The organism is Velazquezella soli (assembly GCF_977018685.1).
This window is the reverse complement of the sequence record NZ_CDRNXF010000004.1, coordinates 1286797-1738003: the sequence shown is the minus strand read 5'-3', so window position 1 is coordinate 1738003 and position 451207 is coordinate 1286797. Positions and strand designations below refer to the sequence as shown.

The following is a 451207-nucleotide window of genomic DNA, read 5'->3' as shown; positions in this document are numbered from 1 at the left end:
GTTCCACCGCCACGCCCGCGGCCTCATCCTTACCGAACAGGGCGAGCTTCTTTATCGCACCGCGCATGACGTGCTTCTGAAGCTCGAAACCGTGAAGATGCAGCTGACCGAGACGACGGAAAAGCCGTCGGGCAAGCTGCGCGTCACGACGACGGTCGGCCTTGGCCAGGGCTGGCTCACCGACAAGGTGCAGGAGTTCCTGCAGCTTTATCCGGAAATGTCGATCCAGCTCATCCTCGATAACGAGGAAGTCGACGTCAACATGCGCCATGCGGACTGCGCCATCCGCCTTCGCCAGCCGCAGCAGTCGGACCTGATCCAGCGCAAGCTGTTCACCGTGCACATGCACGTCTATGCAGCCCCGTCCTATATCAACCGCTATGGCGAACCGCAGTCGGTCGAGGATCTCGACACCCACCGCATCATCTCCTTCGGCGAGCCTGCCCCGAATTACCTTCTCGACGTCAACTGGCTCGAATCCGCCGGCCGTTCTTCGGACAACACCCGCACGCCGCATCTGCAGATCAACAGCCAGACCTCCATCAAACGAGCCTGCCTGCTTGGCATCGGCATCGCTTGCCTGCCCGACTATATCGTCGGCCGCGACCCTGGGTTGATCCAGCTGACGCTGAGCGCCGACATCCCTTCATTCGACACTTACTTCTGCTACCCGGATGAAATGAAGAACGCTGCCAAGCTGAAGGTCTTCCGCGATTTTATCGTCGCCAAGGCGCGTAACTGGAATTTCTGATCGCTGTCGAAGACGTTTCGCTCAGAATGGGCACCGGGATTCTCGCAGCGATTTCATACACGACTCAGTGACTAGAGTAAGCTGTGCAGAACGTGCATGGCAGTCCTGCGCAAAAAAGCGTTGCCGCTTGCCCAAAAAACCATCATATCGCACTCAGCTGATGCATATGGTGGCTTTCCTCCCAGTTCCACCGCAGCAGCTGTTCCCCTCTGGAGGTTGTTTTTAACCTTCATAATTATAAGGGCCCTGGAGTGATCCGGTGGCCCTCTTTTTTTGCCCTGCGGTTTGCCGGCCCGCCGCAATCCTCGGCTGCCTGTCAGAGTAATTGGACCGAAACGGTCAATATTTCGGCCACCCCCCTTGCTCTCACAAATCGCTGCGCCCATATAGGGATCAGCCGGAGCAATTGATGACGTCCCCGTTATCAGCGCCGGCTGTTCCCCTCTGGAGGTTTTAGACCTTCACACCTGACGGGCCTCGGAGCAATCTGGAGGCCCTTTTTTTTGCCTTCCTCAAAAAAATGGGAACGTCATTCCTTTAAATCGTCTTCAGACGATCTATATATCGGTTAGAGACGATATGGAAAGACGATGGATCGCACCGAGATACTGAAAGCACTGTCCCATCCGACGAGGATTGAGTTCCTTGAATGGATGAAGCAGCCCGAGCAGCATTTTTCCGATCAGGATCATCCGCTCGAAATGGGCATCTGTGCCAAGCAGTTCGAAAGACGATGTGGTCTGTCGCAATCGACCGTCTCTGCGCACCTTTCGACCCTCGAAAAAGCCGGCCTCGTGAAAACGAGCCGGGTTGGTCAATGGGCGTTCTACAGCCGCGACGAGGAGAAGATCGCAGACTTCGTGACCAATCTTCGCTCCGCTCTCTGAATGCCACCCCTTAACTCAATCACTCCCAAAGCAGCATGGAAGGATATTCCTGTGACCTCACTCTTTGAACCGGTAAAGTTCGGCGACATCGAACTGAAGAACCGCGTCGTCATGGCGCCGCTCACCCGCAACCGTTCGCCGAAGGCGATCCCCAACGATCTCAACATCGCCTATTACGAACAGCGCGCCTCGGCGGGCCTCATCATCACCGAGGGCACCCCGGTCAGCCAGCAGGGACAGGGCTATGCCGACGTTCCGGGCCTTTACCTCGCTCCGGCCATCGACGGCTGGAAGAAGGTGACGGAAGCCGTTCACAAGAAGGGCGGCAAGATCGTTACCCAGATCTGGCACGTCGGTCGCGTTTCGCATACCTCGCTGCAGCCGAATGAAGGCGCACCCGTCGCGCCTTCCGCACTGGGCGCCAAGGGCAAGACCTACATCATCAACCCGGATGGCAGCGGCGCGTTTGCCGATACATCGGAGCCGCGCGCTCTCGAACTTTCCGAGATCCCGGGCGTCGTTGCCGATTTTGCTGCCGGTGCAAAGGCTGCGATCGAGGCCGGCTTTGACGGCGTCGAAATCCACGGCGCCAACGGCTACCTCATCGACCAGTTCCTGAAGACTGGCGCCAACCTCCGCGAAGACGAATACGGTGGCTCCGTCGAGAACCGCGCCCGGTTCGCGCTCGAAGTCGTTGACGCCGTCGCTGCAGCCATCGGCAGCGGTCGCGTCGGCATTCGCCTGTCGCCTGTTACGCCTGCCAACAACATCACCGAAGATGCGCCGCAGACGGTCTTCGACTATCTGGTCAAGGAACTGGCGACCCGCAACCTGTCCTTCATCCACGTCATCGAGGGTGCGACCGGTGGTGACCGCGACTATGTCCAGGGCGGCAAGCCGTTCGATTACCAGGAACTGAAGGATACCTACCGCAACGCCGGCGGCACCGGCGCCTGGGTGGTCAACAATGGCTATGAAAAGGATACGGCTGAAAAGGCTGTAGCTAGCGGCTATGCGGATGGCGTCGCTTTCGGCAAGCTGTTCATTGCCAACCCGGATCTGGTCGAGCGTTTCAAGACAAACGCGCCGCTCAACGAGCCGGACAAGAACACATTCTACGGCGGCGGCGCTAAGGGTTATACCGACTACCCGTCGCTTGAATCAGCAGAAGCCTAAGCTTTAGGCCCGACTATCTGAAATCGGCCATGCCTGGCACAAACGCCGGGCATGGCCTTCTTTTTGGTCGCAGCGAATGCTTAGCGCGCGTCCGCCTGATCGCCATCCACAACTTCGGCTTCGGGACGGTCACCGCCGTCGCTGTGCTCGGTGTGCCAGACGCCCTTTGCGTCCTGCCAGCTGATCTCTTCGGGCTCACCACCCACCTGCTGTTCGGCAGCCACAATGCGGGCCGCCTGCAGCGCGTCGTTGTGGTTCGGGAATGTTTCGGAATAAACGTCGCCCAGTCGATAGGCCCAGCCGCCATCATGTGGCACGATTGTGTAAACGACCTTGGTCATAGATCCTCCTGTATGTTTTTTCGTGGCTGCCCCGACCGGTCTCGGTCCAGAAGGCCGCGTAGAGCAAAAAAGCCGGAATACGCCGCGAAGTTCCTTCCACTGGCGAGGATAATGGCACCAAAGACCGATTATCGCAAACCGTCCTCTGTGCAGGTCGACCGACAACCCTAGTTTCTCCGAGATCGTTTCCAGGAGCTTCCAGTGCAAATCGCGACCTACCTCCGGCAGGAGAAATTCCTGCTGATCGCCCTCGTTGTCGCCATTCTCGGCTTCTTCATCGAACACTCAATTCTGGAGGCCGGAAAGACGGTGTCGCTGATCGCAGCAGCGCTCTTCGTCGGCGTGATCGTGCTTGCATCGACACGTGTCGCGCATCATGCGGAGGTTTTGGCGCACAAGGTTGGCGACCCCTATGGCACGATGATCCTCACCCTGTCCGCGGTGGCGGTCGAGGTCCTGATCCTCGCCATCATGATGGGTTCGAATTCCTCACCGACGCTGGTGCGCGACACGATCTATTCGGCGGTGATGCTGGATATCAACGGCATTCTTGGCCTCGCGGCCCTGCTCGGTGGCCTGCGCCATGGCGAGCAACCCTATAACGACGATTTAAGCCGCACCTACACTGTCATGATCATGACGGCGGTAGGCATTTCGATGATCGTGCCGGAATTCGTACCGCGTGAAAGCTGGCACTACTATTCCGCCTTTACCATCTGCGCGATGATCGCGCTCTACGGCGTCTTTCTCAAGATGCAGGTCGGGCCGCACAGCTACTTCTTCAGCTACACCTATCCGCGGACCCAGAAGGCGGCAGCCGCCGGGACAGCGTCCGCGCCTCAGGAGGAGGCCGCCGAGGATTCCGCGGCCGTATCGATCGGCATAATTCTTCTGGGCGTTCTGATCATCGGCTTCCTGGCGGAATTCATGTCGGTCTTCATGGGCGAAGGCCTGGAAGGCTCCGGCGCGCCGATCGCGCTGACCGCTGTCGTTGTCGCCGCCATCTCCGCCGCGCCGGAAATCCTGACCGCCATGCGGGCGGCGCTCAAGAACCGCATGCAGTCCGTCGTCAACATCGCCATGGGCGCGTCGCTCTCGACGGTCATTCTCACCGTCCCGGTCATGGAAGGCATCGCGCTCTATACCGGCCAGCCCTTCATCATGGCGATGACGCCGGTCCAGACGGTGATGGTGGCAATCACGCTCGTGGTTGCGGCGATCAACCTCAACGACGGCCAGACCAACGCAATCGAGGGCATGACCCATTTTGTGCTGTTTGCGACCTTCATCATGCTGACGATGATCGGATTGTGACATCTGCAATAAAGAAGAGTTGAACACCCTGTGTTCGGTCTTCGGGACTGGCCGCCCTAGATGGGACAATGCCTGGCGAGCGATCGCCACTGAAAGGCATCAAGACAAAGTCCGGAGGTGACCCATGAAACGCACGAACATCTTCCTTGCAGGCACGGCCCTGGCTCTCGCACTGGTCGGCGCTCCCGCAATGGCGCAAACCGGTGGCAAACCGGTTGAAACAAGCGCTCCAAATGCGAAGGATCAAAAGCCTGCCTTCACCGGTCAGACCCGCGCAGCGCAGCCGGCGGAAATGCCTAAGATCACCACCGAAGTCGTTGCCGAAGGGCTTCCGCACATCTGGTCTATGGAATTTCTCCCCGATGGCCGCATGCTGGTGACCGCCAAGGAAGGCGCGATGCATATCATCAAGGACGGCAAGCCCGGCCCTGCGATCGAAGGCGTTCCAAAAGTCCTGTCCGCTAGCCAGGGCGGTCTTCTCGACGTGGCCCTCGCCCCGGATCACGAAACGTCCGGCATGATCTTCTTCTCCTTCTCCGAAGAGCGTGAAGACGGCAACGGCACATCCGTCGCCTCCGCCAAGCTCGTCGCCAACGACGATGGCGGCGGCAAGCTGGAAAACGTCAAGGTGATCTTCCAGCAGATGCCAAGCTATGACGGCAACAAGCATTTCGGCTCGCGCCTCACCTTTGGCAACAACAACGAGCTCTATGTCACGGTCGGCGAGCGGTCCGATCCGGAGCCGCGTGTCCAGGCACAGGATCTCAAAAGCGGTCTTGGAAAAGTCTTCCGCATCGACATGGACGGCAAGGCCCTGCCCGACAATCCATTCGTTGATCAGGCCGAAGCGCGACCGGAAATCTGGTCCTACGGCCACCGCAATCTCCAGTCAGCAGCGCTCGATGGCAACGGCCGCCTCTGGACGGTCGAACATGGCCCCAAGGGCGGCGACGAGTTGAACCGACCGGAAGCCGGCAAGAACTACGGCTGGCCGGAGGTTACCTACGGCGTCGAATATAGCGGCGGCAAGGTGGGCGACGGCATCACCGAGAAGGCTCAGACCGAACAGCCCGTCTATTACTGGGATCCGGTCATCGGCCCCTCCGGCATGGCCTTCTACGATGGCGATGCGATCCCCGAATGGAAGGGCGCATTCCTGGTCGGCGGCCTGGTAACCCAGGGCGTGGTGGTCCTGCATATGGATGGCGACAAGGTGAGTCACGAAGAACACGTTCCGCTCAAGGCCCGCATCCGCGACGTCAAGGTCGGCCCCGATGGCGCCGTCTACGCCGTCACCGAAACCCGCTCCGGCTCCTCGACGATCGTCAAGCTAACCAAGGCTTAAACGCAGGATCCTCGAAAAGGGGCTCGGTCGGGGCTATAGCCGTGGCCCGCCCCGACCTTCCCTCCACTGGACCACCACTCACGAAAAAGCCCGGCGCTTGGCCGGGCTCTCCCATCAAACTCGTGTCTCGAAACTTACTTGCAGGCTGCGCAGAAGCGCTGGATGCGCTTGCAGGCTTCTTCGAGAATGTCTTCCGACGTCGCGTAGGAAATGCGGAAGTTCGGGCCAAGACCGAAGGCCGATCCGTGAACCACGGCGACACCTTCCGATTCCAGGAGCTCGGACACGAAATCCTCGTCCGTTTCGATGACTTTGCCGGTCGGAGCCGTCTTGCCGATCAGGCCGGCGCAGGACGGATAGACGTAGAATGCGCCTTCAGGCTTCGGGCAAACAATGCCGGACGCCTGGTTGAGCATCGACACGACGAGATCGCGGCGGCCTTCGAAGATCGCCTTGTTCTTGGTCACGAAATCCTGCGGACCGTTGAGTGCCTCGACAGCCGCCCACTGCGCGATCGACGATGCGCCCGAGGTCTGCTGGCCCTGGATCATGTCCATCGCCTTGATCAGTTCGATCGGACCGGCCGCATAGCCGATGCGCCAGCCGGTCATCGCATAGGCTTTGGAAACGCCGTTCATTGTCAGCGTCCGGTCGTAGAGCTTCGGCTCCACTTCGACCGGCGTCGCGAACTTGAAGTCGCCGAAGGTCAGGTGCTCGTACATGTCGTCGGTCAGGATCCACACATGCGGATGCTTCAGCAGCACGTCGGTCAGCGACTTAAGTTCATCCGCGCTGTAGGCAGCGCCCGTCGGGTTCGACGGCGAGTTGAAGATGAACCACTTGGTCTTCGGCGTGATCACGCTTTCCAGCTCTTCGGCCGTCAGCTTGAAGTTGTTTTCCTGCTTGGTCGAAATCGTTACCGGCGTGCCGCCGCAGATCGAGACCATTTCCGGGTAGGAAACCCAGTAGGGTGCTGGGATGATCACTTCATCCCCTGCATTCATCGTCGCCATGAAGGCATTGAACAGAATCTGCTTTCCGCCGGTTCCGACGATGGTCTGCTCGACCTTGTAGTCGAGGTTGTTTTCACGCTTGAACTTGTCGACGATCGCCTTGCGCAGCTCTGGAATACCCGAAACCGGCGTGTACTTGGTTTCACCGCGGTTGATCGCGTCGATCGCCGCCTGCTTGACATTGTCAGGCGTGTCGAAGTCAGGCTCACCGGCACCGAGACCGATAATATCACGCCCTTTCGCCTTCAGTTCGCGAGCTTTCTGGGAAACAGCGATTGTCGCTGAAGGCTTTACACGGGAAAGGGCGTCGGCAAGAAAGGCCATGTCGTTTCGGTCCTGGGCTGATTGAACACTACGGCGGGGTGCGCTCATTCGCCGCCGAGCGGCCGCCTCAAGCTGTATGGAGAATGAACCGGCGCCTTTCAAGAAAAAAGCATGAATGAATGCCATCAATGTCGCTGATTAAAACCTTCGGACGCGTATTTACGACCGCGTAACCCGTCTCGCCTACAATCTGCAAAATTGCGCAGGAGACGGTACGGGTATGGCATCGAGAAGCATTTTCGCCAACCTGGTTCGCGGCGACGACGGGGCATGGTCGACCGCGTACGGGCCTTTCATTCTCAGATCCGCGCTTCAGCCCATTTTCAGAACGTCGAAACCCGGCAATCGGCTGGCCATCGAAGCCTTTGTCGGGCTCGTGCGCGCCTATCGTGGCGAAGATCCCGTTCCCCCGCACGAATTCTTCAGCCTCGTTGATCCCGCCGAAGTTGCCGACATCGACAGCATGGTCCGGACGATCCATATTCTCAACACCGGCCGGCTCGACAGACGCCAGGCGAAGATCTTCGTCAAGTTCCAGCCGGGTCTGGTGCGCACGCCCGAAGACATGCGCCACGAAGTCGAACGCATCAAACTTGCGAGCCACGAAGCCGGACTTGCCGTCAACCGGATCGTCTGCGAAATCCGCCAGACCGCCGAGACCAACGCCGCCGTCATCGCCGACTTCACCAGCCACATGCGCGCCATCGGCTTCCAGGTGGCGATCGATGATTACGGTGCGGGCGAGTCCGATCTGGCGCTCCTCAAGCGGGTGAAGCCTGACTACGTCAAATTCGAACCCGGCTGGGTCCGCGACTTTCTCGACAATCCGGCAGGAGCAGCACTCCTGCGCGTCGTCCTGCAGCAGATGCTGGATGACGGGATCGAGCCGATCATCGAAGGACTGGAGGAAATGTGGCAGGTGGAGGTGTGCGAGGAATTCGGCGCGTCTCTCGTGCAGGGATATGCACTCGCACGGCCTGAACTCGCCCCGACCACGTTCGACAGGACATTCCCGGAACACGGCCTGCCGCGCATCGGCGGCGACCTCGACATGAGCCCCTCGCCTGCATCCGCCATTCGCGTCTCTGCCGCCGCCCCGTTTCCGTCGGCCACCCCTCTCAAGCGGATGAAAACCTTCGGCCGCAGACATCAGGGCAGCTAGCCGTCCGCACCTTCACCGGTTCGCAGTGGGACTTCCCGCAGAGAGTGTAGACGTTGGGAAACGGCTACAAACATGACGCGAACACGCATAGAGCCGATCGGGCGAAGCATCGCCAGCGATCCGTTGCCCATCCAACTTCCTTCGGACCATGCGCAAAGCCCGCATTTTCAGCGCTTTTGGACAAATGAGGCAGGCCGGAACGGGCTTGCCTTTCAAAAAACTTTTTCTTGCCAATTTTCGATAAACACAGCACTCTGTCCATGTTCGGGCAATTTACGAGCATGGGAAGACCTATAATGACGCGCTCCGAAGGCGCCAAGACTTCGGGCGGGAACTGGGGGCTTGGTTTTATACCTTATCTGCCAGTCGCCGCGGTAAACACAGGGACCCTTTCTTAAAGCTGCCTGCCGCCGCCCGTGAGGGCACACTCTGATGCTGTCCGCCGCTGAACACGGACAGAAGGAAAAGGACCTGCTGCATGGCCGAGACTGGCACTGTGAAATTCTTCAATACGGACAAGGGATTCGGCTTTATTAAACCAGACAACGGTGGCGCCGATATCTTCGTTCATATCTCCGCCGTACAGGCTTCCGGCCTGTCCGGGCTGACTGAAAACCAGAAAGTAAGCTTCGACACGGAACCGGATCGTCGCGGAAAAGGCCCCAAGGCCGTCAATCTGCAGATCTCCGGTTGAGCTTTAAAAGCTCGCTCATTCCAGTTGGAGCCCGGCAGTGATGCCGGGTTTTTTTATGCCCGTGATACCGGCTGCCGGTTACAGGCCCTTCAGGAATGGATTGCTGCGGCGCTCGTCGCCGATCCGGCTTCCCGGTCCGTGACCGCAGAGAAAACCTATCTCGTCTCCCAGCGGCAGAACCTTGGTGCGGATCGAGTCCAGCAGGGTCGCGTGATCGCCTCCGGGTAGGTCGGTCCGTCCGACCGATCCGGCAAACAGGACGTCACCAAGATGTGCGAAGGCATGGTCTCTGTTGTAGAATATGATGTGACCGGGCGAATGTCCCGGACAATGAAAAACCTCGAACACATGCTCGCCGAACGAGACTGTTTCGCCTTCGTCAAGAAACCGATCAGGCACAACGTTGCGGACGTCGCCGTCGACACCGAACATCTGAGCCTGCTTTTCAAGATTTTCGAGAAGGGGAAGATCGTCGCGGTGGGGTCCGACGGCAGGAATGCCGAGCACCTCGCGAAGTTCATCGGCACCTCCGGCATGATCGATATGCCCGTGGGTCAGCCAGATCTCGGAAAGGGTAATGCCACTTTTGCGCACGAGGTCCAGAATAACCCCGATGTCACCGCCTGGGTCGACGATGACGCCTGTCTTTGTATCGTCGTCAAAGAAGACGGTACAGTTTTGTTGAAATGGCGTCACCGGAATGACGCTTGCCTGCAATCGACCCATAATGCCTGTCCTGCCCTGAACGTTGTCGTTCTTCATAGCCGGAAGGCTTGCCGATGACAGCCTCAAAATCAGTTGATAGCGGCGGCCAGATACGTGCCTTCGGCAGCAACCGGCGGGGCCAGCGATACAGTCGCCAGCAGAAATGCCGAGACGACGACTTTCAGCGCAATCACAGTGATGAAGACCGGGCGCAGCGGATGAGCTTCGGCCTTGGTCTGGTTAAGCTCGATCGGCGGCATTGCGGAATAAGTGTGCGCGTTCATTGAATAATCTCCAGTCGTTCGCTGGGAATAATGGCGCTTGGGGATAAAGGTTCCGCCGGACAAGTCATGCGCGCAAAAGAAAGTGCGTGTTCTCCCTGAAAGCAACACAACCGGTCGAATTTTGACCGCCAGAGCGATTTATCACGGGCGACAGCGCAAAAGGATTACGTTAAACAGCTTCACACGATGAAAACGTAGCGAGCGAAAGGAAACGGCGTGCCGCCTGCAGCGACGGGAAAAGCCGTCAAGAAAGTCCCGCCACAGATGCCCGTGGTCGACGAGGGCCAGATCGATTTCGAAGCGATCGAGCTGTTCTTCTTTGCCTATCGCGACTTCGTGTCCGATCCGGACGCTATCCTGGCGAAGATCGGCATGGGGCGCGCCCACCATCGGGTTGTCTATTTCGTCTGCCGCCAGCCGGGGATGATGGTGACGGATCTTCTTGATCTGCTGCAGATCACCAAGCAGAGCCTCGCCCGCGTCCTGAAGCAGTTGATCGAGACTGGCTATATCCGGCAGATGGCCGGGGCCAAGGATCGCAGACAGCGCCGCCTCTATCCGACCCTTGCCGGCCGCGAACTGGCGCTGGCCCTGTGCGAGCCGCAATCCAAGCGTATCGCACGCGCCATGGAAGACTTCACCCCCGGGATGCGGGAAAGCGTAACCCTTTTCCTTCAACGGATGCGTGGACGTGACCCGAACCTCGTGATTTCTGATATCGACATCAGTCAGGATATCTGACCGGGACAGACAGATGACCAATACACTGCTTTTGGACGACGCCCCTCACCTTCTCGTTGTCGACGACGACACCCGCATCCGCGATCTCCTCAACCGCTATCTGGTGGAGCAGGGTTTCCGTATCACGGTCGCGGGAGATGCCGCCGAAGCGCGGCGCAAGTTGGAAGGACTGCATTTCGACCTCATCATTCTCGACGTGATGATGCCGGGCGAAACAGGCCTGTCGCTCACCCAGTCGCTTTATGAAAAGAAGACCACCCCGGTCATCCTGCTGACGGCACGGGTCGAGGCGGAGTCGCGCATCGCCGGTCTCGAGGCAGGTGCCGACGATTACCTGTCGAAACCCTTCGATCCGCGCGAACTGGTCCTGCGCATCAACAACATCCTGCGCCGCAGCAGCTCGGCCGATGCACCGAAGATCGAGCAGATCATGTTTGGTCCGTTCACCTTCTCGATCCCGCGCAAGGAACTGCGCAAGGCTGCCGAGACGATCCGCCTGACCGACCGCGAACAGGAAATCATGATGCTGTTTGCCTTGCGCGCCGGCGAAACGATCCCCCGCCACGAACTGATCGGGGACGATACGGATGTCGGCGAGCGCACAATCGACGTGCAGATCAACCGGCTGCGTCGTAAGATCGAAGAAGACCCCGCCAACCCGGTCTATCTCCAGACCGTGCGTGGCATCGGGTACAGGCTGAGTATCGACTGATGCACAAGAGACCGACGACAGGACGATAACGGGCGGCGAATGGCAATTTTCAACACGCTGAAGCGAGAGACCAGCCGGTTGACCCTCCCCGGTTGGCGTCCGTTCACGCGCTGGCTGCGTCGCTGGCTGCCGACGGGCCTCTACACCCGTTCGCTGCTGATCGTCATTCTCCCCATGCTCCTGCTGCAGACAGTCGTCGCCGCGGTGTTCATGGAACGCCACTGGCGCATGGTCACGGAGCGCCTGTCTGAAGGCACCGTTCGCGACATCGCCGCCATTATCGAGATCATCCGCAGTTATCCGCAGGACAGCAACTACAACGAAGTCAGCCGTATCGCCGACAGCTCTCTCGGCCTGACGATTGCAATCGAGGAGAACGGCCAGCTCCCGCCGCCCCGCCAGCGCCCCTTCTTCGCGATCCTCGACAACATCCTTGCCGAACAGTTGAGCAGTCAGATCCGCATGCCGTTCTGGATCGATACGGTAGGCGACAGTCGGCTCGTCGAGATCCGCGTGAAAATGGACGAACGGGTGCTGCGGGTGTTTGCCAGACGCGGCTCTACCTACGCGTCCAACACCCACATCTTCCTGATCTGGATGATCGGCACCGCCTTCGTGCTGGTGGTGATTTCGATCCTGTTCCTGCGCGGCCAGATCCGCCCGATTCTGAGACTTGCCCAGGCGGCGGAAAGTTTCGGCAAGGGACAAAAGACCGAAGGCTTTTCGCCGCGCGGCGCAGACGAGGTAAGGCGCGCAGGCCTTGCCTTCATCCAGATGCGCGAACGGCTCGAACGGCAGATGGAGCAGCGCACCGCGATGCTGGCCGGCATCAGCCACGACCTGCGCACCATCCTCACCCGATTCAAGCTGCAGCTGGCACTTGCCGGCAACAAGCCTGAGCTCGCCGGCATGGAACAGGATGTCGAAGACATGCAGTCCATGCTGGAGGGCTATCTGGCATTTGCCAAGGGCGAGGCCGAGGAGGATTTCGGTACGCTCTATCTCAGCGAGCTTCTCGAGAAATTCCGCGTAAGTTTCAGCCTGCACGGCCAGATCCTCACCTACCACATCGAAGGCGATGACGAGATCGCTGTGAGGCCCAACGCCTTCAACCGCCTGCTTGGAAACCTCGTCTCGAACAGCCAGCGCTACGCAGACAACCTGCATATCGATGCGCGCCACAGCGCCAAGTGGCTGACATTGACCCTCGATGACGACGGCCCGGGCGTTCCTGCGCAATCCCGCGAGGACGTGTTCAAGCCATTCCACAGGCTCGACGAGGCCCGCAATCTCGATGCGTCCGGAACCGGCCTCGGCCTCGCGATCGCCCGCGACATCGCCCGCTCGCATGGCGGCAATGTCACGCTGGACGACAGTCCGAGCGGTGGGTTGAGGGCAATCGTTCGCGTTCCGGCCTGAGCGAAGGCCCGGCAGTCAAAGAGCTCACGTGAGAGTTGGGGAGACTGTTGGCGAAACGGCTAAGGTGTCCGGTGAGGACGCCCTCGCGCCTGATCACATCATCTTCTTGCCGTTTGGAACGCCCTGCTCGACGGCAGCCAGAACGATCGCGCCGTTCTCGTCTTCAAAGCCAAGCGTCAGCACTTCGGAACGGACCGGCCCGATCTGGCGCGGCGGAAAATTGACGACGCCCAGCACCTGGCGTCCGAGCAGCGTTTCAGGCGTATAGTGGACGGTAATCTGCGCCGACGATTTCTTGACGCCGATCTCAGGCCCGAAATCGATCTTCAGCTTGAAGGCCGGCTTGCGGGCTTCCGGAAACGGCTCGACCTCGACGATCGTGCCAACCCGGATATCGACCTTCTCGAAGTCGGCAAAGCTTATCTCGTCAGACATGGCTGCTCAGCGTCCCAGTTCTTCCGCGCGGCTCCGCGCTGCCTCGATTGCCTTGTCGAACAGCGGCTGCATCCCATCGTCTGCCATTAGCACGGAGAGGGCAGCAGCCGTGGTGCCGCCCGGAGACGTCACGTTCTGGCGAAGCCGCGAGGCATCCTCCGTCGATTGATGCAGAAGTTCTCCCGCACCCGACACGGTTTCGCGCGCAAGCCGCATCGCAAGATCGGCAGGAAGACCGGCTTTGCGCCCGGCCTCCGCCATGCATTCGACCAGATAGAAGACATAGGCCGGGCCACTGCCGGAAACGGCGGTGACGGCATCGATATCCGCCTCGCTCGAAACCCATTCCACCGGACCGCTGACCTTTAAAAGCGCATGCACCGCATCGCGCTGGGCGGCCGACACCTTGTCGTTGGCATAGGCACCGGTCACGCCGCGGCCGATCATGGCCGGCGTGTTCGGCATGGCGCGCACCATTGCACCGTCCCCGAGATGGCTCTGCATGGAGGACAGCGTCTTGCCGGCTGCGACCGAGACGACGACTGTCGAAGCGCCGACCACAGGCTTCAGCGGCGGCAGAACGGCATCCATCAGCTGCGGCTTGACCGCGAGAAACAGGATATCTGCCGACGCACCGTCTGGAAGTGCCGTAACATGCGTCGCGCCGGCGTCGGACATCATCGCTCTCATCCCCTCGGACGGCGATGGGTCAACGACGGTGACGGAAGCGGCGGGAACGCCGTTCTTCAACCAGCCGGAAAGCATGGCGCCGCCCATATTGCCGGCACCGACGAGAACGATCGAACCCAGCTGCAACGCCATCAAGCCTCGCCGACCGTCTCGAACAGGACGCAATCCATGGCAGCCTTGGCTTCCATGCCGGACCAGACCACGAACTGGAACGCCTGATAATAGGCCTCGCAGGCATCAAGCGCGCTGGAAAACAGAACCTCGACCTGCTGGTTCGTGGGCTCGGCACCGCCGGCCAGCAGAAGCGACTGGCGGAAGATCACCACGTCTTCCTGACGCCACAGGTCGAAATGCCCCATCAGCGTCTGACCATTCACGTAGGACAGAAGCCGGATGACCTCGTTCACGCGGATATCGGGGATCTTTAGATCGAAGGCACAGGCGAGATGCAGCGCCTCGAACTCCTCCATCCAGGAGAAGGACACGTGGTAGTCCGTCCACCGACCCTCCACGGTCATGGCGATCTCGTCTTCGCCGGACCGTTCGAATGTCCAATCGTTGGAAGCTGCGACGAACTCGATCATGTCCACCGGGTTCGACTGACGCTCAACGTTCAATTCCATGAGGCTCATGCGGCACCTTTTTGACCGGAATGATTGCGAATTCGAGCGGAACGCGCCAACACTTAACCGGAACTACATTTCGATGATCGCTCGTCGCCGCCAGAATAACTGAGTTACCCTGTCTGGAGCTTACCTTCAGCCTCGTCGGTAACCTGTCGGTCACCACCGGAAGCTCACCGGCTCGTTTCGAATCATCGTGTAAAATCAGTGTAGCTAGACGGAGTCCGGCTGCCATCCCCTGAATGCCGATTTCCGTGGATTGAACCCCGAAACCGGTTCGCGCATGAGATCAGAACGGATGGTTAAATGACTCTGGACGCTGGCTTTTTTAAGAGTGTCCACAGGGCTTAATTTTTTGTAAATTCATGGGGATTTGGCGAGGCAAAACAGACGCCTGACTGTGCCGATTAGACGCGATGACGCTCAATCGCGAATAGGCTGGGAAAGATCGCCGCGCAGGCTTTTGGCGCTGGACTTTGACGGCGATCTCAAACGGAGATTGCGAATCCCCTGAGGGGCCACAGTTTATGGCCCGATCTGAAGTGGCCTACTGACCTGAATGGCCCTGATCATGGCTCTGGCTCTGGCCGAATTTTGCCTCCAGCGCATCGAGACGGGCCTTTAGCGCAACATTCTCGTCGCGGGCGCGGGCAGCCATCTCGCGAACGGCTTCGAATTCCTCCCGCTTGACCAGATCCATGTTGTTAAGGAACCGTTCCGCCTGGGCATGGAAAGCCGTCTCCACTTCCTTGCGCACACCCTGTGCAGCGCCGGCAGCGTCCGTCATCAGCCGTGCGAAATCGTCGAATATGCGGTTCGTTCCGGTCGACATAAGGTTCCGTCTCCTTGCCATCGGCAGCGATATCGGCCCGATATCGGCCTGTGTTTGTCCTATGGGATCTGAAGTAGGGCTTGGGTCGCCGCGTTGCAAGCGTCATCCACTGTTGCGCGCGTCTCAGAATGAGATTCATCTTGACCGGCGATGTCCCCAAGTCCATCTTTTCACACGACTGTGAGTAAGCGAGACACCTGTAATTTGTACGAAGCGCTTCATTTTTTTGCTCTCATGCCATTTCCCGAGATAAATCCGGTCGCGTTCTCCTTGGGGCCGCTTGCGGTACACTGGTATGGCCTTGCCTATGTTGCCGGTATCATGCTGGGCTGGCTTTACGCCCGCAAGCTGACCGCAAACGCGTCACTGTGGCCCAACGGTCAGGCCCCGATGACCGCGGTCCATCTCGACGACTTCCTCGTCTGGATCGCGGCAGGCGTCGTGCTCGGCGGCCGCATCGGCTACATCCTGTTTTACGATCTCGGCCCGATCCTGGAAAACCCGATCCGCGCGATCGAGATCTGGAACGGCGGCATGTCCTTCCACGGCGGTTTCCTCGGCGCGACGATCGCGATGATCGTGTTTGCCCGCCGCCATGCCATTCCCGTCTGGAGCATGTTCGACATCGTCGCCGCCGTCGTGCCGTTCGGCCTGCTGTTCGGCCGCATTGCGAACTTCGTCAACGGCGAACTCTGGGGACGGTTGAGCGATGCACCATGGGCTGTCGTCTTCCCGACCGGTGGCCCGTTCGCCCGCCATCCGAGCCAACTCTATGAAGCAGGCCTGGAAGGCATCATCCTGCTTCTGGTGCTGGCACTCCTGATCTATCGTTTCAAGGCCCTTCGTGTACCCGGCACCATCTGCGGCGCGTTCGTCCTCGGCTACGGGCTCTGCCGAATTTTTGTCGAGTTCTTCCGCGAACCGGATGTGCAGCTCGGCTATTTGCTCGGCACCAATTGGCTAACGATGGGCATGGTGCTATCACTACCGATGGTTGCTGTTGGCATCTGGGCGATCACGCGGGCTCGCGTCGCCTCCGCGGCGAAAGTGTGAGGCACCCGTGAACAGCCCAGAAGTAACCACGCCCCTTGCCGAAAAGATCAAGACGCTGATCCGCGCCAGCGGACCGATCAGCGTCACCGACTATTTCGCGCTCTGCCTCGCCGATCCGGAATTCGGCTACTACCGCACCCGCGAACCTTTCGGCCGGCATGGTGATTTCGTCACCGCGCCGGAGATCAGCCAACTGTTCGGCGAAATGGTCGGCATCTTCATGGTCCATGCCTGGCAGCGCCAGGGTAGCCCGGGCGATGTGCGCCTGGTCGAGATCGGTCCCGGCCGCGGCACGATGATGTCCGACATGCTGCGCGTCATCCAGCGCATCGCACCATCCCTGATGGACGGCCTGCGTGTCCATCTGGTGGAAACCAGCGAACGCCTTCGCGGCGTTCAGCGCGTGACGCTCGAGGCCTATTCGACCAAGATTTCCTGGCACGACAGTTTCGAAGACGTGCCGGAAGGGTTCACCCTGATCGCCGCCAACGAACTGTTCGACGCGATCCCGATCCGCCAGTTCGTGCGGACCCCGACCGGTTTTCGCGAAAGGCTCGTAGGCCTCGGCCCGGAGGACGAGCTGTCCTTCGTCGCCGGCATCGCCACGCTCGATCCGGTCCTCCTGCCGGCCCCCGTCGCTTCCATCCCGGAAGGCACGATCTTCGAATTCGCCCCTGCCCGCCAGGCCGTCATGCAGACGCTCTGCGAAAGGCTAAGGCATTTCGGCGGCAGTGCGCTCGTCATCGACTACGGCCATATGGTCACCAGTTTCGGCGATACGCTGCAGGCCGTAAAGAACCACGACTATGACCCGCCGCTTGCCAGCCCCGGCGAGGCAGATCTGACCAGCCATGTCGATTTCGAAGATCTCGCCAAGGTCGCCTTGGCGTCCGGCATTCATCTGAACGGCGGCCTCCATCAGGGCGAGTTCCTCTATGGCCTCGGCCTTGCCGAACGGGCTTCAGCCCTTGCGCGCGACAAGGAACCGTCCGAACAGCGGCTGATTGCTGCCGCGGTCGATCGTCTTGCCGGCGAAGGTGCGGGCAAGATGGGCGAGCTTTTCAAGGTCATCGCCGTCTCGGGCTCCGCGGTCAATCTGATGCCCTTCCGTCCGGTCGACTGAAAGAGCACGTCCGGGCGGATTGACACACGCTATCGGCTTGCGCCAATCTCGCGCCCAATCGAAGCAGCGAGTGCCGCCGACGGTGCATCACGCAAAAACCAACAAAATCAGCAGGGTGGATAAACCGATGCCGGAGAACGCCTCGCCGACGCCGATCGAAAGCGCAGTCTTGAACGCAGCAGCCGGCGCCAAAATCCGCCACGGCTTCTTCACGCGAAAGGGCGGCGTGTCGGACGGAATCTACGCCGGTCTCAATGTCGGTGTCGGGTCGAAAGACGATCAGACGCTCGTTCTCGAAAACCGCCGGCGGGTTGCGGCCTGGTTCGATCTGCCGCTCGAAAAGCTCGCAACCGTCCATCAGGTCCATTCGCCTGATGTGGTCGTGGTCGATGCCGCCTATTCAGGCGAGCGCCCGCAGGTCGATGCGATGGTCGCGGCCACGCCGGGCGTCGTGATCGGCGTCCTGTCTGCCGATTGCGGCCCCATCCTGTTTGCCGATGGCGACAATGGCGTGATCGGCGCGGCTCACGCCGGCTGGAAGGGCGCGCTGACAGGCGTGCTCGAAAACACGATCGACGCGATGGTGTCGCTCGGCGCTGAAAGGGAAAAGATCGTGGCCGTTCTCGGACCCTCGATCGGCCCTGACAGCTACGAGGTCGGCCCGGAATTCGTGGAACGCTTCCTCGGCGTGAACCCCGAATACGCAGCCTTCTTCACACCGTCTCCAAAGCCACAGCATTCTATGTTCGATCTGCCCGCTCTCACCATGTCGCGGCTGAAGGCGGCAGGCGTCACCGCTGAGAACCTCGGCCTCGACACCTACCCGGATCGGGAACGCTTCTTTTCCTATCGCCGCACGACGCATGACCAAGAGCCGGATTACGGCCGCCAGATTTCAGCCATCGCGCTTCAGCAATAAAAGTTCGGGAGGACTACCATGGCTCTGCACTTCGACAGATCGGAATATGCCGATCGTCTCGCCCGCCTGACGACGAAGATGGCCGAGGAAAAGCTCGATGCCATCCTGCTGTTTGCGCAGGAAAGCATGTACTGGCTGACCGGCTACGACACGTTCGGCTACTGCTTCTTCCAGACGCTGGTCGTGAAGGCCGATGGCTCGATGACGCTGCTCACGCGCTCTGCCGACCTTCGCCAGGCCCGCCAGACCTCGATCATCGAAAACATCGTGGTCTGGGTCGACCGGGTGAATGCCGATCCGACGCTGGATCTCAAGAACCTCTTGAGCGAACTCGATCTGCTCGGCGCAAAGATCGGCGTCGAATACGACACGCATGGCATGACCGGCCGCATCGCGCGCCTGCTCGACAACCAGCTCACCAATTTCGGCCAGCTCAGTGACGCATCCTATCTGGTCAGCCGCCTGCGCCTCGTCAAAAGCGCGGCCGAGATCGCTCATGTGCAACGCGCCGCCGAACTGGCCGATGATGCGCTCGACGCCGCTCTGCCGCTGATCAAGGCCGGCGGCGACGAGGCCGATATCCTCGCGGCGATGCAGGGCGCGGTGTTTTCCGGCGGTGGCGATTATCCCGCCAACGAATTCATCATCGGGTCCGGCGAGGATGCGCTTCTGTGCCGTTACAAGGCCGGTCGCCGCAAGCTCGATGCCACCGACCAGCTGACGCTCGAATGGGCCGGCACGGCCGCCCACTATCACGTCGCGATGATGCGCACCGCGCTCGTCGGCGAGCCATCGCCGCGCCACAAGGAACTCTACAAGGCCTGCCTCGAGACGATCCGGGCGATAGAGGAGGTTCTGTCTCCAGGTCATACATTCGGGGACGTGTTCGATACCCATGCCAGGATCCTCGACGAACGCGGCCTCTCCCGTCACCGGCTGAATGCCTGCGGCTATTCGCTGGGCGCCCGCTTCTCGCCGTCGTGGATGGAGCACCAGATGTTCCACTTCGGCAATCCGCAGGAGATCCTGCCCGGCATGACGCTGTTCGTGCACATGATCATCATGGACAGCGACAGCGGCGCGGCCATGACGCTCGGCCAGACCTATCTGACGACGGAAGGCGCTCCCCAGCCGCTTTCACGCCATGGTCTCGACCTTATCCAGGGCTGAGAAGCCCGCGATCATTGACAGGCCGGAAAATCCGACCTTAGCTTGTCGCGGGATGGGAACCGGCAAAGGGGCGAACGCATGCGGCTTATCGGAAAACTGCTTTCCGCCTGCATCGTTGCGCTGACCGTCTCCGGCTGCAACACCAGCGAGGCGCTGACGCCGCGCGCCGAGATCGGCGGCGGCAGTCGCGCATCGACACCGGTCACCCAGGCCGATACGGAACGCATGGCCCGATCCCCAAGGCCCGAGACCTACAGCAATCAGACCTACAGAAACGACACCTACCAGCCGCGCCCGCAAAATACGCTGGAGGCGCAGGCCCAGGCGATGCAGTCTGGCAACCAGACCTCGCCCGCCTCTTCAGGCCCACCGCCCGACTGGCAGGGCCAAAGCCAGGCTGAAGCCCAGTCTACCGCTGTAGCGCCCCAGCAGGAGGCTTCCCTGCCCGCCGCCGCAGGCAACACCATCCGCTTCCTGCCGATCATCGGTGCCCCCGTACAGGCCGTGACGCCGCTGTCGCGAAGGCTTGGCGCCGAGGCGCGCGCCGCCGGGCTGACGATCCGTCCCTCCAGCGATACGGGTACCGAGCAGATCCTCAAGGGCTATTTCTCGGCCTTCAGCGATGGCGAAAAGATCACCATCGTCTACGTCTGGGATGTTCTCGACAATACCGGCTCCAGACTTCACCGCATGCAGGGGCAGGAAAATGTGCCCGGCAGCGGCCAGGATCCATGGGCCGCAGTGCCCTCCTCAACCATGGAACTCATCGCCGCAAAGACGATCCAGGACTATATGAGCTGGCGGCAATCGCATGGCGGTTAGGTAACCATGATGTGACACGGTCACTGTTTCTTCGCAAAAAACGGTGGCCTGAGGGAAAACGCTATTGCATTCGAAGGTGGCGCCGGTAAAAGGCCGCCATCCAGCTTCAATACAGGCGGACCGCAATGAAGGTTTTCGCAGGCAATTCGAACCGGCATCTGGCCGACGCGATCTGCAGCTATCTTAATGTACCAGTCGGAAAAGCCTCGGTAAGGCGATTTGCAGACCAGGAAATCTTCGTTGAAATACAGGAGAATGTCCGTGGGGAAGACGTGTTCGTCATCCAGTCCACGTCGTTTCCGACCAACGATCACCTGATGGAACTGCTGATCATGATCGATGCGTTCCGGCGGTCTTCCGCCAAGCGCATCACGGCTGTGCTTCCCTATTTCGGCTATGCCCGCCAGGACCGCAAGGCCGGGCCGCGCACGCCGATCTCGGCCAAGCTCGTCGCCAACCTCATCACCGAGGCCGGCGCCAACCGTGTCATGACGCTCGATCTGCACGCAGACCAGATCCAGGGCTTCTTCGATATCCCGACCGACAACCTCTACGCCGTGCCGATTCTTGCGCGCGACGTGAAGGAACACTACGACCTCAACAACGTCATGGTGGTCTCGCCGGATGTCGGCGGCGTGGTTCGCGCCCGTGCGCTTGCCAAGCGCCTCGGCTGCCAGCTCGCCATCGTCGACAAGCGGCGTGAACGCGCAGGCGAGTCGGAAGTCATGAACGTCATCGGTGACGTGACCGGCAAGGACTGTCTGCTGATCGACGATATCGTCGATTCCGGCGGCACGCTCTGCAACGCAGCCGAGGCGCTTCTGAAGAACGGCGCCACAAGCGTCACCGCCTACATCACCCACGGCGTGCTGTCGGGCGGTGCCGTTGCCCGCATCGCGGCGTCCAAGCTCAAGGAACTGGTGATCACGGATTCGATCCAGCCGACGACATCCGTTCAGTCGGCGCACAATATCCGCGTCATCACCACGGCAAACCTTCTCGGCGAGGCGATCAACCGTACCGCCATGGAAGAGTCCGTCTCGAGCCTGTTCGACTAGGATTGACGCATGACCGTGGGACGGGCTTTGCAGCAAAAACGCTGCGGCCCCTGTCCCACGGCTATGTAAGTCTGATAGAGGTCTGCCATCCATCTGCAGAGGGAGGACCTATCGCGATGTCGATCCTACGAAACAAGCCGAAATGGCTTGCACTTTTCATCCTGGCTCCAATGCTTTCCGCCTGCGTCGACGCAGGTCCAGGCCCCGGCTATCCGCCGGAACGTCCCGCCCCCGGCTGGAGCCGGCCCGATCGCCCCGATCCCCGTCCAGATTGGGATCGCCCATCCAGACCCGATCGCCCGGATCGTCCATCAAGGCCTGACCGCCCGGATTGGGATCGCCCCTCGAGGCCGGATCGTCCCGGCAGACCTGACCGTCCTGAAAATGGCGGCGGCATGTGCACCCGCGAATATCGCCCGGTCTGCGGCCAGCGTGGCGGTCGGCTCCAGACATTCCCGAATGCCTGCGAAGCCCGCAATGCCGGCTTCGGCGCGGTCTCTCCGGGCGAATGCCGCCGCTGATCGCGACGTGAGTTGAACGCCAAGAATATAAACGCCGGGATTTTCATCCCGGCGTTTTGCATTCGCGGCGTCTGTTGACTATGTAGGCGCGGTACCCAAGGAGTTCCGCATGGCCGCCCGCGACCGCTATTCCCGAAAACTCGAATGCTCGCAGTGCGGACATGCCGGTTATGCCGAAGTCTCCGAGTCCGACGACAAGCGCGCCAGCAATCGCGATTTTCGCATCGACGAACTCCCGAAAGGTTTTCAGACCGAGTTCGCCTCGAAAGATCCGCGCAAATACATGCTGCGCTGTAGCGACTGCGGCCACAAATTCCGGTTCGAGCAGAAAACGGCCTACGCCCCCGGCGGCGAACCTCGACGCTAGGTCAAACGTTTCCGCGATCTTCAGGCAGCGTTCTGGTTGGCCGAGCCCATCTCTGACCCAGACTGCGGGTTCGGCTGATCTTCCATCGGCATCGGCCGACCGAGAAGATAGCCCTGCACTTCGTGGCATCCTTCCCGCCGCAGAATGTCGAGCTGGTTCACCGTCTCGACACCCTCCGCGAGAACCGGGATCTGCAGGCCCTGCCCCAAAGCCAGAATTGCTCGCACCATGGCCGTTGCCTGCTCGCTGCGGTCCACTTCGGTCAGGAAGCTCCGGTCGAGCTTGATCTTGTCGAACGGGAAGGAGCGCAGCGTCTCCAGCGACGAATAGCCGGTCCCGAAATCGTCGATCGCAATCGATACGCCCAGCGCCTTGATGGAGCGAAGCGCATTCATCGCCCGCTGCTTGTCGCTGATGATCGAGCTTTCGGTGATTTCAAGCTCGAGACGGCTTGGTTTCAGACCGGTTTCCAGAAGCACGGTATGGACCAGCGCCGGCATGTCGGCATGGGCGATCTGCACCGGCGACAGATTGACCGCAACCTTGTAGTCATTCGGCCAGTTCGCCGCCTCCCGGCATGCTTCGCGCAGAACCCACGCGCCGATCGGCAGGATGGCGCCACACTCCTCGGCAACCCCGATGAAATCGGCCGGCGAGACATTGCCCCGCTCCGGATGGCTCCAGCGCAGCAGGACCTCGTAACCGGTGATCTCATCGGTCGCGACCGATTTCTGCACCTGGTAGTGCAGCCTGAGCTGATCCTGCTCGATCGCCGTCCACAGATCCTCGGCCATCTTGGTGCGGTCGCGGGCGGCCTCGTCCATCTCGATGTCGTAGAAGCAGATGTCGCGCGAGAGCGATCCCTTGGCGCGGTACATGGCCAGGTCCGCGTTCGCGATCAGCGCATCGGGGGATGCACCGTCATGCGGGTAGAGCGCAACACCCATGCTTGCGCCGGGACTGAGACGATGCACCTCGATCTGGATCGGCTGCCCGAACGCATCCGACAATCGGTCCAGGAACTCGGACACTTCGGCCAAATCCCCGTAGCGCTTCACGGCCACGAATTCGTCGCCGCCGAACCGGGCAAACATCTCGTGCGGCCGCACGATCGAATTCATCCGCTCGGCAATTTCCTTGAGCACGGCATCGCCGGCCGCGTGCCCGAACTGATCGTTGATCTGCTTGAACTTGTTGAGATCGATGCCGACGACCGCAACATGCCCGCCCTCGCTCTCCGCGTTACGCACCTCGGCTTCGAGATATTCCATAAGGGCCGGACGGTTCGGAAGCTGCGTCAGGCTGTCATGCTTCGCCATGAAGGCGATCTTTTCCTCCGACCGTATCCGCTCGCTGATATCCTCGAATGTCGAAACCCAGCCGCCCTGATCGAGATAGCTGAAATCGATCCGGATCGTCCGATCGTCGCTCAGTCGGTGTAGAAGGGCTTCCTGCCTGGAATTGATGGCTGCGATGTTGCGCTCATAATGCTGTTCTGCCCGTGCTTCCGCCTCCGCCGCGTCGGCAAACGAGGTCCTGTAGCCAAGAGCCACGATCTCGCGGTATGTCATACCCGGCTTCAGAGCGCCTTCCTCAAACCGAAAAATCTGGCCGTAGCGCCGGTTCGTCAGCACCAACCGCTGCTCGCGATCGAACAGGCAGATCCCCTGCGCCATGTTCTCAAGCGCCAGATCCAGGTTCTGCGTCACGGAGGCGATCCGGTCGGTGTCCTGTCTCTGACGGGTGATGTCGCGCGTGATCTTGGCGTAGCCGGCAAGCACGCCATCGTCGTCGAGGACGGGCTGGATCACCACATGTGCCCAGAACCAGCTCCCATCCTTGCGGTAGCGCCGGCCTTCCGCCTCGAACAGACCGGTTGTGCGCGCTGTTGCGAGCGCCTGTTCCGGCAGACCCCGGGCTTGTTCTTCAGCCGAATAGAAACGTGCAAAATGCTGACCAATGATCTCGTCGGCGCTGTACCCCTTGGCACGCTCTGCCCCTGCATTCCAGCTGGAGACGGCGCCCTCGGGTGAAAGCATGTAGATCGCGTAGTCGGTCACCCCGCGCACGAGCATCTGGAAATTGGCTTCGCTGGCCTTCGAGGACCGCGCCGCACGCCCGGTGATGGTGGCAACGGCCAGGCCCGACCCGATCAGCGACAGCGAGACGGCAATGATCGTTGCCAGCATCAGCGGCTTCGACAGCATCCCGTCTTCAGGCAGGATCCCGAAACCCGGGACAAGCGTTGCCGCGCCCATCGCGATGAAATGCATAAAGACGATGCCGAGCGACAGGAGACCTGCAGCAAGAATGTTGTTTGCAAGGCCTCCCTTCAGGATCATGAGGAAGGCTGTCGTCGACATGACGATCGCGGTGACGATGGCAGCGATGACGAGCGGCTGCGACCAGACGATCAGGCCGCCGAACTCGATCGCCGCCATGCCGGTAAAATGCATGCAGGAAACGCCGGTACCGAATACCAGGCCAGCGGCCACAGCGCCGGATTTGCCGGTAAACAGCACGGCAAGCAGTCCCGCCGCAAATGTCGCGAGAAATGCAATACCAAGCGACAGCAGCGTCAATGACAGATTGAATGTGAAGAGCTGGCCCGGATCGTAGGCGAGCATGGCGACGAAATGTGTTGCCCAGATCCCGAAGCCCCCTGCTCCGCCGGAGACGATCACCCAGCCGTAGCGGCTGCGGTCGTTTGCCTGTCGTGCCCGGGCGGCAAAAACCACGGTTCCCGCATTCGCAATGAAGCAGAGCGCCCCCGCCACGACGACGAGGAAGAGATTGTGCTCATAGGCCAGACAGGACAGAACGGCGTACATGTTAGATCTTGGTCTCCGGAGTTAACACCGTCTTGACCCTCACAATTTAACAAATTCGGTCGCCCGGACCTCGCATTTATCGAATCTCGCTAATTTCGAATGAACGTCATTAATGGATGGCAAAACGGCACATACCGGAAGTTTCATATTGGCCACGCGGGTATCTGGCGGTAGGTAACGACGACGACCGGTTCGCAGAGCCAACCACGCCGCAGATCCCTTGCGTCTCCTGCCCTGATAGACTATAGGGACCCCGTCCGCGTAGACACCCTTGGAGGCAACGCGGATGGAGAGCGTCGGACGATGCCCTCCGGTTTGACGCGGCACTGTCCGCGAAGAACTCTCCAAACAACCTCGAAAGGAATTGCCATGAGCAAGGAAACTTACGTGCTCAAGGCCGAGGCGCGCGAACGGGTCGGTAAGGGGTCCTCCCGTGAACTTCGCCGCAACGGTTTTATCCCTGCAGTCATCTATGGTGACAAGCAGGCTCCTCTGTCGATCGTGCTCAACACGAACGAAGTCACGAAGCGCATTCACGCTGGCGGTTTCATGACCACCATCGCGACGATCGAATTCGACGGCAAGAAGATCCAGGTCCTCCCGAAGGACTACCAGCTGGATCCGGTCCGCGACTTCACCATGCATGTCGACTTCCTGCGCGTTTCGGCCAAGACTGAAGTCAACGTCGAAGTACCGGTACACTTCGAAAACGAAGACAAGTCGGCCATCAAGCAGGGCGCCGTTCTGAACATCGTCCGTCACACGGTCGAGTTCCATTGCCCGGCCGACCAGATCCCGGAATTCATCACGGTTGATCTGACCGACGCCAAGATCGGCGACAGCCTCCACATCTCGGCCGTTAAGCTGCCGAAGGGCGTGACACCTGTCATCACCGACCGCGACTTCACCATCGCGACGATCGTTGCACCTGCTGCAGGCGTCGAAGAAGAAGAAGCGACTGAGACTGCGGCTCCTGAAGCCGAATAAGACATTTTCGTCTTGTCTTTCTGAGAGCCCGCCTTCCAACGAAGGCGGGCTTTTACGTTTTCCGGTCAGGATTACGTAACCCTCTTTAAGATCCGCTTCGCTTTACTCTTCCCGGCTTCAGTAAAGCTTAATCAATGGCTGGAATTATCCGGCCAATTACTGTGTTGGGGAACACGCAGTCGGCGGCTAACACCGACTACAAGCAGGCGGGGAATACGGGTGGCTCATTCCGTTGAGAGTCGGTTCATAGCCATTATTTCGGGCGCGCTTCTGGCCGTCGTCGTGCCGTTGTTCACGCTGCTTTTGGCGTTGTCATCGCAGCAGGCGGTTCGGGCGCTCGAAGAGCATGTCGACATCGTTCTGGCGACGAACTCGCAGGCGCTTGCCAAGCCCCTCTGGGATCTCGATACCGAAAGCGTTCACCAGATCGCCGTCGCCATGGTGAAAGATCCGACCATCTACGCGGTTCGCGTCACCGACACGACGGGCAAACTGAATATATCGGAAGTCACGCCGCAAGAGATATCCCTGAGCGACCTGACGATCCGCTCACAGCCCATCACCTACATGTCGAACTACGGCGCTCGCGTTGTCGGTAAGGTCAGCGTCAGCATCCCGACAATCGGCTGGTTCTCGAAGCTTCACGAATTCGAGTTCGCCTTCATCTCGATCTTCATCATCGCCATCCTGACCGTGTTCGGCGCCGCCATTCTCGGCAACCGCGTGATGGTGATCAAACCTCTTCTGCGTTTGACCGCCGCAATCGAAGCGACCCGTCGCCTCGGTTCTCGTCACCATGTCGACTGGCGCTCCACCGATGAAATGGGACGACTGGCCAAGAGCTTCAACGAGATGCAGACCCTTCTCGAACACGAGGAGCGCGAGCTGAAGCTGGCACATCGCAAGACGACGCAGACCTACAATCTCACGCCGGCCATGCTGTTTTCGCTCGACGCCGACGACAGGATAGCCGCCGTCAGCGACTACTGGCTCGTTGCGACCGGGTACAGCCGATCTGACATATTGAACCTGCCCTTCTGCGAACTGGTGATGCCGGAAGACCGCAGCCTCTACCACAACAGGAAATCGCAGGTGCAATCGCGCGGACCGGCGTTCGAAGTCACCGTGCGCTTCATCTGTCAGTCCGGCAAGACGATGAACGTCCTTATCGCCGAGACCGAACTCGGTTCCGCGGGCGACGGCGAGACCGGCTCGCTGAGCGTGATGACCGACGTCACCGAGCTCAAGCAGTCAGAAATCCGCAACTATCAGCAGGCCATTTCCGACCACCTGACCGGTCTTCTCAACCGTCAGGGGTTCGAGGCGGCGCTTGAGCAGAAAATCATCGAGGCGGATCGCAACGGAACCGACATCGCCTGTCTGTTCGTTGATCTCGATCGGTTCAAATCGATCAACGACAATCTCGGTCATGCGGCCGGCGATCTCGTGCTTGGCCAGTTCGTCGAGCGGATGCTGCCGCTTTTGGGCGACCACGACGCGGCATCGCGCCTGGGCGGCGACGAGTTTGCCATTCTTCTGTGTGGCGAGGGGTCGGAACGGCGCGGCACCGAGCTGTGCCAGAGAATCGTCGAGTTCTTTGACGTTCCATTCCGCATCGAGACCAACAGTGTGCGCCTTAGCGCCAGTATCGGCCTTGCCTTCTACCCTGCTCATGCCGCAAGCGGCGCCGAGCTTTTGCAGAAGTCGGATCTGGCCATGTATGCCCGCAAGCGCGACGGCAAGAACGGTGCGCAGGTCTATAATTCGGCCATCCTCGACAAGACGCGGGAACGTGCCGAAATCGAAACCGACATCGAAGCAGCGCTTGCCGCCAACTGGTTCGAAGCGCATCTCCAGCCGATCGTGGATATCAGGACCGGCGCCTGCAACGGCTTTGAAGCGCTCATGCGCATGCGCCATCCGCGCAAGGGGCTTGTCCCTCCGGGCGCAATCGTCAGCGTCGCCGAGGAAACCGGTACGATCGGCCAGATCGGCAATCTCATCCTTGAGGACGCCGTCGCCAATCTTGCCCGCATCTCCCGGATACCGGGCATGTCTGACACCTATGTCGCCGTCAACGTATCGCCGCTGCAATTCGATGCGAGCCTTCCCGTCAAGCTGTCAACCTTGCTCGGCCGCTACGCAATCCGCCCGTCCCGACTGGTCATCGAGATCACGGAGGCCGTGCTGATGCATGACAATCCGGAAATCCGCAGGCTGCTCGACGAGATCCGCAACATCGGTTGCCGCATCGCGCTTGACGACTTCGGAACCGGCTATTCCTCGCTCAGCTATCTCAGCCGTTTCCCGGTCGATATCGTCAAGATCGACCAATCCTTTATCCGGTCTCTCAACAATGGCGATGATGATATCGATCGTCGAAACAAGATGCTGATCGAAGGCATTGCCGCGATCTCGCACAAGATGAACTGCCATGTCGTCGCCGAAGGCGTCGAAACCGAATATCAGCGTTCGACACTCATCGACATGGGCATCGAATACGCTCAGGGTTACTACTTCGCACGACCGCAAGCGATCGGCGATGTCCTTACGATGTTGAACGCCGACCGAAGCGGCGACCGAATTGATTCTATTGCAAGCTGAAATCCCGGCCCTCGATGTGGAGCAGCAGATGTCCTCGATCAGGTGTGGCATGACAAGCGCAGCACTCGTCGTGCTTGCTCTCGCTGCAACAATCGGACCGTGGTCTTGCCTGCAGGCGCACGCCGCAGACAGGCTCAAGCTCAAGACAGAGCCCTATGCACCCTTCAGCTACCGTGATCAGAACGGTCGCTATGGCGGCGCAGGCATAGACCAGATCGATGTCATCATGCGGCAAGCGCAGATACCCTATGACGTTGAAATGATCCCTTGGGCGCGCGCCATCGCGCTCGCCGAGACCGAGCCGATGACCTGCGCCTTCTCGGCAGCGCAGACAGCGGACCGCAAGCCGCGGTTCAAATGGGTCATGACGATCTCCGTGAACCATACGATCCTGGTCAAGCGGGCGGGCTCGTCGATCCACGCCACGACGCTCGATGAGGCGAAGAGCTTTCTGATCGGAACCCATCGGCTCGACTTTACCGAGGACCTTTTGAAATCGATGGGATTTGCGAACCTCGATCTCAGCGCCGATTTCGACACGTCGCTGCGCAAGCTCGTCCGGGGCCGGATCGACATGATGCCCATGTCGGAAGGCGTCTATCAGAGGCTGAAGAACAATGGCACCGACGTCGAGAGGGTGGTTCCCCTCTCCGAGGAGAAGCTCGGCATTGCCTGTCAGAAAACAGTCCCGGACGCCTTGATCGCTAAAATGCAGTCCGCACTCGACAGCATGATCCGCGATGGCCGCCAGGACACGATCTACCGGCGTTACGGCCTCAAGGCCGAACACTGAGCAAGCGATCAGCGGTGCCAATCAGTCGGCAGGGACGAAACCGGGTTGACTTCCGTTCCGTTTCGGGGTGGTGAGACCACATCCTGTACGAAAATTCGGACGCACTTCATGTTGATCATTGCGGGTCTCGGCAATCCCGGCAGCAAGTACTCCGGCAATCGCCACAATATCGGCTTCATGGCGCTCGACGCCATCCAGCGGCGGCCGGGCTTTTCGCCATGGGCAAAGAAGTTCAAGGCCCTCATTTCCGAAGGCGAGCTCGCCGGCGACAAGGTTCTGCTGATCAAGCCGCAGACCTACATGAACCTGTCGGGCGAAGCGGTCGGCGAAGCCATGCGCTTCTACAAGCTCGGGCCTGAAAATATCATCGCGATCTACGATGAGCTGGATCTTGCGCCCGGCAAGGCGCGCATCAAGACGGCCGGCGGACATGGCGGTCACAACGGCATCAAGTCGCTCGACGCCCATTGTGGCAAGGATTACCGCCGCCTGCGGCTCGGCATCGGCCATCCCGGCGCCAAGGAATTCGTCAACAACCACGTGCTCGGCGATTTCGACAAGCTGGATCAGGCCTGGTTGCCGCAGCTTCTCGATGCGCTCGCCGACAATGCCGAAATGCTGGTGAAGGGCGAGGATTCGCAGCTGATGAACAAGCTCGCCCTTGCCGTCGGCAGCCAGCCGGACGAGGACGAAAAGCCGAAGCCCACCCCGAAGGCGCCAAAACCAGCGGGCAAGAGCCATATCCACCAGGCGCGCGGCGGCATGAAACCGAACATCCCGGCCACCGGCCCGATGGCCGACATGCTGAAGAAACTGTTCGGCGACAAGGACAAGTAAGATGACACCAGATATGACCGCTCTCACGACCGAACTCGTCACGCTGCGCGATTACTGGCGCTATGCAATCTCGCGCTTCAACGCCGCCAATCTTTCCTTTGGCCACGGCACCACGACTGCCGGCGACGACGCGGCCTTTCTGCTGCTCGATACGCTCGACCTGCCGATCGACGCGCTCGATCCCTTCCTCGACGCCCGCCTCCTGCCGGCCGAGCGCAGGCTTCTCGCAGAGCGTATCGAGGCCCGCGTCACGACCCGCAAACCCTCCGCATATCTCACCGGCCGCGCCTATATCCAGGGCGTCCGGTTTCTGGTTGACGAGCGGGTCATCGTGCCACGCTCGCATATCGGCGAGATCCTGTTTCGCGAATATCTCGGTCCGAACGGATCGTCCTTCCTGCCCGACCAGATGATGGTCGAGAGCGCTGTGGACATCTGCACCGGCTCCGGCTGCCTTGCGGTGCTGGCCGCCAAATTCTTCCCCAACGCCGCCGTCGATGCGGTGGATCTGTCGGCCGACGCGCTGGAAGTGGCAAAGCTGAACCTTAGGGAACACGAGGTCGAACAGCAGGTGAGCCTGCATCAGGGCGATCTCTTCCAGCCGCTTGCAGGCCGGAAATACGACCTGATCATCACCAACCCGCCCTATGTCGATCACGACGCGATGGATGGCTTCCCGGCGGAATTCCGTGCCGAGCCGTCGATGGCGTTCGATGGTGGCGTGGATGGTCTGGATCTGGTGCGGACATTGCTGGCGGAAGCCGCAAACCACCTCAATCCCGAAGGCGGCATGATCTGCGAGATCGGCTCCGGCCGTGAAATTCTCGAGGAAGAGTATCCCGCGCTCGACTTCGTCTGGCTGGAAACCGAAGAATCGCAAGACGCAGTGTTCTGGATCTCCGCCGAAGCACTCGGCGTCACCGCTTCCTGAGCCGACGACCGGCTATTCTTCAGGCTCGGTCGTGAACATCAGCGGAAAACCGGCTTCCTTGGCGAGATCGATCGCCTCGGTGGCCTTGGTCTCTGCAATATCCTTGGTGCAGACAACCACGACCGCCACACCCATCTGGTGGGCGGTCATCATCACCCGCCGGCCCGTATCCTCGCTCATCCGGAACACGGCTTTCAGAACCATGGTCACGAATTCGCGTGGCGTATAATCGTCGTTGACGAGCATAACCTTGTAGAGCTTCGGCCGCTCCAGCTTGGGCTTTGTCGTCGTCTTCGGCGAAAGGGTGGTGTCTCCGGCCATCCGCATCTCCTGATGACGTTCGCCATGCTCAAACAGCAATAGTTGTATGCTGGCTATATCGCACCGACGGATCGGAAATTCAAGCAACTGCGGTGATTTGCCCGATTGGGACCGGTGGGTCTGATTTGCGTTTGCATCGCAAGCCGACGTCTCGTTTCCGAATTCTGTTTTGCGTCGTTACCAGCGTCCCGCCGCCTCCCCCAAGCCGCCAACCCTTGACCGCCCGGCCTGTTTCCCCCATAGCCACGGCAACGAACAATTCTAGTCAGACGGGGTCCGTCCCATGGGTTTCAAATGCGGTATCGTCGGCCTGCCGAATGTCGGCAAGTCCACGCTCTTTAACGCTCTCACCAAGACTGCGGCGGCGCAGGCTGCCAACTATCCGTTCTGCACGATCGAGCCGAACACGGGCGAAGTCGCGGTTCCGGATCCGCGCATGCAGCAGCTGGCAACCATCGCCGGCTCCAAGGAAATCATTCCAACCCGTATCTCCTTCGTCGATATCGCCGGCCTCGTGCGCGGTGCCTCGAAGGGTGAAGGTCTCGGCAACAAGTTCCTCGCCAATATCCGCGAAGTCGATGCTGTCGTGCACGTGCTACGCTGCTTCGAAGACGACGACATTACCCATGTCGAAGGCCGCATCAATCCGGTCGGCGATGCCGAGACGATCGAGACCGAGCTCATGCTCGCCGACCTCGAAAGCCTGGAGCGCCGCGTCGAACAGACCCGCAAGCGCGCCAAGACCAACGACAAGGAATCCGTCGCCCAGCTGCCGGTCATGGAAGCCGTCATCAAGCTTCTCAACGACGGAAAGCCTGCCCGCATTCTTCTGAAGACGCTGGCAGCCGACGACATCGAGATTTTGAAGGCTCTAAACCTCCTGACCTCGCATCCCGTCCTCTACGTCTGCAACGTCGCCGAAAGCGATGCCGTCGATGGCAACGAGCACACCAAGGCCGTGGCAGAGATGGCCAAGGAACAGGGTGCCGAATGCGTCATCATCTCGGCCGCCATCGAATCTGAAGTCGCGCAGCTGCCGGAAGACGAAGCCAAGGAATTCCTCTCGGCGCTCGGCCTTGAAGAAGCAGGTCTCGATCGCCTCATCCGCGCCGGTTACAACCTCCTTCACCTGATCACCTATTTCACGGTCGGCCCCAAGGAAACCCGCGCCTGGACGATCGTCCGCGGCACCAAGGCCCCGGCCGCTGCCGGCGTCATCCACACGGATTTCGAACGCGGCTTCATCCGCGCCTTCACCATCGGCTTTGATGACTACGTCGCCTTCAAGGGCGAAGTCGGCGCCAAGGAAGCCGGCAAGGGCCGCGACGAAGGCAAGGAATATGTCGTAAACGACGGCGACGTGATCCACTTCCGCTTCAACACCTGATCGGGAACCCGCGGAGGCGCGAACGAGATGATGGAAATCGAATATCACTTCGAGGACTTCACCCCGGATCGCACCTTCCCGCTTGCGGATAAGCAGGTGACGGCCGAGGAAATCGTCGAGTTCGCCACCGAATTCGACCCTCAGCCCATGCATCTCGATGAAGCCGCCGGACGTGCCAGCATTCTCGGCGGTCTCTCGGCGTCCGGCTGGCATACATCGTCGATGTTCATGCGGATGATGTATGACGGCTGGCTGTCGCGCGCAGCGTCCGAAGGCTCGCCCGGCATCGAACTGATGGAATGGAAAAAGCCGGTCCTCGCTGGCGACACGCTGTCCGGCCGCTCCACCGTGGCCTCGACCCGCCTGCTCCGCTCCCGCCCGGGCATCGGCCTCGTCAACTTCCTGCACGAAGTCACCAATCAGCGAGGCCAGATCGTCATGCGCGGTGAAAACCCGATCATGATCCGGCTCCGAAACGCGGCCGAGGTCACGGCATGAGGCTGATCGAACTCTCTCCCCCCGGCACGCGGATCGAAACCGGCACGCTGCTCTTCACCCCTGAAGACATCATCCGGTTCGCCCGGAAATTCGATCCGCAACCCTTCCATGTGGATGCGGAAGCCGCAAAACACTACGTCTTCGGCGGGCTCTGCGCCTCCGGCTGGCACACATGCGCGGGCTGGATGAAGACGTTCATGGCATATTGGACAGCGGAAGTCGTACGCCTCGAAGCCGCCGGCCTCGCCGCCCCGAAACTCGGCCCTTCCGCCGGCTTCAAGTCGCTGCAGTGGCTGAAACCCGTCTATGCCGGCGACAGCATCACCTATTCCGTGACCCTGATCGAATCGCGCCCGCTCGGAAGCCGCCCCGGCACCTTCATCAACCTGACGGAAAATGACGGCGTCAACCAACACGGCGAGACGGTGATGCGCTACGAAGGCACCGTTCTCGAATTCACCTGACACCACTATCGCACGGCAACAGCAGCAACGCCCGCCCCCACCATCACCGCTCCGCAGCCCCGGTTGACGCGCCGCAGAACCGCTGGGCGCTTCAGTGCTGCCCTCGCCCGCCCGGCAAGAACCACGTGGCCGCCGATCACCAGAACCTCGACGGCGACGATGACAAGCGCCAAAACGCCGGCCTGCTCCATCGTGAGATTGGGTCCAACGACGTTGGGCAGGAGCGCTATGTAAAAGAGCGGCATTTTCGGATTGCCGAGATTGAGAAGGACACCGGTCGCAAATGTCGCCACCAGCCCCGACCGGCCCGTTACCACGGCATGATCGGCCGGAACCGGCTCGGCAAACCACAACCGCACGCCCATCCAGACCAGATAGGCAGCCCCGGCATAGCGCAGCACCGTCATTGCCATGCCCAGCTCCTCCGCCACCAGCGACAGGCCGAACACGGCGAGGAACAGAAAGATCAGGATGCCGGTGACCGTTCCGGCTCCGTAGGCGACCGGCGGCCGCACCGTGCGACACCGTACGGGCCATGATCGTCACATTGTCGGGTCCGGGACTTGCCGCGAAAACCAGAAACGCGGCGGCAAAGGCAGTCAGGCTTGCGATATCCATGGCCGTTTCCCTAAGGCTCCGGTCAAGTCCGGAACGGGTGAAGGATATCGCCTCCGCCGCCGGTCGCAATCCTCAAAACCGGCGGCATTTGCGGATTTTCGTTAGTGCCCTTCGAATTCGATCAGCGTGCGCACTTCGACGCCGAGGGCTTCCAGCTTTTTGCGGCCGCCGAGTTCCGGCAGGTCGATGACGAAACAGGCGGATACGATCTCCGCACCCATCTGGCGCAGCAGCTTCACCGCTCCTTCGGCCGTGCCGCCGGTCGCGATCAGGTCGTCGGTCAGGATGACTTTCTCGCCGGGCTTGACCGCATCGACATGCATTTCCATCTCGTCGACGCCGTATTCGAGGCTATAGGCCACGCGAACGGTTTCGTGCGGCAGCTTGCCCTTCTTGCGGATCGGCACGAACCCTGCCGAGAGCTGGTGCGCCAGTGCGCCACCAAGAATAAAGCCACGCGCCTCGATACCGGCCACTTGGGCGATGGACATGTCGGCATAAGGTTTCACCAGATCGTCCACCGCCTGACGGAACGCCTTGGCATCGCCAAGCAGCGTCGTGATGTCGCGAAAGATGATACCTGGTTTCGGGTAATCACGGATGGCACGGATGGAGGCGGCGAGTGTGTCGTCACGGGAGGACATTGGGGCGGGAGCCTTGTTTGTTGTTCGTTGCTAAAGGAAAGCAATAGGCAGCTGCGGTCGACATTGTCCAGATCAAACCGCGCACTACCCGCCGACGCAACAGTGCCCCCCAGCGACGCATTCTCGTCCGCCGTCTCTTCAACCAAAACCGATCTGAGTATTCACCGCAATCGATACCTGCACTCTCGACATTTCGCCCTCCTTTAAATCACGAATAGGTAACTTGTCGCCCGGCACTCGCATTACGCGCTGGCTCGTTTGAATGCGGAAGATCGATTTTCCGATTCATCATCACTTTATTTGATTTAGAGTAAATTAGTTACTTGTGAAAGAAACGGCATTAATGTTTCGTTAACAAATTGGGCCGCAGTCTAGGGTTGGCAACATTGCCAATTTCTATCAAAGCGCGAATGATCGCGCCCATTGAGGTCCTTCATGACGAAGACAATACTCGCGACGATTTTCGCCGCTACAGCCCTTTCCCTGACGTCCAGCGCCGCATTTGCCCAGACACTGGATGCCAACATGGATGTCTCCATGACCGTGGCTGCCGAATGCACGCTGGCCACTGATCCGGTAGCCTTCGGCAATCAGGCCCTGATCGATGTAGCCGTCGAGGTCCCCGGAAACATGACCGTGCAATGCACGGCGAATGCGCCCTATCAGATACAGCTTGGTGTCGGCAATGGCGCCCTGGCAACCGTTGAAACCCGCTTTATGACAGGCGTAGCCAACGGTGGTCTGGCGACCTATACGGTTCACCAGGGCTTGGCGACCGGCCCGATCTGGGGCGCCACCCTCGGTACGAACACGCTTGACGGCACCGCGACTGGCGGAGCAGACGTCATTCCGTTCACGGCAGTGCTTGCAGCGAACCAGAGCGTCCAGGCTGATACCTACGCCGACGTCTTGATCGCAACGATCAACTACTAAGCACGAACCTTTCGGCAAGCTCGGCGGCGCGGCGTGTCGCTAACCTAAAATAAGGATGACAAGATGATCTCCATGCGCTTCATGGCAGCGAGCCTATTCGCATGCCTGATAGCCGGCGGTGCCGGAGCAGCTGCTTTGAGGGTTTCTCCGATCACTTTGGATCTGAAAGCCTCTTCCCCCACGGGAACGGTTCGGGTGTGGGAAGACGGGTTGCGGCCGGTCAAGGTGCAGGTGCGGGTTTTTCGCTGGACGAAGGTCAATGGGAAGGATCGCCTCGATCCCACCACGGACGTGGTTGCCAGCCCCCCGATCACCACGCTGAAGCCTGGTACTGAGAACTCGATCAGAGTTGTCCGTGTCAGCAAGAAGCCGATTGTCGGAACCGAGTCCTACCGGCTTCTGATCGATCAGCTGCCCGAGGCCGGACGAAAGAAAGCCGGTCAGGTTAGCGTCATGATCCGGCATTCGATCCCCGTTCGGTTTACCGATTAGGGGATCGCATGGCGCGTCAGACAGCCCTGCTCCTGGCGTGCTTGTGCCTCGCCGTCCTCGTCCTGCCGACCGCAGGTCATGCGGCATCCGGGGATTTGTCTCCGGGTGCCGATCTGGCGGCCGACGCCGATCCTTTTGACGTCCCTGCGGCCACCGATACGGGCGGGCCGAGCGACCTCTATCTGTACGTATCGATCAACGGCGTAAAGACCGATCTCGTTGCCGCCTTCCGGCAGGCACCGGACGGATCCCTTTCCATCGAGATCGAGCAGCTGCGCAATATCGGCATCAAGCCCGCCAAGACAGCAATCGGCGAAGATGGCCGCGTGACCATCGATCAGCTACCATCAGTCACTTTCGTCTACGACGATCTGCAGCAAACGATCGATTTTACCGCATCGAACGGCGAACGCGCGCCAAAAATCATCGACGCCAAGGCGCCGCGCGGCGGTGCGCCGAAGAGACCGAGACTGAAGGCGCAATCCTCGTCCGGTGCACTCCTCAACTACAATATCGTCGCGTCTTCCGACAATTCCGAAAAGGATTCGCGGTTCGGCTTCACCGGCGTGAGCGGCGCTTTCGAAGCCCTGTATTTCAGCCCGCTGGGCGTCCTCAGCAATACATTTATCGCCAGCACCTCTGACGATACCTACTACGGCTCGACGCGCCTGGACACGACCTGGCGCTATTCGGACCAGGACTCGATGATCACCTACAGCGCCGGTGACGTCATCACCGGCGGCCTGAACTGGACGCGCCCGACCCGTCTCGGAGGCCTGCAGGTGCAACGCAGCTTCTCCCTGCGATCCGACCTGGTCACCTTTCCCGTGCCGGAACTGTCGGCAAGCGCTGCCGTGCCTTCCACCGTCGATGTCTATCTCAATGATGCCAAGCGCTTTTCCAGTTCGGTCGGCGCAGGTCCGTTCGACATCACCAACCTGCCCTTCGTCGACGGAAGCGGCAATGCCCGGGTTGTCGTCACCGACGCTCAAGGGCAGCAGGTGTCGACCGAAAGCAGCTTCATCGCGTCCAGTCAGATGCTCGCCCGCGGGCTTTACGATTTCTCCGCCGAGCTGGGCTTTGCGCGACACGGCTACGGGATCGACTCGAATGACTACGATTCACGCCCTTACGGATCGGCGACCCTGCGCACCGGCGTGACCAACTGGCTGACGATGGAAGGCCATGCCGAGGGCGGCGAGGATCTCGTCCATGGCGGTGTCGGCGCGGTGTTCGCTGCCCCTTGGAGTGGCGTCATATCGCTCTCGGGCGCTGGCAGCTATCACGACGGTGCAATAGGCGAGCAGGTTGGCATGACCTGGGAGAGACAGATGCGGGGCTTTCACCTCAGAGCCCGCATGCAGCGCAGCTTCGGCAGTTTTCAGGACATTGCCTCGGTCACGGCCGACAAGCGCAGCTCCACCGACGGGATCTTGCTCGGATCAGCGGCGCCGCCCAAGGCGCTCGACCAGGTATCCCTGTCGGTCCCAACGCCTTTCGACCGATCGAACCTGAACTTCAGCTTCACCAATGCCGAGACCGCAGAAGGTGACCGGCAGCGTATCCTCGGCCTTTCCTACAGCCGCCCGGTGTTCAATGACAGCACATTTTCCGTGTCCGCGATCAAGAGCCCGACCGACGGCACTGTCGGAATCTATGCGAGCCTCTTCGTCCCGATCGGCAAGCGGATCTCGGCCACCACATCGGTAGCATCGCAATCAGACGAAACCAGCGTGACGCAGACGGTCAGCCGCACGCTGGGTCAGCAGATCGGCGACTACGGCTGGAGCGTTGGCCGGACGCAGTCGGAAAACGCGATCAACTCGGCAGCCGTCAGCTACCGCGCTTCGGCGGGAAAAGTGGCGGCGCGCGTCGACCAACGCGGCAGCAAGACAAGGGCCAGTGTGACCGTTGATGGAGCTCTGGTCGCGGCCGGAGGCGGCGTCTTCGCGTCCAACCGCATCAACGACGCGTTCGCCATCGTCGATGCAGGCGCGCCCGGCGTCGAGGTCCAGCATGAGAACAGACCAGCCGGCCGCACAAACAGCGGCGGCAAGCTGCTCCTTCCGAACCTGCGCTCCTATCAGGAAAACCACATTGCGATCGACCCCGAGGATCCGCCGCTCGACGCCGTCGTCAACACCACCCGCACCGTCGTGGTGCCGGCCGACCGATCGGGGATCGTCGTCAACTTCGAGGTCGACGTCGATGCGAACGCCGCACTGGTGACCTTCTCCGGACCGGACGGAAAACCCATCGCAGTCGGCGCCAGTGGCACGACGAAGACCGGATCGGAGCCCTTCGTCGTCGGCTATGACGGCCAGACGCTCGTGGAAAATCTGAAAGCCAGCAACCGCCTCACCCTGACGCTGCCGGATGAGACCACCTGCGTGGCAACCTTCCAATACAAGCCCCAGCGGGGCAAACAGGTGAGTATTACCGATGCGATATGCCAGCCTTAAGCGCCTCAGAACGCTTCTTCTCCAGGCCGGGATCGGCCTGCTCCTCTATGGAGCCGGCGCCGCCGACGCCGCGGCCGCAAGCTGCACGGTCGACATCGACTCCGCCAATTTCGGCAATGTCGATACGCTCTCGGGCGCATCCGCCGATGCGACGGCGCAGGTTTCGATCAGTTGCAGCGCCGTCAGCGCCAACGCAACCGCGGTCACGCTCTGCGGCAATCTCGGCAGCGGCAGCGGTGGCACATCCGGCGGGACCCGCATCATGCGATCGGGCGCGAACGAGCTCGGTTACCAGCTCTACGCCGACGCCGGCCGCGCGACCCGCTGGGGTTCGTATGACGATACGACACTCGGCCAGCCACGGACGATCCGCATCGCCGCATCTGATGGTGAGGCCAATGGCGCCGTGACGCTTTACGGAGGGCTGTCTGCCGGCCAGACGAGCGCTGGCACCGGCACCTACCTCTCCTCCTTCGCCACCGGCGAGGTGCGGTTCTACTACGAAGAGGGAAGCACCCTCGACTGCGCGGCACCGACCTCGGCGACACTGGCGCAGGCAAGCTTTACCGTCCAGGCAACCGTTGCGGCAAACTGCCTGATCGCCGTTTCGAACCTAGATTTCGGTCTTCACGGCCTGATCGATTCCGAAGTGACCGCGAGCGGCGGGGTCGACGTCACCTGCACGCCGAACGCAACCTACAGCATCGCCATGGATGGCGGCCTGGCTGCGGCCACCAACCCGGAACAACGGTTGATGCGCTCCGGCACGAACACGATCGCCTACGGCCTTTACGCCGATCAGGCCCATTCTCGACCTTGGGGTGCGACAGGTAGCGCACTGGTCTCCGGCACGGGGGCCGGCGCTGTGCAGTCGATACCGGTCTTTGGCCGCGTCGCTCCGCAACCGGCAGCCGCCGGCAACTACACCGACACGGTGATCGTCACGGTCACCTATTTCTGATCACTGCCGGGACCTTTGAGCGGCCAGCCGCAAGACAACAAAAAAGGCGGCCGAAGCCGCCTTTTCCATGAAGACCTTAAATATCAATGCGGCTTGCGGGCATAGACCGATTTCTTGGTCAGATAGATCAGCCCCGTAAAGATCACCAGGAAGATCATCACCATGAAACCGGTGCGCTTGCGCTCTTCCAGATGCGGCTCGGCAGTAAACATCAGGAACGCGGCGACGTCCTTCGAATACTGATCCACCGTCTGCGGCGTACCGTCGTCATAGCTCACCTGATCGTTGCTGATCGGCGGGGCCATGGCGAGCGCTGAGGCATTGGCAAAGTAAGGATTGTAGTGCGTCCCCGGTGCGACTTCCACGCCCGGAGGCGGATCCTGGTAGCCGGTCAGCAGCGCGTGGATATAGTCCGGGCCGCCTTCCTGGTACTGGGTAAAGATGTCGAACACGAACTGCGGGAAGCCGCGGGTGATGCCGCGCGCCTTGGCAAGCAACGACATATCAGGCGGTGCAGCACCGTTGTTGGCCGCCGCCGCTGCCTGGGCGTTCGGATAGGGCGACGGAAAGTGGTCCGATGGTACGGCCTTGCGGGTAAACATCTCGCCGTCGTCGTTCGGACCGTCCTGCACCTCGTAATTGGCCGCAAGCGCCTTCACCTGACCGTCCGAATAGCCGAGATCCTCAAGCGTGCGGAACGACACGAGCCGCATCGAATGGCAGGCGGAACAGACTTCCGTATAGACCTTGAGGCCGCGCTGCAGCTGGCCCTTGTCGTAGTGGCCGAAGGGACCGGCAAAGGTCCAGTCCACAGGTTCCGGATGACGCAGCGGATAATGCGGCGTGCCGCCTTCCGCATGGTCACCGCCGCCGCCACCGGCTGTGCCGGCGCCGACGTCATGCTTTTCCTGCGCGCTCAACGATCCCATGGTGAGGCCAAGTGCCAGTGTGAGCGAAGCGAGGCCGAGTGTGATCTTCTTCATGTATGTCTCCTCCCGCCTGCGCTCAGGCATTTGCCTGAGCGGCCGCGACGCCGGCATTGGCTGTTCTGCCCTGTTTCTCCAGCACCGCTTCCGTGATCGAATTCGGAATGCGGCGTGGTGTCTCGAACAGGCCGAGCAGCGGCATGATCACGAGGAAGAAGCCGAAATAGTAGGCCGTCCCGATCTGCGACAGCACGACGAAAATGCCTTCCGCCGGCTGTGATCCGAGCCAGCCGAGCAGGATCGCGTTGACGACGAAGATCCAGTAGAACGTCTTGTACCAGGGCCGGTACACGGCCGAGCGCACCTTCGACGTATCGAGCCATGGCACGAAGAACAGGATGATGATCGCACCGAACATCACCAGCACGCCGCCGAGCTTCGAGTCGATAAACAGGAAGTTGAAGGTGATCGCGCGCAGCATCGCGTAGAATGGCAGGTAGTACCATTCGGGCACGATATGTGCCGGGGTCTTCAATGCATCGGCCGGGATGTAGTTATCAGGATGGCCGAGATAGTTCGGCATGTAGAAGATGAACCAGGCATAGACGATCAGGAACACCGAAACGCCGAGCGCATCCTTGAGCGTCGCATAAGGCGTGAACGGCACCGTATCCGTCTTCGTCTTGATCTCGACTCCGGTCGGGTTGGTCTGGCCGGTCACATGCAGTGCCCAGATGTGCAGGATGACGACGCCCGTTATCATGAACGGCAGCAGGTAATGCAGCGAGAAGAAGCGGTTGAGCGTCGGCTGGTCGACGGCAAAGCCGCCGAGCAGGAACTGCTGTATCCATTCACCCACCAGCGGGAAGGCCGAGAAGAAGCCGGTGATGACGGTGGCGCCCCAGAACGACATCTGCCCCCAGGGCAGAACATAACCCATGAACCCGGTCGCCATCATCAGGAGATAGATGACGACGCCGAGGATCCAGAGGATTTCGCGCGGCGCCTTGTAGGAACCGTAGTACAGACCGCGTCCGATATGCAGATAGACGGCGATAAAGAAGAACGACGCGCCGTTGGCGTGCATGTAGCGCAGCAGCCAACCATGGTTTACGTCGCGCATGATCTTCTCGACCGAGTCGAACGCGTCGACCGTCGATGCGGTGTAATGCATGGCCAGCACGACGCCGGTCAGGATCTGTACGATCAGCATGACCGCAAGCATGGCGCCGAACGTATAGGCGTAGTTGAGGTTTCTCGGCACCGGAAACGAGATGAAACTGTCATGGATCAGACGCGGCAGCGGCAGCCGCTGGTCGACCCATTTTTCAATGCCGGTGGATGGCTGGTAGGACGAATGATCGCTCATGAGAATGCTCCCCTCACCCGATCCGGATCACGGTATCCGACGCAAATGCGAACGTCGGGATGGCCAGGTTTTGCGGAGCGGGTCCCTTACGGATACGGCCTGCCGTATCGTAGTGCGACCCATGACACGGACAGAACCACCCGCCGAAGTCCCCGGACTGACCGAGCGGCACGCAACCCAGATGGGTGCAGGAGCCGATCATCACGATCCAGTTTTCCTTGCCGGCGCCGGCAGAACGATCGACGCCGGATGCTTCCGCATCGGCCGGCAGGTTGGCATTGCGTGCCACCGGATCCTTGAGCGCGGCAAGCTCGACCTTGTTGGCCTCCTCGAGTTCCTTCGGCGTCCGGTTGCGGATGAACACCGGCTTGCCCCGCCATTTGACGGTGAGCGACATACCCGGCTCAAGAGCTGCGACATTCACTTCGATCGATGCGAGCGCAAGCGTCGATGCATCAGGCCGCATCTGGTCGATGAACGGCCAGGCAACAGCCGCGACGCCCACGGCGCCAGCCATGCCGGTTGTCAAATATAGGAAATCGCGCCGCGTGGGTTCACCCGAATGGGGCTCCACGCGTGCACTATGCGTATCGTGCTCGCTCACGGTCAGTCATCCTCTCACGCTCCAGCGGATAAATCCGCATCGCTCCTCCGCGCGGCTCCCCCGACACACTCATGCCTTGGGAATCCCAGCAAATAGCGCCTCATGTGCTTGATCGCAGATAAAGTCCCAACTTGGCAAGTGCCTGCCCGCCACATTCTGGCCAGGATGCGGACCGTCCCCCTGTATTGCCGGATATGCGCCGCATTGGTTCGAACTGCCCCACCCCGGGACGCGCGGGCGTGGCGAAGCGGCCACAACCCCAGATCGCCTGCCCTTCCTTGCCCCCGGCCGGGCCTGTTGCGTTGCCAGTGGCGGAACGGCATGCTAGGCGGCAGAAAGCTTCATGGCAGCCGGCTCGGAAATCCTGAATGAGAAAGACGTTATCGGTCGCCATCTGCGTCATCGTGTCGCTGGTCCTTCTCGCGATCTTGACACGCTATCTGCGGCCTCACTGGATCCTCGCAACGCTCCACAGCCTGCAATTTCATGCGGCCGCGACCTGCGTCGTCGCCATGGCGGTCGCGCTTCTCATCCACCGCAACCTCGCAAGCTATGCCCTGCTTCTGGTCGCGCTACTTTTGACCGCGCACCCTCTGTGGATGGCGCGCGAAATTGCGGCGGAGGTCACGCCTGCCGATCAGAGCGCACCGACCTTCCGGCTGATGTCCTTCAACATCCTCTCCGAAAACTACGAAAATGCCGAGGGCATCACCCGCGCCATCCTGTCATCGGGCGCCGATGTGGTGAACATCATGGAAGGCGAATCGCTTTACGAACATCTGACGCAGATCGCCACGGTCTATCCCTACCGCGTCGGCTGCGGCGTGCTCATGGAAGAGTGCGACCAGATGATGTTTTCAAAAACCCCGATCGAAAACGCTTCGGTTCGAAGCCTGAGCAATATCTTCGACAATCGCTTCATCATGGGCGAGGTCACGGTCTCCGGGCGCAAGGTCCATGTCGTCGGCATCCATACGACGAAGCCGTATTTCGACAACTTCCACACGATGGAACTCATGAATGCAGCGCTCGCCATCACCGCCACCGATGGCCCGCTGGTTCTGTCAGGCGATTTCAACGCCTCAAGCCTGCCACCCAACATGCGGATGTTTTTGAACTCGACGGGGCTGAAGACCGCCGCCTTCGAGCCGCCCACCTGGCCAGTCCGGGCGCGGATGCTGGGTCTGGCGATCGACCACGTCTATGTGCGTGCCCCGCTCAAGATAAAGTCGCTCACTCGCATGCCGAACACCTACGGCTCCAACCACGCCGGGCTGATCGCCGACATCGCGATTACCGGACCTTGACCACGTCGCCTTCGTCTTCGATCCCCAGAAACCCGCCAGACTGGCGCGACCAGAGATCCGCGTAGAGACCGCCCGCCGCAATCAGCTCGTTATGGGTCCCCTGCTCGATGATGGCGCCCTTGTCCATCACGATCAGCCGGTCGAGCGTCGCGATCGTCGAAAGCCGGTGCGCGATCGCGAGCACGGTCTTGCCCTGCATCAGCCGCTCCAGATTGGACTGGATCGCCGCTTCCACTTCCGAATCGAGCGCCGATGTTGCCTCGTCCAGCACCAGGATTGGCGCGTCCTTCAGCATCACCCGGGCAATCGCCACCCGCTGTCGCTGTCCGCCCGACAGTTTCACGCCGCGCTCGCCCACATGCGCATCGAACCCGCGGCGGCCGCGCTGGTCGGTCAGCGTCTGAATAAACCCGTCTGCCTCGGCCTTCTTGGCCGCATCGAGAAGCTGTGCGTCGGTCGCATCGGGTCTCCCGAACAGGATGTTGTCGCGAAGCGAGCGATGCAGCAGCGACGTGTCCTGCGTCACCATGCCGAGATTGGCACGCAGCGACTCCTGGCTCACCGTCGCAATGTCCTGCCCGTCGATGAGGATGCGCCCGCCCTCCAGATCGTAGAAGCGCAGCAGCAGGTTGACGAGCGTCGACTTGCCCGCCCCCGATCGTCCAACGATCCCGATCTTCTCTCCCGCCCGGATGGATAGCGACAGGTTGTCGATCACGCCCTCGCCCTTGCCGTAGTGAAACCGGATGTTCTCAAACCGGATCTCCGGCTGCGCCACCTTAAGCTCCCTCGCATCGGACACGTCCACCAGCCCGATCGGCTTGGAGATCAGCTCGGCGGCATTCTGGACGGTGCCGAAATTGCGCATGATGCCGTTGAACTGGGTCATCAGACGGCCGAGCAGGAAATTGAGCCGCAGCACCAGCGCCAAGGTGAACGCGACCGCGCCGGAACTGATCAGCCCGGACAGCCACAGATGGATCGACAGCGCCGCCATGCTGCTGATCATGATGCCCGACAGCAGCGCCATCGACGCCCGGACGCCGGTGATGAAACGGGTAAAGTGGATGAGCGTGGTCTGATAGGTCTCAAAGCCCTGCCGCATGTAGCGGTCATTGGCCTCGTCGCGCCCAAACAGTTTCAGCGTCTGGATATTGCTGTAGGCGTCGACCATGCGGCCGTTGAGCATGGAGGCGGCCTCCGCCGTCTCGCGCGAGTGATAGCGGATGCGCGGCACGAAATAGCGGGCGAGGAACCCGAACACCAGCACCCAGACGCAGACGAGTACGCCGAGCCGCAGGTCGAGCCCGCCAACCAGGACCAGCATGGAGACCGAGTAGATCGTGACGAACCAGACGCTTTCCATCAGCGAGGTGACGAGATCGCCCGCCGCCTGCCCGCCCGACCAGACCTTGGTGACGATCCGGCCGGAAAAGTCGTTCTGGAAAAACGACAGCGATTGCCGCGCCACATGCATGTAGGACTGCCAGCGCATCAGGTTGTAGAACCCGGGCGTAATGATCTGCTGGTCGATCAGCGCGGTCGACATCGTCACCAGGAAGCGCACGACACCGATCAGCACCAGCATGCCCAACAGCTCGCCGCCATGCTGGTCGAGCAGCACCGTCCAGCCGTCACCCGGCTTGATCGTCGACAGGATATCCACGAGCCGCCCGACGAACCAGAACAGCGCCGCCTCGATCGCCGCCGTCAGACCACCCAGAATGAGCATCCCGAAGAACGGCGCCTTGGCCTGCGAGATGTAGAACCAGATAAAGGCGAACACGTCTTCGGGCGGACGCAGATCGTCCTTGCGCGCAAACGGCTGAACATAATTTTCGAAGGCGCGGAAGAGACGAATGATCATGCCGCAGGATATAGGCGGATTTCGAAAGGGGCAAAGGCTGGGATGCGGCTGTCGCCGGATAATTCCGCAATCGCCCGCTTTTCATAAGGCGGGCTTCAAAACGAAAACGGCCGCCGAAGCAGCCGTCTCCAGAACTCATCATTTTGGCAGAGGATCAGAACTCCGACCATTCCTGCTTGGCCGCAGCCTGACCGCCGCCGAATGCCGAGGCAATCCGGTTGCCCATTGCACGCACGGGTGACTGTGCCGGTCGCGATGCAGGCGTGGCCGAGCGGACGGCACTACGTCCCTCTTTCAGCTTGAACTGTGCCAAAAGCTCGATCAGCGATGCGGCCTGCGCGGCAAGGCTGTGGCTGGCAGCCGTCGTCTGCTCTACCATGGCCGCGTTCTGCTGGGTGCCCTGGTCCATATGATTGACCGAGGTGCTGATCTCCGACAGACCCGTCGACTGCTCACGCGAAGACACGACGATCGAGGCGACGTTCGTGTTAATCTGCTGCACTTCGGTCACGATCGATTGCAAGGCAGCCCCTGTCTGGCCGACCAGCGCAACGCCGTCACGCACCTTTTCGCCCGAAGCACCAATCAGAACCTTGATCTCACGCGCCGCTTTCGCGGACCGCTGGGCAAGTTCGCGGACTTCCTGGGCAACGACCGCAAAGCCTTTGCCGGCCTCGCCGGCCCTGGCTGCCTCGACACCGGCGTTCAGCGCCAGAAGATTGGTCTGGAAAGCGATGTCGTCGATCACGCAGATGATGTTGCCGATCTCGCCGGACGACTTTTCGATCGCTTCCATCGCAACGACGGCCTGGCGAACGATATCGCCGGACTTTTCGGCACCGTTGCGGGTGTGCTCGACGAGCTTGCCGGCTTCTCCGGCACGGGCTGCCGAATCCTTCACGGCCGTCGTTACTTCCTCGAGCGCCGCAGCGGTCTCTTCGACCGATGCCGCCTGCTGCTCGGTACGCTTCGACAGATCGTCTGCGGCAGAGCGGATCTCGTTGGCACCGGCATCGATCATCCGGGCATTGTCGCCGACCGACCGAAGGACAGTCTGCAGATTGTCCATCGAGGCGTTGAAGTTGACGCGCAGCTGATCGAGCTGTCCGGCGAACGGCTGACCGATGCGGAAGGTCATATCGCCGTGCGACAGGCTGTTTAGACCGTTGGCAAGACTATCGACGGCAAACGAAACCTCGGCAGCCTCATGCGCCTTCTGCTCCTCCCGAGCAATCCGCTCGCTCTCGCTCATCGAACGGCTGGCTTCGGTTTCCCGCTCCAGGCGCTCGCGCTCCAGGGCGTTGTTGCGGAACACGGAGACGGCTGCTGCCATCTCGCCGATTTCATCCTTCCGCCCCGCGTAAGGGATCGCAACCTGCGCGTTACCGGAGGCAAGTGTGTTCATCGAACCGGTAATGTCGGCAATCGGGCGCGCAACGCGGAAGTAGGACAAAAGCCCTGCAGCAAGCGCGAGAAGTGTTGCGAAGACGACGACGACAATCGTCGAGATCGCTGCAAACCGTGCGGCGCTATCGGCGACCTTGCCGTATTCGAGGCTGTGCAGCCGGTTGTCGTTGATCATGTCCAGCATCACATCGCCGGCCTCGCCGCCTTTGGGCACCATCTGCGCGATGACGGCCTTGGCCTCATAGACGCGCGAGGCCCCCAGCAGGCTGACGAACTGAGCTCCCAGCTTGTCGTAATCGGCAACGATCGCTTCGAGCTTTTCGATCTTGTCCTTGGTCACATCGAGGCTGGCCGTGTCGGCGAATGTCTTGAAAGCCTCGGCACGCTCTTGCGTCTTGGCGCGGATCTGATCGAGCCACTGCTTCTGGTCAGCGGCATTGCTGGCCGAAAGCGCCATCAAATAAAGACGCCGGATATCGGACAGGATCCTGTCCATATTGGAGGTCATCACCGAGCGTTCCATGCGACGGCTGATATTGGACGTCTGAGCATCGAGCTGGTTGACGGAGCGCATGGCGAGTGCGCCCTGAAGGATCACCAGCAGAACGGTGATGCCGAAGAGAGCGGGCAGAAGAAACTTGATCTTTATCTTGCTGAACATCTGGGACCGGAGCCGAAATGAGAGGGAGTTTAATCCCTCGAGACTTGACAGCTTTATATAAAGGAAAACTTACTGCGTCTCGGCCATAAAAAAATATTAGCGTCGTCGCAAATACCTGACATTGTTGAATGTTTCGCTAACCGCGGCGTCGTTCCCTAGGGAGCCGCCGAGAGCGTGAGCGACCATCCCGGGGTGGCTCGGAACATGCGCAACAAGTTATGAATCGTTGGCGTCGCGCCCTCCCGCCGATCGGAAGCGTCCAGCGCCCATCGGACGCGTGACGACCGTTGTCGGCCGCCGGTTTCCCGGTGACCGCAAGCCTCTTCCGTCAACGGTTTACTCGGCAGCCTGGCCCTCGTCCTCATGCCCGATGAAGCCGCCGGACTGACGGTTCCAGAGGTCCGCATAGATGCCGCCCTGATCCGCCAGTTCGCGATGCGTGCCGGTCTCGACGATGGCGCCCCGGTCGAGCACGATCACCCGGTCCATCTCCGTGAGTGTCGACAGCCGATGCGCGATGGCGATGACCGTCTTGCCCTGCATCAGGGCAAACAGGTTTTCCTGGATTGCCGCTTCGACTTCCGAATCCAGCGCCGAGGTCGCCTCGTCCAGCACCAGGATCGGCGCATCTTTCAGGAACACGCGGGCGATCGCGATCCGCTGACGCTGGCCACCCGAAAGCTTTACGCCCCGTTCGCCCACATGCGCGTCGAGCCCCTTGCGCCCCTGAAGATCGACAAGGCTTTCCACGAAGTCCCAGGCATTGGCCCGCTTGGTCGCCTCGATGATCTCGGCATCGGTCGCGTCCGGCCGGCCATAGGCGATATTGTCGCGGATCGAGCGATGCAGCAGCGATGTGTCCTGTGTCACCACGCCGACCAAGGACCGCAAACTGTCCTGCGTCACACCGGCAATGTCCTGCCCGTCGATGGTGATCCGCCCGCTTTCCAGATCGTAGAACCGCAGGAGCAGGTTCATCAGAGTCGTCTTGCCGGCCCCGGAGCGCCCGACCAGACCAACCTTCTCGCCGGCCTTGATATCCAGCGTCAGCCCGTCGATGACGCCCGCTGCCTTGCCGTAATGGAAGCGCACGTCGTCGTAGACGATATGGCCTTTCGCCGCCGAAAGCTTCGACGCATCCTCGACATCGGTGACGTCATGCGGCTTGGTCATCATCGACATGCCGTCATAGACCGTGCCGATATTCTCAAACAGCGCCGAGACTTCCCACATGATCCACTGCGACATGCCGTTGATGCGCATTGCAAGGCCGATCGCGATGGCAATGGCGCCGATCGAGATCGCGCTGTCCAGCCAGAACCAGATCGACAGCGTCGCGACGGCAAACAGGGCTGCACAGTTGTAGAAATAGACCAGCACCTGGAACGCGGTCACCTTGCGCATCTGCCCATGCACGGTCTTCAGGAACACGTCCATCGCATCCTTGGCGTAGTCTTCCTCACGGCCGGAATGCGAAAACAGCTTCACCGTCGCGATGTTGGTGTAGCTGTCGACGACACGCCCGGTCATCATCGAGCGCGCATCCGCCTGCGCTGCCGAGATCTTCCGGAGCTTGGGAACGTAGTAGGCGACGGTTGCCGAATAAAAGGCGATCCAGACCACCAACGGCACCGCCAGACGGATATCCGCGACCGCAACCACCGCCACCATCGAGATGAAGTAGGTTGCCACATAGACGAAGACGTCGAGCACCTTCATCACCACTTCGCGGATCGCGAGCGACGTCTGCATGACCTTGGTCGAGACGCGACCCGCAAACTCGTTGGCAAAGAAGGTCATCGAGTGGTTGAGCAGGAACCGGTGCATCTGCCAGCGGGCGATCATCGGGAAATTGCCCATCAGGATCTGGTGCATGATAAGCGAATTGAGGCCGGCGACGAGCGGCAGCCCGACCAGCACCATCAGTGCCATGGCAACCAGCGTCATTCCCTCGTTCTGAAGGAAGGTCGAACGCTCCGCATGCGTCAGCCAGTCGACGATATTGCCCAGAAACTGGAACAGCATCACTTCGCCGAGCGCGATGAACATCGTGCAGACCGACATGATCAGCACCCAGGGCCAGACCGGCTTGGTATAGTGCCAGAGGAAGGCGATCAGGCCGGCAGGCGGCAGGCCTGGGGTCTCCTCGGGATAAGGGTGAACCCGCCGTTCGAACCAGGAAAACATTGATAGCTCCGTCAATCGGACCCGCTTCACGCAACGCAAACGCGCCGACGGCGAACCGGTCAGTTATGTGGTGAGCGCTGCCGGATATCGGCCGTGCAAAATACAAAGGTGGAAAAGGACTGCGTGAAACCGCGGACGCCTAAGCCTGTCGGACAAATACCGGGGGGCGGAGGCGCGTAAGCACGGTCATATCCATGTAGGCCTCCATAGGCTGGCGTTAAAGATCGATGCCCTTTTACCCGTTGATTGCCATTTTGAAAAGTCCCAAATCCGCAGCAATCCGATCGAAACCGCGCAGAACCGCTTGAGCCGCACGGTCGGCTCGGCTTTAAGGAAAACCATGACAAAGCTGCGCATCGCCCTCTACCAGCCCGACATTCCCGGCAATACCGGCACGATCCTGAGGCTCGCCGCCTGCCTCGGCCTCGGCGTCGATATCATCGAACCGGCGGGCTTCGATATTTCCGATCGCAACCTGAAACGCTCTGGAATGGATTACCTGGCAAGCGTCGAACTTACCCGCCACGTCAACTGGCAGCAGTTCGACGACTGGCGGAGATCCGAAAACCGGCGGCTGGTCCTCGCCTCCACAAAGGCCGCCCAACCCTACGTGGACTTCCAGTTTCAGCCCGGCGACATCCTGCTGTTCGGCCGCGAGAGCGCCGGCGTTCCGGACCTCATCCACGAAACGGCGGATGCCCGCATACTGATCCCGATGCGCGAAGGACAACGCTCCATCAACGTCGCCATGTCGGCCGCAATGATATCAGGAGAGGCGCTGAGACAGACGGGTTTCGCCTCATAAACGGCACGCGCATTTCGCGTCTTTTACACGCCTGAGTTTATTCTATGATGTTGCACGACTGCACTCCATAGAGTACATATTATGTACAAAATTCTATCCACGTCCGTATTCGATACCTGGATCGACGACCTCGTGGACAGACGTGCCGCGACGCGAATTTTGGCCCGCATCGGCAGAGCGAAGGAAGGAAATCTCGGCGATATCAAGCCCGTCGGTGAGGGCATAAGCGAGATGCGAATTCACCACGGCCCAGGCTACCGCGTGTATTTCGTGCGGCGCGATCGCACCATTTTGCTCCTGCTGTGTGGGGGCGACAAGGATAGTCAGGCGAGAGACATCGCTGAGGCCAGAAAATTGGCTGCGTTTTGGAAAGGATAGTTCGATGCCTCTGGAGACTCGTCCATTCGATATTTCCGAACACCTGAACTCTGAGGAAGACTGTCTCGAATTCATGGTCGCAGCCTTCGAGGAAGGCGATCCGGCCTTCATTGCGAAATGCCTTGGCACGGTTGCCAAGGCCCGCAACATGAGCAAGCTTGCCCGCAAGACAGGCATGAGCCGCGCGGCGCTCTACAAGGCCTTGAGTGGCGAAGGCAACCCGGAATTTACCACCATCCTGAAGGTGATGAAGGCATTGGGTCTCGAACTCACGCCGGTCATGGTGAAAGAGCAAGCCATCGAAGACGCTGCCTGATCCGCGTTCCCGCGGCAGCGCGGAAACGCGTAAAAAACTGTCGCGAACAGTGATTTGCACATCGCTGCAATCGGCCTATATTCGTTAGCCGGCAATTCATTATCGCACTTCATTCGATAGGAACCGTCCCCGGGCGAAGACAATCCGATATGCAATCCACCATCGTGATCATCAATCTTTTCGGCGCCGTGGCCCTGCTTCTGTTTGGCCTTGCGCAGATCAAGGATGGCGTCACCCGCGCCTTCGGGACACGCCTCAAGACGGGTCTAGCCCGCGGCACCAGCAGCAGCCTGCGATCCTTCGTCTCCGGCCTTGTCGCCACGATCGCCCTGCAAAGTTCGACCGCCACCGCGCTGACGCTCGCGTCGTTTGCCGAACGCGGCATGGTGCGTCCACGCATGGCGCAGATCGTGCTCCTCGGCGCCAATGTCGGCACCGCCGTTACCGCCTGGCTGGTCGCGACCGGCATCGAGTGGCTGTCGCCCCTTCTCATCCTCCTCGGTCTGGTCATGCTTCGCGGTGCATCGCCAGCCCGCAAAGGCGGCGGCACGGCCATGATAGGCGTCGGCCTGATGCTGCTGTCGCTGCATCTGCTTGGGCTCGCCACCGAACCGATGCGCCAGTCGCCGGCGCTCGCGGCCTTTATCGGCCTGCTCGATGACGCGTGGCCGGTGGCGCTGATCCTGTCGGCGGTTCTGGCTTTCGTTTCGTCGTCCAGCCTGGCGGTCGTGGTGCTGATCCTCTCGCTCGCCTCGACCGGAAATGTCTCCGCCGGCCTGGTAATCGTGCTCATCCTCGGCGCAAATCTCGGTGGCGCCATTCCGCCCGTCGTCGCCACTCTTTCTGCGCCGGCTGCTGCAAGACGCATCACGCTCGGCAACCTTGTAACCCGCGGCATCGGTTGCGCCATCGCGTTGCCTCTCGCGGGCCCTGTCGCCGATGCCGTTCAAGCCCTGCCGCTGTCGCCGGAAAAGCTCCCGGTCGATGCACACCTCGCCTTCAACATCCTGCTTGCGCTGGTCGTATTCCCGTTCTCAGCCCAAGTCTCCCGCCTTGCAGCTCGCCTCGTCCCTGATGATCCGCAGCGAGACGACGGCCCCCGCTTCCTCGATCAGGACGCGCTCGACAACCCTGTGATGGCGCTCGCCAACGCGACGCGCGAAGTGCTCGGCGTCGGCGACACCATCGAGCGCATGCTGATCCGCACCGAAAATGCCTTCAAACGTAACGATATCGCACCACTTGCAGACATCGCCGGGCTCGAGTCACGGGTCGATCACCTTCATCAGGATGTGAAGCTCTACCTGTCGGAACTGGGCCGCACCGGTCTCGATGCGGAGAACGCGCGCCGCTCCATCGCCATCATCGATTACGCGATCAACCTCGAACATATCGGCGACATCATCGAAAAAGGCATCGCCGAACAGGTCCGCAAGAAGATCGCGCACGGCCTCAAGTTCTCGGACGACGGCTTCGATGAATTGCAGGTGCTGCTCAGCCTGACCGTCGACAACCTGAGAACCGCCCAGACGATCTTCCAGACCGGCGATCTGGCGCTGGCGCGGCAGTTGATGGAAATCAAGGTGGAAGTCCGCCGGCTCGAAAAGCGGTCCGCCGAAAAGCATCTGGAGCGGTTGCGTGACGGACGACTGGAAAGCCTGCAGACCAGCTCGCTGCATCTCGACATGCTGCGTGACCTCAAACGCATCAATGCGCACATCGTGTCGGTTGCGCATCCGATCCTCGATGACAGCGGCGCACTGATCGAAAGCCGCCTTCGCCTCGCCGAACCCGGCGCCTGAGGGACTTTCTTAGTCCGCCGTCGGAAGTCTCCGCATGGTGAACTCGATGCGGTCGCCCTCCAGCTGGCGCCAGCTTTCCACTTCGGTCCAGTAGGCAGCCTTCGGAAATTCGTCGAACCATTGCCGCGCTTTTTCGCGGGCATCCTCGCGGGTCATCAGAAATGTCTCGCGCACGAACATACTGCCCGGTCCGCCGGCCTGTTCCTGCCGGTGGCGGTGAATTCTGCGCTTCAGCCCGTCGAGTGGCGGGGGTGTGAATTTCGCCATCAAACCCTCTTATCGGCACCTGGTGACATCAAGATAATATGGTCTCACACGCATTGCGAGTCTGTTTTCCTGGCTTAAAAAGGGCGGCCTCACGCGCTTGGGAATGGCCGGCGCAAGTCTGAGATGCTAAGTGCCGCCGGCGAGGATACGGAATCAGATCAAAGGCATAGCGGAAAAGGAAAAGACCATGGAACGGCCGGCATTGCCCAAGGAACTGCCCGAAAATCTCGAAGAGAAGAAGGCAGCAGCGCGAGCCTGGTTCGAGAGCCTCCGCGACACGATCTGTGCTTCCTTCGAGGCTTTGGAAGACGAGCTGACCGGCCCGCTCTCCGATCAGCCGCCCGGCCGCTTTACCCGGAAGAACTGGCTTCGCAACGAGGGCGAAGGCGGCGGCGGCACGATGTCGATGATGGAAGGCCGCGTCTTCGAGAAGGTCGGCGTCCACACGTCCACCGTCCACGGCGAGTTTTCCGAAGAATTCCGCAAGCAGATCCCCGGCGCCGACGAAGACCCCGCATTCTGGGCGTCGGGCATTTCGCTCATTGCCCATCCGGTCAATCCCAATGTGCCGGCAGTGCACATGAACACCCGCATGGTCGTCACCACCAGCCAGTGGTTCGGTGGCGGCGCCGACCTGACGCCGGTCCTCGACATCCGCCGCAGCCAGGAAGACCCCGATACCCAGCTTTTCCACCGGGTCATGGAAATCACGTGCAATCGCCACGCGGTCGCCGATTATCCGCGCTACAAGGCATGGTGCGAAGACTATTTCTTCCTGAAGCACCGCAACGAGCCCCGCGGCGTCGGCGGCATCTTTTTCGACTGGCTCCACTCGGATGCGGAAAAAGGCGGCTGGGATGCCGATTTCGCCTTCACGCAGGATGTCGGCCGCGCCTTCAACCTCCTCTACCCGAAGATCGTCCGCGGCAATTTCAACCGGCCCTGGACCGAAGAGAACCGCGACGAGCAACTGATCCGTCGCGGCCGCTACGTGGAGTTCAACCTTCTCTACGACCGCGGTACCATTTTCGGCCTGAAGACAGGCGGCAATGTGGAATCGATTCTATCCTCGATGCCACCGGCAGTCCGCTGGCCCTGATCATTTTGGCACGCCCGGGCAGTCTGCTCTCAAGAAATTGATGACTGTAAGGCCACTGGTAGTTGTCATCTGCGAAAAATTCGATGTTCGAATCGGTGTGTTCGGTGCTAGCGTGCGTTCTGGTTGCACGGGAGAACAGCCATGACCCCATCAAACAGCCTGACAAAACCAAGTTCATACCCCGTTTCGAAGTTGATGAAGACGCCCGAATTGGTCGAGCGTCTGGCCGTCGAAATGCGAGCCAGAAGCGGTGGCGAACTGCCCCACGCTTTCTGTGTCGAGCAAGTGAAGCGGCAGCTTGCCGGTAAGTCGGCGGAATCCGGCGCGGCCAATGCCGCTCGCATGATGATTCCCGCGGAGCGGGCATCCGTATTCCACTCCTGGGCGATCTCCGAATAGGAGGATTGATCAGGAGCTCTGCTTCACGATCTCGTCCAGCCGGGTGGCCAGCGCTGCCCGGTCGGGGTTGAAGTTACGCTCCACCCAGAAGTCCTCGATCTGCTTCAAGATCTCACCGACCCTCTTGCCGGCAGGCACACCTGCCGAGAGAACGTCGGCGCCCGCGATCGGAAAGACCGGCTTGGCGTAGCCCTCGGCCCGCTTAAGAAGAACCGACAGCCTTGCCGACTTGCGCATCGCCATTGGATCGCCCTCGGCCGCTGCTCTGGCCGACGACAGCGCCAGCTTGACGCGTGCAACCATGCCGGCCACGCCATTTCGGTAGAGCAGACGATCAAAGCCGACATCCGTCACCTCGTCGGGAATGGCGGGTGCGGACGCCCAGACGGCCAGCTTCGCCGCATCGGCATTCGAAAACCGCAGCCGTTTCGCCATCGCCGCCAGCCGCTCCGCATCGGGCGGCACGATCGAAGCAAGCCGCAGCAGCGGATCCGGCGTCCACCCGAGCGCTGCTTCTGCGGCCACCAGCGGATGAATGCCGTCGATGCCCCATTTTTCGGTTTCCGGCAGGATTTCCGTCAGCACGCCAGCCTGCCGCATCCACAAAAGTGCGCGAGACGGATCGGGGGCGGCGAGCAGTTTCTTCGTCTCGCCCCAGACCCGCTCGCCAGACAGCGTCGAAAGCCTGTCCTTGGCGCGTGCCGATGCCCGCAATCCGTCCGCATCCGGCCGGCCGGATCCGTAATAGGCGAAAAACCGGAAGAACCTGAGAATGCGCAGATGATCCTCGGCAATCCGCTGCGAAGCGTCGCCGATAAACCGGATCGTCCGGCTCTCGATGTCCTGCAATCCCTTGACCAGATCGACCACAGCGCCCGACGCATCCGCGTAGAGTGCATTGATGGTGAGGTCGCGCCGTTCCGCGTCAGCCTGCCAGTCGGTGCCAAACGAAACCTTGGCATGGCGGCCATCGGTCTCGATATCGCGCCGAAGCGTCGTCACCTCAAACGGCGTGCCGTCGATCACCAGCGTTACCGTCCCATGCTCGATCCCGGTCGGCACGGCCTTCATGCCGGCAGCTTCTGCCCGCTCCACCACGTCCTGCGGCAGAAGCGTCGTCGCCACGTCGATATCGGCGACGGCAAGCCCCATCAGCGCGTTGCGCACCGCGCCACCAGCCACCCGCGCCTCGCCGCCATCGGCGTTCAGAAGGAGAAGAAGCCGCTGCAGAGCGGCATCGTTGAACCATGCCTCACCGGCAACCGAGGGGGTAGCAATGGAGGTCATGCGTAAAGCCTTTCATACAACGTGCGTAAAATTCCGGCGGTAATGCCCCAGATTTCCCGGTCCTCATAGGGCATGACGTAGAAGTGCCGGGTCGCGCCATTCCAGTCGCGGGTGCCGCGCTGGTGGTTCGCCTCGTCCATCAGAAAGGACAGCGGCACTTCGAAAGCCGCGTCCACCTCGTCCGGATTGAGCGTCAGCTCGAAACCGCGGCTCACAACGGCCAGCACCGGCGTGATGCGAAATCCGGTCGCCGCATAATAGTCGGGAAGCCTGGCCAGCGGCTCGACGAAGCGTCGGTCAAGACCGATCTCTTCCTCCGCCTCGCGCAGCGCCGCCACCTCAGGCGATCCGTCTTCGGGATCGATCGCACCGCCCGGAAACGCGATCTGGCCGGAATGCTTGCGCAGCTTGACCGTCCGCTGCGTCAGGATAACCTTGGCGCCATCGGCATCGTCGATGACGGGCACCAGCACGGCCGCATCCTTCAGCTTGGATTGAACGGTCGCGTTCACCCAGGCCGGGTTAAGCAGATGATCGCCGTGATCGCGCCACGCATCCTCGATCGGCCCGCCCTTCTGGGACCGCGAACGGCGGCGAAACTCATCAGCGGAATAAAAACCGAGACCGCTCATCGGGACAACAATTCCAGCTCGGCGGCCGGCATCACCGGAAACACCGCATCGCCGGAGCGGACCGCGAACATCGTGACGCCATCGATCTCGATCGTCTCGCCAAGCGCGACGAGATCATACATCACCGCCCGCGAAACCAGCGCCTCGAGCCGTCCGCGGACGTGCAGGTAAGGCTTCAGCTCCTGTCCCTCGCCCGCGATCGCAAACCGGATCGGATGATCGCTCCCAGCCTCCACCACATCGCCGACACCGGTGCGAAACGTCAGCACCTGCTGGCCGTCTCGTAGGCTCGTTTGCATCTCCACCGCCACGAACGGCGCATCGACGACACGAATCGCAACCTTTTCCACAGGCGTAACGAGATAGGTTCGGCCGTCCTCGTCCTTGCGCAGCACGGTCGAAAACAGCCGGACCAGCGGCGCACGGCCAATCGGCGTACCCAGATAGAACCACGTTCCGTCGGCGCGGATTTCCATGTCTAGATCGCCGCAGAACGGCGGGTTCCACCGCTCGACCGGCGGCAGGCCCGGCATTTCGCCCCGCGGGCCACCACTCGCCTGCTCCGACGCATGGGCGATCATCGCCGCGAGACCAGCGGCATCGGCCGCCGTATTAATTGGTTCTACTGCCATTTTTCAGTCCCGGTTCGACCTTAAGCATCAGCCAAGGTGAATGTTCTCACGAGATAGTCATTCATCGCGTGCTTGTCAGCCTTATTTGGCGGAATAAGTTTCAACGTCTAAGGTGACTGCTGTGACGCAGCGATTCACGGTCGGACGGATAGGTTCGGCGAAGCCTGCTGGATCTGGATACCAATCAAGGGTGATGGTGAACGACATGGGCATGATGAATTCTACGCAAACAGTCCTCGACGAGAAAGCCATCATCGCCTCGGCCGAAAAGGCACTTGCCGATATCGCCGCCATCCGCGAGGAAGTCGCCAAGGTCATCTTCGGACAGGAGCGTGTGGTCGAAAACACCATGCTCGCGGTTCTCTCGGGCGGTCATGCGCTGCTGGTCGGTGTTCCCGGTCTAGCCAAGACCAAACTCGTCTCGACGCTCGGCACCGTCCTCGGTCTGGATTCCAACCGCATCCAGTTCACACCCGACCTGATGCCGTCGGATATTCTCGGCTCCGAAGTGATGGATACGGATGAGACCGGCCGCCGCTCCTTCCGCTTCGTCAAGGGACCGGTGTTCGGACAGCTGCTGATGGCCGACGAAATCAACCGCGCTTCGCCGCGCACCCAGTCGGCGCTGCTGCAGGCCATGCAGGAATATCACATCACCGTCGCCGGCCAGCGCTATGACCTGCCGGCACCCTTCCACGTCCTTGCCACCCAGAACCCGCTGGAACAGGAAGGCACCTATCCGCTTCCGGAAGCCCAGCTCGACCGGTTCCTGCTGCAGGTGGATGTTCTCTACCCGGAACTCGCCGCCGAGCGTCAGATCCTGCTCGACACGACGGGCAGCGCCGAAGCCAAGGCGCGCAGCGTCATCGACGCGACGCGGCTGAAGGATATCCAGGCGCTGATCCGCCAGATGCCGGTCTCCGACAAGGTGGTCGATGCAATCCTGTCGCTCGTTCGCTCCGCCCGCCCGGGCCACGGCAACGCGTCCACCGACAAGCATGTCGCCTGGGGTCCCGGCCCGCGTGCCGGCCAGTCGCTGATGTTGACGGCCCGCGCCCGTGCGCTTTACGAAGGCCGCCTCGCTCCTTCGCTCGACGATATCCACGCGCTTGCCGAACCGGTCCTGCAGCACCGCATGGCGCTGACATTTGCCGCCCGCGCCGAAGGCATGTCGGTGCGCGATGTCATTGCCGGCCTGGTCAAACAGGCCCGCGGCTGAAGATCGCCGGTTCAGGCTAGAAAGGAACCTCCGTGGCATCCATCGGCCAGATCGTCGACCAAACCGCCAGCAGCGATGTCCTCCATCGCGCCCAGCAGCGTGCCATGCTGGTGCCCGATTGCATGGTCGAGGCCAAGCGCATCGCCAATACGGTGATTGCCGGCTGGCACGGCCGCCGCAAGCGCGGCATGGGCGAAAACTTCTGGCAGTTCCGCCCCTATGCGGAGGGCGAAAGCCTGTCCCGCATCGACTGGCGCCGCTCGGCCCGCGACGACCATACCTATGTCCGCGACCGCGAATGGGAAGCCGCGCACACGATCTGGCTCTGGGCCGACATGTCGCCGTCGATGATGTACAAGTCGACATTCGGGTCGGTATCGAAGGAGAGCCGCGCGCTGGTCATCATGCTGGCGCTCGCCGAAATCCTCGCCCGCTCCGGCGAACGGATCGGATGCCCCGGCATCATGGAACCGGTCTCTGCCCGCAACGCCGCCGAACGGCTGGCGACCGCCATTATGCACGCACCGCAGGCGACCGGCCTGCCGGATACGGGCATGATCCGCGGCCAGAGCGATATCGTCCTGATCGGCGATTTCCTCGATGACGCCGACAAGGTCATGGACCGCATCACGCCCCTCGGCCGCCGCGGCCTGCGCGGCCATGTGATCGAAGTTGCCGATCCCGCCGAAGAAACCTTCCCCTATACCGGCCGCACCGAATTCACCGATCCCGAAACCGGCGAAAAGCTCGTCTCCGGCCGCGCCGAAAACATCCGCGAGGACTATCAGCGCGCCTATCTCGCCCGCCGCGATGCGCTCGGCGAGGGCCTGCGCCGTCTCGGCTGGAGTTTCGTTTTTCATCGCACCGATCGTCTCGCTTCCGAAGCGCTCGTCGCCGTCCACGGCTACCTCTCCGGCATGCCGGCGCCTAGACGGATCGATAGCGGAAATATCGAGGACAGGTCATGAGCGCGCTCGCCTTCGCCTATCCCGCCATCCTCTTCGGCCTGATCGCCCTGCCCGCCATCTGGTGGCTGCTGCGCCTGACCCCACCAAGACCAAAGTCGGAAGTCTTCCCGCCCCTGCGCATTCTCGCAAGCGTCCTGAAGCGCGAGGAAACGCCGTCCCAGAGCCCGTGGTGGCTGACGCTTCTGCGCATGGCTCTGGCCGCAGCGATCATTCTGGCCATCGCCGATCCCGTCATCAACCCGCGCACGAGTTCGCTCAACACCGGCGGCCCGCTGGCGCTGGTCATCGACAACGGCTGGGCGACATCGACCGACTGGGAACGCCGCGTCGAGACCGCCAATCTCCTGATCGACGATGCCGAAAGCGCTGACCTCCCGGTCGCGATCGCCTTCACCGCCGATCAGAACCAGGAAGCAACGCCCGGCAGTGCCGCCGCAGCGCGCGACAAGCTCGCCGCCGCAAGCCCGCGCCCGCTTGTGCCCGACCGCGCCCGCGCCGTCACAGCACTCCGGGAAGCCCTCAACGGCACCCGCCCCGGCACGCTGGCGGTCGTCTCCGATGGCATCGCCGCCACGACCGACGCCGAAACGATGACCGCTCTTGCAGGCCTTTCGGCAGGCGACATGCGCGTCCTCGAAGGCGATGGACAATCGGTCGTCGCGATCACAGGCGCCACCAACAATTCCGCCGCAATGAATGTCAGCGCCACCCGCCTTTCCACGGCTGGCACGCAGCAGTTCACCGTCAACGCGCTTGATCCGCAGGGTCGCTCGCTCGCCGCAGGCACGCTGGAATTTGCCGACGGCGCCAACACGGCAACAACGGAAATTTCCGCGCCGTTCGAACTGCGCAACGATTTCGCCCGCCTCTCCGTCGAGGGCATCGCAACCGCGGGTGCCGCTCACCTTCTCGACGACGGTTTCCGCCGCCGCCGCGTCGCGCTGATCGCCGGCGAAAGCGGCAGCGATTTCCAGCCGCTGCTGCAACCGCTCTACTATATCAGCCGGGCTCTCCAGCCCTACGCCGATGTGATCCAGCCCAACACGGCCGATCTCTCGGTATCGATCCCGCAGATCCTCGAGGACAATCCGTCGGCAATCATCATGGCCGATGTCGGCCGCTTGCCGCCGGAAATCTCCCAGCCGCTGCAACGCTGGATCGCGCGCGGCGGTACACTGGTCCGCTTCGCCGGCCCTCGCCTTGCCGCAGCACCGGCCGACGATCCGCTGGTGCCGGTCACCTTGCGCCAGGGCGAACGCGCGCTCGGCGGCGCCATGTCCTGGTCGGAGCCTCAGGCACTGGCTGATTTCCCGAATTTCGGCCCCTTCGCCGGCCTGCCCCGCGCAGCAGATATCACTGTGACCCGCCAGGTTCTGGCCGAACCGACGCCGGATCTTGCCGAGCGCACCTGGGCAAGCCTTGCCGACGGCACGCCGCTGGTCACAGAAAAGGAAGTCGAAGCCGGCCGTATCGTGCTGTTCCACACCAGCGCCGAGGCAACCTGGTCCAACCTGCCGCTGTCAGGCAATTTCGTCGAAATGCTGCGCCGGCTGGTGCAGATGGCCCGCGTTGGTGGTGCTGCCGGTGGCAGCGCGTCCGGTGCACCGGGTACCGAAGGCGCTGCCGCAGCCTTGCCTCCCTACCGCCTTCTCACCGCCGACGGCGTGATGACGACCGAGACCGGCGCTGCCCGCCCGATCACCATTCCGGCCAACGCCCGGCCTGTCGCAAGCTTCGATCATCCTCCGGGCCTCTACGGCACCGAAGACGGCTACTCCGCCGTCAATCTTCTTGCGCCGGCGACCGTGCTTGCCCCCTTCGATCCATCGGCCGGCGGAACGCAGGTGGCGCGGGAGCAACTGGCTGGCGGCGAGGCCGTGTCGCTGCGTCCGACCCTGTTTGCTCTCGCCTTCGCGCTCCTCGTCCTCGATAGCCTGGTAATGCTCTTCATGAACGGTGCCTTTTCCCGCCGCCCCGGACGCTCCAAGCCGACCTCCGCCCGGACGTCTGGCACCGCCGCGACCCTCATCCTCGGCTTCGCGTTGGGAATGGCGCTGCTCAACCCGAACCCGTCGCTCGCCCAGCAGCCACCCTCGCCGTCCGCTGCCGCGGCGCAACCGCAATCGGCCCAGCCGCAGCAGTTTCGCGAAATGCAGCCCGGTGAAGGCGTAAAGCCTGGCGACGACCAGATCCTCGACCGCCTCGACACGACCCACCTCGCCTATGTCCAGACCGGCGAAAGCGACGTCGACAGCATCTCCGAGCGGGGCCTCGATGGTCTCACCCAATACATGAGCTACCGCACGACGCTGGAGCCCGGCGCCCCTGTCGGACTCGACATCGCCAAGGACGACCTCTCCTTCTACCCGATCATCTACTGGCCGATTTCCGCGACAGCGCCGATGCCGTCGCAGGCCTCGATCTCGCGCATCGACGCCTATATGCGCAACGGCGGCACGGTCCTGTTCGACACCCGCGACCAGGTCTCAGCACTCGACGGCAGCTCCAGCCCCAACGGATTGCGGCTGCAGGAAATCCTCGCCAGCATCGATATTCCGCCGCTCGAGCCGACACCGGAAAACCATGTGCTGACCCGCACCTTCTATCTGCTCAAGGATTTTCCCGGTCGCTATCGCGGCGGCCCGCTCTGGGTCGAAGCCCGTCAGGATGCCCGCAATTCCACCTCGCAGCTCTCCTCGGGCGGCGACGGCGTGACACCGCTTCTGATCACCGGCAACGATTTTGCCGGCGCCTGGGCAGTCGATCAACAGGGTAACTCGATGCTCCCGACCGTTCCGCCTGACGACATGCAGCGCGAATACGCCTACCGCGCCGGCGTCAACATCATGATGTATATGCTGACCGGCAACTACAAAGCCGACCAGGTCCACGTGCCCGCACTCCTCGAACGGCTGGGGCAGTAACAGATGACCATCGAATTCGCCCCCTTCTTCTCGTGGCCGATCCTTGCAGCCCTCGGTGCATTGGCCCTCGTCCTTGCTGTGACCGCCCTATTGCGCGGCGTCCGTGGTGCGGTCCTTCGGACGCTGGCGCTTGCCGCCCTGCTGATGGCGCTCGCCAACCCGACGCTCAACCAGGAAGATCGCGAACAGCTCTCCACCATCGTGCCAATCGTCGTCGACCGCTCTCAGAGCCAGGAGACGGCTGGCCGCGAGCAGCAGACCGATCAGGCGCTGGCGGAACTGCGCGACCGCTTCTCCCGCTATCCCCGCATCGAGACGCGCATCGTCGAGGCCGGAGACGATGTAGACAGCGACACACCTTCGACGAAGCTGTTCACTGCGCTGCGCTCCGCGATGTCGGACGTTCCGCCGGCCCGTGTCGGCGGCGCCGTGTTCCTCACCGACGGCCAGATCCATGATCTCCCCGGCATCAATCAGGATCTCGGCTTCAACGCACCCGTCCACGGGCTGATCACCGGGCAGCCAAACGAATTCGACCGCCGCATCGAAGTGCTGCGCGCGCCCCGCTTCGGCATTGTCGGCGAAGAGCAGGAACTGACACTGCGCGTGTTCGACGACGGTCGCCAGGGCGGCGGCCCCGCCGAAGTCATCGTGCGCATGAACGGCCAGCAGATCGCCACGCTGCAGGCAACGCCCGGCGTCACCACCCCGTTCTCGTTCAACGTCCAGCGCGGCGGCAACAATGTCATGGAGTTCTCGGTTGCCGAGCTCCCTGGCGAAGTGACCACCGCCAACAACCGCGCCGTCCATGTCATCGATGGCATCAGGCAGAACCTGCGCGTGCTGCTGGTGTCCGGCGAACCCCATGCCGGTGAGCGCGCTTGGCGTAACCTTCTAAAGTCCGACGCCTCCGTCGACCTCGTGCATTTCACCATCCTGCGCCCACCGGAAAAGCAGGACGGCACGCCGATCAACGAGTTGTCGCTGATCGCCTTCCCCACCCGCGAGCTGTTCGTCGAAAAGATCAAGGATTTCGATCTGATCATCTTCGATCGCTACAAGCACCGCGGCGTGCTGCCGATCCTCTATTACGACTACATCTCCCAGTATGTGCAAAACGGCGGCGCGCTGCTGATCGCGGCAGGCCCGGAACATGCCGGCGAAGATTCGATCGCCGCGACGCCGCTCGAACAGGTCCTGCCGGCCGCACCGACGGGCGAAGTCCACAATGCCGGCTTCTTCCCGCATCTCTCGGAAGTCGGCACCAAGCACCCGGTCACCCGCGGCCTCGAAGGCTCCAACCAGACGCCGCCCGCCTGGGGTCGCTGGTTCCGCACCATCGATGTCGACCCGCCGCAGGGCCAGACGGTAATGGAAGGCGATGGCGACCGCCCTCTCCTTGTCCTCAACCGTCAGGGCGAAGGCCGCGTCGCCATGCTCCTGTCGGATCAGGGCTGGCTCTGGGCACGCGGCTTTGAGGGCGGTGGCCCGCATGTGGCGCTCTATCGCCGTATCGCTCACTGGCTGATGAAGGAGCCCGAACTGGAGGAAGAGGCGCTGACTGCCCGCTCCGTCGGACGAACGCTTGCCGCCACTCGCCAGACGATCGGCGACGATCCCGGTCCCGCCACCATCCGCTACCCATCCGGCCGCACCGAGACCGTGCAGATGGCGCCCGCCGGCCCCGGCGAGTATCGCTATGAAAGCCGCATGGATGAAACCGGCCTGTTCGAAGTGAGAAACGGCGACTTCCAGACCCTTGTTCATGTCGGCGCGGTCGACTCGCCCGAGTTCAAGGCAATGATCTCGACCGAGGCAACCTTGCGGCCCTATGCCGACAAGACCCGCGGCCTCGTGACCCGCGTCGCCTCGGGCGACGGCATCACCATCCCCGACATCCTCCCCGTTCGCGGCGAGGTTCGCGTCAGCGATCCCAACCGCATGGTCATCCGCATGACCGACGAGACGGTGCTGCGCGGCATCAACACGCTGCCACTGTTTGCAGGCTTTGCCGGCCTGTCGGTGCTGCTGTTCGCGATGGCTGCGATGTGGTGGCGCGAGGGTCGCTGATGGGCCACGAGCTTAATCTCACCGACGCGCCGACCTCAGACGATCTGGCAATCGTCAGCAGCGGCCTCACCGCCTTCAACGAAGGCGAAGTCGGCCCCTCCGACAGGAAACTGCTCGCCGTACTGATCCGCGACGAGAGCGGCACGGTCATCGGCGGTCTGTCGGGCTACACGTCCTGGGGCTGGCTCTTCACGCAATTGCTGTTCATTCCGGAAACCCTGCGCGGCAAGGGCATGGCAGCAAAGCTCCTGACCGAGGCCGAAAATGAAGCCCGTACCCGCGGCTGCAAGGGCGCCTGGATCGATACGTTCAACCCACTCGCCCTCAAGGCCTACAAGAGCCACGGCTACCAAGTGTTTGGCGAGATTCCAAATTTCGTCGAAACCAGAACCCGCACCTTCCTTCAAAAAGCGCTTTAGTCTATCCATCTCGGCCGCAATCTGGGAGCATGGATATGGATCTGGAAATCGTCGACGGCATCTCGCAGCAGGATGAAGAAATCATCCTCGACAAGCTGAAAGCCTTCAATATCGAATGCTTCGGCGCGAGCGACCGTCGCGAACTGGCAATCCCGCTACGTGATACGGCCGGCGATATCGCAGGCGGCCTCGTCGGCTATACCGGCCGCGGCTGGCTTTACATCTCGATGCTGTTCATTCCGGAATTGATGCGCGCCAAGGGCCTCGCCGCCCGCCTCATGACCATGGCCGAAGCGGAGGCGGCCAAGCGCGGCTGTATCGGAGCCTATATCGATACGATGAACCCGGCAGCACTCGCGCTGTATCTGAAGCTCGGCTACCACCCGATCGGCAAGCTCGAAGGCCTCGCCGGCGGACATGATGTAACGTGGCTGGAAAAACGATTCTAGATCAAGGGCTTGGCGCGAAGTCCTGACGGATCACAGCTCCCGCCAGCCGATCACGCCCTTCAGCCCGTCATGCACACCGTCCTTGAGCGGCACGACCAGCACCCGCCCCGGATCGACCGGTCCCGGAAAATCGAGCGCATCATAGGCCACTTTCTCGAAGCCGAGCGGTATGTAATAGGGCGGATCGCCGATCAGGATCACGGCTTCCGACCCATGCCGGCGCGCGGCATCGATGGCGATCCGCACCAGTTCGCGGCCAATCCCGAGGTTCTTGTGCGACGGCCTGACCGCCAGCGGGCCCAGCATATGGCCCTTCACGCTTCCCGCCAGAACCGGCGTCATCCTCACCGAAGCGATCGTCTCACCATCGTCAGCGCAGACAAACGAGATCGACCGGTCATGCGGCCCCTGCTCGCGAATGCGGGATGCGGCGCGCACATGCCGACCGGGACCGAAAGCCTCCTCGTTGATCACCTCGATGATGTCATCGTGAGACGCATCCTCGGTCAGATAGACGAGGTCGTGTTTCGCCATGGACTTGGCGGTGTTTTCGGACGAAGAATTCTGGGATGTTGAGGATTGCGACGCAACAAGATGCAGGGACATGGAGAACCGAAGCCGTAGGGAGAGAGCAGACAGGACGAGCGATATCGCGACGCGTTTTCAGGCGTCGTGGTCGATCTTCAGCGTCGTCGCAGTGTCCGCACTTCGGTCATTTTCTTGATGTTCCCGAACAATCGTGACAAGCGAGCTATCAGAAAATTTTCCACCCGTCCAATCCAAAAACGCAGCGTTTACCAAATCGCACCTCGTCATTGTCTGGCACTGCCGTATCTAATGGGCAGCACAACCAAGGAGATTGCTATGGGCATGCTGGTAGACGGCAAGTGGCACGACGTCTGGTACGACACCAAGGCCAGCAAGGGTCATTTCAAGCGCTCCGAATCACAGTTCCGCAATTGGGTGACAGCTGACGGGTCCCCCGGACCGTCGGGCGAATCCGGCTTCAAGGCCGAGGCCGGACGCTACCATCTCTATGTGTCGCTCGCCTGCCCCTGGGCGCACCGCACCCTGATCTTCCGCAACCTCAAGAAACTGCAGGATCTGATCTCGGTCTCCGTCGTCGACTACCTGATGCTGGAAAACGGCTGGGAATTCCGCAAACGCGACGGCGCAACCGGCGACGCCCTGTTCGGCTCCGACTATCTCTACCAGGTCTATCTCAAAGCCGATCCCGCCTATTCCGGCCGCGTCACGGTTCCGGTCCTTTGGGACAAGCAGCAGAACACGATTGTCTCGAACGAAAGCGCTGAAATCATCCGCATGATGAACAGCGCCTTCGACGGCATCACCGGCTCCGATGTCGATTTCTACCCGGAAGATCTGCGCACTGAGATCGACGCGATCAACGCGGTCATCTACGACACCGTCAACAACGGCGTCTACAAGGCCGGCTTCGCCACCACGCAAGACGCCTATGAAGAGGCCGTCTCAAAGCTGTTCGAAACGCTCGACAGTCTCGAGACCCGTCTCTCGAAAAGCCGCTACCTGCTCGGAGACAAGCTGACCGAAGCCGACTGGCGGCTGTTCACGACACTCATCCGCTTCGATCCGGTCTATGTCGGCCACTTCAAATGCAACATCCGCCGCATCGCCGACTACCCGAACCTGTCAGCCTATCTGCGCGATCTCTACCAGCACGAGGGCGTGGCCAAGACCTGCAATCTCCTCCACATCAAGCACCACTACTACGAGAGCCACAAAACCATAAACCCGACCGGCATCGTCCCGACAGGACCAGAGCTCGATCTCGACGCACCGCATGGGCGGGGGTAGGAAAGCGGGTAACTCTCACCAGTACTCCCCCTTCTCGATCTTTCCCGAAAGCTCCTGCAATCGGCGCGCTGTTGCCTGGGTGACCTCAGGCGGTAGCGCGTCGAGGGCAAAGAAGCCGCTTTCCGCAATTTCGTAATCCGCGGCGCGCGGCGCCGTCTGGTTGACGTTGACCTTGTAGAACAGCACGTGGTCGCGCTTCGAGGCGTTGCGGTTCAGGTAGACGTGGAACAGCTCCGGCACTCCCAGGACTTCCAGATTGCCCTCTTCCCGCAGTTCCTTGTGCAGCGCCTGAAGCGCGGTTTCGCCGCGTTCCATGCCACCGCCGGGCATATACCATCCCGGCACATAGGTGTGGCGCACCAGGAAAATCCGGCCCTCCTCGTCGAAACAGGCGGCCCGCACACCCATCGTCATGCCTCGTGTGACGATGAACGCCTTGTGCATCAGCCAGACGAGAATGCGGGCGCGGCCGCCGGTAACTTCGGGAATGCCCTGCTCAGCCATTCAGGCGTTCCACTTCATAACTTCGGGAGCGGCGATAAATTCGGTACCAATTGCTCTCTCATGCGTTATGTCTTCGCCATGTTCAAGTTCGCGCATATTTCCGATATCCACCTGGGGCCTCTTCCGCGGCTGACGATGCGCGAGCTTCTGTCAAAGCGCATTACCGGTTTCGTCAACTGGCACCGCACCCGCCGAAAGCACCTTCTCGTCAACACGCTCGATCTGCTGTTGAGCGACATGAAGGACCGGGAGCCGGACCAGTTGCTCATCACAGGCGATCTGGTCAATTTGGCGACCAAGATCGAAACCCGGCTTGCCCGCGAATGGCTCGACACGATCGGCAATCCCGCCGACACCACCGTCGTGCCGGGCAATCACGATGCCTATGTGCCGGGCGCTCACGACAAGTCGGTTGCCGCTTGGTATCCCTTCGTGAAAAGCGACGACGATCCGGGCGAATGGCCGAAGGACGATCACATCTTCCCGACCTACCGGGAGCGTGGCCCGATCGCCATTATCGGCTGCTCCACATCCAATGCCACGCCGCCGTTTTCCGCATCCGGCTATTTCAGCCCGCGCCAGGCGCGCGAAACCGTGAACCTGCTGAAGAAAGCCGGCGAACGTGGCCTGTTCCGCGTGGTGATGATTCACCACCCGCCGATCCACGGCGCAGCGTCATCGCACAAGCGTATGATCGGCATCCGTCGATTTGCTGCGGCCATCTCGACCGGCGGCGCCGAACTGGTGTTGCACGGCCATACGCATCTTAACACCGTCTACGAACTCAAGACCCATAACCGGCCCGTGCCGGTCGTCGGTATAGCGTCCGCTTCGCAGGGTCCGGGCGGCCACAAGCCACCTGCTTCCTACAACCTGTTTTCGCTGTCGGGCGAACCCGGCAACTGGAACCTGGTTTGCGAACGCTACGGGCTGACACAGGCAGGTGACGGCATTGCGCTGGACAGCAGCCACGTCTTTTATGGCGATCAACCGATGCCTATGCCGGCGATCCAGCCCGAGACCGTCGAAATCTTGTAGATTAATTGCGTCGCCTGTTGCAAATGCATCACATTCGATTCATAGCTTAACGAGATGGCCGTAATCATAACGCATAGCCCCGTTAAGCTTGTTTCCGCATGAACAATCCGACCCAGACCATGGACATTCGCCGTGACCTCGTAGCCTTGCTGCCGAGGCTTCGTCGTTTCGCGTTGACGCTTGCAGGCACCGCCGAGGATGCTGACAGGCTGGTGCGCGAAGTCTGTTCGCGTGCAATCCAGAAAAGCCATCACTGGAAGGGCGAAGGCCGCATCGAAAGCTGGCTGTTCAGCCTGATGCGAACAGCCTGGTCCGACGAGATCAAGAAGCGCCGCAAGACCCAGCCGTCCTCCACCCCGAAGGCACAGGGCGTCGTATCGGCTACCGAAATTTCCACGATGGCCACATCGGATCAGATCCTGCTGTCCCTGCCCTCAGGCCTCGCCAGTGTCTTCCTTCTCGTGGACGTCGAGGCATTCGCCTATGGCGAGGCGGCTGCTATACTCGGCATTCCGGAACAGGCCTTCGCCGAACGCTTGTGTTCTGCACGGCTCAGACTGTCGGAAATCGCGCCGGAAGCATCGGAGCGCCGCGCATGAAAGCCAGTGCTTCCTCGTCCGCGCTCGAACAGCGCATTTCGGCCTTCCTGGATGGCGAAGCCAACGAACACGAACGGCAGGAGATCGAAGCGCTTCTGGTCAACGAGCCGCAGGCGCGGGCCCTGCATGACAGTCTGAAGCGCGGCACGGATTTCGGTCGGCGCGTCTTCGACGATGCCATGAAGGAACCATTGCCGCTCGAACTCGTCCGCACCATCAAGAACGCACCACTGCCGCGGCGCGCGATCAGGCTGCCTGATGACAAAAAGCGTCAGGCACTCTCGTTCAAGCCAAGCAGAACGCAGGCCCTTGTCGCATGTCTTCTCAGTCTCTGCCTCGGCGGCGGCATCGGCTATGCGCTCGGCACCCAGCCGGGATCGACCCGTCTCGGCGGCTCGGAAGTGCAGCTCGATTCGCGGGACTGGCTTGACGACGTCGTCGCCCATTACCGGCTCTATACCCGCTTGCCCGATCGTCTGGTGGAAATCGGTGCCGACAGGCCGGGCGATATCCTCGCATGGCTGACCACAGGCACCGGCATCGCCTTTCGCATTCCGGACCTGTCGCAAAGCGGGCTCGCCTTCGCCGGCGCACGGCTTTTCACCGCCGACAACCGCCCCTCCGGCCTCCTCCTCTACCGCCGCGGCGATGAAGGAGAGATCATCGCGATCACCTTCTCCAAGACCCGTCCGGACACCAACAAACCGGTCGAGGACATCCGCGCCGATACGGGTCTTGTGTCCTGGAGCACGCCGCTCGCGACCTATGTCGTCGTCGGCCCCTCCTCCGCCGCCGATCTCGACGAGATCGCCGCCAAGGCCGCGGGACTGATCTGAGCGACGCGCGATCAGGTCCACCTGATCCCAGCAAAAAGCCGCATCGGCTAGCGATGCGGCTTGTGTCTTCTGATACCCTACAGGCCCCGGCTTACCGGCCGCGTTCTTCCAACACCCGGTTCGCCGCCGACACGATCGCATCGAGCGAGGCCGTCACGATGTTGTTGTTAATCCCAGCGCCAAACAGCTTTCCACCCGGATGCTCGACCTCGACATAGGCGATCGCCGAGGCGTTCGAGCCATGCTGCAGCGAGTGTTCCGAATACTCATTCACCGACAGCTCGATCCCGAGATAGGCCGACAGCGCGTTGATGAACCCGGCGATCGGGCCCGTGCCGCGGCCTTCGATCGTCTTCGTCTCGCCACCATCGGTGATCTCGGCGGAAACGACGCGGATGCCCTTGTGCTCCATCCCGGCCGGGAACGTCTGGTGATCGACGAATTTCAGCCGTGCTGAAGGCTGGTCCACATAGCGCTCGATAAAGCGCTCATGGATGCGCTTGGAAGCGACTTCCTTGCCTTCTTCGTCGGTAATCCGCTGGATGTCCTCGCGGAACTCCACCTGCAAGTTGCGCGGCAGGTTGATGCCGTAATCCTGCTGCAGGATATAGGCGATGCCGCCCTTGCCCGATTGCGAGTTGATTCGGATGATCGCCTCGTAGGACCGGCCGACGTCGCGCGGGTCGATCGGCAGGTAAGGCACTTCCCACACCGGATGGTTGGCCGTCTTGATCGCCTTCATGCCCTTGTTGATCGCATCCTGGTGCGAGCCGGAAAACGCCGTATAGACCAGTTCGCCGACGTAAGGATGGCGCTCGGGAATGACCATTTCGTTCGAATATTCGTAGACGTCCTTGATGCGCTCGATATCGGTGCAGTCCAGCCCCGGATCGACCCCTTGCGTGTACATGTTGAGCGCCAGCGTCACCACGTCGACATTGCCGGTGCGCTCGCCATTGCCAAACAGCGTGCCTTCGACGCGGTCGGCGCCGGCCATCAGCGCCAGCTCGGTCGCGGCAATCCCGGTGCCACGGTCGTTGTGTGGATGCAGCGAGATGATGACGTTCTCGCGATTGTCGATATTGCGGCACATCCATTCGATCTGGTCGGCATAGATGTTCGGCGTCGCCATCTCGACGGTCGAGGGCAGGTTGAGGATCAGCTTGTTGTCAGCGGTCGGCTTTACCACCTCGATGACTGCGTTGCAGATCTCCAGCGCCACTTCCAGCTCGGTGCCGGTGAAGCTTTCCGGCGAATATTCGAACCGGTAATCGCCGCCGGCCTTGGCAGCCATGTCGGTGATCATCTTCGCCGCGTCGACGGCGATCTGCTTGATACCGCGGACATCCTTGCCGAACACCACACGGCGCTGCAGTTCCGATGTCGAGTTGTAGAAGTGGATGATCGGATGCTTGGCGCCTTCCAGCGATTCGAACGTGCGGGTGATCAGTTCCGGCCGGCACTGAACCAGTACCTGCATCGACACATCGTCGGGAACGCCACCCTCTTCGATGCACCAACGGGCAAAGTCGAAATCGGTCTGCGAAGCCGACGGGAAACCGATCTCGATTTCCTTGAAACCCATATCCAGGAGCAGCTTGAACATGCGGGCCTTGCGATCGTGGCCCATCGGGTTGACCAGCGACTGGTTGCCGTCACGCAGGTCCACCGAGCACCAGATCGGCGCCTTGTCGATCACCTTCGACGGCCAGGTCCGGTCGGGAATGTTGATGGCGGGATAGGCACGGTATTTCACCGCCGCGTCGGCCATACCCTTAGCCTTGTTGGCAGTAGTCACGTTGGAATTCTTGGCGTCCATGGTCTTCAAGTCCTCGTCCTTTCCATCCGCCGCGCGCCGCACTTTTGGGGCCTGCTTGGTGAGGATGGCGACCTCTCAGGGTCTGTCTCAGCTATATCGGTAAATCTTGCGAGGAGCTCTTACGCCGGCGGGCTTTCGGCCGCCGGGCGCTCCTCAACGGACCCGGCAACCGAGTGTAAGGTCGAGGCTAAGAAGCGAGAGAGGCACGAAAACCGTCGCCCCGGCAGCGAAGCTGCGGGTCGGCAAACGGTCGGACATGATCGCACCTGTCATGGTCATGGGAGAATCTATAGCGGGCGGGCAGAGAACGTGCAAGTGCACTTTCGAACGGCTTTTGATGTTGCAACGACGGCCGCGGTTCCCTCTCAAGGCAATCTTTCGCGTCTGAGAGCCTTCTGCAAACCCATCATCACGCCACCGGCCAGCAGACCCCAGAACGCCCCTGAGATCCCGGCGAAGGCGATTCCGGAAGCGGTGACCATAAAGGTGATGGCCGCAGCCTCGCGGGTAGCGGGATTGTGGTAGGCGGCGTATGCCGCGTTCGAGAACGCGCCGATCAGCCCGAGCCCGGCGACGGCCTGCAACAGGATCGGCGGCGCGAGCGATACGAAGGCGATAATGCCGCCGGCCACCAGCCCCAGCGCCGCGTAGCTGAAGCCGCCGATGATCGCCGCTACGTAACGCCGGGCGGGATCCGGATGAGCGTCGGTACTGGCACACATCGCTGCCGTGATCGCCGCCATGTTGACCGGCACGCCGCCAAAAACGCCGACAAGCGAGGACAGGGCGCCGGTTGCCACGAACATCGGTCCGGGATGCGGCTCGTATCCGTGGGCCTTGAGGATCGCGATGCCGGGTATGTTCTGCGACGCCATGGTGACGATAAACAGTGGCACCGCCACGGAAATCGCGCCGTGCCAGGTGAAGACCGGCTCGACGAACACGAATTGCGGATGGATCGCAGCGCCGATCTGGCTCAGCGTATCTGCCGGCAGGTCGACGCCGAAGATCAGCACCAGCATCATCGCCGCAAGCGAGGCCGGCACGGCCAGAAGCCGCCAGCGCGACACGACGACCGCCCAGGTCAGCACGATCGGCAGTCCCAGCATCGGGTCGAACGCCACCGCCTTCACGGGAGCAAGACACAGGCCGAGCAGGATACCGGCCAGCATCGCATTGGCAAGCGGCCCCGGGATCATCCGGATCGCGCGCCCGAGCGGCTGGAACAGGCCCGACAGCATGATCAGCCCGCCACAGATGACGAAGGCGCCGACGGCTGCGGGAAATCCGCCCTCGATCATCCCGATCCCCGAGAGAAGAGCGGCACCAGGCGTCGACCATGCAATGCTGATCGGCATCTTGAGCGCCGCCGAGAAACTCACGGCAAGGATGCCGAGCGCCAGGGACAGCGCCAGGAGCGCGGAGGCGACCTGATCGCTATTGGCGCCCATTGCCTGCAAACCCTGGATGATCACGGCAAACGAACTGACGAAACCGACAAACGCGGTCAGCATCCCCATCGTCAGGGCGGAAAAAGAGAAGTCTTTGAACATGATGAGAACCCGACGCGGTGAAGGGTGCATGGAGCACGACCCGCCGCCGCGAGACAAGCCCAAGAGATGACCAGGCCGACTGATTTTTTCCGATTTTCAGTCATGTATAAAGGGCCGGATTTCTCAAAAATATTGGAGTGGAGACCAGTATTTCGGCTCGAAGACCCGTCCGGCACCGTTCCATCTCAGACTAAATTAAGCCTTGTCTGAAATGTTGGCGGGAGACCTGTTGGAACATTGCATGCTCTTCTCTTCCTCCATGATAAAGCCCGGCCGAAGCCGGGAACGGCGATTCTACCGGTTCGGCTGGTATCTGCCCGCCTTCATTATGGTCGCCGCGGTCATTTTCGGAATTGTCCGGGCCGATCTGGAAGAGCGCGCCCAATACATGGCGCAGCAGCGGCTCGTCGCGTCGGAACAACTGGCGCGCGTGTCCTCAAGCCTCGAAACCAATATTCGCGGCAACGTCAATCTGGTCCAGGGTCTCGTTGCCGCGATCGCTGCAAACCCATCCATCACGCAAACGCAGTTTGCGGCGCTCTCCGAGCGAGTTTTCGCTGTTCCCTCGCAGCTGAAGAACGTCGCCGTGGCACCCGATCTTGTGATCCGGTACGTCTACCCTTACGACCAGAACAAGCAGCTTGTCGGACGAGACTACACGGCCGACCCCAAACGGTCAGTGTCCGTCATGGAGGCGATCAAGCGCCGGTCCACCACGATCGCCGGACCTGTCGAACTCGCTCAGGGCGGACTGGGACTGCTGGCCCGCTACCCGGTTTTCTCGCAAGCCAACGGACGTTTCTGGGGCATCGTCTCGAGCGTGATCGACGTGGAGCGCCTGTTCCGCGACATCGACCTCGATACCGAACGGCAACCCCTCAGCATCGCGATCTCCAGGCGGCCGGCACCGGTTGCGAAGGACGTCTTTACCGGTGACCCGGCGATCTTCTCCGCCGATGCGGTTCGTGCCCGCATCGAGCTCGGATACGACACCTGGTATCTCGCAGCGGTCCCGAAAGCCGGCTGGAACACGACCCCTCCGGATATCGGTTGGCTTTATGCCTACGCGACGCTGATCGCACTCTGCATCGTCGCCCCGATGATCTGGGTGGGGATCTTGATGAGGCAGCGCAATCGCCACATCGTCGATCTGCAACACCGGGAGGAGCAGTTCGAGACCATTCACCACCGGTTGACGCTGGCACTCGAAGCGTCGCAGATCGGCGTCTGGGAATACGAGGGCGCCACAGACCGCCTTTTCTGGGACGAGCGGCTCAAGGACCTGTATTCTGCGCCTCCGGGCAAGGACATCTTCACTTACGAGGATTGGCGTTCGACTGTTCATCCGGACGATATCGAGACGGCTGAAAATCGGCTGAACGAGGTCATCGGTGCCACCGAGCCCTATATTACCCAGTTCCGGATTGTCCGACCTTCGGGCGAGATCCGTCACATCCGCGCGCACGGGAAGGCCTACAAAACATCGGGAGGCGTCGAACGCGTCGTTGGCGCCAATTGGGATGTCACTGATGACGTCAATCTGCAGATCGAACTGCGGGAAGAGCGCGCCCGCGCTGAAGAACAGAACGAGCGGTTGCGCGCGACACGCCGCACGTTGCAGCACCAGTCTTTGCACGACGCCCTGACCGGCCTTCCCAACCGGCGCTTTCTCGACCAGTTCATGGAAGCCTCGAACGCGACGACGCACAGTCACCGCCTAGCCTTTATCCATTTCGATCTCGACCGCTTCAAGGAAGTCAACGACACGCTCGGCCACGCGGCCGGCGACGAGGTCCTGCGCCAGACGACGGCCCGGCTCCTGGAACTGATCGGCCATGACGAATTCGTCTCGCGGATCGGCGGCGACGAATTCGTGGTCGTCACCAGCGGCCCGGCCCCGGAAGAGCGCGCAAAACATCTCGGCCGCTCGATCGTCAAGGCGATCGCCAAACCGATGACGATCGACGGCCAGGAATGCCATGTCGGCTGCAGCGCCGGCATCGCCATGCAGACGCTTGCGTGCGAAGAACCGCGACAGTTGCTGATCAATGCCGACGTCGCACTGTACGAGGCCAAGAAACGCGGCCGTAACCGCGCCGAGGTGTTTTCCGAGTCCCTGCTTCTGACAGCGATCCAGGTAAAACGCACGTCCGACGAGCTTCTCGCGGCAATCGAGAACGACCAGATCGTTCCCTTCTTCCAGCCGCAGTTCGATGCCGTCACCCTCGATATCGTCGGTGTCGAGGCGCTGGCCCGCTGGGTCCACCCGACCCGCGGCCTGCTCGCGCCCGAAGCGTTTCTCGATATCGCCGAAGGTCTTCATCGCTCCGGTGAAATCGACGCGCTCATCCTCGAAAAAGCGCTGTTCCAGGCCACCCGCTGGCGTGCCCGCGGGCTTGCCGTCCCAAGGGTCTCTGTCAATGTCTCAGCCCAGCGCCTGAAGGACGAAAACCTCTTGGAGCAGCTGTCGCACCTGTCGTTTGCGCCGGGCAGCATTGCATTCGAACTTCTGGAATCGATCTCGTTTGAAGGAAACGACCGCGGCCTGCGCAAGATCATCGGCACGCTGAAGGATTTGGGTATCGATATCGAGCTGGATGATTTCGGCTCCGGACACGCTTCGATCGTCAGTCTGCTGGAACTCGGCCCCAAGCGGCTGAAGATCGACCGGCAGCTGATTTCTCCGCTTCAGGCGTCAGGTCCCCAGCACCGGCTTGTGGCTTCGATCATCGAGATCGGCCGTTCGCAAGGGATCGAGATCGTCGCCGAGGGCGTCGAAACGGAAGCCCATATGGATATCCTGCGTGGCCTTGGTTGCCAGGTGCTGCAGGGTTATGCCTTCGCGGAACCGATGTCGCCCGATGCGTTCATGGATTTTGCCGCCCACTGGCAGCAGGGCCGCGTCCCGGCAACCGCCGTCCCCACCCGCAAGCTCGCCTGATATCGCGCGGTGGCCGAAAGGGTTCGGGTCATCCGGACCTGTCGGCCCCTACCCGCGCCTGAAACGATTGCCCTCAAACGCAAAAATCCCCCGCCGGCCTGAAGCCGACGAGGGATTTTGATTTGTCAGAACGACGTCTGGATCAGATTTCGCTCTGCGACGTCACGATCTTGGATGCAAGACCATAGGCGACGGCTTCCTGTGCCGACAGCCAGTAGTCGCGGTCCGTATCGGCTGCGATCTTTTCGATCGGCTGGCCGGTTGCTTCTGCCATGATCTTGTTCAGGCGTTCGTTCATCTTGATGATTTCACGGGCCTGGATCTCGATGTCGGAGACCATGCCGCGCGTACCGCCAGATGGTTGGTGAAGCAGGAAGCGGGTGTTCGGCAGCGCGATGCGGCGTTCCTTCGGAACCGACACGTAGATCAGGGCGCCTGCAGAAGCGACCCAGCCCGTGCCGATCATCCAGACCTTCGGCTTGATGAACTTGACCATATCATGAATCGAATCGCCCGACTCGACATGGCCGCCCGGGGAATTCACGTAGATGCGGATGTCTTCGTCGCTGGCTGCGGCAAGTGCCACGAGCTGCGTGTTGACCTTCTGCGCCAGTTCCTGGGTGATCGCTCCGTAGATGAAGATCGAACGCGACTTGAAAAGATTCGCCTCCGTTTCCTTACCGAGCGGCAGTTCCTTCGTCTTGTCTTCTGTGTCGTCTTCGTCGTTCAGCACGGTCAAAGTCTCCTGCATGAAATTCATATACGGGACATAATGTGTTCGCGGTCACAAAACAATGCACCCCGGCCTGAACATGGCAAGCTTCCAGCGACTAAGGTGAATGACGTAGTCCGCATCGCCGGATCGTTACAATTGGCAATGGACGCGGTGACTGCTCTTGCCTATCGTTTTACGCTTCACGCATCATGTATTTCATCGGGGATCAAAATGTTGACCAGACCTTTCCAAACCGCCCTGAAGCATATTTCGCTCGCAACGGGCGCAGTCGTCGTTGCTGCCGCTCCAGCCTTTGCCCATCTCGATCCTGAAGCACATGGCTCGTTCATGGCCGGCATTTCGCATCCGATCTTCGGCCTCGACCACGTGCTTGCCATGCTCGCCGTCGGCCTCTGGGCAGCACAGATCGGCGGCAAGGCCATCTGGTCCGTGCCTGCCGCATTCGTCGGCACCATGGCGCTCGGCTTCGTGCTCGCGGTCTCCGGTCTCGATCTGCCTTTCGTTGAACCGGCGATCCTCGCCTCGGTCATCGCACTCGGTCTTCTGGTCGCCACCGCCGTCAAGCTTCCGACAGCCGCCTGCGCTGCAACCGTCGGCGTTTTTGCGCTGTTCCACGGCCATGCCCATGGCGGCGAACTCGGCAGCGCCGGTGCGCTTCAGTTCGGCCTCGGCTTTGTCATCGCGACAGCTCTTCTTCACGCAGCCGGCATCGCGCTCGGCCTCGGTATCGCGCGCTTTGCGCCAGCTGTAACCCGCATCCTCGGCGCAGCAACCGCAGTGCTCGGCCTGACGCTCGCATTCGGCTGATATTACAACAAGATAGGCTGCGCCGCCTGAATCATAGTGTCAGGCGGCGCATGTTCTACATGAACAAGATTTAACCCGGCAGCGGGTTTGAAATCCCGAAAATGCCGACTAACTCCTGTGTCAGATGACGGCCGCTTGGGACGTCCACAAGGAGTGAGACCATGTCACCGGAAGAACGCCAGCTTCTGACCGCATTGTTCGATCGCGTGAAAACAGCCTCGACCACCCCGCGCGACCGTGACGCGGAGGCATTGATCGATGACGCGACCCGCCAGCAGCCCTATGCCGCCTATTACCTCGCCCAGGCGGTGATTGTTCAGGAGAAGGGCCTTGAGGCTGCCTCCGCCCGCATCCGCGAGCTCGAAGAACAGGTCAAGCAGCTTCAGGCCGGCGAAAGCGACACCAGGCGCGACGAACAGGGCGGCGGTTTCCTGAGCTCTATTTTCGGCTCCGGCCAGGCGCCCCGCCCTCCGGCACCGCAAATGCCGTCCCAACAGGCCGGCCAGCAGCCATCCGGCCCCTGGGGTGCGCGACCGGGATATCAGCAACCCCAGCCATACCGCGGCAACGACGACGGTTATCGCGCTGCACCGGCCCCATCAGGTCCCTGGTCATCACAGATGCAGGGGGCACAAGGCTATCAGCAGGGCCAGGCACCTGGCGGCGGTTTTCTGCGCGGCGCACTTGGCACGGCCGCCGGCGTGGCGGGCGGCATGCTGCTTGCCAACTCGCTTTCGGGCCTGTTCGGCAACCACATGTCAGGCCTCGGCTTGGGCAATCCCGCAGCCGAAACCAATCCGTTCACAGGCGGGCCAACCGAGGAAACCGTCATCAACAACACCTATATCGGCGACGACGCAATCCGTGAGGCCTCCAATACGGACGCAGATAACGGCAACGACGCAACACCCGATCCCGGTGGCAATGACGGCGGCTGGCAACAGGCCGATTTCGGCAACGACGATCAGTCCGACTTCGGCGGCGGCGATTTCGGCGGCGACGACAACTTGAATGTCTGAAGCGGAATGGCCCTGTCCCCGAACGGGTTGAGTGTCGCAATCAGCCCGGTGCGTGCCGGGCTGATTGCCAATAAACCTTACCCACGTCCCCGATAGGTCGCCACGCCCTGATCCGGCAACCACACGCCCCTCGGCGCTTCTCCGGTCTGCCAGAACACGTCGATCGGAATGCCGCCGCGCGGATACCAATAAGCGCCGATCCGCAGCCATTTCGGATTGAGCAGGTCAACGATCCGCTTGCCGATATAGAGCGAGCAGTCCTCATGAAAGGCGCCGTGGTTGCGGAACGCATGCAGGAACAGCTTCAGCGACTTTGATTCGACCAGAAACCCGTCGGGAATATAGTCGATCACGATATGGGCAAAATCCGGCTGGCCCGTCATCGGGCATAGCGAGGTGAATTCGGGTGCGGTAAAGCGCACCACGTAGTCGGTGCCCTGGTTGCCGTTCGGCACCTTCTCCAGAACCGCCGTCTCGGGGCTCGTTGGAGCCTCGACCTGATTGCCGAGCTGCGACAGTCCGCTGACATCCGTCATCGTCATTTCATATTCCCTTCAGATTCGCATGGCTTTCAATGGCAACACGCTTGCCATGCGCGTGTTCGCTTTCCGGCTCCACATGGATGGCCAGGGTGGCACCGGGAATAGCCTCCTTGATCGCATCTTCCAAGCGGTCGCAGATTTCGTGGGCTTCGCCGACCGACATTCGCGATGGCACCACCAGGTGGAAATCGATAAACGCAGCCGATCCCGCCCGTCGCGTCTTCAGATCGTGCACATCGAGAACCCCGTCGCAATGGGCGGTGATCGCCGCACGCACCGCCGCCTCCTCCTCCGGCTGCAGCGCCTTGTCCATCAGCCCGCCCAGCGAGTGGGTGATGACCTTGTAACCCTGCCAGAGAATGTTAAAGGCGACGAAGATCGCAAGCAGCGGATCAAGGATCAGGTAACCCGTCAGAACCGCGAGGACCAGACCGACGAACACGCCGGCCGACGTCACCACATCCGACATGATGTGCTGGCCGTCTGCCAGAAGCGCCGGAGACCGGTGCGACCGTCCGACCCTGATCAGCACGGTCGCCCAGACCGCATTGATTCCGCCTGCCGTAGCGTTGATGGCAAGCCCGAGCCATGGCGTTTCCGGCATGCTCGGGGCGCCCAGAGCGCCCCAGGCTTCCTGAATGATCAGGATCGCCGCCAGCACGATCAACGCGCCTTCCGCCACGGCGGATATGTATTCCGCCTTGTGATGGCCGAAGTGGTGGTCATCGTCTGCCGGCCGTTGCGCATAGCGGATGACGAAATAGGCAATGAATGCCGCCGCCACGTTGACCAGTGATTCCAGACCGTCCGACAGCAGCGCCACCGAGCCGGTTACCCACCACGCAGCAAGTTTGAGGAACAGCACGCCGATCGAGATCGGGATGCCCCACATCGCCAGTCTCTCGACCTTTTTGTCGTCCTTTGCCACTCTGTCCATATCGCCCATACCCGTCTTCACTAATCATCCTCCTGCATCTGCAAGCGATTTGCAGGAAGCTATGCCCAAAACGACGAAACCGCCGCGGCGAGAGCGTCTCGCAGCGGCGGTTTCGAATAATGGCCGGCTGTATGGCGCAAGCCTCGCGGTTTGTCAAAGCCGGTCTTGCGCGTCCAGTCGCCGGGTATGCTCGTCGTCAGACGTTATCAACAACGGGGCATCGTCGCAGGCGGGCATCGGGCGTCAGAGACCAGGCATCAGGTGAAGATCAGCGCCATCCGCACGCTGTCCAGGTAGCACCCGTCGATCTTCAACGCATCGCGCGCCACGCCCTCCACCTGAAAGCCCACCTTCCGGTAAAGCGCGATCGCCCGGTGATTGTCCGCATGCACGTCGAGTTCGACGCGGTGAATGCCGGACCGGTTCGCGGCCTCGACCGCGGTATCGATCAGCCGACGGCCCAAGCCTCTATCGCGAAACCCGGGAATGATGCCCATGCCGAGCAGGCCGCGATGAGCATGCACATCGCGCTCCAGCCTTCGGATATCGCACCAGCCGACGACCTCACCGTCAGCGACCGCGACGATGTGCGGATTGCCAGCAGCCACGCTCTCGCGCACGAAATCCCGCATCTCGTCGATCGGCGGGGCACGCAGAAACACCATGTAGCGCCGCTCCCGGCAGACGATATCGAGCGCCTTGTGAAAGCCCTCGATATGCTCGTCCCGGAGCGGTTCGATGGTGACGCCGTCAGCGCCACCCACCGTGTCGGCATCGTCCATCAGGCCGCCTTTGTCGCGCGCTTTCTCGAAAGGTTTGCCACCACGTTCTCGATCATCCGCATGCCGGCATCGCCGCCCAGCGTCATGATCGATTCCGGGTGGAACTGCACCGCGGCGATCGGCTCGCTGGCGTGTTCGATCCCCATGATCGTGCCATCCTCGCTTTCGGCGGTGATGATGAAATCGGAGGGCAGCGTCGATGGATCGGCAAAGATCGAGTGATAGCGCCCGACCGTCACATCCTTCGCCAGCCCCGAAAACACGATGCCCGGCTCCAGAACCCGGATGCGCGACGGCTTGCCGTGCATCGGCAGCGCCAGCTGCCGCAACTCGCCGCCATAGGCTTCGGCCAGCGCCTGCAGGCCAAGGCACACGCCGAAGATCGGCAGGTCCTTTGCCCGCGCCGCCTTGATCGTCGCCTTGCAGTCGAAATCCTTCGGATTGCCCGGCCCCGGCGACAGGACGACGAGATCCGGATCGATCCGGGTAAACACCTCTTCCGGCACCGGCGAGCGAACGGTCGAGACCGTCGCTCCCGTCTGGCGGAAGTAGTTGGCAAGCGTGTGGACGAAACTGTCTTCGTGGTCGACCAGCAGGATCTTCACCCCCTGGCCCACCTTGGCGACGTCACGCGAAGCCTTGGCAGTGTTGCCGGCGCGCGCATCGCGGATCGCCGAAATCATCGCCGATGCCTTCAGCTCGGTCTCGGCCTCTTCCTCATGCGGATCCGAATCGTTGAGCAGCGTCGCACCGGCACGCACTTCGGCAATGCCGTCCTTGACGCGGATGGTGCGCAGCGTCAGCCCCGTATTCATGTCGCCGTTGAAGCCGACCATGCCGATCGCGCCGCCATACCAGGCGCGCGGGCTCTTTTCGTTGGCCTCGACAAACCGCATCGCCCACAGCTTTGGCGCACCGGTCACGGTCACTGCCCAGGCGTGGCTCAGGAACCCGTCGAACGCATCCATATCCGGACGCAGCCGTCCCTCGATATGGTCGACTGTGTGGATGAGCCGCGAATACATCTCGATCTGCCGGCGGCCGATCACCTTGACCGAACCCGGCTCGCAGACGCGCGACTTGTCGTTGCGGTCGACGTCGGAGCACATGGTCAGCTCCGACTCGTCCTTCTTGGAATTGAGCAGCTTCAGGATCTGCTCAGAGTCGGAAATCGCATCCTCTCCGCGCTTGATCGTGCCCGAAATCGGGCAGGTCTCGATGCGACGGCCGGAGACCCGCACGAACATTTCGGGCGATGCGCCGATCAGATATTCCTGGTTGCCGAGATTGATGAAGAACGAATAGGGCGACGGGTTGATCGCCTTCAGCCGGTTGGAAATCTGCGACGGATTGCTGTCGCAGCGCTCCATGAACTTCTGGCCCGGAACCACTTCGAACAGGTCGCCGCGGCGAAAGCTTTCCTTGGCGCGGGTAACGAGGCTCGCATATTCCCCCGGCTTATGATCGCCCTTCGGCGGCGTCACCGTGGTGCGCAGGAACGGCTCGGGCGCGATATCCTGCGCCTTGCCTTCCGTCGTCACGCCGTCCTTGGCAAAGTCGTAGCGATCGACCCAGGCCTTTGCAGCATGGTGATCGACGACCAGAATTTCGTCGGGCAGGTAGAGAACCATGTCGCGCTGGTCTTCCGGCCGCTGCATGGAAAGCTTGATCGCATCGAACTGGAACGCAAGATCGTAGCCGAAAGCCCCGAACAGACCGATTGCCGAATCCGCATCCGAATGGAAGAGATCGACAATGGCCCGAAGCGCGGTAAACACCGTCGGCATCTTCGAGCGCTCTTCCTCTGTAAAGACGCGGGACGGCTGGTTGACGGTCAGATCCAGACGGCGGTCGGTGCGCTCGCCGAGCGTCAGGTCGGAAATCGTCGCAAGCTTGTCGGCGATAAACGACAAAAGCACTTCGCCGCGACCGTTATAGGCCTCGATCCACATCGCCCGGCCGTTGCAGGTAATGCCGAGCGGCGGATCGGCGATCGCCGTATCCCAGCGGGTATAGCGTCCGGGATATTCGTAGTTCGACGAAAACACCGCGCCGCGGCGCTCGTCGAGCCGGTCGACATAAGACGAGATCGCGGTTGCATATTCGGCCGGCCTGCGGGCGCGGCTGACGCTGATTCCGCCCTTGGTCTCGTAGGTCTCGGACCCGTCGTCGTGAATGATCGTCGCCATGTCTGCCTCTTGAAATCCCTGTTGATCTGCCCGGGTCTCAGAAGCGGCCAATAAAAAAGCCGCCTCGGTAATCGGGCGGCTTGGTCATAGTCTTGTCGATGGACATGACTGGTCAAGGCCGCGTCAGCGTGCCCACCACCAGTTACCGTTGTTGCTCATCGAAATCATCATGGAGCGAATTGTTAGCGCGGCTCCGGCAAACGCGCAAGTGGATTTATTTGGCCACAATGCGACCAAAACAGGGTCATCCGCGTTGCGTCTCCGAAACATGGGAAAGGACGACCGAAGGATGAAGCATACTCTATGCCTTCTCGCTTTAAGCACTTCGCTGGCAATGAGCGCACCGCTGACACTGGGTGCAGCGCCTCTACCCGCCCGCCCAGCACCGCAAGGCTCGACGCCGAACGTTGTCGAAATCAACATCATCGACCAGTTCATGCGCGATGCCGGACGCACCCGCAAACAGTCGACGCGCAAATCCTCGTCCGGCAAAAACCAGTCGACCCGCCCCGCACAGGGTTCCCAGAACCTCAGCCGCGCCGCGATCCCCGCCGCCCCCGCCCTCGCTACCGTTCCGCTTCCCATGGCGAAGCCGGGTGGTGAACCCGTGCCCGAGGCAACGGCGGCAACGGCCGCAGCCGCTGCTACACCTGAGGTCGCCGCAAAGCCCGTCGAAGCAAAGCCCGAGAACCCGCCCGAAACCCCTGCGGAGAAGCCTGCAGAGCGCCCCGCAGAGCCACCTGTCCCGGCCCCCGAACAGACCCAGAGCCCGGAACAGACCGGTAAAGCTCCTGAAGAAACCATCCCGACCCCCACTCCCAAGCCGGAAGAACCCGCAGAACAGAAGCCCGCCGCATCGAGCGACGACGGCAAGACTGAACCTGCCAAACCGGACGCCGCCAAGCCAGACGACAAGGCACCGCAGGACAAGGCCGCTGATGACGAAACTCCGGCCGACAAGCCTGCGGACGAAAAGCAGGAACAGGCCGAGACCCCGCCTCCTCCGCCTCTCGTCGAGGAAGACGCCGCAGAACTCAAGGCCTGCCTTGCAGACCTCGGTGCCATCGGCGCCAAGTTCGAATCGGTCAAACCGATCGACGACGGCAATGGCTGCGGCATCAAGCAGCCGATCGAGGTGGCGCAGGTTCTGCCCGGCGTCGATCTCGGCGGCGCCACCATGCGCTGCAAGACGGCGCTGACTATGGCCCACTGGCTGAAGGATACGGTCCAGCCCGCGCTCAACATCGCCATGCCGGGCCGCAAGATCACCGGGCTTGTCCCGGGCTCCACCTACCAGTGCCGCCTCAGAAACAGCGCCTCGACCGGCAAGATCTCCGAGCACGGTCGCGGCAACGCCTTCGATGTCGCCGCCTTCAAGCTCGACAATGGCGAGAAGGTCGTGATGAAGCGCCGGGAGGACGATCATACGCTGGAGGGTGCCTTCCAGATGACCGCCACCGCCGGGGCCTGCCTGCATTTCACCACGGTCCTCGCCCCCGGCAGCGATGCCGCCCACGAGGATCACCTTCATCTCGACATCATCGAAAGGGATGGCGGCTACCGCATCTGCGAGTAGTCGTTGAGGGCCAGGGTCAGGCCGGCGACGAGCCGGTCAGCCGGCTTTCCTGGGTGCCGATCGTCATGGCATTGCCGCGCCATTCGAACGAGCCGGAAAGCCAGCTCCTGATCCAGATCGCCGGCAGCATCACGTCGCGCACCATCATTGCCGGCAGCGACAGGATCGACAGCCGCCAGCCCTTGGCCCGCGCAAGGGCGAGTTCCGGCAGGTAGGTTGCGGCAAACACGGTCGCGGCCACCAGACCGACATTGAGATCCAGCATGACGGCGCCGATCAACCCTAGCGCCAGAGGCGGCAGCGCTCCGAGCAGGATCTCCGGCGTGAAGAACAGCGGAAACGTCACCCGCCGCAGCCGGGCCCAGCGCGTCTGGCGCGACCAGATTTCCTCCAGCCCGCGGCGCCCGAGCGGCTGCTCGAACGGTGCCGACACAAGGTGCACTTTCTTGCCATGCCGGTTGACGAGCTTGGTCGACGCCGCGTCCTCGGCAATCTCGGCCGCCAGCGCCTGGATGCCGCCGGCAGCATCCAGAAACGGCTTGTGCCACAGCATGCTCTTGCCCTGCGCAAAGCCGAGCCCCAGCGCCTCGCCCACATATTGCCAGCGCGCCTGCAGCGTATTCAGGAAAGCGCATTCCACTTCCGCCCAGAACCCGTCCGGACGCGATCCGATCGGCGTCGAGCATACGAGCCCGGTATCGGCCCGCCAACCGGAGACGAGGTTCTGAATATAGTCCTTGGGCATCAACACGTTGGAATCGGCAAGCACCACCCACTCGTGTCGTGCCGCATGCCAGCCCTTGGCGCAGTTGTTGAGCTTGGGATTGGCGCTGATCCGGTCATCGCCGATCAGCAGCCGCGCCGGCACCGCCGGATGCGCGGCAATCGCCGAGCGGATCTCGGCGATGATCGGATCACCCTCGTCCTGCACGCAGAAGATCAGCTCGTAATCCGGCCACTCGAGCTTGAATGCATGCGCGAGCGTCAGGCTGGAATAGGCCTCGATGCCGCGCACCGGAATGACGATCGATACACCGTCCGGCTTGATCACCGCCGGCTTGTCACTCGCTTTGTCCCGATGCGAAAGCCGCAGGCCGGCAACCGCGATGCTGAAGAGATTGATCGCCAGAAGGGCCATGGCGAGTGTCGCAAGAACAAGATCCATCCTGATGTTCCCGATGGCCGGCCCCGAATCGTCGGGTCACCGCCAGTGCCGCAAGAGTAAGGACGAACAGACCATTTCGGTGTGACAGACGCATGACGTTGCCCCTCACCCGCGAAGGCGAGAGGCAAGGACGATCCGGAGAAAAAAGTAGGACCGCCGTTGAGCAGCCCTAGAACAGCCCCTCGATCAGCCCATCCGCGTTCAGATGGATTCGCTCGGCCGACGGCGCGCTTGGAAGGCCCGGCATGGTCATGATCTCGCCGGTGATCGCCACGATAAAGCCGGCGCCGGCCGACAGTCGCACTTCGCGCACATGCACCACATGCCCTTCCGGCGCTCCGCGCAGGTTCGGATCGGTGGAGAACGAATACTGCGTCTTGGCGATGCAGACCGGCAGATGGCCGTAGCCGGCAGTTTCCCAAGCCTTCAGCTGATCGCGCACCGGCTTTTCCGCCGTCACCTCGCCGGCATGATAGATCTTGGTGGCGACCGCCTCGATCTTCTCCATCAGCGGCATGTCGTCAGGATAGATCGGCTTGAAGTTGGCGGCACCGCTTGTCGCCAGTTCCACCACCTTGTAGGACAGTTCCTCGATGCCGGCCGAGCCCTCGGCCCAGTGGCGGCAGAGGATCGCCTCGGCGCCGTGATGCGAGACGTAGTCCTTGATCGCCGCCACTTCCGCATCGGTATCCGAGATGAAGTGGTTGATCGCGACCACGACCGGCACGCCGAACTTGCGCACATTTGCGATGTGACGCCCAAGGTTCGAGCAGCCGCGCGTCAGCGCCTCGACATTCTCGGCTCCGAGATCGTCCTTCTTCACGCCGCCGTTCATCTTCAGCGCCCGGATGGTCGCGACGATCACGGCCGCATCGGGCTTCAGCCCTGCCTTGCGGCACTTGATGTCGAAGAACTTTTCGGCCCCCAGATCCGCTCCGAAACCCGCTTCGGTCACCACATAGTCGCCAAGCTTCAGCGCCGTCTTCGTCGCGATCACGGAGTTGCAGCCATGGGCGATGTTGGCGAACGGCCCGCCATGCACCAGCGCCGGATTGTTTTCCAGCGTCTGCACCAGGTTCGGCTGCATCGCGTCTTTCAAAAGCACCGCCATCGCCTTGTCGGCCTTGATGTCGCGGGCATAGACCGGCGAGCGGTCGAACCGGTAGCCGATGACGATATCGCCGAGCCGCTTTTCAAGGTCGGCCAGATCCTGCGCCAGGCAGAGGATCGCCATCACTTCGGATGCGACGGTAATGTCGAAGCCGCTTTCGCGCGCAAAGCCGTTCGACACGCCGCCAAGCGAGGTCACGGTCTGGCGCAGCGCCCGGTCGTTCATGTCCATCACCCGCCGCCAGGTGATGCGGCGCGTGTCGATGTCGAGCGCGTTGCCCCAGTAGACATGGTTGTCGATCATCGCCGACAGGAGATTGTGCGCAGAGGTAATGGCGTGAAAGTCGCCGGTGAAGTGCAGGTTGATGTCTTCCATCGGCACGACCTGCGCATAGCCGCCGCCGGCAGCCCCGCCCTTGACGCCGAAACAGGGGCCGAGCGACGGCTCGCGCACGCAGATCACGGCCTTCTTGCCGATCCGGTTCAGCCCGTCGCCGAGGCCTACCGTGGTCGTCGTCTTGCCCTCGCCGGCAGGCGTCGGATTGATCGCCGTCACGAGGATCAGCTTGCCATCGGGGCGGCCCTGGAGCGAGCCGATGAAATCGGCCCCGATCTTCGCCTTGTCATGGCCGTAGGGCACCAACGCCTCGGGAGAGATGCCAAGCGCCGCGCCAATGTCCGCGATCGGTTTCTTTTTTGCCGCGCGGGCGATCTCGATGTCGGATGGAACGGGGGCCATGCTTGTCTCTCGCTTGTTGGTTTGCGTGAACCATGGCCACAGCCGCTTCCCCACGACAAGCCCGGAACGGGAACAGCGCCCTGATTATGCACACTACAACGCGCTCATCCACACACCAAAGTTGCAATTTAATTCGATACAATCTTATATATCTCTGATCCATGGGGGATCGAGGGGGAACGACCAATGAACCTTATTCTCTGCTGCGACGGCACCTGGAACACGCCCGACGATATGGATGGCGGCCAGCCTAGCCCGACCAATGTTCGCAAGATTTACAATGCAGTCGCCGACAAGGATGCCGCTGGCATCAAACAGGATGCCTACTATCACCCCGGTGTCGGCACAGACGGAACCTGGTGGCGACGTGCGGTGGAAGGCGGTACCGGCAAGGGTCTCGCTGACAACATCAAGGGTGCTTACAAATGGCTTGCCAGCACCTACAAATCCGGAGATCAAATCTATCTGTTCGGCTTCAGTCGTGGCGCCTACACGGTCCGCAGCCTCGGCGGCATGATCTCCAAATGCGGCCTTCTGGATATCAAAGCCTCTAAGCTCGACGAAGAGGGAACCTGGAAGGCGATCGAGGCGATTTTCACGGAGTACCGCGCCAAGAGCGAAGCCGGCACCAAGCGCAAACAGTCCGGCAAGATCCACTTCCACAACGTCGCCCCAGGCGGCACCCGCAATGCCTCAACGCTCATCCAGTTCATCGGCGTCTGGGATACGGTCGGCGCGCTCGGCATTCCCGATGACATGGGGTTTCTCAACCTTCTCGACAACCCGGAGAACCATCAGTTTCACGATACGACACTCGGTTCCGCCGTCCTCAACGCCCGCCATGCGGTGGCGCTCGACGAGTTCCGCCAAAGTTTCATGCCGACGCTCTGGGTCAAGCCGGATGGCTGGACCGGAACGCTGAAACAGGTCTGGTTCCCGGGCGTGCATGGTGATGTCGGCGGTGGCTATGCCGCAACAGGCCTTTCGGACGGCGCTCTCCTGTGGATGATGAACGAGGCAAAAAGCTGCGGCCTCGTATTCCGCGAAGGGGCTGAAAACCAGCTGAGGCCGGATCCGCGCGGCGTGCTGCATGATTCCGCCAGTGGCATCTTCGCCAAGCTGAAAACGAGACCGCGCGCCGTACCGCACGTGACCGCAACGCCCTCAGAAGATTTGCACAGCTCCGCCTCTGAGCGGCACCGCACCCCGCCCTTGTCGCAGGGGCGCTACCGGCACGCCAACGCAGACCTGCCCGCAGAGGTCGACGTCTTCGCACGCGACCACTGGAACGACACCGGCATCTTTCTGCAAAAGGGCATTACCTACACGTTCGTCGCGAAAGGCGAGTGGACCGATGGCACGGTCCTGTGCAACGCCGATGGCCCGAAAGATGGAGGAAACTTCCAGGCCGGTGAGATTGCCCATATTGCCTCGAGCGGCCTTGGCCAGCTCGAAAAGGCGTGGAAATGGTCGACCGGAAACCAGCAGGTGGATTTCTGGTGGACCCGTCGCGAGGAGGAGCTCCCCTGGTTCAGCCTGATCGGCGTGATCGCCAACGACGTGCCGCCGCCCGCTCAGCAGCAGACGCCCAAGAACGGCATTCTCAAACTGCCCCACGAGGTGTTTCTGATCCGCAGCAAGGCGAAATTCACACCGAAGGGCGACGGCTATCTTTACTGCTTCGCCAACGATGCCTGGGGCGCCTACGGCAACAACCGCGGCAGCGTCAGGCTGACAGTCGCCTCTTCCCCGTCTTCCGCAAACCCACCACCGAGCCACTGACCAACCACGCCGTGACGACGACCAACGCTCGTCACGGCGTGCTCTCACCACACCCTGCTCAAAAACATGAGTATTTCACTCAGATTCAAACTTGACTCATTTAGTTTAGATTTCTAAGGCTTTTTGCGGGGCTTCTGCTTCGGCGGAAATCAAACAATCCGAACGTTACCCGGACGCAGGCTATCGCCGCGCCCGATGTCTCTGCATGTCTTTTTGAGGGGAACCACCATGCCTACCCGTTCGTCGCGGCATCGCCATCTCTACGCCGGAACTGCCGCACTTCTGCTGATCACGGCCGCGCCGCCGGCATGGGCGCAGGAGACTGCCCAGACCGCCGCTGGAACGACTGCCGCTGGAGCGACCACCGCGACCCAGGTTGCCGATGGCCAGGATACGACCGCCCTGAAGCCGATCGTATTGCGCGACGGGACTTCCGTCGGCAAGTCGGACTCGCCGCTGACCGAGACGACAGATCGTCAGGTCATCCAGGACCGGATGGTCACCGATTTCAAGGATTTCTCCCGCCGCGTCGATGCCGGCGTCACCTTCAACCGGCAGAGCCAGAGCATCAACATTCGCGGTCTGCAAAACGAGCGCGTCCTGACGACGATCGACGGGATCCGCCAGCCCTGGCTGACCGACCCGCGCGATAGCGCCCGTGGCGGCAACAACGCCTTCGATTTCGACACGCTTTCGACGATCGATATCACCAAGGGTGCCGATTCGAGCCGCGTCGGATCCGGCGCTCTTGGCGGCGCAGTCCAGCTCTACACGATCAATCCGGAAGACCTGATCGAGGACGGCCGTAATTTCGGCGCCCTGACCAAGAGCACCTATGACAGCGCCGACCGCAGCCTCGGCAACAATGCCGCCATCGCCGCACGACACAATGACAGCTGGTTCATGCTCCAGGGCGGCTACAAGCGCGGCAACGAAACCGATAACGGCGGCGACATCGGCGGTTACGGCACCACCCGCACGGAGGCCAACCCCGCCGATTACTGGCAGCGCAACCTGCTCGCCAAGTTCCACCAGTATATCGAGGGCGGCCATCGTTTCGGCCTGACCGGCGAACTCTTCAACAAGGAGATCGACAGCGACAACATGCGCGGCACGACCACGAGCTACCAGCAGGGCACGCTGAAGAGCGGCGAAGAGGTCGATCGCAAGCGGCTGTCGGCATCCTACGACTTTATCTCCCCCAGCGGCGGCGACATCGTCGATCAGGCGAGCATCATCACCTACTGGCAAAAGCAGCGACTGAACAACACGACGGACGGGTTCCGCCTTACCGACCCACGCGGCTCAATCATTCCCGGCGACCCCTTCTTCTACGGCTCCCCAAGCGGTATCTACAGCCGAGACAACCAGCTGACACAGGATAGCTACGGCATCTCCGGCAGCGCCTCGAAGGAACTGACCATCGGCGGCGTCAGCCACGAATTCCGGTTCGGCGGCGAGCTCTCCTGGCAGAAGACCTATCAATACTCCTCCGGCGTCGACAATTGCCCTGATGTCGACTGGACGACCATCCCGCAACCCTTCGGTCCCCAGTCCTGCCGCATGCTCCATTCCAATTCGTCCGATATGCCTGACGTCGACGGGATGATCCTCGGCATGTATGCCGAAGACGACATCAAGTTCTTCGAGGACCGCCTGACGGTGACGCCCGGTGTGCGCTTCGACTGGTACGATTACGATCCGAAATCGACCGCAAGCTTCGAGGACAGCCCGAACTACGATCCGGCCTATCTCGAAAGCAACAATGATTTCGGCATCTCGCCAAAACTCCGCCTGGGCTGGAAGGCGACCCAGGAACTGGAACTGTTTGCCCAGTATGCCCGCGGCTTCCGCGCACCGACCGCGACCGAGCTTTACCAGAATTACGGCGCTCCGGGCTCCTATGCCCGCATCGGCAATCCCGATCTCGAAACCGAAACCAGCAACGGTTTTGAAATCGGCGCCAAATACGACGCGGCCGACTATTCGTTCAAGGCGACCGCCTTCAACAACTACTACAAGAACTTCATCGACACGGTCACCATCGCGCCTCCGGGCGGTGAGTACCCGGTCGGCGGCATCACCGGCTACGAAAACCTCAACCACGTCCGCATCTACGGCATCGAGCTGGGCGGCGAATGGCGCTTCGATCCAAGCTGGCGCACTTGGGGCTCGTTTGCCTATTCGCACGGCAAGGATACCGATACCGGCGACTACCTGAACTCGGTCGCGCCGCTGCGCGCCATCATCGGCCTTGGCTATTCATCCGAGACCTGGGGCTCGGACGTCTCGCTGACGCTTGCGTCCTCCCGCAACAAGGTCAGCGGCACCGGCTTCGAAGCACCCGGTTACGGTCTCGTCGATACGACCGTGTGGTGGGCACCCGAAAAGGTTGGTACCGTCAATCTCTCCGGCCTCAAGGTTCAGGCCGGCGTCTTCAACGTGTTCGACAAGAAGTACTTTGACGCGGTCAGCGTCCCGGACGGCGTTTCGGCTTCGGCGCAGGACTTCTACAGCGAGCCCGGCCGCAGCTTCAAACTGTCGGTGACGAAGAAGTTCTGATCCCTCCCCGACGATCGCCCTTTGATCCTGGACGCCGCATTCCCCGTAGGGGGTGCGGCGTTTTCGTCAGAATAGGCATCTTGCACCGGTTTTCGGCCCGGCTTATGGGAATCTCCAGCGCCTGCAACGGAGAACGGCCCCCATGAAATCGCTGGAACTGCTTGTCGAGAAGATCATCCTCTCCAGTCGCTGGCTGCTCGTCGTCTTCTATCTGGGCCTGGTTGCCGCACTCGCCGTCTACGCACTGTCTTTCATGTTCAAGTTCTGGAAAGTCGCCAAGGAAGTCTTCACGCTGAGTGAAGCCGAAATGATCCTCGCCATGCTGGGTCTCATTGATGCGGCACTCGTTGCGAGCCTGATCGTGATGGTGATGATCTCTGGTTACGAGAACTTCGTTAGCCGCTTCGACGAAACGGAAGCCGACGTTTCGTTCCTCGGCAAACTGGATGCCGGAAGCCTCAAGATCAAGGTCGCCTCCTCCATCGTTGCCATCTCGTCGATCCATCTCCTGCAGATCTTCCTCAACGCCAACCAGTACTCGGATACCACGCTGATGTGGTACACGATCATCCACCTCACCTTTGTGGTCTCGGCCGTCATGCTCGGCTGGCTGGAGAAGATCATGGCGACGACAAAGGCCCACAAACACGAGACCAAGCTTTGACCGACTCAGCGTCTAAATCACCCCGGATCAGGCCGGACCGGTGATTGACGAACCGCAAAAGTGCTTGCGAATGAGCCCATCTCGGCGATACATGAGACAAATATAACAGTATCTCGGAAAATTACTCCGCACGGGGGCTTTTGCTCACTTTTCCGCTGGATTTACAAAGCGATTAGTATATTTGTTGCGCTTAACATAATAACCATTCACTTTTTTCGAAGCTAATATGATCACGCTGGAGCGGCAATCGATCCTCAACGGCGAAATTTCTGCAGCCTACTCCCGTGCGGAGATTTCGACGGTCTTTGAACGGGCCACACGCGAATTCGGCTTGCGCCATTTCGCTCTGGTCAAGCTTCCGCCTGCAAGCGAGACGCTTCTGTCCCGCATCATCGTCGAGACCAATCTTCCCAAGGACTATATCCGCGAATTCGATCGACTGCGGCTGCTGCCACGCACCCGGATGGCGGATGCCACGAGCGGCTGGTCGCTCCCGGACTGTTGCTGTCTCGATGATCGCAACTCGCCTGGCCAGCTCCCGCCGGACCTGATCGCCCTGCGCCGTCAGTACGGCATGATCACCAGCGTGGCCATGGCGCTTCATTCGGTCGATGGTACCGGCTTCCGCATCCGCATGTCGGGAGATCGTCCGCGCCTGACCCAGGCGGAACTGAACGAAATCGGCATGGTTATTTTGCACGCCTTCGCGGTGTTCGATCGCATCCGCCGATCGGAGCAGGCATCGACCTTCGGGCCGCTGACCACGCGGGAACTTGAAGTCGTACGCTGGACGGCACAGGGCAAGACCTCGTCCGAAATCGGCAAGATCCTGTCCCTCTCCGATCACACGGTCAACGCCTACATGACCAATGCCATCAAGAAGCTCGATTGCGTCAACCGCACCCAGCTTGTGGCAAAAGCGCTGAGACTGCGGCTGATCAGCTAGCGCTCCCGCAGCCGCACCGTCTTACCGATCCAGCACGCCGCGCACCTCAACGAGGTTGGAGCGCACCATCAGCGTATGGAAGCCCATCACCGACAGATGGCTCGGCATGATCATCCCGTCTTCCGCCCCATTGGACACGACCGACGGCTGGATGCGAAGTGCTGCGCGGAAACGCGACAGCGTCTCGTTCCAAAGCTGCGTCAGGTTGCGCTCGCGTATGACCTGCGAGAAGTCGGCACCGGCGGCGGAAAGCACCGCGTAATAGCCATAGAGCTGGCCATAGGCGAACCAGAAACGGTCGTCGGCACGGGTATCGAACCAGCCGGCCGCATGGTTTTCCGACCGGTCGCGCAGGATCGCCGCTGTAGCACCAAGATCATTGGCGATCCGGTCGACGAACTGCACGAGATTGTCGGAGCGGCTGTCGAAGGTCGCGTTGCAGGCGGTGAGATCTGCGTTGAAGGCGCGCAGCTTTTCGATCGCGGTGCGATAGTAGCTCGGCGTCGGCGTTTTGAAACCAAACGGATCGACACCGAAATACCAGGAATACTCATCAAACTGCAGGTTGCCGCGGGCATCCTGTAGGTTGGTGTTGACACCCGACGTGCCACGCACGCGGCCGAGCGTATCGACAAGTTCGCTGGACGTGCGCCGCACGGCCTGGTTCACGCCGCGTTGGAACGAAGCCTTGTTGTCGAGAAATGGCGTGTTGTCCCAGCTGATGCCGAAGAAGCCGAGCCGGTAGAGCAGCATGGACGAGATCCACGCATTCTGGTTCACGTTGGCGTCGGTCAGATCCGCCGCCGCATCGACGATCGCCGACGACTGGCACTGGCGGGCAGCCACAACAGGCGCGGCGGGCACCGGAGAAGACGCGGCCGTCCCGTTCGATGTTTCGGCAGCAGCAGCCGCCACGGGCGCCGTCGCAGGAAGATCCTGGCCGGCCGGCACGGTGCGCTCATTCCAGCGATAGGCATCGACAAAGCTCGGGTTGAACCCGGTCCAGATCTGGGTCTGCACGAAGAAATAGCCGTAAAGACCAAACAGGATAACGAGGAATGCCAGGATCGGCGCCTTCACCATCAGGTGCCGCTCGCCATACCAGCCGTGAGCGGCGCGAAACGGCCAGACGATCCCGGCGACGAGCAGTCCGATGCCCCTTGCGATCGCCTTGCCCAGGGTCTGAAGTGAGGCCTTGAGCCGATCGAGCATCCTGTTCTCCTGTCTGTGGGGCCGATAGGTCCGCCCGGTTGTTCCAACAGATATGGTTCCGCAAGCAGGCAAACAACCGCGCTGCACAAAAATCGGCAGCGGAGCACGGGTTTACGATCGCAGATAGCCGCCAAACGGCCAGTGCGGCATCCTCCAGCGCCCGTCACTGGCGCTCTTCACAGCCGTCACCTCTCCAGGCTCGCTCCCATCGGTCACGGACACCGGATCGGTCTCCGCCTTCGGCAGGAACCGGTCGGCAAAAGCCTGTTGCGCCGCCCGTTTTGCTTGCCCGGCACCGGAGGCCCGCCAGGCACTCTCGGCAAATACCCCTGCTACCGGAACACTGTAGGGGAGAAGACCCTGCAGCGGTGGATCGCGCTGCCAGAGCGCCTGATGAACCGCCAGCAGGTCGCCGGTGTCGAAAAGCACCTTGTGGCGCAAGATATTGAGCGTCATCACGCTGGCATTCATCCGGTCGGTTATACCGTTCATCAGCCGGAAAAGGCCTTCCGTCCGGCCCACCGCGTCGGGTTTGGACAGATCCTCGCCCATCAACCCGCGCACCAGCTCCCTGCGGTGGTCGGCAAGGTCGAGAAGCCCCCTCTCGAACCGGTAGCGTCCCATCATCAGCGCGACACGTTCCTTGTCGAGCAGCGTGTAGAAAGCATTTCCGACATCGAGGAGCTGCTTCACGGGCTCGATGCCCGTCCTGTTTTGCCCCGAACGTTGACCGGACCATTTCGTGGTCCAGCCGAGTATGCGCTTCAAACTGGTGGGCTCGACAGGATCGTCGAAGGTCTGCCGCAGCCTCGTCACCGCATCGCTGAACGCGCCGACCGCTTTGGCGAGATCTGCCTCCAGGCCGTCGCCCATCATCGTCACCCGTGCCTGCCGCTCGGCCTCGGCTTCGAGGTCTGCGACATCTGGAACGTGTCTGTCCTTCACCCCTCGCGAAAGCATCGCTTCGGATGTGGCGAGCTCGTCCCACATTGCCTGAAACGCCGTCGCGATCCGGGATATTTCCTCGTGAAATCGCCGGTAATCTCCCATGCCCTGCCCTCCCCAAAGCACTCCCGCGGCCATGCCACCGTCCGGGAGAATTTCAAGGTATCACAGGCTGGAAAAATCGCTACGGCGTTTCAACGCAAACGGGAACAATGCCAATCTTCGCGTCGCCGCTTACCAGCAGCGCATCTTTTCTTCCCAGTGCCGACGGCAAAGCGAGACGTAGCGGTCGTTACCGCCCACTTCAACCTGTGCGCCTTCGCGAAGCGCCTCGCCATCGGCATCCACACGCACGACCATCGTTGCCTTGCGTCCGCAATGGCAGATCGTGCGGACTTCACGCAGTTCGTCGGCAATCGCCAGCAACTCCTGCGACCCCGGAAACAGCTTTCCGCGGAAATCAGTCCGCAGACCATAGGCCATGACCGGAATGCCGACGCGGTCGGTGATGCGGGCAAGCTGCCACACCTGCTCGGAGGTCAGGAACTGCGCCTCGTCGATAAAGACGCAGGTCAGCGGCTCTTGCCCATGCAGCTTTGAGATCTCCGCATAGAGGTCGTCCTCTGGGCTGAACGGGATCGCGTCGGATGACAGGCCGATTCGCGATTCAACGCGCCCCTGGCCGCCCCGGTGGTCGAAGTCGGCGATGAAGATTGCCGTGCGCATGCCGCGTTCGCGGTAGTTGTAGGATGCCTGCAGCAGCATGGTCGATTTGCCGGCATTCATCGTTGCATAGTGGAAGTAAAGCTTGGCCATGCGGCTTTGTGATGCCGATCGGCATCGAAGAAAAGCGCTGCCACGCAAAACCCACAAAAAATACGCGAACGACCCATCAATCGGCGCCTTGTCGCAAATGGTGGCTTCAGACGCCGTGATGCACAAGCTTGCCTGTTTCGGAGAGATATTGATAAGGTTGGGCATGATTTTAATGGGGAGCATAAAAATGACCATGACCGTTTCGACCAAGACCATTCTGGCCGCCGCCGTCTCCATGATGGCGCTGAGCGGAGCTGCTTCGGCCGCCGAGCCGGCAAGCTGCGGCACCGTCCGTTTCTCCGATGTCGGCTGGACCGACATCACCGCCACGACTGCCACCGCCTCCGTCCTTTTGAAGGCGCTCGGCTATGAGACGAATGTGAAGGTGCTTTCCGTGCCGGTCACCTATTCGTCGCTGAAGAACAAGGATATCGACGTCTTCCTCGGCAACTGGATGCCGACCCAGGAAGCCGACGTCCGGCCCTTCCTCACCGACAAGTCGGTCGAATCCATCGGCCCCAACCTCGTCGGCGCCAAGTACACGCTGGCAACCAATGCCAAGGGCGCCGAACTCGGCATCAAGGACTTCAAGGATATCGCAGCCAAGGCCGATGCTTTGGGCGGCAAGATCTATGGCATCGAACCCGGCAATGACGGCAACCGCCTGATCCTCGGCATGATCGAGAAGGACACATTCGGCCTCAAGAAGCTGGAAGTGGTGGAATCTTCTGAACAGGGCATGCTGGCCCAGGTCGCCCGCGCCGACAAGGCCGGCGAACCCGTCGTCTTCCTCGGCTGGGAACCGCATCCGATGAACGCCAACTTCAAGCTGACCTACCTCACCGGCGGTGACGACGTGTTCGGCGCGAATTTCGGCGGCGCCGAAGTCTATACCAACGTCCGCGCCGGCTACACGCAGGAATGCCCCAATGTCGGCACCTTCATCAAGAACCTGAAGTTCTCGCTGCCGATGGAAAACCAGATCATGGGCGGCATCCTCAACGACGGTGAAGAGCCGGAAGCAGCGGCGACCACGTGGCTGAAGGCCAATGGCGCTGCGATCACCCCGTGGCTTGCCGGCGTCACCACCAAGGACGGCAAGCCAGCCGAGGCCGCGGTCAAGGCCGAACTCGGCCTGTAAGACGCGTCGCAAACCGGCGAATGCCGGCGGTGTGATCCTCGGGCCCGTCCCGAGGATCCGCTGACGTTGGTAGACCCTCGGGGGCGCCCTCGAGGGTAACGCTTTCGCTCCTTGTATCACCCTTCCAGACGAGGCAGGCACGCGACGTGAACTGGCTAACCAACTCGCTCCCGAACTGGCTTGTGGATTCCACCGGCAAGATCCGCCTTGGAAACTGGGCGAAAGATGCGGTCGACTGGCTGACCACCAATGCCGACTGGTTCTTCAACTGGCTCGCCACCGTGCTGTCGGCGGTCATCGATGCGATCCTGTACGTGCTGCAGGGGCCGAACCCCTTCGTGCTGATCGCCATCGTCACGGCGCTCGCCTTCTGGCTGAGACGATCCGTCTCGATATCAGCCTTCACCGCAATCGGTCTGTTGCTGATCTATAACCAGGGCTACTGGAAGGAGACGACGGAGACGCTGGCGCTGGTGCTTGCAGCCACCGCCGTCTGCATGGCGGTCGGCATTCCGATCGGAATCGCTGCTGCCCGTCGCCCCTGGCTCTACGAGATCCTGCGGCCGATCCTCGACCTGATGCAGACCATTCCCACCTTCGTCTATCTCATCCCGGCGCTCATTCTGTTCGGCCTCGGCATGGTGCCGGGCCTCATCGCAACCGTCATCTTCGCTATCCCCGCCCCGGTCCGCCTCACCCGCCTCGGCATCATCTCGACGCCCGGATCTCTGACCGAAGCAGCCGTCGCCTTCGGCGCGACGCCGTCGCAGGTCCTGCGCAAGATCGAGCTCCCTTACGCAATGCCGCAGATCATGGCAGGCCTTACCCAGACAATCATGCTGTCTTTGTCGATGGTGGTAATCGCAGCGCTTGTCGGTGCCCCCGGTCTCGGCGTACCGGTCGTGCGTGCGCTCAACACCGTCAACATCGCCCGCGGCTTTGATGCCGGCTTCTGCATCGTCATCCTGGCGATCATTCTCGACCGCATGTTCAGAACGGCAGAACCGGGAGGCAAGTCATGACCGACGCGATGAACCGGACAGCGCCTGCCGCCGTCACCTTCTCGAAGGTCGATATCATCTTCGGCAACAACCCGGAACGGGCCGTCAAACTGCTCGACCAGGGCATGACGCGCGACCAGATCTCGGAACAAACCGGGATCGTGCTCGGAGTCGCCGATGCCACGCTGTCGGTTCGCGAAGGCGAAATCCTCGTGCTGATGGGCCTGTCCGGCTCGGGCAAGTCGACGCTCCTGCGCGCCGTCAACGGTCTGGCGCCGGTCGTGCGCGGCGCGGTCAGCGTCGCCACCCCGTCCGGACCGGTCGATCCCTACAAGGCCGGCACCCGCACCCTCCGCGATCTTCGGATGCACACGGTTTCGATGGTCTTCCAGCAGTTCGCGCTGCTGCCGTGGCGTACCGTCGCCGACAATGTCGGCTTCGGGCTGGAGCTTGCCGGCGTCGCCGAACCAGAGCGACGCAAGCGCGTCGACGAACAGCTGGAACTCGTCAACCTCAGCCAGTGGGCGGATCGCAAGGTGGGTGAACTCTCCGGTGGCATGCAGCAGCGTGTCGGCCTTGCCCGCGCCTTTGCCACCGGCGCGCCGATTCTGCTGATGGACGAACCGTTTTCGGCGCTCGATCCGTTGATCCGCACCCGACTTCAGGACGAGCTGCTGGAATTCCAGCGCCGCCTGAAAAAGACCATCCTGTTCGTCAGCCACGACCTCGACGAGGCTTTCCGCATCGGCAACCGCATCGCCATCATGGAAGGCGGCCGTATCGTCCAGTGCGGCACCCCGCAGCAGATCGTCCAGGCACCCGCAAACCAGTATGTCGCCGATTTCGTCCAGCACATGAACCCGATCAGCCTGCTCACCGCGGGCGACGTGATGCGGCAAGGCGTAACCGCCGATGCCGGGGCGCCGCCGGTGTCGGCAACAGCGAAGAGCACCACGCCGCTGGTCGACATCATGGATGCGCTGGCCCGACAGAGGGGATCGATCGCGGTCGTCGATAACGGCGCCGTCGTCGGCGCGATTACGGCTGACGACGTGATTGCAGGTCTGACACGCCACCGACGCCGGACTTGATGCAAATCAAGGCGGACTGACACTCGTTTGTTAATGATCTGCTGTTATAGAGATTTGAAATTTAGAACTGGTGAATATTTTGACCGACGACCTGCAGGGCGCAGTGACGGTGAGACAGGCTCTTCCACCGACCTCTGCGCAGGAACCTTCGAAAGATCAAAGCGTGTTGCGTGACACGGATGAGGAGGCACGCCACCTTGCGCGGATGCTGGTGCGCGGCGCCCGTCACATGGCGCTTGCGGTGCTTGATCCCGCAAGCGGTTTTCCCTCCGCAAGCCGCGTGCTGACCGGAACCGATCTCGATGGCGTGCCGGTGATTCTCGTATCGGCGCTGTCGGGTCATACGAAGGGATTGGCAGGCGATCCCCGCTGTTCTCTACTCGCCGGCGAGACCGGCAAGGGCGATCCGCTCGCCCATCCGCGAATCACCGTTCAGTGCATTGCGGAAAAAGTGGAAAGGGATAGTCCCGTCCATCTGCGCATCCGCCAGCGGTTTCTGGACCGTCATCCGAAAGCAAAACTCTATATCGACTTTCCGGATTTCTACTTTTTTCGCCTTGTTCCGCAGTCGGCCTCGCTTAACGGCGGCTTTGGCAGGGCCTATGCCTTGGATGGCAGCGACTTTGTCATCGCGAACCCTGGAAGCGGCGAGGAATGGAGTAATTTCTCGCGCGATATCAGAGAGTTGACGGACGAAGCGAACAGCCTTGCCGCACGGCTCGGCGCAAAGAATGCTGGTCAATGGCGGTTCATCGGTGCAGATAGCGCCGGGCTAGATCTGATCGCCGGAGACACATTGCTGAGACATGAGTTCAGGACGTTGCAATCGTCCCCCGAGCACGCGTCCCAGTATATTTTCAATATGTCTAAAACAGTGTAGTCGACTACCCAAAATCTAGGGATATACAACTTTGATGTCTGCTGGTTTAGTCAGTTCCAGGGACTACGGCATTACCGGAGCACGGCATGCTCAGGAAGAGGGGATAGAGATATGATGGAAACGATGCCACTTTCAGACCACTCGAATGCAGCAGCGAATTTGCTGTCTGCGATGGCAAATCCAAAGCGGCTGATGATTTTGTGCTGCCTGGTCAAGGGCGAAGTAGCTGTGGGGGCACTGGCTACTCAAGTTGGCCTGAGCCAGTCTGCACTGTCACAGCACTTGTCCAAGCTGCGCGCGCAGAAATTGGTGAAGACGCGCCGCGATGCGCAGACGATCTATTATTCGAGTTCCGCGGACTCGGTTCTCAAGGTCCTGTCGACGCTTGAAAACATCTACTGCATCCCGGCTGAGACGAAATCTGCAGCCGCCTGAAATCTTGTCCGCTGCATGACGCGGCGGGTCAGAACGCATCCACACAGCGTTGCCGGCATGGCTGGTAGCATATTTTCTTTTTGAAATTTGCTTTGTAAGATTTTTTGAAACCGATGAAATCTTTGGAAATGGCTCGTCTCGCGACGAGCCATTTCTGTTTTGACTATGCCTTGAAGAAGGCCAGGAGATCCGCGTTGATGACGTCGGCATGCGTCGTCGCCATGCCATGCGGCAGACCTTCGTAGACCTTGAGGGTACCGTTCTTCAAAAGCTTGGATGATAGCATCGCCGAATCGGCGATCGGCACGATCTGGTCGTCGTCGCCATGCATGACGAGAACCGGCAGGTCGATCGCCTTGAGGTCTTCCGTGAAGTCGGTTTCCGAAAATGCCTTGATGCAGTCATAGTGGGCCTTGGTGCCACCCATCATGCCCTGACGCCACCAGTTGCGGATCACGCCCTCGGAAACCTCAGCGCCGTCGCGGTTGTAGCCGTAGAACGGTCCGGTCGGGATATCCAAGAAGAACTGCGCCCGGTTGGCCGCCTGCGCCGTGCGAAATCCGTCGAACACCGACAGTGGCAGGCCGCCCGGATTGCTGTCGCTCTGCACCATGACAGGCGGCACCGCGCCAATCAGCACGGCCTTCGCGACACGGCCCTGCGGCTGGCCAAATTTCGCGACATACCGCGTCACCTCGCCGCCGCCCGTCGAGTGACCGACATGGATGGCTTGCTTCAGGTCCAGATGCGCGGCCAGCTCGGCAACGTCGGCTGCATAGGTATCCATCTCGTTGCCGGTATCGGTCTGGCTGGAACGGCCGTGTCCGCGACGGTCATGCGCGATCACGCGGTAACCCTGGTCGAGGAAGAACAGCATCTGGGCGTCCCAATCATCGGACGAAAGCGGCCATCCATGATGGAAGACAATCGGCTGGGCGTCCTTGCTGCCCCAGTCCTTGAAATATATCTGCGTGCCGTCGCTGGTGGTGATGTAGCTGCTGCTCATGGCTTACCCTCGGTTGATGACAAGTGAGAGAGAACGTCTGCAAATGGCTGCCCCTGCATCCGCTCCGCGCCTGCAGAATATGATTCCGCCTCGCTTTTGCAACTCCTGATAAAAGCCAAATCTCGACATTCAACAAAACGGTTGACAATGCCTGCAGGCCGCCTATGTTAAACCATATGGTTGAATTTAGCGAACATCAGATCGACACGGTTTTCCAGGCCCTCAGCGACGCCACGCGCCGGCAGATGCTAATGACGCTGGCTGCCAGCGAGCAGACAGTCGGGCAACTGGCAGCGCCCTACGCCATGTCGCTCGCCGCCGCTTCGAAACACATCAAGGTTCTGGAAACCGCTGGCCTCGTCCGCCGCGAAATCCAGGGCCGCACGCATCTCTGCCGCCTTTCGCCAGGCCCGCTCGCCGCCGCCCACGAATGGCTGGCCTTCTACGAACGCTTCTGGACCGCCGGCCTCGACACGCTCGACCGGCTGTTGCGTGAGGACGATGCGATCAAGACCACCGTTCCGCAAGGCGAGGCCACCACCAAAGCCGAAGGAAAACCGCACAGCAAACCGGGAGACGATCAATGACCGACATGACATCGTTGAGCAGGCACGCCTTCATGACAGAACCCCTCGCCCTGACGATCCAGCGCAAGCTACCAGGGCCGATCGAACGCATCTGGGACTATGTCACCGACAGCGATCTGCGCCGCCAGTGGCTCGCGTCCGGCACGATGCCGAGCCAGCCGGGCGGCACGTTCGAACTCATCTGGCGCAATGACGAACTCAGCGATGATTCCGCCGGCCGCCCGGAAGGCTTTCCCGAAGAACAGCGCATGCAGAGCGAGATGATCGCCTTCGAAGCACCCCACCGGGTGGTCTTCTCCTGGCCACCTTCAGGCGAGGTCTCGATCGAACTGCAGGCCGTCGGCAAGGATGTTCTTCTGACCCTCACCCACCGCCGCATTTCCGACCGTCGAAACATGGTCATGGTCGGCGCTGGCTGGCATGCCCACCTCGACATCCTCGAGGTCAAGGCAGCGGGCAAAAATCCTGCCGCCTTCTGGCCCGCATGGCTTCGCCTGCGCGACGAATACGAAGCCATCGTTCCCGCCTGAGATCCTCCAGCGACCACACCCCGCCCCGGCGCGAGCCTCAGGCACTGGCAACCAGAAATGGAGCAACGTCAATGCATGAACCCTTTACCGGCGGCTGCACCTGCGGCGCCGTCCGTTACACCGTCACCGGCGAACCCGTCGCCATGGTCGATTGTCAGTGCCGTCAGTGCCAGCGCGAAAGCGGCACCGGCCACACGTCCAATCTCGTCTTTGCCGGAGCGACGGTGACGATCGAGGGCCAGCCGATTCACTGGGAAGCAACTGGCGATGGCGGCACCGTGAAAAGACGCGCCTTTTGCCCAACCTGCGGCGCGCCTGTCTCCATGACCTTTCCGGCCATGCCGGACGTGTTTGTCATCCGCGCAGCAAGCCTCGACGCACCGGACCGATATCGGCCGCAGATGATCACGTGGACCGACGCGGCCCAGCCATGGGACCACCTCGACCCGGCCCTCGCGCGCTTTGCGAAGATGCCGCCCGCAGCCTAACGCGAGGCAAACGGAACCGTCTCCGTCTCTGTCAAAAGGGCCGCCAAACCGCGGCCCTTTCGACAATCTTGGCCCTCGGGTCTTGAAGATGACAGCCGCCTGAGGCAATAGGCGCCATACGCTTTCCCTAGACCGTCACGAGGCCGACCGCACGATATGCTCCAGACACCCTACTACCTCATCGACAAGTCGAAGCTTCTCCGCAACATGGAGAGGATCGCTGCTGTCCGCGAGACGTCGGGCGCCAAGGCATTGTTGGCGCTGAAATGCTTTGCCACATGGTCGGTGTTCGATTTCATGCGCGACTATATGGACGGCACCACGTCCTCGTCGCTCAACGAAGTCCGCCTCGGCCATGAGCGCTTCGGCAAGGAAACCCACGCCTATTCAGTGGCCTATGCGGATTACGAGATCGACGAGGTCGTCTCGCATGCGGACAAAATCATCTTCAACTCGATCGGCCAGTTGCAGCATTTCGAAAACCAGTCGTCGGGCATCACCCGCGGCTTGCGCCTCAACCCCGGCGTCTCCTCGTCCACCTTCGATCTCGCCGATCCCGCCCGCCCTTTCTCGCGGCTGGGCGAATGGGACCAGAAGCAGGTCGAGCCGGTCATGGACCTGATCTCCGGCTTCATGATCCACAACAACTGCGAAAACGGCGACTTCTCGCTGTTTGATCGCATGCTCGGCGAAATCGAGCAGAAGTTCGGCCCCCTCCTGAAGAAGGCCGAATGGGTCAGCCTCGGCGGCGGCATCCATTTCACCGGCGACGATTACCCGGTCGACCTGTTTGCCGAGCGCCTCAAGCGCTTTTCCGGCGAGTACGGCGTCCAGGTCTATCTCGAACCCGGCGAAGCCTCGATCACCCGCTCGACGACGCTGGAAACCACCGTCCTCGATACCCTTTACAACGGCAAGAACCTTGTCGTGGTGGATAGCTCCATCGAAGCGCACCTGCTGGATCTCCTGATCTACCGTGAAAACGCAAAGGTTCATCCAAACCAGGGGCCTTATCGTGCCATGGTCTGCGGCAAGTCCTGTCTTGCCGGGGATATTTTCGGCGAGTTCGATTTTCCGAATGAACTGAAAGTTGGCGACCGCATTTCCTTCCAGGATGCCGCCGGCTACACGATGGTCAAGAAAAACTGGTTTAACGGCGTGCAAATGCCGGCAATCGCCATCCGTGAACTGGATGGCAGCCTCAGGACGGTCCGCGAGTTCGGCTACGCGGACTACGAACAAAGCCTATCCTGAGCACAAAGCTCAGCGGCTTCTGACGATTGGACTTGAAGGAACTCGTCCCCACCATGAAAAAGAACGTACTCATCATCGGCGCCGGTGGCGTCGCCCAGGTCGTGGCGCACAAATGCGCCCAGAACAACGACGTGCTCGGCGATATCCATATCGCCTCCCGCACCAAGTCGAAATGTGACGCCATCATCGCCTCGGTCCACGACAAGAAGGCGATGAAGGTAGAAGGCAAGCTCGAAGCCCACGCCCTCGACGCCCTCGACATCGAAGCCACCAAAGCCCTCATCAAGGCGACCGGCAGCCAGATCGTCATCAACGTCGGCACCGCCTTCCTCAACATGTCGGTGCTGCGCGCCTGCATGGATACCGGCGTCGCCTATATCGACACCGCCATCCACGAAGAGCCGAACAAGATCTGCGAAACCCCGCCGTGGTACGGAAACTACGAGTGGAAGCGTGCGCAGGAATGCGAGGAAAAGGGCATCACCGCCATCCTCGGCGCAGGCTTTGATCCGGGCGTCGTCAACGCCTATGCCCGCCTTGCCAAGGATGACTATCTCGACAAGGTCACCGATGTCGACATCGTCGACATCAATGCCGGCAGCCACGGCAAGTATTTCGCCACCAACTTCGATCCGGAAATCAACTTCCGCGAATTCACCGGTGTCGTCTACGCCTGGCAGGGCGGCGAATGGACCGTCAACAAGATGTTCGAAATCGGCAAGGACTACGACCTGCCGGTCGTCGGCACCCGCCGCGCCTATCTCTGCGGCCATGACGAAGTGCATTCGCTGGCAAAGAACATGGATGGCGCCGACGTGCGCTTCTGGATGGGCTTTGGCGATCACTACATCAACGTCTTCACCGTCCTGAAGTCGATCGGCCTTCTCTCGGAGCAGCCGCTCAAGCTTGCCGACGGTTCCGAAGTCGTGCCGCTCAAGGTCGTCAAGGCCTGCCTGCCCGACCCGTCGTCGCTCGCGCCGGAATACGAAGGCAAGACCTGCATCGGCGATTTCGTGAAGGGCATCAAGGACGGCAAGGAACGCACGGTGTTCATCTACAACGTCGCCGACCACAAGGAAGCCTATAACGAAGTGGGCTCCCAGGGCATCAGCTATACCGCGGGCGTTCCCCCGGTCGCCGCCGCCATGCTGGTGGCATCAGGTGAATGGGATGTGAAGAAGATGGCAAACGTCGAAGAACTGGCGCCAAAGCCTTTCCTCAACATCTTGAACAAGATCGGCCTGCAGACCTGCATCCGCGACGAAAACGGCGAACGCGAGCTGCATTTCGACTGAGATCGGAACATCAGCCCTTCAAGCATCAAAAAAGCCCGCGAGCGATCGCGGGCTTTTTTCTTTGTAACGATGTGAAAACGAGGCTGCCCTCACCATCCAGGCAAAGTCAGGCCCGTCCACTCAGCGCCAGGACGTCCCGTCGGCGCTCGCGCAGCCATAGGGCGGCGGCACCTCGCCGAACGTCGCATGCAGCTTGTCGCAGCCCCATTTGTTCAACGGTCCCGGCAGACGGCTGTTGATCTCGATACCGACCTCGTCATACGCCGAACTCGTGTTCGACACGTAGCTATACCAGCGCTGCCCGATAAACCCGGTCGCTGCGATGAGAACAACCAAAACGACCAAAATAATTCTGCTCATGAAAATCCCTTACTTTTGAACCCCCTCCGTAAATAACCCGGCCCGCAACTGCAAGGGTAAGCGCTTGTCTTTCCTGATGAAAATGTGACCTGAGGATAGAAACGTGAGGGGTCGTTTCAGTGGTTCCTGACACCAGGTAACAAGCGGTTGTCCTCAACGCAGAACCGCCGCTCGGTCGAATGCCGTGCGATGGCCATGCGGATCGAACGGCGCCTTGAAGTCGAAGGCGAAGGCAGAGGACCCATGGTCGTGCAGGTACTCCAGACGTTCGCAGCCGTCCTGCCAGGTGGGAACATGACCTTCAGAGACCCACCACAAAACGTAAGGAGGCCATGTATGCGGGTCGAACCATTGCCGCGCATTCCGCATCGCCTCGATGTGAATGGCCGAGTAGGTAAAGGCGTAGAGTGAGGTCAGGTCGCGCCACAGGGAGAGGGTCGCCGGAGCCCAGCCGTCGCCATTGTCGATGTGAAAGCGCGGAAACACCTGAGTGCCCCAACTCTCAGGCCCCTCGTCGCCCTCGTAACCCGACCGAGCGACAAACCCCTCGCTCGTTTCCGCCGCACGAAAATTGAGGTCGTTCCTGTCGTGAAAACCCTGGTTTACCGGCTCGTCCGCGCGAACCCGGAAATTGTTGAAATTGTAGACGGCGAGGTAATGCATGCGATCCTCGTCTGCTTGCCCTGTGACGGCTTGTCTTCGTCAAGCTACGGGAGCCATCGGCAGGCAGCAAGTAGCCTGAAATCGAAGCTACCGCGACATCAGAGGCCTCAGCCAAGACAACGGTCAGAGCCACCGCGAGGCGGTCGTGCGTCTCTATGCTTTCGGCCCGCGTCCCCGGCCCTGTCGCGGCTCCTTCGGCGGAGCCGCATACCCCGGAGGTTTTGTTTTCACCCAGGCAACGAATGTCCGTATCGCCGGGTCTTCAAGGATAGCCTCGATCGTCGAGAACTTCTTGGCGAGCTGGGCATCCGTCAAATTCACATGGATCTGGTCGTGACAGATCCGGTGCAGGCAAACCGTTTCCTTGCCGCCCTTGCTCTTGGGGACAAGATAATGCTTTTCTTGCTGATCCTCCGGGATCACCCGCTCGCACATCGGACAATACACGGGCTCCGGCGCAGCCTCGTCCCATGAAGCCGGTTCGTCTCTGTTCTTGCGGGCCATCGGTCCATCACCTGTTGAGCGCTGCCGGCCCTGCATCTCCATCTGGCTGGATCGATGCAAAGCCCTTGCCTCCAGCAGATATCGCGTCCCGCAACCCGGAGCAATGCCGTTCGAAACAGACCTTGGACCTGGCATCGCCCAAATCCCGCTTCCCACGCGGACCCGCCATCACCCTTAACCGCCCGAAAACCGTTTTCCCTTTCGTCCGCCTGCCCTACATGAGGCTCGACGGATGCGCTGTGACGCACCCGGTCGATCACCCCTGCAGCAAATGACGCCACCCCCATGACCTTTTTCGAAAGCCTGCTCATCCTGATGCTGGTCGCGATCGTGCTGTTGCAGGTGTCGCGGCGGCTCTCCGTGCCCTATCCGTCGATGCTGGCTCTGGCGGGCGTCGCGGTGGCGCTGGTGCCGGGCGCGCCTTACTTCGCGCTCGATCCGGAGATCGCGCTGGCGCTGTTTATCGCGCCGGCCTTGCTCGATGCCGCCTTCGATTTCCCGCTGAATACCGCAAGGCGCTTCTGGCTGCCGCTCGTGGTCTTTGCGCTCGGCGGCGTCGTCGTCACCACGGCGACGGTCGCGGTCGCCGGCTATGTGATGGCCGGCCTGCCGATTGCGGCCGCCATCGTGCTCGGCGCCATCGTCGCGCCGCCGGACGCCGCCGCCTCCACCGCCGTCCTCTCCACCATGTCGGTGCCGCGCACCACCGATGCCATCCTGCGCGGCGAAAGCCTGTTCAACGATGCGGCAGCACTTCTGATCTTCGGGGCGGCCCTTGCCGTCCAGTCGGCCGGCGGGCTTGATCGCGAGGTAACGACCCATCTCGTTCTTGCCGTTCCCGGCGGCATCCTGCTTGGCTGGGTCGCGGCGCTGGTAATCCGCCGCCTGTCGGCCATCGTCGCAGGCACGCTTGGCGGCAATCTCCTGCAATTCGTCCAGACCTTCCTTCTGTGGATCCTCGCCGAACATCTGGAACTGTCGGCGGTGCTCGCAATCGTCACCTTCGCCATGACGATTGCCAGCACCAGCGAAAGCCTGTCCTCGGCGCGCATGCGGGTGCAGTCCTACGCGGTTTGGACGGTCGTCGTGTTCGTCCTCAACGTCGTCGCCTTCCTGCTGATGGGCATGCAGGTGCGCGACATCTACGCGGACATGGAGGTCGGCCATTTCGCCGAAGCTCTGCTGTTTTCCGCCGTGATCGTCGCCATCGTCATCGCCACCCGCTTCGCGCTCTGCCTCGCCTATAACCGCATCGAGGCCTGGCGGGCCCGTCGCGACGGCCGCGAGGAGCCGGCATCGACCAGACAGGCGATTCTCGCCTCCTGGTGCGGCATGCGCGGCCTCCTCTCGCTTGCCACGGCCTACGCGCTTCCCGCCGATTTCCCGGAACGCGACATGGTCGTGCTGACCGCCTTCGCCGTCGTCATCGCCACGCTCGTCCTGCAGGGCCTGACGCTGTCACCGCTCATCCGCTGGCTCGGCCTCGACCGGCGCCATACCAGCGCGCAGGAACTGTCTGAGATGCGCCGCCGCGTCGTCAAGGCAGGCATCGGCCGCCTCGACGGCGAGACGGGAACAGAAGCCGAAAAACTGCGCGCGAAGCTCACGATGGAACACCAGGCCTTCGACTACCCGGACCGTGCTGCCTCGATGGACACCTACCGCCGGCTGGTGCTTCTCTTCATCGCCGGACAACGCACCGAACTCGAAAACCTCCGCGCTTCCTACGAGTTGAACGTCGACGAATACAATCTCCTGCTCGAGGAAATCGACTGGCGCGAACTCTCGATCCTCCCCGAAGACGACCGACGGATCGAGGAGATCTGATCAGGGAAAGCGGTGCGGGATCAACGGGCGTTGAACCACCAAAATATCTTGCTCCCGCACCAATCCACAGGCAACGGCGCCGATAGTTTGGCGCCCGCATTCCCCCACACTCCCGCATTCCTGTGCTCGTCACAGGAACCCAGTCAGCCCAAGTCCTTGGGCTGAAAGAACCGTCGTCGCCCTACCGACGCGTCGGCAAAATTCCTGTGGCAATCACAGGAAAGAGGGGAAGATTGCCTCCCCCTCCCATCCCACTCACACCTACGCCATCACACCCGCGCGCAGAACACATCCAGCGCATCGAGCTTCACGGCACCCGCTTCCAGCTTCGACACAAACCCCGGAAGATCGACCGGCATCACGTCGCCCATCCGCTTGGGCAGCACGAAGTTTTGCGGCTCGCGGGTCAGGTTGAACACGAACAGCAGCTTCTCACCGCCCTTTTCGCGGACGAAGGCGAGCAGGTCCTGGTTGGTCTCGATAAACGTCATGTCGCCGTCGATCAGCGCATGGTGGTTTTTGCGGAAGGCGAAGGTTTCGCGGTAGTGCTGCAGCACCGAATCCGGCATTGCTTCCTGCGCATCCACCGAACGGCTGGCGTGATCGGCCGGAATGGGCAGCCAGGTCTTGGCGCCCTCGCTGAAGCCCGCATGGGCCTCGCCCGCTTCCCACACCATCGGCGTGCGGCATCCGTCGCGGCCCTTGAAGGCCGGCCAGAAGCGGATGCCGTAGGGGTCGCGCAGATCCTCGTAAGTCAGTTCCGCTTCGCTCAGGCCCAGCTCCTCGCCCTGGTAGAGGCAGATCGAACCGCGCAAGACAGAGATCAGCGTTGCGGACAATTTGGCGACGCGGTCCTGCTCGGACGGATCCTCGGTAAAGCGGGTCACGTGACGCACCACGTCGTGGTTGGAAAACGCCCAGCACACCCAGCCGTTCACCACCGTATCAAGCACGGTCTGCATCACCTTGCGGATATAGGCGGCAGAAAACGCCGGGCCCAGCAGGTCGAACGTGTAGCACATGTGCAGCTTGTCGTCGCCGGTCGTATAGAGCGCGAGCGTGTTCAGCGAACGCGGCCCGTCGCCCACTTCGCCCACCGAGGCGCGGTTGTCGTAGCTGTCGAGCAGCGCCCGCAACCGCTTCAGAAAGCCGATATTTTCCGGCTGCGTCTTGTCGTAGAGATGGTTCTGCATCGAATACGGATTGGTATCCGTCTCCATGCCGGCGCCGTCGGTGTCGTAGACCATCGGCGGGTTGCTGCGCAGTTGCTTGTCGTGGAAATAGTAGTTGACGGTATCGAGCCTGAAGCCGTCGACGCCGCGGTCGAGCCAGAAGCGCACCGTATCCAGCATCGCGTCCTGCACATCGGGATTGTGGAAGTTGAGGTCCGGCTGCGAGATCAGGAAGTTGTGCATGTAGTACTGCTTGCGCACACCGTCCCATTCCCAGCCCGGTCCGCCGAAGATCGACAGCCAGTTGGTCGGAGCCGTGCCGTCGGGCTTGGGGTCGGCCCAGACATACCAGTCGGCCTTGGGATTGGTGCGGCTGGAGCGGCTTTCGATAAACCACGGATGCCGGTCGGATGTATGCGAGATGACCTGGTCGATGATCACCTTGAGGCCGAGGCGATGCGCCTCTGTCATCATCTCGTCGAAATCGGCAAGCGTTCCGAACATCGGGTCGACATTGCAGTAATCGGAAACGTCATAGCCCATGTCGGCCATCGGCGAGGTGAAAAACGGCGACAGCCAGATCGCATCGACGCCGAGCGAAGCCACATGCGGCAGGCGCTGGGTAATCCCCTTGATATCGCCCAGTCCGTCGCCGGTCGTGTCCTGGAAGGATCGCGGATAGATCTGGTAGATCACCGCACCGCGCCACCAGTTGCCGTCAACCTTGCGAGTGGTGTCCCTCGTGGTCTCCAATACCATTCCACAATGCTCCTTCTTGAAAATCGCTCATTCCAACCTTGGTCCCAAACTAGAGCCATGCCATCAAAAGACAACGCGGAAACGAACCGCCACACACTCTTGTCATGGCGGACGCTTCAGCTTATTCGAGCGTCAAACCCATGGGAGGGATGACAATTGGGCGGAAAGCTTCTTTCGATCGGCGAATGCATGGTGGAACTGTCGCAGGCGGGTGAAGGCCTGCTGCGCAAGGGCTTTGCCGGCGATACGTTCAACACGGCCTGGTATGCCCGTGCCTGCCTCTCCAGAGACTGGTCGGTGGATTACCTGACCGCGGTCGGCGACGATCCGATGTCGTCGGATATGCTTGATATGATGGAGCAGGCCGGCATCGGCGTTAACCTCATCCGCCGCATCCCCGGCAAGACGCCCGGCCTCTACCTGATCACCCTCAAGGATGGCGAGCGCACCTTCAGCTACTGGCGCGACAGCGCCGCCGCAAGAAAGCTCGCAGACGACGCCGATCATCTACGCTCGGCCATCGAGACCGCCGACATCATCTACTTCTCCGGCATCACGCTCGGCATTCTGGCGCCTGAAGCCGTCGAGACGCTTCTGTCGGAACTGCGCCGCGCCAAGGCCGCCGGCAAGACGGTCGCCTTCGATCCGAACCTTCGCCCGCGCCTGTGGGTGAGCCGGGACATCATGCTGAAGACGATCGAGGATGGCGCAAGAGCCGCCACCATCGTTCTCCCAAGCTTCGACGATGAAGCGACCTATTTCGGCGATGCCACGGTGGCCGATACGATCGCCCGCTACCATGGTCTCGGCGTCACGGATGTCGTGGTCAAGAACGGCGCAGAAGGCGCAACCTTCAGCCTGTCGGGCGTGACCGGTCATGCACCGGCCGTCACCACCGGCAAGGTGGTCGACACGACCAGCGCCGGCGACAGTTTCAACGCCGGCTTCCTGTCGAAGTACTTAAGCGGCGCCGCACCGCACGAAGCCGCAGCCTACGGCGCCGCAGTCGCCGCCACCGTCATCGGCCATCACGGCGCGCTGATCAGTCCGGAGCTTCTGCCCGGCTGAACCACCGCGACCGGATGTGTCGGCTTGAGCTGGCAGATCCCTTTCGGCTCGCCCACCTTCACGCCAGCCTCGCAACCGTGTTGCGCGGCATCCGTCAGCGCGTCGTAGAGATCGAGCGTCTTACCGAGATGGATCGACCCCAGATGCGAAAAATGCTCGTCGTCGAGGAACAGCGAAACGCCGTCATCCACAACCCGGCAGCTTTTTTCGTCGCAGAGATAATCTTCGAGCGACACGACCGGGAACCGCTTCGAAACGTCCGCCATCAGCCGCTCCACGAGGGCATCATGGGCGCGCTGTTCGTCCCGCTCCATCATGCAGGGCGTGTCTGCAACATCCAGCATGGCGCTTCGCACGACACAGCGGCCGATATCGCGACCATCGCGCGGCGGCGGCGCCATGAACACTGGCCGCAGACCGATCGAGCGCAGCCAGTCGGCAGTCGCCTCGACCTCGGCAAGCATCCGGCCGTAATCCGTCCGCATCGCCTGGCCTTGCGCCGTCATCACCCGGCGGTCAGATCTGAGATAGGTCAGGTACTGCGATCCGAGCACGACGGTGCGCAGCGAGGGCGTCTTTGCAATATAGGCCTTTACCGCCTCGTTGTGACGAATGCAGTCGAGCGGCCATGACGCGGAATCGTTGAGCGGGATGGGCGCGATGCCGGTTGGAAACGCGCAGCTGTTCTTGTGAAGCTGCACCAGCCCCTCGCCCTGATCGGACGGCGTATCGTGCATGGACGCCGCCAGCCCGTCGACCAGATGCATCGCCAGCGAATCGCCCCAGACCGCCATTTCCGGGCCCTGACCGATCGTGCAGACATCCGGCCGCACTTCGCCGTTGCAGATCTTGCCGATGCCGAGGCTCGGCTCCCCCATGGCTGTAAGCACGGGATCGCGGCCCGGAAAGCCCTGCGCGTTGGTGGTCACGATGCCGAGCACCACCAGCACCGCCGCTAAGGACCCGCTGAGGGAAAACACCAAGCGACGGCCGACCTGCGGCTTCCGGAACGGCTGTTCCACCAGAAAATAGCTTGCGATTGCCAGCGCAAACACGAGCGCCACCAGCAGCCCGTAGGACCAGCCCGGCAGCATGTCCATCGAGCGCAGACGGGCAAAGGCGAACACCGGCTGATGCCAGAGATAGAGGCTGTAGCTGATCAGCCCGATCGCCACCAGCGGCCGAAGCGAAAGCAGCCGTCCGGCAAGATTGCCCGGACCGGCAAAGGCGATCACCAGAAGCGTGCCGACGACCGGCGCCAGCGTCACCGGTCCCGGCCATTTCAGCTCGGATGTCAGGAACAGGCAACTGCCGACGATCAGGATAAGGCCAGCAAGCCCCAGGGCCGATCGGGTCCGCTCAGAGTAACGGGTCGGTATGCCGCCGATCGCCAAAAGCGCGCCTGCGGCAAGTTCCCAGAAACGGGTAAAGGGGAGATAGAAATTCGCGACCGGATCGACCCTTGAAACCGGCCATGCCAGAAACAGGCTGATCAGCGCCAAAACCGCCACGATGCGGAAGATCACCTGCCGCGTCTGCTTGCGCACCATCCACAGAAGCACCGGAAACACCAGATAGAACTGCTCTTCCACCGATAGCGACCACGTATGCAGCAGCGGCTTCAGTTCGGTACTGGGCGAAAAATATCCCGTATTGTCCCAAAGCTCGAAGTTGGAAACCATCAGCAGCGAGTGGAACAGGTCCTTGCCGAAATCGTCCAGTTCCGATGGCAGCATCCACAGTGCCGCAAAGGGCAGACAGGCAATGCACACCACAAGCAGCGCCGGCGCGATGCGCCGCACCCGCCGCTCGTAGAAATTGACGATGCTGAAACGGTCTTTCGCCAGGTCGTTGAGGATGATCGCGGTGATCAGGTAGCCGCTGATGACGAAGAACACGTCGACGCCGACAAAGCCACCCGGCATTAACCCGAGACCGGTGTGGAAGAGGATGACGGGAACGACGGCGATCGCGCGCAGCCCATCGATTTCTGGTCTGTACTGCATGCCGGGGCTCTACCAATCCCGGCCGCGGAAGTCCATTGCTGAGGGGTGCTGCGAGCAGCGTTCGGCTTCGACAATCAAACGTTGAGAGCGCGTCTTCATCGCCCTGTTACAATATTTTCCGATGAAGGAACGGAAAACATGGTCGGCAGCCGCGAGTCGGTTCCGGCATGGCAACGGGGCCGGGTCAAACCATGACAAGGATTACCATTGTAACCGACGCCTGGTATCCACAGGTCAATGGCGTCGTACGTTCGATCGAAAATACCAACCGCGAACTGGCATGCATGGGCATCAATGTCTCGATGGTGACGCCGCTGGATTTCTCAAGCATCCCCTGCCCGACCTATCCGGAAATCCGCCTTTCGGTCGCAAGCTTCCGCAGCGTCGCCGCGACCATCGAAGGAACCCAGCCATCCGCCGTGCATATCGCCACGGAAGGCCCGCTCGGACTTGCGGCCCGCCGCTGGTGCCTGAAGAACGGCATGCCGTTCTCCACCAGTTATCACACGCGTTTTCCGGAATATGTGGCCGCCCGCTTTCCGGTGCCGATCCGGCTGCTCAACGGCTTCGTCCGCTGGTTCCACAATGCCGGCAACGGCTGCATGGTGGCGACCGCGAGCCTTGAGCGCGAACTGCACAAGCTCGGCGTGAAAAATCTTCTGCGCTGGAGCCGCGGCATCGATCAGACGGTGTTTCACCCGGTGGCACTCGAGGCAAAGCCGTTCGACCTGCCGCGCCCGATCTTTATGACGGTCGGCCGAGTCGCCGTGGAGAAAAACCTGCCCGCCTTTCTCGATCTCGATCTGCCGGGCTCCAAGGTGGTGATCGGCGACGGACCTGCCCGCGCCGACCTTCAACGGCGCTACCCACATGTGCTTTTCACGGGAATGAAAACGGGAGAAGACCTGGCACGCGCCTACGCCCAGGCCGACGTGTTCGTCTTCCCGTCCAGAACCGATACGTTCGGCAACACCATTCTCGAGGCGCTGGCAAGCGGCGTCCCGGTCGCGGCCTATCCGGTCATGGGTCCGATCGACATCATCGAACAGGGCTCAGGCGCCGGTGCCCTCAACGAAGACCTGCGGCTTGCCTGCCTGGAAGCACTGACGTGTCGGCGCGAGGACGCAAGTCGCCTTGCCCGCCGCTACACCTGGGAAGCCGCCTCGAAACAGTTTCTCGGCAACGTGCTCAAGGTACAGGGCGTCAAGGCACTGACTGCGCGATAACGGATATTGCTGCTATGCCGGGGTTCGATGCGCTAGCCTGCGTGTCGAACCGGCACGTCCCGCTGATGCCTATCCGCGCCAGATGAAATAGCCGATACCACCAGCACCAAGACCCACGGCAGTCAGCAGACCGAGTACGATCATGAAAAACCTCCCAAAAGGCCGCCCAACGCCCTCCACAGCACCGGGTCGACAAGAAGGAGTGGATCATAAAGACGAACCGAATGCAAGCAGAGCGCGAAACGCCTGAGCGGTCGCTGCGTTCAGCCCGCGTTCCGGCTTATATTTCAACCATTTGGCGAAATCGCTCGTGCTGCTGATGATCGACGCTCTGCACTAAACGCGATCACCGAGCAGGTTTATCGCTTCTTGCGGCGGTTTTCGAACGGGTTCTCGCCCGCCTTGAAGTGAATGCGGATCGGCACGCCCGGGATCTGGAAATCGGCGCGCAGGCCGTTGGTCAGATAGCGGATGTAGCTTTCCGGCAGGGCATCGGGACGCGTGCAGGAAATCATGAAGGCCGGCGGGCGAGCCTTGACCTGCGTCATGTACTTGAGCTTCAGGCGACGGCCCGAAACGGCCGGTGGCGGATGCTGAACCTGCGTGCCCTCCAGCCAGCGATTGAGCTTGGCGGTCGAGATGCGCTTGTTCCACACCATGTCGGTGTCGATGATGCTCTGCATCAGCTTGTCGAGCGAATAACCGGTCTGGCCGGAAATCGGCACGGCGCGGATGCCGCGCGCCTGCGGCAGCAGCCGCTCGGTCTTTTCGCGCAGCTCGGCCAGCACCGCCTGCGGTTCTTCGACGAGGTCCCACTTGTTGAAGGCGAGCACGGCGGCGCGTCCTTCGCGCAGCACCAGATCGACCAGCTGCAGGTCCTGCTTTTCAAACGGAATGGTCGCATCGAAAACGATCACGACCGTCTCGGCAAAGCGGATCGACCGCAGCGCGTCGGCGACTGACAGCTTTTCGAGCTTCTCCTGGACGCGCGCCTTTTTGCGCATGCCGGCCGTGTCGAACATCTTGATCGTGCGGCCGCGCCACTCCCAGTCGACGGAAATGCTGTCGCGGGTAATGCCCGCTTCCGGGCCGGTCAGCAGCCTGTCTTCACCCAGAAAGCGATTGATCAGCGTCGACTTGCCGGCATTCGGACGGCCGATAATGGCAACCCGCAGCGGCTTGGTATCGTCATAGGCTGGCTCAAACTCGTCGTCGGCCTCTTCGCCCAGCACGCTGTCGCGCACGTCGATATCCGTCTCGGCCTCGTCGTCGTCGCCTTCCGGAAACGCCCGGTCTTCGCCGATCGCCTCGACGATCGCGTCGCGCAGGTCGATCATGCCCTGACCGTGTTCGGCAGAAATCGGCACCGGCTCGCCGAGACCCAGCGTATAGGCATCGTAGAAGCCACCGTCGGAGCCTTTGGCTTCGGATTTGTTGGCCACCAGCACGACCGGCTTGCCGCTGCGGCGCAAAAGCTCGCCGAACGTCTTGTCAAGCGGCGTCAGGCCGAATTTCGCATCGACCACGAACAGCGTCAGGTCGGCATCCTCGATGGCAAGCTCGGTCTGGGCCCGCATGCGGCCCTCGAGCGTATCGGGACCGACCTCTTCAAGGCCCGCCGTATCGATGATGATGAACCTGAGGTCGATCAGCTTGGCATCGCCAGGGCGGCGGTCACGGGTAACGCCCGGCGTGTCATCGACGAGCGCGAGCTTCTTGCCGACCAGCCGGTTGAAGAGCGTGGACTTGCCGACATTCGGGCGTCCTACGATGGCGACGGTGAAGCTCATAGTCGTTCCTTGCTGCCCTGTGGCGAAAAAATCAGGGCGCCTTGCCGGATGCGGCGATGTTGTCGAGCATGATCTGGGCGCGGTTGGCAACGTTGCGCGGCGCACTGGCATCCTCGGCGATCCGCTGGAACCAGGTCTTGGCTTCCGCCATGTTGCCGGCCTTGTAGGCGGCAAGACCGAGTGCCTCGCGGGCGGAATTGGCAAGCGTCTGGCCCTGGTTGGCCATCGCCTGCGCCTGTGCAGACACCTGATCGTAGGTGCCGGCGTCGATCAGCAGCCATGCGGCGCGCAGTTTTGCGAGATCGCGGATCGCGGCCGGCGCTGAAGTGTCGCCGCCGATCGCTGTAAAGGTGGAGATGGCAGCGCCGGTATCGCCCTTGGCGGCCTGAACCGAGCCGGCGCGCATCTTGGCGAGAACCGGATAGGCGCCGGAGCCATCCTTTTCGATCGCAGACAGCGCTGCCAGCGCTTCGTCGTTCTTGCCCTTCGAGGCCAGATCGAGCGCCGCGATGAACCGGTCACCCGATTGCGACGAACCGTGGTTTTCCCAGTATTCGTACCCGCGCCAGCCGGCCGTGCCGAGGACGACGAGAACGGCAACGCCGATCAGGATACGGCTGTAGCGCTTCCACACATACTGCAACTGGTCGGAACGAAGTTCTTCGTTGACCTCACGGAAAAAGCTGTCGTCGTTCTGCGCCATGATCACTCCGGCCTTGCTGGGGCCCCATCCATCTAAAGAGCGCCTAATAGCTTATTTTGCTAAGGATGTAAGGCCCCTCACGCAATTCTCAAACAAGCTTGTTGATGCAAGGAGCCTTGGTCCCTTCTATCATATCCCAATTCAAAGCTTCGCCTTAATCCGGGCGCAGGGAAATTCGCCTCGATTCTCCCCTTTGGACACAGTACCGGGTTGCCATGCGTTTGCTCTCTTCCTCCATCGCCCTTTGCCTCTGCCTCGCCTCCCCGGCTTTGAGCGCAGACGAGCGGCCGAAACAGTTGCTGATCGTCTCCTTCGATGGCGCCGGTCCCAACCACCTGTGGCAGCGCAGCCGCGATTTTGCGAGGGCCAACAACGCCCACTTCACCTACTTCCTGTCCTGCACGCTGCTGATCCCCCGCGCCGAGCGGTCGACCTATCAGGGACCGGGCCACAAGCCCGGCCGCTCCAATATCGGCTTTGCCCAGACGAAAGACGAAGCGCGAGAACGGCTCTCCCACATCTGGCAGGCGCATCAGGAAGGCCACGGCATTTCCAGCCACACCTGCGGCCACTTCGACGGCAAGGACTGGTCCGCGGCAGACTGGAGCGCGGAGATGACGACCTTCTCGCGCGTGCTCGGCAATGCCTGGACTGCGGTCGGTGCTGGCGACAGCGAACCGGATGGCTGGAAGGATTTCGTGGCGAACGACATCAGCGGTTTTCGCGCCCCCTATTTCTCCACCAGCGCCGGCATGACTGTCGCCGAGAGGAAGGCGGGCTTTACCTATGATGCAAGCCTCGTCACCAAGGGGCCGATGATGCCGGAAGAGGAGGACGGGCTGATCCGCTTCGGCCTGCCGCTCATTCCCGAAGGCCCGTCGCAGCGACCGATCATCGCCATGGACTACAACCTGTTCATCCGCCATTCCGGCGGCATCGACAATCCCAGCCAGTCGTCCACGTTCGAGGAGCGCGCCTATTCCGCATTCCGCGCCGCCTTCGACCGCGAATACGACGGCGACCGCATTCCTGTTCAGCTCGGCTTTCATTTCGTCGAGATGAACGGCGGCGCCTATTGGCGGGCGATGGAACGGCTGGTCTCGGAAGTCTGCAATAGGGACGATGTCGCCTGCGTCAGCTACAAGCAGGCCATCCCCATGATCGGAGAACGTCGCAAGGCCAAGGCAACGTCCGGCCTGTAGCCGTCTGCTGGACGCCGTTAACCGCGGGCGACGATTCGATTTTCGCAATGCAGCATAGTTCGGTATGACACCCTGATGACAAACCGCCTTCTCGCAAATCCGGCCAGGACCCTGGCCTGGCTGGCGCTCGCCGCGATCGTCTTCGTGACGATCTCGCCGATCGACCTGCGGCCGCACGACCTCCTGCCCGTGGATGTCGACCGGGCGGCGGCCTTCGCCGTGATGGCCTTCCTCTTCGTCGCCGCCTATCCGCGCCAGTGGATTTTTTGCGCAGTTCTGCTCTTGATCGGGGCTGGCGGCATCGAGATGCTGCAGCTCCTGTCGCCCTCGCGCCATGCCCATATGGATGATGCACTGGTCAAGGCCGCAGGCGCCGCCATCGGCTGCCTTGCCGGCTGGGCGCTGAACCAGATGCGGTTCCGCCGCAAAGCTGTCGCCTGAGGCGTCCGAAAAATCCGCTAATGCACGTTATCTCCGTTTGAAACCAACGGATTATCATTTTTCTGAGAACCGCTCGTCCTCACGCAATCGTGCCGGGCGATAATGCTTGCGTCATCGGCGGGGAATCGGGTTCGCGAACCGGCATCACCAACAGGTTCGAAAGAACCGGTTCCGATGATGGCAGTGACGGTTTTCGGCATCCCGAAAATCATCAGAAACGGTCCCGGCAGGCGGAAAGCCTGAACTCCAAAATACCCTTATTGCGCCGCCTGCCCTTCCCCTGAACGAGAAACCGCGCCGGACTAGTCACCCGGCGCGGCCAAAACTGCTGTCTGTTATCTTGAAACGACGCGCCGGTCAGGTCGGCTTGTTCGCCGCCATCTCCCCGCCTTCCGCTTCACGCACCAGATAATTCCGGTCGATCTCCGGCAGCGGCTCACCATCGATCGCCGCCTCGAAGGCCTTCAGGCGCTTGTGGATCGATAGAAGCTCGATGATCGTCGTCCAGGAATTGACCAGATACTGGAACGAGTTCGACACCTGCCCGAAGGCCGTGGCGATCTGCTGGTAGATACCATAGGTAATCTTGCCGGCGACGATGGTTGGAACCAGCATGAACAGCAGGAAAAGCCCGTCCGCCTGGATGTAGAAATAGCGGGCGACGTTGAAATAGAGGTAATGCCAGTACATGCGGAAATAGTTCTTCCGCACATTCCCGTAGAGTTCTCTGACCGTCGCAGGCTGGGCGCGATCGGCATGGTCCTCGCCGTAAACAAGTTCCTTGCGGTAGGCGGCTTCAACGCGCTGATTGCGGAAATTTAACCCCGGAAGCTTGACGCCGACAGTTGCCAGAAGAACGGTACCAAAGGTTGCCCAGAAGATCGCCAACCAGAACAGCGCATGCGGTATCTGCCCGATAATCGGCAGTTCCGTCACGTAGCTCGACAGTCCGAACAGGATCGGCAGGAAGACGATCAGGGTCATCACGGAATTGATCAGCGTGATGCCAAGGCCTTCCAGCGTCGCGGAGAACCGCATCGTATCTTCCTGGACACGCTGCGATGCGCCTTCGATATGGCGCAACTGCTCCCATTTCGACATGTAGAAGTCGTTCATCGCCGTGCGCCAGCGAAAGATGTAGTGGCTGGTGAAGAAATCCGTGAGGATCGATACGGCCATGCTGAGGAAAGCCACCTGCGCGAAGATCAGCATCAGACTGTAGAAGTCCCATGCCGTCGTCCCCGGCTTGCCCTGCAGGGCGTTCATCAGCGTATCACCGAAAGGACGGCGCCAGTTGTTGATGACGACGGTCACCTGCACGCCGAAATAGGTGACGGCGACGATCAATAGGGATCCCCACACCGACCAGCCGATCCACGGATTGTAGCGATCGATGAAACTCCATGCGGCGCCGAACAACAGCATGCAGATTGCAAAATAGGCATAGAAAAAGACATTGGACGGCATCAGGAAGAAGGTGAGGTCGTAGGGTTCCACCGCCCCCTCCGGCGCGCCGAAGCCAAGACTGTCGCCGATACCGGCAAAAACAAAATACCAGGCGAGGACAGCGACAAACGCAAATGCGATCGCCGAAAGGAAAAACAGTTTTGGTCGGGGAAAGAAGGAGTGGAACACGGAGCGCGCGCTTTCCTGAGTTCGATTCTAGGATGATGTCGGGGTGGACGATGTGGCCGGAAACTAAGGCAGTTCCAAGGGAGCGGCAATGGCTCCCCACCATTGTTACATAAATGTAAGCATCAGCCCTCAGGCGTCCCGTCGAGGCACATACCGGATCAGCGGCAATGCCAGCCCGACGCACACGACAAGGGCGCCGGCTGCAATCAGCGACGGTAGCGTGAAACTGCCGCTCCGCTCCGCTATAAACCCCGCCACGAGCGGCCCGACGATCTGGCCGGTGCCGAAGGCGGCGGTCATGAAGGCAAAGGCGCGGCGCGGGCTTTGCGGCGCAAGCTGGCGCCCGAGCTGCAGCCCGTAGGCGGTAACGACCATGAATGTCGCCCCGAGCAGCAACCCGCCGAACAGCGCACCGGGAACCGCAGGCAGCATCACCGAGCCCAGCACGCCGAGCCACAGCAACGCGATGGCAGCGCAATAGGCCGCCCCGAGCCCGAGCCGCCTGACGAAGGGCTGCCAGGCAAACAGCGAAACCGCCGCCGCACAGCCGGTGACGAACCAGGCCAGAAACTCGACCACCGACCCGGCATTGCCCATCCGGGCGATCGCGACAAGAAAGGTGGCGGTGATCACGTAACCGAAGCCGAACAGACCATAGGACAGCGTTATCAGCACCAGTGGACGGTTCCAGACGAGCCTGGGCTCGACCGGTGCCCGCGTCTCCCCGGCCGGCCGCGGCAATCCGCGCGACACGAGGAGGAAGACAAGGAGCGCGATCGCCGCACCCGCAAACCAGTTGATCCGCCACCCGTGCGCCGCATCACCCGCCACCGTGTTGACGATGAAGGCAAGCGCCGAAGACAGCGCGATGCCGGCGCCCACGCCACCGTAATGCAGCATGCCGACAGTCGGACGGCCCGCCGCATGCGGCAGCACCACGGCCGAGGTGAAGATCATCGAAAACGCACTCGCAAGCCCGGCGAGAAAACGGATCACCACAAACACCGTGACCGATGTCGAAAGACCCATGGCCGCCAGAAGAACCGCTGTCGCCAGCAATCCTCCGAGCGCCACCTGCCGCTCGCGACCTGACGCCCAGCCATAGGCCGAAAGCACGGCGCCAGTCAGATAACCCGCAAAGTTACCGGCTGCAATCGTGCCCGCATCGGCAGCCGAGATCGGAATGCCCGCAATCATCCCCGGCAGCACCGGCGTGTAGAAGAACCGGCCGAACCCCATCGCCGCCGCCATAGCGACGCCGCCGGACACGCCGATCATAAGGGGGTTTCGAACCTGAGGCGTAGAGATCTGCAACATGTCGCCTTATCCCAGCGGCGGTTGCGCTGCACAATGCAGAAATTGTCATCGCTGCGATGACGAGCGCTGATGGGTGGTCGGGCAGTCTCAAATTCGGGTCACCTGCAATCCCATTCCCGACACCACAAATCACGACTTCTGTCGCTTTGCTGACACGAATGACGGGCATTATATGAAGGTCGACAGGGGCTCCGGTGATTCGGATGTCCCGGCCGGCGTTCATTTTAGGAAATCTACGCATCGTACCCTTCGAATGCCGTTTCAGGTGTTCGGATCGATTTTGTAGGGATGATGGAGTTTATATTGATGAACCAGGATCTTACCCGTTCGGACGTGATGTCCGATCCTTTGATCTCGCAGCTGCGCGAGGCCGACCAGATCGGCAACGCGGCGTTTGCCCAGTTGCTCGAAAGCGCTGCCCGTCGCCAGACCAGCCTGATGATGGACAAGCTCAATCAGGAGCGCGCCGACGCTTTCTATCGCAGGCTGGATATCGTCTGCAGCAAACACAAGAAAAGCTGATCGGATCGACCCGGCCGACTCTTCGGCCGGTCTGCTGACAGAGCTAGGATAGCCTAGTCTGCCAGCGTCAGGATCAGCGGCCCGTTGCGCGTCACCACGATCGTGTGTTCGAACTGCACGGTCGGCGCCTTGGGTTCACTGTAGAGCGTCCACGGATCGCTCTTGTCGTCGCCGTCTTCGGCCCATTCGCCGCCGAGAGACAGGAACGGCTCGATGGTAAACACCAGCCCCTCCTCCATGATACGGCTTTCCTGCGGATCCGGCCATGTCGGCACTTCACCCGGCTCCTCGTGCAGCGAGCGGCCGATGCCGTGGCTGGAAAGATTGGTGATCAGCGTATAGCGGTTCTTCTTGGCAAACGCCCCGATCGCGTTGCCGATGCCGGCAATCGGCTTTCCCGTCTTCACCTGCTGCAACCCGGTCCACAGCGCCCGCTTGCCGTCGCGGCACAGCTTTTCGACCTCGCGCTTGACCGGCGGCACGCAGAATGACGCGCCGGTATCGCCGTAAAATCCATCCTTGAGCGCCGAAACGTCGATATTGACGAGATCGCCAGCCGCAATCGCCCGGTCGCCGGGAATTCCGTGCGCCACTTCCTCGTTGACGGAAATGCAGGTCGCGCCCGGAAACTGGTAGTCATGCTCGGGTGCCGACTGCGCGCCACTGTCTTCCAGAAGCTTGCGGCCGATCGCATCCAGTTCGCGGGTGGTGATCCCGGGCTCGAGCGCCTTGCCCATCAGATCTACCGCACGGGCGCAGAGCCTGCCGATCTCCTTGAGCTTTGCAAGCTCGTCTTCGTTCGAAATGATCATCCGTCCCGCACGTCCACTCTCTGTAAGGTCGCCGGTTTCGCGCCAACGACCCGGCCCGTCAAATGCTTTTTGGGCTCCCGATCTCTTTTCTGACGATCGGCGCCACTTTCGTGCCGTAGAGTTCAATGCCGCGCATGATCTGATCATGCGGCATCAGGCCGATCGCCATCTGCAGCATGAAACGGCTCATGCCGAACACCGTGTGGGCAGCGATGATCTTTTCCGCCACCAGCTCCGGCTCGCCGACAAAGAGATTGCCGATCGGACCACGGGCCTGGTCGAAATGCGCCCGGTTGGTCGGTCCCCAGCCGCGCTCGCGACCGATCCGGTCCATCACCGAAGCCTGCGGCCCGTAGAACTGCTGGGCAGCGATATCGGTCGTATCGGCGATGAACCCATGGACAGCGATGCTGGTTGGCAGCGCGGCGGCATCATGCCCGGCCCGCGTCGCCGCCTCGCGGTAAAGCTTGAAGAACGGCGCAAAGCGCGGATATTCCCCGCCGATGATGGCGACCGCAAGCGGCAGGCCCATGGCGCCGGCCCGCGCCACCGATTGCGGCGTGCCGCCAACCGCGATCCACACCGGCATCTGGTTCTGCAACGGCCGCGGATAGACGCCACGGCCATTGATCGGCGCCCGCTTTTCGCCCTGCCAGGTCACGATCTCGTTGTCGCGCAGCGCGAGCAGCAGATCGAGCTTTTCCGAAAACAGGTCGTCGTAATCGCCAAGGTCGTAGCCGAACAGCGGGAAGGATTCGATGAACGAGCCGCGCCCGGCCATGATCTCGGCCCGGCCGCCGGAAATCAGATCGACGGTCGCAAACTCCTGAAACACCCGCACCGGATCTTCCGAGGACAGAACCGTAACGGCGCTCGTCAGCCGGATGTTTTTGGTGCGCACTGCAGCGGCAGCAAGCACCGTCGCCGGCGACGATATCACATAGTCGGCGCGGTGATGTTCGCCGAGCCCGAACACGTCGAGTCCCACCTGGTCGGCAAGCTCGATCTCCTCCAGAAGGTTCGTCACCCGCCGTGCCGCCTCCCCACCCTTGTTGAGCGTGGTCGGGTCGAGATCACCGAAAGTGTAAAGGCCGAGTTCCATCGTCAGAAGATATCCGGTTGCTGATGCCAGTCACATAGTCACCGGACAGACATCCCGCAAACCGGATTTTCTCGAACGGTTCGTTCGATTGAGTGGATAGGCAAAAAGGAATCCGTTTTCAGACAGTTGAAGGCAAACCCGGATTCACGTCGTCAGCCGCACCGTTGGCGGATTAAGGACACGAGCAATAGGGCCCAACAGCTTGAAAGGACTCGGTGAAACCTACATCTTCTTGGCAATCTCGGCCATCTGGTCCGCAACCACGCCCCAGCCTTGCTCGAACCCCATGTCCCGGTGGGCGATCATGTCTTCCTCGGCCCAGTGGACGGCAGTTGCCGTGTAGCGGGAGCGTCCGCCGCCGATATCCTCGAACGCGATGATGCCGGTCATGAACGGCTTGGCCGAGGGCACCCATCCGGCCGTATAGGCGTCGGTAAACACGAGCTTCCTGTTCGGCACGACTTCCAGATAGACTCCGGCATTCGGCACCGTTTCGCCTTCCGGCCCCTGCATCAGCACAAAACTCTCGCCGCCGGGGCGAAGGTCGGCGCGCGCCTGCGTCACTTTCCAGGGCAGCGGGCAGAACCACTCGCCGAACCGCTCAGGCGTCGTCCAGACCTTGTAGAGCTTCTCGGCCGGCACATCGAACTCGCGGACGATCTGCAGTGCGTAAGCGGCGTGTGTCATCCGTCTCTCTCCCGTGCGTGTTCAACGTGCTGAGGACATGAGCCTACAACGAATGCGTCGCAAGGGAAGCGCGAATACGAGGTTTTCGGATCTATCGCAGATAGTGGATATGCGGCCGCCCATGATGCGACGAGGTTTCCACCCGCGCATCGACCGAAAACACATCGCGCAGCAGCTCCTGCGTGATGATCTCCTCCGGTGTCCCTGATGCAACGATCTTGCCCTGCTGCAGGATGATCAGGCTGTCGCAGAACATCGCGGCGTGGTTGAGATCGTGCAGCGCGATCACGCTTGTGACCGGCAGACCGGCAACCAGCCGCATGAGGCTGATCTGGTGCTGGACATCGAGATGGTTGGTCGGCTCGTCGAGGATCAGTTCCTTCGGCGATTGCGCGAGCGCCCGCGCGATATGCACGCGCTGCCTCTCACCGCCCGACAGGCTCTGCCAGCGGTCGTTTCGTTTTTCCACCATGCCGGATCGTTCCAGCGCTTCACTCACAGCCTCGTCGTCGGCCAGCGACCAGCCCGAAAACATCGACCGGTGCGGAAAGCGCCCGAGCTTGACCACGTCGATGACCCGCAGGCTGGAATTGGTCGTCGCATGCTGCTCCACGAACGCCACCCTTTGGGCGATAGACCGACGGCCGATCGTGCCGATATCGCGGCCATCGAGCGTCACTTTGCCCGCATGCGGCGTCTTCAGTCCGGCGATCAGGCGCAAAAGCGAGGTCTTGCCGGATCCGTTCGGCCCGAGCAGCCCGACCATCTTGCCCGGTTCGGCCGCGAAGGACACGCCGTCGAGAATGGTCTTGCGGCCGATCTTCCAGCTGAGATTTTCCGCTTCGATGCTCATGACGACTTCTGGAACCGGTAGAGAATGACGGAGAAGAACGGCACGCCGACCAAAGCCGTGACGACGCCGATCGGCAGAACCTGCTGCGGGATCAGCGCCCGCGAGGCGATATCGGCCAGCACCATGAAGATTGCACCGACGATGGCGCAGGCCGGCAGCAGCCGGATATGCAAAGGCCCGACGATGAACCGCGCCGCATGCGGCACGACGAGACCGACAAAGCCGATCGTTCCGACCATCGAGACGATCGTCGCCGTCATGATCGCCGTCAGTGCAAACAGCACGATGCGCGCCCGACCGACATTGACGCCGAGCGAGGCGGCCGCCTCGTCTCCGAAGGCAAACGCGTCGAGCACCCGCGCATAGAACAGGCAGATGATCAGGCACACCCCGACGACGACAGACACAAGCATGAATTCCGGCCAGCGGACGCCGCCGAAACTGCCGAGCAGCCAGAACATCACGTCGCGCGCCTGCTGCGCATTGCCGGATGTGGTGACGATATAGGAAGTTGCCGCGTTGAACAGCTGCGATGCCGCAACGCCCGCAAGAATGGTGCGATCAGCCCCGCCCCGCGCGCCGTTCGACAAAAGCGCCACGAAGAAAAACGCCGCGAATGCGCCGGCAAAGGCACCGGCCGAAAGCGACACCGTTCCCGCGCCAAGCCCGAGAATGACGATTGCCACCGCCCCGGTAGAGGCGCCGGCGGAAATGCCGAGCACATAGGGCTCGGCCAGCGGATTGCGCAGCAGCGACTGCATGATGGCGCCAGACAGCGCAAGACCCGCACCGCAGAAGGATGCGACCAGCGCCCGGCTGAGGCGGTAGTCCCAGATGACCGTCTCGTGGATGCGGTTGAGCTCGATCGCGGTCCAGCCCAGCCGGTTGGTGATTGCGGCATAGGTCGTCGAAAGCGGGATCGGCAGGTCGCCGATACCGACGCTCACTCCGACCACGAGACCGATGGCGGCGAGCGACGCCAGCAGCAGGCCGAACAGGACGGCAAGCTGCCGCCCGTTCTGCCGGCCCGTATGCCGGCTTTGCTGCGGGATCGGTCGCTGCGTTTCGCTCACTTCAGGAGACCAAGCGCCTTGAGCTGCGAGGCCACCTGTTCGGCGCCGTAGATCGTGCGGATCGTCGGGTTCATCGCCTGACCGTCCATCACCACCATCGCCTTGTTCTTGACGGCCGCGATCTGGCTGACGGCCGGATCGGTGGTCAGGAACTTGATCTTGGCTTCCGGCTTGTCCAGTTCCCAGCGGTTACGGTCAAGATTGGCGACCACGATCACATCGGGATTGGCAGCGATAATGCTTTCCCATCCAAGCGTCGGCCATTCGGCTTCCGCGGTCACGGCATTCTTGCCGCCCAAGAGATCGGCGATAAAGCCGGACGCCGCGTTCTTGCCGCCGAGATAGGCATCGGCAGTCGGCGATGGGCTGGAGAACCAGAACACATAGGAAAGCGTCTTGCCGTCCTTGGCAACGCCGGACCGGAGGGCAGCCTCACGCGCCTTAAAATCGGCGATCACTGCATCGCCGCGATCGGAAACGTCGAAGATCTGCGAAAGCTCGGCGATTTCCTTGTAGAGAAGATCCATGTTCCACAGCTGGTCGCGGCTGCCGTATTCGTTCTTCACCTTTTCGGTGGAAAGGCAGGTGCTGGGCGAGATATAGGTGGGGACGCCGACTTTCTCGAAATCCTCGCGCTTGGCAACCTTGCTGGTCGGGCCGATCAGGCTCGGCAGCGCGGCGGCGGCAAAATCCGGGTTCTGCGCCAGAATGCTCTCGAATGTCGGGAATTCGACAGTCAGCAGCTTCACCTTGGCATTGGCTTCTTCCAGTTGCGGCAGAACCTTGCTCGGCCAGAAAGCGGTTCCGACCATCCTGTCCTCGAGCCCGAGCATCAGCAGGATTTCCGCGCTGTTCTGGCCAAGTCCGACGGCCCGTTCCGGGGCCTTATGGAAGGTGACGGAAGCGCCGCAATTGTCGATCGTCAGCGGGTACTGGGTTGCCGCCTCGGCAAGATCGGCAGTCGCGAGACCAAGAGCGGCGCAAAGGCCGGAGACGGCCAGAAGAGACTTAATCGCTGTCACGAGAGTGGTTCCCTATTGAAGGACGATGGGCGCACGCGCCCTATATCCACGCCGCCGGATCAAAACAAGATGAATTCAATCATCTTTTGAAGAACAGCCGCCGCGTCACGCTGTCCTGCCGACAAAATGCCGCAACGGGGGCTTGTCGGTCTATGATAAATCCCTTAGAGACCGCCGCGGGAGGAGCGAAACACCAACAATTCCGAGGTGGCGATGCCTTCCAAGAACAATAACATTTCGTCCTCCACAAGCGGCATGGCGGTCAGCCGTCGCCAGCTTCTCGGCTCCGCTGCGGGCGGCGCTGCTGCACTTGGCGCAACGACGCTTCCGAGCTGGGCGCAAACCACCTCTCCCGAAAAGACGGTCGACGTTCTCCTCGTCGGCGGCGGCATCATGAGCGCCACGCTCGGCGTTCTCATCTCGCAGCTCGAGCCGACCTGGACGATCGAAATGATCGAGCGCCTCGACAAGGTCGCGATGGAAAGCTCCAACGGCTGGAACAACGCCGGCACCGGCCACTCGGCGCTCGCCGAACTCAATTATTCGCCGATGGACAGCAACGGCAATGTCCAGATCAACCGCGCAATCGAAATCAACGAAGCGTTCCAGGTCACCCGTCAGTTCCTCGCCCACCAGGTGGATGTCGGCGTTCTGAAGGATCCGCGCTCGTTCATCAACTCGACGCCGCACATGAGCTTTGTCTGGGGCGAAGACAACACCGCGTTCCTGGCCAAGCGCTTCGAAGCGCTGAAGGCGAGCCCGCTCTTCTCCGGCATGGAATTCTCCAACGATCACGCCAAGATCGCCGAATGGGTTCCGCTGATGATGGAAGGCCGTGACGCGAACCAGAAGCTCGCCGTCACCTGGAGCCCGCTCGGCACCGACGTCGAGTGGGGCGAAATCACCCGCCAGTACGTGGCGCACCTGAAGGCCCAGCAGACGTTCACCCTGCGCACCTCGTCGGAAGTCGACGACATGCAGAAGAACGACGACGGCACCTGGACGGTCAGCTATTCCAACCGTGACACCGGCGCATCCGAAACGGTCCGGGCGAAATTCGTCTTTATCGGTGCCGGCGGCGGCGCATTGCCGCTTCTGCAGATGTCCGGCATTCCGGAAGGCGACGACTATGCCGGCTTCCCGGTCGGCGGCTCGTTCCTCGTCTGCGACAAGCCTGAGATCGTCGAACGTCACCTCGCCAAGGCCTATGGCCAGGCCGAGACCGGCGCTCCGCCGATGTCGGTGCCGCATCTCGACACGCGCGTGCTCGAAGGCAAGCGCCACATCCTGTTCGGCCCCTTCGCCACCTTCTCGACGAAGTACCTCAAGGAAGGCTCGCTGTTCGATCTGCCGGCTTCGGTCACGCTCGACAATATCTGGCCGATGGTCAAGGTCGGCACCGACGAGTTCGCGCTCGTCCAGTATCTCGCCGGCCAGCTGATCATGTCCGACGAAGACCGCTTCGAAGCGCTCAAGGTCTACTTCCCCAATGCCAAGGCCGAGGACTGGCGCCTGTGGCAGGCCGGCCAGCGCGTGCAGATCATCAAGCGCGATCCCGTCAAGGGCGGCGTGCTGAAGCTCGGCACCGAGATCGTCGCAGCGAAGGACGGCTCGATCGCAGCCCTTCTCGGCGCTTCGCCTGGCGCCTCGACCGCAGCCCCGATCATGCTCGACGTTCTGAAGAAGGTGTTCGCCGAAAAGCTGAAGACACCGGAATGGCAGGAACGCGTCCACACGATCGTTCCGAGCTACGGCCAGAAGCTGAACGAGAACCCGGACATGCTGGCCAAGGCATGGGCCGCCACGGAAGCCCGCCTGCAGCTGGCCATCGCCTCCCCGGCGGTCAACGCAGCAGCCGCCGCCAACCCAACGGTAACGCCCGCCGGCGACGTCAAGAAAGTCCCGGACATCGCGTTGTAATCGCGGCGGCCTGGACGGAATGAATGGAGCCGGGTGTCCGCAAGGACGCCCGGCTTTTTCGTGGTGCAATTCGGGCTGACAGCCACGGAAACGTTTCCTCTTTTCCACGGGCAGTCACCGAACTAGGGTGTTCTGGATAGTTCAACCCGAGGATCCCCCATGGCCGATCTTTCCGCTTATCCGATCACCACCCGCTGGCCCGCCCAAAACCCTCAAGTCCTTCAGCTCTATTCGACGCCCACGCCGAATGGCGTGAAGGTTTCGATCATGCTGGAGGAGACGGGCCTGGCTTACGAGCCGCATTTCATCAATATCGGGGCGAACGAGACCTGGGAGCCGGAGTACCTGTCGCTCAACCCGAACGGCAAGATCCCGGCGATCCTTGATCCGGATGGTCCCGGCGGCAAACCTCTGGCGCTGTTCGAATCCGGTGCGATCCTGATCTATCTTGCCGAAAAGACGGGACAGTTTCTGCCCGCCGACCCGGCCGGCCGTTACGAGGCGATCCAGTGGGTGATGTTCCAGATGGGCGGGCTCGGTCCGATGTTCGGCCAGCTCGGCTTCTTCCACAAATTCGCCGGCAAGGATTTCGAAGACAAGCGCCCGCGTGACCGATACGCCAAGGAGAGCGCCCGGCTGATCCGCGTGCTGGAAACCCGGCTCGCCGGGCGCGACTGGGTGATGGGCGACGAATACACGATCGCCGACATTTCCATGCTCGGATGGGTTCGCAACCTGATCGGCTTTTACGGTGCCGGCGACCTCGTCGGCTATGACGAGCTTGTCCATGTGCCGAAATGGCTGGAACGCGGCCTAGCCCGTCCCGCCGTGCAGCGCGGACTGGATATCCCGAAACGCCCCGCCTGACATTGTCAGCATGATGCGCTATCTCCTCGGGATCACCTGAGGAGATTACCATGCCGATCCCGAAACTGCCGATCGTTGGGTCCTGCCGCTGCGGCGAAATCCGCTTCCAGATCAGTGCAGCGCCGCTGGTCACGATGGCCTGCCACTGCAAGGGGTGCCAGAAGATGAGCGCCAGCGCCTTCTCCTGCTCGGCCGCCATTCCTGCCGATGGTTTCGAGTTCACAGCGGGAGAGCCTGTCATCGGCGGCATGCATGGCGACGATGTCCATCACTACCACTGCTCGCGCTGCAAGAGCTGGCTCTACACGAAGGCGACAGGGATGGACGGGTTCGTCAACATCCGGCCGACCATGCTGGACGATGCCGACTGGTTTGCGCCCTTCATCGAAACCTTCACCTCGACGAAATTCCCCTGGGCAAACACGGGCGCCACCCACAGTTTTGCGGAATTTCCGCCGATGGACGCTTACGAAGGGCTCGTCAGGGACTACCGGGCGCAGGCCGGGAGCGACGACCGATAACCCCATCGTGAGTGCATCGTGTTCCCGTTGGTGGCGTTGATTAACGCCCTGCTAACCACGACCGACTTGAATGCCGCAGCCGGCCTTAGCTGGCTGCAGCAACGATGGCGGGTTGATGAAAACAAACGGAAAAATCGGAACGCGCGCCAGAAGAGCCTTGCCCGCTCTCCTGGTCCTGATCGCCATCCTGGCACCGGTCGAAACGGGGGGCAGCGTGCCGCAGGCGCAAGCCGCGTTCAACGACGGCTGGAAGAAAGGCCGCTCGACCGGGTTTCCCATCCCCCGCTTTGTGTCGCTGAAATCACGAACGGCGCATATGCGGGTCGGGCCCTCGCTGGATCACCCGACATCCTTTGTCTATTCCGCCCGCGGCCTGCCGCTTGAGATCATCGAGGAATACGGAAACTGGCGGCGCGTGCGTGACCAGCAAGGCGCGAGCGGCTGGATGTTTGCAGCGCTTCTCTCCGGCAACCGCACCGCCGTGGTCGGCCCCTGGATCAAGGAGACGGTGCCGTTGCGCATCGCGCCCGCATCCGACGGGCGGCCGGTGGCGCAACTGCAAGCCGAGGTGAAACTCGATATCGTCAGGTGCGACGGCCGCTGGTGCCGCGCGCAATTGCAGAACCGGCGGCTTGCCGGCTTCGTCAGACAGGCGGATCTGTGGGGCGTCTATCCCGGCGAAACGATCGAGTAAGGCCTCAGCGCACCACGAAACAGGTCATCGACTTCGCCTGCAGCGAGGCGCAGGCGCTGGCGGCAACCTCCCGGCTGGCAAATCCGACAAACCGTGCGCGAAAATACTCGCGGGCGCCGTCCTTGTAACCCTCGACGCTTGGTGCCGCCGGGCCGAACCCGCCTGCGAGAACCGGCAGTGCCCGCTCCAGCATCGCGGTGGCTGCCCTGCGGCTGCCGGCGGCGGCAACCTGGATGCTCCAGCCTGCGGCGTTCGACGCGGCATCCACCTGCGACGCAGCGCTCGACGCATCGGCGACCCGCGCGGAAGGCAAGGGAACCGGCGGTTCGATACCGGTGCGCGACTGGGTTCTGCCGCCGGCACTGGCAGCGACAGTCCTCTGGCTCGACGATGCCATGCCGGGCGAAATCTGACGGCGCGGCTGTTCGGCATAGGAGAGGACCTGGCCCGCCGCCGGAGCTCCCGCCTGGCCCCCAGGCTGGACGCCGGGACGCTTTTGCGGCTCCGCCGTTGCCACAAGCGCACCGCCTGCCGGCCGCATCGGGTTGGTATACTGATCGAGCAGCGCCGCCATCTGGTCGTCGCGCTTGCGGGCGGACTTGCCGCCCATCACCACGCCAATATAGCGCTTGCCGTTGACGACAACGGCGCTTGCGAGATTGTAGCCGGACGCGTTCACGAAACCGGTCTTGATCCCGTCCATGCCGGGATAGCGGTACATGAGATTGTTGTGGCCGCGGATGGTCCGGCCGCGGAACACGAACGACCGCATCGAAAACAGCTGGTACTCGCTCGGATAGTCGCGGATCAGCGACAAAGCCAGGATCGCCATGTCGCGGGCGGTGGTGATCTGGGCCGGATCCGGCAGGCCCGACGCATTGCGGAACACCGTCTTCGACATGCCGAGCGCCCGGGCTTTTGCCGTCATCATCGTCGCGAACCGTTCTTCCGAACCGCCAAGACGATCGCCGAGCGCCGCCGCCGAGTCGTTGGCGGATCGGATGCCGGTGGCAAGCACCGCCTCGCGCACGGACAGCGTCTCGCCGGGCTTCAGCCCCAGCTTGAACGGGATCTTCGACGCCGCGTTCGGCGTCATGACGATCTGCTCGTCCCAGGTCATCCGGCCGCTCTTGATCGCCTCGAAGGTGAGATAAAGCGTCATCATCTTGGTGAGCGACGCCGGGTGGTTGAGCACGTCGCCATTTTCGGACGCAAGAATCTTGCCCGCGCTCACATCATAGATGAAATGCGCGTAACCTGCCTGCGCCTCGGTCCGGCCGGCAGCGACCGCCAAGCATGACACCAGAAAAAACGACAGAACACGCAGCAGCCGAACCATTCTACACCTTCTCGAATTTGCGGTGCGACCATAGGCGAGCGATACCGGCATGAAAATGGCGCTGCCGAATTTTACCCGGTATGATGTGTCTTTTTATGGGACACCGGTCGGACGGCGACCGCGGCCTGCGCTGATCCAATCGGAACGGATCGTCGTGCCAAGATGATAAATAAGCAACCTGTCCGTAAGATACGGCTCAAACTGCGGGCAGACGAAAGCGCGAGAAATAAATCCTGAGCGATTGTCGATGAATACATCGATCTGCTAAGAACAGTTCCACAAACCGGAGGCGGTTGACGGGATTGGGGCAGCCATTGCAGACCTACAGAGAAAACAACGACGCCGACAGGCCGGCAAGCATAGTCTTGTTTGCCGCAACGCTTTTGAATACGGCCCTTGCTTTCTCCAACAGCCTACTGTTTCCGGTCAATTCGACTATCGCGTCCGTCGCTCAATTAGCGATTACTGCAGCAGCGATTGCTGTTGCTGTCCTGCGGCGGCCGCAGCTTCCGTTGAGCTTCTGGATCGCCTGCGCCTGCCTTGCTGTTTTTGCACTCTTGGCGTCGATCTGGAACGAGCTCAATTCGAAACATTACTACGACCTGATGGTCATCCCGATCTTTATCATCTTCGGAAGTGTCATCAGGCAATTTCCGTTCAAGGCCTTCAAGCTGATCATCGCTGCGGTCGGTGTCATCTGCTTTCTGGATGCGTTCCTGGTCGGCCTCTATACCACGCTGTTCAATCCCCTCTCGTTCTTCCGCAACACCCGCGTCTGGGTCTCCGACCAGCTCGCCAGCGGCTCGGACGAGATGGGGCTTTATCTCGGCGCCAACCGCGGCGGCGGAAGTTTCTTCGGCTTCCTGACCGATCACCGGATCGGTGGACCGTTTCTGGAACCTCTGTCGCTCGGATATTTCGCAGTCGTCGCCTGCATGTTCTTCGCCGTCTGGTTCCGGCACTACCCCTGGCAACGCGCGGGCGCATTTGCCGCCTGCCTGGTCCTGGCACTTCTGGCCGACTCGCGTGTGCCGTCCGCCATGATCATCCTCTTTTTCGGCCTCTCATGTCTCCAGTCGCATATCAGAATGGCATGGTCGGCTTGGGGTCCGGCCATCGTGCTGGTCGCGGCATTTTTCTTCTACATGATGAGTGATGGCCGGCTTGCCGAGTCCGAAACCCCTCGACGCATCGCCATCACATTCGATGTCGTCACCAGTACCAACATCTTCGAGTTGTTCTCGGGCGCCTTGAACGTGAGCCGGTTCGGCGACAGCGGTATCCTCTATCTCGTCTACGCTGCCACACTGCCAGGCATGTTGCTCTGCCTCTACCTCTTTTCAGGCGTCCTGAGTTCGACCCGCCTGACACCGCCGATCCTGCCACTGATGGCATCGATCTACATCACCACGACGGCGCTGTTCGGCGGCGCGTTTCTCTCGATCAAGACGTCCGCACTTTTGGGAATCATGCTCGGAGCAGCATCGGTCGGCGCAGTTCGTTCCAAGTCGAAAGCACGATCGATGCGGAAACAGCCGGCTCCATTCAGTCAACCCGGCTACAAGCCCGACCTGGGAGCGGTCGGTCAACAAGCGACAAATTGACTGGTGCTAGATAAGCAAGAGGGCTGGGGCCAAAATCCCCCCTCACCCCTTCGTCAACGTCCGCCTCACCGCGTCCTTCCAGCCCTTGATCTTGGCAACCCGTGTCTTCGGGTCCATCTCCGGCTCAAACCGGCGTTCTCTCGCCCAGCTTTTGGCAAAAGCCTTGCGGTCTGGCCAGACGCCGGCCTTGGAGCCGGCGAGCCAGGCGGCGCCAAGGGCGGTGGTTTCGAGGATCTTGGGGCGATCGACCGGTGCGTCGAGGAGGTCGGAGAGGCGCTGCATCGTCCAGTCGGAGGCCACCATGCCGCCATCGACCCTCAGCACCGTGTCGCCGCTGCGGTTCTTCCAGTCGCGGCACATGGCGTCCAAGAGGTCGCGGGTCTGGTAGCAGACGGCTTCGAGTGCCGCGCGGGCAATTTCCGCCGGTCCCGTCGCTCGTGTGAGGCCGAACATGGCGCCGCGCGCCTCCGCATCCCAGTGCGGCGCGCCCATGCCGGTAAAGGCGGGCACCAGATAGACGTCCTGCTGCGGATCCGCCTTTGCGGCGAGATCTCCCGATTTTGACGCCTTGTCGATGACGCCGATTCCGTCGCGCAGCCATTGCACGGCAGCGCCCGCGATAAAGATCGAGCCTTCCAGCGCATAGGTCGTCTCGCCGTCCAGCCGGTAGGCGATGGTGGTGAGCAGCCGGTTTTTCGAAGGCACCATGTCGCGTCCCGTGTTGAGAACGGCAAAACAACCGGTGCCATAGGTGGATTTCATCATGCCCGGTTCGAAACAGGCCTGGCCGATCGTTGCCGCCTGCTGATCGCCGGCAACGCCCAGGATCGGGATCTCGGCGCCGAACAGGGATTTTTCCGTCACGCCGAAATCGTCGGCGCAGTCCTTCACCTCGGGCAGCATGGCAGCCGGGATCTTGAGGATATCAAGCAGCGACTGGTCCCAGGCATTGTCGGCGATATTGTAGATCAATGTGCGCGAGGCATTGGTGGCGTCGGTGACGAAGCTTTTTCCCCCCGTCAGCCGCCAGATCAGAAACGTATCGATCGTGCCGAAGCAGAGTTCGCCCTTTGCGGCGCGCGCCCTCGCCCCCTTCACATTGGACAGCAGCCAGGAAAGCTTGGTGCCGGAAAAATACGGGTCGAGCAGCAGGCCGGTGCGCTTCGAGAAGGTCTTTTCCAGACCCTCGCGTTTGAGCTTTTCGCAATAGGATGCGGTGCGGCGATCCTGCCAGACGATGGCGTTGTGGATTGGCTTGCCGGTCTCGCGGTCCCACACGACGACGGTCTCGCGCTGGTTGGTGATGCCGATTGCGGCGATCTGCGATGCCTCAAGGCCTGCGGCCTTCAGCGCCTGCTTGACCGTCACGAGAACGCTCTCCCAGATCGCCTCCGGATCGTGCTCCACCCAGCCCGATTTCGGAAAGATCTGCGGAAACTCGGTCTGGCCGACACCGGCGATCTGCATTGTTTCGTCAAACACGATTGACCGTGTCGACGTGGTTCCCTGATCGATCGCCAGGATGTAACCCGCCATGCTGCCCTCCCTCACCATTTGCGCGTTGATCACGGTTTGAGCAGATGCCGCCGTCGCCGTCAAACCGCAACTCCCCGCCATGGAGGCTGGAATCGAGCGGGTGCCGCACCGTTATCCACAGGATCAGAGGCGAAACTGCTAAATTTCGCATTTGCCTTTTTGAGCGAGCGCCCTCTTTTGGACGCACCCATAGCTTTATGCGGTCTTTGGACCCCGCAGGGGGACTTGTATCTTCAAAAGGAGCCGGGATGAATCCGACCCCCCCGATGGCGCTGCAGCCTTTCAGGAAATCACTGACGGCCAAGATCTTCATGATCTGCTTTTTGTCCATCCACGTGCCCTTGATCGCCGTGATCGCCTATCTCGCGATCGGTTTCGAAACCCAGCCGCTCACGCTTCTTCTGTTGCTGCTCGGCGCCACGCTGATCGGCACCTTGGCCTGCCTTTCGGGCCTCTGGCTGCTGCTGCGGCCACTTCGCAGCCTGACGCGCGCGGTCAAAACCTATCGCGACGAAGGCCAGCCGGTACGGATGTTTTCCAAAGCCGATGATGAGATCGGTGTGCTCGCGACGGCTGTGACCTCGATGGTCGCCGAAGTCGAAACGCTGATGCAGAAGCTGCGCCACCAAGCGATGACCGACCCTTTGACCGGGCTTGGCAACCGCCGCTGGCTGAGCGAACGCGTTGCGCAGGAACTGGCACGCGCCGAGCGCCAGGCGGAACCGATCTCGGTCATCCTGTTCGACCTCGACAAGTTCAAGACCATCAACGACAGTCACGGACACGATGTCGGCGACCAGGTTCTGGTGGCAGCCGGCGAAATCGCCACCAATTATGTCCGCCCCTACGATCTCGCGGCGCGGATCGGCGGCGAGGAATTCTGCATCGTCTTGCCGAAGACGACCGAGACGGAGGCCGCCGATATCGCCGAGCGGTTGCGCGCAGCACTCGCAAAGACCACTGTCACGCCGCTGGCTCAAGGACGTCTCACCGCAAGCTTCGGAGTCTACCAGGGCGAGGCCGGCGAGAGCTTCGCACAGATGCTGCGGGTGGCCGATACGCTGCTCTACGACGCCAAGCAAGGCGGGCGCAACCGCGTGCGCCAGGCCGCCAGAAACACGGCCGGCAACCCGGCGCGATCCCCGTCTCATGCGCAGGCGACCCATGCCGCAACCGGTGCGGGCAAGCCGGCAAACTGAAGCTTGCTGCAAGGGCAAGGCTGGCGCCTGGCCCTTGCTCGCTCCCCTTCTTTCGGCTCTCCTTGGCAATTGCCAGGGCGCAAGGTTTGAGCGTACCTTTCCAGTCGAGGCACCGCTCAAGCGCGGACGCTTTGGCCTAGGGAGGGTTTTATAAAAATGGCAAGAACCGTCGTCGTCACCGGCTCAACGTCCGGCATCGGTCTCGGCATCGCAAAGGGTTTTGCAGCCGCGGGCGATACGGTCGTGATCAACGGCTTTGGAGAAAAGGACGCAATCGAGGCCGCCTGCCGGATGCTCGACGAGGCGGGTGCCGCAACCGTCCTCTACCACCCGGCCGACATGACCAGGCCCGGCGAGATCGAGGATCTGATCCGGAGCACGGCGAAGACATTCGGAACGGTCGACGTCCTCGTCAACAATGCCGGCATTCAGCATGTGGCAAAGATCGAAGATTTTCCGCCGGAAAAATGGGACCAGCTGATCGCCATCCTCCTGTCGTCCGCCTTCCACACGATGCGCCACGCGATCCCGCTGATGAAGGCGCAAGGCAAGGGCCGCATCATCAACGTCGCCTCCGCCCACGGCCTCGTCGCCTCGCCGTTCAAATCCGCCTATGTGGCCGCCAAGCACGGCATCATGGGCCTCACCAAAAGCGTGGCGCTCGAAGTGGCGCAATCCGGCATCACCGTCAATGCCATCTGCCCCGGCTTCGTGCTGACGCCGCTGGTCGAAAAACAGATCCCCGCCCAGGCCCGCGAAAAGGGCATCAGCGAAGCGCAGGTGCGAGACGAAGTGTTGCTGCGGCTGCAGGCCACGAAGGAATTTGTCGCGGTCGAGGACGTGGCCGCCGCGGCGCTGTACCTCGCGAGCGATGCGGCAAGAAGTATCACGGGGACGCATCTCTCCATCGATGGCGGATGGACGGCGCAGTAGTTTAGGCGTGGGAGGCGATTGGGAGCGAGTGCAACTGAGGAAACGGCACGTCTCCGCTTCCCTCATTCCGTCTCCCTGCGCGTGCTCTCCGTGGCCGCGCGTTGTCCTCACCACGACCCTCATCCCTGTGCTTGTCACAGGGATCCAGTCACGCGAAGTCTTTCGCGTGGAGAGGCTCTTCCGCGTCGCGGACACGACGCTGCTGGGTTCCTGTGACAAGCACAGGAATGAGGAGAGTTGGGCGTGTGTTGCGACGGAGACGCTAGGTGGTCGCTGCGGCGGAAAGATCCGGACAACGCTCTCGGCGGAAAGGTTGCCTTCCGCGTCCCAGCCAAAAATATCTCCATCGACGTCGACCGCACTGCGCAGTAGACTTGCACGAAGCAAGCGATGTGGGCGACGGCGCCCACCCCCGTTTCCCTCATTCCTGTGCTCGTCACAGGAATCCAGTCACGCGAAGTCTTTCGCGTGGGAAAAGCCCTCCAGCGTCGCGGACGCGACGCTGCTGGATTCCTGTGACGAGCACAGGAATGAGGAGAGTTGCGCGGGTGTCGCGGCGGAGACGTCGGGCGTCGCGTCGCGGCAGAGACTTTGAGCGGATGCCTCGGCATCCGCCGCAATGAAATTGACAGCAGAAGCCGGGAACGGCGGACGAAGGAGACAGATGAGTTCAGCGATCCGCTTCATTCTCAACACGGAAGAGTTGAGCCTTGGAGATTTCGGCCCCACGGAAACGCTTCTCGATTATCTGCGCCTGAAGAGGCGGCTGACGGGGACGAAGGAAGGGTGTGCCGAGGGCGATTGTGGTGCCTGCACGGTGCTGGTGGGGAGGCTGAGCGAACGCGGCCTGATCTATGAAAGCGTCAATGCCTGCATCCGCCTGCTCGGATCGCTGCACGGAACCCATATCGTCACGGTCGAACATCTGGCCGCAAAGGATGGCGTTCTGCATCCGGTGCAGCAGGCGATGGTCGACTGTCATGGCTCGCAATGCGGCTTCTGCACGCCGGGCTTCGTGATGTCGCTTTATGGGCTCTGGCTTTCCAACGAACAGCCGTCGCGCCAGGACATCGAAAGCGCCTTGCAGGGCAATCTCTGTCGCTGCACCGGTTACGAGCCGATCGTCAAGGCGGCCGAACAGGTGGCGGAAAGCCGCCCGAGCGCGCTGTTTGATCCGCTGGAACGCGACCGCACCGAAATCATGGGCAAGCTTTTCTCCATGCAGTCGGCGACCGACACGATCGTCGTGGAGAAAGACGGCGCACGCTCCATCGTACCGGCCTCGGTCGAGGCCTTTGCCGAAGTCTTTTCCCAAAACCCTGATGCAACCGTCGTGGCCGGCGCCACTGACGTCGGGCTGTGGGTGACGAAGCAGCTGCGGCTGCTTGATCCTGTCATCTTCATCAACCACCTCAGCGAACTCAAGGCGATCACCATTGAGGATGGAGGCGTCTCCATCGGCGCCGGCGTCAGTTATGCGGATGCGCAAGGCGTGATGGATGCGGTGGTTCCCGCCTTCGGCCGGCTGATCGACCGGATCGGCGGCAGCCAGGTGCGCAACATGGGCACGATCGGCGGCAATATCGCCAACGGATCGCCGATCGGCGACACACCGCCGCCCCTGATCGCGCTGGGTGCCGAACTGACGCTGCGTTCCCATTCCGGTCGCCGCACGATGCCGCTCGAGAATTACTTCATCGCCTATGGCAAGCAGGACCGGCAGCCCGGCGAGTTGGTGGAAAAGATCGTCGTGCCGCGCCCGGCAGAAGACAGCCATTTCGCCGTCTACAAGATTTCCAAGCGTCGTGACGAGGATATTTCGGCGCTGTGCGGCGCGTTTTACCTGATGCTCGATGCGGAAGGGCTGGTCGAGGAGATCCGCATCGCCTTCGGCGGCATGGCGGCAATCCCGAAACGGGCGACCCATGTGGAAGATATGCTGATAGGACAGCCCTGGAGCTGGGGCGTGGTATCGGCCGTGCGCGACGCGTTCGATGCGGATTTCCAGCCTTTGACCGACTGGCGGGCGACGGCTGAATACCGAAGCCTGACGGCCAAGAACCTGTTGACGCGGTTCTTCCTGGAGACAGCGGGAGCACCGAGCGAGTTGCACCGGTTCGAGCTGGAGGAAGCATGATGGACAATACAAGCTTTCCGATGAAGCCCGTGATCGACGGCCCGATGCATGTGTCGCTAAAGCATGATTCGGCGCACAAGCATGTGACCGGGCAGGCCGAATATATCGACGATATTCCAGAACCCGCGGGCACGCTGCATGGCGGGCTGGGCCTTGCGGATCGCGCCCATGCGCAGATCGTCTCGATCGACCTCGAAGTCGTGAAAGCAGCCCCCGGCGTCGTTTGGGTGATGACGGCAGACGATATTCCGGGTGCCAACGACGTCGGCTCGACCGGACGCCATGACGAGCCGCTGCTGGCGACCGATCTCGTGCAGTTCCATGGCCAGCCGATCTTTGCAGTGTTTGCGGAAACGCGCGACCAGGCCCGGCGGGCAGCACTTCTGGCGAAGATCGAGTATAGCGACCTTCCCCACTGGAGCGACATCGCAGGTGCGCGCGACAATGGCGCGCCATTCGTGACCGAACCGATGACGCTGAAGCGCGGCGAGCCGGAGGCCGAGATCGGCAAGCCGCTGCTTCGGGTTCAGGCCTCGATGGAAATCGGCGGCCAGGAGCATTTCTACCTCGAAAGCCACATTGCCTTTGCCATTCCGGGCGAGGATGACGACGTGATCGTCTGGTCCTCGACCCAGCATCCGAGCGAGGTGCAGCATATGGTGGCGCATGTGCTGGGCGTGCCGAACCACGCGATCGAAGTCCGCACCAGACGCATGGGCGGCGGTTTCGGCGGCAAGGAGACCCAGGGCAACCAGTTCGCAGCCCTTGCGGCCGTCGCGGCAAAGAAGCTCAACCGGGCGGTCAAATTCCGGCCGGACCGCGACGAAGACATGTCGATGACCGGAAAGCGCCATGATTTCCGGGTCGATTACGATATCGCCTTCGACGAGGACGGCCGCATCCACGCGGTCGATGCGACCTACGCGGCGCGTTGCGGCTTTTCCGCCGATCTCTCTGGTCCCGTCACCGACCGGGCGCTGTTTCATGCGGATTCGAGCTATTTCTACCCGCATGTGCACCTGACGTCGCAGCCGTTGAAGACCCACACGGTTTCCAACACGGCCTTTCGCGGGTTCGGCGGGCCGCAGGGCATGCTCGGCGCCGAGCGGATGATCGAGGAAATCGCCTACGCGGTCGGCAAAGACCCGCTCGAGGTGCGCAAGCTCAATTTCTACGGACAGCCCGGCTCCGGCCGCACCACGACCCCCTATCATCAGGAGGTCGAGGACTGCGTTATCGCCCGCATTGTCGAGGAACTGGAACAGTCGAGCGACTATCAGGCGCGGCGACAGGCGATCCTCGAATTCAACGCGCAAAGCCCCGTCATTCGCAAGGGCATCGCGCTGACGCCGGTCAAGTTCGGCATCTCGTTCACGCTCACCGCCTACAATCAGGCGGGCGCGCTGGTGCATGTCTATAACGACGGTTCGATCCACCTGAACCACGGCGGCACCGAGATGGGCCAAGGTCTCTATACCAAGGTGGCGCAGGTCGTGGCCGACGCCTTCCAGGTGGATATCGACCGGGTGAAGATCACGGCGACCACCACCGGCAAGGTGCCGAACACATCCGCGACGGCTGCCTCTTCCGGCTCCGATCTCAACGGCATGGCCGCCTACGATGCCTGCCGGCAGATCAAGGAGCGGCTGGTGGATTTCGCCTGCCGGCAGTGGAAGGTTGAGAAATCCGAGGTGGAATTTCTGCCCAACAGAATCCGCATCGGCGGTGATACCGTGCCGTTCGATACATTCGTCAAAGCCGCCTATTACGACCGGGTCCAGCTTTCCGCCGCAGGTTTCTACAAGACGCCGAAGATCCATTGGGACCGGGCGGCCGGAAAAGGCCATCCGTTCTATTATTTCGCCTATGGCGCCTGCGTGTCGGAAGTCTCGATCGACACCCTGACCGGTGAATACATGATGGATCGAACCGACATTCTCCACGATGTCGGAAAGTCGCTCAATCCGGCGATCGATATCGGCCAGATCGAAGGCGCCTTCGTGCAGGGCATGGGGTGGCTGACCACCGAAGAACTGTGGTGGGATGCCAAGGGTCGCCTCAGAACGCACGCGCCCTCCACCTACAAGATCCCGCTCGCCTCAGACCGGCCGAAGATCTTCAACGTGCAGCTGGCGGAATGGTCGGAAAACGCCGAACCAACCATCGGCCGCTCGAAAGCCGTCGGCGAACCTCCCTTCATGCTGGCGATCTCGGTTCTGGAAGCAATCTCGATGGCGGTGGCAAGCGTTGCAGACTACACCGCCTGCCCGAGGCTCGATGCGCCAGCCACGCCGGAAAGGGTGCTGATGGCGGTCGAGCGGATGAAGGCTTTGGGGTGAACCGCGATGCCGCAGCCGCATGAGCCTCAACCATGACCCTGCCGCTTGCCGCGTTTCTCGCCGCCAACGCCGCATCGATCCTCGTCGAGATCGCCGAGGCGAAGGGTTCGACGCCGCGTGAGCAAGGTACGTTCATGCTGGTGAGCAGCAGTGCGATCTGGGGCACGATCGGCGGCGGCCAGTTCGAATATATGGCGATCGACAATGCGCGTGCCATCCTGGCAGGCTTGGGCGCAGCGGTGATGGATATTCCGCTGGGGCCTGAGATCGGCCAGTGCTGCGGCGGTCGCACGAAACTCGTGTTTACTGTCGTGACGCCTGAAGTCGCTACGGATCTGCAAACCCGTATCCGCTTCGAAGAGGACACGCGCCCCGAAATCTACCTGTTCGGCTGCGGCCATGTGGGTCTGGCGCTGGCACGCGCTCTCGCGCCCCTGCCCTTTGCCGTGACCGTCATCGAGACACGCGCCGAGGCGCTGGAGGGACTGCCACCAGAAGTTTCCGCACGGCTGGCCGCCATGCCGGAAGCGCATGTGGCGGAGATTGCGCCGGGTGGCGCGGCTGTCATCCTCACCCACGACCATGCGCTGGATTTCCTGATCGCCGAACGGGCGCTCTCGCGGGGAGACCTCGCCTATGTCGGCATGATCGGCTCGGCCACAAAGCGCGCGACATTTGCAAACTGGCTGCAGCGGCAGACGGAGAACCGCGAAACGAGTGCGGCGATGATATCTAGGCTGACGCTGCCGGTCGGCAGTGTGTCGGCTGATGACAGCGTCAAGGACAAGCGCCCGGCGGTGATCGCAGCGCTGGTCGCCGCCGAACTGTTGCACCGCGTCCCCGCCGGGCACCCGGTCGAAGAGGGTATGCCCGCACGTTCTTCGGTCTGACACGCGCCTCACGGAAAGCGCTGGTAGCGATCCACCTCGGCCCACGCCTCGGAACGGAAGCGACGCTTGACGGTGCTGGGCGAGATCCTCTCGTCGAGCAGACCGAAGGCCCGCAGTTCGTCCTCGCTGACATTCTCCACGTCGCACCGCTGGCGGGAGCCCGAGATCATCGATGTCAAAAAAACCACGCTTGTTTTCAGGCGCAGAAATGCAGCGCGCAAACCACTGAACATGGCCGCTTCTCCCTTGTTGAGTCATCATTGATTTGATGTTTGTGCTTGGAAGATGCGCGCAAAAATGCTCCGTTTCCAATGGAACATCCGTCTGGATGGATGAAGAGGGCTTATCCATGAAAATGTCGACGAACTTTCCGCTGAACGCCCTTCGCGTCTTCGAAGCGGCAGCGCGGCACCTAAGTTTCACCAGGGCCGGCGAAGAGCTGGGCATGACGCAGACGGCCGTGAGCTATCAGATCAAGCTTCTCGAGGAGACTTTGGGCGACCAGCTTTTCCTCCGCCGGCCGCGACAGGTGACATTGACGGCGGCAGGCGAGCGGCTGGCACCAAAAATATCGGAAGCGTTCGGCATCATGGACGAGGCTGTGGCGGGAACGAAGGAACTGTCAGAGAGCACGCTGGTCATCCACACGACCGCGACATTCGCATACCGGTGGCTCGCCCCTCATCTCGGCACATTCCAGATGCAGAACCCCGACATCGCGGTGCGGCTCGAAACCTCCCAGACCGTGGTGGACTTCACCCGGACCGAAGCCGACGTGGCGATCCGCAGCGGCACCGGCCACTGGCCGGGACTGACCTCGCATTTCCTGATGAAGAGCGATTTTACGCCGATGCTGAGCCCGGTGCTGGCCGAAACGATCGGCGGCGTTCGCGAGCCGGCCGACATCCTGAAGCTGCGGATCATCGACGCGGGCGATGTCTGGTGGCGGCTGTGGCTTGCCGCGGCCGGTATTCCCGATGCGGATCTCGGGGGACGACCGAACAGCCGTTTCGGGGCACAGGCTTTCGAGGCGGCGGCCGCGATCGCCGGCCAGGGCGTGGCGATCCTGAAGCCCGAGTTCTACGCCGACGACGTCGCGCTCGGACGACTGATCCAGCCGTTCGAACTCAGGGCCTCGGACGGCAACGACTATTGGTTCGCCTATCAGGAGACGCGGCGGCATTCGAAGAAGATCCGCGCCTTCCGTGATTTCATGCGCCTCATGATGCCGAGTTTCCGAGACTGATCATGCTGGTCGTTCAAAAGCCCATGTCGGGTGCGTAGAAACAACGCAACGTGTCTTCCGTCGGATAAAGACAGATGTGATATTCGGAATCGGTGCTGCGGCGAGCCTCGCTCTGCGGCAGCTGGAAATCATGGGTGCGGGTGACCAGACGGTGGTCACCGGGCTTCAGGATGATTTCGTAACCGCCGCTTGTGATCCTGACATTCCTGGTCGGGATCCTCTGGCAGTCGCCGGTATGATTGTTACCGTTGCAGCAGTAGGACTCGTATTTGAAGCCGCTCACGGCCTCGTGCGCCCGCCCCTGTGGGATGGGAATGCCGAACGTGGATACACCGGATACAAACGCAATCACCGCGCCCGTTGGAAGGCACCGCCTGCTCGGCGTCATGTCGCTACGCATAAGCCTGTTCTCCGTTGATGAATGTCATCTCCGGCGACGCGCTCAACGCAATACCCGGCACCGCCGGAGGACTTGCAAAGCTTACAATACGCGAGTCGGCTGGTGCCGCTAAACAAAATAGTGCGGCGCACAACTTGCCTATTAGATTTTTCTTAAGGAACCAACACTCAGGCAGGTTTTCAGAGGTGCGAGACCATCCGGTGCAGCTGGGCGGCGATCTTGGCGGCATCGTAGGGCTTGCTGTAGAACACGCTGCGGGCCGGCATATCGTCCTTGCCGAGCTTCACATGGCCGGACACGATGATGATCTCGATCGGCGGCCAGCGGTCGCGCACCATGGCGGCCAGCCGCATTCCGTTCATGCTGCCCGGCATATCGATGTCGGTAAAGACGATGCGGATATCCTTACGTTCCTGGAGAATTTCGACTGCCTGATCGGCACTTCGAGCCTCGACGGCTTCGAAACCGGCTTCTTCTACGAGGTCCGTCGCCATCATCAAGAGCAGCGGTTCGTCCTCAACTACGAGTACGACGTGCCTTGAAGGCGGGGTATGTGATCCCATTCAGATATCTGCCTGCTGGAGCTGAGGGAGAGACGCGTGCATCTGGGCGACGAAGCCCGATGGTTCATAACGAACGTTAACGCCGCCTGTTCCGGCCAGTCCCATACGAATAAGTTTCGATCCAAACCCATTGGCCTGCGGTTCGGCAACCTGGGGCCCGCCGCTTTCCTGCCAGCTGAAGTTGAACGACGAAAGATCGCCCTCGCCTTCCACGTGCCAATTGATGGCAACGCGGCCTGTCGTGTTGGAGAGGCTGCCATACTTGATCGCGTTGGTGGCGAGCTCGTGCAGCACGAGCGACAGCGACAGCGTACCCTTGGGTCCAAGCATGATCGGATCGCCGACGATGTCGATCCGCTCGCGCACGGAGAGACGGTCGAGCGTCTTTTCAACGACGTTGGAAACGGGGGCACTGCTCCAGTTACGCTCGAGAAGGATTTCGTGCGCGGTGCTCAGCGCATGCAGGCGACGCTCGAAAGCGTCCACGTGGTTGCGCTCCTTGACCGGACGCAGGGTCTGCGAGGCGATGGCCTGCACCATGGCAAGCGTGTTTTTCAGACGGTGCCCGAGCTCACGCTGCAAAACCATCTGTTCGGCCTCGGCATGCACGCGGGCAATCGCGGCCTGGATGCGATCGCCAAAGCTGCGCAAGAAAGCCAGTTCTTCGGTGCTCCACGCATAGGGATGTGTGTGATGGGCGAACACGACCAGATTGAAACGCCCCTGATCCATGATCGGCACATTGACGAGGACGCGGATATCGAGATCCAGCAGTGCCTGCGCATTGTCGCGGGTTCTCGGGTCCTGCGTGACATCGGGGATGACGACGGGGTTGCCAAGCCTCAGATCGTTGATGAACGAGCCGTAATCACGGAAGTGATGCCGGCCGGAAAGAGACACGACACCGGGCGCCGTCCATTCCGGCTGCATCAGCACCGTCTCGTCAGCAAGGTTGACGATGCCGAAACCGGCGCGGGTGGCATCCAGTGCCTTGGCCATCAGGTCGGCCGCCGCCATCGCCATGGACTCTGTGTCGGTCAGATGATTGAGACGGTCGCCGAGATCGAGCAGAGCCTGGACGCGGGCGGCCGCCCGCTTGATGACTGTGACGTCCTTCACCGCACCGATCATCTTGATCGGCCGTCCGCTCTCGTCGTGAACGAAACTGGCGGTGCGCGAAATCCAGCGGATTCCGACATCCGTATTGATGCGATACTCGACGTCGAGCGAATCCGTGGCCTCCCGACGGCCGAGGTCGCTCGACTGCAAGCCCCGGTCGCTCTCCACGACCATTCCCTCAAACAGGGAGGACGGATAGATCGGTGCGACGGGCAGATGGAAGATGCGGCAAAAGGCCGGCGACGTCTTGGCCTGACCGGTCTCGATATCCACTTCGAACGTGCCGACGCCGCCAGCCTCCTGGGCAGCCAGCGTCTCGTTTGCAGCGGCCCGCATATGCGATGTCAGGCTCTTCTGCCGGCGAAACAGATCGTCCTTGCGCTGCGACAGCCGGCGCGCTTCAAACAGCGCAATCACCTGGCCTGCAAGCGCGCGCAGTCCTTCGCGCTGTTCGTTGTCGAGACCGTGCGGCCGCGGCACACTGTCGATGACGCAGAGGCTGCCGATGGTGATATTGTCGGGCGTGATCAGCGGTGCGCCCGCGTAAAAGCGGATGAATGGCTCGCCGGTCACCAGCGTGTTGTCGCGCGTGCGCGGATCGTCCTTGAGATCGGGAATGATCAGAAGATCGGAACTGGCGAGCGCATGGCGGCAGACCGACTGGGAGAGCGGCGTTTCAGACGGGCTGAACCCGACACGCGCCTTGAACCACTGGCGTTCCGCATCGACAAGACTGATAAGCGCCACCGGCGCCTTGCAAAGCGCGGTGGCGATCTGGACGATCCCGTCGAACTCCGGTTCAGACGGAGAATCCATGATGTCGTAGGCTTCGAGGGCCTCGAGACGATCGAGAAGGGCGGCGTGTTCGTCGAGATCGGCGATGAGCAAGGGAAACTCTGAAAATTGCAATTGACGCTAAGATAGGGCGCAAAAATGATTTGTCACCACTGCACGGTCACTGCTGCTGCTCAACCGCGTATACCGCGGGTTGAAACAAATTGCCTAACTGATCATTCATAAGTAACAGCTAAGAAATACGCAGACAGAGACTCACATTCTGGGACATCATGGCCTTGAACGACGACGCGACGCTGCGGCAGATGGCCGGGCTGATGGAAGTTGCAGGCGTCCTGATCGCAGTGTTCGATCAGGACGACAGGCTACGTTTCGCCAATCGTGCGTTCCGGGACGCCTGGTGCCTCGACGAGACCGAAAATCCGCTCTGGTCGGAGATGATGCGCCGCAACTTCCTGTCAGCGCGCGGCACGGTCATCAAGGCGACGGATTTCGAGACATGGCTGCGCTCCACCCTTTCGCGGCGCGGCAAGACCGGCTTTCGCGCCTACGAAACCGACCTTCACGACGGCCGCTGGCTCTGGATGACGGAAACCATGCAGCCGAACGGCTGGATGCTGTGCGTTGCAAGTGACATCACCTCGATGCGCCCCGACGAAAGAACGCTCCGGCAGGACCGCGACGACGCGATCAGGGTCTCCCAGATCGACGAACTGACCGGCATTCCAAGCCGGCGGTTCGCGATGGCAAAGATCGACGATCTGTTGCGCTCGCAAGGTGGGGCGCCATCGCAGCCGGCCGGATGCCTGGCCGTGCTCGACATCGACAATTTCAAATATATCAACGACCGTTTCGGCCATTCGGTCGGCGATGCGGTGCTGAAGGACTTTGCCAAGACACTGCACAGCCATGTGCGAAAGACCGACGTTCTCGGCCGTGTCGGCGGCGAGGAATTCGTGCTGATCCTGCCCAATGCATCACCGGAAAACGCGCTGACGATCGTCGGCAAGATGCTGGAGGCGGTGCGTCACTCGCGGCCCGTCGCGGAACAGCAGAGCTTCCGCTACACGTTTTCTGCAGGCATCGCGTCCGGCGACAGCGGCGATAGCGCCGCCGACCTCTACCGGCGCGCCGACTTGGCCCTTTATGCCGCCAAGATGCGGGGCCGCAACCAGGTCTGCCTCGATCCGGAAACACGCCTGGGACGGATTACTGCCGCTGTCTGACAGCCTCAGGATGTCGAGTATCTGAGGACACCTGCAATCCCCGAATTTGGATCGGCACCCGTATCAGCCGGATGACGGACGCCGTCCATGACCGTCACTTCGGGGAAATCGAACGGACTGACACCTTCGATGCAGGCGACATTGATGCCGAACTGCTCCGGATTTGAGCGTCGCTGGTGATGGGTATAGATGCCGCATGTCTTGCAGAAATAGTGTTTCGCAGTCCCCGTATTGAACTGGTAGAGCGCCAGGCTGTCCTCGCCCTCAAGGATGGTGAGATCGCTCAGCAGCGCAGAGGCAACGACGGCTCCCCGCATGCGGCAAAACGAGCAGTCACAGCGCCGGATCGTGTTGAACCCATCCGACAACTTGACCCGCAAGCGCACCGCGCCGCAGTGGCACGAGGCATGATGGGGTTCTGCGGTTTCGCTCATGGGTAGCTCCTCGATCCTGATACGCCCGAAAGCTAGTCCGGATGGACGGGCACGGCAACCTCGCCCGCTCCCCTCATTGCCATATGATCTGTATCGGAATGACGGTGGCGTCCGACCCTCTTCCCTCGCGATCCTTTTTTGCCCAAAGTGCGCTGCAGGGGAACTGAATCGGGAACACACGGAATGTACGAATACGCGATCGCCTGGGAATGGCTGAGCTTTGCAGCGCGCTGGTTTCACGTCATCACTGCGATCGCCTGGATCGGCTCGTCCTTCTACTTCATCGCGCTTGATCTCGGGCTGGTGAAGCGGGCGCATCTTCCCGTCGGTGCCTATGGCGAGGAATGGCAGGTCCATGGCGGCGGGTTCTATCACATCCAGAAGTATCTGGTGGCGCCGGCGCAGATGCCGGAGCACCTGACCTGGTTCAAGTGGGAAAGCTACGCCACCTGGCTCTCCGGCTTCCTGATGCTGTGCATCGTCTATTATGGCGGCGCAGACCTGTTCCTGATCGACCGCACGGTGATGGACCTGTCATCCCTGCAGGCGATCGGTCTGTCGCTGGCCTCGCTCGGGATCGGCTGGGTCATCTACGACCAGCTGTGCAAATCGCCTGTCGGCAAAAACACCTGGGCGCTGATGGGCATTCTCTATGTGGTTCTGGTCGCAATGGCCTGGGGCTACACGCAGATATTCTCCGGCCGCGCCGCCTTCCTGCATCTCGGCGCCTTCACCGCCACGATCATGTCGGCCAACGTGTTCATGATCATCATGCCCAACCAGCGCATCGTCGTCGCCGACCTGATCGCCGGGCGCACGCCCGATCCGAAATACGGCGCGATTGCCAAGCAGCGTTCGCTGCACAACAACTACCTGACCCTGCCCGTCATCTTCTTCATGCTGTCGAACCATTATCCGCTGGCGTTTGCCACCCATTTCAACTGGGTGATCGCGGCGCTGATCTTCCTGATGGGCGTGACGATCCGGCACTGGTTCAACACCACCCATGCGCGCAAGGGCAAGCCGACCTGGACCTGGCTAGTGACGGTGCTCCTGTTCATCGCCATCATGTGGCTTTCGACCGTGCCGAAAGTGCTGACCGGCGAGACCGAGATATCGAGCGCATCGGCCATGACGCCGATCCAGCAGACATTCGCATCCGACACGCATTTCGTCGCGGCGCGCAACGTCGTTCAGGGGCGCTGTTCGATGTGCCATGCAGCAGAGCCGGTCTGGGAGGGCATCACCTTCACGCCAAAATCGGTGAAGCTGGAAACCGATGCGGAGATTGCTGCCCACGCCCGCGAGATCTATATCCAGGCCGGCCGGAGCCACGCCATGCCGCCAGGCAACGTGTCCGCCATCACCCCCGAGGAGCGCCGTCTTCTCGTTGCGTGGTATGAAAGTGCAATAGCGTCGAAATAGAGTTTTAGATGACCGATTCCCTGATCCGCGGCCGCCTTCTTTCATTCAAGCGTGCGCCCCTCGCGATGACCGATACCGACAGCTATTCGTACGAGCACGACGGCGCCCTCCTCGTGTCCGGCGGCCGGATCACCGCAACCGGCGACTACGCGCAGGTCAAGGCGCAGGCGCCAGCCGATATCGAGGAGATCGATCACCGGCCGCACCTCATCCTGCCTGGGATGATCGACACCCATGTGCATTTTCCGCAGATGCAGGTGATCGCGTCCTATGCCGGCAACCTTCTGGAATGGCTCAACACCTACACATTCCCCGAGGAATGCCGCTTCGTCGAAAGCGATCACGCGACGCGCATCGCCACACATTTCTACGACGAGTTCCTGCGCCACGGCACGACGACGGCCGTTGCCTATTGCTCCGTCCACAAGACTTCCGCCGACGCGTTTTTCGCCGAGGCGATGAAGCGCAACATGTGCATGGTCGGCGGCAAGGTGATGATGGATCGCAATGCACCGCAGGGCCTGCTCGACACGGCCGAGATGGGCTATGACGAAACCAGAGCCGTGATTGCCGAATGGCATGGCAAGGGCCGCAACCACGTCGCCATCACGCCCCGCTTTGCGATCACCTCGACGCCGGGCCAGATGAAGGCGGCGGAAGCGTTGGCGCAGGAATTCCCCGACCTGTTCATCCAGACGCACCTCTCGGAAAACCACGACGAAATCAAGTATACTGCCGAGCTCTATCCGGAAGCGACGGACTATACCGACATCTATGCCCGCTACGGCCTGCTGGGGAAAAAGACGCTGCTCGGCCACGCCATCCATCTCTCCGAGCGTGAGGCAGATGCGCTGTCGGAAGCCGGCAGCATTGCCGTGCATTGCCCGACCTCCAACCTGTTCCTCGGTTCCGGCCTGTTTCCGCTGAAAGCCTTGAGGAGGCGCGAAAAGCCCGTCCGTGTTTCCGTCGCGACCGATATCGGCGGCGGTTCCAGCTATTCGATGCTGAAGACCATGGACGAGGCCTACAAGATCCAGCAACTGCTGGGCGAACGTCTCAATCCGCTCGAAAGCTACTACCTGATGACCCGCGGCAATGCCGAGGCGCTGGGCATGGAGGCCGACATCGGCACGCTCGACATCGGATCGATGGCCGACCTCGTCATCCTCGACGCCGGATCGACACCCGCAATGCGGCTTCGGATGGAAACGGTGAAGACCCTGCCCGAAGAGCTGTTCCTGCTGCAGACCATGGGCGACGACCGCGCGGTGGTGGAAACCTATGTTGCGGGCAAGGCGATGAAGACGGGGCTGGGCGGCGATGAAATGCAGACTGGTGCCGTGGAGGCCTGACGTCTCGAAGTAGCCGGGCTGTCGGGACAGGATACCCCATCCCTCCGGGCGCAACCGGCGAACGAAACACCAAGTCTAGAATCCAGTCGTGATGCATTTTCACTGTAATATCAGCGCTTAATTATATTTAAACTATAACTTATTACGCCTGTCTGCGACAGAATATCCCCTGGCAGCCATGAAGGCAGAGCGCAGCTGTCATGCCACACAAGTTTGCCTGACCAATCGATCAGTTTGCATGCGCTCCAGCGATCCCGGCTGGCGCCAGCAACGCTGATGGAATGGAGGCTTCTCCGCTACTCCACGAGGGGTTCTATGTCGTTTTTGAAAAATGCGAGTATTCGCACCAAAATACTGTCTGTCCTTATCCCGCTCTGCGTCGTTGGCCTGGGCGCTACAAGCTTCGTTGCAAGCCGCTACAAGGCTGCCGATACCAGCTACTCCGATTTTATTTCGACAGACACCGTTGCGGCTGTGGAAATGGCCCGCGCCAACCGCAATCTTGCGGCGACGGGCTATGCCGCCTACCAGACCCTTGCCTATCCCAGGGGCAGCGAGGGGATGACGGCTGCCACTGCTTTCTACAAGGAAAGCAAAACCAACCTGATGGTGCGTCTCGAGCATATCCGTACACTCGTGCCAACCAGAGCGGCAGACCTCGACCCGCTCGTGACCCGCGTCAAGGCAGTCCTCACGCTGACTGACGAGGCTGTTGCCCTCGGTGAAAACGACCAGGACGAAATCGCCAAGGCAGCTCTTGTGAAGGTCGATCAGCAGGTTCTGCCGCTGGCGAAGGACCTCGCGGCATTCCTCGAGCGGTTGAGCGCAGATGTGAATACCAAGAGCAACGCGATCACCGACGAAACGAACTCGACGATCTTCAACGCACTGCTCGTTCTCGCAGTCGTGTTTTCAGCCGGTATCGTCGGAGCGCTCCTCGTCTCCGCCAAGGGCATCACCAAGCCGATTGCCAACCTGCGCGAACGCATGGCGTCATTGGCACGGGGTGAAACAGAGGCACCGATCGAAGGTCAGGATCGCCGCGACGAGCTTGGCGCCATGGCGGCAGCCGTTGCCGTGTTCCGCGACAACGCGCTGGAGCGCATCCGCCTCGAACGCGAAGCCGATGCCAACCGGAGCCTGTCCGATCGCGAACGCATCGAACGCGACGCGCAAAAGGCAAAGGACGCCGCTGACACCCAGTTCGCGGTGGACCAGCTTGCCGGCGGACTGGCAAAGCTTGCGCAGGGTGATGTCGCCTACCGCCTCGACACGCCGTTCGTCGCGCATCTCGATGCACTGCGCAACAACTTCAACGATTCGGTTGCCAACCTTCAGGAAACCCTGCAGGCCGTCGGCAACAATGCCCGCGGCATCGACGGCGGCGCCAATGAGATCCGTGCGGCCGCCGACGATCTGTCCAAGCGCACCGAACAGCAGGCTGCATCGGTCGAAGAAACCGCAGCCGCCTTGGAGCAGATCACCACCACGGTGAAGGATTCCAGCAAGCGCGCCGAAGAAGTCGGCAACCTCGTCACCAAGGCCCGTGCCGGTGCCGAGCGTTCCGGCGCAGTCGTGCGCGATGCGGTCACCGCCATGCAGGGGATCGAAAAGTCCTCGGGCGAGATCTCCAGCATCATCGGCGTCATCGACGAAATCGCCTTCCAGACCAACCTTCTCGCCCTGAACGCCGGTGTCGAAGCCGCGCGTGCCGGTGAAGCGGGCAAGGGTTTCGCCGTCGTCGCACAGGAAGTCCGCGAACTCGCACAGCGGTCTGCCAAGGCCGCCAAGGAGATCAAGGAACTGATCACCGCATCGAGCGAACACGTCCGCTCCGGCGTCCACCTGGTCGGCGAGACCGGCAAGGCGCTGGAAGTCATCGTCGCCGAAGTCCAGGAGATCAACCGGCACGTCAACGCAATCGTCGACTCCGCACGCGAACAGGCGGTCGGGCTGCAGGAGATCAACACGGCGGTCAACACGATGGACCAGGGCACCCAGCAGAACGCCGCCATGGTGGAAGAATCGACTGCGGCCAGCCACTCGCTTGCCAAGGAAGCAGCCTCGCTGAACGACCTCCTGTCGCGCTTCAACCTCGGCCAGGGCGAAAACCGCTCCGCATCGGTTGGCCGTCGCGGCCATGCTCCGTCGGCTCCGATGGCCGTATCGCCGGCCTCGCGCCAGACACCATCGCCGGCACGAGCACTCGGCAACCGCATCGCTTCAGCCTTCGGCGGCGGTTCGTCATCGGCCGCGGCACAGGCCCAGTCCTGGGAAGAATTCTGAGGCTCAGCCACAAAACCCGGCCACAGATTGAGTAAACTACGACGGGCGGCCTTGGCCGCCCGTTTTCCGTTGCGGCGCGGCACCTGCGGTGCGGTTGAGAAAACTGCTCCCCCAAACCGACGTTTCCGCTGGCAAGGTCGCCCGGATATGGTAGTTGTCGGACAACCATCGAGGAGGAAGTTTTGCGCATGTCCAAGCCGCTGACCATTGCCGATCTGAAGACCATGGCTCGCCGTCGTGTGCCCAAAATGTTCTTCGATTATGCCGATAGCGGCGCCTGGACCGAAGGCACATACCGTGCCAACGAGGATGACTTTTCCAAGATCAAGCTGCGCCAGCGGGTGCTGGTCGACATGACCAACCGGTCGCTGGCAACGACGATGGTGGGACAGGCAGCGGCGATGCCCGTGGCGCTCGCACCGACCGGAATGACCGGCATGCAGCACGCCGATGGCGAAATGCTGGCAGCGCAGGCGGCCGAAGAATTCGGCGTTCCCTTCACGCTGTCGACGATGAGCATCTGCTCGATCGAGGATGTGCGCTCGGTCACCACCAAGCCGTTCTGGTTCCAGCTCTACGTGCTCAAGGACCGCGGCTTTATCGAACGGCTGATCGGCCGCGCCAAGCAGGCCGGCTGCTCGGCGCTGGTCGTGACCGCCGATCTGCAGATCCTCGGCCAGCGCCACAAGGACATCAGAAACGGCCTGTCGGCGCCGCCGAAGTGGACGCTCAACAGCGCGCTGCAACTGGCGACCAGGCCGCAATGGTGCCTGGAAATGCTGCGCACCAAGCGTCGCGGCTTCGGCAATATCGTGGGCCATGCCAGCAACGTCTCAGACCTGTCGTCGCTCGGTGCCTGGACCGCCGAACAGTTCGACCCGCGCCTCTCCTGGGACGATATCCGCTGGATCAAGGACCTGTGGGGCGGCAAGCTGATCATCAAGGGCATTCTCGACGAGGAAGACGCGCGGGCCGCAGCCGACACCGGCGCCGATGCGATCATCGTTTCCAACCACGGCGGCCGCCAGCTGGATGGCGCCCCCTCCTCGATCAGCATGCTGCCGAAGATCGTCGACGCCGTCGGCGACCGCATCGAGGTGCATTTCGACGGCGGGATCCGCTCCGGTCAGGATGTGCTGAAAGCCGTGGCGCTCGGAGCCAAGGGCACCTATATCGGCCGCCCCTTCCTCTACGGCCTCGGCGCGATGGGCAAGCCGGGCGTCACCGCAGCACTCGAAATCATCCGCAAGGAAATGGACATCTCGATGGCCTTGTGCGGAAAGCGCGATATCGAAACCTGCGGCCGCGACATCATCGCCGACGTAAGGTTCTGATTTCTTCTTCTGAGCCTAGGCCCACAGTCTGCCGCAGGGCCATGCCTGGGACGACCGCGTGGAGGCCTGGGCGATCCGTGCCGCGAGCATGTCGAGCATTTTCGGCAGGTCATAGGGTTTGGGAATGAACGCGCAGCCGGGTTGAAGCTCGGCTTCGCACAGGACATGACCGCCTGACGTGACGATGACGGCGGTATCCCGGTAGCAGCTGCAGATCAGCTTCATCAGGTCGAAACCGTCGAGGGCGCCGGGCATGTCGATATCGGTAATGACCGCGTCAACGGTTCGGGACTGCCCAAGGACGGCCACCGCCTCGAGCACGTTCGATGCCTCGAGAACCGTATAGCCGGCATCCTCCAAAGTGTCTGCCAGATGCAGCCGGATTAGGGGCTCATCTTCTACGACAAGCACGGTACGCTGATACAAAGCCATGTTCGCCTCCGATGTAGTTCGCTCCCTCAACGCCTGCCATCTGATTTCGATGTGTCCCGTCCGTCAGTCTTTGCTAACAATATTAATAAAATGCGAACAATCGCATATTCGCCGCGTCTGCCGGTGGAACCACGCCGCGTTCCTGCCCGTTCGCAGCCTTGGAGGATGGCCCTAACAGCATCGCTTACAAGGAGAATTTCATGCAGCGCTTCAGCGAAAAAGTCGTCATCGTCACGGGCGCGGGATCGGGCATCGGCAAGGCGACCGCAGAACGGTTTCTGGATGAGGGCGCCTTCGTCGTGATCGCCGGCCGCACCCCCGAAAAGCTTGAGGCGGTTGCAGCGCCCTACCCCAAGGACCGCGTTCTCGTGCAGGCCTGCGACATGGCGGACGAGGACCAGGTGAACGCTCTGGTCGAGGCCGCGGTCAAGACGTTCGGTCGCGTGGACACTCTCGTCAACAATGCAGGCGTGGCGGTGCAGGGCGATGTGTCATCGCTGTCGACCAGCGACTGGCGCAAGGTGATGGCGACCGATCTGGACGGCGTGTTCTTCGCAAGCCGCGCGGCAATCCCGCATCTGAAGACGACCAGGGGCTCGATCGTCAACGTCGCGTCTGTCTCCGGCACCGGTGGCGACTGGGGCATGGCGGCCTACAATGCCGCCAAGGGTGGTGTCGTCAATCTCACCCGGGCGATGGCGCTGGATCACGGCAAGGACGGCATTCGCGTCAACGCGGTCTGCCCGAGCCTGACGCGTTCCGGCATGACCGATAGCATCATGGACAATCAGGAACGGCTGGCCCAGTTCAACGCGCGCTTTGCGCTGGAAGGTCCCTGCGAGCCGGCCGATATCGCCGCCGTGATCGCGTTTCTGGCGAGCGACGATGCGCGCTTCGTGACGGGCGTCAACCTGCCGGTCGATGGTGGAATCTCTGCCTCCAACGGCCAGCCTTCGAAGTAAGGCGGAGGCCACGGCGAAAGGCGGCTGAGGCTCAGGAGCACCAGCCGGATTTGCCGGCGCCCGGGCGTTTCGCCAATCCCTCGTTGACGAGGATATCGGCGAGCGAGCGGCCGTTGCGGGTGACTTCGCGCAACTGGTGACCATCGACCGCCGCATCGTTGCCGCGCCAGCTCATCAGGTCGAACGGACCGGAATCGAGGAACGCGCGGACCCGCAGCTTGGCATCGCTTGCCTTGATCCGCTCGGCCTCGCACCGGGGCTTTGCGATATTGGGGACTTCGACGCCGACCAGCCGGATCTTCTGACCATGGAGGACGAAGCGGTCGGCGGACACGACGCAGTCGTCCTGCTTGGCGGTGCCGCAGAGAAAGAACTTCGCCTCATAGGCGCCGGCAAGCTTCTCGCCCACTCTCGGCGCCCCCGGCTGAGCCGCCGACTGTGCGGCAACCGCGTCTAGGCCCGGCTTGCCGATCGGCGCCGGCGGAATGATCGCGGCCGTCTGGCTCTGGTCAAGCGCAGCGGCCGGCCGCGGCGTGATCGGGCGCTGCAAAGGTGCAGCAGCAACGACCGGTTTCGGCGGTACCGGATTGTCATCGCGCTGCACCGGCTTCGAGGCCGTCTGAACGGGCTTTGAAGAGGTGAGACTGCTCACAAAGCGGCGCGCGGCAGTCGAATGATCGTAGAGCGCGATCGAGCCGCCGACCACGACAAGGGCTGCCCCCCAGAGCCAGAGCGAACCGCCCGAACGCGAGGAAGAGCGTTTGGTCCCGGCGCTGCGCTTTCGTTTCGCAGCCGGTTTTGCGCGTGATTGAGCCATCGAATCATCCCCTGTCTCGTCGCAGGGGAGTATCTGGAAGAAGCCTTGCGGAATGGTTTCCGTTTGAATTTTAGCGGTGGATAGAGAATTGAAGGGGCATGGGCGCGGCCCGTCCGCCCCTCACACCCTGCCGGTCGCCAATGCGCTTGCCCAGTCGGGACGGTCGTTCTTCGCGGCGAGCCGCGACATTGCCATGTGGTCGTAGGCAACGGTGCGAAATGTGGGCGTCCAGCCTTTGTCGGTCTTTTCGATCACCGCGTAGGACGCCAGAGCATGGCCTGTTTCGACCTTGTGAAAGACGGGGGCATCGTCGTCATAGGCGGGCTGGCCGACGCTGCCGGGATTGACGATCAGCCGGCCATCGGAAAGTTGGACGACAAGGGCGACATGGCTGTGACCGCAGAGGATCAGCGATTGCGCGATGCCTTCGGCCAGTGCCTCGATCTCGGCTTGCGGCCGCAGCGTCACATGGCCGTCCGCAGACACAGTTTCGAGCCAGTAGAGATTGTCATTGGTAGGCGTCGCGTGGCAGAGGTAAACATCGTCGCGCCAGACCATGCTGAACGGCAGCTTGCGCAGCCATTGAAATGCCGCGGTGCCAGCTGCCTGTGCGCGTGCCGATCAGAGGCCGCCAAGGCGTCTGGCGGCGTTTCCAGAAGGTAGCGATCGTGGTTGCCGCGCACGGTCTGCGCTGCGGCCTCATCGAGAAGCAGCAGCAGGTCACCGGTCCTGTCGGCCTCCAGCGGGCCGCTGAAACAATCGCCGAGATTGACGATTTCGCGGATGCCGAGGTCTGCGATATCGTCGAGCACCGCCTGCAGTGCGGCGCAGTTTCCGTGGATATCGGCGATCGCGGCAAAGCGCATCAGCTTCCCCTGTAGGTGGAATAGCCATAGGGCGAGATCAGCAGCGGCACGTGGTAATGCGCCGAGACATCGGACATGCCGAAGCGGATCGGGATGACGTCGAGAAAGGCCGGCTCGGTGAGCGCGACGCCGCGGGAACGCAGGTAGTCGCCCGCATGGAAGACAAGCTCGAAGATGCCGATGACGGAGGTTTCGCCGGAGAGGATCGGTCCGCCATCAATGCGGCCATCGGCATTGGTCGTGACCGTCAGGAGTTGTTCGCGGTGGTCGCCGTCGATGCGGTAGAGGTCGATGACGAGCCCCTCGGCGGGCCTGCCGCTCGCGGTATCGAGCACATGGGTGGTGAGGCCGGTCATAGGCTGGGCTCCGTGATGCGATAGGGTTTGTCGAAGAAGAATTCCTCGAGGTTGGCAGCCGTGTTGTCGCGATCGACGACGAGAAAATCGCTGATCTCACCCAGCGCCATCAGCGGATGATGCCAGGTATTGGCGAAATAGTTCACGCCCTGATGCGGCTGCGCCAGAAAGACTTTCGGACGCCCCGGCCGGCCGTCCTCATCGTCGGAAACGCCCACCAGAAACGGCCGCCCTGAGAGTGGCATGAAACTCTGGCTGCCGAACGGATGCCGCTCCATCATCCCGACCTCGTGCGGAAAACTCCGCGGCTGGCCGCGAAAAATGTTGAAGATCAGCCGCTCGGCCGGCCCGACCACAACTGGTGAGGCAAGCCCGTGATAGCGCTCCGTCGTGCCGTTGTTGATCAGCCGCATCGTCGCCGGATCAGCCTCGATCACGTCGCCATAGGCTGCGAAGGCGGCTTTGGTGAGGGGGAGGATGTGGAGGGTGAAGGGGTCAGTCAAATCATTCGCCTTGGGCACGGAAGTTGCGCAGAGAGTGGAGTTGGTCGAGAAGGTCGGGAATGGATGTCTGCACCGTATCCCAGAGGGTTTCGACATTGATGCTGCGATAGCCGTGCGCGATGCGGTTTCTCATTCCGCGGATCTTGATCCACGGGATATCCGGATGGTCGGCCACGAATTCGGGAAACTCCTTGGCAAGCTGCATGGAGGCTTCGCCGATCATCAGCAGGTTCATCCCGATGGCCCGCTGCGCGAGAATATTGCCGGCGAAATCCTCATAGGTCATGCCCGCGACGAAGGTTCGGATCTCCTGCCCGACCTCAAGCATTTCATCGATATAGGTCTGGAGCCGCTCGATGCTCATACCGGCTTTGCTTCCCGCAAAATCCGTTCACGCAGGCGCTCGGGAAGATCGCCCGGTGTGAGAAGGTCGACATCGGTGCCCGACATCATTTCCTTCAGCTCTTCCAGCAGCCCGCCGAGATCAAACAGCGTGGTGCCCGGCAGTGCATCGACGAGAATATCGATATCGCTATCCGGACGGTCCTCACCCCGAGCCACCGAACCGAAGACGCGCGGGTTCGCCGCATTGAAGCGTTTCGTCGCTTCACGGATAGCCACACGGTTTTTCTCCAGCACTTCCGACGGTCTCATGTGGGCGATAACTCCTGTTGCGGTCACTATAGGCGAAGGACAGGCAAGGGAAAAGCAAACGCCTCACGTCTCCGGCAAAAGCGCCAGCAACCGCAGATGCGCGATCCTTTCCACCTGGGCGCAGGCGGTCTTGAACTCCTGGTCCGCGTCGTTGCCGACGCGGGTCTCGAAGGCGGCGAGGATGTCGTCCCGTGTCAGGCCCTTGACGGCGATGATGAAGGGGAAGCCGAATTTTGCGACATAGGCGGCGTTGAGTTCGGTGAAGCGTGCGTGCTCATCTGGGCTCAGACGATCGAGACCGGCGCCGGCCTGTTCGCTTTTGCTCTCTTCAGTCAATCCGCCGGCGATGGCGAGCTTGCCGGCAAGGTCCGGATGGGCGTTGAGGATGCCGAGCTTCTCCTGCGGGTCCGCGGCGCGAAAAACCGCCACCATCGCCTCATGCACGCCCTTGGCGGTCAGCGGCACGAAGATCATGCCGCCGTCATAGGCGCGCTCGGCGATAAAGGGCGAATGTTCGAACACACCACCGAAGGTCGCGACGAAATCGTTGCGGGCGGTCATCGTGCAGCCACCGTGCTTGGGGCCGACACATCTGAGGGCTTGTGATGGGCATGCCAGTGGCGGGCGATCTCGATGCGTTGCGGCAGCCAGACCTTGTCGTGGGAGAGCACGTATTCCATGAACCGGCGCAGCGCCGCCACGCGGCCTGGGCGCCCGACGAGGCGGCAATGCAGGCCGACCGACAGCATCTTTGCCGCCCCCTCCTCGCCTTCCCGGTAAAGTGTGTCGAACGCATCCTTTAGATAGGTGAAGAACTGATCGCCGGTGTTGAAACCCTGCGGCGTGGCAAAGCGCATGTCGTTGGTTTCCAGCGTATAGGGGATGATCAGGAACGGCTTGCCATCCAACCCGGGAACCCAATAGGGCAGATCGTCGGCGTAGCTGTCGGACGAATAGAGGAAACCGCCCTCTTCCATGACGAGCTTCAGCGTGTTGTCGGATGGCTTGCCCTGGTACATGCCGTAAGGACGCTCGCCGGTAAGCTCCGTATGCAGGCGCACCGCCTCAATAATGTGTTCGCGTTCCCGTGCTTCGTCGAAATCCTTGTATTCGAGCCAGCGGTAACCGTGGCTGGCGATCTCCCAGCCGGCTTCCTTCATGGCTGAGACAGCTTCGGGATTGCGGGCCATGGCAAGCGTCACGCCGTAGACGGTGGTCTGGACCTTGAGTTCGGTAAACAGCCGGTGCAGCCGCCAGAAACCGGCGCGCGAACCGTATTCGTAGATCGATTCCATGTTGAGATTGCGCTGGCCCGGCCAGGCGGCGGCGCCGACGATTTCGGACAGCAGGTTTTCCGACGCCGGATCATCGTCCAAGATCGAGCTTTCGCCGCCCTCTTCGTAGTTGATCACGAACTGCACGGCGATATTGGCGCCGTTGGGCCATTTCGGATCGGGCGTGTGGCGGCCATAGCCGACGAGATCGCGGGGGTAGTCTTTTATGGTTATGGGCATGGTCCACCTCGATTATCTCTTGTGGAAGGTAGCCCAGCCTTTCCGCCGATGTCGAGACGGAACGTGATCGCTCAGGCGATCTTGCGGGCGGAAACGCGCCCCATCGGATGCAGAGAATGGACATGGAACGGCGCACCGGGCTCATTTTCGACGAACAGCGCGATGTTGGCGATTTCCAAGGGACGCAGCAGATACGGATTGAAATGGGCGCGCAAGGCCGTTTCGAAACGCGGCATTTCGGCCGGTGTCATCGGGCCCGTCAACGTCATGTGAAAGCGGTATTCCTCCATCACGTGAGGGTTGCCCCAGCGGTGGAGGTTGGAAAACTGCGGCGCTGAAAGATCGCCGGGATCGGCGCGTTCCAGCTCGCCTTCCGAAAGCGGCGCCCGGAACACGTCGAATTCCTGCACGACGGCGCAGGCGAGAAACCGCATCCGCTCGCAAGGCACAGCCGGAACGAGCCCGAAATAATTGCCGAGACGCGCCACTTCGAGAAGCGGCAGTTCGAAAGGATCATGCGATCCCGCAAAGTGCATCAGATGGCGCAGCAGCATCTGTTCGGTAATATCAGGAGCGAGCCGGAACGGCGCCTTGAGCGTGGCGTGAAAACCGCAGCGGCGCGGCAGCGCGGTATGATAGGCGATCTCGTGCAAACCAAGGTTGCAGATCTCGGGCGGCTCCATCGCCTCGCCGGAATAGGCACTGCGGCCTAGCCATTGCGCCGCGGCAAGCGTCAGCGGATCATGCGCAGGTGGCGTAAAATAGAGTGCGTAGCGCATGCGTCACCTTTTCTGCCCCTGTTCGTTTATTCACGCATGCTCATCAACCCCACGAATTGGGTTACGCGATTTGCGTGACAGATTAACGACGAGAAAGGGCCGAAACGCGCGTTTAACGCGTAGCAACCGAAAGATGATCCGAAAGTATAAAACTCTCGGGAAGCGAGTGCTCTTGACCGATGACGAAACCGAGCGCAGCATCTGCAAGCCTGTGGGCAAGCCCGAAGCTGACCTTGAAGGCGCCGGTGAGAGCAATGACGCGCGGATGGTCGGGATGCGGACCGACCATCGGCTCCCGACCGATCGCCTTTGGCCGTAGCCCGGCCCAGCGCTCCACCACTTCCGCACCGGAAAGTGCCGGCACGAGCGCGCGGGCGCGGACCAGGAGATCGTCGAGCTTGGCATCGGTGGCAAACGGCGCGTCGAATTCCTCCTCGCTGGTGCTGCCGACCGCCACGTGGCCATCGTCATGGGCGATCACATAGAGCCCGTTGAGAAACAGGATCGGCAGCGACGGATCGATATCGGCCTTCAACAGCGCCGCCTGCCCCTTCACCGGCTGTCCCAGCGGAACCGAGATGGATGGAGACAGGGGACCAAGCAGCGGAAACGACTGCGGGCCGGCCGCAATCATGCAATGGCCAAAACCGATCGAGCGTCCATCGGCAAATTCGACGCGGTTTGCCACCGGGTCGATCCGCTCCGCCGGCAGTCCTTCGATCAGGCTCACATGCCGGGCGTTGCCAAGGAAGGCGGCGAGCGCAGCCATCAGATGACGGGGGGAAACGCGGGCGGCAAACGTGTCGTGCACGATGCCGGCTTCGGTAAAGGCCGGGTCCGGCCATCCGTCGAAAGGCGACGCATCGAGCACATGCCAGTGGAACGGATCGCCGTCGTGCCGCCAGTTGACCTCCGCCTCCTGCTGATGGCGTAGGGCGATGGGTCTGAGATGCGGCTTCGGCAGCGGGATCAGCCGACCGGAGCGGCGATAACCGCAGGACAGCCCGGCCTCGGCTTCGAGCCTCGCCACTTCGTCTTCGAGGGCGACGAGTGCGTCGAATTGCGCCTGTTTCTTGTCGTTCCAGCGGTCGGGCACATGCGACATCAGCGCGCCCAGAATGCCGCCGCTGGCACCCTGCCCCAACCGTCCGGCTTCGACCAAAAGGGTTCGGATGCCGAGCCGTTCCGCCTTGACCGCGGCCCAGAGGCCCATGATGCCGCCGCCGATGATCAGGAGATCGACATGATCGCCGGGGAGATGCGGCATCGCTGGCGATTGACCCCGGGGACCTCGAGGATTATCCGCATCTTCCATGAGCAATCACGATCCCGAAATTGTAAAAGACGACGCCACGCCTGAAGCCCCGGCGCTCGACTGGCATGACGGCGATATGCCGTATTCGACGGAATTTGGCGACCACTTTTATTGCCGCACCGATGGCCGGCTGGAATGCGGCCATGTGTTTCTGGCCGGAAACGGCCTGCCGGAGCGCTGGACCGAGATGTCGCCAGCTGGAGACACGTTCCGGATCGGCGAACTCGGTTTCGGCACCGGCCTCAACGCCTGCGAGACCTGGCGCCAGTGGGCGCTTTTCCGCAAACCCGGCACGCGGCTGCATTTCACATCGTTCGAGCTCTATCCAATGCAGCGCGACGAGATCGGGCGGGCACTGGCGCGGTGGCCGGAAATCGATGCGCAACGGCAGGCACTGACGCAAGCATGGCCGAATGAGCCGAGCGGCCGGATCATCATCGACCTCGACGATCAGACGACGCTGACGGTTGTCTGCGGCCCGGCGCTCGACGGCGTCACGGCTGCGGGAGACAAGTTCGACGCGTGGTTCCTCGATGGCTTTGCGCCGTCGCGCAATCCGGACATGTGGTCGCCGGAGCTGATGCAAGCGCTTTTTGACCGAACCCGCACCGGCGGCACGTTCGGAACCTATGCGGCAGCAGGCTTCGTCCGCCGCAATCTGGCGGCCGCGGGTTTCACTGTGGAACGCAAGCCTGGTTTTGCCGGCAAGCGCGAGATGTTGAGCGGACGCCGGGACTGAGGCTCCAAGGCCTCAGTTGCCGTCCAGCGCCGAAACAACGACGGCGCCGTCCAGCCAGTGGCGGATCTTGTTCTCCAGCGCTTCGGGACTGATCGGCTTCGACAGATAATCGTCCATGCCAACCTGGAAGCAGAGTTCGCGGTCGCTTTCCAGCGCATGGGCGGTGACGCCGATGATCGGGACATGCGTGCCGGTCGAGTTTTCGAGTTCGCGGATCTTGCGGGTTGCCTGGTGACCGTTCATCACCGGCATCGACACGTCCATGATGATCACCGCCGGATCATACTTCTGCCAGGCCTCGACCGCTTCCGCCCCGTTCTTGACGATCTGGAACAGCCAGCCGGTCATCTGGAGGATCTGGGTGAAGACGATCTGGTTGACCTCGTTGTCCTCAGCGACGAGAACATCGAGCGTTGGTTTGATCACAGGAGCGACGGTGTTTTCCTGCGCCACCGGTTCTGCAGGCTTTGAGCCAGCTGTGTCGACGGCTGGAGTAGACGACGCAATGAGCGGCACCGCCTGCCCGGATGCGCGGCGCCGGGTGCGGATGACGCGGACGACGTCGATGATCGTGCTGCGCAAAAGGGCTGCGCGGGCGGGCTTCATCAGATGCGCCTGAACATTGAGCTCGGCAAACATCGTCTCGTCGTTTGCCATGTCCATCGACGTCAGGAAGACGATGCCGGTGAAATCGAAGCGCCTGTCGCGCCGGATCGCCTTGGCGCAGTCGAACCCGTTCATCTCCGGCATGTGATAATCCAGCACGACCACATCGATGACGATGCCGAGCCTGGTTGCTTCGTGGAGGAAGGCAAGACCCTCCGCCCCGTTTTCAGCGGCAACGGTCTCGAAGCCCCACATGCTCAGCTGCTCGGTGAGGATGCGGCGGTTCACAGCGTTGTCGTCGATCACGAGCACCCGGGCACCGCTGGTGCTGACCGGCAGCGTCACTTCCATCTTGCGTTCGGCAACCACGGCAAACGGCAGGTTGACGGTAAAGACCGAACCGCGGCCAAGCTCGCTCTCGACCTCGACGGAACCGCCGAACAGCTCGACCAGACCGGACGTAATCGCAAGACCAAGCCCGGTGCCTTCATGACGGCGGGTGGACGACGTATCCACCTGGCTGAACTTTTCAAACACCGACCGAAGCTTTTCTTCGGGAATGCCAAGGCCGGTATCCTCGATGCGGATCGACAGCATCAGCTGGTCACCATCGATCGGCCGCGACTTCAAGTCGATGAAGACATGGCCCTTTTCGGTAAATTTGACGGCATTGCCGACCAGATTGGTAACGATCTGGCGGAAACGGCCGGCATCGCCGAGGACCGTTTCGCGCACCGAAACCTCGCCCCGGACGATCAGTTCGATATCCTTGTCGGCAGCGGCCGACGACAGAAGCGTCGCCACGTCCTCGATTGCCTCGACAGGATCGAACGGCGCCTTGCGCAGCTTCATCTGGCCGGCATCGATCTTGGAAAAATCGAGAATGTCGTTGATGATCGTCAAAAGCGCATTGCCGGATTTGACGATGATGTCGACGAAGGTCTTCTGGCGGGTATCGAGGCTGGACTTGGCGAGCAGTTCGGCCATGCCGAGCACGCCGTTCATCGGCGTGCGGATCTCGTGGCTCATGTTGGCGAGGAATTCCGACTTCGCCCGGTCGGCCGCTTCCGCCCGGTTGAGCAGGCGCGTCAGGTCCGCCTCGCGTTCCTTGCTCTCGGTGACGTCCGTGAAGACCGCAAGCCAGTGGTCGTCCCCGGTCGGACGGGCCTCGAGCTGGATCCAGCGGCGGTCCTCGACGCGGAACGAGGTAAATACCGGCTCTCCAGAGGCAACGCTTGCTTCCCATTCGCGCAACGCCGCGGTCGAGGTGCGCGCATCGCCAAGATCGCCGCGTTTTGCGCAATAGCCAAAGACGTTGCGCCAGCTTTTGCCGATCGACAGCATGTCGGCCGGCATCTCCAGCATGGCGGCAAGCGCATCGTTTGAAAAGATAATCGCGCCGTCATGCAGGATGAGCAGCCCTTGAGACATTGCGCTGGTTGCGTCGCGCATCAGCGCGCCGTGTTTCTGCAGCGCTTCCTGCGCTTGCCGGATGTCCGCATCGCGTTGGCGCATCGCGGTGATATCGGTATGGCTGATGAGGATCTTGCCATCGGTCAGCTGCGTGCCCGAAATCAGCAGGTAATGGCCGCCATGCGTGCGGATCTCGATCGGCGGATGATCGTTGCTGGCTGTCAGTGCGGCGATGCGGGCATTGTAGATCGCATCGAAATCCAGGTCCGAGCCGGCATAGATACCGTTGTCGTAATTGACCTTCATGAAATCCCGGTAGGAACGGCCGGCCAGATCGAAGCGCTTGTCCGTATCCCAGGATGTATAGAAGGCGGGGTTGGCGTATTCGAAAACCAGATCCGCATCGAGAATACCGATGCCGACCGGCTGGGCCGACAGGATCGTCTGCAGATCCTGGCTGACCTTTTCCGCCTTTTGCTGCGCTTCCTTGATCAGCGACACGTCCGTGCGCGAGCAGACCAGATAGCGGCTGCCCTCGTCGACCTCGATCGAGCGCAGGCGTGTAAGAACCGGAATGACCGAACCGTCCGGGAAGGTCATATCCTCCGACTTGTCGATCGCCTCGCCGTCCAGCACGCGGGCGTTTTCGTTCCAGAACCGCTCCGCCGCCCAGGGAAACATCTGGGCTTCCGTCTTGCCGAGATAGTTTTCCCGTTCGCTGCCCAGCATTTGCTCGTAGGCATGGTTGGCATAGGTCAGCTCGTGCTTTTCGTTGCGAACGAATACGGGGGCCGGCAGGTCTTCCAGGATGGCGCGGAAAAGCCCGGTTTCCGCCACCTGGCTGCGCAGCAACATCTCCTGGTCCTTGAAGTCAGTGACGTCGTGGCGGATGGCGATCAGCAGGCCGTTTTCCAGCCGTTTGTTGAGACTGCGCATCCAGCGCCCATCCGGCAGCTTGTCGATCCGCTCGTGATAGGGAACGAGGAAGGCACGCAGACGCTGTTCCACCCACTTCTCGCGCGGCGCAAGCGTTACGGACGCATTGCCGCTTGCCGCACGTTCCCGCTGATCATAGGCGCGGTGGATGATGTCCTCCAGCGCTATGCCCGGCTTGATGACGATGCCACAGGCATCGAAATGGTCGACAAGCTGCGAATTGCAGTAAACGAGCACATTGTCGCGGTCGTAGATGCCGATGCCCATTTCGAGCATGTCGATCGCGTCGTCGAGAAGACCGTTCTCAAACAGCGAAAACGGCTTCGCTGCTGTCTCGAGCGGCGCGGGGACGCCATTACCCGTTGGGCGCGATGCAGCGCCGACCGGCAGGAAATGGCCGAAGACGTAGGATTGATCGTCTTCCGTCAGAAACCGTTCGATATGGATCTCGTGGGAAAAGATCCCGTCGGCGTTGAACGCCAGCGCCTTTTCTTCGGCACCGAACACCAGGGCGCGGCATTCCTTTTCCTTGCGCTCGTCCTTTTCGCCATCGCTGCCGAGGCTGCGGCTTGTCTGGCCGACGAGCTCCTCCGGGCGAGCGCCGACCATGGCCGCATAGGCGGGGTTGACGGCGACATATGCGAGCCGGCAGTTCTTGATATAGGCGGGTTCGGGGAGATCCACGATGCGGGCGCAGGCCCGCTCCAGAAACTTGCTTTCCAGGCGTTCGCTCTTCGTGTGCACCCTGCCCCGCTCACTCCCGCGCATGCGGGATCCCACCATTTTTCGGAAACCGACCCGATAACACCATAGCGAGTATTAACAACACGTTGCCCGGAACACAGGGTTGTTTAATATTTGCGTTTTCGCAAGTTCGAATGGAGTGCGGCCGGGGGCGTTTCACGCATCGAGGATCAACGCAATGACACTAAATCGGCAGCATCAGGCAACCTTGGACGCCGACGCCGGTTAACCCTGACGTGAAGCGAACAAAGGAAATTTTCGATGATGAAACTTGTGACGATTGCCACGCTGACGCTTGGCCTTGCAACATCGGCATTCGCTCAAGGTGCATCCGGTGGATCCGCAGGTTCCGGCGCGTCTGGCGCAGGCGCTGCATCCGGAACGAGCAGCGGCACAACCGGCCAGACGCCGTCCAACACGCCGTCCAACACACCGTCCAAAACGCCGTCCAATAGCGCCAACGATGGGACGACCACGGGCAGCACGGACTCCAAGAGCATGACGACCGGAAACGGCACGAGCAAAGGCGGCTGCGACACGACCGGTGTCGGTGGCGCACCTTCGGCAACCAGCGGTTCGACCGACGGTTCCGGCACCACGACGAACAACTGCTGATCAGCTCCAGCGCCGGGTTTAGACCCGGCGCTTTTTCTTGCCCGCCAAAACCGCCAGACAGCTCGAGCCACAATTCCTCCCGAAAATTGCCGGGTTTTCGCCGCAATTCAATCTCCGGGCAGACCCTGGGTTGCCGACACCTTTCGAAAAGCAATTTTTCCACGGTGGAGTCTGAATAGGCGTTCAGACTACGGCGATAAAACTTCCATCAATCCGCCGTGATTGAGAGCGACGCTTTGATCGTACCTCGAAACACCACGGGGAAAGGAACCAGGCATGTCGATCATGAAGAAGACCATTACTGCTGGCATTGCGGCTCTCTCAGTCGCCGGCGCACTTGCTGCGACGGCACCGGCAGCGCAGGCCCGCGATCACTACCGTCACCACGGCGACGATGTGCTGCTGGGTGCGGCAGCAGGGATTGCCGGCGGCCTGATCGGCGGCGCGATCGTGTCCGGATCACAGCGTCCGGTCTATGTGGAGCCGCAATACGAATATGCTCCGCCGCCACCGCCGCCGGTCGTCTATCGTCGCGCCTATTATGCCGCACCGCCACCACCACCGCGGTGCCACCACGAATGGGTGGAAAACGAGTATGGCGAAGCCTACCGCGCACGGGTCTGCTACTAGAGCGTCCAGGCGTCCATCAAGAGTTGCGATACGGCGGTGCGATGCACCGCCGTTTTTCGTTTTGTGCCGCCACTCTGCGCGACCATTACCTTGGGGATCGCCGTCCGTGTGGCCGCCGCTCGGAGGGCTGACGACGCGAGAAAATCCCCTGTGACGTGAGTGCCTACCGGGTCGCAGCTAGCGGACAGCCTGCGTCGTTTTGCAGAAGAACCTTGACTTTCGACGGCAAATCAACCAAATGCATGCCAGCTTTCACCTTCCGGCAGCCGCGTGAGCTGCCCCGCGTCCATACTGACAGCGCGAAGAAGGAACAAGGCGCACAGATAGATCGCCCTCGGGATGAGGGTTCAAGCGCTGGAAAGTAATTTCCAACACACAAGTTCCCAAATCACGCGGGGTTCTTGACGCCACAAGCAGCCCGGATGGCATGGTGCCATTTCGGAGCGTCCGCTTTTGGCGCCCCGAAAGGTATTCGACTTGACGAATTTTGAATCTCTTGGCGTGTCCAAGCAGATCGTCGCCACGCTCACCGAGCTTGGTTTTGAAACCCCGACGCCGATCCAGGCCCAGGCAATTCCGCTTCTCCTCGAAGGCCGCGACCTGATCGGCCTTGCGCAGACCGGCACCGGCAAGACCGCAGCTTTCGGCCTGCCGCTGATCGAGCGCCTGATGGCCGACGCGACCCGCCCCGACAACCGTACCACCCGAGCGCTGATCCTTGCGCCGACCCGCGAACTGGTCAACCAGATCGCCGCCAACCTGAAGACCTTCATCAAGGGCCGCCCGCTCAAGATCAATCTCGTCGTCGGCGGCGTGTCGATCAACAAGCAGCAGCTGCAGCTAGAAAAGGGCACCGACATCCTGGTCGCCACCCCTGGCCGCCTGCTCGACCTGATCTCGCGCCGCGCGATCGGCCTGACGACGGTTCGCTTCCTCGTGCTCGACGAAGCCGACCAGATGCTCGACCTTGGCTTTGTGCATGACCTGCGCAAGATTTCGAAAATGGTGCCGAAGAAGCGCCAGACCATGCTGTTTTCGGCCACCATGCCGAAGGCGATCGCCGATCTGGCCGCCGACTTCCTGACCGACCCGGTCAAGGTGGAAGTGACGCCTGCAGGCAAGGCTGCCGACAAGGTGGACCAGTTCGTCCACTTCGTTGCCGGCAAGGGTGACAAGACCGACCTTCTTCGCAAGTCGCTGATGGACAACCCGGATGGCCGTTCGATCGTCTTCATGCGCACCAAGCACACCGCTGAAAAGCTGATGAAGCACTTTGAAAACATCGGTTTCTCGGTTGCCTCGATCCACGGCAACAAGAGCCAGGGCCAGCGCGAACGGGCACTCAAGGGTTTCCGTGATGGCGAGATCAAGACGCTGATTGCGACCGACGTCGCGGCCCGCGGCATCGATATCCCGGCCGTCAGCCACGTCTACAACTACGATCTGCCTGATGTCGCGGAAGCCTATATTCACCGCATCGGCCGCACGGCCCGTGCCGGCCGCGAAGGCATCGCGATCGCTTTTTGCGCACCGGACGAAACGATGCTGCTGCGCGACATCGAAAAGCTGATGAACATCGAGATCAAGACGCTGACCGGCGAGCGCCCTGAGACGATGAACCGTCCGGTTCGCGCCAACGGCAACAACAACCGTGGCGGCGCCAATGCCCGCGGCGGCAACAAGGGCGGCCGTGGCGGCCAGCCACGCGGCAATGGCGGCGGCGGCGAAGGCCGCGGTGCCGGTGCTGCCGGCGAAGCCCGTGGCCCGCGCCGCGAACGTCCGGCCCGCAAGCCGTTCTTCGCTGGTGACGGTGCAGAAGCGCCAAGAAGCCAGGCTCCCCGTTCACAGGCTGCACGGCCGGCAGCGGCAAGCGTAGCGCCCGACAACGATCTGTCCTCGACTTCGGATTTCCGTCCGGTCAAGAAGCAGTTCGGCAACCCGGGCGCAAAGACTGGCGGTCGTCCCGACAACCGTGGCTCAGCCAAGCCAGCCGGTTCCGGCAACCGCGACCATGCAAGCCACGGCGCGCATGAAGCCGGCAGCCAGCGCAAGGCCCATCAGGGCAATGCGGCCGCCGCATCCGGCGAAGCCAAGCCAAACCGGCACACGCCGGCCGCAGCCCCCAAGGGCGACGGTCGCGGCCCGGTCCGCTTCGGCAACGACAACCGCGGCCAGGCCCCCATCGACCAGCGCACCGCCGGCCATCAGGGCCGCAAGCGCACCACACGCGCTTAACGCGAGAAGCAGTTGAGAGAGTTCAGACGGCTGGGAGAAATCCTGGCCGTTTTTGTGTGGGTTATTGGGGGGTGAGGCCGCTTTCACCCCGGCACTCAGGATTTCTGCGACAACCGGATCGCTCGATCACAGTTCATTCCATCCGCGCAGAAACATGTATGCGGCAATCGCAACCAGCACCAAACCAGCCACCCTTCCTGTCCAGATCGTCAAAGCGGGTTTGGAGACAATGGCATCGCGTCCTCTCGCGGCGGCCAGAGCCAGTCCACCGTAAACGGCAAGCTGAACGAGCACGGTCATCAAACCCATCGCAAGTGTCTGGGGCCAGAGCGGCCCGAAAGCAGGCTTCAGGAACTGTGGATAGACGGCGAGAATGAACAGCCATGCCTTCGGATTGAGGAGGCAAGTGACGACGGCCTGAATGAAGACCCGCCCGGAAGATCGAGCCGCACCGCTATCAACGGACCCGATCACGATGGAACTGCGGGCAAGACTGACTCCGATCCAGATCATATAGGCCGACCCGAGTATGAGCATGGGGCCGGAAACAGCCGGGATCAACCTGGTAAGCCCGGCAACGGCGAAAGCGCCGAACAAGGTGTGGCAGGCTCCACCGGCCATCATCCCGAAAGTCGCTGCGAGCCCGGCGCGTCTTCCACCCGCAAGAGTGTTCGCAAGGACAAACACCATGTCCATGCCCGGAACGGCGATAATGCCCGTCAGCAGAAGGAAGAAAAGCCAGAGATTTTCGACGCAGGTCATGTCAGTTGCCGCCCGTTCCATTCGACTGACGGTCTCGATACCGCCTGTTTTTCAGCTTGTTGGGCGTGCTATACAGGGGTTCAACTGACAGGGGTGTGTCAGCTGTGATGAGGTAATCAGCATGCGCAAAGCTTCCAGGCTCTTCGAGATCATCCAGATTCTGAGACTGGCAAAGACGCCTGTCACGGCGGCGAAGATGGCAGCCCGACTGGAAGTCAACATGCGCTCGATCTACCGGGACATCGCCGGCCTTCAGGCTATGCGGGTGCCGATCGAAGGCGAGCGCGGGATCGGCTATATTCTCCGACCCGGCTTTGATCTTCCGCCACTGATGTTTACGGCTGAGGAGACCGAGGCTGTCGTTCTCGGCATGGCGCTGATCGAGCGTACAGGCGACACTGACCTCAAAAAGGCATCCGAACGGGTCGTCGCTAAAATCGCAGCTGCCGTGCCCGCGCCGTTGCGCGAAGCACTGACATCGCGTGCCCTTCACGCATGGGGCGCAAGCACTCCAGCTCCGGAAGGCATCGATTTCGGGATTGTCCGTCGTGCGATCCGCGACGAGGAAAAGCTGTTGCTCGACTACCGTGACCAGCAGAACAATCCAACGCGTCGCATCGTCTGGCCACTTGCGTTGATCTACTATCTGGACAATGCCGTCATCGTCGGATGGTGCGAGCTGAGACAGGCAATTCGGAATTTCCGGATTGACCGCGTGGAGAGCTGCAGTTTGACGGGAAACCACTTCCCCAAAGAGGGAGATCGGCTGCGCAGCGTCTGGATTTCCGGCTGGCAGATCGATCGGAGAGACCCAGCATATCCGGCGCCCCAATTGTGAACCAACGCCGCGTGTCGGGAAACTCACGATGAAAGCGACATTTATGTTTCTGCTTTTTGCGACGTGGCAGACTAGGGAGTTCTACGATCGTCCGCAGTGTCGCGTGTAGGGGCAGAACTGCCGAGGTCGGCTGTTGGCCCAATGCGGACGCAGACCTCCAACCCAGTAGCAGCATCAGCAATCCATGATGTCGCGTTCGTTCAATGCGTCGTATTTCTTGAGTTCGCCTCGCATCTTACCGATCCAGCGGCTGACGAACGCGATCGTGTCGGCTGCCTGCAAATGAGCGCTAAGCGCGGCCTGATCGACCCAACGTTCCGATATCAGCAATCGACCTGACTGTGGATCGTCCACGGCAGCATCATACGTGATGCTTCCCGGACGCTTTCGTGTTGTGGATGCCAGCGAATTCAGTTCCGTCATGCATTGCGCCAGATCGGTTGGATCGACGTGCATGTAGCCGGTGATAATCAGCATGGGGATAGCTCCTCCATCAGCGCCCCGACCATCTGTTCCGCGGCGGCCTGGGCTTGACTGGTCAAGTGGTGATCAGACGGCGACCAGAACGATCTTGCCCTGGATGCTCCCTTCGGCAGCACGACGATGCGCTGCCGATGCCTCCGCCAGCGGATAGGTGCTGTCGATCACCACCCGTATGGAGCCGTCCTCAAGCAGACGGCCGGCCTCTGCCAGTTGCGCGCCGTTCGAGCGCACCTGCGTCGTCGAGACGGTGATCTTTCGCCGCGCGGCTTCGTCATAACCTGAAAAGCCCAGCGGGTTGACGAGAAACAGGGCGCCAGTCGGCTTAATGCTGGGGAGAAAGCGTTCCATATTCGCGCCGCCGACGGCATCGAGCACCAGATCAACATTCTTCGCCACTCGTTCGGCAGCCGTCTTCGTGTGGTCGATGAAAATATCGACACCAAGATCATTGAGAAGCGCCTCGTGCTTGCCGGAAGCAACGGCAACCACCCTCGCCCCTTGCCATTTCGCGATCTGGACTGCGAGATGGCCGACGCCGCCGCCGGCGCCGTTTACCAGCACGGTCTTGCCGTCGAGCAGAGCCGGTGCATGCGGGAAGGTCTGGAAAGGGTTCGGCGCATCGTGTCCCAGATCGACCAAAAATTGCCAGGCGGTCAGAAGCGACATCGGCGCGCCGGCGGCCTGGACGTGGTCGATCCCGACGGGCTTCAGCGCCAGGTCCGATGCGGGAACACGAACATATTCGGCATAGGCGCTGCTTCCCGTCATGAGGTCATGCGGGAACCGGACCATCGCATGGACCTCGTCGCCGACCTTGAACTGCGACACGTCTTCGCCGACGACCGCAACCGTGCCGGAAACGTCCGTACCAAGGATCAGCGGAAAGCTTGGATTGGGCTGCCATTCCGGCGGGAGAGCTCGGTAACCGTCGCGCAGATAGAGATCCGGCGGGTTGAGGCTCGTGGCATGGACGCGAACAAGCACGTCGACAGCCGAGATTTCCGGTCGGGGCGCATCCTCGTAGAGGAGGACATCTGGTCCACCGAACTCGTGCAATCGCACGGCTTTCATCATGTCAGTCATCATGGCCTCGCTTGGATAGTCGTTTCGATGACTGAAGATACGATCAACTCCTTCGATTGATAATCACCAGATAATTCGCTTTAGTAGTGCCATGAAGGAACAAATGGGAATTGATAGGCTGACGGGGCTGATTGCATTCGCTCGCGCCGGCTCGCTCGGAAGCTACACTGCCGCCGCCCGCTCCTTGTCCATCTCACCGTCGGCGGTCAGCAAAAGCATTCAGCGGCTGGAAAAGCAGCTCGGCGTTTCGCTTTTTGCGCGCACGACACGTTCCCTGACGCTGACGCCCGAAGGGCGCGATCTGCATGAGCGTGCGCTCAGGCTGCTGCACGACGCAGAAGAGATCGAGCAGGCGGCGAAAGCAGCGCGCACTGAGCCCGCCGGCACATTACGGATCGCGGCCTCTTTGCCAATCGGCCTGCACGTCATAGCGCCGGTGCTTCCTCAGTTTCGCAGGCTCCATCCGAAGGTTAACATAGACCTGCGTTTGAGCGATCACATGGTTGATCTTATCGAAGGCGGCTTCGATGTCGCGGTCCGCATTGGCGATCTGGCAGACTCGCGCCTGCTTTCACGCCGCCTCCTGCCGCATCGGCTATGTTGCTATGCCTCGCCCGAATATCTGGCCGGGCGCGGTCCGCCGACCCACCCGGACCAATTGGCAGAGCATGAGACTGTCAGCCTGCGCTACCAGAGTAGCGGCCAGCTATTCCGCTGGCCTTTCCGCGTTGGGGACAGGGAGATCGAGATCGTGCCGTCCTCGGGCATTATCGTGGACGCGAGCGAAGCCGTGCTTGCGACGATCGCAGCGGGTAGCGGCATCGGAATGGCAACCAGTTTCATGGCAAGCGCTTGGGTGAGGCGTGGAGCCCTTGTGCCGGTTCTGGCCGATTATGCGGTAGACCGGCACAATATCACGGCGCTGTGGCCCGAGAGCCGACGGTCGAACCCCGCCGTCCGCGCCTTCCTCAACACCCTGGCAGCGTTGTCGTAAAATTGGCAGTGAATGACCGCAGTTGGGCCGGAGCGGTCATAGCTCCGCTATGTAATTTTACCTTTTTCCTTCACTCAATTGATGCAGCAAAGTCGCTATCTTCGGCTGCGGGAGATTGACGAACATGAAGGATAAATTGCAGACGTGGTGCGTCATAATAGGCGTAGGTCTGTCGGGACCGATTTTCTTGGGCCTCGCAATAACGTGCCTCTTTATTGGTGAAATACCAGGTAGAAGAGGGCCTCTCGTAAGAGCCGTGGACAACCCCGTCATCTTCTACGCTGCCGCTATCGCATTCGTTATCATCGCCGCCAAGTTCACGCAGCTCACTTGCTATTCAGCACACTTTTTCTACAGCCAAGCAAAGCGGCGTGGAAGCTTATGAATGACTGCAAATGGCGCGACGCTGCCGAAGCGCATTCGTCCGCTAGCGGCTCAAAGCCACATAGTCTCACTGCCCATACTTTCCAGAAATCGGACCGCTTGTACGAGGGCCAGCTTCGTACGCTCACCGTGCGGACATCCCGCTACTTCTTCTTCTCTTGATCCCTATGCCACTTGATGGCGAAGAACATGCCTGTGCCGAGCACGATGATCTTGAGCGGGAAGAAGACGATCGGGAACCAATCCCACATGTCGGTGATATCCAGGCTTTTGAGTGCATTCACGAGCGTGGCGGAGCAGTACATGAGAACGGCTGCGTACAACATCCGCCATGTTGACGCAGAGGAGGTCGGAGCGAGAGAGGTTCAGCCTCAAATGGCCCTCACCCCGCCCTCGCCTTGCGGTTCACCAGATACACGCCGAGAACCACGATCGCGGTGCCGGTGACCATGGGGAGGGTCACGGGTTCGCCAAAGAGGATTGCTGCTTCGACGGCAACGACGGGCGGCACAAGATAGATCAGCGAGGCTGCGCGTGAAACCTGTCCGCGGCGGATGAGGTAGAGGAGCAGTGCGACGGCACCGAGCGAGATGCCGATGACGGACCAGGCCATGGCGGCGAGTGCCTGGGTGGTCCAGTCGAAGCGCATGGGCTCGATCAGATAGGCGACCGGCAGCGTCACGATGAACGCTCCGACATATTGCAGCGTGCCGATGGCAACGAGGTTGCCCTGCTGCAGGTAGCGCTTCTGGTAGATCGTGCCGTAGGTGACCGACCCCATCGCCATGAGATTGAGGAGAAGCGGCAGGCCAAGCCCGGTCATGCCGGCCGACAGGCTTCTAAAAAGCTGCGGCGAGATGGCGATGAAGATACCGGCAAAGCCGAGCGCGAGGCCGAGCTTCTGCCGGCGGCTGAGCGTTTCGCTAAGCAGGAACGGCGCGACCGCCGCCGTCATCAGCGGCTGCAGCCCGGCAATGATGCCCGACAACCCCGAGGGCACGCCGTGCCCGATCGCATACCAGACGCCGGCGAGATAAAGCCCGTGCAGAAAAATGCCTGAAAGCACCGCATGGCCGATCTCGCGTCCGGTCTTCGGCCACGTGACCCGCAGGGAAAGCCCGAGACAAAGGAAGACGACGGCCGCCAGTGCATGCCGGGCGGCCAGAAAGGTGACGGGGTCCGCATGGGCGGACGCATATTTGGCGACGATCCACCCGGTCGACCACAGGAAAACAAAAACGGCCGGAGCCAGGCGGTCGAGCATCGGAATGTTCCGGAGAGTGGCTTTGACAAGGCCGGTGGACGGGAAATGATCCGGCGTCTGATTAGGCTGTGGCGGCGACGCGGTCAAAGTAGAAATACTCACCGTTCCCATCAGCGCATCTGACGGTGTGCGACTAAGATCCGGTCTCCGGTGTGATCAGCGATGAGGCAGTTGCTGCTTTGACGAGCGGTCTTTCTACGACCGAAGATGAGCCGTCGCTAATTCCATCGGCAGTTGCCCTTTTTGATCGTCGTTCAGGCCCTATCTCACCGCATCAGGACGGGTCGTATATTTGTCATACGCAACTGAGCATGGTTCTTGCATTGCCAATGCCGTTGTATTCTTATGACCAAAAATGGGGAACATACCTTTGGCATTTGATGAAATGTTAACCGCGGACGACCAGCCGCGTCTGCCCTATAAGACCTACCACGATTGGTATGCCAGCCAGGATACGGCGCATCTGATCCGCAAGACGCAGGATGCCGAAAACATCTTCCGCAAGACCGGCATCACCTTCGCGGTCTATGGTCATGCCGACAGTTCCGAAAAACTCATCCCCTTCGACATCATTCCCCGCATCATTGCCGCCCGCGAATGGCGCAAGCTCGCGCAAGGCATCGAGCAGCGCGTCGTGGCGCTCAATGCCTTTCTCGACGACATCTACCACAAGCAGGAAATCATCAAGGCCGGCCGCATTCCGCGCGAGCTGATCGAGAAGAACGTGGCCTTCCTGCCCGAAATGATCGGCTTCAAGCCGCCGGGCGGCGTCTATACGCACATTGTCGGCACCGATATCGTGCGCACCGGCGAGGACCAGTTCTACGTGCTGGAGGATAATGCCCGAACCCCGTCCGGCGTCTCCTACATGCTGGAGAACCGCGAAACGATGATGCAGATGTTCCCCGAGCTGTTCACCCTGAACAAGGTGCAGCGCGTGGAGGATTATCCGCGCCAGCTGCGCCAGTCGCTGGCCTCGCTCGCACCCCCCGGCTGCAAGGGACGGCCGCGTGTCGCGGTGCTGACCCCCGGCATCTACAATTCCGCCTATTACGAGCACTCGTTCCTGGCCGACCAGATGGGCGTCGAACTGGTCGAGGGATCGGACCTTCGTGTCATCGATGGCAAGGTGAAGATGCGCACGACGCGCGGCTATGAGGCGATCGACGTGCTCTACCGCCGCGTCGACGACGATTACCTCGATCCGCTGACATTCCGGCCGGATTCGGCGCTTGGCGTTCCTGGCATCATGGACGTCTACCGCTCCGGTAACATCACCATCGCCAATGCGCCGGGCACCGGCATCTGCGACGACAAGGCGATCTATTCCTACATGCCTGAGATCGTCGAGTTCTATACCGGCCGCAAGGCGCTTCTGGAAAACGTGCCGACCTGGCGCTGCTCGGAAGCCGACAGCCTCAAATACGTGCTCGAGCATCTCGAGGAACTGGTAGTCAAGGAAGTGCATGGATCGGGCGGCTACGGCATGCTGGTCGGCCCGACCGCGACGAAAGCCGAGCGCGCCGAGTTTGCCGCAAAGCTGAAGGCGCGACCAACCAACTACATCGCCCAGCCGACGCTGGCTCTGTCCACCGTGCCGATCTTCGTCAACAAGGGCGTTGCCCCCCGCCACGTCGATCTGCGCCCTTATGTCCTCGTGTCCGACAAGGTGAAGATCATTCCCGGCGGATTGACACGCGTGGCCCTGAAACAGGGTTCACTGGTGGTCAATTCCAGCCAGGGCGGCGGCACCAAGGACACATGGGTACTGGAAGATTGAGGGCGTAAAACATGCTGGGAAGAACTGCAAACGGCCTCTACTGGATGTTCCGCTACATCGAGCGTGCCGAAAACATCGCCCGACTCGTCGATGCCGGCCTGCGCGTCTCGCTGACGCGGGCCGGATCCTCCGACGAGGACTGGCACGGCGTTCTGGAAAGTGCGGGCGTGCGCGATGCCTATAAGCAGGTGCATGCCAAGCTGACGGCAGCCGACGCGGTGGATTATCTCCTGCGCGACACGGCCAATTCGTCGAGCGTCCTGTCCTGTATCGAATCGGGCCGCAACAATGCCCGCATGGTGAGAACCGCCCTGACGCGCGAGACCTGGGAGGCCACCAACGAGGCCTGGCTCGATCTCAAGGCACGGCTTGCGCGCAACCTCAAGGCCACCGAACTGCCGGAACTGATCGACGTCATCAAGCACCGCTGCGCCCTCATCCGCGGTGCCTTTCACGGCTCCATGCTGCGCAACGATCTCTACAATTTCTCGCGCATCGGCACCTTTATCGAACGCGCCGACAACACGAGCCGCATTCTCGACGTGAAATATTACGTGCTTCTGCCCTCCGTCAGCCAGGTCGGCGGCGCACTCGACAATTTCCAGTGGGAATCGATCCTGCGCTCGGTTTCCGCACACCGCTCCTATGGCTGGGTCTATGACGGCGACTATCAGGCCGGCAATATCGCCGACTTCCTGATCCTGAAAGTTCAGATGCCGCGCTCGCTTGCCTATTGCTACGAAAAGATCGTCAGCAATCTCGGCTACCTGCAGCGGGAATACGCAGAGCGGCACACGGCCCACGACACGGCCGACGCGATCCGCGCGACGCTGACGCGGGGATCGATCACCGAGATCATGGATCACGGCCTGCATGAGTTTCTCGAGGAATTCGTATCGCGCAACAACCAGTTGAGCGCCGAGATTTCGCAAGGCTATCGCTTTTACCAGTAGGACGGGCCGAGTGGCGTCCCTTGAGGATTTGAAACAATGCGCCTGAAGATTTCCCATACGACGGAATATACCTATGACGAACCGCTGCCCTATTCGCTGCAGCGACTTCGCCTGACGCCGACCGCAGGATCCACCCAGAAGATCATCAACTGGACGGTGAGCGTGGATGGCGCCACGGTCGAGGCGGGCTATGCCGACCAGTACGGCAACCGCGTCGAACTGGTGTCGTCGGAAGGCGGCGAGAACACGATCCGCATCGTCGCCTCAGGCGAGGTGGAAACCGTGGACAAGGCCGGCGTTTTCGGCACCCATCAGGGCTTCTGCCCGCTCTGGCTGTTTCTCCGCGAAACCCCGCGCACGGCAGCCGGCCCGCTGGTAAAGGCGCTGGCAGAAGGCCTGACCGGCGACAGCGAGCTTGCCCGCATGCATGCGCTGATGGAAACGATCCACGAGACCGTGGCCTATACGCCGGGCACCACGACGACAGAAACCACCGCCGAAGAGGCGCTTGCCGCAAAGACCGGCGTCTGCCAGGACCACACCCACATCTTCCTGGCCGCCGCGCGGCTGCGCGATATCCCTGCCCGCTATGTTTCCGGTTATCTTCTGATGGAGGGCACGACCGAACAGGTGGCGACGCATGCCTGGGCGGAGGCGCATATTCCGGGCCTCGGTTGGGTCGGCTTCGATGCGGCCAACGACGTCTGCCCGGACGAGCGCTATGTGCGGCTCGCCACCGGCCTCGACTACCGCGACGCAGCCCCGATCTCAGGCATGCGCATCGGCCGGGTCTCCGAGACGTTCGGCGAAAACCTCAAGGTGTCGCTGACGGTGGAGGATGAGGGCCAGACTCAAGCTCAAGGCTCACAGACCCAGGGTTCGCAAAGCCAGAGCGGTGGACAGAGCCAAAGCCAAGGTGGACAGAGCCAGGTTCAGGGCGGGCAGAGCCAGACCACGCAAGGACAAAGCCAGTCGTGACATCGGGATCGGCTGCCTAAGACAGCCGTCGTTGTTTACGTAAATTTAAACGACTCTCGCGCAAGCCCGGCACCATCCAGGCATGATTGTCTGCGCCGATAGCAAGGGAGCGGAAATGCTGCTGGGACAATCGATCTTCCAGTCGGTGCTGACACGGCTGAAGCGCGAGCGCGACGACGACCAACCGACAGAGGCGGCAGCGGATTTCCGCGTCCGCGGCCTTGGAACGGGTTTCGTCGTCTCGACGACCGACGAGGAACCCGAGACAGGTGCGACTGGCGACACCAACGCCTATTTCGCAGACCTCGCCGACATCTCGGAACTGGAACCGGGAGCCGGCACGCAGCAAGAGATGGAGGCGCAAGCTCCGCCTTCGCCAGGTGATTTGACATCCGAAACCCCGCAGCCGCAGCCGGTCGATCCGGTAGAACCGTCTATACCTGTACACCTGACCCGGTTGACGACGGATGAGATTGCCGGCGAACTTGATATTGTCGACGTCGACACGGAAGCCACGCTCAACGACAAGCGAAGACGGTTTGCCAAGACCAACCATCCGGACGGCGTGGCCGAGCGGTTCCGTCCGGCGGCGACCACGCGGATGCAGATCGCCAACCTGCTGATCGACCAGGCGATCAGGGCGCGGGAAATCCACGCGCGGATGTTCGGCTGATTTTAAGGTTCAGGTCTTGTCGAACGTCCTGTCGGCAGGCAGTTCAGACGCATTGCGCACCTGCGCATCGTCGGCCGGCGCATCCTGGTCCTGTACAGGGTCGGCCATCGTAACCGGTGCAGCCGGCCGCTTTTCGAGGAACAGCTTGTAGGCCGCATAAAGGCCGAGACCCCCGGAAATGACCGCCCAGGTGACCGAACCGGCATAAAGCTCGAACACAGCCCAGCCGAAGCAGATCGCCGGAATGAGGATCCGCCGCCAGAGCGGCCCATAAAACGGGTGGTTCGGATCGATCATGCGTGCCTGCTCCCCTCGCGGCCAGATACGGCCCTGCCCCGACGATATCCCTGTCCCCAGCGAAAATTGCAAGGGATCACTCCCACTTTCCCTCTCCCCGACGCAGCCCCGCGGGACGCCCACGGCCGCTATCTTGCCCACAGGCTGCGATTTCCCGATTTTGCCAATTGATGCCGCAAGCATCCTGGGTTAAGAACCGTCTCATCGGACGAAGCGAGTCATCGCTTTTCGGCATGCACCCGTAGCTCAGCTGGATAGAGTGTTGGATTCCGATTCCAAAGGTCACAGGTTCGAATCCTGTCGGGTGCGCCATTCTCTCGTTTCCAGATTAGAAATTATTCAACGTTTTCAACGAAATCCGATGTTTTTTCGCACAAAACGCGACAAGACTTGCTCAGATCGCCGTCAGTTGACTGCTGATTCGACTGCGATCAAGGCTCGCAACAGCGTTGCGATCGGCAAATCATTCCTATCGCGAACAAAATCAAGTATATCCAGTTAGTCTTCGAACATCAAAATTTAATTTGAAAGCAAATTTTGTGGGATTTTCGGAGATAACGAAGCTTAGATGTGAAAAAGTTCCGGTGGGACTTGACTAAACCACAGATACGCAATATCTGACGCTTCCGCCGTCATTCTGGACTGTTCAAAATACAGCCGTGACGCGCAATCGATCCCCCAAAAATTGTAATAAATCAAATTTCTCTCGGAGAGATCTATACGTGCGCGCAATTAAAACTGCTGAGAACAAACCTATGTCTAACGAATGCTCAATAACCCGCCGTGGAAAAAAGGGAATCTTTCATCTTCGGATTGTCTATCCGACTCGACTTCTGCCGTTTCTCAACAAGACCCAATATTGGAAAAGTTTGAAGACCGATGACCCTGGCATTGCCATCACGCGAGCATCACCCAAGATCGAAGAGTATCATCGCCTTGCTCGGTCACTCGCAACGACTGACCCTACTGACTTCGGTCACATCAAGAACGCGTGTGCCGCTCATGGAATAAACTATGAGACCGATTCAAAGATCGCGGCGATGTCTGTGATCGATACAATCGGGGCTCTAAGCCCTCGCCTGAACGCTTGGGATATGCTGGCGAAGCCGAACGATGTTCAGAAGGTCGCATTAGCAGGGGCGATGAAGCCCAAGCTCACGCTCGAAGAGCTTTTCACCCGGTATCAAGATCTTTCCTCTGGCAAATGGGCGGATCTGGATCGAGACGCCAAGCGTAAGAAATTCAATCGTTACGCTGAACCCGTCGCCCACTTCAAAGCCACGATGGGCGATCTCGATGTGCTCGACATCAAGCCTTTCGTAGCATTCGAGTATGCCGCGAAGCTCGGAAAATTGATTGACGCAAAATCGATGAAATCGGAGACAGCTAAGAAGAAGCTGCTGTTTCTAAATGCCATAGTTCGCAAAGTCTTCCAAGCGGACTATCCGGACAATCGCAATCCGTTTGAAAACGCTGTTATCGAACATCAAGGGGATGGCGAAACCCGCAAGCCGTTCTCTGAAGACGAGATCATTGCCGTCCGCAAAGCTATGGCGGCTTCAAATGCGAACGATGAGTTGAAGGCAATTTCCATCGTACTGGAGTTGACGGGATGCCACGCCAAGGAAATCGCGTTGCTCGCACCCTCCGATATCCATGTCGGTCAAGACGTCGAGATCCCCTACATCAAGATTGGCGTCAATGAAAATCGCAGACGGCTGAAGACTGGTGGTGCTCGCCATAGATCCATACCACTCGTCCCGGAGGCGCTGGACATCTTCAAGCGATATCCTAACGGCTTCCCACGCTATTGTTATAGCGGAGGCGCTGAGAACCTGACGCAGTCAATGAACAAGATCATACAGACCGTTGCGCCAGACAGGACGACCTACAGCTTCAGGCATCGTCTCGTAGATCTGCTCCGAAACCACAAGGGCGTGAAGGACGATTGCTTGAAATCAATCGTGGGTCACAACGCCGGGCAAACGGGCGATTACGGTCTTGGGTTTGATTTGGAATCAAAGCTCGATGGACTTTTGAAATCACTCGAACAAGCGGAATACCTTCGCTCAAAAAGCAAGAAAACCAACTAACGCAACTCGCAACGACTGACGCGAAACACGGATATATCATGAAAGACGTCGTAGCTTCTCTGGAAGATACGAATGAACTTCACCTATGAAAACCTGATAAACGATCAAAAAATCCGAAGAAGCTTCTTCCGCATATACGACTCGATGATTAGTGAACTACGGCGATCGAATTACCTCGAAAGCGCAGCCAAACACGCCAAAAATCGCAAACGCATATATGAGGAAGTTTCTATTTTCGACTGACACCCGACAGCGCCTTGGTGATGGACAAAAGCTCGTGCGGTGGTGGCTCCTTCCGCACGGGCTTTTTTCGTTTGGGTCTGCTACCGCCGATCCCATCGCTCTGCGACGTCCGTTGCCGATCTAACAGACTCGATCCCGATTAGATCGGCTGATGGGAAACGATACTCGCCACCGTCTTGGCATACTAAGTAAAGGCCGTCCGGTGACAGCATCACCATCGAGCACAAGAACACACGCCCGACATCGTCTTGGAAGACCGTCACGATGTATATGCTGTCCATGTATATGCCCCGGTCCTCACACGATCATCACACGTAGTCGAAAGACTGGAACAAATCGAGTCTCGCCAGCAGACAACGTTGTTGATTAGATCAAACGAATATGTTTGCTAAAGCGGCTTTAGGAGTGAGATCTGATTGCCGGACACCAGCCGGATTACTTTCTGAGCTTCCAGTGTGTACAGCCCATCAATGATGGCATCTGGGTCAAACCCCTTGTCTACGAGCGGTGCCCCGATGGCGAAGATATTGACCTCATCGCCGGGCTTCAAACCAAGCTTGCTCAAGCAGTCAATTACAGCTTCAGCCGCGTCCACTGCTCAATCCCGCCGAAAATTTGGTTTCCATCCGCGCCCTGCCCCACGGCTCAACAATGCCGCTGCTATCTCCAACTGGCCATGTAAATGCGCCGCGTCCGCGATCACGCTTCGTATGGCAGCGAGAGCATCGCCGCTGTGTGCCGCCAAGACAGTCTCCGCAAGATCGGTGTCGGTGTCATGGGGATTGAAGGTGTAACTGGCATACATCATGGCACCTGATCTCGGTAGCGAGTGTTCCTGTTGTGTTCTCTTCTTTGATCTGAGTCAACGGCGTCTCCCGCATTATTCACAGGCGGAACCAAACTGATCATTTGTCATTTCCTCATTGATAAGAGGAAGAACTTCATGGCCTATCTGGCGACCTCCAGAACACCCACTCCAGCGACACCTTGCCGTAACAGGCCAAAGCAAAACCATCTTGTAACGATGATCGCGATGGGACTGATGATCGGAGTCGTCTGCCTGACTTCCGCGCTGTTGGCGTAGGCGGCAAGGCACAACCTTCGCCCGTCCGTCTGGGACGATTGACCTACGCGACCCCTGCGCTAACTGACTCTACTACTACAACTCACTGGTTAAAATTAGCAATTACGAATACTCGCATTAATGGCAGAATTGGTATGATTCGATCAGGGGTTTGAGATGGCCTTCAGTGAAAACGACGTTCCTAACTTAGGGTTCTACAACTGGAACGTGGTAGATAATTGCCTTACCGGCGATGCGATATTTGCCAGTCTCTACGGATTCACCTTGGAACAGGTCGTCAGAGGCGTAACTGTCGAAGATGTCATGGCACGCATCATCCCCGGTGATCGTGAGAGGATCGCTTTCGAAGTTCACTCCGGCATACTTAGTGGTGAAGCGGGTTCCACCTGCTACACGGTGTTTGACGGCTTTCGGATGAAGAAGGTCATGTCCATCGGCAGATGCCTACACGATACCACGGGCTTGCCCTCATTCTACACCGGCACGATTTTCGAGCGACCGGATCAGCGGCAGGACGTTCAGACAGAGGTTGCTGGTCATAATGTCGTGCCGTTCCAGCGACTATCTCGCTCGGATGGGCCAGCGCCTTAACAACAGCTTAAAAATATCTTGTTGGCAAAAAGTCATATCTGCGGAACCAGTCACGAACATCTGTAGAATAAACAAGAACCCTGCCTCTTTGCGCGGGCTACTCGCGACCTTTGGCAGGATCGATGACGGATTGGGCGAAGAAGGCTAATTGGCTTTGGGCGGCGGGCATATTCACGGTGGTCTATCTGACTGGCGCACTGTGGATTGTCGGACCGGTGAGAGCATGGACGTTCATCACAACTGGCGAGCTGAATGAGATCGGTGACTTCTTGGCCGGGGTATTTTCCCCCTTGGCCTTCATCTGGCTTGTTGCGGCGGTCCTAACCCAACGGCAGGAACTGGACGAAACTCGCGACCAGTTTGGGGAGAACCAAAAGGTCGTTGACGCCCAGATGAAGACGATCAGCAGCCAAAATGAACTGCTCGTTCTTCAACATCAGCAGGCAGAGAAAAGCGCAAGCCAGACATATCGCTTGAACTTGTTCGACAAACGGTTCGAGCTATTCAAGAGACTGTCGAAGGTCCACAAAGATATGATCAAATTCGGGATAAGTACCGCAACCTCACGCACCCTCGACGACATTGCTCTTGGTAGCGCTTTCGTGTTCAGCACTGATATCGAGCAGTACATTTCTGACTTGGCTAAGAGTGTAGATGACTACCTGTCTCGCCGATCGAAAATCGGGGCAATGGATGAATTTGGAAACCCAGTCCTGTCTCTCACGGAAAAAGAGAACGCCGCCGTCGATGCTCTTCGGGATGAGAAACAGGCATTGATAGACGCCTTATCGAATGAGACCCTACTGGAACTGATGTGGTCATCCATGCGGGTCAGCGACAACTGATCTCGGATCAACAGCTTCGCCAACTCGGTCGATGAGTTGAAATCAGCCACCAGCCGGTCGTGACGCCGCTTTCCAACGGGCATGAAATACTTTTCCACCGGCTTCGACGCAAAAGCAGTGGTTCACTACTTGCTCTATGAGCGTCGCGACGATTAGCGTGATGGTTGAGGATGTGAGGAAACACGCTCTATGCCGACAGACGTTTCATTCGATTACGACGGCCAGGCTAATACTCTATCCATACACTTCGATGTGGAAGAACATCACATCCGGCTCGATACCTTCATTCAGACCGCTGAAAGCGCACGTCGTATCATCTCATCTCTTGATAGCGCGTTATTTGGCAGTAGCCTCAATTATGAGGTTGTTGTTCTACCACCAGACGAAGGCACTTTTTGACCTGAGACCCAACTCCCCTCCAGTTTTCGAGAGAGTCTTGGGTTTTCAATCTGGCCTCATGCGGCCTGTTTTTCCATAGCCATTTTCATTGCGAACTCTCTGGGTGTGATGTTGCCCAGCGACGAGTGGGGTCTGTTCCTGTTGTAATCCTCCTTCCATGCGGTGATGGCGGCGCGGGCCTGGGTGAGTGACGAGAACAGGGTCTCGTTGAGGCACTCGTCACGGAAGCTGCCGTTGAAGCTTTCGACGAAGCCGTTTTGCATCGGCTTGCCGGGGGCGATGTAGTGCCATTCGACCTTTGTCTCCTGGCACCATTTGAGGATGGCCATGCTGGTCATCTCCGTGCCGTTGTCCGAGACAATCGTCTTCGGCTTCCCCCGTCTGACGATAAGGGTGTCCAACTCGCGGGCAAGCCGAGCGCCCGGCAGAGATGTGTCGGCGACCAGGCACAGGCATTCGCGGGTGAAGTCGTCGACAACCGCCAGCACCCGGAAGCGGCGACCGTCGGTGAAGGCATCGCTGATGAAGTCCAAACTCCAGCGCTCGTTGGGGCGTGACGGCAGAGCCAGGGGGCGTCTTGTCCCCAAGGCCCGCTTTCGGCCGCCGCGCTTGCGCACCGTCAGCTTCTCCTCCCGATAGAGACGTCGAAGCTTCTTCAGGTTCATGACGATCCCCTGACGGTCGAGCATCACGTGGATGCGGCGATAACCGAAGCGTCGGCGCTCCGACGCCACTTTCTTCATTGCCTCCCGAATAGTCGCATCGTCAGGCCGCACGCTGCGGTATCGCATGCTCGACCGATCTAACGACAGAACCTCGCACGCCCGACGCTGGCTCACCCCATGCTGCGCACAGACATGAGCCACCACATCCCGCTTCACATCGGGCGTCACCATTTTTTTGACGCGACATCCTTCAGGATCGCATTGTCCAGCATGGCCTCGGCCAAGAGCTTCTTCAGCTTGGCGTTCTCGTCCTCGAGCGCCTTCAGCTTGCGGGCATCGGACACGTCCATGCCGCCATACTTCGCCTTGTATTTGTAGAAGGTTGCGTCCGAGATGCCGTGCTTGCGGCAGACGTCAACTGTCTTCGCACCCGCCTCCTGCTCCTTCAATATCCCGATGATCTGTTCTTCCGTGAACCGTGAACGCTTCATTCGTCCGTCTCCTTGATGTGACGGACTCTACCAAAATCTGGCGGAAGTTTAGGGTCTCAGGTCATTTTTTACAAAAACTGAAGGTTATAGTTCCAGTCGCAGCCGGAATAGTTCTCTTTTTAGATAGCGATACCCCTGCGGGCTTTATCGAGGGATTGACCGGCAAACCGCCGTCTGAATGGGCAAAATCTTTAGGTGAGTTAATCGAGCAAACAGCGGAGCTCGCCGTTCAGCCGGCAGTCGCAAACAAACCCGCCGAATCTTCGACTAAGGTGGATCTGGTCGCTCAAAAGCGGGACGAAATGCTTTGCCGTACGACAGAAAACTTCCTGACGACGATGACGCGCAACATCCTTGAGAAAGAAACCGAACAGCTCGAAAGTTTTGGTCTGGCGGAGGGCGATCTTGTGGAGGCGCTTGATGCTCGTGCTGATTTTTATGCCGCTTGTTACAATAACCAACACGTGCGCCGTCTGGGCTTTTCACCAGAAGATCACTTTCCGATCCCTCGTAGTTCCTTTGCCGGACGGGCACAGAAGCCCACCAGAAAGGAAGACGAGGACGCCCCCCCACAGTGGACTGTTTCGGTTGAACGCATCCATGTCAGTTCGCCAAATTGGGATAAAGAGGATCAAAGAACACGTAAGTGGAAAGGACAGGACGTAAGGCACCACCCTTGTTATTTCGTCATTGACGATGAGGAGTTTTGGCATCGCGTGAAGTTGAAAGACCTCCACACCGACGTGACGGACAGCCTTGTGGTTCAGTTGGCAAGCCGCATTGTCGACGGAAAGGTCAAAGAGCGACGAGTTCTCCGCGTCCTTGAGTTCAATGGCACCGAACTCGCTGCTCCACTCCCTACTGATGCCCTGAATGCTATTTTGGGGAACCATACACCTCAAGAGACACTACAGCCAGAACCAACGCTTTTCGACTGGCGGAAACATCTATGACAGCTTCGAATCAAGCCGCAGGCTGAGAAGACGCGGCTTCGGCTTTCCGCTTTTCGCGATACCGTTTCGTAGCTTCAGCCCTTGCCGTCTTCTTCTCTTCGGGAGACATCTTGTCAGACCGAACTTTGCGTGGCGCAGCCACGTACTCGGTCAGTGCCGGGACGTTGAGCAGCACCGATGGTTTGCTCACACCGAAGATCGTCCCAACATACTCCATTTGCGCACGGTCGAGCCCAACAAAGGAAAGACGCTGCTCACATTCGGAGTGAGGCTTGCCATCCCTGACGGCGGTACGCGCCAAGAATTGGTACAGCAATTCAATAGCTTGTGAGACGAACAGATCCGCTGCCGTCATTCCGGCAACTGCTTCCCATATGGCGCTGTCCATGTCGGACTGGCGTAAAGGTGCCAAATGAACAGCGAGCCGGATGTCTTGATACGCGTTTAGACCAACTGGGTTCGGGGATATCGCAGTGCCGGTTTTGAGCCGCCATTCAGCATCGCTTTTAGCGCTGAGAGTTACTATGTGTTTTTGATACGGGAATTGCTGATCAATGACGCCTTCGACTGAGCTTACGAAGTTCTCATACCCAATTTTCTTGTCGAGGAAGGACCACGACAACAGGTCTTCCGATAGATGATAAAGATCTATCAACGGAGCTTTGTGGGCAAAGTCCTGATAGCGAACGCCAGTCATGTCCGGATGCGCGGTCCAGTCCACCTTATCAGCCCAATATCGATAGAGCTTGGAATAGTGAAAATTCGCGCCCATGAACGTCACCGATTTGTAATTGGCGAGAATGGATGGCTGAACGAATGAATAGACCACCAACCGTTTTTTTGAATCGTCGTGTTCCGGGAAAACCCCGTCATCATCTGGCAAGCCAGACTTAAACCCAACGTAGTTTTTGGCGTATACGAAGCTCCGAAAATGGCGACTATGAATTTGCTTACAAAGCTCGATGACGTGAGACTGAATGGATGACTTCCGCTTTCTGCCGAACTCGGCAATCTCGGCGGTGTCATCAGTGTCCACGACTTCAAGCCAGCCTCGGTATTCGCAAGGCTTTGCCTTGATCAGTCCGCCAATAAATTCGCGAGTAGCGGATATGTCTTCGGTGAGGGTCGTCCTCCGAACCGGATTACAGAATTCATCCACAATAAGGTTTTGTTTGGCGGCTTCTTCGATATCCTGAAGCGCGACGTTTTGGTTGATAAGGGCAACGCTGTCGCGACCGTCCTTACAATGGCGAACGTACTTCTTTGTACAGTTGTCGGTGGATTTGATTTGCTTGATTACAGTCGCATTCAAGCCGATACTCTCAAGATCTTTCGCTTGCTGATCGGATAGGTCGTTTGTCTGGGTGGCGATGGTGAATAAGCCGCCTTGTTGAAGAATCAACTGATGCGCCAAGTGTGTTTTGCCGCTTCCGGCATGGGCATCTACGTAATGAAATGTCGGCTTCGCGTGGGGGATTTTGAGTGATTGATGGAGCATTTTCCCTTCCTGTTGATTGATGACGTGAAAAAGGGTCTGGTGCCTCGTTGGACAGTTCACCAGACCCTTTGACCTTTTCAAATCAATACGGGAAATGGAACCTAACCTTCGGACATGACCTTCGGAACGGAAGACCACAGTCCAACGAGGTTTCGGTTCCGGCTTTATTTAGCGTCCAGACACACGGCCAGACGCGATCTTGGGTAGAAAATTATTGCGTTGTTTCTCGATCGAGAGAACACCATTCCAGACGAGAAAATCGCCTGCTTCTGAGTGATCGGGCACCACATCAGAGATCCTATTGGTGATTAGCTTTTCTCTTTTAATATAAGAGGTTATCTGATCACTTTTCTTATGATTCCATGGATCGGTAATGGAATCTAATGTCAAAACCACAAGTCACTGGCGGCTTTGAGCGTAGCGAAAAGACGGCAGCTTACGAGCGTAGCGAAGTAAGCCAATCAATAACATAAGATTTCATAGACGACATGGTCACATGAGATTCAAATGAATTTGGTATAGATAGATATCTTTATGGGAAGCCAATGATTCTGAATTAATACGAATGAAATTCAATAGGGTTCAGTCAAGAAAATCGATCCTTACCAAATCCAGTCTCTGGCTACGCCAGTATGGTTCCGCTTCGCGGCCCCATAGAACTCGTGGTAATGAGATCGGTAAAGATTATATTTTCCACCTATCTAATGGCTAACCTCAAGGTAGCTGCTGGACCTTGTAGCGACCTGTTGAACCCTGCCAGATTCAATTCAGATTAATGGATAAGACTGCCAATCTCTGCGATCCGCTGTTCGGATCTGGATGGCGCGACGGGACAAAACCACATCGAACAGAGTGATCCAGTACCGAACCGTAATTCAAGGGGTTGAAGTGGTGCCCGGCGTCACCCGATCCACGATGGCTAATCTTAGGGAAATGAAACAGCTCAAAACCCTTATGGCATAGGGCTTGTAGAGGCTCGTTTTCGGCAATTTTCGCTAAGTGTCGAAAGACCAGGTATCGCCACTGCCGCTGAATATAAAACGCGTTTAATCTCAGGGAAAATCGGAAGCCCCTGACTGGCAGGGCATGTAACACACTTCGACCGCTCGAAAAAGGGAAGGCTGTCACGAAGACAGAACCTTCCAAGTCGGAGGTCCGGGTTTGGCTTCGGACCAGCGGAATGACTATCAACGCCGGTCAGGTAACGCAAGGCAAGCGAAGAACGGCGGATAATGATGATGTGACGCCAAAGGGCAAGGCTGGATCGGATCGCCCTGCCCTTCTGGAGGTCGTAGGAGCATCATGGTCGATGATGGGGGGGTCTTCCGAGCAGCGGCTTATCCAGCCCCGAATGCGGGATCAAGAGACGATGACGGTTCTGGTAAAGGAAGTCGAAATCAGACGTCCCGACGAATGCTGTTGTCGATGTCGTGTCTTCTTTCGATTTGTCGCTTCAGTTGCCGATCCTGTCTGCGTTCAAACCAGATGGACCAAACAGTCAAACCGATGAAGATCACACCGAGTATTCGGAATAACCAAATCGCGACGACAGGCTCAAATAAGGCGACGACCAGCCCGCCCCGGCGACCGGTACCAATATGATCAATGACCAGCAGAGCCCATGCGATGAACGCGGCAAGCAAGCTGGTTTGATCTGATGCCTTTGTAGGGCTTCCACCGAGCGAAGCTTTTTCCAGACGCGCCGTTGTCTCATGTCAGAACCTCGGGAAAAGATTACTCACTTTCATTGGGCGATTGTAAGCTCGGACGGCGTACGGCCCACGAGGTAAACATGGCAACAAGCCATAAGCCGAATATAACGCCGTACCAGCGATCTCCGGCCTGAGTGAAGTAAACCGCTATCACGAGAAGCATAACAACGGCGGTACCAACAGCAGCCGCGATCATTCTTTCCTGGTTTGTTGGCTCTTTTCGCGGCTGAAGACCAAATTTCTCGGCAATCTTTTTCGCCGCCCACTCGCCAAGCTTCGCTGCCCGATCATCACTTCTTCGACCTTCAGTACCAGTGAGGCGTTTAATCATAATGGCGATACCGAGTGCGAGTGGAACAACGTAGATGACCTCCAATGGAGTGGCCGTCTTCACCAACACGAATGGAATGGCAAAAACCGAAAGGACAATCAGTACGACTAAAGCCAAGATGAGGCGGATCATCAAGCTGCTCCAAATAAGCGAGGATCAATCGATCTTGCCTTGCTCTTCAGTATCGGTCCACCTTGTTAGTCCATCGTGGTTCATCAGAGATTACGCCGCCCAAAGTCACCCCACCGCTCAAATACGCGAGTGTTTGGAAGCGCCACGCAAGCAGTTACCAGCACCAGACAAAGATCCTTGCGACCGTAAGTTAGATGATGAGATCGCGTTTTAGCACCTTGGCCGAATTGGTGTTAGCGACGTGTTTCCTACCACCCGCGATTGGACTCTGTGGATGACACGAGATTTCTTTTACTGAGTTGCCCCGCTCCGTATGGACAACTCCGGGTTTACGCAGTTTACTTATTACGTAAGTAGAATGGGCAATCTCGGGGACATCATGAAGTTGAAAATGCTTGCGGCATCTGCCGCTGTACTCGCGCTGGTGGGTTGCGGGTCGATCACTCGTGGCACAACGGAATCTGTGACAATCACCGCATCTCCAGACGACGCTAAGATCAGTACATCGACTGGACAATACTGCCCACGTTCGCCCTGTACCATTGAAGTGAAGCGAAAGACCGAGTTTACAGCGTTTGCGGAAAAGGAAGGGTACGAGAAGGGCTCGATTGAAATCAAAACCAAGGTCGGCGGTAACGGAGCAGCCGGTCTGGCTGGAAACGTACTCATCGGCGGTGTCATTGGCATAGGTGTTGATGCTGCTACTGGTGCCGCATTGGACCACTTTCCGAACCCTGCTCATATCGTGTTGAACCGCATTGGTCAGGCCCCGGCAAAGGTCGAACCCAAAGCGCAGCCTAAGCCGCAGCGTCGCTCGACATCGAAGCCTTCAGTCTGAGTAGAAGTCGTCAAACTGTATGGCGTCCCTGTTGATTTTCACAGGGACGCTTTTTCGTATCTTCCAGGGCCACCAAACATCTATTTTCGCAGGAATTCATTCAATGCCGCGCTTTGCCATTTTAGCAGTCGCACTCACCCTATTGGTAAGCGGTACGACCATGGCATCAGCAGCGACAGAGGGCATGGTCGCTCGGGTCGAACAGCCTTCACCAGCCACTATCGCACCCTCAGCAGCGACGACCTTACCATCGACGCCGATACCAGCCGCAGTTGTCCCCGCGCCAATGATGGCAGCACCTGCGACACAATTACCAACCGAACCAGATCCAAGATGCGCCATCGATGAAACAACCCGCAATGACATATGTGCTCAGTGGCAAGCAGCAGAAGCTGGACAGAGTTCATCTAAGGCCGCTTGGTTGTTTGGTGTCTTAGGGACCGTGGTAGGAACAGGGACGCTTGCTGCTGCCGCTCTGGCTGCTCGTTACGCCAAGCACGCCGCTCAGTATACAAGAGCCGCTGCCGACATCGCGAAGTCGATTGGTGAGGCACAGACTAAAGCGTATCTCATCTGTGCTGCTGCCACATACTCATTTCGGCGCGACGTGGTGACAGCCGATATTAAAATCGAAAACATTGGAAACTCACCAGCTGTGGCGGTTGAGGTGTTTGGGTACGTCACAATAAATGAGGTGTTGGGAACCAGATCAAATTTTCGCGTGGCAAATGGGGTAAGTTCGAAAACTTCGAGAATACAGTGTCAGCCGGTCACCACAAAGGCCATCACCTTTGAGAATATAGCCTTCTTTTGGGAGTACGATTTCCCCAGTGAAGCCGAACCGACCAGCAGTGACGAACGTCGCTATAACACCTTCACGTCCGGGAATGAGGTTAGTTTTGCGGTCACAATTCGGTACAAGGACGTCTTCGGGAATGTTGAAGACGTCCCTCTCTTTCTCGACGCAATCACAGATAAGCATCCTACGGCATCCAATAAGGTACGATCGCGAGGCGGGAAGTTATCTGTTCGGGTGAATGACATTACGGAAGTTGAATACCCTGTCGACTAATGTCAGCCATCCGACATTGACCACGTTTCGCGCCCGGCCTGCGTGATCCGGAAGAAACTCCCTGCCGAACCACGTAATACCGTTACATTCGGACAAATTGCGAACGATTCGCATCTACTGTTCACTTCCAGTTGACAACCGCTCGCAACTGGCGTCCATATCAAGCACAACGACCTATGACATTTGACAATGAAGTACTGCGGGTGATATCTGTCGTATCAGCCACAGAGACTAAGCCGTTGAAGCAGTACATCGTCTACACCCGTGTTAGCACCGAAGAGCAAGGCAAATCAGGCTTGGGTCTGGAAGCTCAGCAGCGCGACATCGACATCTTCCTTACCCAGTTCTCAGACGTACCTTACGAAGTCATTTCCGAATTCCGAGATGTCCTATCAGGTGCCGACGACGAACGTCCTGAATTGGCGAAAGCACTCGCACTGGCTCGCAAGACCCGTGCCGAATTGCTGGTCTCAAAGCTGGACAGGCTTAGCCGTAAGGTGTCTTTTATCGCCAAGATCATGGACGATAAGCGGGTGAATCTTCGCGTTGCCTCTATGCCTAATGCCGACAAGTTCCAGCTACACATCTACGCCGCTCTGGCTGAGCAAGAACGCGACTTTATCAGCGCCCGGACAAAGTCGGCTCTTCAGGCAGCGAAAGCACGGGGTGTAAAGCTTGGCGGTATGCGTGATGCCACGATGATGCGGAATGTAGCGGTCAAGGCCAATGCTGATAAGTTCGCTCACTCAGTCGCGCCAATCATCTTGTCGATGCGAGAGAACAATGAGACCCTTCAAGCAATCGCAGACGCCCTCAATGCCAGCGGTAAGCCAACGCCACGGGGCGGACAGTGGACGGCGACAGCGGTGAAGCGAGTGATCGCACGCGCTTGAGACACAGCGGTCGCTTCAAACGTACAATAACACGGTTCCAACTACGATGATCCCGGCTGGCAGTAACGCAATAACGTTTGCCTTCGCCGCATAGCCGGGATCGGCAGTAATCGCCTCGGCAACGAACAACTGGCCCACACCGCAGCCGATAATCAATCCAGCCATGATCGGCAGCTTCTCAAGCCCGAAAGCCGCAAGACCAACACCAGCACCGAGAAGGCCAAGCCATATCCACGCTGTTACTTTCATGAAACGCATCTCACACTCCAAGCCATTTAGGTGATTATGCCGCCTTCGCCTTTCGGTTGCGTGAATGTGCCGACCGCGTCCACTGGAACCAGCCGCTGTCGTCAGCTTTCTCCGGAGCGGACGGCTGCGCTACCGGCGAAATCGATCGCAAGGCCAAAGTCGTCCGTCCCACCGGGCAGCGCACCCCGGCCCTACCCCTTACAGTTCCATTGACGAGTATAGGGAAACCAGGCTGATCGTTTTGAGATGAAACTGGCCTATGCGACATACCTCTGTAGGTCAGCAGTTGATCTCAGCACCTCGACCAATTCCGCAAATTTCCGATCGGCCTTCGCCAAGACGCTCGCTTCCGCTATGGGGAGGTTGATAACATCACGAAGGCATTTCACGACTTTCCGAGCAGCCTTTCGGACTTCCCGAGAAACGTCGTCAGCCTCATGGATTTCCAGAGCTATGCTGTAGATCTCGCGGTGAGTTTTGGCGCTCGACGCCGCTGCGATCCATCTCGGGAGGTGATCATGGTCTGTCATGGCCACCAAACGCACCAAATCTGGATTCGATGCGAATAGTAGCTATTCAAAGTAAAGCTCGAATTAACCATTGTGGCGGCCTGGAGGCAGTTTGGCGAACCATGATCCGTATGGAAGCACTTTGTCCCGTTTCAGCGTCTCACTCGCGTCTGCGACCCGTACACCTATCGATTAGTGATGCGGGCTCATACACGATTGACGTAGCGTAATATCGCAGAGCGCGCACCGCTACCGTCCTAAAATCAAGGAGAAATTATTGAACAGTAATGGGTTTGGACGATGGAAACAGTCAATCGTGGTTCGGGTGGCCGCGTCTAAAGTCGGCCCTTTCGCGCAACGTCTTATGTCGGTTCCTGAGATAAGCTCTCAAGACCCTTCAACGGCTGTGATGACTTGGACCCGGTACACAGTTCGTCGGGGTGACGACGAGGGTGTTGTGTTAGACCTGTGGCGGGTGATCGATGAGTTTGCTGACAGCTGTGACTGGGAAATCGATTGGAAAGCTTCAGACTACTGAAGACCGCATCAAGGAAGTTTCCAGCAATCAAGATAACTCGCGGCTTCTGTTTAGTTCGTACCGGGAGCTGTAGCACGATGCTGGCTCTGCGACCCTAATGAGGCTCGCCTATGTGTTCCGCTTCGATAGCATCGCAGTCGTGTCGGACGGGTCGCGAATGTCAATGGTCAGCGACTTGCTCAATTGATCAGCGCAGTTATACGACCTCATGATCCCTGCCCATACTGGAATTTATCCGTTGTTCGGATTGTTCGTGACTTTCAGGTTGAGGCCATGCTCAAAAAAAAGAGCTTGAATTTTGCTATAGCGATTGGCTTCCAAAAACTCTCTAATTTTTGTCATGTGAGGCTCACGGTAATCTCTGGCAAAAATCCTCACCCAGGCCTCCATAACAAAACCAACCTGTTTGATCGGAAGAAGCTTCTCCTCCCTCAAAAGTTGAAGGCGATTGAGCCTCCCGAAGAAGTCTCCGAAGCAATCCCTGATAGCTGTATGTTTTGGATTACTTGATAAAGCTCCCGAGCTATCGACGGTGAACGCTACGGCAATATCGCCCCAACTCACCTTAGTATATCTGTCCTCAGGCGCTGATTTACTCCAGAGCGGAATTTCGCGTTCTTGATTATTTAACATCATCGTCGCATTGTGAGCGCCTGGTGTATCGAGAAAGCTGTCCAAAAAATTAAAAAGAGCCTCCTTTCTTTTCCACCGTTGCTCGATGTGCCACCTATAGACTGCGATATAAGCAGCTAATACACCTAAAGATGTAACCAACAAAGACAAATGCTCAGTCTTTACGTTTGTTACGAATTCCCAAATTACAGTCAAAACCGTCATCTTACCCCTATTTTACTGCTTAGCTATTTAATGATGATAACAAAGATCTAATACTCTGTGTTGATCTTTTTGAACAAGATCTGAAGCCACTTGGACCGCAACCACCTGAAAGCCTCGGCATCGCTCTCCTAAGCCTACCGCCTCGATACAATCTCAAGTAAAATTCGAGTACAGGCTCACGCACCGCGATATATGCGTATCCGGGTTGCTTGATATACTCGCTTGAGTTGACGAGTGCTAACGTAGCTAAGCTGTTGGTTTGTGTCAGTCTGTAGGAGAATGGTGCCGACTCAACTGTGGGTACCACAATTATTTGCTCAGAATTTAGATTAATCCTGCTCAAAAACCGCAGTTCTAAGTTGACATAAAGTCAATTCCATCAATATGTTAGAGCCCCACATAACGGATAGAGGAACCTGTCGGGTGCGCCACTAAAGCAAAGAAATCATTGATGTTTATTTTTATTCTCGATCTCTAATGGATCGGAAATACGCTAGCGCAGCGTAAGCACAATGATTACCCTCTCCACCCAAGGTTCTTTCCTCAACGCATTCAGTCCCCTAGATGCTTATTTCTACCTGCGCCAAAATAATAACCGACTGATTTAACGTGAACGCTCCGAAATGAAAAAACATACGCGCCAGCTTTATCTCGACAGCAAAAAACTGCTTGGCCTGCTTGCAAAGGCAAATGCGAATACCGGTTTCGATAGTGCGATCCGAAGTGTGTTCGGTAGCGAACTGAGACTCAAGCAACAGGTCGAGATCGGGGGTCGCCATTTCCTCTATGCCGGATCGGCTAAGAACCTTGTGGCTTTCCTTCCTATCCAATGGCGGGATGAGCTCGACAAGATGGGTATTGTCTGGAAGGGTTGCGAAAGATGGTGGGCGGGTTATCCAATGATCCTTCTGGCCGAGATGCGGGTGAGCGAGGACGGCATATCAGGATATCTGCGATTGAATGCCGAGGTCGGCCCGGCTTCTTCGCACGAGGTTCGGAAAGGCATGATCGAGGCGATCAAGACCGCGGCCGTCGCCAGCAATCTTGACCGCATTCAGTTCCAGCCGGACGCAGCCGAAACGGGTAGGCTCTACTCACGCTTTTTGCGCAGGAACGTGATCCCGCTGAACGACATTACCAATTCCGGGGAAATCGAAGCGCAGCTGAAGATGCTCGTCAGCGACTTCGACCCGGAGTTGGAACTGGTCGCGACTGTCCTTGGTAGGCGGTAGACCGGGCGATCGGGCTGCCGGTCGGAATGCTTTTCCACAGCGTACCTCGCCCTTACTGCCCCCGCAGAAATTTGCGGAATATCAAGTTTTGCTTGCAGCTTTTAACCGTCCGTTAACCATTTCCGGTCGAAAACTACAACACAAGTGCACGGCGATCACTTACACCACAAAATTGCTGCGCAGCCTTAGAACCCCAGACCTGGGGTTTCAAAGGTTACGGTCCCGCCATTACGACGGGCACCCTTTGGGTTAACCGTTAACGATGTTCCGATCATTGCTAGCTTACTTCGCCGGACCCGTTTTCGCGTCCGGGGGCTAGCCCTTGCTCTTGGGGCTTTTTAACGTGACCAGCATACTAACCAATACCTCCGCAACAGCGGCACTTCAGACCCTTCGCACGGTCAACAACCAGCTCGATACCGCACAGCAGCAAGTCAGCTCCGGCCTTCGCATCCAGACCGCGTCCGATAACGTGGCGTACTGGTCGATCTCGACCACGATGCGCTCTGACAACAAGGCCAACTCGGCAGTCAATGATGCCATCGGCATTGGATCTGCAAAAATCGACGTCGCGGTGGCGGCGATCGACACGACGATCGATATCGTGAGCGACTTCCGTGCAAAGTTGGTGACGGCGACAGAAACGAGCATCGACAGGTCGAAGGTTCAAAGCGAACTAGATGCACTGAAAGAGCAGCTGGTGGCCACAGCGACATCTGCGAGCTTTAGCGGCGTGAACTGGTTAAACACCAAGTCCGACGACAATCTTGCGGTCCTTTCTTCCCTGCCGGACTACGTGGTCTCCGGTTTCATCCGTTCACCGGATGGGACCGTTCAGGTCGACAAGACGGAGATTGATACCGCTGATGTCAGCGTGTTCAATGTTGGCGGCGGCGGCTCACTGCAGAAGGACATTCGCTCGCTCGGTGGTATCGGAGGCTTCCGCAATGCCGATCCGGCTGGCCAGAACCGCAACGGCTATCAGCAATGGGAGATGACCGGACCGGTGACGTTGGCTGCCGGAGAGAGCATCTCATTTGATATCTCAATTGATGGAACGGCGGCAACGAACGTCTCCATCGACAAGGCGACTGTCGATGCGGCGCTTGGCACCACGGATGGCATCATTTCGGACGATGACGACTATGCCACCGTGATCCGCAAAGCCCTCGCAGATGCAGGCCTCTCAAGCCGCGTCTCGACCTATGGAAGCTCCTATAGTAGCTCCCTCCTCTCCATCGTAAGCACAGAGCAGAGCGGAAACAGCGGGTCGAGCATTCAGGTGACGAACGTAATCAGAAGCCCAGCGGCTACTGCCGGCGGGTTCGAGGATACGCCGTATCAGGATGCCCCGGGCAGCTACGCGCAGACCTCCTTTGCGTTCACCGGTCCCTTCCAGATCTATCGTGATGTTGATTTCACCTTCGACTTGAATTTACCGAACACCGAGGAGCAGGAGTTCGTCGTCACGCGCGATATCGTTGATGCCGCGCTCGGAACGGCTGACGGCATGGTTAATTCCTCAGCGGATCTCGCCTCCATTCTCAATCTGGCAAAAAACAGAGATGGTGGAACGCTCTCGACATCCGGCGTTATCGTTTCTTCTAGTGGAGGAAGTGTCGTCTTCACTATCGACAGCTCCCTCTATCCCGACAAGGGCAATCGCTCCTGGTTTTCGATCGACAACGTCGAAGACAACGTTCGGGGCCCTAATTTCGATATCCTCGATGTCGATATCACCGATCCGGCCAATGATCTCGACAACTACATCAACGGTCTCGACATGATGCTGGAGCGCGTCATCAAGAGTGGTGCGACGCTGGGTGCGGCGGAAAACCGGATCGACATACAGGCACAATTCAATGCGACGCTCATGGACAATATCGAACAAGGCGTCGGTCGCCTCGTTGACGCCGACATGGAAGAGGCATCGGCGATCCTTTCGGCGAAGCAAACGCAGCAACAGCTCGCCGTGCAGTCGCTCCAGATTGCCAACAGCGCACCGGAGACCATCATGCAGTTGTTCAACTGATCGATACCGGTCGCGTGAGGTGGGGCCGACATGGAGCGGCCTCATCATTTCCTCACAAACTCGCTGAGCTATCTCCGGAAGGCGACGCCGACGCCCTTGCAGACGAACTGCGCATCGAAAACCCGACGGTAGTCGAAGTTTGCGCTGATCGTCTCGGCCGCCACCAGAGTGTCGAAGAATGACCTGTAGCGTTCTTCGGTAATGCAGCCGATGCCGGTTTTTTCCGTCTCGTCGTTATCGACGAGGCCATATTGCCTCATGACATTGAGTGCGTAGGCGAGAAGCTCGTCCGTCATGTCCGGGTTCTCGATCTTAATAAGCTCGTTTGCCGAATGGTTGTCGCCGTAAAGGTAGGTATTCCAGCCTTCAATCGTCGCGTCGATGAAACGTTGGATGACATCGGGCCTGTCAGCAATCAGCGATGGTCGCACGGTGATCGTCTGGGCATAGGGCTTGTAGCCCTGGTCTGCGAGTAGAAACACTTTCGGTAACCATCCCGCCTGCAGCTGCACCGAGTACGGCTCAGACGTCAAAAGGCCCTGTTGCGCGGAATGAGTATTGGTGAGGAAGGGCGTGAGACTGCCATTGTATGGCCGGTACTGTTCCTCGGAAAAACCCTGGAATGACGCGAGCATCCACGCGAAATAGCTCTCGTAGCCGCCTGCACTCATGAATATGTCGGCAAGCCGTGTCAGGTCCTGGAACGTCTCGACACCTGGATGGGCCATCAGGATCTGTGGCGCTTTCTGATAGATTGCCGCGATATCAACGAGGGGACTGCCATCGACCGTCGCGTTGATCACGTTCTGGGGCGTACCAAGATAGAAATCAATCTTGCCGGACGTCAGCAACGCCTGGTTTGCCGCATTCGGGCCGCCGGGTATGATCTCCACATCGAGCCCATGCTTTGCATAGGTGCCGTCCGCTAGCGCCTGATAAAAGCCGCCATGGTCGGCCTGCGCCAGCCAGTCGGTGCCGAAACGAACCTTGTCGGCTGCGAGAGCCTCCTCGCTGCAACCTGCAAGAATTGCGATGATGGATGCAGTTTTCAATCGAATGTGCATGACGGTTTCCCAACCCAGCTCGGGACATCTACACTTTCGCCAGCATGTCGACCCAGACTGCTGTTTCACAGATGACCTACAAGAAGTTCAACTTCAGGTTCAGGAATTGCAACCATCATCATGCAAAGTCAACCGTCATTGCCGCGCCATTGGCCAAGCGACAATTTGGACATCATTCCAACGGCTTCGATGAGCAGGATCCCAACTGCGGTGACGAGCAGGGCTTCGCCGAACACAAGCCGGATATTGCCCTGCAGTGCGCTCTGGATACGCATGCCAATACCGGAATACTGTCCGCCGCGACCGGTCATCATGTCAGCAATGACGGCGCCGACAAGCGCCAGCCCGACTGCGGTGCGCAACCCGCTGAAGAAGAACGGCAAGGCGAACGGCCATCTCAGATAACAGAATGTCTGCCATCGCGACACGGGATAGATCCGCATCGCATCGAGCAGAACCGATGGCGTACTCTTTAGCCCTTGCAAAGTGCTGACGGTGATCGGGAAGAACGCCACCAGGAAGGCGACGATGACCTGCGTCAGCCCGGGTGGTGCGACCACGACCACGACCGGCGCAAGCACGATAACGGGAGTGACCTGGAGCGTCACCAAGAGCGGCAGAACGAGCGGCTGTAGCAGAAGCCAGCGATGCAGAAGAAGTGCGATGGCGACGCCCGCGACGACGGAAACCAGTAAGGCGATCAGCGTCGTCTGGATTGTTACTCCTAGCGATCGAAACACGCCCTTGCTCTCCAGTAGCGCGATCACCGCATCGGCCGGGGATGGCAGTACACTCAGTGGGATATCGAAGGACGCAGTGATCAACCACCAGATCGCAAGCAGCGAAAGGAAGCCTGTTGGCAGGCTGACCTTCTGTAGAATTGTCGCGGGTGTTTTGTTCGCGTCCATGAACCTGGATTAACGATAGAACGCTAAAATTCGTTGAATTTATTGCAGCATCGAATGTTTGGGGTCCGAAGTGCATCACGGTTTCACGAGTTTCGAAAACTGCCCACCGATTACTGAAGGCGAATTACGCAGCCAATTCTTCGGTCGCTCTTCTTTCAGACGGCTGTATCTCGGAAGTACGATCAACGGCTCCTGAAGTGTAGGCCGCCTTGTCGACACGGACATGGAGGAAGCCTCCGCCAGGCTGTCCGCAATCCAGACGCAGCAGCAACTTGCCGTTCAGGCGTTGCAGATCGCCAATAGCAGCAGCGAGACGATTATGCAGCTCTTCAACTCCTGAACGCACCTGGAGCGCTGGCCGAAGTTCTGTCACGGATCCAGCCCTCCTTTCATTCTCTGGTCGACATCGTCATGACCAGGCGTTCGGTGGTTCACCGCGGTTCCGCTGTGGCGCGTATCGAGGCCACCCTGCCCTACACCATTGCCACCATCTGGCCGCTCACGGCACCGGACGCCCTCTTGCCGTGCAAGGCGATGCCTCAGGCTCCACATCCACCAGCATGTCGTCACACTCGAGACAGGTTATGCAGATCCCGCAGCAATCCTGATCGAACTCCTCCACGGATCTTGGTTGTCGACAGCAGTCGCAGATGGGCGAGCCCGGGCCGGCGACCCGGGTGGGAGACAGAATTTCCATGACGTTGCCATCGCGTGCGTGCGCAGAGGTATCTGCCATCGCAACCTCCCTATTTCAGTTGATGATCATAAGATGGGAGCGACTAGCTCAAGAATCCAGAGAGGGCGTACAGACAGGAAGCACCTGAACCATCACGCGTTTGTTGCGTTCCTTCGGTAGATCTGGAGATGACCGCATGAAACGAACACTCATCGCCTTCGCCCTCTCGCTCGCAACCTCGCAGGTGTTTGCCATGGACAGCCTTTCACACCTCGAATGGAAAAAGCGTGTCCTCATCCTTTTCGGTGACAAGGGCGATGCATCGATTGCAAGACAGGTCGGCATCCTGACATCGCAAAAGGCGGAATTGGCGGAGCGCGACATGGTTGTGCTGCAGGTTTCCGGAGATGTCGTGGAAACGATCTATGGTGACGCCGACCGGATCGACGCGCGCAGGCTGCGCGCGGAGGCAAATATTGCGGACGGTGCGTTTCATGTCGTCCTTGTCGGCAAGGATGGCGGCGTGAAGCTGAAAAGCGATACGGTCGTCAGCGACGTCGAGATGTTCGACCTGATCGATCGCATGCCGATGCGCCGCGGCGGAAAAGGCTGAATGACCTCGGACGAGGTTGGGGTATCCGTGGCACGCAACGGCGCTAATTCGTTCAACTTTTCGCGACCATTTCGGAAAACGCGCGCATATCCCCGATCGACATTTGCGTTGCGACGCGTTCACCCTACCTTAGGCGCCTAGGCCATGAATTGAAGGAGACGATGACAGATGAGCGCCGAATTCGGTCCGTACGTGCAGATGGGTAAGCTTGCTCAGGTGATGGCCCACCAGTACCAGAAGGACACCAACCTCGCTTTGGCGCCCCTGCTGTCGCATTACATGGACGAGGTCGAGGTCAACGTGGCGGCCGACAGTTTCAACCACTCCGGTTTCATGAACAATATCCGCGGCCCCCTCAAGGTCACGGCTGACGCAACGACGGACGAGCGGCGCAAGGCGTTCCTGCAGGCCGTCGTTGATGCGCTCCAAGAGCGCATGCAGCGCGTATAGGCCCTGCCGCCGCAGGATTATTCCAAGACTGAACTCACAAGATCTGATGCAACGCGCCTTTTTGCGCACGTGCCGGCGTTGCGCTGTGCACGGCGGGGATGGTCGTGGAAGACGGACGGGTTGCCGTCCGAATACGGTTTCGGCACGGCTGTTAGGCGGACGATCGGCCTTAACAACCGCCCTGATCACCGCGTCAGTTCACGAATCGACATACTTGGACACGCAAAATGAGTTCCCATTTCGCGTTTTTATGGTGCACTAGGTCTCAAAGATATTCGAGGGATCGATTCCGGTCCTTTTTGAGAGAGTTTGCGCCATGGAAAATCCGATCCCCCTGAAACGCATTTCCCAAAATGTCGTCTTTCGCAAAGGTGACGTGTTTGTTCTGTTCGGCGAGCTGTTCGGGCGCGGTTACGCGACCGGGCTGATCGAAGAGGCCAAGCGTGCGGGCATGAAGATCGTCGGCATCACCGTCGGGCGCCGCGACGAGAACAACGCGCTGCGTCCGCTGACCGATGACGAACTGCAGGCTGCGGAAACGCAGCTCGGCGGCAAGATCATCAACGTTCCGCTGATGGCGGGCTTTGATCTCGACTCACCGGCCGGCACGCCGACCCCGACCGATCTTCTGGCCGACATGACGCTCGAAAGCTGGCAGACCGACAAACTGGACTGGGATCACATCGAAGCATGCCGCACAGTCGGCGTGGAGCGCTTCCGGAATTCGCTGACGAAAGTCATGGCGATCCTCGAAGACATGATCCCGGCCGGCAAGAATGTCTTCTTTGCTCATACGATGGCGGGTGGCATCCCCAAGGCGAAGGCGTTTCTCGTCATCGCCAACCGCATCTACAAGGGCCGCGGCGCCCGCCACATGTCCTCGCAGACACTGCTCGACAGCGACATGGGCAAGCTGATCCTTGCAAACTTCGACGAGGTTTCCGCCAATACCTATCACCACCTGATCGAACTCAGCACCGCCATCCGCACGCGGATCGAAGCCGCGGGCAACCAGGTGCGCTACACGGCCTATGGATATCACGGCACCGGCATCCTGATCGGTGACGAATATCGCTGGCAGACCTACACCAACTACACGCAGGGCTATGCCAAGATGCGGCTTGAGGATGTAGCGCGCAAGGCCTGGGCCGATGGCGTCAAGGCGACCGTCTACAACTGCCCGGAAATCCGGACCAACTCGTCCGACGTGTTTGCCGGTATCGAACTGCCTCTCATCCCTCTCCTTCTCGCATTGAAGAAGGAAGGCGGCGGCGCCTGGGCTGAAGAACTGTGGCAGGCCTGCCAGGAGCGCCTGGCAGACGGCTACACGGTTGAAGACACGCTGCAGAAGATCATCGATCTTCAGGCAGACGAAGTCATGCAGCCCTTCTACGATTTCAAGCGTTGGCCGATGCCAAACAGCCAGGGACAGTCCGATCTCACCATCGGCACCTCGGCCGAGATCACGCAGATGCACAAGGATAGCAAGGTTCTGATCAGCGATCTGTTGAGCACGCTGGTCGTTGAGGCAACCGGACAGCTGATCTTTGCGGAAACCTCGAACCCGACCGGTCCTGTCGTGTGGCTCAACCACGACATCGTCGCCCGCAAGCTCAATTCGACCCATGAGTTCGAATGCGGATGCAGGCGTGACCGAAAAGGTCAGAATGCTCGCCTGAAAAAGGCCGCTGCACTCCATCGTGCCCGCCGACCCCGCGTCGGCGGCACCATCGATGCAGAGATACTCCCTGACAGTCGCCCGGCATCGCTCTGCGCCTCAGGCCCTAGTCCGGGTCTTGCCCTGACGGTTGCTCCGGCCTACCAAGCCTTGAACGATCAACCACCCTTGATCCGTCTAAGACGCCGGATGGGTGAGCCATGGAAACCGTGATGGCAGACGAGGACAGGCAGACCACATCCGGCGAAACGATTACTCTTTACGAGGCGATCGGGGGTGATGCGACGGTTCGGGCCCTCGCGGCGCGCTTCTACACCCTGATGGATACGCTGCCGGAAGCTGCCCGCTGCCGGGCCGTTCATCCGCAAAGTCTGACGGGAAGTGAAGCGAAGTTCTATGACTATCTGACCGGCTATCTCGGCGGCCCGCCCGTCTATGTGGAAAAACACGGGCACCCTCGCCTTCGCTCGCGCCATTTCGGGGCTGAGATCGGACCGGTGGAGCGCGACGAATGGTTGCTGTGCTTCCGCCGCGCCATGGACGAGACGATCGCAAGCCCGGCCCTGCGCGACATCATCTGGCCGCCGATCGAGCGGCTGGCTCATCACATGCAAAACAGGGAATAGAGCCTTGGCGAGACTCGATAAACTGCGGCCGTTCATTCTCTTTGCGAGCGGTCTGATGGGCGCCTGCGGCGTAGGCCTTGCGGCTGCCGCAAGTCATGGCGGCGATACGCTTCTGCTCGGCTCTGCCTCGATGATGTGCCTGGCGCACGCGCCGGTGCTGCTCGCTCTTTATCTTGGACATCAGCAGATCCGCACAGCGACGCTGGCCGGTCTCATTCTGGGCCTTGGGACGATCGTGTTTGCGGGTGATCTGGTGGCGCGTCATTATCTCGGAAGCCGACTGTTTCCGTTTGCCGCGCCACTCGGTGGCAATCTTATGATTCTCGGCTGGCTCGCAATCGCGATCGGAGCGTTTTTGCGCGCCGTGGCCCGGCGCTAGAACGTCCGGGTTCGGCTCGAAGGTATCGATCTCGGCACAGCCGTATCCTGCGAGCGGTCCATCGCGAGCCGGTAAAGCTCGGTCACCATGCCGTCGCCGCTCTGCTCGGCGAGCTTGTGCAGGACGGCCATCGCGTCGAGATCCCGCCCCTCGCGATCGAGAATAGGCTGATCAGGATAACCTGTTTTCATCATTGCGATCCTTGATGGTCTGCAGCGCCCGCTCAAGGCTTGACTTCGACCCGTTGCGCAAGGGGATGAAGGTGACGCCGAACTTCTTGCATCCGGTCTTTACCCGCAGACACGCATCGTGGCTGATACAGTCGATCGGGCAGAAAACGCAGTCAACCGAGGGAAGCACCGTATCGATGCGGGAAACCGCCTCGCGCAACCCACCGTCGTGATGGATCAGTTCCGCGCCGTGGCGGGTGGCGATGGCGCGCAGATGGGCCACCTGGCAGTCCCGGCCGCCGACATAGAGAAAGCTGCGGATGTAGACCACTTCCCCGCCGATCCCGGAGGCGCCATTGGCAGCGCTGCGGTTCGAGGATGCCGCAGCATCGGATGCGGCATTGCCGCCACTCGTGTTTTTCCGCTTCTGTTTCTTCGCCATGATGCTCTCCGTATTGGGCCGGAATAATTCGGGGCAAACCCCGTCGTTGGCGCACCATATGAAACTTGAATTTGAGAGTAAAGATTAAAGTCGACTCTTTCACTCATATTAATTTAGGGCACAGCCCGCGTCGTTTTCGACCGACACGAGCGCCGAATGGCAGTTTTTCTGCTCACTTAGCGTATGTTAGCGGACCGTGGTTTTCAGGGGCATCGATAGGCGAGGCCGGCGTGGGCTTACAGCTGGATCAACGAAGCCTCGGGATTCGCAGCAGTTTTAGCGTACCCTATACTGAGCATTTGCTCAGAACCGAGAATAAATTCAAACCCTGGCGTGTACTGTCAGTTTTCGCCCAAGTCCGGACAAATATTCGCCCGCTATTTTAACCAGCGATTAGCGCAATTACGGCAATAGGTTAGGTGGGCGTCCTCGCGCATGCCGAGAATTGGCGGGTTGGGATGTATTGTTGGGCAAGTTGAAGTGGTGTGCACTATGGCAATTCGGGATATGGCTATTTCGAAGAAACTCGGCCTCGTTACCGTCGTAATGGGCCTTTCTTCTCTTATTATTGCAGGCGTTGCGGGAAGCGGGCTCTATGGGCTGCAAAAGGCAATCATTTCAGTCGGCGCGCGTGAAGAAGTCGCTCGTGAAGCGATGGATCTGCGGGTCGACATTATCGCAATTAGCCGCATGACCTATCAACTGGCCGCGGCGCCGGACAAAGCCAAGGATTTCCGAATCGACGCCGAAAAGCGCGCCGGCGAAATGCTGGCACGCCTGCCGAAGATCGAAGCAACCGCGGACGCTGCCGAACAGGACCAGCTGAAGACGGTGAGAGCCGCCCTCGACAGCTATTTCGTCTCGATCCGCAGCATGGTGGACACCGCCGAAAAGAATGCAGCCGACACCGCCGCCATCTCGGCTGCGCTGAAAAAGGCGCTGGATGGCCAGAAGGTCGTCACCGACTCCGTCAAGGTCTACAGCACCTATTCGGGCAAGGAACTGGCTGTGGCCCGCGAAGAAGCCGTTGCGTCCTCGACCACCGCCATGCTGGTTTCGGCGCTGTCGGCCCTCGCCTTCATCATCATCGGCGCCACGATCAGCACGATCGTCGCACGCCGTGGCATCGTTCGCCCCATCCGCGAGCTGACCGAAGCCATGACCCGCCTTGCCAAGGGCGATATGAACATCGATGGCGTCGACGCAAGCCGCGGCGACGAAATCGGCGCGATGGCCCGCGCCGTCGAGGTATTCCATACCAACGCTGTCGCCATGACCGACCTCAAGGCACAGGAAGCAGCCCTTCACGAGCGTTCCAGCGACCTGCAGACGTCGATTTCGAAAGTTGTCGCATCTGCTGTCGCCGGCGATTTTTCCGGCCGCATCCGCAAGGACTACCAGAACGAAGACCTCAACCGCTTTGCATCGGGCGTCAACCAGCTGGTGGAAAGCGTCGACAATGCCGTCACGGAAGTTCGCCGCGTCATCGCAGCGCTTGCCGATGCCGACCTGACCCAGAGCATGAACGGCCAGTTCCAGGGTGCATTTGCCGAGCTTCAGACCAACGTCAACTCGACGATGGACCGGCTGAGCGCCACCATGAGCAACGTGCGCGGCGCAGCCGGCACGATCAACGACAATTCCGCCGAACTGTCTTCGGCGGCAAACGACCTCTCCAAGCGGACCGAGCAGCAGGCTGCAGCGCTTGAAGAAACGGCAGCCGCCCTCGACGAGATCACCACGACGGTGCGTGCCGCCTCTGCCCGCGCCACCGAAGCCCGCGACATGGTCTATGAGACCAAGCAGAGTGCGGCAAAGTCGGGCGAAATTGTTCGCAGCGCCGTCACCGCCATGAGCCGCATTGAAGACAGCTCGACGAAGATCAGCCAGATCATCGGCGTCATCGACGAGATTGCCTTCCAGACCAACCTGTTGGCGCTGAACGCCGGCGTCGAAGCCGCCCGTGCTGGCGAAGCCGGTCGCGGCTTTGCCGTCGTCGCTCAGGAAGTGCGTGAGCTCGCCCAGCGCTCCGCCAATGCGGCAAAGGAAATCAAGACGCTGATCAGCGCCTCGGCTTCCGAAGTCGCAGGCGGCGTTTCGCTGGTGCGCTCGACCGGTACAGCACTTGTCGAGATCGAAAGCCTGGTCAACAAGGTCAACGAACATGTGGAATCCATCGCCACGGCTGCCCGCGAGCAGTCGACGGCGCTGGCCGAGATCAACTCCTCGGTCAACCACATGGACCAGATGACCCAGAAGAACGCCGCGATGGTGGAAGAAACGACCGCTGCAAGCGAGACGCTTGCAGCCGAAAGCCGCCAGCTTCAGGCGCTTCTCTCCAACTTCAAGCTGGAAGGTGGCAGCGATCTCGGCGGCATGGCACGCCGGATGCGCGCGGCCTGATAAAAGCCTGGACAATCAGACCGTAAAATCCCGGGGGCAGCGATGCTCTCGGGATTTTTCAATTCGAATCGGCCATCCGGCGATGGCCCGCAACGCTCAGCAGGGTTTCGGCCCCTGTTCCGGCTTGGTGTCGACCAGCGCACTGCTCACTGCTTCTTCATGATACCAGCAGTGGTCCTGCACCGCGACCGGGTAGGTCCCGACCGGCACCGTGGCGCCGTTCTCAAGACGGATCCGTGGCGTCAATGGAAATTGCAGGATCTGCGCTGTCTCACGATGGATGCCAATAACCATCCTATCGCCTCCTCCTCAATGCGCACTCAAACGCATACCAACCAGAGATATGCACATTTTTTGTGCTTTCTGCACTATTTTACATCATTTGCCTGTTCGGCGCTAGGCACGAATGAAAGCAAACGAGCTCAGGGCGATATAGTTTCGTCGGCGGAACTCAGACGCGAAGCAGAATTCCTTGTTTCAAGACCCCCGGTGGGTGCGCGAAAAATCGATTGATTTTCAAACGGGCTGGGATGATGGCGTTACAGTCGTCACCCGCAGACATGTAAGCCCGGCCAATCATACGACTTTTTTATCGCGATTTTCGGGCAACGACAAAAACTGGCACGGTATGTGCGTTCTATGTCCCATGCCCGGGATGCAGCGCTTTCGCGTCGCAGTCTCTGGATGGCTCAACCATGAACACCACGGCCTGAGAGATAAAATATGACCAAGTTTAAGCTCGAGTACATCTGGCTCGACGGTTACACCCCCGTCCCGAACCTGCGTGGCAAGACGCAGATCAAGGAATTCGACACCTTCCCGACGCTGGAACAGCTGCCGCTGTGGGGCTTCGACGGTTCGTCGACCAATCAGGCCGAAGGCCGTTCGTCCGACTGCGTGCTGAAGCCGGTCGCCATCTACCCGGATCCGGCCCGCACCAACGGTGCGCTGGTCATGTGCGAAGTGATGATGCCTGATGGCGTTACCCCGCACGCGTCCAACAGCCGCGCGACCATCCTCGATGACGAAGATGCATGGTTCGGTTTCGAACAGGAATACTTCTTCTACGAAGACGGCCGTCCGCTCGGCTTCCCGGAAAGCGGCTACCCCGCTCCCCAGGGTCCGTACTACACGGGCGTCGGCTACAAGAACGTCGGTTCGGTTGCCCGCGAAATCGTTGAAGAGCATCTCGACCAGTGCCTCGCAGCCGGCATCAACCACGAAGGCATCAATGCCGAAGTGGCCAAGGGCCAGTGGGAATTCCAGATTTTCGGCAAGGGCTCCAAGCGCGCCGCCGACCAGATCTGGATGGCCCGCTACCTGCTTCTGCGTCTGACGGAACAGTACGGCATCGACATCGAGTTCCATTGCAAGCCGCTCGGCGACACCGACTGGAACGGCTCCGGCATGCACTGCAACTTCTCGACCAAGTACATGCGCGAAGTGGGCGGCAAGGAGTATTTCGAGGCGCTGATGGCGCAGTTCGACAAGAACCTGCAGGACCATATCGACGTCTACGGCCCGGACAACCACCTGCGTCTGACCGGCAAGCACGAAACGGCTCCGTGGAACAAGTTCTCCTACGGCGTTGCCGACCGTGGCGCATCGATCCGCGTGCCGCATTCCTTCGTCAACAACGGCTACAAGGGCTACCTCGAAGACCGCCGTCCGAACAGCCAGGGCGACCCCTACGCGATCGCCTCGCAGGTTCTGAAGACGATCTCGGAAGTGCCGCTCGCAAAGTCCGCTGCCGCTTAAGACACAACGTCCTCCCAAGGACAACGAAGACGCCGGCCTCGCGCCGGCGTTTTTTTGTTTCGGGGGTTCTGCACGTGAGGCTTTCCCGGCACGCTCCCCTGGATCGGTACCTCTCCGCCCTCAGGGCTCAGGGCTCACCCCTATCCGCCCTCATCCCCCTCTCCGCACCCTGAACCCTCTCCAAACCCTAATCCCTGTGCTCGTCACAGGGATCCAGCAGCGTCGCGTCCGCGGCGCGGAAGGGTCTTCTCAGCCCAAGGACTTGGGCTGACTGGATTCCTGTGACGAGCACAGGAATGAGGGAGTGTGGGAGGGCCGCTCGCGAAGACGGCTGCCGCTTGTGATCCCAAGTCGGCTGTCGCTTAGGACGCTGGAGCCATTGCCGCTTGAGGCGCAAAAGCTCTCTCCACCCTCATCCCTGTGCTCGTCACAGGGATCCAGCAGCGTCGCGTCTGCGGCGCGGGAAGGCTCTCCTTAGCCCAAGGACTTGGGCAGCCTGGATTCCTGTGAAAGGCACAGGAATGAGGGAGTGTGTGAGGGACGCCTCGCCAAGACGGCTGCCGCCGGAGATGCAACATCGGCTGCCGCTTGAGACGCAAAGTCCTCCGGGAAGCCCTAGGGCTTCAGCCCCTCCAGAAACAGCCCCTCCAGAAACCGCGCCGCATCCTCGAAACGGTCCTCGTCGTCCCGGTCCTGGCCGAGGACGGCGCGGACCTGGACGTCGAAATCGGCGTAATGTTGCGTGGTGGACCAGATCGAGAAGATCAGGTGATAAGGGTCGCAGGTGCGGATCTTGCCGGCTTTCGACCAGGCGCGGATGACGTCGGCCTTTTCATCGACCAGGTCTTTCAGCGGTCCTTTCAGCTCGTCCTCGATATGCGGCGCGCCCTGCAGGATCTCGTTGGCGAAAAGACGGCTTTCGCGGGGGAAATCGCGCGCCATTTCGAGCTTGCGGCGGATATAGGAGCGGATTTCCGATGCAGGATTGCCCGTGGCGTCGAAAGCCCGGAGCGGCTCCAGCCAGGTGGAGAGCACCCGGTCGATCAGCTGGCGGTGTATCGCTTCCTTGGTGCGGAAATAATAGAGCAGGTTCGGCTTCGACATGCCGGCCGCCTCGGCGATCTGGTCGATCGTCGTGCCGCGGAAACCGCTGACCGAAAACACCTCGAGAGCGGCCTCGAGAATGACCTCTTCCTTCTCCTCCTGGATGCGGGTGCGCCGCTGCGTTTTCGCCGCTCGTGGAATGGCCATCCGTATCCTGTCTTGCAGTCCCAAACGCTGATCCAGATTCGTATCACGAGGCCCATTTTCAGGGCATGTGGCGCGAAAATAGGCGAGTATTTTTCGTCATTTACGGCTTGAGTGGCGGTCGGGACATTGTATGTTTTACCAGTCGGTCAAATTATCGATCACAGACAAAACAAACGCAATGCCGATGTTTCAGATCGTGCAAACGTCGGTCTGGAACGCGGCTCAAGCAGGCATAACGGGTGAGGACAGGATGATGGCGGCAGCACCGGGCGAGAACATGCGTGTGAACGGCGACCGGCTGTGGGACATGCTGGAGGAGATGGCGAAGATCGGCCCCGGTATTGCCGGCGGCAACAACCGCCAGACCCTGACCGACGAGGACGGCGAAGGGCGCCACCTGTTCAAGCGCTGGTGCGAAGACGCCGGCATGAGCGTCGGCACCGACACGATGGGCACGATGTTTGCGACCCGCGCCGGAACCGATCCGGATGCGCTGCCGGTCTATATCGGCTCCCACCTCGATACCCAGCCGACCGGCGGCAAATATGATGGCGTGCTCGGTGTCCTGGCAGGGCTCGAGGTTATCCGCTCGATGAACGATCTCGGGGTGAAGACGAAGCATCCTGTCGTCGTTACCAACTGGGCGAACGAGGAAGGTGCGCGGTTTGCGCCGGCCATGCTCGCCTCCGGTGTGTTTGCCGGTGTTCATTCGCTCGACTACGCCTATAGCCGCAAGGATCCGGACGGCAAGACCTATGGCGACGAGCTGAAGCGGATCGGCTGGCTGGGCGACGAAGAGGTCGGCGCCCGCAAGATGCATGCCTATTTCGAATATCATATCGAGCAGGGCCCGATCCTCGAAGCCGAGCAAAAGCAGATCGGCGTCGTCACCCATTGCCAGGGCCTGTGGTGGCTGGAATTCACGCTGACGGGAAAGGAAGCGCATACCGGCTCCACCCCAATGGACCGGCGCGTCAATGCGGGGCTCGCTTTCGGCCGCATTCTGGAACTGGTGCAGGACGTGGCGATGGCGGAGCAGCCGGGCGCTGTCGCCGGCGTCGGCCAGGCGTTCTTCTCGCCCAATTCCCGCAACGTGCTGCCCGGCAAGGTCGCCTTTACCGTCGACATGCGCACGCCGACGCAGGAAAAGCTCGACCGCATGCGGGAAAAGATCGAGGCGGGCGCAATCGAGATCTGCGAAGCGCTCGGCGTCGGCTGCGCGGTGGAAGCCGTCGGTCATTTCGATCCGGTCATCTTCGATCCGGTTCTGGTCGGGCGCGTGCGCGATGCCGCGGTCAAGCTCGGCTACAGCCACCTGGACATCATCTCCGGCGCCGGCCACGATGCCTGCTGGGCGGCAAGACTGGCACCCTCGACGATGATCTTCTGCCCCTGCGTCGACGGCGTCTCGCACAACGAGGCCGAAGAGATTTCCAAGGACTGGGCGACAGCCGGCTGCGACGTGCTGCTGCATGCGGTGCTGGAAACGGCGGAGATTGTGGCATGAGCCGATCCGAGCTACACTCGAAGCCGGCAGCAAAAGCGGAGCCAGCCGCATGTCAACGGCACCGGAAAACCCTGATTTCGAGCCTCTGCGCGCCGTCAGCGCGACGCGGAAATGTGGGTCTGACAGCGTGCCGGCCGTCACCTGCCGCCCGATCCGGAAAACTCGTCCATAGCGCGGCATCGCGCCATCAGTGACAGGAGGCGATGACATGGGCAGGCCACGCGAAGTCTCTGAGGAAGAACGCGCCGAGCTGATCCGCAAGGGCTACCGGCCGATCGAGGTTTGGGTGCCGGACTTTACCAGCGAGGTCTATCGATTGCGGGCGGCGCTGCAGGCGAAGGCATCGGCAGAGGCGGATCGCAAGGCTGGCATCATCGAATTCACTGACGAAAGTCCTGCTGAAGACTGGGACCGGCCGTGAATTTGAAGCGAGGCGACATGGTCACTGCAGCGTTTCAGGGTGACCTTGGCAAGCCAAGACCCGCTGTCATCGTCCACGCCGACGAGTTCATCGAGGGCCACGTCACGCTTCTCCTATGCCCGCTGACGACGTTTCTCTCTGACTCTCCGGATTTTCGACCGACCCTGACGCCCTCAGCATCGAACGGGCTGCAGGCAATATCCCAGATCATGACCGACAAGATGACCCACCTTAGAAAGGCGTCGATCCGTCAGATCATTGGGCATCTCGGTGACGACGAGATGCAGCGACTTGAGAGTGCGTTGATCAGTATTATCGGCCTGCGGCAATCGGTGCTGCCAATCGCCACAATAAAATAAGGGAGCGAGCCATGACCACCATCATCAAGAACGGCACTGTCGTGACAGCCGACCTCACCTACAAGGCGGATGTGAAGATCGAGGGTGGTCGTATCGTCGAGATCGGGCCGGATCTCCGGGGCGAAGAGGTTCTGGATGCGTCAGGCGCCTACGTGATGCCGGGCGGGATCGATCCGCATGTGCATCTGGAAATGCCGTTCATGGGCACCTATTCGGCCGACGATTTCGATAGCGGCACGCGCGCGGCGCTTTCGGGCGGCACCACGATGGTGGTCGATTTCTGCCTGCCCGAGCCGGGCCAGTCGCTGCTTGATGCGCTGAAGCGCTGGGACAACAAGGCGACCCGCGCGCACTGCGACTATTCCTTCCACATGGCGATCACCTGGTGGGGCGAGCAGGTGTTCGACGAGATGAAGGCGGTGGTGCGCAACCATGGCATCAACACGTTCAAGCACTTCATGGCCTACAAGGGCGCGCTGATGGTCAATGACGACGAGATGTTCGCCTCGTTCTCGCGCTGCGCCGAGCTTGGCGCCCTGCCCCTCGTGCATGCGGAAAACGGCGATATCGTCGCCGCCATGCAGCAGAAGCTGATGGATGCGGGCAATGACGGGCCAGAGGCGCATGCCTATTCGCGCCCCGCTTCCGTCGAGGGCGAGGCGACCAACCGGGCCATCATCATCGCCGATACCGCGGGCGTGCCGCTCTATGTGGTGCACACGTCCTGCGAACAGGCGCATGAGGCGATCAGGCGCGCGCGCCAGTCCGGCATGCGGGTCTATGGCGAACCGCTGATCCAGCATCTGACGCTCGATGAGAGCGAATACGCCCATCCAGACTGGGATCACTCAGCCCGCCGCGTGATGTCGCCGCCGTTCCGCGACAAGCGCCATCAGGATTCGCTTTGGGCGGGCCTGGCGTCCGGTTCGCTGCAGGTGGTGGCGACCGACCACTGCGCCTTCACCACGGAGCAGAAGCGTACCGGGCGCGGCGATTTCCGCAAGATCCCGAACGGCACCGGCGGCCTTGAAGACCGCCTGCCGATGCTGTGGACGCACGGCGTCGAGACAGGCCGCATCACCATGAACGAGTTCGTTGCGGTCACCTCCACCAATATCGCCAAGATCCTCAACATCTACCCGAAGAAGGGCGCGATCCTTGTTGGAGCCGACGCGGATATCGTGGTGCTCGACCCGAAGGCCTCAAAGACGATCTCCGCCGCAACCCAGCAATCGGCGATCGATTACAACGTTTTCGAAGGCAAGCATGTGACCGGGCTGCCGCGCTTCACGCTGTCGCGCGGCAACGTCGCCTATGCCAATGGCGAGATCCGCACCAAGCCGGGCGACGGCAAGTTCGTGTCGCGGCCGCCCTTCCCGGCAGTCAGCAGGGCGCTGTCAGCCTGGAAGGAGATCACCGCGCCGCGCAAGGTGGAACGCGCTGGCATCCCGGCATCAGGCGTATGAGCGGCTTGATGACAGCGATACCCCATGGAGCGCAGGCGGGTGGCTCAGTCCACCAGCGCGTCCAGTTCCGGCAGCAGGACCACGCTTTCCTGCTCGTTGGGATCCGTGCGCGCGATGATCGCGGTGCAGGGCGTGCCCGACCGGTTGGCCGGCAGATGCGGAACGCCGGCCGGGATGTACATCAGCTCGCCCGCATGCAGCACGACGTGGTTCTCCAGCCGGTCGCCATACCAGGTGTCGGCGGAGCCGGAGAGCATGTAGATCGCGGTCTCGTGGGTCTCGTGCAGATGCGCCTTGGCTTTTGCCCCCGGCGGAATGGTCAGAAGATGCATGCAGATGCCCTTGGAGCCGACCGTTTCGGCCGAAATGCCCTGCACATAGGTGAGGCCCTGCTTGCCGTCATAGGCAGCGTCGGGCCTGACGATACGGCAGGTCGGTCTTGATGACGTGTCCATTGAAATTCCCCCTCTCCAGCGGAGCCGCGGCCGCCTTCATGGCGCCGACGGCCGGATGTGCAGCTCCATGATACCAGAAAACCCGGCCCTTCAAACGATCAGCCACGCTTACGACGGAGCGCGCCCATGACCTACTCCGTCGTTTCCGCGAGAAATCTCGGCCTCACCTTCGAGACCGGCGACGGGCCGGTTCATGCGCTGTCTGATGTCGATCTCGACGTGAAGAAGGGCGACTTCGTCTCCTTCATCGGCCCCTCCGGCTGCGGCAAGACAACGTTTCTGCGGGTGATCGCCGATCTGGAACGGGCAACCTCGGGCGAAATCCTCGTCAACGGCATGACGCCGGAGGAGGCGCGCAAAAGCCGCTCCTACGGTTACGTGTTTCAGGCGCCTGCCCTTTATCCCTGGCGGACGATTGAGAACAACATAGCCCTTCCGCTCGAAATCATGGGCTACTCGACGGCAGAACGCGCGAGCCGCATCGAGCGGACGCTCGATCTCGTCAATCTCGCGGGCTTCGGCAAGAAATATCCGTGGCAGCTTTCCGGCGGCATGCAGCAGCGCGCCTCAATCGCCCGCGCGCTCGCCTTCGATGCCGATCTCCTTCTGATGGACGAGCCCTTCGGCGCACTGGACGAGATCGTCCGCGACCATCTGAACGAGCAACTCCTGAAACTCTGGGAGCGGACGCAAAAGACCATCTGCTTCGTCACCCACTCGATCCCCGAGGCGGTCTACCTCTCCACCAAGATCGTGGTGATGTCGCCGCGGCCCGGGCGGGTGACCGACGTGATCACCTCGACCCTGCCGAAGGAACGCCCGCTGGATATCCGCGAGACGCCGGAATTCCTGGCGATCGCTCACCGGGTCCGCGAAGGTCTCCGCGCGGGGCACAGCTATGAGGAATAGGGATTTGCACTCTTCTCTCACGCTGAAGGCTCGGTCTCTTCCGGCGGCAAAAGGCGTTCATTGGGAGATCTCCCCATGAACGCTGCCTTCCTGCTCTGGCTGTGCGGCGCCATGGCGACATTTCTTGCGGCGGCAACCGCCTCGCGCGCCTATATCGCCTCCAGCAACATCCTCCTTCTCCTGCTGTCGCTGGTGCTCTACTGCGTCGGCAACCTGATGATGGTGAAGCTGATGCGCGAGGGCGGGCTGGGGCTCGCCATTTCCGTTTCGGCGATCGCGCAGCTGCTTCTCATCAATGTCATCGCCTTTGCGGTCTTCGGCGAGAAGCTGACGCCGCAGCAGCTGGCCGGCGTCGGGCTCGGGGTCGCTGCCATGGTTCTGATGGGGGCGAAGGGCTGATGCACAAGGAAACCCTCTTCCGTCACCGCATTCTCCCCGTCGCAACCGTCGTCCTTGTCATCGTCGCGATCTGGTATGTCGGCGCGTATTTTATGAACGCGCCATTCCAGCGCGATCTCGACCGGCGCGCCAGTGTGACCTCGACGCCGATGGAATTCCTCGGCAAGACGATGTCGCAGCCGAAGCCGATCCTGCCGGCGCCGCACCAGGTGGCGTCGAATGTTTTCGAGAACACGTTTCTGCGCAAGCTCAACTCCAACCGCAGCCTCGTCTATCACGCCTGGGTCACCCTTTCCTCGACGCTTGCGGGCTTCGGGTTCGGCACGCTTCTCGGCATCCTGATCGCGGTCGGCATCGTCCACGTGCGCGCGCTCGACCGCAGCCTAATGCCGTGGATCATCGCGTCGCAGACCGTGCCGATCCTTGCCGTCGCGCCGATGGTGATCGTCACGCTCGGCGCGATCGGGATTTCCGGTCTGGTGCCCAAGGCAGTGATCTCCACCTACCTCTCGTTCTTCCCCGTCGCAGTCGGTATGGTGAAGGGCCTGCGCTCGCCGGAACTGATCCAGCTCGATCTGATGCGCACCTATCATGCCAGCGCCGCACAGACCTTCTGGAAGCTGCGTGTCCCGGCCTCGGTGCCGTTCCTGTTTACCTCGATGAAGGTGGCGATTGCTGCAAGTCTCGTCGGCGCGATCGTCGGTGAGCTGCCGACCGGTGCTGTCGCCGGCATCGGCTCCAAGCTTCTCGCCGGCGCCTATTACAGCCAGACGATCGACATCTGGGCGGCGCTGGTCGCGGGCTCGGTGCTGGCATCGCTTCTGGTGGCGGTGGTCGGGATCGCCGGAAAGATCGTCAACCGCAACATGGGAGGAAAGCCGACATGAGCGCGCTGATGCGAACCTCCCTCCTCACGTCATGGCAGGGCTGGCTGTCCCTGGCGCTGTCGCTCGCCGCACTTGCGACCCTTCCGCTCCTCGATCCCGATGCGGTGGCGCGTTTAGCACCGATGGCACTATTTGCGATCTTCGCTCTGTCGATTGCAGGCGCGGTCGTTTCGTTTCTGCCGCTCCCGCCCCTGTTTCTCGCGGCAGCGATCTTCGTCTTCTGCCACCTCTCGACCGGCATCCTGATTTCAGGCCTTGCCGGAAACGAGGGCAAGGCGGCAATGGCGTTCTTCCTGATGATCGCCGCCAACTGGCTGCTGGCATGGCGCTGCGTCAGTCTCCTGTCGGAGATCCGGACCCGTTCCAGGTTTGCGGATGGGCTTCTGGGTCTTGCGATCCCGGCGATCTTCGGCGCATGGCTGCTGATCCTGTGGGAAGCGCTCACCCGCGGCTTCGGCGTGCCCTTCATCCTCCTGCCGCCGCCCTCCTCGATCGGGCTGCGGATTGCCGCCGCGCTGTCCATCCTTTGGGCGGACGTGCAGCAGACGATCTTCAAGGCGGTGCTGGCGGGCTACATCCTCGGCTGCAGCGCGGGCTTCGTGGTGGCGATCCTTGCCGATCGCTTCGCCTTCCTGCGCGCGGGACTGATGCCGATCGGCAATCTGATGTCGGCGCTCCCGATCATCGGCGTCGCGCCGGTCATGGTCATGTGGTTCGGTTTCGATTGGCAGTCGAAGGCGGCCGTCGTCACGATCATGACCTTCTTCCCGATGCTGGTGAACACGGTGGCCGGGCTTTCCGCCTCCGGATCGATGGAGCGTGACCTGATGCGCTCCTATGCGTCGGATTACCGGCAGACGCTGATGAAGCTCAGGCTTCCGGCCGCCATGCCGTTCATCTTCAACGCGCTGAAGATCAACTCCACCCTGGCGCTGATCGGCGCCATCGTTGCGGAATTCTTCGGCACGCCGATCGTCGGCATGGGCTTTCGCATCTCCACCGAGATCGGGCGCATGAATGTCGACATGGTCTGGGCCGAAATCGCGGTTGCGGCGCTCGCCGGATCGCTCTTTTATGGCGTCGTCGCCCTTGCCGAGAGAGCAACGACATTCTGGCATCCGTCTAACCGTGGGGGTTAGTCGCTGACGATCCGCATCCCGAAAACGGGGGCGGCAACAAAAGAGGGAAACGACAATGAAAAAGATGATCATGGCACTGATGGCGGGAGCGTTCTCGCTCGCTGCATCCAATGCATTCGCCGCCGACAAGCTGACGCTGCAGCTGAAATGGGTCGCCCAGGGCCAGTTCGGCGGTTATTTCGTGGCCAAGGACAAGGGCTTCTACGAGGAGGAAGGCCTTGACGTGACGATCAAGCCGGGTGGTCCCGATATCGCTCCGGAACAGGTGATCGCCGGCGGCGGCGCCGACGTGATCGTCGACTGGATGGGCGGCGCGCTGGTTGCCCGCGAAAAGGGCGTACCGCTGACCAACATCGCCCAGCCTTTCGCCAAGTCCGGTCTCGAGCTGATTTGCCCGAAGGACGGCCCGGTCAAGACGGAAGCCGATTTCAAGGGCAAGACGCTCGGCGTCTGGTTCTTCGGCAACGAGTATCCGTTCTTTGCCTGGATGAACAAGATCGGCTTGAAGACCGAGGGCGGTACGGATGGCGTGACGGTTCTGAAGCAGAGCTTCGACGTCCAGCCGCTGATCCAGAAGCAGGCGGACTGCATCTCCGTCATGACCTATAACGAATACTGGCAGGCGATCGACGCCGGCTTCAAGGCCGAAGATCTGGTCGTCTTCAACTATACCAAGCTCGGCAACGACCTTCTGGAAGACGGGCTCTACGCTCTCGACACAAAGCTGGCCGATCCAAAGTTCAAGGAGAACATGGTCAAGTTCGTGCGCGCTTCGATGAAGGGCTGGAAATACGCGATCGAGAACCCGGAAGAAGCCGCAGAGATCGTCATGGACAATGGCGGCCAGGACGAGAACCACCAGAAGCGCATGATGGGCGAAGTGGCAAAGCTGATCGGCGACGGCAAGCTGGACATGGCGACCTACGAGCGCACGGTAAAGGCGCTGCTCGACCAGAAGATCATCACCAAGCAGCCGGATGGTGGCTACACGACCGATGTAACGACCGCCGCTCTTAAATAAGCAGGGCCTGATCGAGCCGATCTAACCTGCCGAAAACAGTATATGCCCGGCGCGCTGCCGGGCATATTTTATGGGGCGGTAACCATCACTGATCTTGGTCTTGGCATTTCCGCGAGCAGATTGATTTGCGGCGACGGAAGCCGTAAAAACACGGGACATGAATTTGTCGGGTGACGGACTTGTGGCGGCTTTGGGTCGTCACCACCTCATCAGGAACTGCGCAGGGAGGGGCGCGGATCCCGGACAGCGAAATAAAGACCCTCTGGTGCATCGGAAGTCGTCGCATGTTTCGCATTTCGTCAAAGCTCGCGTTGTTGGCGGCGTCCCTCGCCCCTGCCCTGATCACGCTCCTCGCCTTTCCGGCATTGGCGCAGCAAGCACAGCCGACCGCACCGCAGAAGAACCTTCCGTCGATCATCGTGACCGAGGCCAAAACCCGCCCGATGACCGATCGGGTCATCGCGACCGGTACGATCCGCCCGATCGAGGAAATCTACATCCAGCCTCTGGTCGACGGTCTCTCTATCCGCAGCGTCGATGCCGATGTCGGCGACGAGGTGAAGCAGGACGCGGTTCTCGCAACCCTCAACGACGACTCGCTCATTCTGCAAAAAAGCCAGCTTGAGGCAAACAGGGCCAAGGCCGAGGCCGGCGTCGCGCAATACAAGGCGCAGGTGATCGAGGCCGAAGCCAATCTGGCCGACGCCATCCGCCAGCGCGACCGCACCAGAAAACTCGGACAAAACGGCACCAGCAGCCAGAGCCAGGTCGAACAGACGCAGGCCCAGGTTGAAGTCGCCGAAGCACGGCTGAACGCGGCGAAACAGGCCGTTTCCGTCGGTGAGGCCGACGTCAAGGTCGTCGATGCGCAGATCAAGGACGTCGACCTCAACCTTGCCCGCACCGGCGTCAAAAGCCCGGTTGATGGCGTCGTCACGGCCAAGAATGCGCGGATCGGCGCGATTGCCGCCGGCGCCGGCGAACCGCTCTTCACCATCATCAAGGACGGCGCGATCGAACTCGTGGCCGATCTTTCGGAAACAGACATCCAGAAGGTGAAGCTCGGCCAGAAGGCGATCATCACCATTGCCGGCGGCACACGCAAGATCGAAGGCAAGGTGCGGATCGTTTCGCCCTCCGTCGATGCGACCACCCGCCTCGGCGCCGTGCATATCGTCGTCGATGACGAGAGTGGTGCCCGATCGGGCATGTATGGCAGTGCGGAGATCGTCATCACCGAAACGACGGCGCTGGCCCTGCCGCTCTCGGCCGTGACCACCGCGCCTTCGGGCTCGGTCACCCGCAAGGTGGAAGGCGACACCGTCAAGCAGGTCAAGATAGAAACCGGCATTCAGGACGGCGGCTTCATCCAGATCGTCAGTGGCATTGCCGAGGGCGACCGGGTCGTCGCCAAGGCCGGCGCCTTTGTGCGCGACGGCGACAAGATCAACCCGGTCCTGCCGGGCTCAAAGGCTGGCGCCGACAAGGCCGAAGCTGACCGGGCCCCGCCCGCCGCCGTTTCGAATTGAGGACGCGAAGATGAACTTCTCCGCCTGGTCCATCCGCAACCCGATCGCGCCGCTTCTCGGCTTTGCCCTGTTGCTGTACGTCGGCATCCAGTCCTTCTATGCGCTGCCGATCACCCGCTTCCCGAATATCGACGTGCCCGTCGTCTCCGTCACCGTCGTCCAGTCCGGCGCATCGCCTGCCGAACTGGAAGTACAGGTGACCAAGGAGATCGAGGATGCCGTCGCCTCGATCAGCGGCATCGACGAAGTCCAGTCCACCATCACCGATGGCCAGTCGCAGACGGTCGTCGTCTTCCGCATCGAAAAGCCCACGCCCGAAGCGGTGCAGGATACCAAGGACGCGATCGACAAGATCCGCGGCGACCTGCCGGCCGGCATCGAGGAACCGATCGTCACCAAGGTCGATGTCGAAGGACAGGCAATCCAGACATTCGCCGTCTCATCGCCCAACATGACGCTCGAGGAACTCTCCTGGTTCGTCGACGACACAGTGACGCGGGCGCTTGAAGGCCAGGCCGGTATCGGTCGAATCGACCGTTACGGCGGCTCGGATCGCGAAGTGCGCGTGTCGCTCAATCCCGCCAAGCTCGATGCCTATGGCATCACGGCAGCCGACGTGAACCAGCAGATCCGCGGCACCAACGTCAACCTCGGCTCCGGCCGCGGCCAGGTGGCCGGCAACGAACAGACGATCCGCACGCTCGGCGATGCGCGCGATGTCGCGCAACTGGCCGAGACGTCGATCAGCCTCTCCAACAACCGTTTCGTGCGGCTGTCGGAACTCGGCACCGTCACCGATACCTATGAGGAGCAGAAATCCTTCTCGCGCTTCAACGGCACGCCGGCCGTCACCTTCGCCGTCTTCCGCGCTAAGGGTGCAAGCGAAGTCTCGGTCGCCGAAACCGTGGCGGAAAGCCTCGACGGCGTGCGCAAGGCGCATCCCGACGTTGCGATCGCCATGGTCGACGATTCCGTCTATTTCACCTACGGCAATTACGAAGCGGCCCTTCACACGCTGGTGGAGGGCTCGATCCTTGCCATCATCGTCGTCATGCTGTTCCTGCGCAACTGGCGCGCTACGCTGATTGCGGCCGTCGCCCTGCCGCTGTCGGCAATCCCCACCTTCTGGGTCATGGACCTGATGGGCTTCTCGCTCAACCTTGTCTCGTTCCTGGCGCTGACGCTTGCGACCGGTATTCTGGTGGATGACGCGATCGTCGAGATCGAAAACATCGCCCGCCATATCAAGATGGGCAAGACGCCATACAAGGCCGCACTCGAGGCGGCCGACGAAATCGGGCTCGCCGTCATCGCGACCAGCTTCACCATCATCGCCGTGTTCGTGCCCGTTTCCTTCATGCCGGGCGTTCCCGGACAGTATTTCATCCAGTTCGGCCTTACCGTCGCCTTCTCGGTCTTCTTCTCGCTGGCGGTCGCGCGCCTGATCACGCCGCTGATGGCGGCCTATCTGATGCGCGCCGAAGACGGGATGGAAGACCATCACGACAATGACGGCTGGATTATGCGCGCCTATACGCGCCTCGTCACCGGCACGACCCGCAAATGGTACTGGCGCTATGCGACGCTTCTCGGCGCCATCGCCTTCCTCGCCGGCTCGCTCATGCTGCTGAGCAAGGTGCCCGGCAGCTTCCTGCCACCCGACGATTCCTCGCGCGTCGTTCTCTCCGTCGAGCTGCCGCCCAATGCGACACTGGAAGAGACCGCCGAGACGTCTGAAAAGATCGACCGCGCGGTTCGCGATATCGACGGCGTCGAAAGCGTCTTCGTGCTCGGTGGCGCATCGCCCAAGGGCGATCTCGAACTGCGTCGTTCGACCGTTCGTGTCATCCTCGAAAACATCGACCATTCGCTGATCAAGACGCTGGTCAACAAGGGGCTGGGCAGCCTGCCGCTGATCGGCTCTTCTTTGCCGAAAATGGAAGAACATGGCCGTACCCGTCCGCAATGGGACGTGGAAAAGGACATTTTTGCCGCAATCCGCGACATCCCGGACGTGCGTATCTCGAAGGTCAACGACCGTGCCGAGCGCGAACTAGCGTTCAACTTCCTCTCCGACAACGAGGCGGACCTGAACGATGCGATCGGGCTCCTGGAATCGCGCCTGCGCGCTTCGCCGATCCTTGCCAATGTTTCCTCCGACGGCGCCCTGCCCCGGCCGGAACTGCAGATCCGTCCGCGCATGGCGGAAGCCGCGCGCCTCGGCATTACGCCGCAGCAGATTTCCGAGACCGTGCGCGTCGCGACCATCGGCGATATCGACGCCAATCTCGCCAAGATCAACCTGGATGACCGGCAGATCCCGATCCGTGTCCAGACCTCACTCGATGTGCGGCGTGATCTAGCAGCGATCAAGGCGTTGAAGCTGAGGACCGCAAGCGGTGCCACGGTGCCACTCACCAGTGTTGCCGACGTGGATTATTCGGAAGGCCCGAGCTCGATCACGCGCAACGACCGCAACCGCGTCGTGGCGATCGGCTCGGATGTGCCCTTCGGCACGGCACTCGACACGTCGTCGGCCGAGTTCAAACGCATCGTCGACGAAACCAACCTTCCGCCATCCGTTCGGCTGGCCGAAAGCGGCGACGCCAAGGTGCAGGCGGAAATGACCCAGAGCTTCGGCAATGCCATGCTGATGGGCCTGCTTCTGGTTCTGGTCGTGCTGATCCTGCTGTTCAAGGACGTCATCCAGCCGCTGACCATCCTGTTCTCGCTGCCGCTTGCGATCGGCGGCGTGGCGGTGGCGCTGATCGTCACCCAGAACGCGCTGTCGATGCCGGTTCTGATCGGTATCCTGATGCTGATGGGGATTGTCACGAAGAACGCCATCCTGCTCGTGGATTTCGCCATCGAGATGAAACGCCACGGACTGGAGCGTGTTCACGCGATGGTCGAAGCCGGCCGCAAGCGCGCCCGCCCGATCATCATGACGTCTATCGCCATGTCGGCCGGCATGTTGCCCTCGGCGATGGGTATCGGCGAAGGCGGATCGTTCCGCGCCCCGATGGCAATCGCCGTGATCGGCGGCATCATCGTTTCCACCGTCCTGTCGCTCCTCGTTGTCCCCGCCTTCTTCCTCATCATGGACGATCTTTCCGGCCTGCTCGGGCGGATCTTCGGTCGCCTGGTCGGCAAGAAAGAAGAGGAGGATTTCGGCCTTTCCAACGAGGAACTGACCCAGGAGAACCGTGACCTCGGCGAGCGGCTTCGCCGGCTGGAACGCGAAAACGGCATCGACCACGATATGCTCAGCGCCTCTGGCGGCGCCAAGGTCCTGCGGCTTCCGCCCATGGCTGCGGAGTAAAAACACCGTTCCGAGCAAGCGATTCCGGGTGGGGCAGGAGACGTCGAAGGGTGCGGAAATGCAAAAGCGCATCCCGATCGCAAAGAATCTTGGACGATTTGATCGACGTCAAAACGCGCTTCGGAGCACGTGTTAATTTAGAATAATTACATTCTAGGAAGCTCCCCGCCAGAAAAGAAGAACGGACATGGGCAACGGCGACATCAAACTCAACAATCGCGACCGCGCGGTTCTCATGAAAACGCCTTTCATGCACGGCCTGACCGGTAACTCGCTGGTCAAGATGCTGTCGGCGATGAGTGTCGAGACAGTGTCCGCCCGTGACCTCATCGTGCGAGAGGGCCAACGTGCCGAAGCGTTTTACTGTGTGCTGAATGGCTATGTCCGCCTCTACCGGCTGAGCCGAGACGGGCGCGATGCGGATATCCGCATTTCCGCACCGGGAGATACGTTCGGCGAGTGCATGCTTTATGCGGACCGGAAGTATCCCTTTTTCGCCCAGGCCGCAGAGACCTGCACGCTGGTGCGTTTCGACCTGCAGACGGTCAAGGATCTGGCTGAAGAGGATCCCGGTATCTCCCGCGCCGTGATGACGACCCTGTCGCGTCATCTGATCAGCACGATGGACTGTGTTGCCAACGACCGGCTGTTCACGGCGCCGCAACGGGTGGCAAACTACATCCTCAGCCGCTGCCCGGTTGACGGTGGACCGGCAGCCATCCGCCTGCCGTTCCAGAAAAGCCTGCTCGCCGGCATGCTGGGACTGGCTCCCGAAGCCCTGTCGCGCGCCTTTTCGTCCCTGCGCAAGACAGGCGTCACGGTTCGCGGCCGCATCATCCAGGTGGTGGACGTACAGGCGCTGCGGGAAATCTGAACCGTCGAAGCAAGTAACCCGGGAGGCCGGCCTGAGCAGGCCGGCCACTCGCGTCAGCATGGCTTGCCTCAACGGATCAGGAAACCGCAGACCTCGTCATTGCGATCTCACAGCCCGCCGTGGGTCTCCAGAAACCGCACCACATGCTCGACGCCCTCGCCGCGCTTGAGGTCGGTAAAGACATGCGGCTTCATCTCGCGCATCCGCGAAGCATCCCTGTCCATCACGTCGATATCGACATCGACATAGGGTGCCAGATCCTTCTTGTTGATGATCAGGAGATCGGAACGGGTGATACCGGGCCCACCCTTGCGCGGGATTTCCTCGCCCTGGCAGGTGGAGATCACGTAGATGGTGATGTCGGCAAGATCAGGCGAAAACGTGGCCGCCAGATTGTCGCCGCCCGATTCGATGAACACGACATCGAGATCCGGAATGCGCTCGTTGAGACCGGCGATCGCCTGAAGATTGATCGTCGCGTCCTCGCGGATCGCCGTATGCGGACATCCGCCCGTCTCGACACCGACGATCCGGTCAGACGACAGCGCCTGCATCCGCACCAGCGCTTCGGCATCCTCTTTCGTGTAGATATCGTTGGTGACGACGGCGACCGAATATTTGTCGCGCATCGCCTTGCAGAGCTTTTCGGTGAGCGCCGTCTTGCCGGAGCCGACCGGCCCGCCGATCCCGACGCGAAGCGGTCCGTTTGCCGATTTCATGCGGATTATCCTTTCGATTGCTGAAGCAGCTTATCCCGGTCGCTAGGACCGGAACAGCCGCGAATGCTGTGTTTCGTGGCGAAGCGACGCGATCTCCGCCTGCACGGCGGCACCGCCGAGATCATCGAGCGTTGCGCCTTGCGCCTTCTCCGCGACATCGCCGACCAGAGATTCAAGACCGGCCAGAATGCCGACGCCGTGGGCCTGACCGCACACACCAAGGCGGATGCCGGCCGAGACCGATTGCGAGACAGCCGCATGCAGATAGGCGGCGATTGCGCTCGTCTTCGGCACGCCATGGGCCGCCGAGATGGCGCCGACCGCGACCGGAAACGGCACCTGTTTCGGCAAAAGCTGCAGCACAGCGTGCGGCCAGGCGATGGCCGCCGTGACGAAGGCCTGCCCGAGCGATAACGTTTCCGCATGACGCTCCGCCGAGCCTGCCAGCGTCAGACCGAGTTCGGACAGGTCCTTCAACGCATCCCGCTGGTCGACAGCCTCGAACGCGCTCGAAAACAGAACCGCATCGTTCCAGAGCGAACCGTGAAGCAGGATGGTTTCGAGCCAGGATGTGAGATCGGAGGCCGATGTCACCATCCGATCCGCCACGGCGCGCTCCAGCCCGCCCGACCAAGCGAAGCCGCCGATCGGGAACGCCGGAGACAGCCACGCCATCAGACGGAGCAAGGCGTGCGTATCGAGCCCCTGCACGACCTCGCCCTGCAATGCCGGGTCTTGCGTCATACCGGTTCAGTCATGGGCATGATGACCGTGACTGCCGTGATCATGGCCGCCATGCGCGTGATAGGCGCCGCGGGCCGGCTGGAAGGGTTCGTCGATATCGGTGACGGTAGCGCCGAGGCCCTGCAGCATGGAGCGGATGACGTGATCGCGCAGGATGAGGATACGGCCCTCCTCGATCTGCGCCGACAGATGGCGGTTGCCCAGATGCCAGGCAAGCTCGATCAGGTGCAGCGGATCGCGCGCCTTGACCTCGAACAGCTTTTCCGGGGCCGCTTGCACTTCCACCGTATCCCCGTTCTCAAGCACCAGCCGGTCACCATGGTGAAACAGCACCGCTTCCTTGAGATCGAGCATCACCATGTCGCCGTTCGACAAATGCAGCAGCTTGCGGCGCAGGTGCCGCAGATCATGCGGCAAGGTGACGACATCCACCGGCGGATCGCTGATTTCACCGGCGGGACGATAGGAATGGATATGCTGCATGAAAGTCTCCTTGAAGGCGGCATAATCACCAAGCGCGATGCTCGGCACAAGGCCTAGTTACGCCCCGGCTGCAAAATCCGTGGCCGGGAAAAGCATGGGCCGTCAATTGAAAATCCGGAGCGACAGCGCCAGCAACTGCGGCAGTGGATTCCACAGCCCCGTGCGCAGTCCCGCGGCCCTCAGCGCCCCTGCTGTCCAGGTGTTGCAGCCGACAAGCGCGTTGAACGATCCATGCGCTTCAAAGAAGCGGTCATAGACGCCGTAGCCTGCGCCGGGGATGGGCACGACCTTGTTATCCACCTCCACAAAACTGGCACGAATGAAGTCGGACATGGCTTGGAATTGATCTGCATCGAGATCGAACGCCTGCACGGCCGGATGCGTGTCGTCTATGCCGCCGGCGACATCGACATGCATGACCGAGGAATCGATGGTCAGCGCGCGGAAGGCCGGCATGGGTTTGAGATCGGCCCAGGTCGGCGTTTCCAGATAGAAGGACCGCCCTCCCCAGCCGATCACCAGCCATTCTGCCGCGGGATCGGCGACGGGAATGCCTGATGCTTCCAGAAACGAATAGGACGCCCGCGTTTCCGCATCGAGCGGGATGACGAGATCCGTATGGATCGGGTTCGAAAGAACCAGAATCCGGCGCGTGTTTTCGGCAGCGTGGGGGCGATCCGGCGCAAACAATGGCCGCGGCACGAATGTGCCAACGGCGACGGCGAGAACGATCAGGATAGCAATGACAGGGATCGCCAGCAGCAACCGCCTTGCAAGCCTCATCATGCGCCGTGTCCGGAAAGGTATTGCATCAGAAGAGGAAGTACCGCTGTGCCATCGGCAGAACCGTTGCCGGCTTGCAGGTCAGGAGCTCTCCATCAGCACGCACTTCGTAGGTCTCCGGATCGACCTCCACATGCGGCGTCAGCGAATTGTGGATCATCGACGCTTTCGAGATGCCGCCACGGGTGTTGCGGACGGCCAAGAGCTTTTTAGCAACCCCCAGTCTGCCGACGATGCCGCCATCGAGCGATGCCTGGGAGACGAAGGTGACGGAGGAATTGGTGCGCAGCTTGCCATAGGCTGCAAACATCGGGCGATAATGCATCGGCTGCGGCGTCGGGATAGACGCGTTGGGATCACCCATCGGTGCTGCCGCAATCGAGCCGCCGAGCAGCACCATTTCCGGCTTCACGCCGAAAAAGGCAGGGCTCCAGAGCACCAGATCGGCGCGCTTGCCGACTTCGACCGAGCCGATTTCATGGCTGATGCCGTGCGCGATCGCGGGGTTGATCGTGTATTTGGCGATATAGCGTTTGACGCGGAAATTGTCGTTGTCGCCGGTTTCGTCGGCCAGATGGCCGCGCTGGCGCTTCATCTTGTCGGCCGTCTGCCAGGTGCGGATGGCAACTTCGCCGACGCGGCCCATCGCCTGGCTGTCCGACGAGATGATCGAGAAGGCGCCGATATCGTGCAGGATGTCTTCCGCAGCGATCGTCTCCTTGCGGATGCGGCTTTCGGCAAAGGCGATGTCTTCCGGGATCGACGGCGACAGGTGGTGGCAGACCATCAGCATATCGAGATGTTCGGCCAGCGTGTTGATCGTGTAGGGCCGCGTCGGATTGGTCGAGGACGGAATGACGTTGGGATTGCCGCAGATCTTGATGATGTCAGGCGCGTGACCGCCGCCGGCCCCTTCCGTGTGGAAGGCATGGATGGTGCGGCCCTTGATAGCACCGATCGTGTCTTCCACGAAGCCGCTTTCGTTGAGCGTATCGGTGTGGATCATCACCTGCACGTCAAAGGCGTCGGCGACTGTCAGGCAGTTGTCGATGGCAGCGGGCGTCGTGCCCCAATCCTCATGCAGCTTCAGCGATGACGCGCCGGCGAGGATCATCTCCTCGAGCGGCGCCGGCAGCGAGGCATTGCCCTTCCCGGCCAGCGCGAGGTTCATCGGAAACGCGTCAAAACTTTCGATCATGCGCTCGATATGCCAGGCGCCGGTGCAGGTCGTTGCAAGCGTACCGTGCGCCGGTCCCGAGCCGCCGCCGAGCATTGTGGTGATGCCGGACATCAGCGCTTCCTCGATCTGCTGCGGGCAGATGAAGTGGATATGTGCATCCATGCCGCCGGCGGTGAGGATCTTGCCTTCGCCGGCAATCGCCTCGGTCGATGGTCCGACGATGATCGTCACGCCCGGTTGCGTATCCGGATTGCCGGCCTTGCCGATCGCATGGATCCGGCCGTCCTTCAGACCTACATCCGCCTTGTAGATGCCCGAGTGATCGACGATCAGCGCATTGGTGATGACAGTATCGACAGCACCCTCGGCCCGCGTTGCCTGGCTCTGCCCCATGCCGTCACGAATGACCTTGCCGCCCCCAAACTTGACCTCCTCGCCATAGACGGTGAAATCCTTCTCGACTTCGATGATGAGTTCGGTATCGGCAAGCCGCACCTTGTCACCGGTGGTCGGGCCGAACATGGAAGCATAGGACGCGCGGGACATTTTGTAGGGCATGGATCAGACTTCCTGAGAAAGCAGAATGAAAGGCATGTTCGTGGCGGCGGCGTGGTCGAGTGTCACGGTCGGTGACGCGCCGGCAGCCGTGTTGAGGTCGGCAATAAAGTAATCCGCAAAGCCGGCAGTTCCCGTCCTGAACGACGCAAGCGCTCTGGCAACCGCATCAGCTTCGCCGATGACGAGACGGTCGGACGAGATAAGTCCTTCGATAAGGCTGGCCAATCGCTCGCGATCGTAACCGGATTTGCGACGAAGTACCCAGACGAGCTCCACCAGCGTGATGGGATTGATGAACCCCTGCCGGCTCGTGGAAAGTCTTTCGTCGAAAAACTGCGCCACCTGTGGCGACCAAAGAGGGTCATCGTCCAGAAAATATCGAGCAAGAATATTGGTATCGAGACCGATCAAGGATCATCCTCCGAGCGACCGGGAGACGTCCGGCGGGCGACCGTCTCTGTGATCGCCTCCTCGATATCCATTGGCGGGCCGTCGTGCTTGCCGAAGATGCCGCGCAGATGCGAAAGATCGCTTTTCTTCGCCTCGACGGTGACCTTGCCCTCGTCATCAACGATGAACTGCACCGAGCCCCCAGGCTTCAGGCCGAGCGCCTGACGCACCTCGACCGGGATCGTTGCTTCGCCATCCGTCGATGTTTTGGCTTCGAACCTGCCCATTATCGTGCTCCGGAGCTATCGATAGCGCCTAGTTTACCGCAAAAATTCCTGCCTAACCAATGTCGCTTCTGGAGCAGCAGAGGCTCAGTTCCCCTCTTCCGTCAGCTCCTTCAGCTCGTCCGTCCGCTTCGCGGTCAGCCCCGCCTGGCAGCCGTAGATCAGCATCGGTTCCATCGATCCGCCGCGGGCCTGGAAGCCGTAGGAGGCGCATTGGGCGTCGCGGTAGGCGACCCAGGCGCGTTGTGCGGCGACGAGCGCCTTCTCCGCACCCGTCGTGGAGGGATCGGCATCCGCATCACGGACCCGCATCAGGTCGCGGGTCTTCTTGTATTGCGTGTTGAGAAGCTTGTCGGCGGCGATGAATTCCTGCTCGGCGCAGTAGGTCAGCTCCATCTGGACCTGGGCGTTGTCGCAGTCCACGTCCGGCCTGTCCTCGCCGGACGCCGGGGCATCGATCAGCAGCACGCAGCCGCAGGCGGCGAGAAGCGCCAGCGATTTCATAGGGCACCCATGATCTTCTGCTGGAACCCGTAGACCTTGCGGGCGCCGGACAGCGGGATCAGCGTGATCGATCGGGTCTGCCCCGGTTCGAAGCGGACGGCAGTGCCGGCCGGGATATCGAGCCGCATGCCACGCGCCTTGTCGCGATCGAACGCAAGTCCGTTATTGGTCTCGAAGAAATGGTAGTGGCTGCCCACCTGCACCGGCCGGTCGCCGGTATTGGAAACCTCGATCGAGATCGTCGGGGCGCCGACATTGAGTTCGATCTCGCCTGCAACGGTAAAGACTTCACCGGGTATCATGGTCCACCTCCTCAGGCGCTCAATGCTAATTTTGGCTGGCAGCCTTCGGCCTTCAGAACACGCACCGTCGAGGCCGGATTGTTGACGAGTGCAGCAGCCGGGCGCACCGGACGACGCACCAGTTCACCATTGCAATTCGGGCAGATACCGGCAAGCACGCTCGTAGCGCAATCGATGCAATAGGTGCATTCGAACGTGCAGATCATCGCCTCGCAGCTGTCGGGCGCGAGATCCTTGTCGCAGCATTCGCAGTTGGGGCGCAGTTCGAGAGCCATCGCGAACTCCTCAGCGGATCGGTTCGTGCACGGTGACGAGCTTGGTTCCGTCCGGGAACGTCGCCTCCACCTGCACGTCGTGGATCATTTCGGGGATGCCGTCCATCACCTGGTCGCGGGTGATGACATGCGCGCCCTCTTCCATCAAAGCGGCCACGGAGCGGCCATCGCGCGCACCTTCCACCACATAGTCGGTGATCAGCGCGATCGCTTCCGGATAGTTGAGCTTGACGCCCCGCTCCAGGCGACGGCGGGCAACGACCGCGGCCATGGAAATCAAGAGCTTGTCTTTTTCGCGTGGGGTGAGGTTCATGGGCTTCCCGCAATCGGCGTCATCAATGACAAATCAGATGTTCCAGACTTTCGGCACTGGCGCGCCGTTACGCAATACGGAAATTGCCGGTACCAGGCTTTTTCTCAGCTCGAACCCTGTCGGTGCCGTGAGACGCGCAACGATCTTGCCGTTGAAGAAACTCGCCCCGCCGGATGTGGGGCCGAGACAGTCGCGCAGCTTCGGAAACAGAGCTTCTGCCAACGGTCCGGAATAGAACAGCGTTGCGAACGCGACCTGGCCGGAAAGGACGGCGGCTGCTTCCGCCAGTCTCGCGATCTCGCCGTCGAAACGCATTTCTTCTGCATGAATGAGCGAGCCTGCGCGCCGGACACGCCAGCGATCGCGGAAGAAGCCGAGATTGACCGCCTCGCCCATCATCTTGCGACCGAGGATGACGGCTTCGACCGCGAGAAATTCGGAGGTTTCGGCGAGATCCACATCGAGCCTTCGCGTCAGCGAGGCGCGGTCGAACAGGATGGTTTCCTGCGGCAGCCAGTGGACGGAAGCGTTTTCGCCGACGGTGATGTGGGTGGAGACGGAGGCGGTGTCTGCGGCCGCCTTGTAGATCTTCTCGTTGGCCTGCGTGGTGACCGAGAGGCGGGTGGAATCGGATGCGGCGACGGACCAATCGATCACGTCGCCGCCCGTCAGTCCCCCTGACGTGTTGATGAGGATCGCCTCCATTTCAGGCGAAAAGGTTTCCGGAAGGCGTATTTTTGCGCAGCCTTCCTGGAAGAACTGGTCAAGCCGTGTGCGTCCGGCGAAAGCCTTGGTTACAAGGCGTCCCGAACCCCTTGCCCGCTGCGGCGGGGTGTCGTCGGCTGTATGCTGCTGCACGTCGTGTCCTGCATGTTGATCTGTGTCGAGCAGTCAGACGCAACAGTCGTGCCAGACTTCGATCCGCCAGAGGATTTCGCAGGCGCGGCCGTGGCAACCATATCCGTCGTGTCGGCCTTCGAGAAGAAATCCCACATGCGGAAAGCCGGATCGACATTGGCGTCGAAGGCAGCCTTGGCCGGCACGACGCTCGAAACCTTGGTGACACCGGCAACGCCATCCTTGGCGGCAGCCATCACCGCTTCCCGGGCTTCTGAAGGCTTCGGCCAGTCATGCGTGCCCTTTTCGAACACGTAGGTGGCGATGCGGGCGCCGTTGGTGCAGGTGCCGTACATCGTGTAGGTCACGCCTTCGACAGTCTTTGCGTTACCGTTGCCCTTGCAGCCGTCGAGATCGGTCCAGCGCTTGATCGCCGTCTTGAAACTGTACTGCCAATAGGCGCTGCCGCCGCCGGCATAGGGGTTCTGCGCATCCTTTTCGCCCGCAAACGCCACGATCGAGATCGGCTTGGCCGGATTGCAGTTGGCGGCATCGGGCCCCCACTTGCCATCGGTCTCGACGGGACGACCGGCGCGCAGCGAATTGACAAAACCGGCTGCGACGAAATCGTCCTGACCGGAGCAGACATAGGCTGACAGCATGCGGCCGCCACCGGAATAACCCGAGGCAAAGATCCGGTTCGGATCGACGCAGAGGTCATCCTTCACCTCTTCGACGGCATCCTCGATAAAGGCGATCTCGTCCTGGCCGCCCTGGGCGCCATTGGGAAGAATAGCCTGGCTCACCTGCACATGCGGAACGTTCCAGCCATAGGTGCCCGGCGCCTTGCCGGACAGGCTGCCTTGCAGCGCCACGGCGATAAACCCGTTCTTTTCGGCAACCTTGTCCCAGGAAGAGCGCTTCAACTGGCCGACCGGATTGGAGTTGCTGCCGTGAAAATCGAACACGACGGGCAGTTTGTCCTTGCCTGTATAGGACGACGGCACGAAGTAGACGGCCTGGCGTTCGATACCGTCGGTCTCGATGGTGACCGGGTGGAGACCCGGCGTCATAGGCTGGCCACAGCCGGCAAAAGCGGCACCTGCGGCCAAGAAAAACGCTCCGGTCGCGGTGGCGCGAAGGGCGGAGCGGGAACGAGAACCAACAATGCGTTCAAAGACCATCAGCGCCTCATCATGGGGTGCGGGGGTTATCTACGATGTTCGGAAGATGCGTTCATCTGCTGTTCATCTAGCATACAGGCCCAGGCTTTGAAACCGCGTTAACGAATAGAAGCCATGCAAACATTGACCCCTAAACAGTTAGGTGTCGCCTTGCTTCTGCCGTATCCAGTGTCTCAGCGGCGCCTTCGTGCACGATCTCGCCACGATCCATAATATAGACATGATCTGCCAGCTCCCGGCAGAAGTCGAGATACTGTTCGACCAGCAGGATTGCCATGCCGGTACTGTCGCGCAGGTAGCGGATGGCCCGGCCGATATCCTTGATGATCGACGGCTGGATGCCTTCGGTCGGCTCGTCCAGCACCAGGATCTTCGGCCGCGTGACCATGGCGCGTCCGATCGCCAGCTGCTGCTGCTGGCCGCCCGACAGATCGCCGCCGCGGCGCCCCAGCATGGATTTCAGCACCGGGAACAGCGCGAAAATGTCATCCGGGATGAACTTGTCCTTGCGCTCCAGCGGTGCGTAACCGCTTTGCAGGTTTTCCTGAACGGTCAGCAGCGGAAAGATCTCGCGCCCCTGCGGCACATAGCCGATGCCGTGCCTGGCGCGGTGATAGGGGGCGAGGCCGTTCAACGTCTCGCCCTGGAAGCTGATTGTCCCCGCTGACACCGGATGCTGCCCGGTGACGGCGCGGAGCAGCGACGACTTGCCGACGCCGTTGCGACCGAGAACGCAGGTGATCTTGCCCATATCGGCTTTGATCGACACGCCGCGCAGGGCCTGGGCTGCACCGTAGTGGAGATTGACGTTTTCGACTGTCAGCATGGTCGGTCTCTTTTCTCTTTGTGTCGGCCGTTGGAGGATCGACAAGCTTGCGGCATCCTTCCACCTCCCCCTTGAGGGGGGAGGTCGCAGCGAAGCTGCGGGTGGGGGTGACCGCCGGGATCCCAAAGATCACTCCACCCCGGCGCTTTGCGCCGACCCTCCCCCTCAAGGGGAGGGTAATCCCTCACCGCCCCAAATAATTCTCGATCACCTTCGGATCATTCGACACGAAATCGATCGACCCTTCGGCCAGCACCGATCCTTCCGCAAGACACGTCACTTTGACGCCGAGATCGCGGATGAAGCCCATGTCGTGTTCGACAACAACGACCGAGCGGGTCTTGGCGATTTCCTTCAGCAGCAATGCGGTCTCGGATGTCTCGGCATCCGTCATGCCGGCGACCGGCTCGTCGACCAGAAGCAGCTTCGGCTCCTGCGCCAGAAGCATGCCGATCTCGAGCCACTGTTTCTGGCCGTGCGAAAGATTGGCGGCATATTCGTTTTTGCGATGCGTCATGCGGATCGTCTCGAGGATCTCCTCGATGCGCGCCTTGTCGTCGGCAGACAGCGTATAGAACAGCGTGCCGAAAACGCTGCGCGACCGGTTGAGCGCCAGTTCGAGATTGTCCCACACGGTGTGGCTTTCGAATACGGTCGGCTTCTGGAATTTGCGGCCGATGCCGAGCTGGGCGATATCGGCCTCGTCCTTCTTGGTGAGGTCGATCGTGTCCTCGAAGATCACCCGGCCGGTGTCGGGACGCGTCTTGCCCGTGATGATGTCCATCATCGTCGTCTTGCCGGCACCGTTCGGGCCAATGATCGCGCGAAGCTCTCCCGGTTCGACCACGAGCGACAGCGAATTGATCGCCTTGAACCCGTCGAAGGAGACGGAGACGTCTTCCAGATAGAGCAGGCTTTTCGTGCGTGTTTCGGCAATCGTGTTCATCGTCTCACTCCGCTGCCTGAACCTGTCGGGCGACCGGGACCGCCCCGGCATCCCTGCCCTTTTCCGCCTCGACCGCCGCCTTCAGCGCCTTGCGGCCATCAAAGCCGTGCTGGATGGTGCCGACGATGCCGCGCGGCAGAAACAGCGTGACGGCAATGAAAAGGCCGCCCAGCGCAAACAGCCAGATCTCCGGGAAGGCGCCGGTGAAATAGCTCTTGCCGGCATTGACGAGGATGGCGCCGATGATCGGGCCGATCAGCGTGCCGCGGCCGCCGACCGCCGTCCAGACGACGACTTCGATCGAGTTGGCAGGCGCGAACTCGCCCGGATTGATGATGCCGACCTGCGGCACGAACAGCGCACCGGCAATGCCGGCGAACATGGCCGAAACGACGAAGGTGAACAGCTTGATATTTTCCACCCGGAAGCCGAGGAAGCGGACCCGGCTTTCCGCATCGCGCACGCCAACCAGCACCTTGCCGAATTTCGAACGGGTGATCGCCGAGGCGACCAGCAGGCAGAGAGCAAGCATGATCGCCGACATCGCAAACAGCGCTGCACGGGTGCCGCCGGCCTGCACGTTGAAGCCGAGGATTTCCTTGAAATCGGTCAGGCCGTTATTGCCGCCGAAACCCATGTCGTTGCGGAAGAAGGCGAGGAGAAGCGCGTAGGTCATCGCCTGGGTGATGATCGACAGGTAGACGCCGTTGACGCGGCTCCGGAAGGCGAACCAGCCGAAGACGAAGGCCAGCAGGCCGGGCACGACCAGAACCATCAGCATCGCAAAGGCGAAGTGATCGAACCCGTACCAGAACCACGGCAGTTCCTTCCAGTTGAGGAAGACCATGAAATCGGGCAGCAGCTGATTGCCGTAGGTGCCGCGCGAGCCGATCTGGCGCATCAGATACATGCCCATCGCATAGCCGCCGAGCGCAAAGAACGCGCCGTGGCCGAGCGAGAGGATGCCGCAATAGCCCCAGACCAGATCCAGCGCCAGCGCCAGAAGCGCGTAGCAGAGATACTTGCCCATCAGCGCCATCGCATAGGTCGGGATGTGGAGCGCGCTGTCGGGCGACGTCAGGAGATTGAGCGCCGGCACCAGAATGGCGACGCCGAGCAGGATGGCGATCGCGACGACGATCTTGCCTTCGAGTGCACGCAGAATGAAGCCGGTAATCATGCTTCGATCGCCCTTCCCTTGAGCGCGAACAGACCGCGCGGACGTTTCTGGATGAAGAGGATGATCAGAACCAGAACCAGGATCTTGCCGAGAACGGCGCCGACCGAGGGTTCGAGGAACTTGTTGAGCACCCCGAGCGAGAGAGCGCCGACCAGCGTGCCCCAGAGATTGCCGACGCCACCGAACACCACGACCATGAAACTGTCGATGATGTAGCTCTGGCCGAGATTGGGCGAGACGTTGTCGATTTGGCTGAGCGCGACGCCCGCGATACCGGCAATGCCGGAGCCGAGCGCGAAGGTCAGCGCATCGACCCATGGCGTGCGGATGCCCATGGAGGATGCCATGCGGCGGTTCTGGGTGACGGCGCGCATGTTGAGGCCGAAGGCGGATTTCTTCATTACCACCAGCAGCGCGAAGAAGATCGACAGCGAGAAGATCACGATCCACATGCGGTTCCAGGTGATCGTCATGCCGCCGAGCGGAAACGAACCGGACATCCAGGACGGATTGCCGACTTCCTTGTTGGTGGGGCCGAAGATGGAGCGGATCGTCTGCTGCAGGATCAGCGACACGCCCCAGGTGGCGAGCAGGGTTTCCAGCGGCCGGCCATAGAGAAAGCGGATGATGCCGCGCTCCACGACGAAGCCAACGGCACCGGTCACGAGAAAGGCGACCGGCAGCGCAATCGTCAGCGACCAGTCGAACAGGCCGGGCGCGTGACTGCGGATCACCTCCTGCACCACATAGGTGGAATAGGCGCCGAGCATGACCATTTCGCCATGCGCCATGTTGATGATGCCCATCACGCCGAAGGTGATGGCAAGCCCGATGGCGGCCAAGAGCAGCACGGAACCGAGCGACACGCCGTACCAGACGTTCTGGGCCAGATCCCACAGCTGCTGCTCGTTCTGGATGGCTTTGATCGCCGCATCGAGATCGCCCTTCAGGCTCGGATCGATCGTTGACGAGACCGAACTGAGGATGCCGAGCGCGCTTCGCCCGCCAAGATTGCCCATGGTCTGGATCGCGGCACGCTTTTCGTCGAGCGAGCGGTCGGAGGAGAGCACCGAGACGGCGCGCGCCTCTTCCATGCGGAACTTGACGTCGCGGTCGGTTTCCTTGGCAATGGCAGCCTCGACCAGATCGAGCGCCTCCGCACTCGGCGACAAAAGGATCGCATCGGCTGCGGCAAGACGGACACCGCGATCCGGGCTCATCAGCGTCAGACCGCCAAGCGCTGCACGAATGGCGCGCCGCAGCGTGTTGTTGACGCGGATCTTGGTAACGGCACCCTTGGCGACCTGGCCAGCGCTCTCCGCCGTCACCGGATCGATCAGATCGAGCTGCGAGCCGGCAGGTTTGGCGACGAACACGGCCTTGTCGGCCTTGCGAAAGTAAAGATCGCCCTCGGCAAACGCCTCGAGCCCCGGCACCACCCGGATATCGCCGCTGGTGGCGATCTTTGCGACGATCGATTCAGCCTGGCCGAAATCGGCATCGGCGAGCTGGTTAAACAGCGGCTTCGGATCAGCCCCTTGCGAAAAGGCCGGTGCTGCAAACGAAAAGATCAGAAAAATCAGCGTGAAAAAACGGATAGGCATGTCTTTGTCCCCCGGATGACCGCAAGGGGCGGAGGGCTCGATCGCCCCTCATCCGCCTGCCGGCACCTTCTCCCCGCGAGCGGGGAGAAGGATGATCGTCACGCCCTCACCGCCCCCCGGTCACGCTCTCGCGTGCCCAAGTCCCCTCGCCCCGCTTGCGGGGAGAGGGTTAGGGTGAGGGGCAACCTTAACTATGGCCGAGACTGGATCAGCTGCCGCCCTTGCCGCCGCACTTGCCGGTTGCAACGTTGAAGTTGCCGCAGGACATCGGCTTGCGCCAATCGGAGATCAGGTTCTTGGAGTCCGGCAGGTAATCCGACCATTCGTCACCGACGACGGCAGGGGTTTCCTGGACGATTTCGAACTGGCCATCGGCCTGGATTTCACCGATCAGCACTGGCTTGGTGATGTGGTGGTTCGGCATGACGGTGGAATAGCCACCCGACAGGTTCGGCACCGAAACGCCGATGATCGAGTCCAGAACCGCGTTCGTATCGGTCGTGCCGGCGGATTCGACGGCCTTAACCCAGGCCTGGAAACCGATATAGGCGGCTTCCATCGGATCGTTGGTCACGCGCTTGTCGTTCTTGGTAAAGGCATGCCATTCCTTGATGAAGGACGCATTGACCTCGGCATCGACGGACTGGAAATAGTTCCAGGCGGCGAGATGGCCGACCAGCGGCTTGGTATCTAGACCGGCGAGCTCTTCTTCGCCGACCGAGAATGCCACGACCGGAATGTCTTCGGCCTTGATGCCCTGGTTGCCGAGTTCCTTGTAGAACGGCACGTTTGCGTCACCGTTGATGGTGGAAACAACGGCGGTCTTCTTGCCGGCAGAGCCGAACTTCTTGATGTCGGAAACGATGGTCTGCCAGTCGGAATGACCGAACGGCGTGTAGTTGACCATGATATCGGCCTCGGCGACGCCCTTCGACATCAGATAGGCCTTGAGGATCTTGTTGGTCGTCTGCGGATAGACATAGTCGGTGCCGGCGAGAACCCAGCGCTGGACGCCTTCTTCCTTGGCGAGATAATCGACCGCCGGAATGGCCTGCTGGTTCGGAGCGGCACCGGTGTAGAAGATGTTGCGCGAGGATTCTTCACCCTCGTACTGGACCGGGTAGAACAGGATCGAGTTCAGCTCTTCGAAGACAGGAAGAACCGACTTGCGCGACGACGAGGTCCAGCAACCGAAGACGGCTGCAACCTTGTCCTGCGAAATCAGCTGGCGGGCCTTTTCGGCAAACAGCGGCCAGTCGGAGGCCGGATCGACGACAACGGCTTCGAGCTTCTTGCCGAGAACGCCGCCCTTCTTGTTCTGCTCTTCCACCATCATCAGCATGGCGTCTTTCAGCGTCGTCTCGGAAATCGCCATCGTACCGGACAGCGAATGCAGAACGCCGATCTTGATCGTATCGTCGGCAGCGTATGCGCCCGAAAGCGCCGTGGCGGACATGGCAGCGGCAAGCAGCGCGCCGGTAAGTTTCACCCTGAATGTCATTGGTCGAACCCCTCTTCTTGTTCGTTCAAGCAACCGGAGATTTAACCGTTGCTTAACCGGACTATCGGCTGCTGCACCGCAAAAACGTATACGTCGAATGACGTATCGGGAGGGGTGAACCGGCCCGTTGGAGGGCAAGTCCTCTCCAGTCTGACAGTTTGCTGACAGCGGCACTCAGTGGCCTGTCAGGGCCCCGATGGCATTCTGCACTCGTCAACCAAATACGAGAGGAAACATGCCATGAAAACGAAACTTGCTCTGACGACCTTCGCCGCCGCACTCGCCCTCACCGCTTCGCTGCCACTGGTCCAGGCAGCCGTTCCCTTTGCCGGCACATCCGCAGCCTTTGCCCGCCAGGGTGCGGACGATGGTCCGAACCATGATGCCAATGACGACAAGGGTGGCAAGCGCGGCGGCAAGAGCCGCGACGACGCTGCAACCCATGACAAGAACGACGACAAGGGCGGAAAGCGCGGCGGAAAGAGCAGCGATGACGCCGCGACCCATGACAAGAACGACGACAAGGGCGGAAAGCGCGGCGGCAAGAGCAGCGATGACTCTGCAAACCACAACAAGAACGACCACAAGGGCGGCACGCGCGGCGGCCACAAATAGGCTTTGTCCGACCACTGTCCGCACCCCCGCCGGATGCCGGCGGGGGTGCGGCCGTTTGCAGCAACATCGCCATCATGGCAGAGTAGTGTTTCGCGGCTCAAAAGCGCTGCCACACAGTCCTATCCGGAGTATCAATGGGCGTGACCCGTCGTATCTGTCTTGCTGCGCTGCTCGCGGCCACACTCGGGTCGGCGATTGTCGCACCCGTTGCGCCCGCATTCGCCAAGGATGGCGACGGCGGCGGCGATGGCAGCGGATCTTCCGGCTCGGGCAATGACGGCGGTGGCGATGATGGCGATAACCACGGCGGCGATGACGATGGCGGTGATGACGACGGCAAGGACGGTGCGGGAAGCCATGACGCATCGGGGGGCGGCTATGGCCCAAACGATTCCGATCGGGCCCGCGATGCGGTTCGCAGCGGTCAGATCATGCCGCTAAAGACGATGCTGAGAAAGATCGACGCGACCAGATATGGTCGCATCATCGACATCCGTCTCAGCCGCTCGCAGTCGCGCGACGTCTACCAACTGAAACTGCGCGACAACGCTGGTGCCATCCGCACCCTGCGGGTCGATGCGAGAAGCGGCTCGCTTCTGGGAGGCGGTTGATATCATGAAGATCCTGCTTGCCGAAGACGACGCCCAGATCGCAGCGCTCGTCGTCGAGAAGCTCAGTCGCGAGGGCTATTTTGTCGAAACGCTGTCGAACGGACCAGCCATTTGGGAACGGGGAGAGACAGGCGACCATGCAGCCATCATCCTCGATCTCGGCCTGCCGGGGATGGACGGGCTTTCAATTCTCAAGCGCTGGCGGGCAAGCGGCGTCGATACGCCCGTCCTCGTACTGACGGCGCGCGGGTCCTGGATGGAACGCGTCGATGGCTTCGACGCGGGCGCCGACGACTACCTGCCGAAACCGTTTCGCAGCGAGGAGCTGCTCGCCCGCCTGAAGGCCCTGCTTCGCCGAACCGGCAAGGTTCAGGCCCGCGTCAAATCGGCCGACCGGTTCACGCTGGACGAGCAGGCCCGCCGTGTGACGTTCGACGGACGCGAGCTGGATCTGAGCCCTCTGGAATACCGTATGATCTCGCTGTTCATCGACCGCCCGGGCGCCGTCCTGACACCGGCGGAGCTTGCAAGCCAGGTTCAGGGCCGCGACGACGACGCCGCCAAGAACGCCGTCGAGGCGATGGTTGCCCGCTTGCGCAAGAAAACTGACAGCGACGCGATCGAGACCCGCCGCGGCTTTGGCTATGTCTTGCCGGAGAAACGCCCGTGATCCGCTCCCTGCGTTTCCGGCTGGCAATCGGCGCCCTGATATCGATCGGTGTGGCCCTGTGGCTCGCCTGGTTCGTGCTCGGTCACCTGTTCGAGGATTATGTCGCCGACCAGTATTCCGCGGAGATGACGGCCGTCTCGGACGCGCTCGGCGCCCGGCTGACCATTCAGCAGAACGGTCTCTCCCTGGCCAGCGAGCCGTCCGATGCACGCTTCCAGATCCCGGCCGGTGGCCTCTACTGGCAGATATCGCCAGCCAACGGGAAACCTCCGCTGCGCTCGCGCTCGCTTTGGGACCAGGAACTTTCGCGGCAGTTGTTTTCTCCCGATCTCTATTGCGGCTTCTACCAGACCGAGGGACCCGATGGTGGCCCGATCCTGATCACGGTCAGGGAGATGTCGATCGGCGAAGGCGATGCCCTGCAGCGCTTCACCCTCTACACCGCCTTCTCCAAGAACGACATGGAAGAAGCGCTCGCCACCTATCACCGGCCCCTGGTCATGATGCTGATCGCCATCGGTGCCCTGCTTTTCCTTGCCGCACTCCTCCAGAGCCTCGTCGGTCTGAGGCCGCTTTCCCGCCTGCGCCAAGATGTAGCCGATATCCGGGCGGGTCGCCTGCCGAGCATCGGTGCGCAGGGGCCAAGCGAAGTCACGCCGCTCGTCAACGAGATCAACCTTCTTCTGTCGGAGCGGGAAAATGCCGTCGAGAGGGCGCGCGCCCGGGCAAGCGATCTTGCACATGGCCTGAAGACGCCTCTGACCGTTCTGTCCCATCTCGTCGAAGATTTGCCGGGCGCCCGTCGCGAAACGGCCCTGCAGCAGATCGAGCTGGTGCGCCAGCGCGCCGACCGGCAGTTGCAGGCCGCACGAATGGGCGTCGAACAGATGGCGACGACATCGCTTCTCGGCATTTCGGGAAAGCTTGTGAGCGTGCTGTCGCCCGTCACAGAAAACCGCGGGATCGACTGGGAGCTCGACATCGATCCGGCGCTCACGGTCCAGGCGGACCCGGCCGATGCGGCCGAAGCGATCGGCAACATTCTCGACAACGCTGTCCGTTTTGCAAGACGGCGCATCGCGCTGACGGCATCGAGGGGCGACGGCGGGATGGTGTTGCTGCGTATCGCGGACGATGGCCCGGGCGTCACGCCGGAGCGTTACGCCTCCATGCTGAAGCGCGGTGTCCGCGGCCAGCAGGAGGAAGACAACGATGGCGCCGGAACAGGCCTTGGCCTGGCGATTTCCGGCGACATCGCAAATGCTTACGGCGGGAAGCTGAGCCTCTCCCGGTCGCATATGGGAGGTCTTGAAGCCGTCCTGTGTCTGCCGGCGACCAAGGAGACCGCGGCATGACGACGGCGCGGATTACTTCTTTTTGGTGTTGCTTTCGGCCGACTTGACCTGCGAACCCAAAGTCGGCGCAGCCGCTGGAGCGGCCTTGTCCTTCTTGGGTTTGCGCGTTTCCTTGTTGCCGCGTACCTGACCCTTGGCCATGACCTATCTCCTCATGTTGATGGTGAAGCATAGCCTCTGATCCGGGTAAAATAGCAAGCGTTATTACACCGGTTTGATAGGGCATTTTCCGACGCTTGATCGCAAACTCACACTCGGACGGGAACAATTCAACGTCTGATGCAATTGCCCCGGATCGATCGAAGCCGTGGAGCATCCCGTGATCAACGACCTCTGGTACAAAAATGCCGTCTTCTATTGCCTCAATGTTGAAACCTTCATGGATTCCAACGGCGACGGCGTCGGTGATTTTCAAGGGGTGCAGCGGCGCCTGGATTACCTCGCCGGCCTTGGGGTAACAGCGATCTGGCTGATGCCGTTCCAGGCCTCGCCCGGCCGCGACGACGGATATGATGTCTCCGACTATTACAACGTCGATCCCCGCTACGGCACGCTCGGCGATTTCGTCGAGTTCACCCACAGTGCCAAGCAACGCGGCATTCGTGTCCTGATCGATCTCGTCGTCAACCACACATCGGACGAACATCCCTGGTTCGAGGAAGCCCGTGCCGACAAGAATTCGCGCTACCGCGACTGGTATGTATGGTCGAAGACGAAACCGGCCAATGCCGATGAAGGCATGGTGTTTCCGGGCATCCAGAAGACGACCTGGACGCGCGACAAAGCTTCCGGCGAGTACTACTTCCACCGCTTCTACGAATTCCAGCCGGATCTCAACACCGCCAACCCGCATGTGCAGGCCGAGATCCTGAAGATCATGGGCTTCTGGCTGCAGCTCGGCGTCTCAGGCTTCCGAATGGATGCAGTGCCCTTCGTGATTGCCGAAAAGGGCGCCGACGTGAAAAAGCCGAAGGAGCAGTTCGACATGCTGCGGTCCTTCCGCGAATTCCTGCAATGGCGCCAGGGTGACAGCATCATTCTGGCCGAAGCGAATGTCGTTCCGAAGGAGAACCTGCAATATTTCGGCGACGACGGCGACCGGATGCAGATGATGTTCAACTTTCACGTCAACCAGTCGCTGTTTTACGCGATGGCCAGCGCAGACGTGAGGCCACTGGCGAAGGCAATGAACGACACCAAGGAACGCCCGGCGACCGGCCAGTGGGGCATTTTCCTGCGCAACCACGACGAACTCGACCTCGGCCGCCTGACCGACAAGCAGCGCCAGACAGTGTTCGACAAAATGGGTCCGGACAAGGACATGCAGCTCTACGACCGCGGCATCCGCCGTCGTCTGGCGCCGATGCTCGGTGGCGATCCGCGCCGCCTGAAGCTTGCCTACAGCCTGATGTATTCCCTGCCCGGCACACCGGTTCTGCGCTACGGCGACGAAATCGGCATGGGCGACGACCTGTCGCTGCCCGAGCGCAACTGCGCCCGCACGCCGATGCAGTGGTCGAACGAGCCTCAGGGCGGCTTCACCAAGAGCGACAAACCGATCCTGCCTGTTATCCACGAGGGACCCTACGGCTTCGACCACGTCAACGTCGCCATCCAGCGTCGCGATCCCGATTCCATGCTCAACTGGACAGAGCGGATGATCCGAATGCGCAAGGAAGCACCGGAGATCGGCTGGGGCACATTCGAATGCCTCGACACCGGCGATGACGGTGTGCTCGCCATGCGCTATGACTGGCGCGACAACGCGCTGGTGATCCTCCACAATTTCCACGACCGGCCGGTGGAGATCACCTTCGACGTGGGCCTCGAGGATGCGGGGCGCAACCTGATCGATATCGCCGACGACTCGGACAGCACAGCGGACGACAACGGCAAGCATCACATCGTGATCGAGCCCTATGGCTATCGCTGGTATCGCGCCGGTGGGCTGGATTATCTGCTGAAGCGAAGCGAGGTGTGAGCGGCGGTAAAACCGCCCTTGCAAAACCCCGCACCAAAGTCGAAACTGCCTAAATATCAGTCTCCCCGATAAAGGCGATCGTTTTTAGGCATGGCAGCACGCCAACGCATCATACCGGTTCGCCGTGAGTACAATCGCTGGGTCGCAAACCAGACGCTGGAAGACTATGCGCTGCGGTTTACCGCAAAGAGCGCTAGGCGGTTTTCGTCGAGCCGGATTTCGCAGACAGCGATCGGTGCGATCTCGTTTCTGGCACTGGAGGCGATCGGCGGGGCGATTACGCTCTCCTACGGCACCACCAATGCCTTTTTCGCCATTCTGGTGGCAGCTCTCGTCATGCTCGTCGTGGGATTGCCGATCAGCCGCTATGCGGTCCGCCACGGGGTCGATATCGATCTCCTCACCCGCGGCGCCTCGTTTGGCTATATCGGCTCCACCATCACCTCGCTGATCTATGCGAGCTTCACCTTCATGCTGTTTGCGATCGAGGCGTCGATCATGACCGGCGCGCTAGATCTCGCCTTCGGCATTCCGCCCTGGATCGGCTATATCATCTCGGCCGCGGTGGTGATCCCGCTGGTCATCTACGGCGTGCAGTTGATCTCGCGCTTCCAGCTTCTGACCCAACCGTTCTGGATCATCCTCAACATTCTGCCCTTTGTCTTCATCGCCTTTATGGACTGGCAGAAATTCGACCTCTGGCGCGCCTTTGCCGGCATCGGCCATTCGAACGGCGAAGTCGGCGGGGCCGCGCCGTTCGATCTGGTGGAGTTCGGGGCAGCGTCGGCCGTCATCCTGGCGCTGATGCCCCAAATCGGCGAGCAGGTCGACTTCCTGCGCTTTCTGCCGCCGGAAGGGCAGCGCAAATGGCGCCACCGGTTCGCCGTGTTTCTGGCCGGACCCGGCTGGGTTCTGGTCGGCGTGCCAAAGCTTCTCGCAGGCTCCTTCCTCGCCGTGCTGACGCTTTCGAGCGCCGTGCCGGTCGAGGACGCGGCCGATCCCGCCCACATGTACCTCGCCGCGTTCGGCTACATGATCCCCAACGAAACCGCGGCGCTGATGCTGATGGCGGCTTTCGTGGTCGTGTCGCAGCTGAAGATCAACGTGATGAACGCCTATGCGGGGTCGCTTGCCTGGTCGAACTTTTTCTCGCGGCTGACCCACAGCCATCCGGGCCGCGTCGTCTGGCTGGTGTTCAACGTCATCATCGCGCTGCTTCTGATGGAACTCGGCATCTACCGGCTGCTCGAGGAAACGCTCGGCATCTTCTCGATCGTCGCGATGAGCTGGCTCTGCACGATCTCGGCAGATCTCTTCATCAACAAGCCGCTCGGTCTGTCGCCGCCCGGCATCGAGTTCAAGCGCGCCCATCTCTATGACGTCAACCCGGTCGGGCTCGGCGCCATGTTCACCGCGACCGGCATCGCACTGACCGCCCATCTCGGCCTGTTCGGCCCGCTGATGGCGTCGCTCGCTACCTATCTGACACTGACGGCCTTCCTGGTGTCGCCGGCGATCGCCTTTGCCACGAAGGGCAAATACTATCTCGCCAGAAAGCCGCGCCAGAGCTGGAAGACGCTCGGTTCGATCACCTGCTCGATCTGCGAACACCCGTTCGAGCACGAGGACATGGCCTGGTGCCCGGCCTATGCGGCGCCGATCTGTTCGCTCTGCTGCTCGCTGGACAGCCGCTGCCACGACATGTGCAAGCCGCATGCGCGGCTGAACGCGCAGATCGGCACCGTCGGCCGCAACTTTCTCACCGAACGCGTCATTGCAAAGCTGACGACCCGGCTTGGCCGCTACGGGATGACGGCTGTGATCTCGATCTCGGCGATTGGCGCCATCCTGTCATTGATCGCCTATCAGGTGGGCGAGGCGGCACCCGCCAATGCCGATGTCATCTACGGCACGATCCTGATCGTCTTCTTCGTCTTTGCCATCATCACCGGCATTTTTTCCTGGTTCTACGTGCTGGCCCATGACAGCCGGATGGTGGCCGAGGAGGAATCCTCGCGGCAGAACACGCTTCTGCTCAAGGAAATCTCGGCACACAAGAAGACCGATGCGGCGCTGCAGGATGCCAAGGAAACCGCAGAAGCTGCCAACCGCGCCAAGAGCCGGTATGTCGTCGGCCTCAGCCACGAGCTGCGCACGCCCCTCAACGCCGTGTTGGGCTATGCCCAGATCCTGGAGCGCGACGACACCATCCCTGCCCCGCGGCAGTCGGCAATCAAGGTCATCAAGCGCAGCGCGGATCATCTTTCCGGCCTGATCGACGGGCTGCTGGACATTTCCAAGATCGAGGCCGGGCGGCTGCAGGTCTATTCCAACGAGATCAACATCCAGGATTTCCTCGACCAGATCGTCGAGATGTTCAGCCTCCAGGCGCAGGCCAAGGGCCTTGCCTTCGAACACGTGCGCGCCCGCACGCTTCCGCAATATGTCCGCACCGACGAAAAGCGGCTTCGCCAGATCCTCGTCAACATCCTTTCCAACGCGGTCAAATTCACCGGAGAGGGAACTGTTCGTTTCGAGATCGCCTATCGCAGTCAGGTGGCCACCTTCACCGTGACCGATACCGGCCGTGGCATTGCGGAGAAGGATCTCGGCCGCATCTACGAGCCGTTCCAGCGCGGCGAGGCGGAAAGCATACGGCCGATGCCGGGACTTGGGCTCGGCCTGACGATCACGCAGCTTCTGACCAACACGCTCGGCGGCGAAATCTCGGTTGCCAGTACGAAGGGTGAAGGCTCCACCTTCAAGGTGCGCCTCATGCTCTCGGCCATCGAGCGGCCGAATACGACGCCGGAGGCCGAGCGCAAGATCGTCTCCTATACCGGGCCGCGCCGAACCATCGTCGTGGTCGACGACAACCAGGATCACCGTGACCTGATGCGCGAGGTGCTGGCGCCGATGGATTTCGTCATCCTGACGGCCGTCGACGGACCGGAATGCCTGACGCTGATCGAGGGTGTGCGGCCGGATCTGTTTCTGGTCGATATCTCCATGCCCGGCATGAGCGGCTGGCAGCTCGTGTCGCGGTTGCGCGAAGAAGGCCAGACGGCCCCCATGATCATGCTTTCGGCCAATATCGGCGACGGCACGACCGCAGATGCCGGTGGCGAAGGGCATGACGATACGCTGTCCAAGCCCGTCAACCTGCGCCGCCTTGCCGACAAGCTCGCCTCGCATCTCTCCCTTAAATGGGTCTACGAGGACGAAGCGCCGGCGCTGACGCTTTCGGCGCTGGTCAAGCAGCCGGTCATCAGCCCCGGGACGGGCCATCTTCAGGATCTGCTGCGGCTCGGTGAAATTGGCTACGTCCGCGGCATCGAAGCCAAGCTCGCGGATCTCGCCACGGACCAATCGCACCGCCCGTTCGCGGAAGAGCTCGGAACCTATGTAAAGGCCTTCGACATGGCCGGTTACATGAAATACCTGGAACGCATGGAGACACAGGAACTGGAAGAACGGGAAAAGAGCGATGGCTGACGCGACGACACCGCGCGATATCGTCCTCTTGGTGGACGACAGTCCCGACACGCTCGGTTTTCTGACCGAGGCGCTGGAGCAATCCGGCTTTTCGGTGCTGATCGCCACGTCGGGTCAGGCAGCCCTCTCAATCGTCGAGCGCATCACGCCCGATCTGATCCTGCTCGACGCCGTGATGCCCGGCATGGACGGGTTCGAGACCTGCCGCAGACTGAAGGCGCATGCGGCAGCGCAGGTGCCCGTGATCTTCATGACGGGCCTGACCGAAACCGAACACGTCGTCAACGCGCTGGACAGCGGCGGCGTCGATTACCTGAGCAAGCCGATCAATATCGACGAGCTGCGGGCGAGAATACGGGTGCATCTTTCCAACGCCCGCTCCGCCCAGAGCGCCCGCGTCGCGCTCGATGCCGCCGGCCGGCATCTGCTTGCGGTCAGAAACGACGGCTCGATCCGCTGGTCGACGCCGCAGGCAACGCGGCTGATGAACGCGGCGACGGAAAGCGACGACGGAATTGCGATCGTCGCAGGCCGCATCGGCGCCTGGATGGCGGAGCGCGATACGGCAGGCTTTGCCCGCAACGCCGCCTTCTCGCTGTCCGAAAACCTGCAGACCAGCCTGCAGTTTGCGTTTCTCGGCGCGATCGGCGCCGACGAATTCCTGTTCCGGCTGTCGGCCGCCGTCATCAAGCGGCCGGACGACGAAATCCTGCGCCAGCATTTTCCGCTGACGCAACGGGAGTCGGAAGTGCTCTTATGGATCGCCAAGGGCAAGGCCAACAAGGATATCGGCGATATCCTCGGTCTGTCCGCCCGCACCGTGAACAAGCATCTCGAACAGATCTACATCAAGCTCGGCGTCGAAAACCGCGCCTCGGCAGCAGTTATGGCCGCCAATGTCCTGCACGCAGGCGATCGTCCCGACTAGACGCAAACGGACCGACCGGGGCCAGACACTTGCAGTCGGCGATGCCAAGGGATAAATCCGCGCGCACGCTTATCGGCTTAGACGAGCCGCACCCGGAACTCCGCAGTGATGACTACAAAATCGCCTTTGACGGCAAAGACGCCCACCGACGCAGACAACTCCCCGACGGCGGACCGGGTGAGGAAACGCGTCGTCCTGCATTTCCCGGGCTTCGAGCCGCTCGACGCCGGCATGCACCATGCCCGTTATGCGCGCGCGGCGGCACAGAGCGCCAAGACATGGAACCTGGATCTCCAGACAGGTGAGCTGCAGCGGACCGCAAAGACGGCGTATTTCGACATCATCTGTCGCGCCCCGAATGCTGATGATGGCGTCACGCAAAGCCGGTTCTACATCTTCGACCACTGCGCGCTGGTCAACAGCCTGAACGGCAAGCCGCTGCCGCGCCGTATCCTCGACGGTTATCGAAGCGCCTTGCGCATCGTCACCCAGGGCGGCATGGCCGGCTATCTCAGGCATGCGTGGCGGTTCGGCCTGTTTTTCCTGTTTCCATTCCTGCTGGTGGCGGTAGCGCTTGGGCTCACCGCCGTGATCGCTGCCCTGCCCGCGCTGCTCGGGCTCAATATGTTGCATCTGTTGTGGAGCATACCGCTTGGTCTTGCGCTGTTCCGCTACGCCCTCCTCCCCTTCATGGCGCGGTTTCACACGCTGCACCTGTTTGCCGACTGGGAGATGGCCGACGCGATGGGCAATCTCGACAGGCCCGATGTCAACGCCTGGCTGGCGAGTTGCATGGAGGGTGTCCGCGAGGCACTGACTGAGGATGCGGACGAATATCTCATCACGTCGCACAGCATGGGATCGGCTGTCGCGACCCACGTGATCGGCATGCTGCTTGCGGAAAGTCCTGATGCGTTCAGGCGGGGCCCCGCTCGGAGCGAACGCAAGGTGAGCTTCGTGACGCTCGGTGGCGCGATCCTGCAATGCTCGCTGCTGCGGCCCGCTACGACATTGCGCGAATGTGTCGGCCGCATTGCCCGATCGCCACAGATCTTCTGGCTGGAGGTTCAGTGCCTCACCGACAGCATTCATTTCTACAAGAGCCGCGTCGTGGCGCTTGCAGGACATGAAGATGCACCCCAGGCGACGCTTGCCTTCATCAGGGTCAAGCGGATGATGGCGCCCAAGCGCTACAACAGGATCAAGCGCGATTTCCTGCGCGTGCACCGTCAATACGTTCTGGGATCGGAAGCAAAGTCGAATTTCGATTTCACACTGATGACCGCCGGCCCTCTTCCCGCGGCGCGCTTTGCCAGTTTCACCCCCGAAAGTTTCTGATGGGATTTTCAGGGTTTGAGCTCGGGAAACTTAGAGCTCGATATCTGAACCCTGCAGGCATCAATGCAAAAAGCCCGGCCAATGGCCGGGCTTCCTGTCGAATGATGGTTCAAGCCTTGAAGGCTCAGCCCTGCGGGAAGTAGCTGTACTTGCCGTCCGGACCCTTCTTCCACTCGTACATGACGTAGCCTGGGAGCTTCGGGTCGCCCTTGGCGTCGAAAGCCATGTCGCCGAGAACGGTCTTGAACGGACCCTTTTCCTTGAGAGCCTTGGCAACGACTTCTGCGTCGTCAGGGCTGCCAGCAAGCTTGATGCCTTCGGCGATGACCTGAACGGCTGCGTAGGAATAGAGCGTGTAGGCTTCAGGGTTGAAGCCGGCAGCCTTGAACTTGGCAACCAGTTCCTTGTTCTCCGGACGCAGTGTCGGATCGGGACCGAACGTGTTCAGCGTGCCTTCGACTGCATCGCCAGCGATCGAGGCCAGTTCGTTGGAGACGATACCGTCACCCGATACGAGCGTTGCCTTGAGGCCAGCATCCTTCGCCTGACGGATGATCAGGCCGGCTTCCGTGTGGAGACCACCCCAGTAGATGATCGAAACGCCGGCTTCCTTCATCTTGGAAATCAGCGCCGAGAAATCCTTGTCGCCGACGTTGACGCCTTCGCGGATGACCTGCTTCTTGCCGGCCGCGTTGTAGGCTTTCATGGTTTCTTCAGCGAGACCCTGGCCGTAAGGTGTCTTGTCGTCGATGATCGCGATTTTTGCATCGGCGAACTTCTCGGCGAGATACTTGCCGGCGACGCCGCCCTGCTGGTCGTCACGGCCGCAGGTGCGGAACGTGTTCCACAGGCCGCGCTCGGTGAAGACAGGGTTGGTTGCTGCAGGGGTGACTTCGAGCATGCCGTTTTCGGCATAGACTTCCTGCGAAGCCGGGATCGAAACGCCCGAGTTGAAGTGACCGACAACATACTTCACGCCATCGGACGCGAACTTGTTGGCAACGGAAATGCCCTGCTTCGGATCGGAAACGTCGTCGCCGAGCGCGATGACCAGCTTTTCGCCGTTGATGCCGCCGGCGGCATTGATATCGGCGATAGCCTGTTCAGCACCCTTCTGCAGCTGCGCGCCGAATGCAGCATTCGGGCCGGTCAGCGGGCCGCCAACGCCGATGATGATATCGGCCCAGGCGTTGCCGCTGAATGCGACCATCGCCGTCAGCGCGACGGCGGAAAGAAGAGACTTCTTCATTGATTTACTCCCAGTTTTTAGGTGAGCGGTTTTTTGGGACCCGGACGCAATACCCACCATCATTGCGCCGGAGAAATGTTCCACCCTCTGGTGTATTCTTATTTGACCCAACCCAATCTGAAGTCAGAAATGAGCGACTGTCAATCTTTCTTCTTCCATGAGAAAGCGGAGACAGGCTGATAGAGCCAGTAGTAGTTCTGAACCATCTGACGGGTGCGGCGAATGCGGAATCCGGAGATGGAAAACGCCATCAGCAGCACCACATCGATGATGTAATGGAACGGGCTGATGAACGGTCCCTGGAACAGCGCGTAGTGCATGAACTGCATCGCGACGGCCAGAAGCAGCGTGTAGGCGATGACATGGCCATAGCCGTTCCAGCCTTCTGCGACCGCCTTGCCGGCGCGCCACGCCGTCCAGAAGCCGAGGACCATGACGAGTGCGCGCAGGAAATAACGCACGCCAGTATCGGTTTCGAAAAACAGGCCCTGCATCTCAGTGTCCCCCGGTCGCCGGAATGATGATCATGGTGCTCAATGCCGGCCCCCCTCGAGATAGGCGGCGCGGACTTCGGGATTTGCGAGCAGTTCCTTGCCGGAGCCGGACATCGTCACCTTGCCATTGACCATCACATACGCGCGATCGGACAGTTTGAGTGCCGCAAACGCGTTCTGCTCGACGAGGAACACGGTGAGCCCCTCTTCCTTGTTCAGCTTCTTGATCGCCTCGAAAATGCCCTTGACGATCAGTGGTGCGAGGCCGAGCGACGGCTCGTCCAGAAGAAGGAGTTTCGGACGCGCCATCAGTGCACGGCCGATCGACAGCATCTGCTGCTCGCCGCCCGACAGCGTGCCGCCGCGTTGGGCCTGGCGTTCCTTGAGGCGCGGAAACAGGGTGAAGATCTTTTCGACGTCCTCTTTGAAATACTTGAGGTTGTCGAGACCGGCGCCCATCTGCAGGTTTTCGTGCACGGTCATGCGCGGAAAGATGCGGCGGCCTTCCGGCGACTGGGCAATACGGCGGCGCGCAATCAGATGCGTCGGCACCTGCGTGATGTCTTCGCCGTCGAAGATGACCTGACCCTTGCGGGCCTGCGGGCTGCCGCAGATCGTCATCATCAGCGTCGACTTGCCGGCACCGTTGGCGCCGATCAGACTGACGATCTCGCCCTTGTTGACTTCGACATTGACGCCGTCGAGGGCCCGGATGTTGCCGTAGTAGGTTTCGACGCCCTGGACTTTCAGAAGGGGTTCACCGGCCATCAGACGGACCCCTCTTCAATAATGCCCTTGTCGAGCTTTTCCTCGATTTCTTCAACTTCATCATCCTCGACGCCGAGATAGGCTGCGATCACCCTCGGGTCGTTCTTCACGTGATCAGGCGTTCCGTCGGAAATCTTCTGGCCGTATTCCAGAACCACGACGTGATCCGAAATCTCCATGACGACGGACATGTCGTGCTCGATCAGGAGCAGCGACGTGCCTTCGTCGCGGATGCCGCGCAACAGCGCGTTGAGCGTCAGCGATTCCTTCGGGTTGAGACCGGCGGCGGGCTCGTCCAGGCACAGAAGCTCTGGCCCGGTGCACATGGCGCGGGCAATTTCCAGCCGGCGCTGGGCACCATAGGAAAGATCGCCGGCCGGGTCGTCGGCGCGGTCTGTCAGATCCGCCTTGTCCAGCCAGTATTCGGCCTTTTCGATCGCGGCCTTGGCAGCGTTCTTGTAGGTCGGCAGACCCAAGAGGCCGAGGATCGTGTAACCCGAAGCCTTCATCAGCACGTTGTGCTGCGCGACCAGCAGGTTTTCGAGAACCGTCAGGCCGGAAAACAGCCGGATGTTCTGGAAGGTACGGGCAACACCCGCGACCTTGTTGATCTCGAAATCGCGAAGGCGTTCCAAAAGGAACTCCCGGCCGTTGCTGCGATGCAGGGTCAGCATGCCCATTGTCGGCTTGTAAAAGCCGGTGATGCAGTTGAACACCGTCGTCTTGCCGGCGCCGTTCGGGCCAATCAGCGCGGTGATTTCGCCGCGCTTGGCTTCGAACGAGAAGTCGTCGATCGCCATCAGGCCACCAAACCGCATCGACAGATGCTCGACCCTCAGGATCGTGTCTTTCGTCATAGTCGTCATATCCGTCGCCATCAGCCGTGGCCTTCCTTGGTGAAGCTGCCGGAGATGGCCTTGCGCTCCTTCAGGAAGGCTGTCGGCTCACGCGAGCCCACGAAGCCACGCGGCTTGAACAGCATGACGATGATCATCGCCAGCCCGAACAGCAGCATGCGGTAGAGTTCCGGGGTGAAGTCGGGGCCGAAGATGATCTTCAGGAACGACATCTCGCGCAGGATTTCGGTGCCGCCGACCATGATGACAGCGGCGATCGCGATACCGGTCAGCGAACCCATGCCGCCGAGAACCACGATGGCCAGGATGACCGCCGATTCCAGGAAGACGAAGCTTTCCGGAGAGACGAAGCCCTGGCGAGTCGCAAAGAACGAGCCTGCAAAACCGCCGAACATCGCGCCCGTGGCGAACGCCGTGAGCTTGGTGGTGACGGTGTTGATGCCGAGCGAACGGCAGGCGATTTCATCTTCGCGCAACGCTTCCCATGCGCGACCGATCGGCATGCGACGCAGGCGAATGGTGACGTAAGCGGTGAGCATGCAGAGCGCGAGGATGATGTAGAACAGGAAGATCTTGTAATAGACCGACGAAGCCGAAAGACCCCAGGCCTTGACGAAGTTGTTCGGGGAGCCCGTATCGAACGACCAGATGCCGAAGAACGACGCCTTGGCAATGCCCGAGATACCGAACGTGCCCTTGGTGACGTCGGTCCAGTTGATCAGAACAAGCCGGATGATTTCCCCGAAGGCGAGCGTCACGATGGCAAGGTAGTCACCCCGCAATCTCAACACCGGGAAGCCGAGGATGACGCCCCAGAGCGCGGCGAGAATGCCGGACATCGGCAGCAGCAGCCAGAATGAGAAGCCGAAATACGATGACAGAAGCGCGTAGGAATAGGCGCCGACCGCATAGAAGGCGACATAGCCAAGATCGAGCAGACCGGCGAGACCGACGACGATGTTGAGGCCCCAGGCGAGCATCACATAGATGAGGATCTGGATGCCGAAGTTGTCGACATATTTCAGCGAGCCCTGCTTGCCGACGATCAGCAGCGACAGGAATGGATAGATGAGCAGGAAGACCAGCGCGAACTTGAGGAAGTGGCGATGGAAGAAGCTTTTCTCATCCGAAATCTCGAGAATGCCGGCTTTTGCCTTGGCAAGTTTACGACGGTCGAGATGGGGCTTGATAAAGGCGACGGTCATGAAGCGACCGACGGCAGCGACTGCCACGAACACTGCAAGCAGGCCCCAGCGGGTGCGCCAGACGAGCTGGTTGTTGATGTCCTGATAGGTCTCGATGCCGACGAACAGGAGGAACATCAGGAAGGCGATGACGCCTGCAAAGATGCCTTCCTTGATCGCCTTGGCCATGACGTTGTTGGGAACGGTTTCCGATACGGTCGCCATGTTACACCTTCTCCACTTCAGGACGACCGAGGATGCCGGTCGGCTTGAAGATCAGCACGAAGGCGAGGATCGCAAAGGTCGCGACATCCTTGTAGGCGATCGAGAAATATGCCGACCACAGGCTCTCGATGAGGCCGATCAGCAACCCGCCGAGAACAGCGCCCGGCAGCGAGCCGATGCCGCCGAGAACGGCTGCGGTAAATGCCTTCACACCCGGAATGAAGCCGTCGTTGAACGAGGCGACACCGTAATACATCAGGTACATGGCACCGGCGACGGCGGCGAGAGCCGCGCCCATGATGAAGGTGATCGAGATCGTCTTGTCGACATCGACGCCGAGCAGAGCCGCCATCTTGCGATCCTGTTCGGTGGCGCGCTGGGCACGGCCGAGCGGCGTCTTGTTGACAATGTACCAGAACGCGAACAGCAGGATCGAGGTGATCACGACGATCAGGATCTGCTTCAGCGACACCGTGATCGCACCGAAATGATAGGTGTCGGTGACCAGCGGCGGGATCGGCTTGTTGCGCGGACCCTGCGTCACCTGGATGAAGTTCGACAGGAAGATCGACATGCCGATCGCGGTGATCAGCGGCGCCAGGCGGAACGAGCCGCGCAGCGGACGGTAGGCGATCCGCTCGATCGTCCAGTTCCACAGGCCTGTCATCAGCATGCCGACGAGCAGCATCAGCAAAAGCAGCAGCGCCACCGGAATGCCGGCGAAGAAGGATGTGGCAAGCAGGAACACGATCAGGGCGGCAAAGCCGCCGAGCATGAAGATGTCACCATGGGCAAAGTTGATCATGCCGATGATGCCGTAAACCATCGTATAGCCGATTGCCACGAGCCCATAGATGGATCCGAGAGTCAGCCCGTTTATGAGCTGCTGGATAAAATATTCCATATATTTTCCCCTGCGGATGCGATCCTTGGCGGCCGCATCTTTCGCTTGAATGTCCCTGATAGGATCTTCAATTTTTTTGATTCCTACCGGTTTCGATCGAAATGTGAAGTGCAAAAGAAAGAGGCAGACATAATTTCAGTGGCTTTTGCAGCACGTGACGCAAATCCGCTTGGCATTGTTGAAAAAACGGCACGATTTCCACACGAATGGCAAAAACTATAGAGAAATAACCTCTGGTCTGCTTCGGTCTTGGCTTATCCGCTTCTTCAGCTTTCGACGGTCAGGACCGCATGCGCGACCCGTTGGCGTCAAAGATCGGATGCGGCTGAAGCCGGGCGATGAGCATCTCGCCGAGCACCTCGATCTGCCACCCCTCCTCCGTTAGGGAGACCTCTTTCGGCACATAGCCCATGGCGACCGACACGCCGGCGGCATGGGCGTATCCACCCGAGGTCACCCAGCCGCAGACCTGGCCGTCAAGCGAGATCGGCTCGTCGCCGAGCACGTCCGCATCTTTTGCATCGACGACGAAGGTGACGAGACGCAGCGCGCCGCCCGCCGCCTTTTCCTCGATCGCCGCGGCCTTTCCGATGAAATCGGCCTCCTTGCCATAGGCGATGAAGCGACCGAGCCCGGCTTCCACGGGACCGTAAAGCGGCCGGTATTCGCGAGACCAGCTGCCGAAGGATTTTTCGACACGCAGCGCATTCAACGCCCGAAGGCCGAACAGGGTGATCCCGAACTCCGCACCGGCCTCCATGATGAGATCGAACAGATAGCGCTGGTATTCCGGCTTCATCCACAGCTCGAAGCCGAGATCACCGGTATAGCTGACACGGCCGAGGATGACCGGGGCCATGCCGAGATCGATCTCGACGATGCCCATGAACGGCAGAGCCTGATCCGACAGGTCGAGATGGGTGAGCTTTTGGAGCACATCGCGTGACCGAGGCCCCGCAATCGACAGGCCGACCAGACCGAGATTGAGACAATCGAACGAAACCGAATCGTCATCCGGCAGATGTGTTTCGAACCATCGCATATGATAGTCTTCGGCAATGCCGGAGCCGATCAGCAGGAACGCATCGTCCCTGAGATTGGCAAGCGTGAAATCGCCGATCAGTTTTCCGGCCTCGTTCAGCATCGGCGACAGCGCCATGCGGCCGACGGCTGGAACCTTGCCCGCGAGAATATGATCGAGCCAGGCATGCGCGCCCTCGCCCCCGATCGAATATTTGGCGAACCCGGATGTCTCCATCAGCCCGACACTATCGCGCACCGCCTTTGTCTCGCGGCCGACATGCTCGAAATCTGTGGAACGGCGCCAGGAAAACGCATCCTCGACGCCTTCAGGCGCAAACCACAGCGGCGTTTCCAGCCCGTAGGACGCGCCGAACACTGCACCCCTCGCTTTCAGCGCGTCGTAGATCGGCGTCGTCAACAGTGGCCGCGCAGCCGGCAGTTCCTCGTTCGGGTAGCGGATCGAGAAGCGGCGGGAATAGTTTTCGCGCACCTTCGCATTGGTATAGGCAAGCGACGCATAGTCGCCGTAACGGGTCACATCCATGGCGAACACGTCGAAGCCGGGATCGCCCTCGACGATCCAGTTGGCAAGCGCCAGCCCGACGCCGCCGCCTTGGCTGAACCCGGCCATGACAGCGCAGGCCGACCAGAAATTCGTCATGCCGCGCACGGGCCCGACAAGCGGGTTGCCGTCTGGCGAAAAGGTGAAGGGCCCGTTGATGATCGTCTTGATGCCGGCATTGTTGAAGGCCGGGAAATGCCGGAAGCCAACCTCCAGCTCGTTCGTAATGCGCTCAAGGTCCTCGCCCAAGAGTTCATGGCCGAACGTCCAGGGCGTCTCGATCGGCGACCAGGGCCGGCAATCCTTTTCATAGGTGCCCATCAGCATGCCGTTGCGTTCCTGGCGAATGTAGATCTCGCCATCGAAATCGACGCAGTGCATCAGCTCGCGGCCGGACGTCTTGTTGAAGTCGATGACCTCGGGCATGTCCTCGGTGATCAGATACATGTGCTCCATGGCGAGAACCGGCAGTTCCAGCCCGACCATGCGCCCCACTTCACGGGCCCAGAGACCGGCCGCATTCACCACATGTTCGCAGCGGATCTCGCCCTTGTCCGTGATCACCCGCCATGTTCCGTCGGGAAGCTGCACCAGATCCTCGACCTTCGTGTGCAGGTAGATCTCGGCGCCGTTCTTCTTGGCCGATTTCGCATAGGCATGGGTTGTGCCGTAGGGGTCGAGATGGCCCTCATGCGGATCGAACACGGCGCCCACAAACTGGGTCGGGTCGAGCAGCGGCATCATCGCATGCGCTTCCTCGACCGAGACGAGCCGTGCCTCACCATTCGCGTATTTGCCCTTGGCGAGCAGCGACTTGAACCAGTCGAACCGCTCCGGCGTCGCCGCCAGCATCAGTCCGGAGGTCATGTGCAGGCCAATGTCCTGACCGGAATAGGCCTCGATCTCCTTGTAGAGCTCGACCGTGTATTTCTGCAGCTTGGCAACGTTCGGATCGCCGTTGATCGTATGCATGCCCCCCGCTGCATGCCAGGTGGAGCCGGAGGTGAGTTCCGAACGCTCGAGCAACACGACATCGCTCCAGCCGAGCTTGGTCAGATGGTAGAGGACCGAACAACCGACGACACCGCCACCGATGACGACAACTCGAGCATGGCTTTTCATGGATCCCGTTCCCCTAACTTGATGCCTGTTTGGGGTGAGCCTAGAACCTCCCGAGAATTGCCAATAGGCTGTTCTGCGAACCCGGATTTGTCGTTTCCGACATAGTCGCTGTTCGTTTCGCGCCATCTTGCGACCGGAGCCTGAAACTAATTTTTCAATCGCCGCGTATGCCTTGTCATGAACGCCACGCAACAGGGAATAGCGCCATGACAAACGTGCTGAGCTTCGATGAACTGGTAGGCAGCGTATTGACCACGATGCGCGACGCGACACCGCGCAAGACAATCGAGTTCGGCGTGATCCAGGGCTTCTGCCGCGATTTCGCCGAGGACCTCGCCCCCGAATTCGTCGACCTCCTGAACCGCGTCGAAGGCCTTTCCAGTCTCGTCCCGGCGCTCGAAAAGCGGCCGGACCTCGTCATGGCAGCATCCGAAGAAAAGGGTCTCTGGAGCTTCGTTCGCGAGAAGCACTGAGGCGCTTCGATGCTCAGACCGCTGACAACCTTGAAGAAGCTCATTTGACGAGAGCGACACCCTATCCTCCCTCATCCTCGCCCTTGTGGCGGGGATCCAGTCAGCTCAAGTCCTTGAGCTGAAGGAGTCTTTGACCCGACAGACGTCGTGTCGCTGGATCCCCGCCACAAGGGCGAGGATGAGGGGAGTTTGGGCAACCGCCCACCACCGTCACCCGCCCGAAAACGATGCCGTCAGGGCGAATTCGCGGCCCATTTCCATCAGCTCTTCGTAGACCGAGCCGGCGAACGACCGGGGCGTGATGATCTCGAAGGCATCGGGGCCGGTGCGCGCCAAATTCACTGCGACGTGGCCGAACTGCATGTTTGCGGAATGCCCCTGCGCAAACGCCTGCGGATGCAGATCGACGCCGACGCATTTTGCAAGGATCTGCCGCACGCTGGGTCCCGAAATCGCCATCAGCACCTTGCCGTCGCTCTGATCAACGACGGAGGCGCCGGATATTTCGGATAAGTGACCGGCAACGGTCTCTGAGCCTGCGGTGAGCGACACCGCCAGCCATTCCGCCGGGCCGCAGAAGCGCGGCGCGATATCCGGGGCAGCCTCGAGTGCTAGGCCCACGGCCTGCTCCTGGCCCGCATGGGCAAGCACCGAAAAGATCACCGGCCGCCGCGCGACGGACAGGTGGTTGGGGTTGGCGCTCGTCTCGAAGCCCAGGATGTGATCTTCGAGCGCATGGCGGTGGAGAAGTGTCAAAGCCATCGTCATGCCCTCAAAGATGTTGTTTTGTGTTTTGTGGATCGACAAAGACCGGCAGGCAGACTTCCGCCGCGACTTCGGTGCCGCGAAGTCCATCCCAGACAGTGATCTTCTCGCCGATCCGCTCGCGGCCGGATTTGAGAAGGCCGAGACCGATCGTGTGTCCGAGCGTCGGCGAATAGCAGGCTGATGATACGAACCCCTGGTCGCCCGCAAGCGTCGCTGCCGCGCCATCTTTCAACAGATGGGCGCCCGCCATGAACTCCTTGTCGGTTTCCACAGGCTTCAGGCCGACGAGTTGAAGGCGATCGGCGGCGGTGAGGCCGAAACGGGTCGAGAGGCGCTTGCCGATGAAATCCGGCTTGGTCATCGCCATCATCTTCCCGTAACCGAGATCGTCGGGTGTCGTGCGGCCTTCCAGTTCGGCATGGGTGACAAAGCCTTTTTCGATGCGCAGGACGTTGAGCGCCTCGACGCCGTAGGCGCAGATCCCGTCCTCGCGGCCCGCTTGCATGATCGCATCGGCCACCGCCTCTCCGTAGCCTGCGGGCACTGCCAGCTCATAGGCCAGCTCGCCCGAAAACGAGATGCGGAACAGACGCGCCTTCAGCCCACCCTTGAGCGTGACGACCTTCGCACCGAGAAACGGCATCGCCGCATCGGAAATGTCGTCTTCCACGATCCGGGCAAGGATGATCCGCGCCTTCGGTCCGGCCAGCGACATCTGCGCCCACTGGTCGGAGGAGGAGACGAAGCGCACGTCGAGATGAGGCCAGAAGGTCTGGCTTGCAAATTCCAGATGCGCCATCACTTCTGTCGCGTAAGTCGTCGTGGTGGTCATCACATAGTGGTTTTCCGACAGGCGGCTGGTCGTGCCGTCGTCGAACACCATCCCATCCTCGCGCAGCATCAGGCCATAACGCGCCTTGCCGACCGGCAGCTTCAGGAAGGCGTTGGAATAGACCCGGTTCAGGAATTCAGCAGCACCTGTGCCGAAGATCTCGATCTTGCCGAGCGTCGAGACATCGCAGAGACCGGCGTTTTCGCGCACATTGCGCACTTCGCGATCGACGCTGTCGCGCCAGGTCTTTTCTCCGTCGCGCGCGAACCAGGATGAGCGGTACCAGAGGCCGCTCTCGACGAAGGTCGCGCCATTCTTCTTGGCCCAGCCATGCAAAGGCGAGGTCCTGACCGGAGCTGCATGTTCGGCCCGCGATGTGCCGGCAAGCGCACCCATCGAGACCGGCGTGTAGAACGGCCGGAAGGTCGTGGTGCCGATTTCGGCCGGTGATACGCCGCGCATGGCAGCAACGATGCCGATCGTTGCGACATTGCCGAGCTTGCCCTGGTCGGTCGCCATGCCTGTCGTGGTGTAGCGCTTGGTGTGTTCGATATGCCTGAACCCCTCGCGCTGGGCGAGGCCGAGATCGCCCACATGGACATCGTTCTGGAAGTCGACGAAGGCCTTGTCCTTGGCCCCCGGCACATACCAGAGCGGCGCGAAATCAGGATCGTATTCGCCTTCCACCTCGGGAATGTTTGCTTCATAGGCGGCAAAGCCGAGTTCGGTCGAAAACGCAGCTGCCTTCGATGCCCCGTCGCGAAGGCAGGCGGCGATGCTGTCGGCACCGGCAGCGGATCCGGCAGCAACAAAGCCTGATCCCACATCCGGCGCCAGAAAGGCTTGCGCCGCGTCCGACCACACGGGCTTGGCACCGCGCTGGCACATGAGATGCACGATCGGCGACCATCCGCCCGCCATGGCCAGCGCATCGCAGGCGATCTCCTTCTCGAAGCCGACACGCTCTGCCACCAGCGCATCGATGCGGTTGCGGCCCCTTGTGGCGACGACGGCACCGCCATGGATGACGCGAACGCCGTAGGGAGCCGGATCGGTGGACGCGGCGCGCGCATCGATGATCGCGGCCACCTCCACGCCACGGGCTGAAAGATCGCCCGCCGTGCGATAACCGGAGCCGCCATTGGTAAAGACGGCCACCTTGGAGCCGACAGCGACGCCGTAGCGATTGAGATAGGTGCGCGCCGCATTGGCGGTCATCACGCCGGGCAGGTCGTTGCCGCCGAACACGAGAGGCCGCTCTTCGGCACCGGAGGCAAGGATCGCCCGTTTGGCGACGATGCGCCAGACACACTCGACCGGCAGATCCGGCGACGGCGTTTCCACGTGCTTCTGAACCCGCTCGACGGCGCCGAACACCATGTCGTCATACCAGCCGAACACGGTGGTGCGCGGCATCATCGTCACGTTCGGAAAGGACGCGAGCTCCTCGACCAGACCGGCGGCGTAGTCGCTCGCCGCCTGCCCACCGATCACGACGTTTTCGGATAGCAGCGAGCCCCCAAAGCGGGCACTTTCATCGGCAATCAGCACACGCGCCCCGGCGCGGGCGGCAGAAAGTGCCGCCATCAGGCCGGCGGGCCCTGAGCCGACGACCAGCAGGTCGCAATGCGCCCAGGCTTTCTCGTAGCGATCCGGATCCGCCTCCATGGTCAGCTTGCCGAGACCGGCGGCACGACGGATGACAGGCTCGTAGAGCTTTTCCCAAAGCATCGCCGGCCACATGAATGTCTTGTAGTAGAAGCCGGCGCCAAGAAACGGCGACAGCAAGCCGTTGACGGCCCCCATATCGAAGGCGAGCGACGGCCAGCGGTTCTGGCTGACGGCGGTGAGGCCGTTGTAGAGCTCGGCGACCGTCGCGCGCACGTTCGGCTCGGAACGGGCACCGCTGCCAACAGTCATCAATGCGTTGGGCTCGGCGGAACCTGATGTCACCGGGCCACGCGGGCGGTGATACTTAAAGCTGCGGCCCATCAGCATCTGGTCGTTGGCGATCAGCGCCGAGGCGAGCGTATCGCCGTCGAACCCGGTATAGCTTTTGCCGTCGAACGTGAATGTCAGGGGATTGGCCCGGTTGACGAGACCGCCGGCATCAAGACGATAGGCGCTCATCGGCTCCCCTCCTGAGATGCTTGCGCATCCGTCACACCGAAGACCTCATGCGTGAGGTTGTCGCGATCGACCACCAGCCAGCGGCGGCAGCCGGCCGCGTGATGCCAGTATTCCTGATATCGGCCCTTTGGATTGTCGCGGACATAGACATAGCGGTGCCAGGCCTCGTCCTTTTCGGACGCCGACGGGCGGGCAATCACGGCGCCGCGCACCGAAAACTCTTCCTTCGGCCGCGTTCCGCAATGGGGGCAGGTAATCAGGCTTGCCATGTCTTAATCTCGGTCTTTGTGTCAGGCTCAGTCTTGGGTCTTCGTCTCGGTGCGGATACGGCTCAGTGCATGTTCGGTTGCGGGCCTTTGCCACCCTCGTCGAGCACATAGCCTCGCTCGAACCGGTCGAGCCGCATGAAGCGCGAGACGTGATGGGTTTCGTTCTTGGCAATCAGATGCGCGAAGCAGAAGCCCGAGGCCGGCGTGGCCTTGAAGCCGCCGTAGCACCAGCCGGCGTTGAGATAGAGATTGTCGATCGGCGTGCGGTCGATGATCGGTGATCCGTCCATCGACATGTCCATCACGCCACCCCAGGCCCGCAGCGCCTTGGCGCGCGAAAGTCCGGGGATCAGCGACACGCCCTCCTGCATCGTCTCCTCGACGGTCGCAAGATTGCCGCGCTGAGCATAGGAGGAATAGTAGTCGATATTGGCACCGAACACGAGACCGCCCTTGTCCGACTGCGAGATGTAGAAATGTCCCGCGCCATAGGTGATGACGTTGTCGATGACAGGCTTCAGCCCCTCCGACACGAAAGCCTGCAGCACATGCGTCTCGATGGGCAAAGCCAGATCCGCCATCCGCCCGACCGTCGTCGTGTTGCCGGCAGCGGCCAGCGCCAGCCGGTTGCAGCCAATAAAGCCTTTCGTCGTCTCGACACCCTCGACTTCGCCGCCCGGTCCGCGACGAATGCCGGTCACCTCGCAATGCTGGATGATGTCGACGCCTCTCGCATCTGCACCGCGCGCATAGCCCCAGGCGACCGCATCGTGACGCACCGTGCCGCCGCGCTTTTGCAGCAGACCGCCCATGACGGGAAAGCGGCCGTGGTCGAAATTGAGATAGGGTGCGAGCCTGCGCACCTGTTCGCGGTCGAGCAGATCCGCATCGACGCCGTGAAGCCGCATCGCATTGCCGCGACGCGCGTATTCATCGCGCTGGCCGTCGGAATGGAAAAGATTCAGCACGCCACGCTGCGACACCATGGCATTGTAGTTGAAGTCCCGCTCCAGCCCTTCCCACAACTTCAAGGACATCTCGTAGAACGGATTATTGCCTTCCAGCAGGTAGTTGGACCGGATGATCGTGGTGTTGCGGCCGACATTGCCCGACCCGATATAGCCCTTCTCGATCACGGCGACATTGGTGATGCCGAATTCCTTGGCAAGGTAGTAGGCCGTCGCCAGACCATGCCCGCCACCGCCGACGATGATCACATCGTAATGCGGTTTCGGCTCCGGCTCGCGCCATGCCGGCGTCCAGCGACGATTGCCCGAAAGCGCCTGCTTGATGATCGATAAGGCGGAATATCGCATGCCGTGTTCCCGTGCTCGTTGCGCCCACATTCGCACATGCGGACGAAGAAACAAGGGCAATCGGGACATCGAAACGCCAGTTTCCAGCCTTGGCGAGACAAGCCTTCGTACCGTTGCAGACACGCCACGACGGACCCTGCGGGCTCCCATTTTGACGCAGCCACGTATTATATTTCAGCGACTTAACACCGGTTACATCCTCACGCTGCGGAACGGCCGTAAAATCCACACGACCAACACTGGCCAACCTTTGGGAGCGCGACATGCCCGATACGACCACCCTTCTCGACATGCCCTTCATCCTGCCGTCGCAGGCGCAAAAACATGTCACCCACAACGAGGCGCTGCTTGTTCTTGACGCGCTGGTGCATCTGACAATCCTCTCCGAACTGTCGGCTCCGCCGACGACGCCGGCCGAGGGCAATCGCCATCTGGTCGGTGCTGGCGCAACCGGTGAATGGACGGGCAAGACCGGGTGCGTCGCCGCCTGGCAGGACGGCGCCTGGACCTTCCTGACCGTGAAGACGGGATGGCGGGCATGGTTTGCGGAAACTTCTCGCCTGCGTGTGTTTGATGGTGCTGCATGGCGGGATGTTCCGCTGCCGGATCAGGGCACCCTGAGCCTGCTCGGCATAAACGCTGTCGCCGATGCCACCAACCGACTGTCGCTGTCGTCTCCTGCAAGCCTCTTCAACCACGCCGGCAACGGCCACCAGATCAAGGTCAACAAGGCGGCCGCAACCGACACCGCATCGCTGCTGTTCCAGTCCAACTGGACCGGGTTCGCAGAAATGGGGCTTGCCGGAAACACCGAATTCTCCATCAAGATCAGCGACGGCACCACCTGGCGCACGGGTCTCGCCATCAGCCCGACAGGTCGTGTCAGCCGACCCAACCAGCCGGCAGCGCGCGCCTATCGCACCGGCACCACATTCACGCCGACATCAGGCCAGCAGAGCGGCTTTACCACCTACGCCCTCAACCAGAGCAGTTTCGGACTTGGGGCTTCGGCCGCCGGCGGCGGCAACGGGATCACGGTTCCAGCAGCCGGCATCTACCTCGTCACCCTCAATCTCGTCGTCACCACATCGTCTGGGCATGGGGCGGTGCTGCTGCGCAACGGTACGGAGACACTGATGACACTCAACGGCATAACGGGTGGCGCGCAGTCGCAAGGCGCAAGCGGCGTGTTTTCGCTGAGCGCAGGCGATAGCCTGACGCTTCAGCACTCCGGCACCGCACAGGTGACACTGGGTGCCGGCAAGACGGAGCTCTCGCTGACCCTGCTCTGACTAAAATCGACGTGGCCGATTATCGCAATTCCAGTTGCAAAGATCGGCCATTTTACCCGCGCGGTGGCCACAATGTGTCCTCTTCCGGAGCAGCCATGAAATAAAACAAGAAATTCATCACTTAAGACAACTCTAACAATGCCTTGTTTTAAAAGGTTTTTGTCGGCTCGAATCAAGTGAATTGCGACCAATGCGGGTTTGGCCACAAATGGCGCGTCTCGTTTAGTCAAATGTTAAAACTGCCCCGGTAGGCTCTCGTTTGTGGTCTTGCGTTGTGTAGAGAGTCCAATGACCGAAATGATACGTCCCCGAGTTAAATATGTCATCGGTCCCGATGGCAGCCCGCTTACGATTGCGGATCTTCCGCCGGCCAATACGCGCCGCTGGGTTATCCGTCGTAAGGCAGAGGTTGTCGCCGCGGTTCGCGGCGGCCTGTTGAGCTTGGAAGAAGCCTGCGAGCGTTATACGCTCACCGTCGAAGAATTCCTGTCCTGGCAAGCGTCTATCAACGACCACGGCCTGGCCGGTCTTCGGACCACCCGCATTCAGCAGTACCGCCATTAGGCGAAGTCAGCAGACCACTGTTCATCGGTAAAATCGAAGTGCCGTTGCCTCACCGCAGCGGCACTTTTTATTTGCCCTGGTTTGAAATTTATCGGGACAAGGACGGTTCTCGCCGCGCCAGTTGCGGCAATATGCCCGCGATGATCGCCGAGGCCGCATAGAACCACAGGCCGGGTTGCGTTACTGCCTGCGCGAGGCCGGACGTCTTGGCCGCAAACACCACGAGTGCCACCAGCATCACATCCATCATCGACCATTTCGCAAGATGCGGCATCACGCGCGCGAAAAATCCCGGCTGACGATTGCCGCGAAAGGCTTGCGCGCCGAGCGCCATAAGCTTTGCAACCGGGAAGACGATCGAGAACAGTCCGACGATGAGCGCAAGCGCGACATCGCCCTGCCCCCATAGAGCAGAAACGAGTTCGACCAGCGACGGCGTCTCGCGAAAGAAATACAGCCGCTCGAAGCGAATGATCGGCAGGGAAAGTCCCAGGACCAGAAAAACGCAAGCGGCCGCATAAAGCGAAAACCAGATAAGCCTTCTCATCCGGCACCCATAGCAAAGCTTGGGCCACACGTCTGCCCTGCCGCTCCGTGGGAAAAGTCGAAAAAGCAAAAACGGGGGCACCGTTATGCGGTCCCCTCGTCAGAGTCCTCTCGCTATCGTGTGATGCGCTCGGCTGGCAACCAGCCGTAAGGCATCAGGCGCGGGCGCGCATACCGGTGTCGCGCTCTTCGAGCGCCGACGCCTTTGCAAATTCGGCTTCCGCCTCTTCCAGCGCAAGCTCGGCGGCATCCTGCTGGATCCGAAGTTCCCGGATCGAGACCTGCAGATTGTCGGCCCGCTGGCGGGCAGCCTTGGCAAAAGTTGGATAGGCGAAGTGATTCGGGTCGGAAATTCCCGATTTCTTCTCCTCGACGGTGATCTGGTGCTCCAGTTCCTTCGCCATTCTTTCGAATTCGGCCATCATCGTCTGCAACTGCTGCAGTTGACGACGCTTTTCGTTAACCTGAAAGTTCTTCAGGCGAACAAGATTGTCACGCGATTTCATACGCAATACTCCGTGGATAGCGAGACCCAGGCCGGTAAACCCCTGTTCAATACAGTGCGAGGCTCAAAAAATTTCCGAGGCGTTAACAAATTTGGCGCCGCGTTAACCTTTCATTTACAGGCATCATTAACAATAAGCCTGATCATTTAAGGGTCGGTAAATGCCAAGGCCGGTTTTCGGTCACGACAATGTCGGAGTCGTTTGAATCACTTAGCGGGGTTTCCTCCTCCGCTGAATCAAGCTGGCGATGGCCAATCCTTAAAGTAAAACAGGCTGCTACTAATTTTGCTTAACAAAATGATGCACCTTGCCAGGACCGCTCATAATTTGTTAACCAGTTTCTGGCAGCTTCCAAATCAGGCTCAGTCTGGATCCGTATCGAGTAAGGGGGCATCGGTAACCTTACGCGGCGGTAAAGGGGAAAATTATGCGGGTTCTACTCATCGAAGATGACAGCGCGACGGCCCAGTCGATCGAGCTGATGCTGAAATCGGAAAGCTTCAACTGCTATACGACCGACCTTGGCGAAGAAGGCGTCGACCTTGGTAAGTTGTATGACTACGATATCATTCTTCTTGACCTCAATCTCCCCGACATGTCGGGTTATGAAGTGCTTCGCACTCTGAGATTGTCAAAGGTCAAGACGCCAATCCTGATCCTGTCGGGCATGGCGGGCATCGAAGACAAGGTACGAGGCCTTGGTTTCGGCGCAGACGACTACATGACCAAGCCGTTCCACAAGGACGAACTGGTTGCACGTATCCACGCCATCGTTCGCCGTTCGAAGGGCCATGCCCAGTCGATCATCATCACCGGCGAACTGATCGTGAACCTCGACGCCAAGACCGTCGAAGTCGGCGGCCAGCGTGTGCACCTGACGGGCAAGGAATACCAGATGCTGGAGCTTCTTTCGCTCCGCAAGGGGACCACGCTCACCAAGGAAATGTTCCTCAACCACCTTTATGGCGGTATGGACGAGCCGGAACTGAAGATCATCGACGTCTTCATCTGCAAGCTGCGCAAGAAGCTCGCAAATGCGGCCGGTGGCGCGAACTACATCGAGACTGTCTGGGGCCGTGGCTACGTGCTGCGCGAACCTGACAATGTCGAGCTCGCAGAAACCGCCTGAGCCTGAAAACTTTTCCCTATCCCGGATTGAAGAGCACCCGCGCAAGCGGGTGTTTTTGCGTTTGAGATTGCCGAGGTGAAAGCGCTGAGGATTGACGAATTCAGCGCGGTGTCCGGATCAAGTTTCCATAAACACGGTTCGAGCTTGTTGCCACTCGTCCCAGCAGTTCTCAGGATCGATGTCGAGATAGCCGCGCTGCTCGTCCATTTTTTGCGCAACATCACGGGAAACTGCGATGACCTCACACGTGTCGGTGATTTCGAGGACCTCGTCTTCCGTCAGAGGGCTCCCCTTCGCTCTCTCGCTTTGAAGTAGCGTCGCGATGAGACTGGGTACGGGGTAGAGAACGAGAAGTTTGTCTTCGCTCACAGGACACCTCCGAGACGCGGCTTCACTCAGCGCACGCCGCAAACGCTGAAACTATCAAGCCGCAACAGCGAAGCCGCCGAACACCGATGTCAGGATCTTGCGGTCGAAAGGTTTGAGGAGAAAATCGCTGGCGCCGGCGCGTTTGCCGGCCATCATCTTCTTCAGGTCCGTCTCGATGACGCAGTAGAAGATCTTGACGTCCTTGCCGCGATCCATTGCCCGGACAGAGGCGATCAGACCGAGCGCGTCGTCGAGGCCTGCATCGACGATCAGGAAGTTCGGCAAGGTTGCACGGCAGCCGGTCAGTGCTTCCTGCGCAGTGCCCGCTTCGGAAACCAGAAAGCCGATCTCCGAGAGAATGCGCTTGCCCACTTTGCGCACGATGTCCGAACTGTCTGCAATCATCATTCGCTGCATCGTGTTTCCCCTGATGCTGTGCCCGTCCCTGGGCAACATCCACCATGACCCGAATGAAGCTAAGAAAGAGTTACGCGTCAGGCGCAGCGCGAAAAGCGCGGGCCGCCTCAAGGCAACCCGCGCTTTTCACATGTCAGAGCGCTTGATCGGGTCTCAGACCTCTTCGGAAACGGCCGGCACTTCGGCAGGGACGGTTTCCGCGATGAAGGTGATCTTGTCTTCAGACACCACGTATTTCAAATCCATGCCGCATTCGTCGGCCAGCAGAACCGTGTAATAGGGCTGGATCGTGTGGGCATCGACCGCCTCTTCCATGGCACCCGACAGCACTTCGACGAATTTCGCCGGCACGCGCATCATCCGGCCTTTGATGGTGATGATGAACTTCGCGTCGAATTCCGGGTTTTCGAGTGTCACATCGAGAGAGCCGCCACGCGGAATGCCGCCGTAAGCGACAGTGAAGAGGTTGAGGAGCAGCTTGACCCGGTTCTTCGGGATGATGGCGCGCGGGCCGTTCCAGGAGACTTCCGTCTTCTTTTCGGCGACCGCGAACTCCTTGGCAGCCTTTTCGGCCTCGCCCGTATCGATCGATGCACCAACAGAGCCGGAGGCGCCGAAAGCAAGCCGCGCGAATTTCAGACGCACCGAGGCGTTCATGGCGGATGTACGGATCAGGTCGAGCGCATCCGCGTCGGCGGCTCCCTCATCGAGAAGCTCCAGGCCATTGTTGATGGCGCCGACCGGCGAAATGATATCGTGGCAGACCCGGCTGCAGAGGAGAGCTGCCAGATCCGGACCGCCGAGGGTTAGATTGGGATTTTTAGGCATGCGTGTCTCCGGCTGGATGAAAATATTCCCTCGCGCATGTGCCACAGCAACATTGCGCGGGGATTGTCGACGGTCAATGTGTATAGATGCCGCCATAATGACACCATTTGTGGTAAACCGATTGTTAACGTCATGCCGCCAAGATAGAGGCGGCTTAAGCATGACGCTTGATAACGGAAGATTTAACAAACGGACTTCAATATGCGCCGCCAGAACCTTTCCGCCTTCGCTCGCTTTGCCACCGCTTTCGTGGTCATGGCAACCGCTTTCTGTGTCACAATCGAAAGGGCATCCGCCCAGCAGAATGCTTCGCAGTATTCGATGCAGGAAATTGTCGATGCCGGCCACGGCTTTTTCGGCTCCACCAGCGGCGGTCTCGCCAAGGTGGTGGAAAACGCTTTCTCGAAATACGGCCTGCCCAACGGTTACATTCTCGGCCAGGAAGGCTCCGGCGCCTTCATCGCCGGCCTGACCTATGGCGAAGGCCAGCTATACACGAAAAACGCCGGACAGCATCCGACCTACTGGCAGGGCCCATCGCTCGGCATCGATTACGGCGGCCAGGGCACCCGCGCTATGATGCTGGTCTATGACCTGCCGACGGTCGATTCGCTCTATGCCCGCTTCGGCGGCGTTTCCGGCTCGGCCTTCGTAGTCGCCGGCGTCGGGATGACTGTCCTGCGCAACAACAACGTGATCCTGGTGCCGATCCGCACCGGCCTTGGCGCCCGTCTCGGCATCAATGTCGGCTATCTGAAGATGACCCGCGAAGCCACCTGGAACCCCTTCTGAGCGGCAGGCTGACACCTCCACCGGGCGAGCCCACTTGCCGGGTGCAGGCGCCCGTGCTTAAAAAGAGCCTGTCCGCTCCAGACACAAAGAACGGCTTTCCGTGATCCAATACGCACTCCTGTTTGGCCTGGGTTTCCTCAGCGCGGCGCTGCTTGCCATCCTGATTTCGCCGGCGATCCACAGGCGGATCGTGCGCTACACGGAAAACCGCATCCGCGCGACACTGCCGATCAGCCCTGAGGAAGTGCGTGCCCAGCGTGATATGGCACGTGCCGTCTATGCGGCGGAAAACGCCCGGACCTCTCAGGAACTGATCCAGGCGCGCGAGAAAAACACCCGCCTGATGCTCGATATCGAGGCGCTGAACGCGACCATCCGCACGCTTGAAGACGACCGGCAGGACCTGAAGATGCAGGCCGACACGCTGGATGTCGAGGCTGCCGCCACCCGCTCGCGTCTTCGCCAGGAAGACAGCTATATCCAGGAGCTGAAGGTGGCGCTGGAACAGTCCCACGACGACCTCAGGATGCGCGATGTCGAGATCGGCGAACGCCAGCAGCACGTTGCCCGGCTGATTGCCGATACGGACAATTTCCGCATCGACCTCTCGTCTCATGCGGCAGAGATGGAAGGGCTCAAGGCCCGGATCGGCAATCTTCGCGACGAACGCGAGACGCTGCGCACGGAAATTCGCGACATGACCACCCGCGCCAAAGAAGCCGAGAGCAAGGTCAAGCTGGAAGAGCAACGCCGGATAGCGCTGCAGGAAAGGCTGGACCGGGAGATCGCCGAGGGTGCCGACAGGGCAGAGGCGCTGGACCGCCGTCAGCAGGAAATCGAACGGCTGCGCGAAAAACTGAAAACTGCCAATGCGGAAGCCCGTGACGCGAGCCGGGCCCTGCGCAAAACCGGGTCGCCAGCCGGATCAAAACCGAAGTCGAATTCAGGCAAGATCAACACGCCCGGTCCCGAAGACATCCAGGCGGCGCATCTCCTCGAGGAGGGTGTGTTAGCCGTCGCCCGCCCGACGGGCATGGACCCAGAGCCCACCATGATGACAGCTGCGATGATGACGCCGGCCATGATCGATCTCGCAGAAGATGCCCGCAACCGGGCGACCGCAGTGTCGGAACGGCTTTTAAAGAGTCGCGATGGCGCTAACGATGCAGCACTTCGGCAGGAGCTTGCAACCATCGCTGCAAGTCTTGTGGCGCTCACGGCCGCGCGCGAAGGCAAAGCCTCGCCGATCAACACGATCCTGTCTGGAAAATCCGGCAACAGCGATCGCGAAAGCCTGGCTGCCAAGGCCAAGAAGGCCATGGCGAAACTGAACGAGCAGTCGTCGTCCTGAACGACACCTGAAATTCCTAGAGCCGGCCCTGCCGCATGGCGATCTCGTAGAGCGCGATACCTGTCGCGGTTGCGGCGTTGAGACTGTCCAGTCCCGGCATCTGGGCAATGCGCGCGGTCTTGACTGCGGAGAGGATATGCGCTGGAAGCCCCTCGCCCTCGGTCCCGGTGATCAGCGCCATCTGCGGATGCGGCGACACTTCGCGAATTTCGACGTGTCCGGCAGGCGACAAGCCCCAGATCGCGAAGTCGCGCAGCATCAGCGCGTCCAGAAGCTCCGTCATCGTCCCGGTGCGGGCATAGGGCACCGAGAGCACGGAGCCGACAGAAACCCGCAGCGACTTTCGATAGAGCGGATCGCAGCAGGCGGCGTCCAGCAGCACCGCATCGGCGCCGAAAGCGGCCGCATTGCGGAAGATCGAGCCGATATTGTCGTGGTTGGAAATGCCGAAGGCCGCAACGACCAATGCCTTTTCTGGCAGGTTCTGCAGGAGGTCCGCAATCGACGGCTCCTCAGCCCTGCGACCGATCGCCAGCACGCCGCGGTGGAGGTGGAAGCCGACAATCCGGTCGAGAACGGCAGAGGATGCGACATAGACCGAAACATCGTCAGGGAAACGGCCAAGGATGTCTTCCAGCCCGGACACCCGATTTTCCAGAAGCAGAAGCTTCTCCGCGACGAAGCCGGACTTGGCCCGGTGTGCCTGCGCCAGCATGCGCAGCACGACAGTGCCCTCGGCGATAAACCGCCCGCCCCTGCCCGTCAGGTCGCGATCGCGGACCGCCTGAAATTCGGCGATCCGCGGGTCGTCCGCATCCTCGATGCGGATTGTCTCCATCACGGACCGGTGGCGATCGTCACGTCGGCGACGATCCGGCCGAGCACGATGTCGAACACGAACACCTTGCGGGCGCCGTTCAGCTGGCCGAGGAAGACGAGCTGGCTGCCGGACATCGACACATTGTCGATTTGGAAACCGGTCGGCAGTGCGGCGGTGGCCTTCAGCGGCTGGTCGGACGGGACGGTGAAACTTCCCGACGTGGCGACCGTTGCCGGGCCGTCTGCGGGCCGCTGGGAGATCTTGTAGACAATCGCGGCGAGGACCGCCATAAAGCAGACAAACAGGATCCCGCCCGAAACGAGCTGCAGAAGCACCATCTTCCGGCGGATTCTCTCCATCGCCGGATCAAGCGGCTCTTCCTTTTCCTCGACTTCTGGTTGGGGCATGAATTGTCCTTATGCGTGCAAGATTGCGAATTGACGGAAACCGGAATGAACGACCCCTTTAAACAAGCCGAAGCCCCGAGGAAAGTCCTGACTGCCGATGAGGCAGCAGAAGGGCGGTTGGATGCGTGGCTGACACAGGTTCTGGACGGCGAATTCTCCAGAAACCGCATCAAGGCGCTGATCGAACAGGGTGTCGTACTGCTGAACGGCAAGGCCTGCACCGAGCCGAAGAAGAAAGTGTCCCCCGGCGATCAAATCGAGATCACATTGCCGGAACCGGAGGATCCCGAACCCAAGGGCGAGGATATTCCGCTCGATGTTCTGTATGAGGACGAGGACCTGATCGTCATCGCCAAGCCGCCGGGTCTCGTCGTGCATCCGGGCGCCGGCAACTGGACGGGGACGCTCGTCAACGCGCTGATCCACCATTGCGGCGACACTCTTTCCGGCATCGGTGGCGTCAAGCGGCCAGGTATCGTCCACAGGCTCGACAAGGATACGTCGGGCGTGATGGTTGCCGCCAAGAACGATCTGGCGCATCGCCACCTCGCCGACCAGTTTGCCGACCATGGCCGTTCCGGTCCGCTGGAACGCGCCTATATGGCCGTCGTCTGGGGCCGCCCGAAAGGTTTGAAGGGCACGATCGACGCACCGCTCGGCCGCGCCGGTGGCGACCGCACCAAGCGCGCCGTCACCCGCGAGAATGCCGTGGACGCGCGCGAGGCGGTGACCCATTACGAGGTGATCGAGCGTTTCCACGAGACGCCCGAGGCAACCTCGCTGGCGGCCCTGATCGAATGCCGTCTGGAAACCGGCCGCACGCACCAGATCCGAGTCCACATGGCTCATATCGGCCATCCGCTGATCGGCGACCTCGATTACGCCGGTGGCTTCAAGACCAAGGTCAACAAGATCCCCGAGCCCGCCCGCACCGTCGTCAGCGCCTTCCCGCGCCAGGCGCTGCACGCCTATCTGCTTGTGTTCGAACATCCCCGCACCGGCGAGGTGATGGAATTCGAGGCTCCGATCCCCGACGACCTGGAAGAGTTGATCGAAGCCCTGCGGCAATGACGGCCTGACCGTCGCCGGAAGTCCAGCCGATCATTACGCAATTGTAATGTCATAACGTTGGTGTGAACGCTTGAATCGCTCTTCCGCCACACTTATCTGACACTTGCATTGGTGCGGGGTCGGGAACGATCCGCGCCATAATCGGTTCGCCGTAAGGGCAGATGAAATCTGCCGGGAACCGACAACGATCGGAAAGGGGTGCTTCATGGCCCGGAACAATCTGCCTTCGATTACCGCCGGCGAAGCCGGTCTCAATCGCTATCTCGATGAAATCCGCAAATTCCCGATGCTGGAGCCGCAGCAGGAATACATGCTCGCGAAGCGTTACGCTGAGCATGGCGACCGCGCTGCCGCACACAAGATGGTGACGAGCCACCTGCGTCTCGTCGCAAAGATCGCCATGGGCTATCGCGGCTACGGCCTGCCGATCGGCGAAGTCGTGTCGGAAGGCAATGTCGGTCTGATGCAGGCCGTCAAGAAATTCGACCCGGAACGCGGTTTCCGTCTGGCGACCTATGCAATGTGGTGGATCAAGGCCTCGATCCAGGAGTACATCCTGCGCTCCTGGTCGCTGGTCAAGATGGGCACGACCGCCAACCAGAAGCGGCTGTTCTTCAACCTGCGCCGCCTCAAGGGCAAGATCCAGGCGATCGAGGAAGGCGATCTGAAGCCGCACCAGGTGACCGAGATCGCCACCAAGCTGAACGTATCCGAGGAAGAAGTGATCTCGATGAACCGCCGCCTCTCCGGCGACGCTTCGCTCAACGCCCCGATCCGGGCGGCTGAAGGCGAAGCCGGCCAGTGGCAGGATTGGCTGGTCGACGATCATGAGAGCCAGGAAGCGGTCCTGATCCAGCAGGACGAGCTCGACACGCGCCGCCGCATGCTCGGCAAGGCACTTGCCGTGCTGAACGAACGCGAGCGCCGCATCTTCGAAGCCCGCCGTCTGTCGGAAGACCCGGTGACGCTCGAAGAACTGTCCACCGAGTTCGACATCAGCCGCGAACGCGTCCGACAGATCGAGGTCCGCGCATTCGAAAAGGTGCAGGATGCGGTACGCAAGGAAGCGCTCGCCCAGGCTCAGGCCCTGCGCGTCGTCGACGCGTAACGAGAGACACCAGCACTCGCAGACCGAAGGCCGCATCTTGCGGCCTTTTTCTTTGGCCGGAGCCATGGGAGTTCGCAATGGGAGGCTGGAAATGGAAAAGGGCCGCTCTCGCGACCCTTCTCGTATGACCTATGTCCTGCGACCGGTCGATTACTGGCCCGTCTGGCCGCCGGCCTGGCCCCATTCGCGGATGGCCTCGTTGAACGCCTTCTCGCCTTCAGGCCCCTTCTGGAGCGTGAACAGCGCGCGGCGTCCGTTGCGATAGGCGACCGGGATGTCGATCCAGTTGCGGGTGCGCAGCAGCTCCATATTGGTGTTGCGGGCATCCGGGAAGTCGTTGAGCGCGATCATGTGGAAGTCGTCGGTGATCTTGGCCGGAACCGCGATCAGGGCGTTGCCGCGATCCTGCTCGGATGTCTTCATCGCAATGCGCTGGACGCTGTCGATGGCACCGCCCTCGAAGTCCGGCGGGACGGCAAAGACGATCTCGATCAGATGGCTCGCGGGCAGCGACGGATCCGAGTTGCGCTTGAACGTTACAAGCGCGGTCAGACCACGACCGGGTATGGTGATGCGGGCCTGGACTTCAGCCTGAGGCGGACCGCCGTTGGAACCCGGCTCGCGCTGCAGAGACCAGGAAACGCTTCCGTCGATCGCGGTCGGCGCGGTCTGGCCAAGACGCTCTTCATAGAGGAACATCTTTTCGCCGGAGACCGCAGGGGTCGCTGCCGGATTGGCGTCGGGGGCAGGCGCTGCAGGTGCGCCGGGCGCGGTTGCAGCCGTCGCGGCAGCGCCAGGCGCCGCAGGCGGCGTGGTCGGCGGGGCGTTGAGCTGCGCCACCGACTGCCCTTCGGCGTTCTGGGCAAGGCTTCCGGCCGAACCCGGACCTTCATCCACCTCTGTGCCATCCGGCATCAGACGCTGGGTGAATTTCGGGCTGGCGGTCGAACCGTCCGCGGCTGGCGGCGGGCTCGTCTGACCGGCGGGCTGGCCATTTGCCTGTTGCGTCGAAGGCGTCGGGTTGGCCGGCGCTGCTGCCGGAGCCGTAGTTGCGTTCCCGGAGGCCGGTTGCGAGGTCGCGGGCGTTTCAGCGGTCGAGACCGCCGTGTCCGTCGAGGAAGATGGCATGAAGCCTTCGACCATCTCGCTCAGCGCGTCGCGGTTCATCCAGGCGGCATAACCAGCGCCACCCAGCAGCAGAAGGCCGACCAGTCCGAGTGCGAGGCCACCGTAATTGCGCTTGCGCGTCGTCGTCACCCGGTATGGCTTAGCCGGGGTCGGCATCAGGCCTTCGAGATTGTCATCCGACTGGGCCTGTCTCGGGCTCGAGGCGGCAGCGCCGGCGCCGGCAATTGCCGCGCCCTTGCTGTACCCGATCAGGTCATCCAGATCGCTCCAGGGATCCTTCTCGTGATCCTTGCCGGCAGGCTTTTGTGCCTGCTCATCCGCTTTTGCGTCAAGCTGGTAGCCTGCGAAGAAATCGTCGCTGTCGTCTTTGCGCCCGGTCTCCGTCCCGGTCTGGCCGAAACTTGGGAGCTCAGCGACCGATGGCATGCGAACTGCATCGGCAGAGACATGGGTTTCCTGGTCGAAATGCGCGTCGACGCGATCACCACTGTGAAGATCGGCCTGCGGCTGGTTCTGATGGACCGGCTCGACGGGACCGGCCGGCACCAGTTCCGGAACGTCGTCCCAGGCGGCTGCGGCGGTGTTTTCGGAATGCGCCGGCTCATGCCAGGTGGGCTCTTCGAAGAGCGGCGCATGTTCCGTGCGCGCTGGCTCCGCACTGGTCTGCGGTGGCCACTGGACGTGGGCGACGTCATCGTCCTGACGGGCAGCCGAGTAGGGAAGATCATCATCCCGCTCGTTTGCAACAGGCTCGTCGACAGTCCCGGGATACTGCTCGATCGGCGCGTCGATGGAATGTGCCCGGCCGTCATCGGCGACAGGTTCGTTGTGGACCTGCTCATCGCGTTCACCGACGGCAGCGACATCGCCGACCGGCCATCCACCTTGATGAACAGTGTCCTGCTCCTCGGACGGCGCAAGCTCTTCGTAAAGAGGACGATCTTCGTAGGCCGTGCGTGCCTCATACGTTTCAGGCTCTACAGCCGGTTCGTAAGGGGCAACGTCAGGTTCGCGTTCTTCGGCTGCAACAGGAGCAACAGGCTCGTGCCGTTCCTCGTAGCGCGGCGGCTCGTCATACGAATAGCCAGCCGGCTCGGTAGCGGCGAGCGGTGCTGCTTGTTCGGGCTCTTCGCCCGGAGCGGGTGCCGGTTCCTGCTCGGGCTCCGGTGGAGCCGGCAACACCGTCTCTTCAGCGGGCGCAGGCTGGCCGGCGGCAAATTCGTCGTCGGCAAAACCAGCCTCGTTCTCGAACGGCGCCAGCGCCTCCGCATGCTCGCTCTCGACTTCGACGATCGCCGTTTCGAGCTTGTCCATCTGCCGCCGAAGCATTTCTTCCGGCGGCCGCGGCTTCATGTTCTCGAGCTGCCGTTGAACGGCACCACGCGCTTTTTCATACACTTTCGCGCGGGCTTCAGGCGAGTTTGTCGCCAGACCATCAACAGCGCGGCGGATCACCGCTACAAAATCTGCCATCAGCACTTCTCATTGTCGCCGGGCTCAAGCCGGCTGAATGGATAATCAATAGTTGACATTAATCTTCAAACGGGTCCGTCACAAGTATGGTGTCGTCGCGTTCCGGACTTGTGGAAAGTAGCGCAACTGGCGCGCCAATCAATTCCTCAACCTGACGAACGTATTTGATCGCCTGTGCCGGCAGGTCCGCCCAGGACCTTGCACCAACGGTGGATTCCTTCCAGCCTTCCAGCGTCACGTAGATCGGCTCGACCCGAGCCTGTGCCGCCTGGCTTGCCGGCAGATGGTCGATCCGCTGGCCGTCGAGCATGTAGCCGACGCAGATCTTCAGTTCTTCCAGACCGTCGAGAACGTCGAGTTTCGTCAGCGCGATCCCGGTGATGCCGTTGGTCGCGACCGACTGGCGAACCAGCGCCGCGTCGAACCAGCCACAGCGACGCTTGCGACCCGTGACGGTGCCGAACTCATGGCCCTTTTCACCGAGGAACTGACCAATTTCGTCATGGAGTTCGGTCGGGAACGGGCCTTCACCGACGCGCGTCGTGTAGGCCTTGGTGATGCCGAGGATGTAGCCCAGCGAGCCCGGGCCCATGCCGGAACCGGCAGCAGCCTGGCCGGCAACCGTGTTCGACGACGTCACGAACGGATAGGTGCCGTGGTCGATGTCGAGCAGCGAGCCCTGCGCGCCTTCAAACAGGATGCGCGAACCCTTGCGGCGCTCCTTGTCCAGCAGTTCCCAGACGGTTTCGCGGAACGGCAGAACCTGTTCGGCGACGGACGTCAGTTCCTGCATGATCGTCTCATGGCTGACTTCCTGCTCGCCCAGACCGCGGCGCAGCGCGTTGTGATGGGTGAGGATGCGATCGACCTTGGCCGACAGCGTATCGAGGTCGGCAAGATCCATGACGCGGATCGCACGACGGCCGACCTTGTCTTCATAGGCCGGGCCGATGCCGCGGCGGGTGGTGCCGATCTTGGTGCCGGTGTTGGATGCCGCATCTTCGCGCAGGCCGTCCAGCTCGCGGTGCAGCGACAGGATCAGCGTCGCGTTGTCGGCGATGCGCAGCACGTCCGGGGTGACCTTGACGCCCTGCCCGTCGAGCTTTGCGATTTCAGCGACCAGCGCGTGCGGATCGACGACGACGCCGTTGCCGATAACCGAAAGCTTGCCGCGGACGATACCGGAGGGCAGCAGCGACAGCTTGTAGCTGACACCGTCGATGACGAGCGTATGGCCGGCATTGTGGCCGCCCTGGAACCGAACGACGATATCCGCCCGTTCAGAGAGCCAGTCGACGATCTTGCCCTTGCCCTCGTCACCCCACTGCGAACCAACCACGACTACATTCGTCATCTTTGCTTTCCTGCGTTTCGGGCCTGCCCTTCAAGCACGCCACGGCGCCGCGACAGCACCGCTGCTCTGAGACAGCGGCGTTGCGAGCGCCAGATAGAGTTCTCTCCCACAAGGGCGCTCGTCCGAAACCGCGCCGGACCCGCCCCTGCAAACGCGCGCATCTATAATGCCTTGGCCCGAGGAAAGCGACCTGTTTGTGAATGCTGGACGGTTTTTGCGTGACAATTTGCAAATTCCCACGCTATGGCCCACGCCAAGCGTTCCGGCCAAGGTCGGCGCCGACGAAAGACGATAGGGCAAGGACGGGCCGTCGATACGGCACGCGGAGGAGATTATCGTGTACCGCAGAGCCTATATCTTCCTGATCGTCGCGACGCTGTGCTGGGGCGGCAATGCGGTCGCGGGCAAGCTTGCCATCGGTCATATCAGCCCGATGCTCCTGACCTTCTGGCGATGGGCGTTCGCGACCGTCATCATTTTCGCGATCTCCATACCCGATCTTCGCCGCGATTGGCCCGTGATCCGGTCGAACCTGCCGCTTCTCGCCTTTCTCGGCCTCGTCGGCTACGTCGTCTTTAATGCGGCGCTCTACACCGCGGTCAATTACACCACGGCGATCAACGTCACCGTCGAGCAGACGCTTATTCCGGTGCTGATCTTCCTGTTCAATTTCGTGCTGTTCCGGATGAAAGTATCCTGGCTGCAGATCGTCGGCTTCGCGCTGACCCTGATGGGCGGGCTTTTGACGGCAGCCCATGGCGACCTGTCGACCATCGTCACGCTCAGCGTCAATTTCGGCGATGCGGTCATGATGATCGCGATCGTCGCCTATGCGGTCTATACGGTGGCGCTGCGTTTTCGCCCGGCCATCAGCTGGCGCAGCCTGATGGCAATCCCGGCGCTGTTCGCCCTGCTCGGCAGCATTCCCGCCGCCGCGTGGGAATATTCGGCTGACCGAATGATCTGGCCGGACGCCAACGGCTGGATCATCGCAGTCTACACCGCCGTCTTCGCATCGCTGATCGCGCAGGTGCTCTACATCCGCGGCGTCGAGGAGATCGGTGCCAACCGGGCTGGCCTGTTCATCAATCTGGTGCCGGTTTTTGGCACCCTGCTTTCGGTGATCGTGCTTGGCGAAAACCTGCAGGCATTCCACATCGTGGCGCTGGTTCTGGCGCTTGGCGGCATAGCCATCGCAGAATGGGGAAAGCCCGCACAGCGATAGACGCGGGCGGGCGACAACTTGGAAAAAAAGGGCCGGCAGCGTCAGGGCACGTCGACGCCACCGGCCAGCAGGGTCAGTGAGCTTTAGATATCGTAATGGCCGGCAGTTGCAGCTGGCTCAGGCAGAGCATCGCTAGCCTTCGTGGTCTCGGTCATCGTCTGGGCAGTCCTGTCGACCGTCAGGCCGCCATGCGAGAGCACGATGTCGCCGCGCGGCGTTGCAACAACCAGGACCCGTTCGATCCGGCCCTCGTCGTTGAGAGCGTAGCCGATCGTCAGGTTGCGGCTATCCCAGCCGATGGAAACGAGACGGTCGCGCTTGAGATCGGCGCAATCGAGGCAGAGATCCTGATCGACCGCGAGGTCGCCGGTGAACGTGTCGAGATAGCCGTCGACGGCTGCAAGCGTGCCGTCGACCGCGTCGTTGACGCGCTTCAGCTCAACGGCCTGGTCGATGGTAAATTCGGAAATCGTCTTGGAGCCTTCAGCGCCATGGGTACGGTTCTGGGCGACCTGAATGTGGAGAGCGGAAACGCCTGAGAGCGAGCGGGCAAACGAGCCCGGACCTGCAGCATTGGCTTCCTTGCCTGCAACCAGCGCGGTCAGTACGATCGCGGAAATGATGAGCTTCTTGATCATGGCCCGTACCCTGTTTGGCGGATGGCTCTGTTGCCACCTCGTTTCGTTATGGGACGACCATACGCACCCAGGTTTGCGGCGCGCTTAAGCGAATAGATGCAATTTTATTGAAATCCATTTTTTTCCCGCGCTGGCACACAAAAGGAATTGGCGCGCAATAGGAACCAACTGCACCTGGGGCGGTTTGGTAACTGTGAGGACAACAAGAAGGAAACATTCCCATGAGCATTAAACTATTCACCGTCGCAGCCCTTTCGCTCGGTCTCGCAACCTCGGCTTTTGCACAGACCAGCGGCTCCGGTTCGGGCGGCAATGACGGATCCGGAAGCACCGGCAAGTCGATGCCGATGTCCGGTGTCGAACAGACCGCGCCGACAACGTCGCTGCCGGGCGTGGATTCGTCCTCGACCAACAGCACATCCGGCACAACGCCATCGACCAACTGCCAGGCAGGTACGATGAAGGATCCGGGCGTGGCTTCCGGCAACAACTCCAATCCGGGCGCCAGCACCAACACTGGTACCGCCGGTGGAGCCATGATGACCATGGAAACCAATCCAACTTGCTGATCGCCCTCTGGCGTATCGCAGACATGATCAAGGCCGCTCCATTGAGCGGCCTTTTTCTGTCGTTATCGGGGCTTCCGCGAACGCCCCTGTTACTGCGCTATAAAACTTCTCTGCGCAGCTGGTGTATGTGAAAACATACTCATGAATTGGAGAGATCTTCGTGCTATGTGTGCGGGCCGAGGCAACGGATCGGGCAACCTGGATGAAGCCGATGATCAACCGCATTTTATGGGCGCTGGCAGCCCTCGCCTACGGTGTCGCCACCGTGGTCGCGTTTATAGTGCTTTTGCCCGCAGCGCTGATCCAGTCAGCCTTCTCGAAAAAAGCGACGGTCGAGGACCGCGAAAGATACCTCGACGATTAGTCCTCGTCTCCGCAACCCCTTCAATGTCGACGATCGCAAACCATCGCGCCGAGGCGAGCACGTGGAGCCTTTTGGCTGCTTTCCGGGCCGTTAAACTTTTCGTTAAGTTTTGGTGGCATTGTTCCAATCTGAAACCTCAGAGATAGAGCCTTAAGTCCAAGCCTGAAAGAACGCGCGATGCGTAATGCGTTTTACATCGCCCTTCTGATGATGTCCCTCACGGCTTGCGCCTCCGCGCCGAGCCGGATCGGAGATGCCTGCGCGATTTTCGAGCAGAGAGACGGGCTTTTCAACAACTGGGCCCGCCAGGCGCGCGCGGCAAGCCGCGAATACGGCGTGCCGGTCCCGATCCTCATGGCGACGATCTACGTCGAGTCGAGTTTCCGCGCCCGCGCCCGCCCGCCGCGCAAATATGTGCTCGGCATCATCCCGTGGGGCCGTATCTCTTCGGCCTATGGCTACGCACAGGCGCTGGACGGAACCTGGGACGGTTACCGCAAATCGACGGGTCGCTGGGCCGCCAGCCGCAGTGACTTCGGCGATGCCATCCGCTTTGTCGGCTGGTATCACCACCAGAGCCATATCCGGAACAACATCCCCCTCAGCGATACCTACAACCTCTACCTCGCCTACTATACCGGCCACGGCGGCTATGAGCGCGGCCAGTTCGGCGGCGGGGTTCGCCAGACCGCAAAGAAATCCGCCGCCATGGCAGCCAGATACGAGGCGCAACTGCGCCGTTGCGGATACTGAACCTTGGTTCCCGTGCACGCTAAGCTGCACACGGCCTAATAGCCGACGACGATGCGGGTGTTAGCGGTTCCATACCGGCTCGTCGGCGCGAAAAAGGTTGCGGCATTTTCCGGATGCAGCCTGATACAGCCATGGGAGGCTGGTCGACCGAGGCGCTTGGTATCGAACGTCGCATGCACGGCATAGCCGCCATTGTAGAACACGGCGAACGGCATCGGCGCGTTGTCGTACTTGCGCGACCTGTGGCTCCTCGACAGCCATTTTGCGCTCCAGCTGCCGAGCGGCGTGCTGTAGCCTTTCCGAGCGGTCGATACCGGCCAGCGGTAGACATCAACACCATCTTCGCTCACCGTCATCGTCTGGGACGACAGGCTGACGCTGGCGACCAGGCCGGCGGACAGTGCCGACGACGCAAAGACAAGCGCGCACGAAAACAGTGCAGCTCCAACCATGTAGTGGCGCATGAAATGTCCCCCGGAAAGCCCCTTACCCTGAAAAGACATCATCACTTTGCGAGAAACGTTTCAATATAGTCTAGCGTGCCCGTCGTTGATTATTTTGAATTTTGTTTAATCGGCACAGTAAATTTCGAAAAAAAGCCATCAACTGACAAGATTATTACCATTTGATCCTGATAGTATCGTGGCAAAGCGAGATCCGCCCTAAAATACCTTTGCAGCCGTCACCTCGACCTCGACCAGAAATTCCGCGCGGGTGAATCCGCCGACGATGATCAGCGTCGAGACTGGCTTTGGGTCGAGCGTGAAACGATCGCGCACCGCCATGTAGGCCTGGAAGTCCTCGCGCCTCGTCACGAAGCCGGAAATGCGGATGACGTCGGCATAGGTCATCTTGGCCTCGTCAAGGATCGCCCCAATCGCCTTAAAGCAGAGTTCTGCCTGGGCGGTAACATCGGCCGGGATCGCATCGTCAAGGCCAATGCCGAGCTGGCCCGAGGTGACCAGCAGACTGGCGCCTGGCGGCACGAGCAGACCGTGATTGTAGGCGCCGAACGGCTGACGGACGGATGGCGGATTGAATGTCGTCTTCATCGAGGAGTGCTACTCTCTTCAAAGCATGGCAATGGCGCACTAGACCTCTCAACGGCCGACGCTGCAAGCCAACCCTCCCCTGAAAACGAGCCTGGGACGGGGCAAAGAGCAGGCGACCTGATCCCTTGCGGCCTCAATGCCTGATGGTATGATCGCAGCGACGAAGATACGGGGTTGGGGATGGCGCAGCAAACAATTCAATGGTGGCGCTATCCGCGGCTGGCGCTTGGCATTCTTGGCAGCGACAAGTCGTTTCGCAAAAACCCGCTGATCGGCCATCCGCACCTGAACGAGCTTGGCCTGCATCGGGAGCGGGTGCGGATAGCCGCTCGGATGGCAGACTACCGTCGCCGCATCCTGGGGTCACAGGTCAGACCGGAGGAACGCAGCGCGTTTGATCGCGACGGGTTCGTGATCCGGCAAAACGCATTGCCGCAGGACGTCTTCCTGCGCATCCGCGATTTCCTCAAGAGCGAGCCTCTGCCGGCACGCGAGATGCGGCAGGGACAGGCGGTGACGCGGATGATTCCGATCGGCCCGACAGCGCTGAAGCGCCTGCCGGATCTGGCTCGCTTCAGCCACAATCAGTCGATCGCCGGCCTCCTGCGCTATGTCGGCGGTGCCGGCGGCGATCCGATCCACTTCATCCAGACGGTGATTGCCGAACCGGCGCTGGCCAAGGCCGATCCGCAGACCGCACTGCACGCGGACACGTTTCACTCGACCTCCAAGGCCTGGCTGTTTCTCGATGATGTGGAGGCGGACAACGGTCCCTTCGTATTCGTGCCGGGCAGCCACAAGCTGACGGAAAAGCGGATCGAATGGGAATATCGGCAAAGCCTGATCGCCAGTACGGACAACCGCGCCCATCACGCGGACGGATCATTCCGCATCACGCCGGAAGAGCTGACCACGCTTGGTGATTTCGAGCCGAAGAAGGTGACTGTGCCGGCCAATACGCTTGTCGTTGCCGATACCTATGCGTTCCATTCGCGCGCGGTCAGCTTCAAGCACACGATGCGGGTGGAGCTGCATGCCTATCACCGCACCAATCCGTTCTCACCGCTGCCCTTCTCACCGCTGAGCCTGGTTCCCGGCCTGCACGACCGGCGCCTCGATCTCTATCTGGGCCATTCCGACCGCAAGGCAAAGCGCGCCGGCAGAAGGCCGACATGGCAGGATGTCGGAGAGTGCACGGCCTATTCCGAGCCGCATATCTGACAGATCGCCGAGCCGGCGGATATGCGGGCTCGGCTGATCTGTTTACTCGCTACGGGCGCCGTAGGGCGCCAGGAACGTCTTGATCGCTTCGATCTCGTTCGGGCGGATCTCGTGACCGCTGGCATGCCATTCCAGCGTGACCTCGTCACCGGCCGCGCGGAGATAACCAGCGAGTGCCTGCGTCTGCGGGACCGGGCAGATGGGATCCCGCTCGCCGGCCGTGATCAGCACATGCGCCTTTTCGCCCGTCGTCCGCGCAGGCGGCGTGAACGGGATGAGCGGATGCATCAGCACGCCCGCCTCGAACAGGCCGGGCCTTTCGATCATCACATTGGCAAGAATGTTGGCACCGTTCGAAAATCCGAGGCCCAGCACGGTCGAGGATTCGTAGCGGTCGCGATTGGCCTCCACGAATTCCGTCATCCGCCTGGTGGCGCGGGCGAGATCGTCGAGATCGTAGACCCCTTCCGCCTTGCGTCGGAAAAAGCGCGCAGCCCCATGCTCGGCGACGTCGCCGCGCGGAGAGACGATCGTAGCACCCGGCACGAGCCGGCTCGCAAAATCGAAGAACTGGTTCTCGTCGCCGCCGGTGCCATGAAAGGTGAACAGGATCGGCGCACCGGGAGCACCGGGCCGCGCCCGGTGCACATAACTGTCGAAACTCATCGTCACTCTCCTTAGGCCAGCGGTTCCAGGTGCTCCTCCAGCGTCGAGCGCAGATGCTCGTGCTGGGTCGGCAGCTTCAGGGCCTCGCCCAGATGCGCGGTATCCTCGTCGCGGTCGAAACCGGGTTCATTGGTCGCGATCTCGAACAGCACGCCGCCGGGGGTGCGGAAGTAGATGGCCCAGAAGTAATCGCGGTCGATCACCGGCGTGACCTGGTACCCCGTATCCATCAGTGCCTTGCGGACTTCGAGCTGCTTTTCACGGTTCTCAACCGCAAAGGCCAGGTGATGCACGGAGCCTGCCCCGAGACGGGCGCCCGCAATGTTCGGCATTGTCTCGACGTCGATGAAGTCGGCGCCGTTGCCGCCGGGCATGCCGAAGCGGGTGACACCGTCTCTCGCATCAACCTGTTCATAGCCCATGAACTTCAAAAGCTCGGCATTGGCACCGTCGTCGCGCAGTCGGAGCGATGCGGAATGAAAGCCGCGGATCGCTTCGTCGGCACCGACGCCGTTGCCCGTCCACTGGGCGCGGTTGTCATCCTTGACTTCGACCAGTGCGAAACCGTCGCCGTCGGGACCTGCAAACTGCAGGCGCTTTTCGCCGAATGCTTCATCCGCCTTCAAACCATCGGCACCGGCTTTCGTCAGGCGATCCGTCCAGTAGCCAAGCGAGCCCTGCGGTACGGAGAACACGGTTGTGCCCACCTCGCCTGAGCCCGGGCGGCCCCTGGCGATATGCGGAAACGGGAAATAGGTCATGACCGAGCCGGGCGTGCCGATTTCGTCGCCATAATAGAGATGATAGACGTCAGGCGCATCGAAGTTGACGGTCTTCTTGACCCGGCGCAGGCCGAGCGTATCGGTGAAGAACCGGTTGTTGGTGGACGCGCTGGCCGCCATCGACGTGACGTGGTGGAGGCCCTTGATCTGGGTAATCATGTCAAACCCCTTTTCAATTTGTCGGCTCGGGAGCGAGCCGTTGTCTGGGGTGATAATTGGGGATCGGATGCGAATTGGATAGAGGATCACATCCGAACGGATTGTTCATTTTTCGTTGACGAGGTGGCCTAAGCGTTCACCACTCAGACGTTTTCCGGCAGCTGCCAGTCGACAGGATCCTTGCCGATGGACTGCAGATACTCATTCGCCTTGGAAAACGGCTTCGAGCCCAGAAACCCGTTATGGGCCGAGAGCGGCGACGGGTGGGCGGACTTGATGACGAGATGCCGTTCCTCATCGACAAAGGCCGCCTTCTTCTGGGCATAGGCGCCCCAGAGAATGAAGACGACGCCGTCGCATTCCTCGTTGACGGTGCGGATGACAGCATCGGTGAAGCGTTCCCAGCCCTTGCCCTGATGCGCCGCAGCCTTGCCCTCTTCCACGGTCAGCACGCTGTTCAAAAGCAGCACGCCCTGTTCGGCCCAGTGCTCAAGGAAACCGTGCTTTGCCGGCGCGATGCCGAGATCTGCTTCCATTTCCTTGTAGATGTTGACGAGTGACGGCGGGATACGAACACCGGGCCGGACGGAGAAACACAGGCCATGCGCCTGGCCTTCCCCGTGATACGGGTCCTGTCCGAGGATCACCACCTTCACCTCATCGAGCGGCGTCAGGTCAAGTGCGCGGAAATACTCCGAACCCTTTGGAAAGATGAGCTTTCCCGCCTTCTTCTCGGACACAAGGAAGCTCTTGAGATCCGCCATATACGGATCCTCGAACTCGGTTTCGAGCGCGAATTTCCAGGTTTCCTCGAGCTTGATATCGCCGTCCGCCATGCAGGTGTCCTTTAGGTGAAACGTCCGCCGCGCTGGATGACTTCGGTCCTGTAGCCATCCGGATCGGTGACGAAGAAGAATTTCGCAAACGGCCGGCCCTCATGCGGCATGTCCGCAAGCTTGCCCACCGTCAGGCCCAGTTCGGAGAAGCGCTTGTGTTCCGCCTCGACATCCTCGACCGTCACCGCCAGATGGCCGTAACCGTCTCCAAGGTTGTAGGGTTCAGAACGATTGCCGTTGACCGTCAGTTCCAGTTCGAAACCGGTTTCGAGATTGGAGAGGTAGATCAGCGTGAACCCTGCGAACGGCCGGCGATCGGCGACCTTCAGGCCGAACGCCTTGTCGTAGAACTCGACCGAGCGAGCTTCGTCCAGCACGCGGATCATCGAGTGCACCATCTTTGCCATGAGGGGCGCTCTCTATTGGAGGATGTGGTTGGACTTGGAGTGCCAGTCCCAGGCGGAGCGGATAATGTCTTCCAGGGAATATTGCGGCTCCCAGCCGAGCACGGCCTTGGCCTTGTCGTTGTTGGCGACGAGCGAGGTGGAATCGCCTTCGCGGCGGCCGACATATTCGACCGGGAACGGCTTGCCCGACACATCGGAGATGGCGTCCAGCAGTTCCTTGACAGTGGTGCCGGTGCCGGTGCCGAGATTGAGCTCGACCGTATCGCCGCCGGCGAGCAGGTAATCGACGGCGCGGACATGCGCGTCGGCCAGATCGAGAACATGGATATAGTCGCGGACGCAGGTACCATCACGCGTGTCGTAATCGTCGCCGAACACCTTGAAGCCCTGACGGCGGCCAAGCGCTGCCTCGATGGCAAGCGGGATCGCATGGGTTTCGGGCGTATGCCATTCGCCGATCCGGCCTTCGAAATCGGCACCGGCCGCGTTGAAATAGCGCAGCATGACCGATTTCAGGTCCTTGTAGGTGCCGTAGTCCTTCAGCGCCTGCTCGATGATGAATTTGGTGCGGCCGTAAGGGTTGATCGGCGCCTGCTTGTGAGTCTCGTCCATCGGCACCCGGTCTGGAAGACCGTAAGTTGCGCAGGTCGAGGAAAACACGAAGGCCTTCACACCGGCATCGATCGCGGCCGACAGAAGCGTCAGCGCACCAATGACATTGTTGTCGTAGAAGCCGACCGGGTTCTTGACGGATTCGCCCACTTCGATCAGCGCGGCGAAATGCAGGATGGCGTCCGGCTTGTGCTTGGCGAGCACTTCGTCGAGCCGTGCACGGTCGCGGATATCGCCCTGTTCGAGCTCGCCCCAACGGACAAATTCCGTGTGGCCGTTGGAGAGATTGTCGAAAACGACGGGCTCGTAACCCCGGTCCGCCAGAACGAGGCACGTATGGGACCCGATATACCCTGCCCCACCAACGACAAGCACCTTTTTCTTAGACATCATCGCTCCTGCTTCTTCGAAATCGGCGGCACTATACCGACAGGGTTTCAAATGGGAAGGGTAGAGGCCATATCAGGGGTCCCGCTCCCCATGGCAGAACACCAGACAGCATCCCCGTGCAGTTGATTCTTTACATGAAGACGGGCGCCGCGAACTTGTCTATCCTTGTCAGCAGATTCCCGTAGGTCCTTTGATGCGTTACATCTTTCTCAGTCTCGGCTGGCTGTTCGTGGGGCTTGGCGTGATCGGCGCCTTCCTGCCGATCCTGCCGACGACGCCGTTCCTGCTGCTGGCCGTCGCCTGCTTTGCGCGCTCGTCGCCAAAGCTGGAGGCATGGCTGATGGACCATGAGACGCTGGGCCCGCCGCTCAGGAACTGGCGCGAGCGCGGCGCTATTTCGCGACGGGCAAAGGTCACGGCGATCTCGCTGATGGCCGTCAGCTATACCGGCTTCTGGTTCGGCTCGCACCCGGCAGCCTGGCTCGCCATTCTGGTCGCCGCGCTGATGATCGGCCCGGCCATCTTCATGCTGACGCGACCGGACGCCTGAGCTAGCGATGCCGCGACTGCGGCAGAACGTAAGGCACATGCGCTGCCGGCACGCGACCGACGGCACCGGCGATGCCATAGACGGAAGCAATCATCTCGTCGCTCACGGTGGCATGGCACGGACCTTCCGCCACCACGCAGCCGTGGTTCAAAACCACCAGATGGTCGGCAAATTCCGCAGCGAGGTTGAGGTCGTGCAGGATGGCGAGAACCATGCCGCCGGCAGCCGCAAAATCGCGGGCCGTTTCCAGCACCGAGATCTGGTGGCCGAGATCGAGGCTGGCTGTGGGCTCGTCGAGGAACAGCGCGCACGGCACGCCGTCGACCACCGCCCTTGGCACCTGCGCCAGCGCGCGGGCAAACTGGACGCGCTGCTGCTCGCCGCCCGACATCGACGGATAGGGCCGGCTTTCGAAACCGCGCAGGCCCACCCGTGCCAGAGCCTTGCGCGCTTCCTCTCCCGGATTGAGCGAACCGTTGGCAACCGCACCCATGCGGGCGATCTCCAGCGCCGAGAAAGGAAAGGCCAGCTGCGTCGCCTGCGGTAGCACCGCTCGGCGCCTCGCCAGATCGACCGGCTTGCAGGCCGCCACATCGGCACCGTAATAGGAAACATGCCCGCTATCCGGCACCATCTCGCCGGACAGGACCTTCATCAGCGTCGATTTTCCGGCACCGTTCGGGCCAATCACCACGCTGAAACGGCCGGGCTCCAGCGTCAGGCTGACGCTGTCGATCAGCTTGCGACCGGCGCGGCTGACGGTGACGTTTTCTGCCCTGATCATGCCCGTCCTCGTCGTATGCCCCTCATGGCAGGTCCCGCATGCCGATGCCGATGCCGTTGCGTCCGATCAGCAGGAACAGAAAGACCGGCGCGCCGAACAGCGCCGTAATCACCCCGATCGGCAGTTCCGCGGGGGCCGCAACGGTGCGGGCCACGGCATCGGCGATCAGCAGAAGCGCGCCGCCGCCGAGCGCCGAGCCCGGCAGCAGAAAACGGTGCGACGGCCCCATCGCAAGGCGCAACAGATGCGGCACCACGATCCCGACGAAGCCGATCGAACCGGCGACGGCAACCGTGGAGCCGCAGGCGGCAGCGACCGCGACGATGACGATCCGCTTCAGCCGCTGCACCGGCACGCCCATGTGGAAGGCTGCCGCATCGCCGAGCACCAGCGCATCGAGACCGCGCGCCACGAAGGGGATGATCGCCATCACGAAGACGATAGACGGAAGGATCGACAGCACCCGCCCGTAGGTGGCACCGCCGAGGGAACCGAGGCTCCAGAACGTGATGTCGCGCAACTGCCGGTCATCGGCCATCACGATCAGAAGGCCCATGAAGGCGCCCGACAGGGCACCGATCGCGATGCCGCAAAGGATCAGCGCCGTGGTCGAGGTTCGCCCGTCGCGGGTGGCGATGACGTAGAGCATCCAGGTGTTGATCAAGCCGCCGAAAAACGCCATCAGCGGCAGGAATTGGTTTCCGAGCAGCATCGAGACCGGGGCAAGCACCGTGCCGCCGAGCACGATCGCCAGCACCGCCGCAAGGCCTGCACCTGATGTGACGCCGACGATGCCGGGATCGGCAAGCGGATTGCGAAACAGGCCCTGCATCATCGCACCTGAGACAGCCAGCCCCGCGCCGACCAGAAGGCCGAGCGCCGTGCGCGGCAGGCGGACGGCTTCGAGGATGACCCGTTCCTGGGTGGTGAGCCTGTCACCGTTGCCGGTCAGGTAGGCGAAGAGATCGCGAAGGCCGACGCCGGTCGGGCCGACGCCGAGCGACAGAAGGCAGGCGGCGATCAGGAGCACCACGAGAAGGACGATGACCAGCACGCCCTGCGACGTGCGATCGCCCTCGCCCGTGTTGCGAAACGGCATGGCCAGCGCCTTCATCATCAGTGCATCGCATCCGGATAGAGTTTTTCGGCAAGCGCCCGGCCGGCCTCGGGCGTTCGCGGACCAAAGCTCAAGAGCAGCAGGCCGTCCATCGAGATTAGCGACTTGGACGCGGCGGCCGGCGTCGTCTGCATCGACGGCAGCGCGAACATCTCATCCGGCGTGGTCGAATGGTCGCCCCGCGACATGGAGAGGATCACATCAGGAGCCGCGGCAATCACCGCCTCGTCGGACAGCGGCTTATAGCCCTTGATCGAGGGCGCGGCATTGACGCCACCCGCCATCTCGATGATCGCGCCGGCTTCCGTATCGGCACCCCCCGCCATCAGCCGCCCGTTGGCGACGGAGAGAACGAACAGCACCTTCTTCTTTTCGCCGGCAATCTTCACCACATCGTCAGCGAGCGCCTTCAGCCCATCCTCGGTCTTTGCGGCGAGTACCCCCGCCTTGTCGCCAAGGCCGACGGCCGCACCGACGTCGCGGATCTTCTGGCCGATCTTGTCCGCAGCCGGCGGCGTCGGGATGACCACGACAGGGATCTCGCTGGCCGTAAGGATTTCCAGCACCGGTGGCGGACCGGACCCCTCTTCCATCAGAATGAGATCCGGTTTCTGGCCCAGAATGCCCTCGGCAGAGAGTGCCCTGATATAGCCGACGTCAGGCTTGGAATTTGCGGCGGCAGGATAGGAACTGGTGGAATCTCGCGCTACAATACGGTCCTCGGCGCCCAGATCGTAGAGGATTTCGGTGATCGTGCCGCCGATCGAAACGATGCGCCGGGCGTCCGGATTGCCCGTTTCCGATGCCGTGGCGCTGCTGAATGCGACAGCGGACGTGACGACGGCAAGCGCAAGCAGATGTGCAAACCTTGGTGAGGAAACCCGGAGAGAGAAAACCATGAGACCCGCCCTTGTGATACCAGAGGGCAAACTCGGTTGCGATGCGATCCGCCCCAGCCGCCCTATAACTTGAGTTGACTAGACAAGTTTTTTCCGGTTTTCAAGACAGGCATCAAGAGATAACTTGAGTGCGAAGTGAAACTTATGTGAGGATTGATTCCATGTACATCGCCATGAACCGTTTCCGCGTCGTGCCGGGCTTCGAGCAAGCGTTTGAAGACATGTGGAAAAGCCGCCAGGGCCGGCTTGCCGAAGTGCCAGGCTATGTCGAGTTTCACATGCTGAAGGGACCGAAGGCCGACGATCACACGCTCTATGCCTCCCACACGATCTGGGAAACCGTTGAGCATTTTCTGGCCTGGACAAAGTCCGAACAGTTCCGCGCTGCCCATGCCAATGCCGGCCAGAACCGCGGCAAGGTCGAATACCTCTCCGGCCCGCAGTTTGAAGGTTTCGAAGTCATCATCAGTGAAGACAAGAACGGCGTCCGCGCCGCCGACGCAGCCTGAGGTCCGCAATGGACACCCACTCGGAGATCGCGCCCGACCGCCGCGAACGCGCGCTCAAAGCCCTCTCAGAAAAGCCCGACGGCGTCATTGAATCGATTGCAGCAGGCGCCGATGTGACGGCGGCAGAAATCCTGGCAGTCCTGCCGGAGGGGTCGGCCGTCATTGCCGGCAAGGAACGCTTCGACGAAATCTGGTCGGAGCTGACCACCTGGGGCGTCGTGCTGTTTCTCGTTCACACGGAGGACGTGGTGGCCGAGATCGACGGCATCCTTCCGGCCGGATCGGAAAGCCACGGCTGGTTCAACATCCACGGCGACAGCCCGATCGGTGGCCACATCCGCAAGGACAACTGCGCCTCGATCACCTTCGTCGACCGTGCGTTCCATGGTCGCCGTTCCTGCTCGGTCTGGTTCATGAACCAGAAAGGCGCCGCCATGTTCAAGGTTTTCGTCAAGCGCGACGCTGGCCGCGAACTGATGGCGGATCAGCTGGTGAAATTCGAGGCTTTGCGCGATCGTTACGCGAGCCTGTGAGTGATGTAGGTTCGGATTGGATATTTTCCGAACCTACACGATTTGCGCAGCAGCGCAGACTCATCAACCACAGGCTCCTTAAAGAGCCGGCACCCATTTCCAGAACACGCCTTCCAATCTTTCCGGATAATATTTGAACTCGCACTCGAGTTTTCGGCCGTAGGTTTCGGCCTGCGACAACGCCTCGGCACTGACAGGGCTCATGCCCGTCCCTGGCGCAAACCAGTCTTCCAGAAGATCTTCCGGCACATAGATGCCGGTCCTCAGAGGCAACGCCGTTAAGGCAGCATCGAGTTCTGCGGGTATCGTCCGTGGCGCCATTGTTTCATCCCTTCGATCGTTGATTGGAATCGAGCTCGATCTGTGAGCTTTCAGGAGGTTGTCCGTTTACAAGAATGCCCCACTGACACCGTTGCGTCGAGAAGAAATGGCGCCCGCGGTTCCCGCTCGCCCGCTGCCGACGGCATGAGCGCACAGGCAGAATGGTTCAATCTAGCCAAAAGCGCTCTGGACCCTAAGTTGGATAGAGGTGGGTGCAGTGTGTGCTAACCAATGAGGATAATGTCATGAAAATCGTCGCCTTCTCTGCCGGCCTTCTGGGACTTGCCCTGGCGCTCAGCAGTTGCACGACCGCCGGCGCCAGTGGCGGCGGATCTGACATTGCCCCGATCAAGGGGAGCATCACCTATGGCGGCCAGCCGCGTTCGAAGCTGACCAAATCCCCCATCGGCAGCACGTTTCCGCATGAGTTCATCGACCAGTTCGGCGACCGGGTGAGCGAGACCTATGTGATCGAGCCGGACCGCAGCCTGCGCATCATCGATCGGCACGTGATTTCAGAGTCCTTCTCCGACTAGAGGGCGCCCTGCGATCGACTTTCGTCGGGCGAGGCAGATTGACGCGCCTCACGCGCGCCTCTTGTGGGTTGCAGCCGTTGCACTTATTCCGTGTCGGGTAGATCGACATGGCATGATTGGGAGGCAACATGGCAGACGACGGGAACTGGGCGCCGCTTTCGCCTTACGCAACGGGCGTGCGAGGGCGCTGCCCGCGCTGCGGCCAGGGCCATCTCTTCAAGGGCTTTCTGACGATCAGGCCGCGATGCGAAGCGTGCGGGCTTGATTACGCCTTTGCGGATCCCGCAGACGGTCCGGCGTTCTTCGTCATCTGCTTTGCCTGCGTGCCCTCGGTGGCACTCGCAGTGTGGATCGAGACGGTGTTTTCGCCGCCGTTCTGGGTGCATCTTCTCATCTCTCTCCCCTTCCTGCTTCTGACCTGCATCCTGCCGTTGCGACCGCTGAAAGGCTGGCTTGTCGCCAGCCAATATATCTACCGGGCGCGGGAGGGCAGATTGCAAGGAAGCCCGAACGACGTCTGATTCTGGTGCGACCGGGTGGTCTCCGACTGCCGCTCGTCGCGCGAGTACCGGAACAATTTCCCGCGCCAACCATTCGACATGACAAGCAAGGAGCCTGTCATGCCGGAAATGCAAGAGACTGAGACGGAAGCACAGCGGCGGTCGCTGGCGCTTGAGGGCGCAATGCTGCTGATGATCGACGGCCTTGCCGCAAGAGGCACCATTTCGGTGGATGAGGCAGAAGACATGCTTCGCATCCTGTCCACAAGCTCCGACGGATCGGCCCTCCGAGCCAACAATTCCCTGCGCGTCGTCAACCAGCTGAAGCGGTTGCGCCGGGGCGATGGCAGTGCAGCGCCCGGCGCCTGAGGCGGACTCACATCTGTCGACGCAGAGATCACGTTTTCAGGAACCTTTTTTACGCCTCACCGTTCACCTCCCAACAGCAAAAGGAGACACTATCATGAATAGCATCGTATGGTTGGTAGGCGCAGTCGTCATCGTAATCGCGGTTCTGAACCTCGTTGGATTCGCTTGATTTGATTGCCCTTTTCCACTGAACTTCAGGTTCAGGTGGAGAAACAAAAAGGCGCCGGTTCTGATCGAACCGGCGCCTTTTTCGTATTCGTGACGTCCCCCCTGGGTGGGTCACTGCCCGCCGTCACTTCGGCGAGCAGTGTGATCAGACGAGGGCTCGCCTATTCGGCAGTCAGCAGTGCAAACGGATGATCGGCAAAGGCGAGGTTGACGGCGATGCTGTCCTTGGCCTCGACATCCTTGCCGGTAGAGAGATCGCGGTAGCGACGGTTGGCGAGCTGTGTAGGCAGCTCCACTTCCGTCTCCGCCCAGCGCTCGCCCCGTGACGGATAGACGTCGCCGTTGAGCGCGCCGAAGACCAGCCGCGGTACGATTACGATCACGGCTTGATCGCCATCGGTGCGGGCGAAGGCCAAGATGTTTTCGGCCCGGTTTCCGGTCGCCTTGAGCGGCACGTAGTCGCCCTTGCGGAACAGGTCCGGCGCGTCGCGACGCTGGCGCAGCAGACGCTGGATCAGGTGCTGTTTCAGCCGTCCGCTCAACCATCCGTCCTCTGTCGAGGAGTCCGGATTGTCGTTCTCCGCAGGGAGGTCCTGCAGCATGGCGAAATCCGGTTCGCGACGGTTGTCGGGGTCGACAAGGCTGAAATCAAGCGCCTCGCTGCCCTGATAGATGTCAGGCACGCCCGGTGCCGTCAGCTTGACGATCGTCTGGGTCAGGCTGTTGACCAGACCGGCCCGGATGAAGGGCTGGAGCGCCGAGGAGAAGTCCGCCAGGAATTCCTGGTTTTTCGGCGACAGCATGTAACGGGCGTAGTCGAGCACAGCTTGTTCGTACGCCTCGTTGCTGTCACCCCAGTTGGTGCGCAGCTTGGCTTCCTTGATCGACTTCTCGACATAGGCAAGGAAACGCTCCTCGAGTGCCTTGAGGCCGCTCTCGTCCTTCGGCTGCAGCATCGTCGGCCAGACGCCTGCGAGCGCCTGATAGAGCATCCATTCGACCGCAGGCTCCGGTGCCGGGCCATCATCCAGCGAGACAACCTTCGTCTCGTTCATCTTGCGCCAGCGGGCAATGCATTCCGACCAGAGTTCCGGCGCCTCGGTCAGCACGTAGAGACGGGCACGGGCATCTTCGCCGCGCTTGGTGTCGTGCGTGGATGTCCCAGACAGCGCATCCGGCTGACGCTGCAGCCTTGTTTCCATGTCGTGGTGGAAACGCTCGATCGAGAAATCGCGCGGCAGCGGTTCGGCGCCGACTTCGTTGAGTGCAAGCGCCATATGCTGACGGAAGAACAGCGTGTCCTCGACGGACTTTGCCATCAGCGGGCCGGTCAGCTGCTGGAAGCGGGTGCGGAAATTCGCTGCATCGTGAGAGGCCTTCTCGGAGACTTCGTTGCCGAGGATGCGGGTGATCAGATCGAGGCCTGCCTGATCCGGCGCGTTCGGGCCCTGTTTGACCTTGTCGACGACGCTCTTCAGCATCTCGTGGCCTTCCGGCGGCAGACCTGTTTCCGTCCCATAGGTCCGGTAGACCGGGAATGCGACCAGCAGTTCGCGCAGTGCAGACCTCGTGGTCTTCTCGTCCACGCTGATGCCATCCGTGTTGGCGATCGCGACGGCGAGCTTCAGAAGCGTCGTGAACTCGCCCTCGAAATTCTTGTCGGCCATCAGCAGCTTGGCGGCGCGCAGTTCGGCCGTCATGTCGACGGGCTTGCCGACGACGTCGTCATAGGCTTTGCGCAGACCGGCGATCTTTGCACCGTCCACAAGAGCGTCGGACAGCGAGGCGATGAACTCGTAACCCGTCGTGCCTGAGATCGGCCAGTCACTCGGGATGTGCTCACCTTCGCCGAGGATCTTTTCAACGGTGATGTAGCAATCGGGACCAGCTTCCTGGCGCAGAAGCTCGATATAGGCCTTTGGATCGGCGAGACCGTCCACGTGGTCCACGCGCAGACCGTCGACGGCGCCGGAGTGAACCAGTTCGAGGATCAGGCGGTGGGTGTCGTCAAATACCTGTTTGTCTTCGACGCGGACGCCGGCAAGGCCGGTGATCTCGAAGAAGCGGCGGTAGGAGAGATCGCGCGGCGCTTCCCGCCACGACATCAGACGGTAGGGCTGGCGCTCGTGCAGCTCTGCAAGCGATGTCTTGTCGGTAAGTTTGATCACCTCGGTTTCGCGGCCCTGATAGGTTTCCGGCGCGAGCGGATAGTAGCTGTCGTAATAGGCGAAAGCCGGCTTGCCGGTCTTCGGGTCGGGCTTCACCGAGATATCGCCATTGGAAAGTGCGGTCTCGAACGAGTCGCCGAGGAAAGGCAGCGTCAGCGGGCGCGACCAGTTGATGTCGAAATGCTTTGCGAACCGGCTGTTCTGGCCATTTTCGATAACATCGCGCCACCACGTGTTTTCAAGCGAAGCGGCCATGTGGTTGGGAACGATATCGAGGATCAGGCCAAGACCTGCGTCCTTCAACGTTTTCACCATGCGATCGAAGCCTTCGCGACCGCCGATCGATGGCTCGATCTCGTTGGCGTCGGTCAGGTCGTAGCCATGAGTTGACTCCGACGTGGCCGTGAAGATCGGCGACGCGTAGAGGTGGCTGATCCCGAGGCGCTTCATGTAAGGCACGAGCTCGCTCGCGCGATCGAAGGTCATGCCGTTGCGGAACTGGATACGGTAGGTAGCTGTCGGGATGGTCACTTGATGTCTCCGGCGGGCGCGAGGCGGACGATGATAGAGTTCTGGGGCAGATCCGGCGTTTCGGACGGCCAGGCAAAGAGCGTCTCACCCGGCAGATCGGGAAGCGGCTGCGCCTTTTCGCCGATGTTGAGCGCGATCGACAACGTTCCTTTCGGGAAAGTCCAGCTAACGGCCAGGAAGCCCTCGCCGGTCTTCAGAACCTTGCCTGAGTTGCCGGTGGCCGTTGCAAGCATCGGCACGATGTGCTGCTGGCGAAGGGAAAGCAGTTCCTTCGTCAGCGCAAGCCACTCCTTGCCATCGCGGCTATCGTGCTTCTTCCAGTCGAGCTTGGAGGCGTCGAAGGTCGTCTTGGCATTCGGATCGGGGACGACATCGCCCTCGTGGCCGGCATGGCCCTGGAATTCCTTCGCACGGCCCTCGCGCACGGCCTTGGCAAGGTCGCCGTGGAAATCGGTGAAGAACAGGAACGGGTTCGTCTCACCATATTCCTCGCCCATGAACAGAAGCGGGATATGCGGCGAGAACAGAAGCGAGGCGAGCAGAACCTTGGTGCGATCGGCACCGGCAAGCTCGATCAGACGTTCGCCCTCGGCGCGGTTGCCGACCTGGTCGTGGTTCTGGATGAAATCCACAAAAGCGACGGGCGGCTGGCCTGCGCTTTTCACGCCGCGCTTTTCGCCGGCATGCGGCGAGACTTCGCCCTGATAGGCAAACCCTTCGGCCAGAACCCGGGCGACGAGCTTTTCCGGCTGCTTGGCGAAATCCTCGTAATAGGCGTGCGTTTCGCCGGTCGCGAAAACATGGACGGCATTGTGAAAGTCGTCGTTCCACTCCGCGGTAAACAGAGGTGCGTTGCCGTCTTCGTCGCGCGGATGCAGGTCGATGATGTTGCGGGCGTCCTCGGTCGTCAGGTGGATCGGCCGGTCGGTAATCTCGGCGCGGATGCGCTCGGCGATCTCGTTCAACACGTGGCTGTCGGAAATATCCTCGATCTGGTCGATCGCATCGAAGCGAAGGCCGTCGAAATTGTATTCATGCAGCCAGTAGAGCGCGGCCTCAACGATGTAGCGGCGGGTCGCATCGACGTCATAGGCGATGGCCGCACCCCACGGTGTCTGACGCTCCTTGTGGAAGAAGTCGGGCGCCAGAAGCGGCAGATAATTGCCCTCGGGGCCGAAATGATTGAGCACGAGGTCAAGCACAATGGAGATGCCATGCGCGTGAGCGGCATCTACGAAGGCTTTGACATCATCTGGTGAGCCATAAGCGGCATGCGGCGCATAAAGAAGAACGCCGTCGTAACCCCAGCCACGGTTGCCGCCGAACTGCGCAATCGGCAGGATCTCGACCATGGTGATGCCGAGTTCGGCGAGATAGGGCAGCTTCTCGATCGCGGCGCGGAACGTGCCGTCAGGGGTGAAGGTGCCGACATGCATCTCGTAAACGACGGTTTCTTCCCAGGGGCGCCCAGTCCACTCCGTTGTCTGCCAGTCGTAGCTGGTCGGATCGATGACAAGCGAAGCGCCATTGACCTCGGACTTCTGGGCACGGGATGCGGGATCGGCGACAACGGTACCATTGGCCAGCACGTAGTTGTATTCCGCGCCTGGTTCGACGCCGGTTGCCAGGACCTCGAACCATCCGTCGTCGCTGCGGCTCATCTCGGCATCCTTGCCGTTGAGACGGAGCACGACCGTTTCCTGGCCCGGAGCCCAGAGACGGAACCTTACCTCGCCAGCAGCGACATATTCCGCTCCCCAGGTTTTCGGAAAGCTTCGGAGTTCGGCGACGGCATTGACGTCCGACATGGGGTCCCTTTCATCAGGTTGAGAGCGACCGGCAAACGAGTGAAAGGCGTGACAGTTCCATCATGGAACAGGCAAACCTTTCACGATCAGTGATTTTCGCAGGCTGATGTTTTTCAGCCTGGAAAGCGCTCAGAGATCGAGCAGCGCATAAGGCCGACCTGTCGGCTTTTCGATATGCGAAGCAACGTTATAGACCGGCGCGCCCCCTGGCGTCCTGCCTTCGTAGCGGCCGCGGTGGGCATGGCCGTGGACAACGGCCTTGACCGGGAAGCGGTCGATCGTTTCGGCCAGACGCGACGAGCCGAGGAAGGGGAAGATTTCCTCCGGTTCGCCTTCCACCGTCTCGCGGATCGGAGCGTAGTGGAGCACGACCATGGCGCGTTCGGAGCGAACCTGACGCAGCGCGTTTTCGAGCCGCATCGTTTCCTCGACGCTTTCGGCCACCATCGCCTTGATCGCCGGCTCGCCGAAGGAACCCAGCATGTGACGCCCGAAGCCACCGGCAAAACCCTTGGCTCCGGCGAAACCGACGCCGTTGATTTCGACTGCCTGACCTTCGAGAAGGTGGACGCCGGCGTCCTTCAGTATGTGGGTGACTTCCTCGACGCAGCCACATTCATAATCGTGGTTGCCGAGTACGGCGACCATCGGGATCGAGCATGAGCGCAGATCGGCGGCCAGCAGTTCGGCTTCCTTGACCTTGCCGAGGTCGGTCAGGTCGCCGGTCAGGACCAGAATGTCCGCCTCCAGCGAGATCTCGGCAAACAGGTCCTTGTAGGATTCCGAGCCGTGTTCCTTGACGTGGAGATCGCCCATGGCAGCGATGCGCTGCAGGCCCGCAGGCTTCTTGCGATCGCTCTTCTGTTTTTCGGCAGCCTTGTCAGACTTGCTCATACCGGGCCTCCTTCCAAAGTTTTTTCATCGACGCCCGCGCGCAGTTCTCCTTCGCCACCGACGTCGGCGAAACCCCATTCCTTGACATCGATCTCGAAATCGATGCGGCTGAACATGCGGCCACGGCAGACCTTCATCTGCGGCAGGGGCAGTTCGCGCTGCGCCTTCAGGCGGTCGAGAAGCTCGTCGAGCAGCCAATCAGGAACCTTGTCGCGCTCGGTCGGGTAGATCCAGCGGAAGTTGAGAAGGTGGATCAGCAGCACTTCCCAATGCACTTCCATATGGTTGAGCAGCCGCTCCCAGTCGATCTGGTCATGGGCGCGCAGGATCGTGTGGACGATGTCGCCGCCGTCGTAGCGGTGACGAAGCTGGACGAAGCATTTCGACCAGATCAGCTCCGTCGGGGCGATAATACGGACCTTGTGGCCGTTCATCTCGATCTGTCTGGCATTCTCGAACCAGCTGTCGCTGATCGGCATCGTGCCGTTGGAGGCTGCAAAGATCACATCGAAGAAGTGCTTGCCCTTCTTCACCTTGCCCAGCCAGCGGTCGTCTTCGACCTCGATCTCATATCCCTTCTGCTTGAAATGCGAGAGGATCCGGGCGTAGTCGCCGGCCTTGCAGAAGATATCGAGATCCTTGGTCTGACGGGTAATGCCGGTATAGGCGCTGAGCGCGAACGTGCCGGCCAGAAGAAACGGGATGTGGCAATCGACCAGATCCTCCAGCGCTACGGCAACGAAGGCCTCCGCATCGGCATCGGCCAGAAACGGCGCCGCCTTGACCTCGAGATCGGGCATTGCCTGGAGCGGATGGGGCGGCGTTTCTCGCGCCGCCGTCGGTGCGGGGGCGAGCCCATGGCGCTTTTCTACATCGGCATTCATCGGTTTTCTCCGAATGTCAGTGGGTAGCGGGAACAGCGCGTTTTCCCGCTGTTTCCCGCCTGAGCGTCAGGCTCAGCCTCACGGCTTTTCCTGGTTGTCCGCATTGGCCATCGGGCTTGGGCGTCCGTCCGGCTGGTCGCCGTCTTCGCGCTGGTCGATGTCTTCAAGATCGGTCTTGACCATGAAACGGTCGATTTCGCCGCGACGCGCAGCTTCGCGCACGGCTGCCGGGTTGGTCGTTTCCATCTGCTCGCTCAATTCGTCACGAACCGGTTCGCGCGCCTTGTCGTCTTCGTGCTTTTCGTTTTCCATCATGGTCTCCTTTGACGTCGTCAGGCCAGCAATGTGGCGAGCCGGTGGGGAAACCGCCGAGACGCTGCAGAGGTTCCGTGCTGTCGGGAACCGGGACACGGTTTGCCAAGTTTTGAACGGAAACGAAGGAGGACGACATGCCGGCAAAATCAAGTGCGCAGCAAAAGGCAGCAGGCGCCGCGCTTTCCGCAAAGCGCGGCGAGACCAAGAAATCGGAACTGAAGGGTGCTTCCAAAAGCATGGAGAAGTCGATGAGCGAAAAGCAGCTCGAAGAACTGGCCTCCACGAAACGCAAGGGAAAGCCGGAACACGCTTCCTGAAGCTGGAGCGGCAATGTCTTCTCCTTTTGCACGAATCCGTTACACCTCTGATCCCAGGTGAACGGATAAAGGATGAGCGCTGTGACCAAGTCTTACGGATCGATGTCGATTGCCGAGCTTTCGACGCTTTTGCAGCTTGGCAAAGTTGATGCGGTTGAAGTGACCGAATCGGTCCTGTCGGCGATTGAATCCTATTCCGACAAGGCCGTGTTCGTGACGCTTCTGCGGGACCGTGCGCTTTCCGAAGCACAGGCTGCGTCAAAGCGCCTGCGCGAAAACCGCTCGCTCGGCATTCTTGATGGTATCCCGATCGCCTGGAAGGACTTATTCGACATCGAAGGCCTTTCGACCACGGCAGGCTCGAGCGTGATGGCCAAAGATCCGGCGGCGACCAAGGATGCAGCGGTCGTCGATCTCCTGAAACAGGCCGGCATGGTCGCGATCGGCCGCACCAACATGAGCGAATTCGCATTTTCGGGCATCGGCATCAATCCGACCTACGGCACGCCGGAAAATCCGCGCTCGACAGACATGCCCCGCGTGCCGGGCGGATCCTCGTCAGGTGCTGGCGTGGCCGTTGCAGCGGGCCTCGTGCCGGTTGCCATGGGAACCGACACGGGTGGCTCGGTCCGCATCCCGGCTGCCTTCAACGGCGTCGTCGGCTACAAGGCGACCCGTGGCCGATATGCCATGGACGGCGTCTTCCCGCTGGCGAGAAGCCTCGATTCGCTCGGACCGCTTTGCAATACCGTACAGGACGCCGTGTGGATCGACGCGGCAATGCGGGGTCTCGGAACGCCGCTGACGCCGCGAAAGCCCGCGCAGACGCTCGATATCGTCATCCCCACCAATGGCGTGTTCGACGGCGCCGAGCCGGGTGTGGTCGAGGCGTTCGAGGCAGCGATCGAGAGGCTGGCAGCAGGCGGTGCCCGCATCACCCGCCTCGCCTTCCCGTCCTTCGACGAACTGCCGCAACTGATGGCGAAATACGGACCGATGGTGACGGCGGAAGCCTTTGCGCTCCATCGAGAACGACTGGCGAGTGCGGATGCTGGCGGAATGGACCCGCGCGTCGTTGCCCGCACCAGGCTTGGCGAAAAGACCACGACCGCCGACTATCTCGCAATCATCGATGCTCGCGCCCGGATGACGGCAGAGACCGAGGCCCTGATCGCCGGTCGCCTCGTCGCCTTCCCCTCCGTCGCCCATGTGGCACCAGCCATTGCGCCATTGAAGGCCGACGACGAGGCGTTTTTCGCGGCCAACGGCAGGACGCTCCGCAATACCGGCTACGGCAATTTCCTCGACTGGTGCGGCGTGTCGATCCCCTGCGGAACCGGCGAAGCCGGCATGCCGGTCGGATTCCTCCTGTCGGCGGTTGCTCACGACGACGAGAAGCTTCTGACCGCTGCCATGGGCCTGGAAGAGGTGATCCGGGGCTGACCCCGGATCATTGTTTCGCAGGCCTCAGAACCCTTCGAGCACGATCTTGCCGCGGGCTTTGCCGCTTTCCAGCGTGGCATGCGCCTTCTTCAGGTTTTCCGCATTGATCGGGCTCATCACGTCGGTGACGGTGGTGCGGATCCGGCCGGCATCGATCAGTGCGGCGACTTCGTTCAGAAGCTCTCCCTGCTCGTCCATGTCGGCCGTTTCATAGATCGACCGGGTGAACATCAGCTCCCAATGCACGGAAAGAGCCTTGCGCTTGAAACCGGTGATATCGAAGGTTTCCGGATCGTCGATCAGCCCGAACCGACCCTGCGGCGCGATCAGTTCGATGATCTCCTTCGTATGACGTGGCGTTTCGGTCGTCGAGAAAACGAAACCGGGCGCGCCGATCCCGAGCGCCTTCACCTGTTCGGCGATCGGCTTGGAATGATCGATCACGTGATGGGCGCCCAGTTCCTTGACCCAGGCCTGGGTTTCCGGCCGTGACGCCGTCGCAATCACGGTGAGGTCGGTCAGCGCCCGGACAAGCTGGATGGCGATCGATCCGACACCGCCGGCACCACCGATGATGACGATCGCATTGGCTGCACCCGCAACCGGCTTTTCGATATCGAGCCGGTCGAACAGCATTTCCCAGGCGGTAATCGCCGTCAGCGGCAGGGCGGCCGCCTGAGCATTCGAGATCGACTTCGGCTTGTGGCCGACGATCCGCTCATCGACCAGATGAAACTCGCTGTTGGCGCCCTGCCGGATCAGCGAACCCGAATAGAACACTTCGTCGCCCGGCTTGAAGGCGGACACGTCATCGCCGACTTCGACCACCTCGCCCGCCACATCCCAGCCCAGCACTTTCCACTGGCCGTCTTCAGCCGAGACGTTCTTGCGGATCTTGTAATCGACCGGATTGACCGAAATCGCTTTCACCGCAACGAGAATATCCCGCCCCGTCGCCTTCGGCCGGTCCAGTTCGACATTTTCAAGCGCGTCGTCCCGATCGAGCGACCCGGCAGTTCTGTAGGCTATGGCTTTCATGGCGTTCTCCTTTGCGGGCAGAATTGATGTAAGCCTCATATGGCGCTATGATCATCCAAAGCCAATACGCACAAAAACAGCCTATAGTGTCAAAAAGGATACCGTGATGGCCAAGGCCCACCATACCAGGTTCGACTGCAGCCCCGGCTGCTCGGTCGAAGCGGCGATCGGCCTGATCGACGGCAAGTGGAAGTCCGTCATCCTGTTCCATCTTCTGGACGGCACGCTGCGCTTCAACGAGATCCGCCGGCAGATCCCGGCCGTGACCCAGCGCATGCTGACCAACCAGCTACGCGAGCTGGAGGCGGACGGGTTGATCACTCGCAAGGTCTATGCGCAGGTGCCGCCCAAGGTGGAATACAGCCTCTCGCCGCTCGGCCTCACCATCAAACCGATCCTGACCGCGTTAAAGGCCTGGGGCGACGAGAATATCGGGCTCTACGGCAAGCCGAAACAGACCGCGACCGATGTGCAGGCGGCGTCGATTCCGGCCTGAAAGAGGGCCTGACCTGCTCCGCACCAGCTACGGGGACTATCGCAGAGAGACAGGATCGGCGGGGGCAAGACGTTGATCAGCGACTGCGATAATCGTTTCCATAGGGGGCAACGTTGAGACTTTCCGTACTGATCCGGGGCAACAATTACATCGAGAAGGACCGTTTCGGCCTGCCGATGGATGCGCGCAAGAACATCGACTCGATCATCGAGAACATTGTCGCGCCGGTGCGTGAAAGCAATCCCGATGCGAAAATCTACCTCGCCACCTATGACAGCCCGGCCCTGGCCGAGCTTCAGGATAAGCTTGGACCGTGCGAGCTGATCAAGCTGGATGCGCAGGGCAGCTCGCAGATCGAGACCTACAAGGAAGGCCTCAAGCACGTCTTCGCCCAAGACGAATACGATGCGCTCGCCGTGATCCGCTTCGACCTGCAGTTCAGGAAGAAGATCTCGGACTGGAAGGTCGATATCAGCCGCGACAGCATCTACTTTCCCTTCAAGGAATATAAATCCTACTGGCGTGACCACTGGCGCGTCGGCGACGCCGTGCATGTGATCGGCAAGAGCGCGATTTCGCATTTCTACAATGCCATGATCATGAACCAGCTTTCGGGCCGCGCTCACCTGCATCTGATGTACTATTTCCTGCGCACCATGCACGCAAATCTGCGCTTCATCGAAGACGGCTACTTCGATTCCAACACGCTGTTTGCCAATCCGGAATGCGACAACCCGCTCTACAAGATCTTCAACCGGCCGCGACTGACCACGCCGTCGCCGTCGATGGGCATGCAGCTCGGCGAAATCCAGGCCGAATAGGCGTTTCGACCTTGCCCGCGGTCGGGCGCGGACGCTGGAAATTGACCCGTTTGACAGCTTGGCACCAGCTTCAAGCCTTAAGGTTTCAGGCACTAGATCAACTGCAAACTTTTATTTTGGATACCGCCGCAGATGCTCAATATCGTCGTGCCGATGGCAGGTCATGGAAGCCGCTTTGCAAAAGCCGGCTATACGCTTCCAAAACCGCTCCTGCCTGTGCATGACGTCGCGATGATCCGTCTGGTGATCGAGAACCTCAAGCCGAAGGCCGAGCACCACTTCATCTTCATCTGCCAGGCATCGCATGTCCGGGACTACGGTCTCGACGCGCATCTGCGCCAGTGGGCGCTGGGTTGCGATATCTATCTGGTCGAAACCGTAACCGAGGGTGCCGCCTGCACCGTACTTCTGGCCCGCGACGCCATCGACAACGGCAACCCGATGATGATCGCCAACTGCGATCAGTATGTCGATGTCGACATCAACGCCTACCTTGCCGCCGCAGACGGTCTCGATGGCCTGATCATGACGATGTCGGCGGACGATCCGAAGTGGAGCTTTGTCTCCTTCGGCGACAACGGCTTTATCGACAACGTCGTCGAAAAACAGGTGATCTCCAACCATGCCACCGTCGGCATCTACAATTTCGGCAAGGGATCGGATTTCGTCGCCCATGCCGACCGGATGATCGAGCGCGACTTCCGCGTCAACGGTGAGTTCTACGTGGCTCCCGTCTACAATTTCATGATCGAGGACGGCATGAAGATCGGCGCCTACTCGATCGGCTCCGTCGACAAGGGCATGCACGGCCTCGGCGTTCCCGAAGATCTTGAGAGCTTCCGCAATCTGCCGCTGTCTCTGAGAGTGACTCAGTCCATCAAGGAACCGGCATGATCCAGATCCTCAGTCATCGGGGATACTGGAAATTCCCCGAAGAAAAGAACACGGTCGAGGCCTTCGTCCGGTCGTTCTCGCTCGGCTACGGCACCGAGACCGATGTGCGCGACTGCCTCGTTGGCGGCAAGCCGCGGCTGGTCATCTCGCACGACATTCCAAACGGCACCGAAATCTCCTTCGCTTATCTTCTGAGCCTCGCCAGACAGCACGGGTCTCCGACGCTGGCACTCAATATCAAGGCCGACGGGCTGCATGATATGCTGGCCGAGGTACTGACCGCCGAAGGCTACGACAACTATTTCCTGTTCGACAGCTCGGTTCCGGACCTGATCCAGGGCGTGAAGCGCGGCATGACCTCGTTTACCCGACTGAGCGAATACGAGCGCGTCCCTTCGCTTTACAGCGAACCCGGCATCACCGGCGTCTGGCTGGACAACTTTCTGCCCGGCCGCTGGTACGAAGCGCCGCTGGTCGAAAAACTGCTGGATGACGGCAAGCTGGTCGCGCTGGTCGCGCCCGACCTGCATCGCCGGCAAGACGAATACGAACCTTTCCTGCACTGGCTGGTCTCGTCCGGCCTGCGCGATCGCGAAGGGCTGATGATCTGCACCGATTTTCCCGAGAAAGCCAAGGAACTGCTGCGCGTATAGCGCAAAGTCTGGCGCACGAGGTTTGATGACGATGATTAAGGCTGTAATTTTCGACATGGATGGCGTGCTGATCGATGCCCGCGAATGGCATTACGAAGCGCTCAACCGCGCGCTGGAACTGTTCGGCTTTACCATTCCGCTGCACGAGCACCTGACCACGTTCGACGGCCTGCCGACCCGCACCAAGCTGCAGATGCTGACCTCCACCCGCGGCCTTCCGGAATCCCTGCACGGCTTCGTCAACGAGATGAAGCAGCGCTATACGACCGAGCTGATCCACACAAAATGCAAGCCGGTATTTCGCCAGCAATATGCGCTCGCGCGCCTGCGTGGCGAAGGCTACCGTCTCGGCGTCGCCTCGAACTCCATCCGCAGCACCGTCAACCTGATGATGGCGAAGGCCGGCCTTGAGGACTACCTGGAATTCCAGCTCAGCAACGAAGACGTGAGCGTCGGCAAACCCAGCCCGGAAATCTACCTGAAGGCCATCGGCATCCTTGGCCTTGCGCCTGAAGAATGCCTGATCGTCGAGGACAACGACCACGGAATTCGGGCAGCGCGCGCTTCCGGTGCCCATGTCATGGTTGTCAACGACGTGTCCGAGGTGAACTACCAGTCGATCTGCAAGTCTATCGACAAGCTGCAGGCATCGTTCGAGCTTCCGGCATTGCAGGTGGTCGCATGAACATCCTGATCCTCATGGCGGGCGAGCCCCGCATCCTTTCCGCAGACAGCTTCCCGACCCCGCTGGTCGAGGTGGACGGCATGCCGCTGGTGCAGCGCCTGCTAGAACAATGCGCGCGGATCACCGGCCACCGGGTGATCATCGCGATGCAGGAAAAGGAACTGCGCCGCTATCATCTCGACGACGTCGTCCGGCTGATCGATCCGACCGCCGAGATCGTTGCCGTCAAGGACAAGACCCAGGGTGCTGCCTGCACCGCGCTGCTGGCCGCCGGCAGCATCGACAACGACACACCGCTTCTGATCCTCAACGGCGACGAATTCCTGACCGTTCCGATGGAAACCATCATCGCCGATTTCAGCCGGCGCGAGCTCGATGGCGGCACCGTCACCTTCCGGTCGGTACACCCGCGCTATTCGTTCGTCCGTCTCGACGAGCGCCAGATGGTGGTCGAGGCGGCCGAAAAGCACCCGATCAGCGACAACGCGACGGCGGGCTTTTACTACTTCCGCAAAGGGTCCGATTTCGTCAAGGCAGCCAAGGCGGCGATCCGCAAGGATGCCCGGCACAACGACATGTTCTATGTCTGCCCGGTCTATAACGAGCTCGTTCTCGAGGACAAGAAGATCGGCGTCTACCCGATCGACGCGAAAGACTATCATCCGATCAAATCGGACCGCCAGCTGAGCGAACTGTCGATCTGAGAGGTTAAGATGAGCGAACCGTCCTATAATCTCGACAACATGATCGGCGGCTGGTTCGTCGGCGATTTCGATCCGAGCGTCGTCAAGACCGACGCGTTCGAAGTGGGCGTCAAGAGCTACAAGGCGGGCGATCGCGATGCCCGGCACTACCACAAGATCGCCCGGGAAATCACGCTCGTCGTCTCCGGCCGTGTCCGCATGCTGGACAGGGAATGGGGCGAAGGCAGCCTGATCGTCATTGAGCCCGGCACGGTCAACGCGTTCGAAGCGCTGACGGACGCTACGCTGACAGTGGTGAAGATACCGAGCGCCAAGAACGACAAGTATCTCGTCGACTGACCAAGAATCCTGTCCTCTCAACGAACGATATCAGCAGGTTAAGTCGGCCTGCTGAACAGATCCATGCGCGTCGGGCCGGGATATTGCCCGCAAAACCTTGACGGACGGCTCTGCGTTCGCGACGATCTCCACCCCGCTGAACCACAGCGAAACGTTGGCACGAGCCCCACAAAGCTCAGCCGCAAATCATTCGATCGGAGACATTCATGGCCGAACTCTCAACCCAGGCGTTTAATCCAGAAACGCTGGCCGAGAGCCTGATCACGCTGCGCAAGGAAGGCCGCAAGGCGCCGTCCGCAAGCTTTGCCCTGCCCCAGGATCTGAGCGCCGGCATGGCGGCACAGAACGCCGTGGCACAGAGGATCGGCGCCAGCGCGAAGATGATCAAGGTCGCGATGTCGACGGACAAGCAGCCGGTGATCGCGCCGCTGTTCCCTTACGTGGAAACGACCAGCGAAGCGAAGCTTCCCTATTCCCCCGGCACACGGTTCGAAGTCGAGATCGCCGTCAAGCTCGGTGCGGATCTGCCGGTGAGATCCGAAGCCTATACAAGGGCGGAAGTGCTGGACGCCGTGGCGGATGCCTATCTCGGCTCGGAACTGCTTGTCACCGCAGTCGAGGAAGGTGGCAGCGTCTCCTTCCCTCTCTACCTCGCCGACCGCATCGGCAATGGCGGCTATGCGCTCGGCCCGAAGGTCCCGAAGACGCTGATCGACACGGTCGGCGGGCTTGCGCTGAAGGTCACCCACGACAGCAGCCCGGTCTATAACGGTCCGGCACGCCATCCGGTCGGCGACGTGCTCGCCTGGCTGGTCGCCTATGCCAATGACGCCGCCCGTCCGGCCACATCACTCACGTCAGGCATGGCGGTCACGACAGGAGCGCTCTCGGGCGCGATGCCGCTGCCAGGCGCCGGACGCGTCGTCGTGGAACTCGAAGGCGGTTACCAGATGAGCGTCTTGCTCTCGGCATAACCTGAAATCTGCAGCACGCGACCCCAAAGCTCGCGTGCTGCCTTCATGACTTGAGGATCACGGGCAGGTGTTGACCGGTGCTGCCTTGACGATCGGGAAGCAGCCTTTCCACTGTTCGGTGCGCGCCGGCCATGGCGTCAGCGTCTTCGGGCTTTCCTCGAGCTGAAGTACGCCGAGGGCCTGCAGATCCTTCACCCGGCCGTCGAGATATTCCTTGATCACCGAAATCTTGCCGTCCTTGACATGCGCGATCCAGACATCATTGACGACCTGACGGCTGCCGCGCTGGAACGTGCGGAACTGCAGCTCGACCGCGATGCGGCCGGTCGTCGTATCGATGAAGAACGCGTCCTCCGGAAGGTAGATGCTCGTATCCTTGGCCGCCTTGCAGAACGTGTCGAGGTCGGCGAGCATCTTGTCACGGCCGGTGATGCTGCTGGTCGGATAGGAGAAGGCCACGTCCTCGGTGACCGCGTTCGTCATAAGGTCGCGGTTGCAGGATGCCCAGGCGGATGCGAGGTCGAAGACCAGGTTCTCCATGGCGGCACGCGCGGGATCGGTGGACGGCGTTCCCGCAAAAGTGACGCCGGGACGGATATCCGCAGCCTGTGCTGTCCCAACGGAGGCGACGACGAGAGCGGCGGAAAGCGTTTTGAGCACGAAGCTGCGCAGATGGAAGGTCATTGTGAGTTCCCCGTCGTTGTTCGTTTATCGAACTTGTGTTCGGATATAAGTAGAAAAGCGCAAATTCTGGTGCAGCGCAATATACTCGTGACGACATCAGCCTGATTTCCGTCAGGACACTCCGAGTGCCGCATCCGCGACATTCCGCATCAGGCAGGCCGTGGTGACCGGTCCGATACCATCGGGCACATGCGTCACCGTTACGTTGCGACCGGCAACCGAGTCGAGATCGACATCGCCGACGAGCCCGACCGGGCCGCGATTGATCGAGACATCAAGCACGATCGCGCCATCTTGCAAATGCTCGGAACCGATCAACCCGGCAACACCCGCCGCGGTGACGACGATATCGGCGCGGCGCGTATGAGCCGCCAGATCCCGTGTCGCCGCATGCGCAATCGTGACGGTCGCCTCCGCGTCGAGCAGCAGGTTGCCGAGCGGTCGACCGACGATCCGCGATGCCGTAACCAGCACGATCTCGCGTCCCCTGAGCGAACCGGCCAGCGCCTGCGCCATCAGAAGACACGCCTTCGCCGTCGCCGGCGGGCGGGTCATGGCACCGAGCGCCAGATCACCGGCGTTGAGGGGGTGCAACCCGTCCACGTCCTTGTCCGGCCCAATCAGAAGCGCAGCCGTGCGCGCATCCATGCCCGCCGGCAACGGATAGAGCGTCGCGACTGCGTCGATCTCGGCCAGCGCTGCCAGTTCTTCCAGTCGCGCCGTGAGGCTCTCGACGTCCGACGGATAGGCTTCGAGCTGCAGATCTATGCCGACCTCCTGCGCGCTGACCTGCTGACGACGGGCATAAGCGGCCATGCCGGGATTGCTGTCATCGAGCAGCACGACGCAGCGAACCGTCCGACCACTTGCCGAAATGCGCCGCCGTGTTTCGGCATTGATCCCGGCTGCAATTTCGAACCCGGTGACGATCTCAAGCATGTGACTTCCCTAGAGTGTGGAGCCGATCTGCCCGGCGCAGACCTTGAGCCGTGAAGCCATTTCGGAAAGCGCCGCCTCGTCATACTGTCCATGCTCGAAGATGATCGACACGGCACCGACGACCTCGCCGATGCCGGGGTGAAACACGGGGGCCGCCAGCGATGCGACGCCGCTCACATATTCGCTATCGGTCAGCGCATAGCCGCGCTCGCGGATCTGTTTCAGCGCGTCCTCCAGGCGATCCCGGTGGGTCTCGGTCTGGTCGGTATGGGCAGAGTAGGCGGCACTGTCGAGGATCGCATCCAGCCGGACGGTATCGAGGAATGCGAGGATCGCCCGCCCCGAAGCTGTCGGCAGCAACGGCACCCGCGTGCCTGTCGTGACCCGGTTGAGCGTGAATTTCGACGGTAGGAAAGCATGGGCGACATAAACGGCATCCGTCTCGTCCAGCATCGCATAAGACACGGACTCGCCGACCTCCTGCGCCGCATTGCGCAGCACCGGCTGGATGATCTGCGGAATGCCCCGGCCCTCGATAAAACCCTGGCTCAGCCGCAGCACATGGGGGGTCAGCTCATAGCGGCCGCGATCGCAGGCGAGATAGCCAAGCTGCTCCAGCGTCCGCACCAACCGCCGTGCAACGGCGCGGTTGAGCTGGACCTTGTCGGCAATCTCGCTGATCGTGATGGCGCGATCCTTCGCATCGAAAGCAAGCAGGACCGCAAGCCCCTTGGCGAAGGTCAGCGAGACTTCCTTGTCGTTTTCGTCCAGCACCGGCGCTCCTTCCAGATCAGAGCTTCAGCCCCGATCTGCCTATCTTTTCCGCATCGCAACATTTTTCACCTTGACGAACCGGTGGCATGAGTTACGATTTAGCGAACAATTGCTCGATAAGCGAACAGACCATGTCGTTTCAGTTTTGGCAAGACCTCAGGACCACCGATTTCGCAGCCATCGACAAAGGTCGCGCTGTCGCAGTCCTGCCTGTCGGCGCGACGGAACAACACGGCCCGCACCTGCCGCTGGCGACCGACAGCATCCTTGCCGAACGCATGGCGATCGAGGCGGCTCAGCGTGTCGAGAATGCAGCCGTCTACATACTTCCGACCATAGCCTACGCGAAATCCGACGAGCACCTGTCCTTTCCCGGAACGCTGACGCTCGATGCCGCGACGCTTCTGGCAACCCTCACCCAGATTGGTCACGGCGTTGCCCGCGCCGGCTTCCGCAAGCTGGTGTTTCTGAATGCCCATGGCGGCAACGTTCCGGTTCTCCAAATCGCCGCGAGAAGCCTGCGGCTGGAAACGGAGCTGTTCGTGGTGTCGGCAGGATGGATCTCGATGGGCTTTCCGCCGGGCCTCGTCTCGGCGCTCGAACAGCGCGACGGCATCCATGGCGGACTGGTCGAAACCGCGGCCATGCGGCATTTCCGGCCCGATCTTGTCGATATGAACGAAGCCCGCAATTTCGTGCCGGCCTCGGCGGCCGTCGCTGACAACAACGAGGTGCTTCGCCTGCTCGGCCCGATCAGCGCCGGCTGGGTCGCGGAGGATCTGCACCCGGCAGGAGTCGCCGGCGATGCCGCGTCCGCAACGCCGGAGATCGGCGCCGCCATCGTTGCCCATGCGGCAACCCGCTACGCCAAACTTCTGGACGAAGTCGCTGCCCATCCGGGCATGGCAGCTACCTGGACCCAATCGCTATGAGCGCCGTTATGCCACCGTTCGGCGACGCGCCGATCACCATCCGCAACCTTCGCGCACCAGCGCCGCTGGTCGATGGACTGCCGCACCACGCATCAGACAGCAAAAGCGGCCTCGTCACCTTCGACGTGACGATCCGCGACGGTCGTTTCCATGCGCCAACCTCAAGCGAGCGCGAGTGGGATGCGCAGGGCCGACTCGCTTTGCCCGGCTTCATCGACATGCACGTCCATCTCGACAAGGCTTTCACTTCCGAGCGAACCGGCTTTTCCGACAACGGCCTTGCCGGCGCCGTCGAACTGGCGATGGCCGACGCGCCCAACCGGACCGTCGAGGATATCGCGGAGCGCATGGACCGCGCGCTCAACAAGGCCGAACAGCATGGCACGGTCGCGCTGCGCACCCATCTCGATACGTTCGAGGAACCCGAAAACAGCCCCGCCTGGATCGCCTTTGGCGAAATCCAGTCCGCCTGGAAGCATCGGCTGACCCTGCAGGCGGTCGCCCTGATGGCGTTGTTTCGGGTGGAGCAGGACGATTTCGATCGTCGCTGCGCCCAGATCGCCAAGCGCGGCGGCGTGCTTGGCGCCTTTATCGGACCGGGCAGCGCCACGCCGGAGCGGATCGAGCGGCTGTTTCTTGCAGCCGAAAGACATGGACTGGACCTCGATCTTCACGTGGACGAAACGACGGACGCGTCCGCTGACGGCCTTTCGCTCGTCGTCGAGACGGCCCTGCGGCACCGGTTTGCCGGGCGTATCGTCGCCGGACATTGCTGCGCGCTTGCTCTGAAAGACGAAACCGAATCGCAGGCCCTGATATCCGGCATTGCCGAAGCCGGAATCCATGTCGTGGCGCTGCCGCTCACCAACGGCTTCCTGCAGGACCGCAAGGCCGGCCGCACGCCGCGGCTTCGCGGCCTTGCCCCGGTCACGGAACTGCGCGCCGCCGGCGTCAACGTCGCCTTCGCCTCGGACAATGTGCAGGACGCATTCTACCCCTACGGCGATTTCGACATGCTGGATGTGATGCGCCAGGCGCAATTCCTCGGCCAGCTCGAAAGCGATCCCGCCGGCTGGGCCACCGCCTGCCATTCTGGACCGGCGGCCGCCGTGGGTCTCGAGAACGCCGGCATGATCCGCGCCGGCGGACCGGCGGATGCCATCATTTTCGAAGCGACCGGCTGGACCGACCTCTTCTCCCGCACGAACACCGCCCGCACTGTTTTGCGCAACGGCAAACCCTTGGGCATCGAGACTGCCGAAGCGGCAGGTATCGAACGGAGGCGCGCGTGAGTGCAGAGCTGGAAGCCTGCCGGGCAGCCCTCGCCCGGTTCGACATCGACGACAATCCGCGCACGGTGCAGCAGAAAAGCCGGGATTTCTACTGGTACAGCCCGGTCCTGAAGGATCTTTTGCAAGACGTCTGCGGCGATCTGGTGGTTGCTCCCCGCAGCGAAGCCGAGGTGATCGAGATCCTTTCGATCTGCCACCGCTGCAACGTGCCGGTTACCGTGAGAGGCGCCGGCACCGGCAACTACGGCCAGTCCATGCCGCTACAGGGCGGCGTCGTCCTCCATATGAAACACATGAACGGGGTCGTTCGCATCGGCAACGATCATCTCGTTGCCCAAGCCGGCGCCGTCATGGCGGATCTTGAACAGGCGGCGCGTGAAAAGGGCCTGGAAATCCGCCTGTTTCCGTCCACCACGGCAACTGCGACGCTCGGCGGTTTCATCGCCGGCGGATCGAGCGGTGTCGGCGCCATCCGCTGGGGCGGCCTGCGCAATCCCGCCAATATCCGCCGCCTGCGTCTCGTGACGATGGAGGCAGAGCCCCGCGTCATCGACCTTGTCGGCGACGACATTGCCAAGGCGGCACACGCCTACGGCGTCAACGGCGTCATCACCGAGATCGAGATCCCGGTCGACCCGGCCGGAGACTGGGTCGACGTGCTGATCGGCGCACCCGATTTTGCCTCCGCGAACCGTCTTGCCTTTCGTCTCGGTGAGGATGACGCGATCAGCCTGCGTATGCTCTCTACCTTCGAAAGCGCCATTCCCGATCGGTATTTCACCCGGCACGCGCCTTTTTTGCAATCCGGCGAGGCCCTGATTGCGGTCATGGTTGCAAGGCAGGATCTCGATACGCTAGTGACCGCAGTCGACGATACCGCCGGCGCCGTCATCCGCTTCCGCGCCGACCGGGATGGTGCCGGCATGCGCCTGCCGCCAGCCTATGAGCTCGCCTGGAACCACACGACGCTTCGGGCGATCAAGATCGATCCGTCGATCACCTACCTGCAGATGATGCTGCCGCAGGACGATCTCTATGGCGCGATCGACCGCATCGCCGAGACATTCGGCGACGAGCTGATCCTGCATTTCGAATTCACCCGGTTTTCCGGCAAGGTCGCCGCCGTCGCCATGCCGCTGCTGCGATACGAGAGCGCCGAGCGGCTCGAAGAGGTGGTCGAGATCCTGGAAACACGGCTGGGCGTCACGGTGTTCAACCCGCACCGGGTAACGCTCGAAGAAGGCGGCATGAAACGCACAGATCCGGCCCAGCTCGAATTCAAGCGCCAGACGGATCCCAAGGGCCTGCTCAACCCCGGCAAGATGATCGCCTGGACGCATCCTGACTGGGTCCCCGCTCCAGGCCGCATCTTCCTTTTCAACCGATAACGAGAATTATGGACCGATGAAGGTACATGTCATTTACGCCCACCCGCTGAAGGAAAGCCTCGCCTCGCGCCTGCACGATACGGTCGTTGCGAGCCTCCTTGAGGCCGGGCATACGGTGGACGACCTGGATCTTTACGCGGAAGGGTTCGATCCGGTTCTGTCGGCGGAGGATCGGCGCGACTATCATGACCTTTCCATCAATCGCAGCCGCGTCGCGCCCTATGTCGACCGGCTGATGTCCTGCGATGCACTGGTTCTTTGCCATCCCGTGTGGAATTTCGGCTGGCCGGCGATCCTCAAGGGCTATTTCGACCGGGTGTTTCTGCCCGACGTGTCGTTCAAGCTGCAGGACGGGCAGCTTTCGCCGGGCCTCACCAATATCCGCAAGCTCGCGACCGTCACCACCTACGGCTCGAAACGCTGGCGTGCGATGGTTCTCGGCGATCCACCACGCCGCAACGCCACCCGCTTCCTGCGCGTCGTCTGCAATCCGCGGGTCAAGGTGAAATATCACGCGCTCTACGATATCAACAACGTCACCAATGAGCGCACGGAGGCCTTCATCGAGCAGGTCCGCACGTCCATGCTGCGGTTTTGAGATGAGAAAAGGGGATTTGTCATGACGGGATCGCCGACAGTCAACGCCGCCGATATTGGTGCACGTCCCCACCCGCCCCTGCCCGGCGGCAATGCCGTGGTGTTCGAAAAGGTCTCGATGACGTTCCCGGATGGAACGGAGGCGCTGTCCGATGTCAACCTTGCCATCGGCCATGGCGAGTTCGTGTCGATCGTCGGCCCGTCCGGCTGCGGAAAATCGACGCTGCTGCGGATCGCGAGCGGCCTGTCGAGCCACAGTTCCGGCGATGTCTGGGTCGATCGGCAGCAGCTCGGCTACACGTTCCAGGATGCGACCCTGCTGCCATGGCGGCGCGTGCAGGGGAATGTCGAACTGCTGATGGAGCTGCGCGGTTACCCCGCCGCGAAGCGCCGCGAAATCGCGAAGAAAAAGATCGAGCTCGTCGGCCTTTCCGGCTTCGAGGCCCATTATCCGCGAAGGCTTTCGGGGGGAATGCGGATGCGCGCCTCGCTGGCACGGTCGCTCGCGCTCAATCCCAACGTCTTCATGTTCGACGAACCGTTCGGCGCGCTCGACGAAATCACCCGCGAACGGTTAAACGACGAGGTGATCGACCTTCATTGCCGCGAAGGTTTCACCGGCATTTTCGTCACCCACTCCATTCCCGAGGCCGTCTACATGTCGAGCAAGGTCGTGGTGATGTCGCGCCGTCCGGGCCGGATCATCGATACGTTCGACATCGGCCTTCCCTTCCCGCGCCAGCCGGACCTGCGTTACGAGCCGGAATTCTCGAAACTGTGCGGAGCGGTATCGCGTGCCCTTCGCCATGCCATAGAGGCCTGAGCGCCATGTCGGATCCTATTGTCGCCGCTTACAAATCGACGCCGCTGAAGGCGCAGGTCGAGCGCTACAGCCCCGTCCCGCTTGCACCGGCACCAAGCGTCGGCCGCCGCCTCGTCTTAAGCTTCGCACCGCCTCTCATCCTCGGCATCCTGATCGTCGCAGCCTACGCCCTGATCCGGGCCGACCTTCCAGCGCATCGCCAGTTCCTGATGCCGAGTGCGGAGGGCCTGTGGAACCAGGCATTCGGCATTGCGAGCTTCCGCACCGAGCTGCTCACGCGGGCCCTGACCACGATCTCGATCGCGATTGCGGGACTTGCAGTCTCGATCCCCGTCGGCATCATGCTCGGCATCGTCATGTTCCGCGTCTATGCGCTGGAAAAGGCCGTCTTCCCCTATCTCGTCGCGCTGCAGTCGATCCCGATCATGGCGATCATCCCGCTGATCCAGAGCGCCCTCGGCTTCGGCTTCTTGCCCAAGGTGCTGATCGTCGCGCTCTTCACCTTCTTCGCCATTCCAACGACGCTGCTGCTCGGCCTCAAAAGCGTCGACCGCAACATTCTCGAACTTTTCAAGCTGCAGAATGCCTCCTGGTGGGTGATGCTGCGCAAGGCCGCGCTGCCGTCTGCCGCGCCGACGCTCTTTGCAGGCCTGCGGATTTCCGGAAGCCTCGCCGTCATCGCCGCGATCGTGTCTGAACTGTTCTTCCTGTCCGGCAAGGGAGGCCTTGGTCAGCTGCTGATGAATGCCAAGATCGATTTCAAATACGAGCAAATGTATGCCGCGCTGATTGTCGCCTCTGCCCTGTCGATCGCCGTCTACCTGTCCTTCAACTGGCTCGGGAACCGTCTGTTTGCGCATTGGCACGAATCGAGCGACAGGCAACGCTGACATCGCTGTTGAACTGACCTAGAAAAAAGCAATCAGGGGAACGAACATGACAAAAAAGCTGACTGCCACACTGACCGCCGCAATGGCGATCGCCACATTCGCAACGGCCTTGTCTACAGCAAACGGTGCGTCTGCCGGCGAGTTCGCCAAGAGCCACTACAAGACGCCGCTCGCCGATGTCTGCCCCAGCCCGTTCATCATCCAGAAGGACTGGCTGGCCCAGGCCGAGCAAGGTCCCCTCTACCAGCTGATCGGCTCGGGCGGAGAGATGACGTCGGGCCAATATACCGGCCCGCTCGGCGCGACCGGCATCGAGCTGACCATCCTTGAGGGCGGCGGCGGGCTTGGCATGGGCGATGGCGAGACCGCCTATTCGGCGCTCTACATGGGCAATTCCAAGGCCGGCGTCACGCCGCATCTCGGCTATCAGGAACTGGACAACGCCTTTATCTTTTCCAAGCGCTTTCCCGTGGTCGGCGTCATGGCGCCGCTCGATATCGCACCAACGGTTCTCCTGTGGGACAAGGCCACCTATCCTGACGGCTTCAAGTCGATTGCCGATCTCAAGACCTTCGCAGAGAGCGGCAAGGGCAAGATCTACGTCTCGACGATCAAGCGCACCTTCGGCCTCTACCTCGTCGAGCAGGGCGTCCCCGCAGACGTGTTCGTCGAGGGCTATCGCGGCGACGGCGAGAATTTCGTCACCAACAACGGCACATGGCTGAACCAGGGCTTTGTCACCAGCGAAGTCTACAAGTTCGAGCACGGCAACAACTGGGGCAAGCCGATCGGCTATCTCAACATGAACGACCTCGGCTATCGCAACTACACCGGCATGCTCTCCGTCGCGACATCGAAAATGGAAGAGCTGGCACCGTGCCTGGCAAAGCTCGTTCCGCTTCTGCAGCAGGCAACCGCCGACTACGCCAGGGATCCGGCGGAGGCAAACAAGGTGATCGTCGACTTCAACGCCGCCGGTCATGCCGCAAGCTGGTGGAAGACGGCGCCCGAGCTGATGGCCTATGCCGCAAAGACGATGGTCGACACCGGCATTATCGGCAACGGCCCCAACGCGACGATCGGCGATTTCGACATGGACCGCGTCGCCGAGATGCTCAAACTGGTGAAGCCGCGCTTCGACGAGCGCGCCGATCCGGATGTGAAGCCGGACCAGGTCGTTACCAACCGCTTCATCGATCCCTCGATCGGCCTGAAATGAGCGTGACCCTGCCAAGAACGACCGCAACACTGCTGGACGGCGAAGCCCTCGCCGCCCGGCTGAGGCGCGAGATGGCAGCAGAGGTTGCCGGTCTCCGCGCCCGCGGCATTGCACCGAAGATGGTGACGGTGCTGGTGGGAGACGATCCGGCCAGCGCCACCTATATCGGCCGAAAGCATGCAGACTGCGTCGAGGTCGGTATCGAGGCCATCGACCTGCGCCTGCCCTCGGATACGACCACCGAAGCCCTGCTCGACCAGATTGCCGCCGTGAATGCTGACCCCGCCATTCACGGGCAAATGGTGCAACTGCCGCTGCCGGCTGACATCGACGAGACACGCGTCATGACCGCCGTGTCGCCGGCCAAGGATATCGACGGCCTGCATCCGCAAAACCTCGGTCTGCTCCTGGCGGGAAAGCCGGGGCTCCTGCCCTGTACACCGGCTGCGATCCTTGCGCTTCTGCAGGACAATGCCGTACCGTTAGCCGGACGCCGGGTGGCCATCATCGGCCGCGGCCAGCTCGTCGGGCGCCCGCTTGCCATGCTTCTTTCAGCTCGCGGAATCGATGCGACGGTCACCCTTCTGCATAGCGGCTCGCAGGATATTGCCGAGGACATCAGGCGTGCCGATATCGTCATCGCCGCCCTCGGCCAGCCCGGTTTCGTCACCGCAGACATGGTCAAGCCCGGTGCCGCCGTCGTCGGCGTCGGCATCAGCTACGGCGCAGATGGATCGATGGTCTCGGATGTCGCAGCCGATGTCGCCGATGTCGCAGGCTGGGTGACGCCGCCGCAGGGTTCGGTCGGCGCTCTCACCCGTGCGATGCTGCTGCGCAACCTGCTGCAGATCGCCGCCGCCTAGATCGGTTCACATCAGGAACTGGATATGCAGCCGGCCGTGATGCGGTGAGGTCGAGACATGGGCTTCAACACAGAACACGTCGGCGATCATCTGCTCGGTCAGAATATCGGTGGGCGAACCGCAGGCGACCAGCCGTCCCTCCGAAAGCACGGCGATCACGTCGCAGAACCGGGCGGCGAGGTTGAGATCGTGGATCGCAACGACCGTCGTCAGCGGTAGCTCCGAGACGAGCCGCAGGATGTCGATTTGGTGCTGGATATCGAGATGGTTGGTGGGTTCGTCGAGGATCAGCACCGACGGCGACTGTGCGAGCGCCCGGGCTAACTGCACGCGCTGACGCTCGCCACCCGACAGCGTATGCCAGAACTGCTCGTGGCGATCATCCAGCCCGACGCGCACCAAGGCTTCGGTCACGATCCGGTCGTCCTCTTGCGTCCATGGCGACAGCGCCGACCGGTATGGTGTGCGTCCAAGCCGGACCACGTCGATGACGGTGACATTCGCCTCGGTTGCCGAATGCTGTTCGACCACGGAAACCCGGCGGGCGAGCTCGCGCCGTCCGAAACCGCTCATCGGCTTGCCATCGAGCGTGACCTTGCCGGCGGCGGGTGGCCGCAGACCCGCAAGCAGGCGGATCAGTGACGACTTGCCGGAACCATTGGGCCCGATCAGCCCGAGCGTCCGGCCCTCATCGACCGACACGGTGACGCCATCGACGATCACCTTGCGCCCGGCGAGCCAGCGAACCGCACTGGCGGCCAAAACCGGGGCGGAGACGGTATCGGTTGTCATGCGACCCTCCTCGCCCGGTAGAGAATGACGCAGAAGAAGGGAACGCCGACCAGCGCCGTCACCACCCCGATCGGCAGGATCTGCGGTGCGATGACGATGCGCGAGACGATATCGGCGAGCACCATGAACAGCGCCCCGATCAGCGCACAGGCCGGCAGAAGCCGGATATGGCCGGGGCCGACGATAAACCGGGCGGCATGCGGAATGACGAGCCCAACAAAGCCGATCGCGCCGACCATACTGACGATCGTCGCCGTCATCAGCGCCGTGACAAGCAACAGCACCACGCGGACCCTCCGTACCGCAATGCCGAGCGAACGCGCCGCATCCTCGCCGAAGGTAAACGCATCGAGCGCCCGCGCATGCCAGATGCAGACGACGAGCCCGACGGTCACGACCGATGCGGCAAGCGTCACCTCCGGCCAGCGGACGCCGGCAAGGCTGCCGAGCAGCCAGAACATCACGCTGCGCGCCTGTTCGGCATTGGCAGAGGTCGAGACAATGTAGGAGGTGAGCGCGTTGAACAATTGCGAGGCGGCGACGCCGGCCAGAATGGTCCGGTCCGCCGTCTGGCGTCCGCTCGACAACATTACCACGAAGACGAAGGCGATCAGCGCGCCGGCAAAGGCTCCGGCGGAAAGCGAGATCGCGCCCGCGCCAAAGCCGAGCAGCATGACGCTGACCGCACCGGTCGATGCCCCAGCCGAGATGCCGAGCACGTAAGGCTCGGCCAGCGAGTTCCGCAGCAGAGACTGGAGGATCGCCCCCGACAGCGCCAGGCCGGCGCCGCAAAACGCCGCGACCAGTGAGCGCGACAGGCGATAGTCCCAGATCACCGCTTCCTGGATGCGCGGCAAGGCCACGGCCGTAAAGCCGAGCCGGTTTGTCACCGCAGAAATCGTCGTCTCCATGGGAATGGTCATCTCACCGATCGCCACCCCGGCAACGATGGCGACGAGAAGCGCCGATAGCACGAGGAACACGCCTGCGGCACCTAGCGCCCAACGTCCGATACGGGATCGCGTCACTTGGGGCGCCTGGGCAGGTCGGGCAAATTCGCCTCATCGACGATGGCGGAAACAGGGAAAGATATCATCTCCCGCCGCACCCTAATTCGCAAGGCCGAAGGACTGGATGCCCCGGGCGAGCGTCTCGATGCCCTCGATCGTGCGGATCGTCGGGTTCATCGACTGGGCGTCCATCATCACGAAACGCTTCTTTCTCACCGCATCCAGCTGGCTGACGACGGGATCAGTCTCGAGGAACTTGATCTTCACGGCAGGATCATCCGCGGCATAGCGGCGACGGTCCATGGTGGCTACGACGATGACGGAGGGGTTGGCCTCAGCAATCGTTTCCCAGCCGACCAGCGGCCATTCTTCTTCCGTCGTCACCACATTGCGGGCGCCGATCGTGTTGAGGATATAGGCCGGTGCGCTGTTCTTGCCCGCGATAAAGGCGTCGCCCTTGGTCTCTTTGCTGGAATACCAGAAGACGATCGGCAGGTTCTTTAGCTCAACGCCCTTGATCGATGCGACGGCTGCGGCTTCGCGCTGTTTCAGGTCTGCGATCAGGGCCGTGCCCTTGTCCTCGACGTCGAAGATCTTCGAGAGCTCGGTAATCTCGCGGTAGATCAGGTCCATCTTGAACAGTTCGTTGCGAACGCCGTCCCCGCCATCGACATTGGTCTTGGCGACGCAATCGGCGGGCGAGACATAGGTGTTGATGCCGAGATCGGAAAACTGCTCGCGCTTGCCGACGGACCCCATCGGCCCGACATGCCACTCGAACTCGGCAGCAACCAGATCCGGTTCGAGACCGACGACCGATTCAAAGCTCGGGTCGTTGTCGGCAAGCCGTTTGATCTTCGCATCCACCTCTGCATAGGGCGAAAGCACCGGCCCGACCCAGACGGCAGTGCCCGCCACCTTGTCGGCCAACCCGAGCGAATAAAGCACTTCGGTCATGCCCTGACCGATCGAAACGATCTTCTGGGGCGCGTTCTCGAACGTGACGGGGCGACCGCAATTCTCGATCGTCAGCGGGTAGCTGGTCGGTGCGGCAAAGGCGAATGTGGGAAGTGCCGCAACTAAGGCGGCGATAAGCCCTGATTTCATGTCCTGTCCTTTAATAATCGGAAAAAAGGGCAGGACGACCTGAAGCCGCATCGCGGCTCGACGTCAAAATGGCGCACGAGCGCATTGCTTGCGTCATAATCATCTCCCTGCCGGAACCCCTCGTCCGGTGTTGGTTGTCCATGCCACGGCAGGTCTCCTGACTTGCGGCTCGAACGCCTTCCATCGCCTTCCCGATCGGATGATCAGTGGTATCGATGGCTGGCTCGCCGCTTACAGTTGCGAGGGCAGTCGCGGACTTGGCCCGAAAGCCTCACCGCATTCCCTTTTCATCTGCGATTGCAGAACCGTAGCGCTCCAACTGATAGGGAACACGCCGGTGCTTGTCCAGAGCGATCCCCGCGCGATCTCTGCCGTTGCTGAGTGTAATAGTATAACATACCAATTTACGCAACGGTCTATTTTGGATTGGTCGCGACCTTTGTGAGGCGCTCAATTCAGGGATGCTGTACATTAAATCGCGATGACATCGCCCTCACCCTACTCCTGCCTCTTTGGCCTGACAGCGCTCTGGTCTATGACCTTGCGGACAGATAGCCTGCGGGGCGATTCGCCGTCCTTCTGGTATGGGACGACCGGAAGGAGCTGAAGGAGACGAAGATGACGGATATTAAGAGCGGCTTGACCGAATTGAAACCGCAGATAACCGTGATCGGTGTCGGAGGCGGTGGCGGTAACGCGATCAACAACATGATCACGGAAAATCTCCACGGCGTGGAATTCATCGCCGCCAATACGGATGCCCAGGTTCTGGCAACATCCAAGGCGTCGCGCCGAATCCAGCTGGGTGCGCAGGTGACCGAAGGTCTCGGTGCTGGCTCGCTGCCGGATATCGGCCGCGCGGCGGCCGAAGAATCGATCGACGAGATCATGGATCATCTCGCCGGCTCGCACATGTGTTTCGTCACCGCCGGCATGGGCGGCGGCACCGGAACGGGTGCGGCCCCCGCGATTGCACGCGCAGCACGCTCTGCCGGCATCCTGACGGTTGCGGTCGTCACAAAACCCTTCTCGTTTGAAGGGCACCGCCGCATGAAGACGGCCAACGAGGGTATCGAAGCCCTGCGTGAAGCCGCCGATACGGTCATCGTCATTCCGAACCAGAACCTGTTTCGCATTGCCGACGCCAAGACCAGCTTCGCCGACGCCTTCATGATCGCGGACCGCGTGCTGTTTTCGGGCGTCAGCTGCATCACCGACCTGATCGTCAAGGAAGGCCTGATCAACCTCGACTTCGCCGACGTGAAATCGGTGATGAAGGGCATGGGTCGTGCGATGATGGGAACCGGCGAAGCTTCCGGCGATGGCCGCGCGCTGATCGCCGCCGAAGCCGCCATCGCCAATCCGCTGCTCGACGACATCTCGATGAAGGGCGCCAAGGGCGTGCTCATCTCGATCTCAGGCGGTACCGACATGACACTGTTCGAAGTCGATGAAGCTGCGAGCCGCATCCGTGACGAAGTCGAAGCCGAGGCCGACATCGTCGTCGGCGCGATCTTCGACAAGAACCTCGACGGCAAGTTCCGCGTGTCGGTCGTCGCAACCGGCCTCAACGGCAACCAGCAGGGCTCTTCGTCCCCGACTGCGCAGTACTAAGATCAGTCTCAGCTAATAAAAAAACGCTCCGTGGACATCCGCGGAGCGTTTTTTGTTTGTCAGACCCGAAGCCGATCAGCTTCTCGGCTTGAGATTTTCAGGGTCGTAGAGCGGCTTGTAACCGACCGCTGCGACTTCCACCGGGAAGGCCTCGTTGAAATAATCCACCGTCAGTTTCCGGCCGACCTGGCAATGCGACCAGGGCAGATAGGCGAGCGCGATGTTCTTGCCGATCGTCGGGCCGTAGGCGATCGAGGTCGTATAGGAACGCCGTCCAAGGTCGTCGATTAGAACCTCGCCCGTGTCAGGATCCATCACCGGCAGCGAGCCGACCGGATAGCGGGCGACACCGGACGCATCGACATTGTCGGTCATCAAGAGCGTGCAGAGCATCGCCGGCTGATGGTCGCGGGCCTTGTATTCGAGATGCTTCGCCTTGCCGCAAAAATCGGCTTCCTTGACCTTTGGACGGGCAAGATCCGCTTCGATCAGGTTGTACTGGGTCAGGAGATCGCCGTTCTGCAGGCGCAGGCTCTTTTCCATGCGGCGTGAGTTGGCATAGGTTTCGACGCCGAAGGCCATCACGCCGGTGGCACGCAGCGCATCCCAGACGGCAACGCCGTCCTCGTATTTCATATGCAGTTCCCAGCCCTGCTCGCCCACATAGGAGATGCGGAACGCCGTGACATGCTTGCCGGCGATCTCGATCGGCTTGATCGCGGCGAAGGCGAAGTTCTCGACATCGAGACCTTCAGGGTCGGCCACGACCTTCTTGAGGTTTTCGCGAGCGTTCGGGCCCCAGATGCCGATGGTGATGAACTTTTCCGAGACATCGGTAATGGTGACGTTGAGGCCACGATCCTGCGCGACACGCTTCATGTAGAGCAGGTCCCGCGGGCCGGCATCGGCGCCGTTGACGAGACGGCCGCGGTCAGCCAGACGGAAGACGGTGAAATCTGCCCGCACCATGCCCTCGTCGTCGAGGAAGTGGGTGTAGATACCCTTGCCGATATTGCCGTCGCCACCGATCTTGGCCGCACACAGCCATTCGAGCAGCTCGACATGGTCGGGCCCCTCGATATCGACCATGTGGAAATGCGACAGGTTGACGATGCCGCAATCCTCGCTCATCGCCAGATGCTCGGCATTCGACACGCGCCAGAAGTGGCGGCTGTCCCACTCGTTTTCGCGCTTCGGCACCCGGTCGCCGTATTTCTCCAGCAGATGCTCGTTGGCCGCGTAGCCGTGGGCACGCTCCCAGCCGCCGAGTTCCATGAAGTAACCGCCGAGTTCCTGTTCGCGGTCGTGGAACGGCGAACGCTTGGCGCCGCGGCCCGTCGCATAGGGTTCGCGCGGATGAACGGCCGGGAAATAGATCTTCTGGGCCGCCTCAAAGGTGCGCCCCTCGATGAACTCTTCCGTCAGCTGATGCGGATAGAAGCGCGCGTAATCAATGGAGTTGTGGTCGATCTCGGTGCGGCCGTCGGTCATCCAGTCGGCGATCAGCTTGCCATAGGCCGGGCCGTCCTTGACCCAGATGGCAACGCAGTACCAGAGCCCGCGCACCTTCTGGCTTTCGCCGCAGGAGGCACCGCCGCCGGCCGACACCTGCAAGAGGCCGTTGAACGAATGCCCTTCGTTATAGCCGAGTTCGCCGAGGATCGGCGTCAGCTCGATCGCCTTTTCCAGCGGCTCGATGATCTGTTCCATGTCGAGATCGCGCTGCGACGGCGACAGCCGCGCTTCGTGCTTTTCAAGAATGTCGCGGGGATGACAGAGGCGCGGATGGGTGGTCTCGTAGTAACCCCACTCGATCTGACCACCCTCGGTCGTCTTCGGATCGCCGGTGTCGCGCATATAGGCCGAATTGCCCTGGTCGCGCAAAAGCGGATAGCCGATTTCCTTGCCGGTGCCTTCGAACTCGTTATAGGGCCCGAAAAAGGTCAGCGGATGATCGACCGGCATGACCGGCAGATCCTCGCCCGCCATTTCGGCAATCAGCCGGCCCCAGATGCCGGCGCAGACGACGACATGGTCGGCCATGATCGTGCCGCGGTGGGTGACGACGCCCTTGATGCGGCCGCCCTCGATAATCAGAGACTGCGCCGCCGTATTGCCGAATACCTTGAGCTTTCCGGCTTTTTCGGCGGCGTCCACCAGCTTGCCGGCGACTGTCTGCGAGCGCGGAATGACGAGACCGGCATCTGGATCAAACAGACCGCCCTGCACCTGATCTTCCTCGATCAGCGGGAACATCGCCTTGATCTCGGACGGCGAGACGTAATGCGCCCGGGTGCCGAAGGCTTTGGCAGAGGTCAGCTTGCGCTTGATCTCTTCCATCCAGGCATCGTCGCCGGTGCGGGCGACTTCGAGGCCGCCGATGCGGGCGTAGTGCCCCATCTTCTCGTAGAAATCCACCGAATACTGGGTGGTCCAGACCGACAGGTAGTCATGGCTGGTCGTGTAGCAGAAGTCCGAGGCATGCGCGGTCGACCCGATATCGGTCGGGACCCCAGACTTGTCGATGCCGACGATATCGTCCCAGCCGCGCTCGACAAGGTGATGCGCGATCGACGCACCGACGATGCCACCGAGCCCGATGATGACGACCTTAGCCTTTTGCGGAAATTCTGCCATTGCATGCCCCAACCGAGTGAAGCCGCGATACTAGAGGGACAGACGCGACAGGTCACCTCAGATTACGACATCAAAAACTGTTGCAGCGCCACGCACGCCCGAAGAGGTATATGAGGAACTTCTTGGCCCCTTCTCCTGTTTAGCACTCGATAAAATGGTAACAGGGGCAATCACATGAAATTCAGAGCATTGAAGGCGGTGACCGCTGTCGGTCTTGCCTGCCTGATGCTGGCGGGCTGCGTCAGCGAAGGCGGCACCTACACCGAGTGCCGTTCGTCCGATCGCTACGACCGGTTCAACCGTTACGACGGTCCGAACTACCGTTACCGTCATCACCGCGACCGCGATCGCCACCACGGCCGTCACGACGGCCGCCGGCCCGACCGTGACAACGATCGCCCGCATCGGGACTGGAACCGTGGCGACCGCCCGGAGCGCCCCGGCTACATCCGCAACGACCGCGACGGCCGCAATGATCGGGGTGGTCGCGATGGCCGTGACCGTTCCAGCGGTCGTGGCGGACCGGACCGTTCAGACCGCGGCTCACGCGGCGATCGCGTCGTCGTCCCGCAGAACTAAAGTGATCCGTCATCGACGCGATCTCGTACCATGTATGGCATAAACCAACGGAGGAACTATCCATGAGCATATTCAGCAAGATCAAGGACGCCATCTTCGGTCATCCTGCAGCAGCTGCACCGGCTTCGCCAACAGGCGCCGAGCCGACACCGACGTCCATGGCGACGCCAGAACCTGCTGCGACCACAGCCCCGCCGGTCGGCGGAACAGCCCAGGCTGCGCCGAAGACTGCAGGCGCACCGCCAGTCGCAACTCCAGGCTCGACCTCTGCCACGATGCAGACCGTCGATATCGCACCGGTCCTCGACGCAGCCGTCAAGAAGAGCGGCCAGAAGCTCGACTGGAAGCATTCGATCGTCGACCTGATGAAGGCGCTCGGCATGGACGCGAGCCTTTCGGAGCGCAAGGAACTGGCCGAAGAACTCGGCTACACCGGCGACCAGAGCGATTCCGCCACGATGAACATGTGGCTACACAAGGCGCTGCTGAAGAAGCTGTCCGAAAACGGCGGCAAGGTGCCTGCCGAACTTCTCGATTAATGGTTTCGGGCGCTCCACTGCGGGCGCCCGAACTTCTATCTGATGAAAACTGCTTGCGATTCCCGTCATCCGGACGGTTGAGACATGACGAAGGCCCGGCTGAGACCGGCTTCCGCGTCATGTATCAGTAGGCGAGAGACGTACTCCAGAGAAAAATGTCCTGCTGGTCGGTATCCGTCAGTCGATCGGCATCAGTCTCCTCGACCTTCTGCGTCTCGAGCCGTGGCAATGCCGCGGCTTCTTCTTTTCGGTCACCGGCAAACTGCCTTGTCGATCCGAACAGATCGATCCCAAATATCGAAAAGCCGCCACCAATCATCACGCTCTCCATTCCTTCCCGATCTTTGATGTGTAATGTCGCGTCAGAGGGAGTCGTGAACAATATTGCCTGCGAGAACACTGGACTAAATTTAGCCGCGCCAAGGGATAAACGTGCTCCGTTTCCGATGCCTAGGAAAAAGCCCGTTTTTGCAAGCGCAGCGCCTATCGATTTTTGATTCAACGACGTACCGTGCGAGTTTAAAAGAGCGGCCGCGTCTAACCGAAGTGACTGACAGTGACAGCATCGAAGACGTCTGAACGGCCTGAACAAACACGATCTTCAATCGCCATTATCGGCGGCGGCGTGACCGGGGCAGCGGTCGCTTTCCATCTCGCGACGGGCCACAAGGCGGACGCCGTCGACATCACCATTTTCGAGCCGCGTGCCGAAATCGGCAGGGGTCTCGCCTACGATACGCGCGACCCGGTGCACCGGATCAACGTCCCGGCAACGCGAATGAGCATACTTCCTGGCGATCCCGAGCATTTTTCGAGATGGATGGAAACGACCGGCTCCGTTGCGGACGATGAGGCGGCATTTCGCGCCGATGGCAACGTGTTTCCGCGCCGGGGCATCTTCGGAAACTATGTCCTGTCCAACCTTCAACCTCTTTTGGCATCAGGAGCCGTCCGCCATATCTGCGCCGCGGTGAACGGCGTCGAAAAGCGGCACGACCAATGGCATGTCACCGATACCACCGGGCAGACGCTGGTTGCCGATATCCTGGTGATCGCTGCCACCCACCCTGCTCCCGTTGCCCCACGCTCCTTGAGACGACTGGCCGAGCATCCGCGCTATGTCGCGGACCCGACAGCGCCGAACGCATTGGCGCCGATCCGGGCCGACGATCGGGTCCTCGTCGTCGGCAACGGGCTGACCTCCGCAGATGTCATCGCTTCGTTGAAGCGTTGCGGGCATAGCGGCAGCATTACCGCCCTCTCGCGCCGTGGCCTCCGCTCGCGCGGACACGCCACCTTCGCGCAGGAACCGTTCGGCGACTTTCTCGACCATCCCGCCACTAGCGCATCCGAGATCCTACACCGCGTGCGGGCCGCGATCAGGGAAGCACAGGCAGATGGTCAGACCTGGCATGCGGTTCTCGACCAGTTGCGCTCGCAAGGCGGCGGCATCTGGAAGCATCTGCCGCTCGAGGCACGCCGCCGGATCGTGCGACACCTGCGTCCCTATTGGGACGTCCACCGCTTCCGGATTGCGCCGCAGGTGGAAGACGTGCTCGACGCGGAAGCGGCAGCCGGCAGGCTCGACATCCTCGCCGCAGGCATCGTCGACGTCAGCACCGACGGAGACATCATCGATGTCACCATCAAGCGGCGCGGGCAGGATGGTGTCGAAGTCCACCAGTTCGATGCCGTCGCGGTCACGACCGGCCCCGCCCACGGCAACGTGCTGCAGAGCCAGCAATGGCTGCGGCAACTCGGCGATCACGGCTTTCTGCACCTCGATCCGACGGGGCTTGGTCTTTCCTGCAACGAGCAGTCCAACGCGATAGACGCGGATGGCAAGCCCGAACCAAAGCTTTTCATCGCCGGCCCGCTGGCACGCGGACATTTTGGCGAGCTGATGGGCTTTCCGCAGGTTGCGGAACATGCGCTGCTCGTCGCCGATTCGATTGCAGCAAACCTCTGAGCTCACCGCCATATGGAGCCGGCTGAGAGCCGGCCCCTCGGTTCACTGAAGTCAGCGGCCGGTCACGCGTATCGCGCCTGCTTCGCCAAAACTCTTCTGCACCGCCGCCATCTTGCTCTCAGTGATATCGGCGGAAACCTCGATCTCGCCCTCCAGCGGGCCATCGGTGCGCTCTCCGCCATCATGCGACGCATCGCCACCCGACGGAGCGGATCCGACCGTGTTGTCGGCACCGACGGACTGGATGAAGATATCCGGACGCGAGATACCGTGCTGCTGCACCAGATGTTCGACCGCAAGGTCTGCGGCCGCACGGGTGTCGAAAGTCGCTCGAATGGTTGTCGTGCTGTCGTCAGCCATGAAACTGTCTCCTGTTGATGATCACCAGAAGCAAACGCCTTCAAAGCCCGCTTGTTTCCCTCATGCACAGGAAGCTGGGCAGAGAGCTTGGATATTTGTCGGAAGACTGCTATGTTCTCTTTTTGTTTCCATACGATCCAGCAAACCGCACGCCCGCATGAATGTCACGGCCTCCATATCCACCCGCAAGATCATCCATGTCGACATGGATGCGTTCTATGCCTCCGTCGAGCAGCGCGACAATCCTGACCTGCGCGGCAAGCCTTTGGCTGTCGGCGGATCCGCGGCGCGCGGCGTTGTGGCGGCCGCAAGCTACGAAGCACGCGCCTTCGGCGTTCACTCCGCCATGCCCTCCGTCACTGCCAAGCGCAAATGCCCGGATCTGATCTTCGTGCCGCCGCGCTTCGAGGTCTACAAGTCGGTGTCCCGGCAAATCCGCGAGATCTTTGCGGAATACACGCCGCTGATCGAACCGCTGTCTCTCGACGAGGCCTATCTCGACGTTACCGAGAACCTGAAAGGCATGGAGATCGCCACCGAGATTGCGCTGGAGATCCGGGCCAAGATCAAGCAGGTGACGGGCCTCAACGCATCGGCCGGCATCTCCTACAACAAGTTCCTCGCCAAGATGGCAAGCGACCTCAACAAGCCGAACGGCCAGGCCGTGATCACGCCAAAGAACGGCCCGGGCTTCGTGGAATCGCTGCCGGTCAAGAAATTCCACGGCGTCGGGCCGGCGACTGCCGAGCGGATGAAAAAATACGGCATCGAGACCGGCGCTGACCTCAAGTCGAAGTCGCTGCAGTTTCTCGCCGAGAGCTTTGGCAAATCCGGACCGTATTTCTACGGCATCGCGCGCGGCATCGATGAGCGACAGGTGCGTCCCGACCGGATCCGCAAATCCGTCGGCGCCGAGGATACGTTCGTTGAGGATATCGACGCCCTCGACCTCGCCACGGCCGAACTGAAGCCGCTCGCCGAAAAGGTCTGGCGCCACTGCGAAGCGCATCGCATTTCGGGCAAGACCGTCACCGTGAAGATCAAATATTCCGACTTCACCCAGGCGACACGCAGCCGCACGGCGTCCCTCCCCTATGCAAGCGTCGCGGAAGTGCTGGCGGCGGCATCGGGGCTCCTGGCAACCGTCTATCCGTTCCGGCGTTCGGTAAGGCTGCTGGGTGTGTCCCTCTCGTCGCTGGTCGGCGCCGGGCCGGATGATGTGGAACAACCGCAGCTCGGTCTCGATTTATAATCGACAAGCACATCAAGAGCGCCGGGTAAGGACTTCGACATGAGCAATCCCACCATCCGCGTCATCGACCTCGAGACCGGCGGCAACGGACCGAACGACGTCTGCGAGATCGGCTGGCAGGATGTCACCCAAGGGGCAGACGGAAGATGGCAGGTCGACGAGGACCGCGGTGCACTTCTGGTCAATCCCGGCCGTCCGATGTCACCCGACACGATCGCGATCCATCATATCCTCGACAGCCATGTCGCCGACGCGCCGTTCTGGAAGGATATCGCACCGACTGTCCTGCGTCCCCCGCACCGGATCGAAGCGCTTGCCGCCCATCGCGCAGCCTTCGAACAGCGATACTGTACACCGCGGCTGACGGGTGGCCTGCCCTGGATCTGCACCTGGAAATGCAGCCTGCGGGTCTGGCCCGAACTGCCGCGGTTCTCCAACCAGATGCTGCGCTACCTGCGTATGCCCGAAGGTCTGGTCCACGAGATCGGCTTGCCGGCTCATCGTGCCATGCCCGATGCCTATGTCACGGCGCACCACCTGCGCGACCTCCTCAACGAGGCATCACTCGAAGACCTCCTGGCCTGGAGCAGCGAGCCGGGTCTGCTGCCGCGCGTGCCATCAGGCGCGGATCGCGGCAAGACCTGGGACCGGATCAGCGACGATGCGCTTCGAGACCTCGCGGAAGACCGGGATATCGATATCCGCTTCAGCGCCCGCACCGAATTGACGCGCCGCGGTGAACAACCACAGCCGCCCCTCGTTGACCCGCCGCAGGGAACACTCCTTTAATCGGTATGGCGAAAACCAGGGTTGGACGATGAGTGAGGAAAAGTATCCCGACACACCCGACGGCAAATACTTCGTCGTCCGCGGCAGGCTCTGGCGTCGAAGCAACCCGGGGCTGGACGCCGAGACGCGTCAGCGGCTGGTTTCGGACCTGATGTCGGCACGCCGGGCCGTCCGCGATGCGAAAGGCAAAACCGAGGCGAAGGCCGAAGCGCGCCGCCGCGTGGACGATGCGAAGGTTCAGCTTGGCGAACGCGGCCCCGTCTGGTGGGATGACGGCGAGCCCGACCTCAACCGGCATATGGCCAAGAACACGCCCTATGCGGATTGGTTCGCGCAACTGAAAGATTGATATAGCAAGCCCGCATCCCAGATCTCGACTTTCAAAGACCCGTTCGAAACCTGACCCAGAAGGTTCAATCCCCGTGAAGACGCTTCAGCCGCTGATCCTGACAGCCCGTATCACGGAAGGCGACAGAGCGTCTTTCGATCTATTGCGAAAAACCCATTTCCCACCGGACCGGAATTTCCTCGGTGCGCATCTGACGATGTTTCATCGGTTGCCGGGCGAATACACCGAGCGGATCGTCGAGCACCTCAAACGGGTCGCCGAGGCTGGGTCATCGATCAAAGCCGAGGTCAGCGCCGTCCGCCATCTCGGTGCGGGCGTCGCCTTCACGATCGACAGTGCCGCGCTTCAGGATGTGCGAGCCCGGTTGAAGGAGGCCTTCCTTCCTTGGCTCGGCCCGCAGGACATGCAGAAATGGCAGCCGCATATCACGATCCAGAACAAGGTATCGAAGGACCGGGCCGACCGGCTGTATCAGGAGCTTCGCGCGACGTTTCAGCCTCACACCATCGAGATTACAGGTGTTGATCTGTGGAAATACCTCGATGGACCCTGGCAGCATGAAACCTCCGCGATATTTGCGGAAGATCGAGACGCCGTTGTTTCCGGTCGCCATCAAAGCGAGCGTGCCGGCGTCCAAAGCCATATCAAGGAATGAAAACTGATGCCCGGAGCGTTCAAATCTATCTTCGTCCTCGCCTTCGATCTTGATGAGAGAGGGCAGACCGTTCCGGTGTTCGCGGTAAGGGAAGCACAAGACGAGACGGCTGCGATCGATGAGGCCCGCAAACTCGGCGATCGACATGCCGGAGCAGTCGTCTGGAAGCGCGAGGCATCGCCAGCTGTCGGGGAGGAAGGCGAACCGGTGATTATCTTTCAAACCGGAACGATCGGCGATTTCAACTGAGACGCCGGCCCGTCTATGCGGGCCGCAGAAGAATGGCGGACGGTTGCCCGTCCGCCATGAAGGTTACATCTGAACCTTGGCATTGTCGCCCATGTCGGGCTTCGAACTGGAAACGGCGGCTGCCGCCATCTTGATGTAGCTGATGACTGTGCCAGGGCTATCCCAGTATTCCGCTGCTGACGGCGTGATCTTCAGGACGCGGATCGAAGGATCCTCGGGGCTGTCCCACCAGGCCTTTGCCGGTGTCGCCCAGAGGTCGCGGATCTTCTCGCGATCGTTCTGCACTTCTGCCGTCGCCGAAATGGACACGTATTTCTGGCCCTTGGAATCGGCAAACGCCAGGCAAACGTTCGGGTAGCGCGCGATTTCCTCGTCCTTGTGGCTTGCCACATCCGTCAGAAAGTAGAACGCATTCTCAAGACGCTCGGCATAGGCCGCCATCGGCCGAGCCCGCAGATCCGTACCCGACTGGGTCGTGAGCATGCAAAATCCGATCTTCTCCGCAAGGTCCCAGACCTTCTCGTGTTCGTCTTCGATGTGAGCCATGCGATTTCTCCTTTTGATGACGCGGGTCAACTGGCGAGCTTGGCTTCTGTTCCAGACCCGCCGATATCTTGCACCGGAAACGTGCAGCGGCAGGAACAGGATGACCGGGGCGCCGTTAATCTAACTCAAGGTCCGATCTCGTGAGCGCCTGCAACGGCGCTTGAACGAGGTTGAGGCGACTTGGCAGACACTGACGAAACGGGAAGGAACCGGTTCATGACCGATCAGGAAACCTCGACCAAGAAACTCGCGATGAAGTATCTCGAACTCGGCGGCACACGCCGCGCGAAGCTCGATGACAACATCGCCGACGTCCGCAAGTGGGATGACGAACCGGCCGAGGCAGACGAGTTCTGGAAGACGCAGATCGAACCGCTCGAAGCCGCGCGCCTTCGAGAAGTTGAAACCCATCTGCCGACCATCAACTCCGACTGACGACGCCTACCCAATACCGTGGAGTTCGGGCATAGTGCGATGAAGAAGCGACCTACACGCGCGTATCTCGGATATGTCAGACATGGCAGGCACTGAAACCAGTCTTCTCGCATCGCTGCCGAACGGGTTCCGTGCGGCAGTGATCGGGGCAAGCGGCGGTATCGGTTCCGCGATCTGCGAGTGTCTGCAAAACGAGCCGCATCTCGGCGAACTGATCGCCTTTTCCCGCAGCCGCGACGGTCTGGACTTCGCCGACGAGGCGAGCGTGGCGGACGCTGCAGGCTCAATCTCGGCAAAGCCGATCCACCTCCTCATTTGCGCCACCGGCATCCTGACGACCGATGGCCGCGGCCCGGAAAAGTCTCTGCGGCAGCTCGATCCCGAAACGATGATGGCCCAGTTCCGCACCAACGCCGTGGGACCGGCGCTTGTGGCAAAACACTTTCTCCCACTGTTTGATCGCGAAACCCGCTCGATCGCCGCATTCCTGTCGGCCCGTGTCGGATCGATCGGCGACAACAGGCTCGGCGGCTGGGTGTCCTACAGATCCGCCAAGGCGGCGCTCAACCAGATTGTCCGCACCGTTTCAATCGAATATGGCCGCACCCATCCGGCAGCGGTCATCACCGCCATTCATCCGGGGACGGTTCGCACGGGTCTATCAGACCCCTATTCACGCGGTCACAACACGGTCAGCCCGGAACAGGCGGCAGCGTCGATCCTCTCAACGCTGAACAGCCTCGCCCCGGAGAATTCCGGCTCTTTCGTCGCCTATGATGGAAGCAGTATTCCCTGGTAAGATAGAGCGGTCAGGGTTTAGCTGATGCCGTGCGCTCCGCGACGCGCTGCCGGATTCTCGCGGCCATCGCCGGATCGACCGGGTTGTAGACCATCATGCCGAGATCCGGCCGACCGTCGACGGAGAAGGCCGAATACTCCAGCTCGACCGTGCCGAGATCCGGATGTTCGATCCGCTTCAGGCCATCGCTTTGAAGCCTAACGTCGTTTTCACCCCAGAATGCCGCAAATTCCGGACTGGACTTCGAGAGCTCGTCGACGAGATCCGAAACCTCCGACATCGCACCGGCCCGTGCGGCATCGGCGCGAAAGGCGCCGACGACAAACCGGGCGAGCCCTTCCCAGTCATGTTGCTTGGCGCGGAGCGACGGGCTCAAGAAAATCTGTCGCAGGAGGTTTCGCTGGCCTTCGGGCAGTTTCCCGTAGTCGGTCAGAACCACGGCCGCTGCCGCATTCCACGCCACCACATCCCAGGTCGCAGTCTTGACGAAGGCTGGGCTCGCATCGAGCGTATCGAGCAAACGCTGGAGCCGTGGCGTAATCCCGTCCGTAGACTTGTAGCGAACCTCCGGCGGCCGTCCGAGACCGAGCATGAAAAGGTGTTCGCGTTCCGGCTCCGTCAGCATCAACCCGGAAGCGATCCGGTGCAGCACGTCAGCCGAGGGCGCGCCGCCGCGGCCCTGCTCGAGCCACGTGTACCAAGTCGGGCTGATATTGGCGCGTTGAGCAACCTCTTCGCGGCGAAGCCCCGGCGTCCGTCGTCTTCCCGAAAACCCGAAGGCGCCAGGGTCGAGCCTCGTCCGGCGATCTTTCAGAAACGCTGCCAATGAATTCGGCGTGATGTCCGGCATCGATACCCTGTTAGCAATTATACCCTGATACGGTCACTACTTTAACGGAATAAGAAGAGCGCAGATAGTCCCGCTGTCAAAGCAACTGGAGAATGACAATGCGTGTATTTCTCACCGGAGCCACGGGCTTCATCGGCTCCGCGCTGGTTCCTGAACTTCTCGACGCGGGCCACGAAGTCATCGGCATGACCCGCTCGCAGGCAGGCGCCGAAAAGCTGATCGCATCAGGGGTCGAGCCACATCTGGCGACGCTCGAAGACCTCGAAAGCATAGAACGCGGCGCCCGGAATGCGGATGCCGTCATCCATACGGCGTTCGACCACAATTTCGAACGGTTCGCCGAGAATTGCGAAAAGGACCGGCGGGTCATCGAAGCGCTGGGATCAGCCCTTGCCGGTTCCGAACGCCCGCTGCTGATCACCTCGAGCATCGCGATGGGCGCGCGCGGCAAAGGCGAGCTCGCTGTCGAAGACGTCTTCGATACGGATCACCCAAACCCGCGCATTGCTTCTGAGCGCGCTGGAAACCGGCTTCTGGGCGGAGGGATCAACGTCTCCGTGCTCCGTCTGCCGCAGGTCCACAACACGTTCAAGCAGGGCCTCATCTCGCCGCTCCTCGACATTGCCAGAGCAAAAGGCGTTTCAGCTTACGTGGGGGACGGAACGAACCGCTGGTCGGCCGGTCACCTTAACGATGTTGCGCGCCTCTACCGCCTTGCCATCGAGAAAGCGGAACCCGGTGCGCGCTATCACGCGGTCGGCGAAGAAGGCGTGGAGATGCGCCTTATCGCGGAAGCGCTGGGTCGCGGCTTGAATGTCCCTGTTGTTTCCATCTCAGCCGACGAGGCTTCGGAGCATTTTGGCGCGATGGCACGGTTCGTCGGTCTGGACATGAGGGCATCGAGCGCAAAGACACAAGCAAAGCTCGACTGGCACCCGACCGGCCCAACGCTGATCTCCGACCTCGATGCGATGGTCTATTGATGGACTAGCCCGCAAAGCGCGCCAGCGCCTCACTGGATGAGCAGCACCGCAAGCGACAGGGCGAGCGCCGGAAGCATGACGACGGCGCCCAGCTTGAGAAAGCTCAGAGCGCCGATGTGCAACCCTTCGCGCTTCAGCGCCGTCAGCCACAGAATGGTCGCGAGCGACCCGGTGACCGAGAGGTTGGGGCCGAGATCGACGCCGATCAGCACCGCGCCGGCAATCTTGTCGGACACATGCGCCAGTTCCACGGCGCTTCCGGCAACAAGGCCGGCCGGCAGATTGTTGACGAGGTTGGAGCCGAGCGCCACGACCGTGCCGGCGATCGCCGCCGTCTGGGCGGGATAGAGCGAGGCATTCTGGGTCAGCTGATGCGCCAAGGCATCGATCAGGCCCGTCCGGTCAAGGGCTTCGACCACGACGAACAGGCCGGCGACGAGCGGCAGCACGCTCCAGGACACGCCCTTCAGCGTTTCGACAGGGCTCTGCCGGGTGATCGCGAGAACAGCCGCCGTCGCGATGCAGCCGGCCACAAAGGTGGGCAACCCGAGATCGAAATGCAGCGCCGATGCTCCGAGCAGCAGGACTGCAGTCGCGCACAAGGCAATCCCCGTCAGCCTTGCGCTATGCGACAGCGGCACGCTTTCAACCACGGGGGACACGCTGTCGGCCGCGATGGTCGAGCGCTGCGTCCAATAAAGTGCGATAAACGTCACGACGATTGAGACGATCGAGGGAAGACCGAACGTGGCGAGCCAGCGCGACAGAGGCGGCATCGTTCCGCCGCCGAAGATCACCAGATTGGCCGGGTTGGAGATGGGCAGCACGAAGCTTGCGGCATTGGCGATGAAGGCGCAGATGAGAAGATAGGGCATCGGATCCTTCACCTTTGCCGTGCGGCACGCCGCATAAACGGCAGGCGTCAGCACGACCGCGGTCGCATCATTCGACAGGAACGCGGTGACGACGATGCCGACCCCATAGATCAGGACGAACAATCGCTTTGGCGAGCCTTTTGCATAGGCGGTCGCAATCGATGCCAGCCAGTCGAACAGCCCTTCCCGTCTGGCAAGTTCCGATAAGAGCATCATGCCGATCAGGAACAAGTATACGTCGAGCCCCTTGGCAACACCGGCCCAGGCATCCCAGGGGGCGATCAGGCCGAACGCCAGAAGCAGCGATGCGCCAAGCACGGCCCATATCGCTTCCGGCCAGGCAAACGGCCGGGTAATGACGCCGAGCGCTGTCAGGCCGGCGATGCTCCAGGTCATGGTCAATGCGTTCATGGATGGTCCAACCGAAACGATTATGGTGCGACAGGGATCTCGCGATCGTCTCCTGCCTTGTTCGCACCTTTTTGGGAAGGGGCAATGCTCTTGCGCCCGGTGAGAAAGGCCGCAACCGCCAGCGCTGCAACGCCGCCATGCACCCAGTAGGCAAGCGCATAGCCGCCGACATCCGTCAGCCAGCCGGCGACGACGTTGCTCAGCGATGCGCCGATGCCCTGAACGGTCATGACCGCAGCCAGTCCGACATTGAAACGACCGGTCCCCGCGAGGATCCGTTCCGCCGCAATCGGGGTCGCGATACCGATCAGGCCTGCGCCAACTCCATCGAGGATCTGCACCGGATAGATCACAGCGAAATTGCTGAAGGAGCCCGCAATCGCACCGCGGATCGGCAATGCAAGCAGCGCGATGAGGAAGACCGTCGCCAGCCCGAACCGCCGGATCAGGAAAGGCGCCGCTAAAGCCATGACGATCATCGACAGCTGCGACACGCCGGTCGTCACCGCCGTCGTTTGGAACGGCGTCCCGAGATGGATCGAGAAGTCCTGGGCAATGAGGCGGCTGATCGGCGCGTTGCCGAAGTGGAAGATCATCAGCGTCACGGCGAGCAGGATCAGCCCCTTGCTGCCCACGAGGACGGAATAGCCGGAGGGACCCGGCGCTCCATCGTCATGCGCCAGACCGCGCGCCGCGTTGTGATTGATACGCCCCGGGTCGATCGCAAGCGCTGCCAGAATGGCGGCGACCGCCGTGACGATCATCAATCCGATGACACCGCTGACGCCGAAGTAAACAGTCGCAACATAGATGCCGGCAAGCGAGACGACGTTGCCGAGATGGTTCCAGAATTCGTTTCGCGACACCTGACGGGAAAACGCCTTTTCGCCGACAAGGCCAAGCGTCAGCCCCATCAGCGCCGGACCGACGACGGCGCCAACGATGGCGGTTGCCGACTGACCGCCGAACACCGATGCGTTTCCGGGGCTGGCAAGCGTCCACAAGGCTGCCGCCGTCACCAGGATCACCGGGATGATGATGAGCGTGCGTTTGCGCTTGGAGGCATCCACCCACGCCCCAAACAGCGGCGTGGCGATCATTCCGAGTACACCGCCAAGCGTGGCGATGAAGCCGAGCGTCATCGGCGACCACCCGTGGGTAGCGAGAAACCCGTCGAGAAACGGTCCAAGCCCGTCGCGGGCGTCGGCGAGAAAGAAGTTGAGGACGGCAAGTGCCACCAGGGATCGATCAGTCAGGCCTGTCTGTAGGGTGGATCGCATGCCAGCCTCGCTTCATCATGCTACATGCTTGAAAATTGTGGCGTCCAACGCCGGTGGCGGACGCGGGGTTCCAGCGTGCCCGAAAGAAGATCGGGCAACGCTTTCCCGTTACAACCCTGCCGTCAGGGCTCCGCCACCAAGTTTTGCAACCAGGGCTTTACCCTTTTGGCGCAGGGGGTGTCGGCATATCACCGCGCGGACCGTCATACGGAGGGCCGCCGGCCGGGCCATGAGGCGGAGGGCCACCAGCTGGTCCGTGACGCGGAGGGCCGCCGGCCGGGCCGAGCGCTTCCATGCTGCCGTCCTGGCGAACGATATAGGTCGCGTGCAGGAAGCCGTTGTCGAAGCGACCCTGGACACTGACGGCTTCGTTGAGATCGACAAGCTTGCCGTCGTCTCCCGATGGCCCGGTTTCAACCAGTGCCCGTCCGCTGTCGTCCTGAACGACGAACTTGTTGCCGAATACCTCGGCTACCGTCCCCTTAACCGTCACCAGGCTGTCCTCCTTGACGGCGGAGATGGCGACCGGGTTCATGGGCGCAAGCTCGACGCTCGGCCCGGTCAGCTTCATTGCGCCGGCTCCGGCCGCGGCCCCGATGGCAAGGATCGCCAAGGCCGTGACGCCGAAGGTTGCCATGCGCCCGTTGCCGGTCTTGTGCGGGGGCTTGGGTGCATGCGGCTTGTCGGCCGAACCATCCTTCTGATCGACGGTCGTGTTGTTGTCCGAAATTGACATGGTCTTCTCCTGTTTTGGTATGCCAGGAGAGATTTATCAGCCGACGACCGATAACAGCCTGAACCTTGTGGTTCAGTTTGAGTTAAGCCTTGCCGCCATAGGACAGCGTCTCTCCACCACGGCAAACGGGTTGCACATGCGCGTACTTCTGGTCGAAGACGACACCGATCTTTCCAAACGCATCGCAGCCAGCCTGCGGGCCGAAAGTTTTGTCGTGGACATTGCAAAGAACGGCGAGGATGCCGAGCACGCAGGCCTGACCGAACTCTACGACGTTGCCATTCTCGATCTGGGCCTACCGAAGATCGATGGCGTGTCGGTTCTGAAATCGTGGCGGGCCGCGGGCCGCACCCTCCCCGTCCTGATCCTGACCGCGCGCGACGGATGGCCGGACAAGGTCGAGAGCTTCAAGGCGGGCGCCGACGATTTCCTCACCAAGCCGTTCAAGATCGAGGAACTGGTGCTGCGCATGCGCGCCCTCGTCCGCCGCGCCACGGGCCATGCATCCTCCAAAATCCTCTGCGGTCCCCTGGAGTTCGACGCCCAGCTCGGCACCTTCCAGTTCAATGGCCTATCGCTGAAGCTGACCGCGCTGGAATGGCGCGTGCTCTCTTGCCTGATCCTGCGCAAGGACGTCATCGTCGATCGGCGCGAGCTGATCGAGCGCGTCTACGAAGGCGATGCCGAGGTCGATTCCAATTCGATAGAGGTGATCGTCGCGCGCCTGCGCCGCAAGATCGGCGCGGAACTGATCGAAACCGTTCGCGGCCGCGGCTACATGCTGACGGCAGCGCCATGAGCGGGCTCAACCTATCCGGCCAGGCGTCGATCGCCCGGCGGCTCGCCGGCTTTTCCATCATCTTCGTGACGGCGACGGTGATCGTCGCATCCGTCATTCTCTACCTGATCGTGGCGGGCGTGGTGAGGGAGCAGATCGATCAGCGGCTCGACACCCAGATCGAGGGATTGCGAAATGCACTGACCACCGACAGTGCCGGCGACGTCGTCCTCTCTGCAGACCTCGACGGCCCGCCATTCGATCGTCCGCGCTCCGGTTGGTACTGGCAGGTGTCCGACGATCGGACCCGCATAACCTCCCGGTCGCTGGCCGAGGAAACCCTGGAAAGCCCGCCCCGCCCCTTCGACTGGCGCCACGCGGCGGAGCCCAAGCCACATCCGGCCGATCGTGTCGCCTTCCGCGACGAGACACTGTATCTGCGAACGCTGGAAACGATGGTCGGAGATCGGACGGTCGAGATCATTGCATCGGCGCCGCAATCTTCCCTGAGCGCACCCGCCCGGCGGGCATTGCTGTGGCTGGTTCCTGCGATGCTTCTTTTGGGTGGCGTTCTCGTCGGCGGCATCCTGCTGCAGGTCCGCTACGGGCTTCGACCGCTGAGACAACTGACGTCAGACATCGCATCCATTTCCGCAGGCGGGCTGCCGCGGTTGCCGGATCAGGACGTCGAGGAGTTGCAGCCCGCATCCCGCGAGATCAACCGCCTCGTGGACAAGAATGCCGAGAGGCTCGCCGAAACACGCCTGCATTTCGCAAACCTCGCGCACGGCCTGAAGACCCCCGTTGCAAGCCTGCAATTAGCCTTGAACGGCGCCAACGATCCCACCAGCGAGATGCGCGATCTGGTCGACAGGATCGACCAGCGCATCCGCCATCATCTCGCCCGTGCCCGCAAGACTGCCTCCAGCGGCACCGTTTCGGCAACACAAGTGAACCCCCGCATAGACGATCTTGTGCTTGTCATGTCGCGCATCCACGCTGACCGGGGCATCTCGGTGCAATGCACGATCGAGCCGCAAATTTCGGTTGCCTGTGCGGCCGAGGATTTCGACGAGATCGTCGGCAATCTCCTAGACAACGCGTTCAAATGGGCTGGCAGCCTTGTCGCGATCGATGCCCGCACGGACGGACGCTCGATCGTCATCACGCTCGAAGACGATGGCCCCGGCATCTCCGACGATACGATCGAGAAAGCATTTTTGCCGGGTGTGCGGATGGATGAGACGGTCGCTGGAGATGGGTTCGGCCTGACGATCGCCAATGAACTCGCACAGCTCTATGGCGGAAAGATTGCGCTTCGCAATCAAGACGATAAGGGACTGCGCCAAACCATCACATTGCCGAAAACGGCCGCAGGATCGTCACCCGTTCCAGCTTGAACCGTCCTCTCCCCAACCCCTGGAACAACAATGGCCGCCCCGTTTCCGAAGCGGCCATTGTCTTAAACGTCTCGACAGTCACCCGGCCTGCTGGGACGCAGGCTCCAGATGCTGCCCGCCTCAGTGAGCCGCGACGAGCTTCGTCACGTGCATCTTGTGCATTTCAAGCTTCGGCAGAGTCTTGGCCGCGAACTCCTTGACCGCCGCATCGTCACCGCCCTTGGCATAGGTCGCAAACAAGCTGACCGCTTCCATATGCGCTGCTGCCTGCATGTCGATATACAGCGGCTCGAAGTCCTGGTCAGAAGCACCCTTCAGCATTTCAAGCATGGCCGCATGCTTTGGCGACATAACCGGTGCCTCGTCTCCGAGCTTGGCCGCCTTTTTGAGTTCTTCGCCCGCCATCGTATGATCCTTGATCATCTCTGACGCGAACTTCTTCACGCCGGCATCCTTGGCCTTTTGTTCGGCGAGCTTGCTCGACTCGATCTCGAAGGCGTTGGAGCTGGTGACGGCTTTGACGAAGGACGCCTTGTCGACGTTGAACGCGGCAGCGGCTTTGTCGGCGCTGGCGGGCTGTGCCGCAAAGCTTGCCGAGGACATCAGAAGCGAGAGCGATACGAGCGAGGCTGAAATCATCTTGTTCATAGGGGCTCTCCTTACTTGGCTTTGTCGAAGGCTGCGGTGAGATCGGCGACAGCGAGATCCAGTGCCTGCTTGGCTTCCGGAACCACCTTGCCCATGCCGAAGAACTCGTGTGTCACGCCGTTATAGGTCTTGGTATTTACCGCAACGCCGGCGTCCTTGAGCTTGGACGCATAGGTTTCACCGTCGGACCGCAGCGGATCGATCTGGGCGAGGATCACGGTTGCCGGAGCAACGCCTGCAAGGTCCGAGCGACCGTTGAGGTTAATGCGCGGGTCCTTGGTCTCATCCATGGACGTGACCGTGTTCTTGACGAACCATTCCATATCGGCCTTGCCGAGCGGCTTGGCATTGGCGTTTTCCTTGTAGGACGCCGTTTCCATGTCGTTGCCGGCGACCGGGTAGACGAGAAGCTGGTGAACCGGCTGCTTCGCCTTCATCTCCTTGGCCATCAGAGCGACGTTGGCCGCCAGGTTGCCGCCGGCGCTTTCGCCCGCAACCGCGATCTTGTCGGAGTTGCCGTTCATGTCGTGAATGTTCTCGACAACCCACTTATAGGCCGTCCAGGCATCGTTATGAGCAGCCGGGAACTTGTGCTCCGGCGCATGACGGTACTCGACTGAGACGACGATGGCTTTGGCGCCGAGCGAAAGGGCACGCGGTGCGCCGTCATAGACGTTGATGTCGGCAACCACCCAGCCACCGCCGTGATAGTAGACGACGACGGGGAACGGACCCTTGCCGGCCGGCATGTAGACGCGCGCGGCGATACCGCCTTCAGCCGTCGGAATGGTGATGTCCTTGGTGGTCACCTGCGCTTCGGGATTGGACGACAGGCGCTTTTCCCACTGGACAGCCTTCGCAGCATCGGCAGGGCTTGCCTGTGTGCGGGCTTCCGGAACGCTCAAGCTCGAGAACGGCTTGGCGTCTAGCGCACCAAGCTTGTCGAGCACCGCCTGCATATCTGTGGTGGGTTTTGCCATCTCCTGCGCAAACGACGGGGCGGCAAGCGGGGCGGCCATTATCAGTGCGAGAGGAAGTGCTTTCGCAAACATTGAGGACTTCATGTCGGGTCTCCGGTTTAGATGGCTAGCTAACCGGGACGAGGGCCTTATGTTCCAGATAATGCTGTTTTTTCAGATGCTAATCTACAGATGCTGATTTTCGGCGGACACCGCTTGCCGGGTGCAGCGACGGCGAGTAGCGGCCAAAACCGACAGGCGACCGTTGCCGGCCGCCTGCGATAGTTGTCAGACAGAATTACTATTGGGCGGCGTTATTCCAGAGCCGTCCATCACATTTTCCCAATCGAACGACTTCCGTTTTCGATCAGGTGCGGATCGTAAAATCGACGTCGACGCTTGCCTTGATCGCGTTGGAATATGGGCAGATGTCGTGGGTGACCTCGACGAGCTTCTGTGCGTCGGCTTCCGACATACCCGGCAGATAAACATCCAGGGCAGCGGTGATGCCAAAGCCACCTTCCGAGCGCGGGCCAATGCCGACGGTTGCATCAACGGTCGAACCATCCGGAACCTTGGTCTTCAGCTGCGTAGCGCCGACGCGCAGGGCGCCGAGGAAGCAGGCCGAATATCCAAGTGCAAACAGCTTCTCCGGATTGGCGCCATCACCACCGGGGCCACCGAGTTCCTTCGGCACGACCAGCTGCAGTTCCAGCGTCCCGTCGGAAAGCGCCGTCTTGCCGTCACGGCCACCGCCGGATGCAGTTGCGCTGGTCTTGTACTTCGCGTCGACAGACATAGTCTTCTCCTGGGTTGGGGCGGATGAATTTTCTTAATTCGCAACTCAATTGCACGCCATTGATATCGCGCTCTGCAGCGCCTGTCAATTGCTTGCAATTACCTTGCGCACAATATAGATTGCGCGAATGACAGATATCCCTGAAAAACCGGCATCGGTTGAACTCGACCAAATGCTGTGCTTCGCCGTCTATAGAGCCGAACAGGCCTTCAACCGGGTCTACCGGACTGCGCTGGCGCCGACGGGGCTGACCTATCCGCAGTTTCTCACGATGAAGCTTCTGTGGAGCGAGGGCAGCCTTTCCGTGGGCGAGATCTCGCAAAGGCTCGGCGTCGATTCCGGCACGACCACGCCATTGATCAAGCGGCTTTCGCTGATGGGTCTTGTGACAAAGATGCGCAGGGACGACGACGAGCGCCGCGTCGATATCTACCTAACGGAAAAAGGCCGCGCCCTGCAGGAGAAGTCGGACGCCGTGACGAAGTGCATCGTTGATGCCGTCGGCATGGATCAGCCTCAAGTCAACGCGACCTTGGCGACCATAAACGCTCTCAGCGCGAAACTGAGTGGAACCACGTCCGACCTCTAAGGACGCAGGCGCACGACACCCTCCTCAAAACAGGCTCACGGGATCGTGCCCTTCCCGGATCCGTCAACTGTCTCATCTACGTCCTCGCCGGACACGATCGACAGGAGGATGTCATGTCGGACACCAATTCACTGCCGCCACCGCCCGACCTTTGCGAGACGGTCTTTTCTGCCTGCGAGGACAAAGCCGGCCTTCCCCTCAGTAAGATGATCATTCTCGGCATGCTTGCCGGCATTTACATCGGCTTCGGTGGACTGTTTGCGACGGTGGCACTGGCTGGCGCCGACAGCCTTCCCTTCGGCGTCGCGCAGATCCTCGCCGGCACGGTGTTTTCGCTCGGTCTCGCACTGGTGATGGTCGCCGGCGCAGAATTGTTCACCGGCAACACACTGATGATCGGTCCGGTGGTTGCCGGACGGATCCCCGCTGGACGGGCGGCGGGGGCGTTGACGACTGTCTATCTGGCCAATTTCGCCGGTTCGATTGCGCTCGCTGTCGTCGCGGTTTTCGCCGGCTTGCATGAGGCCGGCGACGGAGCGGTCGGTCGCGCGGCATTCGAGCTTGCTGACACGAAGACTGCCAAGGGGTTCGCAACAACGCTTGCAAGCGGCATCCTTGCCAACACGCTTGTCTGTCTCGGTGTCTGGCTGGCCTATGCGGGCCATACGGTCACGCAGAAGATTTTCGGTCTGCTTCTGCCGGTCGCAGCGTTCGTCGCGGCAGGCTTCGAGCACTCCATCGCCAACATGTATCTGCTGACCTATGCCACTCTCGTCCAGGGCATGCTTGAACCCTCGACGGCGCTGTTGGGCATCAGCGACATCTTCGGCAACTTGCTGCCGGCAACGATCGGGAATGTGATCGGCGGAGCCTTCGTGGCCCTCGCCTATTCTGCGGCTTACGGAAAGCCGGTTAAGAAGTGACCTCGGCTCAGAGGGTCTTGAGCAGTCTCAAAAGAGCAAGCATTTCCAGAGGGCTGCGACGCTTGAAGGCGATGTAGGTCGGCTCTTCGGCGCCATGGAACCGGCGCTTGAATGCCGCCTGTCCCTGCAGGTTGAAGATCCTCTTGTTGATGGCCGGCGACTTGTAGGCATATTCGAACCTGCCGCGCCAGAACGCGCTTTCCGCAAACCCGCTTGTCGTGATCGCCGCAAGGGGCGAAAGCCCAAGCGTCACCAGCGACCTGCCCTCTTCCCTGAAGCGGTCCGTCGCGAACTTCGTCAGACCGATCTCGGCATGCGGGGTCGTCCCCGTCTTCTTCCGCTTGAACGTGGACGTGTATCCCGTCACCTGCCCCGCATCGAAAATCGGATCGAAATCGAGCACGGCGATGGTTTCGCCTTGCGGATCGAGGATTAGGAACCGGCGCATATGCGCCGACAGCTCGGCTTTGAACGGCCTGTTCAGGAAACACATTTCCCGCCGACGGACGATGCGGCCAGCGCGCCATTCTTCGGAAACGGCCTTGATCTGGTCGGGCCTGGCGAGACTGCCGTCACACTCGACAATCCGGTAACCGTTCTTCAGCAGCCACCGCTCGGAGTAGCGGACCGTCTCGTTCTTCTTTCCGGCAAACGAATGCTCGTTGAGCACGAGATGGGTATCGACGCCCATCTGATTGATCCGGTAGCCGAGCCGAGACAGTGTCTCTGCCGTCTGCCGGCCGATCTGCACGAAACAGGGACGTTCGGCCGCTGCGACGAAATCGGACACGTACCGGGCACGATCGGCCTTGTCGGCGACAGGATCGCCCAAGGCAAACATGTGCCCCATCTTCGTCGCGTAGGCGATATATCCCTTGTCGTCGCCGAAGTGGCTGAGGTTCTTCTGAACCGCCGTCGAATACGCCAGCGAGAAGTCGCCGTGTTGCCGGCAAAGCTCCATCCTGCGTTCATCTGACAACTGAGCGGACGCGAGATTCGGAAGGCCACGGTCAAGAACCGAGTCGATATACCCGCGGAGGCCTGCCATACGATTTTCCTCAAAGTCGATGTCCGTACTTTTGGCATGCGCGTCTTACGGTACATAGAGATATTCTAAACTGGGAGGGCATCTCCCCGCTGTTTCAGGATTGGGTGTTGCAGCAGCGCATGTTTTTCAGCATTGTCTGGCCATGAATCTGCCCGCTGAGCCTCTCCAAATCGAAGATGTCGTGGTCATTGGTGCCGGGCTTTCTGGAATGACCGCCGCCTATGAGCTGGGAAGGCGCGGCATCCGCGCCCGAATCATTGCCCGTGAAGAGCAGGTCGGATCGACCTGGCGCAAGCGCCATCCGCAGCTCTCTCTCAACACGCATCGCGACATTTCCCACATGCCGGGGCTGCAATACCCGAGCGGAACCTCGGCTTTTCCCAAACGGGACGTTGTTGCCGCTCATCTGGCACAGTTTGCCCGTGACAACGCCCTTGATATTGAACACGGCGTTTCGGTTGAGGCGTTGAGCAGACGCGACGGCGTCTTCCATCTTGCAACATCCGCCGGTCCGGTTTTGTGCCGCAACGTCGTGGTCGCCACAGGACGCGATGGCGATCCGTGGCAACCTTTGTTCAAGGGTGCGGAAAACTTCGGCGGACAAAGCATACACGCTTGCGAGTTCGGGGATGCGAAGCAGTACCGGGGAAAGCGGGTGCTGATCATCGGCGCCGGCAATTCGGGGTTCGACATTGCCAATCACCTGGCGAAGGTCGATCTGGCCGACTGCTGGTTTTCCGTTCGCACCGGTTCATCGGTCCTTCCCAAGCGTTTGTTCGGCGTGGCCGTCCATAAATTCTCGCCATGGCTGGCACGTCTTCCCACGCCTTTGGTCGATATCGCGATCTCGCTGACGGAACGCATGGCCTTCGGGGATCTGACCAAGCTCGGGTTTCCCAGATCATCGCACAAGGCCGCAACGCGGCTTGCCCGCGATCATGTGGCGATCCCGGTGGATGACGGCGCTATCAAGGCCGTACGTGAAGGCCGCATCAAGGTTGTCGGCGAAGTTGTCGAATTCACGCAAGCCGGCACCGTTCTGCACAAGAACGGCGTGGTGACAGCCCCGGATGTGATCATCTACGCGACCGGTTACGGCGCGCAGCATCAATCGCTTCTTGGCGAACTGGCCATCGAGAACAGTCACGTCCCATCCCCGAGCGGCCCTGATATTCCAGGCCTCTGGTTCATCGGCATGACGCCGGGCCTTATCAGCTATTTTCACAATGCCAGAGAAGAAGCCGTAGAGATGGCCGCCGCGATTCGATCGCGCCTGGACACGGACGCGCGCTCAGGCCGTTGACACAGAGTTTTGCCAACCGGTGATGCGGCGGACAACGGCCCCCATGGAACATTTTGCCGTGCCCACCCATTCCTGACTGAGCCTCTACAGTCTTGTAGCAGCCGAATGGGAGATATCATGGACGATAACAAGAACGCTCAGGAAGCCGTCGAAGAAACTGGCAAGAAAGCGCCGGCGACATCGGATAGCCCTGCCGCCGGTCCGCACGCCAAGCCTGAATTGATGGATGAGAGCAAGACGCCTGGTACGGGCTCGTTGCCGGATACGGATGACGAGAGCGTTTCGCCGGGCGGCGGCTGAGGACCCGCGAAGACAATGACAAAAAGCCCAGCGCAGGCATTGCAGGATGAAAGCGCCGAGTGGTTCGCGTCCCTTGAGCCGGTCAGGCCTCAGGACATGGTCGGCCTGTGGAGAGGCCGCGGCCACCCGTCCGACCATCCGCTCGATGGCGTCCTTGAAAACCTGCGCTGGTTCGGAAAGCGCTTCCATCCGGACGGGCGGGCTGATGCGCTGCTTTTTGAGGGCGCACCGGGCAGGCTGGTTGCAGTCGACCCGAAAGTGTTTCCCATCCGGTGGGCGATCCGTCTTGCAAGGTTCGGCCGCACCTCGAGCGCGGTGAACCTGTTTTCCCACATACGCCCGCGCGTGCGCGCAAAATCCACCACCGCATCCCTGGAAAACAGGATGGATCGCGACGTGTTGACTGCCGCGATGGTCTACGACCAGCAACCGATTACCGACATGTTCCGGCGGATCTCCGATACAGAGATCGCGGGCAAGATGATCGTCGAAGGCGACCCACGCCGGTATTATTTCCGTCTCGAGAAAGTCGTCGATTGACCGCTGCGCAAACGGTCCTCGCCGCCTGCGATCACAACCACATTGGTCGGGCGGAACAAGGTGAACAACACAGGGTTATCTCTGCACTTCAACCCTGATGTGGAACGCCTCATGAAATCTCTCGCCATTGCCTATGTGGCCACTCTTGTTTCCTTTCTCGCAATCGACGCTGTGTGGCTCGGCCTTGTTGCCGGCAAGATGTACCGGGAAAAACTCGGCGACCTCATGCTTCCCTCTCCCAATCTCGGGATCGCTGCGATCTTCTACCTCTTCTTCGCGGTTGCGATCGTCATCTTGGCGGTAAAGCCGGGTCTCGATGGAGGGTCCTTGTGGGTTGCGATCGGATGTGGCGCATTGCTCGGTCTGGCCGCCTACGGCACCTATGACATCACCAATCTCTCGACTTTGAAAAACTGGCCGGCTTCGCTTGTCGTCATCGACATGATCTGGGGAACAGTCCTGACGGGCATCGCCAGCGCCTGCGGTTACATCGCAGCCCGCTCCATGAGCTGAGCTTGATCCGCTCAGTCCGCCCCCGTACGAAGCAGCTCCGTCGTTGCTCCCTGCTTCCCAGCCATTGGAAGCAGGGGAAAGTTATGATTTATGAGCGGCCGTAGAAGACTCTTCTAGCACCTGGAACAAACGACCGGTAACCGCGTTCCTGTGCGCGCGCTGATGAAGGACGGTAAGGAATTGACGCTGGAAACCAATCCAGAGTGTCGAAATCTATTCGACGTATATGACTGGGAATCCTCAGATATCGGCCCGAAGGATCGCTGGGCCGTGGAGTTGCGGACTCTGGTGAACGTCATGCTCGGGTCGCTGCAACCGATGCTGATCGTGTGGGGCCCCTCACAGACCACGCTCTACAACGACGGCTACGCCGAAATGTGCGGCAAGCGGCACCCGGCCGCATTTGGAAAACCCTTCGGCGAACTGTGGCACGACATCTGGGATCAGGTGGAGCCGATCATTTCTGCAGCCTATGCCGGACAAGGTACGTCGATGGACGATATCGAGTTCGTCATGCATCGCAACGGCGTTCCCGAAGAAACGCATTTCGCCTTTTCCTACACGCCGGTCCGAGACCCCTGGGGAACGGTGCTGGGAATGTTCTGCGCCTGCACCGAGCAGACATCGACCGTGGCGGCACGAAACGCCGAACGGACCCTGCGGGAGCGCTTCGAGCAGGTCTTCGAGCTCAGCCCCGGCGGTATCGCCATGCTGACCGGACCCAATCACGTCTTTGAATACGCCAACGAAGTGTACTACTCGATGATCGGCAGCGGCCGCGACATCATCGGCAAGACCGTCGCCGAGGCCGTGTCGGAAGTGGTCCGCCAGGGTTACATCGACATCCTCGACAGAGTTTACCAGACGGGCGAACCCTTCGTTGCGAAAAACCTTCGGATCGAATTGAACAGAGGAACCGCCGGCGAAAAGCAAGACCGGGTCATCGATCTCGCCTATCAGCCCATGGTGGAGGACGACGGCAAGGTCATCGGCATTCTCGTTCAGGCAATCGATGTCACGGAGCTTCGAGCGGAGGAGGAAAAACAGGCACAGCTGTCGCATGAACTGGGGCACCGCCTGAAAAACCAGCTTGCAATGGTGCAGGCGATCGCATCGCAGACGCTTAGAAATTCGACAGACCTCGCCAGCGCCCGCGTCCGCCTTTCGGACCGAATCGCCGTCCTCAGCGCCGCCCACGATACCATTCTGCTGGGCGGTATGGGCGCCTCGACTGTCACGCAGCTCGTCGACAAGATGACGTCCCTTCACGACGACCCTGCAAATCCCCGCATCACCGTTACAGGCACGAATATCAAGGTCGGCTCGCGCCCTTCGCTCTCTCTCTCGTTGATCCTGCACGAACTGGCGACGAATGCAGTCAAATACGGAGCCCTTTCGCTTCCGGACGGGCGGGTCAATATCCAGTGGAAGATCGCCGGCCCGAAATCGGATCGCTTCGAACTTATCTGGAGCGAGACAGGCGGGCCGCCGGTGCAACAACCCGAAGGCCCCGGTTCCGGTTTGCGTCTGATCAATGCCGGGCTTAACGGGACCGCAGACAGTACCGTCGCCTTCACATTCCAGCCTTCAGGTCTCACCTTCCGGATTGACGCAGACCTCCAGGGTTTCCAGCAGGAACATTGATGAAACATCATCCCATCCTCGTGGTCGAAGACGACGGTCTGATCCGCATGGATCTGGCGGACGTCCTCAGCGACAGCGGCTTCGATGTGGTCGAAGCCGCCAATGCCGATCAGGCGCTTGCGCTTCTGGAGGCCGGCATTCCGGTCAAGGCGATGCTGACGGATATCGACATGCCGGGATCGATGAACGGCATCAAACTCGCAAACCTGACGGCTTCGCGGTGGCCGGAATGCAGAATCATCGTCATCTCTGGACGTTTCTCGCCCGATCAGGGTAGTTTGCCGCAGGGAGCACGCTTCCTGTCGAAACCGATCTCGGAACGCCAGCTCAGCGTCGCGCTCTTCGAATTGGGATTATCTTCAACGATCTGAATGAGGTACATCGAGATCGCCCACCGCGAAAGAACCACGAGATGACAAGACCTCTGTCCAATATTGGCAACGGCCGGATGGCGAGGCTGACGGCTGAATACGACTGGTCGCCAACATCGCTGGGACCGATTTCGTCATGGTCCGAAGCGCTGACCTCTGTCATCGAAATGATGCTGGGCCAAAAGCATGCGATCTGCGTGTTCTGGGGGGAGCAACTCAACATCCTCTATAACGATGCCTACGCACCGCTTCTGGGCGCAAAGGAAGCCGGCGCCCTCGGTCAGCCTGCCAAACAGGTCTGGTCGGAAATCTGGCCGGATATCGAGCCTTTCGTCAACCAGGCGCTGTCGGGAGATGGAACCTGGGCCGAGGAACTTCCTCTGACGATGCGGCGCAACGGATACGACGAAGAGACCTTCTGGACCTTTTCCTACAGCCCGCTCTACGAGAAGGGCGAGATCAAGGGCATGATCAACATCGCCCTCGACGCAACGCCGGGAGTGCTCGCCCGCAGGAACCAGCGCGCATTGCAGCGCGAGCTGGTACACCGCGTCAAGAATACGCTTGCGGTAACAGCCGCGGTCGTTTCCTCGACGCTGCGTCAGGCAAGCAGCCTCGACCAGGCAAGGGCCACCGTCTCGGACCGGATCGCCGCGCTTGGGAGCGCGCAGGAACTTCTGCACGATTCTGCCGACAACACCCCCGTCCGGGGGATCGTCGAGGCAGCCCTTGCAGCGCATCTCGATCGGTCCGATCGTGCGGTGATCTCCGGGCCGGACCTCTACGTGGCATCGCAGCAGGCGATCGGACTCTCGCTCGCGGTCTACGAACTTGCGACAAACGCCGTGAAATACGGCGCCTTATCCACAGAGACCGGGCGGATCGGAATTTCGTGGGAAGTGACTGCGGATGGGACGTTCCATTTGGTCTGGCAGGAAACCGGGGGCCCACCCGTAATGGCTCCGGCCAGGACGGGATTTGGATCACGGCTGACCAACAAGATCGTGCCCGCGTATTTTGAAGGCGAAGGCAAGACCCTCTACAACTTCGACGGCGTGCGGTTCGAGCTTCATGGCAAGATCCAGACCGGGCGCCTGAACAGCGCCCGGGAGAACGCTGCCGCCCTGGTCTGACGGGGCTTCGGCAGACGGGATTTGGCCGCGATGACGATCTCGACATAAAGTCAGGCGGGCTCAACGTCGCTCGGCGTTGCATCCACCGCACGGGTATCGACTTTGGCGACAAGCTCGCGAGGATCGAAATAGGCCCGGAACGACTTGATCTTTTCGCCATCGCTTTCGAGAACGCTGACGCCTGAATAGGCCACGGACTGCCCCTCGACAACCGCGTCACTGCGCCATTCGAGTATCGCGACGCCATCGGTTTCGACGACGTTGATGAATTCGGACTCGATCGTTGAAAACGCGGCGCGATAGGCCGTCCAGAACGTCTGTGCGGCTCCCGACTCGGCTGAATCATGGATCGACAACGGGTTGGACAGGACAGCATCGTCGCGGAACAGGCGGGCGATAGTATCGACGTCGCTGGACTTTTCCAGACGATGAAGGGCAGCGATGAAATTGTCGGCCAGTTGGGTCATATCGGTTCCTTCTTGGATCTTGCAATTGGAACCAGCACCGGACGATGATGTTCCAGACAAAGACGAAGCGCATTCCGGAGGAGGTCGTCATGACGGTCGTGCGAAAGGGTGGATGCCTCTGCGGCAAGGTGACATTCAGTGTGGCGGGCGAACCCACGCGGGTTGGGCTCTGTCACTGTACCGACTGCCGTCAGGAGAGCGGATCGGCTTTCACCTATTTCGGCATCTGGCCTGCTCATGCTTTCTTGAGTGAAGGAACGACGGCCGAACAAGGGGGACGGCGCTTCTGTCCGTCGTGCGGTTCAAGGCTTTTCGCCTGCGACGAGCACGAAGCCGAGGTCAAGCTCGGAAGCCTGCGCGACGCGCCTTCGGGTATAGTGCCGACCTACGAACTCTGGATCAAACGACGGGAGCCATGGCTTGCCGCGCTGCCGGACGCGGAGCAGTTTGACGAGGACCGACCTTAGCACCCGAACGGTGCCCCGTGCTTGTTGCTAGCGATCAAACCGGTCGCGCAGAAAAAGCACGGCTTGCCTCGCCTCTTCGGACGAGATCGTGTGCCCGACCTGGGGATAAAGTTTCAAAGTAACGTCGTAACCCGCGCCCCGCAGCTGGCCGGCGGCGGCAACGGATGCCACGGACGGGATCGTCTGATCCGCCTCGCCATGCATCAGAAGAACCGGTATCTTCGAGGCCGAGGCCTTGGGCGGCAGCGGCAACAGGCCGGCAATACTGACGACTGCGCCGACCTTCCAGCGCCCGGAGGATACGGCATCCAGCGCCATGATTGCACCCTGAGACACGCCGACAAAGGCGACACTTTCCAGATCACCTTTGAAACCTTCGCGTTCGACGATGTCGGACATCAGGCTGTTGAAAGCCTTTCTGGCACGCTCAATACGGTCCGGCCGCAGCACCTGATCGTCGACCGCAAACCACTGACGACCGCCGGACCGATGCGCAAACGGCGCATCCGGCGCGACGAACCGCGTGTCCGTCAGGATCGACTGCCAGGAAGTGCCGATGGCCGCCATGACCGAACCGGAGCCTCTGATGCCGTGCAGGAAAATCACCAGACGACGCGGTTTCGTTTGAGAGGTTTTGATGGCAACTTCTCCTTTCGCCTGATCGACAAGAGGGACGCCCGCCTCGATCGGCCCTGCAACCGGTTTTGGCGCGCGCAGGTCAGCGCGCGTTCCCGAGGCATCCACGGCATGAGCCGGGCTGGACAGAAGCGTCATCAAGAAGATGGAAGCAGATGTGAACGGGACGGCGAAGTTCAGGCGCGGCATGGGTATTCCTGATTGATCCCACCCGAAACCACAGCCATCCCAAATCGTTCCGGAAACCCGCGGCAACGATTGCCCCTCGGCGATTACACTTTCGTGTAGTGACCCGATCGACTTTGGGACAGTTGGCACCATCGGCGGCGCCGAAACAACGCCATGCGATCAGACCGCGGCAACGGTTCCGGCGCGGACATGACAGGCGGCCTCCCTGCCCGGCCCGGTCGAGACCAGCGGCGGGTGCGTGACGTGGCAGATATCGACAGCCAGAGGACAGCGGGTCACGAACTTGCAACCCTTGGGCGGATTGGCGGGGCTGGGCAAATCGCCCTTCAGCACGATCCTCTGGCGCTTTCGCTGCGCCACCGGATCTGGAAGCGGCACTGCCGACAAAAGGGCTTCCGTATAGGGATGCACCGGGCGCGCAAACACATCGTCCGTCCGGCCCGTTTCGATCAGATGCCCGAGATACATGACCGCAACCCTGTCGGCAAAATGCCGGACGACGGAGAGGTCGTGGCTGATGAACAGGTAGGACAGACCGAACCGCCTCTGCAGATCGAGAAGCAGGTTGAGGATCTGCGAGCGGATCGACACATCGAGGGCGGAGACAGGCTCGTCGAGGATCAGCAGTTTGGGGTTGAGCGCCAAGGCCCTCGCGATCACGATCCGCTGTCGCTGCCCGCCCGAAAACGCGTTCGGCTTGCGCTCCGCATGCTGTGGATGCAGTCCAACGAGGGCGAGAAGCTCGGCGACGCGCTCGGCCCTCTCTGCAGCATTGCCGACACCATGGATCGCCAGCGGCTCGCCGATGCTCTCGCCGATCGACATTTTCGGATTGAGGGCCGAAACCGGATCCTGGAAAACGATCTGTACCTCGCGGGACAGGGCGCGCCGAGACGCGGTCTCGCCATGAACGATTGGCTTGCCCTCGAACAGGATGCTGCCTGCCGACGGTTTGGTCATGCCCAGAATGGCCGCGCCGAGTGTGGATTTCCCGCAGCCCGACTCGCCCACAAGAGCGACGCTTTCGCCGTGGGCGATGTCGAGATCGATGCCGTCGACGGCCTTGACGAACCCGGTCGGACGTCCGAGCAGGCCGCCGCGGATGGGAAAATGCACCTTGAGGCCGGACAGCGACAGAAGCGGTTCAGTCATAGCATTTCTCCCACCCGTTCCGAATGCCAGCAGGCGGCACTGCCCTCGTCACGGCGAGGCGCAAGCGGCGGGATTTCGTCGAGACAGTGCTGGTCCGCCAGCGGACAGCGCGGGCTGAAGCGGCAGCCGACCGGCCACTGGCCGATGTCGGGCACAAGCCCCTCGATCGTCGGCAGCAGCGCCTTCGGCTTTCCGTCCAGCCGCGGGATGGTCGATAGCAGCAGCCGCGTATAGGGGTGTTCCTGACGCGCGAAAATCGTATCGACCGGCGCCTCCTCGATGATCCGCCCGGCATACATCACCGCAACCCGGTCCGCCATATCGGCAACCACGCCCATATCGTGGGTGATCAAAAGGATGGCGGTTCCGGTCTCGTCGCGCAGCCTTTTCATCAGGTCGAGGATCTGCGCCTGAATGGTGACGTCGAGCGCCGTCGTCGGTTCGTCGGCGATCAAAAGTTTCGGTTTGCAGATCAGCGCCATGGCAATCATCGCCCGCTGGCACATGCCGCCCGAAAGCTCGAACGGATATTGGCCGGAGCGGATTTCCGGCTCCGGAATACCCACCTCTTCCAGCATGGCGATCGCGGCACGATGGGCGGCCTTGCCGTCGAGCCCGCGATGCACGACGAGGCTTTCCTCGATCTGCCGGCCGATCTTCATCAGCGGGTTGAGTGAGGCGACAGGTTCCTGGAAGATCATCGCAAGATCATTGCCGCGCAGCTGTCGCCGTTTGGCTTCCGGCACGGTCAGCAGGTTTTCTCCACCGAACAGGACGCGGCCGCCATCGACCCGGGCGACCTTTGGCAGCAGGCCCATCACGGAAAACGCTGTCATCGACTTTCCGCAACCGGACTCGCCGACGACGGACAGGATCTCGCCCTGATCGACGTGGAAACTGACGCCATCGACCACCGGCTGCGCGCCGATCGAAACCCTGAGGTCATCAACCACAAGCACAGGTCCGGTCATGTGCGCTCCGCCCCGACGGCCGCAAGCGGATGGTTGGGATGCGCCATCCCGACATTCTCTGCTCCGTCGCGAAGAACCGCTGACGGAATGGAGAAATTCACCGGGTAGAGCGTATCGGCGATGATCTCGACCGGAAACTCCTCGCCGAGCCGTGATGCGACATCGGGTTTCGCCTTGTCGTTGACCCGCAGCGTGACGCCGCTCGCATCGATCCGCGGCGCGTGCATCGCCTCTTCCAGCGACATGCCGAAGGCTGCGACATAGGAGAGGATCTGCGCCACGGCCGGCATGATCTGGCGTCCGCCGGCAGCCCCGAGAGCAAGCTTCGGCCGCCCGCCCTTCGTTGCGATAATCGGGCACATATTGGCCAGCGGCCGAGCGTTTGCGGCGATCGAATTGGGCTGTCCGGGGCGTGGATCGAACCACATCATGCCGTTGTTCATCAGAAGGTCGCTCGAAGGCAGAACCACTTTCGAGCCGAAGCGCGACAGAAGCGTATTGGTCAGCGAGACCATCGTGCCGTCGCGATCGACAACGCTGATATGCGTGGTGCAGCTTTCTCCGCTGCTCCCGTGGCCAAGCGTGCGCAAGCGATGCTCGGACGCGCGACGAATGGCGCGGCCAAACGCAAGCGCCGTCCCGCCGGACAGCGGGCCATCCTGCGGCAACGTTCCGTCAAGCTCGGACAGTGCCTCGACAAGCGTCGGACCGCCGGAAAGACCCGGCATCGCATTGATCGTCATGCCGCGGTAGTCGATCTGGAGCGGGTCGGACCAACGCGGCTGGTAGTCGCGCATTTCGGCAAGGTCGATCGGCGATCCGCCGGCGTTGAGATCGCTGACGATCGATGCTGCGGTTTCGCCCTCGTAAAAATCGCGGGCACCGGCCTTTGCCAGTCGTTCCAGCATGGTCGCCTTGCGCGGCATCGGGATTGTGCTGCCCGGTCCGATTTCCTGCACCCGCGGCGCGCGGCCATCCTTCAGAAACAGCTGCGACGATGCCGGGAAGCGTGCGAGGCCTTCCGTATCGATGGCAAGACAGAGCACCGTGAACCAGTCGAGCGCGAGACCGCGGCGGGCATGGTCGATCGCCGGCTGCAGCGCCTCGGCAAAGCTGATCGTGCCGAACCGTTCCAGCGCTGCCGAAAGGCCTGCAATGGCGCCAGGAAGGCAGATGGAGCTGTAGCCGATCAGGTTGCGATCATCCCGCACCTGCGGCCAGTCGAACCAGTCCCCGTCGCGGCCCGCCACGACAGGATAATCGGCAGGATCGATGTTGCGCGACGAGCGGACGTTGAAATCGAGCGTATCGACCCGGCCGTCCTGCCCGTCGGCCCGCAGCAAGAACCCGCCACCGCCGACGCCCGAAAGCCAGGGCTCGACGACGCTGAGCGTCAGTGCAGTCGTGACGGCCGCATCCATGGCATTGCCGCCGCGCGACAGCACATCGGCGCCGCTTTCCGCTGCCATCCAGTTCTGGCAGGCAACGAGCCCGCCGGCACTGCGCCGCTCGCCCTTCTGCACGTTCCAGTGTTCACCCATGGCTATGTCCAATATCCTGTCCGAACCTGCGGGTTCCGATCGCCTCGGGAGCCTTGCCATTAACGGCAAAGCGGCCGGCATTGCCGGATGTGGCGTGGTGATGAGCAATCTCGGCGGCCGTCGCGATCCAGCTGCCCTTTTCGGAAGTGATCGTATCGAGCAGTTCTTCGAGAAGCGCGATGCGCTGGGCACGGCCGGAAATCCAGTCATGTACCGTTAGCGTGAACAACCCGCCAAAGCGGTGCAGCGCCTGCCATTCCGCGATCCAGTCCTGCAGCACGGCGCGGCCGGATTGATAGGGCCACTTGTCGCGGCCTCCCCCTTCGAACTTGAAGAAGATCGCATCGTCGAGCGCCCATTGCACCGGGATCTCGACCACACCGTCGATCTCGTAGGGATGATCAAAGCCCGAGAGCGAGGAATCGTAGGCGAGGCCCACACGACGCAGCTCACGCAGCATATGCGGCGTCATTTCCCAGGCCGGAGAGCGGAAGCCGACGGGCTTTACCCCGGTTTCCCGCGTCAGCAGTTCCATGCTGGCTTCGAGCGCGCCGGTAAATTCGTCGTCGGAGACTTCCGAGACGATCTCGTGGAAATAGCCGTGCAGACCGATCTCGTGGCCGCCTTCGAGAATGGCGGCAAGCATCTCGGGGTTGGTCTCGGCCGTCAGCGCCGGCACGTAGAAACTTGCCTTCGCCTCATAGCGGGCGAACAGGTCGAGCAGCCGGTAGATCCCCGTGCGCGGACCGAAGCGGCGGATTTCGAGCGTGCCCATCCGGTCCGGCACATGGTCCTTGTTCGCCCACATGAACGGCACATGCGCATCCACGTCGACCGACAGCAGCACTGCCGACTGCTTGCCTTGCGGCCACTCATAGGCTGGCCAGGGAGACTTTATCTGCAGGGGATTTGACATCCGACCTCGCTTGAAGCGCTTTTTACAGCGCCTTTTTCTTTGCCTGGAAAACGACCTGGGAGCCGATCGAATTGCCGCCATCGACGGTGACAGTCGCGCCGGTCATGTAGGCGCCGCCCGCTGATGTGACATAGAGAACCGCCGACGCGACATCCTGCGCCGACGACGTTCTGCCAAGCGGTATGGAGGCTGTGACTGTGTCGATATGATCCTGCGCCAGCGCGCTGACATCGCTGCCGGAAATGAACCCCGGCTCCACCGCATTGACGCGGATCCCGTATTCAGCGAGTTCCAGCGCAAAACCCTTGGTCAGGCGGTCGAGCGCCGTCTTGGATGTGCAATAGGGAACCACCGTCGTGCGCATTTTCCGCGCGGCCCCGGACGAAATGTTGACGATCGAGCCTGGCTTGCCGGCGCTGATCATCTGCTTGGCAAACAGCTGCGACAACAGGAACGGCGCGCGCAGATTGACGCCCATGATGTCGTCCCAGTCGTCGATCGAGATGTCGAGCAGGAACCCCGACGGATAGATGCCGGCATTGTTGACGAGAATATCCGGAGCGCCCCAGCGTCCCGAAACCTCATCGGCAAATGCGGTCATCGAGCCGGTATCGGTGAGATCTGCGGCGATCGCCAGATGGCCGGTGCCGGGCAGCGTCGCCAGTTTCGCCTCGAGCTTTTCGGCATCGCGGTCGGTCAGGCAGACCTCTGCCCCCTCGCGCGCAAACGCATCGACGATCCATCCGCCGATGATGCCGCAGGCACCTGTGACGATGACCTTCTTCGCCTTGAATTCATTTTCGAAATTCATGAAAACTCCTATCGCCCACGCGGATCGAGGCGGTCGCGGGCATGATCGCCAATCAGATTGATGGAGAGAACCAGCAGAAACAGCGCCAGTCCCGGAAATGTCGCGATCCACCAGGCAGACCCGACATAGTTGCGGCCGGTGGAAAGCATTGCGCCCCAGCTCGCCGTTGGCGGCTGCACCCCGAGGCCGAGGAACGAAAGTCCAGCCTCGAACAGCACCATCAGGCCGAACTCGAGCGTCGCGACGACGATCAGGCCGCCGGCGATATTGGGAAGGATGTGGCGCCACAGCAGCCGGAACCAGCCTGCGCCCATGAACCGCGAGAGCCTGACATAGGGCATGTTCGCGACCGACAGCGTCTGGCCGTAGGCAACGCGCGCGTAACGGGGCCACCGCGTCAGAGCCAGCACGATGACCACGTTGGAAAGGCTCGGGCCGAGTACCGCAACCGTGATGATCGCGAGAAGAATGGCGGGCACCGACAAGACGATATCGACCAGCCGCATGATGATGGTTTCGACCCAGCCGCGATAGAAGGCAGCGATCATGCCGAGCGCGCTTCCGAAAATGCCCGACAGGATGACCGAGGCGAAGGCAACCAGCAGCGACACCCTTGCGCCATAGATCGTCCGGCTGAGAACATCACGGCCGAGTTCGTCCGAGCCGAGATAATAGACAAGGCCGCGGCTTTGAAACCCCGGTGCCTTCAAGCGCGCCAGAAGGTTCTGGGCATTGGGATCGAGCGGCGCCACGAGAGGCGCAAAGATCGCCATCAGCACCAGAGCGACCAGAATGGCGGCAAAGGGCACCACAGTCCACGGCATGCGTCGTGAACGCGACGCCGTCCGCGGTGCGGGAGTGGTCACTGCCATCAGGCGCTCCCTTCGATGCGGATGCGCGGATCGATGATGCTGTAGAGCAGATCGGCGACGAGGTTGAGAACGATGGCCGTGATGGCGCCGAGCAGAACGACGCCCTGAACCAGCATGAAATCACGCGCGTTGATGGCCTGGACGGTCAACTGGCCGAGTCCCGGCCAGGCAAACACCGTCTCGACGATCACGGCACCCGCCAGAAGATTGGCGATTTCGAGAGCTGCAACGGTTACCACCGGGATCGCGGCGTTTCGCAGCAGATGCCGCATCACGATGCGGATCATCGGCAAGCCCTTGGCGTGGCCGGTGCGGACATAGTCCTTTTCCAGTTCGTCGAGAACCGCGGTGCGCGAAACACGGGCGAAGGTTGCCATGGAGAGAAGACCGAGCGCGATCGAGGGCATGATGATGCTTGGCCAGTCGCGCGCGCCGGATGGCGGCAACCAGCCGAGCCACACCGCAAACACCATGATCATCAGGATGGCGCTCCAGAATGTCGGCATCGACTGTCCCGCCAGAACCACGCCCATCATCGCCTTGGCATCCGCCGAGCCGCGGCGCACCGCCATCGCCACACCCAGCGGAATGCCGACACCGAAGGCGACGACGAGCGCGCCGCCGGCCAGCATCAGCGTATAGGGAAGACGGCTGGCAATCAGCGTCCAGACCGGCACGTTCTGGACATAGGAGCGGCCGAAATCGAAGGTCAGAAGCGCGCCCATGTATTCGAGATACTGGACCGAAAGAGGCCGATCGAAACCGAGCGACGCCCTCAGCGCCTCGATGTCAGCCTTGGTGGCATTTTCAGGCACGAGCAGCAGAACGGGATCCCCCGCAAGCCGCTGCAGAAAGAAGATCAGCGTCATCACGCCGATAATGGCGATAAGGGCCTGGAACGCGCGCTTGAGGAAGAATGCCGGCAATATTGCAGTCCACTTCGTGACTTGCGGGCAAAACGGCCCCGCAACCGGGGCCGGCCCTGAACCGAAATCAATCGGTCCACTTCATCCGGTTGAGAAACAGGCTTTCATTCGCCGTCGGCTGCCATTCGAGGTTTTTCGCTGCGCCGTAGATGATCGCGGCCTGATAGATCGGCACCATCGGCACCTCCTCAACGACGTAGGTGCTCACCGTCTTGTAGGCGTCGAGACGTTTTTTCTCATCCAGCGTGTTGCGGGCGTCTTCCAAGAGCTTGTCGATCTTCGGGTCGGCGATCGAAGCCCACGCGCTGGACGAATGCAGCAGCGAGAACAGCACGCCATCGACATCCTGGCAGGCGCAGGACCAGCGCCCGAAGGAAATTGGCGGCTGGCTGGCCGGCGCACTCTGGGCCTTTTTTAGATAGGTCGCCATATCCGTCATCTCGATGTTGACGGTCAGGCCGGTATCGCTGATCATTTGTGCCACCGCCTGGACGATGCGCTGGTCGAATGTCGGAGATGTCGCAAAAGCGACCGACTTGCCGGCCGCACCCGCTTCCTTGATCAGGCGCTTGGCCTCATCAAGATCATAAGGGTAGCCTTTCAGGCCTTCCACGTAACCAAAATGCGCCGATGTCGCCATCTGGTCGAGCGGCTTGTCGACGCCACCCAGAAGACCGTCGACGATCCCCTGCTTGTCGATGGAGCGAGCGACCGCTTCACGCACGCGCTTGTCGTTGAATGGCGGAAGGTTCGGGTTGAGCTTCACATAGCCGATCCGCTCGGTCAGAACCGATAGCGGCTTGGCGGCGCCGGAGCTCTTGAGCTGCTCGGAAAGATCCGCATCGAGACCGACGACGAGGTCGCTGGCGCCCGCTTCGAGGTTTGCAATGCGCGTGGCGGCATCTGGCACGGCGCGGAATTCGGCGGTCGGGAACACGCCCTTTTCGCCCCAATAGTCGTCGTTGCGGGCGAGCGAAACCGAAACCCCGCGCTGCCATGCGGCGAACTTGTAGGGGCCGGAACCAACAGGCGCGGCATTGAAGCCGTCATTGCCCTTTTCCTCGACGACGTGCTGCGGCACGATCGACAGCTTGACGAGCTGGGCAAGCAGCACCGGATAGGCGCCATCCGTCTTCAACGTCACTTCGTGTTCGCCGGTGGCTTCCGCCGACAGGATCTTGTTGAACTGGCCGAGCTGCGGGCTGGCGAATTTCTTGTCGATGATGCGGTTGACGCTGAAAGCGACGTCTTTGGCGGTCAGCGGCGTGCCATCGTGGAACTTGACGTCGCTGCGGATCGTGAAGACGATTTCGCTGTCGGAAGAGTATTTCCATTCGGTGGCGATCTGCGGCGCGATGGCACCGGCATCGTCACGGGTAACGAGGTTGTCGAAGATATTGCGGTAGACGTAGTAGCTGTCCGGGTTCCACTGCTTGTGCGGATCGAGCGACGAAGGCTCGTTGACGAGATCAACGACCAGCTGATCCTTGGCCATTGCCTGGGACAGGACCATTGGCGAACAGGCCAGAAGCAGGCCTGCCAGAGAGGCTCGCATCGAACGACTGACTATCATCATCTACAATGTCCTTGTTTTTCCAGTGGGCGGTTGAGGTCGCTGATTGCGACCCGGTTTATCTTTGTTCGCGGCGCGACGGCCGGACTTGCGGCCAACCATCGCGTCGGTTTCGAGAAAGCGATCGAGCAGATAGGCTTCCAGCGCCACGTTGGCGGACGCGAGATGTGCGATTGCATCGGCGGTGCGGCCCTCGACGAGAGCCTCCGCGAAAGACGAAAACCTCGTCGGCAAAAATTTTGCGCGCCCGCTCCGCTCGAAGAAGTTCACGAGCCTGTTGGAGCGATCCCAGAGGTCCGCAAGAAAACCCGCGACGACAGGCATGCCGAGGGCGTTGACGAGGAGATCCAGCATGTCCCGCTCGCAGCGACGAATGGTGGGTAGCACATCGCCTCCCAGATCCGGCCGCTGCAGCAGCGCCATATGCATCTGGGACAGCGTGGTCAGCCGCCGTCTAGCGGCGTCGTCGAGAGCAGCCGAGCACAGTATCGGATCAAGGTGGCGGCGTGCGGCTATCAGTTCGCGGATCTCTGCCGCGGAAATCGGAGCGACCTCCCAACCGCTGCGGGCAGTCGAGGATACAAGCCCACTCGCCTTCAGCCGCGCCAGTGCGGCGCGTACGGCACCGCGACCGAGCGCGAATTCGGTGGTCAGCGAAGTCTCCGACAGACGCTCTCCCGGCATCAGAACGCAACCGACGATCGCGCTCCTCAACGCCCGTTCCGCCACTCCCGCCTTGCCTTCCGGCGGCGCGGGAGATGCATATGCATCTGTATCCAACATTGCGATCTGCCCTCTCAGATGCAAAGTCTGACATCCCAGTTTGCGTTGGGAAAGCGATAATTTTCCAATCTGGTACGCAAACCGAAGTAATTGTGCCAAAATGCTGAAACCAGCGCTTAAAAGCGCGGTCGCCGAATACCCAAGCCCTAAAACGACAAAACCCGCCGTGGTGAACGACGGGTCTGATCAATGGTCTGGTAGCTCGTTTACTTCTTGGCGGAGCCGCCGCGGGGCGACGCCTTGCGGCCTTGGCTGTGCGCGCCGGTCGTCTTGGCATCATAGCCTTGGCCGTGATTTGTGCCACCGAGATGACCACCGCCGCTGGTATTTGCAATCTGTCGCTCAGCCTTCTTGAGAAGCAGCGCCGCATCGGTCTTTTTCATGATTGTCTTTCGGTATGTTTAGAATGAAAAAAGGCCGGGCAAAATTGCACCGACCTTCCTCATCGTCGCTTCATTCACCGGTGCCAGTACATCCGTGGTCAAAGGTAGGAAGCGAAAGCGGCAGTTGCGAACATCGAATAGCCCGACGCTCATCAGCAATGCCGATGCGCAGACCATGTCATGAGAATGTGTTCCTAACAAGTTGAAGGCACTGCTCGTCTGGCAGGACCTCAGATGAGTCATTTCGCACCAGGCATTCATCCGGCGTGCTACAGCCGAAATCGGCATTGACGCTAGAGGCCCCGCGGACCATCTATCCCTGATGCCAAAACAAAAGACGAATGAGGCGCCGGAACTGTTCAAACAGTGGCCCCTGCCTCCCAAGGCAACGCTCGGCTCGGCGGTCCGCGCCAAGGGGATCCTGCTGGAGATCCGCGCGCGCCTGCCTATGGCGTCGCGCAAGTTGCTGGATCTCGATGGAGGCAGCCTTGTGCTTGCGATGCCCGAGACGTCGAAGACCGAATTTCGTTTTGTGTCGGGCGTTGTCAGCCAAGCGCTCGTCGGCATCGAAAGCCTCGCCGTGATACCGCGCGAAATCCAGGATATCCTGACGATCTCCCCGACCGAGCGACTTCGTTGGCTCACCGATGGCCGCTTGCCCAGCGCCGGAACTCGCACCGTGCGGCTGGCGGGACGCGCGAAGAAGATCACCTTCCGTGTCTTCGATCTCCGCCTCGTCGAAGAGCTGCTCGACGGTGGCACGGTCGACGAGTGGCGTGAGGACGACAAGGCGATGGCGGCGGAAAACAGACGGCGGGTCGCGCTCAAGACGAAGCTGACCCGATCGCTGAAGACCGCCGCCAAACGCCAATCGACGGCTGGAAAAACGGCTGATGACAACGAGGGCGCGGGCCTGTCGGGCTGGGAAGAATTCGGGCGCGACGGGTTGCTCGGATAGTCCCACAGCCTTCGATCTCCCCGCGCACGGACGGCCGCTACGAGGTCCTCACAGATTCGTGTCCTGGAAAGACGGGTACACGGCTCCATTTACGCACGCTTGCACCACATCCGTCATGCATTGGGCCGGTATTGATCATCGCATTCCTGAAATTCGTTCACATCACCACGATTGCCATCTGGGCAGCCGGGTTGATCAGCCTGCCGGGCCTTTACGTGCAACGTGCCCATGTGAAGGATAAGGATGCGCTTTACCGTCTTCAGATGATCGTACGCTACGCCTATGTGGCGATCATTTCGCCCGCGGCTTTCGTGGCGGTGGCCAGCGGCACGGCTCTGATTTTTGGACAGCAGACGTTTGCTGGCTGGTTTTCGATCAAGCTGCTGTTCGTTGGCCTGCTTGCCATCTTGCATGTCCTGACCGGCCTGATCATCATCCGGCTTTTCAAGGAGGGGGAGACGTATCCCGTCTGGCGCTTTGTTGCGGCAACCATCGTCACCACCGCGGTCGTCGGAGCAATCGTTTTCGTCGCCCTCGCCAAACCGTTTATCGGACTGGAATTGCCCGGCGAATTCATGCGCCCGGGCGGCCTGCGCACGCTGGCCGAACGCATCAGTCCTTGGCCGATACCATGAGGCCGACACCATGATCGAAAATCAGCTTGCCGCCATGCCATCCAGCCATGCCCGTCATGATGCAGGTGAGCAGAGACACAAGAATTCCATGCGGCAACACGTCGCCGGCGCCAGTGACCCGCAGACCCCAGTTGAGACCGGCGCAGGCGATCAGCGTCACCGCGGCGATCGCATGTGCCCAGCTGGCGACGCGGCCGCGAATGCCCGGCACCGACAAAAGCTCGATCGTGCCGACAGCACCGGCTGCGAGACCGAAGAAAAAGACGCCACCGGAACTCCAGAGACCGGCCCGCAGCCAGAACGGATCGGCGGACCACCAGAACAGCGCATCGACCGCAAGCGTTATGAAGGCAAGGGCGATCGGGAAGTGCACGCTCATCGCATGCAGCGGGTGCCCGGCGACGGCAATTGCCGAGCTGGCATCCTTGTCCCTGACATCGGCCACGACCGGGTTCGTCGTTTCGGTATCGTCTTTCATTACGTCCCTCCGTTCGCAGGGCAAATCCATCAGGTCCGCACTTGGTTCCGCGTCCTCGCGCTGGCCTCTGTTTCTGCAGCGCTCAGCGGTTGCACCGGCGACCTCTCCGCGCTCGACCCCGCCGGACCATCCGCGGGTTCGATTGCCCAGCTGTGGTGGGTGATGCTGTGGGGGTCTGTCGTCCTCTTTACCCTCGTCGTCGGGCTCTTTGCCGCCACCCTGTTTCGCCCGCGCTTTGGACGCGGCCTCTCCCAGAGCGGCTGGATTGTATGGGGCGGCCTCGTTCTTCCCCTGCCCGTCCTCACCGCACTGACCTTCTACGCGTTTTCTCAAGGCGAATTTCTGTTGAATGGCGGCAGCGACAAGACCGAGGACGTGCTGGAGGTCAGGGCTTTCGGCAGCATGTGGCAATGGCAGTTCTCCTACCCGTCCCTGCCGGGCAGCCGGACCGCAACCGACCTCCTGCATATCCCGGCGGGCAGGACCATCGAAATCATCGCCGAAAGCGAGGACGTCATTCACAGTTTCTGGGTTCCCCGCCTTGGCGGCAAGATTGATGCCGTTCCCGGCCATGCCAACCGGCTGCGCATCCGCGCCGACCAGCCCGGACGATATGGCGGCGTCTGCTCGGAATATTGCGGCACCGGACATGCCGGCATGCGTTTCGAGGTGCGGGCGCACACGGCTGACGATTTCGAAAAGGCAATCATCGGGGAACTCGCCCGATGACCGACCCCACGTCGCCCGGGCACGACCCGATTGCGCTGCATCGCGCGCTGGACCGCTTATGGGCTGGAAAGCCCGGCTGGGGTCGTCTCGCCGCCGTCAACCACAATGTGGTTGGCGTCCGTTTCATGCTGACCGCTCTCGTGTTCTTTGCGATCGGCGGCATCCTGGCAATGTTGATCCGCACCCAGCTTGCCTCCGCCAACAGCGTGTTCATGGACGCCGAGACCTACGGGCAGGTGTTCACGATGCATGGCACCATCATGATGTTCCTGTTCGCGATCCCCTTCTTCGAGGGCATGGCGATCTACCTCTTGCCGAAACTGCTCGGCACCCGCGACCTCGCCTTTCCCCGTCTCGGGGCCTACGGCTACTGGTGCTACCTGTTCGGCGGCATGATCCTGATCGGCGCGCTGATCGGCGGCGTTGCGCCCTCCGGCGGCTGGTTCATGTACACGCCGCTATCTTCATCGGTCTATTCTCCCGGAATCAATTCCGACGTCTGGCTGCTCGGCATCACCTTCGTGGAGATCTCTGCCCTCTCCGCTGCCGTCGAGATCATCGTGACGATCGTGAAGATCCGCGCCGCCGGCATGTCGCTTGACCGGATGCCGATCTTCGCCTGGTACATGCTCGTGGTCGCAACCATGATGCTGGTCGGATTTCCGCCGCTCATCCTCGGATCGATCCTGCTCGAGGTGGAACGCGCCTTCGACCTGCCGTTCTTCGACCCCACGCGAGGCGGCGATCCGCTTTTGTGGCAGCATCTGTTCTGGCTGTTCGGTCACCCGGAAGTCTACATCATCTTTCTTCCCGCAGCCGGCGCGATCTCGACCATTCTCCCCGTGCTCTCGGGCACGCCGCTCGCGGGTTACCGGGTGATTGTCGCGGCCATCGTCTCGATGGCGTTTCTGTCCTTCGGCCTCTGGGTGCATCACATGTATACGGTCGGCATACCGCATGTGGCGCTCTCCTTCTTCTCGGCGGCAAGCGCGCTGGTCGCGGTGCCGACGGCCGTCCAGATCTTTGCCTGGCTCGCCACCATGGCGCATGGGCGCCCGCGCTTTTCCATTCCGATGCTGCATATCTTCGGGTTCTTCTTCGTCTTCGTCATCGGAGGCCTCACGGGTGTCATGCTGGCCATGGTGCCGTTCGACTGGCAGGCCCACGACACCCATTTCGTGGTCGCCCACCTGCATTATGTTCTCGTCGGCGGCTTTATCTTCCCGATGCTGGCCATGGCCTATTACTGGCTGCCGCATCTGACCGGAAAACAGCCCGTTCAACACCTGTCGAATGCGGCGTTCTGGATGATCTTCATCGGGTTCAACGTTACCTTCTTCTTCATGCACCTGACCGGTCTGCTCGGCATGCCGCGGCGTGTCTTTGAATATCCGACCGAGTTCGGATGGGAGACCCTGAATTTCATCTCGTCGATGGGAAGCTTCATCATGGCGATGGGGTTTGCGCTGGTGGCGCTCGATTTCATCCTTCTGTTCAAGTTCGGTCGGCCGTTCAGACGAAATCCCTGGAAGGCCGGCACGCTGGAATGGGCGATGCCGACACCCCCTCCGTCCTACAACTTCGCTTCCATTCCGCGGATCGACAAACGCGCAGATCTGCTCGATCCCAATACGCTCGGCCCCTACCTTGCGGCTGGACGCGGTTATCTCGGCATGCCCCGCAATGATCGCATGGAAGTGCTGGGCGTGGATCCGATAACGGGAGAGCCTGACCAGGTGGTGATGCTGCCGCGCCAGACATACCTGCCGCTCTGGACCGCGATCGCCACAGGCGCATTTTTCCTGATGATGCTGTTCAAGCTCTATTGGGCAACGCCCCTGGCGCTGATCTCCATCATCGCCTGCTTCTGGCTTTGGACACGCCGCGACCCCCTCCCCGTCGAAAACGATCTCGTTCCGATCGGGCATGGGTTAAGCGTGCCGGTTCACCTCCATGCGAGCACGCCGCCATCCTATCTGGCGATGGTTCTCACGCTTGTCGCTGATGCGACGCTCTACATATCCCTGTTGTTCGGCTGCCTTTTCCTGTGGGTTTCCGCCCCCAACTGGCCGCCGGCCGGCTTTGTCGTCGACGTGAAGCTGTTGGCGCTCGCCGTCGGTGGGGTGATCATGAGCTGTGTTGGAGGTCGCATCGCCGCGCGGCGCAACGGGGCAGTGACGGTGGGCAGCGCGCTGGCGCTGCTCGGACACCTGATCTCGACCGGGCTGTTCCTCGCCATCGCATTGCTGGTCCTTCCCGCCCCGTCAGGCCACGCCGCGATCGCCTCCGTGTTCGTGATCTTCATCTATGCCGCCCTGCACGGGACGATCGGCGCCGTGTTTGCGGCCCACGCTCTCTGGACGAGCATCGGAAACAGGAAGGCTATTCTCTCCCTTGATCTCCGGATTGGCAGGCTCTGGCATGACTATACGGCAGCAGCAGGCATCGGTGCCGCGGCATTCTATCTGGCTCTGCAAAGCCTGATCGGCGAAGGAGGCCTCTAGATGAGCCACCCGCTTCTGCTTGCTATCTCGGCGTTCGTGGTCTGGAGTGGTGCATTCCTGACGATCTACGCGGTTCAGGCGACCGGCTGCAGCCTGGACTGGCAGAGTGGCAACCTTGGAGCCTGGACATCGCCGCTCCGGCTGCTGTTGATAACGATGATGATCGCCAGCGTTGCGGCGGTTGTCGTCATCCTGCTGCGCCAGTTACGACCGCGCCTGAAGGCACCGGTCTCCGAGACCTCCAGCTTCATCAACGGCGTTGCGATCTACGTGTCGATCGCCGCCCTGTTCTCGACCGCCTTCTGCTTCACCGGCGTCGTCTGGCTGACACTGTGTTCAGCCTGACGCGATCCGGTCATCTGGCATTCAGATCGATGCCACGGTGGAAACAGTCTCGCCCATCTGGGCGGCGAGGAAATGCCTTGCGCGGCTGATCCGGCTCTTTACCGTACCGACGGCGACATTGCATTTATCAGCTGCAACGTCATAGGACTGACCGTCCTCGATCACCAGCTTGTAGGCATCCCGGTACGTCTCCGGCATCGCCATCAGTGCCCGGTCGAACTCGCTCTTGCGGATGGCCCATTCCTGGGGCGAAGACGCTGCAGGCATGAGGTGCTCGAGATTTTCGGTTCCGATGCTCATGCGCTTTGCCCGCTGAAAGGCGGTATGATGGGTGTTGCGCATGATGGTGAACAACCATGATTTGAGGTTGGTCCCGGTGGCGAACGAAGGCAGCGCCGCGAGGCCCCGGAGCAAGGTTTCCTGGACAAGGTCGTCAGCATCGGTCGCGTTTCGATGGAAGCGCATCGCAAAACGCCTCAGCGCTGGAATAAGTGCTACGACTTCGTGGTGCAATCTGAGATCGGCATCCATTCTCGTCTCCTCCTACTAGAGGTAACTCAAGTCGCAGTTGCGCTCATCGTTCCGTTCGATGACGCCCAATCCGGGAAGGGTACGTTAACGTACGTAGGTAGGTGACCGGATGCCGGTCTATGGCGCCCGAGACTGGCGCACCGGAACCAACGAGAGAACCGCCAGTTCCTACTCCATTCGAGCAACACCTGGAGCAACCATGTCCGAACTTACGCTGCACGACCTGTCGAAGAAGATGGCAAAGCTGGACTTTGCCATGCTGACCACCACGACATCATCCGGCAACCTCACTTCGCGGCCGATGAGCAACAACGGCGACGTCGAGTACGACGGCGACAGCTATTTCTTCGCCTACGAGCAGTCGAGAAAGATTGCGGAAATCCGCGCCGACAGCGCAGTCGGCCTTACCTATACGGGCGCAGTCGGCATGCTGGGTGGTTCGCCGCTCTTTGTCGGCGTTGAAGGCGCGGCAACGCTCATCACCGACAAAGCGACATTCAAGGATCACTGGACCAAGGACCTCGACCGGTATTTCCCGGAAGGGATCGACACCCCCGGTGTCGTGATGATCCGCGTGACGGCTAAGACGATCCGCTATTGGGACGGCAGCGACGAAGGCCAGATCTCGCTGTAAGCTGATCTGTCCTTACGTGGGATGGCATTACGACTTGGGCCCGGTGTTTCCACCGGGCCCAAGTGCGTTTCGGGATAATGTATCGGGCGACCCGTTACGCTGCACGCTTCGGCAGCCGCCAGTTGGGCCGCGGGAAGTGGCAGGTATAGCCATTGGGGATTCGCACCAGATAATCCTGATGCTCAGGCTCCGCCTCCCAGAATTCTGCCTCAGGCACGACTTCCGTCACGACCTTGCCCGGCCAGATACCGGACGCATCCACATCGGCGATCGTGTCAGCGGCAACATTCTTCTGTTCGTCACTGGTGAAGAAGATCGCGGAGCGATAGCTCGAGCCGACGTCGTTACCCTGCCGATTGCGGGTGCTTGGATCGTGGATCTGGAAGAAGAACTCCAGCAGGTCGCGGTAGGTCGTCTTGGTCGGATCGAAATTGATCTCGATCGCCTCCGCGTGGCCCTCGTGATTGCGATAGGTCGCGTTTGCAACACTTCCGCCCGTATAGCCCACGCGTGTGGATTGGACACCGGGAAGCTTGCGGATCAGATCCTGCATTCCCCAAAAGCAGCCGCCTGCTAAAACTGCGCGTTCGGTTGTCATGATGTATCTCCTGTTCGTCCGTCTCGCCAATATATGGTGTCGCCTTCCGCATTTAACCAGACGGCTCGAACGACCGATCGCAACACTTGTCGGTAAACGAGCAGAGCAGTGGAACTGTGCAACCCGCCGTCAGTTCGGGAACCTTGCAGGAGAAAACGCAATGTCTGATATCGACGACATCCACGGTGACAAATTCTCGGACACCTCGATCAGCGAGACAAGGGTTGGGCAATCGGTCGAAAGCCAGGCCCAGATCAGAGACGCGTCGGTGACGACCACGCCCGGCGAAACGCTCAACATCTACAGGCTCGAACCGACCGCCCGTAGCGACGATCCGCGGTGGCAGAATGCTCCCATGCAGGGCGCAGTCACGGTTGCCGCAAGGACTGCCGGCGATGCAAGGATTGTCGCGACCAGCCAGGAAGTTGACTTCCAGCAAGTTGACGCAGCGCCTGCCGAAGGCGTCAGCACCGACATCGCCAGCGCGTTCCGGGACGAAAAGCTCTACACCGTCATTGAAATTGCGCGTGGCCGAACCGATCTCTCTCGCGGCGTCATCGACGCCGGTGGTGTGATCGAGACGATCAAGCCGCTTCAGGACTAAAAACCAAAAACCTTTGCCGGGAGATTGCAATCATGGGCCTTTTTGACGGATTTCTGGGCCATGGATCGACAGTCGACCCGGCGGACCTGAACAAGCGCCTCGATGGCGTGCTGATCGATGGAGAACAGCCGCAACTTGCCTTCAAGCTCATCCGCGATTTCTTCGTCTTCACCCAGTATCGCATCATTATGGTCGACATCCAGGGTATGACGGGAAGTAAGGTCGACTACATGTCTATTCCCTACCGGTCGATCACCCGGTTTTCGGTCGAGACTGCGGGAACGTTCGATCTGGATTCGGAGCTGAAAATCTGGGTATCGGGTAGCGACAGCCCGATTGCGAAAACGCTGAAAAAGGGCACCGATGTGCGCGGCATACAGCGCGCGCTCGCGACCGGCATCTTCCGTTAAAATCAAGGTATCAAAACGACAATGCGGTTGAATGCCCGGTGCTTCGCCGCATCCTCTTCATGCTTACAAGAGAATGGCCTGCGGCAGATGCCGCAGGCCATTCGATTTGATTAGCCGTTCGGGCGTATCACGACCTTGACGCAGCCGTCCTGCTTGTCGCGGAACGTCTTGTAGGCCTCCGGACCTTCCTCAAGTCCGATGCGGTGCGTGATCAGGAATGACGGATCGATCTTGCCATCCTGGATCAGCTTCATCAGTGGCTCGAGATAACGCTGAACGTGGGTCTGACCGGTCTTGAGGGTCAGGCCCTTGCCCATGAAGGCGCCCAGCGACGTCGGAACGGCCGGACCGACAAACACGCCGGGAAGAGAGACCGTACCACCGGGCCGGCAGGCGAGGATTGCCTGGTTGAGCGCGTAAGGACGCTCGGTTGCCGACAGTTTGGTCTGAAGCGTTTCCATCACGCCACCGGCGCCATGGCTCTCAAGACCCACCGCCTCGATGACCGCATCCGGCCCAAGACCGTTCGTCATGTCGAGAATGCGCTGCTGCAGATCCTCATCCGCATAGTCAAGCGTCTCGGCACCGGACTGTTGAGCAAGCGCTAAGCGCTCCGGCACGGTGTCGATCGCAATCACGCGCTCTGCACCGAGCAAGAACGCCGACTTGATCGCAAACAGGCCGACCGGACCACAACCGAACACGGCAACCGTCTGGCCCTGCTTGATGTCGCAGTTTTCGGCCGCCATGTAGCCTGTCGGGAAGATGTCGGAGAGGAACAGGACCTGTTCATCGGTCAATCCATCCGGCACCACGATCGGCCCGACATCGGCGTAGGGAATGCGCAGGTACTGGGCCTGGCCGCCCGGGATCTGGCCGTACATTTCCGAGAAGCCGAACAGGCCGGCCGTCGGATAGCCGATCTGCTTGGCCTGCATCGCGCCGTTGGGGTTGGATCGTTCGCAAAGCGAGAACTGACCCCATTTGCACTGACGGCACTCGCCGCAGGAAATCGTGAACGGCACGACCACGCGGTCGCCGACCTTGAGCTTCGAGTTTCCGCGGCCGACTTCGACCACCTCACCCATCGTTTCATGGCCCATCACGTCGCCTGCGTGCATGCCGGGAACGAAACCACCATAAAGGTGAAGATCCGAGCCGCAGATGGCGCAGCTCGTGACCTTGATGATCGCATCGCGGTCATGCTGAATGATTGGATCGTCTACTTCTTCGCAGCGGATATCACCGCTGCCGTGCCATGTAAGAGCTTTCACGTTCTAACCTCCGGTCGTGTTGCATTCGCGTTGGTGTTCATGCGCATGTTCATGTTCAAGGTTGCCCGCTGCCACCGGCAGCACCGTAGATCTGTCCCGTCGAGAAGCTTGCGCCGTTGTCGGCAAGCTGGACGTAGATCGACGCAAGCTCGGCAGGCTGACCCGGTCGGCCGAGCGGCGTATCGCCACCGAACTCGACCAGCTTTTCCATCGTCGCACCGCCCGACACCTGCAGCGGCGTCCAGACCGGGCCCGGCGCAACGCCGTTGACGCGGATGCCTTTCGGGCCGAGCTGCTTGGCCATCGACTTCGTGAAGCTCATGCCGGCCGCCTTGGTGATGGCATAGTCGACCAGGTTCTCGGACGGATCGTAGGCCTGTTCGGACGTCGTCTGGATGATCGACGATCCTGGCTGCAGATGCTTGAGCGCCGCCTTGGTCAGCCAGAACATCGCGTAGATGTTCGTCTTCATCGTCGCGTCGAAGGCTTCGGTGGTGATATTCGACAGCGACTGGGCCTGCTGCTGCCGGCCCGCATTGTTGACCAAAATGTCGAGACCACCCAGAGCCTTTGCGGCATCTTCGACAAGCTTCACGCAGAATGCCTCGTCGCGCAGATCGCCGGGAAGCGCGATGCCCTTGCGACCTTCCTTTTCGATCAGGGCGATGACTTCTTTGGCATCCGGCTCTTCATCGGGAAGATAGTTGATCGCGACATCGGCACCCTCGCGGGCATAGGCGATGGCAGCCGCACGGCCCATCCCGGAATCGCCGCCGGTGATCAGAGCCTTGCGACCGGCCAGCCGGCCCGAGCCCTTATACGAGGTCTCGCCGTGATCCGGCTTCGGCGTCATCTTGCCGGCCAAGCCTGGGAATGGCTGGGTCTGCTCCTGAAACGGAGGCTGCGGGTACTTGGTCGTCGGGTCTTCCATAATGGATGCCTTTACAGTCGTATCTTGAGAAAATGCCGGCAACGCCGAAGCGGCGAGCGCCGCTGTGGTGGACGCAAGCATGTGTCGGCGCGAAAGAATGAGCGGTGGGAATGTCGGCACGATAATGTTCCTGGATTATAACCCAAGAACTAAGGTGGACGGGGAGTGTTCCCACATTCGCCTGTCTATCTTCACGGGAGGCTTCGTTCAGCCACCAGACCAGGCGTAATCCATGCAAAGAATGCACCGGCCGCAGCTCTGCCGCCGGTGCAATATGTCAGTGGTTCAGCGGATACGGCTGAGAAGCTGTCCGGCGATCAGCGGAACGGCAGCCGTCCCCACGGGTCCAAGCCGCAACCGTTGTGCAAGCCGACCAAGAACGAAGGTTGCCGTGGCGGTTCCGATCAGCTTCACCCACGAATTTTCTGGGGTCTGGGAGGACGGCGATGCACGCCGGGTCTGGCCCTCGCCTTCGATCTCGGCAATCCGGTTGCGCAGATAGACGACTTCCCGACGCAGCCGTTCCATTTCGGCTTCGCTGCCGGACATGGCCCCGGCCGATGCGCCGCGCTCGCCATAGGCGACGTCGTCCAACTCGTCGAGATGTTCATTGAGAAGAGCGGTGCTTTCGAACCCGCGTGCTTTGATATTGGTCATGGTTGTCCCTCAGATCGCGCTTGGAGCATAGATACGGTTGTCGACGTCGAACCGGTTCTGCTGAAGCCAGCCGTCGATATAGGCGGCGACCTCTTCCCAGCCGGGTTCACCGCAGATGTAGTGGCCACGGTTGGGGAACTCGCGGAAGTCGGTCACGCTGCCGGTATTCTCGTAGGCCTTGAAATTCTTCTCGTTGAGATCGGCGGGAATGATCTCATCCTTCTCGCCGGCAACCAGAAGCAAAGGTTCATGCGGACGGCTGAGATCGATCTTGCCGGACGAACCCATGCAGTCGCGCAGAACGTTGCGGCTGTCGTGGGTCGCCGTCTTCTCGAACTCGACAGCCGCCTGCTCTTCCGATAGCGTGTTGGCGAAGGAGCCATGGAACGTCTTTGCGTCCATGTAGACCGGCTCATCACCCTTCAGCGGATTGGTGATTATGGCGCTGTTCTTGATGAAGCCCCAGTCGAAATCGAGCATGGCATTCGGCGCAACCGACGAGATCGCCACTGCACCCGAGACGTGGCCATCCGCGAGCAGCTTCTGCGCGATGAGACCTCCGACAGAGTGACCGATGACGACAGGCTTATCGAGGCCTGCGACCGCCGATTTGATGGATGCATAGATGGCATCGAGGCTCAGCTCACCGAGCCCGGCTGGCGGGTTGTCGCGCAATGCCTTCGGATCGCCATCGTGGAGAGGCCATGCCGGGGCGCTGCAGTCGTAGCCTTTGTCGCTGAAGTAGCGAACCCAGTTGTCCCAGCTTTTGGGATTTTGAAACATGCCATGCACGAAAACGATCTGCGTCATCGATAATCCTCTCTTTTCTGAGAGAGAGGAACCGAAAACCCGCGCCGTTGTTCCCACGCGCTGAAAGACTTGGGCAAGCAGATCGCAGATTGCTGAGTCCAGAGCTGTAAGGCCAGTCGTGCGACTGGCCTTATGCGATGTCGCCCCGGATGGGGTATGCCGGGATTACGCTCCGAACGCCCCGTCGATCGTGTGCATTGCCCCCGTGACGAACCCCGCCTCCGGGCCGGCGAGCCAGGCGACCATTCCGGCAACCTCTTCCGGACGACCGTGGCGCTTGATCGCCATGAAGCTGTGCATCAGGTCTTTCATCGGTCCGTTTTCCGGATTGGCATCCGTATCGATCGGCCCTGGCTGAACGACGTTGATGGTGATGCCGCGTGGCCCGAAATCGCGCGCCAGCCCGCGGGCCAGTCCCTGCAGGGCAGACTTGCTCACCGCATAGGAGGCCATGCCCGGAACAGGCATCCGGTCACCATTGACGGAACCGATGACGATGATCCGCCCGCCGTCCGGCATCTGACGCGCCGCTTCGACCGAGGCGTGATAGGGCGCATGGATATTGATCTGGAAAAGCCGGTCGATCGCGTCCGGATCCTGTTCAAGCGCATCGCCGAAGACAGCAATTCCGGAATTGACCACCAGCACGTCCAGCGGGCCGCTTTCCCGCACCCGGGCAATCACGGCATCGCGGCTGGAGCTGTCGGTCTGAACAGCCGTAGTCTTGGTCTCTGCCGCCAGCTCATCCGCCGCCGCGCGAGAGCCGGCATAGGTGAAGGTCACGTTGGCACCGTCGTTTGCAAACCGCCGCACGATGGCGGCGCCGATACCCCGGCTACCGCCGAGAACCAGAACGGATTTTCCCTGAAAAGTCGTCATCTGAGATCCTTGAGAAATACAGTAATGACTGCTACATAAATCATCAGGGTTCATCGTCAAGGTATTTTGTAATAATGACTACAGATATTCCGCGTACCCGCGGTCGCCCACGTCGTTTTGATGCCGACCAAGGTGTGGAGATCGCCCAAAAGCTGTTCCATGCGCGCGGCTATGATGCCGTGGGGGTTGCCGATGTCACGCAGGCACTCGGCATCAATCCGCCCAGCTTCTATGCCGCATTCGGCAACAAGGCCGGGCTCTACGCACGCGTTCTCGACCGCTACTCGCTCACGGCAGCCGTTCCGCTTGCTGATATCCTGAGGCCCGACCGGCCGGTAGCGGAATGCCTAGCGGCCGTGCTGGAAGATGCCTGCAGGCGCTATGCGGCCGACCCCGCGGCCGCAGGCTGTCTCGTTCTGGAGGGAACCCATTGCGATGATCCGGAGGCACGCGCGGCGACCCGTACATTGCAGGCAGCGGCGGAAGATGTGATCCGCAGCTATATTGCAGCACGCCATCCGGAAAAGGCGGAAAGTTTGACGGATTTCGTCGCGACCACAATGACCGGCCTGTCCGCCAAGGCCCGCAGCGGGCTGGAACTCGACCGTCTCCTGGCCATTGCTCGCCTTGCCGGACGTATCATGGCGCAAGAGCTTGCAGATTGATCACCGCGATTGCTGCGCATCCATGAGGCGGCACGCAGCAATCTAATCAGAATGAATGACCTTCGTCAGTCCGCCATCAGGCGCCAGTGACGCGCCAGATGACATCGCCGACATCGTCCGCCATCAACACGGCACCATCGGCGGCGAGCGCCACCCCGACCGGGCGGCCGAAGGAGTGCTTTTCGTCCTTCGACAGGAAGTCGGTGAGGATCTCGCGCGGCATTCCCACGGGCTTGCCGTTCTCGAAAGCGACGAAGGCGAGCTTGTAGCCGGAAAGCTTGGAGCGGTTCCACGACCCGTGCTGGCCAATCGCCATCCCCGCCGGAAAGCCGGGCAGCGTGCCCGCCGGCAACCAGCAGAGCCCGAGCGACGCCGTATGGCCGCCCAGCGCATAGTCGGGCTGCTGCGCGGATGCCACCTTTGCGGCATCCTGCGGAACCCGGTCGTCCACGACCCGGTTCCAGTAGCAGTAGGGCCAGCCGTAGAACCCGCCGTCGCGAACCGATGTCAGATAATCCGGCGGCGTCTCGTCACCCAGGCCGTCGCGTTCGTTGACAACCGTCCACAGCATGCCGCCTTCAGGCTCGAACGCCATGCCGACGGGATTGCGAAGACCGCCGGCAAAGATGCGCGACTGGCCCGTCTGAAGGTCGTATTCGTGAATGCAGGCGCGGTTTTCTTCAACGCCCATGCCTTCGTCAGCGATATTGCTGAGCGATCCCACAGCCACGTAAAGCTTGGTGCCATCCTTGCTGACGATCAGGTTGCGCGTCCAGTGTCCGCCGGGCACCAGATCCATCAGCTTCTTCGGCTGCGCGGTAATCTTCGTCGCGCCGGCCACGTAAGGGTAGGCCAGAAGCGCATCGCTCCCTCCCACATAGAGCGTGTCACCGACAAGCGCGATGCCGTAGGGCTGGCGCACGTTTTCGATATAGGCGAAACTTTGCTCGGCCACCCCGTCGCCATCGGCGTCGCGCAGCAGCGTCACACGGTTGGGGCTGTCGCCGGAAGCGCGCGCCCGCTGCATCGTCGCCGACATGGCATGGTCGAAGAGACTGCGCGGATTGCCGCGCTCGCCCATCGATTCCGCCACCAGCACATCGCCATTCGGCAGAACATGCATGTTGCGCGGATGCACGAGCCCGCGTGCGAATGCATTGACCTTGAGCCCCGCCGCTGCCGTCGGCTTGTGATCGCCCTCCCAGCCCTTGGCTGTCGGCATCTTCAAGGTCGGGATCTTGCCCTGCGGCTTTGCGGCCGGAATGGCCGGCGTCGTGCCGAACACCGGCTGTCGCGGGCCATCCCCCGAATGACGAATAAGAACAGCGCCCTGGCCGATAAAGGCGACGACGCGGGCAAACAGAGAAGGCTCAGTCATGGGGGAACTCTGACATTGAGGAATTCGAAGAGTCCGAACGCTAAAGCCTTTATGCAACAGACACTAGAGGGCAAAGGCACAATTTATCAGAGCATCCACCACCACTCGGGTTGCCGCCCGGGTGACCCTTCGGCCACCGGATGCGGCCGCCTTCAGCCTATGGCTGAAGACCCGCGCAGCGTGCCGTGTTGCGGATATGCGTTTCCATTTCGCTCCTCGCCAACGCCGCGTCGTTCAATCTCAGGGCCGCAATGATGCGCCGGTGCTCGGCGATCGACTGTCGCATGCGCTCGGGATCCGTCATCGGGATCGGTTGCCGCTGGGTTTCGGTGACCTGATCGCGCACCGTCTGGTAGAGCGCCTTCAGCATGGTATTGGCGCAGGCCGAAACGATCGTGCCGTGGAAATCGAGATCCGCCTCGACGTTGGCGAGCAGGTCTTGGCGGGCCCAGCAATCCTCCATCGTCTGCGTCGCCATTTCCATCTTCTCGAGCTGCGCCTGCGACAGGCGGCCCGCGGACAGACGCGCGATCTCCCCTTCCAAGAGGATGCGGGTCTGGAACACGTCGAACACCGAATAGCTGTCCGAGTAACGCCACGGCGCCATATGACCGGACTGGCTGATGGCGCCGTCCGAGACCGAGCTCGAACCCGCCGTCACGAACGTGCCGCGACCGGCTTCGGTCTTCAAAAGGCCTAGCGTTTCCAGGGTCAGCAGCGCCTCGCGCAAAGACGCCCGGCTGATCCCGAACTTTTGCGAAAACTCACGCTGTGACGGGATCTTCTCCCCGGCCTTCAGCTGGCCGGCCTGGATCATCGTCTGGATTTCGCGGGCCACCGACTGCGGAACGAGCGTTTTGTTGAGCATGCGAACCTATTCCAGCTGGGCCCCTGCGGCCTGTCAGATATATTTTTCCCCGACCTATCTTGCAAAGCCCAAAGTGCCGTGCTTGTTTGGTCGGACCGGTCTGACCAGTTAGACCAACATAGATTGCGTCTCATCATAAAAACAAGGGGTTCTCTCAATGCTACACGCGTCACGCATCAAAACCACAGTTCTCGCCGGCCTGTTTACAGCGCTCGGCGCAATCGGCGTTCATGCCGCCGATCTTACCGTCGGCGCCAATATCGGCAATGTGCCGTGGGAATTCGAAGACGCCAGCGGCAAGGTGACCGGTTTCGAGATCGATCTCGTCAACGAAATCGCCAAGCGCCTCGGCAAGACCGTCGAATTCGTCAACACGCCGTTCAACGGCCTGTTCCCGGCCGTCCAGTCCGGCCGCATCAACATGGCGGTGTCGTCGATCACCATCACCGAGAAGCGCCTGCAGTCGGTGTCCTTCGCCCAGCCCTATTACGACAGCGACCAGTCGCTGACCGTTACGGCCGCTTCCGGCATCACCGGCCTCAAGGGCATGAGCGGCAAGGTCGTCGGCGTCGATACCGGCTCGACCGGCGACATGTGGGCAGACAGCCACAAGGGCGAATACAAGCTCGGCGAAATCCGCCGCTTCGAGGGCCTGCAGCCGGCCATGCTCGATCTCGTTGCCGGCCGCGTCGATGGCTACATCTCCGATATCCCGGCCCTGCTCTATTACGCCAAGGACAAGCCGGAACTGAAGGTCGTCGAGCGCATCCCGACCGGTGAAAAATACTCGATCATGTTCAACAAGGGCGATCCGCTCGCAACCGAAGTCAACGCCGTAATCACCACGCTCAAGGGCGAAGGCTTTATCGCCAAGCTGCACCAGACATGGTTCGGTGCCAAGGCCGAAGACACGACCTCGACCGTCGCCGTCCTCGACATGCCGAAGGCCAAGTAAGGCTCACGCGAGCACGCTTGAATTGCATCCGGCGGAGCGCCAAACGCTCCGTCGGCTTGCCAAGGGAGCCGATCCGGCATGAACCTTCTCAATACATTCTTCAACATACCGGTCTTCCTGAACAGTCTGCCGCAACTGCTCTGGGGTCTGGTCGTCACGCTGCAGATCGGCATCACCAGCATTCTGGTCGGCCTTGGCGGCGGACTGTTTCTGGCAGTGGCACGGCTTTACGCTCCGGCATTCTTTCAGGCCCTGATCCGCATCTATATCGACATCTTCCGCTCGATACCGCTGCTGGTTCTGCTGATTGTCGTCTACTACGCCCTCCCCTTCGTCGGCATCCGCCTGTCGCCGTTCCTGTCGGCCGTCACCGCGCTGTCGCTTGTCTCGGCCGCCTACACCGCCGAGATCTTTCGCGCCGGCATCGAGGCCATTCCGCACGGGCAGTTCGAGGCGTCGGCAGCGCTGGGCCTGTCGGGTCGCAGCACGATGATGGATATCATCCTGCCTCAGGCGATCCGCATCGTCATTCCGCCGCTCACCAACAATTGCATCAACGTCATGAAAGACACGGCGCTTGCCTCCGTCGTCGCCATGCCGGATCTGCTCAAGCAGGCAACCCAGGCGCAGGCGCTCAACGCCAACCCGACGCCGCTGATCGGGGCTGCTCTCATCTATATCGCGCTGCTCTGGCCGATGGTGGCCGTCGTCGCCCGTCTCGAAAAGCATTACAGCCGGGGGAAACGCTGATGGCGAAGACAACCGGCCCCCTCATCTCGATCCGCCGCCTGAACAAGGCCTATGGCACATTCACCGTTCTGCACGATATCGATCTCGATGTGGCCGAAGGCGAAGTGGTCTGCATCATCGGCCCCTCCGGCTCCGGCAAATCGACCATGATCCGCTGCATCAACCACCTCGAGGCCTTTTCGCCGGACAGCACGATCACCGTCGACGGCATCCGCGTCGCGCCGGGACCCGCGCTTGCGAAAGTCCGCGCCGAGGTCGGCATGGTGTTCCAGTCGTTCAACCTCTTCCCGCATATGACGGTGCTGAGAAACGTCATGCTGGCACCGATGCGCGTCAGGAAGACATCACCCGAAGAGGCCGAGCGCAAAGCCCGTGAACTGCTGGCGCGGGTCGGCATTTCCGAACAGGCGGAAAAGTTTCCGGGCCAGCTTTCCGGCGGCCAGCAGCAGCGCGTGGCGATTGCTCGGGCGCTTGCCATGGAACCCGGCGTGCTGCTGTTCGACGAGCCTACCTCTTCGCTCGATCCGGAAATGGTCGGCGAAGTGCTGGATGTGATGCGCAAGCTCGCCGGCACCGGCGTCACCATGATCATCGTCACCCATGAGATGGGGTTTGCCCGCCAGGTCGCCGACCGGGTGATTTTCATGGATGCGGGACGCCTTGTCGAGGCGGGCACGCCGGCCGAGATCTTCGACAATCCTAGGGAAGAACGGACACGCAGCTTCTTGCGCGCCGTACTCAATCATTGAAGAACAACAAACGCAGGACTACAGGGATGAACACCAAATCTCCACTCGATCTCGATTACGTGCGCAGCCAGTTCCCCGGCCTCGCCCGCGGCTGGACGCTGTTCGACAACGCCGGAGGGTCGCAGATCCTTAAAGGTGCCGTTGAGCGCATCAACACGTTCCTGATCGAGAAGAACGTCCAGATCGGCGGCTCCTACGCGGTCTCGCAGGCAGCGGCCGCCGCACTCTACGAATCGCGGACTGCTGCCATGCATCTGGTCAACGCATCGCGTCCGGAAGAAATCGTCTTCGGCGCTTCCACCACTCAGCTGCTGCAGAACCTTGCCCGTGCCATGCAGAGCCAGCTCTCGCCCGGCGACGAGATCATCGTCACGGTCAGCGATCACGAATCCAATATCGGCCCCTGGGACCGGCTGCAGGAGCGCGGCATCACACTCAAGTTCTGGCCGCTCAACAAGGAAACGCTGACGCTCGATCTGGCCGACCTTGCACCGCTGATGAGCGATCGCACCAAGCTGGTCTGCGTGACGCACGTGTCGAACATCCTCGGATCGATCAACCCGATCAGAGAGATCGCCGATTTCGTGCATGCCCGTGGCGCCAAGATCTGCGTCGATGCCGTGGCCTATGCCCCGCACCGCGCCGTCGACGTGCAGGCGCTGAATGTCGATTACTACGTCTTCAGCCTCTACAAGACTTATGGTCCGCACTACGCGCTGATGTATGGCAAATACGATCTGCTGGCCGAGCTCGACACGCTCTACCATTACTTCTACGGCAAGGACAAAGTGCCGGGCAAGCTGGAGCCGGGCAACCCGAATTACGAGCTCGCCTATTCAACCTGCGGCATCGTCGATTACCTGACAGCGCTCGGCGAACAGGCCGGCGAGACCGGCACGGTGCGCCAGAAGATCGAAGCGGCCTTCGCTGCGATCACCGCTCAGGAAAACCTGCTGGTGGAACGCCTTCTCGCTTACCTGCGCACACGCAACGACTGCCGCATCGTCGGCCAGACGACAAACAGCGGTAGCACGAGGGTCCCGACGATCGCGTTCCGCTTCGATGGCCGCGACGCCGGCGAAGTCTGCAAGGCGATGGACGGCGACAAGATCGCCATCCGCTTCGGCGATTTCCACTCGCGCCGGCTTGCCGAATATCTTGAGCTGACCGACCACAGCGGCATGGTTCGCGTGTCGATGGTGCACTACAACACGCTGGAAGAGATCGATCGCTTCACCGCAGCACTCGATCGGATCCTCGCAACCGACGCCGGTCGCGCGGCCGCCGCCGCTTGAAGAAGGAACGGATCATGCGCTTCGATACGGTCATCAGACACGGCACGGTGGTCACAGCGAGCGACACGTTCGTGAGCGATGTGGGCATCAAGGACGGCCGCATCGCTGCCCTTGCGGCAGAGCTTACCGAAGCCGATGAGGTGATCGACGCGACAGGACTGTTGGTCCTGCCGGGTGGTATCGACAGCCATGTCCATCTCGACCAGCCGTCCGGCGACGGCATCGTCATGGCAGACGACTTCGATTCAGGCACCCGGTCGGCGGCGATCGGCGGCAACAGCACGGTTCTGGCCTTCTGCATGCAGGAGAAGGGCCAGAGCCTGCGCGAGGCGCTGAAGATCTATCACGCCAAGGCCGAAGGCAAATGCCATGTCGACGTCGCCTTCCATCTTGTCATCACCGATCCGACCCCTGAAGTCCTCGGCCAGGAACTGCCGGCACTCGTCGAGGACGGCTACACCTCGCTCAAGGTGTTCATGACCTATGAGGGTCTGCGGCTGCGCGACGACGAGATCTTGGCCACGCTCGACACCGCACGGCGCACCGGCGCGCTGGTCATGGTTCATTGCGAGAACGAGGATGCGATCCGCTACCTGATCGGCCGGCATGAGGAAGAAGGCAAGTTCGCCCCGAAATTCCATGCCACGACCAGACCAATCGCCGCCGAACGCGAAGCCACCCACCGGGCGCTGTCGCTGGCCGAAATCGTCGATGTGCCTGTTGTCATCGTGCATGTCTCCAACCGCGAGGCGATGGAAGAGATCCGCCGCGCCCGAAAGCGCGGCCAGAAGATCGCCGGCGAAACCTGCCCGCAATATCTGATGCTGACGGCTGATGATCTCGACCAGACGGAGATGGAAGGCGCCAAATTCGTCTGCTCGCCGCCGCCGCGCGACAAGGCGAGCCAGGATGCCTGCTGGGAGGGACTGGAACAGGGCGTCTTCGACCTGTTCTCCTCCGACCACTGCCCTTTCCGCTTCGACGATCCGGAAGGTAAGCTGAACGAAAAGGGCAAGCGCAACTTTCGCTGGATCCCGAACGGCATACCGGGCGTCGCCACCCGCCTGCCGATCCTGTTTTCCGAAGGGGTCATGAAGGGGCGCATCGACATCAACACGTTCGTTGCCGTGACCTCGACCAATCATGCCAAACTCTACGGTCTCTATCCCCGCAAAGGCACGATCGCGATCGGCGCCGATGCAGACATCGCGCTTTGGGATCCGGACAAGCGCGTCACCGTCACGAACGACCTCCTGAAACACGGCGCGGACTATACGCCCTATGAAGGGCTCGAGATCCGCGGCTGGCCGGTGCAGGTGCTTCTTGGCGGCAAGACCATCGTCAAGGACGGAGAGCTGACCGGGCCCAAAAGCCGCGGCCGCTATCTCCCGCGAAACCGCTCGTCCCTGACATCGAGCCGCGGTTCAACCTGAGGCGTTGCACAGCTGCAACGCCTTTCGCTGGCGACCACGTCTGCCTGACGATCCGAGCGTGACTTGGCCGCCGCTACGAGGCGGCGGAGCCCGCAAGCAAGCGGTGATTACTTCGTCACCGTGAGGGTCGCATGCATGCCGGCTTCGTAATGGCCCTTGATGTTGCAAAAGAGCATATACGTTCCGGGGACAAGCTTGGCCTTCAACTGGCCATCGGCACCGGGCTTCAGATCGGCGACTTCGCCAAGGCTTTTCAGCGTCTTCTCATCGACGCGATGTTTGGCCTTGACCACGGTGAGTGTCTGATCTGGCGACTTCAACTTGACGAGCACCATTTCGTGCTCCTCGGTCGTCGCGTCGTTGTGGACCATAAACGTTGTGTCGCCTGCCGGAACGGTCGTCTGATCCATCGTCAACGTCATCGGCTCACCCGCTTCGCCGGACTCGACAACCTTGACCATAGAGCCGGCCAGTGCAGGCGTTGCAGCAACGAAAAGGGCAAGTGCAATAGCGGTGTTTCGGATTGTGAGCATGGGTTTACCTCCGGTTGTCATCACCGGATGGGTATGACGGCAAGCTGACAGCGGCCTGAACGAATTGGAGCGTGTTCTCGCCGCCTACCGGACAGGCCGTTACATCGTGGCCACCTTATGCGCGTCGAGAATGACCGCGATGTCTTTGCTGTGAACGACACAATTGCGCCCGGACGCCTTGGCAACGAACAGCGCCTTGTCGGAGGCCTTGTAGAGATCCTCGAACGTAGGGTAGTCCTCCTGGTCCGCAACGCCACCGGACACCGTGATATCGACCTGCCTTTTGCCCGCTTGTATGGGCCGCGCAGCAATCAGGGCCCTGCAGCGGTGCGCGAGCGAGAGACGCTCCGTCGGCGAAAGCGCTGACACGAGGACTGCGAACTCCTCACCACCGATCCGGGCAACGGCACGACTTTGCGAAAAGATCTCGGCGAGCTGATGCGCAACTGCAATGATGGCCTGGTCCCCGATATCGTGGCCAAAGCGGTCGTTGATCGCTTTGAATTTATCGATATCGAACAGGATGAGAGAAGATGCGGCGGGAGCGCGCGTCACCTCATCCAGGAACGCTCGCCGATTCATCAGCCCCGACAACATGTCCGTTCGGCTCAAATGCTCGAAAGCCGCCCGGGAGATCGTGAGGTGATGGATTGCTAGACCAACGATATAGACGATCGAAAATGTCAGCGCCGATGCAACGACAGTCGAGATGATAACCCCAACCGTTGCGGCGGGCACGACGTCATACGGCAGCCATCCCAATCCATGAAGCGTGTAGTGGGCCGCAACGTTGAGAATGTCGGCAACAACGGTGACGCAAACGGTCATGAGCAAAGCGAATGCGAGGACTTTGCGTCGCGTCTCGAACCGGTCCGACGCACAGGCCTGCTTGATGTAGCGGTCGATCAAAGCAAGCATGCGATAATTCCAATACTGTTCGAAGCGACCACGCGGACGCGCCTGGCGGCTTTCAGCTCGCCACACTGAACTACAAACGCATTGAGACTTCGTGAATCCGAACACAAGTTAATTTGCGATTAAGTGTCGCAAATAATTCTCGCATTTCCTCATCAAACTGATGCAGCCATGGAACATTGGCGTGGTCGTGGGAGCCCCTGCCCGTAATCAAACGTCAGAAGGGCGGGGATCAGTCTGAGGCCATCTCTTCAATGCCTCACGGCCAGCTTCGGTGAGGCCGTAGACGCCTCTGTCGAGCCGCTCGAACCATCCATAGACGTTGGAAAGCAGGATCTTGCCGGCATCCGGGGCAACCGCCCTGATATCGCGCACGCGGGACGGACCGTTGGAGACCATGGCGGCGCAGCTAAGCGCCTGCTGGCGATAGGCGGTCATGACGGGAACCCGCGTACTGCCGCCCAGCACGGGATCGCCGCGTCTCTTCTGGTGTTCGCGCATCAGCCTGGAACGTCGTTTCGGATTGGTCCGCGGCATCGGCGACACGGAGCCGACGATGACGCTCACATCTCCTGCGGCCGAAACGCCGAGAATACCGATGCCAAGCCGGCGGCAGAGGTCGCGGTAGCGCTTGTCCGTTTCGCGGCCCTTGCCCTTCAGCGAAAGCTTTGCCGCAATCCACACCTCGTCCGCGATAGCCGCCCTGTCGACCGCCTGCAGAATGAGCTCGAGATTGAAGCTCAGCTTGAGCTCGCAGATCACGACGACGGTCGGATCGCCCTCGCTCAGACCAACGAGATCACAGCCGCCGACTTCGCCCTTCACCACATAGCCTGCAGTCTCGAGGAAGGATTTGACCGGTAGATAGAGGGAGGTTTCCATGGATGCGCATCACAGTCGGGAATCAGGCTGCAGACATACACCGATCAACCGGCCAGATCACCCCGCGGCCGGATTTCAGCTTTCGGCCAGCCGGTAGCCGACGCCCGTTTCGGTCAGGATGTATCGCGGCTGGTCGGGCATTTCCTCGATCTTCTGGCGGATCTGGCGCACGTAGATGCGCAGATACTGGATGTCGGTGACCTCCCCCCAGACCTGATCGATCAGGTACCGGTGGGTCAGCACGCGCCCCGCATGCTGCACGAGGATTCGCAGGATGTCGTATTCCTTGCGGGAGAACTTCACCTCCTCGCCCTTCACCTTGACCACGCGCCGGACGAGATCGACACTGAGATCACCCGTCTGGAAGATCGGCTTTTCGCCCTGGGTCTGCAGCCGGTGGCGCAACGCAACCCGGATCCGCGCAATCAGCTCGTTCATGTTGAACGGCTTGGTGAGATAGTCGTCGGCACCCATTTCCAGCGCCTTGACGATCCCCTCCTCATCCGTCCGGCTCGACAGGATCACGATCGGCAGCGTCAGCCCCTCGGCCCGCCATTTCGCCAGAAGATCGTGCCCGGCCATATCGGGCAGGCCGAGATCCAGCAGAACGAGGTCGGGCTGATCGGCAGCCACGAGCTCCATCGCGGTCCTCGCGTTCGGCGCTTCGATGATGACGAAATCCTGCGTCGAAAGCCCGACCCGCAACAGCTTGCGGATCGGCGGCTCGTCATCGACGACCAGAATTCTCGTGGCGGCCTGGTTCATCGCATGTCTCCGTCAATCTGCAGCTGGGCCGGAATTGGCATACGGATCGTAAAGATCGCTCCCTCACCCGCTGGTCTGTTTCCCGCCGTCAGACGCCCACCCATCGCTTCGATGAAACCGCGGCTGATGGACAGTCCAAGGCCCGTGCCGGCCTTGACATGATCGATCTTGCGCACCCGGTAGAAAGTGTCGAACACCCGTTCCAGGTCGGCATCGGGGATCCCCGGCCCCTCGTCCAGAACGGCGAGGGTGACGTATTTCGCATCTGACCAGCCCAGAACTTCAATCGTTGTGCCCTCTGGCGCATATTTGGCCGCATTGTCGATGAGATTGAAGAGTGCCTGCTCCAGAAGGACCGGATCGCTTCTGATCATCGGCATTTCGGATGGAATAGCCACCTTCAGCTTGTGATCCGCAGTAATTTTCTGCGCCCGCTTCAGTGCTGTCCCGACGATATCGCCGACATAATGAAGCGCAAAGTTTGGCTCCATGGCGCCGGAACCGATGCGCGTCATGTCGAGCAGGTTGACGATGAACCGGTTGAGCCGCTCGGACTCTTCGATCACGGTGGTCAGAAGTTCGTCTCGCGAGTGATCGGTCAGGTTCGCCCCGAAATCCTTGAGCGTGCTCGCCGACCCGAGCACGGCCGAAAGTGGCGTCTTCAAGTCATGGGAAAGCGAGGTCAGCAGCGCGGTGCGCAACTTGTCCGTCTCGGCGGCAAGCTTTGCCTTGTCGACATCAGCGACGAGTTGAATGCGCTCGATCGCGAGTGCGGCCTGATCGGCCAGCGCATCGAACAGACGCTGCTGGTCCGGGGTGAGCAATGGTCCCTGCCGGTCGTTATCGAGCCCGACAACGCCGATCGCCCCGCGTCCGGTGCGCAACGGCAGGTACAACCGCTTGGCGCCGGGTAACGTATCGGCAGCGCGGCCGGCCGGACGATTGTGTTCCCATGTCCACTTCGCCGCCGCGATGTCGGCATCGACAAGCGTGTCATCAGGCGGATAGCCGGCCCGGACGGCGAGGGTGTCGTTCTCGGGCAACAGAATGACAACTCGAACCTTCAGCATGGAGGCAATCTGGAACGCGGTTGCCCAGAGCACGTCGTCAAGCGTCCCGGTTCCAGCAAGCTTCTTCGAGAACAGGTAGAGATCCTCGGTCGTGCGCGCTCTCTGCCGGGCGGCGATCGCCTGCCGTTGAACCGAAGCGGCCAGATTGCTCGCGACAACGGCTGTTCCGAGAAACGAGAGAAGCGCAACGACGCTTTCCGGATCTCGGATCGTGAACGTGAACCGCGGCTCGAGAAAGAAGAAATTGAAGGCGAGAGCGCCGATGAAGGACGCATAGAGACCCGGCCCCAGCCCTCCCCGGATTGCCGAAGCGAGCACCCCCATCAGAAAGACGAGCGCCAGGTTCTGCACGTCGAGCGCCCGGTCGAGCAGCGTGCCGATCGCAACTGCAGCCGTCATGAACAGCGATGCGCGGATATAATGTTTCGGATTGAGCTTCTTCGCCGGCAGCGCTGTCCGCACACCTGGAGATACGGCCTCTTCGCTGCCGCCGGACATTACGTGGACGCTGATCGCCCCGGAATAGCGGATCAGATCGTGGGTGATCGACCCATCCAAGAGCTCCCGCCAGCGCGGCTTGGTGGACTTGCCGATGATCAGGTGATTGAAGTTGTTGGCATTGGCGTAGGCGATGATCTCCCGCGACACCCGCGAGGCGGGCAGTGTCACGGTTTCGGCGCCGAGCTGTTCGGCGAGCCGCATCGCAGCCGATAGCCGGTCCTTGTCGGCCTCGCCCAGATTGGCGGATCCGGGCGTCTCCAGATGCAGCGCCGTCAAGGGTGCCCGCAGCCTGTCTGCCTGCCGTCTTGCGTAGCGCACCAGTGCCGCACCGTTTCGGCCATGATCGAGGCAAACGAGAATGCGTTCGCCCGCAGCCCAGGGACCCGCGATGGCATGCGCCTGCATGTGATTGAGGAGCTGATCATCGACCCGCTGCGCCGTGCGACGCAGCGCCAGTTCGCGCAGCGCCGTCAGGTTGCCCGGAGAGAAATAATTCTCGACCGCACGGCGCGCAGTCGTCGGCAGATAGACCTTGCCGTCATGCAGACGCTTGATCAGATCCTGCGGCGTAATATCGATGATTTCGATATCGTCGGCGCGGTCGATCACCGAGTCCGGCACCGTTTCCCGAACGCGGATACGGGTGATCTGCGCGACGATGTCGTTCAGGCTCTCGACATGCTGGATATTGAGCGTCGAAAAGACGTCGATGCCACTGGCAAGGATTTCGAGGACATCGAGATATCGCTTCGGGTGGCGGCTGCCGGGGGCGTTGGTGTGAGCCAGTTCATCGACCAGAACCAGACGGGGCTTCCTGGCAAGGATCGCATCGAGATCCATCTCGTCGAGCTGCTGGCCGCGATAGTCGAACACGCGGCGGGGAATCATTTCGAAGCCCTCGACCAGCGCTTCGGTTTCCTTGCGTCCATGGGTTTCGACCGCGCCGATCGCCAAATCTATCCCGTCGGCCTTTCGGCTGCGGCCGGACATCAGCATTTCATAGGTCTTTCCGACGCCGGGTGCGGCCCCGAGAAAGATCTTCAGGCGGCCACGCCCCTCCTGCCGGGCGTACTCGAGAAGAGCGTCCGGTGATGGTCTGCTAGCGCCTTCGTGTTTTGCGTCCGGCATGGAGGTCTTTCGTTCCGCAAACGAGCGGCGGCCAAACTGACCGCCGCTCGTTCAACTACGACTTCTCGGCGTCGAGCGCCATATTCAGCGCCAACACATTCACCACTGGCTCACCCAGAAAGCCCAGTTCCCGCTGTTCGATATGCCGCTCGACTAGGGCGCGAACGGCCCCTTCATCCATGCTGCGCGCCCTTGCAACACGCTGTACCTGAAACAGCGCCGCTTCCGGCGAGATATGCGGATCGAGACCACTGCCCGATGCGGTGACGAGGTCGATCGGCACATCCGCGCCCGGGTTGGTCGCTTTCGCAGCCTCCGTGTCGGCCTTCACGCGGTCGATCAGCTTCTGGCTGGTCGGGCCGAGGTTGGAACCGGACGACGAGGCTGCGTTATAGCCATCGCCTGCAGCGGACGGGCGACCATGGAAAAACTGCTCGCCGGTGAAAGCCTGGCCGATCAGCGCGGAGCCGACGACCTTTCCATTCTGTTCGATCAGGCTGCCATTCGCCTGGACGGGGAAGATCGCCTGGGCGATGCCGGTCATGGCAAACGGATAGACAAGACCGGTGATGACGGTGACGGCAACGATCATGACGATTGCCGGACGGATCTGTTTCAACATGACGAATGCTCCTTAGGCAAGACCGATGGTTGTGATGACCATGTCGATCGCCTTGATGGCAAAGAAGGGAAGGATGATACCGCCGAGGCCGTAGATCAGAAGGTTGCGCGACAGCAGCGCACCGGCGCCGACGGCGCGGTATTTGACGCCGCGCAGCGACAGCGGGATCAGGGCAACGATGATCAGCGCGTTGAAGATGATCGCCGACAGGATGGCGCTTTGCGGTGTCGCCAGTCCCATCACGTTGAGAACGCCGAGTTGCGGATAGAAGGCCAGGAACATGGCCGGGATGATCGCAAAGTATTTGGCGATGTCGTTGGCGATCGAAAACGTCGTCAGCGCGCCGCGGGTCATCAGCAACTGTTTGCCGATCTCGACGATCTCGATGAGCTTGGTCGGATCGCTGTCGAGATCGACCATGTTGCCGGCTTCGCGCGCCGCCACCGTGCCGGTGTTCATGGCGACGCCGACATCGGCCTGGGCGAGCGCCGGCGCATCGTTGGTGCCGTCGCCGCACATGGCGACCAGTTTGCCCTTGGCCTGCTCCTCGCGGATCAGCGACAGCTTGTTTTCGGGCGTGGCCTGGGCAAGGAAGTCGTCGACCCCCGCCTCGGCCGCAATCGCTGCCGCCGTCATCGGATTGTCGCCGGTGATCATCACGGTACGGATACCCATGCGGCGCAATTCGGCAAACCGCTCGCGGATGCCGCCCTTGACGATATCCTTGAGCTGGATGACGCCGAGCAGCCTCCCGCCGCGGGCAACGGCCAGCGGCGTGCCGCCGGCCTTGGCGATCTCGTCGGCGATCGCCTGGCATTCCACCAGAACGGCGTCCTGCGTGACGGGCCCACCGGCCACGGCATTCTGGCGTATATAGGAAAGGATGGAATCGACGGCACCCTTGCGGATCTGCTCTCCGTCCAGATCGACACCGCTCATGCGGGTCTGTGCCGTGAACGGAACGAAGGTTGCCTTCAGGCTCGCCATGTCGCGGCTGCGGATCGCGTATTTTTCCTTGGCAAGCACGACGACGGAACGTCCCTCAGGCGTTTCGTCGGCAAGCGAGGCCAGTTGGGCTGCATCGGCAAGGTCCTGTTCCGACACGCCCTTGACCGGACGGAAGGACGTCGCCTGGCGGTTGCCGAGCGTGATCGTGCCGGTCTTGTCGAGGAGAAGCGTATCCACATCGCCGGCAGCCTCAACTGCGCGGCCGGACATGGCGAGCACGTTGAAGCGCACCAGACGGTCCATGCCGGCAATGCCGATCGCCGACAACAGGGCGCCGATCGTCGTCGGGATCAGTGTCACGAACAGCGCGACCAGCACGATGACGGGGATGGAGCCGCCCGCATAGGAGGCAAACGCCGGAATGGTCGCAGTTGCCAGAACGAAGATCAGCGTCATGCCCGCGAGAAGGATGTTGAGCGCGATTTCGTTCGGGGTCTTCTGACGTTCCGCGCCTTCGACGAGCGAAATCATCCGGTCGATAAAGGTCGAACCGGCGGCTGCCGTGATGCGCACGCGGATCCAGTCGGACAGGACCTGCGTGCCGCCTGTCACAGCCGAGCGGTCACCACCGGATTCGCGGATGACCGGAGCAGATTCACCCGTGATCGCGGCTTCGTTGACGGAGGCGACGCCCTCGATCACTTCCCCATCGGAGGGAATGATGTCCCCGGCTTCGACGAGAACGATGTCGTTCAGCTTGAGAGTGGTGCCGGCGACCATCTGGAAATCGGTCCGCTCTTTGCCGGTGAGAAGTTTTGCCTGGACCTCGGTGCGGGCCTTGCGCAGCGATTCCGCCTGCGCCTTGCCACGTCCTTCGGCAACCGCTTCCGCGAAATTGGCAAAAAGGACGGTGAACCAGAGCCAGATGTTGAGCTGCAGTGAGAAGCCCAGGTCGTCGCTGCCGGCGGCGAGATCGCGCAGGAACAGAACGGTGGTCAGCACCGACACCGTGGCCACGACGAACATGACCGGGTTTTTGACGAGGGTTTTCGGGTTCAGCTTGGTGAAAGCACCGCCGATTGCCGGAACGAGGATGCGCTTGTCCAGGATACTTGCGGATCTTGGTGCGCTATCGGATTTTGCCTGGCTCATATGAGGCTCCAGCCTTGGAAAGGGAGGCGACCGGGAAAAGGTCAGCCACGAAGGATTTCTAGTGTTGCGACGATGGCGAGCACGGCCGTCATCATCACGAGAATGGCGTTCGATCCGCACCACCAGCGGGAGACCGTCCCGCCACGCTTTGGCGTGACGGGAGGAGACTGTGCGGGGTGCGTCTGACGGTTACGCATGGTGCGACCTCAGAACGTTTGGCCGGCGATCATCATCAGGTGCTCGACGACGGGACCGAGCGCCAGTGACGGCAGGAAGGTAAGGCCACCGACGATCATGATCGTGCCGACCAGCAGACCGACAAACAGGGGGCCGTCGGTCGGGAACGTGCCGGCAGACGCCGGAACCGTCTTCTTGGCGACCAGCGAACCGGCAATTGCCAGCGCCGGAATGATGACCAGGAAGCGGCCCATCAGCATGCCGATGCCGAGCGTGATGTTGAACCAGGGCGTGTTGGCGGACAGTCCCCCGAAGGCGGAGCCGTTATTGGCGGCAGCCGAGGTATAGGCATAGAGGATCTCGGAGAAGCCGTGCGGACCGGCAGTCCCGATCGAGGCGACCGCCGACGGCAACACGCTGGCGACAGCCGTAAAGATCAGCATGGCGAGCGGCAGGCAGAGAATGGCGAGAAGAGCCATCTTCATGTCCTTGCCCTCGATCTTCTTGCCCAGATATTCCGGCGTACGGCCAACCATCAGACCCGCCACGAACACGGCGACGATGATGAACAGCACGATGCCGTAGAACCCTGCGCCGACACCGCCGACGATGACTTCGCCAAGCTGCATGTTGATCAGAGGAATAAGCCCGCCGAGTGCCGTGAACGAGCCGTGCATGGCATTGACCGCACCGCACGAGGCCGCAGTGGTAATCACGGCAAACAGCGACGACATGACAACGCCGAAGCGGACTTCCTTGCCCTCCATGTTGCCGCCCGAAAGGCCAAGCGTATGCATGATAGGGTTTCCGGAGGCTTCTGCCCAGTAGACGACGGTGACGCCGGCCAGAAACAGGATGCCCATCGAGGCGAGGATCGCCCAGCCCTGGCGCTGGTTGCCGACCATCCGGCCGAACACGTTGGTAAAGGCGGCACCGATCGCAAAGATCGACAGCATCTGGATCATGTTGGAAATGCTGTCGGGGTTTTCGAAGGGATGCGCCGAATTGGCGTTGAAGAAACCGCCGCCATTGGTGCCGAGCATCTTAATGGCAAGCTGCGACGCGACAGGGCCGACCGCAATCGTCTGCTGGACGCCTTCAAGCGTCGTGGCATTGACATAGGCCGAAAACGTCTGGGGAACGCCGAGCGAGACATAGATAAGCGTCAGCACGACGCAGAGCGGCAGGAGGATGTAGAGCGTGGCGCGGGTCGTATCGACCCAGAAATTGCCGATCGCCTTGCCCGATGCCCGCGAAAACGCGCGAATGAGACCGATGGCGATCGCCATGCCTGTCGCAGCCGAGGCAAAGTTCTGCACCGCGAGACCAGTCATCTGGCTGAAATAGGACATGGTGCTTTCGCCGCCGTAACTCTGCCAGTTGGTGTTGGCGACAAAGCTGACAGCGGTGTTGAACGACAATTCCGGTCCGGGCGATGCGAGACCTGCCGGGTTCATCGGCAGAACGTCCTGCAGCCGCAGGATACCGTATAAAAGCAGGAAACCGGCGAGATTGAACATCAGCACGGAAAACGCATAGGCGGTCCAATGCTGCTCTTCACGCTCGCTTGTGCCGGCCAGCGCGTAGAGCCCGCGTTCGAGCGGACCGAACACGGGGGAGAGAAAGGTACGCCCGCCGGAAAACACAAGGGTCATATAGGCCCCGAGCGGTTTGACGAGCAGAAGGAGGATCCCGCAATAGACGAGGATCTGTAGCCATCCGTTGAAGGTCATGGGAAGAGACTTTCGGGCAAGCTGAAGCTTTGGTCAGAAGCGTTCGGGGCGAATGAGAGCATAGGTGAGGTAGAGGGCGAGGAAAACGGTCACACCGCCGCCGAGGATATAATCGAGGGTCATGGCATCCCTCCTCAAAGCCTGTCGCAGGCGCGGGTATAGACCAGGCAGAGACCGAAAAAGGCAACGGTCGCCGCGACGAGAATAAGATCCATCATTGTTCTGGAATCCTGGTTGTTCGTGGTGTCAGCCAGGAAGGGCGTCGTTCTGATAACGCGTCATTCTCTCTCCGGCTGGAGACGATCACGATCCGTCTCGTCCTCAATATGCGGCGGAACCCCATAGGGATTCGAGATGGCCCAGAAGCCTAAGAAATATAAACCGCATAGGAATTTGCCCGCACGCTCGCGTGTCGGTACCTTGCCGTCGGCCGCTTAGGGCTTGGCCTTTGCGGAGTTCCCGTTGCGGTTTAACCTCCAAATCCTTACATATACGGAGTTGATATCACTCCGGAAAAGACAGGTGCGCGATGATTTGGGTAATAGGCGCAGCAGCCGTCGTGGTTCTCTACCTGTACTCGCGACGGGCGGGGATAGTGGCGGTGGCCGTTCTGGCTGTGCTTTATGTCGGCCTCTGGCTGATGTCGGGACAGATCAACTCGAAAGTGCCGACCAACCAATCCGTCGCCGTGGTCGCAAGCTCCGGAGGCGAGACATGCAAGGCACCCGGCGCGCCCGTCTCCGTCACCTTCACCAACAACGCGGACAGACAGCTGCTCGCGACATCCTTCACGCTGAGTGCACGCCAGGCGGGTCACAGCTCGCTGATCTACAGGGCAACGCTTCGAAGCGACAAGATCATCGAGCCGGGCGGCAGCTGGACCGAGTGCTACGGCCTCAATCCGCTGTCGTTTTCCGAACGGGACGTCCACTACAACCCCGGCGATCTCGAATGGTCGGCCGAGGTCTCGCTCTCGCGATTTGCGTCCAGCTAATCGTTTCTGGGACAAACCGTGCCGCAACGACTTGCGGTTTTGCTTGGCTTGAACGCTTCCACTTTCCCCGTCAGCGTGACCCGCAAACGGCTGTCGCGAATTATTTTTGCGTCACCGCTCGATAAGTTTTGTTCCAAGCGCATTTACACTGTCATGCCTGGCTTCTGGCAGCAGCGCATTCAATCGGGGACGGCTATGAGCGACATGAGTAAAGGGGCTATCGCAGCGGCGGGGATCGCGAACAAGCCTGTAGGGCTGAGCGCGCCGACCCTTTCGGGCCGAACGATCCTTATTCTCATCGGCGTGGCGGTGATCCTCTATGTCGGCCAGGAAGTGTTTGTGCCGCTTGCGCTCGCACTCCTTCTTACCTTCACGCTCGCACCCATCGTCAGTTTCCTGCGCAAGCGCTACGTCCCGAGGATCGCCGCCGTCCTCCTCGCCGTCGCCACCGCGTTTTTTGTCATTGCAGCCTTCGGTTTCATCGTGGCCGGACAGGTCGCCAATCTCGCGGACAATATTCCGACCTATCAGCGCAACATCGTCGCTAAGGTGCACTCTCTCAGCCAGGCGGGCTCCGGCAACGGCGTTTTCGAACATCTCAGTAAGGTCGTCGAGCGCATAGGCTCGGAACTGCAGGACAACGCCGAAGAAAGCAAGGAAGACGCGCCGCCACAGATCAAGCGTCGCGATCCGATGCCTGTCGAGATCGTAACCCGCGCCAACCCGATCGAAACGCTCGGCAATTTCATTCTGCCACTCATCAGTCCCTTTGCAACCGCGGGTCTGGTTATCGTCCTCGTGATTTTCATGCTGCTTGAGCGGGAGGAACTGCGCGACCGGTTCATACGCCTTGTCGGCCTCGGCGATCTCCACAGGACAACGGCGGCTCTTCAGGACGCGGGAAAACGCGTCGGCAAATATCTGCTGATGCAGTTGGTCGTCAACGCGCTGTATGCCTTGCCGATCTCGATCGGCCTCTGGCTGCTCGGCATCCCGAACGCCATCCTGTGGGGACTGTTGACGCTCGTCCTGCGCTTTGTCCCCTACATCGGTCCGGTCATCGGCATGATCCTGCCGCTGTTTCTGGCACTGGCTATTGCCCCCGGATGGTCGCTGGTTGCCTGGGTCGCCGCACTGTTTATCGTCACCGAACTCGTCAGCAACAACGTCGTCGAACCGTGGCTCTATGGAAGCCATACGGGGCTTTCGCCGCTCGCCATCATCGTCTCGGCCATCTTCTGGTCGTGGCTGTGGGGGCCTGTCGGGCTGATGCTTTCGACGCCCCTCACCGTCTGTCTCGTCGTTCTCGGTCGCTACGTCCCGCAATTCAGCTTTCTCGACGTGCTGCTCGGCAATGAGCCGGTTCTGCAACCGCAGGAAAAACTCTACCAGAGACTGCTTGCCGGCGATCCCAACGAGGCGACCGACAACGCGGAGGATTTTCTCGAGGAGGAGTATCTCGTCGACTATTATGAAAAAGTCGGACTGCCTGCACTCAGGCTGGGTGAACTCGACCGGCAGCGCGGCGTGATGAGCGAGGCCCAGATTGCCCTGTTTGCCTCCACCACCCAGACGCTGATTGGCAATCTGGCGGAGATCGCGATCGAGGAAGAAGCGGAAGACGATCCGGTCGAAGGCGAAGCCGCTGTCACAGAGCAGATCACCGGTGAAATCGACCTGCCCAGCGGCGAAGGGAAATCCGTTCTTTGCCTCGGCGGCAGAGGCGCGATTGACGATGCCGCGGCCGCCATGTTGTCGCAGGTTCTCGCCATTCAGGGCGCCACCGTGTCTCAGGCCGACCACACGGCCGTGAGCGGCAAGACGGTAAGCCTGATGAACCTGACCGACGTCGACACGGTCCTCATCGCTTTCCTCAATGGCGGCTCCAAAGCCCACGCCCGCCAGGCCGTCCGCCGGTTCAAGCGACAGAAGCCGTCGGTTCGGGTGGGGATCATGATCACCGGCGTTGACGGTCAGCGGGAAAGCCCCCTTGCGACAGAGGACATCGATGCAGACTTTGTCGTCACCACCATTTCCGATGCGGTTCGTGGCGCGCTGACCACCGCCCAGGCGGTCGAGATCAAGGCGCCGAAGCGGATCGGCCGGCCTCGCGAGCGCAAGACCACGCCGCTCGTCGCCTGATCGGAGCACCCCGCAGGCAGGCCTGACCTGTGGGGTCATGGATGCCGACGCGCCTGAGTGCATCGAGATCTGGATAGACAAGGTTCAACTCGTCAAGACCTGAAGAGCCCGGGAGGCATGGACATGACCGAGACATTTACCGCCATGGTGATCGATACCGTCGACGGCAAGCCGAAAGGCGCCTTCCGGGAAATCTCCCTCGCCGATCTGCCTGACAATGACGTTCTGGTCGAGATTGCCTATTCGACGGTCAACTACAAGGACGGTCTGGCCATCACCGGCAAGGGCCGGATCGCCCGCCGCATGCCGATGGTCGGCGGCATCGATCTTGCCGGAACCGTGGTCGAATCACGCTCCCCGGATTGGAAGCCGGACGACAAGGTGGTCGTGAACGGCTGGGGCCTGTCAGAAACGGAATGGGGCGCCTATACCCGCTACCAGCGGGTCAAACCGGAATGGCTGATCCCGCTGCCCGACGCCTTCACGATGGAACAGGCGATGGCAATCGGCACGGCCGGCTATACCGCGGCACTCTGCGTCGACGCGCTTGAAAAATGGGGCTCGATTAAACCCGGCGCAGGCGAAGTCCTCGTGACCGGCGCCGCCGGTGGCGTCGGCTCGGTGGCGATCGCGCTTCTGGCGGCGCGCGGCTACGTCGTCACAGCCTCGACCGGTCGCCCCGAAACCCACGACTATCTGGCCTCGCTCGGTGCCACCAGCTTCATCGATCGCACGACGCTTGCCGAAAAGGGCGGCCCGCTGCAGACGGAGCGCTGGACCGGCGGCATCGACAGCGTCGGCTCGACGACGCTTGCCAACGCCTTGTCGCAGACCATGCGGGGCTGCGCAATCGCAGCCTGCGGCCTTGCCGGCGGACCCGACCTGCCAGCGACGGTCCTTCCCCATATCCTGCGCGCCGTCACCCTGATCGGGGTCGACTCGGTCATGGCCTCGCGCCAACAACGCCTCACCGCCTGGTCGCGCCTTGCCCGCGATCTCGACAGCCGAAAGCTTGCCGCCATCACCAGAACGGAACCGATGTCCAACCTGCCGCAACTGGCAGAAGAGATCATCGCCGGCAAGGTGCGCGGCCGGATCGTGATCGACGTCACGAGGTAACCCCGCGCGCCGTACGCAATGGCCGGCCTCCCTCTTCAGCCGCGTTCGCGCTAGAACGGATAGTGCTGGTGCGGATCCTCGATGGTGATCCAGCGCAGATCGGTGAATTCGTTGCTCGCAGCCCTGCCGCCGAAGCGGCCATAGCCGGAGCCCTTGACGCCGCCGAACGGCATCTGTGCCTCATCCGCGACAGAGGGGCCGTTGATGTGGCAGATCCCCGATTGCACCCGGCCGGCGACGGCGAGCGCGCGCTGGATATCGCGGCTGTAGACCGAACCCGAGAGACCGTATTCAGTATCGTTGGCGATCCGGATCGCCTCCTCCTCGTCCTTGACCCGGATGATCGGCTTGACCGGACCGAAGCACTCCTCGTCATAGATGCGCATGCCGGGCTTGACGTGATCGAGCACCGTAGCCTCCACGACGCTGCCGGTGCGCTTGCCGCCCGCGGTGAGACTGGCCCCCTTGGCGATCGCGTCGGCAATGATCTCTTCCATCTTCTCCGCGGCACCGATTGTCACCAGCGAACCGAGCACGACGTGACCGCGGGGATCGCCCGCCGGAAGCTTGGCTGCGCGCTCGGACAGTTTAGCCACGAATTCATCGGCGATCTTGTCGTGGACGATCAGCTTTTCGGTCGCCATGCAGACCTGGCCCATGTTGATGAACGAGCCGAAGATCGCGCCGTTGACGGCCGCATCGATATCGGCGTCCTCAAGCACGAGCATCGGTGCCTTGCCGCCCAGTTCGAGAAGCGCCGGCTTCAGATGGCGGCCGCAGAGTTCGCCGATGATGCGGCCGACCTTGGTGGAACCGGTAAAGTTGACGCGGCGGACTTCGGGTGCCGAAACCAGCGCCTCGACAACGACGGCGGCATCCTCGGGTGCATTGGTGATGACGTTGACGACTCCATCCGGGAAACCGGCCTCGATAAACACCTTGCCGATCGCGACATGCAGTCCGGGGCATGCTTCGGAGGCCTTGAGGATGACCGTGTTACCGCAGGCAAGCGCCATGGCGATGGCCCGCACGCCGAGAATGATCGGTGCATTCCACGGCGCGATGCCAAGGCAGACGCCGACCGGTTGGCGCATCGCCATCGACAGGTTTCCGGGCTTGTCCGACGGGATGATCTCACCCTGGATCTGGGTCGTCATGGCCGCGGCTTCCCGCAGCATGTTTGCCGCAAGATGCGCGTTGAAGCCGGCCCATCCGCCGGTCGCGCCGGTCTCGGCGGTCATCAGCTCGGTGAGCTCGCCACCCTTGGACGCAAGAACATCGGCCGCCTTGTTGAGAAGCGCGCGACGCGCACCGGGACCGGTCGTCGACCATGCCGGAAAGGCGGTCTGCGCTGCGGCGACGGCTGCCTTGGCATCCTCGATGCCGGACGCCGGCGATCGGCTCGCGACATCGCCCGTAAAGGGATTGATCCGTTCGAACGTCTTGCCCGAAATGGCGTCGGCCAACTGGCCGCCGATGATCTGTTTGATGTCCAAGGTCGCGTCCTTTTTTTTGGGAAAACAGATAGCCAGCTTCGAGGGATGCGCCACAGCCGTAAACGACAGCATCACACGTCCGCTTTCTCGACCGATCGCGCGAACAAACAGTCAGCCTGCGCATGACTTCGCACAGTCTGACCGTCAGTCTCCGCGGTTTCCATCGAGAAGCGAAGCCCCTCCTCCAACAGGCATGTTAACGAACTCCAGCCGCGACTCAAGGGGAGGATCAAACAGCCGCAGCCACGAACATGGCACTTGCCTCAAGCCGTCAAACGGAAAGATACGGGACTGATCTGCGCTACTTCGAGCAGACACGGCCCGCTCGGCTCTTTCACACCCTATCGACGAGGGATAGGTAGGATTGCGGAACCGGCGCCGCAGTCGACATGCGCAACTGAAAGTACCCAATGTTTCATCTCATCTTTGGACTGCCCTGGCTGATTGTCGTCTTCCGCTTCATTCAGCCGCTGCCCTGGCACTGGTCGGCGAAGGTGGCAGTGGCGGTGCTTCTGCTGATCGCCTCGCAATACCATTTCTTCAGCCGGCTCTCCTCCGGCTCGGTCTTTTCGCCGGAGTTTCCGCGACCGCTGATCATTGCGTTCAACCTCCTGTTTGGCGCGATCGTTTTCGTGGCCGTCTTCCAGATCGCACTCGATGTCGCCTCGCTCCTGATCATGCCCTTCAACGGACACTTCCCCGCCGCACCCGCCGGGCTCCGTTATGCCATGGGTGGCGTCGCGCTCTGCCTTTCCGCCTATGGTGTCAGCCAGGCAATCCGTGTACCGCCACTCAACGACATCGAGATTGCAATCGCAAACCTGCCGCCGGAATTCGAGGGCTATCGCCTCGTCCAGCTGACCGATCTCCACATCAGCCGGCTGTTCCCAGCGAAATGGGCCGAGGCGGTCGTATCGAAAACCAACGCGCTCGATGCGGACCTCATCGTCATCACGGGAGACTTTATCGACGGCAGCGTCGCAGACCGCCGCGGCGACGTCGCATCGCTGGCAAGCCTGCGGGCGCGCGATGGGGTCTATGCCATCCCTGGCAACCACGAATACTTCTTCGATTACCGGGACTGGATGCGCCACCTCGAAACCTTGAACATGACGATGCTTCAGAATGCCCACGTTGTGCTGACGCGAGGGAGCGGCAGGCTCGTGCTGGCCGGTGTCACGGACCTTTCGGCACGCGGACACGGAGCGCCGGCCCCGGACCTTGATACGGCTATTGCGGATGCCCCCGCCGACGCGCCGATCATTCTTCTCGACCATCAGCCCAGGTTGGCACAGAAAGCCGCCGCATCGGGGATCGCCCTCCAGCTGTCGGGACATACCCATGGCGGCATGGTTGTCGGCCTTGATCGCGTGGTCGCACGCGCCAACAACGGCTTTGTTTCGGGCCGCTATCAGATCGGCGGGATGACCCTCTACGTCAACAACGGCACGGGCATTTGGCCCGGTTTCGCGCTGCGGATCGGTGTTCCCTCCGAACTGACCCGGATCACGCTTCGGGCCGGTCAGCCGCTTTGAAGGCTGAAGTGACACCGCTTCATCTGCTTTCTCTATCCACAACCATCGGCTCGCCGCGAACGACAGGTGTTGACGTGGGCGCTCTCGCCAACACATAGTCGCCGCCAATGCGCCGTCATCGACACGGTGCGTCGATCGGGATTGGAGGATCTCGACCGGTATTCATGCCAAGGGAGGAATTTTCATGAAAGTCATTACAGGCTCGGCAATTCTGGCGACCGCATCGTTTCTGATGGGATCAACCGCCATGGCCGCAACGGAAATCTCGTGGTGGCACGCCATGACCGGCGCCAACAATGAGGTTGTCGACCAGCTCGCCAAGGAATTCAACGAAAGCCAGTCGGACTTCAAGGTCATGCCTGTCTTCAAGGGCACCTACCCGGAAACGCTGAACGCCGGCATCGCCGCCTTCCGCGCCAAGCAGCCACCGGCCATCATGCAGGTGTTTGACGCCGGCAGCGGCGTCATGATGGGCGCCCAGGGCGCCATCGTGCCGGTTGCGGACGTTCTGGAAAAGGGTGGCTTCAAATTCGACAAGAGCCAGTACCTGCCGGGGATCGTTGCCTACTATTCGAAGCCTGACGGCACGATGCTGTCCTTCCCCTACAATTCGTCCTCGCCAATCCTCTATTATAACAAGGATATCTTCGAGAAGGCCGGGCTCAACCCCGACACGCCGCCGAAGACCTGGGGCGAGGTGTTTGACGCTGCCAAGAAGATCAAGACCAGCGGTGCCGCTCCCTGCGGCTTTACCTCGACATGGCTCACATGGATCCAGACGGAAAACTTTGCGGCCTGGAACAACCTTTCCTATGGCAGCAATGAAAACGGCCTTGGCGGCACTGACGTCAAGCTTGCCTTCAACGCCGAACCCTTCGTCAAGCATTTCCAGGCAATCGCCGATCTCGCCAAGGACGGCACGTTCCGTTACGGCGGCCGCACGTCTGAAGCCAAGCAGTTGTTCACATCAGGCGAATGCGCCATCCTGACCGAATCCTCCGGCGGTCTGGGCGACATCGTCAAGTCCGGCCTGAAATACGGCATCGGCCAGCTGCCCTATGCAGAAGGTCCGGGACGCCCGCAGAACACCATCCCCGGCGGCGCCAGCCTCTGGGTCTTCGGCGGCAAGAGCGATGCCGAATACAAGGGGGTCGCGACCTTCTTCAACTTCCTGTCCCAAACCAAGATCCAGTCTAGGCTGCACCAGGTTTCCGGCTACATGCCGGTCACGATGGCAGCCTATGAGGATACGAAGAAATCCGGCTTCTACGAGAAGAACCCGGCCCGCGAAACGCCGTTGCTGCAGATGATGGGCAAGGCACCGACCGCGAACTCCAAGGGCGTTCGCCTCGTCAACCTGCCGCAGGTCCGCGACATCATGAACGAAGAGTTCGAATCGATGCTCGCCGGCAAGCAGGATGCCAAGGCCGCTCTCGACAAGGCTGTGCAGCGGGGCAATGCCGCCATCCAGCAAGCCATCGGCAAGTAAGCGGTAAGCGTTAGGGCCGCCCCGGCGACTGTCGAGGGCGGCCTGCAGCATTTCAACGGAGCCTGCCCGTGCAAAGCGTCGTATTTCCTAACAAGGTGCTGCCCTATTTTCTGGTGGCGCCGCAGATTGTCCTGACCGTCGTGTTCTTCTTCTGGCCGGCCAGCCAGGCGCTCTACCAGTCGGCCATGCGCGAAGATCCGTTCGGGCTGCAGAGCAGCTTTGTCGGCTTCGCCAACTTTTCCGCCATCCTGGCCGACGAGAGCTATCTTCACGCGCTCCGCGTCACCGTCGTCTTCAGCGTGGCAACCGCGCTGCTTTCCATGGGTGTCGCGCTTCTGCTGGCGACCGCCGCCGATACCGTCGTGCGCGGCAAGGGTTTCTACCGCACGATGATGATCATCCCCTATGCGGTGGCGCCGGCCGTTGCCGGCATGCTGTGGCTGTTCATGTTCAACCCGGCCATGGGCACGTTCGCCTATATCCTGCGGCGCAACGGCATTGCATGGGACCCGCTGCTGAACGGCGATCAAGCCATGTCCCTCGTCGTTGTGGCAGCCGCCTGGAAACAGATCAGCTACAATTTCCTGTTCTTCGTCGCCGGCCTGCAGGCAATCCCGAAATCCCTGCTCGAAGCCGCCGCGATCGATGGCGCGCGAGGCAGCCGAAGGTTCTGGACGATCGTCTTCCCGCTGCTTGCACCGACCACCTTCTTCCTTCTGGTCGTCAACACCGTCTACGCCTTCTTCGACACGTTCGGCATCATCCATTCGGTGACCGGCGGCGGACCGGCAAAGGCCACCGAAACACTGGTCTACAAGGTCTACAACGACGGCTTCGTGAACCTCAACCTCGGTTCGTCTGCGGCCCAGTCGGTGATCCTGATGGTCATCGTCATCGCGCTGACCGCCTTCCAGTTCCGCTTCGTCGAGCGACGCGTCCATTACGGGTAAAATTATCAGATGATCGAGAACCGTCCTGTCGCACGCCTGATGGCGCATCTGATGCTGATCCTTGGGATCATCATCGTCGCCTTCCCCATCTACTACACATTCATTGCCTCGACGGCGACGTCGAGCGCGATCATCCGACCACCGCTGTCGCTGCTGCCTGGCGGCCATATGGTCGAGAACTATAGCGAGTCCATTTCCGGCGGTGTCGAGCGCGTCGTCGGCGTCAGTCTGGAGCGGCTGTTGTTCAACAGCTTCGTGGTGGCGGTCGCGATTGCTGTCGGCAAGATCATCATCTCGTTCCTGTCGGCATTCGCCATCGTCTTCTTTCGCTTTCCGTTCCGAATGGGCTTCTTCTGGATGATCTTCATCACCCTGATGCTGCCGGTCGAAGTGCGCATCCTGCCGACCTACAAGGTGATCGTCGATCTCGGCCTGCTCAACACCTATGCCGGCCTCACCCTGCCGCTGATGGCATCGGCAACGGCGACCTTCCTGTTTCGCCAGTTCTTCCTCACCATTCCCGGCGAAATGGTCGAGGCGGCGCGGATCGACAATGCAGGACCGTTCCGCTTCATGCGCGATATCCTGCTGCCGCTGTCGACGACCAATATCGCGGCCCTGTTCGTCATCCTGTTTATCTACGGCTGGACCCAGTATCTCTGGCCGCTGCTCGTCACCGACCGCGCGGAGATGAACACGATCATCATCGGCCTGCGCCGCATGGTCGATTTCACTGATGCATCAACTCCTTGGAACTACGTCATGGTCACGGCGATCCTGGCAATCATCCCTCCCGTCATCGTCGTGGTGCTCATGCAGCGCTGGTTCGTCAAAGGTTTGGTGGAGACCGAAAAGTAATGGCAACAATTGAACTGAAAGACGTCCGCAAGGTCTATGGCGGCAATATCGACGCCATCAAGGGCGTGTCACTGGACATCGCAGACGGCGAGATGATCGTTCTGGTCGGCCCATCCGGCTGCGGCAAGTCCACGCTGCTGCGCATGGTTGCCGGGCTCGAAAGCATCACCGGTGGTGACGTCATCATCAACGGCAAGCGCGTCAACGACATGGAACCGGCCGAGCGCGATATCGCGATGGTGTTCCAGAACTACGCGCTCTATCCGCACATGACGGTCAAGCAGAACCTTGCCTACGGTCTGAAGAACCGCGGAACCTCGAAGGACGAGATCGAACGGCGCATCACCGAGGCAGCGCGCGCACTCGAAATCGAGCCGTTCCTCGCCCGCAAGCCACGGCAGCTTTCCGGCGGCCAGCGGCAGCGTGTGGCGATGGGCCGCGCGATCGTGCGCAAGCCCGCAGCCTTCCTGTTCGACGAGCCGCTATCGAACCTCGACGCGAAACTGCGCGTGCAGATGCGGGTCGAGATCCGCCGTCTGCAGCGGTCCTTGGCCACGACGTCGATCTACGTCACCCACGACCAGATGGAAGCGATGACGCTCGCCGACCGCCTCGTCGTCCTCAATGCCGGCCGGATCGAGCAGGTCGGCACGCCGATCGAGCTCTACGAGAAACCCGCGACCACCTTCGTCGCAACCTTCATCGGGTCTCCGTCAATGAACCTGATGACACTTGGCAAGCCCGGCGGCTGGAGCGTGGCCGAAGGCCTTCCCTCCACTGTCGCCACCGTCGGCATTCGTCCGGAAGACATCGTGATTGCCGAGGGAGAGGTTTCCTCGCCTTTCAGAGCCGAGGTCGAGGTCATCGCCGTCGAACTGGTCGGAGCAGAAAGCTACGTCCATGGTGCGACGTCGGACGGAAGCCCTCTTGTCTTCCGGGTCCCCGGCCGCTCCCGCATCGCGATCGGCGAGAAACTGCCCGTGACGACAGCGCCCCACCACCTTCATCTTTTCGACAGCGCCGGAAAGCGCATCGAACGTACCGGTTGATCCGGGACGCGCAAAGATGCGCAGGAGTGCGCTCTCGACGGACGCCTGCGCACTCCTGCAACTTCGCGACATTGACCCTATCGGAAAGTGAGCTATTACTCATGCGAGCAAAAAGGTTCGCATCGCAATAATGGTCACCATTCTCGTAACACTGCTGGGTTTCCTGGTCCTTCTGATTGCAGCCGTGTTCTTCGCAGTTCGCGCGCGCGCGCTTGCGTACGACAAGCACTTCCGCGATCAGGTCCGCCTGCAGCGAAGACTGGAGAACCGGGAGGCCAAGCTCAAGATCAGAGCTCGCAAGCACCGCCGCAACCTCGCAAAGAAACGCCTCGCCAGGATGAAGCGGGCGAAGGCGCTGGCCGCGCGGGCGAAGTGATTTTCCGCAACAGCTGCTGCCTGTGAAAATGTGCGGGCTGCAGCACTTCGCACCGAGAAGCTGCGGGCGCAGAAGCATCCGGGCCAAGCCTCGGATATCACCCGCAGGATACAGCTGAGATCAGATAGAAATTTAGGGAAATTTGGTAGCGGAGGGCAGAATTGAACTGCCGACCTCAGGGTTATGAATCCTGCGCTCTCACCAACTGAGCTACCCCGCCACAGGGTTGATCGAGTGTCTCGATCCGTTTGGATGTGCGGCTTATAGAACCCGCGTCACTGAAGTGTCAAGCGCAGGATGGGAGAAAAACGGCGAGATTTGAGCCGCTATTTTCCCGATCCCTCGTTCATTCTCCAGGCCGAATAAAACCGGTCTTTCAAGCGGCTACAGGGGTCGCCAGAAGCGCCTTCAGCGATGCTTCGGCATCGGCCGCCCGTTCGGACCGTTCGACGAAGCCGCCGCCGTGGACGCGCGCATCGGCACCTTCGGCGGAATAGAGAACGCAGGCCTGACCGGGTGCCACGCCCTGCTCGCCGATCGCCAGATCGACATAGACGCCGCGCTCATCCGTATGCAGCGTGGCAGGTGACGGCGGGCGCGTCGAGCGTACCTTGGCAAAGCACGCAAAGCCGTTGCCCGCATCATCCTGCAGCGTCCCGTCGCCAATCCAGTTGACGTCGCGCAGATAGACGCGGTGCGTATCGAGCGCTTCCTTCGGCCCGACGATGACGCGGCGCGAGCGGGCATCGAGATAAACCACGTAGAGCGGCTCGCCTGTCGCAACGCCCAGACCCTTGCGCTGACCGATCGTGTAATGGACGATCCCCTCGTGGCGGCCCAGCACGCGGCCGTCCATGTGGACGATATCGCCCACCAAAGCCGAGTTCGGCTTCACCTTGGCGATGATATCGGCATATTTGCCGGCAGGGACGAAACAGATATCCTGGCTGTCGGCCTTCTTGGCAACCACCAGCCCCATGTCTTCGGCCAGCTCGCGCACCTCCGCCTTGCCCATGCCACCCAACGGAAAGCGCAGGTAGTCGATCTGCTCCTGCGTTGTCGCAAACAGGAACCAGCTCTGGTCGCGGTCCGCATCGATCGGCCTGAACAGCGCACGCCGGCCCGGATTGTCGGCCGTGGGGTTCGGCGCCGAACGGATGTAATGGCCGGTCGCCAGAGCATCGGCCCCGAGCTCGCGCGCGGTCGCCAAAAGATCGGCAAACTTGACCGTCTGGTTGCAGGCAACGCAGGGAACCGGCGTTTCGCCCATCGCATAGGCTTCGGCAAATGGATTGATCACCGTCTCGCGGAAACGCTTCTCATAGTCGAGCACGTAATGCGGAATACCAAGCGTCTCGCAGACCCGGCGCGCGTCGTCGATATCCTGGCCGGCGCAGCAGGAACCCGCCCGGTGCACGGCCGCGCCGTGATCGTAGAGCTGAAGCGTGATCCCGATCACGTCATAGCCTTCGCGTTTCAAAAGGCCGGCCACGACGGAGGAATCCACGCCGCCCGACATGGCGACCACGACGCGCGTATCTTCCGGCTTCTTGTCAAAATCCAGCGTATTCACGGGGTACTCTCTTAAAGTCTCTCAGGCCGCGGCAGCAAGCACGCCGGCAGAGTGGCACCAGATGTGCGGGATCGTCCGCGCAAAGGCTTTCAGAAAGAGGATATAGAAAGGAATGAGCTGGCGCGCAAGAGAAGCCCGTTCACCCCATCTGTGCCCTCAGTGTCAGAGAGCAGCAACATCAGGACTGGAAGTTCGCGTGACGCAGGGCCGTATCCGCGACGGCGCCGTTTGCGTGCCCGTTGCTGTTGCTCGCACCTTCGGCCCTTAGACGAGGCAGCGCTGCCGGATATTCCCGCTGAACGAAGTCGATGATCTTCTCGCGCATCTCGCAACGCATGTCGAACGTCTTCGGCGCGTTGTTGGCGGAGACCAGGATACGGATCTCCATCACGCTTTCCTTGAAATCCGTCACCTGAACATTGACCACGCGCCTGTCCCAGATCTTCGACTCGTTGGCGATTTCCTCGACCCTGCGCCTGATGGCGCTGACGGGAACGGAATAATCGAGATAGATCATCACAGTGCCAATCAGGGCCGAACCTTCGCGGGTCCAGTTCTGGAACGGATTCTCGATGAAATAGGAGAGCGGCAGAATCATGCGCCGCCAGTCCCACAGCTTCACCACCACATAAGTCGACGTGATCTCCTCGACATTGCCCCACTCCCCTTCGACGATCAGCGCATCGTCGATGCGGATCGGCTGCGTGATGGCAAGCTGGATGCCGGCAAAGATGTTTTTAAGCATGGGCTGCAGGGCAAGACCCAGCACGATACCGGCGACACCGGCGGAGGCGAGCACGCTGACGCCGTATTGCTGGACGGCCGGGAAGGTCATCAGCATCGCGGCGACCGTGACGATGACGATCATCGCGCCGGCAATGCGCTCGGCAATCCGCGACTGGGTCACGTGGGTGCGGGCAAGAAGGTTGTCTTCCGCATCCAGCTTGAAGCGGCGCAGATAGACCGTCATCCAAATATGCAAAGCCGTCTTTGCGACCCAGCCGAGCACGAGGATGAAACCCAGCAGCAGCACATGCCGGATGATTTCGGCGGGTCGAGCCGCAAGCGGTGCGATAGATGATGCAAACGATACAGTGAATGTCAGAACCGTCAAACGCATCGGCCGGCGCCCGCGCGACACCAGCGATCGCCAGAACAGGTCCTTGTCTTCCACCAGCCGCTTGAAGATACCGAACGCGAAACGGTGGATCGCCAGACCAATCAGGACCGCGCCCACGAGAAGGCCGACGCTCACCATCCAGTTCGGCAGCCAGTCGGTATATTGACGAAACTCTGTAATCAAAAAATCCATCCAACCGATTTAGGGTGCAGTGCAGCATGAAACACCCCTGCCGCAAAAATTTCACAGTTGCGGTGTCTTCATGGCGGCCGTTGGGAGACGAGGCGAGGAGCGCGGCATGACTGTCGATAACGGAAAATCCGACCTTACCCGGTTCGTGGATGCACAAGACCCGGTCTACGCGCAGGTCATGAGCGAACTGCGAAACGGCCGCAAAGAGTCGCACTGGATGTGGTACATTTTCCCGCAGATCGCCGGTCTTGGTCCCTCAATCATGTCACAACGCTTCGCACTTACCTCTCTGGAAGAAGCCCAGACCTATCTCGACCATCCGGTGCTTGGACCACGTCTCCTCGAATGCACGCACGCCATGCTTCCGCATGAAGGACTTTCGGCGCGCACCATCCTCGGGTTCCCCGACGACATGAAGTTTCGCAGTTCGATGACGCTGTTCGATAAAGCCGCAACAGAAAAGGGCTCGCCTTTCGAGCGAGCCCTTGAGAAGTTCTTCGGCGGCCAGCGCGACGACAAGACGATCGCGCTGCTGGGGATTGGCTGATCAGGCAGCCGACTGGATGGCCGAGACCTTCCAGTCATTGGCCGGCTTGCGCACGAAGGTCCAGATCTCGACCGTTTCCGTGACGGCATTCGGATCCCCTTCGGCGACAGCGCCGGTGTTGCGATCGCTCAGGAAGTCGACGCTCGAGTAGCGCATCGCAACCGTTGCGTATTCCTGGCCGTTTTCGCGCCAGGCTTCCGAAAGGTCGCCCTGCAACAGGGTCACGTCGCGGACTTCGTTCTTCACGCCGTTGGTGGCGTTTTCACCAAGCTCTTCAGCCAGATAGGACATGGCTTCCGGCGTGGTGAGATTGCGAAGCTTCGCGTAGTCTTCCGCGCCATAGGCAGCCTGGACATCCGTCAGCATCTTTTCAAAGAGGCCGAGATCGCGACCGGTGATACCGACTTCATCCGTGTCGGGACCCGCCTGACGCGGAGCAGACGCAGCCTGCGTGGCACCGAAGCCACCCATCGCACCGCCGCCAGAACCGATCTTAGGGATCTGGAAGCCGCCACCGTTGTTCTGCGGTGCCTGGTAGGCATGGTTATTGTTGTCACGGCTGTTACCGCCGAAACCGTTATCGCGCGCGTTGCCCGCAGGACCCGCCGGGTGCTGCTGCTGGCGACGACGGGCGAAGAAGCGGAAGGCCAGCATGGCAAGACCCGCGATCAGCGCGATCTGCAACAGCATGCCGAACATGCCGGCCATACCGCCAAAACCGTTGCCCATCATCATGCCGAACAGGCCACCGAGAGCCAGACCGCCGAGAAGACCACCGGCCATGCCGCCGAACAGGCCACGACGCGGCTGAGCCGCCTGAGCGCCTGCGCCGTTAGCAGGAGACGCTGCGTTCTGCTGCGTGTTGGGCGTCATCGAACGATTGATGCCGGTTGCCGTGCCTGGTGCCGTGTTCGTGGTCGGCGGCGGTGCGAATGTGCGTGTACCGCGGCTGCCGAAGCTGGAACCGCCGCCGGCGCGGCGCGCCTCCGCCATATCGACGGCTGTTAGCGAAACTGCCATTCCGACCGCGAAGATCGCGAAGAGTTTCTGGAAACGCCGAAGCTTGGATAACATTGGTTTCTCCTCTGGCCGCCCGATGCGGTCGTGATCCTAGATATAGAGAGTGGCAGGCGCGAATTTTAGAGCCACCACCATCTTTTCCCGCCGAAGTAGATATCGGACGATGAAACGGGAGCCAAGCGATGCAAATACAACCAGCGGGAGATTTAGCGTATGGACCGATCACATCGGCTTGATCACAACGAAAAAGCCCGGCGCGCTGGCACCGGGCTTTGTCTTGGTCATCCGGGAGGATGGTTTATTCGACGTTGAAGACCAGCTGGCGGGCCTGACGGATCGCCGGGTTGGCGGTCAGGCGGGCGAGCACGTCGTTCGAAACAGGACCATCGACATAAAGCAGCGCGATCGCATCGCCGCCATCCTTCTCGCGGCCGAGATGGAAGTTGGCGATGTTGACGCCGGCATCACCGAGCGTGGTGCCCATGAAGCCGATCATGCCGGGTACGTCGGTATTGGAGATGTAGACCATGTTGGCGCCGACATCGGCGTCCATGTTGATGCCCTTGATCTGGATGAACCGCGGCTTGCCGTCGGAAAAGACGGTGCCGGCGACGGAACGGCTCTGCTTGTCGGTGGTGACCGTCAGCTTGATGTAGCCGTCATAGACACCGGTCTTGTCGCGCTTGACCTCGGACAGGACGATGCCCTTTTCCTTGATCATGATCGGCGCGGAAACCATGTTCACGTCTGCCACCTGGTTACGGATCAAACCAGCCAGAAGCGCGGAGGTGAGCGCCTTGGTGTTCATTCCGGCCGTTGCGCCATCAAACAGGATCTCGATGTCCTTGATCGGATCTTCCGTGACCTGACCAACGAAGGCACCGAGAACATCGGCAAGACGGATGAACGGCTTCAGGATCGGTGCTTCTTCAGCGGTGATCGAGGGCATGTTGATGGCGTTGGAAACGGCACCCTTGACCAGATAGTCCGACATCTGTTCAGCCACCTGCAGCGCCACGTTCTCCTGGGCTTCCGTGGTGGAGGCGCCCAGATGCGGCGTGCACACGACGTTGTCGAGGCCAAACAGCGGGCTTTCCGTCGCAGGCTCGACTTCGAACACGTCGAAACCGGCACCGGCGACATGGCCGGACTTGATGGCTTCTGCAAGCGCTGCCTCATCGACGAGACCGCCGCGGGCGCAGTTGATGATCCGCACGCCCTTCTTGGTCTTGGCAAGGTTTTCCTTGCCGAGAATGCCGCGGGTCTTGTCGGTCATCGGAACATGCAGGGTGATGAAGTCGGCGCGCGCCAGTAGATCGTCCAGCTCGACCTTCTCGACGCCCATGTCCAGCGCGCGTTCAGCCGAGAGGAAGGGGTCGTATGCGATGACATGCATGCCGATGCCGATCGCCTTCTTGCAGACGATGCCGCCGATATTGCCGGCGCCGATGACGCCAAGCGTCTTGCCGGTGATTTCGACACCCATGAACTTCGACTTTTCCCACTTGCCGGCCTGCGTCGAGGCATCGGCCTGCGGCAACTGGCGGGCAACCGCGAACATCAGCGCGATCGCGTGTTCAGCCGTCGTGATCGAGTTGCCGAACGGCGTGTTCATGACGATGATGCCGCGCTTCGAGGCAGCCGGGATGTCGACATTGTCGACGCCGATACCGGCGCGGCCGATGACCTTGAGGTTGGTCGCGGCAGCGATCAGCTTCTCGGTCGCCTTTGTGGCGGAACGGATGGCGAGGCCATCGTAATTGCCGATGATTTCGGCGAGCTTGTCCTTGTCCTTGCCTAGCTTCGGCTGGAAATCGACTTCGACGCCACGATCGCGAAAGATCTGGACAGCGGTTTCGGAGAGTTCGTCGGATACGAGAACGCGAGGTGCCATGGGTTGGGCTCCTGATTAAGGGGTGTAATCTCTAAAAGCGGATGAAACGGTGCCGCGTCCCTCAAAGGGAAAGCGGCGGCACCGGAATTCGATCAGGCGGCGGCCTTGGACAGCGCGGCCTTCTGCGTTTCGAACGCATAGGTGAGCCACGGCATCAGCGCCTTCATGTCCGCCTCTTCGACGGTGGCGCCAGCCCAGATGCGCAAGCCGGACGGTGCGTCGCGGTAAGCGCCGACGTCGAGTGCGACGCCTTCCTTTTCGAGGATCGAGGTCACGCCCTTGGCAAAGGCTGCCTGTGCGTCAGCGTCGAGAGCGGCGACATCGGCATCGGCGATCTTCAGGCAGACCGAGGTGTTGGAGCGCGTCTCATCGACCTGCGCCAGATTGGCGATCCAGTCGTTGGCCGCCACGAAATCGAAGATCACCTTCGCATTGGCGTCGGCACGGGCGATCAGCGCCTTGAGGCCGCCGAGCGACTTTGCCCACTGCAGCGCATCGATATAATCCTCGACGCAGAGCATGGACGGCGTGTTGATCGTCTCACCCTTGAAGATGCCCTCGGAAATCTTGCCGCCCGAGGTCATGCGGAAGATTTTTGGAAGCGGCCACGCCGGGACGTAGCTTTCAAGACGGGCGACAGCGCGCGGCGACAGGATGATCATGCCGTGGCCACCCTCGCCGCCCAGCACCTTCTGCCAGGAGAAGGTGGTGACATCGAGCTTGGCAAAATCGAGGTCCTGCGCAAATGCGGCCGACGTTGCGTCGCAGATGGTGAGGCCCTTGCGGTCATCAGGGATGAAGTCGGCATTCGGAACGCGAACGCCAGACGTCGTGCCGTTCCAGGTGAAGACCACGTCACGGTCGAAATCGATAGTGGAAAGGTCGGGAAGAACACCGTAATCGGCCTCGATCTTGCGGACATCCTTCAGCTTCAGCTGCTTGACCACGTCGGTGACCCAGCCGGCACCAAAACTCTCCCAGGCGACCATGTCGACGCCGCGTTCGCCAAGCAGCGACCACATCGCCATTTCAACGGCGCCGGTGTCGGATGCGGGAACGATGCCGATACGGTAATCGGCCGGAACGTTCAGAACTTCACGGGTGAGATCGATGGCCTGCTTGAGCTTGTCCTTGCCAACCTTGGCGCGGTGCGAACGACCGAGCGGGGCATCGGAGAGAGCGTCGAGCGACCAACCGGGGCGCTTCGAGCAAGGGCCAGAAGAAAAATGGGCGTTATTCGGACGCAGGTCCGGCTTTGCGGCAGTGGCCATATGTATACCCTTCCAGGTAATTGGCTCCTCGTTGGGGAGGAGTGTCCCGCCGCCGTGGATAGTGGAAAGATGAGAAAAGCGCAAGTGGAAATGGGTTTCTGGAGAGTGCGGCTAGCAAGATCGCGCTGATGGAGCCGGAGTAGCACAAGACCGGGATCGGTCTGCTAGCATATGTTTGATATGCCGATCCCCCGACTGATCACCCTTGCAAAGTTCAAAAGACTATTGCGCCAATACTGTCGAAATGGCGTGCAGCCCTGCAACGTCAGTGCGTCTTCAGCAATATGAGCCTGAAGCCCGCAGCCTGTCAGGAAAATTTTTCTCCGCCCAGGCTGTTTGACAGCTTACCTACAGATCCAGGAGCAGACCATGAAACGCTTTCTTGTACTGGCTGCAACAGGCCTCCTCACGGCCTGCTCGACATCACAGGTCGACCTTTCCCCCATCCCCGGGAGCATCACATACAAAGGGCAGCCTCACACGCGGCTGAAAAACGCACCGGTGGGCAGCAGGATACCCCATGAATTTCGCAATCAGTTCGGTGAACGGATCAGCGAAACTTACGTCATCGAACCTGATCGTAGCCTGCGCATAATCGACAGACACAGGATCGACGGTCCGTTCGATGACTGACCGTCGATCAGACTTCCCTGAAAGCCCTGGATTGGTCGCCTAGACAGTTGACGCCGCGATCTGGCTCTAGCGCGCCTCCTCGTGACGCTCTTACTGTACCAGTGAGATGAAAGGGCAGAGGCAACCGGTCATCGTCCGAGACAGGCAAACGACAAAAGGCCGCCCGGAAGGCGACCCTTTTTTCTCGAGGTCGAGATAAAGCTTACTTATAGACCAGCGGAGCCGGTTCCGGCTCGTAGGCGACGGGTGTCGCGCAGCCGCCGAAGACGTAGCGAGCGCCAAGGCGTGCTTCGTGGCTGTAGAAGCCCTTGTCGCGGCCCGGACCACCATTCGAGGCGTAACCGAACATGTCGCCGCCGTCGACATAGCGGAAGCGGTAGCCGACATCGGCCTTGACGTTGCAGGTCACGTCGATGGTCGCGCCAGCCATCAGGGCACCGGTCGCGCGCCACGAGCCCTTGCCGCCGTGTTCAACCGAATCATCGCACAGCGCCGGGTTTCCGGTGGCGCAGGACGTGTTGCGCAGCTTGTCCCATTTCACGTAGGTCGCACCGATACCGGCGCCGACATAGGGCGTGAAATAGGCGTATGTGCCGAGATCGACATAAACGTTAGCGAGAAGGCTATAGGCCCTCATCGATGCACGATCCTTGGAGATGCAGTCCGCCGCCACGCCGCAGCTGCCGCTCGTCGACCCTTCAAAGTCGCTCTTCGTCAGGTAGTCGAAAGTCACGTCCGAGCGAAGGTAGTTGTTGATCTGGTAACCGACACCACCGCCGAACGTGAAGCTGTCGTCGATATCCGTCGACCGGAAATCCGTTTCGCTTGCCGAGCTGCCGCCCTGAAAGAACTTGGCGCCGCGCAGCTTGTTGAAGGAATAACCGACGTCGCCGCGCAGGTACCACCCGGTCGACTCCTGAACGGTCACTTCCGGTGCATCCTGAAAGGCTTCCGGCTGCGGCTGATAGACATCCGCGGAATAGGCAACGGTGGTCGTCAGCAAGAACGCCATCGTGGCTGCTAGGCACTTCTTCATGGCTCATCTCCAAGCTTGTCGCGTCAATGGCAGGCACGACGCCCGGCCACCTCTTTGACAATGAAGAATGAAGAAAAAAGGTTAAATGCTGATTAACTATAACCCCAGCAAGGTTATATTCGTGAAGATTTGCGGTTAACAGCACACTGCTCTTAACGACATGTTCACATTATATAAGTGAATTCTAAAAAATTATCGGCGAATTTTTCGTGAATGACGCCCTCGCCTGCCGCCCACTCGCGTCGGTCAGCCTTCCCGGTCCGCTTTGGCTTTGCGTTTCAGCTCGGCCACGGATCGAAGATGGTCGGCGAGCGCAGTCCTCAGTTTTTCCTGCTCATGCCTTGCGACAAGTTTGACCGCTGCCCTGCGGACAGCTTCGATTTTCACGTGCTGCATCTCTTCCATCCCGTCCTTGCGGGAAAGAGAACGCACCATCTCGAAGTTCGATCCCTAAAAAATCAGGGGTAACTTCTTGGCGAGCCAAGACGTTATCGGCGAACCGATCTGCTGCTTCGGAGTTGTCCGTTCTGCATAGGAAAGGGTCAGGTTTTGACACAACTGAATACCGATACTGGGAAATCATTGGCGGTCCACGCCGACGTGCCGCGACCGATCGCCGAACATGGTGCGGTCGGCAATCTGAGAACCCTGGCGCTGGTTGCGCGCGATGGTGCGATCGATTTTCTCTGCTGGCCGGATCTGGACAGTCCCAGCATCTTCGCCGCACTCCTCGATCCGGAAAAGGGCGGCGCGTTCGAGCTTTCGCCTGACATCGACGATGCCCGTCGTCTGCAGATGTATATCCCCGAGACCAACGTCCTCCTCACCCGCTGGCTCGGACAGCACCAGAGCGCCGAAGTGGTCGATCTGATGCCGGTGCCAAAAACCGAGGACGGGGTGGAGAACCTGATCCGCCGGGTTGAAGTCACCCGCGGCGAGATGACGTTTTCGCTGCGTTGCTGGCCGCGCTTCGACTATGCGCGCAAGGTGCCCGAGGTCACGGTCGACGGCGGCGTTTCAACGTTCCGCTGCGGTGATTTCACCCTTCGCCTCTCGGGCCCGGTGACCTTCGAAAAGGAAGACGGCGGTGTCAGCGCCACGTTTTCATTGAAAGCCGGAGAGACGGCCGACTTTGTTCTGGACGGAAATGACGGCGACGTCTGGGACAAGGACGCTGTCAGCGCTGCAATCGCGGACGCCATAGAATACTGGCAGGGCTGGGCAAAACGCTCGACCTATACCGGTCGCTGGCGCTCCTCCGTCACCCGCTCGGCACTGGCGCTCAAGCTTTTGACCTCGCAAAAGAACGGTTCCATCGCCGCAGCGGGCACATTCGGTTTGCCCGAAGCTCCGGGCGGCCCGCGAAACTGGGATTACCGTGCAACCTGGATCCGGGATGCCTCCTTCACGATCTACGCGCTGATGCGCCTTGGCTATCAGGACGAAGCGAACGCATTTTCCCATTGGCTCGTCGACAGGACGGACCGGTCGCCAGGTGGGGAAATACAGATCATGTACAATCTCGATGGCAGTCGCGTCGACACCGAACAGGAACTCGACCACCTCTCGGGCTATGGTGGCGCCAAACCCATCCGCGTCGGCAACAACGCAGCTGAACAAATCCAGCTGGACATCTACGGCGAGCTTCTCGATTCGGTCTATATCAGCAACAAATACGGCGAGGCGATCTCCCACGACAACTGGAATGCAGTCCGGCGCATCGTCGACCACGTCTGCGACATCTGGCAGGACGCCGATGCCGGCATATGGGAAATCCGCAGCGAGCCGCAGGAACATCTGCATTCCCGGCTTATGTGCTGGGTCGCGGTGGATCGTGCCATCCGGCTGGCTCAGAAGCGGTCGCTAACAGCTCCGTTCGGACGCTGGGTCGAGGCACGCAATGCCATCAGCGACGACATCTGGGCAAACTTCTGGAATGCCGATCTCGGGCACTTCGTTCATGCCAAGGGCGGCAGTGATCTCGACGCGTCCATGCTGATGATGCCGCTCGTGCGCTTCATCAGTGCCACCGACCCGGCCTGGCTGGCGACGCTCGATGCAATCGGCAACGAACTTGCCGATGATGCGCTCGTCATGCGCTACAAGCGCAAGGACGGCCTGGACGGCGATGAAGGCTTCTTCGCCGCCTGTTCATTCTGGTATGTGGAGTGCCTCGCCCGCGCCGGTCGCCTGGCGGAAGCCGAGATCAACATGGAAAAGCTGCTCCTGTTCGGCAATCACCTGCAGCTCTATGCGGAAGAATTCGATCCGCGCGGTGAGTTCCTCGGCAATTTTCCGCAGGCCTTTACCCACCTCGCCCTGATCAGCGCCGCCTTCTACCTCGACGGCGCACTGGACGGCAAGTTCAGACAGTGGCGGCCGTAACCAGCGAACGGCCACGAGGTCGCGCCCCCTCTCCCGTCATAGCCGGGAGAGGCTAGATCCGAACGATCCGTCAGGCCGCTTCCGGTCTGGCGTTGGCAATTACCGTGACGAGATCGCCGACGATGCGCTCCACCTGGGCCCGGTCGTCGCCTTCAGCCATGACACGGATAAGCGGCTCGGTGCCCGACGGGCGGATGACGAGGCGGCCCTTGGTGGCAAGCTCAGCTTCCGCATCCGCGATCGCCTGCCGCACAGCGGCATTTTCCAGCGGCTTTCCACCGGCAAAGCGTACGTTTTTCAACAGCTGCGGCACCGGCTCAAACCGGCGGCAGACTTCGCTCACCGGGCGATCGAGCCGCTTGACGCGGGCAAGAATCTGCAAGGCTGCGACAAGACCGTCACCGGTGGTGCCGAAATCCGACAGCACGATATGACCGGACTGTTCGCCACCCACGTTGAAATCGTGATTGCGCATGTGCTCGACCACATACCGGTCGCCGACCTTGGTGCGCGCAAGCGTCAGGCCCTTCGTCTCCATGAAGCGCTCGAGCCCGAGATTGGACATGACGGTCGCGACAATGCCGCCACCGGTCAGCTTGTCGTCTTCCGCCCAGCTTTCGCCGATAACCGCCATCAGCTGGTCGCCGTCGATGATATCGCCATTCTCGTCGACGATGATGACACGGTCCGCGTCGCCGTCGAGCGCAATGCCGATATCGGAGCGCGTCTCGTGGACCTTGCGCTGCAGCGCCGCCGGGCTGGTTGAGCCGCAATCGAGATTGATGTTGGTGCCGTTCGGCTCGTTGCCGATCGTGACCACTTCGGCGCCGAGTTCCCACAGAGCCAGCGGCGCGACCTTGTAGGCGGCACCATTGGCGCAATCGATCGCGACCCGAAGACCGTGCAGCGTAACGTCACGCGGGAGCGTGCGCTTGGCCTGTTCGATATAACGGTAGATATCGCCCTCGACGCGCTTGGCGCGACCGATATCGGCCGATTTTGCCAGCTGCGAATGGAGGTCGCTGTCGAGCAGATCCTCGATCCGCATTTCCAGCTCATCGGAAAGCTTGTAGCCGTCGGGGCCGAACAGCTTGATGCCGTTATCCTCGAACGGGTTGTGTGAAGCGGAAATCATCACGCCGACATCCGCACGCAGCGAGCGCGTCAGCATGGCGACGGCGGGCGTCGGGATCGGGCCAAGCAAAAACACGTCGAGGCCGGCTGCGGTAAAGCCTGCGACCATGGCATTTTCCAGCATGTAGCCGGAAAGACGGGTATCCTTGCCGATCACCACTCGGTGGCGGTGCGTTCCGTTGCGAAAAATTGTTCCGACGGCAATACCGACGCGCATCGCAAGATCTGGCGTCATCGGATAGACGTTGGAATGCCCGCGGATGCCATCAGTCCCAAAATAGCGGCGTGTCATGTAAGCTCCCTGGTACACGCGCTCTCAAAAGCGCGGTCTTCGCCCGGTTATGTCTGTATGTGCAACATGCCCGAGCGGATCGGCGGCACTGCCGTCCAAGATCGGCTCATGCCACAGTTCATCTGCGTTGGCACCTAAATTACCGTCAAAATCGCTTATATCCCGTTACCGAACCAGCCCTGCTAAGGTCGATAAGCAAAAGCCGCCGCGGATGTTTCCGCAGCGGCTTCAATAGGTTTGATGCAGTAGAGATCAGTGCGGCTGAGGTTCAAGACCGCCTTCGGGCGCATCGCCCTTCGGCTCGTCCTTCTTTGCACCGGCGCTCGGCACAGCCGAACCACGGCTTGGCGTCGAATCGTCGCCAAGGTCACGCGACGGCTTCTGGCCGAGAATCAGCGCTCTGATTTCGTCACCCGAAAGGGTTTCGTACTCGAGAAGGCCCTCAGCGATGGCCACGAACTGATCGTGGTATTCAGTCAGGATGTGGCGCGCTTCCGTATAGGCTTCGTCGATCAGGCGGCGAACTTCGCTGTCGATCTTCTGGGCCGTCGATTCGGAGACGTTCTTCGACTGCGAAACCGAATGGCCGAGGAACACTTCCTGCTGGTTCTCACCATAGGCGACCTGACCGAGGATGTCGGAGAAGCCCCACTGGGTGACCATGGCGCGGGCAAGCTTTGTCGCCTGCTCGATATCCGAGGATGCACCCGACGTGATATTTTCCTTGCCGAACGTCAGTTCTTCAGCAACGCGGCCACCCATCATGATGGTCAGGCGCGATACCATCCACTTGTAGCTCATCGAATAGCGGTCGCCTTCCGGCAACTGCATGACCATGCCGAGCGCACGGCCGCGCGGAATAATGGTCGCCTTGTGCAGCGGATCGGCAACGGCCACCTTGAGGGCGGTGATCGCATGACCGGCTTCGTGATAGGCGGTAAGCTTCTTTTCGGCTTCGGTCATGGCGGACGAGCGACGCTCGGCACCCATCATGATCTTGTCCTTGGCGTCTTCGAATTCCTGCATGGTGACAAGGCGCTTGTTACGGCGCGCTGCCATCAGGGCAGATTCGTTGACAAGGTTCATGAGGTCGGCACCGGAGAAACCGGGCGTACCGCGGGCAAGAACCTTGAGATCCACATTCGGAGCGAGCGGCACGTTGCGTGCATGCACCTTGAGGATGCGTTCGCGACCGACGATGTCAGGGTTCGGCACGACGACCTGACGGTCGAAACGGCCTGGACGCAGAAGAGCGGGATCGAGAACATCAGGGCGGTTGGTCGCGGCGATGAGGATGATGCCCTCGTTTGCCTCGAAGCCATCCATCTCGACCAGAAGCTGGTTCAGCGTCTGCTCCCGTTCGTCGTTACCACCGCCGAGGCCTGCGCCACGATGACGGCCGACGGCGTCGATTTCGTCGATGAAGATAATGCAAGGCGCATTCTTCTTCGCCTGCTCGAACATGTCACGCACACGGGATGCACCGACACCGACGAACATTTCGACGAAGTCCGAACCGGAGATCGTGAAGAACGGCACGTTGGCTTCACCTGCGACCGAACGGGCGAGTAGCGTCTTACCGGTACCCGGAGGGCCGACAAGCAGCACACCGCGCGGGATACGACCGCCGAGCCGCTGGAACTTCTGCGGATCGCGCAGAAATTCGACGATTTCCTCGAGGTCGGCCTTGGCTTCGTCGACGCCGGCAACGTCCTCGAACGTGACGCGGCCATGCGCTTCGGTCAGAAGCTTCGCCTTCGACTTGCCGAAGCCCATCGCACCGCGTGAGCCACCCTGCATCTGACGCATGAAGAACAGCCAGACACCGAGGATCAGCAGCATCGGCAACAGCGTGCCGATATAGCTCAGGAAGCCAGACGATCCGTCTGTCTCGGGGCGAGCCATGATCGAGACGTTCTTCGACTGAAGACGCTCCATCAGGCTGTCATCGATGACCGGGGAGTAGGTCTGGAAGTTGGTGCCGTTCTCGGTATAGGTGCCGAGGACACGATTGCCGGTCACGACGACGTCGCGAACGCGGCCGGAATCCACATCACGCAGGAACTGCGAATACGGAATTTCGCGCGAGGACGTCTGCGACGGCGCCGTCTGGAACATGCTGAACAAAGCGATCAGCAGCAGGGCTATAATGGCCCAGAGGGCAAAATTGCGAAAATTTGGGTTCATCGAACTCCCCAGTATGCCAACGGTCACATCATGGCGACCGCCCTTCTTGGAACCTAACATAGGGTTGAGCTTTGGCATTGCCAAGGCGAACCGGCACGGACGCCTAGCTTTTCCGCTGCGAAAGCTTAACCGGAAGCGGGGGTATATCGTCGCATCCGACCAAATCGGCGAACCGGGCTGCAATCTCGAGCTCGAACTGCGACAGGAAGCGTTCGAACGTCCCCAGGACCGGGTGCATGTCAATCGCGTGCAGCAGGCCAGTTTCGAGTGTTTGCACCTGTGGCATTGCCGCCATGGCCCGCATCGCGACCGACCCGGGCGCATTCGGGAAAAGCGAGCCCGCCAGCGTGCGATCGGGAATTGTCGGCCCGATCACGATTTCGCTATTGGTTGGGTTGTGGACGCGGTATCGGCCATCCCAGACCTTCAACGCCCCCGCCGCGATGCGAACAGGGTTCAGATTGCGGCTTTCCCGGTAAAGATACAGCCCATCCCGACGCAGATCGAAGATGACCCGCCCTGCAGACATTCGGCCGAGGTGCCGGCCATCCAAAAATGCCGCGACCCGTGTCATCGTCTCGGTCGAAGGAACGTGTTCCCGTCCGCCCAGGAGCGCGATGAGATGTCCGAGCAGATGGTCCCGAGCCAGTGGATCGCCGCCCAATGCTTCGACCCGCAGGTAGGAGAGAACCCCATGGCTGATGGTCAGCTGCTCGCGGGCCAGTTCCGCCGCTTGGCGGGACAGACGCGTTCGCGAAGCGCCGGCCGCAGCGATCTCGTCCATCGTCACCGTTTCGATGCCCGTGAGGGCATTTCGAGTTCTGACCCTCTCGTAATGGCTGTCGAGATTGCTCGGGTCGTCGATCCAGCCCTCGCCTCCCGCTGCAAGAAAATCCCGGATCGCTGAGCGACGCACAGACAGAAACGGTCGCAGCAGCCAGCGCCGTCTGTCGAGCAGGACTGCACCTGCCATGCCCGCCAGACCCAGCTTGCCCTTCGTGCCGTTGCGCACTGCGCGCATCGCCACCGTTTCGATCTGGTCGTCCAGCGTATGGCCCGTGAGGATGGCGGTGGCTGCGATCTCATCAGCGATCTCCATCAGCAGCCGGTAGCGAGCTTCTCGTGCAGCAGCCGGAATGCCGGTCGTTGGTTTGTCGCCGTCCCAGCGGCGGATCGTGTGGGGGATGCCCATGCGTGCGCAAAGAGATGCCACCGCGCCGGCCTCCGCGCCTGATTCGGCTCGCAGCGCATGATCGATCGTGGCGGCGGCAAGTTCGATTCCGCCTTCCGGGTCAGTGGCCAGCGCCTCCTGAAGCGCGAGCAGAAGCCCGGTCGAATCACTGCCGCCGGAGATCCCCACAAGCAGTTTCGCCGGCCTTGAAAGACCGGCGACAAATTCACGAACCGCTGACGGCGGGGATGGATCCGGGGTGGTCACCGCCGCAGGATCAGCAGGACAGCCGCTTCTGCTCGGTCGTCACCTTGCCGAGCACGGCACGCTGCGCATTCGGATAGCGCTTGGGAACCTCGCGAAGCGTTGCGCAGGCCGTATCCTTGTTGTCGAGAGCCGCAAGCGACATGCCGAGCTTCAGCAGCATTTCCGGCGCCTTGGCGGACTTGCCATAGGTCTGGTGCGCGTTGAGAAAGGTCTTTGCCGCATCGGCATATTTCGCCTGCGAGAACTGCGCTTCGCCGAGCCAGAAATTGGCGTCTGCGGCCCGTGAGCTCTTCGGGTAGCTGGCGAGGTAGCTGGAGAATTCTTTCTCGGCGAGCGGGTAGTCGCCGGAAAGAACATGGTCATAGGCGATCTTGTAGCTGTCGCCCTCACTGCCAAGCGAGGCCGTCTGCTGCGGATCCTGCGACCCACCGCTGCGCGACGAGCCGGAAGCAACACCGGGAAGACCGGCCGAATTGCGGGCATTGTCGTTGCGGGACGCACCGACAGTATTTCCGCTCGTGTCGAGATTCATCGATCCAAGCGTTGTTGGCGCAGGTGCGGCGCGGTTGCCTGTGGTCGCGGATGGGCTGGATGGCTCACCGATGATGCGAGCCACGTCGTCGGCGCCTTGCGCGGCGGGTGGGGAGGTTTCGCCGGAGGAAGCCGAAGACGAAGGGCGGTTGGACGCCACGGCCGGTTGCCCGCCCGTGTCGCCCAAGTCGCTTCTCTTCTTCTTTTCCAGGTCCTGGAAACGGAATTCGTTATCTTCCTGCGTTTTGCGCAGTTGTTCCTGCATCTGCAGGAGCTGATAACTCATTTCCTCGATACGGCCGTTAAGCTGCCGTACCTCTTCCTGAAGCTGCTGCGTCCGGACGGCATCGCCGCCCTGCGCGAGGATCACAGGCCGTTGTTCGGCCTGCGGCTGTTGCGGAACGCTTTGCTCGCCCTGGAAGAGTTTCGGAAATGAGAAGGCCCCAGCAGGGCCCGCCATCGCCGCCAGCCCCAGCATCGCTGCCAAGACAATTTTCTTCATGTCGTCCGTCCTGCTTCCCGCGCTTCGGCCCTTAAGCCGGAATGGCTTTCGGAAAGAACGAAGCGCAACCTATGTTCTACAACGCGCTGTGCGCATCGGAAACCCGGTGCGCGGCGCTGTAGCTTGCGCCGGATTGGCGCAATACGGATTTTTCTGAACTGCCGTCAAAAAGCAACCAAGTCGACGTTCAAAATCAAGGGAAACGGGGCCAAACTAAGGAAAAACAAAAAAGGTGGCGCGAAGGCCACCTTTTCTCACCAAAATGTCATGTGTGGAACGGGGACTGGCCCCGCCCCTCACCGGCATTACATGCCAGCGCCACCGAGAACGGTAACCGCGCGGCGGTTCTGCGACCAGCAGGAGATGTCGTCGCAAACTGCGACCGGACGTTCCTTGCCGAAGGAAATGGTCTTGATGCGGTTGGCAGGAATGCCGCGCGAAGCAAGATATTCCTTGGTGGACGAAGCGCGACGGGCGCCGAGTGCCAGGTTGTATTCGCGTGTACCGCGTTCGTCGGCATGGCCTTCGACGGTGATCGCGTAGTTCGGGTAACGCTGCAGCCACTGAGCCTGACGATCGAGCGTCTGCTGGGCATCTGCACGGATCGAGGTCGAGTCCGTATCGAAGAAGATCCGGTCGCCGACATTGACCGTGAAGTCCTGGCTCGAACCAGGTGTCGCCGAGCCGCCGGCGCCACCGCCGTTGAGGCCAAGGTCACCCGCGTTGTTCGGAAGGTTCTTCTTGTTCGCGCAGCCTGCGAGAGCGAGGGCCAGCGTCAGAGCGATGACGGCCGGGTTGCGAGCGAGGGTCTGCATACGGCTCATCGCCGGGGTATGAATGCGGCTCATGGCCGTTCTCTCCTTGATCATTTAATTTAAGAGTTGCCGAACTCTAACGGATTTAGGTTAACCATGATCAAACGCTTATGGTTAACGAATTCCTTCCGGTGCCCTATTTTTCACTCGTTCGCTGCCGGTTGGAACGCAAGCGCGGCAGATCTGCCGCGCCTCAAACGTGCCTCCTATTCAAGAAGCGGCGACCAGGCCGGATCGGACCCGAATGCCGGTGTCTTGACCATCTGCTCGTTATAGCCGCTGAGATCGATCGAATACAACTGCGGACCACCGGCACCGGCATTCTGACGGAAGAACATCAGAACGCGACCGTTCGGTGCCCAGGTCGGACCCTCGTTATGGAAGCCCGATGTCAGAATGCGCTCGCCGGAACCGTCCGGACGCATCACGCCGATCGAGAACTTGCCGCCCGACTGCTTGGTGAACGCGATCAGATCGCCACGCGGCGACCAGACCGGCGTCGAATAGGAACCATCGCCGAACGAGACGCGGCTCTGGCCCGAACCGTCTGCACCCATCACATAGATTTGCTGGCGGCCGCCTCGGTCGCTTTCGAACGTGATGCGCGCACCATCGGGCGAATAGGATGGCGCGGTATCGATCGCAGCCGTCGACGTCAGGCGCGTCGTCGTGCGCGAACGCAGGTCCATCGTGTAGATATTGGCGTTGCCTTCCTGCTGAAGGCTCATGATCACCTTCTGACCGTCAGGCGAGAAGCGCGGCGAGAACGTCATGCCGGGGAAATTGCCCACCACTTCGCGCTGTCCGGTTTCCAGCTGCAGCAGGTAGACCCGCGGCTGGTTGCCCTCGAACGACATGTAGGTGACTTCCTGACGGCTTGGCGAAAAGCGCGGCGTCAGCACGAGATCCTTGGTGCCGGTCAGCATGCGGACGTTGAAACCGTCCTGGTCCATGATTGCCAACTGACGCTGACGGGCAGTCTTCGGACCGCTTTCGGATACGAACACGACGCGGGTGTCAAAGTAGCCCTGCTCGCCGGTGATCTGCTTATAGATCGCGTCGGCGATGATGTGCGCCAGACGACGCCAGTTTTCCGGCTGAGTAAAGAACTGCTGGCCGGTCATCTGCTGGCCGGCAAACGTATCCCAGAGACGGAATTCGGCGCGCAGACGACCGTCGCCTTCACGGCTGACACGGCCGACGACCAGCGCCTGGGCGTTGATCGCCTTCCAGTCTTCGAAACGCGGCGCGCGGCCCGGATCGGTGATCTTTTCGATGAACGCCTGCTTGTTGACAGGCGCAAAGAGGCCCGAGCGCTGAAGATCGGCGGCGATAACCTGCGAAATCTGCGGGCCAAGCTCGTTGTTGGACAGGAAATCGGTAATCGCGATCGGCAGCGGCTCAACATTGCCCTTGTTGATGTTGATCTCGACCACCGCGTTTGCGGGGTTGGAGATCGCGGCGGCACCGGCGGACGCCATCATGAGCCCGAGGAAGGAACGTCTGATCATGGTTTGGCCTTTCAAAGCATATCAAGATCGCTGGGGCTGAAGTTCACGATGACTTCGCTCCACGCATCGTATTTGTCTGCCGGCAGGTTCTTGAACGGCGACGAACGCAAGACAGCGCGGCGCGCGCTGGATTCAAGCGTCCGGCGGGCCGTATCTGAACCGCCGCTTGAGGAAACTTCGGGTTCGCCGACGATCATGCCCGACTGGTCGAGCCGCATATGGACGCGGATGACCACGCCTTCTGCACCTTCGATGCCGGCGATATAGGACCAGTTCTTGCCGATCTGGCCGCGCAGTGCGTCCATTTCGCTGACGCTGAGCTTCGAACCGGTCGACGGCTTCGTGCTGCCCGTGGAAGCAGACGAAGTGGAACGCTTCGCACCGCCGCCCGACGCATCCTGCTTGTTGAGAAGCGCTGCGATCTGGTCGGCATTGAAGTCGCTGGCCTTGGAAGACGAGGACTTGGCCGTCTCCTGCTTCTTGCCTTCCTTCTTGTCGGTCGGCTTTGAAGCTTCCGTCGCCTTGGTATCCGCCTTGGCGGTTTCTGTCGGCTTCGGTGGGTCAGGCTTCTTCTCGACCGGCTTTTCGACGGGCTTTGCCTGCTCCTTCGGCGGTTCCTGCTTCGGCTTGGCGGCCGGCAGCGGAACGCTGTTGGGAAGCGGCGCTTCCTCGGTCTTGGCTTCGGTCGGAGTTGGGGTCGGTGGCGGTGTCTCGGCCTTGGGCGGCGTCGGCTCGGGCTTTGGCGGGGTCGGCTCCGGCTTCGGCTGCGGCAGCGCTGCCACTTCCTGAGGCTTCGGCGCCGTCTCTTCCTTGACGATATCCTTGACCTGGTTGTCCTCGTCCGTCGGGGTCGGCGTCGGGCGCTCCACCGGCTTTGGCGCGGCGGCGGCTTCGGTCTTCAGGGGCTTCTTGGCCGGTGTCGGCGGGGACTTCAGGTCGATGTCGCTCTCGCCGGCATTCTCGGCGTTTTCGACGACCTTCTGGTTCTTGGTTTCCTTCACCGAAGGCTTTTCGGTGAGAGGCGCCTTCTTGTCGCCCTGCTGCATCTGGGTGATCGATTCCACCGGGACGATGTCGACCGGCAGCGCCTCGACGTCGGCGACGTTGAGCTGCATCGGTGAACTCAGCGAGACAAGCGCCCAGCCGAGAAGCACCGAATGGAGAACCAGCGATGTGCCGATACTACCCTTCATGGCGTGGGATCACTGCTCCTGTTCCTGAAGGGTAACGAGGCCGAGGTTCTTGTAGCCGGCAGACGAAATGCGGGCCATGACCTTCATCACCACGCCATAGGCAGCGGCAGTGTCGCCACGCACATAGATGCGCTCGTTATAGCCGGTCGTGGCGATCGCCTGCAGCTTCGGCAGGATCTCGTCGATCGTGATCGGGGTTTCCTGCAGGAAGATCTGCCCTTCCGGATTGACCGAAACGGTGATCGGCTGCGTATCGGAATTCATCGCCTTGGCCTGGGTTTCAGGCAGGTCGATCGGCACGCCGACAGTCATCATCGGTGCGGCGACCATGAAGATGATGAGAAGCACGAGCATGACGTCGACAAGCGGCGTGACGTTGATTTCGCTGATCGCGCCGCTACGGCTGCGCCCACCGCGACGTCCGCGACGACCGCCTCCCGACTTTGCTCCTCCGGCCGACATGCCCATGGTGCTTACTCCTGGCGTTGTGCCTGATTACTGAGCGGCCTGGCGTGGCTGCAGCTTCTCGTCGATCTGGCGCGAAAGGATGGCCGAGAACTCGTCGGCAAAACCTTCCATCCGCGATGAAAGCTTGCCAGCTTCGCCCATGAAACGGTTGTAGGCGATAACCGCCGGGATAGCGGCGACAAGGCCGATGGCGGTTGCCAAGAGCGCTTCGGCGATACCCGGTGCAACGACCGCAAGGTTGGTGGACTTCGATCCGGCGATCGCCTGGAAGGAGGTCATGATACCGATGACGGTACCGAACAGACCGATGAACGGACCGGCCGAACCGATGGTTGCGAGCGACCCAAGACGTGCCTCGTAGGCCTCGCCTTCACGCGACATCGTCACGTCCATGGCGCGGTCGATACGCATCTGGAGACCGATCGGCGAACGGGCGCCGCGTTCAAAGCTCTTTTTCCACTCGCGCATGGCAGCGACGAAGATGGCGGCAAGGCCTGTATTCTGGCGCTCGCCAAGGGTGCGGTAGAGTTCTTCGAGCGACTGACCCGACCAGAACACCTGTTCGAACTGATCGAACTGACGCCGCGCCTTTGAAAAGGCCATATATTTGTCGATGACGATCGCCCAGGTCCAGACCGAGGCACCCATCAGCCCGATCATCACCATCTTGACGATCAGTCCGGCCTGCATGAACAGCGCCCAAAGGCTCACGTCATGCGTCGCAGCTTCCAGAGCTACCTGTTCCATCTGTCTTCAATCCCCGAATCCAAACGCCCGGCATTTCACAACCGGGCGGGTTCCAAAGCGCGCTCTCGCGAGAATGTTTCTGTCCGCCGAGATCGCCGCCTAACGCCCAAGATGTCCTGAGTTTTCAGCTTGGCTTCTCGCCTTCAAATTTGGTCAAAGGAAGGCGTGCGTTGCACAAATTCCTCACGGGTTAGTAAGACTACATTATCGTTAATAATGTGTTACGGCCGCAAGCTTGATCAGCGCTTTGGCTCTATTGTCTGAAGCTCAGATCGGCACTGTTAGAAACTTCTCCACGATCGCCTCCGGCAGTCGTCGTGGACGGCCGTGTCTGTTGATGACGGCGATGACCACCTTCGCCGCAATCAGCAGCGTTTCGCCGCGGCGGATTTCCTGGGTCAGCACCATCTTGGCGCCACCGGCCTTTTCGGTGATCGTCCGGATCGTCAGGATATCGTCCATCCGGGCCGGTTGCTTGAAGTCGATCTCCATGCGGTGCACGACGAAGACCAGCCCCTCCTCATCCGCCGACAGAAGCACGCTCTGTTCGCAGCCGAGGCAACGCAGATAATCGGTTCGGCCGCGCTCGAGAAAGTGCAGGTAGCGGGCGTGATAGACAAGGCCGGAGAAGTCCGTGTCCTCGTAATAGACCCGCTGGACGAGGCTGTGACCGCCCTCGATCAGTTCTCCGGATAACAAAAAATTCTGCTCTGTCATAAGCTTGCCTTGAAATTCCATCTTCATCCCCTGGATAAAGGCGGAATACCGATCCACTTTCGGTGTCCTGTCATACTTCCCGCCCGCATAAAATAGGGCACCCGCGAACGGAGAGAACATTCATGAAGATTGCAGTCCTCGGCGGCGATGGTTTCGTCGGCTGGCCGACATCGCTTCACCTGTCCGATGCCGGCCACGAGGTGCATATTCTCGATAACCTGTCGCGCCGCTGGATCGATACGGAACTCGGTGTTCAGTCGCTGACGCCGATGGACAGCATTCAGGAACGGACCCGCATCTGGCACGCCGAGACCGGCCGCCGCATCCACTTTCACCTGATCGACCTTGCCAAGGATTACGAGCTTCTGAAGGGTTGGCTGGCGGCGAACCGGCCAGACGCCATCATCCATTTCGCCGAACAACGGGCAGCGCCCTATTCGATGAAGAGCGACCGCCACAAGAACTACACTGTCAACAACAACGTCAACGCCACGCACAATCTGTTGAACGCCATGGTCGAGCTCGACCTCGACGCGCATCTCATCCACCTGGGCACAATGGGTGTCTATGGCTACTCGACCGTCGGCGCGGCGATCCCGGAAGGGTATCTCCCGGTCGGTATCGAGACGATGGATGGCCGCACCGTCAGCCAGGAGATCCTTTACCCGAGCAATCCCGGCTCGATCTACCACATGACGAAATGCCTCGATCAGCAGCTGTTTGCCTTCTATGCCAAGAACGACGGCCTGCGGATCACCGACCTCCACCAGGGCATCGTCTGGGGAACCCACACGGAGCAGACCCGCCGCCACGAGCAGCTGATCAACAGGTTCGACTACGACGGCGACTACGGCACTGTTCTCAACCGCTTCCTGATCCAGTCGGCGATCGGGTATCCCTTGACGGTACACGGAACCGGCGGCCAGACGCGCGCCTTCATCCATATTCAGGATTCGGTGCGCTGCATCGAGATCGCGCTCAACACACCGCCTGCCCGCAACAACCGGGTCGAGATCTTTAACCAGATGACGGAAACCCACCGGGTGCGCGATCTGGCCGAAATGATCTCCAAGATGAGTGGCGCGCAGATTGCCTGGCTGCCCAACCCGCGCAAGGAAGCCCCCGAAAACGATCTCGTCGTGAAGAACGACAAGTTCCTGAGCCTTGGCCTGCAGCCAACCACGCTCGGCGAAGGCCTGCTCGCCGAGATCGTTGATGTCGCGAAGAAATACGCCTACCGCGTCGATCGCAGCCGTGTCCCCGCCGTTTCCGCCTGGACGCGCGATATCGCCGCCAAAGTGGAGCACGATCCGGAAGGCATGCGGCTGAAATCCGTCTCGTGATGGCGCAATGAAAAACGCCTTCGTCACCCTCGTCACCAATGCCGATTACGCGATGGGCGCCACGGCACTGGCCCGGTCGATCAAACTGACCGGGACCACGGCCGAGATCGTCGTGCTGCATACGGCTGCGGTCTCAGCTTCCGACCTTGGCCCGCTCGAGGCCCTGGGCTGCAGGCTGGTGGAAGTCGCGCACCTCCCCCTGTCCGACGCGTTCAACGACCGTCACGCCCGAAAGAACCTGCATGGGGCGGCGCCCTTTACCAAAGGCAACAAGCCGGAGTTCCACACGCCGCTCGACAACTTCTGCAAGCTGCGCCTGTGGCAACTGACCGAGTACGACACAACAGTTTTCATCGATGCCGACGCGCTGATGCTGAAGAACATCGACAAGCTGTTTGCCTATCCGGAGTTTTCCGCGGCACCGAACGTCTACGAGAGCATGGCCGACTTCCACCGGATGAACTCCGGCGTGTTCGTGGCCAAGCCATCGCTGCAGACCTTCGACGGTATGATGGCGGCGCTGGACGTTCCCGACGCCTTCTGGCGGCGCACCGACCAGACGTTTCTGGAACACTTCTTTCCGGACTGGCACGGCCTGCCGGTGACCATGAACATGCTGCAATATGTGTGGTTCGCAATGCCCGATCTCTGGAACTGGGAAAGCATCGGCATCCTCCACTACCAGTATGAAAAGCCCTGGGAGAAGGATCACCCGAAGGCGCAGCAGTTGAAACCTCTGATCGATCTCTGGTGGAACTTTTACGAAGGGCGCTCGCCCGACATCACCGCGCTGCCCAATCCGGCGCCGTTACCATGAAAGTCCTCGTCTCCGGCGGGACCGGACTCGTTGGCCGCTATATCGTCGAAGCGTTGCTGGACGCCAGCTACACGGTCACCGTCGGCGGCCGGACACGGCCGCAACCCGACCTGTTCTCGAAACCAGTCGAATTCGTCCCCCTCTCGCTCGATCCCGATCTCGACCAGAGTGATGTCTTCACCGGTGCCGATTTCTTCGTCCACGCCGCCTTCGACCACGTCGCGGGAAAATACCGGGGCGGCGAAGGCGACGATCCCACGCGGTTTGCCCGCATGAACCTCAATGGCACGATGAAACTGTTCGAGACTGCCAAACGAGCCGGTCTCCGCCGCGCCGTCCTCATCTCCAGCCGCGCTGTCTATGACGGCCTGCCTGACGGGTTGCCGCTGATCGAAGACACGGATCTGTCACCGACAAGTCTCTACGGCGAAATCAAGCATAAAGGCGAATTGGCAGTCGCCGGGCTTTGCGACGCGCACTTTTCGACCGCAAGCCTGCGGTTGACTGGTGTCTACGGACATCTGAGACCCAACAAATGGGATCAGATGTTTGAAACCTACCGTTCCGGCGGCGTCATTGAACCGCGTGCGGGAACGGAAGTAAACGGCAGCGATGTCGGCTCCGCCGTTCGTCTGATGCTGGAAGCCGAAGCCTCCAGGATCGCCGGCGAAAGTTTCAACGTGTCAGACATACTCACCGATCGAAGCGAAATCCTCAGTCACGTCGACAATGGCCGCCGCTTGCCCGAGAAGGCTGATCTGTCGCAAGTGCGCGTCATGCCGACGGCAAAGATCGAGGCGCTTGGCTGGAGGGGCGGTGGCAAACCGCTGCTTGCGCAAACAATTCGCCGCCTCGCCTCCTCCTGATCTCATCCACGCTACGACCTAGTGGGACGAGGCGCGTTGCGTCTTGGCCTCTTGCTTCGTCTTGTCGATCTGCTTCATGTGCTCTTCAGCCCACTTCTGGCCGGCGTCGCCGCCCCACAGAAGCCAGGCAATGTAACCAGCAGATGGGTTGCCGTCGTCGCCGAAATTGTCGGAGCGCTTGTCGACATTGTGACGCTTGAAGTAGCTCACCATCCGCTTCACCGTCTGTTCCGACAGATGCTTGCGATGCTGAAGATCGCGAGCGCGTGCTATCCCGACCGTCGTGCCGCCGCGGCGGTATTCGGCGCGCAGCTTCAAGCCCTTCTCGGCCGCAGCCGCAACGTCGGCCGGCGGCTTGTGGTCAAGCTGCGATGGTTTGGACGGGCTGCGCGCGCGAGTCTTAGACTGCTCGTGCTGATGGTCGTGCGAAGATCTTTCAGCCATCGGTCTTCTTCAGCTCCGATTGGCTTTTCAAAACCTTGTCGCCGTCTTCCTGCTTGACGAGGAAGGCGGGCTTGTCGGCATCCGCCTTGCGCTTGATCGTCTTGCCCTTGATCTTGCGCTCGACATCCTTGGTGAACTTCTCGGCGACCTTACCTTCGGCCTTCGACTTTCCCCATTTCCATTCGACTTCGTTTCCGACGCTGATCTTCTGCATGGATCATCTCCTTCTACTCCTGAAAAAACTCAAGCGAGCAAAGGATGTTCCAACATCAGTCTTTCAGATCGAGATCGCCATCGCGCCAGACCACGTGTTTCGGGCTCGCTGGCAGATCTTCGATTTCCTCCGCGATAAAATACGGCGGGATATCCAGCGCCTTCAACGAGACCCTCGTCGCCTTCACCCACTTGAACTCGAGTTCGTGCGTGTCGACGATCCGATGGACGATATCGGTCGGATGAAACGGGAAACTCTCCGGCAGCTCCATCAGATAGTAGAAGCCGAGTTCGTGCCAGTCGCGCTCTTCATAGCGGAAGAAGTTCTCGACCGCCCACAGCAGCCGTCCGACTTTCACCTCCGCCCCGAGTTCCTCGACCATCTCGCGTTTCAGGGTTTCCTCGGAGGTTTCGCCCACTTCCGCGCGTCCGCCGGGAAAGGTCCAGAACGTCTCATGCACGGCGCGGTGCACCAGCACATGGCCATCGCGGAAACCAAGCCCCGCGATGCGCATCTGAAAAATGCGCTTCGGCTTGAACTTCATCCGGATGCGCAAATCCTGGGGTTCGTCGCTTTTACTCATCGTCGAAACTGATCCTGAACTGGGCCGCTTCCATATCCTTGGGCGGCTGCAGGCCGAGATGCTTCCAGGCGACTGCCGTCAGCACCCTGCCCCGCGGCGTGCGCTGGATAAAGCCCTGCTGGATCATGTAGGGCTCGATAATGTCCTCGATCGCGTCGCGCGGCTCCGAAAGTCCCGCCGCGATCGTCTCGATACCCACGGGCCCGCCGCCGAAGTTGACGGCGATCATGTTGAGATAGCGCTTGTCGAGCTGGTCGAAACCGGCGTGGTCGACATTGAGGCGGATCAGCGCCTCGTCGGCGATCTCCTTGGTCACGGCTTCCGCACGCGCCACTTCGGCGAAATCACGCACACGGCGCAACAGCCGTCCGGCGATACGCGGCGTGCCACGGGCGCGCCGTGCGATCTCGCGCGCGCCGCCATCGGTCATCGGCAGGTTCATCAGGCGCGCACCACGCCGGACGATGCCTTCCAGTTCCTCGACCGTGTAGAACGACAAGCGCACGGGAATCCCGAACCGGTCGCGCAGCGGCGTCGTCAACAGCCCGATACGGGTGGTCGCCGCAACCAGCGTGAATTTCGACAGGTCGATCTTGACCGACCGTGCCGACGGCCCTTCGCCGATGATCAGATCGAGCTGGAAATCCTCCATCGCCGGATAGAGGATTTCCTCGACCGCCGGGTTGAGACGGTGGATTTCATCGATGAACAGCACGTCGCGGTCTTCGAGATTGGTGAGAAGCGCCGCCAGATCGCCGGCCTTGGCAATCACGGGACCGGAGGTCGAGCGGAAATTCACGCCCAGTTCCTTGGCCATGATCTGCGCAAGCGTGGTCTTGCCGAGACCCGGCGGGCCGACGAACAGCACGTGATCCAGGGCCTCGCCCCGGTTCTTGGCGGCCTCGATGAAGATCTTGAGGTTGGCGCGAGCCTCTGCCTGCCCGGTAAACTCGTCGAGCGACTGCGGGCGCAGCGCCGTATCGAAATCTTCGCCCCGTTTTTCCGGCGAGATGAGGCGGTTTTCGTCGGTCATGCAAGAAATTCCATCTCGGGCGCGCATGCGGCCTTTGTGTCTGATGTCATGGAGCAGTGGCACCGGCCATGTGGAGCAGCAACTCTCGGCACGTCGCGACCCTTGATCGCTATCCTGATCTGACCTTCAAGAGCCATAGTCGTGAACGCACCCAATCTGTTACTTCCCGTAATCGTCTGGCCCTATCGATATCCCAGTGCTTACCCCGGATATCACGACCTCGCCAGTTCCTTCAGACCCAGCCGGATCAGCTTGGCGCTGTCGGCATCCTCACCGGCTGCCTTCAAAGCTGCGGCGACTGCATTGGCCGCCTGATCGCGAGAATAGCCAAGATTGGTGAGCGCCGAGACCGCATCGCTGACGGGCGCAGACGCCACGCCCTCGCCCAGTTCCTGCTTGAAGCCGATATTGGCGGATGCCTCGCCGGCAAAGGCGGGCGCCTTGTTCTTGAGTTCGGTGACAATGCGGACGGCGACCTTGGGGCCGACGCCGGGTGCCCGCGAAACTGCGGTCTTGTCCTGCAGCGCAATCGCATTGGCCAGTTCGCCCGGTGTCAGCGTTGAGAGCAAGGCCAGCGCCACCTTGGCGCCGACGCCCTGCACGCTCTGCAGGAGGTTGAACCACTCGCGCTCCAGTGCCGACAGGAAGCCGAACAGTTTCAGCTGGTCCTCGCGCACATAGGTCTCGATAAACAGCACTGCCGCTTCGCCCACATTGAGGCGGGCCAGCGTGCGGGCCGAACAGAAGGCTTCGTAGCAGACGCCGTGCACGTCAACGAGCGCGTAGTCCTCGCCGATCTCGTCGATAGTGCCTTTGAGCTTGCCGATCATGTTTTAGGTCCGCCGCTGAGGATGAAGGAGAATGGGTTCCGGAAATCATGATGCCGAGCATCGGGAAACAGGCACGATAGCGCGCTGCATCGCGCGTCAGAAGCCGATGCGAGCGTACGGCCTCTGCCGAAATACCTACTGAGGGCGGCAGAACAAGTCAAGAACAGAGGAGGCTGATGCGTCAGCCGGCCAAAGCTTGGCGCATGCGGTTTGCAACGCGGTTATGGGCGTGGCAGATGGCGATCGCCAGCGCGTCGGCGGCATCGTTACCCTTGAACTCCGCCTTCGGCATCAGGATCTTCACCATCATGTGGATCTGCTGCTTCTCGCCATGGCCAACGCCGATGACCGCTTTCTTGACCGCGTTTGGCGCATATTCGGAAACAGGCAACCCGGCACGCGCCGGCACCAGCATCACGACGCCACGCGCCTGACCAAGCTTCAACGTCGCCACCGCATCCTTGTTGACGAACGTCTGCTCGACCGCCGCCTCGTCTGGCGTGTAGGTATGCACAACTTCGGCCAGACCATCGTGCAGCTGGCAGAGGCGCGAGGCAAGGTCGATATCACCGTCGGACACGACCGTCCCCGATGCCACAAAGCGCAACGAGTTTCCCAGTGTCTCGATAACACCCCACCCTGTGCGGCGAAGCCCCGGATCGATGCCGATGATGCGAATCGGTTTTGTCATGGCAACTGTTGTGTCACGCCGGGAATCCTGCGCCAAGGCCGAAACGCGGAGTGACTCTGCAGGCCAACATGCGGACCGAAGCCGTCGGAAGCGTTCATATTTTGTTAACCATAACCGCATCGTTTTGGGCAGAAGTGGTGATCCAACCGCAACAACCTTTTCCTAATGGCGTTGGTTCGTCACAAAGGGTTTCTTAAGAATCACGAGGAGGCGCCCGAATGATACGGGACTATGATCGGAATGAGACCGAGCTGCGCGATCTTCGCAGAACCGCCGACATCCTGGACGGCGGTCTGCGCCGCTTTGCAAGCGGTGATATCCGCACCACACTTGATGAACCCATGCCCCTTCGTTTCGAGGGCATGCGCCGCGATTTCAATCGTGGCCTCGCAACAATCGACCGGACCATCGGCACCGTCGTTTCGAGTGTCGAGACGATGCGGGCCGACACCGAAGCCATGGCCGCCATCCTGCGCAGCCAGGCTCAGGCCCGCCAGGATCAGGCAGACAGAATTACCCGCGCGAAGTCAAAGACCAGCGCGCATGAGAGAAGCGCCAAGCAGCGTCAGGCAATCACCCGTCATGTCGGCACGATCGCCCACAACACCAAGCTTGACATGCGCCGACCGCGCGAAGCGGTCGCTGCCGCGTTGAAGCTCATTGAGACGATGGAACTGTCGGCCGGTACGCCCAGTGATACAGGCATGAGCGCAATCCGCGCCAAGACCGAAGAGATCGAGCGCGAACTGCGTGCGATCGGCCTTTACGTCGATGCATTGGCCCAGAATGTCGAGGAACTGACCGAATCCGCCGATGCTCAGGCGGCCGAGGCCGAGGCTATCCGTGGCGAGCTCGACGAAATGGCCAAGGCAAAGGATGCCCGGGCCCCCGAAATCCTGACCACGCCGCTTGTTCTCGACAGTCTGAACCGCAGCATCGGCGAGATTGATCGCGCTGCCGCACGCTACTCCGACGTGACCATTTTGCCGGCGCCACCAGTCTTTCCGCCTGAAGGATCGCCCCCGTCGTCGGGAGGTCGCAAGCCCTTCCTGCGCCTGATCAAGACCTGAGGCAGCGACCTCACTGTCGGACCTCCACCGACCCCGCCGAGCGACTTTCGTCGCCGGCGGGGTCGTATTTGCAAGACCGGCTGCCTAGATAGGGAGAACACGTTTTCCTATCCATTTCAGGATATGCCGATGATCCCGTTTTCCATTCTCGACCTTTCGCTGATCGGCGAAGGGTATTCCGTCAGCCAGGCTCTCGACCAGTCCCGCAGGCTGGCGATCAAAGCCGAACAGCATGGCTATAACCGCCTCTGGCTTGCCGAACACCATGGCATGCCGGGCATTGCCAGCGCGGCCACCGCGCTCGTCATCGCCCATGTCGGCGCCGCGACCAAGACCATCCGGGTTGGCTCCGGCGGCATCATGCTGCCGAACCATTCTCCTCTTGTGATCGCCGAACAGTTCGGCACGCTGGAAGCGCTGCTCCCCGGCCGCGTCGATCTCGGCCTCGGCCGTGCGCCCGGAACCGACATGCGAACGGCAAATGCGCTGAGACGCAATCTCGATGCCGGCGCGGAGAACTTCCCGCAGGATATCGTTGAGCTCAAGCATCTGCTCGGAACGCCCGTCCCGAACCAGGCAATCCTTGCCGTGCCGGGAACCGAGGCGAATGTGCCGATCTGGCTGCTCGGCTCCTCGACCTACAGCGCCCATGTGGCGGCAGTTTTGGGTCTCCCCTACGCGTTTGCCTCGCATTTTGCGCCAGATATGCTGCTCGACGCGATCGCCATCTACCGCGATCGCTTCCAGCCCTCGGCGGATCTCGACAAACCGTATGTGATGGCCGGTGTCATGGGTGTGGCAGCAGATACGGATGAGGAAGCAAACAGGCTCTTCACCTCGTCGCAGCAGCAGTTTGTCAACCTGCGCAAGAACGTGCGCGGCCTTTTCCCGAAACCGCTCGATACGATGGACGGCTTCTGGACGCCGATGGAGAAGATGAATGTGGAGCACACGCTGCGCTACGCAGCGGTCGGCTCGCCGCGAACCATCGAACGCAAGCTTGGTGAGTTCCTGGCCGAAACCCAGGCCGACGAGCTCATCATCTCGATGCCGATCCACGATATCGACAAGCGTCTCCGCTCGGTGGAATTGTTTTCGCAGCTGTCGCTGATGGATAGCCAGCTGCAGCGAGCCGCGTAAACGAATACGGGCCGGTCTCAACGACCGGCCCGCTTCATTTCAGGACTAGAGAGGCGATCAGGCCGACAACTTGGCCATGACCTCATCAGAGACTTCGAAGTTCGAATAGACGTTCTGCACGTCGTCGTCGTCTTCGAGATTGCCGATCAGCTTCATCAGCGACAGCGCGCGTTCCTCGTCGACTTCGATCGAGTTCTGCGGCTTCCAGATCGACTTGACGGTCTCGGCACCGCCGAGCGTGGCGTCGAGCGCCTTGGAGACTTCACCGAGCGCCTCAAACCCGCAGATGATCGTGTGGCCTTCCTCGTCGGAAATCACATCGTCGGCACCCGCTTCGATCGCAGCTTCCATGACCGTATCCGCATCGCCGACCGACGCCTTGTAGGTGATCTCGCCGACATGGTCGAAGGAGAAGGACACCGAACCGGTTTCGCCAAGAGCGCCGCCGGCCTTGGTAAAGATCGAGCGGACGTTGGAGGCGGTACGATTGCGGTTATCGGTCAGCGCTTCGACGATCACGGCTGTGCCGCCGGGACCATAGCCCTCGTAACGCACCGCGTCATAGTTCTCAGCATCGGCGCCCGACGCCTTCTTGATGGCGCGGTCGATATTGTCCTTCGGCATCGACTGCGCTTTGGCGTTTTGAACGGCAAGGCGCAGCGCCGCGTTCATATCCGGGTCGGGTAGACCGGATTTTGCCGCAACGGTGATTTCGCGTGCAAGCTTGGAGAACATCTTGGAACGGATACCGTCCTGCTTGCCCTTGCGGTGCATGATGTTCTTGAACTGTGAATGGCCAGCCATGGCACCCCTGTCTGCATCATTATCTGGAATTGTGCCGCCTTATAGTTTCGAAGCGGAGGCCGTTCAAGAGCCTTTCGGATGAGGAACAAACCCCGCCCCGCCTCCGTTCTTCAACCGCACGACAAAGAAGGAGAATTATAGATGGCGAGCCTTACCGAAGCACGCGAAGCCCCCGAACGTCAGATGTGGGACGAAATCAACGGAATCCATGCGGGCATGCTCGGCATCGAAGGTGCGCACATGCACTTCCAGCCGATGGCGCCGAATGTCGATTCCGAGACCAACACGATCTGGTTCTATACCAGGACCGATACGGATCTGGTGAAGGCGCTCGGCACAGCCTCCCGCGCCCACTTCAACGTGGTCGGCAAGGATCACGATTACCACGCCTGCCTCTCGGGCACCCTGGAAGTCCGCAAGGACGAGGCGAAGATCGATGAATACTGGAGCGCCGTGACGGCTGCCTGGTACGAACACGGTAAGTCCGATCCGCATCTGACCATGCTGGCCTTCCGCGTCGACGACGCCGAAATCTGGGCGTCGACCGACAGCACGCTCAAGTTCGGCTGGGAAATCGCCAAGGCGAACCTGAATGACGAGAAGATGCCGGAAGTCGGCGTCAACAAGCGCCTGACCTTCACGCGTCACGCCTGATCAAACGAAAGACAGGGGCTTAAGCAGCCCCTGTCACAGCCCTCGCGGCACCATGATCGTCGGCTTCTTCGGCAGGCTGCGCATCGACACGGTGATCGTCTCGCTTGGCGCGTAGGCGATCTCGAACTTGCCGTCGAACATCGACAGGAACCGCTCGAGCGGCGGTCCGAAACGGTGCATCGGCAGGATCAGCGACGACCGCAGCCGTTGAACGACGCGGCTCATGCTGTCCGCCCCCATCGTCAAACCACCATCGACCGGCACCATCAGAATATCGAGCCGACCGATCTGCGTGTACTGCTGTTCGTTGAGTTCGAAATGCAGGTGGCCGAGATGCCCGATGCAGAGACCGGCGACTTCGAAGATGAAGATCGAGTTGCCGTCCGGCTCGATCCCGCCGCCCCAGTTGCGGATATCCGAGACGACATTGCGGATATAGACATCCCCGACCATTTCCCGATGCTCGGCCTTTTCACCCGGCACATCGCTCCATCCGCGCATCACGTGGGCGATCGCAGGATCCGGCATCATCGTGTAGTGGGTGGAATGCGCCTTGTTCATCGTCACCACGTCAGGCATCCGCGACGGCTGGTGAACGCCGCTGTAATCGGTGGCGATGCCGATACCGTCGGGGCTCTCGATAAAATAGGTCGAGTGGCCGACGAAGGTTATCTTCACCTCTTCCCGCGCCGACAGGTTTACCGGTTTGATGACTGGCGCAAGCGTGGGACCCGAGGGATTGAAGCTGGCATAGCGGACATGGGGGAAATTCTCGCCCGGCAGGTTCTGCGCAATCGCCTGGCATTGGCTGACCGGCAACCCGCCCTCCTGCGCCAGCGCCGATATGGCGGATAGAATGAGAGCCGAAAAACCGAATGCCAGCGTTCGCAGCTTCATGCCACACCCCGAACCGCGTTGCGAAAAATCGAGCCGATGCGTTCATGCCATTCCGGGGCTCAGGATGCGGCAAGCATGGCGAAGCGTCCAGCGACGAAGCGCCGTGGTCGTCTCACAATCATGTCATTGAGTGGTTAGCGCCTCAACGCGTCCGGCAGACGAAGGGCAGGAATGAGCTCGCTGTCCCGAAGTTCATCGCGGCCATGGTGAGGCTATTGGCAAGATCGATATCACCCTTGGACGACGGGCACACATCCGCACCGTTGGAGCAGCCGGCTGCAATGAAGCCCTCGTTCCCCGCAATGAAAGCACGAGTAACGTCGCCGCCAGCGGACATCGAAAGCAG

448 protein-coding genes, 2 tRNA genes, 6 pseudogenes and 1 riboswitch (2 of these 457 running past the window's edge) are annotated in these 451207 nt (G+C 60.9%); of the genes and pseudogenes, 230 read left to right on the top strand and 226 right to left on the bottom strand.

The window, feature by feature from the left end:
- The 3 genes from AC0JZ8_RS11985 to AC0JZ8_RS11975 form a co-directional block, all read left to right on the top strand.
- On the top strand, positions 1 to 751 hold the 3' portion of the coding sequence (locus AC0JZ8_RS11985) for a LysR family transcriptional regulator VtlR (protein ID WP_062455858.1). 152 nt of this gene lie to the left of the window's left edge; the window shows 751 of its 903 coding nt (coding positions 153-903); the start codon falls outside the window, past its left edge; its stop codon occupies positions 749 to 751.
- A 590-nt stretch (positions 752 to 1341) separates the two neighbouring features.
- Positions 1342 to 1638: an ArsR/SmtB family transcription factor gene (locus tag AC0JZ8_RS11980; protein ID WP_062455854.1), complete on the top strand. Its 297-nt coding sequence runs from the start codon at positions 1342 to 1344 to the stop codon at positions 1636 to 1638.
- 51 nt (positions 1639 to 1689) lie between these two features.
- Positions 1690 to 2814, top strand: coding sequence for an alkene reductase (locus tag AC0JZ8_RS11975; RefSeq protein ID WP_062455851.1), 1125 nt, complete (start codon positions 1690 to 1692; stop codon positions 2812 to 2814).
- A gap of 80 nt (positions 2815 to 2894) precedes the next feature.
- Here AC0JZ8_RS11975 and AC0JZ8_RS11970 read toward each other — a convergent pair whose 3' ends face one another.
- Complete coding sequence (locus AC0JZ8_RS11970) at positions 2895 to 3155, bottom strand: DUF2188 domain-containing protein (protein ID WP_062455848.1); 261 nt, start codon at positions 3153 to 3155, stop codon at positions 2895 to 2897.
- 201 nt (positions 3156 to 3356) lie between these two features.
- Between AC0JZ8_RS11970 and AC0JZ8_RS11965 the strand changes: the two genes are divergently transcribed.
- Positions 3357 to 4469, top strand: a complete 1113-nt coding sequence (locus tag AC0JZ8_RS11965) for a calcium:cation antiporter (RefSeq protein ID WP_471892582.1) — start codon at positions 3357 to 3359, stop codon at positions 4467 to 4469.
- A gap of 124 nt (positions 4470 to 4593) precedes the next feature.
- Complete coding sequence (locus AC0JZ8_RS11960) at positions 4594 to 5814, top strand: PQQ-dependent sugar dehydrogenase (protein WP_471892581.1); 1221 nt, start codon at positions 4594 to 4596, stop codon at positions 5812 to 5814.
- Positions 5815 to 5948: 134 nt separating this feature from the next.
- On the opposite strand, the gene AC0JZ8_RS11955 is transcribed toward AC0JZ8_RS11960, so the two are convergent.
- Complete coding sequence (locus AC0JZ8_RS11955; protein WP_062455840.1) at positions 5949 to 7151, bottom strand: pyridoxal phosphate-dependent aminotransferase; 1203 nt, start codon at positions 7149 to 7151, stop codon at positions 5949 to 5951.
- Between the two features lie 220 nt (positions 7152 to 7371).
- On the opposite strand from AC0JZ8_RS11955, the gene AC0JZ8_RS11950 reads away from it, so the two are divergent.
- Together AC0JZ8_RS11950 and AC0JZ8_RS11945 are read left to right on the top strand one after the other, a co-directional pair.
- On the top strand, positions 7372 to 8313 hold the full coding sequence (locus AC0JZ8_RS11950; RefSeq protein WP_471892580.1) for an EAL domain-containing protein: 942 nt from the start codon (positions 7372 to 7374) through the stop codon (positions 8311 to 8313).
- A 478-nt stretch (positions 8314 to 8791) separates the two neighbouring features.
- Positions 8792 to 9007: a cold-shock protein gene (locus tag AC0JZ8_RS11945; RefSeq protein ID WP_006725577.1), complete on the top strand. Its 216-nt coding sequence runs from the start codon at positions 8792 to 8794 to the stop codon at positions 9005 to 9007.
- 78 nt (positions 9008 to 9085) lie between these two features.
- Here the strand turns inward: AC0JZ8_RS11945 and AC0JZ8_RS11940 are convergent, their stop codons facing one another.
- A complete protein-coding gene (locus tag AC0JZ8_RS11940; protein ID WP_471892579.1) occupies positions 9086 to 9733 on the bottom strand; it encodes an MBL fold metallo-hydrolase in 648 nt (215 codons plus the stop codon).
- 68 nt (positions 9734 to 9801) lie between these two features.
- Positions 9802 to 9996: a hypothetical protein gene (locus AC0JZ8_RS11935; RefSeq protein WP_062455833.1), complete on the bottom strand. Its 195-nt coding sequence runs from the start codon at positions 9994 to 9996 to the stop codon at positions 9802 to 9804.
- A 216-nt stretch (positions 9997 to 10212) separates the two neighbouring features.
- Here AC0JZ8_RS11935 and AC0JZ8_RS11930 point away from each other — a divergent pair, with 216 nt between their 5' ends.
- The 3 genes from AC0JZ8_RS11930 to AC0JZ8_RS11920 are packed head-to-tail and all read left to right on the top strand — an operon-like array spanning position 10213 to position 12868.
- A complete protein-coding gene (locus AC0JZ8_RS11930; RefSeq protein ID WP_062582974.1) occupies positions 10213 to 10737 on the top strand; it encodes a MarR family winged helix-turn-helix transcriptional regulator in 525 nt (174 codons plus the stop codon).
- A 13-nt stretch (positions 10738 to 10750) separates the two neighbouring features.
- Positions 10751 to 11449, top strand: coding sequence for a response regulator (locus tag AC0JZ8_RS11925; protein ID WP_471892578.1), 699 nt, complete (start codon positions 10751 to 10753; stop codon positions 11447 to 11449).
- A gap of 39 nt (positions 11450 to 11488) precedes the next feature.
- On the top strand, positions 11489 to 12868 hold the full coding sequence (locus AC0JZ8_RS11920) for an ATP-binding protein (RefSeq protein ID WP_430257366.1): 1380 nt from the start codon (positions 11489 to 11491) through the stop codon (positions 12866 to 12868).
- Positions 12869 to 12961: 93 nt separating this feature from the next.
- Here the strand turns inward: AC0JZ8_RS11920 and AC0JZ8_RS11915 are convergent, their stop codons facing one another.
- The 4 genes from AC0JZ8_RS11915 to AC0JZ8_RS11900 form a co-directional block, all read right to left on the bottom strand.
- The gene (locus AC0JZ8_RS11915; protein ID WP_062455821.1) at positions 12962 to 13303 is read right to left on the bottom strand and encodes a tRNA-binding protein; all 342 of its coding nucleotides are present in this window, start codon (positions 13301 to 13303) and stop codon (positions 12962 to 12964) included.
- A 6-nt stretch (positions 13304 to 13309) separates the two neighbouring features.
- A complete protein-coding gene (proC, locus tag AC0JZ8_RS11910) occupies positions 13310 to 14125 on the bottom strand; it encodes a pyrroline-5-carboxylate reductase (protein ID WP_471892577.1) in 816 nt (271 codons plus the stop codon).
- The gene (locus AC0JZ8_RS11905) at positions 14125 to 14625 is read right to left on the bottom strand and encodes a type III secretion system chaperone family protein (RefSeq protein WP_062455815.1); all 501 of its coding nucleotides are present in this window, start codon (positions 14623 to 14625) and stop codon (positions 14125 to 14127) included. Before AC0JZ8_RS11905 ends, proC begins: the two co-directional genes overlap by 1 nt.
- A gap of 538 nt (positions 14626 to 15163) precedes the next feature.
- Positions 15164 to 15448 (bottom strand): accessory factor UbiK family protein, encoded by a 285-nt coding sequence (locus AC0JZ8_RS11900; RefSeq protein ID WP_062582967.1) that lies wholly within the window; start codon positions 15446 to 15448, stop codon positions 15164 to 15166.
- A gap of 234 nt (positions 15449 to 15682) precedes the next feature.
- Between AC0JZ8_RS11900 and lgt the strand changes: the two genes are divergently transcribed.
- The 8 genes from lgt (at position 15683) to AC0JZ8_RS11860 (ending at position 22481) form a co-directional block, all read left to right on the top strand.
- Positions 15683 to 16501: a prolipoprotein diacylglyceryl transferase gene (gene lgt, locus AC0JZ8_RS11895; protein WP_062457920.1), complete on the top strand. Its 819-nt coding sequence runs from the start codon at positions 15683 to 15685 to the stop codon at positions 16499 to 16501.
- A gap of 7 nt (positions 16502 to 16508) precedes the next feature.
- A complete protein-coding gene (locus tag AC0JZ8_RS11890) occupies positions 16509 to 17624 on the top strand; it encodes a class I SAM-dependent methyltransferase (RefSeq protein ID WP_062455810.1) in 1116 nt (371 codons plus the stop codon).
- Between the two features lie 127 nt (positions 17625 to 17751).
- On the top strand, positions 17752 to 18543 hold the full coding sequence (gene pgeF, locus AC0JZ8_RS11885; protein WP_113110724.1) for a peptidoglycan editing factor PgeF: 792 nt from the start codon (positions 17752 to 17754) through the stop codon (positions 18541 to 18543).
- Between the two features lie 18 nt (positions 18544 to 18561).
- Complete coding sequence (locus AC0JZ8_RS11880) at positions 18562 to 19713, top strand: M24 family metallopeptidase (RefSeq protein ID WP_471892576.1); 1152 nt, start codon at positions 18562 to 18564, stop codon at positions 19711 to 19713.
- A 78-nt stretch (positions 19714 to 19791) separates the two neighbouring features.
- A complete protein-coding gene (locus AC0JZ8_RS11875) occupies positions 19792 to 20535 on the top strand; it encodes a hypothetical protein (RefSeq protein ID WP_471892575.1) in 744 nt (247 codons plus the stop codon).
- Between the two features lie 125 nt (positions 20536 to 20660).
- A complete protein-coding gene (locus AC0JZ8_RS11870) occupies positions 20661 to 21593 on the top strand; it encodes a ribose-phosphate pyrophosphokinase (protein ID WP_062455798.1) in 933 nt (310 codons plus the stop codon).
- A gap of 116 nt (positions 21594 to 21709) precedes the next feature.
- Positions 21710 to 22114: a Kazal-type serine protease inhibitor family protein gene (locus AC0JZ8_RS11865; protein WP_082472021.1), complete on the top strand. Its 405-nt coding sequence runs from the start codon at positions 21710 to 21712 to the stop codon at positions 22112 to 22114.
- 109 nt (positions 22115 to 22223) lie between these two features.
- Positions 22224 to 22481, top strand: a complete 258-nt coding sequence (locus AC0JZ8_RS11860) for a hypothetical protein (protein ID WP_062455795.1) — start codon at positions 22224 to 22226, stop codon at positions 22479 to 22481.
- A gap of 20 nt (positions 22482 to 22501) precedes the next feature.
- Here AC0JZ8_RS11860 and AC0JZ8_RS11855 read toward each other — a convergent pair whose 3' ends face one another.
- Positions 22502 to 25312 (bottom strand): bifunctional diguanylate cyclase/phosphodiesterase, encoded by a 2811-nt coding sequence (locus tag AC0JZ8_RS11855; RefSeq protein WP_471892574.1) that lies wholly within the window; start codon positions 25310 to 25312, stop codon positions 22502 to 22504.
- 369 nt (positions 25313 to 25681) lie between these two features.
- Between AC0JZ8_RS11855 and AC0JZ8_RS11850 the strand changes: the two genes are divergently transcribed.
- From AC0JZ8_RS11850 to prmB, 5 genes are all read left to right on the top strand, one after another.
- On the top strand, positions 25682 to 26299 hold the full coding sequence (locus AC0JZ8_RS11850) for a 50S ribosomal protein L25/general stress protein Ctc (RefSeq protein WP_062455789.1): 618 nt from the start codon (positions 25682 to 25684) through the stop codon (positions 26297 to 26299).
- Positions 26300 to 26518: 219 nt separating this feature from the next.
- Positions 26519 to 28903, top strand: coding sequence for a putative bifunctional diguanylate cyclase/phosphodiesterase (locus AC0JZ8_RS11845; RefSeq protein WP_471892573.1), 2385 nt, complete (start codon positions 26519 to 26521; stop codon positions 28901 to 28903).
- Between the two features lie 28 nt (positions 28904 to 28931).
- Positions 28932 to 29696 carry a substrate-binding periplasmic protein gene (locus AC0JZ8_RS11840; protein ID WP_471892572.1) on the top strand — a complete coding sequence of 255 codons (765 nt, stop codon included), beginning with the start codon at positions 28932 to 28934 and terminating at the stop codon, positions 29694 to 29696.
- 108 nt (positions 29697 to 29804) lie between these two features.
- The gene (gene pth, locus AC0JZ8_RS11835) at positions 29805 to 30533 is read left to right on the top strand and encodes an aminoacyl-tRNA hydrolase (protein WP_062455780.1); all 729 of its coding nucleotides are present in this window, start codon (positions 29805 to 29807) and stop codon (positions 30531 to 30533) included.
- Between the two features lies 1 nt (position 30534).
- On the top strand, positions 30535 to 31464 hold the full coding sequence (gene prmB / locus AC0JZ8_RS11830; RefSeq protein WP_471892571.1) for a 50S ribosomal protein L3 N(5)-glutamine methyltransferase: 930 nt from the start codon (positions 30535 to 30537) through the stop codon (positions 31462 to 31464).
- A gap of 12 nt (positions 31465 to 31476) precedes the next feature.
- On the opposite strand, the gene clpS is transcribed toward prmB, so the two are convergent.
- Entirely contained in the window at positions 31477 to 31785 is a 309-nt protein-coding gene (clpS, locus tag AC0JZ8_RS11825) for an ATP-dependent Clp protease adapter ClpS (protein ID WP_471892570.1), read from the bottom strand.
- 283 nt (positions 31786 to 32068) lie between these two features.
- On the opposite strand from clpS, the gene ychF reads away from it, so the two are divergent.
- From ychF to AC0JZ8_RS11810, 3 genes are read left to right on the top strand one after another with little or no spacing between them, the layout of a single operon-like run.
- Positions 32069 to 33172: a redox-regulated ATPase YchF gene (gene ychF / locus AC0JZ8_RS11820; RefSeq protein WP_092660374.1), complete on the top strand. Its 1104-nt coding sequence runs from the start codon at positions 32069 to 32071 to the stop codon at positions 33170 to 33172.
- 27 nt (positions 33173 to 33199) lie between these two features.
- A complete protein-coding gene (locus AC0JZ8_RS11815) occupies positions 33200 to 33670 on the top strand; it encodes a MaoC family dehydratase (protein WP_471892569.1) in 471 nt (156 codons plus the stop codon).
- A complete protein-coding gene (locus AC0JZ8_RS11810; RefSeq protein ID WP_062455766.1) occupies positions 33667 to 34134 on the top strand; it encodes a MaoC family dehydratase in 468 nt (155 codons plus the stop codon). The genes AC0JZ8_RS11815 and AC0JZ8_RS11810 overlap by 4 nt, the downstream gene beginning before the upstream one ends.
- A gap of 5 nt (positions 34135 to 34139) precedes the next feature.
- Here AC0JZ8_RS11810 and AC0JZ8_RS11805 read toward each other — a convergent pair.
- Both AC0JZ8_RS11805 and AC0JZ8_RS11800 read right to left on the bottom strand, forming a co-directional pair.
- Positions 34140 to 34752 (bottom strand): annotated as a pseudogene (locus AC0JZ8_RS11805) (LysE family translocator).
- A 101-nt stretch (positions 34753 to 34853) separates the two neighbouring features.
- Positions 34854 to 35396, bottom strand: a complete 543-nt coding sequence (locus AC0JZ8_RS11800; protein WP_062455760.1) for an adenine phosphoribosyltransferase — start codon at positions 35394 to 35396, stop codon at positions 34854 to 34856.
- Positions 35397 to 35831: 435 nt separating this feature from the next.
- Between AC0JZ8_RS11800 and AC0JZ8_RS11795 the strand changes: the two genes are divergently transcribed.
- The 4 genes from AC0JZ8_RS11795 (at position 35832) to AC0JZ8_RS11780 (ending at position 40244) form a co-directional block, all read left to right on the top strand.
- Positions 35832 to 36329 carry a Csu type fimbrial protein gene (locus AC0JZ8_RS11795; RefSeq protein ID WP_062582946.1) on the top strand — a complete coding sequence of 166 codons (498 nt, stop codon included), beginning with the start codon at positions 35832 to 35834 and terminating at the stop codon, positions 36327 to 36329.
- 63 nt (positions 36330 to 36392) lie between these two features.
- On the top strand, positions 36393 to 36821 hold the full coding sequence (locus AC0JZ8_RS11790) for a fimbrial biogenesis chaperone (RefSeq protein WP_471892568.1): 429 nt from the start codon (positions 36393 to 36395) through the stop codon (positions 36819 to 36821).
- 8 nt (positions 36822 to 36829) lie between these two features.
- Positions 36830 to 39283 (top strand): fimbria/pilus outer membrane usher protein, encoded by a 2454-nt coding sequence (locus AC0JZ8_RS11785; RefSeq protein ID WP_471892567.1) that lies wholly within the window; start codon positions 36830 to 36832, stop codon positions 39281 to 39283.
- Positions 39264 to 40244, top strand: a complete 981-nt coding sequence (locus AC0JZ8_RS11780) for a Csu type fimbrial protein (protein WP_471892566.1) — start codon at positions 39264 to 39266, stop codon at positions 40242 to 40244. The genes AC0JZ8_RS11785 and AC0JZ8_RS11780 overlap by 20 nt, the downstream gene beginning before the upstream one ends.
- A gap of 83 nt (positions 40245 to 40327) precedes the next feature.
- Here AC0JZ8_RS11780 and AC0JZ8_RS11775 read toward each other — a convergent pair whose 3' ends face one another.
- Genes AC0JZ8_RS11775 through petA form a run of 3 tightly spaced genes read right to left on the bottom strand, consistent with a single transcriptional unit; the run spans position 40328 to position 43143 of the window.
- The gene (locus AC0JZ8_RS11775) at positions 40328 to 41227 is read right to left on the bottom strand and encodes a cytochrome c1 (RefSeq protein ID WP_062455745.1); all 900 of its coding nucleotides are present in this window, start codon (positions 41225 to 41227) and stop codon (positions 40328 to 40330) included.
- Positions 41228 to 41249: 22 nt separating this feature from the next.
- Positions 41250 to 42539: a cytochrome b gene (locus AC0JZ8_RS11770; protein WP_062455743.1), complete on the bottom strand. Its 1290-nt coding sequence runs from the start codon at positions 42537 to 42539 to the stop codon at positions 41250 to 41252.
- Positions 42540 to 42552: 13 nt separating this feature from the next.
- Positions 42553 to 43143, bottom strand: coding sequence for a ubiquinol-cytochrome c reductase iron-sulfur subunit (gene petA / locus AC0JZ8_RS11765; RefSeq protein WP_062582935.1), 591 nt, complete (start codon positions 43141 to 43143; stop codon positions 42553 to 42555).
- A gap of 368 nt (positions 43144 to 43511) precedes the next feature.
- Here petA and AC0JZ8_RS11760 point away from each other — a divergent pair, with 368 nt between their 5' ends.
- Complete coding sequence (locus tag AC0JZ8_RS11760; protein ID WP_113167702.1) at positions 43512 to 44450, top strand: endonuclease/exonuclease/phosphatase family protein; 939 nt, start codon at positions 43512 to 43514, stop codon at positions 44448 to 44450.
- Here AC0JZ8_RS11760 and AC0JZ8_RS11755 read toward each other — a convergent pair.
- The 3 genes from AC0JZ8_RS11755 to AC0JZ8_RS11745 form a co-directional block, all read right to left on the bottom strand.
- Entirely contained in the window at positions 44437 to 46317 is a 1881-nt protein-coding gene (locus AC0JZ8_RS11755; RefSeq protein WP_092660353.1) for an ABC transporter ATP-binding protein, read from the bottom strand. The two genes, AC0JZ8_RS11760 and AC0JZ8_RS11755, sit on opposite strands and share 14 nt — an antisense overlap.
- A 154-nt stretch (positions 46318 to 46471) precedes the next feature.
- Positions 46472 to 48385 carry a HAMP domain-containing methyl-accepting chemotaxis protein gene (locus tag AC0JZ8_RS11750; RefSeq protein WP_471892565.1) on the bottom strand — a complete coding sequence of 638 codons (1914 nt, stop codon included), beginning with the start codon at positions 48383 to 48385 and terminating at the stop codon, positions 46472 to 46474.
- Positions 48386 to 48721: 336 nt separating this feature from the next.
- Positions 48722 to 50572, bottom strand: a complete 1851-nt coding sequence (locus AC0JZ8_RS11745; protein ID WP_062455728.1) for an ABC transporter ATP-binding protein — start codon at positions 50570 to 50572, stop codon at positions 48722 to 48724.
- Between the two features lie 340 nt (positions 50573 to 50912).
- Between AC0JZ8_RS11745 and AC0JZ8_RS11740 the strand changes: the two genes are divergently transcribed.
- From AC0JZ8_RS11740 to AC0JZ8_RS11725, 4 genes are all read left to right on the top strand, one after another.
- Positions 50913 to 51377, top strand: coding sequence for a tRNA (cytidine(34)-2'-O)-methyltransferase (locus tag AC0JZ8_RS11740; RefSeq protein ID WP_471892564.1), 465 nt, complete (start codon positions 50913 to 50915; stop codon positions 51375 to 51377).
- Positions 51378 to 51458: 81 nt separating this feature from the next.
- A complete protein-coding gene (locus AC0JZ8_RS11735; protein ID WP_092660345.1) occupies positions 51459 to 51755 on the top strand; it encodes a type II toxin-antitoxin system RelE/ParE family toxin in 297 nt (98 codons plus the stop codon).
- A 4-nt stretch (positions 51756 to 51759) separates the two neighbouring features.
- Complete coding sequence (locus AC0JZ8_RS11730; protein WP_092660343.1) at positions 51760 to 52071, top strand: addiction module antidote protein; 312 nt, start codon at positions 51760 to 51762, stop codon at positions 52069 to 52071.
- A 149-nt stretch (positions 52072 to 52220) separates the two neighbouring features.
- The gene (locus tag AC0JZ8_RS11725; protein ID WP_471892563.1) at positions 52221 to 53873 is read left to right on the top strand and encodes a Na/Pi cotransporter family protein; all 1653 of its coding nucleotides are present in this window, start codon (positions 52221 to 52223) and stop codon (positions 53871 to 53873) included.
- A 9-nt stretch (positions 53874 to 53882) separates the two neighbouring features.
- Here the strand turns inward: AC0JZ8_RS11725 and AC0JZ8_RS11720 are convergent, their stop codons facing one another.
- A complete protein-coding gene (locus tag AC0JZ8_RS11720; RefSeq protein WP_062455715.1) occupies positions 53883 to 54140 on the bottom strand; it encodes a hypothetical protein in 258 nt (85 codons plus the stop codon).
- A 187-nt stretch (positions 54141 to 54327) separates the two neighbouring features.
- Between AC0JZ8_RS11720 and hemF the strand changes: the two genes are divergently transcribed.
- Together hemF and AC0JZ8_RS11710 are read left to right on the top strand one after the other, a co-directional pair.
- Positions 54328 to 55239 (top strand): oxygen-dependent coproporphyrinogen oxidase, encoded by a 912-nt coding sequence (gene hemF / locus AC0JZ8_RS11715; RefSeq protein ID WP_062455712.1) that lies wholly within the window; start codon positions 54328 to 54330, stop codon positions 55237 to 55239.
- A gap of 141 nt (positions 55240 to 55380) precedes the next feature.
- A complete protein-coding gene (locus tag AC0JZ8_RS11710; protein WP_082472020.1) occupies positions 55381 to 55638 on the top strand; it encodes a hypothetical protein in 258 nt (85 codons plus the stop codon).
- Between the two features lie 9 nt (positions 55639 to 55647).
- Here the strand turns inward: AC0JZ8_RS11710 and AC0JZ8_RS11705 are convergent, their stop codons facing one another.
- From AC0JZ8_RS11705 to AC0JZ8_RS11695, 3 genes are read right to left on the bottom strand one after another with little or no spacing between them, the layout of a single operon-like run.
- Positions 55648 to 56925, bottom strand: coding sequence for a CCA tRNA nucleotidyltransferase (locus tag AC0JZ8_RS11705; RefSeq protein ID WP_471892562.1), 1278 nt, complete (start codon positions 56923 to 56925; stop codon positions 55648 to 55650).
- On the bottom strand, positions 56922 to 57557 hold the full coding sequence (locus tag AC0JZ8_RS11700; RefSeq protein WP_471892561.1) for a CoA pyrophosphatase: 636 nt from the start codon (positions 57555 to 57557) through the stop codon (positions 56922 to 56924). Before AC0JZ8_RS11700 ends, AC0JZ8_RS11705 begins: the two co-directional genes overlap by 4 nt.
- Complete coding sequence (locus AC0JZ8_RS11695; RefSeq protein ID WP_471892560.1) at positions 57554 to 58189, bottom strand: DUF1285 domain-containing protein; 636 nt, start codon at positions 58187 to 58189, stop codon at positions 57554 to 57556. The genes AC0JZ8_RS11700 and AC0JZ8_RS11695 overlap by 4 nt, the downstream gene beginning before the upstream one ends.
- Positions 58190 to 58394: 205 nt before the next feature.
- On the opposite strand from AC0JZ8_RS11695, the gene AC0JZ8_RS11690 reads away from it, so the two are divergent.
- The 6 genes from AC0JZ8_RS11690 to AC0JZ8_RS11665 are packed head-to-tail and all read left to right on the top strand — an operon-like array spanning position 58395 to position 66238.
- A complete protein-coding gene (locus AC0JZ8_RS11690) occupies positions 58395 to 59408 on the top strand; it encodes an AAA family ATPase (RefSeq protein WP_062457917.1) in 1014 nt (337 codons plus the stop codon).
- Positions 59409 to 59440: 32 nt separating this feature from the next.
- Positions 59441 to 60376 carry a DUF58 domain-containing protein gene (locus AC0JZ8_RS11685; RefSeq protein ID WP_113110751.1) on the top strand — a complete coding sequence of 312 codons (936 nt, stop codon included), beginning with the start codon at positions 59441 to 59443 and terminating at the stop codon, positions 60374 to 60376.
- Positions 60373 to 63300, top strand: coding sequence for a DUF4159 domain-containing protein (locus AC0JZ8_RS11680; protein WP_471892559.1), 2928 nt, complete (start codon positions 60373 to 60375; stop codon positions 63298 to 63300). The genes AC0JZ8_RS11685 and AC0JZ8_RS11680 overlap by 4 nt, the downstream gene beginning before the upstream one ends.
- Positions 63301 to 63303: 3 nt before the next feature.
- Positions 63304 to 65370, top strand: a complete 2067-nt coding sequence (locus tag AC0JZ8_RS11675) for a hypothetical protein (RefSeq protein ID WP_471892558.1) — start codon at positions 63304 to 63306, stop codon at positions 65368 to 65370.
- The gene (locus tag AC0JZ8_RS11670; protein WP_113110754.1) at positions 65370 to 65789 is read left to right on the top strand and encodes a GNAT family N-acetyltransferase; all 420 of its coding nucleotides are present in this window, start codon (positions 65370 to 65372) and stop codon (positions 65787 to 65789) included. The genes AC0JZ8_RS11675 and AC0JZ8_RS11670 overlap by 1 nt, the downstream gene beginning before the upstream one ends.
- 35 nt (positions 65790 to 65824) lie before the next feature.
- Complete coding sequence (locus AC0JZ8_RS11665; RefSeq protein WP_471892557.1) at positions 65825 to 66238, top strand: GNAT family N-acetyltransferase; 414 nt, start codon at positions 65825 to 65827, stop codon at positions 66236 to 66238.
- A gap of 30 nt (positions 66239 to 66268) precedes the next feature.
- On the opposite strand, the gene AC0JZ8_RS11660 is transcribed toward AC0JZ8_RS11665, so the two are convergent.
- Positions 66269 to 66772: a GNAT family N-acetyltransferase gene (locus AC0JZ8_RS11660; protein WP_471892556.1), complete on the bottom strand. Its 504-nt coding sequence runs from the start codon at positions 66770 to 66772 to the stop codon at positions 66269 to 66271.
- Positions 66773 to 67102: 330 nt separating this feature from the next.
- Here AC0JZ8_RS11660 and AC0JZ8_RS11655 point away from each other — a divergent pair, with 330 nt between their 5' ends.
- Positions 67103 to 68074, top strand: a complete 972-nt coding sequence (locus AC0JZ8_RS11655; RefSeq protein ID WP_471892555.1) for a glutathione S-transferase family protein — start codon at positions 67103 to 67105, stop codon at positions 68072 to 68074.
- Positions 68075 to 68089: 15 nt separating this feature from the next.
- Here the strand turns inward: AC0JZ8_RS11655 and AC0JZ8_RS11650 are convergent, their stop codons facing one another.
- Positions 68090 to 68578, bottom strand: a complete 489-nt coding sequence (locus tag AC0JZ8_RS11650) for an NUDIX domain-containing protein (RefSeq protein ID WP_471892554.1) — start codon at positions 68576 to 68578, stop codon at positions 68090 to 68092.
- A gap of 78 nt (positions 68579 to 68656) precedes the next feature.
- Between AC0JZ8_RS11650 and AC0JZ8_RS11645 the strand changes: the two genes are divergently transcribed.
- The 3 genes from AC0JZ8_RS11645 (at position 68657) to AC0JZ8_RS11635 (ending at position 71051) form a co-directional block, all read left to right on the top strand.
- Complete coding sequence (locus tag AC0JZ8_RS11645) at positions 68657 to 69616, top strand: metallophosphoesterase family protein (RefSeq protein ID WP_471893363.1); 960 nt, start codon at positions 68657 to 68659, stop codon at positions 69614 to 69616.
- 98 nt (positions 69617 to 69714) lie between these two features.
- Positions 69715 to 70215 (top strand): RNA polymerase sigma factor, encoded by a 501-nt coding sequence (locus AC0JZ8_RS11640; RefSeq protein ID WP_062582897.1) that lies wholly within the window; start codon positions 69715 to 69717, stop codon positions 70213 to 70215.
- Positions 70212 to 71051 (top strand): anti-sigma factor family protein, encoded by an 840-nt coding sequence (locus AC0JZ8_RS11635; protein ID WP_471892553.1) that lies wholly within the window; start codon positions 70212 to 70214, stop codon positions 71049 to 71051. The genes AC0JZ8_RS11640 and AC0JZ8_RS11635 overlap by 4 nt, the downstream gene beginning before the upstream one ends.
- Before the next feature lie 91 nt (positions 71052 to 71142).
- Here the strand turns inward: AC0JZ8_RS11635 and leuA are convergent, their stop codons facing one another.
- Together leuA and AC0JZ8_RS11625 are read right to left on the bottom strand one after the other, a co-directional pair.
- The gene (gene leuA / locus AC0JZ8_RS11630; protein WP_471893362.1) at positions 71143 to 72870 is read right to left on the bottom strand and encodes a 2-isopropylmalate synthase; all 1728 of its coding nucleotides are present in this window, start codon (positions 72868 to 72870) and stop codon (positions 71143 to 71145) included.
- A gap of 365 nt (positions 72871 to 73235) precedes the next feature.
- Entirely contained in the window at positions 73236 to 74423 is a 1188-nt protein-coding gene (locus AC0JZ8_RS11625; protein ID WP_062457907.1) for a benzoate/H(+) symporter BenE family transporter, read from the bottom strand.
- Positions 74424 to 74664: 241 nt separating this feature from the next.
- Here AC0JZ8_RS11625 and AC0JZ8_RS11620 point away from each other — a divergent pair, with 241 nt between their 5' ends.
- Positions 74665 to 77364, top strand: a complete 2700-nt coding sequence (locus AC0JZ8_RS11620; RefSeq protein ID WP_471892552.1) for a bifunctional diguanylate cyclase/phosphodiesterase — start codon at positions 74665 to 74667, stop codon at positions 77362 to 77364.
- A gap of 142 nt (positions 77365 to 77506) precedes the next feature.
- On the opposite strand, the gene AC0JZ8_RS11615 is transcribed toward AC0JZ8_RS11620, so the two are convergent.
- Positions 77507 to 78094 carry an ATP-dependent Clp protease proteolytic subunit gene (locus AC0JZ8_RS11615; RefSeq protein ID WP_062457904.1) on the bottom strand — a complete coding sequence of 196 codons (588 nt, stop codon included), beginning with the start codon at positions 78092 to 78094 and terminating at the stop codon, positions 77507 to 77509.
- Positions 78095 to 78310: 216 nt separating this feature from the next.
- Between AC0JZ8_RS11615 and AC0JZ8_RS11610 the strand changes: the two genes are divergently transcribed.
- Entirely contained in the window at positions 78311 to 78907 is a 597-nt protein-coding gene (locus AC0JZ8_RS11610; protein ID WP_471892551.1) for a HupE/UreJ family protein, read from the top strand.
- Between the two features lie 161 nt (positions 78908 to 79068).
- Positions 79069 to 79926 carry a DUF2076 domain-containing protein gene (locus tag AC0JZ8_RS11605; protein WP_471892550.1) on the top strand — a complete coding sequence of 286 codons (858 nt, stop codon included), beginning with the start codon at positions 79069 to 79071 and terminating at the stop codon, positions 79924 to 79926.
- 77 nt (positions 79927 to 80003) lie between these two features.
- On the opposite strand, the gene queF is transcribed toward AC0JZ8_RS11605, so the two are convergent.
- The 4 genes from queF to AC0JZ8_RS11585 all read right to left on the bottom strand — a co-directional run bounded on the left by queF (position 80004) and on the right by AC0JZ8_RS11585 (position 84376).
- Positions 80004 to 80468, bottom strand: coding sequence for a preQ(1) synthase (gene queF / locus AC0JZ8_RS11600; RefSeq protein ID WP_471892549.1), 465 nt, complete (start codon positions 80466 to 80468; stop codon positions 80004 to 80006).
- 1 nt (position 80469) lies between these two features.
- A complete protein-coding gene (locus AC0JZ8_RS11595; RefSeq protein ID WP_062457901.1) occupies positions 80470 to 81405 on the bottom strand; it encodes a cation diffusion facilitator family transporter in 936 nt (311 codons plus the stop codon).
- 257 nt (positions 81406 to 81662) lie between these two features.
- Positions 81663 to 82187, bottom strand: coding sequence for a GNAT family N-acetyltransferase (locus tag AC0JZ8_RS11590; RefSeq protein WP_113167209.1), 525 nt, complete (start codon positions 82185 to 82187; stop codon positions 81663 to 81665).
- Complete coding sequence (locus AC0JZ8_RS11585) at positions 82187 to 84376, bottom strand: anthranilate synthase (RefSeq protein WP_471892548.1); 2190 nt, start codon at positions 84374 to 84376, stop codon at positions 82187 to 82189. The genes AC0JZ8_RS11590 and AC0JZ8_RS11585 overlap by 1 nt, the downstream gene beginning before the upstream one ends.
- Before the next feature lie 289 nt (positions 84377 to 84665).
- Here AC0JZ8_RS11585 and AC0JZ8_RS11580 point away from each other — a divergent pair, with 289 nt between their 5' ends.
- Positions 84666 to 85952, top strand: a complete 1287-nt coding sequence (locus AC0JZ8_RS11580; protein ID WP_471892547.1) for an extensin-like domain-containing protein — start codon at positions 84666 to 84668, stop codon at positions 85950 to 85952.
- A 16-nt stretch (positions 85953 to 85968) separates the two neighbouring features.
- On the opposite strand, the gene AC0JZ8_RS11575 is transcribed toward AC0JZ8_RS11580, so the two are convergent.
- Positions 85969 to 87117 carry a ceramide glucosyltransferase gene (locus tag AC0JZ8_RS11575; protein WP_471892546.1) on the bottom strand — a complete coding sequence of 383 codons (1149 nt, stop codon included), beginning with the start codon at positions 87115 to 87117 and terminating at the stop codon, positions 85969 to 85971.
- 169 nt (positions 87118 to 87286) lie between these two features.
- Positions 87287 to 88966: a formate--tetrahydrofolate ligase gene (locus tag AC0JZ8_RS11570; RefSeq protein WP_471892545.1), complete on the bottom strand. Its 1680-nt coding sequence runs from the start codon at positions 88964 to 88966 to the stop codon at positions 87287 to 87289.
- 186 nt (positions 88967 to 89152) lie between these two features.
- Between AC0JZ8_RS11570 and AC0JZ8_RS11565 the strand changes: the two genes are divergently transcribed.
- The 4 genes from AC0JZ8_RS11565 to AC0JZ8_RS11550 all read left to right on the top strand — a co-directional run bounded on the left by AC0JZ8_RS11565 (position 89153) and on the right by AC0JZ8_RS11550 (position 94920).
- Entirely contained in the window at positions 89153 to 90748 is a 1596-nt protein-coding gene (locus AC0JZ8_RS11565) for a DUF2235 domain-containing protein (RefSeq protein WP_471892544.1), read from the top strand.
- Positions 90749 to 90976: 228 nt separating this feature from the next.
- Positions 90977 to 93310, top strand: a complete 2334-nt coding sequence (locus tag AC0JZ8_RS11560; protein ID WP_471892543.1) for a TonB-dependent hemoglobin/transferrin/lactoferrin family receptor — start codon at positions 90977 to 90979, stop codon at positions 93308 to 93310.
- A 142-nt stretch (positions 93311 to 93452) separates the two neighbouring features.
- Entirely contained in the window at positions 93453 to 93974 is a 522-nt protein-coding gene (locus AC0JZ8_RS11555) for a TIGR00645 family protein (protein ID WP_082472017.1), read from the top strand.
- 226 nt (positions 93975 to 94200) lie between these two features.
- Complete coding sequence (locus AC0JZ8_RS11550) at positions 94201 to 94920, top strand: helix-turn-helix transcriptional regulator (protein ID WP_062455631.1); 720 nt, start codon at positions 94201 to 94203, stop codon at positions 94918 to 94920.
- A gap of 21 nt (positions 94921 to 94941) precedes the next feature.
- Here the strand turns inward: AC0JZ8_RS11550 and AC0JZ8_RS11545 are convergent, their stop codons facing one another.
- From AC0JZ8_RS11545 to AC0JZ8_RS11535, 3 genes are all read right to left on the bottom strand, one after another.
- Positions 94942 to 96132, bottom strand: coding sequence for a DUF2333 family protein (locus tag AC0JZ8_RS11545; RefSeq protein ID WP_471892542.1), 1191 nt, complete (start codon positions 96130 to 96132; stop codon positions 94942 to 94944).
- A 111-nt stretch (positions 96133 to 96243) separates the two neighbouring features.
- Positions 96244 to 97215 (bottom strand): hypothetical protein, encoded by a 972-nt coding sequence (locus AC0JZ8_RS11540; RefSeq protein ID WP_471892541.1) that lies wholly within the window; start codon positions 97213 to 97215, stop codon positions 96244 to 96246.
- A 96-nt stretch (positions 97216 to 97311) separates the two neighbouring features.
- Positions 97312 to 97893: a thymidine kinase gene (locus AC0JZ8_RS11535; protein WP_471892540.1), complete on the bottom strand. Its 582-nt coding sequence runs from the start codon at positions 97891 to 97893 to the stop codon at positions 97312 to 97314.
- A gap of 193 nt (positions 97894 to 98086) precedes the next feature.
- Between AC0JZ8_RS11535 and AC0JZ8_RS11530 the strand changes: the two genes are divergently transcribed.
- The 5 genes from AC0JZ8_RS11530 to AC0JZ8_RS11510 all read left to right on the top strand — a co-directional run bounded on the left by AC0JZ8_RS11530 (position 98087) and on the right by AC0JZ8_RS11510 (position 102441).
- Complete coding sequence (locus tag AC0JZ8_RS11530) at positions 98087 to 99034, top strand: choline ABC transporter substrate-binding protein (RefSeq protein ID WP_471893361.1); 948 nt, start codon at positions 98087 to 98089, stop codon at positions 99032 to 99034.
- 146 nt (positions 99035 to 99180) lie between these two features.
- Positions 99181 to 100056 carry a choline ABC transporter permease subunit gene (gene choW, locus AC0JZ8_RS11525; protein WP_062455618.1) on the top strand — a complete coding sequence of 292 codons (876 nt, stop codon included), beginning with the start codon at positions 99181 to 99183 and terminating at the stop codon, positions 100054 to 100056.
- Complete coding sequence (gene choV / locus AC0JZ8_RS11520) at positions 100053 to 101126, top strand: choline ABC transporter ATP-binding protein (protein WP_471892539.1); 1074 nt, start codon at positions 100053 to 100055, stop codon at positions 101124 to 101126. The genes choW and choV overlap by 4 nt, the downstream gene beginning before the upstream one ends.
- 205 nt (positions 101127 to 101331) lie before the next feature.
- A complete protein-coding gene (locus AC0JZ8_RS11515) occupies positions 101332 to 102006 on the top strand; it encodes a HugZ family pyridoxamine 5'-phosphate oxidase (RefSeq protein WP_471893360.1) in 675 nt (224 codons plus the stop codon).
- Between the two features lie 114 nt (positions 102007 to 102120).
- Entirely contained in the window at positions 102121 to 102441 is a 321-nt protein-coding gene (locus AC0JZ8_RS11510; RefSeq protein ID WP_062457893.1) for an ArsR/SmtB family transcription factor, read from the top strand.
- Between the two features lie 163 nt (positions 102442 to 102604).
- Here the strand turns inward: AC0JZ8_RS11510 and AC0JZ8_RS11505 are convergent, their stop codons facing one another.
- The gene (locus tag AC0JZ8_RS11505; protein ID WP_471892538.1) at positions 102605 to 103447 is read right to left on the bottom strand and encodes an alpha/beta fold hydrolase; all 843 of its coding nucleotides are present in this window, start codon (positions 103445 to 103447) and stop codon (positions 102605 to 102607) included.
- Between the two features lie 176 nt (positions 103448 to 103623).
- On the opposite strand from AC0JZ8_RS11505, the gene AC0JZ8_RS11500 reads away from it, so the two are divergent.
- The 5 genes from AC0JZ8_RS11500 (at position 103624) to AC0JZ8_RS11480 (ending at position 107601) form a co-directional block, all read left to right on the top strand.
- The gene (locus AC0JZ8_RS11500; RefSeq protein ID WP_471892537.1) at positions 103624 to 104034 is read left to right on the top strand and encodes an ArsR/SmtB family transcription factor; all 411 of its coding nucleotides are present in this window, start codon (positions 103624 to 103626) and stop codon (positions 104032 to 104034) included.
- Positions 104031 to 104564 carry an SRPBCC family protein gene (locus AC0JZ8_RS11495; RefSeq protein WP_471892536.1) on the top strand — a complete coding sequence of 178 codons (534 nt, stop codon included), beginning with the start codon at positions 104031 to 104033 and terminating at the stop codon, positions 104562 to 104564. Before AC0JZ8_RS11500 ends, AC0JZ8_RS11495 begins: the two co-directional genes overlap by 4 nt.
- 71 nt (positions 104565 to 104635) lie before the next feature.
- A complete protein-coding gene (locus AC0JZ8_RS11490) occupies positions 104636 to 105052 on the top strand; it encodes a GFA family protein (protein ID WP_471892535.1) in 417 nt (138 codons plus the stop codon).
- A 156-nt stretch (positions 105053 to 105208) separates the two neighbouring features.
- Complete coding sequence (locus AC0JZ8_RS11485; RefSeq protein ID WP_471892534.1) at positions 105209 to 106306, top strand: carboxynorspermidine decarboxylase; 1098 nt, start codon at positions 105209 to 105211, stop codon at positions 106304 to 106306.
- 53 nt (positions 106307 to 106359) lie between these two features.
- Positions 106360 to 107601 carry a saccharopine dehydrogenase family protein gene (locus AC0JZ8_RS11480; RefSeq protein WP_471892533.1) on the top strand — a complete coding sequence of 414 codons (1242 nt, stop codon included), beginning with the start codon at positions 106360 to 106362 and terminating at the stop codon, positions 107599 to 107601.
- A 120-nt stretch (positions 107602 to 107721) separates the two neighbouring features.
- Here the strand turns inward: AC0JZ8_RS11480 and AC0JZ8_RS11475 are convergent, their stop codons facing one another.
- From AC0JZ8_RS11475 to AC0JZ8_RS11465, 3 genes are all read right to left on the bottom strand, one after another.
- Positions 107722 to 107961, bottom strand: coding sequence for a hypothetical protein (locus AC0JZ8_RS11475; RefSeq protein WP_113110776.1), 240 nt, complete (start codon positions 107959 to 107961; stop codon positions 107722 to 107724).
- Between the two features lie 153 nt (positions 107962 to 108114).
- A complete protein-coding gene (locus AC0JZ8_RS11470; RefSeq protein WP_471892532.1) occupies positions 108115 to 108624 on the bottom strand; it encodes a DUF3291 domain-containing protein in 510 nt (169 codons plus the stop codon).
- A 153-nt stretch (positions 108625 to 108777) separates the two neighbouring features.
- Positions 108778 to 109128 carry a restriction endonuclease gene (locus AC0JZ8_RS11465; protein WP_092661059.1) on the bottom strand — a complete coding sequence of 117 codons (351 nt, stop codon included), beginning with the start codon at positions 109126 to 109128 and terminating at the stop codon, positions 108778 to 108780.
- A 285-nt stretch (positions 109129 to 109413) separates the two neighbouring features.
- Between AC0JZ8_RS11465 and AC0JZ8_RS11460 the strand changes: the two genes are divergently transcribed.
- A complete protein-coding gene (locus AC0JZ8_RS11460; RefSeq protein WP_471892531.1) occupies positions 109414 to 110955 on the top strand; it encodes a cation:proton antiporter in 1542 nt (513 codons plus the stop codon).
- A 269-nt stretch (positions 110956 to 111224) separates the two neighbouring features.
- On the opposite strand, the gene bglA is transcribed toward AC0JZ8_RS11460, so the two are convergent.
- Positions 111225 to 112886 (bottom strand): beta-galactosidase BglA, encoded by a 1662-nt coding sequence (gene bglA / locus AC0JZ8_RS11455; RefSeq protein WP_174196391.1) that lies wholly within the window; start codon positions 112884 to 112886, stop codon positions 111225 to 111227.
- 156 nt (positions 112887 to 113042) lie between these two features.
- Here bglA and AC0JZ8_RS11450 point away from each other — a divergent pair, with 156 nt between their 5' ends.
- Positions 113043 to 113954, top strand: a complete 912-nt coding sequence (locus AC0JZ8_RS11450; RefSeq protein WP_471892530.1) for a sugar kinase — start codon at positions 113043 to 113045, stop codon at positions 113952 to 113954.
- On the opposite strand, the gene AC0JZ8_RS11445 is transcribed toward AC0JZ8_RS11450, so the two are convergent.
- The gene (locus tag AC0JZ8_RS11445) at positions 113915 to 115960 is read right to left on the bottom strand and encodes an acyltransferase family protein (RefSeq protein WP_471892529.1); all 2046 of its coding nucleotides are present in this window, start codon (positions 115958 to 115960) and stop codon (positions 113915 to 113917) included. The genes AC0JZ8_RS11450 and AC0JZ8_RS11445 overlap by 40 nt on opposite strands.
- A 191-nt stretch (positions 115961 to 116151) precedes the next feature.
- Here AC0JZ8_RS11445 and AC0JZ8_RS11440 point away from each other — a divergent pair, with 191 nt between their 5' ends.
- Complete coding sequence (locus tag AC0JZ8_RS11440; protein WP_082476315.1) at positions 116152 to 117186, top strand: glycosyltransferase family 4 protein; 1035 nt, start codon at positions 116152 to 116154, stop codon at positions 117184 to 117186.
- Positions 117187 to 117545: 359 nt separating this feature from the next.
- On the opposite strand, the gene der is transcribed toward AC0JZ8_RS11440, so the two are convergent.
- Both der and AC0JZ8_RS11430 read right to left on the bottom strand, forming a co-directional pair.
- The gene (der, locus tag AC0JZ8_RS11435; RefSeq protein WP_062455575.1) at positions 117546 to 118976 is read right to left on the bottom strand and encodes a ribosome biogenesis GTPase Der; all 1431 of its coding nucleotides are present in this window, start codon (positions 118974 to 118976) and stop codon (positions 117546 to 117548) included.
- 31 nt (positions 118977 to 119007) lie between these two features.
- The gene (locus AC0JZ8_RS11430; protein ID WP_062455572.1) at positions 119008 to 119679 is read right to left on the bottom strand and encodes a tetratricopeptide repeat protein; all 672 of its coding nucleotides are present in this window, start codon (positions 119677 to 119679) and stop codon (positions 119008 to 119010) included.
- A 215-nt stretch (positions 119680 to 119894) separates the two neighbouring features.
- Here AC0JZ8_RS11430 and AC0JZ8_RS11425 point away from each other — a divergent pair, with 215 nt between their 5' ends.
- Both AC0JZ8_RS11425 and AC0JZ8_RS11420 read left to right on the top strand, forming a co-directional pair.
- Positions 119895 to 120881, top strand: coding sequence for a polysaccharide deacetylase family protein (locus AC0JZ8_RS11425; protein WP_471892528.1), 987 nt, complete (start codon positions 119895 to 119897; stop codon positions 120879 to 120881).
- A gap of 75 nt (positions 120882 to 120956) precedes the next feature.
- The gene (locus tag AC0JZ8_RS11420; protein ID WP_092660271.1) at positions 120957 to 121322 is read left to right on the top strand and encodes a VanZ family protein; all 366 of its coding nucleotides are present in this window, start codon (positions 120957 to 120959) and stop codon (positions 121320 to 121322) included.
- Positions 121323 to 121679: 357 nt separating this feature from the next.
- On the opposite strand, the gene sbmA is transcribed toward AC0JZ8_RS11420, so the two are convergent.
- Together sbmA and AC0JZ8_RS11410 are read right to left on the bottom strand one after the other, a co-directional pair.
- A complete protein-coding gene (gene sbmA, locus AC0JZ8_RS11415) occupies positions 121680 to 122957 on the bottom strand; it encodes a peptide antibiotic transporter SbmA (protein ID WP_062455562.1) in 1278 nt (425 codons plus the stop codon).
- Between the two features lie 129 nt (positions 122958 to 123086).
- On the bottom strand, positions 123087 to 124274 hold the full coding sequence (locus AC0JZ8_RS11410; RefSeq protein WP_471892527.1) for a YbfB/YjiJ family MFS transporter: 1188 nt from the start codon (positions 124272 to 124274) through the stop codon (positions 123087 to 123089).
- 306 nt (positions 124275 to 124580) lie between these two features.
- Here AC0JZ8_RS11410 and AC0JZ8_RS11405 point away from each other — a divergent pair, with 306 nt between their 5' ends.
- Positions 124581 to 124796 (top strand): hypothetical protein, encoded by a 216-nt coding sequence (locus AC0JZ8_RS11405; protein WP_062455558.1) that lies wholly within the window; start codon positions 124581 to 124583, stop codon positions 124794 to 124796.
- Positions 124797 to 124849: 53 nt separating this feature from the next.
- On the opposite strand, the gene map is transcribed toward AC0JZ8_RS11405, so the two are convergent.
- From map to AC0JZ8_RS11375, 6 genes are all read right to left on the bottom strand, one after another.
- On the bottom strand, positions 124850 to 125608 hold the full coding sequence (gene map, locus AC0JZ8_RS11400; RefSeq protein ID WP_113167190.1) for a type I methionyl aminopeptidase: 759 nt from the start codon (positions 125606 to 125608) through the stop codon (positions 124850 to 124852).
- Positions 125609 to 125666: 58 nt separating this feature from the next.
- Complete coding sequence (locus AC0JZ8_RS11395) at positions 125667 to 126710, bottom strand: LLM class flavin-dependent oxidoreductase (protein ID WP_062455554.1); 1044 nt, start codon at positions 126708 to 126710, stop codon at positions 125667 to 125669.
- A 222-nt stretch (positions 126711 to 126932) separates the two neighbouring features.
- Positions 126933 to 127397 (bottom strand): SRPBCC family protein, encoded by a 465-nt coding sequence (locus tag AC0JZ8_RS11390; protein ID WP_062455551.1) that lies wholly within the window; start codon positions 127395 to 127397, stop codon positions 126933 to 126935.
- A gap of 91 nt (positions 127398 to 127488) precedes the next feature.
- The gene (locus tag AC0JZ8_RS11385) at positions 127489 to 128250 is read right to left on the bottom strand and encodes an ABC transporter ATP-binding protein (RefSeq protein WP_113167187.1); all 762 of its coding nucleotides are present in this window, start codon (positions 128248 to 128250) and stop codon (positions 127489 to 127491) included.
- Positions 128247 to 129248 (bottom strand): FecCD family ABC transporter permease, encoded by a 1002-nt coding sequence (locus AC0JZ8_RS11380; RefSeq protein WP_210311737.1) that lies wholly within the window; start codon positions 129246 to 129248, stop codon positions 128247 to 128249. The genes AC0JZ8_RS11385 and AC0JZ8_RS11380 overlap by 4 nt, the downstream gene beginning before the upstream one ends.
- A 71-nt stretch (positions 129249 to 129319) precedes the next feature.
- On the bottom strand, positions 129320 to 130345 hold the full coding sequence (locus AC0JZ8_RS11375) for an ABC transporter substrate-binding protein (protein ID WP_471892526.1): 1026 nt from the start codon (positions 130343 to 130345) through the stop codon (positions 129320 to 129322).
- Between the two features lie 255 nt (positions 130346 to 130600).
- Here AC0JZ8_RS11375 and mqo point away from each other — a divergent pair, with 255 nt between their 5' ends.
- The 4 genes from mqo (at position 130601) to AC0JZ8_RS11355 (ending at position 134347) form a co-directional block, all read left to right on the top strand.
- Positions 130601 to 132265, top strand: a complete 1665-nt coding sequence (mqo, locus tag AC0JZ8_RS11370) for a malate dehydrogenase (quinone) (RefSeq protein ID WP_471893359.1) — start codon at positions 130601 to 130603, stop codon at positions 132263 to 132265.
- A gap of 159 nt (positions 132266 to 132424) precedes the next feature.
- Positions 132425 to 133132: a glutathione S-transferase N-terminal domain-containing protein gene (locus tag AC0JZ8_RS11365; RefSeq protein WP_174196380.1), complete on the top strand. Its 708-nt coding sequence runs from the start codon at positions 132425 to 132427 to the stop codon at positions 133130 to 133132.
- A gap of 50 nt (positions 133133 to 133182) precedes the next feature.
- A complete protein-coding gene (locus AC0JZ8_RS11360) occupies positions 133183 to 133653 on the top strand; it encodes a GFA family protein (RefSeq protein ID WP_325262141.1) in 471 nt (156 codons plus the stop codon).
- 157 nt (positions 133654 to 133810) lie between these two features.
- A complete protein-coding gene (locus tag AC0JZ8_RS11355; protein ID WP_192086214.1) occupies positions 133811 to 134347 on the top strand; it encodes an SH3 domain-containing protein in 537 nt (178 codons plus the stop codon).
- A 4-nt stretch (positions 134348 to 134351) separates the two neighbouring features.
- On the opposite strand, the gene AC0JZ8_RS11350 is transcribed toward AC0JZ8_RS11355, so the two are convergent.
- Complete coding sequence (locus AC0JZ8_RS11350) at positions 134352 to 135686, bottom strand: D-alanyl-D-alanine carboxypeptidase (RefSeq protein WP_062455530.1); 1335 nt, start codon at positions 135684 to 135686, stop codon at positions 134352 to 134354.
- 314 nt (positions 135687 to 136000) lie between these two features.
- On the opposite strand from AC0JZ8_RS11350, the gene AC0JZ8_RS11345 reads away from it, so the two are divergent.
- A complete protein-coding gene (locus tag AC0JZ8_RS11345; RefSeq protein ID WP_471892525.1) occupies positions 136001 to 137290 on the top strand; it encodes a hypothetical protein in 1290 nt (429 codons plus the stop codon).
- 42 nt (positions 137291 to 137332) lie between these two features.
- Here AC0JZ8_RS11345 and glpK read toward each other — a convergent pair whose 3' ends face one another.
- Positions 137333 to 138826 (bottom strand): glycerol kinase GlpK, encoded by a 1494-nt coding sequence (gene glpK / locus AC0JZ8_RS11340; protein ID WP_471892524.1) that lies wholly within the window; start codon positions 138824 to 138826, stop codon positions 137333 to 137335.
- Positions 138827 to 139074: 248 nt separating this feature from the next.
- Between glpK and AC0JZ8_RS11335 the strand changes: the two genes are divergently transcribed.
- From AC0JZ8_RS11335 to xdhC, 5 genes are all read left to right on the top strand, one after another.
- The gene (locus AC0JZ8_RS11335; RefSeq protein ID WP_471892523.1) at positions 139075 to 140025 is read left to right on the top strand and encodes a GGDEF domain-containing protein; all 951 of its coding nucleotides are present in this window, start codon (positions 139075 to 139077) and stop codon (positions 140023 to 140025) included.
- 156 nt (positions 140026 to 140181) lie between these two features.
- Positions 140182 to 140958, top strand: coding sequence for a 3-hydroxybutyrate dehydrogenase (locus AC0JZ8_RS11330; protein ID WP_062455520.1), 777 nt, complete (start codon positions 140182 to 140184; stop codon positions 140956 to 140958).
- A 664-nt stretch (positions 140959 to 141622) separates the two neighbouring features.
- Positions 141623 to 143095: a xanthine dehydrogenase small subunit gene (gene xdhA, locus AC0JZ8_RS11325; RefSeq protein ID WP_471892522.1), complete on the top strand. Its 1473-nt coding sequence runs from the start codon at positions 141623 to 141625 to the stop codon at positions 143093 to 143095.
- On the top strand, positions 143095 to 145434 hold the full coding sequence (xdhB, locus tag AC0JZ8_RS11320) for a xanthine dehydrogenase molybdopterin binding subunit (protein ID WP_471893358.1): 2340 nt from the start codon (positions 143095 to 143097) through the stop codon (positions 145432 to 145434). Before xdhA ends, xdhB begins: the two co-directional genes overlap by 1 nt.
- 32 nt (positions 145435 to 145466) lie before the next feature.
- Entirely contained in the window at positions 145467 to 146324 is an 858-nt protein-coding gene (gene xdhC / locus AC0JZ8_RS11315; protein ID WP_471892521.1) for a xanthine dehydrogenase accessory protein XdhC, read from the top strand.
- Positions 146325 to 146332: 8 nt separating this feature from the next.
- Here the strand turns inward: xdhC and AC0JZ8_RS11310 are convergent, their stop codons facing one another.
- Positions 146333 to 146512 carry a hypothetical protein gene (locus tag AC0JZ8_RS11310; RefSeq protein WP_156461906.1) on the bottom strand — a complete coding sequence of 60 codons (180 nt, stop codon included), beginning with the start codon at positions 146510 to 146512 and terminating at the stop codon, positions 146333 to 146335.
- 161 nt (positions 146513 to 146673) lie between these two features.
- Between AC0JZ8_RS11310 and AC0JZ8_RS11305 the strand changes: the two genes are divergently transcribed.
- A complete protein-coding gene (locus AC0JZ8_RS11305; protein WP_244476133.1) occupies positions 146674 to 147570 on the top strand; it encodes a LysR substrate-binding domain-containing protein in 897 nt (298 codons plus the stop codon).
- A 13-nt stretch (positions 147571 to 147583) separates the two neighbouring features.
- Here AC0JZ8_RS11305 and AC0JZ8_RS11300 read toward each other — a convergent pair whose 3' ends face one another.
- The 3 genes from AC0JZ8_RS11300 to AC0JZ8_RS11290 form a co-directional block, all read right to left on the bottom strand.
- Positions 147584 to 147970 carry a hypothetical protein gene (locus AC0JZ8_RS11300; RefSeq protein WP_471892520.1) on the bottom strand — a complete coding sequence of 129 codons (387 nt, stop codon included), beginning with the start codon at positions 147968 to 147970 and terminating at the stop codon, positions 147584 to 147586.
- Between the two features lie 179 nt (positions 147971 to 148149).
- Positions 148150 to 148533 (bottom strand): response regulator, encoded by a 384-nt coding sequence (locus tag AC0JZ8_RS11295; protein WP_092660231.1) that lies wholly within the window; start codon positions 148531 to 148533, stop codon positions 148150 to 148152.
- Positions 148534 to 150540 (bottom strand): GAF domain-containing protein, encoded by a 2007-nt coding sequence (locus tag AC0JZ8_RS11290; protein WP_062582790.1) that lies wholly within the window; start codon positions 150538 to 150540, stop codon positions 148534 to 148536.
- Positions 150541 to 150719: 179 nt separating this feature from the next.
- Here AC0JZ8_RS11290 and AC0JZ8_RS11285 point away from each other — a divergent pair, with 179 nt between their 5' ends.
- Complete coding sequence (locus AC0JZ8_RS11285; protein ID WP_371816154.1) at positions 150720 to 151673, top strand: GGDEF domain-containing protein; 954 nt, start codon at positions 150720 to 150722, stop codon at positions 151671 to 151673.
- Between the two features lie 5 nt (positions 151674 to 151678).
- Here AC0JZ8_RS11285 and AC0JZ8_RS11280 read toward each other — a convergent pair whose 3' ends face one another.
- Positions 151679 to 152107 carry a GFA family protein gene (locus AC0JZ8_RS11280; protein ID WP_471892519.1) on the bottom strand — a complete coding sequence of 143 codons (429 nt, stop codon included), beginning with the start codon at positions 152105 to 152107 and terminating at the stop codon, positions 151679 to 151681.
- 183 nt (positions 152108 to 152290) lie between these two features.
- Between AC0JZ8_RS11280 and puuD the strand changes: the two genes are divergently transcribed.
- From puuD to AC0JZ8_RS11260, 4 genes are all read left to right on the top strand, one after another.
- Positions 152291 to 153532: a urate hydroxylase PuuD gene (gene puuD, locus AC0JZ8_RS11275; RefSeq protein WP_430254493.1), complete on the top strand. Its 1242-nt coding sequence runs from the start codon at positions 152291 to 152293 to the stop codon at positions 153530 to 153532.
- Positions 153533 to 153540: 8 nt separating this feature from the next.
- Positions 153541 to 154884 (top strand): guanine deaminase, encoded by a 1344-nt coding sequence (gene guaD, locus AC0JZ8_RS11270; RefSeq protein ID WP_471892518.1) that lies wholly within the window; start codon positions 153541 to 153543, stop codon positions 154882 to 154884.
- Positions 154885 to 155199: 315 nt separating this feature from the next.
- Entirely contained in the window at positions 155200 to 157170 is a 1971-nt protein-coding gene (locus AC0JZ8_RS11265; protein ID WP_471892517.1) for a methyl-accepting chemotaxis protein, read from the top strand.
- Between the two features lie 188 nt (positions 157171 to 157358).
- Entirely contained in the window at positions 157359 to 158504 is a 1146-nt protein-coding gene (locus AC0JZ8_RS11260; RefSeq protein WP_062455481.1) for an alpha-hydroxy acid oxidase, read from the top strand.
- 15 nt (positions 158505 to 158519) lie between these two features.
- On the opposite strand, the gene AC0JZ8_RS11255 is transcribed toward AC0JZ8_RS11260, so the two are convergent.
- A complete protein-coding gene (locus AC0JZ8_RS11255) occupies positions 158520 to 158936 on the bottom strand; it encodes a response regulator (protein ID WP_062455479.1) in 417 nt (138 codons plus the stop codon).
- A gap of 200 nt (positions 158937 to 159136) precedes the next feature.
- Here AC0JZ8_RS11255 and budC point away from each other — a divergent pair, with 200 nt between their 5' ends.
- Positions 159137 to 159898, top strand: coding sequence for a meso-2,3-butanediol dehydrogenase (budC, locus tag AC0JZ8_RS11250; RefSeq protein ID WP_471892516.1), 762 nt, complete (start codon positions 159137 to 159139; stop codon positions 159896 to 159898).
- Positions 159899 to 159929: 31 nt separating this feature from the next.
- Here the strand turns inward: budC and AC0JZ8_RS11245 are convergent, their stop codons facing one another.
- The 10 genes and pseudogenes from AC0JZ8_RS11245 to AC0JZ8_RS11200 form a co-directional block, all read right to left on the bottom strand.
- Positions 159930 to 160715, bottom strand: coding sequence for a hypothetical protein (locus tag AC0JZ8_RS11245; protein ID WP_471892515.1), 786 nt, complete (start codon positions 160713 to 160715; stop codon positions 159930 to 159932).
- Between the two features lie 120 nt (positions 160716 to 160835).
- A pseudogene (locus tag AC0JZ8_RS11240) lies at positions 160836 to 161581 on the bottom strand (metallophosphoesterase family protein).
- Positions 161581 to 161937 (bottom strand): hydroxyisourate hydrolase, encoded by a 357-nt coding sequence (uraH, locus tag AC0JZ8_RS11235; RefSeq protein WP_184653668.1) that lies wholly within the window; start codon positions 161935 to 161937, stop codon positions 161581 to 161583. The pseudogene AC0JZ8_RS11240 and the gene uraH overlap by 1 nt, the downstream one beginning before the upstream one ends.
- Complete coding sequence (locus tag AC0JZ8_RS11230) at positions 161934 to 162440, bottom strand: ureidoglycolate lyase (RefSeq protein ID WP_471892514.1); 507 nt, start codon at positions 162438 to 162440, stop codon at positions 161934 to 161936. The genes uraH and AC0JZ8_RS11230 overlap by 4 nt, the downstream gene beginning before the upstream one ends.
- A 1-nt stretch (position 162441) precedes the next feature.
- Positions 162442 to 162804, bottom strand: a complete 363-nt coding sequence (locus AC0JZ8_RS11225) for a HepT-like ribonuclease domain-containing protein (protein WP_471892513.1) — start codon at positions 162802 to 162804, stop codon at positions 162442 to 162444.
- A complete protein-coding gene (locus AC0JZ8_RS11220) occupies positions 162801 to 163094 on the bottom strand; it encodes a nucleotidyltransferase family protein (RefSeq protein ID WP_062582764.1) in 294 nt (97 codons plus the stop codon). The genes AC0JZ8_RS11225 and AC0JZ8_RS11220 overlap by 4 nt, the downstream gene beginning before the upstream one ends.
- Before the next feature lie 63 nt (positions 163095 to 163157).
- Positions 163158 to 163655 carry a 2-oxo-4-hydroxy-4-carboxy-5-ureidoimidazoline decarboxylase gene (gene uraD, locus AC0JZ8_RS11215; protein WP_113166794.1) on the bottom strand — a complete coding sequence of 166 codons (498 nt, stop codon included), beginning with the start codon at positions 163653 to 163655 and terminating at the stop codon, positions 163158 to 163160.
- The gene (gene puuE / locus AC0JZ8_RS11210) at positions 163652 to 164608 is read right to left on the bottom strand and encodes an allantoinase PuuE (RefSeq protein ID WP_471892512.1); all 957 of its coding nucleotides are present in this window, start codon (positions 164606 to 164608) and stop codon (positions 163652 to 163654) included. The genes uraD and puuE overlap by 4 nt, the downstream gene beginning before the upstream one ends.
- Positions 164609 to 164679: 71 nt before the next feature.
- Entirely contained in the window at positions 164680 to 165387 is a 708-nt protein-coding gene (locus AC0JZ8_RS11205; protein ID WP_471892511.1) for a DUF1045 domain-containing protein, read from the bottom strand.
- Positions 165388 to 165499: 112 nt separating this feature from the next.
- The gene (locus tag AC0JZ8_RS11200; RefSeq protein ID WP_471892510.1) at positions 165500 to 166702 is read right to left on the bottom strand and encodes an NAD(P)/FAD-dependent oxidoreductase; all 1203 of its coding nucleotides are present in this window, start codon (positions 166700 to 166702) and stop codon (positions 165500 to 165502) included.
- On the opposite strand from AC0JZ8_RS11200, the gene mnmC2 reads away from it, so the two are divergent.
- Positions 166701 to 167441, top strand: coding sequence for a tRNA (5-methylaminomethyl-2-thiouridine)(34)-methyltransferase MnmC2 (gene mnmC2 / locus AC0JZ8_RS11195; protein ID WP_471892509.1), 741 nt, complete (start codon positions 166701 to 166703; stop codon positions 167439 to 167441). The two genes, AC0JZ8_RS11200 and mnmC2, sit on opposite strands and share 2 nt — an antisense overlap.
- Before the next feature lie 12 nt (positions 167442 to 167453).
- Here the strand turns inward: mnmC2 and AC0JZ8_RS11190 are convergent, their stop codons facing one another.
- On the bottom strand, positions 167454 to 171164 hold the full coding sequence (locus AC0JZ8_RS11190; protein WP_471892508.1) for a response regulator: 3711 nt from the start codon (positions 171162 to 171164) through the stop codon (positions 167454 to 167456).
- 237 nt (positions 171165 to 171401) lie between these two features.
- Between AC0JZ8_RS11190 and AC0JZ8_RS11185 the strand changes: the two genes are divergently transcribed.
- The 3 genes and pseudogenes from AC0JZ8_RS11185 (at position 171402) to AC0JZ8_RS11175 (ending at position 174620) form a co-directional block, all read left to right on the top strand.
- The gene (locus AC0JZ8_RS11185) at positions 171402 to 171755 is read left to right on the top strand and encodes a hypothetical protein (RefSeq protein WP_471892507.1); all 354 of its coding nucleotides are present in this window, start codon (positions 171402 to 171404) and stop codon (positions 171753 to 171755) included.
- Positions 171756 to 172031: 276 nt separating this feature from the next.
- On the top strand, positions 172032 to 172385 hold the full coding sequence (locus AC0JZ8_RS11180) for a hypothetical protein (protein WP_062455439.1): 354 nt from the start codon (positions 172032 to 172034) through the stop codon (positions 172383 to 172385).
- A gap of 422 nt (positions 172386 to 172807) precedes the next feature.
- A pseudogene (locus AC0JZ8_RS11175) lies at positions 172808 to 174620 on the top strand (DEAD/DEAH box helicase).
- A 126-nt stretch (positions 174621 to 174746) separates the two neighbouring features.
- On the opposite strand, the gene AC0JZ8_RS11170 reads toward AC0JZ8_RS11175, so the two are convergent.
- A complete protein-coding gene (locus AC0JZ8_RS11170) occupies positions 174747 to 175382 on the bottom strand; it encodes a LysE family translocator (RefSeq protein ID WP_471892506.1) in 636 nt (211 codons plus the stop codon).
- A gap of 121 nt (positions 175383 to 175503) precedes the next feature.
- Here AC0JZ8_RS11170 and AC0JZ8_RS11165 point away from each other — a divergent pair, with 121 nt between their 5' ends.
- Positions 175504 to 176220, top strand: a complete 717-nt coding sequence (locus AC0JZ8_RS11165) for a helix-turn-helix transcriptional regulator (protein WP_471892505.1) — start codon at positions 175504 to 175506, stop codon at positions 176218 to 176220.
- A gap of 174 nt (positions 176221 to 176394) precedes the next feature.
- Here the strand turns inward: AC0JZ8_RS11165 and AC0JZ8_RS11160 are convergent, their stop codons facing one another.
- Both AC0JZ8_RS11160 and AC0JZ8_RS11155 read right to left on the bottom strand, forming a co-directional pair.
- Entirely contained in the window at positions 176395 to 176697 is a 303-nt protein-coding gene (locus AC0JZ8_RS11160) for a putative quinol monooxygenase (RefSeq protein WP_471892504.1), read from the bottom strand.
- 72 nt (positions 176698 to 176769) lie between these two features.
- Complete coding sequence (locus AC0JZ8_RS11155; RefSeq protein ID WP_471892503.1) at positions 176770 to 177786, bottom strand: NADP-dependent oxidoreductase; 1017 nt, start codon at positions 177784 to 177786, stop codon at positions 176770 to 176772.
- 91 nt (positions 177787 to 177877) lie between these two features.
- On the opposite strand from AC0JZ8_RS11155, the gene AC0JZ8_RS11150 reads away from it, so the two are divergent.
- Entirely contained in the window at positions 177878 to 178780 is a 903-nt protein-coding gene (locus AC0JZ8_RS11150) for a LysR family transcriptional regulator (RefSeq protein WP_184653697.1), read from the top strand.
- 527 nt (positions 178781 to 179307) lie between these two features.
- Here AC0JZ8_RS11150 and AC0JZ8_RS11145 read toward each other — a convergent pair.
- Positions 179308 to 179490: a hypothetical protein gene (locus AC0JZ8_RS11145; RefSeq protein ID WP_062455427.1), complete on the bottom strand. Its 183-nt coding sequence runs from the start codon at positions 179488 to 179490 to the stop codon at positions 179308 to 179310.
- Positions 179491 to 179546: 56 nt separating this feature from the next.
- Positions 179547 to 180428, bottom strand: a complete 882-nt coding sequence (locus AC0JZ8_RS11140) for a DMT family transporter (RefSeq protein WP_471892502.1) — start codon at positions 180426 to 180428, stop codon at positions 179547 to 179549.
- A 370-nt stretch (positions 180429 to 180798) separates the two neighbouring features.
- Here AC0JZ8_RS11140 and AC0JZ8_RS11135 point away from each other — a divergent pair, with 370 nt between their 5' ends.
- The 4 genes and pseudogenes from AC0JZ8_RS11135 (at position 180799) to AC0JZ8_RS11120 (ending at position 184812) form a co-directional block, all read left to right on the top strand.
- Positions 180799 to 182208, top strand: a complete 1410-nt coding sequence (locus AC0JZ8_RS11135) for a circularly permuted type 2 ATP-grasp protein (RefSeq protein ID WP_062582734.1) — start codon at positions 180799 to 180801, stop codon at positions 182206 to 182208.
- An 11-nt stretch (positions 182209 to 182219) separates the two neighbouring features.
- Complete coding sequence (locus AC0JZ8_RS11130; protein WP_062455418.1) at positions 182220 to 183161, top strand: alpha-E domain-containing protein; 942 nt, start codon at positions 182220 to 182222, stop codon at positions 183159 to 183161.
- Between the two features lie 36 nt (positions 183162 to 183197).
- Positions 183198 to 184022: pseudogene (locus tag AC0JZ8_RS11125) on the top strand (transglutaminase family protein); the annotation flags it as partial.
- A 232-nt stretch (positions 184023 to 184254) separates the two neighbouring features.
- Positions 184255 to 184812 carry a hypothetical protein gene (locus AC0JZ8_RS11120; protein ID WP_471892501.1) on the top strand — a complete coding sequence of 186 codons (558 nt, stop codon included), beginning with the start codon at positions 184255 to 184257 and terminating at the stop codon, positions 184810 to 184812.
- A gap of 9 nt (positions 184813 to 184821) precedes the next feature.
- Here the strand turns inward: AC0JZ8_RS11120 and AC0JZ8_RS11115 are convergent, their stop codons facing one another.
- Positions 184822 to 185109, bottom strand: a complete 288-nt coding sequence (locus tag AC0JZ8_RS11115) for a DUF3329 domain-containing protein (RefSeq protein WP_430257457.1) — start codon at positions 185107 to 185109, stop codon at positions 184822 to 184824.
- 235 nt (positions 185110 to 185344) lie between these two features.
- Between AC0JZ8_RS11115 and AC0JZ8_RS11110 the strand changes: the two genes are divergently transcribed.
- A tRNA-Arg gene (locus AC0JZ8_RS11110) sits at positions 185345 to 185421 on the top strand.
- 410 nt (positions 185422 to 185831) lie between these two features.
- Positions 185832 to 187202, top strand: coding sequence for a DUF6538 domain-containing protein (locus AC0JZ8_RS11105; RefSeq protein ID WP_471892500.1), 1371 nt, complete (start codon positions 185832 to 185834; stop codon positions 187200 to 187202).
- A 631-nt stretch (positions 187203 to 187833) separates the two neighbouring features.
- Here the strand turns inward: AC0JZ8_RS11105 and AC0JZ8_RS11100 are convergent.
- On the bottom strand, positions 187834 to 188040 hold the full coding sequence (locus tag AC0JZ8_RS11100) for a hypothetical protein (RefSeq protein ID WP_471892499.1): 207 nt from the start codon (positions 188038 to 188040) through the stop codon (positions 187834 to 187836).
- A 645-nt stretch (positions 188041 to 188685) separates the two neighbouring features.
- On the opposite strand from AC0JZ8_RS11100, the gene AC0JZ8_RS11095 reads away from it, so the two are divergent.
- From AC0JZ8_RS11095 to AC0JZ8_RS11085, 3 genes are all read left to right on the top strand, one after another.
- A complete protein-coding gene (locus AC0JZ8_RS11095; protein ID WP_471892498.1) occupies positions 188686 to 189120 on the top strand; it encodes a hypothetical protein in 435 nt (144 codons plus the stop codon).
- Positions 189121 to 189242: 122 nt separating this feature from the next.
- Positions 189243 to 189965, top strand: coding sequence for a hypothetical protein (locus AC0JZ8_RS11090; protein WP_471892497.1), 723 nt, complete (start codon positions 189243 to 189245; stop codon positions 189963 to 189965).
- A 189-nt stretch (positions 189966 to 190154) separates the two neighbouring features.
- Positions 190155 to 190364 carry a hypothetical protein gene (locus AC0JZ8_RS11085; RefSeq protein WP_471892496.1) on the top strand — a complete coding sequence of 70 codons (210 nt, stop codon included), beginning with the start codon at positions 190155 to 190157 and terminating at the stop codon, positions 190362 to 190364.
- Positions 190365 to 190420: 56 nt separating this feature from the next.
- Here AC0JZ8_RS11085 and AC0JZ8_RS11080 read toward each other — a convergent pair.
- A protein-coding gene (locus AC0JZ8_RS11080; RefSeq protein WP_471891548.1) for an IS3 family transposase occupies positions 190421 to 191520 on the bottom strand; the annotation gives its coding sequence in 2 pieces (ribosomal slippage) (positions 190421 to 191268 and positions 191268 to 191520; 1101 coding nt in all).
- Between AC0JZ8_RS11080 and AC0JZ8_RS11075 the strand changes: the two genes are divergently transcribed.
- A complete protein-coding gene (locus AC0JZ8_RS11075; RefSeq protein WP_471892495.1) occupies positions 191508 to 192473 on the top strand; it encodes a hypothetical protein in 966 nt (321 codons plus the stop codon). The two genes, AC0JZ8_RS11080 and AC0JZ8_RS11075, sit on opposite strands and share 13 nt — an antisense overlap.
- Before the next feature lie 10 nt (positions 192474 to 192483).
- Here the strand turns inward: AC0JZ8_RS11075 and AC0JZ8_RS11070 are convergent, their stop codons facing one another.
- The 3 genes from AC0JZ8_RS11070 to AC0JZ8_RS11060 form a co-directional block, all read right to left on the bottom strand.
- Positions 192484 to 193971 (bottom strand): hypothetical protein, encoded by a 1488-nt coding sequence (locus AC0JZ8_RS11070; RefSeq protein ID WP_471892494.1) that lies wholly within the window; start codon positions 193969 to 193971, stop codon positions 192484 to 192486.
- A 1397-nt stretch (positions 193972 to 195368) separates the two neighbouring features.
- Positions 195369 to 195614: a hypothetical protein gene (locus AC0JZ8_RS11065; protein ID WP_471892493.1), complete on the bottom strand. Its 246-nt coding sequence runs from the start codon at positions 195612 to 195614 to the stop codon at positions 195369 to 195371.
- Positions 195615 to 195705: 91 nt separating this feature from the next.
- Positions 195706 to 196146: a hypothetical protein gene (locus tag AC0JZ8_RS11060; RefSeq protein WP_471892492.1), complete on the bottom strand. Its 441-nt coding sequence runs from the start codon at positions 196144 to 196146 to the stop codon at positions 195706 to 195708.
- 379 nt (positions 196147 to 196525) lie between these two features.
- On the opposite strand from AC0JZ8_RS11060, the gene AC0JZ8_RS11055 reads away from it, so the two are divergent.
- From AC0JZ8_RS11055 to AC0JZ8_RS11045, 3 genes are all read left to right on the top strand, one after another.
- Positions 196526 to 196984 carry a translation initiation factor 2 gene (locus AC0JZ8_RS11055; RefSeq protein ID WP_471892491.1) on the top strand — a complete coding sequence of 153 codons (459 nt, stop codon included), beginning with the start codon at positions 196526 to 196528 and terminating at the stop codon, positions 196982 to 196984.
- A 19-nt stretch (positions 196985 to 197003) separates the two neighbouring features.
- Complete coding sequence (locus AC0JZ8_RS11050; RefSeq protein ID WP_471892490.1) at positions 197004 to 198056, top strand: hypothetical protein; 1053 nt, start codon at positions 197004 to 197006, stop codon at positions 198054 to 198056.
- 239 nt (positions 198057 to 198295) lie between these two features.
- On the top strand, positions 198296 to 198949 hold the full coding sequence (locus tag AC0JZ8_RS11045; RefSeq protein WP_471893357.1) for a recombinase family protein: 654 nt from the start codon (positions 198296 to 198298) through the stop codon (positions 198947 to 198949).
- A 15-nt stretch (positions 198950 to 198964) separates the two neighbouring features.
- Here the strand turns inward: AC0JZ8_RS11045 and AC0JZ8_RS11040 are convergent, their stop codons facing one another.
- Positions 198965 to 199207: a hypothetical protein gene (locus AC0JZ8_RS11040; protein ID WP_471892489.1), complete on the bottom strand. Its 243-nt coding sequence runs from the start codon at positions 199205 to 199207 to the stop codon at positions 198965 to 198967.
- 1269 nt (positions 199208 to 200476) lie between these two features.
- On the bottom strand, positions 200477 to 201082 hold the full coding sequence (locus AC0JZ8_RS11035; protein WP_471892488.1) for a hypothetical protein: 606 nt from the start codon (positions 201080 to 201082) through the stop codon (positions 200477 to 200479).
- 623 nt (positions 201083 to 201705) lie between these two features.
- Between AC0JZ8_RS11035 and AC0JZ8_RS11030 the strand changes: the two genes are divergently transcribed.
- Both AC0JZ8_RS11030 and AC0JZ8_RS11025 read left to right on the top strand, forming a co-directional pair.
- On the top strand, positions 201706 to 202314 hold the full coding sequence (locus AC0JZ8_RS11030) for a hypothetical protein (protein ID WP_471892487.1): 609 nt from the start codon (positions 201706 to 201708) through the stop codon (positions 202312 to 202314).
- Positions 202315 to 202657: 343 nt separating this feature from the next.
- Positions 202658 to 204346 (top strand): flagellin N-terminal helical domain-containing protein, encoded by a 1689-nt coding sequence (locus tag AC0JZ8_RS11025; protein ID WP_471892486.1) that lies wholly within the window; start codon positions 202658 to 202660, stop codon positions 204344 to 204346.
- Positions 204347 to 204414: 68 nt separating this feature from the next.
- On the opposite strand, the gene AC0JZ8_RS11020 is transcribed toward AC0JZ8_RS11025, so the two are convergent.
- A complete protein-coding gene (locus AC0JZ8_RS11020; RefSeq protein ID WP_184653740.1) occupies positions 204415 to 205410 on the bottom strand; it encodes an ABC transporter substrate-binding protein in 996 nt (331 codons plus the stop codon).
- 128 nt (positions 205411 to 205538) lie between these two features.
- A complete protein-coding gene (locus tag AC0JZ8_RS11015; protein WP_471892485.1) occupies positions 205539 to 206318 on the bottom strand; it encodes an ABC transporter permease in 780 nt (259 codons plus the stop codon).
- A gap of 199 nt (positions 206319 to 206517) precedes the next feature.
- Here AC0JZ8_RS11015 and AC0JZ8_RS11010 point away from each other — a divergent pair.
- From AC0JZ8_RS11010 to AC0JZ8_RS10985, 6 genes and pseudogenes are all read left to right on the top strand, one after another.
- Positions 206518 to 206658, top strand: a pseudogene (locus tag AC0JZ8_RS11010) (flagellin); the annotation flags it as partial.
- A gap of 532 nt (positions 206659 to 207190) precedes the next feature.
- On the top strand, positions 207191 to 207607 hold the full coding sequence (locus AC0JZ8_RS11005) for a DUF4174 domain-containing protein (RefSeq protein ID WP_062455298.1): 417 nt from the start codon (positions 207191 to 207193) through the stop codon (positions 207605 to 207607).
- Positions 207608 to 207775: 168 nt separating this feature from the next.
- On the top strand, positions 207776 to 208057 hold the full coding sequence (locus AC0JZ8_RS11000; protein ID WP_062455296.1) for a hypothetical protein: 282 nt from the start codon (positions 207776 to 207778) through the stop codon (positions 208055 to 208057).
- A gap of 316 nt (positions 208058 to 208373) precedes the next feature.
- Positions 208374 to 209684 (top strand): annotated as a pseudogene (locus AC0JZ8_RS10995) (enoyl ACP reductase FabMG family protein); the annotation flags it as partial.
- A 263-nt stretch (positions 209685 to 209947) separates the two neighbouring features.
- A complete protein-coding gene (locus AC0JZ8_RS10990; RefSeq protein WP_062457851.1) occupies positions 209948 to 210361 on the top strand; it encodes a group II truncated hemoglobin in 414 nt (137 codons plus the stop codon).
- A gap of 55 nt (positions 210362 to 210416) precedes the next feature.
- Positions 210417 to 210740: a DUF423 domain-containing protein gene (locus AC0JZ8_RS10985; protein ID WP_082472047.1), complete on the top strand. Its 324-nt coding sequence runs from the start codon at positions 210417 to 210419 to the stop codon at positions 210738 to 210740.
- Here the strand turns inward: AC0JZ8_RS10985 and AC0JZ8_RS10980 are convergent.
- Both AC0JZ8_RS10980 and AC0JZ8_RS10975 read right to left on the bottom strand, forming a co-directional pair.
- Positions 210737 to 210931, bottom strand: a complete 195-nt coding sequence (locus AC0JZ8_RS10980; RefSeq protein ID WP_062582724.1) for a hypothetical protein — start codon at positions 210929 to 210931, stop codon at positions 210737 to 210739. The genes AC0JZ8_RS10985 and AC0JZ8_RS10980 overlap by 4 nt on opposite strands.
- On the bottom strand, positions 210912 to 211352 hold the full coding sequence (locus AC0JZ8_RS10975; RefSeq protein WP_471892484.1) for a DUF2325 domain-containing protein: 441 nt from the start codon (positions 211350 to 211352) through the stop codon (positions 210912 to 210914). Before AC0JZ8_RS10975 ends, AC0JZ8_RS10980 begins: the two co-directional genes overlap by 20 nt.
- Positions 211353 to 211859: 507 nt before the next feature.
- Between AC0JZ8_RS10975 and AC0JZ8_RS10970 the strand changes: the two genes are divergently transcribed.
- Entirely contained in the window at positions 211860 to 213755 is a 1896-nt protein-coding gene (locus AC0JZ8_RS10970) for a methyl-accepting chemotaxis protein (RefSeq protein WP_244474102.1), read from the top strand.
- Positions 213756 to 213851: 96 nt separating this feature from the next.
- Here AC0JZ8_RS10970 and AC0JZ8_RS10965 read toward each other — a convergent pair whose 3' ends face one another.
- On the bottom strand, positions 213852 to 214049 hold the full coding sequence (locus AC0JZ8_RS10965; RefSeq protein WP_062455286.1) for a DUF2735 domain-containing protein: 198 nt from the start codon (positions 214047 to 214049) through the stop codon (positions 213852 to 213854).
- A 429-nt stretch (positions 214050 to 214478) separates the two neighbouring features.
- On the opposite strand from AC0JZ8_RS10965, the gene AC0JZ8_RS10960 reads away from it, so the two are divergent.
- On the top strand, positions 214479 to 215513 hold the full coding sequence (locus AC0JZ8_RS10960) for a glutamine synthetase beta-grasp domain-containing protein (RefSeq protein ID WP_062455284.1): 1035 nt from the start codon (positions 214479 to 214481) through the stop codon (positions 215511 to 215513).
- 615 nt (positions 215514 to 216128) lie between these two features.
- Here AC0JZ8_RS10960 and AC0JZ8_RS10955 read toward each other — a convergent pair.
- Positions 216129 to 216764, bottom strand: coding sequence for a TetR family transcriptional regulator C-terminal domain-containing protein (locus AC0JZ8_RS10955; RefSeq protein ID WP_430257462.1), 636 nt, complete (start codon positions 216762 to 216764; stop codon positions 216129 to 216131).
- Positions 216765 to 217017: 253 nt separating this feature from the next.
- On the opposite strand from AC0JZ8_RS10955, the gene AC0JZ8_RS10950 reads away from it, so the two are divergent.
- The 4 genes from AC0JZ8_RS10950 to hydA (AC0JZ8_RS10935) all read left to right on the top strand — a co-directional run bounded on the left by AC0JZ8_RS10950 (position 217018) and on the right by hydA (AC0JZ8_RS10935) (position 220517).
- Complete coding sequence (locus tag AC0JZ8_RS10950; RefSeq protein ID WP_471892483.1) at positions 217018 to 218271, top strand: Zn-dependent hydrolase; 1254 nt, start codon at positions 217018 to 217020, stop codon at positions 218269 to 218271.
- Between the two features lie 208 nt (positions 218272 to 218479).
- A complete protein-coding gene (locus AC0JZ8_RS10945) occupies positions 218480 to 218692 on the top strand; it encodes an antitoxin MazE-like protein (RefSeq protein WP_062582715.1) in 213 nt (70 codons plus the stop codon).
- Positions 218689 to 219051: a type II toxin-antitoxin system PemK/MazF family toxin gene (locus tag AC0JZ8_RS10940; RefSeq protein ID WP_244476124.1), complete on the top strand. Its 363-nt coding sequence runs from the start codon at positions 218689 to 218691 to the stop codon at positions 219049 to 219051. The genes AC0JZ8_RS10945 and AC0JZ8_RS10940 overlap by 4 nt, the downstream gene beginning before the upstream one ends.
- 11 nt (positions 219052 to 219062) lie before the next feature.
- Positions 219063 to 220517, top strand: a complete 1455-nt coding sequence (hydA, locus tag AC0JZ8_RS10935) for a dihydropyrimidinase (RefSeq protein ID WP_113109909.1) — start codon at positions 219063 to 219065, stop codon at positions 220515 to 220517.
- 44 nt (positions 220518 to 220561) lie between these two features.
- Here hydA (AC0JZ8_RS10935) and AC0JZ8_RS10930 read toward each other — a convergent pair whose 3' ends face one another.
- Positions 220562 to 220972 carry a cupin domain-containing protein gene (locus AC0JZ8_RS10930; protein WP_113165702.1) on the bottom strand — a complete coding sequence of 137 codons (411 nt, stop codon included), beginning with the start codon at positions 220970 to 220972 and terminating at the stop codon, positions 220562 to 220564.
- Between the two features lie 126 nt (positions 220973 to 221098).
- Between AC0JZ8_RS10930 and AC0JZ8_RS10925 the strand changes: the two genes are divergently transcribed.
- From AC0JZ8_RS10925 to AC0JZ8_RS10890, 8 genes are all read left to right on the top strand, one after another.
- Positions 221099 to 221881 (top strand): ABC transporter ATP-binding protein, encoded by a 783-nt coding sequence (locus tag AC0JZ8_RS10925; RefSeq protein WP_113165703.1) that lies wholly within the window; start codon positions 221099 to 221101, stop codon positions 221879 to 221881.
- A 75-nt stretch (positions 221882 to 221956) separates the two neighbouring features.
- On the top strand, positions 221957 to 222280 hold the full coding sequence (locus AC0JZ8_RS10920; RefSeq protein WP_471892482.1) for a hypothetical protein: 324 nt from the start codon (positions 221957 to 221959) through the stop codon (positions 222278 to 222280).
- On the top strand, positions 222280 to 223167 hold the full coding sequence (locus tag AC0JZ8_RS10915) for an ABC transporter permease (RefSeq protein WP_430242852.1): 888 nt from the start codon (positions 222280 to 222282) through the stop codon (positions 223165 to 223167). Before AC0JZ8_RS10920 ends, AC0JZ8_RS10915 begins: the two co-directional genes overlap by 1 nt.
- A complete protein-coding gene (locus AC0JZ8_RS10910) occupies positions 223164 to 224306 on the top strand; it encodes an ABC transporter permease (protein WP_471892481.1) in 1143 nt (380 codons plus the stop codon). Before AC0JZ8_RS10915 ends, AC0JZ8_RS10910 begins: the two co-directional genes overlap by 4 nt.
- Positions 224307 to 224361: 55 nt before the next feature.
- Positions 224362 to 225327, top strand: a complete 966-nt coding sequence (locus AC0JZ8_RS10905) for an ABC transporter substrate-binding protein (protein ID WP_062455262.1) — start codon at positions 224362 to 224364, stop codon at positions 225325 to 225327.
- A 284-nt stretch (positions 225328 to 225611) separates the two neighbouring features.
- Positions 225612 to 226856 carry an efflux RND transporter periplasmic adaptor subunit gene (locus tag AC0JZ8_RS10900; RefSeq protein WP_209901550.1) on the top strand — a complete coding sequence of 415 codons (1245 nt, stop codon included), beginning with the start codon at positions 225612 to 225614 and terminating at the stop codon, positions 226854 to 226856.
- Positions 226857 to 226866: 10 nt separating this feature from the next.
- Positions 226867 to 230178: an efflux RND transporter permease subunit gene (locus AC0JZ8_RS10895; RefSeq protein ID WP_113165708.1), complete on the top strand. Its 3312-nt coding sequence runs from the start codon at positions 226867 to 226869 to the stop codon at positions 230176 to 230178.
- A 187-nt stretch (positions 230179 to 230365) separates the two neighbouring features.
- Positions 230366 to 231052, top strand: a complete 687-nt coding sequence (locus AC0JZ8_RS10890; RefSeq protein WP_062455259.1) for a Crp/Fnr family transcriptional regulator — start codon at positions 230366 to 230368, stop codon at positions 231050 to 231052.
- Positions 231053 to 231159: 107 nt separating this feature from the next.
- On the opposite strand, the gene ureG is transcribed toward AC0JZ8_RS10890, so the two are convergent.
- The 18 genes from ureG to urtA form a co-directional block, all read right to left on the bottom strand.
- Positions 231160 to 231771, bottom strand: a complete 612-nt coding sequence (ureG, locus tag AC0JZ8_RS10885; protein WP_471892480.1) for an urease accessory protein UreG — start codon at positions 231769 to 231771, stop codon at positions 231160 to 231162.
- 42 nt (positions 231772 to 231813) lie between these two features.
- On the bottom strand, positions 231814 to 232515 hold the full coding sequence (locus AC0JZ8_RS10880) for an urease accessory protein UreF (RefSeq protein WP_471892479.1): 702 nt from the start codon (positions 232513 to 232515) through the stop codon (positions 231814 to 231816).
- Positions 232516 to 232521: 6 nt separating this feature from the next.
- On the bottom strand, positions 232522 to 232998 hold the full coding sequence (gene ureE, locus AC0JZ8_RS10875) for an urease accessory protein UreE (RefSeq protein WP_184653770.1): 477 nt from the start codon (positions 232996 to 232998) through the stop codon (positions 232522 to 232524).
- Positions 232999 to 233100: 102 nt separating this feature from the next.
- Positions 233101 to 233781, bottom strand: coding sequence for a TIGR02117 family protein (locus tag AC0JZ8_RS10870; protein WP_471893356.1), 681 nt, complete (start codon positions 233779 to 233781; stop codon positions 233101 to 233103).
- 28 nt (positions 233782 to 233809) lie between these two features.
- Entirely contained in the window at positions 233810 to 235519 is a 1710-nt protein-coding gene (gene ureC / locus AC0JZ8_RS10865; RefSeq protein WP_092660153.1) for an urease subunit alpha, read from the bottom strand.
- 3 nt (positions 235520 to 235522) lie between these two features.
- Positions 235523 to 235930: a PIN domain-containing protein gene (locus AC0JZ8_RS10860; RefSeq protein WP_174196335.1), complete on the bottom strand. Its 408-nt coding sequence runs from the start codon at positions 235928 to 235930 to the stop codon at positions 235523 to 235525.
- Complete coding sequence (locus AC0JZ8_RS10855) at positions 235927 to 236196, bottom strand: AbrB/MazE/SpoVT family DNA-binding domain-containing protein (protein ID WP_092660149.1); 270 nt, start codon at positions 236194 to 236196, stop codon at positions 235927 to 235929. Before AC0JZ8_RS10855 ends, AC0JZ8_RS10860 begins: the two co-directional genes overlap by 4 nt.
- Before the next feature lie 84 nt (positions 236197 to 236280).
- Positions 236281 to 236697, bottom strand: a complete 417-nt coding sequence (locus tag AC0JZ8_RS10850) for a lysozyme inhibitor LprI family protein (RefSeq protein WP_471892478.1) — start codon at positions 236695 to 236697, stop codon at positions 236281 to 236283.
- Positions 236694 to 236999, bottom strand: coding sequence for an urease subunit beta (locus AC0JZ8_RS10845; RefSeq protein WP_062455246.1), 306 nt, complete (start codon positions 236997 to 236999; stop codon positions 236694 to 236696). Before AC0JZ8_RS10845 ends, AC0JZ8_RS10850 begins: the two co-directional genes overlap by 4 nt.
- 11 nt (positions 237000 to 237010) lie before the next feature.
- Positions 237011 to 237274 (bottom strand): DUF1272 domain-containing protein, encoded by a 264-nt coding sequence (locus AC0JZ8_RS10840; protein WP_471892477.1) that lies wholly within the window; start codon positions 237272 to 237274, stop codon positions 237011 to 237013.
- A 10-nt stretch (positions 237275 to 237284) separates the two neighbouring features.
- Entirely contained in the window at positions 237285 to 237587 is a 303-nt protein-coding gene (locus AC0JZ8_RS10835; RefSeq protein WP_062455242.1) for an urease subunit gamma, read from the bottom strand.
- A gap of 33 nt (positions 237588 to 237620) precedes the next feature.
- Entirely contained in the window at positions 237621 to 238445 is an 825-nt protein-coding gene (locus AC0JZ8_RS10830) for an urease accessory protein UreD (protein WP_471892476.1), read from the bottom strand.
- Positions 238382 to 239608, bottom strand: coding sequence for a CE1 family esterase (locus AC0JZ8_RS10825; protein ID WP_471892475.1), 1227 nt, complete (start codon positions 239606 to 239608; stop codon positions 238382 to 238384). Before AC0JZ8_RS10825 ends, AC0JZ8_RS10830 begins: the two co-directional genes overlap by 64 nt.
- Positions 239609 to 239738: 130 nt before the next feature.
- Positions 239739 to 240434 (bottom strand): urea ABC transporter ATP-binding subunit UrtE, encoded by a 696-nt coding sequence (gene urtE / locus AC0JZ8_RS10820; protein WP_113165714.1) that lies wholly within the window; start codon positions 240432 to 240434, stop codon positions 239739 to 239741.
- A 184-nt stretch (positions 240435 to 240618) separates the two neighbouring features.
- Positions 240619 to 241380, bottom strand: a complete 762-nt coding sequence (urtD, locus tag AC0JZ8_RS10815) for an urea ABC transporter ATP-binding protein UrtD (RefSeq protein WP_471892474.1) — start codon at positions 241378 to 241380, stop codon at positions 240619 to 240621.
- Between the two features lie 4 nt (positions 241381 to 241384).
- Positions 241385 to 242560, bottom strand: a complete 1176-nt coding sequence (gene urtC, locus AC0JZ8_RS10810) for an urea ABC transporter permease subunit UrtC (protein WP_471892473.1) — start codon at positions 242558 to 242560, stop codon at positions 241385 to 241387.
- Complete coding sequence (urtB, locus tag AC0JZ8_RS10805) at positions 242557 to 244164, bottom strand: urea ABC transporter permease subunit UrtB (RefSeq protein WP_471892472.1); 1608 nt, start codon at positions 244162 to 244164, stop codon at positions 242557 to 242559. Before urtB ends, urtC begins: the two co-directional genes overlap by 4 nt.
- 208 nt (positions 244165 to 244372) lie before the next feature.
- Positions 244373 to 245665 carry an urea ABC transporter substrate-binding protein gene (gene urtA / locus AC0JZ8_RS10800; protein ID WP_092660131.1) on the bottom strand — a complete coding sequence of 431 codons (1293 nt, stop codon included), beginning with the start codon at positions 245663 to 245665 and terminating at the stop codon, positions 244373 to 244375.
- A gap of 240 nt (positions 245666 to 245905) precedes the next feature.
- On the opposite strand from urtA, the gene AC0JZ8_RS10795 reads away from it, so the two are divergent.
- From AC0JZ8_RS10795 to AC0JZ8_RS10780, 4 genes are all read left to right on the top strand, one after another.
- Positions 245906 to 246280, top strand: coding sequence for a hypothetical protein (locus tag AC0JZ8_RS10795; protein ID WP_062455229.1), 375 nt, complete (start codon positions 245906 to 245908; stop codon positions 246278 to 246280).
- 134 nt (positions 246281 to 246414) lie between these two features.
- Positions 246415 to 246891 (top strand): PepSY domain-containing protein, encoded by a 477-nt coding sequence (locus AC0JZ8_RS10790; RefSeq protein WP_471892471.1) that lies wholly within the window; start codon positions 246415 to 246417, stop codon positions 246889 to 246891.
- A 4-nt stretch (positions 246892 to 246895) separates the two neighbouring features.
- Positions 246896 to 247561: a response regulator transcription factor gene (locus AC0JZ8_RS10785; RefSeq protein ID WP_471892470.1), complete on the top strand. Its 666-nt coding sequence runs from the start codon at positions 246896 to 246898 to the stop codon at positions 247559 to 247561.
- Positions 247558 to 248916 (top strand): sensor histidine kinase, encoded by a 1359-nt coding sequence (locus AC0JZ8_RS10780; protein WP_471892469.1) that lies wholly within the window; start codon positions 247558 to 247560, stop codon positions 248914 to 248916. The genes AC0JZ8_RS10785 and AC0JZ8_RS10780 overlap by 4 nt, the downstream gene beginning before the upstream one ends.
- Positions 248917 to 248928: 12 nt before the next feature.
- Here AC0JZ8_RS10780 and AC0JZ8_RS10775 read toward each other — a convergent pair whose 3' ends face one another.
- A complete protein-coding gene (locus AC0JZ8_RS10775; RefSeq protein WP_256413792.1) occupies positions 248929 to 249057 on the bottom strand; it encodes a hypothetical protein in 129 nt (42 codons plus the stop codon).
- Between the two features lie 178 nt (positions 249058 to 249235).
- Here AC0JZ8_RS10775 and AC0JZ8_RS10770 point away from each other — a divergent pair, with 178 nt between their 5' ends.
- The 4 genes from AC0JZ8_RS10770 (at position 249236) to AC0JZ8_RS10755 (ending at position 256658) form a co-directional block, all read left to right on the top strand.
- Entirely contained in the window at positions 249236 to 250897 is a 1662-nt protein-coding gene (locus tag AC0JZ8_RS10770; protein WP_471892468.1) for an alpha-amylase family protein, read from the top strand.
- 90 nt (positions 250898 to 250987) lie between these two features.
- A complete protein-coding gene (locus tag AC0JZ8_RS10765; RefSeq protein ID WP_471892467.1) occupies positions 250988 to 254392 on the top strand; it encodes a hybrid sensor histidine kinase/response regulator in 3405 nt (1134 codons plus the stop codon).
- Positions 254385 to 255320 carry a response regulator transcription factor gene (locus tag AC0JZ8_RS10760; RefSeq protein WP_174196322.1) on the top strand — a complete coding sequence of 312 codons (936 nt, stop codon included), beginning with the start codon at positions 254385 to 254387 and terminating at the stop codon, positions 255318 to 255320. Before AC0JZ8_RS10765 ends, AC0JZ8_RS10760 begins: the two co-directional genes overlap by 8 nt.
- Positions 255321 to 255428: 108 nt before the next feature.
- Entirely contained in the window at positions 255429 to 256658 is a 1230-nt protein-coding gene (locus AC0JZ8_RS10755; RefSeq protein ID WP_471893355.1) for a hypothetical protein, read from the top strand.
- A 124-nt stretch (positions 256659 to 256782) separates the two neighbouring features.
- On the opposite strand, the gene AC0JZ8_RS10750 is transcribed toward AC0JZ8_RS10755, so the two are convergent.
- From AC0JZ8_RS10750 to AC0JZ8_RS10720, 7 genes are all read right to left on the bottom strand, one after another.
- Complete coding sequence (locus tag AC0JZ8_RS10750; RefSeq protein ID WP_062455215.1) at positions 256783 to 257907, bottom strand: branched-chain amino acid ABC transporter substrate-binding protein; 1125 nt, start codon at positions 257905 to 257907, stop codon at positions 256783 to 256785.
- A 140-nt stretch (positions 257908 to 258047) separates the two neighbouring features.
- The gene (locus AC0JZ8_RS10745) at positions 258048 to 258401 is read right to left on the bottom strand and encodes a DUF6867 family protein (protein ID WP_062455213.1); all 354 of its coding nucleotides are present in this window, start codon (positions 258399 to 258401) and stop codon (positions 258048 to 258050) included.
- A gap of 39 nt (positions 258402 to 258440) precedes the next feature.
- Positions 258441 to 259169 carry an ABC transporter ATP-binding protein gene (locus AC0JZ8_RS10740; protein WP_062455212.1) on the bottom strand — a complete coding sequence of 243 codons (729 nt, stop codon included), beginning with the start codon at positions 259167 to 259169 and terminating at the stop codon, positions 258441 to 258443.
- Entirely contained in the window at positions 259169 to 260047 is an 879-nt protein-coding gene (locus AC0JZ8_RS10735; RefSeq protein WP_062455210.1) for an ABC transporter ATP-binding protein, read from the bottom strand. The genes AC0JZ8_RS10740 and AC0JZ8_RS10735 overlap by 1 nt, the downstream gene beginning before the upstream one ends.
- Complete coding sequence (gene livM / locus AC0JZ8_RS10730) at positions 260047 to 261435, bottom strand: high-affinity branched-chain amino acid ABC transporter permease LivM (protein WP_184653801.1); 1389 nt, start codon at positions 261433 to 261435, stop codon at positions 260047 to 260049. Before livM ends, AC0JZ8_RS10735 begins: the two co-directional genes overlap by 1 nt.
- Position 261436: 1 nt before the next feature.
- Complete coding sequence (locus tag AC0JZ8_RS10725) at positions 261437 to 262339, bottom strand: branched-chain amino acid ABC transporter permease (protein WP_062455207.1); 903 nt, start codon at positions 262337 to 262339, stop codon at positions 261437 to 261439.
- A gap of 280 nt (positions 262340 to 262619) precedes the next feature.
- Positions 262620 to 265046: a GcvT family protein gene (locus tag AC0JZ8_RS10720; protein ID WP_471892466.1), complete on the bottom strand. Its 2427-nt coding sequence runs from the start codon at positions 265044 to 265046 to the stop codon at positions 262620 to 262622.
- Positions 265047 to 265252: 206 nt separating this feature from the next.
- On the opposite strand from AC0JZ8_RS10720, the gene AC0JZ8_RS10715 reads away from it, so the two are divergent.
- Complete coding sequence (locus AC0JZ8_RS10715; protein WP_062582644.1) at positions 265253 to 265519, top strand: hypothetical protein; 267 nt, start codon at positions 265253 to 265255, stop codon at positions 265517 to 265519.
- A gap of 210 nt (positions 265520 to 265729) precedes the next feature.
- Here the strand turns inward: AC0JZ8_RS10715 and AC0JZ8_RS10710 are convergent, their stop codons facing one another.
- From AC0JZ8_RS10710 to AC0JZ8_RS10695, 4 genes are all read right to left on the bottom strand, one after another.
- A complete protein-coding gene (locus AC0JZ8_RS10710; RefSeq protein WP_471892465.1) occupies positions 265730 to 266281 on the bottom strand; it encodes a sarcosine oxidase subunit gamma in 552 nt (183 codons plus the stop codon).
- 10 nt (positions 266282 to 266291) lie between these two features.
- Positions 266292 to 269249 (bottom strand): sarcosine oxidase subunit alpha family protein, encoded by a 2958-nt coding sequence (locus AC0JZ8_RS10705; RefSeq protein WP_471892464.1) that lies wholly within the window; start codon positions 269247 to 269249, stop codon positions 266292 to 266294.
- Complete coding sequence (locus tag AC0JZ8_RS10700) at positions 269246 to 269518, bottom strand: sarcosine oxidase subunit delta (protein ID WP_062582640.1); 273 nt, start codon at positions 269516 to 269518, stop codon at positions 269246 to 269248. The genes AC0JZ8_RS10705 and AC0JZ8_RS10700 overlap by 4 nt, the downstream gene beginning before the upstream one ends.
- A 62-nt stretch (positions 269519 to 269580) precedes the next feature.
- On the bottom strand, positions 269581 to 270834 hold the full coding sequence (locus AC0JZ8_RS10695) for a sarcosine oxidase subunit beta family protein (RefSeq protein WP_062455194.1): 1254 nt from the start codon (positions 270832 to 270834) through the stop codon (positions 269581 to 269583).
- 263 nt (positions 270835 to 271097) lie between these two features.
- On the opposite strand from AC0JZ8_RS10695, the gene AC0JZ8_RS10690 reads away from it, so the two are divergent.
- Together AC0JZ8_RS10690 and sciP are read left to right on the top strand one after the other, a co-directional pair.
- Complete coding sequence (locus AC0JZ8_RS10690) at positions 271098 to 272126, top strand: DUF2793 domain-containing protein (protein ID WP_471892463.1); 1029 nt, start codon at positions 271098 to 271100, stop codon at positions 272124 to 272126.
- 288 nt (positions 272127 to 272414) lie between these two features.
- Positions 272415 to 272690: a CtrA inhibitor SciP gene (gene sciP, locus AC0JZ8_RS10685; protein ID WP_062455190.1), complete on the top strand. Its 276-nt coding sequence runs from the start codon at positions 272415 to 272417 to the stop codon at positions 272688 to 272690.
- Between the two features lie 88 nt (positions 272691 to 272778).
- On the opposite strand, the gene AC0JZ8_RS10680 is transcribed toward sciP, so the two are convergent.
- Both AC0JZ8_RS10680 and AC0JZ8_RS10675 read right to left on the bottom strand, forming a co-directional pair.
- Positions 272779 to 273237: a paraquat-inducible protein A gene (locus AC0JZ8_RS10680; protein ID WP_471892462.1), complete on the bottom strand. Its 459-nt coding sequence runs from the start codon at positions 273235 to 273237 to the stop codon at positions 272779 to 272781.
- Positions 273238 to 273391: 154 nt separating this feature from the next.
- Positions 273392 to 273742, bottom strand: a complete 351-nt coding sequence (locus AC0JZ8_RS10675) for a hypothetical protein (protein ID WP_062455186.1) — start codon at positions 273740 to 273742, stop codon at positions 273392 to 273394.
- Between the two features lie 427 nt (positions 273743 to 274169).
- Here AC0JZ8_RS10675 and ctrA point away from each other — a divergent pair, with 427 nt between their 5' ends.
- Positions 274170 to 274871, top strand: a complete 702-nt coding sequence (gene ctrA / locus AC0JZ8_RS10670) for a response regulator transcription factor CtrA (RefSeq protein WP_062455185.1) — start codon at positions 274170 to 274172, stop codon at positions 274869 to 274871.
- A 117-nt stretch (positions 274872 to 274988) separates the two neighbouring features.
- Here ctrA and AC0JZ8_RS10665 read toward each other — a convergent pair whose 3' ends face one another.
- From AC0JZ8_RS10665 to chpT, 3 genes are all read right to left on the bottom strand, one after another.
- The gene (locus AC0JZ8_RS10665; RefSeq protein ID WP_430242780.1) at positions 274989 to 275240 is read right to left on the bottom strand and encodes a hypothetical protein; all 252 of its coding nucleotides are present in this window, start codon (positions 275238 to 275240) and stop codon (positions 274989 to 274991) included.
- Between the two features lie 54 nt (positions 275241 to 275294).
- On the bottom strand, positions 275295 to 275657 hold the full coding sequence (locus AC0JZ8_RS10660) for a response regulator (RefSeq protein WP_062455181.1): 363 nt from the start codon (positions 275655 to 275657) through the stop codon (positions 275295 to 275297).
- 153 nt (positions 275658 to 275810) lie between these two features.
- Positions 275811 to 276485 carry a histidine phosphotransferase ChpT gene (gene chpT, locus AC0JZ8_RS10655; protein WP_062455179.1) on the bottom strand — a complete coding sequence of 225 codons (675 nt, stop codon included), beginning with the start codon at positions 276483 to 276485 and terminating at the stop codon, positions 275811 to 275813.
- 255 nt (positions 276486 to 276740) lie between these two features.
- On the opposite strand from chpT, the gene AC0JZ8_RS10650 reads away from it, so the two are divergent.
- Together AC0JZ8_RS10650 and AC0JZ8_RS10645 are read left to right on the top strand one after the other, a co-directional pair.
- A complete protein-coding gene (locus AC0JZ8_RS10650) occupies positions 276741 to 277277 on the top strand; it encodes a DUF1134 domain-containing protein (RefSeq protein ID WP_062457827.1) in 537 nt (178 codons plus the stop codon).
- A gap of 100 nt (positions 277278 to 277377) precedes the next feature.
- The gene (locus tag AC0JZ8_RS10645; protein ID WP_062455177.1) at positions 277378 to 278628 is read left to right on the top strand and encodes a coiled-coil domain-containing protein; all 1251 of its coding nucleotides are present in this window, start codon (positions 277378 to 277380) and stop codon (positions 278626 to 278628) included.
- A 16-nt stretch (positions 278629 to 278644) separates the two neighbouring features.
- Here AC0JZ8_RS10645 and AC0JZ8_RS10640 read toward each other — a convergent pair whose 3' ends face one another.
- Positions 278645 to 279466: a TrmH family RNA methyltransferase gene (locus tag AC0JZ8_RS10640; protein WP_471893354.1), complete on the bottom strand. Its 822-nt coding sequence runs from the start codon at positions 279464 to 279466 to the stop codon at positions 278645 to 278647.
- The gene (locus AC0JZ8_RS10635; protein ID WP_092660094.1) at positions 279466 to 279855 is read right to left on the bottom strand and encodes a hypothetical protein; all 390 of its coding nucleotides are present in this window, start codon (positions 279853 to 279855) and stop codon (positions 279466 to 279468) included. Before AC0JZ8_RS10635 ends, AC0JZ8_RS10640 begins: the two co-directional genes overlap by 1 nt.
- A 45-nt stretch (positions 279856 to 279900) precedes the next feature.
- On the opposite strand from AC0JZ8_RS10635, the gene AC0JZ8_RS10630 reads away from it, so the two are divergent.
- Positions 279901 to 280926, top strand: coding sequence for an RluA family pseudouridine synthase (locus tag AC0JZ8_RS10630; RefSeq protein WP_430257495.1), 1026 nt, complete (start codon positions 279901 to 279903; stop codon positions 280924 to 280926).
- A gap of 205 nt (positions 280927 to 281131) precedes the next feature.
- Complete coding sequence (rpoH, locus tag AC0JZ8_RS10625) at positions 281132 to 282034, top strand: RNA polymerase sigma factor RpoH (RefSeq protein WP_062455169.1); 903 nt, start codon at positions 281132 to 281134, stop codon at positions 282032 to 282034.
- 150 nt (positions 282035 to 282184) lie between these two features.
- Here the strand turns inward: rpoH and AC0JZ8_RS10620 are convergent, their stop codons facing one another.
- Together AC0JZ8_RS10620 and AC0JZ8_RS10615 are read right to left on the bottom strand one after the other, a co-directional pair.
- Positions 282185 to 284635: a hypothetical protein gene (locus AC0JZ8_RS10620; protein ID WP_471892461.1), complete on the bottom strand. Its 2451-nt coding sequence runs from the start codon at positions 284633 to 284635 to the stop codon at positions 282185 to 282187.
- Positions 284636 to 284693: 58 nt separating this feature from the next.
- A complete protein-coding gene (locus AC0JZ8_RS10615) occupies positions 284694 to 285989 on the bottom strand; it encodes an adenylosuccinate synthase (protein ID WP_092660079.1) in 1296 nt (431 codons plus the stop codon).
- 337 nt (positions 285990 to 286326) lie between these two features.
- Between AC0JZ8_RS10615 and AC0JZ8_RS10610 the strand changes: the two genes are divergently transcribed.
- Positions 286327 to 287214, top strand: a complete 888-nt coding sequence (locus AC0JZ8_RS10610) for a DMT family transporter (protein ID WP_113109872.1) — start codon at positions 286327 to 286329, stop codon at positions 287212 to 287214.
- Positions 287215 to 287297: 83 nt separating this feature from the next.
- Here AC0JZ8_RS10610 and AC0JZ8_RS10605 read toward each other — a convergent pair whose 3' ends face one another.
- Complete coding sequence (locus AC0JZ8_RS10605; protein ID WP_471892460.1) at positions 287298 to 287852, bottom strand: transglutaminase-like cysteine peptidase; 555 nt, start codon at positions 287850 to 287852, stop codon at positions 287298 to 287300.
- Between the two features lie 221 nt (positions 287853 to 288073).
- On the opposite strand from AC0JZ8_RS10605, the gene AC0JZ8_RS10600 reads away from it, so the two are divergent.
- The 3 genes from AC0JZ8_RS10600 to AC0JZ8_RS10590 all read left to right on the top strand — a co-directional run bounded on the left by AC0JZ8_RS10600 (position 288074) and on the right by AC0JZ8_RS10590 (position 289538).
- On the top strand, positions 288074 to 288421 hold the full coding sequence (locus AC0JZ8_RS10600) for a hypothetical protein (protein ID WP_062582620.1): 348 nt from the start codon (positions 288074 to 288076) through the stop codon (positions 288419 to 288421).
- Positions 288422 to 288623: 202 nt separating this feature from the next.
- On the top strand, positions 288624 to 288785 hold the full coding sequence (locus AC0JZ8_RS10595) for a hypothetical protein (RefSeq protein WP_162734750.1): 162 nt from the start codon (positions 288624 to 288626) through the stop codon (positions 288783 to 288785).
- A 177-nt stretch (positions 288786 to 288962) separates the two neighbouring features.
- Positions 288963 to 289538, top strand: coding sequence for a transglycosylase SLT domain-containing protein (locus AC0JZ8_RS10590; RefSeq protein WP_062455153.1), 576 nt, complete (start codon positions 288963 to 288965; stop codon positions 289536 to 289538).
- Positions 289539 to 289573: 35 nt separating this feature from the next.
- Here the strand turns inward: AC0JZ8_RS10590 and AC0JZ8_RS10585 are convergent, their stop codons facing one another.
- The gene (locus tag AC0JZ8_RS10585; RefSeq protein ID WP_471892459.1) at positions 289574 to 290002 is read right to left on the bottom strand and encodes a L,D-transpeptidase; all 429 of its coding nucleotides are present in this window, start codon (positions 290000 to 290002) and stop codon (positions 289574 to 289576) included.
- 198 nt (positions 290003 to 290200) lie between these two features.
- On the bottom strand, positions 290201 to 290590 hold the full coding sequence (locus AC0JZ8_RS10580) for a RidA family protein (RefSeq protein ID WP_062582616.1): 390 nt from the start codon (positions 290588 to 290590) through the stop codon (positions 290201 to 290203).
- A gap of 180 nt (positions 290591 to 290770) precedes the next feature.
- Here AC0JZ8_RS10580 and AC0JZ8_RS10575 point away from each other — a divergent pair, with 180 nt between their 5' ends.
- Entirely contained in the window at positions 290771 to 291811 is a 1041-nt protein-coding gene (locus tag AC0JZ8_RS10575) for a phytanoyl-CoA dioxygenase family protein (RefSeq protein WP_471892458.1), read from the top strand.
- A 42-nt stretch (positions 291812 to 291853) separates the two neighbouring features.
- Here AC0JZ8_RS10575 and AC0JZ8_RS10570 read toward each other — a convergent pair whose 3' ends face one another.
- The 5 genes from AC0JZ8_RS10570 to galE all read right to left on the bottom strand — a co-directional run bounded on the left by AC0JZ8_RS10570 (position 291854) and on the right by galE (position 295663).
- On the bottom strand, positions 291854 to 292477 hold the full coding sequence (locus AC0JZ8_RS10570; RefSeq protein WP_471892457.1) for an alpha/beta hydrolase: 624 nt from the start codon (positions 292475 to 292477) through the stop codon (positions 291854 to 291856).
- 11 nt (positions 292478 to 292488) lie between these two features.
- Positions 292489 to 293418, bottom strand: coding sequence for a VOC family protein (locus AC0JZ8_RS10565; RefSeq protein WP_471892456.1), 930 nt, complete (start codon positions 293416 to 293418; stop codon positions 292489 to 292491).
- A 143-nt stretch (positions 293419 to 293561) separates the two neighbouring features.
- On the bottom strand, positions 293562 to 294254 hold the full coding sequence (ung, locus tag AC0JZ8_RS10560; protein WP_062582608.1) for a uracil-DNA glycosylase: 693 nt from the start codon (positions 294252 to 294254) through the stop codon (positions 293562 to 293564).
- 11 nt (positions 294255 to 294265) lie between these two features.
- Positions 294266 to 294661, bottom strand: a complete 396-nt coding sequence (locus AC0JZ8_RS10555) for a VOC family protein (protein ID WP_113109866.1) — start codon at positions 294659 to 294661, stop codon at positions 294266 to 294268.
- Positions 294662 to 294673: 12 nt separating this feature from the next.
- The gene (galE, locus tag AC0JZ8_RS10550) at positions 294674 to 295663 is read right to left on the bottom strand and encodes a UDP-glucose 4-epimerase GalE (protein ID WP_471892455.1); all 990 of its coding nucleotides are present in this window, start codon (positions 295661 to 295663) and stop codon (positions 294674 to 294676) included.
- 193 nt (positions 295664 to 295856) lie between these two features.
- Here galE and AC0JZ8_RS10545 point away from each other — a divergent pair, with 193 nt between their 5' ends.
- Positions 295857 to 296213 (top strand): YbaN family protein, encoded by a 357-nt coding sequence (locus tag AC0JZ8_RS10545; RefSeq protein ID WP_062582604.1) that lies wholly within the window; start codon positions 295857 to 295859, stop codon positions 296211 to 296213.
- A gap of 1 nt (position 296214) precedes the next feature.
- Here the strand turns inward: AC0JZ8_RS10545 and AC0JZ8_RS10540 are convergent, their stop codons facing one another.
- From AC0JZ8_RS10540 to AC0JZ8_RS10530, 3 genes are read right to left on the bottom strand one after another with little or no spacing between them, the layout of a single operon-like run.
- Positions 296215 to 296997 carry a heme ABC transporter ATP-binding protein gene (locus tag AC0JZ8_RS10540; protein WP_471892454.1) on the bottom strand — a complete coding sequence of 261 codons (783 nt, stop codon included), beginning with the start codon at positions 296995 to 296997 and terminating at the stop codon, positions 296215 to 296217.
- Positions 296998 to 297019: 22 nt separating this feature from the next.
- Positions 297020 to 298114 (bottom strand): FecCD family ABC transporter permease, encoded by a 1095-nt coding sequence (locus AC0JZ8_RS10535; RefSeq protein ID WP_471892453.1) that lies wholly within the window; start codon positions 298112 to 298114, stop codon positions 297020 to 297022.
- Positions 298114 to 299013, bottom strand: a complete 900-nt coding sequence (locus AC0JZ8_RS10530; RefSeq protein ID WP_471892452.1) for a heme/hemin ABC transporter substrate-binding protein — start codon at positions 299011 to 299013, stop codon at positions 298114 to 298116. Before AC0JZ8_RS10530 ends, AC0JZ8_RS10535 begins: the two co-directional genes overlap by 1 nt.
- 161 nt (positions 299014 to 299174) lie before the next feature.
- On the opposite strand from AC0JZ8_RS10530, the gene hmuQ reads away from it, so the two are divergent.
- Together hmuQ and hutX are read left to right on the top strand one after the other, a co-directional pair.
- Positions 299175 to 299522 (top strand): heme-degrading protein HmuQ, encoded by a 348-nt coding sequence (hmuQ, locus tag AC0JZ8_RS10525; protein ID WP_174196304.1) that lies wholly within the window; start codon positions 299175 to 299177, stop codon positions 299520 to 299522.
- Positions 299523 to 299530: 8 nt separating this feature from the next.
- Positions 299531 to 300055: a heme utilization cystosolic carrier protein HutX gene (gene hutX / locus AC0JZ8_RS10520; protein ID WP_471892451.1), complete on the top strand. Its 525-nt coding sequence runs from the start codon at positions 299531 to 299533 to the stop codon at positions 300053 to 300055.
- 78 nt (positions 300056 to 300133) lie between these two features.
- On the opposite strand, the gene AC0JZ8_RS10515 is transcribed toward hutX, so the two are convergent.
- On the bottom strand, positions 300134 to 300376 hold the full coding sequence (locus tag AC0JZ8_RS10515) for a hypothetical protein (RefSeq protein ID WP_062455136.1): 243 nt from the start codon (positions 300374 to 300376) through the stop codon (positions 300134 to 300136).
- A 245-nt stretch (positions 300377 to 300621) separates the two neighbouring features.
- Between AC0JZ8_RS10515 and AC0JZ8_RS10510 the strand changes: the two genes are divergently transcribed.
- From AC0JZ8_RS10510 to AC0JZ8_RS10500, 3 genes are all read left to right on the top strand, one after another.
- Entirely contained in the window at positions 300622 to 300912 is a 291-nt protein-coding gene (locus AC0JZ8_RS10510) for a hypothetical protein (RefSeq protein WP_062455134.1), read from the top strand.
- Positions 300913 to 301040: 128 nt separating this feature from the next.
- A complete protein-coding gene (locus tag AC0JZ8_RS10505; protein ID WP_062455132.1) occupies positions 301041 to 301433 on the top strand; it encodes a DUF983 domain-containing protein in 393 nt (130 codons plus the stop codon).
- Between the two features lie 99 nt (positions 301434 to 301532).
- A complete protein-coding gene (locus AC0JZ8_RS10500) occupies positions 301533 to 301781 on the top strand; it encodes a hypothetical protein (protein ID WP_139283784.1) in 249 nt (82 codons plus the stop codon).
- 329 nt (positions 301782 to 302110) lie between these two features.
- Here the strand turns inward: AC0JZ8_RS10500 and treY are convergent, their stop codons facing one another.
- The 5 genes from treY to AC0JZ8_RS10475 all read right to left on the bottom strand — a co-directional run bounded on the left by treY (position 302111) and on the right by AC0JZ8_RS10475 (position 308549).
- Entirely contained in the window at positions 302111 to 304648 is a 2538-nt protein-coding gene (gene treY / locus AC0JZ8_RS10495; RefSeq protein ID WP_471892450.1) for a malto-oligosyltrehalose synthase, read from the bottom strand.
- Positions 304645 to 306456: a malto-oligosyltrehalose trehalohydrolase gene (gene treZ, locus AC0JZ8_RS10490; protein ID WP_471892449.1), complete on the bottom strand. Its 1812-nt coding sequence runs from the start codon at positions 306454 to 306456 to the stop codon at positions 304645 to 304647. Before treZ ends, treY begins: the two co-directional genes overlap by 4 nt.
- A gap of 129 nt (positions 306457 to 306585) precedes the next feature.
- A complete protein-coding gene (locus tag AC0JZ8_RS10485; protein ID WP_192087097.1) occupies positions 306586 to 307272 on the bottom strand; it encodes a metallophosphoesterase family protein in 687 nt (228 codons plus the stop codon).
- A gap of 74 nt (positions 307273 to 307346) precedes the next feature.
- Entirely contained in the window at positions 307347 to 308150 is an 804-nt protein-coding gene (locus AC0JZ8_RS10480; protein WP_062457812.1) for a nucleotidyltransferase family protein, read from the bottom strand.
- A 162-nt stretch (positions 308151 to 308312) separates the two neighbouring features.
- The gene (locus AC0JZ8_RS10475; protein WP_162238003.1) at positions 308313 to 308549 is read right to left on the bottom strand and encodes a hypothetical protein; all 237 of its coding nucleotides are present in this window, start codon (positions 308547 to 308549) and stop codon (positions 308313 to 308315) included.
- Positions 308550 to 308683: 134 nt separating this feature from the next.
- Between AC0JZ8_RS10475 and AC0JZ8_RS10470 the strand changes: the two genes are divergently transcribed.
- Both AC0JZ8_RS10470 and AC0JZ8_RS10465 read left to right on the top strand, forming a co-directional pair.
- The gene (locus AC0JZ8_RS10470) at positions 308684 to 308866 is read left to right on the top strand and encodes a DUF3008 family protein (RefSeq protein WP_471892448.1); all 183 of its coding nucleotides are present in this window, start codon (positions 308684 to 308686) and stop codon (positions 308864 to 308866) included.
- An 81-nt stretch (positions 308867 to 308947) separates the two neighbouring features.
- Complete coding sequence (locus AC0JZ8_RS10465) at positions 308948 to 310309, top strand: amidase (protein WP_471893353.1); 1362 nt, start codon at positions 308948 to 308950, stop codon at positions 310307 to 310309.
- A 24-nt stretch (positions 310310 to 310333) separates the two neighbouring features.
- On the opposite strand, the gene AC0JZ8_RS10460 is transcribed toward AC0JZ8_RS10465, so the two are convergent.
- Positions 310334 to 311347, bottom strand: a complete 1014-nt coding sequence (locus tag AC0JZ8_RS10460) for a zinc-binding alcohol dehydrogenase family protein (protein WP_471892447.1) — start codon at positions 311345 to 311347, stop codon at positions 310334 to 310336.
- A 106-nt stretch (positions 311348 to 311453) separates the two neighbouring features.
- Here AC0JZ8_RS10460 and AC0JZ8_RS10455 point away from each other — a divergent pair, with 106 nt between their 5' ends.
- The 8 genes from AC0JZ8_RS10455 (at position 311454) to AC0JZ8_RS10420 (ending at position 316913) form a co-directional block, all read left to right on the top strand.
- Positions 311454 to 311843 (top strand): winged helix-turn-helix transcriptional regulator, encoded by a 390-nt coding sequence (locus tag AC0JZ8_RS10455; protein ID WP_062455119.1) that lies wholly within the window; start codon positions 311454 to 311456, stop codon positions 311841 to 311843.
- Between the two features lie 113 nt (positions 311844 to 311956).
- Positions 311957 to 312664 (top strand): hypothetical protein, encoded by a 708-nt coding sequence (locus AC0JZ8_RS10450; RefSeq protein ID WP_471892446.1) that lies wholly within the window; start codon positions 311957 to 311959, stop codon positions 312662 to 312664.
- Between the two features lie 132 nt (positions 312665 to 312796).
- Positions 312797 to 313558, top strand: a complete 762-nt coding sequence (locus AC0JZ8_RS10445) for a glycosyltransferase family 2 protein (protein ID WP_471892445.1) — start codon at positions 312797 to 312799, stop codon at positions 313556 to 313558.
- Positions 313555 to 314211 carry a PI-PLC domain-containing protein gene (locus AC0JZ8_RS10440; RefSeq protein ID WP_192077474.1) on the top strand — a complete coding sequence of 219 codons (657 nt, stop codon included), beginning with the start codon at positions 313555 to 313557 and terminating at the stop codon, positions 314209 to 314211. Before AC0JZ8_RS10445 ends, AC0JZ8_RS10440 begins: the two co-directional genes overlap by 4 nt.
- Before the next feature lie 25 nt (positions 314212 to 314236).
- Complete coding sequence (locus AC0JZ8_RS10435) at positions 314237 to 314896, top strand: HAD family hydrolase (protein WP_092660049.1); 660 nt, start codon at positions 314237 to 314239, stop codon at positions 314894 to 314896.
- Complete coding sequence (locus tag AC0JZ8_RS10430) at positions 314893 to 315600, top strand: glycosyltransferase family 2 protein (protein ID WP_092660047.1); 708 nt, start codon at positions 314893 to 314895, stop codon at positions 315598 to 315600. The genes AC0JZ8_RS10435 and AC0JZ8_RS10430 overlap by 4 nt, the downstream gene beginning before the upstream one ends.
- 9 nt (positions 315601 to 315609) lie before the next feature.
- Positions 315610 to 315939, top strand: coding sequence for a cupin domain-containing protein (locus tag AC0JZ8_RS10425; RefSeq protein WP_062582577.1), 330 nt, complete (start codon positions 315610 to 315612; stop codon positions 315937 to 315939).
- 206 nt (positions 315940 to 316145) lie between these two features.
- On the top strand, positions 316146 to 316913 hold the full coding sequence (locus AC0JZ8_RS10420; protein WP_113109858.1) for a 2-keto-4-pentenoate hydratase: 768 nt from the start codon (positions 316146 to 316148) through the stop codon (positions 316911 to 316913).
- 57 nt (positions 316914 to 316970) lie between these two features.
- Here AC0JZ8_RS10420 and AC0JZ8_RS10415 read toward each other — a convergent pair whose 3' ends face one another.
- From AC0JZ8_RS10415 to AC0JZ8_RS10405, 3 genes are all read right to left on the bottom strand, one after another.
- A complete protein-coding gene (locus AC0JZ8_RS10415) occupies positions 316971 to 317597 on the bottom strand; it encodes a nuclear transport factor 2 family protein (protein ID WP_209901633.1) in 627 nt (208 codons plus the stop codon).
- Between the two features lie 111 nt (positions 317598 to 317708).
- Positions 317709 to 318536 carry a bifunctional 5,10-methylenetetrahydrofolate dehydrogenase/5,10-methenyltetrahydrofolate cyclohydrolase gene (locus AC0JZ8_RS10410; RefSeq protein ID WP_471892444.1) on the bottom strand — a complete coding sequence of 276 codons (828 nt, stop codon included), beginning with the start codon at positions 318534 to 318536 and terminating at the stop codon, positions 317709 to 317711.
- 9 nt (positions 318537 to 318545) lie between these two features.
- The gene (locus AC0JZ8_RS10405; protein WP_192077478.1) at positions 318546 to 319310 is read right to left on the bottom strand and encodes an IclR family transcriptional regulator domain-containing protein; all 765 of its coding nucleotides are present in this window, start codon (positions 319308 to 319310) and stop codon (positions 318546 to 318548) included.
- 131 nt (positions 319311 to 319441) lie between these two features.
- On the opposite strand from AC0JZ8_RS10405, the gene AC0JZ8_RS10400 reads away from it, so the two are divergent.
- From AC0JZ8_RS10400 to AC0JZ8_RS10365, 8 genes are read left to right on the top strand one after another with little or no spacing between them, the layout of a single operon-like run.
- Positions 319442 to 320242: a creatininase family protein gene (locus AC0JZ8_RS10400; RefSeq protein ID WP_471892443.1), complete on the top strand. Its 801-nt coding sequence runs from the start codon at positions 319442 to 319444 to the stop codon at positions 320240 to 320242.
- A complete protein-coding gene (locus tag AC0JZ8_RS10395) occupies positions 320239 to 321534 on the top strand; it encodes a cytosine deaminase (RefSeq protein ID WP_471892442.1) in 1296 nt (431 codons plus the stop codon). Before AC0JZ8_RS10400 ends, AC0JZ8_RS10395 begins: the two co-directional genes overlap by 4 nt.
- Positions 321531 to 322922 (top strand): FAD-binding oxidoreductase, encoded by a 1392-nt coding sequence (locus AC0JZ8_RS10390; RefSeq protein WP_471892441.1) that lies wholly within the window; start codon positions 321531 to 321533, stop codon positions 322920 to 322922. Before AC0JZ8_RS10395 ends, AC0JZ8_RS10390 begins: the two co-directional genes overlap by 4 nt.
- A 16-nt stretch (positions 322923 to 322938) precedes the next feature.
- Positions 322939 to 323520, top strand: coding sequence for an NAD(P)H-dependent oxidoreductase (locus AC0JZ8_RS10385; protein WP_062582563.1), 582 nt, complete (start codon positions 322939 to 322941; stop codon positions 323518 to 323520).
- A gap of 21 nt (positions 323521 to 323541) precedes the next feature.
- Entirely contained in the window at positions 323542 to 324342 is an 801-nt protein-coding gene (locus AC0JZ8_RS10380; RefSeq protein ID WP_471892440.1) for an ABC transporter ATP-binding protein, read from the top strand.
- Between the two features lie 5 nt (positions 324343 to 324347).
- Positions 324348 to 325232 carry an ABC transporter permease gene (locus AC0JZ8_RS10375; RefSeq protein WP_471892439.1) on the top strand — a complete coding sequence of 295 codons (885 nt, stop codon included), beginning with the start codon at positions 324348 to 324350 and terminating at the stop codon, positions 325230 to 325232.
- A 46-nt stretch (positions 325233 to 325278) separates the two neighbouring features.
- Positions 325279 to 326451, top strand: a complete 1173-nt coding sequence (locus tag AC0JZ8_RS10370) for a hypothetical protein (protein ID WP_471892438.1) — start codon at positions 325279 to 325281, stop codon at positions 326449 to 326451.
- 2 nt (positions 326452 to 326453) lie between these two features.
- Entirely contained in the window at positions 326454 to 327314 is an 861-nt protein-coding gene (locus AC0JZ8_RS10365) for a bifunctional 5,10-methylenetetrahydrofolate dehydrogenase/5,10-methenyltetrahydrofolate cyclohydrolase (RefSeq protein ID WP_471892437.1), read from the top strand.
- Positions 327315 to 327320: 6 nt separating this feature from the next.
- On the opposite strand, the gene AC0JZ8_RS10360 is transcribed toward AC0JZ8_RS10365, so the two are convergent.
- The 3 genes from AC0JZ8_RS10360 to AC0JZ8_RS10350 form a co-directional block, all read right to left on the bottom strand.
- Complete coding sequence (locus AC0JZ8_RS10360; protein WP_471892436.1) at positions 327321 to 328106, bottom strand: ABC transporter ATP-binding protein; 786 nt, start codon at positions 328104 to 328106, stop codon at positions 327321 to 327323.
- Positions 328103 to 329134, bottom strand: a complete 1032-nt coding sequence (locus AC0JZ8_RS10355) for a FecCD family ABC transporter permease (protein ID WP_471892435.1) — start codon at positions 329132 to 329134, stop codon at positions 328103 to 328105. Before AC0JZ8_RS10355 ends, AC0JZ8_RS10360 begins: the two co-directional genes overlap by 4 nt.
- 81 nt (positions 329135 to 329215) lie before the next feature.
- Positions 329216 to 330223: an ABC transporter substrate-binding protein gene (locus AC0JZ8_RS10350; protein ID WP_471892434.1), complete on the bottom strand. Its 1008-nt coding sequence runs from the start codon at positions 330221 to 330223 to the stop codon at positions 329216 to 329218.
- Positions 330224 to 330353: 130 nt separating this feature from the next.
- A riboswitch (cobalamin riboswitch) is annotated at positions 330354 to 330548 on the bottom strand.
- A 293-nt stretch (positions 330549 to 330841) separates the two neighbouring features.
- On the opposite strand from AC0JZ8_RS10350, the gene ftsZ reads away from it, so the two are divergent.
- A complete protein-coding gene (gene ftsZ / locus AC0JZ8_RS10345) occupies positions 330842 to 331837 on the top strand; it encodes a cell division protein FtsZ (protein ID WP_062455086.1) in 996 nt (331 codons plus the stop codon).
- A gap of 75 nt (positions 331838 to 331912) precedes the next feature.
- Here the strand turns inward: ftsZ and AC0JZ8_RS10340 are convergent, their stop codons facing one another.
- Positions 331913 to 334474, bottom strand: coding sequence for a GcvT family protein (locus tag AC0JZ8_RS10340; protein ID WP_471892433.1), 2562 nt, complete (start codon positions 334472 to 334474; stop codon positions 331913 to 331915).
- 174 nt (positions 334475 to 334648) lie between these two features.
- Between AC0JZ8_RS10340 and AC0JZ8_RS10335 the strand changes: the two genes are divergently transcribed.
- Both AC0JZ8_RS10335 and AC0JZ8_RS10330 read left to right on the top strand, forming a co-directional pair.
- Positions 334649 to 335053: a hypothetical protein gene (locus AC0JZ8_RS10335; protein ID WP_471892432.1), complete on the top strand. Its 405-nt coding sequence runs from the start codon at positions 334649 to 334651 to the stop codon at positions 335051 to 335053.
- A 62-nt stretch (positions 335054 to 335115) separates the two neighbouring features.
- Positions 335116 to 335592, top strand: a complete 477-nt coding sequence (locus tag AC0JZ8_RS10330; protein ID WP_113109845.1) for a DUF3597 domain-containing protein — start codon at positions 335116 to 335118, stop codon at positions 335590 to 335592.
- 124 nt (positions 335593 to 335716) lie between these two features.
- Here AC0JZ8_RS10330 and AC0JZ8_RS10325 read toward each other — a convergent pair whose 3' ends face one another.
- Complete coding sequence (locus AC0JZ8_RS10325; protein ID WP_471892431.1) at positions 335717 to 336094, bottom strand: hypothetical protein; 378 nt, start codon at positions 336092 to 336094, stop codon at positions 335717 to 335719.
- A 54-nt stretch (positions 336095 to 336148) separates the two neighbouring features.
- On the opposite strand from AC0JZ8_RS10325, the gene AC0JZ8_RS10320 reads away from it, so the two are divergent.
- The gene (locus AC0JZ8_RS10320) at positions 336149 to 337561 is read left to right on the top strand and encodes an FAD/NAD(P)-binding protein (protein ID WP_471892430.1); all 1413 of its coding nucleotides are present in this window, start codon (positions 336149 to 336151) and stop codon (positions 337559 to 337561) included.
- 51 nt (positions 337562 to 337612) lie between these two features.
- Here AC0JZ8_RS10320 and AC0JZ8_RS10315 read toward each other — a convergent pair whose 3' ends face one another.
- A complete protein-coding gene (locus AC0JZ8_RS10315; RefSeq protein WP_062455075.1) occupies positions 337613 to 337921 on the bottom strand; it encodes a hypothetical protein in 309 nt (102 codons plus the stop codon).
- Between the two features lie 157 nt (positions 337922 to 338078).
- Between AC0JZ8_RS10315 and dinB the strand changes: the two genes are divergently transcribed.
- The 5 genes from dinB (at position 338079) to AC0JZ8_RS10290 (ending at position 341215) form a co-directional block, all read left to right on the top strand.
- Positions 338079 to 339173 carry a DNA polymerase IV gene (dinB, locus tag AC0JZ8_RS10310; protein ID WP_113109842.1) on the top strand — a complete coding sequence of 365 codons (1095 nt, stop codon included), beginning with the start codon at positions 338079 to 338081 and terminating at the stop codon, positions 339171 to 339173.
- 39 nt (positions 339174 to 339212) lie between these two features.
- Positions 339213 to 339962, top strand: a complete 750-nt coding sequence (locus AC0JZ8_RS10305) for a DNA polymerase III subunit epsilon (protein WP_471892429.1) — start codon at positions 339213 to 339215, stop codon at positions 339960 to 339962.
- Between the two features lie 28 nt (positions 339963 to 339990).
- Entirely contained in the window at positions 339991 to 340311 is a 321-nt protein-coding gene (locus AC0JZ8_RS10300; RefSeq protein ID WP_471892428.1) for a hypothetical protein, read from the top strand.
- Between the two features lie 73 nt (positions 340312 to 340384).
- The gene (locus tag AC0JZ8_RS10295) at positions 340385 to 340966 is read left to right on the top strand and encodes a 2'-5' RNA ligase family protein (RefSeq protein ID WP_471892427.1); all 582 of its coding nucleotides are present in this window, start codon (positions 340385 to 340387) and stop codon (positions 340964 to 340966) included.
- Positions 340967 to 340972: 6 nt separating this feature from the next.
- The gene (locus tag AC0JZ8_RS10290; protein ID WP_471892426.1) at positions 340973 to 341215 is read left to right on the top strand and encodes a hypothetical protein; all 243 of its coding nucleotides are present in this window, start codon (positions 340973 to 340975) and stop codon (positions 341213 to 341215) included.
- A gap of 63 nt (positions 341216 to 341278) precedes the next feature.
- Here the strand turns inward: AC0JZ8_RS10290 and AC0JZ8_RS10285 are convergent, their stop codons facing one another.
- The gene (locus AC0JZ8_RS10285) at positions 341279 to 341761 is read right to left on the bottom strand and encodes a pyridoxamine 5'-phosphate oxidase family protein (protein ID WP_062455064.1); all 483 of its coding nucleotides are present in this window, start codon (positions 341759 to 341761) and stop codon (positions 341279 to 341281) included.
- Positions 341762 to 341977: 216 nt separating this feature from the next.
- On the opposite strand from AC0JZ8_RS10285, the gene AC0JZ8_RS10280 reads away from it, so the two are divergent.
- Both AC0JZ8_RS10280 and AC0JZ8_RS10275 read left to right on the top strand, forming a co-directional pair.
- Complete coding sequence (locus tag AC0JZ8_RS10280; protein WP_062455061.1) at positions 341978 to 342196, top strand: hypothetical protein; 219 nt, start codon at positions 341978 to 341980, stop codon at positions 342194 to 342196.
- Between the two features lie 82 nt (positions 342197 to 342278).
- On the top strand, positions 342279 to 342995 hold the full coding sequence (locus AC0JZ8_RS10275) for an SDR family oxidoreductase (RefSeq protein WP_471892425.1): 717 nt from the start codon (positions 342279 to 342281) through the stop codon (positions 342993 to 342995).
- A gap of 10 nt (positions 342996 to 343005) precedes the next feature.
- Here the strand turns inward: AC0JZ8_RS10275 and AC0JZ8_RS10270 are convergent, their stop codons facing one another.
- Positions 343006 to 343845 (bottom strand): helix-turn-helix transcriptional regulator, encoded by an 840-nt coding sequence (locus AC0JZ8_RS10270; RefSeq protein WP_471892424.1) that lies wholly within the window; start codon positions 343843 to 343845, stop codon positions 343006 to 343008.
- Positions 343846 to 343943: 98 nt separating this feature from the next.
- Between AC0JZ8_RS10270 and AC0JZ8_RS10265 the strand changes: the two genes are divergently transcribed.
- The gene (locus AC0JZ8_RS10265) at positions 343944 to 344828 is read left to right on the top strand and encodes an SDR family oxidoreductase (protein WP_471892423.1); all 885 of its coding nucleotides are present in this window, start codon (positions 343944 to 343946) and stop codon (positions 344826 to 344828) included.
- A 29-nt stretch (positions 344829 to 344857) separates the two neighbouring features.
- Here the strand turns inward: AC0JZ8_RS10265 and AC0JZ8_RS10260 are convergent, their stop codons facing one another.
- The 3 genes from AC0JZ8_RS10260 to AC0JZ8_RS10250 form a co-directional block, all read right to left on the bottom strand.
- Positions 344858 to 346114, bottom strand: a complete 1257-nt coding sequence (locus tag AC0JZ8_RS10260) for an arsenic transporter (RefSeq protein ID WP_471892422.1) — start codon at positions 346112 to 346114, stop codon at positions 344858 to 344860.
- Positions 346115 to 346134: 20 nt separating this feature from the next.
- Positions 346135 to 347394 (bottom strand): MFS transporter, encoded by a 1260-nt coding sequence (locus tag AC0JZ8_RS10255; protein WP_471892421.1) that lies wholly within the window; start codon positions 347392 to 347394, stop codon positions 346135 to 346137.
- 157 nt (positions 347395 to 347551) lie between these two features.
- Positions 347552 to 348130: a hypothetical protein gene (locus AC0JZ8_RS10250; RefSeq protein WP_471892420.1), complete on the bottom strand. Its 579-nt coding sequence runs from the start codon at positions 348128 to 348130 to the stop codon at positions 347552 to 347554.
- 136 nt (positions 348131 to 348266) lie between these two features.
- Between AC0JZ8_RS10250 and AC0JZ8_RS10245 the strand changes: the two genes are divergently transcribed.
- Together AC0JZ8_RS10245 and AC0JZ8_RS10240 are read left to right on the top strand one after the other, a co-directional pair.
- Entirely contained in the window at positions 348267 to 348929 is a 663-nt protein-coding gene (locus AC0JZ8_RS10245; protein WP_062455050.1) for a response regulator transcription factor, read from the top strand.
- Positions 348926 to 350308: a sensor histidine kinase gene (locus tag AC0JZ8_RS10240; RefSeq protein ID WP_471892419.1), complete on the top strand. Its 1383-nt coding sequence runs from the start codon at positions 348926 to 348928 to the stop codon at positions 350306 to 350308. The genes AC0JZ8_RS10245 and AC0JZ8_RS10240 overlap by 4 nt, the downstream gene beginning before the upstream one ends.
- 120 nt (positions 350309 to 350428) lie before the next feature.
- Here AC0JZ8_RS10240 and AC0JZ8_RS10235 read toward each other — a convergent pair whose 3' ends face one another.
- The 3 genes from AC0JZ8_RS10235 to AC0JZ8_RS10225 all read right to left on the bottom strand — a co-directional run bounded on the left by AC0JZ8_RS10235 (position 350429) and on the right by AC0JZ8_RS10225 (position 352714).
- Positions 350429 to 350956, bottom strand: a complete 528-nt coding sequence (locus tag AC0JZ8_RS10235; RefSeq protein WP_471892418.1) for a DUF4142 domain-containing protein — start codon at positions 350954 to 350956, stop codon at positions 350429 to 350431.
- An 11-nt stretch (positions 350957 to 350967) separates the two neighbouring features.
- Positions 350968 to 352020, bottom strand: a complete 1053-nt coding sequence (locus AC0JZ8_RS10230) for an alpha/beta hydrolase (RefSeq protein ID WP_471892417.1) — start codon at positions 352018 to 352020, stop codon at positions 350968 to 350970.
- A gap of 262 nt (positions 352021 to 352282) precedes the next feature.
- Positions 352283 to 352714 (bottom strand): organic hydroperoxide resistance protein, encoded by a 432-nt coding sequence (locus AC0JZ8_RS10225; RefSeq protein ID WP_062582523.1) that lies wholly within the window; start codon positions 352712 to 352714, stop codon positions 352283 to 352285.
- Between the two features lie 127 nt (positions 352715 to 352841).
- Between AC0JZ8_RS10225 and AC0JZ8_RS10220 the strand changes: the two genes are divergently transcribed.
- Together AC0JZ8_RS10220 and AC0JZ8_RS10215 are read left to right on the top strand one after the other, a co-directional pair.
- Complete coding sequence (locus AC0JZ8_RS10220; RefSeq protein ID WP_092659993.1) at positions 352842 to 353303, top strand: MarR family winged helix-turn-helix transcriptional regulator; 462 nt, start codon at positions 352842 to 352844, stop codon at positions 353301 to 353303.
- Between the two features lie 113 nt (positions 353304 to 353416).
- Positions 353417 to 354226, top strand: coding sequence for a formate/nitrite transporter family protein (locus AC0JZ8_RS10215; RefSeq protein ID WP_471892416.1), 810 nt, complete (start codon positions 353417 to 353419; stop codon positions 354224 to 354226).
- A 7-nt stretch (positions 354227 to 354233) separates the two neighbouring features.
- Here the strand turns inward: AC0JZ8_RS10215 and AC0JZ8_RS10210 are convergent, their stop codons facing one another.
- The gene (locus tag AC0JZ8_RS10210) at positions 354234 to 355274 is read right to left on the bottom strand and encodes a phosphatidylglycerol lysyltransferase domain-containing protein (protein WP_062455036.1); all 1041 of its coding nucleotides are present in this window, start codon (positions 355272 to 355274) and stop codon (positions 354234 to 354236) included.
- A gap of 142 nt (positions 355275 to 355416) precedes the next feature.
- On the opposite strand from AC0JZ8_RS10210, the gene AC0JZ8_RS10205 reads away from it, so the two are divergent.
- The 7 genes from AC0JZ8_RS10205 to AC0JZ8_RS10175 all read left to right on the top strand — a co-directional run bounded on the left by AC0JZ8_RS10205 (position 355417) and on the right by AC0JZ8_RS10175 (position 361078).
- Positions 355417 to 356577 (top strand): flavin-containing monooxygenase, encoded by a 1161-nt coding sequence (locus tag AC0JZ8_RS10205; RefSeq protein ID WP_471892415.1) that lies wholly within the window; start codon positions 355417 to 355419, stop codon positions 356575 to 356577.
- Between the two features lie 117 nt (positions 356578 to 356694).
- On the top strand, positions 356695 to 356877 hold the full coding sequence (locus tag AC0JZ8_RS10200; protein ID WP_062582515.1) for a hypothetical protein: 183 nt from the start codon (positions 356695 to 356697) through the stop codon (positions 356875 to 356877).
- Between the two features lie 15 nt (positions 356878 to 356892).
- Entirely contained in the window at positions 356893 to 357417 is a 525-nt protein-coding gene (locus AC0JZ8_RS10195; RefSeq protein WP_209901695.1) for a GXWXG domain-containing protein, read from the top strand.
- 111 nt (positions 357418 to 357528) lie between these two features.
- Positions 357529 to 357930: a DUF2177 family protein gene (locus AC0JZ8_RS10190; RefSeq protein ID WP_092659988.1), complete on the top strand. Its 402-nt coding sequence runs from the start codon at positions 357529 to 357531 to the stop codon at positions 357928 to 357930.
- 270 nt (positions 357931 to 358200) lie between these two features.
- Positions 358201 to 359574 carry a PAS domain-containing sensor histidine kinase gene (locus AC0JZ8_RS10185; RefSeq protein ID WP_471892414.1) on the top strand — a complete coding sequence of 458 codons (1374 nt, stop codon included), beginning with the start codon at positions 358201 to 358203 and terminating at the stop codon, positions 359572 to 359574.
- Entirely contained in the window at positions 359574 to 359945 is a 372-nt protein-coding gene (locus AC0JZ8_RS10180) for a response regulator (RefSeq protein ID WP_062455024.1), read from the top strand. Before AC0JZ8_RS10185 ends, AC0JZ8_RS10180 begins: the two co-directional genes overlap by 1 nt.
- 41 nt (positions 359946 to 359986) lie before the next feature.
- Complete coding sequence (locus tag AC0JZ8_RS10175; RefSeq protein WP_245341542.1) at positions 359987 to 361078, top strand: sensor histidine kinase; 1092 nt, start codon at positions 359987 to 359989, stop codon at positions 361076 to 361078.
- A 50-nt stretch (positions 361079 to 361128) separates the two neighbouring features.
- Here the strand turns inward: AC0JZ8_RS10175 and AC0JZ8_RS10170 are convergent, their stop codons facing one another.
- Positions 361129 to 361545 carry a nuclear transport factor 2 family protein gene (locus AC0JZ8_RS10170; RefSeq protein ID WP_174196267.1) on the bottom strand — a complete coding sequence of 139 codons (417 nt, stop codon included), beginning with the start codon at positions 361543 to 361545 and terminating at the stop codon, positions 361129 to 361131.
- Positions 361546 to 361592: 47 nt separating this feature from the next.
- Here AC0JZ8_RS10170 and AC0JZ8_RS10165 point away from each other — a divergent pair, with 47 nt between their 5' ends.
- Positions 361593 to 362012, top strand: coding sequence for a GFA family protein (locus AC0JZ8_RS10165; protein ID WP_471893352.1), 420 nt, complete (start codon positions 361593 to 361595; stop codon positions 362010 to 362012).
- A 27-nt stretch (positions 362013 to 362039) separates the two neighbouring features.
- Here AC0JZ8_RS10165 and AC0JZ8_RS10160 read toward each other — a convergent pair whose 3' ends face one another.
- From AC0JZ8_RS10160 to AC0JZ8_RS10110, 11 genes are all read right to left on the bottom strand, one after another.
- Positions 362040 to 362837, bottom strand: coding sequence for an alpha/beta hydrolase (locus AC0JZ8_RS10160; protein ID WP_471892413.1), 798 nt, complete (start codon positions 362835 to 362837; stop codon positions 362040 to 362042).
- 159 nt (positions 362838 to 362996) lie between these two features.
- Positions 362997 to 363989, bottom strand: coding sequence for an ABC transporter ATP-binding protein (locus tag AC0JZ8_RS10155; RefSeq protein ID WP_192077507.1), 993 nt, complete (start codon positions 363987 to 363989; stop codon positions 362997 to 362999).
- Complete coding sequence (locus AC0JZ8_RS10150; RefSeq protein ID WP_471892412.1) at positions 363986 to 364960, bottom strand: ABC transporter ATP-binding protein; 975 nt, start codon at positions 364958 to 364960, stop codon at positions 363986 to 363988. Before AC0JZ8_RS10150 ends, AC0JZ8_RS10155 begins: the two co-directional genes overlap by 4 nt.
- Positions 364957 to 366501, bottom strand: coding sequence for a gamma-glutamyltransferase family protein (locus AC0JZ8_RS10145; protein ID WP_471892411.1), 1545 nt, complete (start codon positions 366499 to 366501; stop codon positions 364957 to 364959). Before AC0JZ8_RS10145 ends, AC0JZ8_RS10150 begins: the two co-directional genes overlap by 4 nt.
- Positions 366494 to 367417, bottom strand: a complete 924-nt coding sequence (locus AC0JZ8_RS10140; RefSeq protein WP_092659974.1) for a polysaccharide deacetylase family protein — start codon at positions 367415 to 367417, stop codon at positions 366494 to 366496. The genes AC0JZ8_RS10145 and AC0JZ8_RS10140 overlap by 8 nt, the downstream gene beginning before the upstream one ends.
- A gap of 22 nt (positions 367418 to 367439) precedes the next feature.
- Positions 367440 to 368228, bottom strand: a complete 789-nt coding sequence (locus tag AC0JZ8_RS10135; RefSeq protein WP_471892410.1) for an SDR family NAD(P)-dependent oxidoreductase — start codon at positions 368226 to 368228, stop codon at positions 367440 to 367442.
- An 8-nt stretch (positions 368229 to 368236) separates the two neighbouring features.
- Positions 368237 to 369100 carry an ABC transporter permease gene (locus tag AC0JZ8_RS10130; protein WP_430253384.1) on the bottom strand — a complete coding sequence of 288 codons (864 nt, stop codon included), beginning with the start codon at positions 369098 to 369100 and terminating at the stop codon, positions 368237 to 368239.
- Positions 369100 to 370026: an ABC transporter permease gene (locus AC0JZ8_RS10125; protein WP_062460129.1), complete on the bottom strand. Its 927-nt coding sequence runs from the start codon at positions 370024 to 370026 to the stop codon at positions 369100 to 369102. The genes AC0JZ8_RS10130 and AC0JZ8_RS10125 overlap by 1 nt, the downstream gene beginning before the upstream one ends.
- 67 nt (positions 370027 to 370093) lie before the next feature.
- Entirely contained in the window at positions 370094 to 371602 is a 1509-nt protein-coding gene (locus AC0JZ8_RS10120) for an ABC transporter substrate-binding protein (RefSeq protein WP_471892409.1), read from the bottom strand.
- Positions 371603 to 372382 carry a GntR family transcriptional regulator gene (locus AC0JZ8_RS10115; protein ID WP_471892408.1) on the bottom strand — a complete coding sequence of 260 codons (780 nt, stop codon included), beginning with the start codon at positions 372380 to 372382 and terminating at the stop codon, positions 371603 to 371605. It abuts the gene before it with no gap.
- A gap of 206 nt (positions 372383 to 372588) precedes the next feature.
- Positions 372589 to 372765: a hypothetical protein gene (locus AC0JZ8_RS10110; protein ID WP_165699875.1), complete on the bottom strand. Its 177-nt coding sequence runs from the start codon at positions 372763 to 372765 to the stop codon at positions 372589 to 372591.
- Between the two features lie 322 nt (positions 372766 to 373087).
- On the opposite strand from AC0JZ8_RS10110, the gene AC0JZ8_RS10105 reads away from it, so the two are divergent.
- Positions 373088 to 373723 carry a hypothetical protein gene (locus AC0JZ8_RS10105; RefSeq protein WP_471892407.1) on the top strand — a complete coding sequence of 212 codons (636 nt, stop codon included), beginning with the start codon at positions 373088 to 373090 and terminating at the stop codon, positions 373721 to 373723.
- 131 nt (positions 373724 to 373854) lie between these two features.
- Positions 373855 to 374358 carry a CopD family protein gene (locus AC0JZ8_RS10100; RefSeq protein WP_180215467.1) on the top strand — a complete coding sequence of 168 codons (504 nt, stop codon included), beginning with the start codon at positions 373855 to 373857 and terminating at the stop codon, positions 374356 to 374358.
- On the opposite strand, the gene AC0JZ8_RS10095 is transcribed toward AC0JZ8_RS10100, so the two are convergent.
- The gene (locus AC0JZ8_RS10095; RefSeq protein WP_062460587.1) at positions 374336 to 374836 is read right to left on the bottom strand and encodes a DUF2231 domain-containing protein; all 501 of its coding nucleotides are present in this window, start codon (positions 374834 to 374836) and stop codon (positions 374336 to 374338) included. The genes AC0JZ8_RS10100 and AC0JZ8_RS10095 overlap by 23 nt on opposite strands.
- On the opposite strand from AC0JZ8_RS10095, the gene coxB reads away from it, so the two are divergent.
- The 3 genes from coxB to AC0JZ8_RS10080 are packed head-to-tail and all read left to right on the top strand — an operon-like array spanning position 374825 to position 378414.
- On the top strand, positions 374825 to 375565 hold the full coding sequence (gene coxB, locus AC0JZ8_RS10090; protein WP_471893351.1) for a cytochrome c oxidase subunit II: 741 nt from the start codon (positions 374825 to 374827) through the stop codon (positions 375563 to 375565). The two genes, AC0JZ8_RS10095 and coxB, sit on opposite strands and share 12 nt — an antisense overlap.
- Positions 375562 to 378069, top strand: coding sequence for a cytochrome c oxidase subunit I (gene ctaD / locus AC0JZ8_RS10085; RefSeq protein ID WP_471892406.1), 2508 nt, complete (start codon positions 375562 to 375564; stop codon positions 378067 to 378069). Before coxB ends, ctaD begins: the two co-directional genes overlap by 4 nt.
- Positions 378070 to 378414 (top strand): hypothetical protein, encoded by a 345-nt coding sequence (locus tag AC0JZ8_RS10080; RefSeq protein ID WP_471892405.1) that lies wholly within the window; start codon positions 378070 to 378072, stop codon positions 378412 to 378414.
- 21 nt (positions 378415 to 378435) lie between these two features.
- Here AC0JZ8_RS10080 and AC0JZ8_RS10075 read toward each other — a convergent pair whose 3' ends face one another.
- Positions 378436 to 378945 carry a sigma-70 family RNA polymerase sigma factor gene (locus tag AC0JZ8_RS10075; RefSeq protein WP_062460596.1) on the bottom strand — a complete coding sequence of 170 codons (510 nt, stop codon included), beginning with the start codon at positions 378943 to 378945 and terminating at the stop codon, positions 378436 to 378438.
- Positions 378946 to 379144: 199 nt separating this feature from the next.
- Between AC0JZ8_RS10075 and AC0JZ8_RS10070 the strand changes: the two genes are divergently transcribed.
- Positions 379145 to 379579, top strand: coding sequence for a pyridoxamine 5'-phosphate oxidase family protein (locus AC0JZ8_RS10070; RefSeq protein ID WP_325262950.1), 435 nt, complete (start codon positions 379145 to 379147; stop codon positions 379577 to 379579).
- A gap of 94 nt (positions 379580 to 379673) precedes the next feature.
- On the opposite strand, the gene msrA is transcribed toward AC0JZ8_RS10070, so the two are convergent.
- A complete protein-coding gene (msrA, locus tag AC0JZ8_RS10065) occupies positions 379674 to 380177 on the bottom strand; it encodes a peptide-methionine (S)-S-oxide reductase MsrA (protein ID WP_062460601.1) in 504 nt (167 codons plus the stop codon).
- A gap of 160 nt (positions 380178 to 380337) precedes the next feature.
- Between msrA and AC0JZ8_RS10060 the strand changes: the two genes are divergently transcribed.
- Both AC0JZ8_RS10060 and AC0JZ8_RS10055 read left to right on the top strand, forming a co-directional pair.
- Positions 380338 to 380781: a hypothetical protein gene (locus AC0JZ8_RS10060; protein WP_471892404.1), complete on the top strand. Its 444-nt coding sequence runs from the start codon at positions 380338 to 380340 to the stop codon at positions 380779 to 380781.
- 32 nt (positions 380782 to 380813) lie between these two features.
- Complete coding sequence (locus tag AC0JZ8_RS10055) at positions 380814 to 381191, top strand: PH domain-containing protein (protein WP_062460606.1); 378 nt, start codon at positions 380814 to 380816, stop codon at positions 381189 to 381191.
- Between the two features lie 110 nt (positions 381192 to 381301).
- On the opposite strand, the gene AC0JZ8_RS10050 is transcribed toward AC0JZ8_RS10055, so the two are convergent.
- The 5 genes from AC0JZ8_RS10050 to bdcA all read right to left on the bottom strand — a co-directional run bounded on the left by AC0JZ8_RS10050 (position 381302) and on the right by bdcA (position 385742).
- Complete coding sequence (locus tag AC0JZ8_RS10050) at positions 381302 to 382465, bottom strand: zinc-dependent alcohol dehydrogenase (protein ID WP_062460610.1); 1164 nt, start codon at positions 382463 to 382465, stop codon at positions 381302 to 381304.
- A 55-nt stretch (positions 382466 to 382520) separates the two neighbouring features.
- Positions 382521 to 383477 (bottom strand): SDR family oxidoreductase, encoded by a 957-nt coding sequence (locus tag AC0JZ8_RS10045; RefSeq protein ID WP_471893350.1) that lies wholly within the window; start codon positions 383475 to 383477, stop codon positions 382521 to 382523.
- A gap of 204 nt (positions 383478 to 383681) precedes the next feature.
- Complete coding sequence (locus tag AC0JZ8_RS10040) at positions 383682 to 384053, bottom strand: hypothetical protein (RefSeq protein WP_192077518.1); 372 nt, start codon at positions 384051 to 384053, stop codon at positions 383682 to 383684.
- A 9-nt stretch (positions 384054 to 384062) separates the two neighbouring features.
- Positions 384063 to 384863, bottom strand: a complete 801-nt coding sequence (locus AC0JZ8_RS10035; protein ID WP_062460619.1) for an alpha/beta hydrolase — start codon at positions 384861 to 384863, stop codon at positions 384063 to 384065.
- A gap of 165 nt (positions 384864 to 385028) precedes the next feature.
- Positions 385029 to 385742, bottom strand: coding sequence for an SDR family oxidoreductase (gene bdcA, locus AC0JZ8_RS10030; RefSeq protein WP_471892403.1), 714 nt, complete (start codon positions 385740 to 385742; stop codon positions 385029 to 385031).
- Between the two features lie 74 nt (positions 385743 to 385816).
- Here bdcA and AC0JZ8_RS10025 point away from each other — a divergent pair, with 74 nt between their 5' ends.
- Positions 385817 to 386407: a TetR/AcrR family transcriptional regulator gene (locus tag AC0JZ8_RS10025; protein WP_471892402.1), complete on the top strand. Its 591-nt coding sequence runs from the start codon at positions 385817 to 385819 to the stop codon at positions 386405 to 386407.
- Between the two features lie 76 nt (positions 386408 to 386483).
- Here the strand turns inward: AC0JZ8_RS10025 and AC0JZ8_RS10020 are convergent, their stop codons facing one another.
- Both AC0JZ8_RS10020 and AC0JZ8_RS10015 read right to left on the bottom strand, forming a co-directional pair.
- Positions 386484 to 387785, bottom strand: coding sequence for a PQQ-dependent sugar dehydrogenase (locus AC0JZ8_RS10020; protein WP_092659951.1), 1302 nt, complete (start codon positions 387783 to 387785; stop codon positions 386484 to 386486).
- Positions 387786 to 387942: 157 nt separating this feature from the next.
- Entirely contained in the window at positions 387943 to 388653 is a 711-nt protein-coding gene (locus AC0JZ8_RS10015; RefSeq protein WP_430251148.1) for a FadR/GntR family transcriptional regulator, read from the bottom strand.
- Positions 388654 to 388810: 157 nt separating this feature from the next.
- On the opposite strand from AC0JZ8_RS10015, the gene AC0JZ8_RS10010 reads away from it, so the two are divergent.
- The 5 genes from AC0JZ8_RS10010 to hydA (AC0JZ8_RS09990) all read left to right on the top strand — a co-directional run bounded on the left by AC0JZ8_RS10010 (position 388811) and on the right by hydA (AC0JZ8_RS09990) (position 393835).
- Positions 388811 to 389608, top strand: coding sequence for a transporter substrate-binding domain-containing protein (locus AC0JZ8_RS10010; protein WP_062582473.1), 798 nt, complete (start codon positions 388811 to 388813; stop codon positions 389606 to 389608).
- Positions 389609 to 389686: 78 nt separating this feature from the next.
- On the top strand, positions 389687 to 390358 hold the full coding sequence (locus AC0JZ8_RS10005) for an amino acid ABC transporter permease (RefSeq protein WP_092659948.1): 672 nt from the start codon (positions 389687 to 389689) through the stop codon (positions 390356 to 390358).
- Complete coding sequence (locus tag AC0JZ8_RS10000; RefSeq protein WP_471892401.1) at positions 390358 to 391107, top strand: amino acid ABC transporter ATP-binding protein; 750 nt, start codon at positions 390358 to 390360, stop codon at positions 391105 to 391107. The genes AC0JZ8_RS10005 and AC0JZ8_RS10000 overlap by 1 nt, the downstream gene beginning before the upstream one ends.
- Before the next feature lie 26 nt (positions 391108 to 391133).
- Positions 391134 to 392402 carry a cysteine desulfurase-like protein gene (locus AC0JZ8_RS09995; protein ID WP_471892400.1) on the top strand — a complete coding sequence of 423 codons (1269 nt, stop codon included), beginning with the start codon at positions 391134 to 391136 and terminating at the stop codon, positions 392400 to 392402.
- A 14-nt stretch (positions 392403 to 392416) separates the two neighbouring features.
- A complete protein-coding gene (gene hydA / locus AC0JZ8_RS09990; RefSeq protein WP_471892399.1) occupies positions 392417 to 393835 on the top strand; it encodes a dihydropyrimidinase in 1419 nt (472 codons plus the stop codon).
- Positions 393836 to 393942: 107 nt separating this feature from the next.
- Here hydA (AC0JZ8_RS09990) and AC0JZ8_RS09985 read toward each other — a convergent pair whose 3' ends face one another.
- The 10 genes from AC0JZ8_RS09985 to kdpF all read right to left on the bottom strand — a co-directional run bounded on the left by AC0JZ8_RS09985 (position 393943) and on the right by kdpF (position 404384).
- Positions 393943 to 394368, bottom strand: coding sequence for a plastocyanin/azurin family copper-binding protein (locus tag AC0JZ8_RS09985; RefSeq protein ID WP_062582465.1), 426 nt, complete (start codon positions 394366 to 394368; stop codon positions 393943 to 393945).
- 99 nt (positions 394369 to 394467) lie between these two features.
- Positions 394468 to 395286 carry a GGDEF domain-containing protein gene (locus AC0JZ8_RS09980; RefSeq protein WP_471892398.1) on the bottom strand — a complete coding sequence of 273 codons (819 nt, stop codon included), beginning with the start codon at positions 395284 to 395286 and terminating at the stop codon, positions 394468 to 394470.
- 207 nt (positions 395287 to 395493) lie between these two features.
- Positions 395494 to 396165: a DUF2161 domain-containing phosphodiesterase gene (locus AC0JZ8_RS09975; protein WP_471892397.1), complete on the bottom strand. Its 672-nt coding sequence runs from the start codon at positions 396163 to 396165 to the stop codon at positions 395494 to 395496.
- Between the two features lie 75 nt (positions 396166 to 396240).
- Entirely contained in the window at positions 396241 to 396930 is a 690-nt protein-coding gene (locus AC0JZ8_RS09970) for a response regulator transcription factor (protein ID WP_174196249.1), read from the bottom strand.
- A complete protein-coding gene (locus AC0JZ8_RS09965; protein ID WP_471892396.1) occupies positions 396927 to 399629 on the bottom strand; it encodes a DUF4118 domain-containing protein in 2703 nt (900 codons plus the stop codon). The genes AC0JZ8_RS09970 and AC0JZ8_RS09965 overlap by 4 nt, the downstream gene beginning before the upstream one ends.
- 55 nt (positions 399630 to 399684) lie before the next feature.
- Positions 399685 to 400251: a potassium-transporting ATPase subunit KdpC gene (kdpC, locus tag AC0JZ8_RS09960; RefSeq protein WP_471892395.1), complete on the bottom strand. Its 567-nt coding sequence runs from the start codon at positions 400249 to 400251 to the stop codon at positions 399685 to 399687.
- Positions 400252 to 400263: 12 nt separating this feature from the next.
- Positions 400264 to 402351 (bottom strand): potassium-transporting ATPase subunit KdpB, encoded by a 2088-nt coding sequence (gene kdpB, locus AC0JZ8_RS09955; RefSeq protein ID WP_062460668.1) that lies wholly within the window; start codon positions 402349 to 402351, stop codon positions 400264 to 400266.
- A gap of 41 nt (positions 402352 to 402392) precedes the next feature.
- On the bottom strand, positions 402393 to 402548 hold the full coding sequence (locus tag AC0JZ8_RS09950) for a hypothetical protein (RefSeq protein WP_471892394.1): 156 nt from the start codon (positions 402546 to 402548) through the stop codon (positions 402393 to 402395).
- A gap of 9 nt (positions 402549 to 402557) precedes the next feature.
- Positions 402558 to 404261: a potassium-transporting ATPase subunit KdpA gene (kdpA, locus tag AC0JZ8_RS09945; protein ID WP_471892393.1), complete on the bottom strand. Its 1704-nt coding sequence runs from the start codon at positions 404259 to 404261 to the stop codon at positions 402558 to 402560.
- Between the two features lie 33 nt (positions 404262 to 404294).
- Positions 404295 to 404384 carry a K(+)-transporting ATPase subunit F gene (kdpF, locus tag AC0JZ8_RS09940; RefSeq protein ID WP_062460674.1) on the bottom strand — a complete coding sequence of 30 codons (90 nt, stop codon included), beginning with the start codon at positions 404382 to 404384 and terminating at the stop codon, positions 404295 to 404297.
- Positions 404385 to 404790: 406 nt separating this feature from the next.
- On the opposite strand from kdpF, the gene AC0JZ8_RS09935 reads away from it, so the two are divergent.
- The 3 genes from AC0JZ8_RS09935 (at position 404791) to AC0JZ8_RS09925 (ending at position 408516) form a co-directional block, all read left to right on the top strand.
- On the top strand, positions 404791 to 405255 hold the full coding sequence (locus tag AC0JZ8_RS09935; RefSeq protein ID WP_471892392.1) for a hypothetical protein: 465 nt from the start codon (positions 404791 to 404793) through the stop codon (positions 405253 to 405255).
- A gap of 195 nt (positions 405256 to 405450) precedes the next feature.
- Positions 405451 to 407397, top strand: coding sequence for an AI-2E family transporter (locus AC0JZ8_RS09930; protein ID WP_113109808.1), 1947 nt, complete (start codon positions 405451 to 405453; stop codon positions 407395 to 407397).
- A 123-nt stretch (positions 407398 to 407520) separates the two neighbouring features.
- Entirely contained in the window at positions 407521 to 408516 is a 996-nt protein-coding gene (locus AC0JZ8_RS09925) for an MDR family oxidoreductase (protein ID WP_471892391.1), read from the top strand.
- 50 nt (positions 408517 to 408566) lie between these two features.
- Here AC0JZ8_RS09925 and AC0JZ8_RS09920 read toward each other — a convergent pair whose 3' ends face one another.
- Entirely contained in the window at positions 408567 to 410012 is a 1446-nt protein-coding gene (locus AC0JZ8_RS09920; protein ID WP_471892390.1) for an aldehyde dehydrogenase, read from the bottom strand.
- Between the two features lie 410 nt (positions 410013 to 410422).
- Here AC0JZ8_RS09920 and AC0JZ8_RS09915 point away from each other — a divergent pair, with 410 nt between their 5' ends.
- From AC0JZ8_RS09915 to AC0JZ8_RS09890, 6 genes are all read left to right on the top strand, one after another.
- On the top strand, positions 410423 to 411547 hold the full coding sequence (locus AC0JZ8_RS09915; RefSeq protein WP_471892389.1) for a metallophosphoesterase: 1125 nt from the start codon (positions 410423 to 410425) through the stop codon (positions 411545 to 411547).
- A 184-nt stretch (positions 411548 to 411731) separates the two neighbouring features.
- Entirely contained in the window at positions 411732 to 413036 is a 1305-nt protein-coding gene (gene ugpB / locus AC0JZ8_RS09910; protein WP_471892388.1) for a sn-glycerol-3-phosphate ABC transporter substrate-binding protein UgpB, read from the top strand.
- Between the two features lie 68 nt (positions 413037 to 413104).
- A complete protein-coding gene (ugpA, locus tag AC0JZ8_RS09905; RefSeq protein WP_062460690.1) occupies positions 413105 to 413986 on the top strand; it encodes a sn-glycerol-3-phosphate ABC transporter permease UgpA in 882 nt (293 codons plus the stop codon).
- A 9-nt stretch (positions 413987 to 413995) separates the two neighbouring features.
- Positions 413996 to 414844 carry a sn-glycerol-3-phosphate ABC transporter permease UgpE gene (gene ugpE / locus AC0JZ8_RS09900; protein WP_062460693.1) on the top strand — a complete coding sequence of 283 codons (849 nt, stop codon included), beginning with the start codon at positions 413996 to 413998 and terminating at the stop codon, positions 414842 to 414844.
- Positions 414844 to 415893 (top strand): sn-glycerol-3-phosphate import ATP-binding protein UgpC, encoded by a 1050-nt coding sequence (locus AC0JZ8_RS09895; RefSeq protein WP_209901748.1) that lies wholly within the window; start codon positions 414844 to 414846, stop codon positions 415891 to 415893. Before ugpE ends, AC0JZ8_RS09895 begins: the two co-directional genes overlap by 1 nt.
- A 130-nt stretch (positions 415894 to 416023) precedes the next feature.
- A complete protein-coding gene (locus AC0JZ8_RS09890; protein ID WP_062460699.1) occupies positions 416024 to 416269 on the top strand; it encodes a hypothetical protein in 246 nt (81 codons plus the stop codon).
- A 143-nt stretch (positions 416270 to 416412) separates the two neighbouring features.
- On the opposite strand, the gene AC0JZ8_RS09885 is transcribed toward AC0JZ8_RS09890, so the two are convergent.
- From AC0JZ8_RS09885 to AC0JZ8_RS09875, 3 genes are all read right to left on the bottom strand, one after another.
- Positions 416413 to 416489 (bottom strand) — tRNA-Met (locus AC0JZ8_RS09885).
- Positions 416490 to 416645: 156 nt separating this feature from the next.
- Positions 416646 to 417842 carry a tRNA 2-thiouridine(34) synthase MnmA gene (gene mnmA / locus AC0JZ8_RS09880; protein ID WP_471892387.1) on the bottom strand — a complete coding sequence of 399 codons (1197 nt, stop codon included), beginning with the start codon at positions 417840 to 417842 and terminating at the stop codon, positions 416646 to 416648.
- 178 nt (positions 417843 to 418020) lie between these two features.
- Positions 418021 to 419154 (bottom strand): mechanosensitive ion channel family protein, encoded by a 1134-nt coding sequence (locus AC0JZ8_RS09875; RefSeq protein WP_062582441.1) that lies wholly within the window; start codon positions 419152 to 419154, stop codon positions 418021 to 418023.
- 106 nt (positions 419155 to 419260) lie between these two features.
- Here AC0JZ8_RS09875 and AC0JZ8_RS09870 point away from each other — a divergent pair, with 106 nt between their 5' ends.
- Entirely contained in the window at positions 419261 to 419701 is a 441-nt protein-coding gene (locus tag AC0JZ8_RS09870; protein WP_062460710.1) for a DUF1810 domain-containing protein, read from the top strand.
- Here the strand turns inward: AC0JZ8_RS09870 and AC0JZ8_RS09865 are convergent, their stop codons facing one another.
- The 3 genes from AC0JZ8_RS09865 to AC0JZ8_RS09855 form a co-directional block, all read right to left on the bottom strand.
- Positions 419702 to 420775: a Tim44 domain-containing protein gene (locus tag AC0JZ8_RS09865; RefSeq protein ID WP_062460715.1), complete on the bottom strand. Its 1074-nt coding sequence runs from the start codon at positions 420773 to 420775 to the stop codon at positions 419702 to 419704. It abuts the gene before it with no gap.
- A gap of 244 nt (positions 420776 to 421019) precedes the next feature.
- Positions 421020 to 422615 carry a phosphoglycerate dehydrogenase gene (serA, locus tag AC0JZ8_RS09860; RefSeq protein ID WP_471892386.1) on the bottom strand — a complete coding sequence of 532 codons (1596 nt, stop codon included), beginning with the start codon at positions 422613 to 422615 and terminating at the stop codon, positions 421020 to 421022.
- Positions 422616 to 422707: 92 nt separating this feature from the next.
- Entirely contained in the window at positions 422708 to 423886 is a 1179-nt protein-coding gene (locus AC0JZ8_RS09855; protein ID WP_209901750.1) for a phosphoserine transaminase, read from the bottom strand.
- A 369-nt stretch (positions 423887 to 424255) separates the two neighbouring features.
- Here AC0JZ8_RS09855 and AC0JZ8_RS09850 point away from each other — a divergent pair, with 369 nt between their 5' ends.
- Positions 424256 to 424519 carry a hypothetical protein gene (locus AC0JZ8_RS09850; RefSeq protein ID WP_471892385.1) on the top strand — a complete coding sequence of 88 codons (264 nt, stop codon included), beginning with the start codon at positions 424256 to 424258 and terminating at the stop codon, positions 424517 to 424519.
- Between the two features lie 202 nt (positions 424520 to 424721).
- Here AC0JZ8_RS09850 and AC0JZ8_RS09845 read toward each other — a convergent pair whose 3' ends face one another.
- Positions 424722 to 425555, bottom strand: coding sequence for an outer membrane protein (locus tag AC0JZ8_RS09845; protein ID WP_062460728.1), 834 nt, complete (start codon positions 425553 to 425555; stop codon positions 424722 to 424724).
- A 246-nt stretch (positions 425556 to 425801) separates the two neighbouring features.
- The gene (locus tag AC0JZ8_RS09840) at positions 425802 to 425951 is read right to left on the bottom strand and encodes a hypothetical protein (RefSeq protein WP_162728259.1); all 150 of its coding nucleotides are present in this window, start codon (positions 425949 to 425951) and stop codon (positions 425802 to 425804) included.
- Positions 425952 to 426104: 153 nt separating this feature from the next.
- Between AC0JZ8_RS09840 and AC0JZ8_RS09835 the strand changes: the two genes are divergently transcribed.
- Positions 426105 to 427940 carry a glycoside hydrolase family 15 protein gene (locus AC0JZ8_RS09835; RefSeq protein ID WP_092659909.1) on the top strand — a complete coding sequence of 612 codons (1836 nt, stop codon included), beginning with the start codon at positions 426105 to 426107 and terminating at the stop codon, positions 427938 to 427940.
- Positions 427941 to 428010: 70 nt separating this feature from the next.
- On the opposite strand, the gene glmM is transcribed toward AC0JZ8_RS09835, so the two are convergent.
- The 10 genes from glmM to ybgC all read right to left on the bottom strand — a co-directional run bounded on the left by glmM (position 428011) and on the right by ybgC (position 439475).
- Positions 428011 to 429366, bottom strand: a complete 1356-nt coding sequence (glmM, locus tag AC0JZ8_RS09830; protein ID WP_430254788.1) for a phosphoglucosamine mutase — start codon at positions 429364 to 429366, stop codon at positions 428011 to 428013.
- 252 nt (positions 429367 to 429618) lie between these two features.
- The gene (gene ftsH, locus AC0JZ8_RS09825; protein WP_062461836.1) at positions 429619 to 431553 is read right to left on the bottom strand and encodes an ATP-dependent zinc metalloprotease FtsH; all 1935 of its coding nucleotides are present in this window, start codon (positions 431551 to 431553) and stop codon (positions 429619 to 429621) included.
- 103 nt (positions 431554 to 431656) lie between these two features.
- Positions 431657 to 432991, bottom strand: coding sequence for a tRNA lysidine(34) synthetase TilS (gene tilS / locus AC0JZ8_RS09820; RefSeq protein WP_471892384.1), 1335 nt, complete (start codon positions 432989 to 432991; stop codon positions 431657 to 431659).
- A 10-nt stretch (positions 432992 to 433001) separates the two neighbouring features.
- A complete protein-coding gene (gene ybgF / locus AC0JZ8_RS09815) occupies positions 433002 to 434024 on the bottom strand; it encodes a tol-pal system protein YbgF (RefSeq protein WP_113109796.1) in 1023 nt (340 codons plus the stop codon).
- A gap of 305 nt (positions 434025 to 434329) precedes the next feature.
- Positions 434330 to 434872, bottom strand: coding sequence for a peptidoglycan-associated lipoprotein Pal (gene pal / locus AC0JZ8_RS09810; RefSeq protein ID WP_062460745.1), 543 nt, complete (start codon positions 434870 to 434872; stop codon positions 434330 to 434332).
- Positions 434873 to 435045: 173 nt separating this feature from the next.
- The gene (tolB, locus tag AC0JZ8_RS09805; protein WP_062460748.1) at positions 435046 to 436350 is read right to left on the bottom strand and encodes a Tol-Pal system beta propeller repeat protein TolB; all 1305 of its coding nucleotides are present in this window, start codon (positions 436348 to 436350) and stop codon (positions 435046 to 435048) included.
- Positions 436351 to 436361: 11 nt separating this feature from the next.
- Positions 436362 to 437543 carry a hypothetical protein gene (locus AC0JZ8_RS09800; protein WP_471892383.1) on the bottom strand — a complete coding sequence of 394 codons (1182 nt, stop codon included), beginning with the start codon at positions 437541 to 437543 and terminating at the stop codon, positions 436362 to 436364.
- Between the two features lie 9 nt (positions 437544 to 437552).
- Positions 437553 to 438011, bottom strand: coding sequence for a protein TolR (gene tolR / locus AC0JZ8_RS09795; protein WP_062460755.1), 459 nt, complete (start codon positions 438009 to 438011; stop codon positions 437553 to 437555).
- A gap of 27 nt (positions 438012 to 438038) precedes the next feature.
- Positions 438039 to 438758 (bottom strand): protein TolQ, encoded by a 720-nt coding sequence (tolQ, locus tag AC0JZ8_RS09790; RefSeq protein WP_062582426.1) that lies wholly within the window; start codon positions 438756 to 438758, stop codon positions 438039 to 438041.
- A gap of 267 nt (positions 438759 to 439025) precedes the next feature.
- Complete coding sequence (gene ybgC, locus AC0JZ8_RS09785) at positions 439026 to 439475, bottom strand: tol-pal system-associated acyl-CoA thioesterase (RefSeq protein ID WP_471893349.1); 450 nt, start codon at positions 439473 to 439475, stop codon at positions 439026 to 439028.
- A gap of 122 nt (positions 439476 to 439597) precedes the next feature.
- Between ybgC and AC0JZ8_RS09780 the strand changes: the two genes are divergently transcribed.
- The 3 genes from AC0JZ8_RS09780 to AC0JZ8_RS09770 are packed head-to-tail and all read left to right on the top strand — an operon-like array spanning position 439598 to position 442501.
- Positions 439598 to 440818: an NAD-dependent epimerase/dehydratase family protein gene (locus tag AC0JZ8_RS09780; protein ID WP_113165977.1), complete on the top strand. Its 1221-nt coding sequence runs from the start codon at positions 439598 to 439600 to the stop codon at positions 440816 to 440818.
- A gap of 7 nt (positions 440819 to 440825) precedes the next feature.
- Complete coding sequence (locus AC0JZ8_RS09775; protein WP_471892382.1) at positions 440826 to 441635, top strand: glycosyltransferase; 810 nt, start codon at positions 440826 to 440828, stop codon at positions 441633 to 441635.
- On the top strand, positions 441632 to 442501 hold the full coding sequence (locus tag AC0JZ8_RS09770) for an NAD-dependent epimerase/dehydratase family protein (RefSeq protein WP_471892381.1): 870 nt from the start codon (positions 441632 to 441634) through the stop codon (positions 442499 to 442501). Before AC0JZ8_RS09775 ends, AC0JZ8_RS09770 begins: the two co-directional genes overlap by 4 nt.
- An 18-nt stretch (positions 442502 to 442519) precedes the next feature.
- Here the strand turns inward: AC0JZ8_RS09770 and AC0JZ8_RS09765 are convergent, their stop codons facing one another.
- The 6 genes from AC0JZ8_RS09765 to ruvC all read right to left on the bottom strand — a co-directional run bounded on the left by AC0JZ8_RS09765 (position 442520) and on the right by ruvC (position 446296).
- A complete protein-coding gene (locus AC0JZ8_RS09765; protein WP_430242479.1) occupies positions 442520 to 442945 on the bottom strand; it encodes a hypothetical protein in 426 nt (141 codons plus the stop codon).
- Positions 442938 to 443159 (bottom strand): hypervirulence associated TUDOR domain-containing protein, encoded by a 222-nt coding sequence (locus tag AC0JZ8_RS09760; protein ID WP_062460771.1) that lies wholly within the window; start codon positions 443157 to 443159, stop codon positions 442938 to 442940. Before AC0JZ8_RS09760 ends, AC0JZ8_RS09765 begins: the two co-directional genes overlap by 8 nt.
- Before the next feature lie 55 nt (positions 443160 to 443214).
- A complete protein-coding gene (locus AC0JZ8_RS09755; RefSeq protein WP_471892380.1) occupies positions 443215 to 443742 on the bottom strand; it encodes an NUDIX hydrolase in 528 nt (175 codons plus the stop codon).
- On the bottom strand, positions 443735 to 444775 hold the full coding sequence (ruvB, locus tag AC0JZ8_RS09750) for a Holliday junction branch migration DNA helicase RuvB (protein ID WP_062460777.1): 1041 nt from the start codon (positions 444773 to 444775) through the stop codon (positions 443735 to 443737). The genes AC0JZ8_RS09755 and ruvB overlap by 8 nt, the downstream gene beginning before the upstream one ends.
- Before the next feature lie 212 nt (positions 444776 to 444987).
- Entirely contained in the window at positions 444988 to 445605 is a 618-nt protein-coding gene (gene ruvA / locus AC0JZ8_RS09745) for a Holliday junction branch migration protein RuvA (protein ID WP_062460779.1), read from the bottom strand.
- A gap of 181 nt (positions 445606 to 445786) precedes the next feature.
- Positions 445787 to 446296 (bottom strand): crossover junction endodeoxyribonuclease RuvC, encoded by a 510-nt coding sequence (gene ruvC / locus AC0JZ8_RS09740; RefSeq protein WP_062460782.1) that lies wholly within the window; start codon positions 446294 to 446296, stop codon positions 445787 to 445789.
- Between the two features lie 218 nt (positions 446297 to 446514).
- On the opposite strand from ruvC, the gene AC0JZ8_RS09735 reads away from it, so the two are divergent.
- Together AC0JZ8_RS09735 and AC0JZ8_RS09730 are read left to right on the top strand one after the other, a co-directional pair.
- Positions 446515 to 447366 (top strand): hypothetical protein, encoded by an 852-nt coding sequence (locus AC0JZ8_RS09735; RefSeq protein ID WP_471892379.1) that lies wholly within the window; start codon positions 446515 to 446517, stop codon positions 447364 to 447366.
- 129 nt (positions 447367 to 447495) lie between these two features.
- Positions 447496 to 448506 (top strand): LLM class flavin-dependent oxidoreductase, encoded by a 1011-nt coding sequence (locus AC0JZ8_RS09730; RefSeq protein WP_325263019.1) that lies wholly within the window; start codon positions 447496 to 447498, stop codon positions 448504 to 448506.
- 57 nt (positions 448507 to 448563) lie between these two features.
- Here AC0JZ8_RS09730 and AC0JZ8_RS09725 read toward each other — a convergent pair whose 3' ends face one another.
- On the bottom strand, positions 448564 to 449310 hold the full coding sequence (locus AC0JZ8_RS09725) for a YebC/PmpR family DNA-binding transcriptional regulator (RefSeq protein WP_471892378.1): 747 nt from the start codon (positions 449308 to 449310) through the stop codon (positions 448564 to 448566).
- 141 nt (positions 449311 to 449451) lie between these two features.
- On the opposite strand from AC0JZ8_RS09725, the gene AC0JZ8_RS09720 reads away from it, so the two are divergent.
- Complete coding sequence (locus AC0JZ8_RS09720) at positions 449452 to 449964, top strand: pyridoxamine 5'-phosphate oxidase family protein (protein ID WP_062460791.1); 513 nt, start codon at positions 449452 to 449454, stop codon at positions 449962 to 449964.
- Between the two features lie 33 nt (positions 449965 to 449997).
- Here the strand turns inward: AC0JZ8_RS09720 and AC0JZ8_RS09715 are convergent, their stop codons facing one another.
- Both AC0JZ8_RS09715 and AC0JZ8_RS09710 read right to left on the bottom strand, forming a co-directional pair.
- On the bottom strand, positions 449998 to 450861 hold the full coding sequence (locus AC0JZ8_RS09715; RefSeq protein WP_192086066.1) for an MBL fold metallo-hydrolase: 864 nt from the start codon (positions 450859 to 450861) through the stop codon (positions 449998 to 450000).
- Between the two features lie 142 nt (positions 450862 to 451003).
- Positions 451004 to 451207, bottom strand: partial view of a hypothetical protein gene (locus AC0JZ8_RS09710; RefSeq protein ID WP_471892377.1) — the 3' portion only. 135 nt of this gene lie beyond the right edge of the window; 204 of the gene's 339 nt are visible here — the last part of the coding sequence; its start codon lies off the right edge, out of view; the stop codon is at positions 451004 to 451006.

Coding starts and splice junctions, on each gene's coding strand:
- msrA (WP_062460601.1), bottom strand. CDS start 380,177: ATGACAACCGAACGCGCAGTTTTAGCAGGCGGCTGCTTTTGGGGAATG.
- AC0JZ8_RS11040 (WP_471892489.1), bottom strand. CDS start 199,207: ATGCGTTTCATGAAAGTAACAGCGTGGATATGGCTTGGCCTTCTCGGT.
- ruvB (WP_062460777.1), bottom strand. CDS start 444,775: ATGACCGACGAAAACCGCCTCATCTCGCCGGAAAAACGGGGCGAAGAT.
- AC0JZ8_RS10220 (WP_092659993.1), top strand. CDS start 352,842: ATGACAGATATCCCTGAAAAACCGGCATCGGTTGAACTCGACCAAATG.
- AC0JZ8_RS11690 (WP_062457917.1), top strand. CDS start 58,395: ATGGGCATGATGAATTCTACGCAAACAGTCCTCGACGAGAAAGCCATC.
- AC0JZ8_RS11035 (WP_471892488.1), bottom strand. CDS start 201,082: ATGACGGTTTTGACTGTAATTTGGGAATTCGTAACAAACGTAAAGACT.
- AC0JZ8_RS11675 (WP_471892558.1), top strand. CDS start 63,304: ATGACCATCGAATTCGCCCCCTTCTTCTCGTGGCCGATCCTTGCAGCC.
- budC (WP_471892516.1), top strand. CDS start 159,137: ATGCAGCGCTTCAGCGAAAAAGTCGTCATCGTCACGGGCGCGGGATCG.
- hydA (WP_471892399.1), top strand. CDS start 392,417: ATGCGCTTCGATACGGTCATCAGACACGGCACGGTGGTCACAGCGAGC.
- AC0JZ8_RS10195 (WP_209901695.1), top strand. CDS start 356,893: ATGACAAAAAGCCCAGCGCAGGCATTGCAGGATGAAAGCGCCGAGTGG.
- livM (WP_184653801.1), bottom strand. CDS start 261,435: ATGGCGACCGTATCGGAAACCGTTCCCAACAACGTCATGGCCAAGGCG.
- AC0JZ8_RS10500 (WP_139283784.1), top strand. CDS start 301,533: ATGCCGGAAATGCAAGAGACTGAGACGGAAGCACAGCGGCGGTCGCTG.
- AC0JZ8_RS10915 (WP_430242852.1), top strand. CDS start 222,280: ATGCACAAGGAAACCCTCTTCCGTCACCGCATTCTCCCCGTCGCAACC.
- AC0JZ8_RS11980 (WP_062455854.1), top strand. CDS start 1,342: ATGGATCGCACCGAGATACTGAAAGCACTGTCCCATCCGACGAGGATT.
- AC0JZ8_RS10340 (WP_471892433.1), bottom strand. CDS start 334,474: ATGGCAGAATTTCCGCAAAAGGCTAAGGTCGTCATCATCGGGCTCGGT.
- AC0JZ8_RS10470 (WP_471892448.1), top strand. CDS start 308,684: ATGCCGGCAAAATCAAGTGCGCAGCAAAAGGCAGCAGGCGCCGCGCTT.
- AC0JZ8_RS10605 (WP_471892460.1), bottom strand. CDS start 287,852: ATGATCAAGAAGCTCATCATTTCCGCGATCGTACTGACCGCGCTGGTT.
- AC0JZ8_RS10190 (WP_092659988.1), top strand. CDS start 357,529: ATGAAATCTCTCGCCATTGCCTATGTGGCCACTCTTGTTTCCTTTCTC.
- ugpE (WP_062460693.1), top strand. CDS start 413,996: ATGATCGAGAACCGTCCTGTCGCACGCCTGATGGCGCATCTGATGCTG.
- AC0JZ8_RS11780 (WP_471892566.1), top strand. CDS start 39,264: ATGCGATATGCCAGCCTTAAGCGCCTCAGAACGCTTCTTCTCCAGGCC.
- AC0JZ8_RS11955 (WP_062455840.1), bottom strand. CDS start 7,151: ATGGCCTTTCTTGCCGACGCCCTTTCCCGTGTAAAGCCTTCAGCGACA.
- AC0JZ8_RS10360 (WP_471892436.1), bottom strand. CDS start 328,106: ATGACAACCGATACCGTCTCCGCCCCGGTTTTGGCCGCCAGTGCGGTT.
- AC0JZ8_RS11950 (WP_471892580.1), top strand. CDS start 7,372: ATGGCATCGAGAAGCATTTTCGCCAACCTGGTTCGCGGCGACGACGGG.
- AC0JZ8_RS09725 (WP_471892378.1), bottom strand. CDS start 449,310: ATGGCTGGCCATTCACAGTTCAAGAACATCATGCACCGCAAGGGCAAG.
- AC0JZ8_RS10385 (WP_062582563.1), top strand. CDS start 322,939: ATGAAGGTACATGTCATTTACGCCCACCCGCTGAAGGAAAGCCTCGCC.
- AC0JZ8_RS10200 (WP_062582515.1), top strand. CDS start 356,695: ATGGACGATAACAAGAACGCTCAGGAAGCCGTCGAAGAAACTGGCAAG.
- AC0JZ8_RS11745 (WP_062455728.1), bottom strand. CDS start 50,572: ATGTTTTCCTGGTTCGAACGGCGGGTTCACCCTTATCCCGAGGAGACC.
- kdpA (WP_471892393.1), bottom strand. CDS start 404,261: ATGACCTTCAACGGATGGCTACAGATCCTCGTCTATTGCGGGATCCTC.
- AC0JZ8_RS10530 (WP_471892452.1), bottom strand. CDS start 299,013: ATGGTTTTCTCTCTCCGGGTTTCCTCACCAAGGTTTGCACATCTGCTT.
- AC0JZ8_RS11720 (WP_062455715.1), bottom strand. CDS start 54,140: ATGGCGAAATTCACACCCCCGCCACTCGACGGGCTGAAGCGCAGAATT.
- AC0JZ8_RS10105 (WP_471892407.1), top strand. CDS start 373,088: ATGCCAAAACAAAAGACGAATGAGGCGCCGGAACTGTTCAAACAGTGG.
- AC0JZ8_RS09865 (WP_062460715.1), bottom strand. CDS start 420,775: ATGTTATCCAAGCTTCGGCGTTTCCAGAAACTCTTCGCGATCTTCGCG.
- AC0JZ8_RS10835 (WP_062455242.1), bottom strand. CDS start 237,587: ATGAACCTCACCCCACGCGAAAAAGACAAGCTCTTGATTTCCATGGCC.
- ung (WP_062582608.1), bottom strand. CDS start 294,254: ATGGCGGACGGCGATATCAAGCTCGAGGAAACCTGGAAATTCGCGCTC.
- AC0JZ8_RS09980 (WP_471892398.1), bottom strand. CDS start 395,286: ATGCTTGCTTTGATCGACCGCTACATCAAGCAGGCCTGTGCGTCGGAC.
- AC0JZ8_RS11140 (WP_471892502.1), bottom strand. CDS start 180,428: ATGCTCGACCGCCTGGCTCCGGCCGTTTTTGTTTTCCTGTGGTCGACC.
- AC0JZ8_RS11960 (WP_471892581.1), top strand. CDS start 4,594: ATGAAACGCACGAACATCTTCCTTGCAGGCACGGCCCTGGCTCTCGCA.
- bdcA (WP_471892403.1), bottom strand. CDS start 385,742: ATGACGACTTTTCAGGGAAAATCCGTTCTGGTTCTCGGCGGTAGCCGG.
- puuE (WP_471892512.1), bottom strand. CDS start 164,608: ATGCCCATAACCATAAAAGACTACCCCCGCGATCTCGTCGGCTATGGC.
- AC0JZ8_RS10745 (WP_062455213.1), bottom strand. CDS start 258,401: ATGCAGGGCCTGTTTTTCGAAACCGATACTGGCGTGCGTTATTTCCTG.
- clpS (WP_471892570.1), bottom strand. CDS start 31,785: ATGGCCGGAGACACCACCCTTTCGCCGAAGACGACGACAAAGCCCAAG.
- AC0JZ8_RS11050 (WP_471892490.1), top strand. CDS start 197,004: ATGGCGTCCCTGTTGATTTTCACAGGGACGCTTTTTCGTATCTTCCAG.
- AC0JZ8_RS10375 (WP_471892439.1), top strand. CDS start 324,348: ATGTCGGATCCTATTGTCGCCGCTTACAAATCGACGCCGCTGAAGGCG.
- AC0JZ8_RS11540 (WP_471892541.1), bottom strand. CDS start 97,215: ATGGCCGCGGGAGTGCTTTGGGGAGGGCAGGGCATGGGAGATTACCGG.
- AC0JZ8_RS11680 (WP_471892559.1), top strand. CDS start 60,373: ATGAGCGCGCTCGCCTTCGCCTATCCCGCCATCCTCTTCGGCCTGATC.
- AC0JZ8_RS11015 (WP_471892485.1), bottom strand. CDS start 206,318: ATGGACGCGAACAAAACACCCGCGACAATTCTACAGAAGGTCAGCCTG.
- AC0JZ8_RS11070 (WP_471892494.1), bottom strand. CDS start 193,971: ATGCTCCATCAATCACTCAAAATCCCCCACGCGAAGCCGACATTTCAT.
- AC0JZ8_RS10775 (WP_256413792.1), bottom strand. CDS start 249,057: ATGGCCAAGGGTCAGGTACGCGGCAACAAGGAAACGCGCAAACCCAAG.
- AC0JZ8_RS10965 (WP_062455286.1), bottom strand. CDS start 214,049: ATGGTTATTGGCATCCATCGTGAGACAGCGCAGATCCTGCAATTTCCA.
- AC0JZ8_RS10890 (WP_062455259.1), top strand. CDS start 230,366: ATGGGCAACGGCGACATCAAACTCAACAATCGCGACCGCGCGGTTCTC.
- AC0JZ8_RS10845 (WP_062455246.1), bottom strand. CDS start 236,999: ATGATACCCGGTGAAGTCTTTACCGTTGCAGGCGAGATCGAACTCAAT.
- hydA (WP_113109909.1), top strand. CDS start 219,063: ATGACCACCATCATCAAGAACGGCACTGTCGTGACAGCCGACCTCACC.
- urtB (WP_471892472.1), bottom strand. CDS start 244,164: ATGCCTATCCGTTTTTTCACGCTGATTTTTCTGATCTTTTCGTTTGCA.
- urtA (WP_092660131.1), bottom strand. CDS start 245,665: ATGACATTCAGGGTGAAACTTACCGGCGCGCTGCTTGCCGCTGCCATG.
- AC0JZ8_RS11590 (WP_113167209.1), bottom strand. CDS start 82,187: ATGGACGATGCCGACACGGTGGGTGGCGCTGACGGCGTCACCATCGAA.
- AC0JZ8_RS11485 (WP_471892534.1), top strand. CDS start 105,209: ATGCTCCAGACACCCTACTACCTCATCGACAAGTCGAAGCTTCTCCGC.
- rpoH (WP_062455169.1), top strand. CDS start 281,132: ATGGCCCGGAACAATCTGCCTTCGATTACCGCCGGCGAAGCCGGTCTC.
- AC0JZ8_RS11725 (WP_471892563.1), top strand. CDS start 52,221: ATGCAATCCACCATCGTGATCATCAATCTTTTCGGCGCCGTGGCCCTG.
- AC0JZ8_RS10035 (WP_062460619.1), bottom strand. CDS start 384,863: ATGACGCAGATCGTTTTCGTGCATGGCATGTTTCAAAATCCCAAAAGC.
- AC0JZ8_RS11770 (WP_062455743.1), bottom strand. CDS start 42,539: ATGAGCGATCATTCGTCCTACCAGCCATCCACCGGCATTGAAAAATGG.
- AC0JZ8_RS11925 (WP_471892578.1), top strand. CDS start 10,751: ATGACCAATACACTGCTTTTGGACGACGCCCCTCACCTTCTCGTTGTC.
- AC0JZ8_RS10240 (WP_471892419.1), top strand. CDS start 348,926: ATGAGCGGGCTCAACCTATCCGGCCAGGCGTCGATCGCCCGGCGGCTC.
- AC0JZ8_RS10945 (WP_062582715.1), top strand. CDS start 218,480: ATGGGCAGGCCACGCGAAGTCTCTGAGGAAGAACGCGCCGAGCTGATC.
- AC0JZ8_RS10850 (WP_471892478.1), bottom strand. CDS start 236,697: ATGAAATCGCTGGCGCTTCTCGCCGCCTGCGGCTGCGTGCTGCTGATC.
- leuA (WP_471893362.1), bottom strand. CDS start 72,870: ATGGACGCCAAGAATTCCAACGTGACTACTGCCAACAAGGCTAAGGGT.
- AC0JZ8_RS10175 (WP_245341542.1), top strand. CDS start 359,987: ATGACAAGACCTCTGTCCAATATTGGCAACGGCCGGATGGCGAGGCTG.
- AC0JZ8_RS11880 (WP_471892576.1), top strand. CDS start 18,562: ATGGCTCTGCACTTCGACAGATCGGAATATGCCGATCGTCTCGCCCGC.
- ruvA (WP_062460779.1), bottom strand. CDS start 445,605: ATGATCGGCAAGCTCAAAGGCACTATCGACGAGATCGGCGAGGACTAC.
- AC0JZ8_RS10705 (WP_471892464.1), bottom strand. CDS start 269,249: ATGAGCGCCTATCGTCTTGATGCCGGCGGTCTCGTCAACCGGGCCAAT.
- AC0JZ8_RS11850 (WP_062455789.1), top strand. CDS start 25,682: ATGAGCAAGGAAACTTACGTGCTCAAGGCCGAGGCGCGCGAACGGGTC.
- AC0JZ8_RS11785 (WP_471892567.1), top strand. CDS start 36,830: ATGGCGCGTCAGACAGCCCTGCTCCTGGCGTGCTTGTGCCTCGCCGTC.
- AC0JZ8_RS11440 (WP_082476315.1), top strand. CDS start 116,152: ATGACAAGGATTACCATTGTAACCGACGCCTGGTATCCACAGGTCAAT.
- AC0JZ8_RS11060 (WP_471892492.1), bottom strand. CDS start 196,146: ATGATCCGCCTCATCTTGGCTTTAGTCGTACTGATTGTCCTTTCGGTT.
- AC0JZ8_RS11840 (WP_471892572.1), top strand. CDS start 28,932: ATGTCCTCGATCAGGTGTGGCATGACAAGCGCAGCACTCGTCGTGCTT.
- AC0JZ8_RS10750 (WP_062455215.1), bottom strand. CDS start 257,907: ATGAAGAAGTCTCTTCTTTCCGCCGTCGCGCTGACGGCGATGGTCGCA.
- AC0JZ8_RS11650 (WP_471892554.1), bottom strand. CDS start 68,578: ATGGCTGAGCAGGGCATTCCCGAAGTTACCGGCGGCCGCGCCCGCATT.
- AC0JZ8_RS11120 (WP_471892501.1), top strand. CDS start 184,255: ATGCTGCTGGGACAATCGATCTTCCAGTCGGTGCTGACACGGCTGAAG.
- AC0JZ8_RS11160 (WP_471892504.1), bottom strand. CDS start 176,697: ATGCTGATTATCACCGGCTACATGCACGTCGATCCAACCGATCTGGCG.
- AC0JZ8_RS11170 (WP_471892506.1), bottom strand. CDS start 175,382: ATGACCTGCGTCGAAAATCTCTGGCTTTTCTTCCTTCTGCTGACGGGC.
- AC0JZ8_RS11740 (WP_471892564.1), top strand. CDS start 50,913: ATGACAAAGCTGCGCATCGCCCTCTACCAGCCCGACATTCCCGGCAAT.
- AC0JZ8_RS11445 (WP_471892529.1), bottom strand. CDS start 115,960: ATGCAGTACAGACCAGAAATCGATGGGCTGCGCGCGATCGCCGTCGTT.
- AC0JZ8_RS09755 (WP_471892380.1), bottom strand. CDS start 443,742: ATGAGTAAAAGCGACGAACCCCAGGATTTGCGCATCCGGATGAAGTTC.
- AC0JZ8_RS09735 (WP_471892379.1), top strand. CDS start 446,515: ATGATACGGGACTATGATCGGAATGAGACCGAGCTGCGCGATCTTCGC.
- AC0JZ8_RS10900 (WP_209901550.1), top strand. CDS start 225,612: ATGTTTCGCATTTCGTCAAAGCTCGCGTTGTTGGCGGCGTCCCTCGCC.
- AC0JZ8_RS10840 (WP_471892477.1), bottom strand. CDS start 237,274: ATGGCTCTCGAACTGCGCCCCAACTGCGAATGCTGCGACAAGGATCTC.
- kdpF (WP_062460674.1), bottom strand. CDS start 404,384: ATGACCCTCGATTATATCCTCGGCGGCGGTGTGACCGTTTTCCTCGCC.
- AC0JZ8_RS10070 (WP_325262950.1), top strand. CDS start 379,145: ATGTCCGAACTTACGCTGCACGACCTGTCGAAGAAGATGGCAAAGCTG.
- AC0JZ8_RS10180 (WP_062455024.1), top strand. CDS start 359,574: ATGAAACATCATCCCATCCTCGTGGTCGAAGACGACGGTCTGATCCGC.
- AC0JZ8_RS11860 (WP_062455795.1), top strand. CDS start 22,224: ATGGCCGCCCGCGACCGCTATTCCCGAAAACTCGAATGCTCGCAGTGC.
- AC0JZ8_RS11200 (WP_471892510.1), bottom strand. CDS start 166,702: ATGGAAGATGCGGATAATCCTCGAGGTCCCCGGGGTCAATCGCCAGCG.
- AC0JZ8_RS10130 (WP_430253384.1), bottom strand. CDS start 369,100: ATGGCAGTGACCACTCCCGCACCGCGGACGGCGTCGCGTTCACGACGC.
- AC0JZ8_RS11280 (WP_471892519.1), bottom strand. CDS start 152,107: ATGAGCGAAACCGCAGAACCCCATCATGCCTCGTGCCACTGCGGCGCG.
- dinB (WP_113109842.1), top strand. CDS start 338,079: ATGAATGTCACGGCCTCCATATCCACCCGCAAGATCATCCATGTCGAC.
- tolQ (WP_062582426.1), bottom strand. CDS start 438,758: ATGGAACAGGTAGCTCTGGAAGCTGCGACGCATGACGTGAGCCTTTGG.
- AC0JZ8_RS10635 (WP_092660094.1), bottom strand. CDS start 279,855: ATGCCCCAACCAGAAGTCGAGGAAAAGGAAGAGCCGCTTGATCCGGCG.
- glmM (WP_430254788.1), bottom strand. CDS start 429,366: ATGACACGCCGCTATTTTGGGACTGATGGCATCCGCGGGCATTCCAAC.
- AC0JZ8_RS10445 (WP_471892445.1), top strand. CDS start 312,797: ATGCTCAATATCGTCGTGCCGATGGCAGGTCATGGAAGCCGCTTTGCA.
- AC0JZ8_RS09915 (WP_471892389.1), top strand. CDS start 410,423: ATGTTTCATCTCATCTTTGGACTGCCCTGGCTGATTGTCGTCTTCCGC.
- AC0JZ8_RS11360 (WP_325262141.1), top strand. CDS start 133,183: ATGCCGATCCCGAAACTGCCGATCGTTGGGTCCTGCCGCTGCGGCGAA.
- AC0JZ8_RS10020 (WP_092659951.1), bottom strand. CDS start 387,785: ATGACTGAGCCTTCTCTGTTTGCCCGCGTCGTCGCCTTTATCGGCCAG.
- AC0JZ8_RS11030 (WP_471892487.1), top strand. CDS start 201,706: ATGAAAAAACATACGCGCCAGCTTTATCTCGACAGCAAAAAACTGCTT.
- AC0JZ8_RS10160 (WP_471892413.1), bottom strand. CDS start 362,837: ATGCCGCGCCTGAACTTCGCCGTCCCGTTCACATCTGCTTCCATCTTC.
- AC0JZ8_RS11610 (WP_471892551.1), top strand. CDS start 78,311: ATGTTGACCAGACCTTTCCAAACCGCCCTGAAGCATATTTCGCTCGCA.
- AC0JZ8_RS10505 (WP_062455132.1), top strand. CDS start 301,041: ATGGCAGACGACGGGAACTGGGCGCCGCTTTCGCCTTACGCAACGGGC.
- AC0JZ8_RS10155 (WP_192077507.1), bottom strand. CDS start 363,989: ATGACTGAACCGCTTCTGTCGCTGTCCGGCCTCAAGGTGCATTTTCCC.
- AC0JZ8_RS10795 (WP_062455229.1), top strand. CDS start 245,906: ATGAAAACGAAACTTGCTCTGACGACCTTCGCCGCCGCACTCGCCCTC.
- AC0JZ8_RS10910 (WP_471892481.1), top strand. CDS start 223,164: ATGAGCGCGCTGATGCGAACCTCCCTCCTCACGTCATGGCAGGGCTGG.
- AC0JZ8_RS09895 (WP_209901748.1), top strand. CDS start 414,844: ATGGCAACAATTGAACTGAAAGACGTCCGCAAGGTCTATGGCGGCAAT.
- AC0JZ8_RS10785 (WP_471892470.1), top strand. CDS start 246,896: ATGAAGATCCTGCTTGCCGAAGACGACGCCCAGATCGCAGCGCTCGTC.
- AC0JZ8_RS11700 (WP_471892561.1), bottom strand. CDS start 57,557: ATGAGCGGTCTCGGTTTTTATTCCGCTGATGAGTTTCGCCGCCGTTCG.
- AC0JZ8_RS11285 (WP_371816154.1), top strand. CDS start 150,720: ATGGCCTTGAACGACGACGCGACGCTGCGGCAGATGGCCGGGCTGATG.
- AC0JZ8_RS11735 (WP_092660345.1), top strand. CDS start 51,459: ATGTACAAAATTCTATCCACGTCCGTATTCGATACCTGGATCGACGAC.
- AC0JZ8_RS10640 (WP_471893354.1), bottom strand. CDS start 279,466: ATGGAGACAATCCGCATCGAGGATGCGGACGACCCGCGGATCGCCGAA.
- AC0JZ8_RS10985 (WP_082472047.1), top strand. CDS start 210,417: ATGGGCGCCTGCGGCGTAGGCCTTGCGGCTGCCGCAAGTCATGGCGGC.
- AC0JZ8_RS10825 (WP_471892475.1), bottom strand. CDS start 239,608: ATGGTCTTTGAACGCATTGTTGGTTCTCGTTCCCGCTCCGCCCTTCGC.
- AC0JZ8_RS10075 (WP_062460596.1), bottom strand. CDS start 378,945: ATGGATGCCGATCTCAGATTGCACCACGAAGTCGTAGCACTTATTCCA.
- AC0JZ8_RS10300 (WP_471892428.1), top strand. CDS start 339,991: ATGAGTGAGGAAAAGTATCCCGACACACCCGACGGCAAATACTTCGTC.
- AC0JZ8_RS10570 (WP_471892457.1), bottom strand. CDS start 292,477: ATGAGTTTCGACAGTTATGTGCACCGGGCGCGGCCCGGTGCTCCCGGT.
- AC0JZ8_RS10060 (WP_471892404.1), top strand. CDS start 380,338: ATGTCTGATATCGACGACATCCACGGTGACAAATTCTCGGACACCTCG.
- AC0JZ8_RS11585 (WP_471892548.1), bottom strand. CDS start 84,376: ATGGCGACGATCATTCACGACGACGGGTCCGAGACCTACGAGACCAAG.
- AC0JZ8_RS10315 (WP_062455075.1), bottom strand. CDS start 337,921: ATGGCTGACGACAGCACGACAACCATTCGAGCGACTTTCGACACCCGT.
- AC0JZ8_RS10955 (WP_430257462.1), bottom strand. CDS start 216,764: ATGGCCATTCCACGAGCGGCGAAAACGCAGCGGCGCACCCGCATCCAG.
- AC0JZ8_RS11405 (WP_062455558.1), top strand. CDS start 124,581: ATGAACCAGGATCTTACCCGTTCGGACGTGATGTCCGATCCTTTGATC.
- AC0JZ8_RS11530 (WP_471893361.1), top strand. CDS start 98,087: ATGACCGTTTCGACCAAGACCATTCTGGCCGCCGCCGTCTCCATGATG.
- AC0JZ8_RS11875 (WP_471892575.1), top strand. CDS start 19,792: ATGCGGCTTATCGGAAAACTGCTTTCCGCCTGCATCGTTGCGCTGACC.
- AC0JZ8_RS11055 (WP_471892491.1), top strand. CDS start 196,526: ATGAAGTTGAAAATGCTTGCGGCATCTGCCGCTGTACTCGCGCTGGTG.
- AC0JZ8_RS11255 (WP_062455479.1), bottom strand. CDS start 158,936: ATGGCTTTGTATCAGCGTACCGTGCTTGTCGTAGAAGATGAGCCCCTA.
- AC0JZ8_RS10695 (WP_062455194.1), bottom strand. CDS start 270,834: ATGCGATATTCCGCCTTATCGATCATCAAGCAGGCGCTTTCGGGCAAT.
- AC0JZ8_RS11180 (WP_062455439.1), top strand. CDS start 172,032: ATGTCGATCATGAAGAAGACCATTACTGCTGGCATTGCGGCTCTCTCA.
- AC0JZ8_RS11655 (WP_471892555.1), top strand. CDS start 67,103: ATGGGCATGCTGGTAGACGGCAAGTGGCACGACGTCTGGTACGACACC.
- AC0JZ8_RS10555 (WP_113109866.1), bottom strand. CDS start 294,661: ATGGCAAAGATGGTGCACTCGATGATCCGCGTGCTGGACGAAGCTCGC.
- AC0JZ8_RS10755 (WP_471893355.1), top strand. CDS start 255,429: ATGACTACAAAATCGCCTTTGACGGCAAAGACGCCCACCGACGCAGAC.
- AC0JZ8_RS11305 (WP_244476133.1), top strand. CDS start 146,674: ATGAAAATGTCGACGAACTTTCCGCTGAACGCCCTTCGCGTCTTCGAA.
- AC0JZ8_RS10510 (WP_062455134.1), top strand. CDS start 300,622: ATGAAAATCGTCGCCTTCTCTGCCGGCCTTCTGGGACTTGCCCTGGCG.
- AC0JZ8_RS10475 (WP_162238003.1), bottom strand. CDS start 308,549: ATGATGGAAAACGAAAAGCACGAAGACGACAAGGCGCGCGAACCGGTT.
- AC0JZ8_RS09970 (WP_174196249.1), bottom strand. CDS start 396,930: ATGAACCAGGCCGCCACGAGAATTCTGGTCGTCGATGACGAGCCGCCG.
- AC0JZ8_RS11350 (WP_062455530.1), bottom strand. CDS start 135,686: ATGGTTCGGCTGCTGCGTGTTCTGTCGTTTTTTCTGGTGTCATGCTTG.
- lgt (WP_062457920.1), top strand. CDS start 15,683: ATGCCATTTCCCGAGATAAATCCGGTCGCGTTCTCCTTGGGGCCGCTT.
- AC0JZ8_RS11295 (WP_092660231.1), bottom strand. CDS start 148,533: ATGGGATCACATACCCCGCCTTCAAGGCACGTCGTACTCGTAGTTGAG.
- AC0JZ8_RS10140 (WP_092659974.1), bottom strand. CDS start 367,417: ATGTCAAATCCCCTGCAGATAAAGTCTCCCTGGCCAGCCTATGAGTGG.
- AC0JZ8_RS10000 (WP_471892401.1), top strand. CDS start 390,358: ATGGCGAAGACAACCGGCCCCCTCATCTCGATCCGCCGCCTGAACAAG.
- AC0JZ8_RS09975 (WP_471892397.1), bottom strand. CDS start 396,165: ATGGAAACCTCCCTCTATCTACCGGTCAAATCCTTCCTCGAGACTGCA.
- AC0JZ8_RS09925 (WP_471892391.1), top strand. CDS start 407,521: ATGACCGAGACATTTACCGCCATGGTGATCGATACCGTCGACGGCAAG.
- AC0JZ8_RS10280 (WP_062455061.1), top strand. CDS start 341,978: ATGACCGATCAGGAAACCTCGACCAAGAAACTCGCGATGAAGTATCTC.
- AC0JZ8_RS11750 (WP_471892565.1), bottom strand. CDS start 48,385: ATGTTCAGCAAGATAAAGATCAAGTTTCTTCTGCCCGCTCTCTTCGGC.
- AC0JZ8_RS10455 (WP_062455119.1), top strand. CDS start 311,454: ATGGCCAAGGCCCACCATACCAGGTTCGACTGCAGCCCCGGCTGCTCG.
- AC0JZ8_RS11935 (WP_062455833.1), bottom strand. CDS start 9,996: ATGAACGCGCACACTTATTCCGCAATGCCGCCGATCGAGCTTAACCAG.
- AC0JZ8_RS11865 (WP_082472021.1), top strand. CDS start 21,710: ATGTCGATCCTACGAAACAAGCCGAAATGGCTTGCACTTTTCATCCTG.
- AC0JZ8_RS10115 (WP_471892408.1), bottom strand. CDS start 372,382: ATGTTGGATACAGATGCATATGCATCTCCCGCGCCGCCGGAAGGCAAG.
- AC0JZ8_RS11460 (WP_471892531.1), top strand. CDS start 109,414: ATGACCTTTTTCGAAAGCCTGCTCATCCTGATGCTGGTCGCGATCGTG.
- AC0JZ8_RS11145 (WP_062455427.1), bottom strand. CDS start 179,490: ATGTTGTACGCAGCCGTTCTCATGTACTGCTCCGCCACGCTCGTGAAT.
- AC0JZ8_RS10630 (WP_430257495.1), top strand. CDS start 279,901: ATGAACGACCCCTTTAAACAAGCCGAAGCCCCGAGGAAAGTCCTGACT.
- pgeF (WP_113110724.1), top strand. CDS start 17,752: ATGCCGGAGAACGCCTCGCCGACGCCGATCGAAAGCGCAGTCTTGAAC.
- AC0JZ8_RS10255 (WP_471892421.1), bottom strand. CDS start 347,394: ATGCGATCCACCCTACAGACAGGCCTGACTGATCGATCCCTGGTGGCA.
- ybgC (WP_471893349.1), bottom strand. CDS start 439,475: ATGACAGAGCAGAATTTTTTGTTATCCGGAGAACTGATCGAGGGCGGT.
- AC0JZ8_RS10045 (WP_471893350.1), bottom strand. CDS start 383,477: ATGCTTGCGTCCACCACAGCGGCGCTCGCCGCTTCGGCGTTGCCGGCA.
- AC0JZ8_RS09775 (WP_471892382.1), top strand. CDS start 440,826: ATGAAAAACGCCTTCGTCACCCTCGTCACCAATGCCGATTACGCGATG.
- AC0JZ8_RS11620 (WP_471892552.1), top strand. CDS start 74,665: ATGCTCTTCTCTTCCTCCATGATAAAGCCCGGCCGAAGCCGGGAACGG.
- AC0JZ8_RS10275 (WP_471892425.1), top strand. CDS start 342,279: ATGGCAGGCACTGAAACCAGTCTTCTCGCATCGCTGCCGAACGGGTTC.
- AC0JZ8_RS09855 (WP_209901750.1), bottom strand. CDS start 423,886: ATGGCCACTGCCGCAAAGCCGGACCTGCGTCCGAATAACGCCCATTTT.
- AC0JZ8_RS10410 (WP_471892444.1), bottom strand. CDS start 318,536: ATGCTTGAGATCGTCACCGGGTTCGAAATTGCAGCCGGGATCAATGCC.
- der (WP_062455575.1), bottom strand. CDS start 118,976: ATGAGCTTCACCGTCGCCATCGTAGGACGCCCGAATGTCGGCAAGTCC.
- AC0JZ8_RS11505 (WP_471892538.1), bottom strand. CDS start 103,447: ATGAGCAGCAGCTACATCACCACCAGCGACGGCACGCAGATATATTTC.
- AC0JZ8_RS11775 (WP_062455745.1), bottom strand. CDS start 41,227: ATGAAGAAGATCACACTCGGCCTCGCTTCGCTCACACTGGCACTTGGC.
- AC0JZ8_RS09765 (WP_430242479.1), bottom strand. CDS start 442,945: ATGGCTGAAAGATCTTCGCACGACCATCAGCACGAGCAGTCTAAGACT.
- AC0JZ8_RS09875 (WP_062582441.1), bottom strand. CDS start 419,154: ATGGATTTTTTGATTACAGAGTTTCGTCAATATACCGACTGGCTGCCG.
- AC0JZ8_RS11205 (WP_471892511.1), bottom strand. CDS start 165,387: ATGCGCTACGCACTCTATTTTACGCCACCTGCGCATGATCCGCTGACG.
- AC0JZ8_RS09935 (WP_471892392.1), top strand. CDS start 404,791: ATGATTTGGGTAATAGGCGCAGCAGCCGTCGTGGTTCTCTACCTGTAC.
- AC0JZ8_RS10145 (WP_471892411.1), bottom strand. CDS start 366,501: ATGGGTGAACACTGGAACGTGCAGAAGGGCGAGCGGCGCAGTGCCGGC.
- AC0JZ8_RS09850 (WP_471892385.1), top strand. CDS start 424,256: ATGAAACGCTTTCTTGTACTGGCTGCAACAGGCCTCCTCACGGCCTGC.
- AC0JZ8_RS09965 (WP_471892396.1), bottom strand. CDS start 399,629: ATGCCGGACGCAAAACACGAAGGCGCTAGCAGACCATCACCGGACGCT.
- ychF (WP_092660374.1), top strand. CDS start 32,069: ATGGGTTTCAAATGCGGTATCGTCGGCCTGCCGAATGTCGGCAAGTCC.
- AC0JZ8_RS10925 (WP_113165703.1), top strand. CDS start 221,099: ATGACCTACTCCGTCGTTTCCGCGAGAAATCTCGGCCTCACCTTCGAG.
- AC0JZ8_RS11670 (WP_113110754.1), top strand. CDS start 65,370: ATGGGCCACGAGCTTAATCTCACCGACGCGCCGACCTCAGACGATCTG.
- AC0JZ8_RS11495 (WP_471892536.1), top strand. CDS start 104,031: ATGACCGACATGACATCGTTGAGCAGGCACGCCTTCATGACAGAACCC.
- AC0JZ8_RS11220 (WP_062582764.1), bottom strand. CDS start 163,094: ATGAGACCGTCGGAAGTGCTGGAGAAAAACCGTGTGGCTATCCGTGAA.
- AC0JZ8_RS09995 (WP_471892400.1), top strand. CDS start 391,134: ATGAACACCAAATCTCCACTCGATCTCGATTACGTGCGCAGCCAGTTC.
- ftsZ (WP_062455086.1), top strand. CDS start 330,842: ATGACGGATATTAAGAGCGGCTTGACCGAATTGAAACCGCAGATAACC.
- AC0JZ8_RS11625 (WP_062457907.1), bottom strand. CDS start 74,423: ATGTTCAAAGACTTCTCTTTTTCCGCCCTGACGATGGGGATGCTGACC.
- AC0JZ8_RS10210 (WP_062455036.1), bottom strand. CDS start 355,274: ATGGCAGGCCTCCGCGGGTATATCGACTCGGTTCTTGACCGTGGCCTT.
- AC0JZ8_RS10250 (WP_471892420.1), bottom strand. CDS start 348,130: ATGTCAATTTCGGACAACAACACGACCGTCGATCAGAAGGATGGTTCG.
- AC0JZ8_RS11090 (WP_471892497.1), top strand. CDS start 189,243: ATGACGGATTGGGCGAAGAAGGCTAATTGGCTTTGGGCGGCGGGCATA.
- AC0JZ8_RS10285 (WP_062455064.1), bottom strand. CDS start 341,761: ATGGCTCACATCGAAGACGAACACGAGAAGGTCTGGGACCTTGCGGAG.
- AC0JZ8_RS10690 (WP_471892463.1), top strand. CDS start 271,098: ATGCCCGATACGACCACCCTTCTCGACATGCCCTTCATCCTGCCGTCG.
- AC0JZ8_RS11410 (WP_471892527.1), bottom strand. CDS start 124,274: ATGTTGCAGATCTCTACGCCTCAGGTTCGAAACCCCCTTATGATCGGC.
- AC0JZ8_RS10565 (WP_471892456.1), bottom strand. CDS start 293,418: ATGATTACCCAGATCAAGGGCCTCCACCACGTCACGTCGATGGCGGCC.
- AC0JZ8_RS11470 (WP_471892532.1), bottom strand. CDS start 108,624: ATGCATTACCTCGCCGTCTACAATTTCAACAATTTCCGGGTTCGCGCG.
- xdhB (WP_471893358.1), top strand. CDS start 143,095: ATGGACAATACAAGCTTTCCGATGAAGCCCGTGATCGACGGCCCGATG.
- AC0JZ8_RS10595 (WP_162734750.1), top strand. CDS start 288,624: ATGAAGCCGATGATCAACCGCATTTTATGGGCGCTGGCAGCCCTCGCC.
- AC0JZ8_RS10350 (WP_471892434.1), bottom strand. CDS start 330,223: ATGAAATCAGGGCTTATCGCCGCCTTAGTTGCGGCACTTCCCACATTC.
- AC0JZ8_RS10950 (WP_471892483.1), top strand. CDS start 217,018: ATGGCGGCAGCACCGGGCGAGAACATGCGTGTGAACGGCGACCGGCTG.
- AC0JZ8_RS11755 (WP_092660353.1), bottom strand. CDS start 46,317: ATGATCATTCGTCTCTTCCGCGCCTTCGAAAATTATGTTCAGCCGTTT.
- guaD (WP_471892518.1), top strand. CDS start 153,541: ATGACCGATTCCCTGATCCGCGGCCGCCTTCTTTCATTCAAGCGTGCG.
- urtC (WP_471892473.1), bottom strand. CDS start 242,560: ATGATTACCGGCTTCATTCTGCGTGCACTCGAAGGCAAGATCGTCGTC.
- AC0JZ8_RS10010 (WP_062582473.1), top strand. CDS start 388,811: ATGCTACACGCGTCACGCATCAAAACCACAGTTCTCGCCGGCCTGTTT.
- AC0JZ8_RS11420 (WP_092660271.1), top strand. CDS start 120,957: ATGACAAACCGCCTTCTCGCAAATCCGGCCAGGACCCTGGCCTGGCTG.
- AC0JZ8_RS10080 (WP_471892405.1), top strand. CDS start 378,070: ATGAGCCACCCGCTTCTGCTTGCTATCTCGGCGTTCGTGGTCTGGAGT.
- AC0JZ8_RS10660 (WP_062455181.1), bottom strand. CDS start 275,657: ATGCAGCGAATGATGATTGCAGACAGTTCGGACATCGTGCGCAAAGTG.
- AC0JZ8_RS10205 (WP_471892415.1), top strand. CDS start 355,417: ATGAATCTGCCCGCTGAGCCTCTCCAAATCGAAGATGTCGTGGTCATT.
- AC0JZ8_RS11390 (WP_062455551.1), bottom strand. CDS start 127,397: ATGACACACGCCGCTTACGCACTGCAGATCGTCCGCGAGTTCGATGTG.
- AC0JZ8_RS10575 (WP_471892458.1), top strand. CDS start 290,771: ATGGCGCAGCAAACAATTCAATGGTGGCGCTATCCGCGGCTGGCGCTT.
- AC0JZ8_RS11150 (WP_184653697.1), top strand. CDS start 177,878: ATGAAGGAACAAATGGGAATTGATAGGCTGACGGGGCTGATTGCATTC.
- AC0JZ8_RS11185 (WP_471892507.1), top strand. CDS start 171,402: ATGATGAAACTTGTGACGATTGCCACGCTGACGCTTGGCCTTGCAACA.
- ugpB (WP_471892388.1), top strand. CDS start 411,732: ATGAAAGTCATTACAGGCTCGGCAATTCTGGCGACCGCATCGTTTCTG.
- AC0JZ8_RS11095 (WP_471892498.1), top strand. CDS start 188,686: ATGGCCTTCAGTGAAAACGACGTTCCTAACTTAGGGTTCTACAACTGG.
- AC0JZ8_RS11710 (WP_082472020.1), top strand. CDS start 55,381: ATGACCCCATCAAACAGCCTGACAAAACCAAGTTCATACCCCGTTTCG.
- AC0JZ8_RS11940 (WP_471892579.1), bottom strand. CDS start 9,733: ATGGGTCGATTGCAGGCAAGCGTCATTCCGGTGACGCCATTTCAACAA.
- AC0JZ8_RS11970 (WP_062455848.1), bottom strand. CDS start 3,155: ATGACCAAGGTCGTTTACACAATCGTGCCACATGATGGCGGCTGGGCC.
- AC0JZ8_RS11810 (WP_062455766.1), top strand. CDS start 33,667: ATGAGGCTGATCGAACTCTCTCCCCCCGGCACGCGGATCGAAACCGGC.
- AC0JZ8_RS10535 (WP_471892453.1), bottom strand. CDS start 298,114: ATGATGAAGGCGCTGGCCATGCCGTTTCGCAACACGGGCGAGGGCGAT.
- AC0JZ8_RS09730 (WP_325263019.1), top strand. CDS start 447,496: ATGATCCCGTTTTCCATTCTCGACCTTTCGCTGATCGGCGAAGGGTAT.
- AC0JZ8_RS10395 (WP_471892442.1), top strand. CDS start 320,239: ATGAGCGCCGTTATGCCACCGTTCGGCGACGCGCCGATCACCATCCGC.
- ruvC (WP_062460782.1), bottom strand. CDS start 446,296: ATGACAAAACCGATTCGCATCATCGGCATCGATCCGGGGCTTCGCCGC.
- AC0JZ8_RS11870 (WP_062455798.1), top strand. CDS start 20,661: ATGAAGGTTTTCGCAGGCAATTCGAACCGGCATCTGGCCGACGCGATC.
- AC0JZ8_RS11605 (WP_471892550.1), top strand. CDS start 79,069: ATGTCACCGGAAGAACGCCAGCTTCTGACCGCATTGTTCGATCGCGTG.
- AC0JZ8_RS11560 (WP_471892543.1), top strand. CDS start 90,977: ATGCCTACCCGTTCGTCGCGGCATCGCCATCTCTACGCCGGAACTGCC.
- AC0JZ8_RS09770 (WP_471892381.1), top strand. CDS start 441,632: ATGAAAGTCCTCGTCTCCGGCGGGACCGGACTCGTTGGCCGCTATATC.
- AC0JZ8_RS11595 (WP_062457901.1), bottom strand. CDS start 81,405: ATGGACAGAGTGGCAAAGGACGACAAAAAGGTCGAGAGACTGGCGATG.
- AC0JZ8_RS10540 (WP_471892454.1), bottom strand. CDS start 296,997: ATGATCAGGGCAGAAAACGTCACCGTCAGCCGCGCCGGTCGCAAGCTG.
- AC0JZ8_RS10055 (WP_062460606.1), top strand. CDS start 380,814: ATGGGCCTTTTTGACGGATTTCTGGGCCATGGATCGACAGTCGACCCG.
- AC0JZ8_RS11425 (WP_471892528.1), top strand. CDS start 119,895: ATGCGTTTGCTCTCTTCCTCCATCGCCCTTTGCCTCTGCCTCGCCTCC.
- xdhC (WP_471892521.1), top strand. CDS start 145,467: ATGACCCTGCCGCTTGCCGCGTTTCTCGCCGCCAACGCCGCATCGATC.
- uraD (WP_113166794.1), bottom strand. CDS start 163,655: ATGACCGCCCGCAACGATTTCGTCGCGACCTTCGGTGGTGTGTTCGAA.
- AC0JZ8_RS10235 (WP_471892418.1), bottom strand. CDS start 350,956: ATGAACAAGATGATTTCAGCCTCGCTCGTATCGCTCTCGCTTCTGATG.
- AC0JZ8_RS10515 (WP_062455136.1), bottom strand. CDS start 300,376: ATGGCGCCACGGACGATACCCGCAGAACTCGATGCTGCCTTAACGGCG.
- AC0JZ8_RS10895 (WP_113165708.1), top strand. CDS start 226,867: ATGAACTTCTCCGCCTGGTCCATCCGCAACCCGATCGCGCCGCTTCTC.
- sciP (WP_062455190.1), top strand. CDS start 272,415: ATGACCGAAATGATACGTCCCCGAGTTAAATATGTCATCGGTCCCGAT.
- AC0JZ8_RS10290 (WP_471892426.1), top strand. CDS start 340,973: ATGCCCGGAGCGTTCAAATCTATCTTCGTCCTCGCCTTCGATCTTGAT.
- AC0JZ8_RS11920 (WP_430257366.1), top strand. CDS start 11,489: ATGGCAATTTTCAACACGCTGAAGCGAGAGACCAGCCGGTTGACCCTC.
- AC0JZ8_RS11555 (WP_082472017.1), top strand. CDS start 93,453: ATGAAATCGCTGGAACTGCTTGTCGAGAAGATCATCCTCTCCAGTCGC.
- uraH (WP_184653668.1), bottom strand. CDS start 161,937: ATGACCGGCCTCACCACCCATGTGCTCGATACCGCGAGCGGCAGGCCC.
- ureG (WP_471892480.1), bottom strand. CDS start 231,771: ATGAAATCGGCAAACGGACCGCTTCGCGTCGGGATCGGCGGGCCGGTC.
- AC0JZ8_RS10230 (WP_471892417.1), bottom strand. CDS start 352,020: ATGAAGTCCTCAATGTTTGCGAAAGCACTTCCTCTCGCACTGATAATG.
- AC0JZ8_RS10380 (WP_471892440.1), top strand. CDS start 323,542: ATGACGGGATCGCCGACAGTCAACGCCGCCGATATTGGTGCACGTCCC.
- AC0JZ8_RS10675 (WP_062455186.1), bottom strand. CDS start 273,742: ATGAAATCGCGTGACAATCTTGTTCGCCTGAAGAACTTTCAGGTTAAC.
- AC0JZ8_RS11005 (WP_062455298.1), top strand. CDS start 207,191: ATGAAACGAACACTCATCGCCTTCGCCCTCTCGCTCGCAACCTCGCAG.
- AC0JZ8_RS10025 (WP_471892402.1), top strand. CDS start 385,817: ATGACTACAGATATTCCGCGTACCCGCGGTCGCCCACGTCGTTTTGAT.
- AC0JZ8_RS11510 (WP_062457893.1), top strand. CDS start 102,121: ATGGAAACGATGCCACTTTCAGACCACTCGAATGCAGCAGCGAATTTG.
- AC0JZ8_RS10790 (WP_471892471.1), top strand. CDS start 246,415: ATGGGCGTGACCCGTCGTATCTGTCTTGCTGCGCTGCTCGCGGCCACA.
- AC0JZ8_RS11545 (WP_471892542.1), bottom strand. CDS start 96,132: ATGCTCGATCGGCTCAAGGCCTCACTTCAGACCCTGGGCAAGGCGATC.
- AC0JZ8_RS11760 (WP_113167702.1), top strand. CDS start 43,512: ATGAGAAAGACGTTATCGGTCGCCATCTGCGTCATCGTGTCGCTGGTC.
- chpT (WP_062455179.1), bottom strand. CDS start 276,485: ATGCCTAAAAATCCCAATCTAACCCTCGGCGGTCCGGATCTGGCAGCT.
- AC0JZ8_RS11815 (WP_471892569.1), top strand. CDS start 33,200: ATGATGGAAATCGAATATCACTTCGAGGACTTCACCCCGGATCGCACC.
- AC0JZ8_RS11915 (WP_062455821.1), bottom strand. CDS start 13,303: ATGTCTGACGAGATAAGCTTTGCCGACTTCGAGAAGGTCGATATCCGG.
- AC0JZ8_RS10370 (WP_471892438.1), top strand. CDS start 325,279: ATGACAAAAAAGCTGACTGCCACACTGACCGCCGCAATGGCGATCGCC.
- AC0JZ8_RS09930 (WP_113109808.1), top strand. CDS start 405,451: ATGAGCGACATGAGTAAAGGGGCTATCGCAGCGGCGGGGATCGCGAAC.
- ureC (WP_092660153.1), bottom strand. CDS start 235,519: ATGCCCTACAAAATGTCCCGCGCGTCCTATGCTTCCATGTTCGGCCCG.
- AC0JZ8_RS11945 (WP_006725577.1), top strand. CDS start 8,792: ATGGCCGAGACTGGCACTGTGAAATTCTTCAATACGGACAAGGGATTC.
- AC0JZ8_RS10545 (WP_062582604.1), top strand. CDS start 295,857: ATGCGTTACATCTTTCTCAGTCTCGGCTGGCTGTTCGTGGGGCTTGGC.
- tolB (WP_062460748.1), bottom strand. CDS start 436,350: ATGATCAGACGTTCCTTCCTCGGGCTCATGATGGCGTCCGCCGGTGCC.
- AC0JZ8_RS10765 (WP_471892467.1), top strand. CDS start 250,988: ATGGCAGCACGCCAACGCATCATACCGGTTCGCCGTGAGTACAATCGC.
- AC0JZ8_RS11500 (WP_471892537.1), top strand. CDS start 103,624: ATGGTTGAATTTAGCGAACATCAGATCGACACGGTTTTCCAGGCCCTC.
- AC0JZ8_RS10580 (WP_062582616.1), bottom strand. CDS start 290,590: ATGAAGACGACATTCAATCCGCCATCCGTCCGTCAGCCGTTCGGCGCC.
- AC0JZ8_RS10440 (WP_192077474.1), top strand. CDS start 313,555: ATGATCCAGATCCTCAGTCATCGGGGATACTGGAAATTCCCCGAAGAA.
- AC0JZ8_RS11385 (WP_113167187.1), bottom strand. CDS start 128,250: ATGAGCATCGAAGCGGAAAATCTCAGCTGGAAGATCGGCCGCAAGACC.
- serA (WP_471892386.1), bottom strand. CDS start 422,615: ATGGCACCTCGCGTTCTCGTATCCGACGAACTCTCCGAAACCGCTGTC.
- AC0JZ8_RS11795 (WP_062582946.1), top strand. CDS start 35,832: ATGACGAAGACAATACTCGCGACGATTTTCGCCGCTACAGCCCTTTCC.
- AC0JZ8_RS10650 (WP_062457827.1), top strand. CDS start 276,741: ATGGCAACCGCTTTCTGTGTCACAATCGAAAGGGCATCCGCCCAGCAG.
- AC0JZ8_RS11395 (WP_062455554.1), bottom strand. CDS start 126,710: ATGGAACTCGGCCTTTACACTTTCGGTGATCTCGACCCGACCACGCTC.
- AC0JZ8_RS10245 (WP_062455050.1), top strand. CDS start 348,267: ATGCGCGTACTTCTGGTCGAAGACGACACCGATCTTTCCAAACGCATC.
- AC0JZ8_RS11260 (WP_062455481.1), top strand. CDS start 157,359: ATGTCCAAGCCGCTGACCATTGCCGATCTGAAGACCATGGCTCGCCGT.
- AC0JZ8_RS09985 (WP_062582465.1), bottom strand. CDS start 394,368: ATGCTCACAATCCGAAACACCGCTATTGCACTTGCCCTTTTCGTTGCT.
- AC0JZ8_RS10990 (WP_062457851.1), top strand. CDS start 209,948: ATGGCAGACGAGGACAGGCAGACCACATCCGGCGAAACGATTACTCTT.
- AC0JZ8_RS10620 (WP_471892461.1), bottom strand. CDS start 284,635: ATGGCAGATTTTGTAGCGGTGATCCGCCGCGCTGTTGATGGTCTGGCG.
- AC0JZ8_RS10435 (WP_092660049.1), top strand. CDS start 314,237: ATGACGATGATTAAGGCTGTAATTTTCGACATGGATGGCGTGCTGATC.
- AC0JZ8_RS11575 (WP_471892546.1), bottom strand. CDS start 87,117: ATGGATCTTGTTCTTGCGACACTCGCCATGGCCCTTCTGGCGATCAAT.
- kdpC (WP_471892395.1), bottom strand. CDS start 400,251: ATGTTGAAACAGATCCGTCCGGCAATCGTCATGATCGTTGCCGTCACC.
- AC0JZ8_RS11300 (WP_471892520.1), bottom strand. CDS start 147,970: ATGCGTAGCGACATGACGCCGAGCAGGCGGTGCCTTCCAACGGGCGCG.
- AC0JZ8_RS11730 (WP_092660343.1), top strand. CDS start 51,760: ATGCCTCTGGAGACTCGTCCATTCGATATTTCCGAACACCTGAACTCT.
- xdhA (WP_471892522.1), top strand. CDS start 141,623: ATGAGTTCAGCGATCCGCTTCATTCTCAACACGGAAGAGTTGAGCCTT.
- AC0JZ8_RS10215 (WP_471892416.1), top strand. CDS start 353,417: ATGTCGGACACCAATTCACTGCCGCCACCGCCCGACCTTTGCGAGACG.
- AC0JZ8_RS11480 (WP_471892533.1), top strand. CDS start 106,360: ATGAAAAAGAACGTACTCATCATCGGCGCCGGTGGCGTCGCCCAGGTC.
- AC0JZ8_RS11855 (WP_471892574.1), bottom strand. CDS start 25,312: ATGTACGCCGTTCTGTCCTGTCTGGCCTATGAGCACAATCTCTTCCTC.
- AC0JZ8_RS11225 (WP_471892513.1), bottom strand. CDS start 162,804: ATGAGCATCGAGCGGCTCCAGACCTATATCGATGAAATGCTTGAGGTC.
- AC0JZ8_RS11705 (WP_471892562.1), bottom strand. CDS start 56,925: ATGACCTCCATTGCTACCCCCTCGGTTGCCGGTGAGGCATGGTTCAAC.
- AC0JZ8_RS10430 (WP_092660047.1), top strand. CDS start 314,893: ATGAACATCCTGATCCTCATGGCGGGCGAGCCCCGCATCCTTTCCGCA.
- AC0JZ8_RS11430 (WP_062455572.1), bottom strand. CDS start 119,679: ATGGCGCAGAACGACGACAGCTTTTTCCGTGAGGTCAACGAAGAACTT.
- AC0JZ8_RS11580 (WP_471892547.1), top strand. CDS start 84,666: ATGAAGCATACTCTATGCCTTCTCGCTTTAAGCACTTCGCTGGCAATG.
- puuD (WP_430254493.1), top strand. CDS start 152,291: ATGTACGAATACGCGATCGCCTGGGAATGGCTGAGCTTTGCAGCGCGC.
- AC0JZ8_RS10005 (WP_092659948.1), top strand. CDS start 389,687: ATGAACCTTCTCAATACATTCTTCAACATACCGGTCTTCCTGAACAGT.
- AC0JZ8_RS11905 (WP_062455815.1), bottom strand. CDS start 14,625: ATGAGCCTCATGGAATTGAACGTTGAGCGTCAGTCGAACCCGGTGGAC.
- AC0JZ8_RS11335 (WP_471892523.1), top strand. CDS start 139,075: ATGAATCCGACCCCCCCGATGGCGCTGCAGCCTTTCAGGAAATCACTG.
- hemF (WP_062455712.1), top strand. CDS start 54,328: ATGGAACGGCCGGCATTGCCCAAGGAACTGCCCGAAAATCTCGAAGAG.
- AC0JZ8_RS11570 (WP_471892545.1), bottom strand. CDS start 88,966: ATGGCCCCCGTTCCATCCGACATCGAGATCGCCCGCGCGGCAAAAAAG.
- AC0JZ8_RS10710 (WP_471892465.1), bottom strand. CDS start 266,281: ATGGCTTTGACACTTCTCCACCGCCATGCGCTCGAAGATCACATCCTG.
- mqo (WP_471893359.1), top strand. CDS start 130,601: ATGGCGGTCAGCCGTCGCCAGCTTCTCGGCTCCGCTGCGGGCGGCGCT.
- AC0JZ8_RS09890 (WP_062460699.1), top strand. CDS start 416,024: ATGGTCACCATTCTCGTAACACTGCTGGGTTTCCTGGTCCTTCTGATT.
- AC0JZ8_RS11245 (WP_471892515.1), bottom strand. CDS start 160,715: ATGGCTCAATCACGCGCAAAACCGGCTGCGAAACGAAAGCGCAGCGCC.
- AC0JZ8_RS10225 (WP_062582523.1), bottom strand. CDS start 352,714: ATGTCTGTCGACGCGAAGTACAAGACCAGCGCAACTGCATCCGGCGGT.
- AC0JZ8_RS11490 (WP_471892535.1), top strand. CDS start 104,636: ATGCATGAACCCTTTACCGGCGGCTGCACCTGCGGCGCCGTCCGTTAC.
- AC0JZ8_RS11155 (WP_471892503.1), bottom strand. CDS start 177,786: ATGACTGACATGATGAAAGCCGTGCGATTGCACGAGTTCGGTGGACCA.
- AC0JZ8_RS11020 (WP_184653740.1), bottom strand. CDS start 205,410: ATGCACATTCGATTGAAAACTGCATCCATCATCGCAATTCTTGCAGGT.
- AC0JZ8_RS10960 (WP_062455284.1), top strand. CDS start 214,479: ATGACCAAGTTTAAGCTCGAGTACATCTGGCTCGACGGTTACACCCCC.
- AC0JZ8_RS09845 (WP_062460728.1), bottom strand. CDS start 425,555: ATGAAGAAGTGCCTAGCAGCCACGATGGCGTTCTTGCTGACGACCACC.
- AC0JZ8_RS10095 (WP_062460587.1), bottom strand. CDS start 374,836: ATGAAAGACGATACCGAAACGACGAACCCGGTCGTGGCCGATGTCAGG.
- AC0JZ8_RS11130 (WP_062455418.1), top strand. CDS start 182,220: ATGCTGGGAAGAACTGCAAACGGCCTCTACTGGATGTTCCGCTACATC.
- AC0JZ8_RS11695 (WP_471892560.1), bottom strand. CDS start 58,189: ATGGCAGTAGAACCAATTAATACGGCGGCCGATGCCGCTGGTCTCGCG.
- AC0JZ8_RS10930 (WP_113165702.1), bottom strand. CDS start 220,972: ATGGACACGTCATCAAGACCGACCTGCCGTATCGTCAGGCCCGACGCT.
- treZ (WP_471892449.1), bottom strand. CDS start 306,456: ATGTCGGACGTCAATGCCGTCGCCGAACTCCGAAGCTTTCCGAAAACC.
- AC0JZ8_RS11640 (WP_062582897.1), top strand. CDS start 69,715: ATGAACAATCCGACCCAGACCATGGACATTCGCCGTGACCTCGTAGCC.
- mnmC2 (WP_471892509.1), top strand. CDS start 166,701: ATGAGCAATCACGATCCCGAAATTGTAAAAGACGACGCCACGCCTGAA.
- AC0JZ8_RS11115 (WP_430257457.1), bottom strand. CDS start 185,109: ATGATCGATCCGAACCACCCGTTTTATGGGCCGCTCTGGCGGCGGATC.
- AC0JZ8_RS10920 (WP_471892482.1), top strand. CDS start 221,957: ATGAACGCTGCCTTCCTGCTCTGGCTGTGCGGCGCCATGGCGACATTT.
- AC0JZ8_RS10590 (WP_062455153.1), top strand. CDS start 288,963: ATGCGTAATGCGTTTTACATCGCCCTTCTGATGATGTCCCTCACGGCT.
- queF (WP_471892549.1), bottom strand. CDS start 80,468: ATGACGATGACGGATGTCAGCGGACTGTCGCAGCTCGGCAATCAGGTC.
- AC0JZ8_RS10165 (WP_471893352.1), top strand. CDS start 361,593: ATGTTCCAGACAAAGACGAAGCGCATTCCGGAGGAGGTCGTCATGACG.
- AC0JZ8_RS11660 (WP_471892556.1), bottom strand. CDS start 66,772: ATGGCGAAACACGACCTCGTCTATCTGACCGAGGATGCGTCTCACGAT.
- AC0JZ8_RS09720 (WP_062460791.1), top strand. CDS start 449,452: ATGGCGAGCCTTACCGAAGCACGCGAAGCCCCCGAACGTCAGATGTGG.
- AC0JZ8_RS11165 (WP_471892505.1), top strand. CDS start 175,504: ATGCGCAAAGCTTCCAGGCTCTTCGAGATCATCCAGATTCTGAGACTG.
- AC0JZ8_RS11645 (WP_471893363.1), top strand. CDS start 68,657: ATGTTCAAGTTCGCGCATATTTCCGATATCCACCTGGGGCCTCTTCCG.
- AC0JZ8_RS10480 (WP_062457812.1), bottom strand. CDS start 308,150: ATGCCCGATCTCGAGGTCAAGGCGGCGCCGTTTCTGGCCGATGCCGAT.
- AC0JZ8_RS10855 (WP_092660149.1), bottom strand. CDS start 236,196: ATGGGCAGGTTCGAAGCCAAAACATCGACGGATGGCGAAGCAACGATC.
- AC0JZ8_RS11800 (WP_062455760.1), bottom strand. CDS start 35,396: ATGTCCTCCCGTGACGACACACTCGCCGCCTCCATCCGTGCCATCCGT.
- AC0JZ8_RS10270 (WP_471892424.1), bottom strand. CDS start 343,845: ATGCCGGACATCACGCCGAATTCATTGGCAGCGTTTCTGAAAGATCGC.
- tolR (WP_062460755.1), bottom strand. CDS start 438,011: ATGGGCATGTCGGCCGGAGGAGCAAAGTCGGGAGGCGGTCGTCGCGGA.
- ybgF (WP_113109796.1), bottom strand. CDS start 434,024: ATGAAGAAAATTGTCTTGGCAGCGATGCTGGGGCTGGCGGCGATGGCG.
- AC0JZ8_RS10880 (WP_471892479.1), bottom strand. CDS start 232,515: ATGACGCAAGACCCGGCATTGCAGGGCGAGGTCGTGCAGGGGCTCGAT.
- urtE (WP_113165714.1), bottom strand. CDS start 240,434: ATGCTGACAGTCGAAAACGTCAATCTCCACTACGGTGCAGCCCAGGCC.
- AC0JZ8_RS11515 (WP_471893360.1), top strand. CDS start 101,332: ATGCTGGTGCGCGGCGCCCGTCACATGGCGCTTGCGGTGCTTGATCCC.
- AC0JZ8_RS09760 (WP_062460771.1), bottom strand. CDS start 443,159: ATGCAGAAGATCAGCGTCGGAAACGAAGTCGAATGGAAATGGGGAAAG.
- AC0JZ8_RS09715 (WP_192086066.1), bottom strand. CDS start 450,861: ATGAAGCTGCGAACGCTGGCATTCGGTTTTTCGGCTCTCATTCTATCC.
- AC0JZ8_RS11365 (WP_174196380.1), top strand. CDS start 132,425: ATGGCCGATCTTTCCGCTTATCCGATCACCACCCGCTGGCCCGCCCAA.
- AC0JZ8_RS11330 (WP_062455520.1), top strand. CDS start 140,182: ATGGCAAGAACCGTCGTCGTCACCGGCTCAACGTCCGGCATCGGTCTC.
- AC0JZ8_RS10400 (WP_471892443.1), top strand. CDS start 319,442: ATGTCGTTTCAGTTTTGGCAAGACCTCAGGACCACCGATTTCGCAGCC.
- AC0JZ8_RS10715 (WP_062582644.1), top strand. CDS start 265,253: ATGACAAACGTGCTGAGCTTCGATGAACTGGTAGGCAGCGTATTGACC.
- AC0JZ8_RS10420 (WP_113109858.1), top strand. CDS start 316,146: ATGGCCGAACTCTCAACCCAGGCGTTTAATCCAGAAACGCTGGCCGAG.
- AC0JZ8_RS10260 (WP_471892422.1), bottom strand. CDS start 346,114: ATGAACGCATTGACCATGACCTGGAGCATCGCCGGCCTGACAGCGCTC.
- AC0JZ8_RS10425 (WP_062582577.1), top strand. CDS start 315,610: ATGAGCGAACCGTCCTATAATCTCGACAACATGATCGGCGGCTGGTTC.
- AC0JZ8_RS10975 (WP_471892484.1), bottom strand. CDS start 211,352: ATGGCGAAGAAACAGAAGCGGAAAAACACGAGTGGCGGCAATGCCGCA.
- AC0JZ8_RS11190 (WP_471892508.1), bottom strand. CDS start 171,164: ATGCGCGGGAGTGAGCGGGGCAGGGTGCACACGAAGAGCGAACGCCTG.
- choV (WP_471892539.1), top strand. CDS start 100,053: ATGACCGACGCGATGAACCGGACAGCGCCTGCCGCCGTCACCTTCTCG.
- AC0JZ8_RS10415 (WP_209901633.1), bottom strand. CDS start 317,597: ATGACCTTCCATCTGCGCAGCTTCGTGCTCAAAACGCTTTCCGCCGCT.
- AC0JZ8_RS10110 (WP_165699875.1), bottom strand. CDS start 372,765: ATGAAAAAGACCGATGCGGCGCTGCTTCTCAAGAAGGCTGAGCGACAG.
- AC0JZ8_RS10170 (WP_174196267.1), bottom strand. CDS start 361,545: ATGACCCAACTGGCCGACAATTTCATCGCTGCCCTTCATCGTCTGGAA.
- hmuQ (WP_174196304.1), top strand. CDS start 299,175: ATGTACATCGCCATGAACCGTTTCCGCGTCGTGCCGGGCTTCGAGCAA.
- AC0JZ8_RS10725 (WP_062455207.1), bottom strand. CDS start 262,339: ATGGAATATTTTATCCAGCAGCTCATAAACGGGCTGACTCTCGGATCC.
- ctrA (WP_062455185.1), top strand. CDS start 274,170: ATGCGGGTTCTACTCATCGAAGATGACAGCGCGACGGCCCAGTCGATC.
- AC0JZ8_RS10040 (WP_192077518.1), bottom strand. CDS start 384,053: ATGACCAATATCAAAGCACGCGGGTTCGAAAGCACCGCTCTTCTCAAT.
- AC0JZ8_RS10120 (WP_471892409.1), bottom strand. CDS start 371,602: ATGATGATAGTCAGTCGTTCGATGCGAGCCTCTCTGGCAGGCCTGCTT.
- AC0JZ8_RS10700 (WP_062582640.1), bottom strand. CDS start 269,518: ATGGCAAGCCTGATTACCTGCCCCCATTGCGGAACGCGGCCGAAGGAA.
- AC0JZ8_RS11000 (WP_062455296.1), top strand. CDS start 207,776: ATGAGCGCCGAATTCGGTCCGTACGTGCAGATGGGTAAGCTTGCTCAG.
- AC0JZ8_RS10740 (WP_062455212.1), bottom strand. CDS start 259,169: ATGGCCGGTGAACCCCTTCTGAAAGTCCAGGGCGTCGAAACCTACTAC.
- AC0JZ8_RS10870 (WP_471893356.1), bottom strand. CDS start 233,781: ATGAGGCTTGCAAGGCGGTTGCTGCTGGCGATCCCTGTCATTGCTATC.
- AC0JZ8_RS09950 (WP_471892394.1), bottom strand. CDS start 402,548: ATGCGTAACCGTCAGACGCACCCCGCACAGTCTCCTCCCGTCACGCCA.
- pth (WP_062455780.1), top strand. CDS start 29,805: ATGTTGATCATTGCGGGTCTCGGCAATCCCGGCAGCAAGTACTCCGGC.
- AC0JZ8_RS10150 (WP_471892412.1), bottom strand. CDS start 364,960: ATGACCGGACCTGTGCTTGTGGTTGATGACCTCAGGGTTTCGATCGGC.
- AC0JZ8_RS11465 (WP_092661059.1), bottom strand. CDS start 109,128: ATGGCCCGCAAGAACAGAGACGAACCGGCTTCATGGGACGAGGCTGCG.
- pal (WP_062460745.1), bottom strand. CDS start 434,872: ATGAGCCGCATTCATACCCCGGCGATGAGCCGTATGCAGACCCTCGCT.
- ftsH (WP_062461836.1), bottom strand. CDS start 431,553: ATGAACCCAAATTTTCGCAATTTTGCCCTCTGGGCCATTATAGCCCTG.
- AC0JZ8_RS10015 (WP_430251148.1), bottom strand. CDS start 388,653: ATGCTCAACAAAACGCTCGTTCCGCAGTCGGTGGCCCGCGAAATCCAG.
- AC0JZ8_RS11475 (WP_113110776.1), bottom strand. CDS start 107,961: ATGAGCAGAATTATTTTGGTCGTTTTGGTTGTTCTCATCGCAGCGACC.
- hutX (WP_471892451.1), top strand. CDS start 299,531: ATGGACACCCACTCGGAGATCGCGCCCGACCGCCGCGAACGCGCGCTC.
- proC (WP_471892577.1), bottom strand. CDS start 14,125: ATGGCGTTGCAGCTGGGTTCGATCGTTCTCGTCGGTGCCGGCAATATG.
- AC0JZ8_RS10735 (WP_062455210.1), bottom strand. CDS start 260,047: ATGGCGACGGATATGACGACTATGACGAAAGACACGATCCTGAGGGTC.
- AC0JZ8_RS10970 (WP_244474102.1), top strand. CDS start 211,860: ATGGCTATTTCGAAGAAACTCGGCCTCGTTACCGTCGTAATGGGCCTT.
- prmB (WP_471892571.1), top strand. CDS start 30,535: ATGACACCAGATATGACCGCTCTCACGACCGAACTCGTCACGCTGCGC.
- AC0JZ8_RS10615 (WP_092660079.1), bottom strand. CDS start 285,989: ATGACGAATGTAGTCGTGGTTGGTTCGCAGTGGGGTGACGAGGGCAAG.
- AC0JZ8_RS10585 (WP_471892459.1), bottom strand. CDS start 290,002: ATGCGCCACTACATGGTTGGAGCTGCACTGTTTTCGTGCGCGCTTGTC.
- AC0JZ8_RS10720 (WP_471892466.1), bottom strand. CDS start 265,046: ATGAAAAGCCATGCTCGAGTTGTCGTCATCGGTGGCGGTGTCGTCGGT.
- AC0JZ8_RS11665 (WP_471892557.1), top strand. CDS start 65,825: ATGGATCTGGAAATCGTCGACGGCATCTCGCAGCAGGATGAAGAAATC.
- AC0JZ8_RS10335 (WP_471892432.1), top strand. CDS start 334,649: ATGAAATTCAGAGCATTGAAGGCGGTGACCGCTGTCGGTCTTGCCTGC.
- ctaD (WP_471892406.1), top strand. CDS start 375,562: ATGACCGACCCCACGTCGCCCGGGCACGACCCGATTGCGCTGCATCGC.
- urtD (WP_471892474.1), bottom strand. CDS start 241,380: ATGAACACGATTGCCGAAACACGCACGAAAAGCCTGCTCTATCTGGAA.
- AC0JZ8_RS10460 (WP_471892447.1), bottom strand. CDS start 311,347: ATGAAAGCCATAGCCTACAGAACTGCCGGGTCGCTCGATCGGGACGAC.
- AC0JZ8_RS11535 (WP_471892540.1), bottom strand. CDS start 97,893: ATGGCCAAGCTTTACTTCCACTATGCAACGATGAATGCCGGCAAATCG.
- AC0JZ8_RS10485 (WP_192087097.1), bottom strand. CDS start 307,272: ATGGGCGATCTCCACGTCAAGGAACACGGCTCGGAATCCTACAAGGAC.
- AC0JZ8_RS11900 (WP_062582967.1), bottom strand. CDS start 15,448: ATGTCGACCGGAACGAACCGCATATTCGACGATTTCGCACGGCTGATG.
- AC0JZ8_RS10980 (WP_062582724.1), bottom strand. CDS start 210,931: ATGAAAACAGGTTATCCTGATCAGCCTATTCTCGATCGCGAGGGGCGG.
- AC0JZ8_RS09870 (WP_062460710.1), top strand. CDS start 419,261: ATGACTGTCGATAACGGAAAATCCGACCTTACCCGGTTCGTGGATGCA.
- AC0JZ8_RS10330 (WP_113109845.1), top strand. CDS start 335,116: ATGAGCATATTCAGCAAGATCAAGGACGCCATCTTCGGTCATCCTGCA.
- glpK (WP_471892524.1), bottom strand. CDS start 138,826: ATGGCGGGTTACATCCTGGCGATCGATCAGGGAACCACGTCGACACGG.
- galE (WP_471892455.1), bottom strand. CDS start 295,663: ATGTCTAAGAAAAAGGTGCTTGTCGTTGGTGGGGCAGGGTATATCGGG.
- AC0JZ8_RS09780 (WP_113165977.1), top strand. CDS start 439,598: ATGAAGATTGCAGTCCTCGGCGGCGATGGTTTCGTCGGCTGGCCGACA.
- AC0JZ8_RS10135 (WP_471892410.1), bottom strand. CDS start 368,228: ATGAATTTCGAAAATGAATTCAAGGCGAAGAAGGTCATCGTCACAGGT.
- AC0JZ8_RS11085 (WP_471892496.1), top strand. CDS start 190,155: ATGCCGACAGACGTTTCATTCGATTACGACGGCCAGGCTAATACTCTA.
- AC0JZ8_RS11635 (WP_471892553.1), top strand. CDS start 70,212: ATGAAAGCCAGTGCTTCCTCGTCCGCGCTCGAACAGCGCATTTCGGCC.
- AC0JZ8_RS11790 (WP_471892568.1), top strand. CDS start 36,393: ATGATCTCCATGCGCTTCATGGCAGCGAGCCTATTCGCATGCCTGATA.
- AC0JZ8_RS10680 (WP_471892462.1), bottom strand. CDS start 273,237: ATGAGAAGGCTTATCTGGTTTTCGCTTTATGCGGCCGCTTGCGTTTTT.
- map (WP_113167190.1), bottom strand. CDS start 125,608: ATGATCATTTCGAACGAAGACGAGCTTGCAAAGCTCAAGGAGATCGGC.
- AC0JZ8_RS11265 (WP_471892517.1), top strand. CDS start 155,200: ATGTCGTTTTTGAAAAATGCGAGTATTCGCACCAAAATACTGTCTGTC.
- AC0JZ8_RS09800 (WP_471892383.1), bottom strand. CDS start 437,543: ATGAAGGGTAGTATCGGCACATCGCTGGTTCTCCATTCGGTGCTTCTC.
- AC0JZ8_RS11565 (WP_471892544.1), top strand. CDS start 89,153: ATGAACCTTATTCTCTGCTGCGACGGCACCTGGAACACGCCCGACGAT.
- AC0JZ8_RS10760 (WP_174196322.1), top strand. CDS start 254,385: ATGGCTGACGCGACGACACCGCGCGATATCGTCCTCTTGGTGGACGAC.
- kdpB (WP_062460668.1), bottom strand. CDS start 402,351: ATGAGCCAGGCAAAATCCGATAGCGCACCAAGATCCGCAAGTATCCTG.
- AC0JZ8_RS10265 (WP_471892423.1), top strand. CDS start 343,944: ATGCGTGTATTTCTCACCGGAGCCACGGGCTTCATCGGCTCCGCGCTG.
- AC0JZ8_RS10305 (WP_471892429.1), top strand. CDS start 339,213: ATGAGCAATCCCACCATCCGCGTCATCGACCTCGAGACCGGCGGCAAC.
- AC0JZ8_RS10600 (WP_062582620.1), top strand. CDS start 288,074: ATGAGCATTAAACTATTCACCGTCGCAGCCCTTTCGCTCGGTCTCGCA.
- AC0JZ8_RS11550 (WP_062455631.1), top strand. CDS start 94,201: ATGATCACGCTGGAGCGGCAATCGATCCTCAACGGCGAAATTTCTGCA.
- bglA (WP_174196391.1), bottom strand. CDS start 112,886: ATGGTATTGGAGACCACGAGGGACACCACTCGCAAGGTTGACGGCAAC.
- AC0JZ8_RS10905 (WP_062455262.1), top strand. CDS start 224,362: ATGAAAAAGATGATCATGGCACTGATGGCGGGAGCGTTCTCGCTCGCT.
- ureE (WP_184653770.1), bottom strand. CDS start 232,998: ATGCAGCATATCCATTCCTATCGTCCCGCCGGTGAAATCAGCGATCCG.
- AC0JZ8_RS09840 (WP_162728259.1), bottom strand. CDS start 425,951: ATGCAGCACGTGAAAATCGAAGCTGTCCGCAGGGCAGCGGTCAAACTT.